This is a genomic window from Streptomyces sp. NPDC053427 (assembly GCF_044544985.1).
Lineage (GTDB): Bacteria > Actinomycetota > Actinomycetes > Streptomycetales > Streptomycetaceae > Streptomyces.
The window spans coordinates 1-339,441 of sequence record NZ_JBITYA010000012.1; the positions used below are offsets into that span (position 1 = coordinate 1).

The following is a 339,441-nucleotide window of genomic DNA, read 5'->3' on the forward strand; positions in this document are numbered from 1 at the left end:
CCCACCCACGGGAGGGGACGGACCGTAGCGGCGGAGCCGTGTAGGGCCGGCACCGCTCCCTACAAACCCACGCCCGCCGCCAGGCGCAACGGCGAGAAACCCACCACGGCGGGACGGCCGACAACGTGGGGAGAAACCCTAACGGCCGGGCCGGAACCACACCGTGGCCAACGGTGGAAGGACCGGCGCGAACGAGGCATCGCGGCCGTTCCACGGTGTGGGCTCCGGCTTGAGGGGGTCGGGGTTGGTGACCCCGCTGCCGCCGTAGCGGAGCGCATCCGTGTTGAGGGTCTCCCGCCAGGCGGGGACGTCGCCGGGGATGCCGAGGCGGTAGGCGTGCCGGACGACGGGGGAGAAGTTGGTGACCGCGATCAGGGGGGTGCCGTCGGCGGCGTAGCGGAGGAAGGACAGGACGTTGTCCTCGCCGGCGTCGCCGTCGATCCAGGAGAAGCCGGCCGGGTCGGTGTCGCGTTCCCACAGGGCGGGCGCGTCCGTGTAGCCGCGGTTCAGGTCGCGGACCAGATCGCGCACGCCCCGGTGGTCCGGCTCCGCCTCGTACGACGGGTCCAGCAGCCACCAGTCCGGGCCATGGCTCTCCGCCCACTCCGCGCCCTGCGCGAACTCCTGCCCCATGAAGAGGAGTTGCTTGCCGGGGTGGGCCCACATGTAGCCGAGGTAGGCGCGGTGGGTGGCGCGCTGCTGCCACCAGTCGCCGGGCATCTTCGACACCAGTGAGCGCTTGCCGTGCACCACCTCGTCGTGGGAGATCGGCAGCACGTAGTTCTCGGAGTAGGCGTAGATCATGGAGAAGGTCAGCTCGCCGTGGTGGTACTTGCGGTGCACCGGCTCCTTGGAGACGTAGACCAGGGAGTCGTGCATCCAGCCCATGTTCCACTTCAGCCCGAAGCCCAGGCCGCCGAAGCCGCCCGGGCCGACATGGTGTGTGGCGCGGGTGACGCCGTCCCAGGCGGTGGACTCCTCGGCGATGGTGACGACGCCGGGGCAGCGGCGGTAGACCGTCGCGTTCATCTCCTGGAGGAAGGCGACCGCGTCGAGGTTCTCCCGCCCGCCGTGGACGTTCGGGGTCCAGCCGCCTTCCTCGCGGGAGTAGTCGAGGTAGAGCATGGAGGCGACGGCGTCCACGCGCAGGCCGTCGATGTGGAACTCCTCGCACCAGTACACGGCGTTGGCGACCAGGAAGTTACGGACCTCGGTGCGGCCGTAGTCGAACTCCAGGGTGCCCCAGTCCGGGTGCGCGGCCCGTGCCGGGTCCTGGTGCTCGTACAGCGGGCGCCCGTCGAACTCCGCCAGCGCCCAGTCGTCCCGCGGAAAGTGCGCCGGCACCCAGTCCATCAGGACGCCGATCCCGGCCCGGTGCAGCGCATCGATGAGGTACTTGAAGTCGTCCGGGGTCCCCATCCGGGCGGTGGGCGCGTAGAAGCCGGTCACCTGATAGCCCCAGGAGCCGCCGAAGGGATGCTCGGAGACCGGCATGAGTTCGACGTGGGTGAACCCCAAGTCCTTTACATAGGCCGGAAGTTGGACGGCGAGCTGGCGGTAGGTGAGGCCGGGGCGCCAGGAGGGGAGGTGGACCTCGTAGACGGAGAACGGCGCCTGGTGCACGGGGCGCTCGGCGCGCCGCGCCATCCAGTCGGCGTCCTTCCAGCGGTAGTGCGACTCCTCCACGACCGAGGCGGTGGCGGGCGGGCACTCGGTGCGCCGGGCCATCGGATCGGCGCGTACGGTCCTCGAACCGTCCGGCCGGGTGATCTCGAACTTGTAGAGCTCGCCCTCGCCGATGCCCGGCACGAACAGCTCCCAGACGCCCGAGGACCCCAGCGAGCGCAGGGGAAAGGCCGTGCCGTCCCAGAGGTTGAAGTCGCCGACGACCCGGACGCCTCGGGCGTTGGGCGCCCAGACGGTGAAGCGGGTGCCGGTCACGCCCTGGTGGTCCATGGTCCGCGCGCCGAGCGCCTGCCACAGCTGCTCGTGCCGTCCCTCGGCGAACAGATGCAGATCCAGTTCGCCGACCGCGGGGAGGAAGCGGTAGGGGTCCCGCACGGTCACCGTGCCGTCCTCGTACTCGACGAGCAGCTCGTAGTCGGGGATCCTGCGCAGCGGCAGCACCCCGGCGAACAGCCCCTCGCCCTCGGCGTGCAGGGTGGCGCGCAGCCCCTTCGCCACGACGGTGACGCTGGTGGCGTACGGCCGCAGGATCCGGAAGAGCAGCCCGCCGCGCACCGGGTGCGCGCCGAGCAGCCCGTGCGGATCGTGATGGGTGCCGCCCAGCAGCCGGTCCCGGTCCTCGTCGCCGAGCGGGGCGGCGGCCCGCACCCCACGGCCGGCGGCCTTGGGCTTCGGCCCTCGGGGCGCGGTGGTGGGAGACGGGCGGGCGCTACGGGCCGGAGCGGCGGCCACGGCCCGTGCGCCCGCCGCGTCGTCGTCGGTCGCTTCCTGGCCGGGCGCGGGGTCGGGGGTGGTGGCGGGAGACGGGCGGGCGGTCACGTGGGGAGCCTCCTCGGGCGGGGATCACGGGGGTACGGGGGTCAGGCGCCGGCCGCCAGCCGCCGGACGGCGGCCATCGGGACGGGCAGCCAGTCGGGTCGGTGCCGTGCCTCGTACAGCACCTCGTAGACGGCCTTGTCGGTCTCGTAGGCGCGCATCAGCTCGGGCGCCGAGCGGGGATCGAGCCCGCCCGCCTCGGCATAGCCCCGGCAGTAGGCGTCGCGGGTGCGCCGCGCCCACTCCAGCGACCAGGGGTCGCCGGCGGCCGGTCCGCTGCGCGCCGCGTAGTCGAAGGAGCGCAGCATCGCGGCCACATCGCGCAGCGCCGGCTGCAGGCGGCGCCGCTCGACCAGCGGCCGGGCCGGTTCGCCCTCGAAGTCGATCAGCGACCAGCGGCCCTCGTCGGCGGAGCGCAGCGTCTGGCCCAGATGCAGATCGCCGTGGATGCGCTGGGCGGCCCAGCCGCGCCCGTCCCGGCCGACGGCGGCCAGCGCGTCGAACGCCTCCCGCAGCCGCGGCCGGTAGGGCTGGAGCGCGGGCACCGCGCGGGCGGTGGCCTCCAGCCGCCCGTCCATCCGGGCGGCGATCGCGGCCAGCTGCGGGCCGTGCAGCTCCGTGGTCGGCAGCGTCTGGGCGAGCGCGGTGTGCACCTCGGCGGTGGCATGGCCGAGCGCCCGCGCCGGGCCGGTGAAGTCGGCGCGTACGGACAGCGCGTTGAGGGCCAGCTGCCAGCCGTCCGCGGAGCCCGGCAGATACGGCTGGAGGACGCCCAGTGTGGTCGGCTCGCCGTGCTCCTCGGCGGCCTCCGCCTCGAACCACGCCACCGGCGCGGGCACCCGCGCGCACTTGGCGTCGGCCAGCGCGCGGGGCAGCTCCAGATCCGGGTTGATGCCGGGCGCGATCCGCCGGAAGACCTTGAGGATGAACGAATCCCCGTACACGATCGAGGAGTTGGACTGTTCGACGGCGATCGGCCGGGCCGGCAGCCCCGAGGGAATGTCCAGGCCCGGCTCACGGCCGAAGCGCAGCGCGCCGATCCGGCCGGGCACCCGCAGTCGTTCCAGCAGCAGTCCGCACAGCCGGTTGTCGAGCAGCGCGTCGTAGACGCTGCGGCCGCGCAGCGGGCCGCCGGTGGGGCGGCCGATCGCGGCGGGCGCCAGCTGCGGCGGCGGCGCGGGGTGCACGCCGAGCAGAAGCTGATAGCAGTCGCCCGCGACGGTGGCCCGGCTCGGCGGCGCCGACTGCTGGGCGCGCACGATCAGCTGCAGTATTCCCGGTGTGCCGCTGTCCGTTGTGCACGGCAGCAGTTCGGTCGCCGAGAGGAGCGAGAAGCCGGTGATCAGCCTTCCCTTGCCGGCGAACCAGCGCTGACGGGGCACCCATGCGGCGAGCAGGGGCGCGAGCGAGGACAGCAGATCGGGTGCGGCGACGAGCGGGCGGTCAGGGGTGTTTCGGATGGCACGGGTCGAGGCAATGTCCGACATTGGCGTCGCGTCCTTTCCCCGGGCACACGACAGATAGCCCAAAGTGTCCCGGAATGCGGCCTTGACTGTGCGGCGGCGCGGTGGGGGTACCCCCAGACGGAGTCCGGGGCACCTCACGCGAGGAACGTCCGTACGGCAGCGGAACGGTGCGTCAGCCGCTGCCTGCGTTGCGCGCCGGTCCCCGGTGCCCCGGAGACCGGCCCTTGCTCGCCCGGCCCGTGCGGTAGTAGGGAGACTGCCCGAGCGAAAGGTCAAAAAACGCCCGTACGCGCGTGCGGCCGCGTACGGGCGGATTTCTGGGAGCCCGTGCCCGGTGAGGGCGGCCCCGTTCCGGCGGCTGTCAGGCGGCGGGGTTCTTCCGCAGCCGGAACCAGTAGAAGCCGTGGCCTGCGAGGGTGAGCAGGTACGGCAGTTCGCCGATCGGCGGGAAGCGGACGCCTCCGATGAGTTCGACCGGATGACGGCCGCTGAACGCCTGGAGGTCCAGCTCCGTGGGCTGCGCGAAGCGCGAGAAGTTGTTCACGCACAGCACCAGGTCGTCGTCCGCGCCGCCGGCACCGGGCGACTCCCGCAGATACGCGAGCACCGCCGGGTTGCTGGAGGGGAGTTCGGTGTAGCTGCCGAGCCCGAACGCCGGGTTCTGCTTACGGATCTCGATCATCCGCCGGGTCCAGTGCAGCAGCGAGGACGGGGAACTCATCGCCGCCTCGACGTTGGTGACCTGGTATCCGTAGACCGGATCCATGATGGTCGGCAGCGACAGCCGGCCCGGGTCGCAGGAGGAGAATCCGGCGTTGCGGTCCGGCGTCCACTGCATCGGGGTGCGCACCGCATCGCGGTCCCCGAGCCAGATGTTGTCGCCCATGCCGATCTCGTCACCGTAATAGAGGATCGGCGAACCGGGGAGCGAGAGCAGCAGCGCCGTGAAGAGCTCGATCTGGTTGCGGTCGTTGTCGAGCAGCGGGGCGAGCCGCCGGCGGATGCCGATGTTGGCGCGCATCCGCGGGTCCTTGGCGTATTCCGCGTACATGTAATCGCGTTCTTCGTCCGTGACCATTTCGAGGGTCAGCTCGTCGTGGTTGCGAAGGAAGATGCCCCACTGGCAGCCGGACGGAATCGCCGGGGTCTTGGCGAGGATTTCCGATACCGGGTAACGGGATTCGCGGCGTACCGCCATGAAGATCCGCGGCATGACCGGGAAGTGGAACGCCATATGGCATTCGTCGCCGCCGACCGCGTAGTTGCCGAAGTAGTCGACGACGTCCTCCGGCCACTGGTTCGCCTCGGCCAGCAGCACGGTGTCCGGGTAATGCGCGTCGATCTCGGCGCGGACCCGTTTGAGGAAGGCGTGCGAGGCGGGCAGATTCTCGCAGTTGGTGCCCTCCTCGGCGTAGAGATACGGCACCGCGTCCAGCCGGAAGCCGTCGATTCCCAGGTCGAGCCAGAACCGCAGGGCGGAGATCATCTCCTCCTGGACCGTCGGGTTCTCGTAGTTGAGATCCGGCTGGTGGGAGAAGAAGCGGTGCCAGTAGTACTGCTTGCGCACCGGGTCGAAGGTCCAGTTGGACGCTTCGGTGTCGACGAAGATGATCCGGGCGTCGGCGTACTGCTTGTCGTCGTCGGCCCAGACGTAATAGTCGCCGTACGGCCCTTCCGGGTCGGTGCGCGACTCCTGGAACCACGGGTGCTGATCGCTGGTGTGGTTCATCACCATGTCGATGATGACCCGCATACCGCGCTGGTGCGCGGCGTCCACGAATTCCACGAAATCGGCCAGATCGCCGAACTCGGGAAGCACCGAGGTGTAGTCGGAGACGTCGTACCCGCCGTCTCTGAGCGGGGATTTGAAGAACGGTGGGAGCCACAGGCAGTCCACCCCCAGCCATTGCAGATAGTCGAGCTTGGCCGTGATGCCCTTGAGGTCCCCGACGCCGTCGCCGTTGCTGTCCTGGAACGAGCGCACCAGGACTTCGTAGAAGACGGCCCGTTTGAACCAGTCGGGATCGCGGTCCTTCGCCGGTGTGTCCTCGAACGTGTCGGGGACAGGCTCATTGACGATCAATTGGGTGACCCTCCGATCGGTGAGGACGGTCGCAGTGACAGCACATGAGCGGGCGCGAGAGAGCGGCCCGGCTCCAGGCGCACATAGTTGTCCCTGCCCCAGTGGTAGGTGTCGCCGGTGAGCTCGTCGCGCACCGGCAAGGAATCGTGCCGGGCGAGGCCGAGTTCCGGCATGTCCAACGACACCGTCGCCTCGTGGGTGTGGTGCGGATCGAGGTTGACCACTGTGAGGACCGTGTCGGCACCGTCCCCGTGTCCCGAACGCTTGGAGTAAGCGATCACGGATTCGTTGTCGACGTGGTGAAAGTGCAGGTTGCGCAGCTGCTGGAGCGCGGGGTGCCGACGGCGGATGCGGTTGAGCGCCGTGATGAGCGGGGCGATGGTACGCCCCTCGCGGGCCGCCGCATCCCAGTCGCGGGGCCGTAGTTGGTACTTCTCCGAGTCGAGGTACTCCTCGCTGCCGGGGTGCAGCGGCGTCGCCTCGCACAGCTCGTAGCCTGCGTAGACGCCCCAGGTGGGGGAGAGCGTGGCGGCCAGTACGGCACGGATCTCGAAGGCCGCGCGGCCGCCGTCCTGAAGGTAGGCGTGCAGGATGTCCGGGGTGTTGACGAAGAAATTCGGCCGCAGCCAGTCGGCGCTCTCACCGGTCAGTTCGGTGAGGTACTCGGTCAGTTCCCGCTTGGTGTTGCGCCAGGTGAAGTACGTGTAGGACTGGTGGAAGCCGATCTGGGCGAGGGTGCCCAGCATCGCGGGGCGGGTGAACGCCTCGGCGAGGAAGAGGACGTCGGGGTCGGTGCGGTTGATGTCGGCGAGCACCTTCTCCCAGAACACCACCGGCTTGGTGTGCGGGTTGTCGACGCGGAAGATCCGTACGCCCTTGGCCATCCAGAAGCGCAGCACCCGTTCCGTCTCGCGCACCAGCCCGCGGAAGTCGGTGTCGAAGGCGAGGGGGTAGATGTCCTGGTACTTCTTCGGCGGGTTCTCCGCATACGCGAGGGAACCGTCGGCGCGGTGGTGGAACCACTGCGGGCGCTGGTCGACCCAGGGGTGGTCGGGGGAGCACTGCAACGCGAAGTCCAGCGCCACCTCCATCCGCAGGTCGCGGGCGGTGCGCACGAAATGGGCGAAGTCCTCGAAGGTGCCCAGGTCCGGGTGGAGGGCGTCATGGCCGCCGTCGCCGGAGCCGATCGCCCAGGGAGAGCCGACGTCGTCCGGGCCCGCGGACAGCGCGTTGTTGGGGCCCTTGCGGAAGGCGGTCCCGATGGGGTGGACGGGCGGCAGGTAGACGACGTCGAAGCCCATCGCGGCGACCGCGGGCAGGCGTTCGGCGGCGGTGCGCAGGGTGCCGCTGATGACGCTGCCGTCCGGTGCGGTGATCGCGCCCTCGGAGCGCGGGAAGAGCTCGTACCACGAGCCGAACAGGGCTCGGCGGCGCTCGACCACCAGCGGCATCGGCCGGGAGACGGTGAGCAGTTCGCGCAGCGGATGGCGGTCCAGGGCGCCGGTGACCTCGGGGTCGAGGGCGGCGGCGAGGCGGGTGGCGGCGGGGAGTTCGCCGTTGCGCAGCGCGTCCACGGCGCCGAGCACCGCCTCGCGGCCGTCGCTCTTGGGGACGTCGGCGGCGGCCCGTTCGTGCAGCGCGGCGCCCTCGGTGAGGACCAGTTCGGTGTCGATGCCCGCCGGAATCTTGAGGGCGGCGTGCCGGCGCCAGGTGGTGAGCGGATCGGACCAGGCCTCGACGGTGTAGGTCCAGCGGCCCTCGACTCCGGGGCTGACCTCGGCGGTCCACCGGTCGGTGCCGGGCGCCGCCTCGCGCATCGGGGTCCAGGGGGCGCAGCGGCCGGCCGGGTTGCGCAGCACCACATTGGCGGCGACGGCGTCATGGCCTTCCCGGAACACGGTGGCCGAGATCTCGAGGGTCTCGCCGGCCACCGCCTTCGCCGGTCTGCGGCCGCAATCGATCTGCGGGCGGATGTCCAGTACAGGGATGCGACCGATCATGGGCTCACCTGGGCTATTGATGCTTTGCGGGGTTTTGTCCTTTGTATCCGCTCCACGGTAGGGGGATGGGGTCCGGGCATGGGCGCTCCTGTCCGCTTTCACTCGGTTGGCGGTGGGTGCGGCGAGTAGCGGCGTACTCGGTGAGCCTGCCCGGTGCGCACGGACGGGCAATCCGGTGCGCCGGTGAACTACTCGTTCGTAACTCCTCGCCCGCCGCGAGCCGTCGGACATGCCGCCGGAACTCTCGCGGGGCGGGACGGAAAAGCGCTGACACGATCGGGTCGCCTCCTCAACTCAGGTGAATCACAAGAGATTTGAATCACAAGGGAGTTGCGGTGTGCGGGTGTCCGATGCCGCGCCGGGCCCGTCGGCGTCACACCGCAGCCTCTCGCCAGGAGGGAGTCCGTACAAGAGCGCCTGAGGGGGTGGAATCGGCCATATCGACGGACGCGGTGGTACGGATGCGGCCGCCGTGCCAGGTGTCGCGGGCCTTCCGGCCCCGATCGACCGGGACAGCCCTTAAGGGACGTCCCGGCGGTGCACGACGTCCGCGCGCACCAGGCGGCCGCCGGCGAAGCAGAGCTCGTACGCGGACGTGTCGGCCGAGTCCACTCCGTAGTACGTGCACGACCAGCCGCGCGGCGGGTCGGGGGTGCCGTCCGGCGGCGAGTCCAGCGCGAAGAACGGCGCCACGGACTCCACCTCCGCGCGCGGCATCCCGGTCCGCAGACTCTGGAAGGCGGTCCGGTCCAGGACCGTCCAGGCGGGGCTGACCAGGGCGAACACGCCCATCAGGGCGAGCAGCGCGGCGAGCGCCACCAGCGGCAGCGTCACCGTCTGCCGCAGCCGCCGCCGGACCCGTTGCCGGGCCTGGGCCAACTCCCGTTCCGCGGCGGTCGGTTCGGCGGCCGCAGGAACCTCGGGGGCCGGTTCCCCGGTCATCGGCAGCCGCGCCGTGACCGCGAAGCCGCCCTCCGGCGTCGGCCCGCTGCGCAGCGTCCCGCCCGCCAGCCGCACCCGTTCGTCCAGGCCCACCAGCCCGCTGCCCCCGGAGACCGGATCCGGCGCGGCGCCGTCCGGGCGGCGGTCATTGGCCACCGTCACCTCCAGGCGGTCGGCGGACCGTGCGATCCGCACCCCGACGGCCGCGCCCGGCGCATGTTTGGCGGCGTTGGTCAGCGCTTCCTGGACGACGCGGTGCAGGGCGTGGCCGGTCATGGCCGGCGGCTCGGGGGCGCGGTCGTCGCCGGCCGTCTCCACCGTCACGCTCATCCCCGATTCCCGCGCGCGCCCCACCAGCGCGGGCACGCTCCCGGCGGACGGCGCACCGGGCGCGTCCTCGTCGTCCGTGCGCAGGACGCCGATGATCTCCCGCAGCCGTTCGGTGGCCGTCCCGGCCGCCTCCCGTAGCGCGCCGGCCGCCGCGCGGCGCTCCGCGTCCAGCGTGCGATCGAGCTCAAGTGCCCCCGCACGCAGGGCGATCAGGGCCAGATCGTGGCCGAGCGAGTCGTGCATGTCGCCGGCGATCCTGGCCCGCTCGCGCAGCCGGGCGCGGTCGGCGACGGCCCGCTGCTCGCGCTCCATCCGGTCGGCGAGCCGCCAGCCGGTGCGGACCAGTTCGGCGTACTGGCGGCGGTAGCGGCCCAGCAGCCACGGCAGCACCACATTGAGCAGCAGCGCGGTCAGGAAGGTGAACCAGGGCCACAGGGAGCGGCTGACGAGCGCGCACAGCGGGACACCGGCCGCCGCGACGCCGGCGAAGAACCACAGCGCGGGCTGGGCGCGCGCCGTCCGGACGCCCGCCAGATAGCCGAGGAGGGCCAGGGCGAGGGAGTACGCCCCGGTGGCCAGCTGCTCCGAGACCACCAGGCTCGGCACCACCGGGATCGCCACCGCCGCCAGCGGCCAGCGCCTGCGCAGCAGTACGGCCAGGCCGAGCAGCGGGAACCCGGCCAGCATCGCCCACCGCTGGAGCGCATGAGGGGAGGCGAACGTGGCGGTGATCGGAACGCACAGAATCAGCCACAGTGCGAGGCCGGGGAGCCGTCCGCGCCAGGTGGCCGAAAGCGATCGGCGGTTCATGACGCCGGGACCAGCCCCGCCTCGTACGCGAGGATCGCCGCCTGCACGCGGTTCCTGAAGCCGAGCCGGGCCAGGATGGTGCTGACGTACGTCTTGACGGTGCCCTCGACCAGGAACAGCCGCCGGGCGATCTCGGCGTTCGACAGCCCGGCGCCGATCAGGCCGAGCACCTCGCGCTCGCGGCCGGTCAGTTCGGCGACCCGGGCCCGCGCGGCGACACCCCGGCCGAGCCGTCCGCCGTCGAGGTGGGCGATGACGCGGCGGGCGACGGACGGCGAAAGCGCGGCGCCGCCCTCGGCGACCGCCCGGACGCCGGCCAGTAGCTCCCGGGGATCGCCCGACTTGAGCAGGAACCCGGCGGCGCCGGAGCCGAGGGCGGCCGTCAGATACGCGTCCTCGGAGAACGTCGTCAGCATCACCACGGCCGTCCCGGGGGCCAGCTCGGCCAGTTCCGCGGCGGCGGCGAGCCCGTCCAGACCGGGCATCCGGATGTCCAGCAGGCAGACGTCCGGGCGGTGGCTGCGGGCCAGTGCCACCGCCGCGCGGCCGTCCGCGGCCTCCGCGACGACCTCGATCCCCGGATCCGTGCCGAGGATCGCGCGGACCCCGGCCCGCAGCATCGGCTCGTCGTCGGCCAGCAGCACCGTGATCGATCGGCTCATCGGGACCCCCGTCACACGCGAAGGGGCGGTGTCCGGAGGGACTCCGGACACCGCCCGCTCTTGAAGGTCACGTTACCTCGGTGCGATCCTCAGGTGATCGAACACCGGTGACCGACGCGTTACTTGACCGCGACGCCCGTCCACGCGGCCTCGACGCCCTTGACCTCGGCGCCGTCCTTGCCGTAGAGGTCGGTGGCGGCCTTGACGGTCGCCTCGCGCGCGCCCTTGTAGTCGGTGTTGGAGGTCATGTACTCGGTCAGGGCCTTGAACCAGATCTTCTCGGCCTTGTCCCGCCCGATGCCCTCGACCTTGGAGCCGTCCGCGGTCGGGCTGTCGTACTTCACGCCACCGATCTCCTTCGGGCCGCTGCCCTCGGACAGCAGGTAGAAGAAGTGGTTGGCGACGCCCGACGAGTAGTGCGGGTCGAGGCCACCGGTGCTGGAGTCCCAGAAGTCCTTGGACTGACCGTCCTTGGACGGCTTGTCCATGTAGCGCAGCGGCGTGCCGTCACCGTTGATGTCGATCTTCTCGCCGATGAGGTAGTCGCCCGGGTCCTTGTCGTTCTTGGCGTAGAACTCGACCGAGGTGCCGAAGATGTCCGAGGTGCCCTCGTTCAGGCCGCCGGACTCACCGCTGTACTCCAGGTTGGCGGTGGCGGAGGTGACGCCGTGCGACATCTCGTGCGCCGCCACGTCCAGGGCGGTCAGCGGGGCCTTGTTGTCCTGGCCGTCGCCGTAGGTCATGCAGAAGCAGCTGTCGTCCCAGAAGGCGTTGACGTAGCTGTTGCCGTAGTGGACGCGGGACGAGGCACCCTTGCCGTCGCCCTTGATGCCCGAGCGGCCCTGCACGTTCTTGTAGTAGTCCCAGGTCTCGGCCGCACCGTAGTGCGCGTCGACGGCCGCGGTCTGCGGGTCGTCGGGCTTGCCGGTGCCCCAGTTGTCGTCGTCGTCCGTGAAGGCCTTGCCGTCGCCGGACTCGCCGTTCTCGAGGTTGGTGGTCTTGTGGCCACCGCGCTCGCCGTCGGTCAGCGTGAAGCCGCTGCCCTCCTTGGAGGTGCCCAGCTCGACGCTGCCGCTGTACTCGCTCTCGCCCTTGCCGGTGTGGATCTCGTCGTACTGGAAGAGCTTCTTGCCGCTGTCGGCGTCGGTGATGACGTGCAGCCGGCTGGGCGTGCCGTCCTTCTGGGTGCTGGAGACGACGGTGTCGTACGCGAGGACCGGGGAGCCCTTGGCGGCCCAGACGACCTTGCGGGCGGCCTTGGCGGTGGCCGACTTCGCGCCGAGCGTCTTGGCCGCGACGCCCTGTGCCGACTTCTGCGCGGCCGAGGGGGCGATCTTCGCGGTGGTGGAGGCGACCTTGATGGTCTTCTCGGTGGCCTTGGTGGTGCTCTTGATGGCGCCGCCCTTGGCGGTGTGCACGACCATGTCGCCGCCGAGGACCGGCAGTCCGGCGTAGGTGCGCTCGTAGCGGGTGTGCGTGGTGCCGTTGGCGTCCTTGATGACGTCCTTGACGACCAGCTTCTCCTGCGAGCCGAGCCCGAGCGACTTGGCGGTCATCGCCTTGGTGGCGTCCGCGTCGCGCAGCAGCTCGGCGCGGTGCGAGGCGCTCAGCTTCAGCGGAGTGCCACCCAGCGCGGTGGGCTGGTTGGTCGAGGCGCCGGCGGTACCTACGGTGATGCCGGCGGCCAGCAGGGCCGCGGCGGCGAGGGCGGTACCGGTGACACGGGCCTTGCGGGATATGTGGGGGGTCACGCGTGCTCCTTCAACTTTGCCAAGTGGTGGGGGTGCAAAGCGATGCGGGTGTGACATGCGTCGGGAAGACTGCCAGTTCGAACGCGTGCATGTCAGGAGTCTGTAGGAAGGTTGGCTGAAAATCGTCCGTAGAGAGGGGATCGCTGTTCGTATAACGGAAAGGGGCGCCGCCCCCGACGATCCGGGGACGACGCCCAACTCGCTCTCTCAGCAGCTCAGTTGTGGTGCCGAGCGATCACCGGGCCGCCTCTGCCATACGAAGATGACGGTGCGGTGCCGATGCACCATCAGAACGTGAGCTTCCAGCCGTTGATGTAGCCCGAGTCCTGCGCGTACACGTCCTGGACCCGCAGCTTCCAGGTGCCGCTCGCCGCCTTCGAGGAGGCGTTGACCGTGTAGGTCGTCTTCACGTTGGCCGCCGAGTCGAACGCGCTGGCGTTCTTCAGCCGGTACGCCGTACCGTCCGGCGCGATCAGATCGATGACCAGGTCACCGCGGTAGGTGTGGACGATGTCCACCGCCACCTTCAGCGCGCTGGGCGCATTGCCGCTGCGGCTGACGGTGATCGGCGAGGTGACCGCCGCGCCCGCGTCCGGGATCGCCACGTCGTCGGCGTTCTCGAAGACACTGCCGCCACCGGCCGGGTTGACCGTCCAGGTGAAGGTGGCCGTCCCGGTCTTCTTGGCGGCGTCGGTGACCGTCACCGTCACATTGCTGGTACCGGTGGCGGTCGGCGTACCGGAGATCAGACCGGTGCTCGCATTGACCGACAGACCGGCCGGCAGCCCGCTCGCCGCGTACGACAGCGCGCCCGCCGTCCCGCTGCTCGCCTTGATCTGCAGGCTGGCCGCCTGGTTCACGGTGCTGGTCTGGTTGCCCGGGTTGGTGACCGTGACCCCGCCGCCGTCCGGGACGCGGGAGCCGACGTTCACCGCCGCCCAGGTGTTGGCGACGGTGTTGTACGACGCGCTGCCCTGGCCGAAAAGGTCCGCCGCGGCCTGGAGGGTGGCGGTGCGGGCGCCCGCGTAGTTGGTGTTGGCGTTCATGTACTGGCTGAGCGCCTTGAACCACACCTTCTCGGCGTTGGCCCGGCCGATGCCCGGGACGGGCAGGTTGTCGAAGGTCGGGCTGTCGTAGTGGACGCCGCCGATGTCCTTCGGCCCACTGCCCTCGGACAGCAGGTAGAAGAAGTGGTTGGCGACGCCGGACGAGTAGTGCACGTCCTTGTCGCCGACGTTGCTCGACCAGTAGTCCGCCGACGCCCCGTCCTTGCTGGGCTTGTCCATGTAGCGCAGCGGGGTGCCGTCGCCGTTGATGTCGATCTTCTCGCCGATGAGGTAGTCACCGGGGTCGGAGGCGTTGTTGGCGTAGAACTCCACCGCCGTGCCGAAGATGTCCGAGGTCGCCTCGTTGAGGCCGCCGGACTCGCCGCTGTACTCCAGGCCCGCGGTGTTGGAGGTGACGCCGTGCGACATCTCGTGGCCGGCCACGTCGATGGCGGTCAGCGGGGAGTTGTTGCCGCTGCCGTCGCCGTACGTCATGCAGAAGCAGCCGTCGTCCCAGAAGGCGTTGACGTAGCTGTTGCCGTAGTGGACGCGGGAGTAGGCACCCACGCCGTCACCGCGGATGCCGCTGCGGCCGTGCACGTTCTTGTAGTAGTCCCAGGTCTCCTGCGCGCCGTAGGCGGCGTCCACACCGGCGGTCTGGGCGTTCTGCGGCGTGCCGTCGCCCCAGGTGTCGTCCGCGTCCGTGAAGAGCGTGCCCGTCCCGGAGGAGCCGTGCTTGAGGTCGTAGGTCTTGTGGTTGCCGCGGGTGGCGTCGGTCATCGAGAAGTTCGGCGCCGAACCCGACGTCCCGAGGGTGACCTTGCCGCTGTACTCGCTGTTGCCGACGCCGGTCTCGATCCCCTGGTACTGGAAGATCTTGGCGCCGGTCGTGGCATCCGTGATCACATGCAGCTGATTGGGCGTGCCGTCGTCCTGCAGCCCGCCGACCACCGTCTCGTACGCGAGCAGCGGCTTGCCGTCGGCGACCCACACCACCTTGCGCGGCGCCTTGGTGGCCGCGGTCTTCTTCGAACCCAGCGCCTGCGCCGACGTGACGGCCTTGGCCGCGGCCGCGGCCGGCTTCACCTTCGCCGTGGTGCTCGCGACCTTCAGCTGCGAGCGCACGGCCTTGGTGACGCCCTTGAGCTTGCCGCCCTTGCTCTCGTGCACCACGAGGTCGCCGCCGAGGACCGGCAGTCCGGCGTAGGTGCGTTCGTAGCGGGTGTGTACCGTGCCGTCGGCATCCTTCGAGACGTCCTTGACGACCAGCTTCTCCTGCGCGCCGAGCTTGAGCTGCCGCGCGGTCTCGGCGGTGGTGGCGCCTGCTGCCCGTATCAGCTCCGCACGCTGGGACGGGGACAGCTTGGCCGGCAGCGCGCCGGGCTTGGGCGTGGCGTGCGCCGTACCGGGCCGCGGGGCGGCGGCCGTGCCGGTGCCGGCCTGTACGCCGACGGTCAGCAGCGCGGTGACGGCGACAAGGGCGCCGGCCGCGGTGGCGCGTCCGGGGGAGGTGCGGCGTCGGGGGGTGGACCCATGGGGGGTGCGTCTCACACTGACTCCTTCTGCGGTGGCCGCGACGTGACGGTGCGGCCGAGGGGGACCGGGCGGCGAACGGCCGTCCGGGCAGAGCGAGGCAGAACACTTGGAGCGTGTGGGGGGAGACGTACGGGTGCGCGGGGTGCATCCGGCTGTGCCGGTGGTGCCGTCGTACGGACTGCCGCCGGGCGTGGGGCTGTGGGGGCCCGTGCGGCGGCTGCGGGGAAGAGTCCCACCACCGAAGCCCGATTGTCAGGCTCCGTTCAAGTAATTGGCCGGAAAACGTTCGTTGCGCGAAATCCGCGTCCGGAAGACGGACACGCCGGCGGTGTTCCCGGGCGGTCCGCCCGCCCGGGCACGGGGTCCCGGAGGGACGATGCGCCGACCGAGGGATCCACCGCGACCCCGCCGCGGCGCCTCCGTAACCGGTCGCGCGGGCCCGGCCGTTGGTGCCGTAGCGCGCGACGCCGCCGTTCCCGCCGCCGAGCAGGTGGGTGGAGCCGAAGCCGATGTCCTCGTCCGAGCCGGTGACGGCGACCGAGGCGGTACGCGCGGGCCCGGATGTGGCGATCACCGATACGGCGACCTGCCCGTGGCAGGATGCCGCCCGCGACACTGCCAGAGCATCCAGCGAAACGAGGGACCGGCATGATCAACGGCGCCCACGCCATCCTCTACAGCCAGGACGCGGCGGCCGACCGCGCCTTCCTCCGTGACGTCCTCGGGTTCCCCGGCGTCGATGCGGGCGGGGGCTGGCTGATCTTCAAACTGCCCCCGGCCGAGGTCGCCGTGCACCCCACCGACGGCGCGCCGCATCACGAGTTCTTCCTGATGTGCGACGACCTCGACGCTCAGCTCGACGAGCTCCGCGCCCAGGGCGTCGAGATCACCCGCCCGGTCAGCGAGCAGCGGTGGGGCAAGCTGACCGCGTTGCGCCTTCCCAGCGGCGCCGAACTGCCGCTGTACCAGCCGCTCCACCCGGTGGCCCACGGTCTGTGACGCGGAGGCGGGGCGCTGCGGACCGCGGTCACCGCCGGCAGCGCTCACCTCCGGGCGGCCGTCCGTTACGGCGCTACCGCCGCTCCGCCGCCGCGAGCGCGTCGAGCTGGCGGTCGTGCACGCGGCTCAGCAGCAGCACCGAGACGGTCGCCCCGATCAGCGCGCAGAACATGTCCCACTGGGTGTCCCACGCATCGCCCTGAGTGGCCAGGAAGCCGTCGGCGGCGTGTCCGCCGATCACCGCAGCGGCCCACTCGAGCATCTCGAAGACCGCGCTGAAGGCGAGGCAGGCGCACACGGTCAGAGGCGCCAGCCAGCGACTGCCGCGCAGCGGTGCGGTCCGGCTGAGCAACTCGCGCACCAGGACGGCGGGCACGAAGCCCTGCATGAGGTGTCCGAACCGGTCGTAGGGATTGCGGGCGAGCCCGAGCCCGTCCCGTACCCAGTCACCCAGCGGAACCTGCGCATAGGTGTAGTGGCCGCCCACCGCGAGCACCAGCGCGTGCGCCGCGAGCAGACAGCAGAGCAGCTGCGTGAGCGGGAACCGACGGCTGCTCAGCACGATCAGGGGCAGCCCGACCAGCACCCACGCGGTCTCGAGCAGCCATGTCGTCGGGTCGTTCGGCTGCCGGGCGGAGAGCGCCGTGCCCGCGACGACGACCGCGACGAGTGCGGTCGGCAGCGGCCGCCGCGGCAGACGCTTCCCGGACGTCGGGCGACGGGTGGGCGTGGTGAGGAGAGTCTCGGGCATGAGGGGGCTCCTTCGGTGCAGGTGGTGCCATCGTCCCGGAGCCCGGGGCGGCGGAGCATGAGTACGGCTACCCATGTCGCGCAGCCCGGCGGGCCGCCTGTCACCCCACGCTCTCCCGCCAGGCCTGGTGGAGCTCCGCGAACCGGCCCCGGTCGGCGATCAGTTCGCCGGGCCGGCCGTCCTCGACGATGCGGCCGTCGGACATGACCAGGACCCGGTCGGCCGTCTCGACCGTGGACAGGCGGTGGGCGATGACGACGGCCGTGCGGCCGCGCAGGACGGTGTCCATGGCGCGCTGCACCGCGCGCTCGCCGGGTATGTCCAAGGAGCTGGTGGCCTCGTCCAGGATGAGCACGGACGGGTCGGCGAGCAGGGCCCTGGCGAAGCCGACGAGTTGGCGTTGGCCTGCGGAGATGCGGCCGCCGCGCTTGCGGACGTCGGTGTCGTAGCCGTCCGGCAGGGCGGTGATGAAGTCATGGGCGCCGATGGCCTTGGCGGCGTGCTCCATCTCCTCGCGGGTGGCCTCGGGGCGGCCGATGGCGATGTTGTCGGCGACCGTACCGGAGAAGAGGAACGCCTCCTGGGTGACCATGACGACACCGCGGCGCAGCTCGGCGCCGGACAGGTCGCGCAGGTCGACGCCGTCGAGGAGGATCCGGCCCTCGGTGGGGTCGTAGAAGCGGGCCAGCAGCTTGGCGAGGGTGGACTTGCCGGCTCCGGTGGCGCCGACCACGGCGACGGTCGAGCCGGCTGCGAGGGTCAGATCGAAGCGGGGCAGCACCTCGCCGCCGGTGCGGTAGGCGAACCGTACGCCGTGGAAGGCGGCCTCCCGGCCGGGCCGGCCGGATGCGGCGGCGGGCAGCGGAAGCGGCCGGGCGGGCTCGGGGACGCTGGGCCGCTGGGCCAGCAGACCGGCGATCTTCTCCAGGGAAGCGGCTGCGGACTGGTAGGAGTTGAGGAACATCCCCAGCCGGTCGATGGGGTCGTAGAGGCGGCGCAGATAGAGCACCGCGGCGGCGAGCACGCCCAGCGCGAGGCCGCCGACGGCCACGCGGTAGGCGCCCCACAGGACGATCGCGGCCACCGCGACATTGGCCACCAGCCGCGAGGAGACGACATAGCGGGCCATCTCCAGGGTGGCGTCGCCGTTGACCCGCTCATGGCGGCGGTTGAGCGCGGCGAACGCGGCGTCGTTGGGCCGCTCGCGACGGAACGCCTGCACCGGGCGGATGCCGTTCATGGTCTCGGTGAACTTCACGATGAGGGCGGCGGTGGCGGTGGACTTCGTGCTGTAGACGCGCCGGGAACGGCGCTGGTAGGAGCGTACGAGGAGGTACAGCGGCCCGGCGGTGGCAACGGCCGCGGCGCCGAGCCCCCAGTCCAGATAGAGGAGGGTCGCGGTGATGAAGAAGGTCTGCAGGACGATGACGATCAGTTCCTGGAGGCCCTCTTCGAGGAGCTCGCGCAGCGACTCGACGTCGGTCGTGGCGCGGGAGATCAGCCGGCCGGACGTATAGCGCTCGTGGAAGTCGAGGCTCAGGGCCTGGCCATGGCGGAAGATCCGGCCGCGCAGGTCGAACAGGACGTCCTGGCTGACCCTGGTCGAGAAGAGGATGTAGGCGAACTGGAGGCCGCCGGAGACGGCGGCGCAGAGCCCGGCCGCCACCGCCACCGTGATCAGCGGGCCGTAGTCGTCCGCCCGCAGCGCCGGTACCGCGCGGTCGAGGGCGTACGCGACGATCAGCGGGCCCGCCTGGACGGCTGCCTGCTGGAGCAGGAGCACGACGGCCGTGAGCCAGACACGGCGCTTGTGCGGCGCCAGCAGCGCATGCAGGAGGGTGCGGGAGGCGCCCCGGGGAGTGGGGAGCACGTCCCGTTCGAAGGCGTCGGCGGATTCGGCGTCGGGGGAGCCGGGGCCGGGGTGGTGTTCCGGCGTGGCCGCGTCCCGGTCCGGGCGCGGGCCCTCCTGGCCGTCGGCCGGCGCATCGGCAGCGGTGGCCGTCATCGGGCCTCCTCCCTCTCGCGGCGGCCGGTGTCGCCGGACATCAGCGCGGCGTACTCGGCGTTCTCCCGCAGTAGTTCGTGGTGGGTGCCGACGGCGGATATCCGGCCGCCGGAGAGCAGCGCCACCCGGTCGGCCAGCAGGACCGTGGACGGGCGGTGGGCGACGACCAGGGCGGTGGTGGTGGCCAGTACCTGGCGCAGGGCCGCCTCCACGAGCGCCTCGGTGTGGACGTCGAGCGCGGAGAGCGGGTCGTCGAGGATCAGGAAGCGGGGGCGGCCGACCACGGCACGGGCCAGGGCGAGTCGTTGCCGCTGTCCGCCGGACAGGCTCAGGCCCTGCTCGCCGACCTGGGTGGCGGCGCCGTCGGGCAGGGCGCCGACGAACCCGTCGGCCTGCGCCACCTCCAACGCCCGCAGGAGGTCGGCCTCTTGGCGATCCTCGGTGCCGGTGCCGGAGGCGGAGGCGGAGGCGGTGGTGGTGCCGGTGGTGGCCATCAAGACGTTGTCCGCCACCGTCGCCGAGAACAGGGTCGGCTCCTCGAAGGCCATCGCCACCAGTGCGCGCGCCTCGTCCCGGCCGAGCGTCGCCAGGTCCCGGCCGTCGAGGGTGATCCGGCCGCCGGTGGGGTCGTAGAGCCGCGGCACCAGCGCCGTCAGGGTCGTCTTCCCGCTTCCGGTGGCGCCGACCAGGGCCATGGTCTCGCCGGACCGGATGTGCAGATCGATGCCGCGCAGGGTGGCGGGGGTGTCCGCCGGGGCGTCGGGATAGCGGAACTCGACGCCCTCGAAGCGCAGGCCGCCCCTCTCGCCGGGGGGCTCGCCCCCGGGGTCCGCCGCGGGTTCGTCTCCAGGGTCCGCCGGGCCCGCATCCTCCGCCACCGCCTCCTCGTCCATGACCTCGAAGTACCGGTCCGTGGCCGTCGCCGCTTCGTTGCTCATGGCCAGCAGGAAGCCGATGGAGTCCACCGGCCAGCGCAGCGCCAGCGCCGTGGAGAGGAAGGCGACGAGGGTGCCGGCGGACAGCGCGCCGTCGGCCACCTGGAGCGTGCCCAGCACCAGGGCCGTGGCGATCGCGATCTCCGGGAGGGTGGTGATGAAGCCCCAGATCCAGGCCAGCAGCCGCGCCTTGCGGAGCTCGGTCGTACGGACCCGGCGCGTCAGGTCCCGGAAGGCGCGGGCCTGGCTGCGATGGCGGCCGAAGCCCTTGATGATCCGGATGCCGAGCACCGACTCCTCGACCACCGTCGCCAGATCGCCCAGCTGGTCCTGGGCCCGGCGGGCGGCGAGCGCGTACTTGGCCTCGAGGACCGAGCACAGCACCATCAGCGGCAGCACCGGCGCGAGCAGCACCAGCCCCAGCGTCCAGCGCTGCACCAGCAGGATCACGCAGCCCACCACGATCGTCGTGCCGTTGACCAGCAGGAACGTCAGGGGGAAGGCGAGGAACATCCGCAGCAGGGAGAGGTCGGTGGTGGCGCGGGAGAGCAGCTGGCCGGAGGCCCAGCGGTCGTGGAAGGAGACCGGCAGCCGCTGGAGACGGCGGTAGAGCGCCTCGCGCATGGCCGCCTCGACCGCGGCGAGCGGCCGCGCCACCAGCCAGCGCCGCAGCCCGAACAGCCCCGCCTCGGCGAGCCCGAGCACCAGCAGACAGCCGCCGCCCAGCCACACCCCGCCCGGGTCGCGCGCCGCCACCGGACCGTCCACCAGCCACTTGAGGACCAGCGGAATCACCAGTCCGATGCACGACGCCAGCACCGCCACGAACGCGGCGATGAAGAACCGCGTCCGCACCGGGCGGACGAAGGGCCACAGCCGTAACAGCGAGCGCACCGCGGAGCGTTGGGCGGCGTCCGGCGGGCCGGTCGATGGCGTGGCGTGGTCGGGTGACGGGTGTCCGGTCGTCGGGTGTTCGGTCGTCGTCTGCGCGGTATCGGCCACACTCGCGAGCGTAAGGCGCACCACTGACAATGCTCATGCGGTTTTTTGCCACCCGGACGGCGCGGGGCGCGGCGACCGGGCGGGGAAAGCGCGGCGCCGAAAGGTGCCCGCCCCGGGCCGCCCCGGCCCGGCACCGCCTCAGCCCGGCACCACCCGGAACAGCATCACCGTCCGCCCCGGCACGGTGACCGTGCCGCCCGCCGGGAGCCGGGTCCCCGGCGCCCCGGCCGCCGGCTGCTCCTCCCGCGCGGTGTCGAGGAGGAGTTCGTACGACCCCGCCCAGGGCGGGCCGGGAAGGGCGAGGGGCCGGGGGTGGGCGTCCGCGTGCAGCACGGCGAAGAAGCTGTCGTCGACGATCCGGACGCCGCGCGCATCGCGCTGCGCTATGTCGTTGCCGGAGAGGTACATGCCCAGGGTGGCCCCCGGCGCGTACCAGTCCTGTTCGGTCATCTCCGTGCCGCCGGCGGTGAACCAGGCCAGATCGCGCAGCCCGCCCCGCCCCTGTGGCCGGCCGGAGAAGAAGGCGCGGCGGCGCAGCACGGGATGGGCGCGGCGCAGCGCGATGAGGCGGGCGGCGAGGTCGGCCAGCGGCCGCCACTGCGGGTCGTCGAGCAGCGACCAGTCGAGCCAACCGGTCGGATTGTCCTGGCAGTAGGCGTTGTTGTTGCCGTGCTGGGTGCGGCCCATCTCGTCGCCGGCGACGAGCATCGGCACGCCTGTGGACAGGAGCAGGGTGGTGAGGAGGTTGCGGAGCTGGCGGCGGCGCAGGGCGGTGACCTCCGGGTCGTCGGTCTCGCCCTCGGTGCCGCAGTTCCAGGCCCGGTTGTCGTCGGTGCCGTCGCGGTTGCCCTCGCCGTTGTCGCCGTTGCGCTTGTGCTCGTAGGTCACCAGGTCGCGCAGCGTGAAGCCGTCGTGGGCGGTGATGAAGTTGACCGAGGCGTACGGGCGGCGGCCGCCCCAGGCGTAGAGGTCGCTGGAGCCGGAGAGGCGGTAGCCCAGGTCGCGGACGTCGCGCTGGGCGCCGCGCCAGAAGTCGCGGACGGTGTCGCGGTAGCGGTCGTTCCACTCCGTCCACAGGGGCGGGAAGGCGCCGACCTGATAGCCGCCGGAGCCGACGTCCCAGGGTTCGGCGATGAGCTTGACGCGGCGCAGCACCGGGTCCTGGGCGATCACGGCGAGGAACGGCGAGAGCATGTCCACGTCGTGCAGGGAGCGGGCCAGCGCCGCGGCGAGGTCGAAGCGGAATCCGTCCACGCCCATCTCGGTGACCCAGTAGCGCAGCGAATCGGTGATCAGACGCAGGACGTTGGGCTGGACGACGTGCAGGGTGTTGCCGCAGCCGGTGTAGTCGGCGTAGCGGCGGGCGTCGCCCGCCAGACGGTAGTAGCCGCGGTTGTCCATGCCCCGGAAGGAGAGCGTCGGGCCCCGCTCGCCGGCCTCCGCCGTGTGGTTGTAGACGACGTCGAGGACGACCTCGATCCCGGCGTCGTGCAGCGCCCGCACCATGCGCTTGAATTCGCCGACCTGCTGGCCGCGGGTGCCGGTGGCGGCGTATCCGGCGTGCGGCGCGAAATAGCCGATGGAGTTGTAGCCCCAGTAGTTGCGCAGCCCCCGGCGCACCAGGTGGTCCTCGTGCGCGAACTGGTGGACCGGCAGCAGCTCGACGGCGGTGACGCCGAGCCGGACCAGATGTTCCAGCGCGGCGGGGTGCGCCAGGCCCGCATAGGTGCCGCGCAGATGCTCCGGGATGCCGGGGTGCCGCATGGTGAAACCGCGGACGTGCAGTTCGTAGAGGACGGAATCCGGCCACGGTGTCTTGGGCCGGCGGTCGTCCCGCCACTCGTCGCCCCCGTCCTCTCCGGTGTCGTCGCCGACCACGACGCCCTTGGGGACGTACGGCGCCGAATCGCGGTCGTCGCGCACCGTGTCGGCGACCCGCTGCTCCGGCCAGTCGCGGACGTGCCCGTAGAGCTGGGCGGGCAGCGCGCGCCCGGAGCCCACCGACTCCGTACAGGTACCGAAGTCGCCGTCCACGGCACGGGCGTACGGGTCGAGCAGCAGCTTGGCCGGATTCCAGCGGGCGCCGGACCAGGGGTCCCAGCGGCCGTGCACCCGGTAGCCGTAGCGCTGCCCGGGGCGTACGCCGGGCAGGAAGCCGTGCCAGATCTCATGGGTCAGTTCGGTGAGCGGATGGCGCGTCTCGCGGTCCTCGTCGTCGAAGAGACAGACCTCCACGGCCTCGGCGCCACCCGCCCACAGGGCGAAGTTGGTGCCCGCGACGCCGTCGGGGGCGGTGCGGTAACGGGCCCCGAGGGGCGTGGGGCTGCCGGGGCGGATGACGGCGGGCGGGGCGAGTGGTCCGTCCTCGACCGCCTCCTGCTCGGGTGCGCTCGACACGTGCCGGCCTCCTGGGGCTCATGGCTCGGTCGGGCGGCGGCCCGTGCAGGGACCCCACCCAGCGTGCGCTGGGGGAGTCCGGCCGTGCGCTCGCGTCCCCGCCCTCCCCGTTGTTCTGCCCGCAACCGGGCGTTGCCTCACGTTTCCCGTCGGCGTGGGGCCGCCTTGGCGAACCGGTGACATCCGGTGACATTCCATGGCACGACATTCCGCATCATTCTCCGATCTTCCGCCACAATGCGGCGCATGACCGGCGGTGAGATGCGCTCAGCGAAGAATCCGGCGATGCATCCGGCGGAGGCCCCGGCAGAGCTTCCGGCGGAGGTCCCGGCAAAGGCCCACGCGGGCAAAGGGTCACCGGGGCGGGTACGCACGCGGGTGCGCCGCCTCCGTACGGCCCTCGTCGCCATGGGCGCCCTGACGGCCGCGGTGCTGCCCGCCGCGTGCGCCTCCTCGGACGGGCTCGTCGGGGGCGGGGCGACCTTTCCCGGGGCGGCGATCCGGGTCGTCCCGGGGGACGGGGCGCACGACGTGGGGGCCGGCGGCCGGTTCGAGGTACGGGTGCCGGCCGGGCGGCTGGAGCGGGTCGAGGTCCGGCGGACCGGGGACGCGGGCCGGCAGCGGGTCGCGGGCCGGATCACGCCGGACGGGCTGATCTGGCGCCCGGCGGCCGGGGCGCTCGCCCCCGGCTCCCGGTACACCGTCGATGCGGTGGCGCTGGACGGCGCCGGCCACCGCTCCGCCCGCCACACCACGTTCACCACCTCCGTGCCCCGCGGCCGGTTCGCCGGTTTCTTCTCGCCCGAGGACGGCACCACCGTCGGCACCGGCATGATCGTCTCGCTGGAGTTCAACCGGCCGATCGCCGACCGCGCGGCCGTCGAACGTGCCGTCACGGTCACCGCCGACCCCGCCGTCGAGATCGCCCCCCACTGGTTCGGCAACCGGAGGCTGGACTTCCGGCCCCGCGAACGATGGCGGCCGGGCACCGACATCTCCCTCGCGCTGCGGCTGCGCGGTGTGCGGGCCGGCCCGGACATGTACGGCACACAGCGCAAGACGATCCATTACCGCGTCGGCCGGGACCAGATCACCCTCGTCGACGTCGCCCGGCACACCCTGACGGTGCGCCGGCGCGGCCGGGCGCCGGTCACCTTCCCGGTCACCGCGGGCAACGCCGAGAACCCCACCTACAACGGGAAGATGGTGATCCTCGAGCGCCGCTCGGTGACCCGGATGAACGGGCACACCGTCGGCTTCGGCGGCGAGTACGACATCGCGGACGTCCCGCACGCGATGCGTCTCACCAGATCCGGGACCTTTCTGCACGGCAACTACTGGGCGCGGCCCCGGGTCTTCGGCGGCGCCAACACCAGCCACGGCTGCGTGGGCCTCAAAGACATCAAGGGCGGCGGCCGCGCCACCCCGGCCGGCTGGCTCTTCCGCCACTCGATCGTCGGCGACACCGTCCAGGTGCACCACTCCCGGGGCGGCACCGTCGCGCCGGACAACGGTCTCGGCGGTTGGAACCTTCCGTGGGGGCAGTGGAAGCGCGGCAGCGCGCTGGGCTGATGCGGCAGTGCGCCGGAGCGGTACGGCGACGGCGCAGGTCCGGCCGTGGGGGCCCGCGGTCGCCCCTCGCCATTGGGACGGAACGGTGACATCGGCGGGGGAGTTCACCGTCACCGCGGTGTGGTTGTCTAACGGTAAGCGTGCGGCGCGTCCGCGCGCGCGGGACCGCGGGCCGTGCGAGGGGAAAAGGGGCCAGTCGTGAACGTGCAGCCGAATTCGGGGGAGCCGGCGCGCCGGCGGCGGTGGCCGCACAAGGGGGGCGGTGCGCTCGCCCTGGTGCTCGGCTCGATGCTGTTGCTGGTGACCGCGTGCGGCGGCGACGCCGCCGAGGAGAAGAAGCCGGCCGGCAAGGCGGGCGGCGACAAGGCCGCCTCGCGGGCCGCAGTAACGATTGCTCCCAAGGACGGCGCGGACGACGTCGCCACCAGCGGCGCGCTGAAGGTGACCGCCGAGAAGGGCAGGCTGAAGTCCGTCACGGTCAAGGACGGCAAGGGCAATGAGGTCGACGGGAAGATATCCGGCGGCGGCGCACTGTGGCAGCCCAGCGGCCATCTGGGCGCCTCGACGGAGTACACCGTCGACGCGGTGGCGGTGGACGGCCGGGGCCGGGAGGCCGCCGAGCACTCCACGTTCACCACCCTCGTCCCCGAGAACACCTTCATCGGCCGGTACACCCCCGAGAACGGCCAGCAGGTCGGCGTAGGGATGCCGGTCTCGATCCACTTCACCCGCGGTATCACCGACCCCAAGGCCGTCGAGGACGCCGTCAAGGTCACCGCCGAGCCGTCCGTACCGGTCGAGGGCCACTGGTTCGGCAACGACCGCCTCGACTTCCGTCCCGAGAAGTACTGGGCACCCGGCACGAAGGTCACCCTCACGCTCGACCTCGACGGCGTCGAGGGCCGCCCCGGTGTCTACGGCACCCAGGCCAAGAAGGTCTCGTTCACCATCGGCCGAAGCCAGGTGAGCACCGTCGACGCCAAGTCGAAGGAGATGACCGTGGTCCGCGACGGCAAGAAGATCAAGACCATCCCGATCACCTCCGGCGCGCCGGGCACCGAGACCTACAACGGCCGGATGGTGATCAGCGAGAAGCATCCGGTGACCCGGATGAACGGCGACACCGTCGGCTTCGGCGGCGAGTACGACATCAAGGACGTGCCGCACGCCATGCGGCTGAGCACGTCCGGCACGTTCATCCACGGCAACTACTGGTCCGGCAGGCCGACGTTCGGCACCCGCAACGCCAGCCACGGCTGTGTGGGCCTGTTCGACCAGCGCGGCGGCGGCGACGGCTCGACCCCGGCGGCGTGGTTCTTCAACAACTCCCGCATCGGCGATGTGGTGATCGTCAAGAACTCGCACGACGAGACGATCCAGCCGGACAACGGCTTCAGCGACTGGAACCTCTCCTGGGAGAAGTGGAAGGCCGGGCAGTAGGGATACCGGGTACGGGGCGGGGCCCGGCGCACTGTGACCAAGTGCACCGGGCCCCGCCCCGTTAACGCGTACTAACCTTCCCCGCATGACTGTGACTCTTGAGGTCGCCGACGGCGTCGGCACCATCCGCCTGGACCGCCCGCCGATGAACGCACTGGACATCGCCACCCAGGACCGGCTGCGCGAGCTGGCCGAGGAGGTCACCCGCCGCGACGAGGTACGTGCCGTGGTGATCTGGGGCGGCGAGAAGGTGTTCGCCGCCGGCGCGGACATCAAGGAGATGCAGGCCATGGACCACCCGGCCATGGTCGTGCGCTCCAAGGCCCTGCAGGACTCGTTCACCGCCGTGGCCCGCATCCCCAAGCCCGTGGTCGCCGCCGTCACCGGCTATGCACTGGGCGGCGGCTGCGAGTTGGCGCTCTGCGCCGACTTCCGGATCGCGGCCGACAACGCCAAGCTCGGGCAGCCCGAGATCCTGCTCGGCCTGATCCCGGGCGCCGGCGGCACCCAGCGGCTGGCCCGGCTGGTGGGCCCGTCCAAGGCCAAGGACCTGATCTTCACCGGGCGGCACGTCAGGGCCGACGAGGCACTCGCCCTCGGCCTGGTCGACCGGGTGGTGCCCGCCGCCGAGGTCCATGAGCAGGCGCACGCCTGGGCGTCCCGGCTGGCGGCCGGACCGGCGCTCGCGCTGCGGGCCGCCAAGGAGTCCGTCGACGCGGGCCTGGAGACGGACATCGACACCGGCCTGACGATCGAACGCAACTGGTTCGCGGGGCTCTTCGCGACCGAGGACCGGGAGACCGGAATGCGTAGCTTTGTCGAGGAGGGGCCGGGCAAGGCCAAGTTCCTCTGAAACAGCTGTTGTTGGCGGGGCGAGTGGTGTTTGGCCGGGACGCGATGCCTCGTGTGGGCGAATTGCGGAAAACTTAATCCGGACTTAAGGCCACCTTGTCGGCGTTGCCGGAGAACCTGCCGTTCGCGGCGGGTCCGCGCAGGTCAGTTGGGGTGCACCGGAACCTTAACTGCCGTTGGCATATGTCTCGCGGGAGGTAGGAATCGACGATTCCGGACAACGGATTCCGTTGGTTCCTCCACCGCGACCGCCGAGTAGCGGCCATGATGGGGGCATGGCGGGCCTCGAAGGTATGGAGCAGCCGCGGCCGCGGAGCGGCACGGCCGCCGCACGCTGGGAGACCCCCGGTGCGGACAGAGAACCGGCGACGCCGGTGCCGGCCGGGCCGTTGTCCGGGCTCGAGCTGATCGGCGATCCGACGCTCGACGAGGTACGGCTGCCCTCGCGCCCCCAGTCCGCGCGCATCGCCCGGCGGCTGACCGGCTGCGTCCTCCTCAAGCAGTGGGCCCTGAGCCCGCAGCTCGCCGAACACGGCGTCCTCCTCGTCTCGGAACTGGTCGGCAACGCCGTACGGCACACCGGCGCCCGCTGCTTCGCGCTGCGGATGCTGCGCCGCCGTGGCTGGATCCGTATCGAGGTGCGCGACCCCTCCCGCGGACTGCCGTGCCTGATGCCGGTGCAGGAGATGGACACCAGCGGCCGCGGCCTCTTCCTCGTCGACAAGCTCTCCGACCGCTGGGGCGTGGATCTGCTGCCGCGCGGCAAGACGACCTGGTTCGAGATGCGGGTCGGCGACCGCTGACACGGGGCGGTGCCCCCCCGGCCGCCCCGGTGCGCGGCCGACGGTCCGTAGGATGGGCCGTTCATGCTCGCGCGCCCGGCACGCAGGAGGAGGGGAGATGCCAAGGCCCAGGCACCGGCACCGGCACCGGCCCTTGCACCGGGTGCGCCGGTCGACCGCCCTGACCCTGCTGCTCCTTCTCGCGGTCACCTTCGGGCCGATGCTGTGCCGGATCGGCGGCGACCAGGCCTGGACCGCGGGCCGGGCGGCGGCGACGGCGGCCGCCGCGGCGGAACGCACGTCCACCACCGGCCCCGGCCGCCCCCACACCGACGCCCCCGTCGCCGTCGCCGACTCCGTCAAGCGCTGCTCGAACCGGCACGCCCCGGCCCCCGACGAGTCCGTCCCGCTGCCCACCCCGCACCGCTCCGAGCCCCTGGCGCCCGCCACCACCGGCCCGGCACCGCACGCCGTCGACGCCGCCGCCCAGTGCGCGCTCGCCCGGCCCCCGACGGACGCCGCGTCCGCCACCCACCACACCGCGCTCCTGCCCGTACTGCGGATCTAGGCCGCCGCCGCCGCGCGCACCCCGCGCCACCAGGCCCGGATTCCCTCTCCGCACGTACCTCTGGAGCTTTCGCATGCCCAAGTCCACCCCGCCCGCCGCCACCACCGCCTCACCCACCCGCAAACTCGCCGCCGTCGGCGCGGTCATCGCCCTGGTCGTGGCCGTCCTCGCGATCGCCGTCGCCGTCGGCAAGGCCGTCGAGGAGGACCGCGACGGCGGCCGCACCGGCGCGCCGGAGGCCGCCGCCCCGGGCCGGGTCCAGGAAGACCCCGCACAGCAGAAGATGTTCGACGACCTCGCCCGGAAGACCAGCCGCCGCGAGGACGGCGACCCGCTCGCCGTCGGCAAGAAGGACGCGCCGGTGGTCCTCGTCGAATACGCCGACTACCAGTGCTCGTTCTGTGGCCGCTTCACCCGCGAGACCCAGCCCGAGCTGATCAAGAAGTACGTCGACGCGGGCACCCTGCGCATCGAGTTCCGCAACTTCACCATCTACGGCGCCGACTCCGAGCGGGCCGCGCGCGCCTCCTGGGCCGCCGGGCAGCAGGGCCGGTTCTGGCAGCTGCACGACGAGCTGTACGCCAAGACCCGCAAGGGCGAGGCGCTGGCCGAGGACGAGCTCGTCGACATGGCGCGCGCGAGCGGGGTGCGCGACCTCGGGAAGTTCCGTACGGACCTGAAGAGCGCGGGTGCCGAGCGGGCCCTGAAGCGGGACCAGGACGAGGGGTACGGCCTCGGGGTGCAGTCCACGCCGTCGTTCCTGATCAACGGCCGGCCGGTCTCGGGGGCCCAGCCCACCGAGGTCTTCGCGGAAGCCGTCGAGGACGCCGCGGCGCGGGCGGCGAAGAAGCCGGCGGCCGGCAAGTGACCGACATCGGCTTTCTCGCGGCGTTCCTGGGCGGCGTACTCGCCCTGCTCAGTCCGTGCAGCGCGCTGCTGCTGCCGGCCTTCTTCGCGTACTCGCTCGCCCACCCCGGGCGGCTGCTGGCCCGCACCGGAGTCTTCTATCTGGGGCTCGCCGCCACGCTGGTCCCGCTCGGCGCGGCGAGCACGGCGGCCAGCCGGCTCTTCAACGGCCACCGCGATCTGCTGACCGCCCTCGGCGGCTGGGTCGTCATCGCGATGGGCCTCGCCCAGATCCTGGGCCTCGGCTTCGCCTCCCGGCGCGCCCAGGCCGCCGCGGCCAGGATCACCCCGCGCTCGGCCGTCTCCACCTTCCTCCTCGGCTGCGTCTACGGCCTCACGGGTTTCTGCGCGGGCCCGATCCTGGGCGCCGTGCTGACGGTGACGGCGGTCAGCGGTTCGCCGGTGTACGGCGCCTCGATGCTCGCCGTCTATGCGCTCGGCATGGCGCTGCCGCTGTTCGTGCTCGCGCTGCTGTGGGACCGCTTCCGGCTCGGCACCCGGAGCTGGCTGCGCGGCCGGGCCTTCACCCTCGGCAGGCTGCACCTGCACACCACGTCCGTGCTGTCCGGCGCCTTCTTCATCGGCATCGGCGTGCTCTTCCTGCTCTTCGGCGGGGCCGGCGCGCTGCCCGGCGTGCTCGACGCGGACGCCGAATTCGGGCTGGAGGAATGGGCGAAGCGGATCGGGAACGGCGTACCGGACACCGTCCTGATCGCCGTCGTCGCGCTCGTGGTGGCCGCGGTGCTGGGGCGGATCGCGCTGCGCCGGCCGGAACGGAAGACGGAGGGCGCACAGGGCGGACGGGGCGCACAGGGCGCGGAGGAATAGCGGCGGGCCGCGGGGCGGGCCGCCCCGCGGCGCACCGCGTCACCCGGCCGCGGGCTCCCGCGTCAAGCGCTCTGCCGTGGCCGCCGGTGCAGCTGCAGATGCGGGCGGCGCGGGCGCAGATGCGGACGCGGGTGCTGGGCGTCCGCCCGGCGGCGGCGGTCGTTGCACAGCAGGCATTTGCCGTAACCCGGCGGAAGCGGATCCTCCGGGTCGCCGTACAAGGGGTCGACCGCGCCGTTGGGGTGATCGGCGCAGCCGGTCGGGCCGGCCTCGGCGCCCAGCGCGCCGGCGACGCTCAGCGCGCGCCGCAGGACGTCGACGAGCTGGTCTGCGTCGCGCCGGGTCGGCGCGTGCTGGAGGGCGGAGGCAATGTCGGAGGCGGTGGTCAGCGCGGTCTGGAGTTCGCGCAGGTCTGCGTAACCCATGCCTCGGAGCGTAGGCGCCCCCACTGACAGTTGATCTTGAGATCGCACTTCGCGGCTTCCCATGGCCGCATGCATTCCCGCCCGGCCCCACGATTTACCACCGGGGCGGTGACCGGAGCCTGGACGGGCGATGACAGGTGGGGGCGCGGGGCGCCTCAGGGGGCGATCGGCAGCGCCCGCTTGTGCTCGGTCAGGCGGTAGCGGCGCACGATGGCCTGATGGGCGGCGTCGTCGACCGTCCCACCCTCCAGGAAGTCGTCGATCTGGTCGTAGCTCACCCCGAGCGCGTCTTCGTCGGGCTTGCCCGGGTCCAGCGTCTCCAGGTCGGCCGTCGGGACCTTCCACACCAGCTCGGCCGGTGCGCCCAGGCGCTCCGCCACGGCGCGCACCCGGCGCTTGGTCAGCCCGGTGAGCGGGACGATATCGGCCGCGCCGTCGCCGAACTTCGTGAAGAAGCCGGAGACCGCCTCGGCCGCGTGATCGGTGCCCACGACCAGGCCGTCCTGGGCACCGGCGACCGCGTACTGCGCGATCATGCGCTGCCGGGCCTTGATGTTGCCCTGGACGAAGTCCTGGTGATGCGCGTCACGGAAGGCGACGCCACCGTCCACCGCCGCCGCCAGTGCCGCATCGCTCGCCGGCCGGATGTCGACGGTCAGCTCCTTGTCGGCGCGGATGAACTCCAACGCCAGCCGGGCGTCCTTCTCGTCCGCCTGGACGCCGTACGGCAGCCGCATCGCGAAGAACGTGGCGTCGTGCCCGGCGGCGCGGGCCCGCTCCACGGCGAGCTGGCACAGCCGGCCTGCGGTCGTGGAGTCGACGCCCCCGCTGATGCCCAGCACCAGCGACCGCAGGCCGGTGGACGTCAGCCGCTCCGTGAGGAACGTCACCCGGCGCTCGATCTCCGCCTCGGCGTCGAAGGACGCGCTCACCTGGAGATCCCGGGCGATCTCCTCCTGCAGGGCCTTGGCCGCCGGGTCGGTCACGGCTGCTCCTCTTGTCGCTGTTCGGTCGTACGGACGAATAATGCCAACAGCGGGCACCTTATGCCGGGTGCGCCCACTTCTTGAGGGCGGCCTTGCTCTCGAAGTCCGCGACGTCCTTGTCCAGCGGCCGGTCGGTGTACTGGTGGATCCGCCACTTCGCCTTGATCCTGGGATGCCCGGCGGAGACGTAATCGGCGATCCACAGTCCGTCCGCGGCATACGACGTGGTGTCGTGGTTGAGCCAGAAATCGCGGTTGCAGTAGAGCATCACGCGGTGCGTGGGCCGCAGCTTCTTGACCTCCAGCAGGAACTGGTCCTTCTGGGCGTTGCTCGCGTACGTCCCCTCGCCGGTGCGCTCCCAGTCGGCGGCGAGGATGTCGCCCTGCACCGAGGCGCACTTCTCGACGAAGTACTTCGCCTGCGCCGCGATGTTCCCCGGCCACAGGAAGTGGTAGAAGCCGACCACGCAGCCCGCCTTACGGGCCTTCGCCGCCTGCGCCGACTGGTGCGGATTGATGTAGGAGCGGCCCTCGGTGGCCTTGACGAAGACGAAGTCCAACCCCGCGGTGGAATACGAGGTGTTGTACGAGCTGACATCGACACCATGCAGCATGCGCGGCCTCCTGCCGATCGGACCTGCGCTTCGGATCTGCGATGCGAAGCGTCCGGTGAGTCAACTGCTCGAAGCATCCCTTGGGTTCCAGCAGTTCAGCATGTTCTCGTTCCGAGACGCCAGATTACGGCCGCGAAGTTCCGCCCGGCCGCGAAGTTCCGTACGGCTACGGGGTGTTGCGAGGGTTCGGGGCGGAAGGCGGGGCCGGTCCCGCCGACCGGACCGGCCCCGCCCGCTCCGGCGGCTCAGCCCGCCGCGCCGCCCGGCCGCCGGACGACCCGCCGCAGCAGACCCCGTACGCGGCCCCGGGCCAGGCCCAGGGCCCGCCGCCGCGCCCGGCCGTGCCGCGTGGCCCGCAGCTCGTCGAAGAGGAGCTGGTAGCGCCCGGCGATCGGTTCCGGGTCGTAGCGATGGCCGCTCGCCAGCGCCGCACCGGCCATCCGGCGGCGCAGCGCCGGGTCCTCGATCAGCTCCAGCAGCCCGCCGGCCAGCGCCCGCCCGTCGCCGCACGGCACCAGCAGCCCGTTCCCGCCGCTGTCGACGATCTCGGCCGGGCCGAGCGGGCAGTCGGTGCTGACGACCGGCACCCCGCAGCGCATCGCCTCGACGAGGGTCATGCCGAACGACTCGGCGTCCGAGGCCGACGCGACGATCGACGCCTTGGCGAACTCCGCCTCGATCGGCGAGCGCGGCCCGGTCAGCTCCGCCCGGTCGCCGAGCCCGAGCCCGTCGATCAGCTTCTGGAGCCGGGCTCGCTCGGCGCCGCCGCCGTGGATCCGCAGCCGCCACTCGGGGTGCTTGGCGGCGACCGCGGAGAACGCCTCTATCAGCAGGTCGAAGCGCTTGCCGGGGACCAGCCGGCCGGCCGCGGCGATCACCGTCGAGGCGCCGTCGGAGGGCGCGGCCGCCGGCGGCGGCACGATGTTGGGCACGGCCAGTATCCGTACGCCCGGCAGCGGCATCCGCGTGCGATAGACCGCGGCATCGGCCTCGGTGGTGGTGACCACGGCGTCCAGCGTCCGGTAGTGGCGGGCGAGCTCGGCCCGCAGCCGTTTGCCGTGCGCATCGTGCCGCAGATGCTCCTGGGCGATCCGCAGGGCCCGGCGCGGGCCGAAGCGGGCGAGGTAGACGTTGATGCCGGGGCGGGTGCCGATCAGTACGTCCGCGTCCGTCGCGCGCAGGAACTGCGCCGCCCGGACGTCGATCAGCCGGCTGTACTGGTGGTGCCGCTTCTCGGCGGCGGGGAAGTCCAGGGCGGGCTCGCCGAAGAGCGGATCCGCCATGTCGTCGCTGCCGACCCTGGTGTCGACCAGGGGCACCAGCCGCACCCGGGGGTCCAGGGCGAACCGCGGGACCTCGCGGTGCCGCATCATCGAGACGATCTCGACGTCGTGCCGGCCGGCGAGGGCCGCGGCCAGATTGAAGGTGGTGCGGATGGTGCCGCCGATGGCGTAGGCGTTGTGCAGCAGGAGGGTGATCTTCATCCGGTGTCTTCCCGGGGCCCTGTGGGCGGGGCCCGTCGCCGTGGCCGGCCGGTCCGGCACCGGCTCACCGTCGCGGTAAGGGGTAAGCCGTCGGCGTGGTCCCGGTGAGAGCCCGGTAAGAGCCCGGGGTGAGAGCCCGGTAAGAAAGCCCCCGCCCGGGCGGCCCGGCCCCGCCGCACCGCCGTGGCCTTGGCAGACTTGCCGGGTGACCCATTTGGTACTGCTCGCCGAGGACGACCGCCCGATCCGCACCGCGCTGGAGCGGGCCCTCACCCTGGAGGGATACCGGGTCACCGCCGTCGCCGACGGCATCCAGGCGCTCGCCGCCGCGCACCGCGAGCGGCCGGACGTGATCCTGCTGGACGTGATGATGCCGGGGATCGACGGGCTCCAGGTGTGTCAGGTGCTGCGCGCGGAGGCGGACCGCACCCCGATCCTGATGCTCACGGCCCGGGTCGAGACCGCCGACCGGATCGCCGGCCTGGACGCCGGCGCGGACGACTATGTCGTCAAGCCCTTCGAGGTGGAGGAGGTCTTCGCCCGGCTGCGGGCGCTGCTGCGGCGGACGGCCCCGGAGGCCGACGGTGGCCGGGCGGAGCACCCCCAGGACGGCGACGAGCCCCACGACGACGGCCGGGCGGCGGACGCCGGCGTCGTCGAGGCGGCCGACCTGCGCATCGACGGCCCCTCCCGCCGGGCCTGGCGCGGGGAGCGCGAGCTGGAGCTGACCCGCACCGAGTTCGAACTGCTGGAACTCCTCGCCCGCAATGCCGGCATCGTCCTCGACCACTCCACGATCTACGACCGGATCTGGGGCTACGACTTCGGCCCCGGCTCGAAGAACCTCGCGGTCTACGTGGGATATCTGCGCCGCAAGGTCGACGTGACCGGCAGCCGGCCGCTGATCCACACCGTGCGGGGCGTCGGCTACGTCCTCCGGGAGGACTGAGGTGACCGGGCCCGGAGGCCGCCCGGGACCTCGCGGCGGACGGCCCGGCGGCCGCATCCGCCGGCTGCGCGCCTGGCTGCGCACCCGTAAGCCGGCCAGCCTGCGCACCGCCTTCGCGCTGACCTTCGCCGCCGGGGCCGCGGCGGTGACCGTACTCGTCGGCTTCCTCAGCTACGACGCGGCGGCCCGGCTGGTGCGGGTGGACGAGAAGTCGGTGTTCTCCGAGGTCGTGGGGGATTTGCGGACCCAGGTCCAGGAGAAGCCGTTCCGGCCGGCCGACTATGCCACCGCCGACCCCGACCACGACGGGCCGCGTGACGACCTCACCCGCCCCACCCGCACCGACGTCCAGATCCTGGGCGCCGACGGCCGGATCGTGGACCCGGGCCGCCCGCCCCTCCCGGCCGGCTCCGCGGAGCGCCGCATCGCCGCGGAACGGCGGCCGGGCCGGTACACCCAGCGGGAGGCGGCGGTGGGCGACGACGAGTACCACGTCGCGACCGTGGCGCTGGGCGGCGGGCGCGGGGCGGTCCAGGTCGCCCAGAAGTTCAGCGAGACCGAGGACCTGCTCGCCGCGCTCCAGCAGCGCACCGCCCTCCTGGCGGCCGCGGTCATCGCGCTGGCCGGGGCGGCCGGCTGGTGGCTGGCGCGCCGGATCACCGGCCGCCTCGTCCGGCTCACCTCGGTCGCCGAGAGCGTGGCCGAACACGGACGGCTGGACGTCCCGGTGCCGGTGGCGGGCCGCGACGAGGTCGCCCGGCTGGGGCGGGCCTTCGACGACATGCTCGGCCGGCTGGCGAACTCCGTCGAGGACCAGCAGCGGCTCGTCCAGGACGCGGGCCACGAACTGCGGACCCCGCTGACCTCGCTCCGGACGAACATCTCGCTGCTGAAGCGCTTCGAGGACCTGCCGCCGGACGCCCGCGACGAACTCCTCGCCGACCTGGCGGGCGAGGCCCGGGAACTGACCGATCTGGTCAACGAACTGGTCGGCCTGGCCGCCGGGCAACGGGACGACGACCCGCTCTCCGAGGTGTGCCTCGCCGACGTCGCCGAGAAGGCTGCGGCCTCCGCCCGCCGCCGCACGGGGCGCGAGATCACGGTACGGAACGTCCGCCCGGCCGACGTCGAGGGCCGCCCGGCCGCCCTGCACCGGGCGCTCACCAACCTCCTGGAGAACGCCGCCAAATTCGACGCGGGCGGCACCGGCCCCATCGAGGTCAGGGTCACCGGCACCCGCATCGAGGTCCTCGACCGCGGTCCCGGCATCGCCGCATCCGACCTCACCCGTGTCTTCGACCGCTTCTACCGCGCCCCGGCGGCCCGCGGCCTCCCCGGCTCCGGCCTGGGCCTGGCCATCGTGCGCGACATCGCCACGGCCCACGGGGGGCATGCCTTCGCGGGCCACCGGCCGGGCGGCGGCGCCGTCCTGGGGTTCACGGTCGGGCGGGGGCGCAGCGGTCCGGGCGGTACGGACAAGAGGGCCTGAGCCGCTCTCACCGGCCCGTTTCGCCCTGCGCCGTCTCCACGGTCCGGTGCAGATCGGCCGCGGCGTCCAGCGCGCCGGCCGCCGAGAACGCCACACAGCCGAGCAGCGCCGCCACGACCAGGCGGCGGCCCGCCTGCCGGGGCCTTGCCGCCGGGCGGCCGGGGGACAGCAGGGCGGCGACGCGGCGGGGGACCGGGCCGGCCGTGGCGGCGAGCACGGCGCTCGGACGGCGCGGGGACGGGGATCCCCCCGCCGCGGCCCCGGGGCCGGCCAGCGCGGCGCGGCCGATGGCGCGGGCCGTCAGGCGGCGGTCGCCCACCTGGAACGCGGCCGCTTCGTCCGCCCACCGCTCCAGGGCGTACGCCAGCGGCGCGCGCAGACCGCGCAGCAGCGGATGACAGGCCGAGGCCAGCGCGACGGTGAGCAGGAAGAGGTGATGGCGGCCGGAGAGATGGGCCCGCTCGTGGGCGAAGAGGGCCTCCCGTTCGGCCGGTCCCAGCGCCCGCAGCATCCCGGCCGTCACCACGACCCGGTCCGGCTTCCCGGGCAGGGCGTACGCGTCGGGTACCGGGTCCGGGAGGACGCACAGATCACCGGCCGCGGCGTGGGCGTCGGCCGCGCGCCGGGCGGTGCGCAGTTCGGCGCGGTGGCGCAGCGCGCGCCGGCCGACCGCCACCGCGCACCCGGCCAGCAGGGCGCCCGCCGCGTACGCCACCGGCACGGTCACGGCCGGATCGCCGCCGAGCAGCCGCAGCGAGAGATGGTCCAGGGCGGCGACCACGGGCAGCCGCAGCGCCCCGGCGGCGACCAGCAGGCCGAGCGCCGCGCTCGCGCAGGCGGCCAGCGCGGCGGCGCAGCCGGTCAGCAGCCAGGCCGCGGCGCGCGGCGGCAGCGACTCGGCGAGCCACCGGGCGGCCGGCACGGCGAGCAGCGGCATCAGCAGCGGAATCCAGACGGCGAAGATCACGGGGCGGCTCCGGGGCCGGCGCCGCCGCCGGCACCCGGCGGGTCCTCCCGGGCGTCGTCCGCCTCGTCCAGGAGGGAGCGCAGCAGCCGCTCGTCCTCCGTCGTCAGCTGCGAGACGAAACGGGCCAGCGCGGTGCCCCGGTCGCCCTGCTTGTCGAGCTCGCTGCGCATCCGGCGGGCGGTCAGCCCGGCGGAGTCCTGTATCGGCGAGTACGCGTAACCGCGCCCGGCCCGGGAGCGGGAGACGGCCCCCTTGTCGTGCAGCCGGGTGAGGATCGTCGTGACGGTCGTACGGGCGAGCCGGCCGCCCAGCGCGCCCTGCACCTCGGCGGGGCTCAGCGGCCCCGCGGCCGCCCAGAGCGCCGCCAGCACGCTCGCCTCCAGCTCGCCGGCGGGGCGCCGTGGCGCGGGGGGTGTCTCCGACATCGAACGCCCTTCACCCTTTCGTCGTCTACAGTTCCGTGGACCGTAACCGTCTACGGAACTGTAGTCGGTAGGGCCGGCCGCACGGCAGGCCCGCTCCAGTAAACCCGCCCGCCCCCGGAATCCGAACCCGCGGCCCGCGGCCGGATCCGCCCTCCGCAGCCAAGGAGAACCACCGTGCCCGACCTCGCCTTCGGCGGAGCCTCGATGGACGGCGGGCTCTACCTCTGGATCACGGGCCTCGCACAGCGCGCCCCGCACACCCTCAACACCCTCGTCGCCTACGGGACCGACTACGGCCTCGGCCTGTTCGCGGCCTTGATGCTGTTCGCCTGGTGGCGGGCCCGGCACGCCGGCTCCCGGCAGATGGCCATGGTGCTGGCCACCCCGGTGGTGGTCGTCGTCGCCTATCTGGCCAACGCCGTGATCAAGAACCTCTTCGACGAGCAGCGGCCCTGCCGGACGCTCCGTGCGGCCACCGTCGAGGCCTGCCCCGGCGTCGGCGACTGGTCCTTCCCCAGCAACCACTCCGCCGTCGCCGCGGCCGCCGCGGTCGGCCTGGTGCTGTGCGGCAGCGGGCTCGGCCGGATCGCCGTCCCGGCCGCCGTCCTGATAGCGGCCTCCCGCGTATGGGTCGGCGCCCATTACCCGCACGACGTCGCCGCCGGCCTGATGACGGGCGCGCTCCTCGCCCGGGCGCTGATGCCCCTGGCCCGCCGCGCGGCACCCGCCGTCGACCGCGCCCGCGCCACCCGGCTGCGCCCCCTGGTGGCCGCGCGGTGACCGCGGCCGGGCAGCCGGGCCCGCGCCGCCCGGGCCCGCTCCTCGCCCTGGCCGCGTTCTGCGCCGCCCTGTTCGCCGCCGCGGCCGTCCTCGATGCCGTACGCCACGGAGCCCCGCTCGCCTTCGAACGGGCCGCCCACCACTGGGCGACCGCGCACAACGGCGAGCCCGTGCGCTCCCTGGCCCGCGCCCTCACGGCGAGCGGCACGGGCGTCATCCCCTACCTCATGGCGGTGCTCGGCGGTCTGCTGGCCGGGCGCGACACCCTCGGCCGGCTGCGCGCGGCCGTCTGCGCCCTCGCCGTACTCGCCCTCGGCCAGGCGCTCCGCTACGGCCTGATGGAACTCCTCGCCCGCCCCCGCCCACCCGTCGCCGACCGGCTCACCCACGCCTCGAACTACGCCTTCCCCTCGGGCCACGCCACCACCTCAGCCCTGGCGGCCGGCCTCCTGGCCTGGGGCATCGCGCACCGCGCCCGCCCCGGCACGGCCCGCACCTGGGGCACCGTGCTCGCCCTGTGGGCCCTCGCCGTCGGCGCCACCCGCGTCTGGCTGGGCGTCCACTGGCCGGGCGACGTCCTCGCCGGCTGGCTCCTGGCGGCCACCGTCCTGGCGCTGGCCCTCCTCGCCGAGCCCTTCGCCCTCCCCGGGCCGGCCGACGACGCCTCGCCACATCATGAATAGCTGACGATAGGACCAGGTCTTTCCCAAGCGTGCATGGACCGGCCCCGTGCGGAGCAGCACTGTCCTGGGCGCCGCCGGGCGGCCCACGAAAACGATCACCGCACCGCCAGGGGGACGCCAATGGAACGCCGGCCCGAGCACGCCACGACCCCCCCGGCGGCCCCACCCGCACCGCCCCTTCGGGACCGCTGCGCCGCGGCCGCCGCCAAGGACCCCACCCCGTGCGAGGGGCCGCACGACGCCGCCACCATCGTCGACCGGCACGGCAGGGAGGTGGCCGGCTGCGTCCAGCACTGCGCCCGCCTCCTCGCCGGTCTCGAAGGCGCCCGCGTCCACCCCTTCGTGCCGGCCGCCCACGCGCTGGACATCTACTCCCGGGCCCGCGAACTCCCGCCCTTCGCCTGGGAGATCGGCAGATAGGCCCCGCACCCGCCCGCCGGCGAGCGGGTGCGCCTCAGCACTCGATGATGTTGACGGCGAGCCCGCCGCGTGCCGTCTCCTTGTACTTGACCTTCTTGTGGTCAAACGCGCTGATCTTGAGGTTGGCCAGCGCCTTCGCCTTGTCCCAGTAGGGGACATGGGCCTTGGGGGAGTGACTGGGGAGAACCGGCTCCGGGGAGTGAACCAGCTGTCCATAGCCTGCAATCCGCGCGCTCCAGCCTGCGGCATGAAGTGAGCGTAGTGCTCGAGCGTGATGTTCAGCGAGGCATGGCCGAGCCACTCGGAGAGCGACACGATGGATTCGCCGGCCTTGAGCTGCACGCTCGCGTAGGTGTGCCGAAGGACGTGGAACATGTCCTCGCGCGACTGCTCGAAGATCGGGCTCTTGCGGGTCCGGCCGCCGTACTTCTGGACCTTCTCGCCGATCTTCTTGAGTACTCCTGCGACAGCTTCACCTGCGCCGATCCGCGCCGCTACCAGGTTGAGGAGCAAGTCGCCCGTACCGGACTGCCCGAACCGGAGCCCGGCCTGGACTGGCACCCCACTGAACCGCCGCCCGGCGTCGAATGGCATCTCGACAACGGCTGCGACGCCGACACCCACCCGGTCCTGGCCATCACCGGCCCGCCATCACGAACCAGGCCACCGGAGCCGTCCTCGAGTACGACATCACGCTCGCCGCGACCGACCGGCTCGTCATCGACACCCGCGACGGCACCGCCGCACGCCTGTACACCGCCACCCCGCGCGTCGACCCCGAGCAGTCCTTCACGCTGCCGCCCGGCCAGTCCCTGCTTACCTTCCGCGCCGCCGAGTTCAACCCGCCCGGCGCCCTCACCGTCCTTTGGTGCTCCGCCTGGTGGTGACCAACCCCAACCCAGCAAGGAGGAACGGCGCATGACTGTACGGGCGGCATGGCTGACCAACCGCGGCGACCTCGCGGGCGGACAGACCGCAACGACTCCCGCATGACCCCACTCGGCACCATGACCCCGGCCGCCGAACTCACCACTACCCACGGCATCATCCCCGGCGGCGACCCGTTCGCCCTGACCGCCACCGGACCCATGACCGCCACCCTCGGCATGGGGCGCGCGGTCATCCAGGGCAACCCCGTCCAAGGCGCCTACCCCGTCGCCGTCACCGCGCCCGAGACCCTCACATTCGCCGACGGAGATCCGGCCAACCCCCGTATCGACCTGGTGGTGCTGCGGATCTACGACGCCGCACACGATGACTCCGGCGAGGTTCGCGGCCACCGTCGAGATCATCCCCGCCCCCCGGGCGGCGGCGGCATCACCCCGTACAGCGTGGCCGACGCCCATCGCGGCCAGTACCGAGACATCGGCACCGGACTCCAGCGCTACGGCAGCGCCGCCTGGGTCGGCATAGCAGCCGAACTCGTCCCATAGCCCAAGGTCTCCCTGGCGGCCGACTACGGACACAACGGCAACAGCAACGGAGACGTCCGATACCGGGTCATCGATCTCGTCGGGACCCGGTTCGTGCAGTGGCGCGGCGGAATGAACGTCTCCTACACCCGCGGCGCTCCGCGCGGTGACGGGAAGTTCCTACGCAGCGCCCTGCTCTCCATCGCCCGCCCCACAGGAGTGCGGACGGTCTCGGTGGCGTGCTCGTCCGCGACCAGCTCGATCCTGACGATCAAGGCCGACTTTCACAGCAACGGCCTGGGCGTCGTCATCAGCGACACCGGAGACACCCCGCCCTGGCTGAGCCTGCACGGCGTCATGTGCCCCCTCTGATCGAAGGGAGCGTGCATGACGGCGACGTTTTCGCGCCCTCTTCTGTGACCTGCGGACTGACCAGGTACGCGACGCCTTCCCCGTGTCCGCAGCCAGCATCAAGGACTACATAGGCAAGACCGGCACCTCTTCCGGCTCCCTCACCGCGCCGGACCGCACCACCGCCGAGCGCATCACCGATGCCGTGATCCCCGGCCGCACCGCGGTATGGATCGAGCGCAACCGCGAGACCTGGTGGGGCCGCATCGTCTGGACCTCCCTGGCCACCTCGACCACCCGCGGAACTCCGGCCAAGGCTGAAGTCCAGGCTGCCACTTTCGATAGCTACCTCGACCACCGCCTGCTGACCGCCGACCTGAACGTGAACGGCGTCGATCAGTTCGAGATCGCCCGCCGCCTCGTCGACTTCGCCCAATCAACAGACGGCGGCGACATCGGCATCCGCCTTGACGAACGCCAGGCCTCCGGGGGCAAGCGCACCCGCAAGTACAGCCACTATGACCTGCCCAAACTCCGCGACCTGCTCAACAAGCTCGCCGCCACCGACAACGGCTTCGAATGGCGCGTCCGCTGCTACCGCAACGACACTGGCGAACGGATCAAGGAACTCCAGCTCGGCCACCCCCGCATCACCACCGCCCGCGGCCCCGCCGACACTGTCCTCGACTTCCCCGGCGCGGTCACCTCCTACCGCTTCGCCCACGACGCCACCACCCGCGCCACCCACTGGACCTCCCACGACGCCACCACCCGCGCCACCCACTGGACCTCCCATGGCGCCACCACCGGCAACAAGCGGCCCCTCATGTCCACGCCGCTCTACATACCGGGCGCACTCGAATAGGGCTGGCCGCGCGTGGACGGCACCTCGGACTACACCAGCGTCAAGGACAAGACGACGCTCACCGAGCACGCCAAGGCCGACCTGCGCGAGGCCTGGAACCGGACCACGATTCCCGAGATCACGGTCAACCTCGAAGCGGCTGGCCGCCCCCCCCCCGCCATCCTCGGCGCCGTCCCAGACCCTCATCGCCGCTCTCGGCCTCGACGCGGCCGACGTGCTCGCCCTCCCCTGGGGCCGCGGCCTCGCGCTCGCCGGCATCGCCGCGGTGCTCTCGGTTGTGACCTTGACAGCCACCGGTGGTACCGGCGGCCGCGGCCCCGGCGTCACCGAGGTACCGCAGGGAGCCCTCCGGCCGTGAGTGACGACCAGACCCCGGTCGTCACCATCACCCCGGCCGAGATGTACGGCGAACTCCGTGGCGTCCGTGAGAGCGTCAGTCACATCGAAGGCAAGCTCGACGGCTTCGCCACCATCAACGACCAGGAAGAGCGCATCCGCCGCCTGGAAGTCAACCGGTGGCCCTGGCCCGCCATCGTCACCCTTGCTGCCGTGGCCGCGGCGTTCGCAGCTGCCTGGCAGCTGACTGCCCGTTCCTGATCGCCGCTCCGCTCCGGCTGTACGCCGGAGCGGAGCGCCTCGTGCGTTTCGGCGCCTAGATTGGGAAGTTCTGGTTCAGCCAGGAACTGACCGCCCCGACGGTGGAGTAGCCGTGCCCATGGAGCAGGTCGGTGATGTCACGGCCACAGATGAGGGCGATGGGATGGCCGTTTTCGCGCCCTCTTCCTGCACCTGCTTGTGGAAGTAGGAAAGTGATGAAGACACCGAAGTTACGATGCCGCAGGCGGGAGATGAGCCGACTATCTCCTCATCAAGAGACAAACGGTTCTTCCTCTTCAGGCTTGGGGAGGAAGGTACTCAGATGCGCGGGTCCAACGATGTGGATTGGCGACCCATCGAGTATCTGGCATCCCCCGTTTGTTACTACGTCATCAGGCCCCACGATGAAGCCCTCGGTAGTAACCACAAGTTGCTCAAGTGCCTCAGTCACGTAGGTTGTGATCTGATGGTAGCCATCTCGGCGGACTCCCTTTTCGTCTGTGTACTTGCACTCGAATAGATACGCAGCGGCTCCGCGCCGGACGATCGCCAAGTCAGCACCCACGGGGTCGGCGTCACCAGAGAATGCCTCCGCCATGAGATCTCGGTAGGGGGAGTCAATTCCGTAGTGCTTGAACATGCTCCCTGACTCAAACCAGATGTCCCACTCATGGCCATCAGGGGAGATCGCAGTGTACTGAGGGCCGTCTTCCTTGCTTGCTGACAGAGGTCGTCGACTGGTTAGCTTCCAGTTCGCCGAGCGAAGGCTCTTCAGTAGGACACCCAGGACCCCGAGGTGAAACAGGCGCCACCGGAGCTTCTTGTCCGGGAGCAGATGCCTTCTGGCAAACTCCATCGGACTCTCTGAATCTACTTCTACGAGGAACGCTGCGACATGGGCCAGGTGGTTCCAAGGTGATCCGGACCTTCGCAGTGCATCCAGGTCTTGTCGGGTTGGTCGTTGGCCCACTGAGGAGCTCAGAGGCTTTATATCCTTAATTGCCCTCAGTACGCCAATCTGATTCTCTGCTGCGCCTTTGAGTGATTTCTCCTCTACTTTAAGGGCATCTGAGCGGATTTTGAGAATCTCCGTGATTGTCCAAGTGAGAGTGGTTGCCATCACCTGGTCAGGAGTTTTATCTCGTTCATTCAGGACGTACTCGCTAGGCGGCCATCTACCTCGATTGCGTGTGGCGATCCAGTCAATCCCAGGGCCTGGGTTGGGTGCGATTCGCCGATTACGTCGACTGGTAGCAGGTAGGGCGTCAAGCCATTCCGACGCACTTGTGGGCCATTTTTCGATCATCGGGATCAACTCGGCGAACAGGATGCGATTAGCCCGCCGTTGGATGTCGCGCTGCGACCACTTAACTTCGGCCCAGTCATCTGTGGCGCCAGCAAGGGCTGCGTATAACTGTGCCTTGCTACTCCAGCCCCGCAGTACCTCTTCGAGGCCATCTTCTGGTACCAGGTGTTCGTGCTCTTCGGAGTTTATTTCGTTCATCAACGGATGTGCTGCAGTTGTTGGTTTACCCAGTCCCACTCTGTGGAAAGGGCGTCTGTCCCTGAAATCTGTTCGCCGAGTTCGGCCAGTATGGGATCGTCGAGCCGGGCCAGCCAGGGTCCAAAGCAGAGTAGATATGCTTCGGCAAGCAGAGGAAGGATTTGTGCGTCAGAGTTCTGCAGCCCTGCTTCTACGCTCTTGGGGAGCGCCAGGAAGAGGGCAGGACCCATGGCCGTCTCCGGCCTTGAGTAGTGAATGTTGTAGATTCGCTCGATGCGTTCGGTGATCTCCGGGACATAGTCTTCAGAGATCTTTAGTCCAGCCGTCCGCTCTTCGAAGATCTCTCGGAAGAGTTCGGGTCTGGGTGGAGCGACGGGAATCTGGGCAAACCTGCGTCCGAGCGCTAGGCCAAACCTGAAGACGCGTTGTGCATCAAGGGAGTTGTAGGTTCCGATTAGCCGCCATTCTCGTCCGGCCCTGTACTCGGTGAACCTTTCTTCTTCATCCTTCTCGTCTTCCGCGGTGTCCTCAGTGCCTACCTCGGACCGTGCGGCGTCGGTCCACCCCAAACGAATCTCAGCTGGAATCCCGGGTGCTGCACGCCCGAGTGTCACGGAGTCGGTTGAATCGCCTGTCAGCCACGTGAGTAGCCCGCCGAAGATTCGGTCCATGTCTGCCCGGTTGGCTTCGTCAATGAGGAGCCACTTGTCCTTCTGGATCGCTTGCAGGACATAGCCAGGCTCGAAACTGATGGCGCCATCTTTGTCTACGCTTTCGCCTCCAACGAGCTCGCGTGTTGTCCAGCTTTCGTCTGCTGTGACCGTCATGAGCTCATGATCCATCGTCATGCCGAATGCACTCGGATCTTCTCGGAGCTCGCGGATGATCTCCCAGACCAAGGAAGACTTTCCGGTGCCCGGTGGGCCGACGAGCATGACGGCCTTGTGGGATGCGATTGCGTTACGCAGCATCCTTCTCGTTCGGTCGTCGATCTTCAGCGTTGGCACGAACTGAGGACTGGGGGGCTCAGGATCACCTGGATCTGTAAATAGCGCCGCAGTGCGGAACGTGTGTGCCGCAGCATCGGAAACGGGCTCCGCCTTGAAGTTGGAGGATGCGTAGTCAGGGGCTTGGCACGCCTTACGCAGCTCTGCGATCAGCTTCTTGCTCTCATGGCCTTCCGGTCCAGTGAGCATGATCATGGGGCGCCAAGGCAGCTCTTCCTCCTCGTGCCGCATCATGATCAACATGGGCTGGCCTGTGTCTCGAACGACACTTCGCGCGGTGTCAACACTGGCTTCGTACTGATGCTGGTACGGGACGAGCGCGATCAGCAAGTCTGCTTCCCGCGCACGGGGCGACTGCGTCATCCGTACCGTCATGTTGCCGGCCTTGTTGACGTAGCTGGTGTAGATCTTGCCTGCGTCTGGGCTGATCTGCTCCGAGAGGTATTCCTCCAAAAGCCGATACTTCGTGGCACTTGGCGCAGTGTGATTGACAGGGGCCAGAAGGTGATTGATCTCGATCAAGGACACGCTGGCGAGCGTAACTCCTGGTCGTTCTCAGCGGGGCTGCTTATTGAGATTGGGTGCCTGCGCCAGCCGCCACGCCCTGGGGCGTTCGTGGGGGAGCATCAGCGGGTGATCGCGGAGTGTGCTCCCTAGCTCCCAGCAGTAACTGTCGGCTGCGTGAGCTCGACGTGTTCCTTCATGTGAAGGAGGAAGGTCTCATCGAACTTGAGATTCGCCCTCTGGGTGCGGGAGTAGAACCCAGCGGCCGCGCGATGACTCAGAGGGGTAAGGCCGCCGCGGTCGACGAGTTCCATGAGGTGCGTGTACTCGCGGTGCTCTGGCCACATGGAGGCGTAGGAACGCCACCTCTTGCCGTTTTGTCCCCAGGCCGCTGTCGGCCAGCGAGCGCTGTCCGACAGCATGTCGGCTTCAGACTCGTCGTACTTGCCAGGGTTGAGGAGCTCCTCACCAAGCCACTTCGAAACGCCGACCGTGACTGCGTTGCCGACCAGCTTCCAGCGGTCGCGGCCGCTCTTCTTGTCGGCTGTGGCTTCGGTCAGGGTCCAGTCCTTGTCGAAGCCCTGAAGCTGCTCGGCGTCCGTGATCGACGGGGTCACAATCCGATGGCCTGCGGGATTGCTCGGAATCCAGATGCCCGGCGGCGATGGGATGCTCAGGCTCGAGCCGCCCTTGACCGTCGGGACTGCGTCTCGCGCCCATCCCAGACCGCGGAGGCCCTCAGTCCAGTAGAAGCCGTGAGCGTCGGTGGCTCGCTCGCTCTCGTCCGGATCGCCAGCATCCTTGGAGAGGAGGACATCACGAGGGTCTTCGGTGAGGCTCGCTACGAAGAGGACGCGCTGACGGCGCTGAGGTACGCCAGTGAATCGGGAGTCCACGAGTCGGTAGGCCCACCGGTAGCCCAGAGCTTCGAGCTCCTGGACGAGGTGAAGCATCGCCTTGCCCTTGTCGAGCACCAGCATGTTCCGCACGTTCTCCAGTACAAGCCAGCGCGGGTGGTGCTTCTGGAGCAGACGGAAGACATGAGAAACGAGACCAGACTGCTCTCCCGCGATGCCAGCGGTGCGGCCAGCCTGGGAGAGGTCCTGACACGGGAACCCTGCAGTTACGACGTCCACGTCACCAGGCAGGGCCTTGAGATGTTGGACATCAGGATCGAGAGGGACGTCAGGGAACTGCTTGGTGAGAACAGCCTTGGCCGGCTCCCAGACCTCACAAAGCAGGGCAGTCTCCAGCCCTGCTTGTTTCAGGCCAAGCTCAAGCCCGCCCACGCCGGCGAAGAGGCCTGCTACACGGAGGGGCTGTTGACTCACGACTTGCTCATTGCTCACGGCGGAGATCCTGTCACACGGGACCGACACTGACGGCGACGTCGCTGGCGGGCAACACTCCTCTTACTGCCGCATTCGACTGCACGTTGAACGGTGAAGACCCAGGCAGCGGCGTTCCTGCAGGTCAGTGGCTGGAAGAGGAGGACGAATCCGGGAGGATGCAACCTTGGAGAGCCCAGGTCGTATTCGGTCGTACCGAGCACCTACTGCGGGGCGGCGGGAAGTCACGGATCGTGGATCTTGAGGCAATGGTCTACGGCTCAGCAGCTGTGGGTTCGAATCCGGCTGAGTGGCACAGGAGCCGCGAGATCAGCGCAGGCCCTTTGTGTCGCCGGTACGACATCGCAAGGCAGGGATTGCGTCAGCCGACCTAGCCCCGCATCGGACAAGCGTCGCGACGCAGGGCGGGGCCGTTTCAGCGCGTTTCCTGGGGAGCGGCTGGGGAGAACCAGCCCTCCTTGGGGAGCAATTGCGGAGCCCCGGAGCGATCAACGACAACGCGTCGTGAACGCTCCGAAACGCAAGACCTCCCAGGTCAGGGCGAGTTCGATCAGCACTCGATGATGTTGACGGCGAGCCCGCCGCGTGCCGTCTCCTTGTACTTGACGCTCATGTCGGCGCCGGTCTCCTTCATGGTCTTGATGACCTTGTCGAGGGAGACGTGGTGGCGGCCGTCGCCGCGCAGCGCCATCCGGGCGGCGGTGACGGCCTTGACGGCGGCCATGCCGTTGCGCTCGATGCAGGGGATCTGGACGAGGCCGCCGACCGGGTCGCAGGTCAGGCCGAGGTTGTGCTCCATGCCGATCTCGGCGGCGTTCTCGACCTGCTCGGGGGAGCCGCCCAGGACCTCCGCCAGACCGCCCGCCGCCATGGAGCAGGCCGAGCCGACCTCGCCCTGGCAGCCGACCTCGGCTCCGGAGATGGAGGCGTTCTCCTTGAAGAGCATGCCGATGGCCCCGGCGGCGAGCAGGAAGCGGACCACGCCCTCCTCGTCGGCGCCCGGGACGAAGTTGACGTAGTAGTGCAGCACGGCGGGGATGATGCCGGCCGCGCCGTTGGTGGGAGCGGTCACCACCCGGCCGCCGGCCGCGTTCTCCTCGTTGACGGCCATCGCGTAGAGCGTGGTCCACTCCATGGCGTGGGCGGCGTCGTTGCCTTCGGAGCGCAGGGCGCGGGCGGCGTTGGCGGCGCGGCGGCGGACCTTGAGGCCGCCCGGCAGGATCCCCTCGCGGGACATGCCGCGGGCCACGCAGCCCTGCATGACGCGCCATATCTCGAGCAGGCCCTCGTGGATCTCCTCCTCGGTGCGCCAGGCCTTCTCGTTCTCCAGCATCAGGGAGGCGATGGACAGGCCGGTCTCGCGCGAGAGGCGCAGCAGCTCGTCGCCGGTGCGGAAGGGGTGCGTGAGCACGGTGTCGTCGAGCTTGATGCGGTCCTCGCCCACCGCGTCCTCGTCGACGACGAAGCCGCCGCCGACCGAGTAGTAGGTCTTCTCCAGCAGCGGGGCGCCGCTCGCGTCGTAGGCGAAGAGGGTCATGCCGTTGGCGTGGTACGGCAGGGAGCGGCGGCGGTGCAGGATCAGCTCGCGGCTCTCGTCGAAGTCGATCTCGTGGGTGGCGCCGATCTCGGCGCCGAGCAGGCGCAGCCGGCCGCTGGTGCGGATGCGCTCCACCTCGTCGTCGGCGGTCTCGACGTCGACGGTGCGGGGGGAGTGGCCCTCCAGGCCCAGCAGGACGGCCTTGGGGGTGCCGTGGCCGTGGCCGGTGGCGCCGAGGGACCCGAAGAGCTCCGCGCGCACCGCGCTCGTCTGGGCGAGCAGACCGTCCTTCTTGAGCCGGCCGACGAACATGCGGGCGGCACGCATCGGGCCGACGGTGTGGGAGCTGGAGGGGCCGATGCCGATGGAGAAGAGATCGAAGACGGAGATGGCCACGGTGGCGGACTCCCTTGTCTGCTCGTGGTGGACGTGGAGCGGTGGGGCGGGGGTGGAGCCCAGACGGCAGCAGGTACGTTTCTGCGCCGATTTTCGAGCGTAACCCGGACGGCGGCCCAGGCCCATGGACGGGCATCGTCGGATGGCCGTCGCCGGGGACAACGCCGGGTGACCGACGCCGGGGGCGACGACGGTGCGCGCCCGTGCGGGCACGGACCGGCCGCGAGTCCGGGGCAGGTGTGCGGCCCCGGGCTCACGGCCGGTTCCTTATGTGGTGAATCGCGTCACATCGCGGAAAAAGCGCGGTACGACGTGAACCGCGTCACAGGGACGGGTACAGCGGGTGCTTGTCCGCCAGCGCCGTGACGCGGGCCTTGAGCGCCTCGGTGTCGTAGGACGGCTTGAGCGCCTCGGCGATGATGTCGGCGACCTCGCGGAAGTCCTCGGCGGTGAAGCCGCGGGTGGCCAGCGCCGGCGTGCCGATGCGCAGGCCGGAGGTGACCATCGGGGGGCGGGGGTCGTTCGGGATGGCGTTGCGGTTGACCGTGATGCCGACCTCGTGGAGGCGGTCCTCGGCCTGCTGGCCGTCCAGCTCGCTGTTGCGCAGGTCGACCAGGACCAGGTGGACGTCCGTGCCGCCGGAGAGGACGGAGACGCCGACCTCGGTGACGTCCGGCTGGATCAGGCGCTCGGCCAGGATCCGGGCGCCCTCGAGGGTCCGCCGCTGGCGCTCCTTGAACTCCTCGGTCGCCGCGACCTTGAAGGAGACCGCCTTCGCCGCGATGACGTGCTCCAGCGGGCCGCCCTGCTGACCCGGGAAGACCGCCGAGTTGATCTTCTTGGCGAGTTCCTGGGTGGAGAGGATGACGCCGCCGCGGGGGCCGCCCAGGGTCTTGTGCGTGGTGGTGGTCACGACGTGGGCGTGCGGCACGGGGGAGGGGTGCAGGCCCGCGGCCACCAGACCGGCGAAGTGCGCCATGTCCACCATCAGGTACGCGCCGACCTCGTCGGCGATACGGCGGAAGGCGGCGAAGTCCAGCTGACGCGGGTAGGCGGACCAGCCGGCCACGATCAGCTTCGGGCGGTGCTCCTTGGCGAGGCGCTCGACCTCTTCCATGTCGACCAGGTTGGTCTTCTCGTCGACGTGGTAGGGGACGACGTTGTAGAGCTTGCCGCTGAAGTTGATCTTCATGCCGTGGGTCAGGTGCCCGCCGTGGGCGAGGTTGAGACCCAGGATGGTGTCGCCCGGCTTGATGAGGGCGAACATGGCGGCGGCGTTGGCCTGCGCACCGGAGTGCGGCTGGACGTTGGCGGCCTCGGCGCCGAAGAGCGCCTTGATGCGGTCGATGGCGATCTGCTCGACGACGTCGACGTGCTCGCAGCCGCCGTAGTAGCGGCGGCCGGGGTAGCCCTCGGCGTACTTGTTGGTGAGGACGGAGCCCTGGGCCTCCATGACGGCGACCGGAGCGAAGTTCTCCGACGCGATCATCTCGAGGGTGGACTGCTGGCGGTGGAGCTCGGCGTCGACGGCGGCGGCGACATCGGGGTCGAGCTCATGGAGGGAGCTGTTGAGAAGCGACATGAGTCTTTCCTGGAGGGGTCAGGGAGCGGCGCGAGGGGGTCCCCCGAACGGAGTCCGGGAGGCCTCCGCACGGGGGCGGACCGGGAGGCGTCAGCCGGTGATGAACGCGGCGTACTCGTCGGCCGAGAGCAGGTCGTCCGGTTCGCCGGTGATCTTCACCTTGAACAGCCAACCACCCTCGAACGGGGCGGAGTTCACCAGCGAAGGGTCGCCGGAGACGTCCTCGTTGACCTCCACGATCTCGCCGTCCACGGGCGCGTAGAGGTCGCTGACCGACTTGGTCGACTCCAGCTCACCGCAGGACTCGCCCGCCGTGACCGTGGCACCGACCGCAGGAAGCTCCACGTACACGACATCGCCGAGCGCGTTGGCGGCGTGCTCCGTGATGCCGACCGTCGACACGCCGTCCTCGGCGGCCGACAGCCACTCGTGCTCCTTGCTGTAGCGCAGCTGCTGGGGGTTGCTCATGGCTCGATTCTCCTGTACGCGAAGGGGTGATCGTGAAAGCGGTCTTGCACAGTGAGACGGCAGCGCGTGCCATTCCCGCGGTGAACCGTTGCTTCAGGCGCCGGTGAACGGCTACTTCTGGCGCTTGTAGAAGGGCAGCGCCACGACCTCGTACGGCTCATGGGTTCCACGGATGTCCACGGCGACACCCTCGGTGCCGGGCGTGGCGTACGCGGCATCCACGTACGCGATGGCGAGCGGCTTGCCCAGGGTGGGGGAGGGCGCCCCGGACGTCACCTCGCCGATGACCGTGCCGTCGGACGCGACGACCTGGAAGCCGGCGCGCGGCACCCGGCGGCCCTCGGCGATCAGCCCGACCAGCTTGCGCGGCGGAGTGGTCTCGGCGCGCTCGGCGGCCGCGGCCAGCGCGGCCCGGCCCACGAAGTCACCGTCGTTGGTGGTCTTCTCGAACTTCACGACCCGGCCCAGGCCCGCGTCGAACGGCGTGGTGGCGGTGGTCAGCTCGTGCCCGTACAGCGGCATGCCCGCCTCCAGGCGCAGCGTGTCGCGGCAGGACAGCCCGCACGGGACCAGCCCGGAGTCCTTGCCGGCCTCGGTGAGCGCCTCCCAGAGGGCGACCGCGTCCGCGGGCCGGACGAACAGCTCGAAGCCGTCCTCGCCGGTGTAGCCGGTACGGGCGATCAGCGCCTGGACACCGGCGACCGTGCCGGGCAGGCCCGCGTAGTACTTGAGGCCGTCCAGATCCGCATCCGTCAGCCGCTTCAGGATGCCCGGGGACTCCGGCCCCTGCACCGCGAGCAGGGCGTAGGCGTCCCGGTCGTCGCGCACCGAGGCGTCGAAGCCCGCCCGCCGCTCGGTCAGCGCGTCCAGCACCACCTGGGCGTTGGAGGCGTTGGCGACGACCATGTACTCCTGGTCCTGGAGGCGGTAGACGATCAGGTCGTCGAGGATGCCGCCCCGGTCGTCGCAGATCATGGTGTAGCGGGCGCGGCCGGTGCTGACGCCGCCGATGTTGCCCACCAGCGCGTAGTCGAGGAGGTCGGCGGCCTGCGGGCCGGTGACCGTGATCTCGCCCATGTGGGAGAGGTCGAAGAGGCCGGCGCGGGTGCGGACGGCGACGTGTTCGTCGCGCTCGCTGCCGTAGCGCAGCGGCATGTCCCAGCCGGCGAAGTCGGTCATGGTCGCGCCGAGCGCGCGGTGGGTGGCATCCAGCGCGGTGCGGCGGGGGGCATCAGTCATGGTTCTGGGCTCCCAGGCATGGGTGACAAGACGGTCTCCCCATCTGTCATCGGAACCTGAGAGGTTCACCGGGATCCCGCGAACGGACCCGGTTTGCACCTTGGGTGGAGCCGCCCCTTCAGCCGGGCTGCGGCTCGCTTTTCAGATCTGCCTCGCCCGCGCGGTATAGGGGCCTGAGAGATTCAAGGGAGGACTTGCTCCTTCGGCGCCCCGCCGTGGCGGCCGGGGACTCTCCCGCGCGGATTCAAGCGGCCGGTATGCAGTTGGCTGTGCCCGAGTGAGCAGAGATGCGCACGTGGCGCCGACATCATTGCACGGGATCGCCCGTTCGAGGAGGGGTGGCCGTCACCCGGCTCGCGAGCTGGACGGATCCGGCATTCGCCTTGATGGGCATTACCGTTTCTTGACACTCTGCGAGGTGGGAACGGGGCCGAACCGGCACCGAACCGGACCGGGAGGGGCGATCACGGTGCACAGTGAAGCCGCATTCGCGACGACGTCAGGGGTTGCTCCCCCGCAGCCGGGGGACGCTCCCCAAGGACCGCCGGCGGCCGGGCGCCGCCCCACGCCCGCACCGCACGGCGTCGTACGGCCCGGCCGCAGCGCCGCCGTCGTGGACCTGCGGGGCGCGGGCCACCGGCCCGCCGAGCTGCGCTTCCCGGCCGGCGACCTGGTGGTGGTCTCCGGCCTGCCGGGCAGCGGCAAGAGCACCCTGATGCACCGCATCGTGCCGGTGCTGGACGCGCGCGGCGCCGCGGTGCACCGCATCGATTCGCAGGACGTCCGCGAGCGCTGGGAGCGCGGCAGGCTGCGCCGGCTGCCGTACGGGATCTACCGCCCGCTGGTGCGGGCCGCGCACTATCTCGGGCTGCGCCGGGCGCTTCGCTCCGGCGACAGCGTGGTGGTGCACGACTGCGGCACGCTCGCCTGGGTGCGCCGCTGGATCGCGCGGTCGGCCCGGCGCCGGGGCGGCGGGGCGCATCTGGTGCTGCTGGACGTGTCGCCCCAGGTGGCGCTGTCCGGGCAGGAGTCGCGCGGGCGGGGGGTGTCGGGGTACGCCTTCGCGCGGCACCGGGGCGCGGTGGGCCGGCTGGTCGGCGCCGCCGCATCGGGGCGGCCGCCCGCGGGCTTCGGCTCGGTGGTGCTGCTGGACCGGCGGACGGCGAGCGCGCTGGAGACGGTCGGCTTCGGCTGAGCGACCGGCTCGCCTTTGGACGTCCGGGCGGGCGGCCGCCCCGCACGCTCCACCACCGGGTTTCTCGTTTAGGGTCGTTGGCCAGAAGGCGCGGTTCGGAACGGGTGGATGCAGATGACATTTCCGGAGCAGGGGAACTTTTCGGTGCAGGGGAACTTCCCTGAGCAGGGCGGCGGTCCGGCGTACGGGGACTTCCCGGACCAGGGGATACCGCAGCTGTCCTGGCCCGCGAACGAGCTCGAGGAGGTCCTCGGGGCCGCGGTCGGGCACCCGGGTGCGGGCGGCCGGATAGTGGAGGTCCTGGGCCGCAGCCGGTTGTGGGTGCCGCTGCCCAACGGCGGCGGCCCGGAGAGCGCGGGACCGGGCGCCCGCGGGCTGGACCTGCCCACGGTCGAGATCGAGGGCGCGGCCTATGTCCCGGTCTTCAGCTCCGAGCAGGAGTTCATGAAGGTGGTCGGGTCCCATATGTCCTTCACCGTCGCCCCGGCCCAGGAGTTCGCCCGGGGGCTGCCGCCGACGCTGGGGATCGCGGTCAATCCGGACGGCACCATCGGCGTCCCGCTGCCGCCGCCCGCGGTGGCCCAACTGTGCCGGGCGGGACGCGGCGAGGCGGACGCCGGTCTGCCGAGCGGCGGCCGGGTGCGGCTCTTCGAACCGGACTGGCAGGACGAGCCGGTGGACTTCCTGGCCGCGGCCGGACTGGAGTTCTCCGCTGCCGGAATTGTCCTGACTGCCCGGCGTGCCCTGGCCAGCGTCGAGGGCGACACGCCCGCGCTGTTCGTCGGTGTGCAGGTCGAGGCCGCCGCCTCCGCGCTGCAGGACGGCACCGCCCGCGATGCGGTGCTCGATGCCCTCGGACGTGCGCTCGGCGCGGTGCCGGTGCCCTGGCCCGTGCAACTGGTGATGCTCGACATCGCACAAGGCGACCCGGTCGCCGACTGGCTGCTGGAGCGCGTGCGACCCTTCTTCTCCCGGGACCACTCGTAAGCTGGTGGCATGACAGGCGGGCGCACCCCCACGCGCCCCGCCGATGAGAAGGGACGATCCACGTGAGCGCGGGTGCGCATCAGGGAGCGGCGGCGGCCGACCAGGTCGAGCAGATGCTGCAGCAGGTCTCGCCCGGCCGCTACGACGCCTACGAGGCGCTGTTGCACGCGCTCGCCGCCGGTCAGGTCTGGATGCTCCTGTGGCAGGGCCGTGCCGGGATGCCCGACGCGCAGTACGGGAACATGGAGGTCGAGGGCCTGGGCTACGCGCCCTGCGTGACCTCCGCCGCCGAACTCGCCGCCTCCGGCTGGAACCGCGACCACGAACTCGTCACCGGCGTGGAGATCGCCGCCTCGCTCTTCCCCGACCGCTGGGGTCTGTGGCTGAACCCGCACGCCCCCGGCGGCGGCGTCGGCATCCCCTGGCTCGATCTGCGCCGCATCGCCGGCGGCCTCGACCGGCTGCCGGCCGGGCCGCTGCGGATCTCCGAACCGGTCATCGACATCCCGCAGTTCTATGCCCTGCTCGCCCAGAATGCCCACCGGACGCCCGCTGTGCGGTCGTTGCGCCGGGCCTGGGTGCAACCCGCCCTGGGTGCCCCTTATCTGGCGATCGGGCTGGATCTGTACGACGCCGGGCAGCCGGCCGTGGACTCGGTGCGGCTGATGGTCCAGCAGTCGATCGGTGCCGTTCCGGACGGTCTGCCCGTTTCGACGGTCGCGATGAACGACGAATACGACCCCGTCGCCATGTGGATGCGCGCCTCCACCCGGCCCTTCTTCGACCGCGACGGCTACGGCCGGGCGCCGGGACAGCCGCCCGCCCCCGCCACCTACGGTTACGGCTACCCGCGCCCCTACTGACGCCCACGTCAGCACCGAACGCCGCCACCAGGCGTCGATCTTGGGGTGAATTGGCCCCGTGTGCCCCGCGGTTGAGCCCCTTTCTCGCGGACCTGCGCCCCGCTCAGCCACTACTGCCGTCCGTATAACGGAACCCCGCGAGCCACATCACAGTTGCGCATCCATTCACCGTCAGGACTGGTGAGTGATCGCGAATCGGATGAAGACTCCGGCAACAGAGAGCTTCGGTTCTTTGTACGACCGACCATCCCAACCGGCGTCGCGCGCATCCTCCGCACTTCCACGGACGCACTTCCGCGATGCCCGATCGACCTGCACGGCCGCCCCATCGCGGCCGTTGCACCAGTGATGTGAACCAAGGCCGCTACCGCGGCGGGCGTGGGCCGACCACCGTCGGCCGAGAGGGGTCAAAGGCACCGTGACCGCACCGATCGAGACCACCGGGGCGGCTGCTGAGGCGCAGCCGGAAGCGGTGCTGCAAGGCGTGGAGAGCAAGCGCATCGAGGGGCGCTCGCTCGGCCAGATCGCGCTGCTGCGCTTCAAGCGCGACAAGGTCGCGGTGGCGGGCGCCATCGTTGTCATCCTGCTCGTCGTGCTCGCCGCGCTCTCCCGCCCGATCCAGTCCCTGCTCGGCCTCGACCCGGACAGCCCCAACCAGAACCTGATCGACCCCAACACCACGCTGCCCAAGGGCGACTTCGGCGGCATGAGCGGCGATCACCCCCTGGGCGTGGACCCCAAGTTCGGCCGGGACCTGCTCGCCCGCATCATCGAGGGCTCCTGGGTCTCGCTGATCGTGGCCTTCGGCGCGACGCTGCTGTCCGTCGCCATCGGCACCGTCCTCGGCGTGGTCGCCGGCTTCTACCGCGGCCGGGTGGACGCCTTCATCAGCCGCATGATGGACGTCTTCCTCGCCTTCCCGCTGCTGCTCTTCGCCATCGCGATCTCCGCCTCCCTCCAGGGCGGCGCGTTCGGCCTGGAGGGCCTGCCGCTGCACATCTCCGTCCTGATCTTCGTGATCGGCTTCTTCAACTGGCCGTACATGGGACGGATCGTGCGGGCGCAGACCCTGTCGCTGCGGGAGCGCGAATTCGTGGACGCCGCCCGCGGCATGGGTGCCCGCGGGCCGTTCATCCTCTTCCGTGAACTGCTGCCCAACCTGGTGGGGCCGATCATCGTCTACTCGACGCTGCTGATCCCCTCCAACATCCTCTTCGAGGCGGCGCTGAGCTTCCTGGGCGTCGGCATCCAGCCGCCCCAGGCGTCCTGGGGCGGCATGCTCAACCAGGCGGTCAAGTACTACGAGGTCGACCCCCAGTACATGATCGTCCCCGGCCTCGCGATCTTCGTCACCGTGCTGGCGTTCAACCTGCTCGGTGACGGCCTGAGGGACGCACTGGACCCGCGCAGCCGCTGACTTCCGCCGGCCATCCGCCCAGACGCCTCACCTGCATTTCGAAGTTCTGCATTTCGACGAACGAAGGGGATACCGACCACGATGCGAAGGTCAGTTCCGGTCGCGGCTATCGCGGCCATCACCAGTGCCGGCCTGCTGCTGGCCGGCTGCAGCGGCAAGGGCTCCGACAGCGGCGACAGCAAGGCGAACGCCGCCACCACCGGGATCGTCAACGCCTCGAACGAGAAGGGCGGCACGGTCAACTATGCGATGAGCGACGCCCCCGAGTCGTTCGACCCGGGCAACACGTACTACGCCTTCATCTACAACTTCAGCAGGCTCTACGCGCGCCCGCTCACCACCTTCAAGCCGGGCCCCGGCAAGAAGGGCAACGAGCTGGTCCCGGACCTCGCCGAGTCGATGGGCAAGGCCACCGACGGCGGCAAGACCTGGACGTACAAGATCCGCAAGGGCCTGCAGTACGAAGACGGCACCAAGATCACCGCGCAGGACGTCAAGTACGCGGTCGAGCGCAGCAACTTCGCGCGTGACACGCTCTCGCTGGGCCCGAACTACTTCCAGCAGTTCCTCAAGGACAACGACGGCGGCTACAAGGGTCCGTACAAGGACAAGAGCAAGGCCGGCCTGAAGTCCATCGAGACGCCCGACGACAACACGATCGTCTTCCACCTCCAGAAGCCGTTCGCCGAGTTCGACTACCTGGTCAGCGCCCCGCAGACCGCGCCGGTGCCGCAGGCCAAGGACAAGGGCGCGGACTACACCAAGTCCGTGATCTCCTCCGGCTCGTACAAGTTCGACAGCTACGAGGAGGGCAAGCAGCTCACCCTCGTGCGCAACCCGAAGTGGTCCGCCAAGACCGACCCGCTGCGCAAGCAGCTGCCCGACAAGATCGTCCTGAAGCTGAAGGTCGCCCAGTCGACCATCGACAAGGACCTCAAGTCCGGCAACACCCACGTCGACCTGGCCGGGCGCGGCGTCGACGGCCAGACGCAGGCCCAGCTCGTGACGGACCCGCAGGAGAAGGCGAACACCGACAACGCGCTCGGTCAGCGTCTCGTCTACACGGCGATCAACACCAAGGTGAAGCCGTTCGACAACATCGAGTGCCGTAAGGCCGTCGAGTACGCGATCGACAAGAGGGCCGTACAGACCTCGATCGGCGGCCCGATACGCGGCCAGATCGCCTCCACGGTCCTGCCGACCGACATCGACGGCTACCAGAAGTACGACCTGTACCCGCAGAAGTACGCCAAGGGCGACAAGCTCGACCTGACCGAGGCCAAGAAGCACTGGGACAAGTGCGGCGCCGGCAAGATCAACACCACCATCCTGGCGCGCAACGACCGCCAGGACGAGGTGGACGGCGCGACCTCGGTCATCGAGTCGCTCAAGAAGATCGGCATCACCGCCAAGATCCAGAGCTACCCGACGAGCAAGTACTTCTCGGACTACGCGGGCGTGCCCAAGTTCAACAAGAAGAACAACGTCGGCCTGATCATGATGCAGTGGGGCTCGGACTTCCCGACCGGCTACGGCTACCTGCAGCAGATCCTCAACGGCAAGGCGATCAGCCAGTCCGGTAACACCAACCTCTCGGAGTTGGACGACCCGGAGATCAACGACCTGCTCAACAGCGCCATCGCCAACACCGACAAGGCCGCTCGCGAGAAGGCCTACGCGGCGATCGACAAGAAGGCGATGGAGCAGGCGGCGATCGTCCCGATCACCTACTTCAAGGTCCTGATGTACCGCTCGCCCAAGGCGACCAACCTTGTGTCCACCTCGGCCTTCAGCGGCGAGTACGACTACCTCAACATCGGCGTCAAGAAGTAGCAGCCCTGGAAGGCAGGTGAAGGCATTGGTGTCCGCGGGCCGGTTCCGGCCGGCCCGCGGCGCCGACGCCGCATCCCCGTGTTCTCGTACATCATCCGCAGGTTGATCAGCGCAGTGATCCTGCTGCTGATCGTCAGCGCGGTCACGTTCGGCATTTTCTTTCTGCTGCCGAAAATGGCCGGGCAGAGCACCGACCAGCTTGCCCAGCAGTACATCGGAAAGGCCCCCACGGCCGCGGACATCGCCGCGGTGAAGAAGAATCTCGGCCTGGACAAGCCCGTGTACGAGCAGTACTGGGATTTCCTCAAGGGCATTTTCGTCGGCGTCGACTACAAATTCGGTCCGGACGCGGCCAAGTGCCATGTGCCGTGCTTCGGTTACTCCTTCAAGACGCATATCGAGGTGTGGCCGGAGATCCAGTCCCGGCTCCCGGTGACGCTGTCACTGGCCGCCGGCGCGGCCGTGCTGTGGGTCGTCTCCGGTGTCGCCACCGGTGTGCTCTCCGCGCTGCGCCCCGGCTCGGTCTTCGACCGGCTGGCCATGACCGTCGCGCTGGCCGGGGTCTCGCTCCCCATGTTCTTCACCGGCGCCCTGGCGCTGGCCCTGTTCACCTACCAGTGGCCGATCTTCGAACGCAGCGATTACGTACCGCTGATGGAGGATCCGTTCCTGTGGGCCCGGACCCTGGTCCTGCCCTGGGTGACCCTGGCCTTCCTCTACTCCGCGCTCTACGCCCGGCTCACCAGAGCGGGCATGCTCGAGACGCTCAGCGAGGACTACATCCGCACCGCCCGCGCCAAGGGCCTGCGGGAGCGCAAGGTCGTCGTACGGCACGGCCTGCGGGCCGCGCTCACCCCGATCATCACCGTCTTCGGCATGGACCTGGGCCTGCTGCTCGGCGGCGCGCTGATCACCGAGCAGGTCTTCTCGCTCAAGGGAGTCGGCGCCTTCGCGGTGGAGGCGATCAACGCCAACGACCTCCCGAACATTCTCGGCGTCACCCTGCTCGCCGCGTTCTTCATCGTCATATGCAACCTGGTGGTGGACGTTCTGTACGCCGCCGTCGACCCGCGGGTGAGGCTCTCGTGACCGACTCCTCCGAGGACAGGACCGCGGCGGCGGAAGCTGCCGGGACGGCTGAGACCGAGCCGGTCGCCAAGGCCGAGAAGGCCGCGGCCGAGCCCCAGAAGGCCGAGCCGCAGAAGGCCGAGCCGCAAGAGGCCGCGACCGAGCCGGACGCCAAAGCCGAGAAGGCCGCCAAGGCCGCCACGGCCCAGAAGGCCGCCGCCACGGCCGTGACCGAGCCCAAGGCCGAGCCCGCCGCCGACACCCCCCAGAAGTCCTCCGCCTTCCTCGAAGTGCGGGACCTCAAGGTGCACTTCCCCACCGACGACGGCCTGGTGAAGTCCGTCGACGGGCTGACCTTCAGCCTGGAGAAGGGCAAGACGCTCGGCATCGTCGGCGAGTCCGGGTCCGGCAAGTCCGTGACCTCGCTCGCCGTCATGGGCCTGCACCGGGCCTCGCGCCAGCAGCGCAGCAAGGTGACGATGTCCGGCGAGATCTGGCTGGACGGCAAGGAACTGGTCGGCGCCGATCCGGACGAGGTGCGCCGGCTGCGCGGCCGCCAGATGGCGATGATCTTCCAGGATCCGCTCTCCGCGCTGCACCCCTTCTACTCGGTCGGCAAGCAGATCGTGGAGGCCTACCGCGTCCACAACGACGTCGACAAGAAGACCGCGCGCAAGCGGGCGATCGAGATGCTCGACCGGGTCGGCATCCCGCAGCCGGACAAGCGGGTGGACGACCATCCGCACCAGTTCTCCGGCGGTATGCGCCAGCGCGCCATGATCGCCATGGCGCTGGTCAACAACCCCGAGCTGCTGATCGCCGACGAGCCGACCACCGCCCTGGACGTCACCGTCCAGGCGCAGATCCTGGATCTGATCCGCGATCTGCAGAAGGAGTTCGGCTCGGCGGTCGTCATCATCACCCACGACCTGGGCGTGGTGGCCGAGCTGGCCGACGACCTGCTGGTGATGTACGGCGGCCGGTGTGTGGAGCGGGGCCCCGCGGACAAGGTCTTCTCCGCGCCCCAGCACCCGTACACCTGGGGCCTGCTGGGCTCCATGCCGCGGATCGACCGCGACCAGACCGAGCGGCTGATCCCCGTCAAGGGCTCGCCGCCCAGCCTGATCAACGTGCCGTCCGGCTGTGCCTTCAACCCCCGTTGCCCGTACGCGGACGTCCCCAAGGACAACCTCACCCGCACGGTGCGCCCCGAACTGCGCCAGGTCGACGGCGGGCACTTCTCCGCCTGCCACATGGCGCCGGAGGAGCGGGAGCGTATCTGGACCGAAGAGATTGCGCCGAAGCTGTGACCGAGACGACTGACGAGCAGAACAAGAAGATCCCGCGCCAGAAGGAGACGGAGCCCCCGGCGGAGACGTCGTCGGAGGCCGAGCCCCTGCTGCGCGTCCGCGGCCTGGTCCGTCACTTCCCGATCACCAAGGGCCTGCTCAAGCGCCAGGTCGGGGCCGTGCAGGCGGTCGACGGCATCGACTTCGACGTGCGGCCCGGGGAAACGCTCGGTGTCGTCGGCGAGTCCGGCTGCGGCAAGTCGACGATGGGCCGGCTGATCACCCGGCTCGACGAGCCGACCGGCGGCTCCATCGAGTTCCAGGGCAAGGACATCACGCATCTGTCCCCGGGCAAGCTGCGTCCGATGCGCCGCGACGTCCAGATGATCTTCCAGGACCCGTACGGTTCGCTGAACCCGCGGCACACCATCGGCGGCATCGTCTCCACCCCCTTCCGCCTCCAGGGGATCGAACCCGAGGGCGGCGTGAAGAAGGAGGTGCAGCGGCTGCTGGAGCTGGTGGGCCTGAGCCCGGAGCACTACAACCGCTATCCGCACGAGTTCTCCGGCGGCCAGCGCCAGCGCATCGGTATCGCCCGGGCGCTGGCGCTCAAGCCGAAGCTGGTGGTCGCCGACGAGCCGGTCTCGGCGCTGGACGTCTCCATCCAGGCGCAGGTCGTCAACCTCATGGACGACCTCCAGGAGGAGCTGGGCCTGACGTACGTCATCATCGCCCACGACCTCTCGGTCATCCGCCACGTCTCGGACCGGATCGCGGTCATGTACCTCGGCAAGATCGTGGAGCTCAGCGACCGCAAGTCGCTCTACGAGTCGCCGATGCACCCGTACACCAAGGCGCTGCTGTCCGCCGTGCCGGTGCCCGATCCCAAGCGGCGCACCCAGCGCGACCGGATCCTGCTCAAGGGCGATGTGCCCTCGCCGATCAACCCGCCCTCCGGCTGCCGGTTCCGTACCCGCTGCTGGAAGGCGACCGAGGAGTGCACCACCACCGAGCCGCCGCTGGTCGCGCTGCGGACGGGGCATCAGGTGGCCTGCCACCACCCGGAGAACGCGTCGAGCGACCGTACGGAGAAGCAGCTCAGCGGCAAGTGAACGCCGCCTGAGCGCCAACTGAGCGGTAACTGCTGAGGAATTGGCAAAGTCCTGGGCAAAGCGGGGCGGGAGAGTGCAGAGTCGGCACGGTTGTTCATCATCCGTGTGTTCGAAGGATCGATTCACAGGTCCGATTCGAAGGTCCGAAGGGACGGCTCATGGCACTCTCCCGTTCTGTTCGTCGCAGCTCCCGCTGGCTCGCCCTCGCCACCGCGGTGGCCTCCGCCGCCACCATCGCCGCCGCACCCGCCGCCTCACCCGGCGCCCCCGGCATCGGCGACCCGTACTTCCCCGATCTGGGCAACGGCGGTTTCGACGCCCTCCATTACGACCTCGGCGTCAGCTACCACCCCGATTCGGGCCGCCTCGACGGCCGTACGACCCTCACCGCCAGGGCCACCCAGAACCTCTCCGCCTTCGACCTCGATCTTCAGCAGCTGACGGTCGACGCGGTCCGGGTGAACGGCCGGCGGGCCCACTTCGCCAGATCCGGCGACGAGATAGCGGTGACCCCCGACTTCCGGCTGGCCAAGGGCCGCAAGTTCACCGTCACCGTCGCCTACCACGGCGTCCCCAAGCCGCTGAGCGGCCCCATCGTCTTCGGCTCCGACTACGGCTGGATGAAGACCAAGGACGGCGTCTTCGTCGCCTGCGAGCCGAACGCGGCCTCGACGTGGTTCCCTTCCAGCGACCACCCGAGCGACAAGGCCACCTACGACATCCGCATCGACGCCCCCAAGGGCCTGACCGGCGTCTCCAACGGCCGGTTGATCGGCTCCGGCGAGGCGCACGGCCGCTCGTACGCCCATTGGCGCGAGGCCCGCCCGATGGCGACGTACCTGGCCACCGCCACCATCGGCAAGTTCGACGTCCGTACGGGCACCACCCCCGGCGGCACGCCCATCTACGTCGCCACCGATCCCACCCTGCCCACCGGCGAGGTCGACGTCTACGGCATCACCGCCGAGGCGACCGACTACTGGTCCAAGGTCTTCGGCCCCTACCCCTTCGAGGAGACCGGCGCGATCGTCGACGACATGCCGCAGGCGGGCTTCTCGCTCGAGGTGCAGTCCAAGCCGGTCTACTCCGCCGTACGCAACGAGACCACCATCGTCCATGAACTGGCGCACCAGTGGTTCGGCGACTCGGTGTCCGTCAAGCAGTGGAAGAACATCTGGCTCAACGAGGGCTTCGCGAGCTACGCGCAATGGCTGTGGGACGAGCACCGGGGCACCCGGAGCGCCCATGACGCCTTCCGCAAGCAGTACGCGGGCGTCCCCGCGGACAACGACTTCTGGAAGGTCAAGGTCGGCGATCCGCAGCGGGACACCATGTTCGCGAACGCGGTCTACAAGCGGGGCGCGATGACGCTGCAGGCGCTGCGCGAGCGGATCGGCGACAAGGCGTTCTTCAAGCTGCTCCCGGCCTGGACCTCCGCGCACCGTTACGGCACCGCGGAGACGTCGCAGTTCATCGCGCTCGCCGAGAAGATCTCCGGTCAGCAGCTGGACGATCTGTTCCACACCTGGCTCTACACGGACACCAGGCCGGCCCTGCCCGACGGCAAGCAGTCGCCCAAGTAGTTCTCCGAGCAGCCCCCGAGCAGCCCCCGAGCGGCCCCCGACCTGTCCCTCCCTCGGGAATACCCTCCCGCCCCGGCCACGTTGTGGCCCCGCAGGGGGCGCTCGCATCCCCTACGGGATCTGTTCGCCCACCCCTTAGTGGGGTCGCGCCAGTGGGCGTCTCGGTGGGGTCCCGTCAGTGGTCGTCCCGCCCGTCGTCCCGCCCGCCGCCCTTGCCGAGCTGCTGCGGCCGCGGCAGGTGCACGCCGAAGTACACCGCCCCCATGCGCAGGGCGAACACCACCCCCGCCGAGACCCCCGCGGCGGGGGTGGCCCCCACCCCGAGGTGGTCCAGCGCCAGGTAGCAGCAGGCGCCCGCGAGGGCCGCGATCGCGTATACGTCCTCGCGCAGCAGCAGCGGCGGGAACTCCCCGCACAGCACATCGCGGATGACCTCACCGGCGACCCCGGTCAGCACCGCCAGAATGATCACGGCCAGCGGCGTGACGTCCGCCTCGATGGCCGCGCGGGCCCCGATCACGGTGACCACGGCCAGCCCGATCGCGTCCACGACCAGCAGCGACTTGTGCGGCAGCTGCCAGAACCGCAGATAGATCATGGTGCCGACGCCGACGCAGATGATCAGCGTGAGCAGTACCCAGTCGTGCGTCCAGTACAGCGGCTGCCGGTTGAGGATCGTGTCCCGCAGCGTGCCGCCGGAGATCGATGCGGCGAAGGCGAGCACCAGGCCGCCGAAGGGGTCCATGTTGGCCCGGTAGGCGGCCAGCACCCCGCTCGCGGCGAACGCGGCGACGCCGACCAGATAGAGCACATGCAGCATGGCGGCATCATCGCAGGCCCGGAATGCCGCCCTCCGCCCGAGGTCGTCAAAACTGACACTACCGGTCGGTAACAAACCCGTGTAGCGTTCCCGGTATGGCAACGGTGACCATTGGTAACAGCGAGTTCGACCGCGATACGGCGGTCACGCGCCGCGCGCCCGGCGTCTACGACGCGCACCTCTCCGCCGGCTGGACGATCATCCAGGCGGTCAACGGCGGCTATCTGCTCGCCCTCATGGGCCGTGCGCTGGGCGACGCCCTCCCGCACCCCGACCCCTTCTCGGTCACCGCCCACTACCTGACGGCCTCCGTCCCCGGCCCCGCCGTCATCCGTACCGAGGTGGTCCGCACCGGCCGCACGATGTCGACCGGCACGGCCACCCTCGTGCAGTTCGCCGAGGACGGCACCGAGGTCGAGCGGCTGCGGGTGCTCGCCGCGTACGGCGACCTGGGCGCCCTGCCCGACGACGTCCGCACGACCGCCAAGCCGCCGGCCATCCCCCCGTACGAACACTGCCTGGGCGCCGACAGCGCACCCGACGGCCGCCCGGCGATCTCCGGGAGCACGGCCATCACCGACCGCCTCGCCCTCCGCCTCGACCCGACCACCGCCGGCTGGGCCGTCGGCGCGCCCTCGGGCAAGGGGGAGATGCGCGCCTGGTTCGGCCTCGCCGACGGCCGCGACCCCGACCCGCTCTCCCTCCTGCTGACCGTCGACGCCCTCCCGCCCACCGCCTTCGAAATCGGCCTGTCCGGCTGGGTCCCCACCGTCGAGCTCACCGCCCATATCCGCCACCGCCCGGCCCCGGGCCCGCTCCGGGTCGCCATCACCACCCGCAACCTGGCGGGCGGTTTCCTGGAGGAGGATGCCGAGGTCTGGGACTCCGAGGACCGACTGGTGGCCCAGTCGCGGCAGTTGGCGCGCACCGTGCTGCACGGCTGACGCCGCGGCAGGCGCCTGTTCTTTTCGCAGGTGGCCCCGGGTGCGGAAGCGCAAACTGTGACGTAAAAGAGCGCGCGGTGACGGTGCGGCCCGTGACAGACTGAATGTCATGGGGGACGTAGCGTTGAAGATGGACGACGGAACCGTCGTGTGGCTGCGGGCCGAGGAGCCGCCCGTCGAAGGGCGGTCGGACACGGTCCCCGGCCAACCTCCGCCCGCCGACGGGGAGCTGGAGCTGCCCGACGCCTACGGCTCCGCCCAGCCGGTCAGTGTGGACGCCCGGATGAGCCGGGCGCTGACCCGCGGCGGCGAGGCCCTGGAAGAGGCCCTGCGCCCGCTCGGCGGCGTCCTCGCCCAGATCCACCGCTCGATCTCCGGCGGCAGCCACCGCCCCGACGAGGTCACCGTGGAGTTCGGCGTCACGCTCGGCTCCGATCTGCGCCTGGGCGTCTTCTCCGGCAAGGGCGACGCGAGCTTCAAGGTCTCCGCCAAGTGGAACCTCGGCAGCGGCGCGGGTGACTCCGGCGGGACCACGCCGTGATCCCGGGCGCCGGTCCGGACACCCCGCTCCAGCTGTCCTTCGCCTCCGTACGGGACGGCGAGAGGCCCGTCGGGGCGGGCGTGCTGGTCGCCGAGCGACTGGTCCTGACCTGCGCCCATGTCGTCAACAGCGCGCTGGGCCGGGGCCGGTTCGACCAGGACACCCCCGGCCACGGCGACACGGTCACGCTCCGGCTGCCCCATGTCGCGCCCGCCCGCGATCTGACCGCCCGGGTCGTACGGGAGATGTGGGTGCCGCCGCGGGCCGGGGCGGCCGGGCGCGATCCGGTCGAGCCGGGACGGGTGCCGTACCACGGCGACCTCGCCGTACTGGAGCTGACCGACGCCCCGCCCGAGGGCGCCGAGCCCGCGCCGTTCCTCCAGCACAACTACGCGGGCGAGGTCATCGCCTTATGGGCCAGCGGCAATCCGCTGCCCACCCTGCGCGCCGTGCCCCGGGTCTCCGCGCCGCCCTGGATCGCGCTGGATGTGCTCGGCGGTGCCCAGGTCACCGAGGGCTTCAGCGGCGGGCCGCTGTGGGACCGCGAACGCCAGGCCGTGGTCGGGCTGGTAGTGGCCGTGCACCGCCCGCCCGGGACGGCCGCCGCTGGCGCGCAGCCGCCGACGATGTACGCCCTCAGCGTCCCGGCCATCGAGGCCGAACTCCCCGCGCTGCCGCCCTCGGCGGTGCCCACCGCCCGGCGCGGGGTGCAGCAGCTGCTCACCGCGCTGGAACGGGTCCTCAGGGGCCGCGAAGCGGTCCTGGCCTGCGAGGAACGGCTCGCCGCCCGCCTCGGCAGAGCCTCGGCGGGCCCGGCGGCCGACCTGGACCGGCTCGTCGGCCTGGCGGTGAGCGTCCGCCGGGGCCTGCCCGAACTCCTCGATCTCGTACGGGACTACGAGCCGCCGGCCGCCGCCCTCTATGACCGGCCCGCTCCCTACGGTGCCCGTGAGGACTGGGAACGGCTGCGCCGCGCCTCCCGCACGGTTCGCCCCGGCGAGTACCTGACCACCCGTCAGCGCCGCGACCTCTCCGGCCTGCTGGCCCACTGCACCCGCACGGACCCCCGCACCCTCCTGGAACGCGTCCTGCCGCACGCCCCGGAGCTGCCCGCCGTCACGGGCCTGGCCGACGCCATGGACGCCCTCGAAGGCTTCGGCTCCGCCGCCGGCGCGCCCGTACCGCCGCTGCTGCAAGGGGTCGTCCGGATCAGCGTCGAGGAGCGGGCGGCCGGCCCCTATCCCGCCGAGGACCTGGACGCCTGGGTCGAGCGGGTGGCCGCCCGGTCGGGGGTGGACGAGTCGGCGGTCAGCCAGTTCCGCGCCGACGTCGCGGCCGCCGCCGCTCCGGTCCGTACGGCCCTGCCCGGCCCCCTGGCCGCCGCCGCACCCGCCGCCCTCGCCCCGCGCGTCCAGGTGGAGCTGCTGCCCACCCCCACCGGCCGTCGCTTCACCTACCAGATCTGGACCTTCGCCGACGGCCAGTCGCACCGGCTCGCGCTGGTCCGGGACACCGAGACGGGCAGCGAGCAGGTGGTCGACGACATCCGCCGGGTGCTGCGCACCGAAGTCCGCGAGGACCCGGAGACCGCCCTGGTCGAGTACTTCCTGCCGTCCGCCTGGCTCGGCCTCGACGTCGACTCCTGGGAGTCGCCCGACAGCGACGAGGACGGCCCGTTCGCGCCCGGCATCACCCGCCGCGTGGTGGTCCGTACGACCGAACGCTCCCGGGAGAGCTACGCCGGCTGGAAACAGCGCACCGCCGCCCTCCCGCACGCCAAACGCCTCGTCCTCGACCACCGCCACACCGACCGCAAGGTGGCCCGCGCCCAGCTGGAGGTCCACCGCGACGCCGGGACGGTGATCGTGTGCTGCGCGCCGCACCACCAGGGCGCGCTGCTGCGGCAGTGCGTCCAGGCGGGCGTGCACACGGTGTTGTGGCACCGCGCCGAGCACGGCGAGCACATCGCCCAGGATCTGCTGGCCCTGGTGGACGGTACGGACCACACGGAGGTCCCCGAGGTGGTACGCCTGGAACGGGCCAAGGCGATGGCCGAGCCCGAGAGCGCCGGCCACCACGGCCGTAGGCTGTCCCTGCTCTACGACGCACCCGACCACCGGCCCCCGCAACTCGCCCCCGACGCCTGGGTGCTGACCCAGCCCTGACCGTCGGCGCGGCGGCCGCCCTACCGACCACGCCTGTGTGTGCAGCGATCGACGAGGAGAACGTGCGGTGACCGGACAGAGCGCAGCGGGCGCATACGACGACCCGGCGGCGGAGCCCGAGAAGTGGTGGGTGTTCCGCGGCCCGTCGGACCTCCCCGCCCCGCCGCCCTGGCGGCGTTTTCCGGCCACCGCGGCCGCGGCACCCCGCGCCCCGTACCTCCTGGAGCGCAACGAGATCTCCGTCGTCAACGCCGCCCTGCATCTGCACCGCCCCCTGCTGGTCACCGGCCGCCCCGGCGCCGGCAAGAGCTCGCTGGCCCGTGCCGTGGCCGAGGAGCTGGGCCTGGGGGACGTCCTGCGCTGGTCGGTCAACAGCCGCTCCACGCTCCAGGACGCCCTCTACCGCTATGACGCCGTGGGCCGGCTCCGGGAGGCCTCGCTGCGCCGCGAGCGGGAGGCGCCGCGCGGCTCCGGCCGCCGCCCCAGGGCCCGGCGCGCCGCCGCGTCCGGCGACATCGGCCAGTATCTGCGCCTGGGCCCGCTGGGCAGCGCCCTGGCGGCCGACCGTCCCCGCGTCCTGCTCGTCGACGAGCTCGACAAGGCCGACATCGATCTGCCCAACGACCTCCTGGTCGTCCTGGAGGAGGGCGAGTTCGAGATCCCGGAGCTGGCCCGGCTGCCCGAACACCAGCAGGAGGTGCCGGTCCTGCTGAGCGGAAGCCGCGAGCGGGTCACGGTCCACCGCGGGGTGGTGCGCTGCGCCCACTTCCCGATCGTCATCATGACCAGCAACGGTGAGCGGGACTTCCCGCCCGCCTTCATGCGCCGCTGCGTACGGCTGGACCTGCCGGAGCCGACCGGCGACCGGCTGCGCAAGATCATCGAACACAACCTGGGGGAGCGGGCGGTCGCCGCCGCCGAGGACCTCATCGAGGTCTTCCACCAGCTTTCCCGGACCCAGACCCTGGCCACCGACCAGCTCCTGGCCGCCGTCCATCTGCGCATCAGCGGCGCCGACCTGACCAAGGAAGAGCTGCTCGCCGCCGTCCTGCACCGCCTCGACGAGCCCCTGTCGCCATGATCGAGCGACTGCGGCAGGCGATGTCGACCGCCGGCTACGACCTCGCGGCCCCCGAACTCCTCGATGTGCTGTGGCTGGCGCGGGTGATGGAGGGGCCCGGGGCGCCGCGGGCGACCGGGCCCGGCGAGGACACCGCCGAGGGGGACGTCACCGGTACGGGCCGGGACGGCGAGGCGGCGGCCCGCCACCGCGGAACGGCGAGGGAATCCCCGGAGCCCCCCGGTGAGCTGTCGGATGCGGCCGAGGAGCGCCCCGAGCCCGCCTCGCCGCCCATCGGGCCGTCGTCCGTCGGGCCCTCCTCCGACGCGCCCGAGGACCCCGCCGACCCCGCCGACCCCGACGGGTCCGCCGAGCCGGTCCCGCCCGCCGGTCCGCCCCGCCGCGCCCTGTACGCCATGGGCAGCCAGGGCGGCGGGCCGGGCGCCGCCCGTGCCCGGCCCGCCCGCGTCCCCGGTGGGCGCGCGCTGCCCGACGCCCAGCAACTGGGCCGCGCGCTGCGCCCGCTGCGCCGTTCCAGGGACCACCCGCACCGCACCGTCACCGACGTCGAGGCCACCGTCCGGCTCGCCGCCGAGAGCGGCTTCCTCGATGTCGTCTGCCGCCCGGACCAGGAACGCCGCTGGTCGGCCGTGCTGCTGGTGGACAGTTCCCCGTCCCTGCAGGTGTGGGGCACGCTCGCCGCCGAAGTACGCGCGCTCCTCGTCCGCAGCACGGTCTTCCGCTCCGTCGCGGTCCAGGTCATCGACCCCCGGAACGTGGCCGCCCCGCTGCGCGGCCGGCGGCCCGCGCGGGCGTCGGTGACCTTCCTCCTCACCGACGGTACGAACCCGGAATGGCGCAGTCCGCAGGCCGTACGGGCGCTCCGCGCCTGGGGCCGCGGCGGCCCGGTGGCCGTACTGAACCCGCTGCCCCGGAGGCTGTGGCGCGGCACCGCCCTGGACGCCCGGCCCCGGCTCCTGGCCGCACCGGGCGAGTTCGACCCGGTAGGACGCCTCGTCGTCTGCGACGCCCTCGGCGGCGAGCGCGACCCGGACGCGGACGGCCTCCTTGCGCTGCCCGTCCTGCACCCCACCGCCTCCGCCCTGGCGCAGTGGGCCGGACTGCTCACCCGGCCCGGCGTCCCGCATCTGATCGAAACGGTGCTGCTGGACGAGGCGCCGCCGGCCACCACGCCGCCCCGGCCGCACGGCACCGCCGAGGAGTTGCTCACCCACTTCCGCGGAGCCTTCTCGCCCGAGGCGTACCGTCTCGCTGTCCGCCTCTCCGCGATCCGCCCCCTGACCACACCCCTGATGCAGCTGGTACGCGCCGCCACGATGCGCGACGCCGGCCCCACCCACGTCGCGGAGATCCTGCTCGGCGGCCTCCTGGAGCGCACCGACCACGCCCGGGACGCGGCCGCCGCGGGGACCGTGGGCCGCGCCCTGGGCCCGCCGCCACCGGGCCAACCGGTCCAGCCCGTCTACGACTTCCGCCCCGGCGTGCGCGAGCTGCTGTTCAGCGGTCTGGGCGCCGAACAGGCCGTGGAGGTCGTCGAGGCGGTCGGCCGCTCCCTGGAGCCGTACATGGGGCGGCTGCCGGACTTCCCCGTCCTGATGGGGGACGCGGCGGGGGAGCTGCGGCTGGATGCGTCGGCGCGGGCGTTCGCGGTGCTGGCCAGCCCGGTGCTGGAGAGGATGGGGGGTGTGGCACCGGACGGGCCGAACGGCGTGGTGCCCCGGCCGCGCCGTCCGGTGGCCCCGCCGCCGCTGCGCTTCGGGGTGCTGGGGCCGGTTCGCGCCTGGCGGGGGGAGACGCCGATCCCCCTGGGCGGGCCCGAGGAACAGGCGCTGCTGGCCTCGCTGTTGCTGCGGCCGGGGCACTCGGCCACCGCGGGCGCGCTGGCCGCCGGCATCTGGAGCGACCGCTCGCCGCGGGACGCCGCCGGGGCGCTGCATGCCTGCGCCACCCGGCTGCGCACGGCGCTCGGCGAGGACGTCCTGGTCGGGGAGCGGCCCGACGGGTACGGACTGCGGCTGCCCGGTGCCGGTGCGCCCGCCCTCGACCTCGATCTCGACCGGGCCGAGCGGCTGATCGCCCGCGCCCGTGCCGCCGAGGATCCGGCCGAGGCCCGCCGACTTTGCGACAGCGCGCTGGCGTTGTGGGACGGCGAACCGCTCGCCGGGCTCCCGGGGCCGTTCGTCGAGACGCACCGCAGGCGCCTGGAGCGGTGGCGCGGCGACCTCCTGGACGGTCGGTACCGCCCGCCCGCCCGGGACGGCTCCGCGCCGCCGCCCGCCCCCGAGTACTTCTTCGGCCGGACGGCGGAGATCGCCGAGCTGGTGGCGGGGCTGACGCGGACGGACGGCCCGACGCCGTGCTGGGCCCTCGACGGCCCGGCCGGCGCCGGCAAGACGGCGCTCGCGCTGCGGGTCGCGCAGGAGGTGGCGGAACACTTCCCGGACGGGCAGCTGTGGGTGGACCTGCGCGAGGGCGGGCCCGACGCCCTGGCGTACCACCGCTCCCTGCTGGCCGGGCGCCGCGTCCTCCTCGTACTGGACGACGCTCCCGACGACGAGGAGACGCTGGCCGCCCTTCTCCCGGAACCCGGGGCGCCGGCCGCCGGCGCCCTGCTGCTCACCCGCCGCCGCCCCCGGCACTTCGACGGGCTCACCGGCCGCCTCTCCCTGGTCGGGCCGACAGCCGCCGAGGCCCACCGCGCCCTGCCCGAGCACCTGCTGCTGCGGTGGTTCGATGCGCAGCTCACCCCCCTCGCGCGGCGCGCCTTCTGTCTCCTGGCGGTCCCGGAGGGCGCCGCCCTGTCGCTCCCGGCCGCGGCCGCGCTGCTCGATGCGACGGCGGACGAGGCCCGCGCCGGGCTCGCCGAGCTGCTGGCGATCGGCGCGCTGGAGCACACCGCTCCCGGCCACTACCGCTACGCCGGCGAACTCCGGTCCTTCGCCCGGGGAATCGCCGACAGCGAGCTGCCCGCGGCGCGCCGCGACGAGGTGCTGTCCGGCCTGCTGACCTGCTATCTGGCCATGGGCCGGCGGCTGCACGAGAGCCGGTACCCGGGGGAGCGGTGGCTCCGCGACCTGACCCCCGTCCCCTCCTCCGCCGGCGCCCGGGTCGAGGACTCCGGCCGGGCCCTCGCCGCCTGGGCCGACGAGACTCCCCACGTCCTCGCGCTCGTCCGCCAGCTGGCGGTGCGCGCCCCGCGGTACCTCCGGCCCGCCGCCGACCTCCTCCTGCTCGCCCAGGTGACGGCGGACTCCGGGGCGCTCTCCGCTGCGTTCGAGACGGCCGCCCGGACGGTGGCGGAGCGGGCCGCGACGCAGGGCGACGACCGGGCCGAAGGCCGGGCGCGGGCCGCCCTCGCCGAGGCGTACCTCGCACGGGGCAGATTCGCCGACGCGGAGCGCGAGGCGGGGCATGCGGACCGGCCGGCCCAGCGCTCCGGTGATCCGGTGACGTCGTTCCGCGCACCGTACGCGCGCGGCATCATCGCCCTCCACCAGGGGCGGCACGACGCCGCGGAGAGGTGCCTGACCGGGGTCTGGGAGCGCAGCCGCGACCGCGGTGACCAGGTGGGCGAGGCGGCCGCGCTGGCCGGGCTGGCCCGGCTCTGGGCGGCGGTCGGCAACGGCATCGACGCCGTGCTGTTCGCCGAGCGGAGCGTGAACATCCACCGCCGGGCCGGCGGTGGTTCGCCGCGCCTCGCGCACGGCCTGTACGCCCTGTCCGAGGCGCTGTCGGCGGCCGGCCGGCACGCCGATGCGCTCCGCGAGGCGTGCCAGGCGCTGCCCCTCTTCGAGGGGGACGGGCAGTATCTCTGGGCGGCCCGCACCCGCTGCCGTACGGCCGAGGCGACGGCCGCCCTGATCCGGCCCGGCGAGGCCGCGTCCGTCGCCCAGGACGCGGCGAAGCGGCTGCTGGTGCCGGGCGGTGAGCGGTGGCGGGCCGATGCGCTGGCCGTGCTGGGGCACGCCGAGACGGCCCTGGGCCGCACGCAGGGCGCCCAGGCGCACTGGCGCGACGCGCTCGCCGTCTACGAGGAGTTCGGCGCCCCGCAGGCCGCGGAGGTGAGGGCCCTGCTGCGCGAGGGGACGGGGCCGCCGGCGGCCGGTGCGGCCCGGCCGGGCGTATCGCGGACGGCGGAGACGGCGGCCACGGGCACGCTTCTGCGCGATCTGGCGGCGGCCGTCGGCACGCTCCGCGACCGGCTCCGCCCGGAGGCGGCCCACCAAGGGGCCCGTCTGGAGCGGATCGAGGCCGAACTCACCGCCCGGCTGGCCGACTTCCCCGCGGCGGGCCGCCCGTCGCGGGCCGACCTGGGGCGCCTGCGCGCGTCGCTGGACGACGCCGTTGCGGCTGCGGCAAGGGGCAGCGCGTCGGCCGGTGTGCGCGAGGCGGAGGCAGCGGTCCGGGACCTCGCCGCCCGCCTCGCTCCGTAACCGGCTCACGCCCCCGGCCCGGAAAGTCCGCCGGCTCCGCGGGCGCGTCCGCCGGCCCCCCCGCGCCGCGTCGCCCGGCGCGGTGCGCAGCGCACGAGCCGGCGGCCACCCAGTCATGAGTGTCAGTCCAAACACTCCTTACTTCCGCCTCCGAGGGGTCCGCCGGCGTACGGCGCATCCGCGCGCCCGACATGCGCCCCCGGCTCCCCGCGCGCCTGCTCGTAGAATCGTGCGCACCATGGTTTACCTCGACCACGCCGCCACCACTCCGATGCTCCCGGAGGCGGTGCAGGCGATGACCGCCCAGCTGACCGTCACCGGCAATGCGTCATCCCTGCATGCCGCCGGCCGACGGGCCCGGCGCACCGTCGAAGAGGCGCGGGAATCCCTCGCCGCCTCGCTCGGCGCGCGCCCGAGCGAAGTCGTCTTCACGGGGGGCGGCACCGAGGCCGACAACCTCGCGGTCAAGGGCCTGTACTGGTCCCGCCGGGCCGCCGATCCGGCGCGCACCCGCGTCCTGGCCAGCCCCGTCGAACACCACGCCGTCCTGGACGCGGTGGACTGGCTCGCCGAGCACGAGGGCGCCACCGTCGAATGGCTGCCGGTCGACACCTACGGCCGGGTGCACGCCGACGCGCTGCGCGAGGCCCTCGCCCGCAACCCCGCCGATGTCGCGCTCGCCACCGTCATGTGGGCCAACAACGAGATCGGCACCATCCAGCCCGTCCATGAACTGGCCGCCGTGGCAAGGGAGTTCGAGGTCCCGCTGCATGCCGACGCGGTGCAGGCGTTCGGCCAGCTGGACGTCGACTTCGCCGCCTCCGGGCTCGCCGCGATGACCGTCTCCGGCCACAAGATCGGCGGCCCGTACGGCATCGGCGCGCTGCTCCTGGGCCGCGAGTACGCGCCCGTGCCGGTGCTGCACGGCGGCGGCCAGGAACGCCAGGTGCGCTCCGGCACCCTCGACACCCCGGCCGTCGCCGCCTTCGCCGCGGCCGGCCGCCATGCCGTCGGGCACCGCGAGGAGTTCGCCCGCGACATCGGCGCCCTCCGCGACGACCTGGTCAAGGCCGTACGCGCCGCCGCCCCCGACGCCGTCCTCGGAGGCGACCCGGACCCCGCCGGCCGCCTCCCCGCCAACGCCCACTTCTCCTTCCCCGGCTGCGAGGGCGATTCCCTCCTCCTGCTCCTGGACGCCCAGGGCATCGCATGCTCCACGGGCTCCGCCTGCACCGCCGGCATCGCCCAGCCCAGCCACGTCCTGCTCGCCACCGGAATGTCCCCGGACCTCGCCCGCGGCACCCTGCGCTTCTCGCTCGGCCACACCTCCACCGCGGAGGACGTGGCGGCGGTGGCGGAGGCCATCGGCCCGGTAGTGGAACGGGCCCGCAGCGCCGGTCTGAGCTAGGGCGCGTCCGACGGATCTCCGCGGCGTCGCGGCGCTCCTTCTTCCACGGAGATCCGTCAGAAGCGCCCTGGAGCGGACGGTGGATCCGGGCCGGGCCCGCGGGCGCATCAGCGACCTCGTGAGAACCTCCACTTTCCCTGGGGCGCTTGGCTACTATCGGCACCCCTGACGGGTTCGCGCAGCGGGCCACACCAGGCCCGAGAGAGGGGATCGCGCCCGATGCAGGTCGACATCGTCGTCGACGGGGAAACCGACGGGGAGAACGACGGCCGGTCCTTGACCTCCTTGTACCGCTGGTTGGCGAGCGACCCGGACGCCGGCCGCCGAGCCACCCTCTCGCTGGTGCCGGGGCGGCCCGGGGCCGGTGACATGGGCGGCGCGTTCGACGTGATCAATGCGGTCGTCGCCAACGGGATCGCCCTCGGCGGGCTTGCGGTGGCGTGCGCCACCTGGCGGGCCTCCCGTCCCGCCGCCCCGGCCGTGCGGATCGAACGGGACGGCGTGACGATCACCGTCGAGGACGGCTCACCCGACACGGTCAACCGCATCGTGGAGGCCTTGGGCCGGCCACCGTTGCCGGACGGGGACGGGGACCCTGATGCGGACGGGGACGGGGACGGGGACCCTGATGCGGACGGGGACGGACGAGCGGATCGGCAGGCGTCATGACGACCCTCCCCGATCCCACCGCCTCCCGGGCACTGCTCATCGGCGTCCATGACTACGAGCGGCTGGAGGACCTCCCCGCGGTCGCCCGCAATCTGACCGGGCTCACCCAGGTGCTCAGGGACCCGGGCCTATGGGGGTTACCGCAGCCGCACTGTGTCGCGCTGCCCCAGCCCGGGAGCGCCCAGGAGGTACTCGACACCCTCAGCGGCGTCGCCCGGCGCGTCACCGACACCTTGGTGGTCTACTACGCCGGCCACGGACTCACCGACCCCGACAACGACGAGCTGTATCTGACGCTGCCCGGCTCGGACCAGGACCGCCTGTACAGCGCGCTGCCCTATGAATGGGTGCGCCGGGCGATCCTCGATCCGCGGGTCCGCGCCCGGCACAAGGTGGTGATTCTGGACTGCTGTTACAGCGGACGGGCGCTGCGGGGCGGCATGAGCGGCACCGACCGGGTCGTGGACCAGGCGCTCATCGACGGTACGTCCCTGCTGGCGGCCTCCGCGGCGACGCGGAGGGCGCTGTCCCCGCCGGGGGAGGAATTCACCGCATTCACCGGCGAATTGATCACTGCGCTGACCGAAGGCGTCCCGGCCGGCCCGCCCCTGCTGGACATGGACACCTTGTACCGGCATCTGTACACCGAGCTGGCGGCCAAGGGCAGACCGCTGCCCCAGCACAGCAACCGCAACACCGGCGGCCGGATCGCACTCGCCCGCAACCGCGCCCACCTCCCCCTCCGCCCGGATCCGCCGCCCCCGCCCGCCGTGCCCCTTTCCCCGCCCGCCGTACCGCCTTCCGTGCCCGCCGCGCCGCCGTCTCCGCCCGCGCTCCCGCCGGATTCCGCGCCCGTTCCCGATGACCGGTCCGCCTCCGGCACGGACTCCGCGCCGGAGCGCACCCCCGCTGCGGGCTTCGCATCACGCGCTCTTCGCGGGAGATTCGGCTCCGCGCGGACCACGACCCTCGCGGCCGGGCTGGCGGCACTCCTGCTCGTGGGAGTCCCCACCTCCGTCGTGCTGCTGAACGGCTTCTCCGGCAGGTCCGACGGCGACGCGAACGGCGGCTCCAAGGACGAATCCAAGGGCGGCTCCCAAGGGGGCGACTCCCCGGGCACCGCCTCCGCGGCCGCATACGACGTCGCCTCCGGCCGCATCCTCAAGCCAGGGGGCGCCAAGGGCGGCACGCTGAAGTTCGTCAGCTTCACGGACGCCGACTCCTGGGACCCGCAGCGCACTTACTACGGCTTCGTATGGAACTTCGCCCGCTACTACACACGGCAACTGGTGACCTACGCCCCCGGGCCGGGCGCGAAGAGCACCGAACTCGTACCGGATCTGGCCACGGGCAGAGCAAGGATCACCAAGGGCGGCACGACCTATACCTACACGCTGCGGGACGGCGTCACCTGGCAGGACGGGACGCCCGTGACGTCCGGCGACATCAAGTACGGCATCGAGCGGCTCTGGGCATCGGACGTCCTCTCCGGCGGCCCGACCTACCTCCAGGAGGCGCTCGACCCGCACGGTACGTACCGGGGCCCGTACAAGGACGGGTCGGAGCGGGGCCTGAAGGCGATCGAGACGCCCGACCCCAGGACCATCGTCTTCACACTTCCCCGGCCCAACAATGACTTCGAGCAGTTGCTGGCCATGACCGCCGCCTCGCCCGTGCCGAAGGCCCACGACACCAAGGCCGCATACGGCCGCGAGCCGTTCTCCAGCGGGCCGTACCGGTTCCGGTCGTACGCCCCGGGCAAAAAGCTGGTGCTGGTGCGCAACACCGCATGGAAGAAAGCGTCCGACCCGATCCGCAAGGCCCTGCCGGACGAGATCACGGTCACCGTCAACAGCAATCGGGACGCCGCGGACGGCGGCCTGCTCAAGGGAGACTACGACCTGGCCCTGACCGGCACGGGCCTGGGCCCGCCCGGCGTCGCCAAGGCCCGGGCCTACCGCGATTTCCTCAAGAACGTGGACAACCCGCAGTCCGGCGCGCTCCATTACGCCGCATTTCCGCAGACGGTCGAGCCGATGGACGACGTCCACTGCCGCAAGGCGGTCGTCTACGCCACCGACCACAAGGCCCTGCAGACCGCGCTCGGCGGCCCGGTCTCGGGTGGTCCCCTCGCCCCGAACCTCGCCCCGCCGGGTGTCGACGGCGCCGACGCCACGTTCGACCCGTACGGCGTGCTCAAGAACGACGGGAAGCCGGACCTGACCAAGGCAGGGGAGGAGCTGAAGGCGTGCCACCGGCCGCACGGCTTCTCCACCAGGATCGCCGTCCGCAATGACGTGCCACAGGAGCGGGACGCGGCCGAAGCGCTTCGGGAGGCGCTGCACAGGGCCGGTATCGAGACGGAGATCGAGCAGTTCGACGGGCAGCGGTCCGGCAGCATCGTCGGTGATCCCTCGGTGGTGAAGAAAAAGGGCTACGGCATCGTCCTCGGGCGCTGGAGCGCCGACTATCCGAGCGGGCGGGGCTACTGGCAACCGCTCGTCGACGGCCGGTCCATCGTGCCGAGCGGCAACTACAACACGGCCCGGATCGACTCCCCGGACATGAACAAGCTCCTCGACGATGCCGTCGCCGATGCCACCCCGGACACCGCCGACGAGGCCTACCGGAAGATCAATCACAAGGTCGCGGAGAACGCCTTCTACCTGCCGTTCATCTACGACAAGAGGGTCAGCTGGCGCGGCCCGCGGCTGACCGATGTCTATGTCACCCGTGCCTACGACGGCTACGACTATGCGTCGCTGGGCGTCGGCGGCTCCTGACACCGGCCCGGCGGCGACCGCCGCGAGGCAACCACGCCGCACGCCGCACCGGCCCTCCGGACCGCCCCCTACGCCGCCCCGGAGGGCCGGGACCGGGGCACCGCCGATGACGCCCTGGCCCGCCGGCTCTGCTCCGCCGCCACGCGCTTCGCCAGCTCCGTCCGCACCAGCCCGATGTACCGGTCCCAGTCCCAGTGCGCCCCCGGATCCGTGTGATCCGCCCCCGGCACCTCCCGATGCCCCACGATGTGTGTGCGGTCGGCCGGGAAGCCGTACCGATGGCATATCCCGGCGGTCAGCCGCGCCGATGACGCGTACATGGCGGCCGTGAACGACTCCGGCCGGTCCACGAACCCCTCGTGCTCGATTCCGACGCTCCGCTCGTTGAAGCCCCGGTTTCCCGCGTGGAACGCCACATCGAGCTCGCGCACCGCCTGCGCGACATGCCCGTCCTTACGTATGACGTAGTGGGCCGCGGCCTCGTGCTCCGGGTCCTGGAACACCTTCAGCGCGGTCGCGAAGCTCCCCTGGACGACATGCACCACCACCCGGTCGATCCCGTAATCCTCCGGCCGGTCCGCCCGCCGGTAGTTCTCCGGGGACGCCCCGATCCACTGCGCGCCCCGGTAGTCGACGGCACCCGGCGTCCGCGGCCGGTCGTTCCCCGGCAGCCGCCACCACAAGTGAGACAACTCACCCGTAGCCCCCAATGCCGCCGTCCCCGCAGCCACCACACCCGCACCCCCGATCCACAACGCACGCCGCCGCGTCACGCCCGACGGCTGTCCGTCCCCGCTGTCCCCGCGCTTCCCGCGCCCCCCGCTCATCCCCACACCCGCATAACGCTTTCCCGGTCGCCGACAGTTCCGCTTACCCTGGACTGGCTATGACTGATGACGCCCCCCGCCGCCTCCGCGTACTCGCCGCCATGTCCGGCGGTGTCGACTCCGCCGTCGCCGCGGCCCGCGCCGCCGAGGCCGGCCATGACGTGACCGGCGTGCATCTCGCGCTCTCCGAGAACCCGAAGTCGTTCCGTACGGGCGCTCGCGGCTGCTGCACGATCGAGGACTCCCACGACGCGCGCCGCGCCGCCGACGTCATCGGCATCCCCTTTTACGTCTGGGACCTCGCCGAGCGCTTCCGCGAGGACGTCGTCGACGACTTCATCGCCGAGTACGAAGCCGGGCGCACGCCCAACCCGTGCCTGCGCTGCAACGAAAAGATCAAGTTCGCCGCCCTCCTGGACAAGGCTCTGGCCCTCGGCTTCGACGCCGTCTGCACCGGCCACTACGCCACGGTGGTCCTCCGCGAGGACGGCAGCCGCGAACTCCACCGCGCCTCCGACATGGCCAAGGATCAGTCCTACGTCCTCGGCGTCCTCGACGACCGCCAGCTGGCGCACGCCATGTTCCCGCTCGGCGACACCCTCACCACCAAGGCCGAGATCCGCGAAGAGGCCGCCCGCCGCGGCCTGTTCGTCGCCAAGAAGCCGGACAGCCACGACATCTGCTTCATCGCCGACGGCGACACCCAGGGCTTCCTCGCCAAGCGCCTGGGCACCGCCGAGGGCGACATCGTCGACGAGTCCGGCACGGTCCTGGGCACCCACGAGGGCGCCTACGGCTTCACCATCGGTCAGCGCAAGGGCCTGCGCATCGGCCGTCCGGCCCCCGACGGCAAGCCGCGCTACGTCCTGGACATCTCCCCCGTCGACAACACGGTCACCGTCGGCCCCGCCGCATCCCTCGACGTCACCGCCCTGACCGCCATCCGCCCCCGCTGGTGCGGCCGCCCCCCGACGGCCGGCCCCGCCACGTACACCGCGCAGCTGCGGGCCCACGGCGGCGAGACCGAGGTCACGGCGGACCTGGTGGACGGCACGGAGCTCCGCGTCACCTTCACGGAGTCGGTCCGGGGCGTGGCCCCCGGCCAGGCGATCGTCCTCTACGACGGCACCCGGGTGGTCGGCTCGGCGACGATCGCCACCACGGAGCGGGGGACGCAGCGACAGGTGGGCGCGGGGGCGTAGGCCGTTGCGGTGATGCGCTGCTGGGGCGAGCGTCACCGCATTCCGGACGCATACCTGCCCAAGTCGCGTGATGCGGTGAGGAGTTGGGGGTGCGGTAGGTAGGCGGGAGTTCTCGGCCCGGTTTCTTTGGCCGGTCGTCCGACGCACCGCCGGTCGGTGGGGCGGAACCTGGTGCCGCCCCACCGGTGTCCGCTCGGACGGCAACCGGTGCGACCTGCGGGTATGACGAGGCTCATCGCCCGGATCTGACAAATGTCATCGATAACTCGGTACAGGCGCGCCTGTTGCCGGGCGGGGCCGTGGACGAAGCTGAAGGCGCGAGAAGGAAGACGCACAGCCGGCATCAGTTCACCACTCAACTCGGGGGAGTCCGCCATGAGTCAGAGCCAGAGTCAGAGCCAACGTCAGAGCGAGACCCACAGTGGCAGCCAGGGCCAGAGCCAGAGCCAGAGCCAGAGCCAGAGCCAGAGCCGGGGCAAGGAGCAGGGAGCAGGCAATCCGGTCCTGAAAAGCTTCGTGCCGCTGATCGTGGACGCCGGCATTCCGGTGGCCTCGTACTACCTCCTCAGCGACGGCTTCGGCCTGAGCACGGTGGCCGCACTGGGCTGGAGCAGCGTGGTGCCGGCGCTGCGTACGGTGTGGGGCCTGGTCAGCAGCCGGAGCGTCAACGGCCTGGCGCTGCTGATACTGATCGTGAACGTCGTGGGGCTGGCGATGAGCGCGGTGGCCGGGGACCCGCGGCTGATGCTGGCCAAGGACAGCGCCGTGAGCAGCGTCGTCGGGATAGTGGTCCTGCTCTCCGTCCGTGCGAAGCGGCCGCTGATGACCGCGGGCCTCAAGCCCTGGGTGACGAAGGGGAGCGCCGCCGGTGACGCCGCGTGGGAGCGGCTGATGGCGGGCTCCGAGCGGTTCCGACGGGCCGAGCGGAGGTTCTCCGCGATATGGGGGAGCGCGCTGCTGACCGAGTGCGTGCTCAAGGTCATCGGTGCGTACACGCTGCCCGTGCACACGATGGTCTGGCTGGGGACGGTGCTGACCGTGGTGGCCATCCTGGTGGCGATCGTCGCCGGAGGGGGAAGCTCCGCCGACCCGATGGAGAAGATGGTCAAGGCCGAGATCGAGCGCGCCGCAGACGCCAAGAGCGCCGAGGCCGGGGTGGCTGAGGCCGCCGCCGAGCCGGCTGCCTCCTCGATCTGACACGGCCGAGCGGCGCCCGGCAGCTGTTCCTCGACGCGGTCCCCCAACGGGGCCGAACGGCGTCAGCGGCCGGCCGCCCGGGCCCGTCCGTCGGCCGCTTCGTCCCGCTGGAGCGGGGGGATGGAGATCAGCGGTTTGAAGTGGCCCTTGGGGTGGGGTTCGCCGATGGGGTGGTCGTCGGCTTCCACCCAGGCGTGGGCGGCGAAGGGGTGGGTGCGTACGCCGGTGCACCAGGTGGGCCAGACGCCGCGGGTACGGCAGAGCAAGGCGGTCGCGATCGAGCGTTGCAGACAGCCCTGGCCGGCGCAGCGCAGGCTGACCGAGACGACCGCTTCGCGGGCCGCGAGGGCCTGGTCGGCCGTCGCCGGGACCGCGCCACGGCGGGTGAACTCGAGGACGGTGCGCAGCCGGGCGGGTTTGGCCCTGGCGAGCAGGCGGGCGATGCCGACCGCCAGCAGCGGCACCAGACGGCGGTGCGGGGGCAGTCGGCGTCGTTCGGCCAGCGCGACGGACAGGCTCACGCGATCACCAGCTGAGCGGTGTGCAGTTGGTCGATCACGGCGGAGACGTCGCGCTCGGCCAGGGACGGTTCTATCCGGTGCCGCTCCGCAAGGCCGGCCGCGATGTCGTCGGGGCCGTGGCCGTCGAGGAGTTGGCGCAGCACATGGGCTCCGGTGCCGTTGAGCTGCCAGTACCGTCCGGTGCGTTCGTTGAGCAGCACGGTGCCGTCGTCGGTGTCGGTGGAGACCACGTCAGGATGCAGACGCATGGGCGTCGAACCTCCAAGCAGGGGTGGGTCGGGTGGCGGCGCGCAGCCAGGTTTCGCAGCCGATCAAAGGTTCCAGGGCGATGCCCATGGCGTTGTCCGCCTGCGGGGCCAGCAGGCGGGTGCGCAGTTCGTCGGGGTCGATCAGGCCGTGGGCGGCCAGTGCGGAGTCGGCGAACAGTTCCAGAATCGCGGGCAGGTTGCGGCGCAGGCCCGCGCCGGCCTCCTCGCTGAACTCACCCTTGGTGCCGCGGCCCAGCACCGTCTCCGGCACGATGCCGCGCATCGCGTCGGCCAGTAGCGGCTTGTAGCGCCACGGGCCGGAGTGTTCGTGGACGCGGACGCCCAGTACGGCTTCGACGACGCGGTCGTCGAAGAACGGCGAGTCGAGCTGGACGCCGGCGTCGGCGAACGGGCGGGCCAGCAAGCGGTACCAGGGCGCGCTCGTGCGCACCGCGAGCAGCGACTGGTGCTGCCCCAGGTCGCGGGAGAGCGGCCGGGTGGTGTCCGCGGTGTGCCGCAGCGCGTTCCGGGCCTCCTCGACCGCCGCGCCGGTGACCCAGGACGGGGCGTGCAACGGCCACAGGCCCCAGCCCAGGCTCGGCCGGCGCTTGCGCAGCGGAGGGTCGGTGAGGTGATCGGCCTGCGCCCGCCACCATGCCGCCTCGTCACCGGGGCGCACCAGCGAGGCCAGGGTGTGCAGCAGCGGCCAGCGCTTGAGCGCGGCGTATCCGCGGACGTGCCGGACCGCGGACACCGGACGGCGCCGCAGCAACTGGTGCAGATAGCCGGGGAAGGGGGTGAAGAGTTCGTCTCCGCCGTGGCCCGCCAGATGACGGTGCGATCCGCGGTCGGCGAGCATCTGCGCGGTGTGCCGCGTGCGCGCGGCGGTGCGGACGAAAGGGTAGGGCTCTTCGCTGTCGACCGGCACGTCCGCGTCGGCGAACAGCGCGGGGAGCTCGGACGGGGGCACCACCACATGCTCGGCCCGGTCGAGGGAGCCGATGGAGAGGGCGGCGAAGGCGGCGTCGTCGTTGCCCGCCTCGGCCTCGCCCCATCGGAACGTCAAGAGGTCCGGGACGGTGCGGGCGGCGAGAAAGCACAGGGAGGTGGAGTCCATACCGCCGGACAGGTCCGTGCTCAGCCGGCCCTCGGCCGGTCCGCGGTCCTGCAGGGCGGAGGTGAGCGCTTCCCGTACGGCCTGCGCCCCGGCCGACAGCGGCTGTTCGGGCGCCGGCGGCTGCCACCACCGCACTTCCTGGGCCCGTTCGCGGTTCCACACCAGGCAGTGGTCGGGCGCCAGCGGGGAGATGCCCTTCCACAGGGGCCGGTCGCCGAGCGGTGACGGGACGAGGCCTCCGGAGGCCACCCGTACGGCCAGGGCGCGTTCGTCGATTCCGGCACCGGTCATTGCGGCCAGTACGTCGGCGCGGTCCGCGGCCATCGTCAGGCCGTTCCTCTGGGTGTGGAACACCCGGCGCAGTCCGGTCAGGCTGCCCTGGACGCGCAACTGCCCGTCGACCGAGGCGATCACGTGGCAGGAGCCCGGCAGCGCCGCCGCCAGGGCGTCCACATCGGACACCGTCCGCACCCGCGCGGTGAGTTCGGACAACCGCGTGGCGGTGACCGGGCAGACCCCGATCACCGCCACGTGTACCGGGCCCACGGCGGCCACCTGGATTTCTCCGGGCAACCACCGCCCCACCAGCCAAGGGCGCCCTGACGCATGCGCGTGCACCCGCGGAGCCGCCCAGGGCACCTCCGCGCGAGCCTCGGCTGCGGACGCCGTGTCCGGCAGGACCACGAACCCAGCACCGGTCATCTCTGCATGCTCCTGAGAGTCAGCTGTCGACGATCAGCCGCCGTAGTGGCCGAAGATGTCCTTGCCCCAGCCGATGAAGCCCAGGGTGTCCTCGCTGAACTCCCCGACCTCGACCAGCATCGGGGGCGCGTACGGCTCCACGTTCGACAGCTCGGTCTGCTCGCCCATAACAACCTCCTTAGGTACAAACCGGCAGTCATCCGACTACCGGCTACAAGCTAACACCCAGATGGGGGACTTGATCGAACTTTTTTACGATCTTTTCCGTGGTGTCCGATCCGGACGCTTTGGTTCCGGTGCAATGTCGCTGGTGGGGGCGGTGATGGGGCTCCTGAAGATGCAATTGGCATAGGACGTAGGAACGTTGGCGCCACCGTCCGGGGTGGTCGCCGGACGGTCCCGGGCCCGCGGTGCCGATGCCTCGGATGCGCGGGTTGGTGGAGGGGCGGGCCGACCTGTTGGGCCGGCCGGGGCGAGGCGGTGGCCGGAGGGGCGAGCGGGACGCTCGGCGGTAACTTCCACCGCATTCCGGCCACTTGGGGGTGCGGCCCCGCCGGAGGTGAGCCGGCCCGCCGCGGGTCAATCGGTGAGGCGATCGGTGGGCCGGGCGCTGGGCTCAGCGACGGCTCGGGCAGGGGCCGTGGGGCGTCGGCGGAATGCCTGGGCCGCGCCGGACAGTGCCTGGGCCGTGCCGGCGAGGGTGAGTGCGGCCGCCACCAGCAGGGCGCTGACCCACAGGGGGGCGCGGTAGCCGAGACCGGCGGTGAGGGAGAGGCCGCCGAGCCATGGGCCCAGTGCGCCGCCCACGTTGAAGGCGGCGGTGGCAAAGCCGCCGGCCAGGGTCGGCGCCTCGGCCGCCACGTACAGGACCTGGGAGATCAACGTGGAGCCGACGGCGAAGGCGAGGGTGCCCTGGGCGAGGACGAGCGCGGCCGTCGCCGCCGGGACCGAGGCCGTCAGCGCGAAAGCGACCCAGCCGATGAGCAGGGCCGGCCCGCCCGTTACGAGGAGGGGAAGGGGCCGCGCGTCGGCGAAGCGGCCGCCGACGGTGACGCCGAGGAACGACCCCAGCCCGAAGAGCGCCAGCACCCCGGGTACCCAGGCCGCGGCGAGCCCGGTCACGTTGGTGATGAGGGGAGCGAGATAGGTGTAGGCGCAGAAGGTGGCGCCGTTGACCAGTGCGCCGAGGAGCAGGGTGACGAGCAGGCGCGGGTTGCGCAGGGAGCGCAGTTCCGCGCGGACGCCGGTGGCGGCGGAGGAGCTCCGGGGGTCCCGGTCGTCCGGTACGGACCGCAGGATGGCGAGGACGGCCGGTACGGACACGAGGGCAACCGCCCAGAACGCCGAGCGCCAGCCCCATAGTTGGCCGAGCCAGGCGCCGGCCGGAACGCCCGCGATGCAGGCGACGGTGACGCCGCCGAGCAGCACGGAGGTGGCGCGGCCCTTGGCGTTCGGTGCGGCCAGGGCGCTCGCGGTCGCCACGGCCACGGCGAGGAAACCCGCGTTGGCCAGCGCCGCGACGAACCGCGTGGCCAGCAGCATGGCGAAGCTGGTGGTGACCGCGCCGAGAACATGGACGAGCAGGAACGTGACCAGGAAGGCCAGCAGCGCACGACGGCGTGGCCACCGCAGGCTCAGGATGGCCATCAGCGGGGCGCCGATGATCATTCCGACGGCGAACGCCGAGGTCAGCGCGCCTGCAGCGGGGAGGGAAACGCCCAGGTCGTGGGCGATGTCCGAGACGAGACCGGACAGCATGAATTCGGAGCTGCCCTGAGCGAAGACCGCCAGGGCGAGCAGATGGACGGTGAAAGGCACAGCACGAGCGACGGGCACAGCGAGACTCCAGGACTCCGCGACGCAACCACGGGAGGGATCGAGCGACCGGCGGACCGCACGGCCGGGTGGCCGGGCGATCGGGCATGCGGTCGGTGAGGCGATCGGTGATCCGGTGGCAGCGGGCGCGGCCGGCAGCGCTCACGGCCTCATGGGAAAAGGGCTCGGAGCTTCGGACTGCGGCACGACGTCGCAAGAAGGCAGGCCACCGGACGGCCGGTGGCTAGCGTCTTGATGCCTCGGGGCTGGACATGGGCGCAGGGTAACGAGGCCCCGGGCGCCGCGTCCACGCATATATCGGGCCCCGGTCGAGCGGCCGGGCGAGGCGGTCCGGTTAGTGGCGTCGTCGGCCGTCCGGTTCGTCGGTGCCGATGACGAATAGCGGCGCCGCGGGTGAGAAGGATCCCGGAAAAGAAACGTCCATCACCTTGGGGCGAATCCGTCAGCCGAAGAGCGATACGGCCGGAGCGGGGCAGCTCGGACCAAGGGAACCAAGAGACCGAACAAGACCAAGAAGACAGGAGAGGCGCAAGAAGACCGAGAGGCGCAAGAAGAACAAGGCAAGCAAGAAGAAGCAAGAAGAAGCAAGAAGAAGCAAGAAGAACGAGAAGGTCATGGGCACCGGCAGCGGAGTTCAATCCTCGCTGCAACCCATCGCTCCCGTCCGGGGTTTCACTTACCACAGAGTTGCCGACGAACGACAAAACGACGAATGACGACACGACAACGGCGACCAGCGTCGGGTACGGGGGCATGGTGAGGGCGGGGGACATCCGCAGGACGCAGGGAGGCGGCACCGCTCCGGGGGTGTGGTCGTTCGGTAAGGGGTCGGCAAGTAAGGTCGGCGGAGCGACGGGACGTCTGCGGTCGCTGCGTCCGGGGTCTGCCACGATCCGGACCGCAAGCGGCTTTTCGTTCGGCCACGAAGGGAACGCAAGTCATGTCGAGTGTTCAAACTGAGGTCAAGACCGGCGTCCATACGGCCGGGCCGGCCTCTCTGCACGCCGGGCTGGTGCGGCGGAATCCGGGGGAGCCGGAATTCCACCAGGCCGCCCTGGAGGTGCTGGAGACGCTGGCCCCCGTTCTGGCGGCCCGTCCCGAGTTCGTCGAGGCCAAAGTGCTGGAGCGGCTGTGTGAGCCGGAGCGCCAGATCATGTTCCGGGTGCCCTGGCAGGACGATTCCGGGGAGATCCACGTCAACCGGGGCTTCCGGGTGGAATTCAACAGCGCGCTCGGCCCGTACAAGGGCGGCCTGCGATTCCATTCGTCCGTGAACCTGGGGATCGTGAAGTTCCTCGGATTCGAGCAGATTTTCAAGAATTCCCTCACCGGCCTGAACATCGGCGGCGGCAAGGGCGGCAGCGACTTCGACCCGCACGGCAAGTCGGATGCCGAAGTGATGCGGTTCTGTCAGTCGTTCATGACCGAGCTGCACCGCCATCTCGGCGAGCACACCGACGTCCCGGCGGGCGACATCGGCGTCGGCGGACGCGAGATCGGCTATCTCTTCGGCCAGTACCGGCGGATCACCAACCGCTGGGAGGCCGGCGTACTGACCGGCAAGGGCCTGGAGTGGGGCGGTTCCAAGGCCCGTACGGAGGCCACCGGTTACGGCAATGTGCTGTTCACCGAGGAGATGCTCAAGCGGCGCGGCGAGGACCTCGACGGACAGCAGGTCGTGGTCTCCGGTTCCGGCAATGTCGCGATCTACACCATCGAGAAGGCGCAGGCGCTCGGTGCGAACGTACTGACCTGCTCGGACTCGGCCGGCTACGTCGTCGACGAGAAGGGCATCGACCTGGCGCTGCTCAAGCAGATCAAGGAGGTCGAGCGCGGGCGGATCAGCGAGTACGCCGAGCGGCGCGGGGTGTCGGCCGCCTATGTGCCCGGCGGGCGGGTGTGGGATGTCGCCTGCGACGTGGCGCTGCCGTCGGCCACCCAGAACGAGCTGGACGCGGACGCCGCCCGGATCCTGATCCGTAACGGCGTGAAGGCGGTCTCCGAGGGTGCGAACATGCCGACCACTCCGGAGGCGGTGACGCTCCTGAAGGAGGCCGGTGTGGCCTTCGGCCCGGGGAAGGCCGCCAACGCGGGCGGTGTGGCGACCAGTGCGCTGGAGATGCGGCAGAACTCGGCGCGTGAGGCGTGGGCGTTCGAGCGGACGGAGGGGGAGCTCGCGGCCATCATGCGGGGGATCCACGACACGTGTTACGAGACGGCCGAGCGGTTCGGGCTGCCCGGCGATTACGTCGCGGGCGCGAACATGGCCGGGTTCGAGCGGGTGGCCGACGCGATGCTGGACCAGGGCCTGATCTAGGCGGGCGACGGGCAGGCCGTGACCCCGCCGCGGCGGGGTCACGGAACGGCCAACCACCCTGCCGGGCCCTGCCGCCCGATCCGTATCGTGACCCGTATGAACATCTGCGTCTTCTGCTCCGCCGCCGACCTCGACGACCGCTATGTCACCCCCGCCCGCCAGTTCGCCGAGCTGATCGGCGAGGGCGGCCATGCGCTGGTCTGGGGCGGCTCGGACACCGGGCTGATGAAGGTGATGGCGGACGGGGTGCGCGGGGCGGGAGGGAAGCTGATCGGGATCTCGGTGGAGTTCCTGGCGCACAAGGCGTACGAGGGCGCGGACGAGATGGTCGTCACCAAGGACCTCGCCGAGCGCAAGGCGCAGCTGCTGGCGCGCGCCGACGCGATCGTCATCATGGTCGGTGGCACGGGCACGCTGGACGAGGCCACCGAGATCCTGGAGCTGCGCAAGCACGGCCTGCACACCAAGCCGGTGGTGCTGCTGAACACCGCTGGTTTCTACGACGGGTTGAAGCAGCAGTTCCTGCGGATGGAGTCGGAGGGCTTCCTGCCGGTTCCGCTCACCGAGCTGGTGTTCTTCGCGGAGGACGGCGTGGGCGCGCTGGCCTACCTGGAGGAGAAGGCCGGCATCCAGGGCTGAGCCCACCGACCGGCCCCGTCGCCCGCCCCTCGTTAGGATCGCCCTATGGGTACGCACTTGATCACGGGCGCAGGGTCGGGCATCGGAGCGGCGGTCGCACGGCGGCTAGCGGAGCGCGGGGAGGACCTGTGGCTGCTGGCGCGGGACGCCGTACGGGCCAAGGAGCTGGCGAAGCAGTTCCCCGGCGCCCGCACGCTCGTGGGCGACCTCGCCAACCCCGAGAAGCTCTCCTGGGCCTTCGGCCAGCAGCCGCTGCCGACCCGTATCGACTCCCTCCAGCACATCGCGGGCATCGTGGAGCTGGGCGCGGTCGCCGATCTGCCGGCCAAGGCCTGGCAGCGCCAGCTCGCGATCAACCTCGTCGCGCCCGCCGAGATCACCCGGCTGCTGCTGCCGCTGGTACGGGTCGCCCAGGGCCATATCGTCTTCGTCAACTCCGGTGCGGGGCTCCACGCGCATGCCCAGTGGGGCGGGTACGCCGCGAGCAAGCACGGCCTCAAGGCGCTGGCCGACTCGCTGCGGGCGGAGGAGCACGGCAACGGCGTACGCGTGACCTCGGTCTATCCGGGGCGTACGGCGACGCCCATGCAAGGGAGCGTCCACCAGCAGGAGGGCAAGGAGTACGACCCGTCCCGGTGGATCGACCCGGAGTCGGTGGCGACGACCATTCTCGCGGCCGTCGATCTGCCGCGGGACGCGGAGATCAACGATGTGTCGGTGCGGCCGGGGCGCTGAAACTCCGGCTGGGCGCCTGGGCGCATTGACCCAGGGCCCGGCCGTTTTCCGCCTGGGGCGACGTACGCTGCACGGGTGACCGAAGATGCGAAGGCGACCCCGGCGGCGGGGTGCGGGTTCCGGGAGATCCGGGGGCTCGTCGCCGAGCTGAGCCGCGCCCTGGAAGCCCATCAGCGCAGCCGGGTCGCCGAGCTCGAGCTGACCCCGACCCAGGCGAAGGCGCTGGAGGAGCTCGGCGAGCCGAAGACCGCGCGGGAGCTGGCCGGGGTGCTGTGCTGCGAGCCGCCGAATGTCACCTATGTCATCTCCAAGCTGGAGAAGCAGGGCCTGGTGGAGCGTCGGCCGCACCCGCTGGACGGGCGGGCCAAGCAGCTCGTACTGACCGCGGCGGGGCGGGAGTTGCGGCTGGATCTGCTGCGGCGGATGGGTACGGAGTCGCCGCTGGACCATCTCTCGCACGAGGAGCGGGCCGCGTTGCGCGATGACCTGCTGAAGGCGCTGGGGCGGGGCGACTAGGGCGCCCAGCCGGCCGAGGCCCTGGGGTGTGCCCCCAGGGCCTCTTTCGTATGTGTTCGGTAAAGTTACAGCTGTAATCATTGTGGGTGCGAATAGGTACAGCTTTAACTAAAATCATGATCACTCGGGCAGTGGCGCGGCGCGCGGCGGCGAGCGAGGCGCGCCCCTCCGGGCGACCCCGCAACGGAACCCGTGGCGGACTCCAACTCCTCGTGCTGGCCCTCGGGTTCGTGATGGCGAGCCTGGACACCGGCATCATGAACGTCGCCGCCGACGACCTGCGGACCCACCTCGGCCTGACCATGTCCAGCCTGACCTGGGTCGTCGACGGCTATGTCCTGGCCTTCGCGGCGCTGCTGCTCGCCGGGTCGCTGGCCAATCGGTTCGGGGCCCGCCGGATCCATCTCATCGGCCTCGCCGCGGTCACCGCCGCGTCCCTGCTGGGCGCCGTCGCCCCCGACGGCACCGCTCTGGTGGCGGCCCGCTTCGCCCAAGGGGTGGGCGCGACCCTGAACGCCAACCGCCGGATCGGCTCGCTGGTCGGCATCGCCGGGATGGGCGCGGTGCTCACCGGGGCAGGCGACGGTTACCGGGGCGCCGCCCTCGCCTTCGGCCTGACGGCGGGCGCGTCGGCGGCCGCCGCGGTCGTGGGGTGGCGGGGAGTGCGCGGCCGGGCCTGAGCGGCGGGCGCCGGACGAGGCGGGGCGGGAGCGCCCCGGCTCACCCGTTCCGCCCCGCCGCATACCCTTTCCGGGTGAGCACGAACAGCACGCACAAGTGGGCCGCGGGCGCGGCGACCGGCATCGGGTCGATGCCGGGCGGCGATGCACGGGAAGCGGCGAAGACCGTCACCGGGTCGCTGGAGGCCTTCCCCTATCTGCCGGAGCTGCCGGCCCGGGGGCCCGGCGCCGACATGATCGGCCGGACCATCGGGATGCTCGTCGAGGTCTACGCCCATGTGGAGCCCAGCGGCTGGCGGATCAGCGACCGGCCGGGGCGCGACACCCGCCGCGCCCGCGCCTGGCTCGGCGAAGACCTCGACGCCCTGGAGGAGTTCACCCAGGGGTACGAGGGGCCGCTGAAGGTCTCGGCGGTCGGCCCGTGGACGCTGGCCACGGCCCTGGAGCTGCGCAACGGCGAGGCCGCCCTGAGCGATGCCGGGGCCTGCCGGGATCTCGCGGCCTCGCTGGCGGAGGGGCTGCGCGGGCACCTCGCGGACGTACGGCGGCGGGTGCCCGGCGCCGAGGTCGTGCTGCAGCTGGACGAGCCGTCGCTGACGGCGGTGCTCCAGGGGCGGGTGAAGTCCGCCAGCGGCTACCGCACCCACCGGGCCGTGGACCGGGCGGCGGTCGAGGGCGCGCTGCGTGATCTTGTCGGTGTGACGGAGGGCGGACCCGTCGTCGTCCACTCGTGTGCGCCCGGCGTGCCGTTCGGCCTGCTGCGGCGGGCCGGCGTCGCGGGCGTCTCGTTCGATTTCTCGCTGCTCACCGAGCGTGAGGAGGAGGCGATCGGGGAGGCCGTCGAGGGCGGTACGGCGCTGTTCGCGGGCGTGGTGCCGGGCGTGGACGGCCGATTGTCAGACCCTGCCGGTAGCGTCATGGGTGTCAGGACGCTGTGGCGCAGGCTGGGGCTGACGCCGGGGACTCTCGCCGAGTCGGTGGTCGTCACGCCGTCGTGCGGGCTGGCGGGCGCTTCGCCCGCATATGCCCGCTCGGCCCTCGCCCACTGCGTCCGGGCCGCGAGATCGCTCGCAGACAACCCTGAGTGACGGCACTCAAGGACCACGGGAGGACAAGACGGTGGCTGGCGAACAGCACGCAGCGGTATCCGATGTGCCCGCAGCGGCGCGGGAGCAGCATGCGCAGCTCGCTGAGCAGATCGAGGAGCACCGCTTCCGGTACTACGTGAAGGACGCCCCGGTCGTCAGCGACGCGGAGTTCGACAAGCTGCTGCGCTCCCTGGAGGCGCTGGAGGACGAGCACCCGTCACTGCGCACCCCGGATTCGCCGACGCAGAAGGTGGCCGGGGCGTACGCCACGGAATTCACCGAGGTCGAGCACCGCGAGCGGATGCTCTCCCTCGACAACGCCTTCGACGACGAGGAGTTGGCCGCCTGGGCCGAGCGGATCGCGGGCGAGCTGGGCGGCGACCCCGAGAGCGCCGGATACCACTTCCTGTGCGAGCTGAAGGTGGACGGCCTCGCGGTCAATCTCACCTACGAGCACGGCCGGCTCACCCGCGCCGCGACCCGCGGCGACGGCCGTACGGGCGAGGACATCACCCCCAACGTCCGCACGATCGCGGAGATCCCGCACCGCCTCCGGGGCGACCGGATCCCGGAGCTCGTCGAGGTCCGCGGGGAGGTCTACTTCCCGATGGAGAAGTTCCTCGAGCTCAACGAGCGCCTGGTGGCCGACGGCAAGCCGCCGTTCGCCAACCCCCGTAACGCCGCGGCCGGTTCGCTGCGGCAGAAGGACCCCAAGGTCACCGCGAGCCGCCCGCTCCACATGGTCGTGCACGGCATCGGCGCCCGCCAGGGCTTCGACATCGACCGCCAGTCGGGGGCCTATGACCTGCTGCGCGAGTGGGGCCTGCCGACCGCCACGCACAACAGCGTCGTCGACTCCCTGGAGGCGGTGCGCCGGTTCATCGCCCACTACGGCGACCCCGTCACCCGCCGTACGGCCGTCGAGCACGAGATCGACGGTGTGGTCGTCAAGCTGGACGAGATCCGCCTCCAGGGGCGGCTGGGCTCCACCTCGCGCGCGCCGCGCTGGGCGATCGCCTGGAAGTACCCGCCCGAGGAGGTCAACACCAAGCTGGTCGACATCCGCGTCGGCGTCGGTCGTACGGGCCGGGTCACGCCGTACGCCGTCGTCGAGCCGGTGACCGTCGCCGGGTCCGAGGTGGAGTTCGCGACCCTGCACAACCAGGACGTCGTCAAGGCCAAGGGCGTCCTGATCGGGGACACCGTCGTGCTGCGCAAGGCGGGCGATGTCATCCCCGAGATCCTGGGGCCGGTCGTCGACCTGCGGGACGGCGCCGAGCGGGAGTTCGTGATGCCCGCCGAATGCCCCGAGTGCGGCACGGCCCTGCAGCCCGCCAAGGAAGGCGATATCGACCTGCGGTGCCCCAACGCCCGCGCCTGCCCCGCCCAGATCCGCGAGCGGCTGTTCTACCTGGCCGGCCGCAAATGCCTGGACATCGAGAACTTCGGCTATGTCGCGGCCACGGCCCTCAGCCAGCCCCTGGAGCCCGCCGAGCCGCCGCTGAAGGACGAGGGCGGTCTCTTCGACCTCTCCATCGAGCAGCTGCTGCCCATCAAGTCCTACGTCCTCGACCCCGACTCCGGCCTGCCCAAGCGCGACCCGAAGACCGGCGAGGAAAAGATCGTCACCTTCTTCGCCAACCAGAAGGGCGAGCCGAAGAAGAACGCCCTGGCCATGCTGGAGAACATCCAGGCCGCCAAGCGGCGCCCGCTGGCCCGGATCCTGACGGGCCTGTCGATCCGGCACGTCGGCCCGGTGGCGGCCGAGGCGCTGGCGCGGGAGTTCCGCTCCCTCGACCGGATCCGGAACGCCGGCGAGGAGGAGCTGGCCGCCGTCGACGGCGTCGGCGCGACGATCGCCGCCTCCCTCAAGCAGTGGTTCGCCGAGGAATGGCACCAGCAGATCATCGAGAACTGGCGGGACGCCGGCGTCCGGATGGAGGACGAGCAGACCGGCGAGGTGGGCCCGCGTCCGCTGGAAGGCGTCACCGTCGTGGTAACGGGCACACTCCAGTCACACACCAGAGATGGCGCGAAAGAGGCCCTCCAGGCGCTCGGAGCGAAGGTGACCGGTTCCGTTTCGAAGAAGACCGGTTTCGTGGTGGTGGGCGACAACCCGGGTTCGAAGTACGACAAGGCCATGCAGCTGAAGGTGCCTGTACTGGACGATGAAGGCTTCGCGGTGCTGCTGGAACAGGGTCCCGAGGCGGCGCGAGCGGTAGCGGTCACTCCGCCTGAGGAGGAGTGAGAATTCACCCCACTGGCGCATACCAGATCAGCCACGGATGCCAGGTCGCATTCGGGCAACCGCTGCGGATCGCTGCCCGTAGTGGCCCTGGGCGGCCTACTGTTGAGGTGTGCGCCTGCCGTGGCGCGGGCACAGCCGGCTGTGAGAGGGATCGGAATGAAACCGACCGACAGCGCCGCTCCGGCGTCGCGGCTCCAGCGGTTCGTCGTGCCCGCGCTGCCCGCGACCATCCTCGTCGTGGCGGGCCTCGCGCTCGCCACGGGCGTCATCTACACCCTCGGCGCCGGTGAGGCGCTGTTCCCGGGAGGGCCCGTCGGCTGGTCGCTGGCGATCCTCACCGGCATCATCGTCGGCCATCTGGTCGCCCTCGGCCGGGACCGCTGGTGGGGCGGCACGGGTTCCGGCGCCGCCCTCGCCCTCGCCGTACTGCTCCTGTACGGCTGGGTGCCCGCCACCCTCGTCAGCCTCGCGGTCGTCGTCCTGGTCGGCGCCGCCCGCCGACACCGCTGGCGGCAGGCCGTACTGCACGGCGCCGTGGACATCCTCGGCATCGGCGCCGCCGCGCTCGGCCTGACCGCGTTCGGCGTCGAGGGCACGGTCCGCCGCCCCTGGAGCCCGGAGGCCTGGGACCTGTCCGTCCTCCCCGAAGTCCTCACCGCGGCCGGCGGCTATCTCCTCGTCAGCCGCGCCCTGCTCTGGTTCACGCTGGCACCGCGCACCGGCGGACTGCCCACCATCGCCCGAACGGCCGTAGTGCGGCAGATCCTCGTCGGCATCGCGCTGCTCGGCATCTCCCCGCTGATCGCCGTCTGCGCCGACCACGCGCCGCTGCTGCTGCCGCTGTTCGCCGTCCCGCTCATCGCGCTGGACTCCACCCTGTGGATCGCCCGCGCCCGCGCCGAGGAGCAACTGCGCGACCCGCTCACCGGCCTGCCCAACCGCCAGTGGCTGCTGGAGCGCACGTGGACCGCGCTGGACGACGCCGAGCGGGTCGGCGCGCGCTCCGCCCTCGTCCTCATCGACCTCGACCGCTTCCGCTCCGTCAACGACACCCTCGGCCATTTGGCCGGCGACCGCCTGCTGCTGCAGATCGCCGACCGGCTGCGGCACGCCCTGCCGCGCGGCGCCGAGGCGGCCCGGCTCGGCGGCGACGAGTTCGCCGTCCTGCTGCCCACCACCGATTCCCTCACCAGCTCCCAGCGGGTGGCGCGCAACCTCGTCGCCGCCCTGGGATCCCCCCTGGACCTCGACGGTCTGACCCTCGTACTGGAAGCCAGTGCGGGGGTCGCGGTCTTCCCCGACCACGCCCTCGACGCCGAAGGGCTGCTGCGCCGCGCCGATGTGGCGATGTACCAGGCCAAGCGGGACCGCAGCGGCGTGGAGCTCTACGAGGCCAAGCGGGACGGCAACACCCCCGACCGGCTCGGCCTGCTGGGCGACCTCCGCCGCGCCCTGGACGCCGGCGACGTCGAGCTGCACTACCAGCCCAAGGTCGGCTTCGACGGGCATGTCGCCGGACTGGAGGCACTGGTCCGCTGGGTACACCCGGACCGCGGCAGAGTGCCACCGGACGAATTCATCGCCATCGCCGAGTCCTCCGGACTCATGCCGCGGCTGACGGAGTACGTCCTGGAGACCGCCCTCGCCCAGGTGGCGCGCTGGCGCGCGATGGGCCTGGAGGTGCCGGTCGCGGTCAATGTCTCGCCGCGCGATGTGCACTCACCGGGCTTCGCGGGAGCCGTCGCCGCCCGGCTGGCCCGACATCGGGTCCCACCCGGCGCCCTCCAGCTGGAGATAACCGAACACGTCCTCCTGGAGGACCCGCAGCGCGCCGCCGACACCCTCGCCGGGCTCACCGCCCACGGCGTGAAGATGTCCCTCGACGACTTCGGCACCGGCTACTCCTCCCTGGTCCATCTGCGGCGCCTCCCGGTCAGCGAGCTCAAGATCGACCGCTCCTTCGTGGCCCGGCTGGCCGTCGACAACGAGGACGCCGAGATCGTCCGCTGCACCCTCGACCTCGCCCACTCCCTCGGCCTGCTGGTCGTCGCCGAGGGTGTCGAGGACGACGAGACCTGGGAGCGGCTGCGGGACCTGGGCTGCGACGCCGTACAGGGCTGGCTGGTGGCCGCGGCGATGCCGCCGGACGAGACCACGGCCTGGCTGAGGGCCCGCGGCGAGCACGGCTGGCACCGCGAATCGGAGACGGCCGCCCTGGCGGCGGAGAAGGCAGCCAAAAGCCCTTCGGGACAGGTCTTGAACTGACCCGGCCACCGGCCGTCCCGTGTCCCCGCTCCGAAGAAACCTCGCAGGACCAGCCTCCACAGGACCAGCCCTCGCAGGACCGGTCCCCGCACGACCCGCCCGACGATTCCGTCGGACCCGCAGAGCCCGACGGGCCCGACGCGCCTTCCGGACCCGCGGAGCCCGGCTCCACCGTGCCGCGGCACGAAGAGCCGCACCCGGAGGAGCCACAGCCCGAAGAGCCGCGCCCCGACGCCCGTCCCGATGTCCGTCCCGGCCCCCCGGCGCCCGACGGTCCCTAGCGGGCCGGACGGACCCCGTACCGGCCCCGGCCCGTACTTTCCGCACCGTTCCGCGGAATGCATTTCGGACCGCTCTCCCGTACGCCATAGGATTGGGCCGGAATACGTTCACAGGACCACCGGAGCACGGGAGCAATCGCCCGGCCGCTCCTCCTGGAACGCTCCGCCCAGAAGACTCCGCCCAGAACACCAGAGGATCGCTGCATGCCTGGCATCACGCGCGAGGAGGTCGCTCACCTCGCCCGGCTGGCACGTCTGGAGCTGAAGGACGAAGAGCTCGACCACTTCGCCGGACAGCTCGACGACATCATCGGCGCGGTCGCCCGCGTCTCCGAGGTCGCCGACCAAGACGTACCGCCGACCTCCCACCCGCTGCCCCTGACCAACGTCATGCGGCCGGACGAGGTCCGTCCGTCGCTGGCCCCCGAGCAGGCGCTCTCCGGCGCCCCGGCCCAGGAGCAGCAGCGTTTCAAGGTGCCGCAGATCCTGGGGGAGGAGTGACCGACATGGCAGACCTGATCAAGCTCACCGCCGCCGAGATCGCGGCGAAGATCGCCGCCGGCGAGCTCACCGCCGTCGAGGTGACCGAGGCCCACCTGGCCCGCATCGAGGCCGTCGACGAGAAGGTGCACGCCTTCCTGCACATCGACCGCGAGGGCGCGCTCGCCCAGGCCCGCGCCGTGGACGAGAAGAAGGCCCGCGGCGAGAAGCTCGGCCCGCTGGCCGGCGTCCCGCTCGCGCTCAAGGACATCTTCACGACGGAGGGCATGCCCACCACCGTCGGCTCGAAGATCCTCGAGGGCTGGATCCCGCCGTACGACGCGACCCTGACCAAGAAGCTCAAGGCCGCCGACGTCGTCATCCTCGGCAAGACCAACATGGACGAGTTCGCCATGGGGTCCTCGACGGAGAACAGCGCCTACGGGCCGACCGGCAACCCCTGGGACCTGACCAAGATCCCCGGCGGCTCCGGTGGCGGCTCCTCCGCCGCCCTCGCCTCCTTCCAGGCCCCGCTCGCCATCGGCACGGACACCGGCGGCTCCATCCGCCAGCCCGCCGCCGTCACGGGCACGGTCGGCGTCAAGCCCACCTACGGCGGCGTCTCGCGCTACGGCATGGTCGCCTTCTCGTCCTCCCTGGACCAGGGCGGCCCCTGCGCCCGTACGGTCCTGGACGCCGCGCTCCTCCACGAGGCGATCGCGGGCCACGACCCCCTTGACTCCACCTCCATCGACGCCCCCGTACCGCCGGTCGTGGAGGCGGCCCGCAACGGCAGCGTCGAGGGCATGCGGGTCGGCGTCGTCAAGCAGTTCCGCGGCGAGGGCTACCAGGCCGGAGTGCTCCAGCGCTTCGACGAGTCGGTCGCGCTGATGCGGGAGCTGGGCGCCGAGATCGTCGAGCTGGACTGCCCGTCCTTCGACCTGGCGCTGTCCGCGTACTACCTGATCGCGCCGTCCGAGTGCTCCTCCAACCTGGCCCGCTTCGACGCCATGCGCTACGGCCTGCGGGTCGGCGACGACGGCACGAAGTCCGCCGAGGACGTCACGGCCCTGACCCGCGAGGCCGGCTTCGGCGACGAGGTCAAGCGCCGGATCATCCTCGGCACGTACGCGCTCAGCTCCGGCTACTACGACGCGTACTACGGCAGTGCCCAGAAGGTGCGGACGCTGATCACCCGCGACTTCGAGAAGGCCTTCGAGCAGGTCGATGTGATCATCTCGCCGACCACGCCGACCACCGCCTTCCCGATCGGCGAGCGCACCGACGACCCGATGGCGATGTACCTCGCCGACGTGTGCACGATCCCCACCAACCTGGCGGGCAACGCAGCCATGTCGCTGCCCTGCGGACTGGCCCCCGAGGACGGGCTGCCGGTGGGTCTGCAGATCATCGCCCCTGCCATGGCCGACGACCGGCTCTACAAGGTCGGTGCCGCGGTCGAGGCCGCGTTCACCGCCAAGTGGGGTCATCCGCTGCTCGAGGAGGCACCTGCACTGTGAGTGGAAAGCTTGCCAAGGCCAAGGGCTTCAAGAAGTCCAAGCCCGGTACGTATCTGTCCATCGGCACCACGCTGTTCGGCGCGGTGAGCGTCGTCAAGCAGGCGAAGAAGGCCAGGACGGAGCAGGACACGCTCCAGCTGGTCGACGCCGTCGTCTCCGCCGCCGCCATCGTCACCGGCGTCGCCCTGCTCATCCGCGAACTGCGCCGTCTGGGCGACGACGACGTCCTCGCGGGCTGACCGGCGCCGGACCTGAGAGGTTAGTTTCACCGTGACTGTCACCGACCTGGTGTCGTACGAGGACGCGCTGGCCACCTACGACCCCGTCATGGGGCTCGAGGTGCACGTCGAACTCGGCACCAAGACCAAGATGTTCTGCGGGTGTTCCACCACCCTGGGCGCCGAGCCCAACTCGCAGACCTGCCCCACGTGCCTGGGCCTGCCCGGCTCGCTGCCGGTCGTCAACGCGATCGGCGTCGAGTCCGCCGTCAAGATCGGCCTGGCCCTGAACTGCTCCATCGCCGAGTGGTGCCGTTTCGCCCGGAAGAACTACTTCTATCCGGACATGCCGAAGAACTTCCAGACCTCCCAGTACGACGAGCCGATCGCCTTCGACGGCTACCTCGACGTACAGCTGGAGGACGGCGAGGTCTTCCGCGTGGAGATCGAGCGCGCCCACATGGAGGAGGACACCGGCAAGTCCACGCACGTCGGTGGCGCGACGGGCCGTATCCACGGCGCCTCGCACTCCCTCCTGGACTACAACCGCGCCGGCATCCCGCTGATCGAGATCGTCACCAAGCCGATCGAAGGAGCGGGCGAGCGGGCCCCCGAGGTCGCCAAGGCCTACGTCGCCGAGCTGCGCGAGCTCATCAAGGCGCTGGGCGTGTCCGAGGCCCGCATGGAGCAGGGCCAGATGCGCTGCGACGTGAACCTCTCGCTGCGCCCCAACGGCACCGAGAAGTTCGGCACGCGCTCGGAGACCAAGAACGTCAACTCCCTGCGCTCCGTGGAGCGCGCGGCCCGCTTCGAGATCCAGCGCCACGCCGCGGTGCTGTCCTCGGGCGGCACGGTCATCCAGGAGACCCGGCACTTCCACGAGGAGGACGGCTCCACGACGGCCGGCCGCATCAAGGACAACGCCGAGGACTACCGCTACTTCCCCGAGCCGGACCTGGTGCCGGTGGCCCCCGCGCGCGAGTGGGTCGAGGAACTGCGGGGCACCCTGCCCGAGCTGCCGCGGGTGCGCCGTAACCGGCTGCGCGAGGAGTGGGGCATCTCCGAGCACGACATGCAGTCGATCCTCAACGCGGGCGCGGTCGACCTGATCACCGCCACCGTCGACGCCGGCGCGGACTCCGCCTCGGCCCGCAAGTGGTGGATGGGCGAGCTGGCCCGCCGTGCCAACGAGGACGGTGTGGACCTGGCCGCCCTGCCGATCACCCCCGCCCAGGTCGCCCGGGTCACCGCCCTGGTGGCCGACGGTTCGCTCAACGACAAGCTGGCCCGCCAGGTCATCGAGGGCGTGCTGGCCGGCGAGGGCGACCCGGACACGGTCGTCGAGAAGCGCGGCCTGAAGGTCGTCTCCGACGAGGGTGCCCTCGGCACCGCCGTCGACGAGGCCATCGCCGCCAACGCCGCCATCGCCGACAAGATCCGCGGCGGCAAGGTGGCCGCGGCCGGCGCCCTGGTCGGCGCGGTCATGAAGGCGACGCGCGGGCAGGCCGACGCGGCCCGGGTGCGCGAGCTGATCCTGGAACGGCTGGGTGTCGAGGGCTGACGCCCCACCCGCCAGGTACCACGAAGCGGCCGCTCTCCTCCGGGAGGGCGGCCGCTTTCGCATGCGCCCACCCGATCGGCCCGGCCCGGAATGCCGGAGTGCGCCGCGGTGCTGTGATCGGGAGAGGCCCCCGCGGGACGGACGCGGCCGGGCCGCCCCCTCGGCCAGTGGAGAAACGGTGCAGCAGCAGGCTCTCGCTTCGCGGATCGGTCCGGTCGGTGTCTGGCACGGCGGCCTCGGCCGGGTGTCGGCCGCGACCGCCCGGCGGGCGGCCGCCGAGATCGAGCGACTGGGCTACGGCGCCCTGTGGTTCGGGGAGGGGCCGGGCACGGAGGCGGTCAGCCGGGCCGCCGTGCTGCTGGCCGCCACCGCACGGATGACGGTCGCCACCGGCATCGCCAACATCTGGGTCCGGGACGCGGCCGCCGCGAAGGCCGCCGCGCACACCCTCGCCGAGGCGTACGACGGCCGCTTCCTGCTCGGCCTGGGCGCCAGCCACGCCCCGCTGGTCGACCGGCGGGGGCACACCTACGCCAAGCCACTCACGGCGGTGCGCGAGTATCTCGACGCGATGGACGCGGCCCCGTACGACGGCCCGGACGGTCCCGCGCCCGCCAGGGTGCTCGCGGCCCTCGGCCCGAAGATGCTGGAACTGGCGAGGGACCGGGCGGCGGGCGCCCATCCGTACTTCGTGACGCCCGAGCACACCGCCCGCGCCCGAGCGGCCCTGGGCACCGGCCCGCTGCTCGCCCCCGAACAGGCCGTACTGCTGGAGTCCGACCCGGCGAAGGCCCGCTCCCTGGCCCGCGAGCACCACACGCGCTTCTATCTGCAGCTGCCGAACTACACCGGCAGCCTGCGCCGGCTCGGCTTCGGCGACGAGGACTTCGCGGACGGCGGCAGCGACCGGCTGGTGGACGCGATCGTGGCATGGGGCGACGTGGACGCCGTCCGGCGGCGGGTACGCGAGCACCACGAGGCGGGCGCCGACCACGTGGCCGTCCAGCCGGTGGCGGCGGGCCGTGAGCTGGGGCTCGATCAACTCCGTGAACTGGCGCCGGCATTGATCCAGGCCTGAGCCGGCCGGACGCGGACCGGCCCCGTCCGCGCGGGCGGCACGCGGACCGGCCGGAACGCGGGCCGGCGCCCGCCTCCGGTGCCCACCCCGGCCACCGCGCACCGCAGTACGAGCGGGGCGCCCGCACCCGCCCGCGGGTCCTTGATCCCGTGTGCCCGGCCGTTCGTCTGCCACCCTGTGTGGGGAAGTCCACAAAGGGGCCTATGGATCTTTTCGGGCTGCCACCCTGCTCGCAGCGGAAGGCCCGTCGGAACCTGGTGGGCCCCCGTCCCCGTACATCCGCGCTCGGCACCACCCGTCACCCGGGAGTTATCGACGCCCAACCCGGAAGCAGACGACGAGGTCCGTGACCGCTCTGGCTCGGTGGTGTTTCAGGCGCCGCATCGTGGTGATCGTTCTCTGGCTCGCCGCCTTCGCAGGGGTGGCCGCCGCCGCGGGGGTGACGGGCTCCGCGTACTCGACCGATTACGAGGTTCCCGGGACCGAGTCCGGGCAGGCCGGCGCCCTGCTGGCGAAGGCGTTTCCCGGGCAGTCCGGGGACAGCGACACCATCGTCTGGCACACCGACAAGGGATCGGTGCGGGCCGGCGCGGTCAAGAAGCGGATGACGCACGCGCTGCGGGACGTCGCCGGGCTGCCCGGGGTCTCCCAGGTGCACGGCCCCTACGGCCGGGCGGGCGACGGCTCCCCCCACCCGCAGCGGCAGATCAGCCGGGACGGGCACACCGCCTACGCCACCGTCGTCTTCGACCGGCCGACCGATGAACTGCACGCGGACCAGGTCAAGAAGGTCGTCGACACCGCTCGGGCCGCCTCCGGCCACGGCCTCCAGGTGGAACTGGGCGGCGCCGGGATCGCGCTGACCGAGGCGCCGCGCGCCCAGCTGCCTGAAGTCATCGGGCTGTGCGTGGCGGCCGTGGTGCTGTTCCTTGCGTTCGGCTCGCTCGCCGCGACGTTCCTGCCGATCGTCACCGCGCTGGCCGCCGTCGGCACCGCTTCGGCCGCCATCACCCTGCTCGGCCACGCCATGACCGTCGCCGACTTCGCGCCCATGCTGGGCATGCTCATCGGCCTCGGCGTCGGCATCGACTACGCGCTGTTCATCGTCACCCGGCACCGCAAGGGACTGCGGGCGGGGCTGTCCGTCCAGGAGGCCGCCGAACGGGCGGTGTCGGTGTCGGGCCGCGCGGTCGTCTTCGCGGGCGCCACCGTCTGCATCGCGCTGCTCGGCATGCTGATCCTGCGGCTGGGTTTCCTCAACGGCGTCGCGCTCGCCGCCTCGCTCACCGTCGTCCTGACCGTCGCCGCCTCCGTCACCCTGCTGCCCGCGCTGCTCGGCCTGATCGGGATGCGGGCGCTCGGCCGCCGCGAGCGCCGGCGGCTGGCCGGCCACGGCCCGCGGCCCGAACAGCCCACCGGCATCGCCGCCCGCTGGGCCTCCTTCGTCGAGCGCCACCCCAAGCTGCTGGGCGGGACCGCGGCCGCCGTCATGCTCGTCCTGGCGCTGCCCACCCTCGGGCTCCACCTGGGCACCTCCGACCAGGGCAACAATCCGGCCACCTCGACGACGCGCAAGGCGTACGACCTGCTCGCGGGCGGCGCCGACGGAAGCGGTACCGGCGGCGATGCGCGGAGCGGCTTCGGCCCCGGGTTCAACGGCCCGCTGACGCTGGTCGGCAGCCTCGACGGAGCCAAGGACCGGCTCGCCTTCGACAAGCTGCCGCACCGGCTGCGCGAGGTACCCGGCGTCGCCCAGGTCGGCGGACCCGAGTTCGACGGCAGCCGCACCACCGGCGTGATCACCGTCGTACCGACCAGCTCCCCGCAGTCCCAGCAGACCTCCGACCTGGTGCAACGGCTGCGCGGCGACGTCCTCCCGGACGCCGCGGACGGCACGACGATGCGGGTGCACGTCGGCGGGATCACCGCGAGCTACGACGACTTCGCCTCCGTCATCGTCGGCAAGCTGCCGCTCTTCGTCGGCGTCGTCGTCGCGCTGGGATCGGTCCTGCTCCTGCTCGCCTTCCGGAGCATCGGCATCCCGGTGAAGGCCGCGCTGATGAACGTCGCGGCGGTCGCCTCGTCCTTCGGGATCGTCGTCGCGATCTTCCAGTGGGGGTGGGGGAGCGAGCTGCTGGGGCTGGGCAGCGCCGGGCCGATCGAACCGTTCCTGCCGGTCATCATGGTGTCGGTGCTCTTCGGGCTGTCCATGGACTACCAGGTGTTCCTGGTCTCCCGGATGTACGAGGAGTGGCAGCTGACGCACGACAACCGCCGGGCGGTACGGGTCGGCCTCGCCGAGACCAGCCGGGTGATCAACTCCGCGGCGGTCATCATGATCGCGGTGTTCGGGGCGTTCGTCCTCAGCGGCGACCGGATCATCGCGATGTTCGGGATCGGGCTGGCCGCGGCCGTGGCCCTGGACGCCTTTGTGCTCCGTACGCTGCTGGTCCCCGCCCTGATGCACATGCTCGGCGGCGCCAACTGGTGGCTGCCCGCCTGGCTGGACCGCCGGCTGCCCCGGATCAGCATCGAACCGCCACCGCAGGCCGGCCCGGTCGCCCCGCCCGGCCCGCGGGACGAGGAGAACCCGCTGGTCGGGGTCTAGCTGGGACACCGCCCCGGCCGGGGGTCTGGCGCCGCGTCCCGCCGTCCTCGTGCCGCCGCTCTCATCCGACTCTCAGACGCGGCACCTACCGTCGCGCCCATGGGAACGACGACTACGGACAAGCGCACCGACGACGAGACCGCCGCCGCGGCGGACGCGGCCGAGAAGACCGCCACCGACACCGCCACCGAGAACGCCGGTGACAAGGGCACCGAGCCGGGCGACGCGGCCCCCGCCGAGGCGGCGGACGAGGCCGAGGACGAGGGCACGGCCGGTCAGCCGGACGCCCGGCCCGCCGCCGGTGTCGCCGCCGGCGCCGGTGCCGTGGTGGCCGCGGGGCTCGGCCTCGCCTCCGTCACCGGTACCTGGCTCGGCACCCTGATGGCCGAGCGGCAGACCCTGATGGGCCAGATCAACCTTCAGGCGCGCCGGACCACCGACCAGATCGCCGCCGTCTACGGAACCCCCTGGCACACCACCGCCCTGGTCAACGGCGTCTTCGCGCTGCTCGCCATGATCGTCGCCGCGGTGACGCTGACCCGCGCGCGCACCACCTGGGTACGGGCCGTGGCCTGGGGCGGCCTGGCGCTCGGCGTGCTCGGCCTCTTCATCTCGGCCGGCATGTACCTCGACCTGTTCGCGAGCATGCCCAGCATCCCCAAGGGCGGCGCACCGGGTGCCTGAGTCCGCGCGGCCGAGGGTGCCGGTCTCTCTCCACGTCCCTAAGACCCCTCGGGAAGAACCCGGTGGTTTCTAAGGACCGTACGGCGCACCCCGGCGGTTTCTAAGGACCGTAGGGATCGCCCCACGGGTTTCTAAGGCCCGTACGGGCAGGAAGATCGGGCACTCTCCCGATGTGGTGGACCCCCCTGGGGGACGAAGCTTGAGCACATCGACAAGCAGTCGAGGCCGCAAGGCCACCACCACATCGGGAGAGACACCATGTACAGCTCCGAGCTGGCACTGCGCATCCGTTACGAGGAGCTCCGCCGCGAGGCCGACCAGCAGCGCCTGGTGCGGGAGGCGACCGAGGGGCGGCTCGCCGCGGCCCGTTCCGGACACCACGAACCGGAAGGGCGGGTGAGACGGAGCCGGTGGGCGCGGGTGCGCCGCGCCACCGCCTGACCCCCGTCATGCCGGGCCCGGCAGGTCGGGAGAGGAAACGCACTGCCGGATTGTCGGACCTCTGTGCGATGCTCAGCACCGTGGAGACCAGGTCCGTCAGTCCCGTGTTCGTCGGCCGCACGGCCGAACTCGCCGCCCTGCGCGACGCGCTCGCCCGTATCGCCGCGTCCGGCGCGCCGCAGGCGGTGCTCATCGGCGGCGAGGCCGGGGTCGGCAAGACCCGGCTGATCGAGGAGTTCACCGAATCCGCCCGCGCCCAGGGCGCGCTGGTCGCGCTCGGCGGCTGCATCGAAATCGGCTCCGAGGGCCTGCCGTACGCACCGTTCTCCGCGATCCTGCACACCCTCAACGCCCATCTGCGCGACGAGCTCGCCGCCGCCGTCGCCGGACAGGAGGGGGAACTCGCCCGCATCCTCCCCGAGTTGGGGGAGACCGCGGGCGAGACCCACGATGAGGAGATCGGCCGCGCCCGCCTCTTCGAGCTGACCGCCCGCCTCCTGGAGCGGCTCGCCGCACACCGCAGCCTGGTCATCGTCATCGAGGACCTCCACTGGGCCGACCGCTCCACCCGCGAACTCCTCGCCTACCTCCTGCGCGCCCTGCACGACGCCGACGTCCTCCTGGTCGCGACCTACCGCTCCGACGACATCCACCGCCGCCATCCGCTGCGCCCCTTCCTCGCCGAGATCGACCGGATGCGCACGGTCCGGCGCGTCGAGCTGGCCCGCTTCAACCGCGAAGAGGTCCGCTCCCAGATCGCCGGGATCAACGGCAGCGAGCCCGAAGAGGACACCGTCGACCGGGTCTTCAAGCGTTCCGAGGGCAACGCCTTCTTCGTCGAGGAGCTGGCCCGCAGCCTCGCCGACGGCTGTCTGCACGGCCTCAGCGACCCGCTGCGCGATCTGCTGCTGGTGCGCGTCGAGGCGCTCCCCGAGGACGCCCAGCGGGTGGTGCGGATCGCCTCCGAGGGCGGCTCCACGGTCGAGTACGAACTCCTCGCCGCCGTCTGCGAGATGTCCGAGGACGCCCTCATCGAGGCCCTGCGGTCCGCCGTCGGCAGCAACACCCTGGTGCCCACCCAGGACGGTACGGGCTACCGCTTCCGGCACGCCCTGGTACGCGAGGCCGTCGTCGACGATCTGCTGCCCGGCGAGCGCACCCGCCTCAACCGCCGCTACGCCCAGGCCCTGGAGGCCGATCGCACCCTGGTCCGCGCCGACGCCTGCGCCGCCCGCCTGGCCAGCTACTGGTACAAGGCCCATGACGCCGCCAAGGCGCTGCCCGCCGTCCTGGCCGCCTCCGTCCAGGCCCGTCGCCGCCATGCCTACGCCGAGCAGCTGCGGTTGCTGGACCGCGCCCTGGAGCTGTGGGACGACGCCCCCGTGGAGGTCCGCCAGAACGTGCGTCCGGTCGACTCCGCCGAGGCGTATCCGGGATGCGGCTGCGGCGACGACGCCCTGCGCTTCCTCGACCTGCTCGCCGAGATCACGGTGGCCGCCCGGATGTCCGGCGACGGCGAGCGGGCCTTCACGATCACCAAGCGCGCCCTGCGCTCGCTGCGCGCGGAGAACGACCCCCACCGGGAGGCCTGGTTCCTTCTGCAGCGCTCCCGGCTGGTCCAGCGCACCGGCCGCGGCGACGGCTGGGAGGACCTGGGCAAGGCGCAGGAGCTGATGCGCGGGCTGCCGCCGTCCTCCGTGCACGCCGCGGTGATGGCCGGCGTCGCCGGCTGGCAGATGCTGCACGAACCCGGCCCGGGCACCTTCGCGACGGCCGAACAGGCCGTGGAGCTGGCCCGGTCGGTCGGCGACGAAGAGGCCGAGCTCAACTCCCGGCTGACGCTGGCGAACCTGAGCGTCGACGCGGGCGAGGTCGAGGGCGGCCTCACCGAATTCCGTACCGTCCTCGCTCTGGCCATGGACCGCAGCTACTTCGCCGTCGTCGGCCGCGGCCACATCAACCTCCCCTCCGTGCTGGAGGGCGTCGGCCGCTCCCGTGAGGCGGTCGACGTCGCGACCCGGGGCGTCGAACTGACCGTCCGCTACGGCCTGAAGGAGACCGCCAGCTGGGTGGCGGGCAACCTCGCCGAATCGCTGCACTCGCTGGGCCGCTGGGAGGAGGCGCGCCGGGCCGCCGCCGATGCCGCCCGCCTGTCGCAGAGCGCCCGCTCCATGGTGCTGGCCGTCAGCCGCCGCGTCGACCTCGCCCTGGAGACGGGCGACCTCGCCGCGGCCGAGCGCGAACTGGCCTTCGCCCAGGAGAGCTACGGCAGCCACGACTGCCAGCCCCAGCAGATCATCCCGATGAGCCGCCACGCCCTGCGCATCGCCGCGGCCCAGGGGCGGCTCCTCGAAGCCCGCGACATCCTCCAGCAGGCGCTGGACGCCGGCTTCCCGCCCGGCACCGCGCGCTATGCCTGGCCGCTGCTGTGGTCGGCCACGTCCGCCGAGTCGGACGCCCGGGGGCTGCCCGCCGCCGGGCCCGGCCGGGCCGGGATCCTCGCCCGCATCCGGGACGCCGCCGAGCTGCTGCCCCGGCTGTCCCCGGTCTGGGAGGCCTACAGCCTGGCGGTCGAGGCCGAACTCCGCCGCGCCGAGGGCCGTGAGGCGCCGGACGCCTGGGCGGCGGCGGTCGGTGCCTTCGAGCCGATGGAACGCCCGCACGCGCTGGCCTGGGCCTGCTACCGCTGGGCCGAATCGCTGCTGCACGGCACGGAGCGGGCGACCGCCGGCCTCGACGGCCGCACCCCCCGCGAGGCCGCCGTACTCCTCCTCGCCCGGGCCCACACCGCGGCCGCCGCGATGGGCGCCCGCCCGCTGGCCGACGAGGTCGAACTCCTCGCCCAGCGCGCCCGCATACCCCTCCCCGGCCGGACCGCGCCCGCCGAGCCGTCCCCGGAGCCCGCCGAGCCGGGGGCGCCGGCCGTCCCCGCCGAATCGCTGGGTCTGACGCGCCGCGAGAGCGACGTCCTGCGCCTGGTCGCCGACGGCCGCAGCAACCGCCAGATAGCCGACGCGCTGTTCATCTCGCCCAAGACCGCCAGCGTCCATGTCTCCAACATCCTCGCCAAGCTGGGCGTCTCCGGCCGCGGCGAGGCGGGTGCGGTGGCCCATCGGCTGCGCCTGTTCGGGGAGCCGACGGTCCGGTGACGGGCCCGGTGGCGGCGCCCTGGACGGACGGGCCGCCGGTGCACGTCCGCGCGGCGCGGAACGGGACGCCCCCGGCTTCCGGGCCCTGGCGGCCCAGGTGGAGCACTGGTCCGGCCCGATGGCCGACGATCCGGGTTTCCGTGCCGCGGTGGCGCGGAACATCCGCCGGTCCACGGCGCCGGTCGCCGCGGGGCCCGGGAACCCTTGAGGTGATCACCTTCGGGGCCGATCATCCCGGCGCCGTCGCCAGTGGGGCCCGCGCCTTCCACCGCGCCCTCGGCTTCGGTCCCGCCGAGGCCGCCGAGCCGGGCCCGGAGGGCGGCTCCCGGCAGGTGTTCCGCAGGGCCGTCCGCTGACGCCGGAACGCCACCGCGCGCGGCGGCCGGGGGCCCCGGCTCAGCCCGCGTCCTCCGCGGCGGGCCGCGCCCGCGGTGCCCGGACGACGACGGTCCCGGACGCGAGGTCTATCGGGCCGTCCCAGGGATCGCCGTCCCCCACGTCGTCGACGACGAGCGACATCTTCTCGCGCTCCTCGTCGGTGTGCCGACGGCCGGGTGCGAACAGTTCCTCCACGGCGTTCAGCACGCCAACGTGCCCCCTTCCGGCGTGGCCCGCCCCCGCAGACGGGAGATGCCCCACGCCGAACCCGAGTGTAGGCAAGTCGCGCATAAAAGGGATGGGTTCGGCCGGAAGAGGACGGTTCCAGCCGGAAAGGGGACCGTTCCGACCGGAAAGGGATCAGCTCACCTTCAGGCGGAGGATCCGGTCGTCGCCCTTGGCCGGGTGCCCGCGCCCGTCGGTGTTGCTGGTGACCAGCCACAACGAGCCGTCGCCGGCCGCGACGACGGTCCTCAAGCGCCCGTACGTGCCCTTGAGGAAGGCCTGCGGGGCGCCCACCGGCTTCGTACCGTTCAGCGCGATCCGCCACAGCCGCTCGCCGCGCAGCGAGGCCATCCAGATCGAGCCCTTGGCGTAGGCGATGCCGCTGGGCGAGGCGTCCTTGGTCCGCCACTCCTCGACCGGGTCCGTGAACCCGGGGCCCGCCTTGCCCCCCTTCGCCTTGCCCTCCACCTCCGGCCAGCCGTAGTTCTTTCCCGGCTCGATGAGATTGAGCTCGTCCCAGGTGTCCTGCCCGAACTCCGAGGCCCACAGCCGCTTGTCGTCGTCCCAGGCCAGGCCCTGCACATTGCGGTGGCCCCAGTCGAGGACCACCGAATCGGCGCTCGGGTTGCCGTGCGCCGGCTCGCCGTCCGGCGTCATCCGCAGGATCTTGCCGCCCAGCGACTTCTTGTCCTGCGCGAGCCCCATGTCGCCGGTCTCGCCCGTCCCGGCGTAGAGCATCTTGTCCGGGCCGAACGCGATCCGGCCGCCGTTGTGGATCTGGCCCTTGGGGATGCCCCGCAGGATCGTGTCGGGGGCACCGAGCTGGTCGCCCGGGGGGCGCTTCTCGTCGTAGATCATGCGCGCGATGCGGTTGTCGGACGCGGTGGTGAAGTACGCGTACACCTGGTGGTCCACCCCGAACGACGGGGACACCGCGATCCCCAGCAGCCCGCCCTCGCCGCCCGGGTCCACGCCCGGCACGGAGCCCAGCTCCGTGGTCTTCCCGCCGTCCGCCGACACCCGGACGATCTTCCCGGTGTCCCGGGAGGCCACCAGCAGATCCCCGCCCGGCAGCACCGCGACCCCCCAGGGCGACTTCAGGCCGGTGGTCAGGGTGCCGGCCACCTTGACCGAGCCCTTGGCTGGCGGCGCGGTGCTCGAGGGCGTGGCGCGCGGTGAGGCCGGTGCGCTGGAACTCCTGCCCTTGGGGGTGGCGGACCCGCCCCCGGTGGCGGCCGGCGCGCCGCCGGAAGAACACCCCGCCGCCAGGAGCAGCGAAGCGGCGGCCAACACGGCGGTCTGGGAACGGCGTTGCACGGCGGGAATCCTCTCGTCTGCGGGCGGGACAAGGAGACCACATCGTGGCGGGTGGGGCGGGAGGCGGCACGCCCCTCGGCCCGCGCTCAGTACCAGGACCCCCGGGCGGGCGGCAGACTCGCGATCTCCGCCAGGTCCTCCCTGCTCAGCACCAGTTCCGCCGCCTTGGCGTTCTGGGCCGCCCAGCGTTCCTTCTTGGTGCCCGGTACGGGGACCACATGGCGGCCCTGGGCCAGCACCCAGGCCAGCGCCACCTGGCCGGGCGTCGCGCCGTAACGGGCGCCGACCCGCCGCAGTCCCGCGATCACCGGCTGGTTCGCCGCCATCATCTCGGCGGTGAAGCGGGGGTGGCGGGCCCGTACGTCCTCCGGCTCGAAGCCCTGGCCCGGGGTGAGCGTGCCGGTCAGATAGCCGTTGCCCAGCGGCATCGCCGCCAGGAAGCCGACGCCCCGGGACTCGCACCACGGCAGCAGCGCCTCCAGCGCCTCCGGCGACCACACCGACAGTTCGGCCTGGACGCTGCTGACCGGGAACACCTGCTGGATGCGCTCCAGTTGGCGCAGTGTGCCGTCGTGCATCCGCGACGGCAGGCGGCGCCCGGCGCCCGCCCGGCGGTCGGTACGGGTCGCGCGGGACGGCCGCACCGCCCGCGCGCCCACCGCGCACAGCCCCAGGGACCGCACCTTCCCCGCCGCCACCAGCTCCGCCATCGCGCCCCAGGTCTCCTCGATGGGCACCTCGGGGTCGGCGCGGTGCAGCTGGTAGAGATCGATGCGGTCGGTCCCCAGGCGGCGCAGCGAGGCGTCACAGGCGCGTTTGACATAGCCGGGGCGCCCGTTGGCGACAATGTGCTGCTCGCCGACCAGCAGCCCGCACTTGGTCGAGACGAAGGCGTCCCGGCGCCGCTCCTTGAGCGCCCGTCCGACGAGCAGTTCGTTGGTGAAGGGGCCGTACATGTCGGCGGTGTCCAGCAGGGTGCAGCCCCGGTCGAGCGCCGTGTGCACGGCCCGCAGCGAGCCCTCCCCGCTGCGCTGCGATGCGGTGTACCCCCAGCTCATCGGCATACAGCCCAGTCCGACAGCGCCCACTTCGAGGGCCGCCGCACCGATCGTCCTGCGCTCCACCTGGTCGTGCCTCCGTCCCCTCGCCCCCGATCAAGGGCCTTCACCAAACTAACGTCTGAACCAAACACCTCTTCGCATAGCCTGCGGTCATGGCAACAGCACACCGCCCCAGCCCCGCCCGGGACGTCTGGCTCCCCATCCCGCCCGACGAGATCGACGGCCTGCCCGAGGGGTTCCGCTACCTCCACTGGGACGCCGGCCCCGACTACCCGGCCGACCCCGCCGAGTGCGTCTTCTACGCCGTCCCCTACATGAAGGGCGCGGAGGTCTGCCGGCGGCCGCTGCCGCTGATGGGCCGGGTGCGGGCCGTACAGACGCTGACCGCCGGGATCGAGCACATGCTGCCCGGCCTGCCCTCGATGCCGTCCGGTGCCGAACTGTGCAACGCCCAGGGACTGCACGACACCAGTACGGCCGAGCTCGCGCTCACCCTGACGCTGGCGGCGCTGCGCGGAATTCCCGGATTCGTACGGGGCCAGGACGCGGAGGAATGGCGGGCGGGCTTCCAGCCGGCGCTCGCCGACAAGTCCGTCCTCATTGTGGGGTACGGTTCGATCGGCAGTGCCATCGAAGACCGGCTCACACCTTTTGAGTGCGCGCGGGTCTCGCGCATCGCGCGCACCGCCCGTGAAACCGTGCGCGGTCCCGTGCTTCCACTCTCCGCCTTGTCCGCCCTCTTGCCCGACGCGGACGTCGTCATCCTGGCCACTCCGCTCACCGACGAGACCCGTGGCCTGGTCGGACGCGATTTTCTGGCCCGGATGAAGGACGGCGCACTCCTGGTGAACGTCGCCCGCGGGGCGATCGTCGACACCGGTGCGCTGCTCCCCGAATTGGCGTCCGGACGGCTGCGCGCGGCACTCGATGTGACCGATCCGGAACCCCTGCCCGCGGGACATCCGCTGTGGCACGCTCCCGGCGTGCTCATCACTCCACACGTCGGTGGCCCCAGTTCTGCCTTCCTGCCCCGCGCGAAGCGGCTTCTGCGCGACCAGTTGGCGCTTTTCGCCGCCGGGGAGCCGCTGCGGAACGTGGTGGCCACGGCCGACCGGAACGGTTGCGAGTAGCTCTACGAGGCCGTACGACTGCAAAGGGTTTCCACCGCTCCCCAGCCAGTCACGCTCCGTAGAAGACCTATATCCCTGAGTGACGGACTGGTGTATCGTCCGATCGGGGACGACGCCGGGGTCCGTGCGGCGCCGTGCGAAGGATCCGGAACTCGAGGGGGGCGACGGGCGATGTACGGCCGATGGGCGAATCGCGAGACGCGCGATCCACGAGCGCCCGAGGGAATAGCGCTGGACCTCCAGGTGCGCCGGTCGCGACGTGGTCGCGGGCGGGCGAGCGGGAGAGCACGGTGAGCGCCCCGGGGGCGGTGCTCACCCGGCCGCCGGCACCGGCCGGCGGTCCGCCGAGCGTGGTACCGCAAATCACCCTGGCCGTGGTCTGCGGCGGCTATGCCGTCGGCGCGGCCCTCGGCTGGGGATCGGAGGAAGTCGCCCTGTTCATGGGGGACTTCGGGCTCAGTGTCGCCGCCCTGCTGGCGGCCGTCTCCTGCGGACTGTACGCCCACCGGCACCGCGGCAGCCGCTTCCGGCCGGCCTGGATGCTGTTCGCCGCCTCCTCCGGAATGGCCGGCGTCGGCAACGGCGTATGGGGCTGGTACGAAGTCGTCCTGCGGGCCCCGGTGCCCAGCCCGTCCCTCGCCGACTTCTGCTTCCTGCTGTTCGCGCCGCCGGCCATCGTCGGTCTGCTGGTGCTCGCCAAGCGGCCGGTCACCAGGGCCGGTTGGGTCTGCCTCGGCCTGGACGCCTGGCTGATCGCCGGCTCCCTGCTCACCCTGTCCTGGAGCCTCGCGCTCGCCCACACCACGCACTTCCAGGGCACCAGCGTCGCCCAGGGTGCGCTGTCGCTCGCCTATCCGCTGCTGGACATCGTGCTGGTGAGCATGGTGCTCGCGCTGCACTTCCGGCGCTCCTCGGTGCACCGCTCCGCCGTCAACACCGCCATCGCGGCACTGGCGTTGACGGTGCTGTGCGACGCCCTGTTCAGCTCGCCGCTGCTGCGCGACCACTACCGCTCCGGCCAGATCCTGGACGCCGGCTGGTTCGCCGGTTCGATACTGCTCGCGTACGCGCCATGGGTCGCGCGCCGTACGGCCGGGACCGCCGCCGACGACCCCCGGCGGGCCGGTGACGACTTCCAGCGCGCCGCGCGCCGCGCGCAGCTTCCCGGCAGCCGGCCCATCGCGGGCTCCCTCGCCGCCCTGACCCCGTATCTCGCCGCCGCCGTGTGCACCCTGGGCATCCTCACCAATGTCCTGGACGGACGGCGGATCGACCGTGTGGTGCTCTTCACCGGCTGCACGGTCGTCCTGGCACTGGTCGTCCGCCAGGGCATCATGCTGCTCGACAACATCACCCTCACCCAGGAGCTGGCCCAGAAGGAGAACCACTTCCGCTCCCTGGTGCAGGGCTCCAGCGACGTCATCATGATCGCCGCCCCGACCGGTGTGCTGCGCTATGTGAGCCCCGCCGCGGCGGGCGTGTACGGCCGCGATGCGGAGGAGCTGGTCGGCTCCGAGCTGGCCGCGCTGATCCATCCCGAGGACCTGGGGCGGGTGGTGCACGAGGTGCGCAGGTTCCTCGCCGCCGCCCCCGAGAAGGAACCGACCACCCGTATCGAATGCCGCTTCCGGGCCGGTGCGCAGCGCTCCGGCGGCGACGGCTGGCTGAACGTCGAGTCCACGGTCAACCGCCATCACGGCGGCCTGATCTTCAACTCCCGCGATGTCACCGAACGGGTCCGCCTCCAGGCCCAGCTCCAGCACAACGCCTCGCACGACGCGCTCACCGACCTGCCCAACCGCGCGCTGTTCACCGAACGCGTCAACCAGGCCGTCACGGGCCGCCGCGCCAGCGACCACGACACCGCCGTGCTCTACATCGACCTGGACGGCTTCAAGCAGGTCAACGACACCATCGGCCACCAGGCGGGCGACGAACTGCTGGTGCAGGCCGCCCGCAGGCTCGGCGAATCGGTGCGCTCGGGGGACATAGCGGCACGGCTCGGCGGCGATGAGTTCGCCGCGCTGATCACGGGCGAGGGCACCCGCGACCACGGGGAGCGCGAATTCCGCGTCCATGAGATCGCCGACCGGCTGCGCATGAAGCTCTCCGAGCCGTACCGCATCGACGGCCGCGACGTCCGCGTCGCCGCCAGCATCGGCGTCGCCTTCGCCGACCCGGGCATCACCCCGGCCGCTCTGCTGCGCAATGCCGACATGGCGATGTACCGCGCCAAGCAGGCGGGCAAGGGCCGGGTCGAGATGTACGCCCCGCAGATGCAGGCCGAGGTGGTGCAGCGCGCCGAGCTCGCCACGAAGCTCCGTACGGCGCTGCACGAGGGCGAGTTCGCGCTGCTGCACCAGCCCGTGGTGGAGCTGACCAGCGGCAAAGTCACCGCGATCGCGGCGCACGCCCGCTGGCGCTCCGCCGAGGGCATCCTCTTCACCCCCGCGGAGTTCCTCCGGGTCGGCGACCGCGGCCGGCGCACGGAGGACGGCGAGCGCGCCGCGGAGCTGAGCCGCTGGCAGCTGGGGGCGGCCCTGGAGCAGGCCGCGGCGCGGCACCGCGCGGGCCACACCGTCCCGGTCGCCGTCCGGCTCTCCGCCCGCCGTCTGCTCGGCGGCGAACGTCACGGGACATCCCCCAAGGCCGTCGAGGCGCTGCTCACCCGGCACGGCCTGCCGCCGGGTTCGATCGTCCTGGAATTGGCCGAAAGTGACCCCCGCATCCCCCTGGACGAGCTGGAGCGCCGCCTGGTGGCGCTGCGCCGGCTGGGCGTACGGATCGCGCTGGACGGCTTCGGCAGCGGGTACGCCGCGATGAGCGCGCTGCGCCGGCTGCCCATCGACGTGGTGCGGCTGGACCGCGGACTGGTCGACGGCGTGGTGGAGTCCCCCCGGTTGCACAAGATCACCTCCGGGCTGCTGCGGATCGCCGCCGATCTCGGGATGCAGTCCGTCGCGGACGGCGTCGATCTGCCCGAGCAGGTCCTGGCGTTGCGCTCCATGGGCTGCACCCACGGCATGGGCCTGGCCTTCGCCGGGCCGATGGACGAACCCCGGCTGCGGAGCGCCCTGGGCCGCGGGAGTTACCCGGTGCCCGACCCCGCGGGAGAGGGCCGCGCGGTGGTGCTCAGCGGCAGCGGAGTGCCCGCCCGGCGGGGCGCTCCGACGGGTCCGGATTCGCTCGGACATCCGCCATTGCGCTCAAATAGTGAGACCTCCGTCCCACCCACTTGACACTCGGTGCACGGCGGGGGGAGGGTCAGTGCCATGCGCACCCGAATTCTCGTACTTGGAAAGCGCGTCGGCTGAAGCCAGGGCCTGATGATGCCCAGCGAACCGCTCCGACGCGCTCCCCTCGCTTGCCACTAGGCACGGGGGGTTTTTTGTTGCACAGCGACCTCACAAATCCCGTCAAAACCCTCAGCTTCGAGAAGAGACGCAGATGACCGAGCAGGCCTCCGGGGCCCACCATCCGCAGCCGCGGGCCCGTAACGCCGGCGGACCGCAGAAGCCCGCCACCGTCGAGCACGTCACGGGTGCGCAGTCCCTCATCCGTTCGCTCGAGGAGGTCGGGGCCGACACCGTGTTCGGCATTCCCGGCGGTGCGATCCTGCCGGCGTACGACCCGATGATGGACTCCTCGAAGGTCCGCCACGTCCTGGTGCGCCACGAGCAGGGCGCCGGACACGCTGCCACGGGATACGCCCAGGCCACCGGCAAGGTCGGCGTGTGCATGGCGACTTCGGGTCCGGGTGCCACCAACCTCGTCACCCCGATCGCCGACGCCCATATGGACTCCGTCCCGCTGGTCGCGATCACCGGTCAGGTCGCGTCCAAGGCGATCGGCACGGACGCCTTCCAGGAGGCGGACATCTGCGGCATCACGATGCCGATCACCAAGCACAACTTCCTGGTCACCGACCCGGCCGAGATCCCCCGGACGATCGCCGAGGCGTTCCACATCGCCTCCACCGGCCGCCCCGGCCCGGTCCTCGTCGACATCGCCAAGGACGCCCTCCAGGCCCGGACCACGTTCGTCTGGCCGCCGCACACCGAGCTGCCCGGCTACCGCCCGGTGACCAAGCCGCACGCCAAGCAGATCCGCGAGGCCGCCCGGCTGATCGTCGAGTCCAAGCGCCCGGTGCTCTACGTCGGCGGCGGCGTGCTCAAGGCCGGCGCCACCGCCGAGCTCAAGGTCCTCGCCGAGCTGACCGGCGCGCCCGTCACCACCACCCTGATGGCGCTGGGCGCCTTCCCCGACAGCCACCCCCAGCACGTCGGCATGCCCGGCATGCACGGCGCGGTCACGGCCGTCACCGCGCTGCAGAAGTCGGACCTGCTGATCACGCTCGGCGCCCGCTTCGACGACCGCGTCACCGGCAAGCTCGACTCCTTCGCCCCGTACGCCAAGATCGTGCACGCCGACATCGACCCGGCGGAGATCGGCAAGAACCGCGCCGCGGACGTGCCGATCGTCGGCGACGCCCGCGAGGTCATCGCCGATCTGATCGTCGCCGTCCAGGCCGAGCACGAGGCCGGCCACAAGGGCGACTACAGCGCCTGGTGGAAGGACCTCAACCGCTGGCGCGACACCTACCCGCTGGGCTACGACCAGCCGGAGGACGGCAGCCTCTCCCCGCAGCAGGTCATCCAGCGGATCGGCGAGCTCGCTCCCGCCGACACCATCTACGCCGCGGGCGTCGGCCAGCACCAGATGTGGGCCGCCCACTTCATCAACTACGAGCAGCCCGCCACGTGGCTGAACTCCGGCGGCGCCGGGACCATGGGCTACGCCGTGCCCGCCGCGATGGGTGCCAAGGCCGGCCAGCCGGGCCGTACGGTCTGGGCGATCGACGGTGACGGCTGCTTCCAGATGACCAACCAGGAGCTGGTCACCTGCGCGCTGAACAACATCCCGATCAAGGTCGCGATCATCAACAACGGCGCGCTGGGCATGGTCCGCCAGTGGCAGACCCTGTTCTACAACCAGCGTTACTCCAACACCGTGCTGCACAGCGGCCCCGAGTCCGACGGCGTTGCGGCCGAGGGCAAGGCCAGCGGCGGCACCCGCGTCCCGGACTTCGTGAAGCTGTCCGAGGCGATGGGCTGTGTCGCGATGCGCTGCGAGGACCCGGCCGAGCTGGACGCCGTCATCGCCAAGGCCAACGCCATCAACGACCGCCCGGTCGTCGTGGACTTCATCGTCCACGAGGACGCGCAGGTGTGGCCGATGGTCGCCGCCGGCACCTCCAACGACGAGGTCATGGCCGCCCGGGGCGTGCGTCCCGACTTCGGCGACAACGAAGACGACTGAACCCAGGACGTCACGGACGCACGGAAGAAGAGAGAAGACGAATGTCCAAGCACACGCTCTCCGTCCTGGTGGAGAACACCCCCGGCATCCTGGCCCGGATCGCCGCGCTGTTCTCCCGCCGCGGCTTCAACATCGACTCCCTCGCGGTCGGTGTCACCGAGCACCCCGACATCTCCCGCATCACCATCGTGGTCAGCGTCGAATCGCTGCCGCTGGAGCAGGTCACCAAGCAGCTCAACAAGCTCGTCAACGTCCTGAAGATCGTCGAGCTGGAGCCGGGCACGGCGGTCCAGCGCGAGCTGGTCCTGGTCAAGGTCCGCGCGGACAACGAGACCCGCTCGCAGATCACCGAGATCGTCCAGCTCTTCCGCGCCAAGACCGTGGACGTCTCCCCGGAGGCCGTCACGATCGAGGCCACCGGATCCAGCGACAAGCTGGAGGCGATGCTCAAGATGCTGGAGCCGTTCGGCATCAAGGAGCTGGTGCAGTCCGGCACGATCGCCATAGGGCGTGGCGCCCGGTCCATCACGGACCGCTCGCTGCGCGCCCTGGACCGTACGGCCTGACCTGCCCGCGGTTCACCCGGACCGCATGGCGAGACCCCCCAACCTTCCGCACCCCGCCCGACATACTGTGTGGGCAACCAGCTACATCCAAGGAGATACCCCAAGTGGCCGAGCTGTTCTACGACGACGATGCCGACCTGTCCATCATCCAGAACCGCAAGGTCGCGGTCATCGGCTACGGAAGCCAGGGCCACGCGCACGCGCTGTCCCTGCGTGACTCCGGCGTCGACGTGCGGGTCGGTCTGCACGAGGGCTCCAAGTCCAAGGCCAAGGCCGAGGAGCAGGGCCTGCGCGTGGTGACGCCCGCCGAGGCGGCCGCCGAGGCCGACGTCATCATGATCCTGGTGCCGGACCCGATCCAGGCCAAGGTCTACGAGGAGTCCATCAAGGACAACCTCAACGACGGCGACGCACTGTTCTTCGGGCACGGCCTGAACATCCGCTACGGCTTCATCAAGCCCCCGGCCGGCGTCGATGTCGCCCTGGTGGCCCCCAAGGGCCCCGGCCACCTCGTGCGCCGCCAGTACGAGGAAGGCCGCGGCGTGCCGTGCATCGCCGGCGTCGAGCAGGACGCGTCCGGCAACGCCTTCGCGCTGGCCCTCTCGTACGCCAAGGGCATCGGCGGCACCCGTGCCGGCGTCATCAAGACCACCTTCACCGAGGAGACCGAGACCGACCTGTTCGGTGAGCAGGCAGTCCTGTGCGGTGGCGCCTCGGCGCTGGTCAAGGCAGGCTTCGAGACGCTGGTCGAGGCGGGCTACCAGCCCGAGATCGCGTACTTCGAGTGCCTCCACGAGCTCAAGCTGATCGTGGACCTGATGTACGAGGGCGGCCTGGAGAAGATGCGCTGGTCGGTCTCCGAGACCGCCGAGTGGGGCGACTACGTCACCGGCCCCCGCATCATCACCGACGCCACCAAGGCCGAGATGAAGAAGGTCCTGGCCGAGATCCAGGACGGCACCTTCGCCAACACCTGGATCGCGGAGTACAACGCCGGTCTGCCGAAGTACAACGAGTACAAGAAGGCCGACGAGGACCACCTCCTGGAGACCACCGGCAAGAAGCTGCGCAAGCTGATGAGCTGGGTCGACGACAACGAGGCGTAAGCCCATCGGACAGGGGGTCGCGGCGCAGGCCGCGGCCCCCTCGTCCGTACCGGTGCGGCCCGCACGTCCAGGCGGCGGCGCCGCATTGTCCACCGCGTAGAACCCCGCACGGGTGATCCTTCCGCTTCGGCGCAGGCCGCGTCCCCCCGCGCCACTACACTCAAACCCAACAAGCGCGTCAGGCTCACAACGTCGTGCGTCTTCCACGCGGCTTTCCCCCTTCACCGCCTTCGGCCGTCGGGACGGCCGTCCGCGAAGGACTAGTGAGGACTGAAGACCACGTGAGCTCGAAACCCGTCGTACTCATCGCCGAAGAGCTGTCGCCCGCCACCGTCGACGCCCTCGGGCCCGACTTCGAGATCCGGCACTGCAACGGCGCGGACCGCGCCGAGCTGCTGCCCGCGATCGCCGATGTCGACGCCGTCCTCGTGCGCAGCGCGACGAAGGTCGACGCCGAGGCCATCGCCGCCGCCAAGAAGCTGAAGGTCGTCGCCCGCGCGGGCGTGGGCCTGGACAACGTCGATGTCTCCGCCGCCACCAAGGCCGGCGTGATGGTCGTCAACGCCCCGACCTCCAACATCGTCACCGCCGCCGAGCTGGCCTGCGGTCTGCTGGTCGCCACCGCGCGCAACATCCCGCAGGCCAACACCGCTCTGAAGAACGGCGAGTGGAAGCGCAGCAAGTACACGGGCGTCGAGCTCAGCGAGAAGACCCTCGGCGTGGTCGGCCTCGGCCGGATCGGCGTCCTGGTCGCCCAGCGGATGTCGGCCTTCGGCATGAAGGTCGTCGCCTACGACCCCTACGTCCAGCCGGCCCGCGCCGCGCAGATGGGCGTCAAGCTCCTCACCCTCGACGAGCTGCTCGAGGTCGCGGACTTCATCACCGTCCACCTCCCCAAGACCCCCGAGACGGTCGGCCTCATCGGCGACGACGCGCTGCACAAGGTCAAGCCGTCGGTCCGGATCGTCAACGCCGCGCGTGGCGGGATCGTCGACGAGGCGGCGCTGGCCACCGCGCTCAAGGAGGGCCGGGTCGCCGGCGCCGGCCTGGACGTCTACGCCACCGAGCCCTGCACCGACTCGCCGCTCTTCGAGTTCGACCAGGTCGTCGCCACCCCGCACCTGGGTGCCTCGACGGGCGAGGCGCAGGAGAAGGCCGGTATCTCGGTCGCCAAGTCGGTGCGCCTGGCGCTCGCCGGCGAGCTGGTGCCGGACGCGGTCAACGTCCAGGGCGGCGTGATCGCCGAGGACGTCAAGCCGGGGCTGCCGCTGGCCGAGCGCCTGGGCCGGATCTTCACCGCGCTGGCCGGCGAGGTCGCCATGCGGCTCGACGTCGAGGTGTACGGCGAGATCACCCAGCACGACGTGAAGGTGCTCGAACTCTCCGCGCTCAAGGGCGTGTTCGAGGACGTGGTGGACGAGACGGTCTCGTACGTCAACGCCCCGCTGTTCGCGCAGGAGCGCGGCGTCGAGGTGCGGCTGACGACCAGCAGCGAGTCGCCCGAGCACCGCAACGTGGTGACGGTGCGCGGCACGCTCGCGGGCGGCGACGAGGTGTCGATCTCCGGCACGCTCGCCGGCAACAAGAACATCCAGAAGATCGTCGCCGTCGGGGAGCACTCCGTCGACCTGGCGCTCGCCGACCACATGGCGTTCCTGCGCTACAGCGACCGCCCCGGCGTCGTCGGCACCGTCGGCAAGATCCTGGGCGAGGCGGGCATCAACATTGGCAACATGCAGGTCTCGCGGGAGACCGTCGGCGGCGAGGCGCTGGTCGCGCTGACCGTCGACGACACGATTCCGGCCACCGTGCTCAGCGAGATCGCGGAGGAGATCGGCGCGACCTCCGTGCGCGCGGTCAACCTCGGCTGATCCTCGGTTTCGCAGGTCATCGGGCCCGGCCCCGCGCTTCGGCGGGGGCCGGGCCCGGTCGCGTGAAAGGGGCAGGGCCGGGGGAGCGGCGTGCCGCCCGGACGCCTCCGCCATTCACCCGAACGGCGTAGCGAGGGGCTGCCCGGCGCCGACGGTGCGCGGGGCGTCAGCACCGTCCCGGCGCCTCCGGGCCCGGCGCTTCCCGGTCCTCCCGAGTCGCTGCGGGGGTCTTCGCGGCGCGCAATGGGAACTGCGCGTGCCCATGGCGGCGCGTGCGGAAGGAGAGGGAGCGCCATGAATGCACCGCCGGATGACACCCCGCAGGATCTGACCGGCCTGACCGTGGTCGATACGGAGGGCTCCAAGGTGGGCACCGTCCAGCAGGTCTACCGGGACGACGCGACCGACGTCCCCGAGTGGATCACCGTGCGCACCGGGCTGTTCGGCATGAGGGAGATCTTCGTGCCGCTTGCCGGGGCGCGGCGGGCGGGCGGCGAACTGCACGTTCCCTACGCCAAGGAAGCGATCAAGAAGGCGCCGCGGATCGAGACCGACGGGCACCTCGACCCTTCCGAGGAGGCGGAGCTCTACCGCCACTACGGGTCGACCCGGCCGGGCGATCCCCCTCCCGCGCCCCACTCGGACGCCGCCGGGTCCGGGGACGACCCCGCGCGGCACCCCGGCGCGGAGCCCACCGACCGGCCCTGAGCAGGAGCCGGAGCGCGGGCCGCGCCGCGCGGCCGGGAGCGGCCAGCCGCCATACGTACGTATAAGACACTCGTCTGGTACGGGTGTATGGCGCGGCGGTAGGCTGCCCGCATGGGACACCGTGAAGATCTTCTGGAGGGCGCCAAGCGGTGCCTGCTGGAGAAGGGGTACGCGCGCACCACCGCACGCGACATCGTGGCCGCCTCCGGCGCCAACCTCGCCTCCATCGGCTACCACTACGGCTCCAAGGACGCCTTGATGCGCCAGGCCGTCATCGCCTCCAGCGAGGAGTGGGGCACGGGGGTGGGGGAGACGCCCGGCGACGTCGACCGGACGGCGCCGCCGCTGGACCGGTTCGCCACCGTCTGGGACAAGGTCCTTCAACGCATCGGTACGGAACCGGAGTTCATCGCCTCGCAGGTCGAGGTGCTGGGGCTGCTGCCGCGGGACGCCGGGCTGCGCGAGGCGATCGGCGAGGTGCTGCCGGAGGGCGGCGAGGGGCTCGTCGCGCTCTTCGAAGGGGTGCCGGACACCGAGGTCGACGCGGAGACGGCCCGGGTGGTCGGCTCCTTCTACCAGGCGTTGCTCACCGGCCTCATGGTGCAGTCGCTGGTCCGGCCGGAGGCGATGCCCTCCGGCCGCGATCTGGCGGAAGCGCTGCGCCGGGTGACGGCAGGCGAGGTGCTGGGGCCGGGCGAGGGGTAGGAAGCTCCGCCGGACGGCGGCGTCGTCGGTCCTTGCGGCCGGTCGCGGCGACGGTGGCGCCGAGGCCGCTCATCGCGAGCCCGCCGACGCCGCCGACCGGGGAGAGCCGCCGGGGCGAACGGGCGAACCGGTCCCGTGCGGTGGCCGCGGCCCGTCCCCACACGGTGTCGGAGGCCACCGCGATGACGTTGAAGACCGGCCCGAGCGACAGCATCTGCGCCGCGAAGTGCCCTCGGCCGTGGTCGACGAACCGCGGCAGCACGGCATGCCCCTCAGGCCCTTTCCGGAGCTCGGGGAGCCCGTCGGGGACTCACAGCCGCGCCGCCTTGAGGGCCATGTGCAGCAGCAGCCGGTCCTCGCCCGCGTCCAGGTCGAGGCCGGTCAGCTTCTTCACCCGGCCCAGGCGGTAGTAGAGCGTCTGGCGGTGGATGCCCAGGACCTGCGCGGTGCGGCCGGCCTGGCCCGCGCAGTCCAGGAACGCCTCGGCGGTGCGGGCGAGTTCGGCGTGCGCCGGAGCCAGCAGCGCGTCGACGGACGGGTCCGGGCCGACCGTGGGCAGCGCGGTCAGCAGGCGGTATGCGCCGATGGTGTCCCACTGGGTGACCGGGCCCAGCCGCGGCTCGGCGCGGGCCGCGCGGGCCGCGTCCAGAGCCTGCTGCCAAGTGGCCGGGAGGTCGGCCAACTCCCCTGTCCCGGTGCCGATTCCGGCGGCGCGCGGCCGGGGCGCGGCGCTGCGGCCCCCGGTGGCTCGGGCGGCTCCGGTGCCCCCGGCGGCGGGTGCGGCGCCCGCGCGCGGCGAGCGCAGCAGCTGCTCGGCCACCGTTCGGGCCGGGGCGAGCGAGCCGGGCGAGCGCAGGCGCACCAGGGCGGCCAGGGCGGGGGCGGGGGACGCGGGGTGCGGACGGCCGGTGCCGCTGTTCTTGTCGGCGGGGCCGGGAGCCTGGCCGTCCGTGGCCTTGCCCGTCCCCGGGCTCTCGGGGGCGGCCGGCAGGCCGGTGCCCGCGGGCAGCGCACAGGACGCGAGCAGCCCCGGCAGGCTGGGCATCGGCGCCTCCTCGCCGTCCGTGGTGTCCCAGGGCAGCACCGCCACCAGGGTGAGCGGCGATCCCGGCGGGAAGCGCAGGGTGTCCCGCAGTGCCTCGCGCAGCGCGGCCTCGGCGGCTGCCCGCGACCCCGGCCCGGAGGTCAGCAACTCCCGTAGCAGATCGGCCAGTTCGGATCCGGCGCGGGCCTCGTCCGCCAGCAGGGCGCCGATCCGGGCGGCGGTCTCCATCGCCTGCGCGATCCGCGGGTCCGGGGGCGCGCCGCGGGCGCCCAGTTCCAGGTCGGTCAGATGTCCGTCGTCCAGCAGCCAGACATAGCCGTGCACGATGCCGCGATGGCGTACGGGCAGACAGATCCGGCCGCGGAAGACCCCGGCGGCCGGGTCCGGAGGAATGCGCAGCGCCGTGGTGGCCCGGGCGATGCCGAACGCCTCGAACCAGGCCCGTACCGCCGCCGACGACCGGCGCTGGAGGATCGACCGGGTCCGCACCGGGTCCATGACCTCGTCGTCGTCCCCCTCGTGGGCCCCGAACGCGATCAGCCCGAAATCCCGGTCCTCCAGCGTCGCCGGTGCGCCGAGCGCCGCCGAGATCTCGTCCACGAGCTGCTGGTAATCGCCCCGCATCCGCCGCCAGGCCCCTTTCCCGTCCGTGCCGAAGCCGTCCTGCCCCGTGCGTCCCCGCTGTCCCCGCTGTCCCCGTGTCAGCACCATTCTCATACATCTGTCTGAGATCCTGACCACGAAGGCGTGACAGCTGTCGATGGCCGGAAGATGGCGAGATCCTTAAGTTTCAGGTGGCTCATCTTGCCGCTGCGCCGCCGCTACGGCGCCCGCCCGGCATTTGTCATCCTGAACCGTGGAGGTGCCCCATGCTGGGTCCCGTGCTTCTCGCCGCAGCGCGCAGCGACAGCATCCGCCGCGTCGTCGCGGCCGCTCCGGTCACCCGCCCTGTGGTGGACCGCTTCATCGCAGGCGAGCGGCTGGCCGAGTCCATGACGGTCGTGCGGTCGCTGGCCGCGCGGGGTCTGGAGGTCACCCTGGACTTCCTGGGCGAGGACATCACCGACCCGGCCGAGGCGCTGCGCACCCGCGATGCCTACCTCCAGCTGGTCGAGGCCCTCAAGGAGCAGGGGCTCGGCACCAAGGCCGAGATGTCCGTCAAGCTCTCCGCTTTCGGCCAGGCGCTGTCCGGCGGCCACGAGCTGGCGCTGAAGAACGTCACGCCGGTGGTCGAGGCCGCCGCCGAGGCCGGTACGACGGTGACCCTCGACATGGAGGACCACACCACCGTCGACTCCACCCTCGCCATCCTCGCCGAGCTGCGCGAGCGCTTTCCCCAGACCGGCGCGGTGGTGCAGTCCTACCTCTTCCGCACCGAGGACGACTGCCACGCCCTGGCCGGGGAAGGCTCCCGGGTGCGGCTGGTCAAGGGCGCGTACAAGGAGCCCGCGACCGTCGCCTTCCAGGACAAACGAGAGGTCGACAAGGCGTACGTCCGCTGCCTGAAGATCCTGATGGCCGGGCAGGGCTACCCCATGATCGGGTCGCACGACCCGCGGATGGTCGCCATCGGCCAGGAGCTGGCGCACCGCAACGGCCGTAAGCCCGGCGACTTCGAATTCCAGATGCTCTACGGCATCCGCGAGGCCGAACAGCAGCGGCTGGTCGCCGAGGGCCACCGGATGCGGGTCTACATCCCGTACGGCACCGACTGGTACGGCTACTTCATGCGCCGCCTCGCCGAGCGCCCCGCGAACCTCGGGTTCTTCCTGCGGGCGCTCGCCACACGGGGCTGATCGCCCCATGGCGGCGGGTTCGGGTGGATGCTGGAAGCCCGGGCCGCACCGCCGACCCCCGTACGCCCCGTACACCGCCGTACGACACCGTACGCACACCGACGATCACCACCGACGATCGCCACCGCGAACGAAGCGAAGGAGACACCGCCGCCATGGACGCTGTGACCCAGGTCCCCGTGCCGGTCAACGAGCCGGTTCACACCTACGCCCCCGGCAGCGCGGAGCGCAGCCGCCTGGAGGCCAAGCTCAAGGAGCTGGCCGACAACCCGATCGAGCTCCCGATGACCATCGGCGGCGAGCGGCGGATGGGCGGCGGCGAGCGTTTCGACGTCGTGCAGCCCCACAACCACGCCGCCCGGCTCGGCACGTACGCCAACGCCACGGTCCAGGACGCCCAGGACGCGGTGGACGCCGCGCTGGCCGCCGCCCCCGCCTGGCGTGCGATGTCCTTCGACGACCGCGCCGCGATCATCCTCCGCGCCGCCGAACTGCTCTCCGGCCCCTGGCGCGAGACGCTGGCCGCCGCCACCATGCTCGGCCAGTCCAAGACCGCCCAGCAGGCCGAGATCGACACGCCCTGCGAGCTGATCGACTTCTGGCGCTTCAATGTGCACTTCGCGCGCCAGATCCTCGCCGAGCAGCCCCCGGCGAACTCCCCCGGCGTCTGGAACCGCTCCGACCACCGCCCCCTCGAGGGCTTCGTCTACGCGATCACGCCGTTCAACTTCACCGCGATCGCGGGCAACCTTCCGACCGCCCCCGCCCTCATGGGCAACGTGGTCGTCTGGAAGCCGTCCCCGACCCAGACCTTCGCCGCCGTGCTGCTGATGCAGCTGCTGGAGGAGGCCGGACTGCCCAAGGGCGTCATCAACCTCGTCACCGGCGACGGCAAGGACGTCTCCGAGGTGGCCCTGACCCACCCCGACCTGGCGGGCATCCACTTCACCGGTTCGACCAAGACCTTCCAGTACCTGTGGAAGACGGTCGGCACCAACATCGAGAACTACAAGACCTACCCGCGGCTCGTCGGCGAGACCGGCGGCAAGGACTTCATCGTCGCCCACCCCACGGCCGACCGCGCCGTGCTCAAGACCGCCATGACCCGTGGCGCCTTCGAGTTCCAGGGCCAGAAGTGTTCCGCCGCCTCCCGCGCCTACGTCCCGGCCTCCCTGTGGAACGCCGGCCTCAAGGAGGAGTTCGCCGCCGAGGTCGAGTCCCTCACCATGGGTGACGTCCGCGAGCTGGCGAACTTCATGGGCGCCGTCATCGACGACCGTTCCTTCGCCAAGAACAAGGCTGCGATCGAGCGCGCCAAGGCCGACCCGACCGTCGAGGTCGTGGCCGGCGGCACGTACGACGACAGCGAGGGCTACTTCGTCCGTCCGACGGTCCTGGTCTCCACCGACCCGGAGAACGAGATCTTCAAGGACGAGTACTTCGGCCCGATCCTGGGCGTCTACGTCTACGACGACGCGGACTACGACGCGATGCTGGAGCAGATGGAGTCCGCCTCGGCCTACGGCCTGACCGGCTGCGTCATCGCCCAGGACCGCGCCGCGGCCGCCGCCACCTGCGAAAAGCTCCGCTTCGCGGCCGGCAACTTCTACATCAACGACAAGCCCACCGGCGCCGTCGTCGGCCAGCAGCCCTTCGGCGGCGGCCGTGCCTCCGGCACCAACGACAAGGCGGGCGCCAAGCAGAACCTGATGCGGTGGACGTCCACCCGCTCCATCAAGGAGACGCTGGTGCCGCCGACGGATTACCGGTACCCGCACATGGGCTGAGGCCCGCGCGTACGGCGACGGCCCGGCGCCCCTCTTGGGGGGTGCCGGGCCGTCGCCGTCGGGTCAGCTGCCGGAGCGGCGCGGGCCGGTGACGGCCTCGCCGATGGTGAAGCCTTTGGCGGTCCTTCGGGGACGCTGGAGCCGCCATATGCCGCAAGGCTATGAAAGCCCTCGTCTTTCACCCGGTCGTAGGGCAATCATCTCCAACTCGTGACGATAATCCCCAGCCCCACCGCGAAGCCGCCGCCCAACAGCCCCAGATACACCGGATACCGCCGTCGCCACGGCCGGGCCAGCGCCCCCAGCGCGGCGAACGCGAGGCCGACCGTCAGGGTGCGGCTGCCGCGGGCCTCGGCGGAGGCCAGGAGCCAGTCGGGGGCGGGGACGTGGGCGCGGCCCGCTTCGGCGGCGTAGACCTTGTAGGGGATGCCGTCCCACGGTTGGTGGCGTGCGGCCGCGGCCCCCTCGTCGGCGAGCTCGCGGGTGACCTCGGCGCGCATCCGGTCCGTGGTCAGCGGGGCGGGCAAGTGGGCACCGGACGCGGCGAGTTGGAGGGCGAGCAGGCCGCCCGCGAGGCTGCCGGCCAGGGCCGCGAGGGACAGGCGCAGACCGGCGCGGGGCGCGGCCACGCAGGCGACGGCGAGGAAGAGTTCCGGCATCAGGGGCCAGCTCAGCGCCTCGGCGAAGGCCCAGGCGAAGGCGAGCGGCAGGCCCCGGCGGGAGGCGACGAGGGCGGCGGTGCGGCGGCGCAGCCGGGAGTCGGGGAGGGGGGCCGCCGCGTCGGCCGTGAGGGCCCGGACGGCGTCGCGGGCCTCGGGTGCGGGGACGGGTCCGTACAGGGGCGTGCCGATGTGGACGCGGAGGTGGGTGCGGCGGAGCCTGCCGTGCTTGGGGAGCAGGCGGTCGGTGCCCGCGAGGCCCACCGGGACGACCGGGACGCCGGCCCGTTCGGCCAGGAGCAGGGCGCCCCGGCGGAAGTCGCCGACCGCGCCGTCGCCGCCGCGGGTGCCCTCCGGGAAGAGGACCACGGCGCGGCCGGCCCGCAGCGCGCCGGCCATGCCCAGCAGGTCCTCCAGGCCGCCGCCGGTCCGCCGTACGGGGAAGCCCGCGGCGAGGCGGCGGCAGATGCGGCGGCGCCAGGGGGTGGCGAACCAGTAGTCGGCGGCCGCGCCGATCAGCGGGGCGTGCCGGGCATCGAGGGCGGCGAGCAGGGCCGCGGTGTCGGCGTGCGAGGAGTGGTTGGCGACGACCACGCAGCCGCCGCGGGGGAGTCGGCCGTGGCGGGTGATGCCGCCGGTGAGGGTGAGGGCGACGGTCCACAGCGCGCGGCGCAGCCAGGCGGCGGTGGTGCGGGACAGCTCCGGGCGGGGGAGTTGCTGGCCGGTGGGGCGCAGGGGGCGTGGGGACGGGGGGAGTTGGGCGGGGTGGTGGAGGCGGGTGCGGAGCCTGCGCCGGGTGTGGTCGGCCGGGCGGGACGGGCGGTGGGTGCGCAGGCCGCGCAGGGTGCGGCGCTCGCTGCGCAGTGCGCGGCGGCGCCGGATCCGCTGGGCCGGGCGGGGGCGGCCCCCGTGGCCGCCGCGCAGGCGTCCCCGCACCCGTCCCCGTGCCTCTGCCCGCCGGGCCGTACGGCCGGCGGCCGTACGCGGACCGCCGCCGGACCGCCCGGCGGCCCCTCCCGTCGCCCCGTCGTGAGGGCCGGGCACCTCCCGTAGGCCGGGCATCTCCCGTGGGCCGGGCATCACAGCGTCACCACCATCGCCAGCGGCACCGCCACCAGCAGCGAGTCGATACGGTCCAGCAGTCCGCCGAAGCCCGGCAGCCAGCTCCCGGCGTCCTTCACCCCGGCCTCCCGCTTGACCATGGATTCCAGCAGGTCGCCCAGGACGCAGCCGGTGAGCACGGCGGCCCACAGGGCAGGGCCGAACGCGCCCACGGCGGCCAGCGCACCGGCCGTCGCCGCCGCCGCGCCGAGCACCCCGGCCCAGGTCTTGTTGGGCGAGAGCGGCGACAGCGGGCGGGCCAGCGCGCCGCGCCGCCCCAGTGCCGTACCGCCGCACCAGGCGCCCACATCGCCGAGCGCGACCGCGACGCCCACCGCGACGGCGGTGCCGCCGAGCAGCACCAGGCCGGTGAGGGCGACCGGGATCCAGAGCAGCCCGAAGAGGGCGCGGGCGGCGCGGGCCGCGCCCGCCGTGTGATCGCCGGTCAGCAGCGCGGGCAGCGTGGCGGCGAGCAGCAGCACCGTCATCAGCCGGGCATCCAGCCACTGCGGGCGCAGCCAGGCGAGCAGTGGCAGCACGACGGCCGCGGCGGCCAGCACATGGCGCTCGGCGCCGGCCGTGCCGTCGGGGGCCATCCGCGCGTACTCGCCGACGGCGATCAGGCCGAGACCGGCGGCCAGGACCGCCGCGCCCGCCTCACCGAAGAACAGCGAGCCCAGGAAGACCGGGGCGGCCAGCGCCCAGGTACGCCAGCGGCGGCGCAGTTCGCGGCGCATCCGTACCCGGGCGGGCAGCGCCGCGACGGCCACGCCGCCCAGCCCCAGCACCCCGCCGACCACCGGCGCGACCCGTCCGACGGCCTCGCCGCCGGTCAGGAGGAGGCTTCCGGCGCCCCCCGGCCCCACGAGCGCGCTCATCGGCCCGTCCCGGCGGGCGCAGTACCGTCCAACTCCCGCCACAGCCACGCCAGTCGGAGCACCGCCGTCAGGGCCGAGCCGACCGCCAGGACGACGAGGACCGGCACCGCCCATCCCGTCCCGGCGGCCACCGCCGCGAGCAGACAGCGCTCCGTCTTGCCGACCGGGCCGCCGTTGCGGCGCGGCGCCCCGGCCGCGGCGCCCGCCAGCGCCACCCAGGAGGGCAGCGTCGCGGCCAGCGCGGCGACGGCCACCAGCCACAGCGGGGCGAGCGTCAGGAAGCCGGCGAGGACCAGGAGGTCGGCGGCGCGGTCGCCGAGTTCGTTGAGGACGGCGCCGCGCCGGGTGCAGCGGCCGGTGTCGCGGGCCAGCGCGCCGTCGAGGTTGGCGAAGGCCAGCCGGGCGGCGAGCAGGGCCGTGACGGGCAGCGCGGCGAGCGGGGCGGGCAGCCAGGCGAGGGCCGCGGCGGCGCCGGCGGCGGCGAGCACACCGGCCGCGGTCAACGCGTCGGGCGAGACCTCACGGCGGGCCAGCGTGCCGCGGATGCCGCCGAGCCGGGCCGCGTACCAGGGCTTGAGTGCGTACAGGCCGTTCATGGGGCCACTCTCGCCGTGCAACCGCAGGCCGCGGCACGGTGTTCGTACTCATGTGCGGTACTCAAGTGGAGTAAGCCGCCGCTGAGTACCGCTCACCGCGCGGGTGCTGAGTGGCGTCCGTCTCAGATAGTAGGAAGCCAAAGTAATTGTGCAGACATCACGGCCGAGCTGCCCTAGCTTTGTAGAAGCCGAACGTATCGCTCTATCGAGCGAGGCGGATGCGGCCCGGCGCGCCGACGCAGGTGACCCCTGCCGCGCCGCGGCCCCCGCCCCTTCCGGCCGTGTCTGCATCGACGCACCCCTGAAGCTCTCGGGGCTTTGGCATTGGAGACGTGAATCATGGCCGAGACCGCCGTCCGCAGGACTCGTCACTCCGCCCGTACGACCAACGAAGCCGACCGCCGGGCCGCCGCGGCCGCCCTCCAGCGGGCGCTCGACCGCCGCGACAACGGCGGCGTCACCGGGCACTGATGCCCTGAGCGCGCCCCCCACGGCGCGCTCAGGACACCCGCCGGCTCTAGGCGGTGTCCGGCAAAGTCCCGCCTGGCTGGCGGCGCCTGGCACGCACGCTCGCTGCGTTGTCGGGATCGTCCACGTAGCCCGCTACGAGGACGACCCTCCGCCTTGCGATCGCACGCACCAGACGCCGCCAGCCCCGCCCTCCGGGCGGACGGCAGGACTTTGCGGACACCCCCTAGCGCGTCACCTCGAAGTGGTCCACGCGCTCGCCCGACTCGGCGAGTGCGGTGACCTTCATCCGGGGGCGGTGCCCCGGCTCGACCTCGACCGCGAGGAACGAGAAGCCGGTGTAGCGCACCCGCGACCACTCCACGGTGTCCACGGCCTTGGTGCGGTCCTTGGTCCAGTGGTACGTCTTCACCTCGTCGAGGTCCTTGACGTGGCCCTCGTAGCTGTCCGGCACGGGGAAGTCGTACAGCGCCCTGCCCGCGCCGCCCGCGGTGACGTAGACGATGCCCTCGCGCGAGGAGTCCACCCGCTCGCCGATCGGCACCTTCTTGGCGACCCGGCCGCCCTTGATGGCGTCGGTGCGCTCGTAGACGTGGTTGTGGCCGTTGACGACCAGATCCACCTGGTGCTTCTCGAAGAGCGGCAGCCAGGCGTCGCGCACCCCGCCGTCCGAGGCGTGCGAGTTGGTGGTGGAGAAGGCGCAGTGGTGGAAGAAGACGACGATGAAGTCGATCCCGTCCTTGGCGCGCAGCTCGCCCAGGCGCCGGTCCAGCCAACGGGTCTGCTTGCCGTCGGTGTAGCCCTGGTTGGCCGGGATCTCGTACGAGACGTCGTTGGCGTCGAGGGCGACGACGGCGACGTTGGAGTAGGTGAAGGAGTAGACGCCGGGGGCGTTCTTGGCGTCCGGGCCGGTGCCCGGCAGCGTCCAGCGGGCGTTCTGGCCGCCGTAGCCGTTGGGGGAGTACCACGCCTCCATGTCGTGGTTACCGGTCGTCACCATCCACGGCACGGACTTGGCCACCGACTCGGTCTGGGCGAGGAACTGGTCCCAGACGCGGGCGTCATAGGTGTCGTGGTCGGTGCCCGAGCCGTCCGGGTCGGCGTAGCAGATGTCGCCCGCGTGCAGGTGGAAGGACGGGTCCTGCCCCAGGATCAGCTGGTCGTTGGCGAGCGCGTGGTAGCTGACGCCCTGGTCGCCGAAGGCGGTGAAGACGAACTTCTGGGCGCGGGCCGGGGCGGTGCGGAAGGTCCCGACGGTGCCGAAGTGGCGCGGGTCGGCCGGGTCGAAGCCGTCGTGGCCGACGCCGTAGTAGTACGTGGTGCCCGGCCGCAGCCCGTCGAGCGCCGCGTGCAGGTAGTACTGGTCGACGGCCGGCAGCTTCGAGGAGAGCGCGGGGGTGTGCAGGTCGCGGACCTCGGCTTCGATCTTGCGCCCCAGGTCCCACGGCTTGAGCCCCACCCGCAGATACGGCCGCTTGACCGCGAACGGCACCTGCCAGGCCACCCGCATCTGGGTCTTGGGGTCGGCGCCGAAGGAGAGGTGGCGGCCGAAGGGGGCGACCAGCGAACCGTCGACGGTGGCGGCGGCGCCCGACGTCAGCAGGGTCGGGGAGACGGCCTGGGCCGAACCGGCCAGCAGACCGGAGCCGGCCATCGCGCCCGCGGTGGCGGCCGAGGTCCGCAGCAGGCCGCGGCGGGTCAGCTTCGTACGGAGGTATTCATGCTGCTCGGGCATGCTCATCCGGGCCGCGAGCCGCTCCGGTATACCGACGCGGGGGAGGTGCGAGGGCTGGGGGCCGGACCCCGGGGAAAGTGCAGTCATGCCGTTGAATTTCGCAGCGCCGACGGTCCAGAGTGGGACCTACGGGTGAACGGCAGCTGACCGGCTTCCCATGTGTCCGTATGACGGACGTTACGTGTCAAACAATGGGACGGAGAGTAGGGTCCAGGCATGTCTCGCAGCATTCGCCTCGCAGTGATCCCCGGTGACGGTATCGGCCAGGAAGTCGTGGCCCAGGGCCTGAAGGTCCTGACCTCGGTACTCCCGCAGGACGTCAAGCTGGAAACCAAGGAGTACGACCTCGGGGCCAAGCGATGGCACGAGACCGGCGAAACCCTCCCGGACGCGGAGCTGGAGTCGCTCAAGCAGCACGACGCGATCCTGCTCGGCGCGATCGGTGACCCGTCGGTGCCCTCCGGTGTGCTCGAGCGCGGTCTGCTGCTCAAGCTCCGCTTCGCCTTCGACCACTTCGTCAACCTCCGCCCCTCGAAGCTCTTCCCGAACACCGCGACCCCGCTCGCCGGCCGTCCCGAGATCGACTTCGTCGTGGTCCGCGAGGGCACCGAGGGCCCGTACACCGGCAACGGCGGCTCGCTGCGCACCGGCACCCCCGCCGAGGTCGCCACCGAGGTCAGCCTCAACACCGCCTACGGCGTGGAGCGGGTGGTCCGGGACGCCTACGAGCGCGCCAACGCCCGCCCCCGCAAGAAGCTGACGCTGGTTCACAAGAACAACGTCCTGGTCTACGCCGGCCACATGTGGAAGAACATCTTCGACAAGGTCGGCCAGGAGTACCCCGAGGTCACCACCGACTATCTGCACGTCGACGCCGCGACGATCTTCTTCGTCACCCAGCCCGAGCGGTTCGACGTGATCGTCACCGACAACCTCTTCGGCGACATCCTCACCGACCTCGCCGCGGCCGTCACCGGCGGCATCGGCCTGGCCGCCTCCGGGAACATCAACCCGACCGGCGCGTTCCCCTCGATGTTCGAGCCGGTGCACGGCTCCGCCCCGGACATCGCGGGCACGGGCAAGGCCGACCCGACGGCGACGATCCTCTCCGTGGCCCTGCTCCTGCGCCACCTCGGCTTCGAGCCGCAGGCCGCCCGCATCGAGGAGGCCGTCGCGGCCGACCTGGAGGCCCGGGACGGCACCGCCCGCAGCACGGACGAGATCGGCGACGCCCTCGCCGCACGCGTAGCGGGCTGAGGCCCCCAGCAGCGCATTCAGCCAGTAAGGACAGCGCCGGGCCCCGCGGGGTTCCGGCGCTGTCCGCATTCCGGTCGGAGTCCCGCCCTGTGCTACCGCCGGGTTGGATGCGACCATCTGACCCGGAGACCGCACACACGTGTACGGCGGCGGACACCTCCGAGCGATAATCGGACGTGGGGCCGACGTCCGCGAGGAAACTCGGACGTCCCAGTAACGACCGGTACGTCAAGAGACCGCCGTACGCGGCCGCCACCAACCGCACCGGTGCGGAACACGCAGTGAAGGACACGCATTCATGACGACGCCCACGATCGAGCTCAAGCCCTCCTCGCACCCGCTCTCCCACGCGGAGCGGGAGCGGATCCTGGCCGCCCCCGGCTTCGGCCGCCACTTCACCGACCACATGGTGACGATCAAGTGGACGGAAGGCCGCGGCTGGCACGACGGCCAGCTCGTGCCGTACGGGCCGCTCTCCCTCGACCCGGCGACCAACGTGCTGCACTACGCGCAGGAGATCTTCGAGGGCCTCAAGGCCTACCGCCAGCCCGACGGCTCCGTCGCCACCTTCCGCCCCGACGCCAACGCCCGGCGCTTCCAGGCCTCCGCGCGCCGGCTGGCCATGCCGGAGCTGCCCGTCGAGACCTTCATCGAGGCCTGCGACCTGCTCGTCCAGCAGGACAAGGACTGGGTGCCCGCGCACGGCGGCGAGGAGTCGCTCTACCTGCGCCCGTTCATGATCGCGACCGAGGTCGGCCTGGGCGTGAAGCCCGCCAACGAGTACCTCTTCGTCGTCATCGCCTCGCCCGCCGGCGCGTACTTCGCCGGCGGCGTCAAGCCGGTCTCCATCTGGCTGTCCGAGGACCGGGTGCGCGCCGTCCCCGGCGGCATGGGCGACGCCAAGACCGGCGGCAACTACGCCGCGTCGCTGCTCGCCCAGGCCGAGGCCGCGGTGCACGGCTGCGACCAGGTCGCCTACCTCGACGCCGTCGAGCACAAGTGGGTCGAGGAGCTCGGCGGCATGAACCTGTACTTCGTCTACGGCGACAAGATCGTCACGCCCACGCTGACCGGCTCGCTCCTCGCCGGTGTCACCCGTGACTCGCTGCTGTCCGTCGCCCGCGACCTCGGCTTCGAGTCGGAGGAGGCCCGGGTCTCCATCGACCAGTGGAGGACCGACACGGAGAACGGCACCCTCACCGAGGTCTTCGCCTGCGGTACCGCCGCCGTGATCACCCCGGTCGGCACGGTCAAGAGCGCGGGCGGCGAGTGGACCCAGTCCGGCGGCGAGCCCGGCAAGGTCACGCTGAAGCTGCGCGAGGCGCTGCTGGACATCCAGCGGGGAATCACCGAGGACGCGCACGGCTGGATGCACCCCCTGGGCTGAGCCCCGCCACCCCCCGGGCCGAGCCCCGCGCCCGCCCGTACCGGCCCGTACACGACTGAGGCCGCCACCGACGCGATGTCGGGGGCGGCCTCAGTCGTGGATGTGTCGGCTCAGCCGACCTCCGCGGGCAGCTCCGCGGCCGCCGCAGCGGGCCGGAGCGTCGGCACCGGGCGCGGCTGCCCGGCGGTGAGAGCCAGGTAGGCGGCGCCCGCCACGGCCAGGGCGAGCAGGAAGCTGACGTCGATGCCGCCCGTGTAGTGCAGCAGCGGCCCCTGGTAGAACGACGTGTCCACGCCCATCAGGCCGACCGCGGAACCGAGGACCCAGGCGAGGGCGGCCTGGATGTTCCAGCCCGCCCTGAACCAGTACACGCCGCCGATCGTGCCGCGGTTGTAGACCTGGAGGGAGTCCGCGTCGTACGTGCCGCGGCAGCGGACGAAGCCGATCACGGTGATGACCGCCCACGGCGTGCCGATGGCGGTCATCAGGAGGACGAAGGACGTCATCGCGTCCTGCGCCTCCCACAGGAAGTGGCCGGCGAAGACCAGCAGCGTCGAGACCCCGGCGACGACGTACGTCGCCTGGGTGCGGGTGGCGCGCGGCAGGATCGCGTCCAGGTCCAGGCCCATGCTGTAGAGCATCAGACCCGAGTTGCCCACCGAGCCGGCGGACGCGTTGACCAGCAAGAACGCCAGGTACCAGAACGGCGCGCCGGCCACCAGCGGGCCCGCGTAGTCGTCGCCCGCGCCGACCGCCAGCGCGCTGAACGTACCGAAGAGCTGCGGCACCAGCAGACCGATCACCAGACCGGCGTAGGTGGCCACGAAGACCTTCTTCGAGGTGTGGCGGCGGGGGGAGATGTAGCGGCTGTAGTCGCCGAGCAGGGTGATGAAGGCGATCGGGCCGCTCAGGCCCGCGGAGACGGCGGACAGCAGCCAGGTCTGCCAGTAGCCGCCGAGCGCGTACGGGACGCCGGGCACGGAGCCGGTGGTGAAGTGGTGCGCGAACGCGAACACGCCGACCACCAGCAGGATGGTCAGGCCGATGGAGAGCACCTTGCTCATCCGCAGCAGCACCTTGTAGCCGTAGACCGCGCCGACGGCGGTGGCGCCGGCCAGCACCGCGTAGACGACGGCGTATGTCGCGCCGCCGGTCGGCAGCCCGACGAGGCGGTGCAGACAGCCGACCATCGCATCGCCGCCGACCCACAGGGTCAGCGCCGTGTAGCCGAGCGAGAGCAGCAGGCCGATGATCGAGCCGATGAGCCGGCCCCGTACGCCGAAGAAGGCACCGCTGCTGGTGGAGAGGTTGGTCGCGCTGCGCAGCGAGACCAGTGCGAGCGGGGCGGTCAGCACGGCACCGACGAGGGTGCCCGTCGCCAGGGAGCTGACCGAGCCCCAGAAGTCCAGGCCGAAGGAGACCGGGAGCCAGCCGAAGATCACAACGCCGAGCGCGAGGTTCGAACCGAGCAGGATGGAAATGAGGTCGCGAGGACTACTGGTGCGTTCCTCGTCCGGGATCGTGTCGACTCCGCGTTGTTCGATCGGCATGAGGGCTCCCCTGAGAGGCCGGAACAGTGTGATTTCGGTGCTCGGTGGCTGCTTGGTGCAGTGCTCCATGAGCGGTGTACGCCCGCGGATTCCGGGCGGTATCTGGTGATGTTCTCCGCGGTCACTGGGGTGGTGACCGCTGTGGTGCCCTCGTCGGAGATCGCTGTGTTGATCTTTGAGTGACGTTCTAAGCGGCTCGCCGAACATCCTTGACTTAGAGCAGCGCTCAATGTGACTCATGGATGGCGTCCAGGTCAATGCTTTCTTCTTGACTTTTTGCGAGTTAGAGTGATGCTCTAATCGAGTCATCGATCTGGAGGTGCGACGGGATGCGGCTGACCCCCACGGAACGCGACCGGCTGCTGCTCTTCAATGCGGCACAGCTGGCGCGCTCGCGCCGCTCCCGCGGACTGAAACTGAATGTGCCCGAGGCGACCGCGTTGATCGCGGACACAGTCTGCGAGGCGGCGCGGGACGGGCGCCGCCTCGCTCAGGCCATCGAGGCGGGCCGCAGCGTGCTGGGCCCGGACGATGTGCTGCCGGGCGTGGCCGAGGTGGTGGGCGATGTGATGGTCGAGGCCGTCTTCGACGACGGCTCCCGCCTCGCGGTGGTCACCGACCCGATCCGCGGCGGCGCCACCGAGGGCGCACTCGCCGGCGGCGCGGACGCGACCGCGGTACCCGGCGCGGTGTTCCCCGGCCCCGCCGACCCGGAGCCCGTACCCGCGGTGACGCTGACCGTGCACAACACCGCGAGCGTGCCGATCAGCGTCACCTCCCACTTCCACTTCTTCGAGGCCAACCCCCGCCTGGACTTCGACCGCGCCGCGGCCTACGGCATGCGGCTGTGCGTCCCGGCCGGCTCGTCCGAGCGGTTCGACGCGGGCGGCACCCACGAGGTCGGCCTGGTCCCGATCGGCGGCGACCGCATCGCGATCGGCTTCGCCGGTCTGGTCGACGGCCCGCTGGATGCACCGGGGGCAAAGACGGAAGCGCTGCGGCGGGCCGCCGCATGCGGTTACCTGGGAGCGGAGGAACAGGCGTGACTGGCAGCATCGACCCGCACGAGTACGCATCGGTGCACGGCCCGCGGGCCGGCGACCGGGTGGTCCTCGGCGACTCGGGCCTGGTCGTCCGCGTCGAGTCCGACTCCCAGAAGCACGGCGACGAGTTCCTGGCCGGCTTCGGCAAGACCGCCCGCGACGGACTGCACCTCAAGGCCGCATCGCTGCGCGAGACCTGCGATGTGGTGATCAGCAACGTCCTGGTGATCGACGCGATCCAGGGCATCCGCAAGACGTCCATCGGCCTCCGCGAGGGCCGCATCCACGCGATCGGCCGGGCGGGCAACCCCGACACCCTCGAAGGCGTCGAGGTCGTCGTCGGCACCGGCACGTCCATCGTCTCCGGCGAGGGCATGATCGCCACCGCGGGCGCCGTCGACACCCATGTCCACCTGCTCTCGCCGCGCGTCATGGAGGCCTCGCTGGCCTCCGGCGTGACGACGATCATCGGCCAGGAATTCGGCCCCGTCTGGGGCGTCGGCGTCAACAGCCCCTGGGCGCTCCGCCACGCCTTCTCCGCCTTCGACGCCTGGCCGGTCAACATCGGCTTCCTGGGCCGCGGCTCCTCCTCCGGCGAGGCCCCCCTCGTCGAGGCGCTGGCCGAGGGCGGCGCCCTGGGCTTCAAGGTGCACGAGGACATGGGCGCGCACGCCCGCGCCCTGGACACCGCGCTGCGCGTCGCCGAGGAGCACGACGTCCAGGTGGCGCTGCACAGCGACGGCCTGAACGAATGCCTCTCCGTCGAGGACACCCTGCGCGTCCTGGACGGCCGCACCATCCATGCCTTCCACATCGAGGGCTGCGGCGGCGGACACGTCCCCAACGTCCTGAAGATGGCCGGCGTCCCCAACGTCATCGGCTCCTCCACCAACCCCACCCTCCCCTTCGGGCGGGACGCGGTCGCCGAGCACTACGGCATGATCGTCTCGGTCCACGACCTCAAGACCGACCTGCCGGGCGACGCCGCCATGGCCCGCGACCGCATCCGGGCCGGCACGATGGGCGCCGAGGACGTGCTGCACGACCTCGGGGCGATCGGCATCACCTCCTCCGACGCCCAGGGCATGGGCCGCGCGGGTGAGACCGTACGCCGCACCTTCGCGATGGCCGGCAAGATGAAGGCCGAACTCGGCCCGATGGACGGCGACGGCGCCCACGACGACAACGCCCGCGTCCTGCGCTACATCGCCAAGCTCACCATCAACCCCGCGATCGCCCACGGCCTCTCGCACGAGATCGGGTCGATCGAGGTCGGCAAGATGGCCGACATCGTGCTCTGGAAGCCCCAGTACTTCGGCGCCAAGCCCCAACTCGTGCTCAAGTCCGGCTTCCCCGCCTACGGCGTCACCGGCGACCCGAACGCCGCCACCGACACCTGCGAACCGCTGGTGCTCGGCCCGCAGTTCGGCGCGCACGGCGCCACCCCCGCCGAGATCTCCGTCGCCTTCGTCGCGCGCGCCGCGGCCGAGGGCGGGATGGACGGCATGCCCACCCGCCGCCGTCGCGTCGCCGTCCGCGGCACCCGCGGCATCGGCCCCGCCGACCTGATCCACAACTCCCGCGTCGGACAGGTGCAGGTGGACGGCGGCAGCGGCCTGGTGACCCTCGACGGCGATCCGATGCGCTCCGACCCGGCCGACACCGTGTCGCTGTCGCGCCTGTACTTCCTGTGACAGCACCGGCCGTCACCCCTGACGGCCGGTACGTCCCCCGCTCCGACCCGCCCCGCTCACCTTCCGAGGACCCCAGATGAACACTCCCGTCGCCGACGGCTTCTCCATGCCCCCGGAGTGGGCACCGCACGAGCGCACCTGGATGGCCTGGCCCGGCCCCAACTTCACCTTCGGTGAGGAGGGCGGCGAGACGCTCGCCGAGGCCCGCGAGGCCTGGGCCGCCGTCGCCCGCGCGGTCCGTCGGTACGAGCCGGTCACCGTCGTGGCGGGCCCCGGCCAGCTGGAGGGCGCCCGCGCCCTGCTCGGCGACGACATCGAGCTGGTCGAGCGGCCGTTGAACGACGCCTGGATGCGCGACATCGGCCCCACGTTCCTCACCGACGGCAAGGGCAACCTCGCCGCCGCCGACTGGGTCTTCAACGGCTGGGGCGCCCAGGAGTGGGCCCGCTGGGACCTCGACGAGAAGATAGCCGAGCAGGTCGCGGGCCTGGCCGGCGCCCGCCGCTACGCGACCCCCCTGGTCAACGAGGGCGGCGGCATCCACGTCGACGGCGACGGCACGGTCCTGCTCACCGAGACCGTCCAGCTCGACCCGGGCCGTAACCCCGGCCGCTCCCAGGAAGAGGTCGAGGCCGAGATCCACGCCCACCTCGGCACCACCAAGGCGATCTGGCTGCCGCGCGGCCTCGCCGCCGACTACGGCCAGTTCGGCACCCGCGGCCACGTCGACATCGTCGCCGCCTTCGCCCGCCCCGGCGTCGTGATGGTCCACACCCAGCCCGACCCGGACCACCCCGACCACGCGATCTGCAACGAGATCGTCAAGCTGCTGCGCGCCTCGACCGACGCCAAGGGCCGCCGGCTGGAGGTCGTCGAGATCCCCGCTCCGACCGTCATCGAAGAGGACGGCGAGCTGGTCGACTACTCCTACATCAACCATCTCCAGTGCAACGACGGCATCGTGCTCTGCGCCTTCGACGACCCGCGCGACGAGGAAGCGGCCGCCATCTTCCGCCGGCTCTTCCCCGACCGGACCGTGACCCTGGTGGACGCCCGTACGATCTTCGCAGCGGGTGGCGGTATCCACTGCATCACCCAGCAGCAGCCCAAGGTCTGATCCGGGTCCGATCCACCCGGACCCCGCCGTCCCCGGAGGTCCCCCTCGTGCCCGGTCCCGCGCCCGCGCGCCGTCCCCGGCGGCGGCTCAACCAGCCCCGTGAACAGGTGCTCGCCGCGGCGATGGCCACCATCGCCGCGGAGGGCCTGGACCGGCTGACCATGGCGGGCCTGGGCCGCGAGGTCGGCATGAGCAGCGGCCACATCCTGTACTACTTCGGCACCAAGGACGAGCTGCTCCTGCAGACCCTCCAGTGGAGCGAGGAGCAGCTCGGCGCCGAACGCCGGGCCGCCCTCTCCCGCCGCGTCCCCGCCCGCGAGCGCCTGGACGCCCTCGTCGACCTCTACCTCCCCGTAGGCCACCGCGACCCGCGCTGGACCCTCTGGCTGGAGGTCTGGAACCGCTCCCAGAACGCCGACGAGGAAACCCGCGAACGCCAGCTGGACCTGGAGCTCGCCTGGCACCGCGACCTCGTCGCCCTCCTGGTCGAGGGCACCTCCAAGGGCGAATTCCGGCCCGTCGACCCCGAACGCTTCGCCACCCGCACCCGCGCCCTCCTCGACGGCTTCGGCACCCACCTGGTGGTGGGCCTGCCGGGCACCGACCGGGAACTGGTGGGTCGGCACATCGCGGAGTTCCTCGACGAGTCGCTGAATCCGTGAGCGGTGCCACGGAAGAACCCGTGGCACGTGCCGGGCGGCAGCGCCGAAGGCCGCGTCGAAACCCCGGTCCCGACGCGGCCTTCCCCCTTTTCGCCCGGTGCGGCTCTTACGCCTCCCGGCGGAAATGGCTGCGGTACACCTCGACCGATGTCTCCGGCGGATAGTTCGGCAGCGCGCTGACCTCGCCGTCCGCCTTGGAGATCACGATGTGGGAACCTCCCGGATCGCGCGGGTAGGCGGTCGGGTCCTGCCTGGGCGGGAATACGGGATACATCAGATAACCGATGTCGAATTCGTGGACGTACAGCGTGGGCCGTTCCCCGTCCGGCCAGACGGCCGGGAAATGGCCTCGCCCGACCTCCAGCGCTTCTTCGGCGCTGGCGGGAACCGGGCGCTGCCCGGCTTGCGGTTGCGGTTCGGACATGGTGCGTCTTCCTCGTTTCTCGCGCGGCACCGTGACCCTACGGCACGGTGTGGGGCCCACTCGACGGAGCGGCTGCCGGCGGGACGGGACCGGCGCATAAGTACCTGTCGACCTGTCAGTGCCCTCCACTGTGCTCTGCCATGGACAACACTTTCGCCGTCATCGATAACTCGAGGAGCAAGAAGAAGGCGGCCATTACTGCGGAATTCGACAGGCATATCGACTTCCTTGCGGGGATATGGAATGACGCACTGCTGAGCCAGCTCCCCTGATTCTTGATGGTGGGTTTCCCGCTTGCCCTCCGGCGTCCGGTACGGCATGGAGTCGCTGTGATCGCCGTAGGCGGCGGAGATGCCCATTGCCAGGGGCGCCGGCTGCAGGTCGTGGAGTCCCGGAGCGCGTACGGCCCCGGGTATCTGGTCGGCGGGGATGGCGAGCCAGCTTCCGGACGGCAGCCGGACCTCCCTTTGCGTGGTGGACTTCTCATCCATCGGCTTGAGCCGAATCAGCCGCTCGACCGCCAGCCGATCCTTGGGGGACAGCGCCTCCGCACCGCCCAATTCCGCGAGAACCTGCAGCGCATGGCGGCGGAAGCGGCCGGGGCCGTCACGGCGGATGTTCTGCAGGGTGGCCACAGCGGGTTCTCCCATGCGGGAGAGGCACTTGACGGCATCCCGGATCCCGTTGCTCTTGCGCGGCCTGTCCCCGCCGCGTACGCAAAGCACGCAAGTACGCCCGATCGTTGCCCACCGTGCTCTTGTCAGTCACACTCCGGATCGGCGACCGTAACCGCTGGTCGGTCGATCGATCCGAGGACATGAGGAGGCTGCCGTGGCGCAGGGTGCGGGGGAGCGGGACGTGAGAGGTAATGCCGCCAACTGGCGGAAGATCTGGGTGGGTTCGGCCGGAAACATGGTCGAGTGGTTCGACTGGTTCGTCTACGCCAGCTTCGCCGTCTACTTCGCGGATTCGTTCTTCCCCAAGGGGAATGACACCGCGAACCTCATGAACACCATGGGGATCTTCGCCGTCGGCTTCTTCATGCGCCCGGTGGGCGGCTGGGTGCTGGGGCGGGTCGGGGACCGGCGGGGACGTAAGGCGGCGCTCACGCTCACCGTCACGCTGATGTCCGCGTCGGCGGTCCTGATCGCCATTGCGCCGACCTATGGCGTGGCGGGATACGGGGGCGTGGCCGTTCTGCTGATTGCCCGGATGCTCCAGGGGCTGTCCGTCGGCGGGGAGTACGCGGCCAGCGCGACCTATCTCACGGAGGCATCGGCGCCGGGGCAGCGCGGTTTCGCGTCCAGCTTCCAGTACGTGTCGATGACGGCGGGGCAGCTGGTCGGTCTCGGCCTGCAGATCGTGCTGCAACGCACCCTGGCCGAGGACGCGTTGCACAGCTGGGCCTGGCGGATCCCGTTCATCGTCGGCGCGCTGGGCGCCGCCATCGTCTTCTACCTGCGCCGCAACATGCTGGAGACCGAGGTCTACGCCGACGACGACGGCGCCAACTCCGACCCCGACCGCGGCACCATCAAGGCGCTGCTGGCCCACAAGCGCGAGGCGTTCCTGGTCATCGCGCTGACCATGGGCGGCACCGTCGCGTACTACACGTACACGACCTACCTCACCAAGTACCTCTCGGGCAGCGCCGGGCTGGACAAGCCGACCGCCTCGCTGGTCAGCTTCTGCGCGCTGTTCGTCTTCATGTGTCTGCAGCCGCTGGCCGGGAAGCTGTCCGACCGGATCGGCCGGCGTCCGCTGCTGATCACCTTCGCCGTCGGGTCCACCTTCCTGACCGTGCCGATCATGACGCTGCTGCGGCACGCGGGCAGCTTCTGGCCGGCCCTCGGGCTGTCGCTGCTGGCGCTGGTCGTCGTCACGGGCTACACGTCCATCAATGCCTGTGTGAAGGCCGAGCTGTTCCCGACCGGCATCCGGGCGCTGGGCGTCGCCCTGCCGTACGCCATCGCCAACGCGCTCTTCGGCGGCACCGCGGAGTATGTCGCGCTGTGGTTCAAGGACGGCGGCATCGAGTCCGGCTACTACTGGTACGTGGCGGGGTGCGCCGCCGTCTCGCTGGTCGTCTATCTGTCCATGCGCGAGACGCGCGACATCGATCTGCACCGGGTGGGCAAGGGTGCCAAGGGAACCAAGGGCACCGCCGAGGACGAGCCCCTGCTCGCATCCTGAGACGAGCCGGTCCGCGGGGGCGGTGGTGTGCCACACTGCCCCCGTGCTCTCGTTCGCCATGATTATTGGCAGCAGGCGCGCCGGTCCGCAGTGACCGCCCCGTACGAACCGAGTACGGCGCGGCCCTCGTCGTCCCAGACCCGCGCGCAGACCTCTCGCACCCGCGAGAGGTTTTTTCGTTTCCGGCCCACCCGTCGCCGGAGGCGGAGCGCGAGGGAACATGGAGGGACGGTGGAACCGGTCATTCCGGTAGACCGAGACCCGACAGGAGCCAGACCAGCAATGACGGACGTACCCGAACACGCCGTGTCCGACGAATTCCATGTGTTCGACACGACGCTGCGCGACGGCGCGCAGCGCGAGGGCATCAATCTGACCGTCAGCGACAAGCTGACCATCGCCCGGCACCTGGACGACTTCGGCGTGGGCTTCATCGAGGGCGGCTGGCCCGGCGCCAACCCCAGGGACACCGAGTTCTTCGAGCGGGCCCACAGGGAGATCGACTTCCGGCACGCCCAGCTGGTCGCGTTCGGCGCCACCCGCAAGGCGGGCGTACGCGTCGAGGACGACCCGCAGGTCGCCGCCCTCCTGGACTCCCGGGCCCCGGTCATCACGCTGGTCGCCAAGTCCCATGTCGGACATGTGGAACTGGCGCTGCGCACCACGCCGGAGGAGAACCTCGCGATGGTGCGGGACACCGTCGCGTATCTGCGCGAGCAGGGCCGCCGGGTCTTCCTCGACTGCGAGCACTTCTTCGACGGCTATGTGCTGGACGCGGTCTACGCCAAGCAGGTCGTGCGCACCGCGAGCGAGGCCGGCGCCGATGTCGTCGTCCTCTGCGACACCAACGGCGGCATGCTTCCCGCGCAGGTCACGGCCGTCGTGCGGACCGTCCTCGCGGACACCGGCGCGCGGCTGGGCATCCACGCCCAGGACGACACCGGCTGCGCCGTCGCCAACACCCTCGCCGCCGTGGACGCGGGCGCCACCCATGTGCAGTGCACGGCCAACGGCTACGGCGAGCGGGTCGGCAACTCCAACCTCTTCCCGGTCGTCGCGGCGCTGGAGCTCAAGTACGGGCGGCACGTCCTGCCCGAGGGCAAGCTCGCGGAGACCACCCGGATCTCGCACGCCATCGCCGAGGTCGTCAACCTCACCCCCTCCACCCACCAGCCCTACGTCGGCGTCTCGGCGTTCGCGCACAAGGCCGGGCTGCACGCCTCCGCCATCAAGGTGGACCCGGACCTCTACCAGCACATCGACCCGGCGCTGGTCGGCAACACCATGCGGATGCTGGTCTCCGACATGGCGGGCCGGGCCTCCATCGAGCTCAAGGGCAAGGAGCTCGGCATCGACCTGAGCGGCGACCGCGAGCTGGTCGGCCGGGTCGTGGCGCGGGTCAAGGAGCGGGAGCTGGAGGGCTACACGTACGAGGCCGCCGACGCCTCCTTCGAGCTGCTGCTGCGGGAAGAGGTGGGCGGCAAGGCGCTGCGCTACTTCACCGTCGAGTCGTGGCGGGCGATCGTCGAGGACCGCCCCGACGGTACGCACGCCAACGAGGCGACCGTGAAGGTGTGGGCCAAGGGCGAGCGGATCGTCGCCACCGCCGAGGGCAACGGCCCGGTCAATGCGCTGGACCGGGCGCTGCGGGTGGGCCTGGAGCGGATCTACCCGCAGCTGGCGCACCTGGAGCTGGTGGACTACAAGGTCCGCATCCTGGAGGGCGCCCAGGGCACCGGCTCCATCACCCGCGTCCTGGTCTCCACCAGTGACGGGCGGGGCGAGTGGTCCACGGTCGGCGTCGCGGAGAACGTGATCGCGGCGTCGTGGCAGGCGCTGGACGACGCGTACGCCTATGGGCTGCTGCGGGCCGGGGTGGCCCCGCAGGAGTAGGCGGGCGCACACGCATCCGAGGGCCCCGGCGCGGCTGCCGGGGCCCTCGCGCGTGGCGTGCGGCCGTCAGGCCTTGACCGCGGAGATGTCGAAGACGAGCTTGACCTTGTCGCTGACCATCACGCCGCCGGTCTCCAGCGCGGCGTTCCAGGTCAGGCCCCACTCGGAGCGCAGGATCTCGGCGCTGCCCTCGAAACCGACCCGCTCGGAGCCGTAGACGTCGGTGGCCGAGCCGTGGAAGTCCAGGTCGATGCTGAGCGGCTTGGTGACGTCCTTGATGGTCAGGTCGCCGGTGATGCGGAAGCGGTCGCCGGAGATCTGCTCGGCGGCGGTGCTGCGGAAGCTCATCAGCGGGAAGGTCTCGGCGTCGAAGAAGTCGGCGCTGCGCAGATGGCCGTCGCGGTCGGCGATGCCGGTGTCGATGCTGGCGGTCTTGAGGTCGATGGTGGCGGTGGAGCGGGCCGGGTCGGTGCCGTCGAGGTGCAGAACGCCCTCGTGCTCGGCGAAGGAGCCCCGGACGTTGGTGACCATCGCGTGCCGGACCGTGAAGCCGATGCTGCTGTGCGCCGGGTCGATGGTGTAGTCGCCGGTCAGCGCGGCGAGCGCGGGGTCCGCCACGAGGACGGCAGCGGGGGCAGTGGTGCCGGCCGGGGCGGCGGTGCGCTTGGTGCGGTTGAACAGAGCCATGGCTCCTCCTCGAAGACGGTGCCCCGCGGGGCTGCGACAGGTTTGTTTAACCTTCAACGAGATTGAGCGTAGCACCTTTAGTTCAATATTCAACCTACTCCCTGGTTCCGGGGCATCCGGGCGCGTTACGGGCGCCGTTCCGGCGCGGTCATTGCCGCCGCCCGAGCCGCCGTGCTACACCAACGGCAACTCCCAAGTGCGCAGCGCCACAGCCCAGTTGACCCCGTTGACGCCATGGAGAGGACCGATCGTGCCCCCGACCGTGCCGAGCGTCCCCGCTCCGTCCGCCTGGTCCCGCCGAGCGTTTCTCGCCGCCTCCACGGCGGGCGCACTCGGCCTCTCGCTCCGCGCCGGGCCCGCGTACGCGGCCCCCGCGGACCCCTACGACACCCTCCGCGCCCGCTGGGCCGACCTCACCCTCGGCACCGGCTTCGACCCCGCCGCCGCGCCGTACGCCGCCGCCCTCCAGGAGACCGGCCGCCTCGCCGCGACGTTCCGCCAGGACATGCGGCCCACCGCCGCCTCCCTCTGGCCCGACTGCCCCTACGACCCCCCGTCCGGCATCACCCGCAGCTACGGCCGGCTGAACACCATGGCCGAGGCCTACGCCCAGCCCGGCACCGGCCGCACCGGCGCCCCGGACCTCGCCGCCGACGTCATCGCCGGCCTCGACCACCTCGACGCCACCGTCTACAACACCCGCACCACCCGCTACGGCAACTGGTGGGAATGGCAGATCGGCACCCCCCGTCTCCTGCTCGACACCGTGGCGATCCTCGACCAGCGGATGACGTCAGGCGGGCTCGGCGACCCCCTGCGCTCCCGCTGCCTCGCCGCCGTCGACCACTTCGTCCCCGACGCGATGCTCGGCGACTACACCGGCACCAGCACCGGCGCCAACCGCGTCGACCTCTGCCGCGTCGTCGCCCTGCGCGGCATCCTCGGCCGCGCCCCCGCCAAGATCGCCCTCGCCCGCGACGCCCTCTCGCCGGTCTTCCCGTACGCGACGACGGGCGACGGCCTCTACGCCGACGGCTCCTTCATCCAGCACACCTGGGTCGCCTACTCCGGCACCTACGGCTACGTCCTGCTCGACGGCCTGGGCCGGCTGTTCACCCTGCTCGACGGCTCGCCCTGGCAGGTCACCGACCCGGCCCGGGAGATCGTCTTCGACAGCGTGGAGCACGCGTACGCGCCCTTCCTCCACAACGGCCTGATGATGGACAGCGTCAACGGGCGCGCCGTCAGCCGCGGACAGCTCCGCAACGACGAGCGGCACGTCCTGCGCAGCGACCACTTCCACGGCCATGCGCTGATCGCCGCCGTGGCCCTGCTCGCGGAGGCCGCGAGCGAGCCGGAGCGGGCCCGCTGGCACGGTATGATCAAGGGCTGGATCGCGCGGGACCGTACGCTGCCCGTGCTCACCGACCGGCAGTACACGGTCGCCGACCTGGCCCGTCTCGCCGCCGTCGACGGCGGCCCGGCACCCGCCGCCCCCGAGCCCGTCGGCCACCGCCTCTTCCCCGCCATGGACCGCGCCGTCCACCGCCGCCCCGGCTGGGCCGCCGGCCTGGCCATGGCCTCCGACCGCATCACCTACTACGAGAACGGCAACGGCGAGAACCCGCGTGGCTGGCACACCGGCGCCGGAATGCTCTCCTGGTGGGGCGCCGACTTCGGCGGCGACCAGTACACCGACGCCTTCTGGCCCACCGTCGACCCCTACCGGCTGCCCGGCACGACCGTGTCCACCAAGCGCCTGGCCGACAACGAGGGCGGCGGCTGGGGCGAGCCGAAACCCGCCGTGCGCTGGGTGGGCGGCACCACGGACGGCGAATTCGCCGCCGTCGGACAGGACCTGCGCGGCCTGGCCTCCACCCTCACCGCCAAGAAGTCCTGGTTCTTCCTGGCCGATACCGTCGTCTGCCTGGGCGCGGGCATCACCGCACGGGACGGCGTACCCGTCGAGACCGTCGTCGACAACCGCAGACTGGCGGAGCGGGGCACCGCGACGCTCACCCTCGACGGCGCACGGCAGCCCGGCGCCCCCGGCCGCACCGTCCGCCACCCCCGCGCCCGCTGGGCCCACCTCGCCGGACACGGCGGCTACGTCTTCCCCGACGGCGCCCCGCTGACCGTACTGCGCGAAGCCCGCACCGGCTCCTGGCACGACATCAACACCGGCTCCGACCCGGCCCCGCTCACCCGCCACTACCTCACCCTCTGGCACGACCACGGCACCGACCCCACCGACGCCCGCTACGCCTACCTCCTCATGCCGGGCGCCACCGCACGTACCCTCGCCGCCCGCGCCGCCGACCGGCACTGGCTGACCGTGCTCGCCAACGACGCCACCTGCCAGGCCGTGTCCGTACACTCCCTCGGCGTAACGGCCGCCAACTTCTGGCGGGCCGGCAGCGCGGGGGAGCTCACCACTGGCGGCCCGGCGAGCGTGCTGGTACGGGAGGGACACCGCGGAGGGACCGCGACGCTCTGTGCCGCGGCCCCCGAGCGCACCGGCGCCCCCCTGGAGATCACCTGGTGCCGCCCGGTCCGCGCGGTCCTCGGCCACGACCCGTCCGTCGAGGTCCTGGCCACCGCGCCCGCCCTGCGCCTGCGCCTCACCCCCGGCGCCGCCTGCGCCACCCACACCTGCACCCTCGCCCTGGGCTGACCGGCACCCCGCCCCGCCTGCGATTCGTACAACATCACCGCCCCGCCGTTTGTCGGCCTCATACAGTCGGCCTACGCCGCCGCCACCCGTTCGGCGGCCCGGACGCGCAAAACACGCAGCACGATTCTGTGCTGCCTGCCCACGAAATCGGACCCGACGTTGTACGAAACCAACATCGGTGCGGCGGGGTCCACCCACGTACCGTCGATACATGACCACTGTCGAAGATGCGCCCGCCGGTGCCAACGACGCCCGCGGGCGCGTCGCCGAACTGCACGCCATCCGTGAGCAGGCCCGGCAAGGCCCCAGCGAGCGGGCAACCGAGGCCCAGCGCGCCAAGGGCAAGCTCACCGCCCGCGAGCGGATCGACCTGCTGCTGGACGAGGGTTCGTTCAACGAGGTCGAGCCGCTGCGCCGGCACCGGGCGACGGGCTTCGGCCTGGAGGCCAAGAAGCCCTATACCGACGGCGTCATCACCGGCTGGGGAACGGTCCACGGCCGGACCGTCTTCGTCTACGCACACGACTTCCGGATCTTCGGCGGCGCCCTCGGGGAGGCGCACGCCACCAAGATCCACAAGATCATGGACATGGCCATCCAGGCCGGCGCGCCGCTGGTGTCGCTGAACGACGGCGCGGGTGCCCGCATCCAGGAGGGCGTCTCGGCGCTCGCCGGCTACGGCGGCATCTTCCAGCGCAACACCAAGGCCTCGGGTGTCATCCCGCAGATAAGCGTCATGCTCGGCCCCTGCGCCGGCGGCGCCGCGTACAGCCCCGCCCTCACGGACTTCGTCTTCATGGTCCGCGAGACCTCGCAGATGTTCATCACGGGCCCCGACGTCGTCCGCGCCGTCACCGGCGAGGAGATCACCCAGAACGGCCTCGGCGGCGCCGATGTGCACGCCGAGACCTCCGGCGTCGCCCACTTCGCGTACGACGACGAGGCGACCTGCCTGGAGGAGGTCCGCTACCTCATCTCCCTCCTCCCCTCCAACAACCGCGAGAACCCGCCGACGGTCGACTGCGAGGACCCGGCCGACCGCTCCGGCGACGCCCTCCTCGACCTCGTCCCCGCCGACGGCAACCGCCCGTACGACATGCACAAGGTCATCGAGGAGATCGTCGACGACGGCGAGTACCTCGAGATCCACGAGCGCTGGGCGACCAACATCATCTGCGCGCTCTCCCGCCTCGACGGCCGGGTGGTCGGCATCATCGCCAACCAGCCCCAGTCCCTCGCCGGCGTCCTGGACATCGAGGCCTCCGAAAAGGCCGCCCGCTTCGTCCAGATGTGCGACGCCTTCAACATCCCGCTCATCACGCTCCTCGACGTCCCCGGCTTCCTCCCCGGCGTCGACCAGGAGCACGGCGGCATCATCCGCCACGGCGCCAAGCTGCTCTACGCGTACTGCAACGCCACCGTCCCGCGCATCTCCATCGTGCTGCGCAAGGCCTACGGCGGCGCCTACATCGTCATGGACTCCCAGTCCATCGGCGCCGACCTGACCTACGCCTGGCCCACGAACGAGATCGCGGTCATGGGCGCGGAAGGCGCCGCCGGCGTCATCTTCCGCCGGCAGATCGCCGACGCCGAGGACCCCGACGCGATGCGCGCGCGCATGGTCAAGGAATACAAGTCCGAGCTGATGCACCCGTACTACGCGGCCGAGCGCGGCCTGGTCGACGACGTCATCGACCCGTCCAACACCCGCGAGGTGCTGATCCGCTCGCTGGAGATGCTCCGCACCAAGCACGCGGACCTGCCCGCGCGCAAGCACGGCAACCCGCCCCAGTAGCCCTCCGCCTTTCACGACGACGCAGAAACGAGACGACCACCGTGAAGAGTCCTGCCGACCAACCCATCCGCGTGGAAAAGGGCCAGGCCAGCGAGGAAGAACTCGCCGCCCTGACCGCCGTCCTCCTGGCCCGCGCCGCCCACCGCCCGACCGCCACCCAGATCGGCCCGCGCCACACCGCGGCCCGCTGGCGCCGGCTGGAGCGGCAGGGCGGCTTCCACGGAGCGACCAGCTGGCAGCGCTGAACACACCCTGATCACGCACGAGGGGCCCGTAGTCGGTGACTACGGGCCCCTCGGCCGTCCCCGGCGCGGCTGTCAGTGCCCCGTGCTATCCCCGCTGCGCTTGGCTTGAGCCCCACGTTGTCGGCCGTCCCGCCGTGGTGGGTTTCTCGCCGTAGCGCCTGGCGGCGGGCGTGGGTTTGTAGGGAGCGGTGCCGGCCCTACACGGCTCCGCCGCTACGGTCCGTCCCCTCCCGTGGGTGGGTGGGAAGAGGCCAGTGGGGGCGGGCGTGGAGTCGTCCGTTCACCATGACCGGTCCCAAGAGACACCTGACCACCCACGTACGCCCCCACCGCCTTCTCTCCACCCTCAACGGGGAGGTGCCGGGTCGTAGCGGCGGAGCCGTGTAGGCCCGGTGCCGCTGCCGAACAGCCCCGCGCAGCGGCAACCAGCCCGCCGCAGGCGCAACGGCGAACAACCACCACGGCGGGACGGCCGACAACGTACGGCCACGGCAAAGCGCAGCGAACCGGCTGAATCAAGGCGTAGGTTCGCCCCAACCCTGGGAAGCAGAGCTGTTCACGGGGAGATCCTCGTGCTGGCATGCGCTCGTCATTCCTCTCCTGGAGTTCCCGCGCCGCGGGTCCTAGGACGACCGGAAGGAAGTGCCCATGCTCAGCACTTTCGGTGCTGTTGCCGCAGCGGCATCCCTGCTCCTCGCCGGATCGGCATCCCCCACCCCGGTAGGACGGGTCGGCGACGAACCGCCGACCGGCAAAATCACCATTTCCGTCGCCACCGTGAACGGTTCGGGCTGCAGACCCGGCAGCGCCGCGGTGGCCATCGCGCCCGACAACACCGCGTTCACCGTCACGTACAGCGAGTACCTCGCCCAGGCGGGCGGCGACAGCAAGCCCACCGACGCCCGCAAGAACTGCCAGATCGCGCTGGAGGTGCATGTCCCGCAGGGCTTCACCTACGCGATCGCCAGGGCCGACTACCGGGGCTATGCGTCCCTGGCCCCGGGCGCCAAGGGACTGGAGCAGGCCAACTACTACTTCCAGGGCCAGCAGGAGACGGCCCGTAAGAGCCATTCCTTCGGCGGTCCCTACGACTCCAACTGGCAGTCGTCGGACGAGACCGACATCGACGCGCTGGTCTACGCCCCGTGCGGCGAACAGCGCTACTTCAACATCAACACCGAACTGCGGGTGGACGCCGGGTCCCACAAGGCTGCAACCACCAGCTTCATGGCGATGGACTCCACCGACGGCAGCATCAACACCCTCTACCACTTCGCGTGGAAGGAGTGCCCGGCGAAAGGCAAGTAGCCGATGACCGGGGCCCGTACGCGCCGCGCGTACGGGCCCTGCGGGCCGAGGAGTCCGGCAGGCACCCGCGCACGCCGAAGGCCCCCGCACCTGGCAGGTGTCCGGGGGCCTTCGGCGTAAGCGGCGCGAGCGGGCACGGGGAGCCCGTACGCGAATGCGTACCTTTTACCGCAGGCGCGCCATCAGGGCGTGCTCGACGAGCGTGATGAGCGCGCTCTTGGCCTCGCTGCGGTGGCGGGCGTCGGTGATGATGATCGGTGCGTCCGGGCCGATCTGCAGGGCCTCGCGCACCTCGTCCGGCGTGTAGGGCTGATGTCCGTCGAAGCCGTTGAGGGCGATGACGAACGGCAGGCCGGAGTTCTCGAAGTAGTCGACCGCGGGGAAGCAGTCGGCCAGGCGGCGGGTGTCGACCAGCACCACCGCGCCGATCGCGCCACGTACCAGGTCGTCCCACATGAACCAGAAACGGTCCTGACCGGGCGTACCGAAGAGGTACAGGATCAGGTCCTGGTCCAGCGTGATCCGGCCGAAGTCCATCGCCACGGTCGTGGTCGTCTTGTCCGGCGCGTGCGTGAGGTCGTCGATCCCCGCCGAGGCGGAAGTCATCACGGCTTCGGTACGCAGCGGATTGATCTCTGAGACGGCCCCGACGAACGTGGTCTTGCCCACGCCGAAGCCGCCCGCCACCACGATCTTCGCGGAGGTGGTGGAGCGGGCTGCACCGCTAGAGCTTGCGAAGTCCACTGAGCACCCTTTCGAGCAGTGTCACATCTGGCTGTCCGCCGGCGGTCTCGTCCCCGCCGGGCTGATGGATGGCGACGAGTCCGGCCTCTGCCAGGTCGGCGACGAGGATCCGGGCGACGCCGAGGGGGATGGAGAGCAGGGCCGAGATCTCAGCCACCGATTTGATCTCGCGGCAGAGGTGGCAGATGCGCTGGTGCTCCGGCAGCTGGCCCTGCAGCCGGGAGGGATCGGCGGTCGTGCTGACCAGCGCCTCGATGGCGAGCTGGTAGCGCGGCCGGGTCCGGCCTCCGGTCATGGCGTACGGGCGTACGAGCGGATTGTGCGTGCCCCCGGTGGGCTCGGGCGCCCGCCGCTGTGGCTGCACCGGCTGGATGCGGGGCGCCTGCGGCTGCTCGTACGGCGACGGCTCGTACGGCTGGGAGCCGTACGGCCGCTGCGGCTGCTGCTGGTGCTGCGGCGGGCGCGGCGGTTCCGCCCGCTGCGGCCTGCGGCTCGGCGCAGACGGGAAGTTGAAGCGGTTGTTATGGGTCTCGCCCACAGGTCCGGACTCCTGCCCGGAACCGTACGGGTATCCGCTAGGGGGCGTTGCCACGTCTCCTCCTCCAACTTGCCAATCTGACGCCGGTCGCGCCACCGAACCATAAGGCGCGGTGGCGGGAAACGCACTGCCTGTCTGTTAGTTGAGAAGGCTGCCCTGCAGTTCGGCGCGGAGATCGGGCGTCAGAACATTGCCCGCGCGGTCGACCAGCAGGGCCATCTCGTAACCGACGAGGCCGATGTCGCACTCGGGGTGTGCGAGCACGGCCAGCGACGATCCGTCCGAGACGGACATGATGAAGAGGAAGCCGCGCTCCATCTCCACCACCGTCTGGTTCACGCTCCCGCCCTCGAAGATGCGGGAGGCGCCGGCAGTCAGCGAGGTCAGCCCGGAGGCCACCGCCGCCAACTGATCGGCTCTGTCACGAGGGAACCCCTCGGACATGGCGAGGAGGAGTCCGTCCGCGGAGACCACGACCGTGTGGGACACCCCAGGGGTGTTGTCCACGAAGTTGGTGATCAACCAGTTCAGATTCTGCGCCGCCTGGCTCATCGGGCTCACACTAACGCTCCTGATCGTAGGTGCTGCCGGGGCCGAAGCCCTGTCGGTCATTGTGGGGTTCCGCGCCCGCATTGCGCCCCTGCTGGACACCGCGGCGCAGATTGCTCAGCCTGCCGCGAACGTCCTCCGGGGCGCGGGAGACCTGTGGGCCGCCCTGCGGGGTCTGCTCCGCGGCGCCTTCGACCAGGTTGGCCTTGGGCACCCGCCGGGGGAGGCCGGAGGCTGTGACCCCGCCCGCCTTCGGCTCGCGCAGCCGCTCCGCTCGCTGCCAGCGCTCGTCGTTGGAGCTGCGCCATTCGGAGCCGTCCTGGCCGTTGACCGGTGCGCTCCGCTGCTGCGGGGGCGTCACCGGCTCCACGGGCTGCTCCTGCCACTGCTGCTGAGCGTGCTGCTGAGCCTGCGGCGGCTGCTGGCCACGGCCTCCGCGGCGCGGAAGGCCGGCATCGGTCAGCAAGGGGGAGTCGCTCGGGGTGGGGCCCGGACGCTCGAATGGTACGCGCTCGGACGCATCTGCGGGAGCGGCAGTTGTATTCCGGTCAGATTCCGCTTCGGTCCCGAAGTAGCCGTCGAACGCGGGCCGTTCGGCCCGGTCGTTGTGCACGAGGGGTTCATCGGAGACGAAGGGGTGCTGGCCGGTGGTCCCTGCGGAGGTCGGCTCGCCGAACGCCAGGCCGCCGTGCGACCGGTCGTCGTAGAGCGGCTGATCGCCTTCCGCATATGCCTGGTGACCGGAATGGGCCGCCTGGCCGGGGAAGCCCGGGAAGGCGTCGCCGGCACCGGAAGGCGCCTCGTCGCGGAAGAGCGGACGGTCGTCGCCCGGGAAGGCGTCGCTCCGGTACTCGGCGCCCTGATGGCCGCCCAGGTCGCCCTGGCCGCCCGTCTGGGCCTCCAGTGCCGCACGGCGCTCCTCGCGGAGCAGCGAGCGGCCCACCGGGTCCAGCTCGGGGGAGTCGTCCGCCTGGCCGTAGCCGCCCTCGTCGAAGCCCAGCTCGGCGGCGGTGCGCTGACGCTCCTCGTACGGCGAGTGCGCGTGCTCGGGGACGATCCGGGAGACCGTGAAGTCGTCCTCGAACTGCTCCTCGCCGCCACCGCCGTGGGTGATCGCGTCGGGCAGCATCACCAGCGAGGTGGTGCCGGCCTGCTCGCCCGAGGGGCGCAGCTGGACCCGGATCCCGTGCCGGTCCGCCAGTCGGCCGACCACGAACAGGCCCATCCGCTGGGAGACCGCGGCGTCCACGCTCGGCGGGTTGGCCAGCTTGTGGTTGATGTCCGCGAAGTCCTCGGGGGTCAGCCCGATGCCCTTGTCGTGGATCTCGATCATCACCCGGCCGTCCGGCAGCCTGGTCGCGGCCACCCGCACCTTGGTCTGCGGCGAGGAGAACGTCGTGGCGTTCTCCAGCAGCTCGGACAGCAGATGCACGAGGTCGGTGACGGCGGTGCCGTGGATCTCGCTCTCGGGGACTCCGGAGAGTTCTATTCGCTCGTACGACTCGACCTCGGACGTCGCCGCCCGCAGCACGTCGATCAGCGGCACCGGCTGGTTCCAGCGGCGGCCCGGCTCCTCGCCCGCGAGAATCAGGAGGTTCTCGCCGTTGCGCCGCATACGGGTGGCCAGGTGGTCGAGCCGGAAGAGGCTCTCCAGCTGGTCCGGGTCCGCCTCGTTGTTCTCCAGGTCGGTGATCAGCGTCAGCTGCCGCTCGATCAGACCCTGGTTGCGCTGCGAGAGGTTGGTGAAGATCGCGTTGACGTTGCCCCGCAGCAGCGCCTGCTCGGCGGCGAGCCGGACGGCCTCGCGGTGCACCTGGTCGAAGGCGCGGGCGACCTCGCCGATCTCGTCCGTGGTGGAGATCGGGATCGGCTGGACGCGGGTGTCGACCCGGCCCGGATCCGTCCGGGAGAGCTGGTCGACCAGCATCGGCAGCCGCTGCTCGGCGACGCCGAAGGCGGCGGTGCGCAGCTGGCGCATGTTGCGGCTCATCCGGCGGGCCATCAGGCCGGCCACGACGAACGCGATGATCAGGGCCGCCAGCACGATCGCCGAGTCGACGAAGGTGGACTGCTTGGCGTCCGCGGAGATCCCCGCGGCCTCGTCGACCGCCTTGTTCGCCAGGTCCTTCTCGATGGACCGGTACATGTCGAACTTGCCCGTTGCGGCCGCGAACCACGTCTCGGACGTGACGCCCCGGGGGGCCAGCGTCTCGGGAGCCGCGCCGGTGACGATCAGGGCGGACATCTGGTCGATGGACGGCGGCGTGCGGAACTGCCGGCCGACCGCCGTGGCCTGTGCCTTGGCCCGGGCCACCTGCTGCTTGGCCTTCTCCTTCAGCGCGGCGGCGTCCCTGGTGAGGCGCTCCACGTCCTCGGGCGTACCGCCGGAGGTGTACTCGCCGATGGCGATGCCCTCCAGGTAGCGGTACGAGCCGAACGCGGTCAGCTGCAGCTTGTGCTCCTTGCCGCCCTGCGGGGACGCCGGGTCGACCAGGAGGTGGGTGCCGATGGAGCGCTCCAGCGACACGGCGGCCTTCGCCAGTGCGACGGCGTAGACGGTGCGGCCGTAAGAGGTGATGTTGCCGGTGCCCAGGCCGAGCTCGTTGGCGAACTCCATCAGCGGGTGCTGGACCCCGACATAGCCCTCTTCGGTCTTCACGCCGGGCAGCTGGGAGGTGTAGGCGGCCTTGCGCAGCCCGTCCAGCTTAGGCTCCACCTTCTCGAAGGAGGCGAGCCGACGCTGGAGACCGGGCTTGTCCGGCATGGCCTTGGCGGCCTCGTGGAAGGCGTCCGCGGCGTCGTCGGTGGCGTTGCGCGCCTCTTCGACGGCCGGGTCGTCCTTCTGGCCCTTGAGGAGCGGGGCGGCGGTGCGGTCCCGCTCATCGATCAGGGCGTTGCTGTAGGAAAGCGCGGCGCGAACGAGTTTCGCGGTGTTCTCCGCGTCCTGCGCCTCCTGCCAGGTGGCGAACGAGCTGTTGACCCGCAGGCCGCCGAAGACCAGGGCGAGCAGTACGGGGATGAGCAGGATGGCGTTCAGACGCGTGGCCACCCGCCAGTTGCGCGGGGAGTACTTCCCGCCACTGACCGGAGGCTTCGCGACCGTGTTCTCGGACGCGTCGGAAGCCGGTACGCCGCCACGCGGCGGCGGGGTGAAGTTGCCCCGCCGCGGTTCCTGCGGCTCGGGGCTCGCTTTGCTTCGCCTCACTCGACCAACAACCTCTCGGCGCCGGCACGTACTTGCAGTGCCGTTTCTTCTGGGCGTTACTACTCCGTAGTTCAGCGAATTTCAGCACGTCAGGGCGGTGCCTTCCAAACACTGCGCACAGCCGGAGCGGTCCAGCGGAAGCCGGAGCTAAAAGGGGCGTAAATGGGCGAGCCCCGCCAAAAGGCGGGGCTCTTGTGCGCACAGCGAAGCCGCACATGCGCGAGGGGTGTCGAACGACAGCCGATTCACTGTCGAAACGTTATGAAGCGCTTTCGCAGGCGTGTCGAAGGACACAGATCCATTCCGGCATACCGGGAACCGGGCTTCAGGGCCGTCTACCGGAGCCGGGCCATCAGGGCGTGCTCGACGAGCGTGATGAGCGCACTCTTGGCCTCGCTGCGGTGCCGGGCATCGGTGGTGATGATGGGCGTCCCGGGACCGATCTGCAGCGCTTCACGCACCTCGTCCGGCGTGTAGGGCTGGTAGCCCTCGAAGCCGTTGAGGGCGATGACGAACGGCAGGCCGGAGTTCTCGAAGTAGTCGACGGCCGGGAAGCAGTCGGCCAGGCGGCGGGTGTCGACCAGCACCACCGCGCCGATCGCACCGCGGACCAGGTCGTCCCACATGAACCAGAAGCGGTCCTGACCGGGCGTACCGAAGAGGTACAGGATCAGGTCCTGGTCCAGCGTGATCCGGCCGAAGTCCATCGCCACGGTCGTCGTGGTCTTGTCCTGGACGTGGCTGAGGTCGTCGATCCCCGCCGAGGCGGAGGTCATCACGGCCTCCGTACGCAGCGGATTGATCTCCGAGACGGCCCCGACGAACGTGGTCTTGCCCACGCCGAAGCCGCCCGCCACCACGATCTTCGCCGAGGTCGTGGCGCGGGCCGCGTTCTGCTCGACGCCCGCGTCAGAGCTTGCGAAGTCCACTGAGCACCCTCTCCAGCAGGGTCACGTCAGGCGTGCCCCCCGCCTCACCGCTGCCACCGGGCTGATGGATCGCCACCATGCCCGCCTCCGCCAGGTCCGCCACCAGGATCCGTGCCACGCCCAGCGGGATGTGCAGCAGCGCAGAGACCTCCGCCACCGACTTCACCTCGCGGCACAGGGTGCAGATCCGCTGGTGCTCGGGCAGCAGTCCGGGCAGTTGGGAGGGGTCGGCCGTGGTGCTGACCAGCGCCTCGATGGCGAGCTGGTAGCGCGGCCGGGTCCGGCCTCCGGTCATGGCGTACGGGCGCACCAGCGGCTGGTCACCTTCGCTCCCGTACGGCGCTTGGCTGTAGGCGCCGTACGGGCCGGAAGTGGCGGGTGGCGGGGTCATGGGTCCTCCGGGCGGGACAACTGACGTGTCGTCGGGTTGGGCCGGTGGGGGGTGCGGCACTGGCTGAATGGATTGCTGGACAGGGGGGCGCTGCGGACGCCTAGTTCAGCAGACTGCCTTGCAGTTCGGCACGGAGATCGGGCGTCAGCACCGTGCCCGCGCGGTCGACCAGCAGGGCCATCTCGTAACCGACGAGGCCGATGTCGCACTCGGGGTGTGCGAGCACGGCCAGCGACGATCCGTCCGAGACGGACATGAGGAAGAGGAAGCCGCGCTCCATCTCCACCACCGTCTGGTTCACGGTCCCGCCCTCGAAGATCCGGGACGCGCCCGAGGTCAGCGAGGTCAGCCCGGAGGCCACCGCCGCCAACTGGTCGGCACGGTCGCGTGGGAAGCCCTCGGACATCGCGAGGAGCAGTCCGTCCGCGGAGACCACCACCGTGTGGGACACCCCCGGGGTGTTGTCCACGAAGTTGGTGATCAACCAGTTCAGGTTCTGCGCCGCCTGGCTCATCGGACTCAAACTTAACGCTCCTGCTGGTGAGTGGGGTCGACAATGCCGTGGTTGCCGGTGGAGGAGTTCCCTCCGGCCTGCCGGCCTTGCTGGATACCCCGGCGGAGATTGGTCAGCCGCCCGCGCACGTCACTGGGCGCGCGCGATACCTGCGGACCGGTCTGGGGGGACTGCTGCTGCTGTGCGGTGCCCGCGACGAGGTTCGCGCGGGGGACACGGCGGGGCAGTCCGGAGGTGGTGATGCCGCCCGCGGCGGGCTGACGGATCTGCTCCGCCTGCCGCCAGGTCTCGTCGTTGGGCGAGCTGCGCCACTCGGACCCGGCGTCGCCGGGCGCGCCCTGCGCTCCGCTGCGGGGGCCGGCCGGGGCGGCGTCGCCCTGCGCGGCACCGCGGCGCGGCATCAGCGGCTCGTCGGAGGCACCGCCCGACTGCGGCGGTACACCGGCAGCGGCGGCCGCCGGGTGGTTGAACCAGTTCGACTCGATGGTGTCGAAGATCGGCGTACGGCCGTCACCGGGGGCCGTGTCGACCTGGCCGAGCTCGTCGCCGCCCTGCGGCCGCTGGACCGGGTGGCGGCCCGTCTCGTACGGGTCCGCGTCGCGGTCCGGGCGCGGGAAGCGGCCGGCGTCCTGCCGTCCGCCCTCGCTGTCGGGACGGTTGTCGGGCCGCGGGAACTCGCCGGTCGTCTCGTACCGGCCGGTCGTCTCGAACTGACCGGTCTCGTACGGGTCCGCCGCGCGCTCACCGGGACCGCCGGCCGCACCGGCGCCCGCCCGGTCCCGCCCGCCGCCGGGCAGCGCGATGTTGCCGGTGCCGCGGGTCTCCGGGCGCGTGAACTGCGTGGTGTCGGCCGGGCCGCGCCCGCCCTGCGGGTCCTCCGCGCCGGGCGGGGGAGCGTTGAAGTCGGGACGGGCGAACGCCGTGGTGTCACCGGGGCCGCCGGCCGGCGCGGGCCGGCCGAAGCCGCCGGTGCTCTCCGGGTCCTCGTGACCGCGCGGCCGGTCCTGGGCCTCGCGGGGCGCCAGCGGCCAGTCGTCGTCGGCGCCGCGCTCGCGGCGCGTGCCCCAGGTCGTGGTGGTGGGCTGCTGGCCGTCCTGGCCGCCGGACGCGCCGGAACCGCCGGGCAGTTCGGGCGCCGGGCCGCGCGGCGGCAGCTGCGGCCGCTCCTCGCGCCGGGGCGCGCCGGTCGGCGGAGCGACGGTGGGCGACTGGCCGACGGGCGGCTGGCCGCCGTCCGCGCCGCGGGCGGGCAGCGACGGCAGCGCGCCACCGGGCTGACCGGAAGCCGCGCGGGCGTCACCCGGTGCGGGCGCGCCGGGCGGCTGGGTACGACGGGCCGCGGCCGCGCCGCCGAAGGCGTTCGCCGCACCGCCGCCACCGCCGCCGGCGGGGCCGCCGCGTCCGGGCAGCGCGGGGCGCCCGGCCGCGGGACCCGCGCCGACCTGACCGCGCGGCTGGAGCCCGGCGAGCCGGCCGGAGGGTGCATTGCCGATGTCGCCGGCGCTCTTGGCGGTGCTGGGCGCCGGCTTCTTGCCGCCCTGCGCCACATCGACGGGAAGCATGACCAGCGCGGTGGTGCCACCGGAGTCGGAGGGCCGCAGCTGGATACGGATGCCGTGCCGCAGCGACAGCCGGCCGACCACGAACAGACCCATCCGCCGGGAGACCGAGACGTCCACGGTCGGCGGGCTGGCCAGCCGCTCGTTGATCGCCGACAGGTCCTCGGGCGACAGGCCGATACCGGTGTCGTGGATCTCGACCAGGACGCGGCCGTCGGGCAGCGCATGGCCGGTGACCTTGACCTTGGTCTGCGGCGAGGAGAACGACGTGGCGTTCTCCAGCAGCTCGGCGAGGAGGTGCACGAGGTCGTTGACGACCCGGCCGGCAACCTCGGTCTGGGGTACGGCGTTCAGCTCGATCCGCTCGTACTGCTCCACCTCGGAGGCGGCGGCACGCAGGACGTCGACCAGCGGGACGGGCCGCGTCCACCGGCGTCCCGGCTCCTCACCGGCGAGGACCAGGAGGTTCTCGCCGTTACGGCGCATACGGGTGGCGAGGTGGTCGAGCTTGAAGAGGGAGGACAGCTGGTCCGGGTCGGCCTCGCGGGACTCCAGTTCGGAGATCAGCGACAGCTGACGCTGGATCAGACCCTGGCTGCGGCGCGAGAGGTTGGTGAACATCGCGTTGACGTTGCCCCGCAGCAGCGCCTGCTCGGAGGCGAGGCGGACCGCCTCGCGGTGCACGTCGTCGAAGGCCGCGGCCACCCGGCCGATCTCGTCCCGGCTGTGCACACCGACCGACTCGACGGAGGTGTCCACGTCCTGCGGGTCGGCCTCGGACAGCTGCTTGACCAGCTCGGGCAGCCGGTCCTGGGCGACCTTCTGCGCGGTGTCCTGGAGCCGGTGCAGCGAGCGGACCATGGACCGCGCCACGACGAACGCGCCGATCAGCGAGACGCCGAGGACGAGCAGGATCATCGCACCGTTGAGGATCGCGTCCTGGATCGCCTCGTCGCGCAGCTCGCGCGACTTCTGCGTCATCTCGGACAGCAGCGTCGTCTCGATCCGCGACATCTCGGCGATCTTGACCGAGTCGGAGTCGTACCAGTCGAGGTACTTGTACTCCTGGCTGCGGATACCGCCGCTGACGGCGAAGGCGCGGTGCGCGAAGTTGCCGGCTTCCTTGATCTGGTCGTTGTTGCCGTCCAGACCGCGGGTCAGGTCGCTGGCGGCGGCCTGGGGGGTGTAGATCTGCGAGAAACGGGACCGGGCGGCCTTTTCGTTCAGCTCGGCGGTACGGCCGGCCAGCCGGTCGTTCGAGGAGAGCTGGGCGCCGCCCTTGTGCGCGAGGCCGGCGCTGACCAGGGCGCGCTGCATCGACGCGTACTCCTTGGCCGACGAGAACGCCGCCAGGGCACGGGTGCTGCGGATCATCTCCGGGTTGCTGGTCGCCTGGGCCATGTCCTGGGAGAGCATCAGCAGCGAGTTGATCAGCTGGTTGTACGCGGCGACCGTCCGGGCCACGTTGTTGCTGTCGTTGTAGGCGTCGGCGCGGATCTCGTTGAGGTTGGTGAGCTGACGCCCGATCTCCACGATGGTCGCCCGGACGCCGGTCATCGCCGGGTCGTGGGGCTGGATGTCCTCGGTGGCCTGGCTGAACGAGACCTTGGCGCGGTCGGTCGCCTCGCGCGGCGAGACGACATTGGCGTCGTCCTTGGCGTTGCCGCTGCCGGCCAGCGGGCCGGCCGACTTGTCCCGCTCCACCTGGAGCGCGTCGGCGAGCTCGGTCGCCTGCCGCGTCATCTCGGTGAGCAGCTGCATCTTGTCGAGCGCGTCGATGTTGTCCAGCTGCGTGTCGATGCGCATCCCGCCGAGGGTGGTCGCGGCCACCACGGGGAGCGCCAGCAGGGAGACCAGACGGGTGCTGATGCGCCAGTTGCGCAGCGATATTCGCGACCCGGGGCCGGTCGGGCCCTTGGGAGGGGCGGACTTGCCGCTCTCCGCGGCGCCACCGCCCTGCGCCTGGCCGCCCCGGTCGGACGGCGCACCGTTGCTCTGGGCAGGCTGGGGCGTGGAGGCGCGGTCGGTTCCGCCGCGCAGCTCCGGGTCCGCCGCAGCGCTGCCATCCCTCTTGAAACGTCCCTGCACTAGCGTCGCAACCTCTGGACCAGGCGCCCCACCGCGTCAACGGCGGGACGGTGTCGAGTCGTAGGGGACCGCATCAATCCCCCATGGCGGTCGTGAGTGACCGGCGGGCTGCCCTCTCTGGCCGAGAGAGCGGCACCACCGCGCGGCGCCACCTTGCGCCCTGCGCGCCGGCTGAAACGTGCGGCGGTCCGTGGAATTCCAGCACAGTGCAGGATCTCCAACAAGAGCAGAGCCGGTGGCTGTGACGTGGGTGACGCAATGTACGGGCCGCGTCACGACTCGTAGAGCATTCCGTGGTCGATAACGGACTTTTGCCCGCGAGTCACCCGCCGGAGGGTGCTGTCCCAGGTGCGGTGATCGGGAGCGGAACATGCGCTTCAATCCGCCAATGTCCGATTCGCCCTGAGATATTGATCAAGTGAATTGCGGCATTTGTCGGGTGCTCCGTGAGCAAACTCACAGGAAGATCGCCGACTTCTCCAGCGCATCGCAGGGAATGGCCCGCTTAGCCTGTCGCTTTACACAGTTGCCCGATACGACAAGGGCACCAACAAGGCAGCAACGACAGGGCGACCGGGCGCAACCCCTTTCCCTTGTCCTCCACAAAACGATCACACCCACATCGATCACAACGCGAGGCGTGAAGCAGTGAAGACCACGATGATGTTCCGCAACATAGCCAACCCGCGGCGCACCACCCTGGCGCACCTCAAGGACGCCGAAGAGCTCGCCGCCGCACCGGCACCGGAGCACACCGTCGTACTGCCCACCCAGACGGCGAACCCCCGCCGCACCGTCCTGATGGACGCGCCCGTGCAGGACGTACCGGCGTAATCAAGGTCGCGGGACCGCCGCGCCCCCGCGATAGCCTGGAGTGTCAACTCCGGCCAGTGATCAATGAGGGGCAGCGGCAACCCGTGCGCATCGCCAGATTCTCCATCGACGGAAACGTCGGCTTCGGCGTGGTCGAGGGCAACGAACTCGACGTCATCAAGGGACACCCCTTCGCCGAATTCGAGCGCTCGGGCCAGAAGGTCCCCCTGGACAAGATCCGGCTCCTGCCGCCCACGCTGCCCAACAAGATCGTCGCGATCGGCCGCAACTACGCCGAACACGCCGCCGAGCTGGGCAACGAGGTCCCCGACGCCCCGGTCACCTTCTTCAAGCCCTCCACCTCCGTGGTCGGCCCCGGCGACCCCATCGCCTACCCCTCCTTCTCCCAGGAGGTGCACCACGAGGCGGAGCTCGCCGTCGTCATCGGCCGGATGTGCCGTGAGGTGCCCCGCGAGCGCGTCAAGGACGTCATCCTCGGCTACACCTGCGCCAACGACGTCACCGCGCGCGATGTACAGAAGCGCGAGAAGCAGTGGGCCCGCGCCAAGGGCTTCGACAGCTCCTGCCCCCTCGGCCCCTGGATCGAGACCGAACTCGACCCCAGCGACCTGACCATCCAGTGCACCGTCAACGGCGAACAGCGCCAGCTCGGCCGCACCAGCCAGATGGTCCGTCCGATCGAGGACCTGATCGTCCACATCACCGAGGCGATGACGCTGCTCCCCGGCGACGTCGTCCTCACGGGCACCCCGGCCGGGGTCGGCCCGCTCAACGTCGGCGACGAGGTCGCCGTCACCATCGAAGGCATCGGCACTCTCACCAACAAGGTGATCAAGCGTGGCTAACGCGACCCCCGTCCGCGTCCGTTTCTGTCCCTCCCCGACCGGCAATCCCCACGTGGGCCTGGTCCGTACCGCCCTGTTCAACTGGGCCTACGCCCGGCACACCGGCGGCAGCCTGGTCTTCCGGATCGAGGACACCGACGCGGCCCGCGACTCCGAAGAGTCCTACAACCAGCTGCTGGAGTCCTTCCACTGGCTCGGCTTCGACTGGGACGAGGGCCCCGAGGTCGGCGGCCCGCACGCGCCCTACCGCCAGTCGCAGCGCATGGACACCTACAAGGACGTCGCCGACAAGCTCCTGGCCGGCGGGTACGCCTACCACTGCTACTGCACCACCGAGGAGCTCGACGAGCGCCGCGAAGCCGCCCGCAAGGCCGGCAAGCCCTCCGGCTACGACGGCACCTGCCGCGCGCTGACCCCGGAGCAGGCCGAGGCCTACAGGGCCGAGGGCCGCGCCTCCATCGTCCGCTTCCGGATGCCCGACGAGCCGATCACCTTCACCGACCTGGTGCGCGGCGAGCTGACCTTCACCCCGGACAACGTGCCGGACTACGGCATCGTCCGCGCCAACGGCGCGCCGCTGTACACCCTGGTCAACCCCGTCGACGACGCCCTCATGGGCATCACCCACGTCCTGCGCGGCGAGGACCTGCTCTCCTCCACCCCCCGCCAGATCGCCCTGTACAAGGCCCTGATCGACCTCGGCATCGCGACCGCGATCCCGTCCTTCGGCCATCTCCCGTACGTCATGGGCGAGGGCAACAAGAAGCTCTCCAAGCGCGACCCGCAGGCCAATCTCAACCTCTACCGCGAGCGCGGCTTCCTCCCCGAGGGCCTGCTCAACTACCTGTCGCTGCTCGGCTGGTCCTTCTCCGCCGACCAGGACATCTTCACGATCCCCGAGCTGATCGAGAAGTTCGACATCGCGGACGTCAACGCCAACCCGGCCCGCTTCGACCTGAAGAAGGCCGAGGCGATCAACGCCGACCACATCCGCCGGCTGGACGTGAAGGCCTTCACCGAGGCCTGCGAGCCCTGGCTGAAGGCGCCGCACGCCAACTGGGAGCCGGAGGACTTCGACCGGGCCGCCTGGGAAGCCATCGCCCCGCACGCCCAGACCCGCCTGACGGTCCTGTCCGACATCACCGCCAACGTCGACTTCCTCTTCCGCAAGGAGCCCGTCGAGGACGAGGCGTCCTGGACAAAGGCGATGAAGGGCGACCCGGCGGCCCTCCTCACCACCGCCCGCGCCAAGCTCGACGCCGCCGACTGGACCGCCGGCCCCGAGCTCCTCAAGGAGGCCGTCCTGGCCGCCGGCGAGGAGCACGGCCTCAAGCTCGGCAAGGCCCAGGCCCCCGTCCGCGTGGCCGTCACCGGCCGCACGGTCGGCCTGCCGCTCTTCGAGTCCCTGGAGATCCTGGGCAAGGAGCGCACCCTCGCCCGCATCGACGCCGCGCTGGCGAAGCTGGCGGGCTGATCTCCCGTACGAGTGCCTCGGGCCCGGAAGCCGCTTGGGCTTCCGGGCCCTCGGTGTAGCCGGAAACGGACGACAGCCTGAAGGTGCGGGGACAATGACCGTAAGAGAGGCACAGGCAAGAGGAGGGCCGACCGTGACCGCGCTCGCCGACCGGCCGCAGCTGCTGCTGAGCGCATGCGCAGAGCCGGCCCGTATCGCCGTCCGCACCGCCGAGGGGCTGCGTCCGGAATGCATCGACGGGTGGACGGATCACCGACCGGTCCCCATGGCCGTCGAGGTCACCTCGCGCGACTCCGATACCGATCGCCGTGACCGGAAGGAGAAGCCCCGCGCCCGTGCGGAGACCGGCATCCCGGTCCACCTGCTGATTGGCCGCGACAGGGGCGAGGCCGCCGTCTTCTCGAAGCCCGACGACGATCACTACGACCAGGCCGTGGCGGTGCGCTTCGGTACGCCGGTCGAGATCCCGCGCCGGTCGCCATCAAGCCGGACACCGAACCGCTGAAGGATTGGGTGAACTGAAACCGTATGCCCCTCCACGCCGTCCTCTGGGACCTCGACGACACCCTCTTCGACTACACCGGCTCGGACCGTACCGGCGTCCTGCGGCACCTAGAGGCCGAGGGGCTGACGGCCGCGTACGGCGGGGCGGAGGCGGCGCTGGCGCGGTGGCAGGAGGCGATGGAGACCGAGTTCGCGCGGTTCCTCGCCGGCGAGGTGGGCTTTCTCGACCATCGCAGGGGCCGCGCCCGCCGCTTTTTGGGGACCGAGCTTTCCGACGAGGAGGCGGACGCCTGGTTCGGGCGCTACATCGCGCACTACGAAGCCTCCTGGACGCTCTTCCCGGACTCCGCGCCCGCGCTGGAGGCGCTGGCGCCGCTGGTCCGGCAGGCCGTGCTCTCCAACGCCACGACCGCCAGTCAGGAGCGCAAACTGGCCGCCCTGGGGATCCGCGGGTACTTCGAGGCGGTGCTGTGTTCCGACGAGGTGGGGCACGCCAAGCCCGCCCCCGAGGCGTTCACGGCGGCCTGTGAAGCGCTCGGCCTCCCGCCGCAGGAGGTCGTGTACGTCGGCGACCGGCTCGACATCGACGCGCTCGGGGCGCGGGACGCCGGTCTGGCGGCCGTATGGCTGGACCGTACGGACGCCGGGGAAGAGCCGCCGGCCGGCGTGCGGCGCATAGCGAGCCTGGCCGAGCTCCCCGAGCTGTTGCGCGGAGTTATCGGTTTTGGTGCGCCGTCCACGATCAGGTAATGTTCTTCCTGCGCCGCCCGAGAGGGCCGAGAGGTCCGGCCGGGAAGCGCAAGTCAAAATAAAACCCCCCGCGGGGGGTTGCGCTTTGATGGCCTATGGTGTAATTGGCAGCACGACTGATTCTGGTTCAGTTAGTCTAGGTTCGAGTCCTGGTAGGCCAGCTCGCAGAGCTTATCTGCAACGCCCCCGTTGTGTAGCGGCCTAGCACGCCGCCCTCTCAAGGCGGTAGCGCCGGTTCGAATCCGGTCGGGGGTACAGATCCTTTCACTCCGTCTCTTTCGGGTCGCTCCCGGATGCGACGACGTTGAGGATCGCTAGGGCCCCCGTTGTGTAGCGGCCTAGCACGCCGCCCTCTCAAGGCGGTAGCGCCGGTTCGAATCCGGTCGGGGGTACTGGTCTAAACCACCATGGGCTATGGTGTAATTGGCAGCACGAGTGATTCTGGTTCATTTAGTCTAGGTTCGAGTCCTGGTAGCCCAGCGCAGCGTGTCCTTGTGACAGGCTCAACTGCAGGAAAACTTGCCCCCGTTGTGTAGCGGCCTAGCACGCCGCCCTCTCAAGGCGGTAGCGCCGGTTCGAATCCGGTCGGGGGTACAGAGAAGAAGGCCCCCCGCATCATGCGGGGGGCCTTCTCGCATTCAACTCCCTGCGCCGAACCGTCTGTTGGACTTCTCCGCCTCGGCCGGTCGGCGCGCAGGTCGGTAGTACCGGCTCATACCGCACCGGTTCGCACTCATACCGCACCCGGTTCGTACTCGTACAGCGCCGAGTGACGGCCGTTGCGGGGTCCGCCTCGTCGGGCTCCGGGCCGTACGGGAGCGCCTGGACGGCCCGCGCTCAGTCGGCGGTGGTGGTCGGGCGGATCGTCCGCGGGGGAGGCCGGGAAGTGTCGCTATCCCATGTGCCCGGTGAGGGGGACGCGGCGGTCGTCCTCGTCGGGATGCGGGTCAACGGCTGGTGGGCGGTGGGGAGTTGGCTGCCGGTGTTCCGGGCGATGCCGCGGTGATCAAGGGGCCGGGCCGCGACCGGAGCGGCGGAAGGCTGGGCCACCGCCTGTTCCCCGGGCTCCGAGGAACCTCGCCGTCATCCAGCACTGGGAGTCGAAGGAGAGGCTGCTGGGTCACGCCGGCGATCAGGGCGGCGAGCACCGGCCGGCGGCCTGCGCGCCCGGCCCCGGGGCGGGCCGGGCGGGAGGCGTTGTCGATTGCGGGGGTGTCGAGCACGGGCCGTGATCGGCCGCGGGGCCCCACGGCGGGGTGCCGCGGCTGCGGTGGGGCGGCACCGCCTACCGCAACCGGCGGCGGCCCCTGCCCCGGCCCGCCCCGCTGCGGGGTGCCCCGCGGGGCCCGGCAAGGGGCTACCCGTTTCTCCGCAGGCCCTCCGAGAGGCGGGCGGCTGCGTCGATGACCGCCTGGGCGTGCATGCGGCCCGGGTGGCGGGTCAGGCGTTCGATGGGGCCGGAGACGGATACGGCGGCCACCACGCGGTTGGAGGGGCCGCGTACGGGGGCGGAGACGGAGGCCACGCCGGGCTCGCGCTCGCCGATCGACTGGGCCCAGCCGCGGCGCCGTACGCCGGAGAGCGCGGTGGCCGTGAAGCGGGCGCCCTGAAGGCCGCGGTGCAGCCGCTCCGGCTCTTCCCAGGCCATCAGGATCTGGGCGGCCGAGCCCGCCTTCATGGGGAGCGTGGAGCCGACCGGCACGGTGTCTCGCAGTCCGGACAGTCGTTCCGCTGCCGCCACACAGATCCGCATGTCGCCCTGTCGGCGATAGAGCTGGGCGCTCTCGCCCGTCACATCGCGCAGGTGCGTGAGCACCGGCCCCGCCGTGGCCAGCAGGCGGTCCTCGCCGGCCGCCGCGGCCAGCTCGGAGAGCCGCGGGCCCAGGATGAACCGGCCCTGCATGTCCCTCGCCACCATCCGGTGGTGTTCCAGAGCCACGGCCAGCCGATGGGCCGTGGGTCGTGCAAGCCCTGTCGCCGCGACCAGCCCGGCGAGGGTGGCCGGACCGGACTCCAGAGCGCTCAATACGAGAGCCGCCTTGTCGAGAACGCCGACGCCGCTAGAGTTGTCCATGAAACGATACTCGCGTCTCACACTGTGAAACGCAAGTTCAATTTTCCAGGGAAGTCGTCAATCTGTAGATGTGGCCCTCGACCAGGGCCCGGCGTCAGGCCCGCCAAGGGGATTTCTGCGGGCACCCGCGCACAGACGAGTAAGGCCGGCACAGCGGCCGGCCGGAGGGAAAGCGATGGGACGGACACTCGCGGAGAAGGTCTGGGACGACCATGTCGTCCGGCGCGCGGAAGGCGAGCCCGACCTCCTCTTCATCGATCTGCACCTGCTGCACGAGGTCACCAGCCCGCAGGCGTTCGACGGCCTCCGCAAGGCCGGCCGCCAGGTGCGCCGGACGGACCTGACCATCGCCACCGAGGATCACAACACCCCGACCCTCGACATCGACAAGCCGATCGCCGACCCGGTCTCGCGCACCCAGCTGGAGACGCTGCGCAAGAACTGTGCGGAGTTCGGCGTCCGGCTGCATCCGCTGGGCGATGTCGAGCAGGGCGTCGTCCACGTCGTGGGACCGCAGTTGGGACTGACCCAGCCCGGCACCACTGTGGTCTGCGGTGACAGCCACACCTCCACCCACGGAGCCTTCGGCGCCCTGGCGTTCGGCATCGGCACCAGCCAGGTCGAGCACGTCCTGGCGACCCAGACGCTGCCGCTGGCCCCGTTCAAGACCATGGCGATCACCGTCGACGGTGAGCTGCCCGACGGCGTCACGGCCAAGGACCTGATCCTGGCGATCATCGCCAAGATCGGCACCGGCGGTGGCCAGGGATACGTCATCGAGTACCGCGGCTCGGCCATCGAGAAGCTGTCGATGGAAGCCCGGATGACCATCTGCAACATGTCGATCGAGGCCGGCGCGCGGGCGGGCATGATCGCCCCCGACCGGACCACCTTCGACTATCTCCAGGGCCGCGACCACGCCCCCACGGGCGAGGACTGGGACGCCGCGGTCGCCTACTGGCAGACGCTGCGCACCGACGACGACGCCGTCTTCGACGCCGAGGTGCACATCGACGCCGCCGCGCTGTCGCCGTTCGTCACCTGGGGCACCAACCCGGGCCAGGGCGCGCCGCTTTCGGCGAAGGTCCCCGACCCCGCTTCGTACGAGGACGCCTCGGAGCGCTTCGCCGCCGAAAAGGCCCTGGAATACATGGGGTTGACCGCCGGTCAGCCGCTGCGCGAGATCACCGTGGACACCGTCTTCGTAGGTTCGTGCACCAATGGCCGCATCGAGGACCTGCGCTCGGCGGCGTCCATCCTGCAGGGCCGTAAGGTCGCCGACGGAGTACGGGTGCTGATCGTGCCCGGCTCGGTCCGCGTCGCCCTGGAGGCCGTTGCCGAGGGCCTGGACAAGGTCTTCACCGAGGCGGGGGCCGAATGGCGGCACGCGGGTTGCTCGATGTGTCTGGGCATGAACCCCGACCAGCTGGCGCCCGGCGAGCGCTCCGCGTCCACCTCCAACCGCAACTTCGAGGGCCGGCAGGGCAAGGGAGGCCGCACCCACCTGGTCTCGCCGCAGGTGGCCGCCGCAACGGCGGTTCTCGGCCATCTGGCCTCACCTGCCGACCTGGCCGCAACGACCGGCCAGTCCGACGTCGCCACGCCCGCGGGAGTCTGAATCATGGAAGCTTTCACCACCCACACCGGCCGGGCCGTCCCGCTGCGCCGCAGCAACGTCGACACCGACCAGATCATCCCGGCGCACTGGCTGAAGAAGGTCACCCGCGACGGCTTCGAGGACGGGCTGTTCGAGGCCTGGCGCAAGGACCCGGAGTTCGTCCTCAACCAGGAGGCCTACAAGGGCGCCACCGTCCTGGTGGCGGGCCCCGACTTCGGCACCGGCTCCTCCCGCGAGCACGCCGTCTGGGCGCTGCAGAACTACGGCTTCAAGGCCGTCATCTCCTCGCGGTTCGCGGACATCTTCCGCGGTAACTCCCTCAAGAACGGCCTGCTGACGGTGGTCCTGCCGCAGGAGACCGTGGACCGGCTGCAGACGCTGGTGGAGGCCGACCCGGCCGCCGAGGTGACCGTCGACCTGGTCGGCCGGCAGGTGCGGGCCGAAGGCGTCACCGCCGATTTCGAACTGGACGAGAACGCCCGTTGGCGGCTGCTGGAGGGGCTGGACGACATCAGCCTCACCCTTCGGGAGGAGTCCTCCATCGTGACGTACGAGGCGAATCGCCCGTCGTTCAAACCGCGTACCCTTGAGGTCTGACCTCGGGTTTTTGGCTCAAAGCGTTATTGCGTACGATGCGCCCCCTGTGCAGTTGGCAGGGGGCGCATCGGCTTGTCAGGGCGTCTGTTGAGGCCCCGTGAAGCGACAACTCGCCGCAGATGGCACAATTAGCGCATGGAACGCGACGGCCAACTCGAGCTCTACGGTTTCGTCGCCGACCGACTCAAGGACGCACACGCAAGAGTGCGGACACTGCAAGTCCCGGAGGGCGTACGGATGGCGCTGACCCGGAAGCTGCTCGTCATCACGGCCGCGGCTAAACACGATCTTGCGGACGCGGCAAGGCGTCTGGAGTGGTTCATGGAAGACCTCGATGAAGGTCGTTATCCCGAAGATGCGCACCGCGACGGAAGTCCGTGAAGGTCGAGTTTGTTGCGGCACAAGGGTGATTAGCCCGTTTCGTGTTTGATTTGCGGTATGTATCTGCCTAACGTGCGAAAAAGCTTGGAAACTTTCGTTCCAGCAATGTCTCCGAAGGGGAAGACGTGAACAAGGCGCAGCTCGTAGAAGCCATTGCCGACAAGCTCGGCGGCCGCCAGAACGCCGCGGACGCGGTGGACGCGGTACTGGACGCAATCGTCCGTGCAGTTGTCGGCGGCGACCGTGTTTCGGTCACCGGATTCGGCTCGTTCGAGAAGGTCGACCGTCCGGCCCGCTATGCCCGCAACCCGCAGACCGGTGAGCGCGTGCGGGTCAAGAAGACCTCGGTGCCGCGATTCCGCGCCGGTCAGGGCTTCAAGGACCTGGTGAGCGGCTCGAAGAAGCTCCCCAAGGGCGGCGAGGTCTCCGTCAAGAAGGCCCCCAAGGGCAGCCTTACCGGTGGCGCCGCCATCAAGAAGGCCGCCGCGAAGAAGGCCACCGCCAAGAAGGCCGCCGCGAAGAAGGCGACGACGGCCAAGAAGGCTGTGGCGAAGAAGACCACCGCCGCGAAGAAGGCGACGGCGAAGAAGGCGACGACGGCCAAGAAGGCCACCGCCACCAAGACCGCCGCCAAGAAGGCGACGACGGCCAAGAAGGCCACCGCGAAGAAGGCCACGGCCAAGAAGACCGCCCCCGCCAAGAAGGCGACGGCGAAGAAGGCGCCCGCCAAGAAGGCCACGGCGCGCAAGACCACCGCCAAGAAGACCACCGCCCGCAAGCGGTAAAGCAGCGGCGACGCCGAGCGTCGGGCCGGTCTCCCTTCGGGGAGCCCGGCCCGCGGTGCGTTTGCGCCCAGGGCCCTGAACTAGGCTTTCTCCCATGCAGGCCACCGCGTACACCTACGACGACGCCACCCGCTCCGGCAGCGTGCTGCTGGACGACGGCACCCCGCTGCCCTTCGACGCGGCGGCCTTCGACGCCGGCGGGCTGCGGCTGCTGCGGCCCGGTCAGCGGGTACGCATCGAGCTCGCGGGCGAGGCGGACGGAACCGACGGCGCCGAAGCGGGCCAGGGCGACGGCCGCCGGATCGTGCTCATCACGCTCCAGACGCTCTGACCCCGGGCGACGGCCCCTCAGGCCCTCCCTGGGCGCCGATCGTCAGCCGCGGCACCTGGCGCGCCGTATGAGGGCCCACGCCCAGCGCCAGCGCCGCCCGCAGATCCTCACCGGTGTCCACGTCCCGCCGTACCGACGGCACCTCCAGCGCGGTGATCTCCCGCGCTCCCGATGCCAGGTGACGCGCCCGGGAAGCGCCGCCGAATGCCGGTGCCAATTCCACTCCGGAACTCGCGCCGAGAAGTGTTGTCCCGATATCCGCCGCATCCGCGAGAAATGCGCGGGGAAATAGCGCGGCGGAATGGAGCACCAGTTCCAGCTCGGCCGGCCGCAACGCCGGAAGGTCGGCGTTCAGCGCGGCCACCGGCGCACCGGGGCGGCGCGCCCGGACCGCGGCCGCGCCATGCGCCAGCGCGGCGTTGAGCCCGCGGGCCGGTGTGTCGGGCACGATGCGCGCCCCCAGCGCCGCCAGACGCTCCCCGGCCAGCGCATCGTCCGTGACAACCGCCACATCGCGCACGTTGCTGCAGGCCAGCGCCGCGGCCACGGTGTCCAGCGCGAACGCGAGCGCCAAATGGGGCCGAAACCGTTCACCGGCCGCCTGCGAGAGCCTGCTTTTGGCCCGCACCAGCGGTTTCAGCGGCACCACCAGGCTCCAGCCCACATCCCCTCCATCTCTACGCATCGGCGTCATTCTCACCCGCACTCGCCACCGTTCGACAGCGGCGGGGTTACGGTGTTCTCGACATAGCGGGTACCTGGAGCGACACTTGTGCGGCTGCCGGCCCGGCGCAGCTTCGCAGGTCCCACAAGGAGGGTGTCCAAGTGTCCCGCCGCAGAATCGGCTTCTGGTACCGCTTGGCCGCGGTCATCTGCAAACCGCCGCTCTTGGTTCTGTTCAAGCGGGACTGGCAGGGAATGGAGCACATTCCGGCTGACGGCGGATTTATCACCGCGGTCAACCACAACTCGTATCTCGATCCGCTCTCCTATGCGCACTATCAGTACAACACCGGACGGGTCCCGCGATTCCTCGCCAAGTCCGGCCTCTTCAAGAGCGGCTTTGTCGGCCTGATGATGCGCGGCACCGGCCAGATCCCCGTCTACCGGGAAACCACCGACGCGGCCACCGCGTTCCGGGCCGCGGTCGCCGCCATCGACAAGGGCGAATGCGTCGCCTTCTACCCCGAAGGCACCCTCACCCGGGACCCCGAGATGTGGCCCATGCAGGGCAAGACCGGTGCCGCACGCGTCGCGTTGCTGACCAAGGCACCCGTCATTCCCGTCGCCCAGTGGGGCGCGAATGCCGCGATGCCGCCGTACGCCAAGGAGAACAAACTCCAGCTCTTCCCCCGCAAGACGCTGAAGGTGAAGGCGGGACCGCCGGTCGACCTCAGCGCGTACTACGGCAAGGAGCCCACCGCCGAGGTACTGCGCGCCGTCACCGAAACCATCATGGCCGCCATCACCGAACAGCTGGCCCTGCTCCGCGACGAGCCCGCGCCCGCCGAACCGTACGACTACCGCAAGGCCATCGCCCGCGAGCGCCGCGCCGCCCGCGAGGCCGCCAAGGCCGCCACGGATGCCCTCATGGAGCCCGGCTCCGGCGGAGCCGTCGTCAGCACGCAGCGGGCCGGAAGCACCCCGCAGGTACAGGAGGATGAAGGCAAGTGACGCGCTGCGCCGTCTACGGCACGGGGTCCTGGGGCACCGCATTCGCCATGGTGCTCGCCGACGCGGGATGCGAGGTGACCCTGTGGGGCCGCCGCGCCGCCGTCGTCGACGCCATCAACAACGGCCGCACCAACCCCGACTACCTGCCCGGGGTCACCCTCCCCGCCGCCGTACGCGCCACCACCGACCCGGCGGAAGCGGCCCGCGGCGCGGACTTCACCGTCCTGGCCGTCCCCTCGCAGACGCTGCGCGCCAACCTCACCGAATGGGCGCCCCTGCTGCCCGCCGACACGGTCCTGGTCTCCCTGATGAAGGGCGTCGAACTGGGCACCGCAAAGCGCATGAGCGAGGTCATCGAGGAGGTCGCCAAGGTCCCCGCGGAACGCGTCGCGGTGCTGACCGGACCCAACCTCGCCAAGGAGATCGCCGCCCGCCAGCCCGCCGCCGCCGTCGTCGCCTGCGCCGACGAGGCGGTCGCCCGGCGGCTGCAGACCGCCTGCCACACCCCGTACTTCCGCCCGTACACCAACACCGACGTCGTCGGCTGCGAACTGGGCGGCGCGGTCAAGAACGTCATCGCGCTCGCCGTCGGCATCGCCACCGGCATGGGCCTGGGCGACAACGCCAAGGCCTCCCTGATCACCCGGGGCCTGGCCGAGACCACCCGGCTCGGCCTGGCCATGGGCGCCGACGCACACACCTTCGCGGGCCTGGCCGGCATGGGCGACCTCGTCGCCACCTGCTCCTCGCCGCTGTCGCGCAACAACACCTTCGGCACCAACCTCGGCCGCGGCATGACGCTTCAGGAGACCATCGCGGTCACCAAACAGACCGCCGAGGGCGTCAAGTCGTGCGAGTCCGTGCTCGATCTGGCCCGCCGGCACGGCGTCGACATGCCGCTGACCGAGACGGTCGTCGACATCGTCCACGAGGGCAAGCCGCCCATGGTCGCCCTCAAGGACCTGATGTCGCGCACCGCCAAGCCGGAGAGGCACTGACGGCGGCGCCCCGCGGAGTGGTCGGCCGCGGCAGGAGCCGTTGGTGGTGACGCGGTCGGGGGGTTGCCCTTTCGCGGCCGCGGCGCCCCGCCGCGTGGTCGGGGGTTGCCCTCTCGTGGCCCCGGTGACCCGGCCGGGCCCCGTCCGGCGCTGCGACCCCGTGCCGCAGCACTGACTCCAGGCCCCTCAGCAGGTACTCTCAACGCGTTATGAGCAGCCAGACCTCCTCCCACAAGCCCCGCGTCGCCGTCGTCTTCGGCGGCCGCAGCTCCGAGCACGGCATCTCCGTGGTCACCGCCGGCGCCGTCATGCGCGCCATCGACCGCGAGAAGTACGACGTGCTGCCCATCGGCATCACCACCGACGGACGCTGGGCGCTGACCGCCGACGACCCCGAGCGGATGGCCATCACGGACCGGCAGCTGCCCACCGTGGCCGCGCTCGCCGAGTCCGCCGACGGCGGGGTCGTGCTCCCGGTCGACCCGACCAACCGCGAGATCGTCTACACCGAGCCCGGCTCGGTGCCCAAGGCGCTCGGCGAGGTCGACGTCGTCTTCCCGGTCCTGCACGGCCCGTACGGCGAGGATGGCACCCTGCAGGGCCTGCTGGAGCTCTCCGGCGTCCCCTACGTCGGCTCGGGCGTCCTCGCCTCCGCGGTCGGCCAGGACAAGGACTACATGAAGCGGGTGTTCACCTCCTTCGGGCTGCCCGTCGGCCCCTACGAGGTCATCCGCCCCCGCGAGTGGGACAACGACCCCGCGGCCGCCCGCAAGAAGATCGTGGACTTCGCCGCCGACCACGGCTGGCCGCTGTTCGTCAAGCCCGCACGGGCCGGCTCGTCCATCGGCATCACCAAGGTCAACGACCTCGCGGGCCTGGACGAGGCCGTCGAGGAGGCCCGCCGCCACGACCCCAAGGTCATCGTCGAGGCGCTGCTGACCGGCCGCGAGATCGAGTGCGGGGTCCTGGAGTTCGAGGACGGCCCGCGCGCCAGCCTCCCGGCCGAGATTCCGCCGGTCACCGCCCACGACTTCTACGACTTCGAGGCCAAGTACATCGACTCGGCCGACGGCATCGTCCCGGCGCCGCTGACCGCCGAGCAGACCGCCGAGGTCCAGGAACTCGCCGTCGCGGCCTTCGAGGCGGCGTCCTGCGAAGGTCTGGTACGCGCCGACTTCTTCCTCCAGGACAACGGCGAGTTCGTGATCAACGAGATCAACACGCTGCCCGGCTTCACGCCCATCTCCATGTACCCGCGGATGTGGCAGGAGAGCGGCGTGAGCTATCCGGAGCTGATCGACCGGCTGCTCCAGGCGGCGCTGACCCGCTCCACGGGGCTGCGCTGAGCGGGCCTAGACGCCCTCCGGAACGGACTTCTTGACGGCGCCCCCGAGGTCGGTGAGCACATCGACCTCGGGCGCGTATGCCCCGGGCACGGTCACCTCGACATAGGCCTTGCGCAGCACGGTCGTGAAGCGATAGCCGTCGTCCCGCTTCTCGAACAGCCATTGGACGCCATCGACCACTGCCGCGTCCGCCTTGGGGTTGTAATGTTCACTCCCGTACGTCAGCACATCCGGCTTCGGCACCCCACAGCGCAGTCGAACGGCGGGATCGCCCCAGACAGCAGTGAAGTCGGAGACCGGCTCCGCACTGCCGCGCTTCAGACCGTCCACGGTCTTCGGCAACACCTTGTGGAGCGCCCGGCAGTACCGCACCGCCTCGCCCTGCGGGGAAGGCACATCGACATCCGAGGAAGAACAGCCCACCGCGGCGAAGAGCACGGTGAGCACCGGCAGGGCCAGGTACCGGCGGCGCACAGACATCACCCGGCCGAGCATACGGGGGAGCTAGAGATGGACCACCGGGCAGGTGAGGGTACGCGTGATGCCCTCCACTTGCTGGACCTTGGCGACCACCATGCGGCCCAGCTCGTCCACGGTGTCGGCCTGCGCCCGCACGATCACGTCATAGGGTCCCGTGACGTCCTCGGCCTGCAGCACACCAGGGATCTTCGCGATCACCTCGGCCACTGCGGAGGCCTTGCCGACCTCGGTCTGGATCAGGATGTATGCCTGTACCACGGGACCTCCAGGGCGGCTACCGGGATCATGTGGGAAGAAGGGACGCCACGGTACCGCGTCACCGTGCGGAGCGGGGAGACCCGCGCGGTGAAAGCGGCAAGTGCGGCGCAGTCGTCAGCGAAGTACGGACGGACCGTACGCAGGGGAAGGGCAACAGCATGAAGGGCACCGTGGGCGAGCTGGGGGAATTCGGGCTGATCAAGGAGCTCACCGCCCGGCTCACCTCCACCCCGGCCGTACGCATCGGGCCGGGGGACGACGCCGCGGTGGTCACCGCGCCCGACCGGAGGGTGGTGGCCAGCACCGACGTCCTCCTGGAGGGCCGGCACTTCCGCCGCGACTGGTCCACCGCCTACGACGTCGGCCGCAAGGCCGCCGCACAGAACCTCGCCGACATCGCGGCCATGGGCGCCGTGCCCACCGCGATCCTGCTCGGGCTGGTCGTTCCGGCGGAACTCCCCGCAACGTGGGCGACCGAGCTGATGGACGGGCTGCGCGACGAATGCCAGGTGGCCGGCGCCGCGGTCGTCGGCGGCGACGTCGTACGGGGGGAGACCATCACCGTCGCCATCACCGCGCTCGGCGATCTGCGCAACGCGGAGCCGGTCACCCGCGGCGGCGCCCAGCCCGGCGACGTGGTCGCGGTGACCGGCTGGCTCGGCTGGTCCGCCGCCGGTCACGCCGTCCTCTCCCGCGGCTTCCGCTCCCCCCGCGCCTTCGTCGAGGCCCACCGCCGCCCCGAACCGCCCTACCACGCGGGCCCGGCGGCCGCCGGACTCGGCGCCACCGCCATGACCGACGTCAGCGACGGCCTGGTCGCCGACCTCGGGCACATCGCCGACGCCAGCAAGGTCCGCATCGACCTGCGCTCCGCCGCCATCGACATCCCCTCGCAGATGTCCGACATCGGCACCGCCGTCGGCGTCGACCCCATGCAGTGGGTGCTCAACGGCGGCGAGGACCACGCCATCGTCGCCACCTTCCCGCCGGACGTGAAACTGCCCGCCCGCTGGAAGGTCATCGGCGAGGTCCTCAACCCCTCCGCGCTGCCCCAGGTCACGGTCGACGGCGCCCCCTGGGCGAAGGCCGGCTGGGACCACTTCGGGGACAACGACGACGCCGAGTAGATTCGGCGGTATGCAGACCGGTACGCACATACCTCCACGCGTCCTGACCGTCGCCGGATCCGACTCCGGCGGCGGCGCGGGCATCCAGGCCGACCTCAAGACGATGCTGGCGCTCGGCACCCACGGCATGAGCGTGCTCACCGCCGTCACCGCCCAGAACTCGCTCGGCGTGCAGGGCGCCTGGGAACTGCCCGTGGAGGCCGTACGGGCCCAGTTCCGCAGCGTCGTGGACGACATCGGCGTCGAGGCCGTCAAGACCGGAATGCTCTCCTCGGCCGAACTGGTCGAGACCGTCGCGGAACTCCTCGCCGACCTGCACGTCCCGGTCGTCGTCGACCCCGTCGGCGTCTCCAAGCACGGCGATGCGCTGCTCGCCGCCACCGCCCTCGACGCGGTCCGCACCAAGCTGCTGCCGACCGCCACCGTCGCCACCCCCAACCTGGACGAGGTCGCCCAGCTGACCGGCGTACACGTCCGGGAAGAGGCCGACATGCGGCGGGCCGCCGCCGCCATCCTGGACTTCGGGCCCCGCTGGGCCCTCATCAAGGGCGGCCACCTGACGGCCGACGCCACGGACGCCGTCGACCTGCTCACCGACGGCACCGAGGAACACTGGCTGCGCGCGCCCCGCCACGACAACCGCCACACCCACGGCACCGGCTGCACCCTCGCCAGCGCCCTCGCCGCGCAGCTCGCCAAGGGGGACACCGTCCCGCAGGCCGCCGCCGCCGCGAAGGACTACGTCAACGGCGCCATCGCGGCCGGCTTCCGGCTGGGCGCGGGCATCGGGCCGGTCGACCACGGCTGGCGCCTGCGGCCCTAGGCGTCTGCCCGGCAGCGGTTGCGCCGCCCCGGCCATGGCGCCGGGCGCGGCAGAGCCGTCGCCCGGCACCGGGAAAGGCAAAAGCCGGCCCACCATGACGGTGGACCGGCTTCACAAGCAACCGGTTGGGCTGCGCTACGGCGTAGACGTCAGCGCGAGACCTTGCCGGCCTTGATGCACGAGGTGCAGGCGTTCAGCTTCTTCGGCGTGCGCCCGATCACTGCACGCACCGTCTGGATGTTGGGGTTCCAACGACGGTTGGTACGGCGATGCGAGTGCGAGACACTCTTGCCGAAGCCCGGCCCCTTGCCGCAGACGTCGCAGTTGGCAGCCACGGGTCACTCCAAAGACTTCAGATGCACTTACGGTGAAATCCTGACGAGCCGAGTGCATTACCCGACCGGCACCGTCAGGAGAGGAATGGCCCGATTTTCATCGGGCAACCGGAGCAGCATACAACGGCCGCTCCCGTAGAACGAAACTATCACGCAGCCCCGGGCCCCCGCCCCGGCCTCCCCGCCGGAGCGCGGCTACTGTGCGGTGCATCCCGTGACCCAGGAGGACGATGTGCCCTACCCGCTCGACGCCGCCGCGGTCCGCGCCTGGTGCGGGCTGGCCCTGGAGGCGCTCGGCCGGGAGCGCGAGCGCATCGACGCGATCAACGTCTACCCGGTGGCCGACGGCGACACCGGCACCAACCTCTACCTGACCCTCGAATCCGCCACCCGCGCCGTCGAGGCCGCCTTCGACGGCCACGCCTCCACCGGGACCACGCCCCGCCTCGCCGACGCCATCGGCGCCATGGCCCACGGCGCCCTCATCGGCGCCCGCGGCAACTCCGGCACCATCCTCGCGCAGCTGCTGCGCGGCATGACCGAGGTCCTGGCGGCCGAGGAGGACCCGGACGGCGGCCCGCACGGCCCGGCCGACGCGCTGCGCCGGGCGCTGCGCCGCGCCGCCGCATCGACCTACGAGGCCGTGGCGCACCCCGTGGAAGGCACCGTCCTGACCGTGGCGACCGCCGCCGCCGACGCCGCGGAACGCGCCACCGGAGACGCCGCCCACATCGCACGGGCCGCCCACGACGGCGCCCGCAGCGCCCTCAAGGCCACCCCCGGCCAGCTCGCGGTGCTCGGCCGCGCCGGAGTGGTGGACGCCGGCGGCTGCGGCCTCGTCGCCCTGCTCGGCGCCCTCGCCGACGCACTCTCCGGCGAGAGCACGGCGGCCCCCGTCACCGTACGGGCCGACGCGCCGCTCCCCGAGGCGGGCGGCCGCGCGGCAACCGGGGCCGACGGCTGCATCGACAGCGACGGGGACGGCCCCGCCTTCGAAGTCATCTACCTCCTGGAGGCCGACGACGCCGCCGTGGCACGGCTGCGCACCCGCCTCGACGGTCTCGGCGACTCCCTCGTCGTCGTCGGCGGCGACGGCCTGTGGAACGTCCACGTCCACGTCGACGACGCGGGCGCCGCCGTGGAGGCCGGCATCGAAGCCGGCCGCCCGTACCGGATCCGCATCACCCACTTCGGCGGCGCCACCCGCATCAAGGAACCCGAGATGGCGGCGCGGGCCGTCGTCGCCGTGGTGCCGGGCGCCGGGCTCGCCGGGCTCTGCACCGAGGCGGGCGCCACCACGGTCTCCGTACGCCCCGGAGAACCCCCTGCCAGCGGCGAACTGGTCCAGGCGATCCGCCAGGCGCACGCCCGCGAGGTGATGCTGCTGCCCAACGACCCCGAACTGCGGCACACCGCCGCGGCCGCCGCCGAACAGGCCCGCACCGAAGGCGTCCGGGTCGCCCTGATCCCCACCCGTTCCGCCGTCCAGGGCATCGCCGCCCTGGCCGTGCACGAGCCGGGACGCAGCTTCGACGAGGACGTCGTCGCGATGACCTCCGCCGCCGGCGCCACCCGCTACGCGGAGCTCGCCGTCGCCGAGCGGCAGTCATGGACGATGGCCGGCGTCTGCCAGGCCGGCGACGTCCTCGGGCTGATCGACGGCGATGTCGCGGTCATCGGCTCCGACCTGACCGCGACCGCGATGACGGTCCTGGACCGGATGCTCTCCGCGGGCGGCGAAATGGTCACCCTCGTACTCGGCACCGACATCCCCGACACCCTCGCGGACCGCCTCGAAGCCCACGTCCGCGAACGCCATCTCGCCGTCGACACCGTCGTCTACGAAGGCGGGCAGTACGCGGCGCCGCTGCTCATCGGCGTCGAATAACAGCACCCCGGAACAAGGCCACGACCCCGCCCGACGCCGGGACGCGTACCCCGTCGGCAAGCCCACCCGCACTCCGCGTCGCGGACTCCGGCGCTCGGCAGACCCCGAATGTCGGAGCCGTGGTGTGCAATAGGTGCGTGGCAGCGCTCGACGAACCCCTGAAGAAGATCCTCGGTGGCAGCACCGCGAAAGTGCTGGCCGAGCACCTCGACCTGCATACGGTCGGCGACCTGTTGCACCACTACCCCCGGCGCTACGCCGAGCGCGGTGAGCTGACCCGCCTCGCGGACCTGCCGCTGGACGAACACGTCACGGTCGTCGCCCAGGTCGCGGACGCCCGCGTCCACACCTTCAACGGCGGCAGAGGACAACGGCTGGAGGTCACCCTCACCGACGGCAGCGGCCGGCTCCGGCTGGTCTTCTTCGGCAGGGGCATCCACAAACCGCACAAGGACCTGCTGCCCGGCCGCCGGGCGATGTTCGCCGGCAAGGTCTCGGTCTTCAACCACAAACTGCAGCTCGCCCACCCCGAGTACGAACTCCTCGACAAGGACGACGACGCCGGGACGGACGCCGTCAGCGCCTTCGCCCAGCAGCTGCTGCCGATCTACCCGGCCTGCCAGCAGATGGCCTCCTGGAAGATCGCCAAGGCCGTCGACGCGGTGCTGCCCAGCGCCCAGGACGCCGTCGACCCGCTCCCGGACGCGCTGCGCGACGGCCGCGCGCTCATCCCGCTCACCGAGGCGCTGCTGAAGATCCACCGGCCGGCCACCAAAGCCGAGATCGCCGACGCCCGCGCCCGGCTCAAATGGGACGAGGCCTTCGTCCTCCAGGTGGCGCTCGCCCGCCGCCGCCTGGCCGAGACCCAACTTCCCGCCGTACCGAGGACCTTGACCGAGGGCGGCCTCCTCGACGCCTTCGACGCCAAGCTGCCGTTCACCCTCACCGAAGGCCAGCAGCAGGTCAGCCGGGAGATCTTCGACGACCTGGCGACGAACCACCCCATGCACCGCCTCCTCCAGGGCGAGGTGGGCTCCGGCAAGGCACAGCCGCTGGACGCCCTGGTGCTGACACCCCGCGGCTTCCGGCCCATGGGGGAGATGACCGTCGGCGCCGAAGTCGTGGTGCCCTCCGGTGAGCTCGCCGTGGTGGACGGCGTCTTCCCCCAGGGAGAGCGGGAGGTGTGGCGGCTGGTGCTCTCGGACGGGAGCGCCGTCGAGTGCGACGACGAGCATCTGTGGATCGTCGGATCCCGCGGCACGGCGGAGCGGGTGCTGACCACGCGCGAGCTGCGCGCCGATCTGCTGCACGCCGACGGCCGGCCCAAGTGGTCCATCCCGCCGGCCACCCCGGTGGACCTCGACGGGGGCGAGGACCGGCCGCTCGATCCGTACGCACTGGGCCGGTCGCTGGCCGAACGGGGAGGCCGCGTCCCGGACGCCTACCGCAACGCCCCGCTCAAGGACCGCCATGCCCTGGTGCAGGGCCTGATGGACGCCGGGGGGCGGCCCGCGGGCGCCGGCACCGTCTTCCGCGGAGCGCCCGGCCCGCTGGCCGAGGACCTCGCCTGGCTGGTGCGCTCCCTGGGCGGCTGCCCCGTGCTCGCCCCCGTACGGGACGGCGCCCGCGACGTCCACGTGGCGCTGCCGGACGCGGCGTCCGACGGCCGCGGCGGCTTGCGGCGCGCCGTCGAGGCCATCGAGTACGTCGGCCGCAAGCCGGTCCAGTGCATCAGCGTCGCGCACCCCGACCACGCCTATGTGACCGACCACTTCACCGTCACCCACAACACCATGGTGGCCCTGCGCGCCATGCTCGGCGTCGTCGACAGCGGCGGCCAGGCGGCGATGCTCGCGCCGACCGAAGTCCTCGCCCAGCAGCACCACCGCTCCATCACCGAAATGATGGGCGAGCTCGCCGAGAAGGGGATGCTCGGCGGCGCAGAGCAGGGCACGAAGGTGGTGCTGCTGACCGGCTCCATGGGTGCCGCCGCCCGCCGCCAGGCGCTGCTCGACCTGGTCACCGGCGAGGCGGGCATCGTCATCGGGACGCACGCGCTGATCGAGGACAAGGTGCAGTTCCACGACCTGGGCCTGGTCGTGGTCGACGAACAGCACCGCTTCGGCGTCGAACAGCGCGACGCCCTGCGCGGCAAGGGCAAACAACCGCCCCACCTGCTGGTGATGACGGCCACCCCCATTCCCCGCACGGTCGCCATGACCGTCTTCGGCGATCTGGAGACCTCCGTACTCGACCAACTCCCCGCCGGACGCTCGCCGATCGCCAGCCATGTGGTGCCCGCCAAGGACAAACCGCACTTCCTGGCGCGCGCCTGGGAGCGGGTCCGCGAGGAAGTGACGGCCGGGCACCAGGGCTATGTGGTGTGCCCCCGGATCGGCGACGAGGAGGACCCGCCCAAGGCCGCCAAGAAGGGCGCCAAGGAGACGGCGGCCAAGGAGAGTTCACCGGAGGACGTCGAGGAGAAGCGGCCGCCGCTGGCGGTGCTGGACGTCGCCGAGCAGCTGGCCAAGGGACCCCTAGAGGGCCTCGCAGTGGCGGTGCTGCACGGCCGGATGGCCCCGGACGACAAGGACGAGGTGATGCGGAAGTTCGCAGCCGGCCGGCTGGATGTCCTGGTGGCGACGACCGTCATCGAAGTCGGCGTGAACGTCCCGAACGCCACCGCCATGGTGATCATGGACGCGGACCGCTTCGGCGTCTCCCAGCTGCACCAGCTGCGCGGCCGGGTGGGCCGAGGCTCCGCCCCCGGCCTGTGCCTGCTGGTCAGCGAGATGCCCGAGGCCAGCCCGGCACGCGCCCGGCTGGCGGCCGTCGCCGGCACCCTCGACGGCTTCGAACTCTCCCGCATCGACCTGGAACAGCGCCGCGAGGGCGACGTCCTGGGGCAGGCCCAGTCCGGCGTCCGCTCGTCGCTGCGGATGCTCGCCGTCATCGAGGACGAAGAGGTCATCGCGGCCGCCCGGGAGGAGGCCACCGCCGTGGTCACCGCCGACCCCGAGCTCGCCGGCTACCCCGAGCTGCGGACCGCGCTGTCGGCGCTCCTGGACGACGAGCGGGAGCAGTATCTGGACAAGGGATGAGACCGAGGGGCGGGACCGGGCGACGGGACGAGCGACGGGACAGGCGACGGCGGACGGGACGAGCGCGGGCCAGGGGTGAGATCGATCACCCGTCCCTGCGGCGCCGCAGGCCGCCGCCCGGCGCCGTCCGTGCGACGACGGAATATCGTGGGACCGGAGCCCACCGGGCTCCCCTTGTGTCACTCCACCCCACGCACAACGTAAGGACGGGCCCATGACCCGCGTGATCGCCGGTTCGGCCGGCGGCCGCCGCCTGGCCGTACCACCGGGAAACGGCACCCGCCCCACCTCCGACCGGGCGCGCGAGGCCCTCTTCTCCACCTGGGAGGCGCTCGACGGACCGCTCACCGGCGCCCGGGTCCTCGACCTCTACGGCGGCTCCGGAGCCGTCGGCCTGGAGGCGCTCTCCCGGGGCGCCGCGCACGTCCTGCTGGTCGAGGCCGACACCCGCGCCGCCCGCACCATCCGCGACAACATCCGCGCCGTAGGCCTCCCCGGCGCCGAACTGCGCACCGGCAAGGCCGAGCAGACCGCCGCGGCCCCCGCCCCGGGCGACCCGTACGACATCGTCTTCCTGGACCCGCCCTACGCCGCCACCGACGCCGATCTTCGGGAGATCCTGCTCACACTCCGTGGTCAGGGGTGGCTTGCGGAGGAGGCACTCGTCACCGTGGAGCGCAGCACCAGAGGCGGCACGTTCCCCTGGCCGGACGGTTTTGAAGCGATCAAGGCCCGTCGCTACGGCGAGGCCACGCTTTGGTACGGTCGCGCCGCCTCGACGTCCGCCGAATCGACGTCAGCAAGCGTGTCATGACCGGGCCGCAGAGCGAGGAGACGAAGTTGCGCCGCGCCGTCTGTCCGGGGTCGTTCGACCCCATCACCAATGGGCACCTGGACATCATCGCCCGTGCCTCCAAGCTGTACGACGTCGTCCACGTCGCCGTGATGATCAATCAGTCGAAGCAGGGCCTGTTCACGGTCGACGAGCGGATCGATCTCATCCGCCGGGCCACCGCCGAATACGGCAACGTCGAGGTCGAGTCCTTCCACGGCCTGCTCGTCGACTTCTGCAAGCAGCGCGACATCCCCGCCATCGTCAAGGGCCTGCGCGCCGTCAGCGACTTCGACTACGAGCTCCAGATGGCCCAGATGAACAACGGGCTGTCCGGCGTGGAGACCCTTTTCGTCCCCACCAACCCCACCTACAGCTTCCTTTCCTCCAGCCTCGTCAAGGAGGTCGCGGCCTGGGGCGGCGACGTCGCCCACCTGGTCCCGCCCTTCGTCCTCGACGCCCTGACCGAGCGCCTGCGCAAGAAGCGATGACCCGCCGCGCCGCGTGCCGCCCGGCCGGCACCCTGACGGAAAGTCAGTAGGTGTCGGGCCGGGGCCCCGTGGTCGTACAGTCGTCCCGTTCCCTCGTTCCATCCCTTCAGAGAGTGGCGAGTCCAAGGTGGACGTGCAGAAGAAGCTCGACGACATCGTCGAGACCGTCGGCAGCGCCCGGTCCGTGCCCATGTCGGCCTCGTGCGTGGTCAACCGCGCCGAGCTGCTCGCCCTGCTCGAGGAGGTCCGGGCGGCCCTGCCCGGCTCCCTCGCCCAGGCGCAGGAGCTGCTCGGCGGGCGCGAGCAGATGGTCGAGGAGGCGCGGGCCGAGGCGGAGCGGATCATCGAGTCCGCGCACGCCCAGCGCGGGTCACTGATCTCCGACACCGAGGTGGCCCGGCAGTCCCAGGACGAGGCCGACCGGATCCTGGCCGACGCCCGCCGCGAGGCCGAGGAGATCCGCGCCGAGGCCGACGACTACGTCGACTCCAAGCTCGCCAACTTCGAGGTCGTCCTCACCAAGACCATCGGCTCCGTCGACCGCGGCCGCGAGAAGCTGCTCGGCCGCGACCCCGGGCTCGACCAGCAGGGATACCCCGACGAGGACGGCACCGAGGCCCCCGAGCGCAGCGCCGACCCGGAGACCCTGAAGCAGCGCGCCGACGCCTATGTGGACGCCAAGTTCGGTGCCTTCCAGGCCGTCCTGACCAAGACGCTGGAGGCGGTCGGCCGCGGCCGCGACAAGCTCCAGGGCGCGCGGGCCATCGACGAGCTCGCGGTGCATCTGGCGACGGCGGGCGACCACCAGGCCGGCCAGGTGCAGGCGGACGCCGACTATCTCGCCGGACTCGCGGGCATCGGCGCAGGCCAGGACCCGCAGCCGCCCCAGGCCGCGCCCCAGGCACCGCCCCAGCCGCAGGAGCACCAGCAGCTCCCGGACCCCCAGCAGCCCCTCCAGCCCCAGGTCCAGCAGGACTACTACGCGGACCCGGCGGCCTACCAGCAGCAGGACGCCTACGGCTACCAGCAGCCGCAGCAGGATCCGTACGCACAGCACCACCAGGATCCGTACGGCTACGACTGGCAGCAGCAGCAAGCCCAGCAGCAGGCCCAGCAGCAGGGATACGACCCGAACGCCTACCTCCAGCACCAGCTGCCGCCCCAGCCTCAGCACGCCCCCCACGACCCGCACGCCCAGGCGGGGGCGCTGGACGAGACCAGCCTCTTCGACACCAGCATGATCAACATGGATCAGATCCGGCAGTACGAAGAGCAGTACGAACAGCGGCGCCAGTAACCGGCCCGGGAGGGGCCGGAAGCGGATTGGGCCTATCGGGGCCCGTCCAGTATCCTGGCTGTTCGGTCGCGTCTACTTCGCGATCACTGCTGCCCGCGTATCCAGCGGATAACGGGCGGCTCGTAGCGCAGTACAGAAAGCAGGAAGCCATCAACGCCCGCCTCGACCACCGTTCCCCGCTCGTGTTCGATACACGCGAGCTGGGGCGTCGTCCCGGCACGCTCAAGCGGCTCTCCCGCACCGTCGAGGCCCCCCGGGACCTCGGCAACGAGGTCGTCGGAGTGCCCGAGGGTGCCCCGATCGAGCTCGACCTCCGCCTGGAATCGGTCATGGACGGGGTGCTTGTCACAGGCACCTCCCGTGCGGCCGTGAAGGGGGAGTGCGTAAGGTGTCTGGAGCCGCTCGAGCGAGAGCTCACTGCGGACTTCCAGGAGATGTTCTCCTACCCCGACGCCGACGCCCGGACCCGCCCCGCGGACTCCGGCGACGACGCCGAGGACGAGGAAGACACCTTCTTCATCGAGGACGACATGTTCGACCTCGAACCCGTGCTGCGGGATGCGGTGGTGCTCACACTGCCGCTGCAGCCGGTGTGCCAGGACGACTGCCCGGGCCTGTGCTCCGAATGCGGAGCGCGGCTCGCGGACGACCCGGACCACCACCACGATGCCGTCGACATGCGTTGGGCGGCACTGCAGGGACTCGTCGGGACCAACCAGGACGACGAGAAGGACAACGTTCCCCGCAACGGCGGGGATGAACCTCAGGAGAAGTAGCCGTGGCTGTTCCGAAGCGGAAGATGTCGCGCAGCAACACGCGCCACCGCCGGTCGCAGTGGAAGGCTGCGGTCCCCACCCTGGTGGCATGCGCTAGCTGCCACGAGCCCAAGCTGCAGCACATCGCGTGCCCGAGCTGCGGCACCTACAACAAGCGCCAGGTCCTCGAGGTCTGAGCGGCTGGTGACAGGCACCGTGTCTAGCCCCAAGAAGGCGGAAGACGCCAATCCGTCCCCCCGCAAGCGCGGGGATGAGAATCCGGCGGACACAGCCTCGTCCCACACGCTTCTGGAAGGGCGGCTCGGGTACAAGCTCGAGTCCGCCCTTCTGGTGCGTGCGCTGACGCACCGCTCGTACGCATACGAGAACGGCGGTCTGCCCACCAACGAACGGCTCGAGTTCCTCGGGGACTCGGTGCTCGGCCTGGTGGTCACCGACACGCTGTACCGCATCCACCCCGATCTCCCGGAAGGCCAGCTGGCCAAGCTCCGGGCCGCGGTGGTCAACTCGCGTGCACTTGCCGAGGTGGGCCGCGGCCTCGACCTCGGCGCCTTCATCCGCCTCGGCCGAGGCGAAGAAGGCACGGGCGGCCGGGACAAGGCCTCCATCCTCGCCGACACCCTCGAAGCGGTGATCGGCGCGGTCTACCTCGACCAGGGCCTCGACGCGGCCGGCGAGCTGGTGCACCGGCTCTTCGACCCGCTCATCGAGAAGTCCTCCAGCCTGGGCGCGGGCCTGGACTGGAAGACCAGCCTCCAGGAACTCACCGCGACCGAAGGTCTCGGCGTCCCGGAATACCTGGTCACCGAGACCGGCCCGGACCACGAGAAGACCTTCACTGCTGCCGCCCGCGTCGGTGGTGTCTCGTACGGCACCGGCACCGGCCGCAGCAAGAAGGAAGCCGAGCAGCAGGCGGCCGAATCCGCATGGCGTGCCATTCGCGCCGCGGCGGACGAGGCGGCCAAGGCCAAGGAGTCGGCCTCCGACGACGACACGTCGCCGGGCCCCGGTACAAGCACCGGCTCCACCGAAGCGGCCACCGCCGCGCAGCCTGATGCGGCTCCGGCTTCCGACGACACCTCGTCGTCGGCACACTGAAAACCCCCTTCTGACCCCCTCCAGGACGGCCCGGCCGCTCCCGGAGGGGGTCAGAAGTCTTTCCCAGGACCACTCGTTCGTGAGGAGCGCCCCGTGCCCGAGCTGCCCGAGGTCGAGGTCGTACGCCGAGGACTGCAGCGCTGGGTCAGCGGACGGAGCATCGACGCCGTCGAGGTCCGCCACCCGCGCGCGATCCGCCGCCACACCGCCGGCGCGGCCGACTTCGCCGCCCGCCTCAAGGGCCTGCGCATCGATGCGGCCCGCCGCCGCGGCAAATACCTCTGGCTCCCGGTCACCGGCGGCGGCCCCGCCGCGCAGACCGGCGCCGAAGGCATCGGCCCCCTCGTCACCCCCGACGTCACCCACGGCCTGGCGATCCTCGCCCACCTCGGCATGAGCGGCCAGCTGCTGGTCCAGCCCGAAGCCGCCCCCGACGAAAAGCACCTGCGCATCCGCATCCGCTTCGCCGACGACCTCGGCACCGAACTCCGCTTCGTCGACCAGCGCACCTTCGGCGGCCTCTCCCTCCACGACACCGTCCCCGGCGACGCCGACCAGCTCCCCGACGTCATCGGCCACATCGCCCGCGACCCCCTCGACCCGGCCTTCGACGACGCCGCCTTCCACGACGCGCTGCGCCGCCGCCGGACCACCATCAAACGCGCCCTGCTCGACCAGTCCCTGATCAGCGGCGTCGGCAACATCTACGCCGACGAGGCACTGTGGCGCAGCAGGCTCCACTACGACCGGCCCACCGCCACCTTCACCCGCCCGCGCACCGCCGAGCTGCTCGGCCACGTACGGGACGTGATGAACGCCGCCCTCGACGTCGGCGGCACCAGCTTCGACAGCCTCTATGTCAACGTCAACGGCGAGTCCGGCTACTTCGAACGCTCCCTGGACGCCTACGGCCGCGAGGACGAACCCTGCCGCCGCTGCGGCACCCCCATCCGCCGCCGCCCCTGGATGAACCGCTCCAGCTACTTCTGCCCCCGCTGCCAGCGACCGCCACGACCGTCCCGCGCGGGCTGACGACGGTCCCGTCCGCCGATCGCCGGCCCGAGGGACTTCCGCGGCCCTCGACGCCTGTCGCCTGTCCGCGCGCCCTGCCGGATCGAGGACGGCCACGGCGCGCCACAGCCGGGGTTCGCGCACGTCATCGAACGGCGATTGCCCCGCACCCTGACGGCACGGCTGTCCGGGTGAACGCGCGGCGGCCGGGAACCACCCGGACCGCCCGCCAACGCCTCAGAACCCGAAATCCTGCGTCCACCAGGGCCCGCCCGGACCGAAGTGGGCGCCCACGCCGAGCGTCTTGTACTCGCAATTGAGGATGTTGGCGCGGTGACCGGAGCTGTTCATCCAGGAATCCATCACCGACTGGGCATTGGCCTGGCCGCGGGCGATGTTCTCGCCGCCGAGATTCGTGATGCCCAGGTCGCGGGCGCGGTCCCAGGGCGTGTCGCCGTCCGGGTCGGTGTGGTCGAAGAAGCCGCGCGCCGCCATGTCGTCGCTGAAGCCCTGCGCCAGACCGGCCAGTTCCTTGTCGGCGGTCACCGGCGAGCAGCCGGCCTGGGCGCGCTCCTGGTTGACGAGGGAGAGCACCTCGGCCTCGGCGGACGACTCGGGGTCCGCGGACGCCGACGGGGTCGCGGAGCTCTTCGGCGTCGTCGGCGCGGCCGACGGGCCTGCGGTCCTCTCGGGACGCTGCGAACCGGGCTCCGCGGCCGGGGATTTGGCCGGACGGTGCGGGGAGGGCGAGGCCGACGGGGTCGCCGCCGAGGACGCGCGGGGGGAGTGCGGGGCCGTGGGGCGCTCGCCGCCGCGGCTCGCCGGGTCCGAGGCGCGGTCCGTCGGCGTCACGGAGTTGCCGCCACGCGGTTCGACGTCCGGCAGCGAGTCGGCACGCACCCGCTCACCGCGCTCCCCACCGCCGCCCACCTCGAACTGGCCGCCGCCCGGTATCAGTCCGGAGGCGACGGCCACGGCACCCATGGCCACCGCGGCGGAGGCGCCGAGCAGCCCGGTGCGCACCGGCGCCGTCCGGCGGCCGCGCGCCGCGCGGTGTCCGGCGTGCCGGGCGGCACCCGGTGCCGCCTCTGCCGGTGCGTCAACAGGGCGAGCACCTATGGGTTCGGGCGCGTGGGGAGCAGAGCGTCGATGGCGGCCCATCCGCTGTCTTCCTTCCCCCGGTGCAAGCACCGGCTCCATTGGCGCGGCTACCGCCGCACGCCTTTCCGGGCGTCAAGTCGACTCACCCGAACGGGTGAGTCTCGATGTCGGGGGACTGTACGCCATGGCGTTCCGGGCCGAGGTGCCCAGCGGGCAATTGGCCGGTTAACGTGCACACATGAACGAAGAGGTCCGGGTGATCGCGTGGGTGCGCGGCCGCGTCCAAGGAGTCGGATTCCGCTGGTTCACCCGCGCGAATGCGCTGCGCATCGGTGAACTCGACGGATTTGCCAGCAATCTCGCCGACGGCCGCGTCCAGGTGGTCGCCGAAGGGCCGAGGGATCGCTGCGAGCAGCTGCTGGACTGGCTCCGTACCGGAGACACGCCCGGACGCGTCGACGGTGTCACTGAGATATGGGACACGCCCCGCGGCGGATACGACGGCTTCGAGATCCGCTGAAGGGCCCGCCGGCGCCGACCGTACGGCCGTCAAAAATGATCTTTGGGCTATGCCTTTGTCAGCTGCTCACGGGAGATAAGGCCTGGTGGTTGCCAACTCGGCCGACCCGTGCAAGGCTGCGGCTGTACGGATGATCTCCACACCCCGCGGGACCTTTCTGGAGAGTCGGCGCAGAGCCCTGACGGCCGCGCACTCTCGGGCGCCCGACGATACGGGGTGTGATCGTGTTGACCCTCAAACCTTTTGGTGAGACTCTGGAATCCCCGCGCACCTTAGCTGTTTGGCATTGAAGACACCAGTAATGGCAAGCACCGCGGGTGCGAATCCCTCACGACCCACACCGCTTCGGTCGGTCACTCAGTGTGGAGGACCATCCATCATGGCAAAGGCGCTTCTCGGTTACGTCGGCGGCTCCGACCCCCGAGTCCTCTCCGAGATGCGACGGCTTCAGCAGCGCGTCCAAGACCTTGAATCCGAACTTATTCGGATGCAGGCCGAAAACGACATGCTGTCCGCTGCCGCACGTCACGACGACTCGATGCTCGACATCGACGTACCCCAGGCGGAGCCCGCGCTCACCTGACCCCAACCCCAGGGCCGGTCGGGCTGCTCGCCAGCCGCTTGAGGCACCGCCGCTCTCTTCAAGATCTGCAAGGGACGCTTCGGCGTCCCTTCGTCGTTTCCCGGCAGTGACGGCAGAGGATTTCCCGGCCACCGATACCGCGGATTCCCCGGTTTTCGCATTGTCCGAACGGCCTCTTCGACCCCCCGGCGCCTCCCTTACCGCATCATGTGCCCTGCACATTCCCCGGTGAAACCGAAAATGAACGCCGCCGCATACCCGGGGGCCGTACACACCACGAAACGGCGACGACGACCGGCGGCGGAATGTTGGGGTCGCCCCCCGACAAACGGCCGGTAGAGTCCAAAAGCGTGCATCTCAAGAGTCTGACCCTGCGAGGCTTCAAGTCCTTCGCATCCGCCACGACGCTACGGTTCGAGCCCGGCATCACCTGCGTCGTGGGACCCAACGGTTCCGGCAAGTCGAACGTCGTGGACGCGTTGTCCTGGGTCATGGGCGAGCAGGGCGCCAAGTCGCTGCGCGGCGGCAAGATGGAAGACGTCATCTTCGCCGGCACGACCGGCCGGCCCCCGCTGGGCCGCGCCGAGGTCTCACTCACCATCGACAATTCCGACGGCGCCCTGCCCATCGAATACGCCGAAGTCACCATTACCCGGATCATGTTCCGTAATGGCGGCAGCGAGTACCAGATCAACGGCGACACCTGTCGGCTGCTCGATATCCAGGAGCTCCTTTCCGACTCCGGCATCGGGCGCGAGATGCACGTCATCGTCGGACAGGGACAGCTCGACTCCGTCCTCCACGCCGACCCGATGGGCCGAAGGGGCTTCATCGAGGAGGCCGCGGGCGTCCTCAAACACCGCAAGCGCAAAGAGAAGGCCCTGCGGAAGCTGGACGCGATGAAAGCCAACCTCGCCCGCGTCCAGGACCTCACCGACGAGCTGCGCCGCCAGCTCAAGCCACTCGGACGGCAGGCCGCGGTCGCCCGGCGGGCCGCCGTCATCCAGGCGGACCTGCGCGACGCCCGGCTGCGGCTGCTCGCCGACGACCTCGTCACCCTGCGCCGGGCGCTGCGCGCCGAGATCGAGGACGAGGCCGCACTCAAGGAACGCAAGGAGGCCGCCGAGACCCAGTTGCGCACCGCACAGCAGCGCGAGGCGGTGCTCGAGGCGGAGGTCCGCACGCTGACGCCGCGGGTCCAGCGCGCCCAGCAGACCTGGTACGAGCTGTCGCAGCTCGCGGAACGGGTACGCGGCACGGTCTCGCTCGCCGAGGCGCGCATCAAGAGCGCCTCCGCGGCCCCGCCGGACGAACGGCAGGGACGCGACCCGGACGACATGGAGCGCGAGGCGGCCCGGATCCGCGAACAGGAAGCGGAGTTGACGGCCGCCCTGGAAGCGGCCAGCCGGGCCCTCGAGGACACCGTCGAACACCGCGCCGACCTGGAACGGCAGTTGGCGGACGAGGAACGCCGGCTACGGGACGCCGCCCGCGCCATCGCCGACCGGCGCGAGGGGCTCGCCCGGCTCAGCGGACAGGTCACCGCGGCACGCGGCCGGGCAGCCTCGGCGCGGGCCGAGATCGGCCGGCTCGCCGAGGCCCGCGACGGCGCCCACGAACGGGCCGCCGCCGCCCAGGAGGCATACGAGCAGCTCAAGGCCGAGGTCGACGGCCTCGACGCGGACGACGAGGAGCTCGGGGAAGCGTACGAGGCGGCCCGCCGGGAGCTGACCGCGGCGGAGAGCGAGCTGACCGCCGCGCGCGAGGCACTGACCGCCGCCGAGCGGGCGCGCGCCGCGACCTCCGCCCGGCACGATGCACTGGCACTCGGGCTGCGCCGCAAGGACGGCACGGGCGCGCTGCTGGCCGCCGGGGACCGGCTCACCGGCCTGCTCGGCCCCGCCGCGGAACTGCTGACCGTCACCCCCGGCTTCGAGGTCCCGGTCGCGGCGGCCCTCGGCGCGGCCGCCGACGCCGTCGCCGTCACCGGTCCGGCCACCGCCGCCGAGGCCATCCGGCTGCTGCGCAAGCAGGACGCGGGGCGGGCGGCGATGGTGCTGGCCGGGGGCGAGGGGGCGGGTGGTGCGCAGGGTGCGTACGCGGTGGCGGGCGGGGCCGGCGCGGCGGCCGAAACCGCGGCCACCACCGCGGCGGGCCTGCTGCCGGGGCCCGCGCGGGCGCTCCCGGACAGCGGTGCCGGCGCCGCGGGGACGCCGGAGGGCACGGCCGGGGCGGCCGCCGCCGGTGCGCCCGTCCCGGCGGCGGGTGACGTCGGCACCGCCGTGCACGCGCCGGCCGCACTCCGCGTGCCCGGTCCCCGCTCCGAGCCCGTACGCGCCGATCAGCTGGTGCGCGGGCCGAAGGAGTTGACGGCCGCGGTGGCGCGGCTGCTGCGGGACGTGGTGGTCGTCGCGACGCTGGAGGACGCCGAGGACCTGGTCGCGGCGCGGCCCGGACTCACGGCGGTGACCGGCGAAGGGGATCTGCTGGGGGCGCACTTCGCACAGGGTGGCTCGGCCGGCGCGCCGAGCCTGCTGGAGGTGCAGGCGTCGGTCGACGAGGCGATCGCCGAGCTGGCGGGCCTGGAGGCGCGCTGCGCGGAACTGACGGCGGCGCAGCAGACCGCGAAGGAGCGGCGCGGCGAGTGTGCCGCGCTGGTCGAGGAGTTGAGCGAGCGGCGGCGCGCGGCGGACCGGGAGAAGTCGAAGGTCGCGGGGGACCTGGGGCGGCTCGGCGGGCAGGCGCGGGCGGCCGCCGGCGAGGCGGAGCGGGCCGCCGCGGCGGCCGCCAAGGCGGAGGAGGCGCTGCTGCGCGCCACCGAAGAGGCCGAGGAGCTGGCCGAACGGCTGGCGGTGGCCGAGGAGGACCCGGGCGCGGGCGGCGAGGAACCCGACACCTCCGTACGGGACCGGCTGGCCGCCGACGGGGCCAACGCCCGCCAGACGGAGATGGAGGCCCGGCTCCAGGCGCGCACCCACGAGGAGCGGGTGAAGGCGCTGGCCGGGCGGGCGGATTCACTGGACCGGGGGGCGCGCGCCGAGCGGGAGGCGCGGGCGCGGGCCGAGCGACGGCGCGCCCGGTTGCGGCATGAGGCGGAGGTTGCCTCGGCGGTCGCCTCCGGCGCGCGGCAGCTCCTGGCGCACGTCGAGGTGTCCGTCGTACGGGCCGAGGAGGAGCGCGCCGCCGCCGAGCGGGCCAAGGCCGAGCGGGAAGCGGCGCTGGTCGCCGAACGCGAGCAGGGCCGGGAACTGAAGTCGGAGCTGGACAAGCTGACGGACTCGGTGCACCGGGGCGAGGTGCTGGGCGCGGAGAAACGGCTGCGGATCGAGCAGCTGGAGGCCCGCTCGCTGGAGGAGTTGGGGGTGGAGCCGGCCGCCCTGATCTCGGAGTACGGCCCCGCCCAGCCCGTACCACCCTCGCCGCCGGCCCAGGACGAGGTGCTGCCCGAGGACCCGGAACACCCCCGCAACCAGCCGGTGCCGTACGTACGGGCCGACCAGGAGAAGCGGCTCAAGGCCGCCGAGCGGGCGTATCAGCAGCTCGGGAAGGTGAACCCGCTGGCGCTGGAGGAGTTCGCGGCGCTGGAGGAGCGGCACCAGTTCCTCAGCGAGCAGCTTGAAGACTTGAAGAAGACCCGGGCCGACCTGCTGCGGGTGATCAAGGAGGTCGACGAGCGGGTCGAGCAGGTCTTCACCGAGGCCTTCCACGACACGGCCCGGGAGTTCGAGGGCGTCTTCGCCCGCCTCTTCCCAGGCGGCGAGGGCCGACTGGTGCTGACCGATCCCGACGACATGCTGTCGACCGGCGTGGACGTGGAGGCGCGCCCGCCGGGCAAGAAGGTCAAGCGCCTGTCGCTGCTGTCGGGCGGCGAGCGGTCGCTGACGGCGGTGGCGCTGCTGGTGTCGATCTTCAAGGCGCGGCCCAGTCCGTTCTATGTGATGGACGAGGTCGAGGCGGCGCTGGACGACACCAATCTGCAGCGGCTGATCCGGATCATGGAGGAGCTCCAGGAGAGCTCCCAGCTGATCGTGATCACCCACCAGAAGCGGACGATGGAGGTGGCGGACGCGCTCTACGGCGTATCCATGCAGGGCGACGGCGTCTCGAAGGTCATCAGCCAGCGGCTGCGCTGATCCGGCCGGCGGCCGCGTTGCGCCCGCCCGCCGACGGGCGCGCTGCGGTGGGCGGCGGGCGATGGGCGGCGGGCGCGTTGCCAGGGGTGGAAGCCGCGTTGCCTTCAGCCGGTGGCCGCGTTGCTTCGGCGGGCGGGCGTGGTGCTTCAGATGGTCGCCGTGTTGCTCAGGCCGGCCGCGGTGGTGCTTCAGCCAGCCGCGTTGCCGCTCAGGCCGGCTAGGTGTTGCTTCGGCCAGTGGCTGTGCCAGTGGCTGTGCTGCGCCCAGCCGGCGTCTTCCGGCTTGCTGCTCCCGGCAGCGCCGGCGGCAGCGCTGCTTCAGCGGGTGGCCGTGCCGTGAGCGGCTGTGCTGTGTCCGGTTGGCGTGTGGTGGTCGGCGCGTGGCGGTCGGCGCTGGGCGGCGGGTGCGTGCAGGGTGCTTACGGCGGGCGGGTGTGGCCTGGGCGCTCGTTCCGGTGGGCGGGGCCTGGATGCATTGCGCCCGTGGGTGTGCCCTGGCCGGTGCGTGGGACCTGGGTGCCTTGCGGGGTGCCTTGTCCTTGCCGCTTCCTCATATTTCGGCAACGATTACTGAGGGTTATTTTGTTCCCGCAGGCGGCGACGGAGAGTGATTGGTAGGCGTGGGGCTTCGGTGGGTCCGTGGGGGTGTTGTTGCTTGCGGCGTCTTGGGGCCCGAGGTGTGACCTTCGCGCCTAGCTTCTCTTCATGACTTGAACGAAGACTCCTGTGGAGCCCTCGGAATCGCGCCGGAAAACGAATTCGTCACGGCCTATTGACTTCGTAACTTGAAGGCATAGTCTCTGCAACGTTGCTTTTACCTTCAAGTGGTGGGTACCCCCAACCTATGCGCCACTGGAAGGGCCAGCCCCCGATGCCCGGCAGCGCAGCCGGGCCACTGGAGTTCACGTTGACCAGCACCGCGCAGCCGAAGGTTCCGGAAGGCCGTAAGGCCCACCCGGACCATCTCGGCCATGTCATCTTCATCACGGCGGCTGCCGCGATGGGCGGCTTCCTCTTCGGCTATGACAGTTCCGTCATCAACGGTGCCGTCGAGGCGATCCGCAGCCGCTACGACGTCGGCTCGGCCGTCCTCGCCCAGGTGATCGCCGTCGCCCTGATCGGCTGCGCGATCGGCGCCGCGACCGCGGGCCGGATCGCCGACCGGATAGGCCGTATCCGGGTGATGCAGATCGCCGCGACGCTGTTCACCATCAGCGCGGTCGGTTCCGCACTGCCGTTCGCCCTCTGGGACCTTGCGCTCTGGCGGGTCGTCGGCGGCTTCGCGATCGGTATGGCCTCGGTCATCGGCCCGGCCTATATCGCCGAGGTCTCGCCGTCCGCCTACCGCGGCCGGCTCGGTTCCTTCCAGCAGGCCGCGATCGTGATCGGCATCGCCATCTCGCAGCTCGTCAACTGGGGCATCCTCAACCTCGCCGGCGGCGACCAGCGCGGCACCATCGCCGGCCTGGAGGCCTGGCAGTGGATGCTCGGCGTGATGGTCGTGCCGGCCGTCCTCTACGGTCTGCTCTCCTTCGCGATCCCCGAGTCGCCGCGCTTCCTGATCTCCGTCGGCAAGATCTCCCGCGCCAAGGAGGTGCTGTCCGAGGTCGAGGGCCACACCGTCAACCTCGACACCCGGGTCGTGGAGATCCAGGACGCGATGCGCCGCGAGCACAAGTCGAGCTTCAAGGACCTGCTCGGCAGCAAGATGGGCTTCCTGCCGATCGTCTGGGTCGGCATCGGGCTCTCGGTCTTCCAGCAGCTGGTCGGCATCAACGTCGCCTTCTACTACTCCTCGACGCTGTGGCAGTCCGTCGGCATCGACCCGAGCAGCTCGTTCTTCTACAGCTTCACCACCTCGATCATCAACATCATCGGCACCGTGATTGCGATGGTCTTCGTCGACCGGATCGGCCGCCGTCCGCTGGCGCTGATCGGTTCGGCCGGTATGGCCATCGCGCTGGCCCTGGAGGCCTGGGCCTTCTCCGCCAAGACCGCGGCCGGCACCCTGCCGGCCACCGAGGGCACCGTGGCCCTGATCGCCGCGCATGTCTTCGTGCTCTTCTTCGCGCTCTCCTGGGGCGTCGTGGTCTGGGTCTTCCTCGGCGAGATGTTCCCGAACAAGATCCGCGCCGCCGCGCTGGGCGTCGCCGCCTGCGCGCAGTGGATCGCCAACTGGGCCATCACCGCGAGCTTCCCGAGCCTGGCGGACTGGAACCTGTCGGGTACGTATGTGATCTACACGGTCTTCGCTCTGCTCTCGATCCCCTTCGTACTCAAGTACGTCAAGGAGACCAAGGGCAAGGCGTTGGAGGAGATGGGCTAACCCCCCGCCAGTCCGTCTCCTCAGTTGTGGCTGCTGCCCCGGCTCACCCGAGCCGGGGCAGCACCGTTTTCACGGCGCCGATGACGATGACGTCCTACTCGTCCAGGAGCGGGCTGTCCTCGGGTATCTCCGTCCAGCGCCGGGGCCAGGCGTCCACCGGGGCCGAGTCCATGACCCGCAGCCCCGCCATCGCCGAGGCGTAGGCGATCGCGTCGGCGTGCCATGCGCCCTTCGGCACATCCCAGTTCCAGAAGCGGTAGAGCCAATGCGCGTCGGGCGAGTCGTCGCCGAACGCCGCCTGGCCGATCTCCTCGCTGAGGACGGTGCGGCCGTCGCGGGAGAGCGCGCCGAAGGTGCCGCCCTTGGGGTTGAAGTAGAGGCCGTAGGCGGTGGTGCCGGGGGAGAGGGCATCGAGGACCGAGTCGGTGCTCAGCAGATACCAGGAGGGCTGGAACAGCACGCATCCGCCGTCCACGCCCGTCACCCCCACCTCACGCTCGGACGGCTCGAAGTCCTCCCAGTCCTCGTCGAAGTCATCCGGATTGACGCCGTCCGGATCCGCTTCCCCATCGGACACGGGGCAGGTGCGCGGGTCGCCGCCCAGGCGCCGGATGGCCTCGTCCTCGTCGATGCCGGGAACGAAGGCGATCGAGACGCCGTCGGTCTCCACCCCCTGGAGGACGGCTGTCCGGTCATCGGCGTCCCGCTGGGCGGCCCGCTCCTCATCCGTCAGGGGAACCGCGCCCGGCAGCCCGGCGAACAGCGGGGCCATGGCCGTCGTCAGCGCCAGTCGGCCCGGCGAACGGCCGCCGAGCTGCGGGCTCCAGGCATCCGCCCCCGCCTCCAGCAGTAGTGCGGCGTTCTCCTGTGCGCCGTGGCATACGGCCCGCCACAGCGGGGTGCAGCCTTCGTCGTCCCGGGCGTCCACGTCGTGTGCCCGCGCGATGAGTTCGGCGACGGCCTGGGGGGAGCCCGTGGCGGCGGCCCGGTGCAGCGGCGTCTCCTGCACGTCGGGACCCGTGGAATCGGGGGCGGCGCCGTTCGCCAGGCGGGCCCGGACCAGCTCCGCGTCCTTCCAGCCGTCATGGGTCATGCCCTCCCAGTCACCGCGGGAGCGGTCGGGAGCGGGCGGGCTCCATTCCTCGTCCGGATCCGCTTCCGCCGGCCGGGCCAGGATCTCGTACGGCCCCGTACTCGCGAAGCCGAAGCCCGCTACCTCCTCGCCGGCCGACGGCGGGGCGGGCGGCTCGGCGTCCGGCCAGATCTCCAGCGCATCGCCGGCCGCCGCCCGCAGCGTTGCCGCGTCGATGACCGTACTGGTCTCGGGCACCCTCTCATCCGGCCACGCAACCACCAGCCGGGTTTCTCCCGCGGGCGGCAACTGCGAGAGATGCAGCTCCATGTGACAGTGGAAGGCACCGCCCGTGCCGCCGCTCAGCCGCAGTGTGGGACCGGCCGGGCCGTCCAGGGGCTCCGCTTCACCGTCGAGCGTGGTGACCTTGCGTCCGTCGGCCAACAGCAGGCCCAGGCGCAGCCCGCCGGCGCTCGGACCGCCGTCGTGCGACGGGTCCTGCGGCCGGATCCGCCGCAGAAAGACTCCCAGCCGCATCGTCACCGAACACGGCCAGACTTCCCACCCGGTGAGCACGATGCGGACGTCCGGCCCTGCGCCGATCTCCGCGACCTGTGGCAACTGGGCCGGAACGAACCAGTGGTCAGGCGCGAAATCCTCGTCCTCGACCGGTTCGTAGGCGCACAACACCACGCCGCCGGCGGGTGGTTCGGCCGGTGTGCCGGCCTCGGTCGGCCCCTCGAAGAACTTCATGTGACAGATAGTGACACCCGCCACTGACAACGCCTCCCGACCGGGCGTCGACGCAGGTCAGGACGGTGTCGCGGCCTCCAGCCGTGGCATCACCCGCTCCGTGAACAGATGCAGCGAACGCCAGCCCTCGTCGACCGGCATCCCGCCGCACAGCGGATGCAGGATCAACGAGCCCTGCGCGCCCGCCGCCTGGGCCAGCCGTACGCATTCGTCGGGCGTGACGATCCGGTAGACGCCCTCCTTGCGCAGTGCCTCGGTGTCCGTCGCGGCGGAGCGCACCGCGGAGCGGATGTCGGCGGACTGCCAGGAGGCGTAGGTCCCCGCCTCGTGCAGCAGATGCGCGCCGTACGCGTCCCAAGTGCGGTCCGGGTCCTCGGAGACGTGCAGGAGGCAGGTCTGTTCGGGCGGCTGCATCACCCAGCCCTCGGTGCCGAACTCGGCGCGCCGCTCGTCGTAGTAGGCCGCCAGCTCCGGCAGGTGGGCGCTGGGGAAGAGGGGGAGCCCCAGGCGGGCGGCGCGCCGGGCCGCGGCCCGCGAGCTGCCGCCGATCAGCAGCAGGGGGTGCGGCTGGGTGTACGGGCGCGGGGTGACGCGGACGGTACGCCCCCGATAGGTGAACGGTTCACCGGTCCACGCGGCGAGCAGCGTCTCCAGTACCTCGTCCTGGAGCGCGCCGCGGGCCTTCCAGTCCTTGCCGTGCGCCGCGTACTCCGCTTCCCGGTAGCCGAGCCCGGCGACGGTCATCAGCCGGCCGCCGCTGAGCAGGTCGAGCACGGCGATGTCCTCGGCCAGCCGCAGCGGGTCGTGCAGCGGGGTGATCAGGGCGGAGACGGTGACGCCGATGCGGCGGGTGGCGCCGAAGACGGCGCCGGCGAAGGTGAGCGGGGAGGGCATCCAGCCGTTGGTGGTGGCGTGGTGCTCCTCGGTCTGGATCATGGTCAGGCCGCGGTCGTCGGCGAAGGCTGCCATCTCGACGGCGGCGCGGTAGCGGGCGGAGTGGGCCTCGGGGGTGGGCGAAGGGTCGACGAGGTTGAACCGCAGGACCGTGATGGGCATGGCAGACATGACGACGTCCCCTTCGCCGGGCGGTGGGCGAAGGGGACGTTAGCTGACGTTACGTCAGATCACCAGGGTGCGGAACCCGGGGCCGGTGCGGTGGCCGGGTGGTCAGCCGACCTCGGCCGGCTGCGGGGCCTCGTCGGCGGCCTGCGCGGACGCGTCCGACGGGACCTTCTCCGCGGCCACGGGAAGCACCGCGAAGACCACCGCGGCGATCACGATCGTGGCCGCCCAGCCCAGGCCGTTCTCGCCGATCCAGGTGGTGGCCAGCGGGCCGGTGAACCACTGGACCTTGGTGAAGCACAGACCCGCGGCCAGCGCGACGGACCAGGCGGTCATGGCCTGCCAGCAGAAGCCGCCGGTGTACCAGTAGCGGCTGGTGCGGCCGGTGTTCATCAGGCTGTCCGCGTCGTAGCGCACCGCCTTGTTGCGGCGCCGCGCCATGTCGATGGCGTAGACGCCGATCCACGCGGAGAAGGAGACCGCGAGCAGCGTCAGGAAGGCGATGAACTGGCCGATGAAGTCCTTGGCCACCAGCATCATGAACAGGCCGCCGATCAGGCTGATGACGGCGTTGATGCTGACCGCCAGGGCGCGCGGCAGCTTGACGCCCATCGTCTGGGCGGTGAAGCCGGCGGAGTACATCGACAGGCTGTTGATCAGCACCATTCCGACCAGCGCGGTGACCAGGTACGGGATCGCGAGCCAGGTCGGCAGGACGGTGCCCAGGAACGACATCGGGTCGGTGTTCTGGCCGGCCAGCTTGGGGCTGGAGACGGCCATCACGCCGCCCATCAGCACCATCGGCACCATCACCAGGGCGGCGCCCGCGACGGTCGTACCGGCGATCTTCTTGCCGGAGGCGGAGTGCGGGAGGTAGCGGGCGAAGTCGGGGCCGGTGGGGACCCAGCTGATGCCGCCGGCCGCGATCGTGCCGATGCCCGCGATCACCATGGCGGTGGTGCCGGCCTTCTTGGCGAAGATCGCGTGCCAGTCCATCGTGGCGATCAGGTAGACCAGCACCATGATGCTGAACAGGCCGAACAGGTACGTCGAGTACTTGTTGCAGACGTTCAGCGCCTTCCGGCCCAGGCCGCTGACCAGGTACGTGACGGCCACGAAGGCGAGCAGGGTGACGACGATCAGGACGTTGTTGCTCTTGATGCCGAACAGCAGGTCGAGCACGGTCAGTACGGCGTAGGCGCCGGTGACCGCGTTGATCGTCTCCCAGCCGAAGCGGGCGACCCACAGGATCGCGCCGGGGAAGTAGTTGCCGCGGACGCCGAAGGCCGCCCGGGAGAGCAGCGCTCCGGGCGCGCCGCCCCACTTACCGGAGACCGACAGCACGCCGACCATGCCGAAGGCGACGGTGGCGGCGATCGCGGCGACCAGCAGGACCTGCCAGAAGTTCAGCCCGTTGTTGACGGCCAGGGAAGCGCCCATGGTGAGCAACAACACGCTGATGTTGGCGGCGACCCAGGTGGGGAAGAGTTCGCGGACCCGGCCCTGGCGCTCGTTGTCCGGGACGGGCTCGATGCCCCGGGTCTCGACGGCGCCTTCGGTTTCGGGAGTGGAGGGGGACGTGGTGCTGGTGCCCATTGGTGCTGGTATCTCCGTGCGGGGGGTCTGGAGGGGCACCCCCGGGGGGAGGAGGTGCAGGCAGCGGCTGTGGTGCCTGGCCGGAAATGGTTGCCAGGACTCTACGCGCGTTGCGCGGCCGTCCACCATCGTACTTTGAACCAACTTCTACTCGTACATACCTTTGGACCCCCCGACAAGGGCGGGCGTCACACGCTCTTGTCGGAGCATCCATTCCCGCGTCGCTGATCAGGCCGGGGACGGTGCGGCCTGCCGCTGGCTGACGCGGTGGTCGGCCCGCCGCAGCAGCTCCTGCGGATCGTCGACCGGCGGCGAGATCCATGTCTCGTTGATGGCGCGCTTCAGCTCCTTCTCGAAGCCTTCGGGGCCCTCGCGCAGTGCGCGGTCGAAGCCCGCGGTGGCCACCGCGCCGGCCGCGCCGAGGTCCAGGCAGGTGGTGTACGGGTCGGGCGCGAAGGCCACCTGCGGCAGGCCGAGCAGGTCCGCGACGGCGTTGTGGCCCGCCACCTTGCCGAGCGGCGTCGCGGCCTGACAGCTCTGCGGCACGGTGTGGCCGCCCTCGGCCGTGGCCGCCGCGGTGTCCCCGGCCGCGTAGACGCCGTGGACGCCCCGCACCCGCAGCCGGGCGTCCACGGCGAGCCGCCCCAGCCCGTCGCGCGGTGCGGGGATCTGCTCGGTCAGCGCGCTCGCCCGCATCCCCGCGGTCCACACGGCCGTACGGGCCTGCAGCACGCCGCCGTCCGAGAGGCGGACCCCGCCCGCGTCCACCCCGGTCACGGTGACCCCGAGCCGGCGTTCGACGCCCAGCTCGTCCAGCGCCCGGGTGATCACCGGGCGGGCCGCCTCGCCCAGCCCCTCCCCGACGGCGGCCGCACGCTCGACGAGGGTCACCCGCACCTCGTCCGCCGCGCCGTACGGGGCCGCCCTGGCGCGCAGCCGGCCGACCAGCTCGGTGGCGATCTCCAGCCCGGTGAACCCGGCGCCGATCACCACCGCGCTCCAGCGGCCCGGCCCGTCCGGCCCGTCCGGCAGGGCCCGCAGATGGTCCTCCAGCTTCACTGCGGCGGCCAGCGTGTCGATGTCGTGCAGCAGCTCGGCGCCGGGCAGCTCGGGCCGCACCACTGCGCTCCCGGTGGCCAGCACCAGCCGCCGGTAGCCCACCTCCGTCCGCGTGCCGTCGGCGGCGGTCGCGCCGACCCGGCGGCGCTCGGTGTCGACCGCGGTGGCGGTGGCGGCGATCAGGTGGACGCCGACCGGGCCCAGCACCCGGTCGAGCGGAACGCGGAAGGCGGCCGGGTCGGCCTGGTAGAGGCGGGGACGGAGGGTCAGGTCGGGGAGCGGGGTGAGCAGCGCGACGGTGCCGGAGTCGGCTCCGGGGTTCCCCGCCGCATGGTTGCGCAGCAGGCGGGTCGCCGCGGCGGCGCTCCACAGTCCGGCGAAACCGCCGCCCAAAACCAGGACGTCAAACATCCAGATTCCCCTTCCAGTGCTCCGCGGGCGGGTCCCGGGGAGTGATTCTGGATATTACACATCCAGAATCAACCTGGATACGAGGCATCCGCATTCGCCCCTGGGGCGGGACGGGAGGCCCGCGAATCCGGGTCCGGCGCGTGCAGTCCCCACGGGCGGGGCGTGGCTGATACTGGAGGGGTTATGGAAACCGTCATCCTTGCTGTAGTCATCGCCGTGGTCGTGCTCGGCGCGATCAGCGGACTCGTCGTCAGCGGCCGCCGAAAGAAGAGGCAGCTGCCGCCGTCCCCGCCGGCTGCCCCCTCCGTCACCGCACCTCCCGCCGAACCGCATGTCGGCGAGGAGGCCGAAACCCCCCGCGACGAGGAACGTCGCACCATCGAAGAGGTCGGACTGCCACCGGCCGAGGCCGAGGCACCCGCGGTCGAGGCACCTGCGGCCGAGCCCGAGGCGCCCCCGGCACCGGCCGTCGAGGTCCCCGAGCCCACCGCCGGCCGGCTGGTCCGGCTGCGCGCCCGGCTCTCCCGCTCCCAGAACACCCTGGGCAAGGGCCTGCTGACCCTCCTCTCCCGCGAACACCTCGACGAGGAGACCTGGGAGGAGATCGAGGACACCCTGCTGACCGCGGACGTCGGCGTCGCCCCCACCCAGGAGCTCGTCGACCGGCTGCGCGAGCGCGTCAAGGTCCTCGGCACCCGCACCCCCGAGGACCTGCGCGCGCTGCTGCGCGAGGAACTGCTCACCCTCATCGGTACCGACGCCGACCGCACGGTCCACACCGACAACGGCATCGGCAACGGCGGCGCGGAGATCCCCGGCGTCGTCCTGGTCGTCGGCGTCAACGGCACCGGCAAGACCACCACCACCGGCAAGCTCGCCCGCGTCCTGGTGGCCGACGGCAAGTCCGTCGTCCTCGGCGCCGCGGACACCTTCCGCGCCGCCGCCGCCGACCAGCTCCAGACCTGGGGCGAGCGGGTCGGCGCCCGTACCGTCCGCGGGCCCGAGGGCGGCGACCCCGCCTCCATCGCCTTCGACGCGGTGAAGGAAGGCATCGCCGAGTCCGCCGACGTCGTCCTCATCGACACCGCCGGCCGGCTGCACACCAAGACCGGTCTGATGGACGAGCTCGGCAAGGTCAAGAGGGTCGTCGAGAAGCACGGCCCGGTCGGCGAGGTGCTGCTCGTCCTGGACGCCACCACCGGCCAGAACGGCCTGGTGCAGGCCCGGGTCTTCGCCGAGGTCGTGGACATCACCGGCGTGGTGCTCACCAAGCTCGACGGCACCGCCAAGGGCGGCATCATCGTCGCCGTCCAGCGGGAACTGGGCGTACCGGTCAAGCTGGTCGGCCTGGGCGAGGGCGCGGACGACCTCGCGCCGTTCGAGCCCGAGGCCTTCGTCGACGCGCTGATCGACTGACACGCTCCCAGGGCGCCACGCCCCGGCCGTCATCGGCCCCCGGACCCGCGTACGGCGGGTACCGGGGGCCGGCGTCGTTCTGCCGCCGCCCCGTGCCCCGGTCCGGACATCCGGGCCCGCAAACCGGTCTTCTGGGTCTTCCGCACCCGGAGGGACGGGCGCTGCCCGGCACCGGATCGCCGGCTCTCCCGGACCCGGCGCCTTGCGCGCGACACCTGCCCGCACGCGTACGAAAACCCCTCGCCGCCCGCTCACCGCACCGGGCACGCTGGGGATCATGACCACCTACGTCGCTGCCCCGGCCCGCGCCGGTGCGGAACGGCTCCCCGACGGACGGCTCCTGGGCTGGGCGGAGTGGGGCCCGCCGGACGGCACGCCGGTACTGCTCTCCCCGGGTGCGGCCACCGGCCGGTGCCTGGGATTCGGCCCGGCCGCCGCCGACCGGCTCGGGATCCGGCTCATCGGCCTGGACCGCCCCGGCCTGGGAGCCTCCTCGCCCGCGCCCCGGCGCACCTTCGCCGACTTCGCCGCCGACGTACGGGACCTTGCCGCCCGGCGGGGCCTGGGCCGGCCCGCCATGGTCGGCCATTCGCAAGGGGCGCCGTTCGCCCTCGCCTGCGCCGCGCACGGCGTGACCGGCGCGTTGGCGGTGGTCTCCGGAGCCGACGAGGTCGCCGCCCCGCGGTTCGCCGCGGCGCTGCCCGGGCAACTGCGGCGGCTCGTCGCTCTCGCGGTGTCCGACCCGGACGCCGCCGAGCAGATCTTCGCCGGGTTCACCCCACAGGCCATGTGGGACATGGTCATGGCCGGCAGCCCGGACTGCGACCTCGCCGTCCACCGGGAGCCCGGATTCGCCGCCGCCTACCGACGGGCGCTGGACGAGGCCTTCGCACCGGGGCCGCAGGGGTATGCGCGGGACACCGCGCTCGCCATGGGCCGGTGGGACATCGCGCTCTCCGCGATCCGGGTCCCGGTGGACCTCTGGTACGGCGAGGAGGACGCCACCCACTCACCGGACCGGGGCGCCGGCCTGGCCGAGCGGATCCCCGGAGCCGTCCGGCACCTCGTTCCGGGGATCGGGGGCGCGGTGCTGTGGACCCACGCCGAGGACATCCTCCGGACGCTCCTCGACCGCACCGGGCCACCGGAGCCGGCCGACGCCCCGTGACGGGACCGACGCGTCGTGACGGGACCGGGAACGGCGCCGGTTCAGCCGGTTCAGACGCAGACGCGCGCGCAGAGGTACGCCAGGGTGCCCACCACCAGCCGCGCCTGCGGCGGCCGGTGGGCGGTGTCCAGGGCGGGCGGGCGCAGCCAGCGCATCGGACCCCGGCCGCCGAGGTCGGACGGCGGCGCGGTGATGTGGTCGCCGTCGCCCAGCGGACGCAGATCGAGATCGGCGTCGTCCCAGCCCGTCCGGTAGAGCAGGCCCGGCAGATCGGCGGCCGCGCCCGGGGCGACGAAGAACAGGGCGCGGCCGGTGGGAGTGGCGGCCACCGGGCCCAGCGGCAGCCCCATCCGCTCCAGCCGGGCCAGCGCGCCGCGGCCCGCCGCCTCCGGGACGTCGAGGACGTCGAACGACCGGCCCACCGGGAGGAGCACGGCGGCGCCCGGCGTCCGGGCCCAGGCCGCCGCGGCCTCCTCCAGCGTCGCGCCGGCCGCCACCTCCTTGCCGAAGTCCAGCGGATGAGCCCCGGGGGAGGGGCAGTCCGGGGCGCCGCACGAGCAGTCCGTACGGCCGCTGCCGGAGCGCGCCGCGCGGGCGCCGGGAACGACGTCCCAGCCCCACAGTCCCGTGTACTCCGCCACCGCCGTGATCTCGGACGAGCGGGCGCGGCGCCGCGCACCGGACCGAATCTCCCGGATGCCGCCGATCGTGAAGCCCATGCCCCCTCCAACGGGTGCCGCGTGCCTGTGGTTACGAGCCGGTGAGCCGCCCGGCGGCCCCAACTGTCACGCCGTGCCGCACCGTTGACGGCCGGCGCTGCCGGTGGCGCGGCGCGGTGCGGCGTGGTGCGCCGGGTGGTGCGGTGCGGGCCGCACTCCCTTGTGCGCTCCGTTCCGCCCGGCCCCATCCGAACCCTGTCAAGTCAATCGCGAGAGCCCGCCGGGCAGTTCATTCGAAGGGGTGGCGAATGGTGGCGTTTCCGCAATCGCCCTCGCGGGGGGCGTGATCGTAGGATTACTTTCAGTGCACGAACCCCGGAGAGGCATCATTCGCACGGGTATGCCGGTGGCAACGCACCGGTCCGGCACAGGCCAAAAGGTGTGGCCGGAAGACGTGATCGGGTAGATGTACCACGGACAGGCGTCGCAACGGGCGGCGCCCTGTCAAGGGTTCGTACCAAGCACCGGGCAACGATCGGGATGGGGGCTACCAAGTGGCCGGCAACGGCGGCACGGGCGGCACCGACGCCGTCAAACGACCCAACGCACAACTGGGTTCGTGGTTCATGCGCAGCGGCTGGTCCAAGGGCGAGCTGGCGCGACAGGTCAACCGCCGGGCGCGCCAGATGGGCGCCCACCACATCAGCACCGACACCTCGCGGGTACGCCGCTGGCTCGACGGCGAGCAGCCGCGCGAGCCCATTCCGCGGATCCTGTCCGAGCTGTTCTCCGAGCGGTTCGGCTGCGTCGTCGGCATCGAGGAACTGGGGCTGCGCACCGCGCACCAGTCCCCCTCCACCTCCGGCGTCGACCTGCCCTGGGCGGGCCCCCAGACCGTCAGCCTCATCAGCGAGTTCTCCCGCAGCGACTTGATGCTGGCGCGCCGCGGCTTCCTGGGCACCTCCCTGGCGCTGGCCGCCGGCCCCAGCCTGATCGAGCCGATGCAGCGCTGGCTGGTGCCGGTGCCCGCCGGCCAGGGCGGCGCCGACGTACCGCAGGACCGCGCCCGACGGCTCGCCCGGCTCTCCCGGCCCGAGCTCGAACTCCTCGAGTCCACGACCGCGATGTTCCGGCAGTGGGACGCCCAGTGCGGCGGCGGGCTGCGGCGCAAGGCGGTCGTCGGCCAGCTCCACGAGGTCACCGACCTCCTCCAGGAGCCGCACCCCGAGGAGATCTCCAGGCGGCTGTTCAAGGTCGCCGCCGAGCTCGCCGAGCTGGCCGGCTGGATGAGCTACGACATCGGGCTCCAGCCCACCGCCCAGAAGTACTTCGTGCTGGCCCTGCACGCCTCCAAGGAGGCCGGCGACCGCCCCCTGGGCTCGTACATCCTCTCCAGCATGAGCCGCCAGATGATCCATCTGGGCCGGCCGGACGACGCCCTGGAGCTGATCCACCTCGCCCAGTACGGCAGCCGCGAGACGGCCACCCCCCGCACCCAGGCGATGTTGTATGCGATGGAGGCCCGCGCCTACGCCGGAATGGGCCAGCCCAGCAAGGTCAAGCGGGCCGTACGGATGGCCGAGGACACCTTCTCCGACGTCCTGCCCGGCGAGCCGGAACCGGACTGGATCCGCTTCTTCTCCGAGGCCGAGCTGAACGCCGAGAACGCCCACTCCTACCGCGACCTCGCCTATGTCGCGGGCCGCAGCCCCACCTACGCCTCGCTCGCCGAGCCCGTCATGGAGCGCGCCGTGGAGCTGTTCGGCAAGGACCCCGAGCACCAGCGGTCGTATGCGCTCAACCTCATCGGCATGGCCACCGTCCATCTGCTGCAGAAGGAGCCCGAGGCCTGCGCGGCCATGGCGCAGCGGGCGATCCCGTTCGCCAAACAGGTCCGCTCCGAGCGCGTCAACACCCGGCTGCGCAAGACGGTGGACACCGCCGCCCGCGAGTTCTCCGGAGTCGCCGAGGTGGTCCGGCTGAGCGACGAACTCTCGCGCCAGCTGCCGGACCACGCGGCGCAGGCCGTCTGACCCCTCCGTCCCCACCACCCCCGAGCCCCCGCCCGCGCCGCCGTCCCGTACAGCCCGACTCGGCTTCCCCACGCCAGGTCACACGGGCGGCGCCGCGGGCGGGCCTGCTCGTGCGCCGGTGAACCGGCGCCGCCTTCGCGACGGGAGTCGCTCGCCGTGGCGGCTGCTCCATGGACGGTCGCTCCCCGGGCGGTTGCCGTAGGGCGAACGGGGGAATGCGGGGCGGGACCGCAGTTCACCTCGGCGTAACACGTACGGCGTCTTCGTCACTGCCGCGAAACACCCGCAAGGTTTGGCCGAAACCCCCCTGCGACAACCTCATCGCGAAGTCGGCCCACCAGAACCACGCCCGCACGGGCCGCATCGACGACGAGGAGACGCCGATGCCCCCAGGCATCCTGACGTTGGCAGCAGACAAGGCCACACTCAGCCCGGCGAACACCGGGTTCATGCTGATCTGCTCCGCACTGGTGATGGTGATGACCCCCGGGCTCGCCTTCTTCTACGGCGGCATGGTCCGGGTCAAGAGCGTGCTCAACATGCTGATGATGAGCTTCATCAGCCTGGGCATCGTGACCATCCTGTGGGTCCTGTACGGCTTCGGGCTCACCTTCGGTACCGACAAGGGCAGCCTCATCGGCTGGGACGGCCACTTCGCCGGTCTCAGCGGGATCGGCCTGACCCAGCTGTGGGGATCGACCACCATCCCGGTCTATGTCTTCGCGGTCTTCCAACTGATGTTCGCGATCATCACTCCCGCGCTGATCAGCGGCGCGCTCGCGGACCGGGTGAAGTTCACCGCCTGGGCGCTGTTCATCGCCCTGTGGGTGACCGTCGTCTACTTCCCCGTCGCCCACTGGGTCTGGGGCGAGGGCGGCTGGCTGTTCAAACTGCAGGTCATCGACTTCGCGGGCGGCACGGCCGTGCACATCAACGCCGGAGCCGCGGCGCTCGGCGTGATCCTGGTCGTCGGCAAGCGCATCGGCTTCAAGAAGGACCCGATGCGGCCGCACAGCCTGCCCCTGGTGATGCTCGGCGCCGGCCTGCTGTGGTTCGGCTGGTTCGGCTTCAACGCCGGCTCCTGGCTCGGCAACGACGACGGCATCGGCGCGGTCGCCTTCGTCAACACCCAGGTCGCCACCGCCGCCGCGATGCTCGGCTGGCTCGCCTACGAAAAGCTGCGGCACGGCTCGTTCACCACACTGGGCGCGGCATCCGGCGCGGTCGCCGGACTCGTCGCGATCACCCCGGCCTGCGGCTGCGTCAGCCCGCTCGGTGCCATCGCGGTCGGCGCGATCGCCGGAGTGCTGTGCGCGATGGCCGTCGGCCTGAAGTACAAGTTCGGCTACGACGACTCCCTCGACGTCATCGGCGTCCACCTGGTCGGCGGCGTCGCCGGATCCCTGCTGATCGGGCTGTTCGCCACCGGCGGCGTACAGAGCGAGGCCAAGGGCCTGTTCTACGGCGGCGGCTTCGAGCAGCTCGGCAGGCAGGCCGTCGGAGTGGCCTCCGTGCTGCTGTACTCGCTCGTCGTCTCCTACATCCTTGCCAAGGCCATCGACCTGGTGATGGGCTTCCGGATCGAGGCGGACGAGGAGATCTCCGGCATCGACCAGGCCGCACACGCCGAGACGGCGTACGACTTCACCGGTGCGGGCGGCGGCGCGATGGCCCGCAAGGGCCCGGCACTCGGCGAGACCCTGACGAAGAAGGTGGACGCGTGAAGCTCATCACGGCAGTAATCAAGCCGCACCGGCTGGACGAGGTGAAGGAAGCCCTGCAGGCGTTCGGCGTGCACGGCCTGACCGTCACCGAAGCCAGCGGCTACGGCAGGCAGCGCGGCCACACCGAGGTCTACCGCGGCGCCGAGTACACCGTCGACCTGGTGCCCAAGATCCGTATCGAGGTGCTGGTGGAGGACGCGGACGCGCCGGAGCTGCTGGACGTCGTCGTCAAGGCGGCCCGTACCGGCAAGATCGGGGACGGCAAGGTGTGGAGCGTCCCGGTCGAGGACGCGGTCCGGGTACGGACCGGGGAGCGCGGCCCGGACGCGCTCTAGCGGCTGTCTCCGTCGGCGGGCGGGGGGCCGGCCGGCCGGGTGGGTGCCGGCCGGTCCACCGTGTACGACGTACGACGGGCGGGCCCTAAGGGGTGGGCGAACACATCCCGTAGGGGATGCGGGCGCCCCTTGCGGGCCACAACGCGGCGGGCGCGGGGCGGTATTCCCGCGGCGCGCCGCGTGCTCGACGCAACACGGGCCGCGCGGTCGACGAGAAGCGGCCCACGATCGACGACCATGCGGCCCATGTGCGCGACGGGACGCGGTCCACGTGATCGGCGGGATGCGGTCCACGTGCCCGACGGGACGCGGTCCACGTGATCGGCGACACGCGGCCACGCGATCGGCGACACGCGATCGACGGAACGCGGCCCGCGACCGGCGACACGCGGCCCACGTGCTCAACACAGAACGCGGCCCAGGAGGATTCCTTGACGGAGAGTGCCGATGAGACCGGCGGTTACCCCGGCGCCCGCCTGCGCCTCCTCCAGGGCGATGCACCCGGCGGGCCGGACCGGCGGGCCGCCCTTGCGCGGCTGACCGACGCGTGGCTCGCCGCCCTCCTGGAGCGCGCCGCCGCCGAGGCAGGCGTGCCCGGCGCCGCCCTCGTCGCCGTCGGCGGCTACGGCCGCGGCGAACTCTCCCCCCGCAGCGACCTCGACCTCCTCCTGCTGCACGACGGCCGCGCCGACCCCGGTGCCGTCGCCAAGCTCGCCGACCACCTCTGGTACCCCGTCTGGGACCTCGGCCTCGACCTCGACCACTCCGTGCGCACCCCCGACGAGGCCCGCAAGGCCGCCCGCGAGGACCTCAAGGTGCAGCTGGGCCTGCTCGACGCCCGCCACCTGGCCGGCGACGGCGAGCTGACCGCCGCGCTGCGCACCGCCGCCTACGCCGACTGGCGCGAGAGCGCCCCCAAACGCCTGCCGGAACTCCACGACCTGTGCCAGGAACGCGCCGAGCGCCAGGGCGAGCTGCAGTTCCTCCTCGAACCGGACCTCAAGGAGGCCAAGGGCGGCCTGCGCGACGCCACCGCGCTGCGGGCCGTCGCCGCCTCCTGGCTCGCCGACGCACCCCGCAGCGGACTGGAAGCCGCCCGCACCCGCCTCCTCGACACCCGCGACGCGCTCCACCTGGTGACCGGGCGCGCCACCGACCGGCTCTCCCTCCAGGAACAGAGCCAGGTCGCCGCCACCCTCGACGTGCCGGACGCCGACGCCCTGCTCCGCGGGACCTACGAGGCCGCCCGCACCATCTCCTACGCCGCCGACGTCACCTGGCGCGAGGTCGGCCGGGTCCTGCGCGCCCGCTCCGTGCGGCCCACCCTGCGCAGCCTGCTCTCCGGCCGGACGGCGGGCAGAGGGGACCGCTCCCCGCTCGCCGAGGGCGTCGTCGAACTCGACGGCGAGGCCGTCCTGGCCCGTACCGCCCGGCCCGAACACGACCCGGTGCTGGTGCTGCGGGCCGCGGCGGCCGCCGCCCAGGCGGGGCTGCCGCTGGCCACCCACGCCATCCGCCGCTGCGCCACCGCCTCGGCCGGCAAGCCGCTGCCCGTGCCCTGGTCCGCCGAGGCCCGCGAGCAGCTGGTGACCCTCCTGGGCGCCGGCGCGCCCACCGTGCCCGTATGGGAGTCCCTGGAGGCCGAGGGCATCGTGACGCGGCTGCTGCCCGAGTGGGAGCACGTCCGCTGCCGCCCGCAGCGCAACCCCGTCCACACCTGGACCGTCGACCGCCACCTGGTCGAGACCGCCGTCCGCGCCTCCGCGCTGACCCGCCGGGTGCACCGCCCCGACCTGCTGCTGATCGCCGCCCTGCTGCACGACATCGGCAAGGGCCGGCCCGGCGACCATTCGGTGGCAGGCGAGTCCGTCGCCCGGGACATCGCCGCCCGCCTCGGCTTCGAGGCCCGCGACACGGCGGTGATCGGCGCGCTCGTACGCCATCACCTCCTGCTCATCGAGACCGCCACCCGCCGCGACCTGGACGACCCGGCCACCATCGGTGCGGTCGCGGACGCGGTCGGCCACGCGGGCACGCTGGAGCTGCTGCACGCCCTGACCGAGGCCGACGCGCTCGCCACCGGGCCCGCCGCCTGGAGCGCCTGGCGCGGCGGGCTCGTCGCCGGCCTGGTCGAACGGGTCGCCGCGCACCTCGCCGGGGAGGCCGAGGAGGACGTCGTCGGCTCGGACGAGCCGACCGCGGAGCAGGAGCGGCTGGCCGTCGAGGCGGGGCGCACCGGCGGCCCGGTCCTGGCCCTGCACACCCGCGTCGAGACCCCCACCGAGCACGAGGCCCAGGAATCCGTCGGCGTGGAACTGCACATCGCCGTCCCCGACCAGCCCGGTGTGCTGCCCGCCGCGGCCGGCGTGCTCGCCCTGCACCGCCTCACCGTCCGCGCCGCCGACCTGCGCACCCTCGACCCCATAGGGGACGGCCCGGTCCTCCTGCTCAGCTGGCGGGTGGCCGCCGAATACGGCTCGCTGCCGGACGCCGACCGGCTGCGTGTGGACCTGGTCCGCGCCCTGGACGGCTCCCTCGACGTCCCCGTCCGCCTCGCGGAGCGCGAACGCGCCTACGCCCGCCGCGCCCGCGCCGCCCTCGCCCCGCCGCCCCGGGTGACCGTCGCCCCCGGCACCTCCCGTACGGCGACCGTCATCGAGGTCCGTGCGCAGGACGCCCACGGTCTGCTGCACCGGATCGGGCGGGCCCTGGAGGCCGCCGGGGTCTGCGTCCGCAGCGCCCACATCAGCACGCTGGGAGCGAACGCCGTGGACGCCTTCTATGTGACGGAGCCGGACGGGCGGCCGCTGGCGGAGAAGGCGGCGGCGGCGCTCGCGGAGAGCGTGCAGAGCGCCCTGCTGTAGCGCATCGCGCGCAGGCCCGGCCCGCACCGCTTGCGGGGGCGGATACCCTAGAAGCCGACTGCACCCCGCCCCCGACCCCGAGGATCGACGACCGCCGTGTTCGATACGCTTTCCGACCGCTTGGCGAGTACTTTCAAAAACCTCCGGGGCAAGGGCCGCCTGAGCGAGGCGGACATCGACGCCACCGCGCGCGAGATCCGTATCGCCCTGCTCGAGGCCGACGTCGCCCTCCCGGTCGTCCGCGCTTTCATCAAGCAGGTCAAGGAGCGCGCGGCCGGCAGCGAGGTCTCGCAGGCGCTGAACCCCGCCCAGCAGGTCATCAAGATCGTCAACGAGGAGCTCATCGGCATCCTCGGCGGCGAGACCCGCCGGCTGCGGTTCGCCAAGCAGCCGCCCACCGTGATCATGCTGGCCGGTCTCCAGGGTGCCGGTAAGACCACCCTCGCCGGCAAGCTCGGCCGCTGGCTCAAGGGCCAGGGCCACAGCCCGCTGCTGGTCGCCTGCGACCTCCAGCGCCCCAACGCCGTCAACCAGCTCCAGGTCGTCTCCGAGCGCGCCGGCGTCGCCTTCTACGGCCCCCAGCCGGGCAACGGCGTCGGCGACCCGGTCCAGGTCGCCAAGGACTCCATCGAGCACGCCCGGACCAAGCAGTACGACGTCGTCATCGTCGACACCGCCGGCCGCCTGGGCATCGACCAGGAGATGATGCAGCAGGCCGCGGACATCCGGGACGCGGTCGCCCCCGACGAGGTCCTCTTCGTCGTCGACGCCATGATCGGTCAGGACGCGGTCAACACCGCCGAGGCCTTCCGCGACGGCGTCGGCTTCGACGGCGTCGTCCTCTCCAAGCTCGACGGCGACGCCCGCGGCGGTGCCGCGCTCTCCATCGCGCACGTCACCGGCAAGCAGATCATGTTCGCCTCCAACGGCGAGAAGCTGGACGAATTCGACGCGTTCCACCCGGACCGCATGGCGTCCCGCATCCTCGGCATGGGCGACATGCTCAGCCTGATCGAGAAGGCCGAGCAGACCTTCAGCCAGGCCGAGGCCGAGAAGATGGCGGCCAAACTGGCGAAGGGCCCCAAGGAGTTCACCCTCGACGACTTCCTGGCCCAGATGGAGCAGGTCCGCAAGATGGGCTCCATCTCCAAGCTGCTCGGCATGCTGCCCGGCATGGGCCAGATGAAGGAGCAGATCAACAACCTCGACGAGCGCGAGGTGGACCGCACCGCCGCCGTCATCAAGTCGATGACGCCGGGCGAGCGCCAGGACCCGACGATCATCAACGGCTCGCGCCGCGCCCGTATCGCCAAGGGCTCCGGCGTCGACGTCAGCATGGTCAAGAACCTCGTCGAGCGGTTCTTCGACGCCCGCAAGATGATGTCGAAGATGGCCCAGGGCGGCGGCATGCCCGGAATGCCGGGGATGCCCGGCATGGGGGGCGGCGGCGCCCGGAAGAAGAAGCAGGTCAAGCAGGCCAAGGGCAAGCGCAAGAGCGGCAACCCGATGAAGCGGAAGGCCGACGAGGAGGCCGCGGCCGCGCGCCGCGAGGCCGGCCAGTCCGGCAACCCGCTCGGCCTGCCGCAGGGCGACCAGCAGCCGGGGAACTTCGAACTCCCGGAGGAGTTCAAGAAGTTCATGGGCTGAGCCCCGCAGTACGCGTTCCCCGAGCCCCCGGCCGCCCTCCCGCGGCCGGGGGCTCACGCATGCCGTACGTCCAGGGGACGCCCCCACGGGTCGAAACAGCCGGTCAGCACCGGCGCGCCGGCCGACAGGCCGCGGACCACCGCGACCGTGCTGCGGGTGACGAACATCTGGGTGCGGAAGGCGAGCACGGCGGTATCGCCGACCCGCGCGTCGCCCGGCTCCAGCAGCCGGTAGTAGTCGATGTACGCGGCGGGCGCGTCCCGCACGGCGAGGCGGGCACCCGTACGGGGAATCAGCGCGGTCCGGACGGCGCCCCGGGGGTAGAAGCCGCCGCCGAACAGGGCCGGGCTGCCGTCGGCGAGGGTGTGCGCGACCTCGGTGACGTAGACATAGGCGGGCCGCTCCGGCTGCCCGGGATCGACGGCGTGCAGGGGAGTGGTGCCGCTCAGCGCGTGGCCGGGCTCGCCGTGGGTGGCGCCGAGGCGGGCGAGCAGCGGCAGGGTCGCCGTCGACGTGACGCCGGGGGCGCTCAGGATCAGCCGGGCGCCGGTGCGTTCGGCGAGCAACTCCCTTGCCCGGCACGCCAGTTCCAGGTTCGGAGTGGGGGAGGGGAGGCCGGTTTCCGGGTCGCACGCCAGGCACGGGAAGGCCGTCACGCCCGCGATCCGTATCCCCGGCAGCCGTTCGGCCGCCGCGGCGAAGGCTGTCAGCTCGGCGAGCGGCACCCCGCCTTCCTGGCCCGGATGGACCGCGCCCGGCGCGCCCTCGACACGGACCAGGACGTCCTGGACGAGGCCGAGCCGGCCGGCCGCTTCGGAGACGGCGCGGGCGTTGGCCAGGTCGTAGACGGTGACCGCCGCCGGCCGCCAGGCGAGCATCTCGGGCAGCGCCCGGCGGGGGATCTGCACCAGATGGCCGAGGTTCCCGGGCCGCGCGCCCGCCGCGTGCAGCAACCGCGCCTCGGACGGGTCGATCGCGGCGAAGCGCGGAATGTGCCGGGCGACGGCCGCGATCAGCTCGGGGTTGCGGCCGAGTTGCTTGATCACGAACCAGAGGGTCAGGCCCAGGCGGCCGGCCTCCGCGGCCAGCAGCGCGGCATTGGCCGCCACGGCGTCCAGGTCCATCACATAGGTGCCGGGCGGCACGGCGCCGCTCTCGTGCAGCGCGGTCGCGCACGCGACCAGGTCCGGGTTGCGGGCGAGGACGGTGTCGAGGAACACGGCGGGTCAGCCCTCGCGGCGGCGGGGGCCCGTGGCGTCGCCCAGGTCGGCCAGGGCCCGCCCGAGGATGTCCAGGACCAGGTCCGCGCCCGCCCGCATCGGGTTGATCCGCACGGTCCACTCGGCCAGCTCCGGGGCGTCGGCCAGCGCGGACCCGGACAGGCGGTAGAAGAGCGGGGCGATCTCGTAGCGGGAGTTGGCGCCGACGGGGAAGGCAGCGGCGCCGTGCCGGGCGGCGGCCGCCGGGAGGGCGCGGGCCAGCGGCCGGTCCAGGCGGACGAGCAGACAGCGGTCCTGCGCATTGGCCAGCGCCGTCTCCGCGACGCCCGGCACCGCGCCGGCCGCCAGCCGCTCGGCGGCCTCGGCACCCACCGCCGACTGCACCGCCCACATCACCGGCACATGGGTCAGCGCCCGCAGCGCGTCCAGCGCCTGATGCCCCTGCACCTGGCCACCCCCCGAGTAGTTGTCCTCGTGCACCCGCGCCACCAGGTCCGCCGCGCCGACCACCACGCCCACGCCCTCCGGGCCGTGCAGCTTGAACAGCGAGAAGCAGGAGGCGTCGGCGCCCAGTTCGGTCCCGCACGCCGGGACCCGCAGCGCCGCGTAGTTGTCGTCCACGACGGTGCGCACCCCCGCGGCCCGGCACGCCGCCAGCACCGCGCCCACGTCGTAGGAGTCCGCGAGCCGCTGCCGGGTGTGCTGGACGTACGCCCAGCGCGGCCGCCCCGGCGCCAGCGCCTCCGTCAGCGCCCGCGGGTCGTTGAAGTCCGCCTCCACGGTCCGTACGCCCAGGCCGCGCAGGGTGACGGCGGTGGTGCGGTAGACCGGCGCCCGGTGGATCAGCAGCGGGTCGCCGGGCTCGAGCACCGCGGCGAGCGCGGCCCGGATGGCGCCGGTGCCCGCGCCCTGCACCAGGGCCGCCGCCGGCGCCCCGAAGAAGTCGGCGAGCACCGCCTCGACACGGGCGGTGGTACGGGGCCGGCCCGGACCCGGTACCACCCCGGCGTCCGCCTCGAAGAGCTGGTGACCGTCGAAGTGGCGGGCGGTGCACTCCAGGAGGCGGAACTGCCGGGCGGTGGCGTCGGCCACGGTGACGGTCGGCAAGGGGGAGGTGCGGGGCAGGCGGACGGTCATGACGGATCGCCGCCCGTCGTGCCGTACGGGAGGTCGCGGCCCGTCAGGAACCGCAGCGGGTTGCGCCGCGTCAGCCCGTCGATCAGCTCGGCGTCCGCCCCGGCGGCCCGCAGCCGGGGCACGAAGGACCGGAAGAGATGCCCGTACCCGGTGCCGCCCTCGCCGGCCAGATAGCGGTGCCGGGAGACATCGCAGCTGAGCAGCACCCGGTCCGCGTGCCCGGCCTCCAGGAGCGCCAGCAGCAGCCGCAGCCGTACGGCGTCGCTCTGATAGTCCTCCTTGCCGACGGTGTCGAAGCCGACATAGGCGCCCGCCGCCGCCAGCTCCCGGTGGACGGCCGGATCGTCGAGCAGGTCCTGATGGCCGAGGGCGATGCGGTCGGGCGGCAGTCCGGCCGCGGTCAGCAGCTCCAGCTGGGCGCGGCCGCCGCGGCCCAGCCGGGCGTGGGTGGCCACCGGCAGACCCGTGGCGCGGGCGGCCAGCGCCGCGGCGGTCAGCACCCGCGCCTCCGGCCCGCTCGGCACGTCCCCGTGGCTGCCGACCTCGCCGATCACCCCGGGGCGGATGCCGCCGCGGCCGTCCCTGATCTCCTCGATCAGCGTCTCGGCGAGCCGCTCGGGGTGGGCGCGGTCCAGGCCGGGCGGATGGAACGGCTCGTAGTACCAGCCGGTGGCCGCGACGACCGCGACGCCCGACGCCGCGGCGATCCGGGCCAGCCCGGCCAGGTCCCGGCCCATCCCCCGGCAGGTCAGCTCGATCACCAGAGCAAGCCCGAACTCCCGGCGCACCGCGGCCAGTTCCGCGGCGATCGCACAGCGGTGACGCGCCCCCAGGACGGCCCCCGGGCCGGTGCCCCGGGAGAGATCGAGGGCCAGATGCTCATGGGCGAGCACCGGGCCGCGCACCGCGGAGGCGGGCAGCGGGCCGGCAACGGTGCACAGCAGGCCGCTCCCGGCGCCCCGCCCGGCGGCCACCGGGACGGCGGCGGCCCCGGTCATGAGACGGCGGCCGGGGTGAACAGGCCCAGCCCGTACAGGACGTTGAGGGCGATCCCGGCGACGATGACGGCGGCGGGGCCCGCGGCCATCCGCACCACGATCCGCCCCATCGCCTCGTTGACCAGATACAGCCCGCCGACGATCAGGATGCCCAGCCCGCCGCCCATCGCCTGGGCCGCCATCAACGAGCCGAAAAGAATGGCCAGGTGAAGGGTGTCGCCGATGGCGCCGCGCAGCCGCTCGGAGGAGTCGCGCAGCGACGGCAGCCGGCCCAGCAGCCGTCCGATGCCGCTGAGCGCCAGCACCTCTGCGGCGAAGACCAGCGCGCCGCAGAGCACCGCCAGCCACGGGCTCGGCAGCAGATAGCCGATCGGATAGACGAGGGTGAAGCCCGCGATGCCGTACGCGCCGGAGGCGAGCGCCGTGGTGGCGATCAGCGGCAGGAAACCGAGGACCCGGTAGAGGTCGACCTGGGCGGCCTCCGGGTACTTCCCTCTGGCGATCAGGAAGCTCGTCGCCTCGCCGCCGCCGAAGATGTGCATCTGGGCCAGGACGCACACGCCGGCGCCCAGCGCCATGAACAGCGGCAGATGGCGGCGCAGCCGGGCGGCGCTCGCGCTGAACAGGGACGCCATGGGGTCGGGGGCCTCCGGGGCCCGCACCGACTCCGGGGTCTGCGGGGCCTCCGGAGCCTTCGGGGCCCACGCGTCGCTGCCGGGCTCCGTACGCCGCTGCCGTACGTCCCTGGCCACCGCGAAGCCGATCAGCAGCAGCACCCCGGCCGCCATCGCCGGCGCCCCGGCGAACACCTGCGGCCACAGCTTCATCGTCAGCACCACGAGGCCCAGCTCCACCGCGCCCGCCACCGCGCCCCGCGCCCTGCCGAACTGCTTGGTGATCGCCAGCACCGGGAACAGCGTGAACAGGAACAGGATCGGCGTGGCCATCTGCTGCATGGCCGTCAGAAAGTCGACCGGCAGCCCGTGCACCGCCGCATCGGCGCCCCGGAGACCGAAGACGATCAGCGCGCCCCAGGCACCGCCCAGCAGCGGCGCCAGCCACTTCCGGGGCGCCAGGATGCCGAGGATGTCGGTCGGCAGAAACATCAACCACGGGTTGAGCACCCCGGACGACAGCGCCATCGGCGCCCCCAGCCCGAAGATGAACCCCGCCGAAAGCCCGAAGGAGACCGCCGCCGTCGCGCCGCGCGTGGTCCGCCCGTGCACGAAGTCCAGCATGAAGGGCCGTACCCCGTCGTTGAAGACCGCCAGCGCCAGATGCGCGACGTACGCGGTCAGCGCGCACACCCCGATGACGGTCAGCTGCTGCACCAGGGAGAAGCCCAGCGCATGCACCTGTGCGGCGGCCGGCGCGGCGGAACCGGGACCCACCGGTCACGCCGTACGGACCGCGATGGCCCGCGCGAGCGCCGGCGCGACCGTCTCGATCCGGTCGAGGGCGAACCCGAAGACCGTCCTGCCCTCGCCCAGCAGCGCCTCGATCTGCTCCGCGGTGGGCACCGTCCGGCCGAAGGTGTGGCAGGCGGCGGCGCCCATCAGCCCGACCAGCACCCCCAGCGAGGCGCCCGCCCCGGTGTGACAGCTGCCCAGGAAGTAGTCCGCCTGCCCGGCCCGCAGCTGCATCGCCGCATCCATGTCGTTGCTGACGACGACCTCGACGCCCGGCAGCCGCAGCTCCGTCACCGCGCTCGCCACCTCGGACTTGCCGACACCACCGGTGAGGATCTTCGTCATGATGCATCCCTTCGCAGCGAGGGGCCCGCGTGCAGTACGGCCAGGTGCAGGGCCAGGAAATGGATCTCCGAATCGGGCAGCCGGGCGCCCAGTTCACGGCCCGCCCGTACGGCCACGGCACGGGCGCTCGCGAGCGCCTCGGGATGGTCCGCCAGCTCCGCCGCCACCGCCGCACCGCACTCCGCGGCGGGCGCCCCGTCCAGCAGGCGGGTCAGCGCCATCAGCAGATGACTGGTCAGCATCCCCGCGCTGTCCTCCGTGACCTGCCGTCCCTCGCCCGACAGCGCCACCAGCTCGGCCGCCACGAACGCGGCGACCTCCGGGCGCACCTGACCGCTGTCGCAGAACAGCCGGATACGGCGGGCGAGCCGGGCCTCCATGGACGGCCGTCCCCTCTTCCCGTCCGCCTACCGCGTCCGCGCGATCAGATACCGGAACACGTTCGGCATCCAGACCGTCCCGTCCGGCCGCTGATGCGGATGCAGCGCCTCGCCGAGCTCCTTCTCCACCTGCCGCCGGTCGGTCACCTCCAGCGCCGCGTCGAACACCCCCGTCGACAGCAGCCCGCGCACCGCGCTCGCCGCATCCGCGTAGCCGAACGGGCAGGACACCCGCCCCGACCCGTCGGGCCGCAGCCCCGCCCGCTCCGCCAGCTCCTCCAGATCGTCCCGCCCGCTGGGCCGCCAGCCACCGCCGCCGGTACGCAGGGGATCGGCCAGCCGCCGCGCCACCCGCAGCACCCCCGCGGTGGCACACCGCTCCACCGGACCCCAGCCGCCCAGCACCACCGCGCTGCCGCGCTCCGCCAGCGCGGCCGCCGCACTCAGCGACGCCGTCGGCTCCTCGGCAGGGTTCACACAGCCCGACGGATGGAACGCGGTGATCACATTGAACGGCGCCTCCCCGGCCACCGCCGCCGGCGGCCCGCCGCCGACCACGGCCGCGGCCTGCGGCCCGCCGTCCGGCGACAGCCGCTCGCGCGCCAGCTCCAGCCGGGCCTCGTCCGCGTCCACCCCGCTGACCTGCGCGCCCCGCGCCGCCGCCAGCAACAGCGCCAGCCCCGAACCGCAGCCGAGCCCCAGCAGCCGGGTGCCGGCGCCGATCCTCAGCCGGTCGTACGCGGCTTCGTACAGCGGCACCAGCATCCGCTCCTGGATCTCGGCCCAGTCGCGGGCCCGCGCCCGCGGGCCGGCCGGATCGGGCAGGCCTTCACCGGGCAGGCCTCCACCTGGCAGGGAAGCGGAGGCCGGAAGCTGGTGCCGCACGAGCGTGGGTGACATCGAAAGCGCCCCTATTCGCCGAGAACCGAAGCTGTTCAGTGCCGATCGCCCCCGTGTCCGAGCGTTGTGCGCCCCCCGCAATCCAGACAACTGCGCATCCGTCCGGGCGTCCAGGGGGTGCGCCGGGGTTGTCTCCCGCGCGCCCCCGTATGCGCCGGGCCCGCGGCCCTGAGCGCCGTTCCAGCCTGCCCCGGCCCGCGCCGGTCCGCCACGCCGGAGGCCCCGGCTGCCGCGCCGTCCGTCGGGCGGTCGGCCTCCCACGCCCCTACGGTGGGCCGTAACATCGCGGCCGGGACCGCCGCCCTGGTGGGCGCGCGGATTACGCCGTGCGGCGTACGCGGGGGTACGCCCCGGCTTGTGGGCAACCGACCGCCTTCGGCGCGGATCGGCGGATACCGGCCGACATCGGTGCACCCCGCCCGCGGCACGGCCCATGACCAGAAACTGACTGGTACGTGCAAATTATTTGGGATGCCCCGGAATCGGAACACTGGGCGACCCCGGCTCGTTGTCACGACGTGAGCACGACACCGCCTGTTCTCGCCGCCGAGCTGGCACTGGCGTGGGCCGATATTCAACGGCACCACCCCGAGCTGCCGGACCTGGCCGCGCCCGAGTCCCTGATCGGAGAGTCGTCGTCCGCCTGTGGCGCCGAGCTCTCCTTCGAACGGCTGCTCCATGAGGCAGTCCACGGCATCGCCGCCGCCCGCGGCGTCCGCGACACCTCCCGCGCAGGCCGCTACCACAACCGCCGGTTCCTGGCGATCGCCGAGGAGCTGGGCCTGGACCACGTCGACGAACCGCATCCCAGCAGCGGCTTCTCCCTGGTCACGCTCAATCCCGAAGCCAGACGGCGCTACCGCCCCACCATCGAGCGCCTCGCCAGAGCCCTCAAGGCGCACACCGTCGCCACCGCCACCGACACCGCCCGCAGCTTCCGCGGCCCGGCCGCCCGGCACGGCTCCTCCGGGGGCGGCGTCCGCGTCAAGGCCGTCTGCGACTGCGGGCGCAACGTCCGCGTCGTGCCGTCGGTGCTGGCCCAGGCCCCGATCGTCTGCGGCGGCTGCGGCAAGCCCTTCCGTATCCCCGAGGTGGCCGCGGTCGGCTGACCGCAGCGCGTGTGGCACAATGGCCAGCTGTACTCGACAGTCGCACAGGACCCCTCTCTCCTCCGGCTGACGCGTCCATCGGGCACCCCGAGTACCGCAACCCCACGTGGCATCCCGTTGTGCCCAACCACGTCAAGACCAGGAGACACCACTCCCGTGGCAGTCAAGATCAAGCTGAAGCGTCTGGGCAAGATCCGTTCGCCTCACTACCGCATCGTCATCGCCGACTCCCGTACCCGCCGTGACGGCCGGGCCATCGAGGAGATCGGCCTGTACCACCCGGTGCAGAACCCCTCGCGCATCGAGGTCGACTCCGAGCGTGCCCAGTACTGGCTGAGCGTCGGCGCCCAGCCGACCGAGCCCGTTCTGGCCATCCTCAAGGTCACCGGCGACTGGCAGAAGTTCAAGGGCCTGCCGGCCCCGGCGCCGATGCTCGTCGCCGAGCCCAAGGCCGACAAGCGCGCCCTCTTCGAGGCCGCCGCCAAGGCTTCCGGCGACGAGCCGAAGGGTGAGGCCATCACCCCGAAGGCGAAGAAGGCCGACAAGAAGGCGGACGAGGCTGCTGCCGAGTCCACCTCCGAGTCGACCGAGGCCTGAGCATGCTCGAGGAAGCCCTCGAGCACCTCGTCAAGGGCATCGTCGACAACCCCGATGACGTGCAGGTAGCCTCGCGCACCCTGCGCCGCGGGCGCGTTCTCGAGGTCCGGGTCCACCCCGACGACCTCGGCAAGGTGATCGGCCGCAACGGCCGTACCGCCCGCGCCCTGCGGACCGTCGTGGGCGCCATCGGCGGCCGGGGTATCCGCGTCGACCTGGTCGACGTGGACGACGTCCGCTGACAAGTTGAACACCGGCTCGGGCCGGGGAGGGCCTCAGGGCCGTCCCCGGCCCGAGCCCGTTTGAGGCGGTCTCCTTCGGCCGCAACCATCAATTGAGGAACCACGACGGCGAATGGCCACCTCCGCGAGAGCGGCGGCGGTTGAGCCGCAAGGAGCAGCAGTGCAACTGGTAGTCGCCCGAATCGGTCGCGCCCACGGCATCAAGGGCGAGGTCACCGTAGAGGTGCGCACCGACGAGCCGGAACTGCGGCTCGCCCCCGGCGCCGTCCTCGCCACCGACCCGTCCTCCACCGGGCCGCTGACCATCGCCACCGGCCGGGTGCACAGCGGCCGCCTGCTGCTGCGCTTCGAGGGCGTCGGCGACCGTACGGCCGCCGAGGCGCTGCGCAACACCCTGCTGATCGCCGAGGTCGATCCCGAGGAGGTCCCCGAGGACCCCGAGGAGTTCTACGACCACCAGCTGATCGACCTCGATGTGGTCACCCGCGACGGCACCGCCGTCGGCCGGATCGCCGAGGTCTCCCACCTGCCCTACCAGGACCTGCTGATCGTCCGGAAGCCCGACGGCAGCGAGGTCATGATCCCGTTCGTCACCGAGATTGTCCCGGAGATCGACCTGGAGGAGCAGCGCGCGGTCATCGACCCGCCGCCCGGCCTCCTCGACGACAGCCAGGCGGAGATCGCCACCGGCCGCGCCACCACCGCCGAGGACAGCTGATGCGGCTCGACGTCGTCACGATCTTCCCCGAGTACCTCGAGCCGCTGAACGTCTCCCTCGTCGGCAAGGCCCGCGCCCGCGGCCAGCTCGACGTACGCATCCACGACCTGCGGGAATGGGCGCACGACAAGCACAACACCGTCGACGACACCCCCTACGGCGGCGGCCCCGGCATGGTCATGAAGCCCGAGCCCTGGGGCGAGGCGCTGGACGACGTCCTCGCCTCCGGCGACGGGCAGCCCATCATGGTCGTCCCCACCCCGAGCGGCGCCCCCTTCACCCAGCAGCTCGCCGTCGAACTCGCCGAAGCGCCCTGGCTGGTGTTCACCCCCGCCCGCTACGAGGGCATCGACCGCCGCGTCATCGAGGAGTACGGCGACCGCCTGGACGTCCGCGAGGTCTCCATCGGCGACTACGTTCTGGCCGGCGGGGAGGCCCCGGTGCTCGTCATGGTCGAGGCCATCGCCCGGCTGCTGCCCGGCGTCCTCGGCAACGCCGCCTCCCACCAGGACGACTCCTTCGCCCCCGGCGCGATGGCCGACCTCCTGGAGGGCCCCGTCTACACCAAGCCCCCCGAGTGGCGCGGCCGCACGATTCCCGACGTCCTCGTCAGCGGGCACCACGGCAAGATCGCCCGCTGGCGCCGCGACGAGGCCTTCCGCCGCACCGACCTGAACCGGCCCGACCTGATCGAGCGCACCGACCCCGCCGCCTTCGACAAGAAGGACCGCGAAATCCTCGCCGCGCTGGGCTGGGCACCGGGATCGGACGGCCGATTTGGGCGCACGAGTGGGGCCGTGGAAGAATAGGCCGCTGCTGTGTGCGTCCGGCGCGCGCCCCTGCCACAGGGGGAACGACGCCCGTCCGACGGAACGGCAACCAGAACATCCTTTCCGATATCCCGCTGATGACCTGTGGCATCAGCGAAGAAAGCAGTAGGTCATGCACCTTCTCGACTCCGTCGACGCCGCGTCGAAGCGCAGCGACATCCCGGCCTTCCGCCCGGGTGACACCGTCAACGTCCACGTCCGCGTCATCGAGGGCAACCGCTCCCGTGTGCAGCAGTTCAAGGGCGTAGTCATCCGCCGTCAGGGCGCCGGCGTCCGCGAGACCTTCACGGTCCGCAAGGTCAGCTTCTCCGTCGGCGTCGAGCGCACCTTCCCGGTGCACACCCCGATCGTCGAGAAGATCGAGGTCGTGACCCGCGGTGACGTCCGTCGCGCCAAGCTGTACTTCCTCCGTGAGCTCCGCGGCAAGGCCGCGAAGATCAAGGAGAAGCGCGACAACTGAGCGTCGCCGCACCGGACCGCGATTTTTTGCGCCGGAGCAACGCAAAGCCAAGCTCACGTACGGCGTCCGGACCCGGCCGGATAGGCTCAGGGCCCGATGGACACCGACGCACAGCTCTCGGAGCGCGACCCCTCTCCCACCCCCGATCAGGGGCCGGAGCGGCGGTCGCGCTCCGCGCGTTTTCCCGCCTTCCTGGCCGGCCTTCGCTACCGGCCGATCACTCTCTTCGCCTGCTGCCTGGCGTTCCTCTTCCTCCTCAGCACATTCGTCGTGCAGCCGTTCCTGATCCCCAGCTCCTCCATGGAGAACACCCTGCGGATCGGGGACCGGGTGCTGGTCAACAAGCTGGCGTACCGTTTCGGCAGCGAGCCGGAACGGGGCGATGTCGTGGTATTCGACGGCACGGGGTCTTTCGTTCACAGCAAGTCGGGGGAGAATCCCGGCACGGCGCTGCTGCGCGGAGCCGGCGCGGCGCTGGGCCTGGCCCGGCCCGCGGACACCGACTACGTCAAGCGGGTGATCGGGGTCGGCGGTGACCACGTGACCTGCTGTGACAAACGGGGGCGGATCAAAGTGAACGGCAAGCCCGTCAGTGAGGGCTATCTCTACCAGGGGGACGCGCCGTCCTCGGTGGACTTCGACATCGTGGTGCCCGAGGGGAAGCTGTGGGTGATGGGGGACCACCGTGCCAGGTCCAGCGACTCCCGCGACCACCTCGGTGAGGCCGGCGGCGGCACCGTACCCGTCGACAAGGTGATCGGCCGGGCCGACTGGATCAGCTGGCCCGTGGGCCGCTGGACCACCCTCGACACCCCGCGCTCCTTCGGCGGCATACCCACCTCGGCAGGCCCCCGTGGGTAACCGCGGCAAGCCCCGCCACGGGCACCAGAAGTCCACCGGAGCGGACGGCTCCGCGGCCGGCCCCGACGAGCGCGCAGCCGCCGGCGGCGACCCTGGCGGAAGCGCTCCCCGGACCGGCGGACGGGCCGAGCGGCGCCGCCAGGCCAAGCGCATCAAACGCCGTCGGCAGCGTTCCTACCTCAAGGAAATCCCCATCCTCATCGGCGTGGCGCTGGCCATCGCCCTCGTCCTGAAGACCTTCCTGGTCCAGGCGTTCGTGATCCCGTCGGGCTCCATGGAGAACACGATCAAGATCGGCGACCGGGTGCTCGTCGACAAGCTCACCCCCTGGTTCGGCGCCAAGCCCGAACGCGGCGACGTCGTCGTCTTCAAGGACCCGGGAGGCTGGCTGCCCCCGGACGAGAAGAGCCGCATCGGCGACGATCCCCCGGTGGGCGTCAAGCAGTTCAAGGACTTCATGACGTTCATCGGACTGCTGCCCTCCGCCGACGAAAAAGACCTGATCAAGCGGGTGATCGGGGTCGGTGGCGACACCGTGAAATGCTGCGACAAGCAGGGCCGCATCACGGTCAACGGCACTCCGCTGACCGAAAAGTACGTGCACCGGGGCAACCCGCCCTCCCAGCTGAAATTCACCGTGACCGTCCCCACCGGACGGATCTTCGTGATGGGCGACCACCGCTCCGACTCCGCGGATTCGCGCTTCCACCTCGACGAGCCGTACCGTGGCACGGTCTCGGAGGAGAACGTCGTGGGCCAGGCCGAGTGGATCGCCTGGCCGTTCAACCACTGGCAGCGCCTGGAACAGTCCGGCACGTTCACCTCGGTGCACGACGCGCCGGGCGCGAAGGCCGCGGCCGCGGACCCGCCGCATAGGCTGTCCCCCGAGAGTTTGGCCGTACTCCCGACCCCTGCGGAACTCCCGCTCGTTATGGGAGTGGTGGGCCTGCACCGGTTGACGGGCGGGCGAATGCGCGGAGTGAGGAGCAGATGTGGGGGACTTGGCGGTCGGCGCGCGGTCCGGAACCGAAGAGCCCGAAGAGCCGGCGGGACGGAGTGAACCCCCGCACCAGGCGACGAGTTCCGTGCATCGGCCACAGTCACAGCGGCCGGCAGCGGCCGGTCGGTCCGGCTCCCCGGACCGGGTCGGCCCGTCGGGACCGACCGGCCCGGCGGACGAGAAGGAGGGCGACAGGGTGACGAGGGCCAAGAAGCCACGGGCCTTCTGGAAGGAGCTGCCGATCCTCATCGGCATCGCCCTGCTCCTCGCGCTGCTGATCAAGACCTTCCTGGTACAGGCCTTCTCCATCCCCTCCGACTCCATGCAGGACACCCTGCAGCGCGGGGACCGGGTGCTGGTCGACAAGCTGACACCGTGGTTCGGGTCGACGCCGCAGCGCGGTGAGGTCGTCGTCTTCCACGACCCGGGCGGCTGGCTCAACGAAGCGCCCACCCCCGAGCCCAACCCCGTCCAGAAGGTCCTCAGCTTCATCGGCCTGATGCCGTCCGCCGAGGAGAAGGACCTGATCAAGCGGGTCATCGCGGTCGGCGGCGACACCGTCGAGTGCCATGGCACCGGGCCGGTGAAGGTCAACGGCAAGGCGCTCAAGGAGGACTCGTACGTCTTCCCCGGCGCCACCCCCTGCGGCGACCGCCCCTTCGGCCCGATCAAGGTCCCCAAGGACCGCATCTGGGTCATGGGCGACCACCGCGACGACTCCCTCGACTCCCGCTACCACCAGAACCTCAAGGGCAACGGCACGGTCTCGGTCGACGAGGTCGTCGGCCGCGCCTTCACCATCGCCTGGCCCATCAACCGCTGGGCCACGCTGCCGGTGCCCGACACCTTCGACCAGCCCGGGATCAACAAGGCCATGGCGGCGGCCCCGGCCACGCTGGGTCTCGCCGGTGCCGTACCGCTGGTGATCTGGCGCCGCCGGAGGCTGACGAGGGAGCACCCCCAGGTGCTGACCAAGGCGCGTTACCCCAGGTAGGGTGCCGTCCCAGATCTTCGAACGCGGGCGCCCGCCCGCAGGGTGGGAGCGCTGGGATGAGCAGCAGTACGGAACGCAGGACCGACGGCCGCGGCCGGACCACGGGCAGTGTGCTGTCGGGTCTGGCCGTGGTCGTCGGCTGTGCGCTGTTCCTGGGCGGCTTCGTATGGGCGGCGCTGATCTACCGCCCCTATACGGTGCCGACCGATTCGATGTCGCCGACGATCGCCGTCGGGGCCAGGGTCCTGGCCGAGAAGGTGGACGGGACCGAGATACGCCGCGGCGACATCGTCGTCTTCAAGGACAAGGCCTGGGGCGATCTGCCGATGGTCAAGCGCGTCGTCGGCGTCGGCGGCGACAGGATCGCCTGCTGCAGCAAGCAGGGCAGGCTCACCGTCAACGGCAAGCCCGTCGAGGAACCGTATCTGCAGGGCGACGGACCCGCCTCGCCCATCGGCTTCAAGGCCACGGTCCCCAACGGCCAGCTCTTTCTCCTCGGTGACCACCGCAGCGACTCCCTCGACTCCCGCGTCCACCTCAGCGACGGCGACCAGGGCTCCGTACCGCGCAGCGCCGTCCAGGCCCGCGTCGACGCCCGCGCCTGGCCGCTGAGCAGCATCGGTGTGATGCGGCGCCCCGGCAGCTTCTCCGCACTCCCCGGCGGCGTCTCACAGCCCGGCCCCGTCCAGCCCCTCGCCCTCACCGTCCTCGCCGGCGCGGTCCTCATCCTCGGCGGCGCCGCCTACGGCCCCCTGGCCCGGCGCGGGTCCCGCAAGGCCCGCACCCATGGCTGAGCCCTCGGCCAGCGGATCCGACGGCACGGCCCGGACCCGCCAGGTCTCCCGCATCGTGCTGCTCGACCCCGACGACCGGATCCTGCTGCTGCACGGCTTCGAACCGGACGACTCCTCCGACACCTGGTGGTTCACCCCCGGAGGCGGCCTGGAAGGCACCGAGACCCACGAAGAGGCCGCCCACCGCGAGCTCGCCGAGGAGACCGGCATCGCCGACGCCGTCCTCGGCCCCGTCCTGTGGAAACGCCGCTGCTCCTTTCCGTTCGACGGGCGGCGCTGGGACCAGGAGGAGTGGTATTACCTGGGACGTACGGACCGGACTGCCACCGACATGGGAGGGCAGACGGAGCTGGAGCGACGCAGCGTCTCGGGGCTGAGGTGGTGGACTGCGGAGGAACTGTCTGCGTCGCATGAGACGGTGTATCCGACCAGACTCGCCGAGCTGCTGCGCACGCTGCTCGACGAAGGGCCCCCGAGTGCGCCGGTGATCCTGGAGACCGAGAGGGTCTGACGCACAATAGGGGAACGCACGGCTGAAGGGGATCTGCCATGAGCGCCGAGGACCTCGAGAAGTACGAGACCGAGATGGAGCTGAAGCTCTACCGGGAGTACCGCGACGTCGTCGGGCTGTTCAAATATGTGATCGAGACCGAGCGTCGTTTCTACCTCACCAACGACTACGAGATGCAGGTGCACTCGGTTCAGGGCGAGGTTTTCTTCGAGGTCTCGATGGCCGACGCCTGGGTCTGGGACATGTACCGCCCGGCCCGCTTCGTCAAGCAGGTGCGCGTCCTCACATTCAAGGACGTGAACATCGAGGAGCTCAACAAGAGCGATCTCGAGCTTCCCGGCAGCTGAGGTCGGGGCCGGCCGGTGCCCCCTGCGGGTGACGGAGTTATCCACAACTGACCCGTTGTCCACCAAGATCCAATACATCTGTGCGGACGCGTCACAGTCGGTGCCGGAGGTGGTGCCGAATGAACGCCACGCAGGCCGGCCGGGGGGCCGGGAACACACGACGGACCGCGAGGACGGCGGGGGCCGCGGGGGCCGGGAGGAGCTCCGGGCGCGCGGGACGCCGGGGGCCGGGAAGCGGGGCGGAACGACGCCGCCGGACGGCCGCGACCACTGCCGGCGCTTACTCCCCTCCGGCTACGGGGTCCCCGCCCTCCCCGCCCACCGCGTCGGGCTCCCGGCGCGCGCTCGGACGCTACGGCGAGGACCTGGCCGCCCGACGGCTCATCGAAGCCGGGATGCGGATCCTGGACCGTAACTGGCGATGCCGGGACGGCGAGATCGACATCGTGGCGGCCGACGGCGACGCCCTGGTCGTCTGCGAGGTCAAGACCCGCCGCGCGACCGCGTACGAGCACCCCATGGCGGCCGTACGCGCCGCGAAGACCGAGCGGCTGCGGCGGCTGGCCGAACGCTGGCTGGAGCGGCACGGCGGCCCGCCACCCGGCGGCGTACGCATCGACGTCATCGGCGTGCTGCTCCCGGCCCGCGGCGCCCCCGTCGTCGAACACGTACGAGGGGTGGCGTGATGGGATTCGCCCGCACCTGCTCCGTCGCCCTGGTCGGCGTCGAAGGCGTGGCCGTCGAGGTCCAGGCCGACCTGGAACCCGGCGTCGCCGCCTTCACCCTGGTCGGACTGCCCGACAAGAGCCTGGTCGAGTCCAAGGACCGCGTGCGCGCCGCAGTCGTCAATTCCGGTGCCGAGTGGCCCCAGAAGAAACTCACCGTGGGCCTCAGCCCGGCATCCGTCCCCAAGAGCGGCAGCGGCTTCGACCTTGCCGTGGCCTGCGCGGTCCTCGGCGCCGCCGAACGCCTCGACCCCCGCGAACTGACCGGCCTGATGATGATCGGCGAACTGGGCCTGGACGGCCGGGTCCGTCCCGTACGCGGCGTACTGCCCGCCGTACTGGCCGCGGCCGACGCCGGATACCGCCAGGTGGTCGTGCCCGAACGCACCGTCGCCGAAGCCTCGCTCGTCCCCGGCATCTCGGTCCTCGGCGTCCGCAGCCTGCGCCAGCTCATCGCCGTCCTCACCGACGAACCGGTGCCCGACGAGCAGGAGGACACTCCCGCCGAAGGACGGCCCGATCCACTCCTGTCCGGCCTGGTCGTCCCCGGCACGGGCGTCTGTGCCGGCCTGCCGCCCGCGGACCGCGCCCTCGACCTGGCGGATGTCGCGGGCCAGCACAACGCCCGACGCGCCCTGGAAGTGGCTGCGGCAGGCCGCCACCACATCTTCTTCAAAGGACCGCCCGGAGCGGGCAAGACCATGCTCGCCGAACGCCTCCCCGGCCTGCTGCCGCCCCTGTCGCCCAAGGAATCCCTGGAGGTCACCGCCGTCCACTCGGTGGCCGGCACCCTCCCACCGGGACAACCGCTCGTCGACCGGCCGCCCTACTGCGCCCCGCACCACTCCGCGACCATGGCATCCCTCGTCGGCGGGGGCACGGGGCTGCCGCGCCCCGGAGCCGTATCCCTCGCCCATCACGGAGTGTTGTTCGTGGACGAGGCGGCCGAGTGCGACGCCCGCGTCCTGGACGCCCTGCGTCAGCCACTGGAATCGGGCCATGTCATCGTCGCCCGGGCCGCCGGAATGATGCGGATGCCCGCCCGATTCCTCCTGGCCCTGGCGGCGAACCCGTGCCCCTGCGGCAGGCATGGCACCACCGGAGGCGGCTGCGAATGCCGCCCCTCCTCGATCCGCCGATACCGAGCGCGGCTGTCCGGACCCCTGATGGACCGCGTGGACCTGCGGATCGCGGTGGAACCGGTCGCCCGCTCCGAGCTGGTCGCACTCGGCCGCGGCGCCGAATCCACCGCCGCGGTCGCCGAACGCGTACGGTCCGCCCGCGAACGCGCGGCCGCCCGCTTCGCCGGCACACCCTGGAGCACCAACAGCGAGGTACCGGGCCACGAGCTGAGAACCCGTTGGCAGGTGGACCCCGGAGCCCTGGCCCAGGCCGAACGCGACCTGGAATGCGGCCTTCTGACGGCCCGCGGCCTGGACCGCGTCCTGCGCGTCGCCTGGACGGCCGCCGACCTCTCCGGCCATGACCGCCCCACGAAGGAGGACGTCGACTGGGCTCTGGAACTCCGCACGGGCGTACGGCGCGGCAGTGCGGTGCCGATGACGGCGCCCACCTCGGCGACGTCCGAAAGAGCGCGGTCCCGCGGCACGCACCCGCCCGGCCCACGGCGGCCGCCACTTTCGGACCGTCACCCGGGCGGCGCGACCACGCGGACTGCGGGCCAGCGGGAGACATCATGAACGGTACGGACGCATGGGGCTTCGCCACCCGCGGAGCAGCCGACACGACACCGGGCAACGGAGCTGCCGACCCGCCGGCGGCGCACATCGACACCTACGAGCCCCGGCGCACGGCGCGCGCGGCGCTCACCCGCATCCTCGAGCCGGGCGACGAGACCGCCGGCCGCTGGCTGCGCCAACTGGGCCCGGAGGCCCTGTGGAGCGCGCTGTGCGGAGACACCGACCCGCCTCAAGGGGCGACCCCCGACAAGATCGCGGGCCTGACGCTGCGCGCGGCGCGTGCCGATCCCGCCGCCGACCTGGCCGCCGTCGCCGCCCTCGGCGGCCGCTTCATCATCCCGGGCGACCAGGAATGGCCCGGCCAGCTCGACGACCTCGGCGACGCCCGCCCCATCGGCCTGTGGGTACGCGGCCCGGCGAACCTCCGGTTCTGGGCGCTGCGCTCGGTCGCCGTCGTCGGCGCGCGAGCCTGCACCGAATACGGCGCCCACCTCGCCGCCACCCTCGGCGCCGGACTGGCCGAACGCGGCTGGGCGGTCGTCTCCGGAGCCGCGTACGGCGTCGATGGCGCCGCCCACCGAGGCGCGCTGGCCGCGGACGGCGCGACCCTGGCCGTACTGGCCTCCGGCGTCGACTACGCCTATCCGCGCGGACACACCGAACTGCTGGGCCGGATCGGCGAACAGGGCTTGCTGGCCGCCGAATTACCACCCGGGGCCCACCCCACCCGCAGCCGCTTCATCCAGCGCAACCGCGTCATCGCCGCGCTCACCCGCGGGACCGTCGTCGTGGAGGCGGAGCTCCGCAGCGGCTCTCTGGTCACCGCCCGGCGAGCGGCGGCCCTGGGACGGTTCACCATGGGCATGCCGGGGCCCGTCACCAGCGGCCTGTCCGCAGGCGTGCACCAACTCCTCCGCGGCGAGGCGGTGCTGGTCACCGACGCCGACGAGGTCATCGAACTCGTCGGCAGCATCGGCGACCTCGGCCCCCACCGGCACGGCCCGACCCTCGCCCGCGACCTCCTGGACCCCACCGCGGCCCGCGTACTGGAGGCCCTGCCCGCCCGTGGAGGGGCGGACGCCGCCCACCTGGCCAGGGAATCGGGCACGCCCCGCGACATCGCCCGGAGCAAGCTCGTCGAGCTGCAGTCGCTCGGATTCGTTCAAAGGTGCGGTGGTCGCTGGGAGTTGGCACGACGCGCCGAGACCGCCGAAGGATCCCGGCGAGGCGGTACTTGACCTGGCGCGAACGGGTGAAAGGGTGAGGGGAATGACCGCAGAATCCAGGTTTGCCTTGCTTCGGCGCGCGGTGCCGACCTACCGGGAGGCGGTGCTGCGGCGCAACGGACGCACGGGATCCCGCCCGCCGCGTCCCGGCGCCCAGCCGCCCGGCGCCTCGGGGGACCGAGCCCGGTGCCGAGCCGCGGTGCCGCTACGCCGCACGAGGTAACCCTGAGGTGCGGGCAGCGGAACGTATCTGCGCACGCCCGATCCTCCCTTCCTCGCGCACCGCAACCCTCCGGTCACGCTACGCTCACAGGCACTTCACCCCTCAACCGTCCACCCATCCAGCGTCTCGGCAGAACGGCTCAAGGCGACGAATGCCCCAGCACACCTCCGGGTCTGACCGCGCGGCTGTACCACCCGCCGCGCGTGGCAGCGTGCGCCCCGCCGCGCCCTCCTCGCTCGATGAGCTGTGGCGCTCCTACAAGGCGTCGGGCGACGGGCGGTTGCGGGAGCAGCTGATCCTGCACTACTCCCCGCTGGTCAAGTACGTCGCCGGCCGCGTCAGCGTCGGACTGCCGCCCAACGTCGAACAGGCCGATTTCGTCTCCTCCGGAGTCTTCGGCCTGATCGACGCCATCGAGAAGTTCGAGCCGGAACGCTCGATCAAGTTCGAGACCTACGCGATCACCCGCATCCGGGGCGCCATGATCGACGAGCTGCGCGCGCTGGACTGGATCCCACGGTCCGTACGGCAGAAGGCCCGAGCCGTGGAGCGGGCGTACGCAACCCTCGAAGCGCAGTTGCGCCGCACCCCGTCCGAGGCGGAGGTCGCCGACGAGATGGGCATCGCGCTGGAGGAGCTCCACGGGGTGTTCAGCCAGCTGTCCCTGGCCAACGTGGTGGCGCTGGAGGAGCTGCTGCACGTCGGCGGCGAGGGCGGCGAACGCCTCAGCCTCATGGACACGCTTGAGGACACCGCCGCCGAGAACCCCGTCGAAATCGCCGAGGACCGAGAACTGCGGCGACTGCTCGCGCGCGCCATCAACACCCTTCCCGACCGCGAGAAAACCGTGGTCACCCTCTACTACTACGAGGGCCTGACGCTCGCCGAGATCGGCAATGTCCTCGGCGTCACCGAGAGCCGGGTCAGCCAGATCCACACCAAGTCCGTACTGCAGCTCCGGGCGAAGCTCGCCGACGTCGGACGCTGAAACCCGCGGCACCGGGGCGGCGGGCGGAGTGCCGCGGCGGGCGAGCCATCCGTAGAGTGGGGATGTGCCAAGGATTCGAGCGGCCTCTGTGGCCGAGCACCGGACGATGCAGCGCGGCGCCCTCCTGGACGCCGCCCGCACCCTGCTGTCCGAAGGCGGGACGGAAGCGCTGACCTTCCCCGCCCTCGCCGAGCGCACGGGACTCGCGCGCTCCTCCGTATACGAGTACTTCCGCTCCCGCGCGGCCGTCGTCGAAGAGCTGTGCGCCGTCGACTTCCCGGTCTGGGCCGCTGAGGTCGAGGCGGCGATGGAACGCGTCGGCACGCCCGAGGAGAAGATCGAGGCGTATGTGCGCCGGCAGCTGGCCCTGGTGGGCGACCGTCGGCACCGTGCCGTCGTCGCCATCTCGGCCGGCGAACTGGACGCCGGCGCGCGCGAGAAGATCCGTGCGGCGCACGGCGGACTCATCGCCATGATCGTCGAGGCTTTGGCCGCGCTCGGCCACGATCAGCCCCGACTCGCCGCCATGCTCCTGCAGGGCGTCGTCGATGCCGCGGTCCGCCGCATCGAACTCGGCGCGGCCGAGAACCCGGACGAGATCACGGAGGCGGCGGTGGGGATGGTCCTGCGCGGAGTACGCGGCTGACCCGGGGGCCCTCCCCCCCCCGCCCCACCCCCACAAACGCTCGTCGGCCTCGCAGTTCTCACCCGCGGCCCGTATGGCCCACAGCCCGTACCCGCGGCGCGTATGGCCCGCAGCCCGCAACCCGTTCGGCCCACAGCGCGCCCCCGCGATTCCGCACGGCCGCAGCCCGCGGTCGCAAGCCGGCACGGGCCCGCACCCGCAAGCCCGCACGCCCCGCGCCCCGCGGATCTGCGCCCCGGCAGCTCCCAGGCCACGGGCTCTGGCCCCGTACCTCCGCGTCCGCGTCTCGCGCGCTCGCCTCGTCTCCCCAGGCTCAATCGCTCTCCGGTAGCCCCGCGGCCTCGCGGGACCAGCGCCCCCGGATACCTCTCGCACGTCCGAGCCACCGGCCCGGTGAGAGGCGCCCCAGCGCCCAGATCGCGGCGGCGGCCAGGGCGACCGCTCCCGCGAGTGCGGTTCCGTTGACCGTGGCGGCTGTCTCGTGAGCGGTCGGGCGGCCAGAGCGCCCGGGGTCCGTACAGTCCGGTGGCAGGGGGACACCGATCACCGGCAGCAGGCGCGACGGTCCGCCGCGGAGCATGGGCGGGGGCAAGAGTGTGAGCGGGTCCAGGTACGTCTTCCCGCGGCGCAGACCCCAGTGGAGGCATGGCCCGCGGCAGTGGAACGGGCCCTGTTGCAGCACGGCGACGGGTTCGCCCGCGAGGACGTGTTCTCCTTCCCGCACGGTGGCGCGGACCGGTTCGTAGGTGGTGCGTAACGGGGGACGGCCCGAGCGCGACAGCTCGATGGTGAGAACGCCACGTTCGGCGACGGAGCCGGCGAAGGCCACCCGGCCGGGAGCCGCCGCGCGCACCGTCGTACCGGCCGCGGCTGCCAGGTCCACTCCGCGGTGCCCCGCGGCCCATGGCGTGGGGGGCGGCTCCCAGCCCCGCAACACGGCAGGCCGCATGCCCGCCGCGCCCTCCACCGGCCATGCATGCTCCGCCGGAGCGGAGGCGGTCGGCCGGACCGAAGCCGAAGCCCGCCCCCGACGGGATCTCGGCTTCGCCGCCCCCGTCCGCCCCGTGTCGTCGCCCCCCGCCGCCTCCGCCGCCGCGACCGTCGTGGGCGTGGTCGCGGCCCTCGCCGCATCGAGGCTCTGCACCGTGTACCCCGCCGCCGGCGTCGTCACGGAAAGGGCCGCAGCCGTGGCGATGGACAGGATTCCGGTCACCACACGCACGGGGAACAGGCAGTTCCGCCCCTCTCCCGCCGGCCCGTTCCGCGCGCGGCGCACGCGCGGCGCGCGCGGCATTCGGCCCAGACGGCGCAGACGGCCCAGACGGCGTGCCGACGGTCCGGCCGACCCGCGGAAGCTCGTGCCCGAGCTGCAATGTCGTTTCATGTCCCGACCGTGACGCAGTCCGCCACCGCGTGGGGATCTTGGTCGGAATCTGTGGACAACCGGCCGATTGTGGACAACGTCGTCACTCGCACGGGGCATGAAAAGGTGCGTGTCGCCCAGTACATCGGCCGTCCCGTACACTTCTTGTGGCGATCCGGGTCACCGGATCGACTTCGCACGCCCCGCCAGCAGTGCAGCAGTCCCTATCGGGCAGCACGTTGGCCGCGCTCCTCGGTCCTCGGAAGGTTCCGCAAGGTTCTTCCTCGGCAGGCGCGTCAGGGGCGTCAGGCACCGCGGCCGACCGGTCACGGTGGAACCGAGAAACACAAGGAGTACGGCCATGGCCGTCGTCACGATGCGGGAGCTGCTGGAGAGCGGCGTCCACTTCGGGCACCAGACCCGGCGCTGGAACCCGAAGATGAAGCGTTTCATCTTCACCGAGCGCAACGGCATCTACATCATCGACCTGCTCCAGTCGCTGTCGTACATCGACCGCGCCTACGAGTTCGTCAAGGAGACCGTCGCCCACGGCGGCTCGGTGATGTTCGTCGGCACCAAGAAGCAGGCCCAGGAGGCCATTGCCGAGCAGGCGACCCGCGTGGGCATGCCCTACGTGAACCAGCGCTGGCTCGGCGGCATGCTGACCAACTTCTCGACCGTCTACAAGCGCCTGCAGCGCCTGAAGGAGCTCGAGCAGATCGACTTCGAGGATGTGGCCGCCTCCGGCCTCACCAAGAAGGAGCTCCTCGTCCTCTCCCGCGAGAAGGCCAAGCTGGAGAAGACCCTCGGCGGTATCCGCGAGATGCAGAAGGTGCCCAGCGCCGTCTGGATCGTGGACACCAAGAAGGAGCACATCGCCGTCGGTGAGGCGCGCAAGCTCAACATCCCGGTCGTCGCGATCCTCGACACCAACTGCGACCCGGACGAGGTCGACTACAAGATCCCGGGCAACGACGACGCGATCCGCTCCGTCACCCTGCTCACCCGCGTGATCGCCGACGCCGTCGCCGAGGGCCTCATCGCCCGCTCCGGTGCCGCGACCGGCGACCAGAAGCCCGGCGAGAAGGCTCCGGCCGCCGAGCCGCTGGCCGAGTGGGAGCGCGACCTGCTCGAGGGCGAGAAGAAGGCCGATGAGGCCGAGAAGCCCGCCGAGGCCCCCGCGGCCGAGGCCCCCGCGGCCGAGGCTCCGGCCGCCGAGGCCGAGCAGCCGGCCACGGACGCCGAGCAGGCCTGACCCGCAGCATCCGGTTGATGACGGCGGGGGCCGGCGCCACAAGCGCCGCCCCCGCCGTCCACCCGTAGATCTTTCGACTTCGAGATTTCGAGAAGAGATTCACAGACCATGGCGAACTACACCGCCGCTGACGTCAAGAAGCTCCGCGAGCTCACCGGCGCCGGCATGATGGACTGCAAGAAGGCGCTGGACGAGGCCGAGGGCAACGTCGACAAGGCCGTCGAGGCGCTGCGCATCAAGGGCCAGAAGGGCGTCGCCAAGCGCGAGGGCCGCTCCGCCGAGAACGGCGCCGTGGTCTCGGTGATCGCCGGCGACAACGCCTCCGGTGTCATCGTCGAGCTGAAGTGCGAGACGGACTTCGTCGCCAAGGGTGACAAGTTCCAGGCCGTCGCCAACGAGATCGCCGCGCACGTCGCGAAGACCTCTCCGGCCGACATCGAGGCCCTGCTCACCTCCGAGATCGAGGCCGGCAAGACCGTCCAGGCGTTCGTCGACGAGGCCAACGCCACCCTGGGCGAGAAGATCGTCCTGGACCGCTTCGCGCAGTTCTCCGACGGCTACGTGTCGGCGTACATGCACCGCACCATGCCCGACCTGCCCCCGCAGATCGGTGTCCTTGTCGAGCTCGACAAGGAGAACGCCGAGGTCGCCAAGGGTATCGCGCAGCACATCGCTGCCTTCGCCCCGAAGTACCTCTCCAAGGACGACGTCCCGGCCGAGGTCGTCGAGGCCGAGCGCCGCGTCGCCGAGGAGACCACGCGCGCCGAGGGCAAGCCCGAGGCCGCCCTGCCGAAGATCGTCGAGGGTCGCATCAACGGCTTCTTCAAGGACGCGACGCTGCTCGGTCAGCCGTACGCGCTCGACAACAAGAAGTCCGTCGAGAAGGTCCTCCAGGAGGCCGGTGTCACCCTGAAGCGCTTCTCGCGCATCAAGGTCGGCATCTGAGCCTGCCGCGAAGGCAGCGAATGACCTGCGACCCCGCTAGGGTCGTACGCAGTCGGCCGCTCAACGGTCGGCCGCAGATGTGACGAGGAGGCCATTGCCGGACAGGGATCTCGACCAGACCCACGGCAATGGCCTTCTTCGTATGTGCACGAGGAGAGCTCAATGAATCACGGTGCCGACGGCGCGGACACGGACAAGGCCGACCACGGCGGCAGGCGAAGGTTTTTGCTGAAGCTGTCGGGTGAGGCGTTCGCCGGTGGTGGCGGACTGGGCGTCGATCCCGATGTCGTGCACGCCATGGCCCGCGAGATCGCCGCTGTGGTACGCGACGGCTACGAGATCGCCATCGTGATCGGCGGCGGCAACTTCTTCCGCGGCGCCGAACTCCAGCAGCGCGGTATGGACCGGGCCCGCTCCGACTACATGGGCATGCTCGGTACGGTCATGAACTGCCTGGCCCTCCAGGACTTCCTGGAGAAGGAGGGCATCGACTCGCGCGTCCAGACCGCCATCACCATGGGCCAGGTCGCGGAGCCGTACATCCCGCTGCGCGCGGTGCGCCACCTCGAGAAGGGCCGGGTCGTCATCTTCGGCGCCGGCATGGGCATGCCGTACTTCTCCACCGACACCACCGCCGCCCAGCGCGCCCTGGAGATCGACGCCGAGGCCATGCTGATGGGCAAGAACGGCGTGGATGGCGTCTACGACTCCGACCCCAAGAAGAACCCCGACGCGGTCAAGTTCGATGCGCTCGAATACGGCGAGGTCATCACCCGCGAGCTGAAGGTCGCCGATGCCACCGCCATCACCCTCTGCCGCGACAACAAGCTCCCGATCCTCGTCTTCGAACTGCTCGCCGAGGGCAATATCGCGCGCGCGGTGAAGGGTGAGAAGATCGGCACGCTCGTCAGCGATCAGGGCACCCGGGCCTGACGGCCCCAACTGCCGAGACTCCGTACGGGCTTCACCCGTAGGGGCGGCAACTCCCGGCCGTGGGAAGACCTCGGTACGGGGATGGACAACAGCCTGCCGGTCGGACACCGTGCAGGAGAAGACGCGCGGCAGGGGCGAGGCTCTGCTTCTTACCGATAAGACCAGGAGCAAGTGGTGATCGAAGAGATCCTCCTCGAGGCCGAGGAGAAGATGGAGAAGGCCGTCGTGGTCGCCAAGGAGGACTTCGCCGCGATCCGCACCGGGCGTGCGCACCCGGCGATGTTCAACAAGATCGTGGCGGACTACTACGGCGCCATGACGCCGATCAACCAGCTGGCGTCGTTCTCGGTGCCCGAGCCGCGGATGGCCGTGGTGACCCCGTTCGACAAGAGCGCGCTGCGCAACATCGAGCAGGCGATCCGCGACTCCGACCTCGGCGTCAACCCGAGCAACGACGGCAATATCATCCGAGTGACGTTCCCGGAGCTGACCGAGGAGCGCCGCAAGGAGTACATCAAGGTCGCCAAGAACAAGGGCGAGGACGCGAAGATCTCGATCCGCAGCGTGCGCCGCAAGGCCAAGGAGACCCTCGACAAGCTCGTCAAGGACAAGGAGTCCGGCGAGGACGAGGTGCGCCGCGCCGAGAAGGAGCTCGACGACACCACCGCGAAGTACGTCGCGCAGGTGGACGAGCTGCTCAAGCACAAGGAATCCGAGCTCCTCGAGGTCTGATGAACGAGTCATCCTGGGGGACCCCGCCCGGCGCCGCTCACTGGGGGCCACCCGACCAGGGAACGGTCCCCGCGCTCCGCGGGGCGGCGCCCCCCGCCTCGGCGGGTCCCGTGTACGACGGGGGCGACGCGGCGCAGACTCGGCCCATGCCCATCGTGCCCGAGCCAGGCGGACACCAGGACGACTACCGGGACCACCGGGACGACCGGGGGGCTGCTCGACTGAGTGGCCCCCTCTTCCGCGACGAAGAGCCGCAGGAGCCCATGCCCACTGCTTTCCCCGGTTCCCCCGAGCCCGGCAGCTCGCGGCACCCAGAGAAGCCGAAGAAGAAGAGCGCGGGCCGTAATCTGCGTGCCGCGATAGGGGTCGGCGTCGGCCTCGGCGCGGTCATTCTCGCGTCGCTCTTCGTCTACAAGCCCGTCTTCGTCGGCGTCGTCGCCATCGCCGTCGTGGTGGGCCTGTGGGAACTGACCTCGCGGCTGTCGGAGCGCAAGGACATCCGGGTGCCGCTGGTCCCGCTCGCGGTCGGCGGCACCGCCATGGTGGTCGCCGGGTATGTACGGGGTGCCGAAGGTGCCTGGGTGGCGATGGCGTTCACCGCGCTGGCCGTCCTGGTCTGGCGGATGACCGAGGCGCCCGAGAACTATCTGCGGGACGTCACCGCCGGTGTCTTCGCGGCGTTCTACGTACCGTTCCTGGCGACCTTCGTGGCCCTGATGCTCGCCGCCGAGGACGACGGGCCGCAGCGGGTGCTGACGTTCCTGCTGCTGACGGTCGTCAGCGACACCGGGGCGTACGCGGTCGGCTGGCGCTTCGGCACGCACAAGCTCGCGCCGCGCATCAGCCCCGGAAAGACCCGGGAAGGACTGCTGGGCGCGCTGCTCTTCGCGATGGTCGCCGGCGCGCTGTGCATGGAGTTCCTGATCAAGGACGGCGCCTGGTGGCAGGGCCTGCTGCTCGGTCTCGCCGTCGCGGCCAGCGCCACCCTCGGTGACCTGGGTGAATCCATGATCAAGCGGGATCTCGGCATCAAGGACATGGGCACCCTGCTGCCCGGCCACGGCGGCATCATGGACCGCCTCGACTCCCTTCTGCCGACCGCGCCGGTCGTCTGGCTGCTGTTCGTGGTCTTCGTCGGCTCCGGCTGAACCGCCCTCCGCCCACCCGGCCGCTCCGGGCGCCTTCCGCGCACGGGGCGGCGCGGGCCCCGGCGTTGCGATCCTCGCCCGAACCCCACCCGCTCCCCTCGCGTTTCCGCTGCGTACGAGGGGGTTCCGGCGCTCAGAGGGGCCTGCCGCACTACGTGGCGGGCCCCTCTTCGCGCGTCTGCGACACTGGAAGCACCATGCCTGCACCCGGAGAACTCACTTTCGTCGCGCCGCGCGGAGCCAAGAAGCCCCCGCGCCACCTTGCCGATCTCAGCCCCGTCGAGCGCCGCGAAGCGGTGGCCGCGATCGGCGAGAAGCCGTTTCGCGCCAAGCAGCTTTCGCAGCACTACTTCGCCCGCTACGCGCACGACCCGGCGCAGTGGACCGATATCCCGGCGGCGGCGCGCGAAAAGCTGGCGTCGGAGCTGCTGCCGGACCTCATGAACGTCGTACGGCACATCTCGTGCGACGACGACACCACCCGCAAGACCCTGTGGAAGCTGCACGACGGCACGCTCGTCGAGTCCGTCCTGATGCGCTACCCGGACCGGGTCACCATGTGCATCTCCTCGCAGGCCGGCTGCGGTATGAACTGCCCGTTCTGCGCCACCGGCCAGGCGGGGCTGGACCGCAACCTCTCCACCGCCGAGATCGTCCACCAGATCGTCGACGGGATGCGTGCCCTGCGCGACGGTGAGGTCCCCGGTGGCCAGGCACGGCTGTCCAACATCGTCTTCATGGGGATGGGCGAGCCGCTCGCCAATTACAAGCGGGTGGTCGGCGCCATCCGGCGGCTGACCGACCCCGAGCCCGACGGCCTGGGGCTGTCCCAGCGCGGCATCACCGTCTCCACCGTCGGCCTCGTCCCAGCGATGCTGCGGTTCGCGGACGAGGGCTTCAAATGCCGGCTCGCGGTTTCGCTGCACGCGCCGGACGACGAGCTGCGCGACACGCTCGTCCCCGTCAACACCCGCTGGAAGGTGCGCGAGGTGCTGGACGCGGCGTGGGAGTACGCCGAGAAGTCCGGCCGCCGGATCTCCATCGAGTACGCCCTGATCCGCGACATCAATGACCAGGCGTGGCGTGGTGACCTGCTGGGTCGGCTGCTCAAGGGCAAGCGGGTCCATGTGAACCTCATCCCGTTGAATCCGACGCCGGGGTCGAAGTGGACCGCCTCGCGGCCCGAGGACGAGCTGGCGTTCGTGCGGGCCATCGAGGCGCACGGCGTGCCGGTGACCGTCCGGGACACCCGCGGCCAGGAGATCGACGGCGCCTGCGGGCAGCTCGCGGCCTCGGAACGCTGACCGCTCGCTGGTACCGTGTGATCGAACAAATGCACAATCCGACAGGGGAGCGCCACAGCGCTGAGAGTGCGGAAGCGTCGTAGACCTACGGTGCCCGCAGACCCTTGAACCTCGCCCGGGTCATTCCGGGTAGGAAGTTCGGTCGTCACTCATGCTGTTGCGCCCTGCCCGCGTCCGCTTGCCTTGCGTCGCCCGACGTCGAAGGCCGTGGACACCGGGCGGGGCCGCGTCTCTTCCTGGCCAGCCAGGAGGAAATCAGTGAGCACCATCAGCAGGATCACCGCGACAGCGCTCGCCGCCGCGGTCGGCATGACCACTCTCGCTGCCTGCGGCAGCTCGGGCGGCAGCGGCAGTGCGGATGCCAAGACCGTCACGCTCGTCAGCCATGACTCGTTCCGCGCGTCGAAGTCGGTGCTGGCCGCCTTCGAGAAGGAGACCGGGTACAAGGTCAAGGTGCTCCCGGGCGGGGATGCCGGACAGGCCGTCAATCGGGCGGTCCTGTCCAAGGGCAATCCGCAGGGCGATGTGTTCTTCGGCATCGACAACACCCTGCTCTCGCGCGGCCTGAAGGAAGACCTCTTCAGCCCGTACAAGGCCAAGGGACTGGACGGGGTGCCTGCCTACCTGCAGCTCGACAAGGGCAAGCACCGTGTCACGCCGCTCGACTACGGTGACATCTGCGTCAATTACGACCGCGCCTACTTCGCCCGGCACAAGATCGCGCCGCCGAAGACCTTCGACGATCTGATCAAGCCCGCGTACAAGGGGCTGCTGGTCACGGAGAATTCCGCGACGTCCTCTCCGGGACTCGCCTTCCAGCTCGGCACCATCGCCAGGTATGGCGAGAGCGGCTGGCAGGGCTACTGGAAGAAGCTCAGGGCCAACGGCGTCGAGGTCGTCGACGGCTGGGAACAGGCGTACTCCGAGCGGTTCTCGGGCTCCGCGGCCGGCAAGGGCAAGGGCGACAAGCCGCTGGTGGTCTCCTACGCCTCCAGCCCGCCCGCCGAGGTCCTGGGCAAGAAGCCGGAGCCCCGGCAGGCGCCGACCGGTGTCGCGACCGGCACCTGCTTCCGGCAGATCGAATTCGGCGGTCTGCTCAAGGGCGCGAAGAACGAGAAGGGCGGTAAGGCGCTGCTGGACTTCCTGCTGAGCAAGAAGTTCCAGGAGGACATGCCGCTGCAGATGTTCGTCAACCCGGCCCTCGAGGACGCCAAGGAGCCGGCGCTGTTCACCAAGTACGGCGCGACGATCGACAAGCCGGCGGCGTTGGCCCCGGAGACCATCACCAAGAACCGCGAACAGTGGATCAAGCAGTGGTCCTCGCTCGTTCTGAAGTGACCCGCGGCCTGCGCCGGAGGCCCGTACGGGGAACGGCGGTGCGGCTCGGCCTGATGGCCCTGCCGCTCGTCTTCTTCGCGCTGTTCTTCGCGTATCCGGTCGTGGCGATCGTCGGGCGGGGCCTCAAGGACGGCGGGCGCTGGCAGCTCGGCCGGATCGGTGCGGTGCTGGGCGATCCCGATGTCCTGCATGTGCTGTGGTTCACCGTCTGGCAGGCGGCGGCCTCGACCGCGCTGACGCTGCTGATCGCCCTGCCCGGCGCGTATGTCTTCGCGCGTTTCGACTTCCCCGGCAAACAGCTGCTGCGGGCGGTCGTGATGGTGCCGTTCGTGCTGCCGACCGTCGTGGTCGGCTCGGCCTTCCTGGCGCTGGTCGGGCGGGGCGGGCTGCTGGACGACCTGTGGGGTGTCCGCCTCGACACATCGGTGTGGGCGATTCTGCTGGCACACGTCTTCTTCAACTACGCCGTGGTCGTACGGACCGTCGGCGGCCTCTGGGGACAGCTCGATCCGCGTCAGGAAGAGGCGGCGCGGGTGCTGGGCGCCGGACGGTTCGCGGCCTGGCGGAGCGTGACGCTGCCCGCGCTCGGACCGGCCGTCGCCGCCGCGGCGCTGATGGTCTTCCTGTTCACCTTCACCTCCTTCGGAATCGTCCAGATCCTGGGCGGGCCCACCTTCTCGACCCTGGAGGTCGAGATCTACCGGCAGACGGCGGACTTCCTGGACCTGCCGACGGCCGCCGTCCTCACGCTGCTCCAATTCGCCGCGGTGGTGGGGCTGTTGGCGCTGCACGCCTGGACGGTGCGCCGACGGGAATCCACCCTGCGGCTCGTGGACGCATCGACGGCGGCTCGCCGGCCCCGCGGCGCCGGCCAGTGGGCGCTGCTGTGGGGGACGCTGGCCGTCATCGCCGTCCTGCTCGTCGTGCCGCTGCTGGTGCTGGTGGAGCGGTCCTTCGCCGGTCCGGACGGCTACGGGGGGACCTTCTACGCCGCGCTGAGCTCGGCCGCGTCCGCCGACAGCACCTTCGTCGTCGCACCCCTCGACGCCCTGTGGAATTCCCTCACCTACGGAGCAGCGGCGACGGCGATCGCTCTGGTGGTGGGCGGGCTGGCCGCGGCCGCCCTCACCCTCCCCGACTCCCGGCTTCGCGCGAGCGGGAGGTACCCCCGTGCCGGCCGGCTCGTGCGCGGATTCGACGCCCTCTTGATGCTGCCGCTCGGGGTGTCGGCGGTCACCGTCGGCTTCGGCTTTCTGATCACGCTCGACACACCGCCACTGGACCTGCGCTCCTCGTGGTGGCTGGTGCCGCTGGCCCAGGCCCTGGTAGGGGTGCCGTTCGTGGTCCGGACGATGCTGCCGGTCCTGCGGGCGGTGGACGGGCGGCTGCGGGAGGCGGCCGCCGTGCTGGGCGCCTCGCCGTGGCGGGTGTGGCGCGAGGTGGACCTGCCGATGGTGCGACGGGCGCTGCTGATCGCGGCCGGCTTCGCGTTCGCCGTATCCCTCGGGGAATTCGGCGCGACGGTCTTCATCGCGCGGCCGGACCACCCGACCCTGCCGGTGGCCGTGGCACGGCTGCTGGGGCGCGCCGGCGAAGCCAACTACGGGCAGGCGATGGCCCTGTCGACCCTCTTGATGGTGGTGTGCGCCGGAGCCCTGCTGGCTCTGGAGCGCATCCGCCCGCACCCTCGAACAGGCTCGGCCGCGGGTACCCCTATCGATCAGTCCGGGGAGTTCTAGATGACGGCACAGACCGAGATCGAGACCGGGACCGGGACCGCGGCGCGGCGGCTGCTGCGGCTGGGCGGGGTGACCGTCCGCTTCGCCGAGGCCGGAGCGCGCCCCGCGCTCGACGCGGTGGACCTGGACGTCGCCGCACACGAAATCGTGTGTGTGCTGGGACCGAGCGGCAGTGGCAAATCCACGCTGCTGCGGGTCGTGGCCGGACTTCAGCAGGCCGATGCCGGGCATGTGGTGCTGGACGGCCGGGACCAGGCGGGGGTGCCGACGCACCGGCGTGGCGTCGGGCTGATGTTCCAGGACCACCAGCTCTTCCCTCAGCGCGATGTCGCGGGAAATGTCGCCTTCGGGCTGCGGATGCGGCGCGCCTCGCGCGGCGACCAGGAAAGTAAAGTCACCGAACTGCTGGACCTCGTCGGGCTGCCGGGGGCGCAACGGCGCGCCATCGCCTCGCTGTCCGGCGGCGAGCAGCAGCGGGTCGCCCTGGCCCGCGCACTCGCCCCGAGTCCCCGGCTGCTCATGCTGGACGAGCCGCTCGGCCAGCTCGACCGCGGACTGCGTGAACGCCTGGTCGTCGAACTCCGGCGGCTCTTCCGCACATTGGGCACGACCGTGCTCGCCGTCACGCACGACCAGGGCGAGGCCTTCGCGCTCGCCGACCGTGTCGTGGTGATGCAGGACGGCCGGATCGCCCAGACCGGCACCCCGCTGGAGGTCTGGCAGCGCCCCGCCACCGAATTCGTCGCCCGCTTCCTCGGCTTCGACAATGTCGTCGAGGCGACGGTGCAGGGCGAGGCCGCCGCCACCCCATGGGGCAAGGTGCCGGTCCCGGACGGTATCGCGGACGGGCCGTGCCGCCTGCTCGTACGGCCCGCCGGCGTGCGGCTGACCTCCGCGCAGGAGGGCCTGCCCTGCACGGTCGCGGCCCGGACGTTCCGCGGAACCCATGTGGCGCTGCTGCTCCAGCCGACCACCGGACCGCAGGTGGAGGCGGCCTGCGCGCTGCAGAACGCGCCGGAGACCGGGGACCGTGTGGGTGTTGCCTTTGCCGCGCAGGATGTCGTGGTCCTGGACGCTGCGGCGGGATAGCCGCGCGAAATATCGCTGCCGGGCCGTGTGGAGCTCCGGCCGCTGACCGGCTCGGGCCGACCGGCTCGGGCGCGGGCGGGGCAGCGCCCTTGGCCACGAGCCGTACCGCATGCAGGAGTTCGGGAGAGGTCGCTGCGGCGTGGTCCCGAGGCCGAGGGGCTGGGCATCGTCGTCCTGGAGGCGGCGGCAGCCCGTATGCGGTGGCCGATCGGCTGCTCGCCCGCTCAGGGAGCGGGACCGTTCGTATCAGGAGCTGACGGGCTTGCCGGCCAGGGAGTGAGGGGGCGGATCGGCGGTCCCGGCGCCCTCCGCGGGCACCGGCGAATGGGCATCGCTCGCAGTCGCGGGCCCGCCCTCCGGCTCCGGCTCTCCGAACCAGGCGACCGCGACGGCACCGGCCACAGCCACCACGAAACCGAGGATCGCGACCCATGCGAAGCCCGGCCGGGAGGAGTCCCCGAGCCACAGGACCCCGAGGATGCCCGGCACGACGGTCTCGCCCACGACCAGGGCCGCGGTGGCGCCGTTCACCGAGCCGATCTGCAGGGCGACGGTGTGCAGATACATCCCGCCGATACCCGCGACGAGGATCGCGTACAGAGCGGGGTCGGCGAGGAGGGTGGAGAGGCTGAAGGGTTCGACACCGTTCAGGACCCGTACGCCGATGCCGAGCGCGCCGAAGCCCAGGCCGGAGAGGAGTCCGGCGAGGATCGCGGCCCGTGCGCCCAGCAGGCGCACGATCAGCGTGCCGCCACCGATGACCGCGAGGGACGCGGCCAGCAGCCACCAGTGGCCGGCCATCGGTGTGTCGCCGCCGCCTTCCGGCCCGGCGGCCGTGGCGAGCAGCACCAGCGCCGAACAGACCACCGCGATGGAGGCCCACTCGGGGCGGGTCAGCCGGATACCGAGGAGCTTGATGCTCAGCACGGCCGTGATCACGAGATTGGCGCTGATCACCGTCTGCGAAAGGAACAGCGGCAGCAGCCGGGCGGCCAGCGCGCCGAGCCCGAACCCTATGAAGTCCAGCACCGTGCCGACCATGAACTCCCAGGTCACGGCGGCCTTCGCGGTCGAGGACAGGCTGGGACCGCCGTGCTGGGTGACACCGGCGGTGGAGGCGGTTGCCGCCTCCCGGCGAGCGGATTTGCGCGAGCCCACCGCCTGCAGGACCGAACCCGTGCCGTAGCAGGCCGACGCCGCTACGGCCGTCAGAAGGCCGATGATCACCAAGAGCTCCGTTCGCGCACTGCCTGCATTACCTGTTCATTACCTGGTGTGGCAGACGCACATTTCGGGACGGCAGTTGCCTCGGGTGGGCCATCAGATCTCGGGATCGGCCGGCGGAGCAGGGTGACGGGCTCCGGGCCGGCCCTCCGGGGCAGTGGACGGCCCGGTCAGGAGCCCGTCCCGGCCGTGAGGCGGGCCAGCGCGTCGGGAACCTCGTCCACCGACTCGACCAGCGCAATCCGGGCATCCATGGCACGGTCGGCTGCGAGCGCCTGGAGCAGCGGCCAGGCGGGCAGCTTCTCGGTCCAGTGCTCGCGGTTCACCAGCACCATCGGGGTCGGCTCGCCCCGCGACTCGTAGTAGTTCGGGGTCGCGTTGTCGAAGATCTCCTGCACCGTCCCGGCGGCGCCCGGAAGGTACACCACGCCGGCGTTGGAGCGCGCCAGCAGCCCGTCCTCGCGCACCGCGTTGACGAAGTACTTCGCGATGTGGGAGGCGAAGGCGTTGGGCGGCTCGTGCCCGTAGAACCAGGTGGGGATGCCGACAGAGGTGTTGCCGCCGGGCCAGCTCCGGCGGACGTCGAAGGCGGCCCGCGCCCAGTCCGTGACGGAGGGGGTGAAGTGCGCGGCCTTGGCCAGGATCTCCAGCGCCGAGTCGAGCATGGTGTCCTCGAAGGGAGCGGCGTACGCACCGAGGTTCGCGGCCTCCATCGCACCGGGGCCGCCGCCCGTGGCGACGGTCAGGCCGTCGCGCGCGAGCCGGCGGCCGAGCCGGGCGGCACCCGCATAGGCGGCGGACCCGCGCTCCATGGCGTGGCCGCCCATCACGCCCACCACCCGTGCGCCGGCGAGGTGTTCGTCCAGGGCATCGGAGACGGCGTCGTCGTGGATGCTGCGCAGCATCGAGGCGAAGACATCGCCGTCCGTCCTGGTCGCCTGGTACCACCGGTAGGTACGGGCGTCCGGGGTGGCGTCGTAGCCGGCGTCGGCAAGGCCCTCGAAGAGCTCGTCCGGTCCGTACAGACTGCCGCGGTACGGATCGAAGGGCAGGCCGGGTATGGGCGGGAAGACCAGGGCGCCGCCGGCCCGCACCTTGGCGGCGGCGTCGGGCTCCATCGTGCAGCCGAGGAACACCGACTCGGTGGTGTCCGTGCTGAGCAGCGCGAACGTACGGTCCGTCAGGTCGACCGACTGGATCCGGTGTCCGGCGAGACTGCCGGAGGTGACGACCCGGTCGAACTCCGCCAGGGACTCGATCTCGTAGTCGCCGGCGTGGGCGTGGGCGTGGGCGTGGCGGGAGGCTGAGGGCTCTGAATTCGGCTGCACGCCCGCCATGTTAGGGCCGCAGTACTTCCACCAGCGGGCCGAGGTGCCCGTCCTCGGCCGCGGCGTCGAACGCGGCGCGCAGGGCGCTGTCGTACGTCGGACGGGCCTTGTTCCGTACCTTGCGCCCCTCGTCGGTGATCACGCTGTAGACGCCGCGCCGGTCTTTCGGGCACAGGTCCCGGCGGGTGAGCCCGGAGGATTCGAGCCGGGAGGCCAGCCGGCTCACGGAACTCTGGTTGAGGCCGATGAGATCGGCGAGCTCCTGCATGCGCAGTTCGCCGTCGTCCGCCTCGGCGAGCCGGGCCAGCGCGCGGTACTCCGAGAGTCCGATGCTGTGGTGTTGCTGGAGGGCCTTGGCCAGCTCTTGCTCGACGCGCGTGTGCAGTGCGCCGAACCGGTCCCAGTGCTCCGCGTCCATCGTCTTCCGCTTTCTTCCGCCTCTTCCCGCTGGGCTCTTGACATCAGCGTACATGCATCTGAAACTTATGTATGTGCATGCAAGAGATGTGCGTACATGGACTTCCAGGGAACGGCGGGGGAGCGTGATGTCGATGAACGGCGCAGCGGAGGCTCAGAGGGTGCGGAAGATCGAGCGGATCGCCACCACACCTGACTGGTACGAGCCGTACAGGATCTCCCAGGCGATCAAGGCGGGCGGACTGATCCATGTGTCGGGGCAGGCGGGAATCGATGAGCACGGGCGGACCGTCTCGGACGACTTCCTCGCTCAGGGGCGGCAGGCGTTCGCGAACGTCGCACGGGTTCTCGCCGAGGCGGGTGCCTCATTCGCCGACGTGGTGAAGGTGGGCATCTTCGTCACGGACATGGCGGCCGACCTCGAGCACGTCATCGCCTTGCGGGGCGAGTTCCTGTCCGAGCCCTATCCGGCCGACACGTTGCTGGAGGTGTCGTCACTGGCCCAGCCGGACTGGCGCATAGAGGTGGAAGTCACTGCTCTGGCCCGCTGAGGGCGGCGTCCCCGCTCCGCGCGCCGCCCTGGCGCCGGAGAGGGCGCGGTGGGCCGGCCCACCGCACCCTCATCGCATCAGAGGAAGCGTGGCCATTTCCGCGATGGCCCAGGTCAGAGGGCCCAGCACGAGCACAAGAGCCGTGGCCCGCAGGGCGGCGGCGCGACGCAGGGCGGAGCCGGGAGCGCCGAGGCGCCGCAGGGCGGCCGTGGTGTGCGCGCGGGCCGAGCGGGACTCCAGTGCGGCGGTGAGCGCGCTGGAGGTGACACAGGCGAGGACGACGGCCGCACCGATGGCGGTGAGCGGTCCGAAAGGACGGGAGGGAGAGGCTTCGTACACCCTTACCGCGGCGTAGGTTCCCGAGGCGACCGCACACAGGACGCCGAGCGGGCGGCCCAGGCGCTGTGATTCCTCCTGGAGCACGCGGCCGGAGAGCAGGCGCAGCGCGCCGGGGCGCCCCCCGCACAAGAGGCGGCCGCACAGGTGCACCAGGCCGGGGCCGGCCAGGACGAGGCCGAGGGTGGACAGCGCCCAGCCGCCCAGCACGCCCGGCGGGCTGCCGACCAGCTGGCCGGGGAACGGCAGCTGCCCGGCAAAGGAGGCGGTGCCGCGGCCCGCGTACGCCTCGATGGCCAGGCCCGCTGCGGTAAGGGCCATGCCCCAGGGGAGGCCGGAGGGGTTGGCCGCCTTGGCGGGGGTCTCGGTCCCGGAGGAGATGTCTGCGCTGCGGGGGCGCAAGGCCACGGCGGTCGCGGCGGCGGCGGCCAGGGGGACGGCCGACAGCAGCATCAGCGCGCCGACCAGCGGGAACGGATGGCCCGTGCCCAGGAGGTCGGAGTCGAGGCCCACGGCGTCGACGGCAGCGGGGGAGCCGCCGAGGTCGCCGCGCAGGCGGAGGAAGACGAGCAGCGAGAGGAGGACGCCGAGGAGGCAGGACAGCGTGGTGGAGGCCGCGGCGAGCAGGGCGAGCCGAAGGGGGCCGAGGCCGGCGGCGGCCATGCCGCGGTGCAGGCGGGCGGCGGGGTCGGCGCGGGCCACCGACGCCGCGAGCTGCGCGGTGGCCGCCAGGGGGGCAACGCACCACAGCAGGCGGACCAGCGAATCGTCGGCCGTGGCCGGATGGCCGGCGGCGTGGCCGAGGGTGGACAGCAGGAGGAAGCCGGTGCAGGACGCTGCCGCTGCGACGAACAGGCGGCGCAGCAGGACGAGGGGGTGAGAGCCGCGGGCTAGACGGAGAGCGAGCACGCTGCCCTGCTTTCCGCGTCGGAAGGACCGTCGGCGGTGGCCGAGGCGCCCGTACGACGGCCGTCCAGGAGGGCGATGGTCCGGTCGGCGAGGGTGGCGACCTCGGGGGCGTGGGTCGCCAGGACCACGGTGATCCGGTGCGAGCGGGCCGCTGTGGTGAGGGTGCGCAGGACCTGGATGCCGTCGCCGCTGTGCAGCGGGGCGGTCGGCTCGTCGGCGAACAGGATCTGGGGTTCGGCGGCGAGGGCGCGGGCGATGGCGATGCGCTGGCGCTGCGACTGGTCGAGCCGGGCGGGGCGGCGTCGGGCGCACATGCCGACGTCGAGGCGGTCGAGCCACTCCATGGCGGTGTGCTTGGCCGAGCGGTGGCCGGTGCCGCGCAGCAGGAGCGGGAGGGCGGCGTTCTCCCAGGCGGTCAGTTCGGGCACGAGGTGGGGTTCGGTGTCGATCCAGCCGAACCGGTCCAGACGCAGCCGTTCCCGGCTGGGGGAGGAGAGGGTGTGGACGGGTGAGCTGTTGAACCAGATCTCGCCCTCGGTCGGGGCAAGTTGGCCGGAAAGGCATTGGAGGAGCGTGGTCTTGCCGCTGCCGCGCGGGCCGGTGACGGCGAGGATCTCGCCCTCGCGGACACCGAGGGAGACGCCGGTGAGAGCTGGGGTGCTGCCGTGCATGTGGTGCAGGCCACGGGCCCAGAGCACGTCGTTGTCAGGCGGGGCCACCATCTGCGCACCTCTTGCTTGTTCGCGTCCGTTCGTTCCCCCAACCGGGTGAACGACCATGGAGGGTATCGGTCACTGGCACGGTAAGTACTGCTGACCCCCCGTATTCGGCGCTCGGCACGGACAACGGCTCAGATTCACTCGTATAGCTGAAAATGAGCGAATCTGAGCCGTTGAATATTCAGTTGTGATCTATCGCATCAGGGGGTGACACGATGATCAGAGCTTGCTCCAGGCCTCGGTGAGGACGCCGCGCAGGATCTGCTCGATCTCGTCGAAGACCGGCTGGTCCGCGATCAGCGGCGGGGCGAGCTGGATGACCGGGTCGCCACGGTCGTCGGCGCGGCAGTAGAGGCCGGCGTCGTACAGCGCCTTGGAGAGGAAGCCGTACAGGACGCGCTCGGTCTCCTCGTCGTTGAAGGACTCCTTGGTGGCCTTGTCCTTGACGAGCTCGATGCCGTAGAAGAAGCCGTTGCCGCGGACGTCGCCGACGATCGGCAGGTCGTGCAGCTTCTGCAGGGTGCTCAGGAAGTTGCCCTCGTTGTCGAGGACGTGCTGGTTGAGACCCTCGCGCTCGAAGATGTCGAGGTTGGCGACGCCGACGGCCGCGGAGACCGGGTGGCCGCCGAAGGTGTAGCCGTGCAGGAAGGTGTTGTCGCCCTTGTAGAACGGCTCGGCCAGGCGGTCGGAGATGATGCAGGCGCCGATCGGGGAGTAACCCGAGGTCATGCCCTTGGCGCAGGTGATCATGTCCGGGACGTAGCCGAACTTGTCACAGGCGAAGGTGGTGCCCAGGCGGCCGAAGGCGCAGATGACCTCGTCGGAGACGAGCAGCACGTCGTACTGGTCACAGATCTCGCGGACCCGCTGGAAGTAGCCGGGCGGCGGCGGGAAGCAGCCACCGGCGTTCTGTACGGGCTCGAGGAAGACCGCGGCGACGGTCTCGGGGCCCTCGAAGAGGATCTGCTGCTCGATCTGGTCGGCGGCCCAGCGGCCGAAGGCCTCGGGGTCGTCGCCGTGGATCGGGGCGCGGTAGATGTTGGTGTTCGGCACCTTGTGCGCGCCGGGGACCAGCGGTTCGAAGGGGGCCTTCAGGCCGGGCAGGCCGGTGATCGACAGGGCGCCCTGCGGGGTGCCGTGGTAGGCCACCGCGCGGGATATCACCTTGTGCTTCATCGGCTTGCCGACGAGCTTGAAGTACTGCTTGGCCAGCTTCCAGGCGGTCTCCACGGCCTCGCCACCACCGGTGGTGAAGAAGACCTTGTTGAGGTCGCCGGGGGCCTCGTTGGCCAGGCGCTCGGCGAGCTCCACGGCCTTGGGGTGGGCGTAGGACCACACGGGGAAGAAGGCGAGCTCCTGCGCCTGCTTGTAGGCGGTCTCGGCGAGCTCGACCCGGCCGTGGCCGGCGTTGACCACAAAGAGGCCGGCGAGGCCGTCGATGTAGCGCTTGCCCTTGTCGTCGTAGATGTTGGTGCCTTCACCGCGCACGATCGTGGGCACGGGGGCATTCTCGTACGACGACATGCGGGTGAAGTGCATCCACAGGTGGTCGTATGCCGTCTTGGAGAGGTCGCGGCTCATTGCTATCTCGTTCCCCAGGTGTAGGTCTGCTTCCGGAGCTTGAGGTACACGAAGCTCTCGGTGGTCCGGACGCCGGGAAGCGTGCGGATCCGCTTGTTGATCATTTCCAGCAGGTGGTCGTCGTCCTCGCAGACGATCTCGATGATGAGATCGAAGGAGCCTGCAGTCATGACGACGTACTCGACTTCTTCCATGGTCGTCAGGGCGTCGGCCACGGGATCGAGGTCACCCTCGACATTGATGCCGACCATTGCCTGTCGACGGAAACCGACGGTGAGGGGGTCGGTGACCGCGACGATCTGCATCACGCCTTGGTCGAGCAGTTTCTGTACGCGTTGGCGCACAGCCGCCTCGGACAGGCCGACGGCCTTGCCGATCGCGGCGTACGGACGGCGCCCGTCCTCCTGGAGCTGCTCGATGATCGCCAGGGAGACGGAGTCGATCGACGGAGTGCCGTTTCTGTCACGAGTGGCCACGCCCCTCACTGTGCACCAGCCTCGTCAGTCATGCAACCCCAAATCGATGAAATCAGTTGTGTCGCGATCCAAATTACACTGATTCCGTTGTTGAAGGGTGGCGGGTGTGTTGAAAACGTCGCTCACATGGCTAGGGTGGACCCAAACCACCGGACATCTGACTGAAGGGGGCGCACAGTGACCACCGCACTGCGTCGTCTGCGCAACTACATCGACGGGGAGTTCCGGGACGCCGCCGACGGCCGGACCACCGACGTGATCAACCCGGCGACGGGTGAGGCCTACGCCACCGCCCCTCTCTCGGCCGCCGCCGACGTGGACGCCGCCATGGCCGCCGCCGAGGCCGCATTCCCCGCCTGGCGTGACCTGATCCCGGCCGAGCGCCAGAAGGTACTGCTCAAGATCGCCGACCGTTTCGAGGAGCGGGCGGAGGAGCTGATCGCCGCCGAGTCCGAGAACTGCGGCAAGCCGATCGCCCTCGTACGCTCCGAGGAGATCCCGCCGATGGTGGACCAGATCCGCTTCTTCGCGGGTGCCGCCCGGATGCTCGAGGGCCGCTCGGCCGGCGAGTACATGGAAGGCTTCACCTCCATCATCCGGCGTGAGCCGGTCGGCGTCTGCGCGCAGGTCGCGCCGTGGAACTACCCGATGATGATGGCCGTGTGGAAGTTCGCCCCGGCGCTGGCCGCGGGCAACACCGTCGTCATCAAGCCGTCCGACACCACCCCGGCCTCGACGGTGCTGATCGCCGACATCATCGGCAGCGTGCTGGACGAGCTGGGCCACTCCCGCGGCGTCTTCAACGTCATCTGCGGCGACCGGGAGACCGGCCGCCTGATGGTCGAGCACAAGGTCCCGGCGATGGCCTCGATCACCGGCTCGGTGCGCGCGGGCATGCAGGTCGCCGAGTCCGCCTCCAAGGACCTCAAGCGGGTCCACCTGGAGCTGGGCGGCAAGGCCCCGGTCGTGGTCTTCGAGGACACCGACATCGCCAAGGCCGTCGAGGACATCGCGGTGGCCGGTTACTTCAACGCCGGCCAGGACTGTACGGCCGCGACCCGCGTGCTCGTCCAGGACTCCATCCACGACGAGTTCGTCGCCGCGCTGGCCAAGGCCGCGTCGGAGACCAAGACCGGTGCGGTCGACGACGAGGACGTGCTCTTCGGCCCGCTGAACAACGCCAACCAGCTCAAGCAGGTCAAGGGCTTCATCGAGCGGCTGCCCGCACACGCCAAGATCGAGGCGGGCGGCGAGCAGGTCGGCGACAAGGGCTACTTCTTCGCCCCGACCGTCGTCTCCGGCCTCAAGCAGGACGACGAGATCGTCCAGCAGGAGGTCTTCGGCCCGGTCATCACCGTCCAGTCCTTCTCCGAGGAGAAGGAGGCGCTGGAGTGGGCCAACGGCGTCGAGTACGCGCTCGCGTCCTCCGTGTGGACCAAGGACCACGCCCGCGCCATGCGGATGTCCAAGAGCCTCGACTTCGGCTGTGTGTGGATCAACACCCACATCCCGCTGGTCGCCGAGATGCCGCACGGCGGGTTCAAGAAGTCCGGCTACGGCAAGGACCTCTCGGCCTACGGCTTCGAGGACTACACCCGTATCAAGCACGTGATGACCTCGCTGGACGGCTGATCCGGCAGACCCACCGGCCGTCATGACCCGGCGGCCCGGGGATCACCACCGTCGAGCGGCACGGAACGCTCGGCACACTGTCGCGGGCGGAGGCCCGGCAATGGACGCTCTGTCTCTTGCCGCCTCCGCCCGCGGCGCGTGAGAGTGCTCGCCATGGCTGATCATTCGCGGCGTGCGCTGCTCCGAGGTATGGGCGGAATCGGTGTGATGGGGGCCCTGGCCGCCCTCGCCGGATGCGGGGTGCCGCCCGCGTACGTCAAGGCGGCGGACCGCGCGAGCTCCGACCGCTCGGCACGGGACCACAAGATCGTCTTCGCCAACTGGCCGCTGTACATCGATGTCGATGACCATGACAAGCAGCGCCGGCCCACCCTGGACGCGTTCCAGCGCCGCACCGGGATCTCCGTCACCTACAACGAGGAGATCAACGACAACGACGAGTTCTTCGGGAAGATCAGCCCCGCGCTGATGAACCACCAGAGCACCGGCCGCGACCTGATCGTCATCAGCGACTGGATGTGCGCCCGGTTCGTCCGGCTGGGCTGGGTCCAGGAGATGGACCGCGCCGCCCAGCCGCACGTCGCCAAGAACCTCGATCCCCTGCTGCGCACCCCGCACTTCGATCCGGGCCGCAAGCACTCCGTGCCCTGGCAGTCCGGGATCACCGGCATCGCCTACAACCGCAAGAAGCTCGGCCGGGAGATCAAGCACACCGCCGACCTGTGGAAGGCCGATCTGCGCGGACGGGTCACCCTGCTCTCCGGGCTCGACGAGGCCTTCGCCCTGCTCATGCAGGGCAATGGCGTCGACATCACCCGCTGGACGGCCGACGACTTCTACCGCATGACCGACCAGATACGCCGCCTCGTCCGCAAGGGCCACATCCGGCGCTTCACCGGCAACGACTACATCAAGGACCTCGACTCCGGCGATGTGCTCGCCGCGCAGGCCTACTCCGGCGATGTGATCCAGCTCCAGGCGGACAACCCGGACATCGAGTTCGTGGTGCCGCAGGAGGGCGCCGAGCTGTGGGCGGAGAGCCTGATGATCCCCAACCTCGCGGACCACAAGCGCAATGCCGAGCGGCTGATCGACTACTACTACCGGCCGGAGGTCGCCGCCGACCTCGCCACCTGGGTCAACTACGTCTGCCCCGTCCCCGCCGCGCGCGACGTCCTCGCCTCCTCCAAGGACAAGGAACGCGCCGCGCTCGCCGAGGACCCGCTGATCTTCCCCGACGACGCGATGCGCAAGCGGCTGGCCATCGCCCGCGACATCACCGCCAAGGAGCGGGTCGCCTTCGCCAAGGAGTGGAACGCGATCGTGGGGCTGTGAGGGGCTGAGGGGGAGGAGGGGCGGCCGGGAGGTCGCGGGGCGCGCGCCACGGCGTGATCATGCGTCAACTGCCGTGCCGGGCTTGCCGTTCACGATGCAGCTCGTGAAGCGTCCGCCCGTCCTTCCGGCCGCCTCGTCCGATTCCTCCGTTCCCTCGGCGCCCTCCGTTCCGGCGGCGTACGCGATATCGCCGGCCGTCACGCTCAATCCGTTCGCCGCCCGGGCGCTGCACGACGCGGAGGACGTGGCGTTCGGGCCGCGCCGGCTCCGGGAGAGCGTGCCGGTGCTGCCCCAGCGGTTCCGCAAGTGCCGGACTTCATAGGGCAGTTCATGGAGGCCTTCGACGACCGGGAGTTCCCGGACGGGGCCGAGCGGCTTTCGCCGGACGGTGCGGCAAGGAGCCCCTTCATGCCGGCCGGGGGTCGTGCCCCCTGGCCAGAGGCCCGCCCCGGCGATCGTATGCTCCGCACATGAGTCGCATGGCGGGTGATTGATGAGGGCCACGGTCAGCCGCTGGGAGGCGGGGATCTGCCGGTCGCGGGTGCTGCGGGAGCCGGACGGTGCGCGGCTGGAGGCGGCGCTGGCCGAACTCGACGGCGAGGTCTGCACGGAGCTTTCGGTCGAGCGGTGGGAGGACGGCGGCGGCGCGCTGACCATCAGCGGTGGGCCCGGGGTCTTCCTGGTGACCGGGGAATGCGAGGACGGCACGCTGCTTCAGCTGTGCCGGACGCCGCAGCCGGGCGCGGGCGCCGGCGACGGGCCGGGGCGGCCGCTGCGCCCGAAGGAGCTCGGCGCGCGGTGCCTGGACGGTGAGCCGAACGGCCCGCCGGAGGAGCCGATGTGGCTGGTGTGCGGTGGCCAGGGCGCGTACTTCCCCGCGGCGGAGCTGGTCGACGGCGCGGCCGCGCGATGGGCGGTGCGGGAGTTCGTCGCGGGCTTTCCCGGTGGGCTCGGGGCGCCGTGGCGGGTGGAGTGAGCGGCCGCCGCCCGTGCGGGTAGCGGGTCCCGGGCCACCGGCAGGGGCCGACCGGGCGGCGGCCGGCCGTTGCCGACCGCCCGCCGCATACCGTTCCGCGGTGCGTCGGTGTCCCCGGGGCCTGCCCGATGGGTCAGGGCCGGACAGGCCTCAGGGCGCTTCCGACGCGCCCTGGCCGCGCCACGACTGCGCGTACGCGTCGATCTCCGTCGTCAGCCGGGCCTTGGCGGCGTCGTCCATGAAGGAGGCGGTGACGGCGTTCTTGGCGAGGCCGGCGAGGCCGGGGGCGTCCAGGCCCAACAGGCGGGCGGCGACGCCGTATTCGGAGTTGAGGTCGGTGCCGAACATCGGCGGGTCGTCGCTGTTGATGGTGACCACGACGCCCGCGTCGACCATCTCCTTGAGCGGGTGCTCGTCCAGCGTCCGGACCGCGCGGGTGGCGATGTTGGAGGTCGGGCAGACCTCCAACGGGATGCGGTGCTCGGCGAGATGGGCCAGCAGCGCGGGGTCCTGCGTGGCGCTGGTGCCATGGCCGATGCGCTCGGCGCGGAGGTCGTTGAGCGCGTCCCAGATGGTGCCGGGGCCCGTGGTCTCGCCGGCGTGCGGCACGGAGTGCAGGCCGGCCGCGAGGGCGCGGTCGAAGTACGGCTTGAACTGCGGGCGGGGGACGCCGATCTCGGGGCCGCCGAGCCCGAAGGAGACCAGGCCCTCGGGCTGCAGGTCGCAGGCGATCCGGGCGGTCTCCTCCGCGGCCTGCAGGCCGGCCTCGCCGGGGATGTCGAAGCACCAGCGCAGCACCACGCCCAGCTCCGACTCCGCCGCCTTGCGGGCGTCCTCGATCGCCTCGACGAAGGCGGCGTCGGGAATGCCGCGGCTGGTCGAGCTGAAGGGCGTGACGGTCAGCTCCGCGTAACGGATCTGCTGCCGCGCCATGTCGCGGGCGACCTCGTACGTCAGTAGCCGGACGTCCTCGGCGTCGCGGATCAGGTCCACGACGGAGAGGTAGACCTGGATGAAGTGCGCGAAGTCGCGGAAGGTGAAGTAGTCGGCGAGCGCCTCGGGGTCGGTGGGGACGGCGGAGTCCGGGTGCCGGGCGGCCAGTTCGGAGACGATCCGCGGCGAGGCCGATCCGACGTGGTGAACGTGCAGCTCCGCCTTGGGCAGGCCCGCAATGAATGCATCGAGATCGGACAACGGATCCTCCTGGTCGGGTGGTGCGGCGGGGGTGCGGAACGGCCTGGTCATGCTATGCGCGGCCGGACCGGCGGCCCGGTGCGGGGCCTAATATGGCGGGGAAGTGACGGGCAGGAGAGCGCGATGGGTGACGGGCGGCGGCCGCGGGACCGGCATGCCGCGCGGGGCCCGTACGCCGTCCCGGCGCCCCCGCCCGCACCCAATTCCGCCAACCGCCCCCACTACCTCACCCACCCCGCCTACAGCGGCCCCGCGAGCCATGGGGGATACCCCGGCCACCCGGGCCGTCCCCGCCATCCGGCATCCCTCGCCCCCCGCGGCCCCCTCGCGCACCCCGCCTGGCTGCCCGCCCGGCCCGGCAACGGGTTCGGCACCGCCGCCCTCGTCGTCGGCATCGTCGGTGCGCTGCTCGGCGTCAGCATCGTCCCCGGCATCCTCCTCGGCGTCCTGGCGATCGCCTTCGGCGCCGTCGGCCGGGCCCGGCAGCGCCGGGGCACGGCCACCAATGGCGGTACGGCCGTGGCCGGGATCGTCCTCGGCGGTCTCGCGCTGCTGATCAGCGGCGCGATGATCACCTTCATCGCGGCCGGGCGCTGAACCGGACGAGCGGCTCCTCCCCGGGGCGCGTCCCCACCTCAGCCTTTCTCGCTCCCGGTCGCCCCCGCCCCCTCGGCCAGCCTCTGGCGCACCTCCATCAGCGCGAACCCCAGCAGATTCAGCCCCCGCCACTGCGCCGGCTTCTCGGCGCGCTCGTCGTCGGCGGCCAGGCCGATGCCCCAGATCCGGTCCAGCGGGCTGGCCTCGACCAGCACCCGGGAGTGCGTACCGAGCAGGAACGCGCGCAGCGCCGCGTCCTGACCGAATTTATGCAGATTGCCCTCGATGACCAGATCGAAGCGGCGCTGCACCCAGACGGCGTCGTCGAAACCGCGGACCTTGCGGCCGGCGTCCTTGGCCTGTTTGGGATGGCCCGCGGATATCGCCTGCCGCTCCGCCTCCGGGTCGTCGAACAGGCGGGCCTTGCCGGCCATCATCCAGTGCTCCGCGGTGGCGTAGGTGACGCCGTCGACGGTGAAGGGAGAGGGCCACCACTGGCTGAAGCAGCTCGCGCCGATGCCTCCGTCGCGCTGCGGCCGGTGGCCCCAGAAATGGACGTATTTGAGGCGCTTCCCGGCGGCCGTCACCGCGCGGAGTTCTTCGACCGAGCGCGGGCCGTCCGCGTCGCGATGTGCCGCGCGCCGCGTGTCGGTCCCCGTCGTGTTGTGCATCATGCCGGGATTCTGTCAGCGGGCACTGACAACGTGTCGGGGGTTCGGCAACGAAAATCGCAGAATTCGTCGCGTAACCAAAAGGCAACAACGGAATCACTTGTTGGTGGCCTTTTCCTCTGTCAAGATCGGCCATCGATTCCGGAAATAGCTACGCCTGGCTGTGCCGCTGAGCGGCCCCGGAGCCCGGCGGAGGAGAGCACCATGGATCACCGTTTCGATGTCACCGAGCGATTCGCCGAGGGCGCGCAATTCATCGCGGGGAGTCTCCGCAGCGGCACCTCGGGCCGCACTCAGGCGGTGGTGGACCCGGCTACCGGGGAGCAGGTGTACTCCTACGAACTCGCAGGTACGGCGGATGTGGACGCCGCCGTCGAGGCCGCCGCGCGGGCGTTCCCCGAGTGGGGCGGCGCCACCCCGGGCGAGCGTTCCGACGCGCTGCACCGCTTCGCCGCCGCGCTCGCCGAGGACGCGGGTGATCTCGCCTTCGCCGAATCGCTGAACTGTGGAAAGCCGATCAAGCTCAGCAATGAGTTCGATGTGCCGGGTTCCATCGACAACGCCGCGTTCTTCGCGGGTGCCGCCCGCCATCTGGAGGGCAAGGCGGCCGGTGAATACAGCGCCGATCACACCTCCGTCATCCGCCGGGAACCCATCGGGGTCGTCGGCTCGATCGCGCCCTGGAACTATCCGCTCCAGATGGCCGCCTGGAAGGTGCTGCCGGCCGTCGCCGCGGGCAACACCATCGTCCTCAAGCCCGCCGAGATCACCCCGCTCACCTCGCTGCTGTTCGCGCAGGCCGCGCAGCGGGCCGGACTCCCCGACGGCGTGATCAACATCGTCTCCGGCGCGGGTCGGGACGCCGGCGAGCACCTGGTGGGCCATCCCGCCGTCGCCATGACCTCCTTCACCGGCTCGACCGGCGTCGGCAAGCGCGTCGCCGAGATCGCCACCGGGACGGTCAAGCGCCTCCACCTCGAGCTGGGCGGCAAGGCCCCGTTCGTGGTCTTCGACGACGCGGACCTGGAGGCCGCCGTCCACGGAGCGGTGGCCGGCTCGCTGATCAACACCGGGCAGGACTGCACCGCGGCCACCCGCGCCTACGTCCAGCGCCCGCTCTACGACGCGTTCGTCAGCGGCGTCGCCGACCTGATGGCCACCGTACGGCTGGGCGACCCCTTCGACCCGTCCACCGACCTCGGCCCGCTGATCTCGCACACCCAGCGCGACCGGGTGGCCGCCTTCGTCGACCGGGCGCGCGGCTACGCCACCGTCGTCACCGGTGGCGAGGCCCCCGGCGGCGAGCTGGCCAAGGGCGCCTACTACCGCCCCACGCTGATCGCCGGTGCCGCGCAGGACAGCGAGATCGTGCAGTCCGAGATCTTCGGCCCGGTGTTGGTCGTGCTGCCCTTCGACAGCGACGACGAGGGCATCGCGCTGGCCAACGACACCCCCTACGGGCTGGCGGCCTCCGCCTGGAGCCGGGACGTCTACCGCACCGGCCGCGCCACCCGCGAGATCAAGGCCGGCTGCGTCTGGGTCAACGACCACATCCCGATCATCAGCGAGATGCCGCACGGCGGCGCCAAGGCGTCCGGCTACGGCAAGGACATGTCGGCCTACTCCTTCGAGGAGTACACGCAGGTCAAGCACGTCATGTACGACAACACCGCAGTGGCCAGGAAGGACTGGCACCGCACGGTCTTCGGGGACCGCGCCTAGGTCCCGTCCCCGGGTGCCCCGCCGCATGGGCGGGCACCCACCCTCCGCGGCACCGTCACCACCGGCCGAGCGCCGGGCACACCCCTGAAAGGGCACCGCGCATGGAGCACCACGAGCAGCCCGAACCCCTCTCCGCGGCCGAACTGGCCGCCATGCGCCGCAGTGCGACCAACGGCCGACTCGCCATGACCCGCCGCTCGCTGCTGCGCGCGAGCGCCGCCATGGCGGCCGTGACGGGTGGCCTGGGCGCCCTGTCCGCCTGCGGCATCCCGCCCGCCGGCCGGACGGACGCCGTCCGTTCCGATGACCACTCCGCGGCGGAGAAGCGCCTCACCTTCTCCAACTGGACCGAGTACATGGACATCAGCGACGACGGCAAACACCGGCCGACGCTGGAGGCCTTCACCAAGCGAACCGGCATCGCCGTCAAGTACACCGAGGACATCAACGACAACGACGAGTTCTTCGGCAAGGTCCAGGCGCAGCTGGCCAACGGCCAGGACACCGGCCGCGACCTGATCGTGCTCACCGACTGGATGTGCGCGCGGATGATCTCCCTGGGCTGGATACAGGCCCTGGACCCGGCCAATCTGCCGCACGCCTACGCCAACCTCTCGGCGCAGTACCGCGACCCCGCCTGGGACCCGGGCCGCGCGCACTCCTACGTCTGGCAGGGCATCCCGGCGGTCATCGCCTACAACAAGAAGGCCACCGGCGGCAAGAAGGTCGACTCCGTCAGCCAGCTGCTGGAGGACCCCGCCCTCAAGGGACGCGTCGGATTCCTCTCCGAGATGCGCGACACCATCGGCCTGACCCTGCTCGACATGGGCAAACGGCCCGAGGACGTCACCGGTGACGACTTCGACGCGGCGATCGCCCGCCTCCAGAAGGGCGTCGACAGCAAACAGATCCGCCGCTTCACCGGCAACGACTACACCAACGACCTGGACAAGGGCGACCTCGCCGCCTGCGTCGCCTGGGCCGGCGACATCGTCCAGCTCCAGAGCGACAACCCGGACATCGCCTATGCGATCCCCACGTCCGGCTACATGACGTCCACCGACAACCTGATGGTGCCCAACAAGGCCCGCCACAAGAAGAACGCCGAACGGCTCATCGACTACTTCTACGAGCCCGAGGCGGCCGCCCGGCTCGCGGCGTACATCAACTACGCCTGCCCCGTCGACGGCGTACGCGACGAACTCGCCAAGATCGACAAGAAGGCGGCCGACAACCCGCTGATCCTGCCGGACAAGGAGATGGCCGCCCGGTCCCACTCCTTCCGGGCCCTCAGCGCCAAGGAGAACAAGGCGTTCAGCCAGAAGTTCTCCGACCTCACCGGCGCCTGACCCCGATCGCCGCCGGCGCGCCCCCACGCCCCCGCCAGGCCCGTACGAGCCGCTTCGACCTCCGACCCACGGGACGACCCACATGACCAAGACCGAGACCCCCCAGACCAGCGGCGGTGACGTCCGCCTCACCGGGATCAGCAAAACCTACGGCTCCTTCACCGCCGTCCACCCGCTCGACCTCACCGTCCCCGCGGGCTCCTTCTTCGCGCTGCTGGGCGCCTCGGGCTGCGGCAAGACCACCACGCTGCGCATGATCGCCGGGCTGGAGGACCCCACCACCGGGACCGTCGAGCTCTCCGGCCGGGACGTCACCGACCTGCCGCCCTACAAGCGCCAGGTCAACACCGTCTTCCAGAACTACGCGCTCTTCCCGCACCTGGACATCTTCGAGAACGTCGCCTTCGGGCTGCGCCGCCGCGGCATCAAGTCGGTCAAGAAGCAGGTCGAGGAGATGCTCGACCTCGTCCAGCTCGGCCCGATGGCGCGCCGCAAGCCGCAGCAGCTCTCCGGCGGCCAGCAGCAGCGCGTCGCGGTCGCCCGCGCGCTGATCAACCACCCCCAGGTGCTGCTCCTCGACGAGCCGCTGGGCGCCCTCGACCTCAAGCTGCGCCGCCAGATGCAGCTGGAGCTCAAGCGCATCCAGACCGAGGTCGGCATCACCTTCGTCCATGTCACCCACGACCAGGAGGAGGCCATGACGATGGCCGACACCGTGGCCGTGATGAACGGCGGCCGGGTCGAACAGCTCGGCGCCCCCGCCGACCTCTACGAGAACCCCGCCAGCACCTTCGTCGCCAACTTCCTGGGCACCTCCAACCTCATCGAGGCCGAGGTCGTCGAGGCCGGCGACGAGGAGCTGCTGCTCAAGGCCGCCGGCAACAAGCTGCGGCTGCCCACCCACCGGTGCAGCGCCACCGCCCGCGGCGGCGACAAGGTGCTGGCCGGCGTACGGCCCGAGAAGATGGCCCTGGCACACACCGACGACGCCGCGGACGTCACCGACGGCCACAACCGGCTGCCCGGCCGGATCAAGGACGCCAGCTTCATCGGCGTCTCCACCCAGTACGTCATCGAGACGCCGGGCCTGGGCGAACTCGCCGTCTACGAGCAGAACATCACACGCGACGGCCGCCTCATACCGGGCGCCGAGGTCGTCGTGCACTGGAACCCGGCGCACACCTTCGGCCTCGACGCCGCCCAGGACATCGCCGCCGGAGCGGACCTTGACGAGGAGGCCGCATGAGTACCACCGAGGCCCCCGCGTCCCCGGAGAAGACCGACGCCGAGCCGCTCACGCTCCGCAGGACGCCCACCCGTAAGCGGCTGGTCCCCTACTGGCTGCTGCTGCCCGGCATCCTGTGGCTGATCGTCTTCTTCGCCGCGCCGCTCGTCTACCAGGCGTCGACGTCCATCCAGACCGGCTCCCTCGAAGAGGGCTTCAAGGTCACCTGGCACTTCGCCACCTACTGGGACGCGCTCGGCGAGTACTGGCCGCAGTTCGTCCGCTCCGTGGCGTACGCCGCCGTCGCCACCTTCCTCTGCCTGGCGCTGGGCTACCCGCTCGCCTACCTCATCGCCTTCAAGGCCGGACGCTGGCGCAATGTCGTGATGATCCTGGTCATCGCGCCGTTCTTCACCAGCTTCCTGATCCGCACGCTGGCCTGGAAGACGATCCTGGCGGACGGCGGACCGGTCGTCGGCGTCCTCAACTCGCTGCACTTCCTGGACGTCACCAGCGCCCTGGGCATCACCGAAGGGCACCGGGTGCTGGCCACCCCGCTCGCGGTGGTCTGCGGACTGACGTACAACTTCCTGCCGTTCATGGTCCTGCCGCTCTACACCTCGCTGGAGCGCATCGACCCCCGCCTCCACGAGGCGGCCGGCGACCTGTACGCCCGCCCATCCACCACCTTCCGCCGGGTGACCTTCCCGCTCTCCATGCCGGGCGTCGTCGCGGGCACCCTGCTCACCTTCATCCCGGCCGCCGGCGACTACATCAACGCCGAACTGCTGGGGTCCACCGACCAGAAGATGATCGGCAACGTCATCCAGTCGCAGTTCCTGCGGGTCCTGGACTACCCGACCGCCGCCGCCCTCTCCTTCATCCTCATGGCGGCCATCCTCGCCATGGTCACCATCTACATCCGCAAGTCGGGGACGGAGGACCTGGTCTGATGTCCGTACGGGAAACCACGGCCGCACGCGAAACCGCCGCGCCACGCACCCGCAACAAGGGCCTGCTGTGGCTGCGCCGCAACATCATCACGATCGCGGGCCTGGGCACGCTGGGCTATCTGGTCCTGCCCAACCTCGTCGTGATGGTCTTCTCCTTCAACAAGCCCAACGGCCGCTTCAACTACCAGTGGCAGCGCTTCTCCACGGACGCCTGGACCGATCCGTGCGGCGTCGCCGACCTGTGCGGCTCGCTCGGGCTGAGCCTGCAGATCGCGGTCTGGGCCACCATCGGCGCGACCGTCCTGGGCACGATGATCTCGTTCGCGCTGGCGCGCTACCGCTTCCGGGCCCGCGCCTCCGTCAACACCCTGATCTTCCTGCCGATGGCGATGCCCGAGGTCGTCATGGCCGCCTCGCTGGCCACGCTGTTCCTCAACATGGGCATCCCGTTCGGCTTCTGGACGATCCTGATCGCCCACATCATGTTCTGCCTGAGCTTCGTCGTCACGGCGGTCAAGGCCCGTGTGATGAGCATGGACCCGCGCCTGGAACAGGCCGCCCAGGACCTCTACGCCACACCGGTGCAGACGTTCCTGCGCGTCACCCTGCCGATCGCCGCCCCCGGCATCGCGGCCGGCGCGCTGCTCTCCTTCGCCCTGTCCTTCGACGACTTCATCATCACCAACTTCAACGCCGGCTCCACCGTGACCTTTCCCATGTTCGTCTGGGGATCGGCGCAGCGTGGCACGCCCGTTCAGATCAATGTCATCGGTACGGCGATGTTCCTGGTCGCCGTCCTGTGCGTAGTCACCGGCCAGATCGCCGGAAACCGCCGTAAGAGGAGCAAGAGGAGCTGAGAACCATGGCACGAGCTGCCATGTCGTACACGTCCGGGGCGCATCCCTCGTACCCCGTCCACGCGCTCGCCGACGCCGAACCCACCCCGTTCTGGCTGACCGACCCCGGCCGACCGGCCGCCGAGCCCGCCCTCGTCGGCGACGAGACCTGCGATCTGCTGGTCGTCGGCGGCGGCTACTCGGGACTGTGGACCGCGCTGATCGCCAAGGAGCGCGATCCGCAGCGCGATGTCGTCCTGATCGAGGGCGCCGAGGTCGGCTGGGCGGCCTCCGGGCGCAACGGCGGCTTCTGCGCCGCCTCCCTCACCCACGGCCTCGGCAACGGCATGGCCCGCTGGCCGGGCGAGCTCGCCAAGCTGGAGGAACTGGGCATCCAGAACCTCGACGCCATCGAGCACGCCGTCGCCCGCTACAACATCGACTGCGCCTTCGAGCGCACCGGCGAGATCGACATCGCCACCGAGGCCTACCAGGTCGCCGAGCTCAAGGAGGCCGCCGAGGACGCCGCCGAGCTGGGCCTGACCCGCCACCGCTTCCTCGACCGGGACGAACTGCGCGCCGAGATCGACTCGCCCACCTTCCGCGCCGGGCTCTGGGACCGCGACGGCGTCGCCATGCTCAACCCGGCCAAGCTCGCCTGGGGCCTGAAGCAGGCCTGCCTCGGCTTCGGCGTCCGCATCTACGAGCGCACCCGCGCCACCGGCCTGGCCTCCGAGGGCATGGGCATGGCCGTCCGCACCCCCTACGGCCGGATCTTCGCCCGCCATGTGGCGCTCGGCACCAACGCCTTCCCGTCGCTGGTCAAGCGGGTCCGCCCGTACATCGTCCCGGTCTACGACCACGCCCTGATGACCGAGCCGCTCTCCGACGAGCAGCTCGCCGCCATCGGCTGGAAGAACCGCCAGGGCCTCTCGGACTCCAACAACCACTTCCACTACTTCCGCATCACCGCCGACAACCGCATCCTGTGGGGCGGCTACGACATCGTCTACCGCTACGGCGGCGGCGTACGGGCCGAGTACGACCAGCACCCGGCCACCTACGAGAAGCTCGCCCGGCACTTCTTCCGCTGCTTCCCGCAGCTGGAGGGCCTGCGCTTCAGCAACGCCTGGGGCGGCGCCATCGACACCTGCTCCCGCTTCTCGGCCTTCTTCGGCACCGCGCACGCCGGCCGGGTCGCCTACGCCGCCGGCTACACCGGCCTCGGCGTCGGCGCCACCCGCTTCGGCGCCGAGGTGATGCTCGACCTGCTCGCGGGCGAGCGCACCGAGCGCACCGAGCTGGAGATGGTGCGCAGCAAGCCGCTCCCCTTCCCGCCGGAGCCGCTGCGCTGGGCCGGCATCGGCATCACCCAGTGGTCGATGACCCGCGCCGACACGCACGGCGGGCGGCGGAATCTGTGGCTGAAGGCCATGGACAAGGTGGGCCTCGGCTTCGACAGCTGAGCCGCAACGGGGGGCGGGCGACCGGGAGTCGCACGCCCCCCTCGTGCCGCGAACACCCCCGGCATCCGTGTAAGGATCCGGCCCGTGTGCCCTCCCTTCCCGGAGAGACGGCCGCCCGACCGGGCCGCCGGGGAAGCGAGGGACGGCATGAGCGCGCCGGGGGCGAACAACGCAGTGGACTGGCTGGTATCGGCGGCAGCGGACCCAGGGGCCTGCCGGTGGGAATGGGAACGCAACCCGCTCGGCGTCACGCTCCTGCCGGCCGGCCGGCTCTGGGACGTACTCATCGTCGACGGCACGCTCGGCGCCCCGGCCCTCGCCGTCCTCCGCCGCGTCCTCGCCCGCCCCGGCCCCGTCCTGGCCGGCTCCGGCGACTGCCGCACCGGCTTCTTCGTCCCGGCCGGCACCACCGGCCGCTGGCTGGGCACCGGCGTACGGGGCGCCGGGCGCGGCACCTGGATCGCGGTCCCGTACCCGGGCCGGGCCACCGGCGGCGTCCGCTGGCTGGTGCCCCCGGACGCCGCCGGCACGCTCACCGACCCGTGCGTCCTGGAGCTCGCCCTGCACGAGGCGGCGGCTTCACTGGCGGCGGGCAGAGCGTGAGGGGCCCGTGCGGAGTTACGGCTCCACCCGCCGCGTACCGTCGCGCACCCACCGGTCACTGTCCGCCCACCGGTCGCACACCGCCCACCACACCGCCAGCAGTACCCCGGCCAGACACCAGCTGCCGAGCACATCCAGCGGCCAGTGATAGCCGCGGCGCACCAGCCCGATGCCCACGCCGGCATTGAGCAGCGCGACACCGGCCACCAGGGCGGCGCGGGCCCGACGGCCCGCCCGCTCCCGTACCCGGATCAGCAGCAGCGCGGCCGCCCCGTACGCCACCGCCGCCGTGGCCCCGTGCCCCGACGGATAGAAGCCGTCGTGCACGCCGCCCGCCATCTGCGGCGGTCCCGGCCGCGCGAACCACAGCTTGAGCGGGACGACCAGCGCGGGCACCGCGGCCGGCGCGAGCGCGGCGGCGAGCGGCGGCAGCCACCAGCGCGCCGGACCGCCGGCCCCCGGACCCCGTCGCGGCCGCCGCCGGTAGCCGCGCCGGGCGGCCCACCCCGCCGCCACCAACAGCACCGGCAGCGCGACCACCGCATTGCCGAGATCAGCGAAGAATTCCGCGGCCCCGACGGGAACGGCACTGCCGGCAACGGCCCGCCCGACGCTCTCGTCGACGGACCGCAGCGGCCCATGGACCGCCACCTGCCAACTGATCGCGGCAAAGAGCAGCGCGCTGACCAGGCAGACCGTGCGGGGGAGAAAGAGAGTCGGCCGCCTCGGAACAGGGGGGGTGGTTCCGAGGCGGCCGCGCTGACCGGTGTCCCGCGCGCCCCGGGGGGTATGGGGCGGGCGGACATCCGATCGGTGAGGATTTCCGGAGCCCCGCAGAGCAGGGGTCCGGGTGTCGTGCGCGAGGGCACGGCCTGATCGGAGCCGGGGAAGCGCCGACCGGGCGTCGCCCGCAGTCCCCTGCGGACGGGGTGTTTCACTCATCTGTCAAAACCGTACGGCACCGGGAGCACGCCCGACAGGCGCATCACCCTGCCGCCATCGGCCCCCCACATCTTCTTCACGCCGCCCTTCCAGCTACGCGCGTACGCCCCCGCGCGCGGAGCGGGGAACGGCGCGGCCCGGGGCACGACATGAGCCGTGCCCCGGGCCGCGCCCGGGTCATCCCGTGTCCGTTCTCGCTCAGAGCTTGGCGAACGCCGCCTCGAGGATGTCCAGACCCTCGTTGAGCAGGTCCTCGCCGATGACCAGCGGCGGCAGGAAGCGCAGCACGTTGCCGTACGTACCGGTCGTCAGGACCAGCAGGCCCTCCTGGTGGCAGGCCTTGGCGAGCGCGCCGGTGGCCTCCGGGTTCGGGTCCTTGGAACCGGACTTGACCAGCTCGATCGCGATCATCGCGCCGCGGCCGCGGACCTCGCCGATGATGTCGAACTTCTCCTGAATGGCCGTCAGCCGGGCCTTCATGACCGACTCGATGTGCTTGGCCTTGGCGTTGAGGTCCTGCTCGCGCATGGTCTCGAGGGAGCCGAGCGCCGCGGCGCAGGCCACCGGGTTACCGCCGTAGGTGCCGCCCAGGCCGCCCGCGTGCGCGGCGTCCATGATCTCGGCGCGGCCGGTCACGGCGGCCAGCGGCAGACCGCCGGCGATGCCCTTCGCCGTCGTGATCAGGTCCGGGACGATGCCCTCGTCCTCGCACGCGAACCACTGGCCGGTACGGCAGAAGCCGGACTGGATCTCATCGGCGACGAAGACGATCCCGTTCTCCTTCGCGAAGTTCGCGATGGCGGGCAGGAAGCCCTTGGCCGGCTCGATGAAGCCGCCCTCGCCGAGCACCGGCTCGATGATGATCGCCGCGACGTTGTCCGCGCCGATCTGCTTGTTGATCTGCTCGATGGCCTGGGCCGCGGCTTCCTGGGCGCAGTTCTCCGGGCCGGTCAGCCAGCGGTAGGGGTAGGCGACCGGTACGCGGTAGACCTCGGGCGCGAACGGGCCGAAGCCGTTCTTGTACGGCATGTTCTTCGAGGTCAGCGCCATCGTCAGGTTCGTACGGCCGTGGTAGCCGTGGTCGAAGACGACGACCGCCTGGCGCTTGGTGTAGGCGCGGGCCACCTTGACGGCGTTCTCCACGGCCTCGGCGCCGGAGTTGAACAGCGCGGACTTCTTGGCGTGGTCGCCCGGGGTCAGCTCGGCGAGCGCCTCACAGACCTCGATGTACGGCTCGTACGGCGTGACCATCGCGCAGGTGTGGGTGAAGTCGTTGAGCTGCGCGGTCGCCCGGCGCACCACGGCCTCGGCGCTGTTGCCGACCGAGGTCACGGCGATACCGGAACCGAAGTCGATCAGGGAGTTGCCGTCCACGTCCTCCAGGACACCGCCGCCGGCGCGCTTGACGAACACGGGCAGCACCGCACCGACGCCGGCCGCCACGGTGGCCTGCTTACGGGCCCACAGCTCCTGCGACTTCGGGCCGGGGATGGCGGTGACGACGCGACGCTCCTGGGGGAGGGCGGGCCCTCCGGACAGTTCGGTCATGGCAGTCTCCTGGGTTGGACGGCGACGTACAGGGTTGTACAGGGGTCTTGTTCTCGCAGGTTAGGGCCGGTGGACGGGCCCTGGCATGTTCCGTTCGGGAGAAGTGCGCGTGTTGCGTTGTCCGCACCGGACATAGCGACGGAGCGCGGCCAGTAGATTGAACGGCGGCAGCAGCTGACGGTTCAAGGGGGACAAGGGCAGCGGATGGATACCGAGGGCACGCAGGACGCACGCAACACCCGCTCCGAACTGGTCCCGCGGCCGACGACACCGCCGGACGCCCCGCCGCGGCCCAGCGTGCCGCCCCGTTTCACCGAACACGCGCGGGCAGACGGAGGGGCAGCGGCCTCCGGTGCGTCCACGAGGCCAGGCGATGCTCCGCAGTCGCCGTTCATGGCATGGCTGAGTGCTCCGCGTGTCCTGGCCGGACCAGGCGTATGGGCCTTTGAATACAAACCCAAACCGAAAGACGAGCCGCATGAGATTGCGGTAACCCAGCTCATCGTCGGCGCCGTGATTTCGTTCCTTTGTGCATGGCTGGTCTGGTCGCTGTTGATGGCGAATGCACTCGGCCCGTACTGGGAGTGGCCGCGTCAGGTAATGCTGCCGAATTCCTGGCAGACGGGAAACTCGGGTGTTGTCTCGTCATTCGTGTATATGGCGCTGATTCTCGGGGTGATCGTCATCGTCTTTGCGCGGGTGGGGCGATGGGCCGAGCTTTTCCGCCGGCTGATCGCCCCGCTGCTGAACAGGGTGTGGGCTAGGCTGCCCTCATGGCTGGCTCCCAACGACCCAGGCTTGCTCGCTGCCGGAGAGCTGATCGTGCGGGCCGTCCTGACTCTGGTGATCGTCTGGTTCCTGTGGCAGTGGTGCACCGACACCTCGACCGATTCATCCCTGCTCATGCTGCAGCTGGAGAACCTCGCGCCGGAATCGGCGCCGGGGAAATCTTATTTCAACATCACCGCCAGCTTCACCCTTATCGACCTCGGAGTTCTTCTGGCTTTCTTCGGCAGGTTCGCCTGCATTCCCGAGCTGTGGCATCGTTACGGCTCGAAGGGGCGCCGTAACAAATCCGATGCGGGAACGCCGGACGAAACCACCGTACGAGTGCTCGAGGTGGAGCAGGCGGAATGGGCCAGCCTGCGGGCTGCCGGCGCTCCGGCGGCCGCTGATCGTCTGGCACGCGAAGCACGGTCCGGGCTTATGAATGATGTCGATCATGCGCGGCTCACGCGTGCCTGGGAGTCTGTCCGCGTGCACCCGGGCCGTCTCCCGGCCTTCATTGACGACGTTCAGGAAAGCGGCGCCGCGGCGTGCCTGCACCCGTCCGGCGCGCGTGATCTGGTGACGCGCACTGCACGGCACGACCTCCTCACCTGTCAGGTACGTATCGGCACGACGTCCGAAGATGCTCGCAATCCATACGACCGTCGTGGCGCGGGGTTTGCACTGGAACCAGACGTGCTCGGCACTTCCTTGCTGGCGGTGGGTCCGTCGGGATCGGGAAAGTCGACTCGATTGGTGCGCCCGTTGGTGGAGTCCCTGTGTCTCCAGGCGCTTGCCGGGCGTGCTGCGATCGTGACCATCGGAGCGGCCGGAACGGCCCCCGGAACCGAGGACTCCTTTGATGCCGTGATCAGGTTCGGCCGCCGCGATTCGGCATGCGATCTCGACCTCTACGGCGGCACCACCGACCCCGACGAGGCGGCCGGGATCCTCGCCGAGGCGCTGGTCGGCGACCTCGCCGAGCAGCTGCCCGGCGGCGACAGCCGGCGCGCCGCGACCGCGCTCGCCCAGCTGCTCGGCCCCTTCCGGTTCGCCCACGACCGGTTCCCCACGGTTCCCGAGCTGCGCGAGCTGCTGGACGGCGCGCCGGAGGCGATGGGCGCGCTGCGCGCCGCCCTGGAGGGCGCCCGCGAGCAGACCCTGCTGCGCGAACTGGACGCCCGCGCGCGGCAGTCGGAGCGCGCCGGCGATGTGGGCGTCCTGCTCGCCGACCGCATCGCGCTGCTCGACCGGCCCGCCTTCGCCGACTTCTTCGACCCCACGGGCGGCACCCGCCAGGTCTCCCTGCGCGCCCTCGACCACCCGCTGCGGGTCCGCATCGAACTGCCCGAACGCGGTCATGCGGAGGCCTCACGGATCCTCGCCCGGCTGGTCCTCGCGCAGTTCACCGAGTGCGCGGTGGCCCGCACCGACCGTTCGCTCTTCGCCTGCCTGGTGCTCGACGAGGCGGCGCACACCATCACCGCCGAGGCGCTGCGCGGCCTCCAGCGGCTGCGCTCGGCGAACGCCGGCGCGGTGCTCACCCTGCGCTCGCTGGACGATGTGCCCGACGCGCTGCGCGGCGCGCTGCTCGGCGCGGTCGGCTGCCGGATGGCGTTCGCGGGCGTGACGACCTGGGACGGGGCGCGGTTCGCCGAGGTGTGGGGCAAGGAGTGGGTGGAGACCCGCGATGTGACGGACCGCCAGATCATCGCGGAGAGCGCCGCGGGGAAGGCGTTCCACATCTTCCGCCACCTGGTCACCGGCAAGGCGGCCACCGCCAAGGCCGTCACCGTACGGACGGTGGAGCGGGAGCGCTGGTCCGCCTCCGACCTGGCCAACTCGGTCCCGGCCGGGCATGCGGTGCTGTCGGTGACGTCGGTGAAGGGCGAGCACGCGCCGCCGGTGCTGGTGGATCTGCGGAAGTGAGGGAGGGGACGGCCGCCGGACGGTGCACACCGCATCCGCCGGGTGACGCCCTGTAGCGCAGCGTTGCCGGTGTCCTTCTTGTCGTTTCTGCGTTCCGAGGGCGCCGTTCCGCCCGAACGGTGTTCCCGTATTCCTCCGCTGAGGCAGAATCGGAAGCGGCCGTTCATACGGGGCGGCGCAAACCTCCATCGGGCGGCCCTCGCTCCCGTCGTCATCGAAGGTCCTATGCCCCACACCCTCGCTTCCCTGGTCAACCACACCGCGCTCAAGCTGACCGTGCTCGCGGGCGAGGGCGGGCTGAACGTCCCGGTGCGCTGGGCGCATGCCAGTGAGCTGATCGACCCGGTGCCGTACATGGAGGGTGGCGAGCTGCTGCTGATCACCGCGCTCAAGCTGGACGCGGAGGATGCGGAGGCGAGCCGCCGGTATGTGCGGCGGGTGGCGCAGGCGGGCGTGGTCGGGCTGGGCTTCGCGGTCGGGGTGAACTACGAGGAGGTGCCCGAGGCGCTGGTGGAGGCGTGCCGGCAGGAGGGGCTGCCGCTGCTCGGGGTGCCCCGTCGGACGCCCTTCATCGCCCTCAGCAAGGCCGTCTCGGCCGCCGTCGCCGCCGACCAGTACCGCGCGGTGACCGCCGGGTTCGAGGCGCAGCGGGAGCTGACCCGGGCCGCGCTGAGCGCCGAGGGGCCGGCCGAACTGCTGGCCCGGCTCGCCGCGCACCTGGACGGCTGGGCCGCGCTGTACGACGCGTCGGGGTCCGTGGTGGCCGCCGCCCCCGACTGGGCGGCCCGGCGGGCGGCGCGGCTGGCCGACGACGTGGGCCGGCTGCGGGAGCGGCCCGCGCCCGCCAGTTCGGTGGTCAGCGATACGGACGGTGACGACCGGGTCGAGCTCCAGTCGCTGGGCACGGGGCGGCGGGCGCGCGGCGTGCTCGCGGTGGGGACCGGGGCGTCGCTGGGGACCGCCGAACGGTACGCCGTGCACTCCGCCGTCGCCCTGCTCACCCTCACCACGGAGCGGTCCCGCGCCCTGCAGGACGCCGAGCAGCGCCTCGGCGCGGCGGTGCTGAAGATGCTGCTGGCCGGGGAGCCGGACCATGCGCGGGCGGTGGCGGGGCGGCTCTACGGCGGACTGCTGGACGCCCCGTTCCGGATGGTGGTGGCCGAGCCGGTGGCCGCCGACGAGGAGCCGTCCGCCGCGGCGGCCCCCTCCACGCCGGCCGTACTCGATGCGCTGGCCGATGCGATGGACTCCGCCGCCGCCAGGACCGGCGAGGCGGTGCTCGCCGTCCCGGACGGCACCCGGCTGATCGTGCTGGTCGCGGACGGCGGTGCGGCCGCGGAGGCCTGTGCCGGGTTCGCCGCCCAGGCCGAGGCCCGCTCCGGGGCGCCGTCCCGGCCGCGCGGCCGGCCCGCCCGCGGCGAGGCGGCCCGCGGCGAGGGCCTGGCGATCGGGCTGTCCGCGCCGACCGGCCCGATCGCCGCCGCGAACGCCTACCGCCAGGCCGAACAGGCGCTGTACGTCGCCCGCCGCCGCGGCCGGGCGCTGGTCGAGCACGAGGACGTGGCGGCCGGATCCGTGCTGCCGCTGCTCGCCGACGACGCGGTACGGGCCTTCGCGGACGGACTGCTGCGGGCGCTGCGCGAGCACGACGCGACCGGGCGCGGCGATCTGGTGGCGTCGCTGCGCGCCTGGCTCGCCCGGCACGGCCAGTGGGACGCGGCCGCCGCCGACCTCGGCGTGCACCGCCACACGCTGCGCTACCGGATGCGGCGGGTGGAGGAGATCCTGGGCCGCTCGCTGGACGACGCGGATGTCCGGATGGAGCTGTGGCTGGCGCTCAAGGCGACCTCGACGCCGCCGGAGGAGTGAGGAGACGGCGCCCCCGGCGGCAATACCTCCTCCACCGCGGAGAGAGGCGCCCGCCGATTGCTCCGGTTCGGACAAACGCCACGACGGCGCCGCGCCCCTACCGTGGGTGCAGCGGAGCCGCTCGCGGCGCCATACGCATCACTCCACCACTTCGGAAGGGCCGGGATCCACTGTGCCGAACTCTGCTGCAGCCCCCACCGCCTTCTGGCTCGCCGGCCGCAAGGCCACCGGCGACGCCACCTTCGATGTCACCTCCCCCTGGGACGGACGTCACGTCGCTACGGTGAGCGTGCCCACCGAGGATCAGGTGGAGGAGGCCATCGCCGCCTCCGTCGCCGTCCAGGACGAGCTCGCCGCGACCCCGGCCCATGTGCGCGCCGCCGCCCTCGACCACGTCGGCCGTCAGCTGGTGGAGCGTACGGAGGAGATCGCCCGGCTGATCTCCGCGGAGAACGGCAAGCCCATCAAGTGGGCGCGCGGCGAGGTCGGCCGGGCCATCTCCGTCTTCCGCTTCGCGGCCGAGGAGGCCCGCCGCTTCAACGGCGGCGAGGCCCAGCGCCTGGACACCGACGCGGGCGGCGCCGGCCGCCTGGCCCTGACCCGCCGCTTCTCGCGCGGCACGGTGCTGGGCATCGCCCCGTTCAACTTCCCGCTGAACCTGTGCGCCCACAAGATCGCCCCGGCCATCGCGGCCGGCGTCCCGATCATCCTCAAGCCCGCCCCGGCCACCCCGCTCTCCGGGCTGATCATCGGCGAGCTGCTCGCCGACACCGACCTGCCGGCCGGCTCCTGGTCGATCCTGCCGGTGGGCAACGAGGCGATGCCGGCGCTGGTCCAGGACGAGCGCCTGCCCGTCATCTCCTTCACCGGTTCCGAGAAGGTCGGCTACGACATCCTCGACTCGGTGCCGCGCAAGCACTGCACCCTGGAGCTCGGCGGCAACGGCGCGGCCGTCGTGCTGCCCGACTGGTCCTCCGAGGCGGACCTGGACTGGGCGGCGCAGCGGATCGCCACCTTCTCCAACTACCAGGGCGGCCAGTCCTGCATCTCGGTGCAGCGGGTCATCGCGGACGCCTCCGTCTACGACCGCCTGGTCCCCAAGATCGTCGCGGCCGTCAACGCCCAGGTCACCGGCGACCCCTCCGACGACGCCACCGAGGTCGGCCCGCTGGTCAACGAGGCCGCCGCCAAGCGCGTCGAGGACTGGGTGGACGAGGCCGTTCAGCGCGGCGCCAAGCTGCTCGCGGGCGGCAAGCGCGACGGCGCCTCCTACGCGCCGACCGTCCTGGAGGACGTGCCCGCCGGTACGACGCTGGCCACCGAAGAGGTCTTCGGCCCGGTGCTGACCCTCAAGAAGGTCGACGGCGAGGCCGAGGCGTTCGCCGCGGTCAACGACTCCAAGTACGGCCTCCAGGCCGGCGTCTTCACGCACGACACGCAGACCGCCTTCCGCGCCCACCGCGCCCTGGAGGTCGGCGGCGTGATCATCGGCGATGTGCCGTCCTATCGCGCGGACCAGATGCCCTACGGCGGCGCCAAGCAGTCCGGCGTGGGCCGCGAGGGCGTGCGGTACGCGATGGACGACTACACCTACGAGCGGGTGCTGGTCCTGACCGGCCTGGCGCTCTGATCCAGCCTGTAACCCCGTTACAGCGCGCCATTCCGGACCGGCCTGGATTGGTGGACAGCGACGGCTATCCCTTGGGCCGTACTGCCGTCCAGGCTCCGGCCGGCGCACCCCCCGGCGCCGGCCCCTGGCCGCGGCGCGCTCCGGCACCCTGTTCCGGAGCGCGCCGCGTCCCCTTTTCCCGGCATGCGGGCGCCCGCCATGCCGGAATTCGACGGTACGGCGCGCAGCGGGCCCGCTCCTCCTGTCTGAGACGGAGCCGGGCCTGTACCCCAGGGTGGAGCCGCGGCCGCGCGTACTCCCGGCGCGGTACGCCGCACCCCCCGAACGGCCGATAGCGCCGCCCGCCGCGTGGCCGGATCCGCACCCCATATGGCCCATGGCGGATACGCGTCCGCCCGCCCGGCGGATCCCCGCGGTACCACTGGTGCAACCCCCATGGATCGGGTAACCCTCACAAGTAGCACTGTCCGGCGGCCGTCCGACGCACTGCCTGGTGGCCGATGCTGCACTCCCGACCGCGGCGAGGTGAGCTCCTGATGACCGCTCCGTCCATCCGCAAGGTTTCCGAGCGCGAAGCGCGGCAGGTTGCCGAGGCGGCCCGCGAGCAGAACTGGCGCAAGCCCAGCTTCGCCAAGGAACTGTTCCTGGGACGCTTCCGGCTCGACCTCATCCATCCGCACCCCACCCCGGCGGCCGACGACGTGCGGCGCGGTGAGAAGTTCCTGGCCACTCTGCGCGCATTCTGCGAGACCCAGGTCGACGGGGCCCGGATCGAGCGCGAGGCGCAGATCCCCGACGAGACGCTGAACGGGCTCAAGGAGCTCGGCGCGCTCGGCATGAAGATCGACACGAAGTACGGCGGCCTCGGCCTCACCCAGGTCTACTACAACCGCGCCCTCGCGCTGGCCGGCTCCGCCAGCCCCGCCATCGGCGCGCTGCTCTCCGCGCACCAGTCCATCGGCGTGCCGCAGCCGCTCAAGCTCTTCGGCACCCAGGAGCAGAAGGACGCCTTCCTGCCGCGCTGCGCCCGCACGGACATCTCGGCGTTCCTGCTCACCGAGCCGGACGTCGGCTCCGACCCGGCCCGGCTGGCGACCACCGCCGTCCCTGAGGAGGGGGGAGAGTACGTCCTGGACGGCGTGAAGCTGTGGACCACCAACGGCGTCGTCGCCGACCTGCTCGTCGTCATGGCGCGCGTCCCCGCCTCCGAGGGCCACAAGGGCGGCATCACGGCCTTCGTCGTCGAGGCCGACTCGCCCGGCATCACGGTCGAGAACCGCAACGCCTTCATGGGCCTGCGCGGACTGGAGAACGGCGTCACCCGCTTCCACCGGGTACGCGTCCCCGCCGCGAACCGCATCGGCCCCGAGGGCGCCGGCCTGAAGATCGCCCTGACCACGCTCAACACCGGCCGGCTCTCGCTGCCCGCGATGTGCGTCGGTGTCGGCAAGTGGTGCCTGAAGATCGCCCGGGAGTGGTCCGCGGCCCGCGAGCAGTGGGGCAAGTCGATCGCCGAGCACGAGGCCGTGGGCGCCAAGGTGTCCTTCATCGCGGCCACCACCTTCGCCCTCGAGGCCGTCGTCGACCTCTCCTCCCAGATGGCCGACGAAAGCCGCAACGACATCCGCATCGAGGCCGCCCTCGCCAAGCTCTACGGCTCCGAGATGGGCTGGCTGATGGCCGACGAGCTGGTGCAGATCCGCGGCGGCCGCGGCTTCGAGACCGCCGACTCGCTCGCCGCCCGCGGCGAGCGCGCCGTCCCCACCGAACAGATGCTGCGCGACATGCGCATCAACCGGATCTTCGAGGGCTCCACGGAGATCATGCATCTGCTGATCGCCCGCGAGGCCGTCGACGCCCATCTGTCGGTCGCCGGCGATCTCATCGACCCCGAGAAGTCCCTCGCGGACAAGGGCCGGGCGGCCGTCCAGGCCGGCGGTTTCTATGCCCGCTGGCTGCCCAAACTCGTCGCGGGACCGGGCCAACTCCCGCGTACGTACCAGGAGTTCGGTGAACTCGCCGGACATCTGCGCTATGTCGAACGGGCCTCCCGCAAGCTCGCCCGTTCCACCTTCTACGCGATGTCCCGCTGGCAGGGCCGGATGGAGACCAAGCAGGGCTTCCTCGGCCGGATCGTCGACATCGGCGCCGAACTCTTCGCGATGAGCGCGGCCTGCGTACGGGCGGAGCATCTGCGGGTGACCGGCGAGCACGGCCGCGAGGCCCATCAGCTCGCCGAGGTCTTCTGCCGCCAGTCGCGGATCCGCGTCGAGGAACTCTTCGGCCGGCTGTGGACCAACACCGACGACCTCGACCGCAAGATCGTGAACGGGGTGCTGGGCGGCAGCTACACCTGGCTGGAGGAGGGCGTCATCGACCCCAGCGGCGACGGCCCCTGGATCGCGGACGCCACCCCGGGCCCGAGCGCGAAGGACAACGTGCGCCGGCCCATCCGCTGAGGCGGCCGGCCCGCGGCCTCGTACGGGCGGCCTCCGGGTCCCCCGTACGAGGAGCGCCGCCGACCGGCAACAATGGACCGCATGACGGACTCCCTCGCACATCCGCACCTGCGCTTCGAGCCGGCCGCCGGCGATCCGGCGGGACCGCGTGACATCGTGATCCTCGGCTCGACCGGTTCGATCGGCACGCAGGCGATCGACATCGTGCTGCGCAACCCCGACCGCTTCCGCGTGACCGCCCTCTCGGCGGCCGGCGGCCGGGTGGACCTGCTCGCAGACCAGGCGCACCGGCTGCGGGTGGGCACGGTCGCGGTCGCCCGGGAGAACGCCGTCCCCGCCCTGCGCGAGGCCCTCGCCGACCGCTACGGGACCGGGGAGCCGCTGCCGGAGGTCCTGGCGGGCCCCGACGCCGCCACCGAGCTCGCCGGCTCGCCCTGCCACACCGTCCTCAACGGCATCACCGGCTCCATCGGCCTCGCCCCCACCCTCGCCGCCCTCAAGGCCGGCCGGGTGCTCGCGCTCGCCAACAAGGAATCGCTGATCGTCGGCGGCCCGCTGGTCAAGGCCGTCGCCGCGCCCGGCCAGATCATCCCCGTCGACTCCGAGCACTCCGCGCTCTTCCAGGCACTGGCCGGCGGCGACCGCGCCGAGGTCCGCAAGCTCGTCGTCACCGCCTCCGGCGGCCCCTTCCGCGGCCGTACGAAGCGCGAACTGGCCGATGTGACCCCCGAACAGGCCCTCGCCCACCCCACCTGGTCCATGGGCCCGGTCGTGACCATCAACTCCGCGACCCTGGTCAACAAGGGCCTGGAGGTCATCGAGGCGCATCTGCTGTTCGACGTCCCCTTCGACCGCATCGAGGTCGTGGTCCATCCGCAGTCCTATATCCACTCGATGGTGGAATTCACCGACGGTTCCACCCTGGCCCAGGCCAGCCCGCCCGACATGCGCATGCCGATCGCGCTGGGGCTGGGCTGGCCCGAGCGCGTCCCGGACGCGGCACCCGGCGTGGACTGGACGCAGGCCCGGAACTGGGAGTTCTTCCCGCTCGACGCGCAGGCCTTCCCGTCCGTCGCGCTCGCCTGCCATGTGGGTGATCTCGGCGGCACCGCGCCCGCCGTCTTCAACGCGGCGAACGAGGAATGCGTGGATGCGTTCCTCAGCGGCGGGCTGCCGTTCACGGGGATTGTGGATACGGTCGGCGAAGTGGTCGCCGAGCACGGGGTCCCGGCGCAGGGAACCTCCCTGACCGTGGCGGACGTCTTGCAGGCGGAAACCTGGGCGCGCGCTCGCGCCCGTGAACTGGCCGCCCGTGCGGCACGGACACCTTCGGAGGCTCGCGCATGACGACCTGGATGACCATCCTCGGCATAGTCGTCTTCGTCGTCGGCCTGCTCTTCTCCATCGCCTGGCACGAACTCGGCCACCTCTCCACGGCCAAGATGTTCGGTATCCGCGTGCCGCAGTACATGGTGGGATTCGGGCCGACGATCTTCTCCCGCAAGAAGGGCGACACCGAGTACGGCATCAAGGCCGTCCCGCTCGGCGGCTACATCCGGATGATCGGGATGTTCCCGCCCGGCGACGACGGAAAGCTGCAGGCCCGCTCCACCTCGCCGTTCCGCGGCATGATCGAGGACGCCCGCTCGGCGGCCTTCGAGGAGCTCCAGCCCGGCGACGAGAAGCGGCTGTTCTACACCCGCAAGCCCTGGAAGCGCATCATCGTGATGTTCGCCGGGCCGTTCATGAATCTGATCCTCGCGGTCGTGATCTTCATGAGCGTGCTGATGGGCTTCGGCATCAATACGCAGACGACGCAGGTCGGGTCCGTCTCCGACTGTGTGATCTCGGCCTCGGCCAAGACCGACAAGTGCCCCAAGGCCGCCAAGGACTCCCCGGCCAAGGCGGCGGGCCTGAAGGCCGGCGACAAGATCGTCTCGTTCAACGGGCAGGCGGTACCGGACTGGGACGCCCTCCAGGGGCAGATCCGTGACACCACCGGGCCCGCCACGATCGTCGTCGAGCGGCACGGCGCCCGGACGACGCTCCACGCCGACCTGATAGAGAACAAGGTCGCCAAGACCGACGGACACGGCGGGTACGTCCCCGGCGAGTTCGTCACCGCCGGCTTCCTCGGCTTCACGCCGGCCAGCGGCGTCGTCCAGCAGTCCTTCGGCCAGTCCGTCGACCGGATGGGCAACATGGTCGAGCAGGGCGTCGCCTCGCTGGTCCACCTGCCCGCCAAGATCCCGGATTTGTGGGACGCCGCGTTCAACGGCGGCGAGCGCAAGCAGGACTCTCCGATGGGTGTGGTCGGCGCGGCGCGGGTCGGCGGCGAGGTCTTCTCCCTCGACATCCCGCCGGAGCAGCGGGTGGCGACCATGCTCTTCCTGGTCGCCGGCTTCAACCTCTCGCTGTTCCTGTTCAACATGCTGCCGCTGCTTCCGCTGGACGGCGGCCACATCGCCGGCGCCGCCTGGGAGGCCGTCCGCCGGGCCTTCGCCAAGGTCTTCAAGCGGCCCGACCCCGGCCCCTTCGACGTCGCCAAGCTGATGCCGGTCGCGTATGTCGTCGCCGGGATCTTCATCTGCTTCACCCTGCTGGTGCTCGTCGCCGACGTGGTGAATCCGGTGAAACTGACCTGACGGCGCTTCCGGCCGGACCGCGTGTTTGGCCGGAAAGCGGGTTTGGCGACGGCCGGGCACCTCCGTGGCGTTTGGAGGTGCCCGGCCGTCTCCTTTCGGGGGGCCTCAGGGGAGCGATGTGCTCACGGCAACCCGTGTGCCGTAATCTCGGAAGCCGGAGCCCGCCGAAATTCGGGACCTTGATCCACACCTTGGGGTTGCTCGTCAGATGACTGCCATTGCGCTGGGAATGCCGGACGTACCGACCAAGCTGGCCGACCGCCGGGTCAGCCGCAAGATCCACGTCGGTTCGGTCGCCGTGGGCGGAGACGCACCGGTCTCGGTGCAGTCGATGACGACCACGCGGACGTCCGACATCGGCGCGACGCTCCAGCAGATCGCCGAGCTGACGGCCTCCGGCTGCCAGATCGTCCGGGTCGCCTGCCCCACGCAGGACGACGCCGACGCGCTCCCGGTCATCGCGAAGAAGTCGCAGATCCCGGTCATCGCGGACATCCACTTCCAGCCGAAGTACGTCTTCGCCGCGATCGACGCCGGATGTGCGGCGGTCCGCGTCAACCCGGGCAACATCAAGCAGTTCGACGACAAGGTCAAGGAGATCGCCAAGGCGGCCGCCGACGCCGGGACCCCGATCCGCATCGGCGTCAACGCCGGCTCCCTGGACCGCCGCCTGCTCCAGAAGTACGGCAAGGCGACGCCGGAGGCGCTGGTCGAGTCCGCGCTGTGGGAGGCGTCCCTCTTCGAGGAGCACGGCTTCCGCGACATCAAGATCTCGGTCAAGCACAACGACCCGGTCGTGATGGTCAACGCCTACCGGCAGCTGGCCGCGCAGTGCGACTACCCGCTCCACCTGGGCGTCACCGAGGCCGGCCCCGCCTTCCAGGGCACGATCAAGTCGGCCGTCGCCTTCGGCGCGCTGCTCAGCGAGGGCATCGGCGACACGATCCGGGTGTCGCTGTCCGCGCCGCCCGCCGAGGAGGTCAAGGTCGGCCTCCAGATCCTGGAGTCCCTCAACCTCAAGCAGCGCCGCCTGGAGATCGTCTCCTGCCCCTCCTGCGGCCGCGCCCAGGTCGACGTCTACAAGCTCGCCGACCAGGTCACCGCCGGCCTGGAGGGCATGGAGGTGCCGCTGCGCGTCGCCGTCATGGGCTGTGTCGTCAACGGCCCCGGCGAGGCCCGCGAGGCCGACCTCGGCGTCGCCTCCGGCAACGGCAAGGGCCAGATCTTCGTCAAGGGCGAGGTCATCAAGACCGTGCCGGAGTCGAAGATCGTCGAGACGCTGATCGAGGAGGCGCTGAAGATCGCCGAGCAGATGGAGAAGGACGGCGTCGAGTCCGGCGCCCCGGTCGTCTCCGCCGCCGGCTGACCTTCCGTACCACCACCGCCGAGCCCCGCCGCCCCACCCGGGCCGCGGGGCTCGCGCGCCTCCGCGGCCGGCGGTCCCCGCAGCGGGCCGGGTGCTCCCGCGCGGGGGGAGGTAAAGTGCCAAGACCTGCTCCCGCCTGGCCTCCCAGGCCCGTAACGGTGAGGCTTTCCGACACGTGCTGACGACCACCACCATCAAGGTCCTCGAGCCCGGGGAGCTCGATGACGCCCTCGCGGTCCTGGACCGCGACCCGGTCGCCAACGCATTCGTCGCCGCCCGCGTACAGATCGCCGGACTGGACCCCTGGCGACTCGGCGGCGAGATGTGGGGCTGGTACGTCGGCGGGCGGCTGGAGTCCCTCTGCTACGCCGGCGCCAACCTCGTGCCGGTCTGCGCCACCACCGAGGCCGTCCACGGCTTCGCGGAGCGGGCGCGCCGGCAGGGACGGCGGTGCTCCTCCATCGTGGGGCCCGCGGGACCCACCGCCGAGCTGTGGTCGCTGCTGGAACCGCACTGGGGGCCGGCCAGGGAGGTCCGGGCCCGCCAGCCGCTGATGGTCACGTCCGCACCGTCCGCCGAGATCGCGCCCGATCCTCACGTCCGGCGGATCCGCAAGGACGAGATGGACACGATCATGCCGGCGTGCGTGGCCATGTTCACCGAAGAGGTCGGCATCTCCCCGATGGCCGGCGACGGCGGGCTGCTCTACCAGGCGCGGGTCGCCGAGCTGGTGGGATCCGGCCGCTCCTTCGCCCGGATCGAGGACGGCAAGGTCATCTTCAAGGCCGAGATCGGCGCCGCCACGCCCCGGGCCTGCCAGATCCAGGGGGTGTGGGTCGATCCGGCCCACCGGGGCCGGGGCCTGTCCGAGACCGGCATGGCCGCCGTGCTGCGGTATGCGCTGAGCGATGTCGCGCCGGTCGTCAGCCTGTACGTCAACGACTTCAACACCGCCGCCCGCGCCTCGTACCGGCGGGTGGGATTCGAGGAAGTCGGCGCGTTCATGAGCGTCCTGTTCTGAACGTCTCCCCGGCGTCCGCGCCCGGGGGCGGTCTCTTCGCGATCGTGCCCGGCAAGGTCGTGCCCTCCGGGGGGACCGCCTTGTACGCTCGCGACCATGGATGACGTCGCGGTCGGCCCTCTCGATCTCGCCGCCCGCGTGGATGACGCGCTCGCGGTGCAGGCACTCGCGTTCGGACTGAGCGATGACGAGATCGCGGTGCGGCGGCACATCGTGCTGCGCCACCTCGGCTGCCGCGGCGCGCGTGCGCTGGGCGCCACCACTCCCGCGGGGCGGCTCATCGGCTTCGTGTACGGGATGCCCAACGACCGCGCCCACTGGTGGTCGACCGTCGTCGAGCCGTATCTGCGCAGTGCCCGGCTGGATCACTGGCTCGACGACTCCTTCGTCATCACCGAGCTGCACGTCCACCCCGCCTACCAGGGACGGGGGATCGGCCGGACACTGATCACCAGGATCACGGACGAGGCGCAGGAGCCGCGGTCCATCCTCTCCGCCCTCGACGTCGAGAGCCCCGCCCGGGGGCTGTACCGGTCGCTGGGCTACCAGGACATCGCGCGGCGGGTGCTGTTCCCCAGTGCACCCACGCCCTACGCGGTGATGGGTGCGCCGCTGCCGCTGATACGGCGCTGCGCAGGCGCCGGCGGGTAACGCATTTCCTTGCTCCACACCCGTGCGGCTAACCTCCTGGGAGTCACCTTTCTTACGCAGGAGAATCTCCCATGGCCAACGCCGCACAGGTCCAGCGCATGTCCCGCTTGATGATCAAGACACTGCGCGAGGACCCGGCCGACGCCGAGACCGCCAGCCACAAGCTGCTCGTCCGCGCCGGGTACGTCCGCCGCTCCTCCGCCGGCATCTGGACGTGGCTGCCGCTGGGCAAGAAGGTCCTGGAGAACGTCTCCCGCATCGTCCGCGAAGAGATGGACGCCATCGGCGGCCAGGAAGTCCTGCTGCCGGCCCTGCTGCCCAAGGAGCCCTACGAGGCCAGCGGCCGCTGGGAGGAGTACGGCGACCTCCTCTTCCGGCTCAAGGACCGCAAGGGCGCGGACTACCTCCTCGGCCCCACCCACGAGGAGATCTTCACCCTCACGGTCAAGGATCAGTGCACGTCCTACAAGGACCTGCCGGTGATCCTCTACCAGATCCAGACCAAGTACCGCGACGAGGCCCGCCCGCGCTCCGGTGTGCTGCGCGGCCGCGAGTTCCAGATGAAGGACTCGTACAGCTTCGACACCACCGACGAGGGGCTGGCGGAGGCCTACGCGGCGCACCGCGGGGCGTACGAGAAGATCTTCGCGCGGCTGGGCCTGGACTACCGCATCGTCTCCGCCGTCTCCGGCGCGATGGGCGGCTCCGCCTCCGAGGAGTTCCTGGCCCCCGCCGCGGCCGGCGAGGACACCTTCGTCGACTGCCCGGCGTGCGACTACGCGGCCAACACGGAGGCCGTGACGGTCAAGGTCGAGCCGGCCGACGGCTCCGCCCACGGCCCCGTCGAGGAGCTGGACACCCCGGAGACGCCCACCATCGAGCTGCTTGCCGCGCACCTGAACGTGCCGGCCTCCGCGACGCTGAAGAACCTCCTGGTCAAGGTCGACGGCGAGATCGTCGCGGTCGGCGTGCCCGGTGACCGCGAGGTCGACCTCGGCAAGCTCGGCGAGCACCTCGCGCCGGCCACCGTCGAGCTGGTCACCGCCGAGGACTTCACCGACCGCCCCGACCTGGTGCGCGGCTATGTCGGCCCGCAGGGCCTGGCCGGAAAGGCGTTCCGCTACATCGCCGACCCGCGGGTCGCCCCCGGTACGGCCTGGATCACCGGCGCCAACAAGCAGGGGATGCACGCCAAGAACGTCGTCGCCGGGCGCGACTTCGAGGTCGACGACTACCTCGACGTGGTCGTCGTGGAGCCGGGCGACCCCTGCCCGAAGTGCGGCACGGGGCTGAAGATCGACCGCGCCATCGAGATCGGCCACATCTTCCAGCTCGGCCGCAAGTACGCGGACGCCTTCGAGCTGGACGTCCTCGGGCAGAACGGCAAGCCGACCCGCGTCACGATGGGCTCGTACGGCATCGGCGTCTCCCGCGCGGTGGCCGCTCTCGCCGAGCAGACGCACGACGGGTCGGGTCTGTGCTGGCCGCGCGAGGTGGCGCCGGCCGATGTGCACGTCGTCGCGGCGGGCAAGGCCAAGCAGACCGAGCTCGCGCTGGAGATCGGTGAGCAGCTGGGTGCGGCCGGATTGCGGGTGCTGGTCGACGACCGGCCCGGGGTGTCGCCCGGCGTGAAGTTCACGGATGCGGAGCTGCTCGGGGTGCCGACCATCGTCGTGGCCGGGCGGCGCGCCGGTGAGGGCGTGGTCGAGGTCAAGGACCGGCGCACCGGGGAGCGCGAGGAGCTGACCGTCGAGGAAGCGGTGGCCCGGCTCAGCGCCTGACGCGTAGGTGTCGGCTGCGGCGGGTCCGGCGGTGTGTGCCGCCGGACCCGCCGCAGCCGACTTTTTGTTGTCCGTGCGGTGCGCCTCGGGCCGGTGACGGTGCGGGCGGGCGGCCTCAGAGCCAGGCGGCGAACTCCAGGAGCAGTTCGCCGCGCCGGCGGTCTCCCCTTGCCGCTTCCCGTACGCCCGCGTCGACGGCGCGGTAGAGCGTCCAGCCGCGCAGGCGGTCCCGGTCCACGTCCAGCGAGTCGGCCAGTTTCGTCACCCGGCGGCGGGCCGCGGCGGTTGCGCCGGAACCGGCCATCAGGTCCTCGAAGCGGTCCAGCACGAGAGCCGCCAGGTCGTATGCGCGCTCGCCGACCACGGGGGACGGGCCGATCGCCAGCCATGGTGCCCGCTCACCGGCCAGCACCTTGCCCTGGCGGAACGCGCCGTGCAGCAGGAACTCCTCGGTGGAGGTGGTGGGGAGCGCCTCGCGCAGCTCGCATGCCTCGTCCACCAGGGGGGCCGCGGTGGGGGTGAGCGCGCCGGCCGCGCGGAGTGCCTCGGCGGCCTGCTCGGTGCGCTCGGCCAGCGTGTCGAAGGGATGGCCCGGCTCCGGGGGGACCCAGAGACGGCGGACCGTGCCGGCCGCCTCCAGAAGCGCCTTGGCCTCGGGCAGGGAGCGCAGCGACACGGCGCTGCGCAGGCGTTCCAGCAGCAGGGCGCCGCCGGTGCGGTCGGAGCGCAGGAGTCGCACGGCGCCCCAGCCGTCCCATATCTCCAGCGCCGCCGCCTCATGGACCGATGCCCGGCCCGGCGCCGGGAACTTCAGGGCCGCGGGGGTGCCGTCCTTCTGCCGTACGAGGGCCAGCAGGCTGCTGCGGCCACCGGGCGCGTCCACCCGTTCCAGCGTCAATTCCCAGGCCTCCAGCTGGTGCTGAACCAGCGTGGGGAGTGCCGCGAGCCACTCCCGCACGGGACCTTCCGGATCGCCGCTCAGCGAACTCACCAACCGCTGCGGCGGTTCGATGGGTGCCGTTGCCATGCCTGAGCTGTCCCTCTCCTGGGGCGGTGGCCGCGGGGGCCGGTCGTTCACAGCGCGTCGGAGGGCGCGCCGGCGGAGCTCGACGGCGCGCCGGCTGCGGCCCGCTCCACGAGACCAGGGAAGGCTACGCCGCTGCCGCGCCAGCGCACCGACCGCACCGCCGCCTCGCGCAGCGCGGCCGCCGCATCCATCCGCCGGGACCCTTCCGCGGCCCGTACGAGATCCGCGTAGACGGCCGCCAGCCGGTCCTCCAGCTCCGCCGCCAGCCGGGCCGCGGCCGCCGCGTCCGGGACCGGGAAGGGCAGCTCGTAGGCGGCCGCCGAGGCCGGTGGCGTGCCGCCCAGGTCTCGTACGGTGCGGCGCAGCCCGTCCCGGCGTGCGCGGTGGGCGTCGTACGCCACCTGGGCTTCGCCGCGCCGGGCGCGGGCGATGCGGCCCCCGACCACGCCGTAGCCGTAGACGGCCGCGTACTCGGCCGCCAGGGCCGCCTGGACCGCCCCCAGTTCCCTCTCGCGGGCGGTCTTCTCAGGGGCCTTGCCGCGGGTCGTTCCCGTCATGGTGTGCGCGCCTCTTCGCTGGTCGATGTGCGTCTGCGGCAGCTGTGGCCTCATGCCCCCACCAGCAGATATGCGTGTGCCGCGCCCGCTGCGGCCACCGAGGCGAGCAGGCGGGCCAGTTCCGGTGGGGCGGTGGCCAGGGCCTTGGTGCGCCGGTCGGCCAGGGTGCGTTCCGCGTGGGCCAGCTCCGTGCGGGCCGCTCTCTCGTCCTCGGGGACCGGGGGGCCGGAGTGTCCGGCGGGGGCGGGGGAGCGGTCCGACACGCCGGTGCCGGCGTGCGCGGGCGTGCCCCGGGGCGGGGTGCTGCCGGGGGAGGGGGCGGTGCCGTCGGGGCCGAACGCCTCGGCGTGGCGGGCGACTTCGGTGCGCAGGGGGCGTAGGGCGGACTCCAGTGCGGGGTGGGCGGCCAGGGTTGCGTCGTAGCGGGCCAGCAGGGCGGTGCTGTCATCGGCGGCGCGGTGGCGCAGCCGGTCGGCGGCCGAGGAGTGTTCGGCCCGCTCGGGGCCGGGTTCCTCGGAACAGCCGGTGAGCAGGGCCGCGCCCCCGAGGGCGGCGCCGGCCAGCAGGGTCCTTCTACGCGTGAGCGCCACGTTCGGCACGTTCCACTTCCCGGGGTCTTCCGTAGTGATCACCGCTGGCGAGAGTATCCGTGCCCGGCCACCGAATCGTCAGTACCCCGCCGGAACCGATAGGCTTTGACCCGACACGCGACCTACCCACAACAGCACACGCGGCCGAGGAGTCACCCGGATGAGCACCACCCAGAGCGAGAGGCTGCGCGGATTGCTTGAACCGCTCGTCGCCGCGCGAGACCTGGATCTGGAAGAGATCGAGGTGACCCCCGCGGGCAAGCGGCGGGTGCTGAGGATCGTGGTCGATTCCGACGACGGCGTCCAGTTGGACGACTGCGCCGCGGTGAGCCGCGAGGTTTCGCAGGCGCTGGACGAGTCCGATGCGATGGGCGGCGCTCCGTACACCCTTGAGGTGACCTCTCCCGGCGCCGACCGGCCGCTGACCGAGCTGCGGCACTACCGCCGCGCCACCGGCCGCCTGATCAAGGCCCAGCTGCACGAGGGCGGCGAGCTCATCGCGCGGATCGTCTCCGTGGACGAGGCGGGGCTGGATCTCGAGGTGCCGGGTGTGAAGGGCCGCAAGCCGACCGCGCGACGGGTCGAGTTCGACGAGATCGCCAAGGCGCGGGTCGAGCTGGAGTTCAGCCGCAAGAAGACCGACGAAGACGACGAGAACAAGGAGGAGGCGTAGCCGTGGATATCGACATGAGTGCCCTGCGGGGACTGGTGCGGGAGAAGGAGATCTCGTTCGACCTGCTGGTCGAGGCGATCGAGTCGGCCCTCCTCATCGCTTACCACCGCACCGACGGCAGCCGCCGGCAGGCCCGGGTGGAGCTGGACCGCGCCACCGGGCATGTCACGGTGTGGGCGAAGGAGGACCCCGCCGACCTCGAGGAGGGCGCCGAGCCCCGCGAGTTCGACGACACCCCGTCCGGGTTCGGGCGGATCGCGGCGACCACCGCCAAGCAGGTCATTCTGCAGCGGCTGCGGGACGCCGAGGAGGAGATCACCTTCGGCGAGTTCGCCGGGCGTGAGGGCGACGTCATCACCGGCGTCGTCCAGCAGGGCAAGGACCCCAAGAACGTCCTGGTGGACATCGGCCGCATGGAGGCCATGCTGCCGGTGCAGGAGCAGGTCCCCGGTGAGGACTACGCGCACGGGACGCGGCTGCGGTCGTATGTCGTGCGGGTGGTCAAGGGAGTGCGCGGGCCGTCCGTGACGCTGTCGCGTACGCATCCCAATCTGGTGAAGAAGCTGTTCGCGATGGAGGTTCCCGAGATCGCGGACGGCTCGGTGGAGATCGCCGCCATTGCGCGGGAAGCCGGGCACCGGACCAAGATCGCGGTGCGGTCCACGCGGTCCGGCCTGAACGCCAAGGGCGCCTGCATCGGCCCGATGGGCGGGCGGGTGCGCGCCGTCATGGCGGAGCTGCACGGCGAGAAGATCGACATCGTGGACTGGTCGGACGATCCGGCCGATCTGGTGGCGAACGCGCTGTCGCCGGCCCGGGTCAGCAAGGTCGAGGTCGTGGATCTGGCGGCCCGGTCCGCCCGGGTGACCGTTCCCGACTACCAGCTGTCGCTGGCCATCGGCAAGGAAGGGCAGAACGCCCGGCTCGCGGCCCGGCTGACCGGGTGGCGGATCGACATCCGGCCGGATACCGAGCAGCAGGCTCCGCAGGACTGAACCGGACCGCCGGTGCCGCGGCTCCCCCGTAGGGGTGTCGCGGCCGCCGACGGGAATATTGAGCGGGCGTTCGGCCCTTACCCCATCGGGGTCGGGTCGTCGCGGGGAGGTAGACTTAAGCAGTGTCTGGCCGGACGCATGCCCGCGCATGCCCTGAGCGCACATGTCTGGGGTGCCGGGAGCGAGCGGCCAAGGGCGATTTGCTGCGCATCGTGACGATCGAGGGTGAGTGCACCCCCGATCGGCGCGGTACGCTGCCCGGCCGGGGTGCTTACGTGCACCCGACACTGGTCTGTCTCGATCTGGCGGTTCGCCGCCGGGCGTTTTCCCGGGCTTTTCGGGGCCCAGGGCCGTTCGACACGACGGAATTGCGTCGGGTCATCGAGCGGGAGGCGCCCTGAGCAGCCGTTATGGCTATGACGCACAGCGGTAGAAGCACAGCAAGAACGCACAGCGCACGGAAAACCGTGCGGTCAGGTACCTCGCGAGTCGGAAGTAGGTCGAGATTGCGATGAGCACTCGATGAGTACGCGATGAGTACGCCCATGAAGTAGCGACGGTCCGGTAGACAACCCGGACCTAGAAGGAGCGAAGTGGCTAAGGTCCGGGTATACGAACTCGCCAAGGAGTTCGGTGTTGAGAGCAAGGTCGTCATGGCCAAGCTCCAAGAACTTGGTGAATTCGTCCGTTCGGCGTCCTCGACGATCGAGGCGCCGGTTGTTCGCAAGCTGACCGACGCATTCCAGGCAGGCAGCGGCAGCGGCCGCGCCGCCGGGAAGCCCGCGGCGCCGCGCAAGTCGGCCCCCGCGAAGCCGTCGGCGCCCTCTCCGGCGCAGGCCGGGGGCACCTCCCCTGCCGCCAAGGCAGCCGGGGAACGTCCCGCTGCCCCGAAGCCGGGCGCCCCCAAGCCGGGCCCCGCGGCTCCGGCCCCGGCCGCCCCCGAGGCGCCGGTGACCCCCGTGGCACCCAAGAGCACTCCCGCCGCCGGCCCGACGCCGGGTCCGCGCCCCGCGCCGGCCCCGAAGGCCGCGGCACCCAAGCCCGCTCCGGCCGCCCCCGCGCAGCCCGAGTTCCAGGCTCCGCCGTCCGCGCCGGCCGCTCCCGCCGCCGGCTCGTCGGCTCCCCGTCCCGGTGCCACCCCCGGCCCGCGTCCGGCCCGTCCGGCGCCCGCACAGGGTGGTCAGGGCCGTGGCGGCGCGCCGCGTCCCGGTGGCGACCGCCAGGGCAGCCGCCCCGGCGGTGCCCGTCCGTCCGGACCCCGTCCGGGCAACAACCCCTTCACCTCCGGTGGCTCCACGGGCATGGCCCGTCCGCAGGCCCCTCGTCCCGGCGGCGCCCCGCGTCCCGGTGGCCAGGGGGGTCCCGGTGGCCCGCGTCCGCAGGGCGGCGGCCAGGGTGCTCCCCGTCCCCAGGGTCAGGGCGGCGCTCGTCCGACCCCCGGTGGCATGCCCCGTCCGCAGGGTGCCGCTCCTGGTGGCGCCCCGCGTCCCGGCGGCGGCGGTAACCGCCCGAACCCGGGCATGATGCCGCAGCGTCCGGCTGCCGGCCCGCGTCCGGGTCCCGGTGGCGGCGGCGGTCGCGGTCCCGGCGGTGCCGGTCGTCCCGGCGGCGGCGGTCGTCCCGGTGGCGGCGGCGGCTTCGCCGGTCGTCCCGGCGGCGGTGGCGGCGGCGGTCGTCCGGGTGGCGGCGGCGGTTTCGCCGGTCGTCCCGGTGGCGGCGGTCCCGGTGGCGGCGGCGGCTTCGGCGGCGGTCGTCCGGGCTTTGCCGGTCGTCCCGGCGGTCCCGGTGGCCGTGGTGGCACGCAGGGCGCCTTCGGCCGTCCCGGCGGTCCGGCCCGTCGTGGCCGCAAGTCGAAGCGGCAGAGGCGTCAGGAGTACGAGGCCATGCAGGCCCCGTCGGTCGGCGGCATCATGCTGCCGCGCGGCAACGGTGCGACGGTTCGCCTGTCGCGCGGTGCCTCGCTGACGGACTTCGCGGAGAAGATCAACGCCAACCCGGCGTCGCTGGTCCAGGTCATGCTGAACCTGGGCGAGATGGTCACCGCGACCCAGTCCGTCTCCGACGAGACGCTCCAGCTGCTCGCCGACGAGATGAACTACGTCGTCGAGATCGTCAGCCCGGAGGAGGAGGACCGCGAGCTGCTCGAGTCCTTCGACATCGAGTTCGGCGAGAACGAGGGCGGCGAGGAGATGCTCGTCTCCCGTCCGCCGGTGGTGACCGTCATGGGTCACGTCGACCACGGTAAGACCCGGCTGCTCGACGCGATCCGCAAGACGAACGTCATCGCGGGCGAGGCCGGCGGCATCACCCAGCACATCGGTGCCTACCAGGTCGCGACCGAGGTCAACGACGAAGAGCGTCGGATCACCTTCATCGACACCCCGGGTCACGAGGCGTTCACCGCCATGCGTGCCCGTGGTGCCAAGTCGACCGACATCGCGATCCTCGTGGTGGCGGCCAACGACGGTGTCATGCCGCAGACGATCGAGGCGCTGAACCACGCCAAGGCGGCCGACGTGCCGATCGTGGTCGCGGTCAACAAGATCGACGTCGAGGGCGCCGACCCGACCAAGGTGCGCGGCCAGCTCACCGAGTTCGGTCTGGTGGCCGAGGAGTACGGCGGCGACACGATGTTCGTCGACATCTCCGCCCGTGAGGGTCTGAACATCGACCAGCTGCTCGAGGCCGTGGTCCTGACCGCGGACGCCTCGCTCGACCTGCGCGCCAACGCGGAGCAGGACGCGCAGGGCATCGCGATCGAGGCCCACCTCGACCGTGGCCGTGGCGCCGTGGCGACCGTCCTGGTCCAGCGCGGCACGCTGCGCGTCGGCGAGACGATGGTCGTCGGCGACGCCTACGGCCGCGTCCGGGCGATGCTCGACGACAAGGGCAACCACGTCGAGGAAGCGGGTCCCTCGACCCCCGTCCTGGTCCTGGGTCTGACCAACGTCCCGGGTGCCGGCGACAACTTCCTGGTGGTCGACGAGGACCGTACGGCCCGCCAGATCGCCGAGAAGCGCGCCGCTCGTGAGCGCAACGCCGCGTTCGCCAAGCGCACCCGCCGGGTGTCCCTCGAGGACCTCGACAAGGTGCTCAAGGCCGGCGAGGTGCAGCAGCTCAACCTCATCATCAAGGGCGACGCGTCCGGTTCGGTGGAGGCTCTCGAGTCCTCGCTGCTCCAGCTCGACGTCGGCGAAGAGGTCGACATCCGCGTGCTGCACCGCGGCGTCGGTGCGGTCACGGAGTCCGACATCAACCTGGCGTCCGGCTCCGACGCGATCGTCATCGGCTTCAACGTGCGCGCCGAAGGGCGTGCCACGCAGATGGCCGACCGCGAGGGCGTCGACGTCCGGTACTACTCGGTCATCTACCAGGCGATCGAGGAGATCGAGGCGGCCCTCAAGGGCATGCTCAAGCCGGAGTACGAGGAGGTCGAGCTCGGTACCGCGGAGATCCGCGAGATCTTCCGCTCGTCCAAGCTCGGCAACATCGCCGGTGTGCTCATCCGCTCCGGCGAGGTCAAGCGCAACACCAAGGCGCGCCTCATCCGCGACGGCAAGGTGGTCGCGGAGGACCTCAACATCCAGGGTCTGCGCCGCTTCAAGGACGACGTCACCGAGATCCGCGAAGGCTTCGAGGGCGGTATCAACCTCGGAAACTTCAACGACATCAAGATCGACGACGTCATCGCGACGTACGAGATGCGCGAGAAGCCGCGCGGCTGATCACGCAGTGCGTAGCCGGGGCCGGTCGGCGGAGGAAATTCCGTCGATCGGCCCCGGCCGTTGCGTGTACGGTTCCAAGGACTCGTACGGTTCCAGGGACTCGTACACCTAAGGCCCCACGGGTGGCTTGACCCGTCTTGCATGTACGTAGGGACGCTGTCCTTTGACCTGCTTCTCGGCGACGTACGGTCGCTGAAGGAGAAGCGCTCCGTCGTCCGTCCGATCGTCGCCGAGCTGCACCGCAAGTTCGCGGTGAGCGTCGCGGAGGTCGGGGACCAGGATCTGCACCGCAGGGCCCTGATCGGCCTGGCGGTGGTGTCCGGGGACGCCGGGCATCTCACCGATGTCATGGACCGCTGCGAGCGCCTGGTCGCCGCGCGGCCCGAAGTGGAGCTGCTGTCGGTGCGCCGACGGCTGCACGGCGACGACGACTGACCCCGACCGGGCAGGTCGCCGCCGGTGGAAGCACAATTGTGGAAGACAAGAAGGAGACGGACCAGTGGCCGACAATGCGCGGGCGAAGAAGCTGGCGGACCTCATCCGGGAGGTGGTCGCCCAGAAGCTGCAGCGCGGTATCAAGGACCCGCGGCTCGGTACGCATGTGACCATCACGGACACCCGGGTCACCGGCGACCTGCGGGAGGCGACGGTCTTCTACACGGTCTACGGGGACGACGAGGACCGTGCCAGCGCGGCCGCCGGCCTGGAGAGCGCCAAGGGCATCCTGCGCTCCGCGGTCGGCGCGGCGGCCGGCACGAAGTTCACGCCGACCCTGGCGTTCGTGGCGGACGCGCTGCCGGAAAACGCCAAGACGATCGAGGACCTCCTGGACAAGGCGCGGGCCTCGGACGCCAAGGTGCGCGAGGTGTCCTCGGGCGCCCAGTACGCCGGCGAGGCCGACCCGTACCGCAAGCCGGGCGAGGACGAGGACGACGAGGGCCGAGCGGCAGAATGAAGCGTGAGAGCAACAAGCCGGGCGGCCTGGTCATCGTCGACAAGCCGGCCGGCTTCACTTCGCACGACGTCGTGGCGAAGATGCGCGGCATGGCCCGCACCCGCCGGGTCGGGCACGCCGGCACGCTCGACCCGATGGCCACGGGCGTGCTCGTCCTCGGCATCGAGCGGGCCACCAAGCTCCTCGGCCACCTCGCGCTGACGGAGAAGGAGTACGTCGGCACGATCCGGCTCGGCCAGGCGACCGTCACGGACGATGCCGAGGGCGAGATCACGGCGTCGAAGGCGGCGCACGGCATCGCCCGCGAGGACATCGACGCGGGTGTCGCGGAGCTGTCCGGGGCGATCATGCAGGTGCCGTCCAAGGTCAGCGCCATCAAGATCGACGGCAAGCGGTCGTACTCGCGGGTCCGGGACGGCGAGGACGTGGAGATCCCGGCCCGGCCGGTGACCGTCTCCTCGTTCGTGGTGTATTCGGCGACGGAGACGGAGGCCGAGGACGGCACCCCGGTGACCGATCTGCTGGTCTCCGTGGAGTGCTCGTCCGGTACGTACATCCGCGCGCTGGCCCGCGACCTGGGCGACGGGCTCGGCGTCGGCGGCCATCTGACGGCGCTGCGCCGCACCCGGGTGGGCCCGTACAAGCTGGACCGGGCGCGCACCCTGGAGCAGCTGCAGGCGGCGGTGGACGACACCGAGGGCCCCGGGCTGCCGGTCATGCCGATCGGTGAGGCGGCCGCCGCGGCGTTCATCCGCTGGGACGTCGCCGAGCCGCAGGCGCGGCTGCTCATGAACGGCGCGCGGATCCCGATCCCGCGGTTCGAGGGCAGCGGCCCGGTGGCGGCGTTCGGGCCGGACGGCACGTTCCTTGCGCTGGTGGAGAACCAGGGCGGGAAGGCGAAGAGCCTGGCCGTCTTCTGCTGACGCGGACGGCACTCGCCGAGGGCCGGTTCCGGCGCGTGACCTGCGCGTCGGAACCGGCCCTCGGTGGTTTCGGCGGGCCGACCGTGCACCTTTTGTGGGGGATGCGGCGGGTCCGGAGGGCGCCCGCGTCCCGCTCCGCCGGGCCGTCCGCGCCACCAATCCCGATTCCGGTCGCCGGCGGGGCACCCTTCGCGCAACGCGCCGCCCCCGGCATGGCAGTCTTAGACCTGCGCCATGCCGACATGGCGCAGTGGACGGACAAGGGTACGGGCGAGGAGCGGGCACAGTGCAGCGCTGGCGTGGCTTGGAGGACATCCCCGAGGGTTGGGGACGCAGCGTCGTCACCATCGGCTCGTACGACGGTGTGCACCGCGGCCACCAATTGATCATTGGGAAGGCCGTGGCGCGCGCCCGTGAGCTGGGCATTCCCGCGGTGGTCGTCACCTTCGACCCGCATCCGAGCGAGGTCGTACGGCCCGGCACCCACCCGCCGCTGCTCGCGCCGCACCACCGGCGCGCGGAGCTGATGGCCGAACTGGGCGTGGACGCCGTGCTGATCCTGCCGTTCACCAAGGAATTCTCGAAGCTGGCACCGGCCGACTTCGTGGCCAAGGTCCTGGTCGACAAGCTGCACGCCCAGGTCGTCGTCGAGGGCCCCAACTTCCGCTTCGGGCACAAGGCGAGCGGCACGGTCGCCACCCTCGCCGAACTCGGCGCCACCTACGACTACACCGTGGAGGTCATCGACCTCTTCGAGCGCGGTGCGGCGGGCGGCGGCGAGGCGTTCTCCTCCACCCTCACCCGCCGCCTGGTCGCCGAGGGCGACATGGTGGGCGCGACGGAGGTCCTGGGGCGTCCGCACCGCGTCGAGGGCATCGTCGTACGCGGCGCCCAGCGCGGCCGCGAGATGGGCTTCCCGACGGCCAACGTGGAGACCCTGCCGCACACCGCGATCCCGGCCGACGGCGTCTACGCGGGCCTGCTGCACGTCGAGGGCGAGGCGATGCCGGCGGCGATCTCGGTCGGCACCAACCCGCAGTTCGACGGCAAGATCCGCACGGTCGAGGCGTACGCCATCGACCGCGTCGGCCTGGATCTGTACGGCCTGCACGTCGCCGTGGACTTCCTCGCCTATATCCGCGGCCAGGAGAAGTTCGACACCCTCGACGCCCTGCTGGAGCGGATGGCGATCGATGTGAAGCAGGCGCGGGGGCTGATCGAGGCGGCGTCCTGAGCGGGACGCGCACGCGGGACGGACGACCGGGGAACGGCCGGAGTCGACGCTCCTGACGGGAACGGTCCCGTCCAGGACGGGACTTGGCCGCCGGACGCCGGGCAGCGCGACGCCGAACACACGGGAGACAGAAGGGCGGGGTCCACCCTCAGGGTGGACCCCGCCCTTACTGCGCTAAGCCCCGCTCACTGCGGGGGCGGCTGCTGCGTCCATCCGCCCCCGTCCGGCAGCGGCGCATCCGGAGCGGGCTGTTGCTGCTGCCAGCCGGCCGGCGGTTGCTGCTGCTGCGCGGGCTGCTGGGTCCAGCCGCCCTGCTGCGGCGGGTAGCCGGCGGGCGGCTGGGCGGGCTGGCCCTGCTGGGGGTACTGCTGCTGGTACTGCTGCTGCTGTTGGGCGTGCGGGTCGGCGCCCATCTGCTGCTGCTGGGGATACATCCCCTGCGCCTGCTGCTGCCGCGCGAAGTCCTCGGCCACCAGGGCGGAGAGGTTGAAGTACGCCTCGCGGGTCTTGGGCCGCATCATGTCGAGGTCGACCTCGGCACCGGCGGCGAGATGCTCGTCGAAGGGGACGACGACCACACCGCGGCACCGGGTCTCGAAGTGCGACACGATGTCATCGATCTTGATCATCTTGCCGGTCTCGCGGACACCGGAGATGACCGTGATACCGCGCTGCACCAGGTCGGCGTAGCCGTGCGCGGAGAGCCAGTCCAGGGTCGTACTGGCGCTGCTCGCGCCGTCCACGGACGGCGTGGAGATGATGATCAACTGGTCGGCGAGATCGAGGACTCCGCGCATCGCGCTGTAGAGCAGACCCGTACCCGAGTCGGTGAGGATGATCGGGTACTGCTTGCCGAGGATGTCGATCGCGCGCCGGTAGTCGTCGTCGTTGAAGGTCGTCGAAACGGCCGGGTCGACGTCGTTGGCGAGGATCTCCAGGCCGGAGGGGGCCTGCGAGGTGAACCGGCGGATGTCCATGTAGCTGTGCAGATGCGGGATCGCGTGCACCAGGTCACGGATGGTCGCGCCGGTCTCGCGGCGGACCCGTCGGCCGAGCGTGCCGGCGTCGGGGTTGGCGTCGATCGCCAGGATCTTGTCCTGGCGCTCGGAGGCGAGGGTGGAGCCCAGGGCCGTGGTCGTCGTGGTCTTGCCGACGCCACCCTTGAGGCTGATCACCGCGATCCGGTAGCAGGACATCACCGGCGTACGGATCAGCGCCAACTTCGCCTGGCGCTCGGCCTCTTCCTTCTTCGCGCCCAGCTTGAACTTCGACGGCTGCGCATTGGCACCCGGCTTGCGCTTCTTGGGCTGGTTGCGCAGCAGCCGGTCGGAGGTGAGCTCGACGGCGGCGCTGTAGCCGAGCGGCGCGCCCGGAGCGGCCCGCTGCTGCGGCTGCTGCTGGCCCGGCTGGGAGTACTGGGCGTAGTTCGCCGCGGCGTTCGGGTCGGCGGCCTGCTGACCGGGGAACGGCTGGGCCTGCTGTTGCTGAGCCTGCTGGGCCTGGGCCGCCTGCTGAGCCTGCTGGGCCTGGGCTGCCTGCTGCGCCTGGGCCGCTTGCTGGGCGGCCTGCGCTGCCTGCTGAGCCTGGGCCTGCTGCTGGTCGTACCCGGGAGCCGCCTGCTGGCCCTGCTGGGGGTAGCCCTGGACGCCCTGCTGCGGGTAGCCGTAAGCACCCTGCTGCGCGGCCGCGTTGGGGTGTTGCTGCTGCGGCGGCTGCTGGGCCTGCTGGGGGTAGCCGTACGCGGGCTGCGGATAGCCGTAGGCGGGCTGCGGCTGGCCGGGCTGGGCCTGCTGCGGGTAGGCCTGCTGCGGCTGCTGCTGGTACCCGGCCTGGGGCTGCGGCTGAGGCTGCGCCTGCTGGGGCTGGGCGGGAGCCTGCTGCTGGGGCTGCGGCTGGGCCTGCGGGGCGTGCTGCTGCGGCGCCTGCTGCTGGGGCTGGGCGGCCTGGGGCTGTGCCTGGGCCGCACGCGGGTCCGCGGGCGGGAACTCCGGCGGCAGCGGCGGCAGTCCGGCCTGCTGCTGACCGTCCGGGGCGGCACCCCAGGGAGCGCCCTGCTGCGGTACGCCCTGCTGGGGAGCGCCCTGCGGCGCCACCTGCTGCGGGACGCCCTGCTGGGGCATCGCCTGCTGTGCGACGTCCTGCTGGGGCTGCGGCTGGGCCTGCGCCTGCTGCGGGACGCCCTGCTGCGGCTGGCCCTGTGCGGGCACCGCGGCCTGGGCCTCGGCCGGTGCGGGCTGCTCGGGCGCCTGCGGTGCCGGAGCGGCGGCCGCGGCACCGCCCCCGGTGGCCTCCGGCTGCGGCGCCGACGCCTCGGGCTCGGCCGCCGGAGCGGCCTCCTCCGCCGGCTCGTCGTCGTCATCGTCGTCGTCCCAGAGCGAGGCCGAGGGATCGACACCGCTGCCGGAACGGATATTGGGGTCGCCGGAACCACCGGACGGCGCCGGTGTCGCGGCCTCCGGCTCCTTCGCGAGCGGCGCCACCGGCTCGGCGGGCGCCTGCGGGGGAGTCTGAGCGACCGGTGCGTCGCCGGCGTCGTTGGGGCGCAGCATCGGGAACCCGGGCGGCGCGGCCTCCGCGGGCGGGGTCATCGGCGCCGGCGCATTCTGGGCGGGCATGCCCTGCGGCGGCATACCGGGCGCGCCCTGAGCGGGACCCTGGAGCGGCTGTCCGACGGGCGGCGCTGCTCCATGGGGCGGAGTGACGGGTGCGGGCGCAGGCGTGGCAGCGGGAGGCTGCGCGGGGGCGGCACTCGTACCGCCTCCCATGGTGTCGTTGCTCGCATACCAGTCCGGGGCGGCGAAATCGATCTTGAATTCGCCGGTCAGGTCGAACTCGGACTGGTCATCGTCAGGATCGTTCCCGTCCGGACGGAAAGCCTCCTGGTCCCTCACTGTGCCTCCTGGTCTACTGCTGCAACGCACCTGAACGGCAGGACCGGATACAGGCGGATCGATCGGATGTAACGGACGTCGGAACGCACCACCCGGGGCTGCGCCAACACTGCTTGTCTCCATCCCCCTGTCGACTGCCGTCGTGCACTGCCGTCCCGATGCGCATCTGCGCTCTCAACACAGCCTAATCAAGAGTCGGCCCATATCGGCAGTCGATGTCATGTCGTCTTCCAGCCCCGTCGGCACGCTTACGGGCGCACCCGTGGATGCGCCCGTGAGAGTGACCTCGGCCGGTGGCACGTGCGCGGCGCGCACAACCGGCCCGCGGCTGCGGTCAGTCCATCCGGCGCGGCCCGCCGAGCAGGTTGGTCTCCGCCTCCGTCGGCTGGGTCATGACGAACTGGTGCCCGTCGCGCGAGCACCACAGCATGGCGTTGTCGCTGAGCGTCGGCAGCACCGCGCCGACCTGCTCGGGCAGCCGCATGATTCGCGTCACAACTTCCGCCTCTTCGGGGGACAGACGCTGCAGACCGACCAGATCGACGCGGGCGAGCATCTGCGGCGACCGCGGCCCCAGGAACGGCAGCACGGTCAGGACCGACTGCCAGGGGCTGGGTGCGAGCTGATTGCGCGGCGGCCGCGCACCCATGTCACGGACCACCAGGACGGGGCTGGAAACCGACGGTCCCTGTGGCGCGATCTGGCGCACCTCATGGATCGACACACACTGCTGTCCGCCGCCCGCGGCCTGCGCCATCTGGCCCCAGGCCTGCGGCCGCGCGGTCTCCACCGCGACCCGGGCCCCGGTGGCGACCGTACGCAGCGCCAGCACCTGCGTCATCCACATGCTGCCGACCAGCGCGATGTCCAGCGGCGCGGGGCGCAGCAGGCTGAGCACGGCGGGCTGGTTCTGCGGGTCGATGCCGATGACCACGCCGTCGTCGCCGACCGGCAGGGTCAGCGAGCCGAGCGATTCGGCCGTCAGGACGTGCGGGTTGCGACGCGGACCGCGGAGTCCGAAACCGGGCCTCGGCTTCGGACCGGTCGGGCCCGACTCCTCCTCTTCCGGCCGGGGCTGGTGGTTGAGGCGGCGGCCGGGGTCGGCGCCGACCGGCGGGTTGCGCCAGCCGTTGCCCTGGACATTGACGCGGGGCTGATAGGTGGGAGTGGCCATCAGCGGGTACCTCCGAGGGGAAGCGTGGCCAGCAGGCCGGGCAGCTGCTCGCGGTCGAGCCGTACGAGGCCGACCTTCACCGAGCCGGAACGGCGCTCCAACTCATCCTGGGCCGCGGACAGTTCGTTCTCGCTGCGGGTCGACAGCCGGACGTAACCGGAGATCGCCGGGGCGCGGCCGCCGCCGTGCGTGGCGGTCAGCGAGAACGTGCTGGCCATCGCCCTGGTGCTGGTCAGCAGCTGGGTGACGGCCGCCAACGGCGCGCCGCCCGGGCCCAGCTGGGGCCACCGGCCGATCCAGTACGTGGAGTGCCAGCGGTCGTCGCAGCGCATCGCCCGCGTCGTCTCCTGGGTGCGACGCGCCGCGCGGCCGTCCCGCCCCATCGCGCCGTTGGCGGCCCGCGGGCTGACGCACACCGCGGTGCCGATCGCGGCCACGACCTCGCGCTCGGCGAGCACCTTGGCCCGTACGCCGTGCGCGGTGAGCCGGCTGACGAGCTGGTCGGCGGCGCGCAGCAGCGAGCGCTGGGTGCCCTCCAGGCCGCCGCCGCGGGCCTCGATGGCCTCGTGGCACAGCTCCGGATCCAGCTTGAGGGCGATCCAGGTCAGCTGCACGGCGGGCGTCTGCGACTGCGCCTGCAGCGGCGCGTACGACCGTGCCGCGACGGCCTGTTCGGGCAGATGCGGCGCCGGCGCCGGCTGGGTGTACTGCACGAACTGCACCGACTCCAGGTGGATGTCCTCCACGTCGAGCGCGGTGTGCAGCACATCGAGGGGCATCATGTGGCTGCCGCGCTGCGGCCGCAGCGGCTCGTCGCGGGCGTCCACCTGGACCAGCGCGGTCAGGAACGTCCCGTCACCGACGAAGCCGATGGCGCGCTGATCCGCGTCCGTCGTGTACTCGTAGGTCCGCAGCGCCGGTTCGCACTCCACGACCGGGGCGATCGCCGGGTCGACGCCCTGCGTGGCGGCGAGGGCGGTCACGTTGTCCTTGCCGCGGCGCTTCATGGCGCGCACGGTCGTGATCCACTCCGGCAGCGGAATCTTGCGGCGCCGGCCGAGCGCGAAGACGATCAGAACGGCCGCCAGCACGACGGCCACAACCAGCGCGACCGGATGGTGGATCGACAGGCCCACCAATACCAGCGCGGCGGCGATTTCGACAATGGCCAGCTGCTGGACCCGAACACCGCCGATATTCCCGGCCTGTTGACGCAAGCGCGGCGACACCGGGCCGGACGGACGAGGCGCCGAACCCCGGCCGCGATTTCCTCTATTGCCCCGAGCTGTGCCGTTTTGGCCAGCATTTCCCGCGGATTGCGGTGCAGCGGACGGCTGTTGCTGCTGTTGCCGCCCGTTGCGGCGTCGAGCCCTGGTGGCGCTGGACATCCCCCGGCCTGCTCCTCTACTGGTGGTGTGGCCTCTAGGCGTATCGCCGCCGCTGAGACTGGTGCGTTGGAAGGTGGCACCCGTACGGTACGGGTCGATCGACACACGGCATAGTAGAGGGCGCTACGGCGTGAGTGCCGGGGGCGGTCGTTGGTGGATCCGACAGGCGGGGAGAGAAAGTAGCAATGGCATCACGTCGGGACGAGCTGAATGCGTATTCATTTGCGCGAAAGCGTACGAATGCGTCATTTTTGAAGCCGCTACCGAATGGGTCGATCGAGAGCGCCCCCAAACCGCTGAAGGCGGTGGTGCCCGGCATCGTGGTGAGCGTCCTGATCCTTGTGGGATTCGGAGCGTGCGGCATTATCAAGCCCGTTGCGCCGCAGGGGTGGGATACGCCGGAGGCAAATGTCGTCGTCGGCGCCGACTCCACCACTCGCTATGTCGTCCTGAAGCACCCGGACGCCGATGGCAACGACCAGAAAATGCTCCACCCCATCCTGAACCTGGCGTCCGCCAAGTTGCTCCTTGACCCCGACAAGTTCAACATCGTGCAGGTCAAGGAGTCCGAGCTGGACAGCAAGATCGCGCACGGCCCGGCCGTCGGCATCCCGTACGCGCCCGACCGGCTGCCGGGCAAGTCCGATGTGGACAAGGCGAAGACCTGGGCGGTGTGCAACCGCCCCGGCAGCGGCGTGGGCAGCAAGCCCCAGCAGGCCGTCTTCCTCCTCTCGGGCAAGGACAAGAAGGTCATCGAAGACCTGGACAAGGGCCGGGTCGACCTCCACAAGGCGCTCTACGTCGAGGGCCCCGACGGGGTGCGCTACCTGGTCGACCAGTACGGCATCAAGTTCACGTTCGACTCCACGCTGGGCGGACGGCAGCAGCCGCCGGACGGCATGTCGAAGGCGGCTGCCGACCGCGACATCCGCCGCATCATCTTCGGTGACCAGACTCCGCAGCCGGTCACCCAGGAGTGGCTGGACACGCTGATCGACGGCCAGTACTCGATCTTCATGCCGAGCATCCCCGGCGCGGGCCAACAGCTCAACAACGACGACCTGCCGCAGGCGAACAACAAGGTCGGCAATGTCGTCCAGGACGGTTCGACGTCTCAGAAGTACGTCGTGACCCAGCACGGCGTCGAGAAGGTGTCGGACTTCATCGCGAAGCTCCTGACCCTGGGGCCGAACGCGAGGAAGGTCACCGGCACCAGCAACCAGCTGGAGGTCAAGAGCCTGGCCACGGCGTCTTTCCACAAGCTGGAGGACGACCCCGAAACCGGGCAGGTCAAGGAGTTCATGGGCACGATCGCCGAAGGCAGCAAGGTGCCCAACCCGTGGCCGACGCAGGACCTCGAGATGGCCAACAACTTCGAGAAGCCGGCGCAGGACAGCGGTCTGGGCTCGGCCACGGACAAGGGCGTGTCCTGCAGCGCCTACCTGGGCACCAACTCCAAGTACGCGGGTGCGGAAGCCCTCGGCTACCCCAAGGGCGTGCCGAACATGGCGACCTGGGTCGGCACGGACTACCCGGCCAAGATCGCGTCCGGTTCCAGCACGTACGTCACCCCCGGCAGTGGGCTGCTGTACCGGGCGGTTTCCAACCCGACCGCGTCGTCCGGCAGCACGTTCCTGATCACCGACACCGGCCTGCGCTACAACGTCCCGAACAACAACGACAGCAAGGGCAAGGCCGGCAACGACAAGGAGGAGCAGGGCAAGTCGATGCTCCGACTCGGCTACAAGGGGACGCACCCGCCGGACATCCTGACGGCCTGGTCCAATCTGCTCTCCGAGGGTCCGTCCCTGGAGGTCCACGCGGCGGAGAAGCTGCAGTCGTCGTGACCTGCCGAAGGCCGCGTCGGTGACCCCCGCAGGGCGCCGGCGCGGCCTTCGCCGGACCCACCCCTCGAGTGTCCGATACCGCCTTAAACGGCCATATCCGTCCGATTCTACCGAACGACCCCTCGCTGAGGGGGAGTTGACAATGTTGTGATCCCGTCACAACTATCCACCCTCTGTTGGGAACAGACGTGTGGAGTGGTTAAAGTGGTCGAGGGCGTCAGCAGGCGACGCCTACCGCGCAGGCGCCGGCGACGGCGCGGCTCGGCACGACGTACAAGTCTCATGGGGGACGTTGACTATGGCTGGTCAGCAGTACACAACCACTGAGGAGGAGATGGTCGCGTTCAGCGGCAAGATCTCCTCGGTCAACCAGTCGATCCAGAGCGAGATCGGGCGCCTGAACACGGTCGTCGACACCATCACGTCCGGGTGGAAGGGTGCTGCGGCCTCCTCGTACAACCAGCTGCAGTCGCAGGTGAACGACGACGCCAACCGTCTCAACCAGCTCCTGGCTGAGATCAAGGAAGCGATCGACTCGACCACGAAGAACTACTCCGCCTCCGAAGAGGAGCAGGCGCAGTCGATCACGCACATCTCCGCCTCGGCCTCGCCGTTCGGATGATGAGGCCCGCGCCGCTTCCGGTGGCGCGCCGACCTCGCCGCGGTACGGCCGGTGAGCCTCTGCGGTATGCGATTCGACCAGGCACCATCAACCTCTGAGGAGACACCATGTCAGGCCAGATCCTCGTTAATTTTGCGACGATCCAGCAGGCCAGTTCCGACGTGCGCGGTACGGCCAACAACATCCGCCAGCAGCTCGACGACCTCGAGGCGGGCGTCAAGAAGATCGCCGCGAGCTGGGAAGGTGCCGCGCAGGAGGGCTACCAGGCCCGCCAGCGCGAGTGGGACCAGCGCGCCGCTTCTCTGCACTCGACGCTCGAGGCCATCGCCAAGGCGCTGGACCAGGCCGCTCAGAACTACCAGAGCACCGAGCACAAGAACGCCGGTATCTGGGCGGGCTGACCTCGCGTCGGCGAAGGTACGGATGGCCTACGGCTGAGCAGCCCCGACGGCTCGCACAGTGGTCAATGAGGGCGGGCGCGCTGCATCAGTGCGCTCGCCCTTCTGCCGTCCAGCCGCCCCCACGGCTCCTCCGCACACTCGCCTCCTCCGCTTCCTTTCCCTCCGCCCGTCACCCCGCACATGGAGAGCAGACAACCCGTGGGATCTCGCACCATTGGTCACCGAGCCGGGCACCGACGCCGAGCCGCGGGCGCACTGGCCACTGCGGTGTGCGTCGTCGGCATGTCCGGATTCTTTGCCGCACCGGCGGTTGCGGACGACAACACGTCGCTCAACAGCGGCGATTGCAAGTTCGGCACCAATGACATCAAAGAGACCCCCTGGTCTCTCCAGCGCCTCCTGACCGAGCAGATGTGGGCCCACCGTATGAAGGGCCAGGGCGTCAAGGTCGCCGTCATCGACACCGGCGTCGACATGGTCAACAGTCAGCTCAAGCCCGTGATCGGTTCCGGCGGTCAGTCCTTCGTAGGAGACAAGGTGGGCGGCGGCGGTAAGCCGACCATCGACCAGGTCGGCCATGGCACCAAGGTGGCAGGCATCATCGCCGCCCGCCCAAAGCGCAGCTCCGGCTTCTTCGGCCTCGCGCCCGATGCGAAGATCATCCCGTTCAAGAACACGGACAAGGAAAAGCCCGGCACGGCCGAGAGTCTCTCCATGGCCATCCACAAGGCCGTCAGCGAGAAGGTCGACGTCATCAACATCTCGCAGGGCACCGACGCCAAGCCGGAGGAATTGCCCACCCTTGAGGCCGCGGTTGCCTTCGCGCGGAGCAAAGACGTCCTGATCGTCGCTTCGGCAGGCAACGGCGGTTCCAACGGCGGAGAAAAGCAGATGTGGCCGGCCGCCTATTCCAAGAAGTACGACAACGTCCTGGCCGTGGCCGCCTCGGACCGCAACAACGAGCGCGCGCCGTTCTCCCAGTCCGGGGACTGGGTCAATATCGCCGCTCCGGGCGTCAACATGGTCTCCACCGTCCCCCAGGGCGGCAACTGCGTCGACCAGGGCACCAGCTTCGCCTCACCCTATGCCGCGGGAGCCGCGGCCCTCCTCATAGCGAAGCACAAGAACGACCACGACGGCCGGTGGAAGCCGAGGGAAGTCATCTGGCACCTCGAGCAGACCGCGGAGCGCGTGAAGAAGGGTCCCGACAAGTTCATCGGCTGGGGCGTCGTCGACCCGGTAGCGGCCCTCAACGACATGAGCCGGCCCACCGAGCCCCCACAGCCGGACAAGAACGACGACTCATCCGCCGGCATGAGAGTGCAAGCAGCCGCTCTCACCATCGGCGAAAGCCCGACGGACCGGCGCATCCGCTTCGCCATCTACATTGTCGGCGGCGCACTCCTGGCCGTCGGCACGGTAGTTGGCTCTGCCGTCGCGCTGCGCGACTGGCGACGTAAAACTGGTTTCAGCACACACGGGGAGGCTTAATCATGGGTGGCAAAGGTGAGTACGGCGTCGATCTGGACGCCTTGGAAGACGTCGTAAGGGATCTCAACAAGGTCCTCAAGCAGATGGGCGACGAGACGAGCACGGCCGAGAGCAGCACCTACCTGCCGAAGGGGTCCCTGGGAGACAACTTCACCGAGGTGAGCGAGCTCTATGGCGCTCACACGAAGGTGAAGGCCGACATCAACAAGATGATGAAAAGGGTCGAGGGCCTCGTCGATACGTTCGGGAAGAAGTCGGCCAAGGTCAGGGACGCGTACCAGGACGCGGAAGCAGACAACACCATGAAGTGAAGTGACATCACCCGGCGGATCGCAGGTGACAGATGGGACATGTTCGATGATGGAGTGGGGGACAGCAGATGGCATCGAAGGAAACTGATTTCAAGCCGGGACAAGTTCATGTGCCGAAGACAAGCACGACGCCGGCCAAGGGGTCGGGTGAGGCCCAAGAACAAGGTCCCGCAATCCTCCAGAGTCGCCCGCAGTTCACTGAAAAGGAGCTCGGCGATCTCAAGGCGATGGTGGCAGGGTCCAACCCGGGCGAAGTAGGTAACGTCGCCGAGGGCTGGAAGAAGGTCCGCGTCTCCCTCGTCGGCGAGGACTGGCACACCGGCATCAAGAAGCAGTTCGATGATGCAGTGACGAAGGTCCTGAAAACCTGGCATGGTCCCTCTGCTGATCAGTTCGCCAAGACGGCACAAGGGATCAGCGACGACTTCGGGAACCTTGCGTCTTACCCGCACGTCACCGGCCACGTCCTGCACCAGATCAGCGAGAACCTCGGGGCAGCGAAGACAGCCGTCGAAGCTATCGAAGAGCCTGACTGGTTGGATGACCTCGGAGACAAAATCGGGGACTCGGCGAAGTCTGTTGTCAAGGGCTCAGCAGTCGGAACCCTCGCCGGCGGCCCAGGGGCCGGCACGGTGGTCGGTGGTGTCGTGGGCTTCTTCACCGGCGGGCGCGATGACTCGGGCCTGAAGGCTGACCTCAAGAACCCGAACATGACTATTGGGGAAGCTGCTCAGAGGAACGCAGGCAACATCGATCCTGACAAGCAGGCTTCGCTGTTGGCTGGTCACTACATGGAGCAGCTGGCGACGACGTATCGGGCCGGGTCGAAGGCCTTGCGGGGCGTCGGTGGGATTGATGACGATGGTCGAATCAGGCGGCCAGACAACACTGACGGCGGTGGGGATATTGGGGGAATTACCCCATTCGTCCCGCCTGGTTCCGGCCCAAAGGGCGGTGCAACCGTACCGAAGATCCCGGGCATGAAGGGCGGCGGATACACGACTCCGCAGCCGATGGAACCGCCACGTCCGGGCGGAATCGACGGCGGAATCGGCAGCATCCCCAAGAGCCCCGTGCCTCACGTTGGGACGGGACTTGACGGCTTCTCAGGTGGACTTGGGACTGGCGGCGGCGGAATCGGCGGCGGAATCGGCGGCGGTGCCGGTGGCGGCGTAGGCACTGGCGGTCTTTCTGGCTCTGGTGTCGGCGGAGGTTCAACCTCGGGCATCGGTGGCGGCGGCATGCCAGGCATGCCAGGCATGGTCGGAGGTGGCGCCGCCGGTCGTGGTGGTGGCGGCGCCGGAGCGGGTGCCCGGGGCGGCGTCGGAGCGGGTGCGCGGGGCGGCGGCCGTGCCGGTATGCCAGGCATGGCTGGTGGCGCTGGCGCAGGCGCAGGCAAGGGGGCCGGAGCCAAGGGCGCTGGCGGCGGCGGTGCCCTGGCACGGCAGAAGGGCGGTGTCGTCGGGGGCAAGGGCGGCAAGTCCGGAGTCGGCGGGCAGGGCGGATCCGGCCTGCACCGCAGCCGTGGCGGCACGCAGAAGGGTGTGACTGGCGGTCGCCGTCCGGCGGGGATGGCTGGTGCACCTGGGGCCCACGGAGGCAAGGGTAAGGACAACAAGGGAGAGAACGGGCAGCGTCCTGACTACCTGGTCGAGGATGAGGAGACCTGGACCAAGGAGCGTAATGTGGCGCCCAAGGTCATCGAGTAGGGACCTGTCAGCCAAGATCAAGTGATCGGCGGAATCGAAGTGGGGCCCGCAGTCTTCGGGTTGCGGGCCCCACCGTGTTAGGGAGAGGTGTACGGCATGAGCTTCACGCGAACGCTGCGTGCGGTGGGCGGCGCGGTGGTGGCGGGAGCACTGCTCTTCGGCGCCGCCCCGACCGCTTTGGCAGACGAGATCAGGGACGCTCAATGGCCGCTGAAGGCGTTTGACGCTGAGAGCGTATGGAAGGAATCGACGGGCAAGGGCGTCACGGTCGCGGTAATCGATGATCCCATCTACGGCAACCATCCGGACCTGAAAGGGAATGTGCTTCCGGGGAAGAGTTTCATTGATGGTGGGCGTGGTGATCAGGAGAGCAAAAATGATCACGGAACTGGGATGGCGTCACTCATCGCCGGGCATGGGCATGGTGCAGGCAGTTCCGATGGCGTGATGGGCCTAGCGCCGGATGCAAAGATCCTTCCCGTTGGGAGGCCAGATTTCGGACAGGGAGACGGAAGTACCGACCTTGGTGATTGGATTAGGTACGCAGTCGATCAGGGTGCATCAATCATCAACTTGTCGATTGAACCTACGTCCCTCTTCGATAATGAAAAGGAAGCGCTGACCTACGCGATCAAGAAGGATGTCCTGGTTGTAGCGGGGGCAGGGAACGACGGGAAGACCGAGCTAGGACCCTTGGCTTCATTCCCCGGAGTCGTCACCGTGGGGGCTGTGGACAAAAACGGGGAAATCTGGTCGAAGTCCAACTCGGGTAGCCAGATGATGGTTACAGCTCCCGGTGTAAAGATCACGTCTGCTTCTGCGGAGAGGTCGGACTACCCCTATCGGCTGGCTGATGGTACGTCTGACTCCACGGCCTATGTTTCAGCTGCCGCAGCACTCCTGCGTTCGAAGTTCCCTGACCTCACCGCCGGTCAGATCGCCAATCGCCTCGTCAAGACGGCTGCTCTCCCCAAGGGCAAGAAGCTCCAGCTGCCCGATCCGCAGTATGGGTACGGTTTCATCCGTCCGTACAGCGCGTTGACGCAGGATATCCCGGCTGGTTCCAAGAACGGCCCGCTGAAGACTCCGAAGAAGGACCCGTCCGCTGGCACCGGTGGAGCAACCGCTCCCGGCGCATCGGGCGGTGACCAGGCAAGTGAGAAGAAGGACAGTGGGCTCGGTACCGGGGCCATTGTCGGTATTGCCGCTGGTGTTCTCTTCGTTGTCGCGATCATTGTCATCGTTGTGGTGATGCAGAAGAAGAAGGGCCGCAACGGCCCGCCGCCGGGTGGCCCCGGTGGCTATGGCGGTCCTGGCGGTCCCGGATTCATGCCGCAGCAGCCCGGTCCCTATCAGCAGCAGCCTGGCGCATTTCAGCAGCCGCCCGGTGGTGCGCCCGGTTCGTATCCGCCGGCGCCGCCCACGCAGCCGCCGGGCCAGTAAGGCCTAGTCGCAGCGAAAGACGGAATTGGGGTCCGCAGCCGGAACGAAGGCTGCGGACCTCAGTGCGTTGAGCCCAGCGCCTTGATGCCCTCGTCTTCTTCGTGGTCCATCCACGAAGAAGACGAGGGCATCAAAGGATTGTGCGGTCAGCCGAAGACCGAGCGGACGTGGTCCGTGACGACGTTGCGGCCCTCGTCGGTGACGTCCTGGTGGCGGGTGGCGGCGCCGCCGGTGTGGCGGTCGACGTGGCGTTGGGCGGCGTCCAGGCCGCGGTTGGTGTGGTGCTCCGCGGCGTTGGCGGCGTCGGCCTTGGCGCGGTCCGCCCAGGTTTGGGGGTCGGCCAGGCTGGTGACGCCGTCCACGTAGTTCTGGGCGCCTTCCTTGACATCGTCGACGTATTCGCCGGCCTTTTCCTTGGCGATGTCGGCGGTTTCGCCCCAGTCGATTCCGTCGCGGGCGCCGAAGTGGCTCTCGATGCCCTGTTCGGCGACGTTCGCCGCCATTTCCTGGCCGGCTTCCACGGCCTTATCCTTGGCGCCCTGGACGACTTCTTCCCTGACGAAGTCCTTGCCCGCCTCGACGACCTTCTGCTTGACCTCGTCCTTGACCGTGGTCTTGATGTAGTTCATGGCCATCTGGCGAGCTTCCTTGGAAACCGCCTTCTTGGCCATGTTCTTGATGGCGTCCATGGTGGCGTGCTCCGCCGCCTTGGTCGCCGCCTGCATGACCTCGCGCTTGAGCTTGTCCAGGATCTGCCGGATGATCACCCGGGTCGCCTGCGTGGCGCCTGCCGCACCCAGTTCGGAGAGGCCGAGGGTGAAGGGCGCGGCCGCCTGTGCCGCGATGAGTTCGATGGCTAGCGCGACGAGCTGGACGATGACCGCGATCTTGCCCGCGATGACGGCGAGGGCGGCCGCGTCGAAGGCGGCGGCGATTACCTCGGCCGCCACGGCGGCGTCACGGAGGTAGTGGTCGCCGCTGTCGCCACTGCCGGCGAAGCCGCCCCATTCCTTGGAGAAGCCCTCGATGGCCTCGCCCGAGTTGGAGCCGGTGACTTCATTGGCCGCCGACGAGCCGTCGGCCAGCGTCTGATTGCACTGTTCGGCGAACGTGCGCCAAGTGGAGGCGCATTCGAAGAGCTTGTCCTCGTCGGCGTTCGGCCAGTCGTAGCCGATGAGGCTCAGGACCTCGACGAGTGCGTCCGGCAGCATCAGTGACACAGTGATTGTCCCCCGTGCAGTTGTGACTGAATTCAGGTGGCGTGGTGGTGCTGAAGAGGTGGCGAGGCAGGCGGGGCCGGCTCAGGCTGCGAGCTCGGTCTCCACGCGGGGCCGGGTGAACGTCAGATCTGCGGCCGGCCCACGGCGCTGATGGTGTGGATGCCCTGCTCGTCGGATTCGGCGTACTTCTGGGCAATGGCCTCGAGCTTGTCGCCGATGCCCTCGATGCGTTCGCCCAGGGACTCCATCGACTCGAACATGCCCTTCGAGATGGGCTCGTAGAACGTGATGAAGATTTCGCCGAAGTCGCAGCCGTCGAATGCCTCTTTGACGTCTCCTACGTCGTCCTTCAGCTTCTTCGCCGCTTTGGAGAAATCGTTGCCGATGTGGACGAATGCATTGCCCTGCGTCTTCAGTACGTCCGGATCGACGTCAAATGCCTTGCCTGCCACCCGTTGCCCCCGTATTCACTGTGTCATGCGCTGTACTTGACACTTTTTTAACGGCTCTACATTAGGCGATCCGGGTGTTGGCATGTCAAGGCGGGGGCACTGCGGTGAGCGCCCAAACGACCGGTCATAGCGGCAGCCTGATGGAGGCTCAGTTCCGAGCTTGAGCTGAGCTGTTCCGGGCGTCGCGGAGAGGGCGTCGAGGGAGGGGAAGGGGGCGCAATGGTGTGTGCGGGAGAGGTGCCCGCGGATCGGGGGCGCGGGTGATCTCCGTTCCCGTAGCATTTCCGCTCATGGAAGCAACCGGCAATGAGCAGTCAGTTCCCGACGATCCCACTGGGCTGACTCCCCGCCAGGCCAGACGAATACGCATCGTCGTGGCTTCGGTCCTGATGGGCGCGATGGCGCTGGTGCTCGTGATACGCCTGGCGTCTCGCCACTCGGTGCTGGTGGTCGGGGTCTATGGAGCCGCGCTGGTGCTCTGTGGCGTGGTGATCGAGCTGAGCCGGAACGGGCGTACCCGGCTGGGGACCTGGCTGCTGGGCATCGGCCTGGCGGCGGCCCTGGCGGCGGACTGGTTGCTGCTGCCCTGAGGCCAGCTGGCCCGGCTCCCGCCCCTGGTGGAGGGACTCGCAGCGGTCAGCGGTCGGCGGGCTGCTTACCGTTTCCGGGCCCTCCGACGGTGGCTCAGGCCCGTACGCGACGGCGGTCCGGCCCGTACGCGCACGAAGCCCGTCCGCGCACCGAGCCCGGCCACGGCCCAACGCCCCGCGTACGGGCGGGAGAAGCCGACGCGAGGAGCAGGCGGGCGAGGCGGCGGACGGACCCGCCGCGGACGGACCCGCCCCGGAGGGCGACGCCCGCCCCCTCATGTCACCGCCTCAGAACAGCCCGTGCCACATCTGCTCGATGATCAGCGACCACCAGTTGCCCTCGTCGTCCAGCGCCCATGAGTCGATCGCCGCGATCTGCTCCTGGAAGGCGGCCACCGCCGTGCCCGCCGCGTGCGGGTCCATGCCCTGCATCTGCCGGCGGGTGGTCGACAGCAGGGCGAGGCAGCGCAGGTAGGCGCTGAGGGTGCGGTTGGTGAAGCGGCCGCCGCCGGAGGTGGGCTGGACCGCCCAGACGGTGCCGATCAGGCCCTGGTTCTGTTCGGGCGCGACGCACTGCACGGCCATGGTGTAGAGGCCGTCGGAGCCGAACCGGACGTAGCCGGAGAGGGTTTCGAGGGTTTCCTCGCGGGCCTCCGTGCCGGTCTGGCGGAGGTAGCCGGCGACGTCGGTGAACAGGCCACCGGCGGGCGGGGCATCGGCCCGGTCGGCGGTGAAGAAGTACGGCACCTCGACCGGCAGTCCGGCCCAGGTCAGCGTCTTCTTCGTGGCCTCGGGGAGCTGGGTGGGGGCGATGTCGTCGGCGTCCGGACGGATGACACCCTGGGGGCCGAAGACCTCCGCGAGGTGCTTGCCGAGCGCCACATCGCGCATCGCCGGCGCGGCCTCGACGCCTTCCGGTACCGGCAGCCGGTGCGGCCGCGGAGGCGCCTGCTGCCCCATGACCTGGTGCATCATCTCGACGTGCCGCAGCAGTCCGGCGATGCCCTCGGCGCGTTCCTCGGGCCGCATGCCGTAGCCCTCGGTGCAGGAGAACTGGGCGTTGGGGAAGGCGCGGAAGATGAAGTCGCCCGGGTAGCCGCCGGGCAGCAGCGCGGGGCGCAGGTCGGTGTGCACCGCCCGGACGTCCTCGCCGCGCACGCCGAGCCGCTGGAGCTCGGCCGACAGCTGGTACTCGGCGGGCGGCAGGCCGGGGCCCGAGACCTGGGCGAGGCTGGTCTCCTCGCCGGTGGCCGGGTCGTTGTAGGTGGCGACGGCGGTGTTGCCGGGGCCGGTGACCGGCGGCCGGTCGGCGGGGGCCGCCGCGCCCGAGGCCGCACCGGCGCCGTGCTTGTGCTGGTACATCCGCACGACCTCCTCGACCGGTACGGACGGCCAGACCGTCAGCTCACCGGACGCGCGGTCGACGACGCCGCAGGCGGCGCCGACGTCGGCGGGCGGGCGCCGCTGCCCGGTCTCCGGGTCGACCTCCGGGGGCGGCGGCACGGCCCACACCACCCAGCCGAGGTCGAACTCCTGCATGGCCACTTCGCGGGGCGGACCCTGATGTCCCTCGGGGTTGAGCCAGCGGGCGGCGGTGGCGTGTGCCTGCGCCTGGGTGATCACGAGTGGTCTCCTTCGAGGCCGTGAGAAGCGTCCGGGTCGGTGCTGTCGGTGCGCTGGGCCGGCACGGCCGGGGGCGCCGCGGGGACGGGCGCGAGGATCTGACGGGCGGTCACCCCGCGCTCCGTGGCGACGACGAGGACGCCGTCCGGCGACAGATCGGCGCCGGTGAACGGGACGTCGGAGATCAGCGCGGCCACCACCTCCCGGCTCTGCCGCTCCCACACCCGCAGATAGTCGGAGCCCCGGCTGATGCCGAACGGAGCCGCCTCCAGCGTCGCTTCCGAAGGCCGCAGCACCTGCTCCGGGGCGGCGTCGACGTACTCCGGCTGCAGCAGGTCGTGGATGAGCATGGCGGGGCCGCCGTCGGCTCCCTGCGCGGTACGGGAGCCGGGCGTGCCCTCCGGTACGAGGAAGGCCGCCACCTGGCGGGGAACGGACCCGTCGGCCTCGTCGCCCGGCAGGTACCCCGTCCGCACCGCGCCCACCCCGGCGAGCGGCACGCTCCACAGCGTGCGCCACGGCAGGGCGAAGCCGAGGGCGTGCAGCGCGTCCGCGTACGGGGCCAGCCCGTCCTCGACGAACGCGGTCTCCAGCAGCGCCGCCCGCACGTCGGCCGGTGCCTGGGAGCGGGTGAGCAGGGGCGCGGTCCGCAGATACGTACGGGCCGGCGCGTCCAGCTCCTCCAGCGGTACGGACTCCACGGCGGCCCGCAGCGTCACCGGGTCGGCGTGCGCGAAGAGGCCCGGGTCGGTGAACAGCCGGGGCAGCAGACCGGCCTCGAGGGTGTGCGCCGCGAGGTGGTCGCGGATGTAGGGATCGGCCTTGGCCCAGTTCTGCTCGGGCACCGCCTCGAGCAGCGCCATGGCGATCTCGGTCTGGGCCTCGCGGACGTCGGGCAGACCGGCGCGGATCTCCTCGGCGACACCGGGGTGCATCAGGCGCAGCAGCGTACGGCGGCTGCCGCCCTCCGCGGTCGCGTCCGTCCCGTCCTCGTCCGGCTCGTCGGCCACCTCGACCGGCTCGATGAACGGCGCGGCCAGCAGCATGCCGTCCGCGAGGTCCTGGCTCATGTCCCGTCCGGCGATGGCGCCGGACAGCAGGCCCAACAGCTCGACGGGCAGCCCCTCGCCCTCGGCGAACGCCAGCGGCGCCAGGATCAGCCGCAGCGTCCGGGGATCGGCGCCCAGGCGGCGGGCGTGCAGGTCCAGCGCCTCGCCGACGTCGGCGGGCAGCTGGGACTCGTCGGCCGGGTCGAAGCCCTCGGGCTGCATGAGCAGCGACTGCACGGCGAGCTGCAGGGTCAGCCGGTTGGTGCCCGCGCGCCGCGCCATCGCCGCGGCGAGCGCCCGGCGGGCGTCCGGGTCGCTGGTGTACGGGAGCTCGGGCGCCCCGACGCCGGGGTCGAGCGCGGTCTCGGCGTGCAGGAGCAGCCCCTCGGGGTCGGCCCACTCGGGCTCGTCGAGGTCGATGACCTGCACCTGTCCGCGCGGCAGCGCACCGGCCAGCTCGGCGGCCAGCTCGCGCGGTACGTCGGCGAGCAGCTGAACCGTTTCGGTGGCCGCGAGCGGCTTGAGGACGTCCCGTACCACCCGGGCCGGCTCGCCCGTCGCGCGTACCGGACCGGCCGCATCGACGTCCGGCACCACGATCGTGACCGGCTCCTCCAGCGCGGCGAGTTCGGTGAAGATCTCGTCGGTGCGGGTGGCCCGCAGCCCGAAGTGGTCCGCGATCAGCCATTGCAGCTGGCCGGCGGTACGCAGCGCGGGGCTCGGCACGGCGGGCGGCGGGAGGTCCGGGGGGACGGTCGCCGGGTCCATGTCGTCCAGCGGCAGCGTCTTGCGGTACTCGGGCTCGCACAGCATCAGGAAGCCGGTGACCAGCCGCGAACGGCCGCTGCCCTGGCTTCCGGTGAGCACGATGACACGGGGCGCACCGGGCCACCGCATGCGCCAGGCCGCGAGCGCGCGGAGCGCGGCGGTGCGCCCGCCGATGAACGGATGCGGCTCGTACACGGGCCGTGTGGCACTGCCTTCTGCTGCGGCGCTCATGACTTCCTCGTCCCCCATCGATCCCGCCCTCCACTCACGTGGATTCCTGCGTCTTTATCTGGTCGATCTTATGATCCGGCGTGCCTGTGCCGAGCCGCCGGGGCCCGGCTGTTCCGTAACCGGAACATCGAGGCCGGGGCAGGTGGGGGGTGTGTGACGACGTGTGACACAGGTTGCCGTTTGTGGAGAAATTGCGGTCGCTGCGCGCGGAAAGAGAGCGGATTCCGGCGACGGCCCGGCCGGTGATCCACTTCCTTTTGTCCGTGGCCCGTTCCGCGGTCCGTTATGCGGTCCGTTCCGCGGTCCGTTAGGCGCTTCGCCCCGCACTTCGCCGCGTACTTCGCTGCGCGCTTCGGCCCGTTCGGAGATCCGTGGCCCGTCCGGATGCGGTACGGGAACCGCACCGCGGCCATGCGAGCCGCAGTGCGTCCACGGAACAGCGGTACGCCGACGGAAGCCGCCCCGGCGACCGCAGGGGCCGCGGGGTCACCCCCGGTGGCCGCCGGCCCGGCCGCCGCGCCGCGGCCCGGTCACGATGTTGGCGGAGGGACCGTCGCGCTCGGCGCGCTCCTCGGCCTCCTTCGCCTCCTGCTCCTGCTGCCACTTCGCGTACTTCTCGCGCGACTCTTCCCGCTCCGCCATCGTCTGGTTCTCCGCCGCCCGCCGCATCTCGTTCATGCGGTCGCCGATGGCGTCCATGTAGCTCGGCGTCTCGATGGCTTCCTTCATGCCGATCCGGCCGGAGAGCACCTCCTGGGCCATCTCCTTGAGCTTGCCGCCCACGTTGGGGTTGTCCGACAGCGTCTTGAGGGCCTTGCGCAGCCGGTACGCCTGCTCCGGATCCGCGGCGACGTCCATCAGGTCCTCGTCGCGGATCTCCCGGTCGTTGCTCATCTGCGTCCCCCTTGATGTGGTGGCACAGCAACCGTCTGCTGCACCGGCCTCCCGAGTCTAATGACCGGCGTGAACAACGCGTCAAGGCGGGGTTGTCGGTATTGCCGCGTATTGCTCCGTATGTATTCCGCAGCGCGCCGGGTGCCCGCTCCGTAGCGGGGTCCGGGCCGATTGCGGGTGTGCTAGACCTGACAAGAAGTACAGCGGCCAGCCGCTATTCAATTCGGGGAGAAAATGATGTCCGACGAAGTCCGGCTCAGTTCGGAGGAGTTGCACAAGCTCGGTGCGACCTTCGAGATACGCGCGGAAGAACTGGGCCGGCAGCTGGCGGCATTCAGACGGCGGGCGGACGCCGAGGCGCTGCGCGACGGCTTCGGCCACAGCAGCGAGGAGGCCCGCCCGCATCTGGAGCGGTACGAACAGGCCGAGCACGCCCTCGTCCTGCTGCAGGAGCGGCTCGCCCAGGTGGGCGGGGGTATCAAGGAGACCGCGGCGAACGCGCAGGCGGCCGAGGAAGAACTGGTCGAGATGATGCGGAGCGTCAAGTGAGCGAGCGGCGCAACCCCGAGGCCCTGCACGAAGCGGCGGCCGGCTGGCGGGACATGGGCAAACACCTCGACGGACTCGTACGCGATCTGGACCGGCACGTCGGCAGTGCCGCCGCCGCCCACTGGCAGGGGCCGGCGGGCGAGGCGTTCGCCGGGGAGTGGCACCGGCTCAAGACCTCCGTCGACGACTCGCTGCCGGCCTTCGAACTGGCCGCCGCGGACCTGGAGCTGGCCGCCGCGCCGCCCTCCGAGAAGGACAAGGAGGACGACGGCGGGGACCGGAGCCAGGCGTCGGCGAACACCTCCGGCGGGCAGCAGTCCGGCACCAACTTCGCCTACGGCTTCATGGCGCTCGGCCAGCTCGCCAACGGCCTCGGCGGCGCCTTCAGAAAACGCGGCGGGGGCGGCGGCCAGCAGGGGCCGACCGCGACGCACCGGTGGGAGACCTCCACGGCCGTGCAGGGGGCCAACCCCTTCGGGCCGAAGGGCGACGGCCCGGTACGCGGTGGCGAGAACATCGCCAAGGGCGTACGGACCGCCCCGGCCGCGGCGGTCGAACAGGCGGCCAAGGAAGCCGAGGAGGCCAAGGGCAAGGCCAAGGCCAAGGACGCGAAGCCGGCGTCGGGCGGTGGCGCCTTCGGCTGACGGGGCACGGGACCCCGGCACGGTCTCCGGCAAACGGCGGTGGGGCGCCCCTCCTGAGAGGGACGCCCCACCGCCGTTGTCGTACCGCCGTTGCCTGTCAGCTGCTGGGCGGCAGCCAGCCCGTCTGGACCAGCTGCGCACCGCGCTTACGCGTGATGAACGTCGCCCGTCCAGGCGTCAGGTTCTGGCCCTTGATGTTGCCCATCAGCGGACCCTCGGCCGGGTCGGCGGACAGGATCAGACCCTGCGCACCGAGCTCCTTGGTGCGCTGCATCACGGGCTCGAACGAGGACCGGCCGGCACCCGAGGAGTTGCGCGCGATGATCAGGCGCAGGCCCAGGTCGCGGGCGAACGGCAGGTGCTCCAGCAGCGGCTGCAGCGGGTTGCCGCTGCTGGTCGCCACCAGGTCGTAGTCGTCCACGATCACGAACGCGTCCGGCAGGTCGTACCAGCTGCGGTTGCGCAGCTGCTCCGGCGTGACGTCCGGACCCGGCATCCGCCGGCTCAGCGAACCGGCCAGACCGCTGATGACCTCCTGCAGCTGCGGGCCCGCGGCGCAGTACTTGTAGAGATGGCTCTCCGGGATCTCCCCGAGATGCGCGCGCCGGTAGTCGGAGACCACCATGAGCGCCTTGTCCGAGGGGTACCGCTCCGCGATCTGCTTGGCGATCAGACGCAGCAGCGCCGACTTGCCCGACTCGCTCTCGCCGTAGATGACCAGCAGCGGGTCGGTCTCGAAGTCGATGAACGCCGGCGACAGCGTCATCTCGTCGACACCTATGGCGATGCCGTGCTCCGGGTAGTCGCTGCCCTTGGGCAGCTCGTTGACGTGCAGCATCGTCGGCAGCATCCGCACCGCCGGGGCGGGCTCGCCCTGCCAGTTCTCGCTGATCGTCGAGACCAGGTTCGCGATGCCGTCGCTGATCGTCTCCGGGTCGGACATGCCGTCCAGCCGCGGCAGCGCCGCCAGGAAGTCCAGCTTGTCGGGCGACAGACCACGGCCGGGCTTGCCCATCGGGACGTTCTCCGCGCGCTTGCGGTCGAACTCCGACTCCATGGCGTCACCCAGACGCAGCTCGACGCGGTTGAGGAGCTGGTCACGCAGGGCGGGACGCACCTCGGTGTAACGCGAGCCGGCGATGATCAGGTGGACACCGAAACCGAGACCCCGGCCGGCGATGTCCAGGATCACCGGGTCGAGCTGCTCGTAGTCGGTCTTGAACGTCGCCCAGCCGTCGATGATGAGGAAGACGTCGCCCCACTTCTGGTCGGGGAAGGCGCCCGCGGCCCGCCGCTGGCGGTACGTCGAGATCGAGTCGATGCTGTTGGAGCGGAAGAACTCCTCGCGCTCGTTGAGGATGCCGACGACCTCGGAGACCGTACGGCGCACCTTCTCGGCATCCAGACGCGAGGCGACCCCGCCGACGTGCGGCAGCCCCTCCATCGTCAGCATGCCGCCGCCACCGAAGTCGAGGCAGTAGAACTGCACCTCGGCCGGGGTGTGGGTGAGCGCGAACGCGGCGATGGCGGACCGGATCAGCGTCGACTTACCGGACTGCGGACCACCCACGACCAGGCCGTGACCGGCACCGGCGGAGAAGTCCAGGTACATCACGTCACGCCGCTGCTCGAACGGCTTGTCCACCAGCGCGACCGGCACCACGAGCTTGCCGAGCGCGGTGTACTCCGGCGCGTGGACACCCCGCTCGGGAGTGACCGCGAGGGTCGGCAGCAGCTGGTTGACCGTGGGCGGCTCCTCCAGCGGCGGCAGCCACACCTGGTGCGCCGGCGGGCCCTGACCCTGCATCCGCTGGACGATGACGTCCAGAACGGTGTCGGCGAGCGCGTCGTCCTGCTCCGGCTCGTCCGGCTCGACGGAGACGGGTTCCTCGATGATCTGCTCGATGACCGGGGCCGCCGTGAACGGCACCGGCATCCGGTAGCTCGAGCCGCCGGCACCGCCGCCGCCCCGGCCGCCCGGACCGCGGTACGGACCCGAGACATACGCGGCCTTGAACTGGACCATCGTCTCGGTGTCGTACTTCAGGATGCCGGAACCGGGAACGTTCGGCAGGTGGTAGGCGTCGGGCACACCGATCGCGGTCCGCGACTCGGCCGCGGAGAACGTGCGCAGACCCAGCCGGTAGGACAGGAAGGTGTCCAGACCGCGCAGCTTGCCCTCTTCCAGACGCTGCGAGGCGAGCAGCATGTGCACACCCATGGATCGGCCGATACGGCCGATCTGGATGAACATGTCGATGAAGTCCGGCTTGGCGGTCAGCAGCTCGGAGAACTCGTCGAGCACCATCACCAGCGACGGGAGCGGATCCAGCGGCGCACCCGCGGCACGCGCCTTCTCGTAGTCGGTGATGTTGGCGTAGTTGCCCGCCGAGCGCAGCAGCTCCTGACGGCGCTGGAGCTCACCGGTGATCGAGTCGCGCATGCGGTCGATCAGCGTGACGTCCTCACCGAGGTTGGTGATGACGGCCGCGACGTGCGGCATCTCCGACATACCAGTGAAGGTGGCGCCACCCTTGAAGTCCGCGAGGATGAAGTTCAGCGTCTCCGACGAGTGCGTGACCGCGAGCGCGAGCACCAGGGTGCGCAGCACCTCGGACTTACCGGAACCGGTGGCACCGACACACAGGCCGTGCGGGCCCATGCCCTCCTGCGAGGCCTCCTTGATGTCGAGCATGACGGGCTGGCCGTCCTTGTCGACACCGATCGGCACCCGCAGCCGCTCGTGCAGCGTGCGCGGCCGCCAGGTACGCGCGACGTCGAACGAACCGGCGTCGCCCATGTTCATCAGGTCGGTGAAGTCCAGGTTGGACAGCAGCGGTTCCTCGCCGTCCGCGCCGGAACCGGCCCGCAGCGGGGCGAGCTGGCGCGCCAGCGCCTCCGCCTCCGGGATCGACAGGGTGTCGCAGATGCCGTGGTAGACCGCACCGCTCGCCGACTCCAGCACCAGCTTGCCCGGCCACACCTGTACGGCCAGACCACCGCGGATCTCGTCCAGGTCACCCGGCACGACCTCGAGGATGGTGACGCCCTGGAGACCCTCGGCCCCGGCGATCACCGAGTCCATCGGGACCTCGCCGGCGTCCAGCACGATCACCACGTGCGGGGTGTCGGTCACCGGAGTGCCCTGCGGGTTGAACCGCCCGCGGCCCTCCAGCTCGTCAACCAGCAACTCCTCGATCTCGCCGAGGTCGCCGACGACCAGCCGGCGGGTGCCGGCGCCGTCCGTGGTCCGGTGCTGGACCTGCGGCAGCCACTTCGTCCACTCCCACTCCGCCTGCGCACCGGGCGCGGCGACGACCGCCACGACCAGGTCCTCCGGCGAGTGCAGGGTGCACAGCTGGGCGACGATGGCGCGCGAGGCGCCGTAGACGGTGTCCGGGTCACCCGAGACGGTCAGGTGGTAGAAGGCGCGCAGCGAGACCGCCAGCGGCAGGCTGTCCAGCTGTCCGTGCTTGTCCAGGAACTCCTTCATCGCATGCGCGGTGAGCGGTTCCAGCTCATCGATCGGCGCGGTCTCCGGAGCCTTCAGGGGAGTGGCCAGCTGCTGCGGCCCCAGCCCCAGACGTACTTGCCCGAAGTCCGGATCGGTCGCCCGGCGTTCCCACACCCGCTTGCCCTCGGCCACGACCGACCACAGCTGGCCCGGATCGGGGTGGATGTAGAGCTGGGCGTCCCGCTGCTTGCGGGCGGTACGGCGCACCTCTTTGCGCTTCTGCGCAAGGTACTTGAGGTAGTCCTGCCGTTCCTGAAGCATCTGTCCGGAAGGCCCCTGGCGGGCCTTGACGATCTGCACGATCGCCATCGCCAGGGTGGAGGCCACCATGAAGCCGCCCATGATCTTCATGAACGGCTGGTTGCCCATGAACAGGAAGCCCGCCGACGACGCCATGCCCATCATGGGCATGAGGGTCATCAGCATGTTCTCCGACTCGCCCTCGCGGGGAAGCTCCGGAGGGGCCTCCAGTGTCACCTCCTCCGCGGGTACTTCAGGTGGCAGCGCGCGGGGCGGGCGCTTGACGATGACAACGCTCACCGAGGCATCAGTCCTTCATGCATCTCGCAGTCTCGGACCGCCCCCGTTGGTTCGACGGTCCCCCGGGCACAAGTCCTTGGCCCGACGCAGGCGTTGATCCTACTGTTACGGGTCAAGTGACGGGGTGGGTGGGGCAGCCCCCTGATCGGACGGTACGCTGACGCACCGCGAGCGTGCCACAGCCCCGTAGTGACGGCTTTATATATAGGGCGCGTGACGCGACAAAACGCCCAACGGATAGGGGGAACCGCCAGGTGAGCACGAGCACTGGCACCGGCTTCTGCCGGGTCACAGTCGCCGCGCCGGATGCACGGATCGATGTGGCTCTACCGGAAGACGTCGCACTCGTCGACATCTACCCGGAGATCCTGCGGCTCTCCGGGCAGTCCCAGGCGGAGGGCGCTCCGACCGGCTACCACCTCGTTCGCCGCGACGGCACGGTACTTGACGCCGGGCAGTCGCTCGCCCAGCAGCAGATCCTCGACGGCGACCTCCTGCTCCTCAAGCCGTTCGCCGAGTCGCTGCCGCTCCCGGTCTTCGACGACGTCTCCGACGCCGTCGCCTCCGCGGTCAAGCAGAACCGCAGCCGCTGGACCGACGACCTGATGAACTTCGTCGGTCTCACCGCCGGCGTCCTGCTGCTCACCATGATGGCCTTCGCGCTGTGGTTCTCGAACCCCATCAACCGCGACATGCACCGCCTGCCCGGCATCATCGCCGGCGTCACCGGCATCGTCCTGGTCGCCCTGGCCGGCGTCCGCGCCCGGGTCTACGACGACCACGGCTCCTCCATCGCCCTGGGTCTCGCCGCCCTGCCGCATCTGCTGATCGCCGGCTCCGGCATCTTCCCCGTCGAGCCCGGCGGCGGGCCCGGCCGGCTCCAGCTCCTCGTCGGCTGCGTGACCGTACTGATCGCCTCCATCCTGCTGGTGGTCCTGCTGCCGCGCGGCGACGCACCCTTCGTGGCCGCCGCGTTCCTGTCCGCCATCGGCACCCTGGCCGTCTTCGGCGCGATCCTCACCGACGCCCGGCCCAGCGAGGTCGCCGCCGTCACCGCCGTCGTCTCCATCGCGATGGTCGCCTGGCTCCCCGGACTCTCCGCCCGCTTCGCCCGGCTGCCCATCGGCTACAAGTCGCCCGACCAGATCGCCAAGGGCTACGACGGCGAGCGCGGCGAGACCGAGTCGGTCGACTTCATCAAGATCGGCAACCAGGCCAAGCGCGGCCACGAGCTGCTGCTCGGCCTCGTCGCCGGCTGCGCCGCCCTCGTCGTCGGCTCCGCCGGCATCGTCCTCGGCTTCTCCGACAACATGTGGGCCCAGCTGCTCGCGCTGGCCGCCGGCATCACGATCATGCTGCGCGCCCGGCTCTTCGACTACACCGCGCAGGTCGCCTGCCTCACCATCGCCGGCATCTTCACCATCGTCCTGCTGATCCTGGGCATCGCCCTGCATCCGCCGCAGGAGATCTTCGTCGACCTGCTCAAGTTCGAGGACTCCGGACCGCTCAACATCCGCACCGTCTGGTTCTCCGCCAGCATCGCGGCGGGCGCCGCCATCCTCGTCGGCGTCGGCCTGGTCGTCCCGCGCAAGGGCGTCACCCCCTTCTGGGGCCGGATCTTCGACATCTTCGACGGCCTGGTCCTGCTGTCCCTGGTCCCGCTGTGCCTCGCGGTCCTGGATGTGTACGCCACGGTGCGCGGCCTCACCGGAAGTTAGCGACGGTCACACCCCGCTTCTTTCGCGACCCCCCGACCACCCGGTCGGGGGGCCGTTTCTTACTGGTACGCTGTGTGACGGTCCGATCGAGTCATCCAAGATTCCCTGTGAAGCAAACCAGGGGCGCTCAAGGACCAGATCCTTAAGGAGTCCGCGTGTCGCTCGACGCCGCAACGAAGAAGCAGATCATGGCCGAGTTCGCCACCAAGGAGGGTGACACCGGTTCCCCCGAGGTCCAGGTCGCGATGCTCTCGCGCCGTATCTCGGACCTGACCGAGCACCTCAAGACCCACAAGCACGACCACCACTCCCGCCGTGGTCTGCTGCTGCTGGTCGGCCAGCGTCGCCGCCTGCTGCAGTACCTGGCCAAGAAGGACATCACGCGCTTCCGTGCGCTGGTCGAGCGCCTCGGCATCCGCCGTGGTGCGGCGGGCGCCAAGTAAGACGCCGTAAAGGGAGCGGTTCCCACCGGGGGCCGCTCCCTTTGCCGTACGCGCCGGACACCTTCGCCACCGCACGGTGGGCCGAAGCTTTGTAGTCTGGTGCCATATCGCAATAGCGAACGCAGGGGAGCGCCTCCTGGCCGCCGGTCCTCGGTAGTGGCCCCCGGAGATCTCCGGGTGCTTCGATCGAAGACCGGCCCGTACGGCGCTCCGCCGCAGAAGGTCCGCTGCCACACGGGCAGCGGACGCAGACGAGGAGATATTCCTGGTGGAGAACGAGACCCACTACGCCGAGGCCGTCATCGACAACGGCACCTTCGGCACCCGCACCATCCGCTTCGAGACGGGCCGCCTGGCCAAGCAGGCCGCCGGCTCCGCCGTGGCGTACCTGGACGACGACACCATGGTGCTGTCGGCCACCTCCGCCTCCAAGACGCCGAAGGACCAGCTGGACTTCTTCCCGCTGACCGTCGACGTCGAGGAGCGGATGTACGCAGCCGGGAAGATCCCCGGCTCCTTCTTCCGCCGTGAGGGCCGCCCCTCCGAGGACGCGATCCTCACCTGCCGTCTCATCGACCGGCCGCTGCGCCCCTCCTTCAAGAAGGGCCTGCGCAACGAGATCCAGATCGTCGAGACGATCATGGCGCTCAACCCCGACCACCTCTACGACGTGGTCGCCATCAACGCCGCCTCCTGCTCCACGCAGCTGGCCGGCCTGCCCTTCTCCGGCCCCATCGGCGGCACCCGTGTCGCCCTGATCAAGGGCCAGTGGGTCGCCTTCCCGACCCACACCGAGCTCGAGGACGCCGTCTTCGACATGGTCGTGGCCGGCCGGGTCCTCCCGGACGGCGACGTCGCGATCATGATGGTCGAGGCCGAGGCCACCGAGAAGACCATCCAGCTGGTCAAGGACGGCGCCGAGGCCCCCACCGAGGAGGTCGTCGCCGCCGGTCTCGAGGCCGCGAAGCCCTTCATCAAGGTGCTGTGCAAGGCCCAGTCGGACCTCGCCGCCAAGGCCGCCAAGCCGACCGGCGACTTCCCGGTCTTCCTCGACTACCAGGACGACGTCCTGGAGGCGCTGACCGCCGCCGTCAAGGACGAGCTCGCCCAGGCGCTCACCATCGCCGGCAAGCAGGACCGCGAGGCCGAGCTGGACCGCGTCAAGGCCGTGGCCGCCGAGAAGCTGCTCCCGCAGTTCGAGGGCCGCGAGCGCGAGATCTCCGCCGCCTACCGTTCGCTGACCAAGTCCCTCGTGCGCGAGCGCGTCATCAAGGACAAGGTCCGCATCGACGGCCGCGGCATCACGGACATCCGTACGCTCGCCGCCGAGGTCGAGGCGATCCCGCGGGTGCACGGCTCCGCCCTGTTCGAGCGTGGCGAGACCCAGATCCTGGGCGTCACCACCCTCAACATGCTCCGCATGGAGCAGCAGCTGGACACCCTCTCCCCGGTGACCCGCAAGCGCTACATGCACAACTACAACTTCCCGCCGTACTCCGTCGGTGAGACCGGCCGCGTGGGCTCGCCCAAGCGCCGCGAGATCGGCCACGGCGCGCTGGCCGAGCGCGCCATCGTGCCGGTGCTGCCGACCCGCGAGGAGTTCCCCTACGCGATCCGCCAGGTCTCCGAGGCGCTGGGCTCCAACGGCTCGACGTCCATGGGCTCGGTCTGCGCCTCCACCATGTCGCTGCTGAACGCCGGTGTGCCCCTCAAGGCCCCGGTCGCCGGTATCGCCATGGGCCTGATCTCCCAGGAGATCGACGGCCAGACCCACTACGTCGCCCTCACCGACATCCTCGGTGCGGAGGACGCCTTCGGTGACATGGACTTCAAGGTCGCCGGCACCAAGCAGTTCGTCACCGCGCTGCAGCTCGACACCAAGCTCGACGGCATCCCCGCCTCGGTCCTGGCCGCCGCGCTGAAGCAGGCCCGCGACGCGCGTCTGCACATCCTGGACGTCATGAACGAGGCCATCGACGTCCCGGACGAGATGTCCCCGAACGCCCCGCGGATCATCACCGTCAAGATCCCGGTGGACAAGATCGGTGAGGTCATCGGCCCCAAGGGCAAGATGATCAACCAGATCCAGGAGGACACCGGCGCCGACATCACGATCGAGGACGACGGCACGATCTACATCGGTGCCGCCGACGGCCCGGCCGCCGAGGCCGCCCGCGCCACGATCAACGGCATCGCCAACCCGACCATGCCGGAGGTCGGCGAGCGCTACCTGGGCACGGTCGTCAAGACCACCACCTTCGGTGCGTTCGTCTCCCTGCTCCCGGGCAAGGACGGCCTGCTGCACATCTCGCAGATCCGCAAGCTGGCCGGCGGCAAGCGCGTGGAGAACGTCGAGGACGTGCTCGCGGTGGGCGCCAAGGTCCAGGTCGAGATCGCCGAGATCGACCAGCGCGGCAAGCTCTCCCTGATCCCGGTCATCGAGGGTGAAGAGGACGACACGAAGGACGACGCCGCCAAGTGACGTCCCGTACGCACACGACGACGGCCCGCCCCTCTTCGGAGGGGCGGGCCGTCGCCCGTACCCAAACGCTTCTCAAGGGCACCGCGGGCGCCGGCACGGTCCGCCGGACCACCCTCCCGGGCGGCCTGCGCGTCGTCACCGAGACCCTGCCGTCGGTCCGCTCGGTCACCTTCGGCATCTGGGCCCACGTCGGCTCCCGCGACGAGACCCCGTCCCTCAACGGCGCCACCCACTACCTCGAGCACCTGCTCTTCAAGGGCACCGAGCGACGCAGCGCCCTGGACATCTCCTCGGCCATCGACGCGGTCGGCGGCGAGATGAACGCCTTCACCGCGAAGGAATACACCTGCTACTACGCGCGGGTGCTCGACGCCGATCTGCCGCTCGCCATCGACGTGGTGTGCGACATGCTCACCGGCTCGTTGATCGAGCCCGAGGACGTGGACGCCGAGCGCGGCGTCGTCCTCGAGGAGATCGCGATGACCGAGGACGACCCGGGCGACTGCGTGCACGACCTGTTCGCGCACACCATGCTCGGCGACACCCCCCTCGGCCGCCCGGTCCTGGGCACCGTCGACACCGTCAACGCCCTCACCCCCGAGCGCATCCGCCGCTTCTACAAGAAGCACTACGACCCCACCCACCTCGTCGTCACCGCCGCGGGCAACATCGACCACGCCAAGGTCGTCCGTCTCGTCCGCCGCGCCTTCGAGCGGGCCGGGGCCCTCGGCCGTACGGACGCCACGCCGATCGGCCCGCGCGCCGGCGCCCGCGCCATCCGCACCTCCGGACGCGTCGAGCACCTCAACCGCAAGACCGAGCAGGCGCACGTCATCCTCGGCGTGCCCGGGATGTCCCGCACGGACGACCGCCGCTGGGCCATGGGCGTCCTGAACACCGCCCTCGGCGGCGGCATGTCCTCGCGCCTCTTCCAGGAGGTCCGCGAGAAGCGCGGCCTGGCCTACAGCGTGTACTCGTACACCTCGGGCTTCGCCGACTGCGGGCTGTTCGGCGTCTACGCGGGCTGCCGCCCCAACCAGGTGCCCGACGTGCTCAAGATCTGCCGCGACCAGCTCGACCAGGTGGCGGCCGACGGCCTCACCGACGACGAGGTCCACCGCGCGATCGGCCAGCTCCGCGGCTCCACCGTCCTGGGCCTGGAGGACACCGGCGCGCTGATGCACCGCATCGGCAAGAGCGAGCTGTGCTGGGGGGAGCAGATGTCGGTCGACGAGATGCTCGTCCGGATAGCCGCCGTCACCCCGGACGAGGTCCGCGAGGTGGCCCGCGACGTCCTCGGCGCCCGCCCCTCGCTGTCCGTCATCGGCCCGCTGAACGACCGGCAGGCGGCCCGTCTGGACGACGCCGTCGCCTGACCGCCGTACCACCTAGAGAGAGCTGAGAACGATGAGCAAGCTGCGCGTGGCCGTACTGGGTGCCAAGGGGCGCATCGGCTCCGAGGCCGTACGGGCCGTGGAGGCCGCGGAGGACATGGAGCTGGTCGCGGCCCTGGGCCGGGGCGACAAGCTGGAGACCCTGGTCGAGGCCGGAGCCCAGGTGGCCGTCGAGCTGACCAACCCCGGCGCCGTCATGGGCAACCTCGACTTCTGCGTCCGCCACGGCATCCACGGTGTGGTCGGCACGACCGGCTGGACCGACGACCGCCTCGCGCAGCTGCACACCTCGCTCGCCGCCTCACCCGAGGTCGGCGTGCTCATCGCCCCGAACTTCTCCATCGGCGCGGTGCTCACCATGCAGTTCGCCCAGCAGGCGGCCCGCTTCTTCGAATCTGTCGAGGTCATCGAGCTGCATCACCCGAACAAGGCGGACGCGCCGTCCGGTACGGCCACCCGTACCGCCGAGCTGATCGCCGCCGCCCGCCGGAAGGCCGGCAGCGCCCCCCAGCCGGATGCCACGGCGACCGCCCTGGACGGCGCCCGCGGCGCGGACGTCGACGGCATCCCCGTCCACTCCGTACGGCTGCGCGGCTTGCTGGCCCACCAGGAGGTCCTCCTGGGTGGCGAGGGGGAGACGCTCACCATCCGCCATGACTCCCTGCACCACAGCAGCTTCATGCCGGGCATCCTGCTCGGCGTGCGCCGCGTCGTGACCACCCCGGGCCTGACCGTGGGCCTGGAAAACTTCCTCGACCTGGGCTGACGGGCAATACCACCGTGCGCGCAAAGATCACCTATTTCGTCCTCGCGGCCGTTCTCGTCGTCTACTTCGTGCTGGTCGGCAGCCGCGGGGTACTGCTCATCGAGCAGGGCACCGCGGTCACCGTCGCCTTCGGGGGCGCCGTCCTGATCCTGCCGTTCATCGGCCTGTGGTTCCTCTGGCACACCACCCAGTTCGCCCGCAAGGCCGGCATCCTCTCGCGCGAGCTGGAGGCCGAGGGCGGACTGCCGGTCGACGAGTTGCGGCGCACCCCCGGCGGCCGGATCGACCGCGACTCGGCCGACGAGGTCTTCGCCCGACGGCAGGCCGAGACGGAGGAGGCCCCCGGCGACTGGCGCACGTGGTTCCGCCTCGCGGTCGCCTACCACGACGCCCGCGACACCCCACGCGCCCGCAAGGCCATGCAGTGCGCCATCGCCCTGCACGACAAAAAGCCCGTACGGACCTGAATCCGCACGGGCTCGGAGCGCCTGAATCCGCACGGGCTCGGGGCGCGGGACGCGGGGCTCCTGGGCACGGGGCTTCCGGGGCGTCCCGGCCTTCGGGGGGCGGTCATGCCCGGACGGCTCTCGGTCGGTGACGGCTGGCGCGTGGCCGGTGACGGCGCTCACCGATGAGGGCTTCTCGGCCGGTGAGGGCGTTTTGCCATCGGTGCGGCCGCTTCGCCGATACCGGCTTCCTGCCGTGAGGGCGTCCCATCGGTCACGATGACGGAGCCTTCCCGGTCACGATGACGGCGCCTTCCCGGTCACGATGACGGCGCCTTCCCGGTCACGATGACGGCGCCTTCCCGGTCACGATGACGGCGACCACGATGAGGACGCCTCGCCGATCACCGCGCCGACCACGGGAATACCGCCCGGCCCCGCCACGTTGTGGCCCAGCAGGGGGCGCACACACCCCCTAAGGGATCTGTTCTCCCACCCCCTAGTGGCGGTACTCCGCCGCCCAAGCCTCCAGCACATCCGCCGCCCGCTCGAACGCCTCGGGGCGGGACTGGAAATCGCCGTTGTGGTCCGTGACCAGGATGTCCGGCTGTGCGGCCCGCGACCGGTGGACGATCACGGCCTGACCCTGCACCGTCCGCGGCAGCCCCAGCCATCGCACCGGCTGCTGGACCGTACGGACCGCGGCGATGGCGCTCCACGGATCCGTGGTCGTACGCAGCAGACTCACCTGCCGCAGGCCCCTCGCGCTCACCCACACCCCCACGCGCAACAGACGCAGCGCCAGGACGATCACCAGCGCCGCCACCACCACACAGATCATGGCCCCAGCGAGCGATCCGGCCAGGCCGATGATCATTGCCGACAGCAGGACGAACGAGGCGAGCAGTAAAGACACCGCCGCCGTCCCCACTCGCCACGGTCCGGGGCGGTAGGGACGGCGCCAGTGGTCGGGCTCGTCATACGGGAGTGCGGCCGGATGCGCCGCACGGCCCTGGCCGTCGAGGTCGCGGTCGGCCGTCAGGAAGGGCAGGGGCACGGCTGAACCTCACTCATGGGCACGCAAACGGAAACTGTGACCGGTGAGGCTACTCGGGCCGGAGGGAGCGGAACCACTCGGTCCCGCGCCCCATCCGTCCACTCAGCGGTGGGCGGCTTCGGAGTGATGCACCCGGTCCGTACCGGAGCTGTCCTGCTGTAGCGACGGAATGCCGAACAGCAGGGCTCCGGCCAGGCCGCCCACGACGGTGAGGGTGATCAGGGACTGGCCGAGCAGCTGCGTACGGGACGCACGCTGGCGCGGCGGGGGAGTGACATTGCTGCGGAACCGGTCTGCCTCGGCAACGAAGGCGAACGGGACGGGCTCTCGCCGGCGGAACATGAGCGGGCTCTCCTAGGAACCTCGAAGTGGGCACTGTCACAGAGGTAGACGTCTCCGCCGTCCGATTGGTGCCCGTTTTCAGTGACTTCTGTGAAAAATATCAACCGCTGGCTCGTTCCCTGCTAGGCGGGGGCCGTTTTGCACCTAACGAGTTGCGCGGCGGCCTTTCCTGAGCTCCCTTCACCTTTCCCGGGCTGTCAGTGGCGGGCCGTAGGCTGGGCGCGCACGAGGATCGAACGGAAGGAACCGCCGGTGTCCCACACCCCCGACGAGAGCACTGAGAGCGCCGACAGTGCAGCCGCCCGCTTCCGGAGCGAGGTGACGGTCGAGCTGGTCAAGCACAGCGCCGCGGACAGCGACGTCCTGTGGGCGGCCCGGGTCTCCACGGCCGGCGAGCAGTCGCTGGAGGAGCTCCAGAAGGACCCCGAGCGTTCCAAGGGCCTGATCAACTACCTCATGCGGGACCGGCACGGCAGCCCGTTCGAGCACAACTCCATGACCTTCTTCATCAGTGCGCCGATCTTCGTCTTCCGCGAGTTCATGCGGCACCGCGTCGGCTGGTCCTACAACGAGGAGTCCGGCCGCTACCGCCAGCTGGAGCCCGTCTTCTACGTCCCCGGCGAGTCCCGCAAGCTGGTCCAGCAGGGCCGCCCCGGCAAGTACGAATTCGTCGACGGCACCCCGGCGCAGCACGACCTGACCACCCGCGTCATGGAGGACACCTACCGCCGGGCCTACGACGCGTACCAGGAGATGCTCGCCGCCGGCGTCGCCCGCGAGGTGGCCCGCGCCGTCCTCCCCGTCGGCCTGTTCTCCTCGATGTACGCGACCTGCAATGCCCGCTCCCTGATGCACTTCCTCGGCCTGCGTACGCAGCACGAGCTGGCGCAGGTCCCCTCCTTCCCGCAGCGCGAGATCGAGATGGTCGGCGAGCAGATGGAGGCCCAGTGGGCCAAGCTCATGCCGCTCACGTACGGCGCATTCAATGCGAACGGCCGCATCGCCCCGTAAAGCACCAGGCGGCGGGCCGGGCAGCGCACCGTGCGGCACCGGTGCGAGAAGTGTCCGGATTGCGGCATTTTGAGAAGTTCATCTACTCTGAACAAACGGACCCGGCACTGCTTGAACCCCCGAGCAGGCAGTGCCGGAGTCCACATCCCTGCTCCCCAGAGGCGCATCCCGAGGTGCGTTACGAGTAGCGTGGGACCCATGGCTCCGACTTCCACACCGCAGACCCCCTTCGGGCGGGTGCTGACCGCCATGGTCACGCCGTTCACGGCGGATGGCGCACTCGACCTCGACGGCGCCCAGCGGCTCGCCGCCCATCTGGTGGACGCCGGTAACGACGGCCTCGTCGTCAACGGCACCACCGGAGAGTCCCCGACCACCAGCGACGCCGAGAAAGCACAGCTCGTACGCGCCGTGGTCGATGCGGTCGGAGACCGCGCCTTTGTCGTTGCCGGAGCCGGCACCAACGACACCCGCCACAGCCTCGAGCTCGCCCGCGCCGCCCAGGACGCCGGCGCGCACGGCCTGCTCGCGGTGACGCCGTACTACAGCAAGCCCCCGCAGGAGGGCCTGCTGCGCCACTTCACGGCCATCGCGGACGCCACAGAGCTCCCCGTCATGCTGTACGACATCCCCGGCCGCAGCGGTGTCCCGATCAACACCGAGACCCTGGTCCGGCTCTCCGAGCACCCGCGGATCGTCGCCAACAAGGACGCCAAGGGCGACCTCGGCCGCGCCAGCTGGGCCATCGCCCGCTCCGACCTCGCCTGGTACAGCGGCGACGACATGCTCAACCTCCCGCTGCTCTCGGTCGGGGCCATCGGCTTCGTCTCCGTCGTCGGCCACGTCGTCACCCCCGAGCTCCGCGCCCTCCTGGACGCCCACCTCAACGGCGACGTCACCAAGGCCACCGAGATCCACCAGAAGCTGCTGCCCGTCTTCACCGGCATGTTCCGCACCCAGGGCGTCATCACCACCAAGGCCGCGCTCGGCCTTCAGGGACTGCCCGCCGGTCCGCTGCGCCTGCCCCTGGTGGAGCTCTCCCCGGAGGAGACCGAACAGCTCACGCGCGATCTCGCCGCCGGCGGGGTACAGCTCTGATCACAGACTTCACAACTGAATACCGACCAACAACCGCCACATAGCAAGTGCACGAATGTCATGCGCGCCACGTGCCTCGACGGCAGCGTGGCGCGTGTGGTGAGGAGAGTCTTTTGAGTCATCCGCATCCTGAGCTCGGCGCCCCGCCGAAGCTCCCCAAGGGTGGCCTGCGTGTCACCCCCCTCGGCGGCCTGGGTGAAATCGGCCGCAACATGACGGTCTTCGAATACGGCGGCCGGTTGCTGATCGTCGACTGCGGAGTGCTCTTCCCCGAGGAGGAGCAGCCCGGAATCGACCTGATCCTGCCGGACTTCACGTCCATCAGGGACCGCCTCGACGACATCGACGGCATCGTGCTCACGCACGGCCACGAGGACCACATCGGCGGTGTCCCCTACCTCCTTCGCGAGAAGCCGGACATCCCCCTCATCGGCTCCAAGCTGACCCTCGCCCTCATCGAGGCCAAGCTCCAGGAGCACCGCATCCGCCCGTACACGCTGGAGGTCGCCGAGGGCGACCGCGAGCGCCTGGGCCCGTTCGACTGCCAGTTCGTGGCCGTCAACCACTCCATCCCGGACGCCCTCGCGGTCGCCATCCGCACCCCCGCGGGCATGGTCGTGCACACCGGCGACTTCAAGATGGACCAGCTCCCGCTGGACCGCCGCCTCACCGACCTCCCCGCGTTCGCCAAGCTCGGCGAGGAAGGCATCGACCTCCTCCTCTCCGACTCCACGAACGCCGAGGTCCCGGGCTTCGTCCCGCCCGAGCGCGACATCTCGAACGTGCTGCGCCAGGTGTTCGCCAACGCCCAGAAGCGCATCATCGTGGCGAGCTTCGCCAGCCACGTGCACCGCATCCAGCAGATCCTCGACGCGGCCCATGAATACGGCCGCCGGGTCGCCTTCGTCGGCCGCTCGATGGTCCGCAACATGGGTATCGCCCGCGATCTGGGCTATCTGAACGTCCCGGCCGGCCTGGTCGTCGATGTCAAGACCCTCGACGACCTCCCGGACGACGAGGTCGTCCTCGTCTGCACCGGTTCCCAGGGCGAGCCCATGGCGGCGCTCTCCCGGATGGCCAACCGCGACCACCAGATCCGCATCGTGCAGGGCGACACGGTGATCCTGGCGTCCTCCCTCATCCCCGGCAACGAGAACGCGGTCTACCGCGTGATCAACGGTTTGACCCGCTGGGGAGCGAACGTCGTCCACAAGGGCAACGCCAAGGTGCATGTCTCCGGCCACGCCTCGGCCGGCGAGCTCCTGTACTTCTACAACATCTGCAAGCCGAAGAACCTGATGCCGGTGCACGGCGAATGGCGCCACCTGCGTGCCAACGCCGAACTGGGCGCCCTGACCGGCGTACCGAAGGACCGCATCGTCATTGCCGAGGACGGCGTCGTGGTCGACCTCGTCAACGGCGTCGCAAAGATCGTCGGCAAGGTCCAGGCGGGCTACGTGTACGTCGACGGCCTCTCGGTCGGCGATGTCACCGAGACCCATCTCAAGGACCGCCGCATCCTCGGCGACGAAGGCATCATCTCGGTCTTCGTGGTCGTCGACAGCACCACCGGCAAGACCGTCGGCGGCCCGAACATCCACGCCCGTGGCTCGGGCATCGACGACGCGGCCTTCTCGGCAGTCATCCCCAAGATCGACGAGGCCCTGGCCAAGTCGGCCCAGGACGGCATCACCGAGCCCCACCAGCTCCAGCAGCTGGTCCGCCGCGCGGTCGGCAAGTGGGTGTCGGACAACTACCGCCGACGCCCGATGATCCTCCCCGTGATCGTCGAGGTCTGACGGACAGAGTCGTACGAAGGTCCTCAAGTAGGAGCGGGGCGCCCGGATTTGCATCCGGGCGCCCCGCTCCAGTAGGTTTACGGCTCCGCCCGAACGGGAAGCCCCGCAAGCTTACGAGCGCGGCATGCCTCCTCAACGGTCGCGGAATTCCGACTCAAAACAATCTGTTAAAGTCGGATCAGCCGAAAGGCAACCCCCTCCGACGGGAAATCAGAATCGAAATTCGACCGGAAACGGCGAGGCTCGGATCTGCTAAAGTCGGAAAGGTCGAAAAGCGAAAGCGAAGCGGCCGAACCCCGCTCCAACAG

At 71.3% G+C, this 339,441-nt stretch carries 285 protein-coding genes, 5 tRNA genes, 2 pseudogenes and 2 riboswitches; of the genes and pseudogenes, 196 read left to right on the forward strand and 96 right to left on the reverse strand.

From position 1 onward, the window contains the following. Positions 1-138: 138 nt before the first annotated feature. The 8 genes from glgB to ACIGWZ_RS30075 form a co-directional block, all read right to left on the reverse strand. Positions 139-2,505, reverse strand: coding sequence for a 1,4-alpha-glucan branching enzyme (gene glgB, locus ACIGWZ_RS30040; protein ID WP_400069860.1), 2,367 nt, complete (start codon positions 2,503-2,505; stop codon positions 139-141). A gap of 41 nt (positions 2,506-2,546) precedes the next feature. After that, positions 2,547-3,989, reverse strand: a complete 1,443-nt coding sequence (locus tag ACIGWZ_RS30045) for a maltokinase (protein WP_400069861.1) — start codon at positions 3,987-3,989, stop codon at positions 2,547-2,549. 340 nt (positions 3,990-4,329) lie between these two features. Further along, entirely contained in the window at positions 4,330-6,051 is a 1,722-nt protein-coding gene (treS, locus tag ACIGWZ_RS30050) for a maltose alpha-D-glucosyltransferase (protein ID WP_400069862.1), read from the reverse strand. Beyond that, complete coding sequence (locus tag ACIGWZ_RS30055; RefSeq protein WP_400069863.1) at positions 6,048-8,051, reverse strand: maltotransferase domain-containing protein; 2,004 nt, start codon at positions 8,049-8,051, stop codon at positions 6,048-6,050. Before ACIGWZ_RS30055 ends, treS begins: the two co-directional genes overlap by 4 nt. Positions 8,052-8,570: 519 nt before the next feature. Then, positions 8,571-10,133, reverse strand: a complete 1,563-nt coding sequence (locus tag ACIGWZ_RS30060; RefSeq protein ID WP_400069864.1) for a sensor histidine kinase — start codon at positions 10,131-10,133, stop codon at positions 8,571-8,573. After that, positions 10,130-10,795: a response regulator gene (locus ACIGWZ_RS30065; RefSeq protein WP_400069865.1), complete on the reverse strand. Its 666-nt coding sequence runs from the start codon at positions 10,793-10,795 to the stop codon at positions 10,130-10,132. Before ACIGWZ_RS30065 ends, ACIGWZ_RS30060 begins: the two co-directional genes overlap by 4 nt. A 119-nt stretch (positions 10,796-10,914) precedes the next feature. After that, the gene (locus ACIGWZ_RS30070) at positions 10,915-12,546 is read right to left on the reverse strand and encodes a M4 family metallopeptidase (RefSeq protein ID WP_400069866.1); all 1,632 of its coding nucleotides are present in this window, start codon (positions 12,544-12,546) and stop codon (positions 10,915-10,917) included. A 287-nt stretch (positions 12,547-12,833) separates the two neighbouring features. After that, entirely contained in the window at positions 12,834-15,143 is a 2,310-nt protein-coding gene (locus ACIGWZ_RS30075) for a M4 family metallopeptidase (RefSeq protein WP_400069867.1), read from the reverse strand. A 633-nt stretch (positions 15,144-15,776) separates the two neighbouring features. Between ACIGWZ_RS30075 and ACIGWZ_RS30080 the strand changes: the two genes are divergently transcribed. Beyond that, positions 15,777-16,127, forward strand: a complete 351-nt coding sequence (locus ACIGWZ_RS30080) for a VOC family protein (protein WP_400069868.1) — start codon at positions 15,777-15,779, stop codon at positions 16,125-16,127. A 73-nt stretch (positions 16,128-16,200) separates the two neighbouring features. On the opposite strand, the gene ACIGWZ_RS30085 is transcribed toward ACIGWZ_RS30080, so the two are convergent. The 4 genes from ACIGWZ_RS30085 to glgX form a co-directional block, all read right to left on the reverse strand. Next, positions 16,201-16,878: a DUF2238 domain-containing protein gene (locus ACIGWZ_RS30085; protein ID WP_400069869.1), complete on the reverse strand. Its 678-nt coding sequence runs from the start codon at positions 16,876-16,878 to the stop codon at positions 16,201-16,203. A gap of 100 nt (positions 16,879-16,978) precedes the next feature. Next, entirely contained in the window at positions 16,979-18,883 is a 1,905-nt protein-coding gene (locus ACIGWZ_RS30090) for an ABC transporter ATP-binding protein (RefSeq protein ID WP_400069870.1), read from the reverse strand. Beyond that, the gene (locus ACIGWZ_RS30095) at positions 18,880-20,820 is read right to left on the reverse strand and encodes an ABC transporter ATP-binding protein (RefSeq protein WP_400069871.1); all 1,941 of its coding nucleotides are present in this window, start codon (positions 20,818-20,820) and stop codon (positions 18,880-18,882) included. Before ACIGWZ_RS30095 ends, ACIGWZ_RS30090 begins: the two co-directional genes overlap by 4 nt. Positions 20,821-20,958: 138 nt before the next feature. Next, entirely contained in the window at positions 20,959-23,217 is a 2,259-nt protein-coding gene (gene glgX / locus ACIGWZ_RS30100) for a glycogen debranching protein GlgX (protein ID WP_400069872.1), read from the reverse strand. Between the two features lie 246 nt (positions 23,218-23,463). Here glgX and ACIGWZ_RS30105 point away from each other — a divergent pair, with 246 nt between their 5' ends. The 7 genes from ACIGWZ_RS30105 to ACIGWZ_RS30135 all read left to right on the forward strand — a co-directional run bounded on the left by ACIGWZ_RS30105 (position 23,464) and on the right by ACIGWZ_RS30135 (position 30,165). Next, a complete protein-coding gene (locus ACIGWZ_RS30105) occupies positions 23,464-24,789 on the forward strand; it encodes an Ig-like domain-containing protein (protein ID WP_400069873.1) in 1,326 nt (441 codons plus the stop codon). Between the two features lie 198 nt (positions 24,790-24,987). After that, complete coding sequence (locus tag ACIGWZ_RS30110) at positions 24,988-26,229, forward strand: Ig-like domain-containing protein (RefSeq protein ID WP_400069874.1); 1,242 nt, start codon at positions 24,988-24,990, stop codon at positions 26,227-26,229. Between the two features lie 85 nt (positions 26,230-26,314). After that, positions 26,315-27,082, forward strand: a complete 768-nt coding sequence (locus ACIGWZ_RS30115; RefSeq protein WP_400069875.1) for an enoyl-CoA hydratase/isomerase family protein — start codon at positions 26,315-26,317, stop codon at positions 27,080-27,082. Positions 27,083-27,356: 274 nt separating this feature from the next. Continuing rightward, positions 27,357-27,884, forward strand: a complete 528-nt coding sequence (locus ACIGWZ_RS30120; protein ID WP_400069876.1) for an ATP-binding protein — start codon at positions 27,357-27,359, stop codon at positions 27,882-27,884. 97 nt (positions 27,885-27,981) lie between these two features. Continuing rightward, positions 27,982-28,431: a hypothetical protein gene (locus ACIGWZ_RS30125; RefSeq protein ID WP_400069877.1), complete on the forward strand. Its 450-nt coding sequence runs from the start codon at positions 27,982-27,984 to the stop codon at positions 28,429-28,431. Positions 28,432-28,504: 73 nt separating this feature from the next. Beyond that, positions 28,505-29,299, forward strand: coding sequence for a DsbA family protein (locus ACIGWZ_RS30130; RefSeq protein ID WP_400069878.1), 795 nt, complete (start codon positions 28,505-28,507; stop codon positions 29,297-29,299). Further along, entirely contained in the window at positions 29,296-30,165 is an 870-nt protein-coding gene (locus ACIGWZ_RS30135) for a cytochrome c biogenesis CcdA family protein (RefSeq protein WP_400069879.1), read from the forward strand. The genes ACIGWZ_RS30130 and ACIGWZ_RS30135 overlap by 4 nt, the downstream gene beginning before the upstream one ends. 62 nt (positions 30,166-30,227) lie before the next feature. Here the strand turns inward: ACIGWZ_RS30135 and ACIGWZ_RS30140 are convergent, their stop codons facing one another. The 4 genes from ACIGWZ_RS30140 to ACIGWZ_RS30155 all read right to left on the reverse strand — a co-directional run bounded on the left by ACIGWZ_RS30140 (position 30,228) and on the right by ACIGWZ_RS30155 (position 33,673). Next, complete coding sequence (locus ACIGWZ_RS30140) at positions 30,228-30,590, reverse strand: hypothetical protein (protein ID WP_400069880.1); 363 nt, start codon at positions 30,588-30,590, stop codon at positions 30,228-30,230. A gap of 155 nt (positions 30,591-30,745) precedes the next feature. Next, positions 30,746-31,576, reverse strand: a complete 831-nt coding sequence (nadE, locus tag ACIGWZ_RS30145) for an ammonia-dependent NAD(+) synthetase (protein ID WP_400069881.1) — start codon at positions 31,574-31,576, stop codon at positions 30,746-30,748. 58 nt (positions 31,577-31,634) lie between these two features. Beyond that, complete coding sequence (locus tag ACIGWZ_RS30150; RefSeq protein WP_400069882.1) at positions 31,635-32,189, reverse strand: GH25 family lysozyme; 555 nt, start codon at positions 32,187-32,189, stop codon at positions 31,635-31,637. A gap of 245 nt (positions 32,190-32,434) precedes the next feature. Next, a complete protein-coding gene (locus ACIGWZ_RS30155; RefSeq protein WP_400069883.1) occupies positions 32,435-33,673 on the reverse strand; it encodes a glycosyltransferase family 4 protein in 1,239 nt (412 codons plus the stop codon). A 205-nt stretch (positions 33,674-33,878) separates the two neighbouring features. On the opposite strand from ACIGWZ_RS30155, the gene ACIGWZ_RS30160 reads away from it, so the two are divergent. After that, a complete protein-coding gene (locus ACIGWZ_RS30160) occupies positions 33,879-34,622 on the forward strand; it encodes a response regulator transcription factor (protein ID WP_400069884.1) in 744 nt (247 codons plus the stop codon). 1 nt (position 34,623) lies between these two features. Continuing rightward, the gene (locus tag ACIGWZ_RS30165) at positions 34,624-36,111 is read left to right on the forward strand and encodes an ATP-binding protein (RefSeq protein ID WP_400069885.1); all 1,488 of its coding nucleotides are present in this window, start codon (positions 34,624-34,626) and stop codon (positions 36,109-36,111) included. A gap of 7 nt (positions 36,112-36,118) precedes the next feature. On the opposite strand, the gene ACIGWZ_RS30170 is transcribed toward ACIGWZ_RS30165, so the two are convergent. Further along, positions 36,119-37,078 carry a M56 family metallopeptidase gene (locus ACIGWZ_RS30170; RefSeq protein WP_400069886.1) on the reverse strand — a complete coding sequence of 320 codons (960 nt, stop codon included), beginning with the start codon at positions 37,076-37,078 and terminating at the stop codon, positions 36,119-36,121. Beyond that, positions 37,075-37,503 carry a BlaI/MecI/CopY family transcriptional regulator gene (locus ACIGWZ_RS30175; protein ID WP_400069887.1) on the reverse strand — a complete coding sequence of 143 codons (429 nt, stop codon included), beginning with the start codon at positions 37,501-37,503 and terminating at the stop codon, positions 37,075-37,077. The genes ACIGWZ_RS30170 and ACIGWZ_RS30175 overlap by 4 nt, the downstream gene beginning before the upstream one ends. 174 nt (positions 37,504-37,677) lie before the next feature. On the opposite strand from ACIGWZ_RS30175, the gene ACIGWZ_RS30180 reads away from it, so the two are divergent. From ACIGWZ_RS30180 to ACIGWZ_RS30215, 8 genes are all read left to right on the forward strand, one after another. After that, on the forward strand, positions 37,678-38,283 hold the full coding sequence (locus tag ACIGWZ_RS30180; protein WP_400069888.1) for a phosphatase PAP2 family protein: 606 nt from the start codon (positions 37,678-37,680) through the stop codon (positions 38,281-38,283). After that, a complete protein-coding gene (locus ACIGWZ_RS30185; protein ID WP_400069889.1) occupies positions 38,280-38,966 on the forward strand; it encodes a phosphatase PAP2 family protein in 687 nt (228 codons plus the stop codon). Before ACIGWZ_RS30180 ends, ACIGWZ_RS30185 begins: the two co-directional genes overlap by 4 nt. A gap of 120 nt (positions 38,967-39,086) precedes the next feature. Continuing rightward, positions 39,087-39,386 carry a hypothetical protein gene (locus ACIGWZ_RS30190; protein ID WP_400069890.1) on the forward strand — a complete coding sequence of 100 codons (300 nt, stop codon included), beginning with the start codon at positions 39,087-39,089 and terminating at the stop codon, positions 39,384-39,386. Positions 39,387-39,973: 587 nt separating this feature from the next. Next, entirely contained in the window at positions 39,974-40,273 is a 300-nt protein-coding gene (locus tag ACIGWZ_RS30195) for a hypothetical protein (RefSeq protein ID WP_400069891.1), read from the forward strand. Positions 40,274-40,375: 102 nt separating this feature from the next. Further along, the gene (locus ACIGWZ_RS30200) at positions 40,376-40,819 is read left to right on the forward strand and encodes a hypothetical protein (RefSeq protein WP_400069892.1); all 444 of its coding nucleotides are present in this window, start codon (positions 40,376-40,378) and stop codon (positions 40,817-40,819) included. Between the two features lie 111 nt (positions 40,820-40,930). Next, positions 40,931-41,170: a hypothetical protein gene (locus tag ACIGWZ_RS30205; RefSeq protein ID WP_400069893.1), complete on the forward strand. Its 240-nt coding sequence runs from the start codon at positions 40,931-40,933 to the stop codon at positions 41,168-41,170. A gap of 82 nt (positions 41,171-41,252) precedes the next feature. Beyond that, positions 41,253-42,014, forward strand: coding sequence for a hypothetical protein (locus ACIGWZ_RS30210; RefSeq protein ID WP_400069894.1), 762 nt, complete (start codon positions 41,253-41,255; stop codon positions 42,012-42,014). A gap of 354 nt (positions 42,015-42,368) precedes the next feature. Further along, positions 42,369-42,611, forward strand: coding sequence for a hypothetical protein (locus tag ACIGWZ_RS30215; protein WP_400069895.1), 243 nt, complete (start codon positions 42,369-42,371; stop codon positions 42,609-42,611). Positions 42,612-42,882: 271 nt separating this feature from the next. Here the strand turns inward: ACIGWZ_RS30215 and ACIGWZ_RS30220 are convergent, their stop codons facing one another. From ACIGWZ_RS30220 to gcvT, 7 genes are all read right to left on the reverse strand, one after another. Then, positions 42,883-43,731: a hypothetical protein gene (locus ACIGWZ_RS30220; RefSeq protein WP_400069896.1), complete on the reverse strand. Its 849-nt coding sequence runs from the start codon at positions 43,729-43,731 to the stop codon at positions 42,883-42,885. A gap of 383 nt (positions 43,732-44,114) precedes the next feature. Continuing rightward, positions 44,115-45,650 (reverse strand): AAA family ATPase, encoded by a 1,536-nt coding sequence (locus ACIGWZ_RS30225; protein WP_400069897.1) that lies wholly within the window; start codon positions 45,648-45,650, stop codon positions 44,115-44,117. Between the two features lie 125 nt (positions 45,651-45,775). Beyond that, the gene (locus ACIGWZ_RS30230; RefSeq protein WP_400069898.1) at positions 45,776-46,975 is read right to left on the reverse strand and encodes a DNA cytosine methyltransferase; all 1,200 of its coding nucleotides are present in this window, start codon (positions 46,973-46,975) and stop codon (positions 45,776-45,778) included. Positions 46,976-47,525: 550 nt separating this feature from the next. Continuing rightward, a complete protein-coding gene (locus ACIGWZ_RS30235; RefSeq protein ID WP_400069899.1) occupies positions 47,526-48,908 on the reverse strand; it encodes an L-serine ammonia-lyase in 1,383 nt (460 codons plus the stop codon). A 322-nt stretch (positions 48,909-49,230) separates the two neighbouring features. Next, positions 49,231-50,490 (reverse strand): serine hydroxymethyltransferase, encoded by a 1,260-nt coding sequence (glyA, locus tag ACIGWZ_RS30240; protein ID WP_400069900.1) that lies wholly within the window; start codon positions 50,488-50,490, stop codon positions 49,231-49,233. Positions 50,491-50,580: 90 nt separating this feature from the next. After that, the gene (gcvH, locus tag ACIGWZ_RS30245; protein WP_400069901.1) at positions 50,581-50,958 is read right to left on the reverse strand and encodes a glycine cleavage system protein GcvH; all 378 of its coding nucleotides are present in this window, start codon (positions 50,956-50,958) and stop codon (positions 50,581-50,583) included. Between the two features lie 111 nt (positions 50,959-51,069). Then, the gene (gene gcvT, locus ACIGWZ_RS30250; RefSeq protein WP_400069902.1) at positions 51,070-52,197 is read right to left on the reverse strand and encodes a glycine cleavage system aminomethyltransferase GcvT; all 1,128 of its coding nucleotides are present in this window, start codon (positions 52,195-52,197) and stop codon (positions 51,070-51,072) included. A 151-nt stretch (positions 52,198-52,348) separates the two neighbouring features. Then, positions 52,349-52,444, reverse strand: a riboswitch (glycine riboswitch). A gap of 216 nt (positions 52,445-52,660) precedes the next feature. Between gcvT and ACIGWZ_RS30255 the strand changes: the two genes are divergently transcribed. The 9 genes from ACIGWZ_RS30255 (at position 52,661) to ACIGWZ_RS30295 (ending at position 63,544) form a co-directional block, all read left to right on the forward strand. Then, positions 52,661-53,392, forward strand: a complete 732-nt coding sequence (locus ACIGWZ_RS30255; RefSeq protein ID WP_400070109.1) for an AAA family ATPase — start codon at positions 52,661-52,663, stop codon at positions 53,390-53,392. 114 nt (positions 53,393-53,506) lie between these two features. Continuing rightward, positions 53,507-54,379 carry an enhanced serine sensitivity protein SseB gene (locus ACIGWZ_RS30260; protein WP_400069903.1) on the forward strand — a complete coding sequence of 291 codons (873 nt, stop codon included), beginning with the start codon at positions 53,507-53,509 and terminating at the stop codon, positions 54,377-54,379. A gap of 62 nt (positions 54,380-54,441) precedes the next feature. Then, a complete protein-coding gene (locus ACIGWZ_RS30265) occupies positions 54,442-55,242 on the forward strand; it encodes an enhanced serine sensitivity protein SseB C-terminal domain-containing protein (protein ID WP_400069904.1) in 801 nt (266 codons plus the stop codon). Between the two features lie 418 nt (positions 55,243-55,660). Further along, on the forward strand, positions 55,661-56,659 hold the full coding sequence (locus ACIGWZ_RS30270; protein ID WP_400069905.1) for an ABC transporter permease: 999 nt from the start codon (positions 55,661-55,663) through the stop codon (positions 56,657-56,659). A gap of 81 nt (positions 56,660-56,740) precedes the next feature. Next, the gene (locus ACIGWZ_RS30275; RefSeq protein WP_400069906.1) at positions 56,741-58,492 is read left to right on the forward strand and encodes an ABC transporter substrate-binding protein; all 1,752 of its coding nucleotides are present in this window, start codon (positions 56,741-56,743) and stop codon (positions 58,490-58,492) included. Positions 58,493-58,570: 78 nt separating this feature from the next. Then, positions 58,571-59,581, forward strand: coding sequence for an ABC transporter permease (locus ACIGWZ_RS30280; protein ID WP_400069907.1), 1,011 nt, complete (start codon positions 58,571-58,573; stop codon positions 59,579-59,581). Between the two features lie 206 nt (positions 59,582-59,787). Continuing rightward, positions 59,788-60,870 (forward strand): ABC transporter ATP-binding protein, encoded by a 1,083-nt coding sequence (locus ACIGWZ_RS30285; protein ID WP_400070110.1) that lies wholly within the window; start codon positions 59,788-59,790, stop codon positions 60,868-60,870. 29 nt (positions 60,871-60,899) lie between these two features. Next, entirely contained in the window at positions 60,900-61,961 is a 1,062-nt protein-coding gene (locus tag ACIGWZ_RS30290) for an ABC transporter ATP-binding protein (RefSeq protein ID WP_400070111.1), read from the forward strand. 158 nt (positions 61,962-62,119) lie between these two features. Next, the gene (locus tag ACIGWZ_RS30295; RefSeq protein WP_400069908.1) at positions 62,120-63,544 is read left to right on the forward strand and encodes a M1 family metallopeptidase; all 1,425 of its coding nucleotides are present in this window, start codon (positions 62,120-62,122) and stop codon (positions 63,542-63,544) included. 175 nt (positions 63,545-63,719) lie between these two features. Here ACIGWZ_RS30295 and ACIGWZ_RS30300 read toward each other — a convergent pair whose 3' ends face one another. Next, positions 63,720-64,364 carry a trimeric intracellular cation channel family protein gene (locus ACIGWZ_RS30300; RefSeq protein WP_400069909.1) on the reverse strand — a complete coding sequence of 215 codons (645 nt, stop codon included), beginning with the start codon at positions 64,362-64,364 and terminating at the stop codon, positions 63,720-63,722. 95 nt (positions 64,365-64,459) lie between these two features. Between ACIGWZ_RS30300 and ACIGWZ_RS30305 the strand changes: the two genes are divergently transcribed. The 8 genes from ACIGWZ_RS30305 to ACIGWZ_RS30340 all read left to right on the forward strand — a co-directional run bounded on the left by ACIGWZ_RS30305 (position 64,460) and on the right by ACIGWZ_RS30340 (position 78,388). Further along, on the forward strand, positions 64,460-65,308 hold the full coding sequence (locus ACIGWZ_RS30305; RefSeq protein WP_400069910.1) for a thioesterase family protein: 849 nt from the start codon (positions 64,460-64,462) through the stop codon (positions 65,306-65,308). 109 nt (positions 65,309-65,417) lie between these two features. After that, positions 65,418-65,849, forward strand: a complete 432-nt coding sequence (locus tag ACIGWZ_RS30310) for a CU044_2847 family protein (RefSeq protein ID WP_400069911.1) — start codon at positions 65,418-65,420, stop codon at positions 65,847-65,849. Beyond that, on the forward strand, positions 65,846-68,014 hold the full coding sequence (locus tag ACIGWZ_RS30315) for a trypsin-like peptidase domain-containing protein (protein WP_400069912.1): 2,169 nt from the start codon (positions 65,846-65,848) through the stop codon (positions 68,012-68,014). Before ACIGWZ_RS30310 ends, ACIGWZ_RS30315 begins: the two co-directional genes overlap by 4 nt. A 67-nt stretch (positions 68,015-68,081) precedes the next feature. Beyond that, on the forward strand, positions 68,082-69,095 hold the full coding sequence (locus ACIGWZ_RS30320; RefSeq protein WP_400069913.1) for an AAA family ATPase: 1,014 nt from the start codon (positions 68,082-68,084) through the stop codon (positions 69,093-69,095). Beyond that, positions 69,092-73,528 carry an SAV_2336 N-terminal domain-related protein gene (locus tag ACIGWZ_RS30325; protein ID WP_400069914.1) on the forward strand — a complete coding sequence of 1,479 codons (4,437 nt, stop codon included), beginning with the start codon at positions 69,092-69,094 and terminating at the stop codon, positions 73,526-73,528. Before ACIGWZ_RS30320 ends, ACIGWZ_RS30325 begins: the two co-directional genes overlap by 4 nt. Positions 73,529-73,766: 238 nt before the next feature. Further along, a complete protein-coding gene (locus ACIGWZ_RS30330) occupies positions 73,767-74,936 on the forward strand; it encodes a cysteine desulfurase family protein (protein WP_400069915.1) in 1,170 nt (389 codons plus the stop codon). 219 nt (positions 74,937-75,155) lie between these two features. Beyond that, the gene (locus ACIGWZ_RS30335; protein WP_400069916.1) at positions 75,156-75,605 is read left to right on the forward strand and encodes a hypothetical protein; all 450 of its coding nucleotides are present in this window, start codon (positions 75,156-75,158) and stop codon (positions 75,603-75,605) included. Next, positions 75,602-78,388, forward strand: a complete 2,787-nt coding sequence (locus ACIGWZ_RS30340; RefSeq protein WP_400069917.1) for an ABC transporter substrate-binding protein — start codon at positions 75,602-75,604, stop codon at positions 78,386-78,388. The genes ACIGWZ_RS30335 and ACIGWZ_RS30340 overlap by 4 nt, the downstream gene beginning before the upstream one ends. A gap of 68 nt (positions 78,389-78,456) precedes the next feature. On the opposite strand, the gene ACIGWZ_RS30345 is transcribed toward ACIGWZ_RS30340, so the two are convergent. Next, positions 78,457-79,215 (reverse strand): N-acetylmuramoyl-L-alanine amidase, encoded by a 759-nt coding sequence (locus ACIGWZ_RS30345; RefSeq protein WP_400069918.1) that lies wholly within the window; start codon positions 79,213-79,215, stop codon positions 78,457-78,459. Between the two features lie 59 nt (positions 79,216-79,274). On the opposite strand from ACIGWZ_RS30345, the gene mnmA reads away from it, so the two are divergent. Further along, positions 79,275-80,417, forward strand: coding sequence for a tRNA 2-thiouridine(34) synthase MnmA (gene mnmA / locus ACIGWZ_RS30350; protein ID WP_400069919.1), 1,143 nt, complete (start codon positions 79,275-79,277; stop codon positions 80,415-80,417). Positions 80,418-80,792: 375 nt separating this feature from the next. Next, positions 80,793-81,614: a VC0807 family protein gene (locus tag ACIGWZ_RS30355; RefSeq protein ID WP_400069920.1), complete on the forward strand. Its 822-nt coding sequence runs from the start codon at positions 80,793-80,795 to the stop codon at positions 81,612-81,614. 62 nt (positions 81,615-81,676) lie between these two features. Here ACIGWZ_RS30355 and ACIGWZ_RS30360 read toward each other — a convergent pair whose 3' ends face one another. The 5 genes from ACIGWZ_RS30360 to ACIGWZ_RS30380 all read right to left on the reverse strand — a co-directional run bounded on the left by ACIGWZ_RS30360 (position 81,677) and on the right by ACIGWZ_RS30380 (position 86,020). Continuing rightward, positions 81,677-82,135: a lasso peptide biosynthesis B2 protein gene (locus ACIGWZ_RS30360; RefSeq protein ID WP_400069921.1), complete on the reverse strand. Its 459-nt coding sequence runs from the start codon at positions 82,133-82,135 to the stop codon at positions 81,677-81,679. Continuing rightward, positions 82,132-82,383 carry a lasso peptide biosynthesis PqqD family chaperone gene (locus ACIGWZ_RS30365; protein WP_400069922.1) on the reverse strand — a complete coding sequence of 84 codons (252 nt, stop codon included), beginning with the start codon at positions 82,381-82,383 and terminating at the stop codon, positions 82,132-82,134. Before ACIGWZ_RS30365 ends, ACIGWZ_RS30360 begins: the two co-directional genes overlap by 4 nt. After that, positions 82,367-84,202, reverse strand: a complete 1,836-nt coding sequence (locus tag ACIGWZ_RS30370) for a lasso peptide isopeptide bond-forming cyclase (RefSeq protein ID WP_400069923.1) — start codon at positions 84,200-84,202, stop codon at positions 82,367-82,369. The genes ACIGWZ_RS30365 and ACIGWZ_RS30370 overlap by 17 nt, the downstream gene beginning before the upstream one ends. 33 nt (positions 84,203-84,235) lie before the next feature. Further along, positions 84,236-84,370, reverse strand: coding sequence for a lasso RiPP family leader peptide-containing protein (locus tag ACIGWZ_RS30375; RefSeq protein ID WP_362704122.1), 135 nt, complete (start codon positions 84,368-84,370; stop codon positions 84,236-84,238). Between the two features lie 411 nt (positions 84,371-84,781). Continuing rightward, a complete protein-coding gene (locus tag ACIGWZ_RS30380) occupies positions 84,782-86,020 on the reverse strand; it encodes a Cmx/CmrA family chloramphenicol efflux MFS transporter (RefSeq protein WP_400069924.1) in 1,239 nt (412 codons plus the stop codon). A gap of 383 nt (positions 86,021-86,403) precedes the next feature. On the opposite strand from ACIGWZ_RS30380, the gene ACIGWZ_RS30385 reads away from it, so the two are divergent. The 19 genes and pseudogenes from ACIGWZ_RS30385 to ACIGWZ_RS30475 all read left to right on the forward strand — a co-directional run bounded on the left by ACIGWZ_RS30385 (position 86,404) and on the right by ACIGWZ_RS30475 (position 108,902). Next, a complete protein-coding gene (locus tag ACIGWZ_RS30385) occupies positions 86,404-86,754 on the forward strand; it encodes a hypothetical protein (RefSeq protein ID WP_400069925.1) in 351 nt (116 codons plus the stop codon). Between the two features lie 224 nt (positions 86,755-86,978). Next, positions 86,979-88,355, forward strand: a complete 1,377-nt coding sequence (gdhA, locus tag ACIGWZ_RS30390; protein WP_400069926.1) for an NADP-specific glutamate dehydrogenase — start codon at positions 86,979-86,981, stop codon at positions 88,353-88,355. A 96-nt stretch (positions 88,356-88,451) separates the two neighbouring features. After that, the gene (locus tag ACIGWZ_RS30395) at positions 88,452-88,994 is read left to right on the forward strand and encodes a TIGR00730 family Rossman fold protein (RefSeq protein WP_400069927.1); all 543 of its coding nucleotides are present in this window, start codon (positions 88,452-88,454) and stop codon (positions 88,992-88,994) included. Positions 88,995-89,039: 45 nt separating this feature from the next. After that, positions 89,040-89,729, forward strand: a complete 690-nt coding sequence (locus tag ACIGWZ_RS30400; protein WP_400069928.1) for an SDR family oxidoreductase — start codon at positions 89,040-89,042, stop codon at positions 89,727-89,729. A gap of 126 nt (positions 89,730-89,855) precedes the next feature. Continuing rightward, the gene (locus ACIGWZ_RS30405) at positions 89,856-90,245 is read left to right on the forward strand and encodes a MarR family winged helix-turn-helix transcriptional regulator (protein WP_400070112.1); all 390 of its coding nucleotides are present in this window, start codon (positions 89,856-89,858) and stop codon (positions 90,243-90,245) included. 116 nt (positions 90,246-90,361) lie between these two features. After that, entirely contained in the window at positions 90,362-90,925 is a 564-nt protein-coding gene (locus ACIGWZ_RS30410) for an MFS transporter (protein ID WP_400069929.1), read from the forward strand. 131 nt (positions 90,926-91,056) lie between these two features. Next, positions 91,057-92,013, forward strand: coding sequence for a methionine synthase (locus ACIGWZ_RS30415; RefSeq protein WP_400070113.1), 957 nt, complete (start codon positions 91,057-91,059; stop codon positions 92,011-92,013). 31 nt (positions 92,014-92,044) lie between these two features. Next, positions 92,045-94,261 (forward strand): NAD-dependent DNA ligase LigA, encoded by a 2,217-nt coding sequence (gene ligA, locus ACIGWZ_RS30420; RefSeq protein WP_400069930.1) that lies wholly within the window; start codon positions 92,045-92,047, stop codon positions 94,259-94,261. Between the two features lie 156 nt (positions 94,262-94,417). Next, positions 94,418-96,526 (forward strand): putative bifunctional diguanylate cyclase/phosphodiesterase, encoded by a 2,109-nt coding sequence (locus ACIGWZ_RS30425; RefSeq protein WP_400069931.1) that lies wholly within the window; start codon positions 94,418-94,420, stop codon positions 96,524-96,526. A gap of 485 nt (positions 96,527-97,011) precedes the next feature. Beyond that, a complete protein-coding gene (gene gatC, locus ACIGWZ_RS30430) occupies positions 97,012-97,308 on the forward strand; it encodes an Asp-tRNA(Asn)/Glu-tRNA(Gln) amidotransferase subunit GatC (RefSeq protein WP_400069932.1) in 297 nt (98 codons plus the stop codon). A gap of 5 nt (positions 97,309-97,313) precedes the next feature. After that, positions 97,314-98,807, forward strand: a complete 1,494-nt coding sequence (gene gatA / locus ACIGWZ_RS30435; RefSeq protein ID WP_400069933.1) for an Asp-tRNA(Asn)/Glu-tRNA(Gln) amidotransferase subunit GatA — start codon at positions 97,314-97,316, stop codon at positions 98,805-98,807. Next, positions 98,804-99,046: a hypothetical protein gene (locus tag ACIGWZ_RS30440; RefSeq protein WP_393539992.1), complete on the forward strand. Its 243-nt coding sequence runs from the start codon at positions 98,804-98,806 to the stop codon at positions 99,044-99,046. The genes gatA and ACIGWZ_RS30440 overlap by 4 nt, the downstream gene beginning before the upstream one ends. A 31-nt stretch (positions 99,047-99,077) precedes the next feature. After that, positions 99,078-100,586 carry an Asp-tRNA(Asn)/Glu-tRNA(Gln) amidotransferase subunit GatB gene (gene gatB / locus ACIGWZ_RS30445; RefSeq protein ID WP_400069934.1) on the forward strand — a complete coding sequence of 503 codons (1,509 nt, stop codon included), beginning with the start codon at positions 99,078-99,080 and terminating at the stop codon, positions 100,584-100,586. A 178-nt stretch (positions 100,587-100,764) separates the two neighbouring features. Continuing rightward, entirely contained in the window at positions 100,765-101,664 is a 900-nt protein-coding gene (locus tag ACIGWZ_RS30450) for an LLM class F420-dependent oxidoreductase (RefSeq protein WP_400069935.1), read from the forward strand. 346 nt (positions 101,665-102,010) lie between these two features. Further along, on the forward strand, positions 102,011-104,272 hold the full coding sequence (locus ACIGWZ_RS30455; RefSeq protein ID WP_400069936.1) for an MMPL family transporter: 2,262 nt from the start codon (positions 102,011-102,013) through the stop codon (positions 104,270-104,272). A 99-nt stretch (positions 104,273-104,371) separates the two neighbouring features. Then, positions 104,372-104,956 (forward strand): hypothetical protein, encoded by a 585-nt coding sequence (locus tag ACIGWZ_RS30460; RefSeq protein ID WP_400069937.1) that lies wholly within the window; start codon positions 104,372-104,374, stop codon positions 104,954-104,956. Positions 104,957-105,214: 258 nt separating this feature from the next. Beyond that, positions 105,215-105,397, forward strand: coding sequence for a hypothetical protein (locus tag ACIGWZ_RS30465; RefSeq protein ID WP_400069938.1), 183 nt, complete (start codon positions 105,215-105,217; stop codon positions 105,395-105,397). Between the two features lie 68 nt (positions 105,398-105,465). Beyond that, positions 105,466-108,546, forward strand: a complete 3,081-nt coding sequence (locus tag ACIGWZ_RS30470) for an AAA family ATPase (protein WP_400069939.1) — start codon at positions 105,466-105,468, stop codon at positions 108,544-108,546. A 19-nt stretch (positions 108,547-108,565) separates the two neighbouring features. Next, positions 108,566-108,902: pseudogene (locus tag ACIGWZ_RS30475) on the forward strand (hypothetical protein). A 40-nt stretch (positions 108,903-108,942) separates the two neighbouring features. On the opposite strand, the gene ACIGWZ_RS30480 reads toward ACIGWZ_RS30475, so the two are convergent. The 3 genes from ACIGWZ_RS30480 to ACIGWZ_RS30490 form a co-directional block, all read right to left on the reverse strand. Continuing rightward, the gene (locus ACIGWZ_RS30480; protein WP_400069940.1) at positions 108,943-109,131 is read right to left on the reverse strand and encodes a DUF6191 domain-containing protein; all 189 of its coding nucleotides are present in this window, start codon (positions 109,129-109,131) and stop codon (positions 108,943-108,945) included. 153 nt (positions 109,132-109,284) lie between these two features. Continuing rightward, positions 109,285-110,466: a PQQ-dependent sugar dehydrogenase gene (locus tag ACIGWZ_RS30485; protein ID WP_400069941.1), complete on the reverse strand. Its 1,182-nt coding sequence runs from the start codon at positions 110,464-110,466 to the stop codon at positions 109,285-109,287. A gap of 86 nt (positions 110,467-110,552) precedes the next feature. After that, entirely contained in the window at positions 110,553-111,590 is a 1,038-nt protein-coding gene (locus tag ACIGWZ_RS30490) for an aldo/keto reductase (RefSeq protein ID WP_400069942.1), read from the reverse strand. An 89-nt stretch (positions 111,591-111,679) separates the two neighbouring features. Between ACIGWZ_RS30490 and ACIGWZ_RS30495 the strand changes: the two genes are divergently transcribed. The 8 genes from ACIGWZ_RS30495 to ACIGWZ_RS30530 all read left to right on the forward strand — a co-directional run bounded on the left by ACIGWZ_RS30495 (position 111,680) and on the right by ACIGWZ_RS30530 (position 122,932). Further along, positions 111,680-112,657, forward strand: a complete 978-nt coding sequence (locus tag ACIGWZ_RS30495; protein ID WP_400069943.1) for a 2-hydroxyacid dehydrogenase — start codon at positions 111,680-111,682, stop codon at positions 112,655-112,657. Positions 112,658-112,947: 290 nt separating this feature from the next. Further along, entirely contained in the window at positions 112,948-115,896 is a 2,949-nt protein-coding gene (locus tag ACIGWZ_RS30500; protein WP_400069944.1) for a putative bifunctional diguanylate cyclase/phosphodiesterase, read from the forward strand. Positions 115,897-116,104: 208 nt separating this feature from the next. After that, positions 116,105-117,976 carry an acetolactate synthase large subunit gene (locus ACIGWZ_RS30505; RefSeq protein ID WP_400069945.1) on the forward strand — a complete coding sequence of 624 codons (1,872 nt, stop codon included), beginning with the start codon at positions 116,105-116,107 and terminating at the stop codon, positions 117,974-117,976. Between the two features lie 41 nt (positions 117,977-118,017). Further along, positions 118,018-118,542, forward strand: coding sequence for an acetolactate synthase small subunit (gene ilvN, locus ACIGWZ_RS30510; protein WP_400069946.1), 525 nt, complete (start codon positions 118,018-118,020; stop codon positions 118,540-118,542). 104 nt (positions 118,543-118,646) lie between these two features. Beyond that, entirely contained in the window at positions 118,647-119,648 is a 1,002-nt protein-coding gene (ilvC, locus tag ACIGWZ_RS30515; RefSeq protein WP_400069947.1) for a ketol-acid reductoisomerase, read from the forward strand. 281 nt (positions 119,649-119,929) lie between these two features. Further along, positions 119,930-121,519, forward strand: coding sequence for a phosphoglycerate dehydrogenase (serA, locus tag ACIGWZ_RS30520; RefSeq protein ID WP_400069948.1), 1,590 nt, complete (start codon positions 119,930-119,932; stop codon positions 121,517-121,519). Positions 121,520-121,813: 294 nt separating this feature from the next. After that, a complete protein-coding gene (locus tag ACIGWZ_RS30525) occupies positions 121,814-122,227 on the forward strand; it encodes a PRC-barrel domain-containing protein (RefSeq protein ID WP_400069949.1) in 414 nt (137 codons plus the stop codon). 111 nt (positions 122,228-122,338) lie between these two features. After that, complete coding sequence (locus tag ACIGWZ_RS30530; protein ID WP_400069950.1) at positions 122,339-122,932, forward strand: TetR/AcrR family transcriptional regulator; 594 nt, start codon at positions 122,339-122,341, stop codon at positions 122,930-122,932. Between the two features lie 28 nt (positions 122,933-122,960). On the opposite strand, the pseudogene ACIGWZ_RS30535 reads toward ACIGWZ_RS30530, so the two are convergent. Next, a pseudogene (locus ACIGWZ_RS30535) lies at positions 122,961-123,197 on the reverse strand (LysE family translocator); the annotation flags it as partial. A gap of 45 nt (positions 123,198-123,242) precedes the next feature. Then, positions 123,243-124,601 (reverse strand): PucR family transcriptional regulator, encoded by a 1,359-nt coding sequence (locus tag ACIGWZ_RS30540; protein ID WP_400069951.1) that lies wholly within the window; start codon positions 124,599-124,601, stop codon positions 123,243-123,245. Positions 124,602-124,846: 245 nt separating this feature from the next. Here ACIGWZ_RS30540 and ACIGWZ_RS30545 point away from each other — a divergent pair, with 245 nt between their 5' ends. Together ACIGWZ_RS30545 and pruA are read left to right on the forward strand one after the other, a co-directional pair. Beyond that, on the forward strand, positions 124,847-125,773 hold the full coding sequence (locus ACIGWZ_RS30545; RefSeq protein WP_400069952.1) for a proline dehydrogenase family protein: 927 nt from the start codon (positions 124,847-124,849) through the stop codon (positions 125,771-125,773). Between the two features lie 155 nt (positions 125,774-125,928). Continuing rightward, positions 125,929-127,560: an L-glutamate gamma-semialdehyde dehydrogenase gene (gene pruA / locus ACIGWZ_RS30550; protein ID WP_400069953.1), complete on the forward strand. Its 1,632-nt coding sequence runs from the start codon at positions 125,929-125,931 to the stop codon at positions 127,558-127,560. Positions 127,561-127,757: 197 nt separating this feature from the next. Here the strand turns inward: pruA and ACIGWZ_RS30555 are convergent, their stop codons facing one another. From ACIGWZ_RS30555 to ACIGWZ_RS30565, 3 genes are all read right to left on the reverse strand, one after another. Then, the gene (locus tag ACIGWZ_RS30555; protein ID WP_400070114.1) at positions 127,758-128,954 is read right to left on the reverse strand and encodes a lysophospholipid acyltransferase family protein; all 1,197 of its coding nucleotides are present in this window, start codon (positions 128,952-128,954) and stop codon (positions 127,758-127,760) included. Between the two features lie 344 nt (positions 128,955-129,298). Then, the gene (locus ACIGWZ_RS30560) at positions 129,299-130,198 is read right to left on the reverse strand and encodes a phosphatidate cytidylyltransferase (RefSeq protein WP_400069954.1); all 900 of its coding nucleotides are present in this window, start codon (positions 130,196-130,198) and stop codon (positions 129,299-129,301) included. Then, on the reverse strand, positions 130,195-130,794 hold the full coding sequence (locus tag ACIGWZ_RS30565; protein ID WP_400069955.1) for a phosphatidate cytidylyltransferase: 600 nt from the start codon (positions 130,792-130,794) through the stop codon (positions 130,195-130,197). Before ACIGWZ_RS30565 ends, ACIGWZ_RS30560 begins: the two co-directional genes overlap by 4 nt. A 339-nt stretch (positions 130,795-131,133) precedes the next feature. Between ACIGWZ_RS30565 and ACIGWZ_RS30570 the strand changes: the two genes are divergently transcribed. Beyond that, positions 131,134-131,265: a hypothetical protein gene (locus tag ACIGWZ_RS30570; protein ID WP_400069956.1), complete on the forward strand. Its 132-nt coding sequence runs from the start codon at positions 131,134-131,136 to the stop codon at positions 131,263-131,265. A gap of 223 nt (positions 131,266-131,488) precedes the next feature. Here the strand turns inward: ACIGWZ_RS30570 and ACIGWZ_RS30575 are convergent, their stop codons facing one another. After that, a complete protein-coding gene (locus ACIGWZ_RS30575) occupies positions 131,489-133,084 on the reverse strand; it encodes a purple acid phosphatase family protein (RefSeq protein ID WP_400069957.1) in 1,596 nt (531 codons plus the stop codon). Positions 133,085-133,213: 129 nt separating this feature from the next. On the opposite strand from ACIGWZ_RS30575, the gene ACIGWZ_RS30580 reads away from it, so the two are divergent. After that, positions 133,214-134,254: a 3-isopropylmalate dehydrogenase gene (locus tag ACIGWZ_RS30580; RefSeq protein WP_400069958.1), complete on the forward strand. Its 1,041-nt coding sequence runs from the start codon at positions 133,214-133,216 to the stop codon at positions 134,252-134,254. A gap of 298 nt (positions 134,255-134,552) precedes the next feature. Next, positions 134,553-135,641 (forward strand): branched-chain amino acid aminotransferase, encoded by a 1,089-nt coding sequence (locus tag ACIGWZ_RS30585; RefSeq protein ID WP_400069959.1) that lies wholly within the window; start codon positions 134,553-134,555, stop codon positions 135,639-135,641. 110 nt (positions 135,642-135,751) lie between these two features. Here ACIGWZ_RS30585 and ACIGWZ_RS30590 read toward each other — a convergent pair whose 3' ends face one another. Next, on the reverse strand, positions 135,752-137,191 hold the full coding sequence (locus ACIGWZ_RS30590) for a cytosine permease (RefSeq protein WP_400069960.1): 1,440 nt from the start codon (positions 137,189-137,191) through the stop codon (positions 135,752-135,754). 329 nt (positions 137,192-137,520) lie between these two features. Between ACIGWZ_RS30590 and ureA the strand changes: the two genes are divergently transcribed. From ureA to ACIGWZ_RS30610, 4 genes are all read left to right on the forward strand, one after another. Continuing rightward, positions 137,521-138,237 (forward strand): urease subunit gamma, encoded by a 717-nt coding sequence (gene ureA / locus ACIGWZ_RS30595; protein WP_400069961.1) that lies wholly within the window; start codon positions 137,521-137,523, stop codon positions 138,235-138,237. After that, positions 138,204-139,928: an urease subunit alpha gene (locus tag ACIGWZ_RS30600; protein ID WP_400069962.1), complete on the forward strand. Its 1,725-nt coding sequence runs from the start codon at positions 138,204-138,206 to the stop codon at positions 139,926-139,928. Before ureA ends, ACIGWZ_RS30600 begins: the two co-directional genes overlap by 34 nt. 76 nt (positions 139,929-140,004) lie before the next feature. Then, positions 140,005-141,045: an agmatine/peptidylarginine deiminase gene (locus tag ACIGWZ_RS30605; protein WP_400069963.1), complete on the forward strand. Its 1,041-nt coding sequence runs from the start codon at positions 140,005-140,007 to the stop codon at positions 141,043-141,045. A gap of 47 nt (positions 141,046-141,092) precedes the next feature. Next, positions 141,093-141,707, forward strand: a complete 615-nt coding sequence (locus ACIGWZ_RS30610; protein ID WP_400069964.1) for a TetR/AcrR family transcriptional regulator — start codon at positions 141,093-141,095, stop codon at positions 141,705-141,707. 106 nt (positions 141,708-141,813) lie between these two features. Here the strand turns inward: ACIGWZ_RS30610 and ACIGWZ_RS30615 are convergent, their stop codons facing one another. Continuing rightward, on the reverse strand, positions 141,814-142,131 hold the full coding sequence (locus ACIGWZ_RS30615; RefSeq protein ID WP_400069965.1) for a hypothetical protein: 318 nt from the start codon (positions 142,129-142,131) through the stop codon (positions 141,814-141,816). A 140-nt stretch (positions 142,132-142,271) separates the two neighbouring features. Here ACIGWZ_RS30615 and ACIGWZ_RS30620 point away from each other — a divergent pair, with 140 nt between their 5' ends. The 3 genes from ACIGWZ_RS30620 to cimA all read left to right on the forward strand — a co-directional run bounded on the left by ACIGWZ_RS30620 (position 142,272) and on the right by cimA (position 146,217). Next, entirely contained in the window at positions 142,272-142,403 is a 132-nt protein-coding gene (locus ACIGWZ_RS30620; protein ID WP_400069966.1) for a hypothetical protein, read from the forward strand. A gap of 640 nt (positions 142,404-143,043) precedes the next feature. Continuing rightward, the gene (locus tag ACIGWZ_RS30625) at positions 143,044-144,324 is read left to right on the forward strand and encodes an MFS transporter (protein WP_400070115.1); all 1,281 of its coding nucleotides are present in this window, start codon (positions 143,044-143,046) and stop codon (positions 144,322-144,324) included. 282 nt (positions 144,325-144,606) lie between these two features. Continuing rightward, entirely contained in the window at positions 144,607-146,217 is a 1,611-nt protein-coding gene (gene cimA, locus ACIGWZ_RS30630) for a citramalate synthase (protein ID WP_400069967.1), read from the forward strand. 66 nt (positions 146,218-146,283) lie between these two features. Here cimA and ACIGWZ_RS30635 read toward each other — a convergent pair whose 3' ends face one another. Continuing rightward, the gene (locus ACIGWZ_RS30635; protein ID WP_400069968.1) at positions 146,284-146,904 is read right to left on the reverse strand and encodes a YceI family protein; all 621 of its coding nucleotides are present in this window, start codon (positions 146,902-146,904) and stop codon (positions 146,284-146,286) included. Positions 146,905-147,154: 250 nt separating this feature from the next. On the opposite strand from ACIGWZ_RS30635, the gene ACIGWZ_RS30640 reads away from it, so the two are divergent. The 4 genes from ACIGWZ_RS30640 to ACIGWZ_RS30655 all read left to right on the forward strand — a co-directional run bounded on the left by ACIGWZ_RS30640 (position 147,155) and on the right by ACIGWZ_RS30655 (position 152,926). Continuing rightward, on the forward strand, positions 147,155-149,578 hold the full coding sequence (locus tag ACIGWZ_RS30640) for a polysaccharide lyase 8 family protein (RefSeq protein ID WP_400069969.1): 2,424 nt from the start codon (positions 147,155-147,157) through the stop codon (positions 149,576-149,578). A gap of 211 nt (positions 149,579-149,789) precedes the next feature. After that, complete coding sequence (locus ACIGWZ_RS30645) at positions 149,790-151,373, forward strand: acyl-CoA carboxylase subunit beta (protein WP_400069970.1); 1,584 nt, start codon at positions 149,790-149,792, stop codon at positions 151,371-151,373. A 41-nt stretch (positions 151,374-151,414) separates the two neighbouring features. Beyond that, complete coding sequence (locus ACIGWZ_RS30650; protein WP_400069971.1) at positions 151,415-151,618, forward strand: acyl-CoA carboxylase epsilon subunit; 204 nt, start codon at positions 151,415-151,417, stop codon at positions 151,616-151,618. Between the two features lie 648 nt (positions 151,619-152,266). Continuing rightward, positions 152,267-152,926: a DUF4360 domain-containing protein gene (locus ACIGWZ_RS30655; RefSeq protein ID WP_400069972.1), complete on the forward strand. Its 660-nt coding sequence runs from the start codon at positions 152,267-152,269 to the stop codon at positions 152,924-152,926. Positions 152,927-153,091: 165 nt separating this feature from the next. Here ACIGWZ_RS30655 and ACIGWZ_RS30660 read toward each other — a convergent pair whose 3' ends face one another. The 8 genes from ACIGWZ_RS30660 to ACIGWZ_RS30695 form a co-directional block, all read right to left on the reverse strand. Continuing rightward, positions 153,092-153,670: an ATP/GTP-binding protein gene (locus ACIGWZ_RS30660; RefSeq protein ID WP_073760799.1), complete on the reverse strand. Its 579-nt coding sequence runs from the start codon at positions 153,668-153,670 to the stop codon at positions 153,092-153,094. Beyond that, positions 153,651-154,262, reverse strand: a complete 612-nt coding sequence (locus ACIGWZ_RS30665) for a DUF742 domain-containing protein (RefSeq protein ID WP_400069973.1) — start codon at positions 154,260-154,262, stop codon at positions 153,651-153,653. The genes ACIGWZ_RS30660 and ACIGWZ_RS30665 overlap by 20 nt, the downstream gene beginning before the upstream one ends. Before the next feature lie 84 nt (positions 154,263-154,346). Next, positions 154,347-154,760 carry a roadblock/LC7 domain-containing protein gene (locus ACIGWZ_RS30670; protein WP_044368295.1) on the reverse strand — a complete coding sequence of 138 codons (414 nt, stop codon included), beginning with the start codon at positions 154,758-154,760 and terminating at the stop codon, positions 154,347-154,349. 10 nt (positions 154,761-154,770) lie between these two features. Continuing rightward, positions 154,771-157,962: a nitrate- and nitrite sensing domain-containing protein gene (locus tag ACIGWZ_RS30675; protein ID WP_400069974.1), complete on the reverse strand. Its 3,192-nt coding sequence runs from the start codon at positions 157,960-157,962 to the stop codon at positions 154,771-154,773. 335 nt (positions 157,963-158,297) lie between these two features. Continuing rightward, positions 158,298-158,891 carry a GTP-binding protein gene (locus tag ACIGWZ_RS30680; RefSeq protein ID WP_400069975.1) on the reverse strand — a complete coding sequence of 198 codons (594 nt, stop codon included), beginning with the start codon at positions 158,889-158,891 and terminating at the stop codon, positions 158,298-158,300. Then, a complete protein-coding gene (locus ACIGWZ_RS30685; protein ID WP_046925829.1) occupies positions 158,872-159,282 on the reverse strand; it encodes a DUF742 domain-containing protein in 411 nt (136 codons plus the stop codon). The genes ACIGWZ_RS30680 and ACIGWZ_RS30685 overlap by 20 nt, the downstream gene beginning before the upstream one ends. Positions 159,283-159,382: 100 nt before the next feature. Further along, positions 159,383-159,796 (reverse strand): roadblock/LC7 domain-containing protein, encoded by a 414-nt coding sequence (locus tag ACIGWZ_RS30690; RefSeq protein WP_362706796.1) that lies wholly within the window; start codon positions 159,794-159,796, stop codon positions 159,383-159,385. Positions 159,797-159,807: 11 nt separating this feature from the next. Continuing rightward, complete coding sequence (locus ACIGWZ_RS30695) at positions 159,808-163,443, reverse strand: nitrate- and nitrite sensing domain-containing protein (protein ID WP_400069976.1); 3,636 nt, start codon at positions 163,441-163,443, stop codon at positions 159,808-159,810. Between the two features lie 648 nt (positions 163,444-164,091). On the opposite strand from ACIGWZ_RS30695, the gene ACIGWZ_RS30700 reads away from it, so the two are divergent. The 10 genes from ACIGWZ_RS30700 to ACIGWZ_RS30745 all read left to right on the forward strand — a co-directional run bounded on the left by ACIGWZ_RS30700 (position 164,092) and on the right by ACIGWZ_RS30745 (position 168,444). Continuing rightward, positions 164,092-164,277, forward strand: coding sequence for a hypothetical protein (locus ACIGWZ_RS30700; protein ID WP_400069977.1), 186 nt, complete (start codon positions 164,092-164,094; stop codon positions 164,275-164,277). Positions 164,278-164,360: 83 nt separating this feature from the next. Next, a complete protein-coding gene (locus ACIGWZ_RS30705) occupies positions 164,361-165,122 on the forward strand; it encodes a fumarylacetoacetate hydrolase family protein (RefSeq protein WP_400069978.1) in 762 nt (253 codons plus the stop codon). Beyond that, positions 165,115-166,596 (forward strand): glutamate--tRNA ligase, encoded by a 1,482-nt coding sequence (gene gltX / locus ACIGWZ_RS30710; protein ID WP_400069979.1) that lies wholly within the window; start codon positions 165,115-165,117, stop codon positions 166,594-166,596. The genes ACIGWZ_RS30705 and gltX overlap by 8 nt, the downstream gene beginning before the upstream one ends. A 133-nt stretch (positions 166,597-166,729) precedes the next feature. Further along, positions 166,730-167,101, forward strand: a complete 372-nt coding sequence (locus tag ACIGWZ_RS30715; protein WP_400069980.1) for a hypothetical protein — start codon at positions 166,730-166,732, stop codon at positions 167,099-167,101. A 23-nt stretch (positions 167,102-167,124) separates the two neighbouring features. Beyond that, entirely contained in the window at positions 167,125-167,850 is a 726-nt protein-coding gene (locus ACIGWZ_RS30720; protein ID WP_400069981.1) for an HAD family hydrolase, read from the forward strand. Between the two features lie 89 nt (positions 167,851-167,939). Further along, a tRNA-Gln gene (locus ACIGWZ_RS30725) sits at positions 167,940-168,011 on the forward strand. Between the two features lie 21 nt (positions 168,012-168,032). Beyond that, positions 168,033-168,105: transfer RNA gene (locus ACIGWZ_RS30730), tRNA-Glu, on the forward strand. Between the two features lie 64 nt (positions 168,106-168,169). Beyond that, positions 168,170-168,242: transfer RNA gene (locus ACIGWZ_RS30735), tRNA-Glu, on the forward strand. 16 nt (positions 168,243-168,258) lie between these two features. After that, positions 168,259-168,330, forward strand: a tRNA-Gln gene (locus ACIGWZ_RS30740). A gap of 41 nt (positions 168,331-168,371) precedes the next feature. Then, positions 168,372-168,444: transfer RNA gene (locus ACIGWZ_RS30745), tRNA-Glu, on the forward strand. A gap of 763 nt (positions 168,445-169,207) precedes the next feature. Here ACIGWZ_RS30745 and ndgR read toward each other — a convergent pair. Further along, on the reverse strand, positions 169,208-169,924 hold the full coding sequence (ndgR, locus tag ACIGWZ_RS30750) for an IclR family transcriptional regulator NdgR (RefSeq protein WP_030414225.1): 717 nt from the start codon (positions 169,922-169,924) through the stop codon (positions 169,208-169,210). A 175-nt stretch (positions 169,925-170,099) separates the two neighbouring features. On the opposite strand from ndgR, the gene leuC reads away from it, so the two are divergent. From leuC to ACIGWZ_RS30775, 5 genes are all read left to right on the forward strand, one after another. Continuing rightward, positions 170,100-171,542, forward strand: a complete 1,443-nt coding sequence (gene leuC / locus ACIGWZ_RS30755; protein ID WP_400069982.1) for a 3-isopropylmalate dehydratase large subunit — start codon at positions 170,100-170,102, stop codon at positions 171,540-171,542. Positions 171,543-171,545: 3 nt separating this feature from the next. Then, the gene (gene leuD / locus ACIGWZ_RS30760) at positions 171,546-172,139 is read left to right on the forward strand and encodes a 3-isopropylmalate dehydratase small subunit (protein WP_400069983.1); all 594 of its coding nucleotides are present in this window, start codon (positions 171,546-171,548) and stop codon (positions 172,137-172,139) included. A gap of 135 nt (positions 172,140-172,274) precedes the next feature. Then, positions 172,275-172,520: a hypothetical protein gene (locus tag ACIGWZ_RS30765; protein WP_362706758.1), complete on the forward strand. Its 246-nt coding sequence runs from the start codon at positions 172,275-172,277 to the stop codon at positions 172,518-172,520. Between the two features lie 125 nt (positions 172,521-172,645). Further along, a complete protein-coding gene (locus tag ACIGWZ_RS30770) occupies positions 172,646-173,305 on the forward strand; it encodes an HU family DNA-binding protein (RefSeq protein WP_400069984.1) in 660 nt (219 codons plus the stop codon). A 94-nt stretch (positions 173,306-173,399) separates the two neighbouring features. Then, a complete protein-coding gene (locus ACIGWZ_RS30775; RefSeq protein ID WP_400069985.1) occupies positions 173,400-173,636 on the forward strand; it encodes a hypothetical protein in 237 nt (78 codons plus the stop codon). On the opposite strand, the gene cofC is transcribed toward ACIGWZ_RS30775, so the two are convergent. Next, positions 173,617-174,330: a 2-phospho-L-lactate guanylyltransferase gene (gene cofC / locus ACIGWZ_RS30780; RefSeq protein ID WP_400069986.1), complete on the reverse strand. Its 714-nt coding sequence runs from the start codon at positions 174,328-174,330 to the stop codon at positions 173,617-173,619. The genes ACIGWZ_RS30775 and cofC overlap by 20 nt on opposite strands. A 131-nt stretch (positions 174,331-174,461) precedes the next feature. On the opposite strand from cofC, the gene ACIGWZ_RS30785 reads away from it, so the two are divergent. From ACIGWZ_RS30785 to ACIGWZ_RS30795, 3 genes are all read left to right on the forward strand, one after another. Beyond that, positions 174,462-175,310, forward strand: coding sequence for a lysophospholipid acyltransferase family protein (locus ACIGWZ_RS30785; RefSeq protein ID WP_400069987.1), 849 nt, complete (start codon positions 174,462-174,464; stop codon positions 175,308-175,310). Further along, positions 175,307-176,308 (forward strand): NAD(P)H-dependent glycerol-3-phosphate dehydrogenase, encoded by a 1,002-nt coding sequence (locus ACIGWZ_RS30790; RefSeq protein ID WP_400069988.1) that lies wholly within the window; start codon positions 175,307-175,309, stop codon positions 176,306-176,308. Before ACIGWZ_RS30785 ends, ACIGWZ_RS30790 begins: the two co-directional genes overlap by 4 nt. A gap of 209 nt (positions 176,309-176,517) precedes the next feature. Continuing rightward, positions 176,518-177,654 carry a D-alanine--D-alanine ligase family protein gene (locus ACIGWZ_RS30795; RefSeq protein WP_400069989.1) on the forward strand — a complete coding sequence of 379 codons (1,137 nt, stop codon included), beginning with the start codon at positions 176,518-176,520 and terminating at the stop codon, positions 177,652-177,654. A gap of 6 nt (positions 177,655-177,660) precedes the next feature. On the opposite strand, the gene ACIGWZ_RS30800 is transcribed toward ACIGWZ_RS30795, so the two are convergent. Both ACIGWZ_RS30800 and ACIGWZ_RS30805 read right to left on the reverse strand, forming a co-directional pair. Continuing rightward, the gene (locus ACIGWZ_RS30800; protein WP_400069990.1) at positions 177,661-178,134 is read right to left on the reverse strand and encodes a DUF3515 domain-containing protein; all 474 of its coding nucleotides are present in this window, start codon (positions 178,132-178,134) and stop codon (positions 177,661-177,663) included. A 24-nt stretch (positions 178,135-178,158) separates the two neighbouring features. Then, positions 178,159-178,392 (reverse strand): Lrp/AsnC family transcriptional regulator, encoded by a 234-nt coding sequence (locus ACIGWZ_RS30805; RefSeq protein ID WP_046925812.1) that lies wholly within the window; start codon positions 178,390-178,392, stop codon positions 178,159-178,161. Between the two features lie 158 nt (positions 178,393-178,550). Here ACIGWZ_RS30805 and ACIGWZ_RS30810 point away from each other — a divergent pair, with 158 nt between their 5' ends. Beyond that, entirely contained in the window at positions 178,551-179,519 is a 969-nt protein-coding gene (locus ACIGWZ_RS30810; RefSeq protein WP_400069991.1) for a thiamine-phosphate kinase, read from the forward strand. A 10-nt stretch (positions 179,520-179,529) separates the two neighbouring features. Further along, complete coding sequence (gene thiD / locus ACIGWZ_RS30815) at positions 179,530-180,342, forward strand: bifunctional hydroxymethylpyrimidine kinase/phosphomethylpyrimidine kinase (RefSeq protein WP_400069992.1); 813 nt, start codon at positions 179,530-179,532, stop codon at positions 180,340-180,342. A gap of 149 nt (positions 180,343-180,491) precedes the next feature. On the opposite strand, the gene rpmB is transcribed toward thiD, so the two are convergent. Then, positions 180,492-180,677: a 50S ribosomal protein L28 gene (rpmB, locus tag ACIGWZ_RS30820; protein ID WP_006602870.1), complete on the reverse strand. Its 186-nt coding sequence runs from the start codon at positions 180,675-180,677 to the stop codon at positions 180,492-180,494. A 232-nt stretch (positions 180,678-180,909) separates the two neighbouring features. Here rpmB and ACIGWZ_RS30825 point away from each other — a divergent pair, with 232 nt between their 5' ends. The 9 genes from ACIGWZ_RS30825 to mutM all read left to right on the forward strand — a co-directional run bounded on the left by ACIGWZ_RS30825 (position 180,910) and on the right by mutM (position 191,192). Further along, on the forward strand, positions 180,910-182,565 hold the full coding sequence (locus ACIGWZ_RS30825) for a DAK2 domain-containing protein (protein WP_400070116.1): 1,656 nt from the start codon (positions 180,910-180,912) through the stop codon (positions 182,563-182,565). A 137-nt stretch (positions 182,566-182,702) separates the two neighbouring features. After that, positions 182,703-185,666 carry a helicase-related protein gene (locus ACIGWZ_RS30830; RefSeq protein WP_400069993.1) on the forward strand — a complete coding sequence of 988 codons (2,964 nt, stop codon included), beginning with the start codon at positions 182,703-182,705 and terminating at the stop codon, positions 185,664-185,666. Between the two features lie 214 nt (positions 185,667-185,880). Next, positions 185,881-186,480 carry a 16S rRNA (guanine(966)-N(2))-methyltransferase RsmD gene (gene rsmD, locus ACIGWZ_RS30835; RefSeq protein ID WP_400069994.1) on the forward strand — a complete coding sequence of 200 codons (600 nt, stop codon included), beginning with the start codon at positions 185,881-185,883 and terminating at the stop codon, positions 186,478-186,480. Next, positions 186,477-186,989 carry a pantetheine-phosphate adenylyltransferase gene (coaD, locus tag ACIGWZ_RS30840; protein ID WP_400069995.1) on the forward strand — a complete coding sequence of 171 codons (513 nt, stop codon included), beginning with the start codon at positions 186,477-186,479 and terminating at the stop codon, positions 186,987-186,989. The genes rsmD and coaD overlap by 4 nt, the downstream gene beginning before the upstream one ends. Positions 186,990-187,116: 127 nt before the next feature. Then, a complete protein-coding gene (locus ACIGWZ_RS30845) occupies positions 187,117-188,286 on the forward strand; it encodes an ATP synthase F0 subunit B (protein ID WP_400069996.1) in 1,170 nt (389 codons plus the stop codon). 182 nt (positions 188,287-188,468) lie between these two features. Beyond that, positions 188,469-189,062: a YceD family protein gene (locus ACIGWZ_RS30850; RefSeq protein WP_400069997.1), complete on the forward strand. Its 594-nt coding sequence runs from the start codon at positions 188,469-188,471 to the stop codon at positions 189,060-189,062. Positions 189,063-189,064: 2 nt separating this feature from the next. Continuing rightward, positions 189,065-189,238, forward strand: a complete 174-nt coding sequence (gene rpmF / locus ACIGWZ_RS30855) for a 50S ribosomal protein L32 (RefSeq protein ID WP_030087884.1) — start codon at positions 189,065-189,067, stop codon at positions 189,236-189,238. A 7-nt stretch (positions 189,239-189,245) separates the two neighbouring features. Further along, positions 189,246-190,160: a ribonuclease III gene (rnc, locus tag ACIGWZ_RS30860; protein WP_400069998.1), complete on the forward strand. Its 915-nt coding sequence runs from the start codon at positions 189,246-189,248 to the stop codon at positions 190,158-190,160. Positions 190,161-190,253: 93 nt separating this feature from the next. Then, positions 190,254-191,192 (forward strand): bifunctional DNA-formamidopyrimidine glycosylase/DNA-(apurinic or apyrimidinic site) lyase, encoded by a 939-nt coding sequence (mutM, locus tag ACIGWZ_RS30865; RefSeq protein WP_400069999.1) that lies wholly within the window; start codon positions 190,254-190,256, stop codon positions 191,190-191,192. A 216-nt stretch (positions 191,193-191,408) separates the two neighbouring features. Here the strand turns inward: mutM and ACIGWZ_RS30870 are convergent, their stop codons facing one another. Next, entirely contained in the window at positions 191,409-192,332 is a 924-nt protein-coding gene (locus ACIGWZ_RS30870) for a CAP domain-containing protein (protein ID WP_400070000.1), read from the reverse strand. Positions 192,333-192,510: 178 nt separating this feature from the next. Between ACIGWZ_RS30870 and ACIGWZ_RS30875 the strand changes: the two genes are divergently transcribed. The 4 genes from ACIGWZ_RS30875 (at position 192,511) to ACIGWZ_RS30890 (ending at position 199,833) form a co-directional block, all read left to right on the forward strand. Beyond that, the gene (locus ACIGWZ_RS30875; RefSeq protein ID WP_400070001.1) at positions 192,511-192,792 is read left to right on the forward strand and encodes an acylphosphatase; all 282 of its coding nucleotides are present in this window, start codon (positions 192,511-192,513) and stop codon (positions 192,790-192,792) included. A 379-nt stretch (positions 192,793-193,171) separates the two neighbouring features. Further along, positions 193,172-193,375 carry a hypothetical protein gene (locus ACIGWZ_RS30880; RefSeq protein ID WP_046925798.1) on the forward strand — a complete coding sequence of 68 codons (204 nt, stop codon included), beginning with the start codon at positions 193,172-193,174 and terminating at the stop codon, positions 193,373-193,375. Positions 193,376-193,725: 350 nt separating this feature from the next. After that, positions 193,726-197,508: an AAA family ATPase gene (locus ACIGWZ_RS30885; RefSeq protein ID WP_400070002.1), complete on the forward strand. Its 3,783-nt coding sequence runs from the start codon at positions 193,726-193,728 to the stop codon at positions 197,506-197,508. A 906-nt stretch (positions 197,509-198,414) separates the two neighbouring features. After that, on the forward strand, positions 198,415-199,833 hold the full coding sequence (locus tag ACIGWZ_RS30890) for a sugar porter family MFS transporter (RefSeq protein ID WP_400070003.1): 1,419 nt from the start codon (positions 198,415-198,417) through the stop codon (positions 199,831-199,833). A 94-nt stretch (positions 199,834-199,927) separates the two neighbouring features. Here ACIGWZ_RS30890 and ACIGWZ_RS30895 read toward each other — a convergent pair whose 3' ends face one another. From ACIGWZ_RS30895 to ACIGWZ_RS30910, 4 genes are all read right to left on the reverse strand, one after another. After that, positions 199,928-201,658, reverse strand: a complete 1,731-nt coding sequence (locus tag ACIGWZ_RS30895) for an ankyrin repeat domain-containing protein (protein ID WP_400070004.1) — start codon at positions 201,656-201,658, stop codon at positions 199,928-199,930. Positions 201,659-201,715: 57 nt separating this feature from the next. Further along, positions 201,716-202,714, reverse strand: coding sequence for an LLM class flavin-dependent oxidoreductase (locus tag ACIGWZ_RS30900; RefSeq protein WP_400070117.1), 999 nt, complete (start codon positions 202,712-202,714; stop codon positions 201,716-201,718). Positions 202,715-202,825: 111 nt separating this feature from the next. Further along, positions 202,826-204,316 carry a purine-cytosine permease family protein gene (locus tag ACIGWZ_RS30905; protein ID WP_400070005.1) on the reverse strand — a complete coding sequence of 497 codons (1,491 nt, stop codon included), beginning with the start codon at positions 204,314-204,316 and terminating at the stop codon, positions 202,826-202,828. 228 nt (positions 204,317-204,544) lie between these two features. After that, the gene (locus ACIGWZ_RS30910; RefSeq protein WP_400070006.1) at positions 204,545-205,786 is read right to left on the reverse strand and encodes an NAD(P)/FAD-dependent oxidoreductase; all 1,242 of its coding nucleotides are present in this window, start codon (positions 205,784-205,786) and stop codon (positions 204,545-204,547) included. A gap of 183 nt (positions 205,787-205,969) precedes the next feature. Here ACIGWZ_RS30910 and ftsY point away from each other — a divergent pair, with 183 nt between their 5' ends. Both ftsY and ACIGWZ_RS30920 read left to right on the forward strand, forming a co-directional pair. Further along, positions 205,970-207,202 carry a signal recognition particle-docking protein FtsY gene (gene ftsY / locus ACIGWZ_RS30915; protein ID WP_400070007.1) on the forward strand — a complete coding sequence of 411 codons (1,233 nt, stop codon included), beginning with the start codon at positions 205,970-205,972 and terminating at the stop codon, positions 207,200-207,202. A 277-nt stretch (positions 207,203-207,479) separates the two neighbouring features. Further along, positions 207,480-208,370 (forward strand): alpha/beta fold hydrolase, encoded by an 891-nt coding sequence (locus tag ACIGWZ_RS30920; RefSeq protein ID WP_400070008.1) that lies wholly within the window; start codon positions 207,480-207,482, stop codon positions 208,368-208,370. A gap of 50 nt (positions 208,371-208,420) precedes the next feature. Here ACIGWZ_RS30920 and ACIGWZ_RS30925 read toward each other — a convergent pair whose 3' ends face one another. Then, positions 208,421-209,089 (reverse strand): bifunctional DNA primase/polymerase, encoded by a 669-nt coding sequence (locus ACIGWZ_RS30925; protein ID WP_400070009.1) that lies wholly within the window; start codon positions 209,087-209,089, stop codon positions 208,421-208,423. A gap of 566 nt (positions 209,090-209,655) precedes the next feature. Between ACIGWZ_RS30925 and ACIGWZ_RS30930 the strand changes: the two genes are divergently transcribed. The 5 genes from ACIGWZ_RS30930 to ffh all read left to right on the forward strand — a co-directional run bounded on the left by ACIGWZ_RS30930 (position 209,656) and on the right by ffh (position 217,632). Continuing rightward, positions 209,656-211,062, forward strand: coding sequence for a hypothetical protein (locus ACIGWZ_RS30930; RefSeq protein ID WP_400070118.1), 1,407 nt, complete (start codon positions 209,656-209,658; stop codon positions 211,060-211,062). A 383-nt stretch (positions 211,063-211,445) separates the two neighbouring features. Continuing rightward, positions 211,446-212,786 (forward strand): ammonium transporter, encoded by a 1,341-nt coding sequence (locus ACIGWZ_RS30935; protein ID WP_400070010.1) that lies wholly within the window; start codon positions 211,446-211,448, stop codon positions 212,784-212,786. Next, entirely contained in the window at positions 212,783-213,121 is a 339-nt protein-coding gene (locus ACIGWZ_RS30940; RefSeq protein WP_400070011.1) for a P-II family nitrogen regulator, read from the forward strand. The genes ACIGWZ_RS30935 and ACIGWZ_RS30940 overlap by 4 nt, the downstream gene beginning before the upstream one ends. Before the next feature lie 431 nt (positions 213,122-213,552). Next, positions 213,553-215,985 carry a [protein-PII] uridylyltransferase gene (locus ACIGWZ_RS30945; protein WP_400070012.1) on the forward strand — a complete coding sequence of 811 codons (2,433 nt, stop codon included), beginning with the start codon at positions 213,553-213,555 and terminating at the stop codon, positions 215,983-215,985. A gap of 96 nt (positions 215,986-216,081) precedes the next feature. Continuing rightward, a complete protein-coding gene (ffh, locus tag ACIGWZ_RS30950) occupies positions 216,082-217,632 on the forward strand; it encodes a signal recognition particle protein (RefSeq protein ID WP_400070013.1) in 1,551 nt (516 codons plus the stop codon). Positions 217,633-217,685: 53 nt separating this feature from the next. Here the strand turns inward: ffh and ACIGWZ_RS30955 are convergent, their stop codons facing one another. The 7 genes from ACIGWZ_RS30955 to ACIGWZ_RS30985 are packed head-to-tail and all read right to left on the reverse strand — an operon-like array spanning position 217,686 to position 224,021. Further along, entirely contained in the window at positions 217,686-218,852 is a 1,167-nt protein-coding gene (locus ACIGWZ_RS30955; RefSeq protein WP_400070014.1) for an alanine racemase, read from the reverse strand. 6 nt (positions 218,853-218,858) lie between these two features. After that, entirely contained in the window at positions 218,859-219,989 is a 1,131-nt protein-coding gene (locus ACIGWZ_RS30960; RefSeq protein WP_400070015.1) for an aminotransferase class V-fold PLP-dependent enzyme, read from the reverse strand. Next, entirely contained in the window at positions 219,986-220,987 is a 1,002-nt protein-coding gene (locus ACIGWZ_RS30965; protein ID WP_400070016.1) for a phosphotriesterase, read from the reverse strand. The genes ACIGWZ_RS30960 and ACIGWZ_RS30965 overlap by 4 nt, the downstream gene beginning before the upstream one ends. Beyond that, the gene (locus ACIGWZ_RS30970; protein WP_400070017.1) at positions 220,984-222,378 is read right to left on the reverse strand and encodes a YhfT family protein; all 1,395 of its coding nucleotides are present in this window, start codon (positions 222,376-222,378) and stop codon (positions 220,984-220,986) included. Before ACIGWZ_RS30970 ends, ACIGWZ_RS30965 begins: the two co-directional genes overlap by 4 nt. Before the next feature lie 3 nt (positions 222,379-222,381). Further along, positions 222,382-222,741, reverse strand: a complete 360-nt coding sequence (locus tag ACIGWZ_RS30975) for a DUF2620 domain-containing protein (protein ID WP_400070018.1) — start codon at positions 222,739-222,741, stop codon at positions 222,382-222,384. Continuing rightward, on the reverse strand, positions 222,738-223,121 hold the full coding sequence (locus tag ACIGWZ_RS30980) for a transcriptional antiterminator (protein WP_400070019.1): 384 nt from the start codon (positions 223,119-223,121) through the stop codon (positions 222,738-222,740). The genes ACIGWZ_RS30975 and ACIGWZ_RS30980 overlap by 4 nt, the downstream gene beginning before the upstream one ends. Before the next feature lie 27 nt (positions 223,122-223,148). Next, the gene (locus ACIGWZ_RS30985; RefSeq protein ID WP_400070020.1) at positions 223,149-224,021 is read right to left on the reverse strand and encodes a methyltransferase domain-containing protein; all 873 of its coding nucleotides are present in this window, start codon (positions 224,019-224,021) and stop codon (positions 223,149-223,151) included. 518 nt (positions 224,022-224,539) lie between these two features. Between ACIGWZ_RS30985 and ACIGWZ_RS30990 the strand changes: the two genes are divergently transcribed. The 17 genes from ACIGWZ_RS30990 (at position 224,540) to ACIGWZ_RS31070 (ending at position 237,992) form a co-directional block, all read left to right on the forward strand. Beyond that, on the forward strand, positions 224,540-225,130 hold the full coding sequence (locus ACIGWZ_RS30990) for a hypothetical protein (protein ID WP_400070021.1): 591 nt from the start codon (positions 224,540-224,542) through the stop codon (positions 225,128-225,130). Between the two features lie 156 nt (positions 225,131-225,286). Next, positions 225,287-225,727, forward strand: coding sequence for a 30S ribosomal protein S16 (rpsP, locus tag ACIGWZ_RS30995; protein ID WP_400070022.1), 441 nt, complete (start codon positions 225,287-225,289; stop codon positions 225,725-225,727). Positions 225,728-225,729: 2 nt separating this feature from the next. Beyond that, entirely contained in the window at positions 225,730-225,969 is a 240-nt protein-coding gene (locus tag ACIGWZ_RS31000; protein ID WP_030071708.1) for an RNA-binding protein, read from the forward strand. A gap of 160 nt (positions 225,970-226,129) precedes the next feature. Continuing rightward, positions 226,130-226,687 carry a ribosome maturation factor RimM gene (rimM, locus tag ACIGWZ_RS31005; RefSeq protein ID WP_400070023.1) on the forward strand — a complete coding sequence of 186 codons (558 nt, stop codon included), beginning with the start codon at positions 226,130-226,132 and terminating at the stop codon, positions 226,685-226,687. Continuing rightward, positions 226,687-227,496 carry a tRNA (guanosine(37)-N1)-methyltransferase TrmD gene (gene trmD / locus ACIGWZ_RS31010; protein ID WP_400070024.1) on the forward strand — a complete coding sequence of 270 codons (810 nt, stop codon included), beginning with the start codon at positions 226,687-226,689 and terminating at the stop codon, positions 227,494-227,496. Before rimM ends, trmD begins: the two co-directional genes overlap by 1 nt. A 133-nt stretch (positions 227,497-227,629) precedes the next feature. After that, on the forward strand, positions 227,630-227,977 hold the full coding sequence (gene rplS, locus ACIGWZ_RS31015; protein ID WP_018087148.1) for a 50S ribosomal protein L19: 348 nt from the start codon (positions 227,630-227,632) through the stop codon (positions 227,975-227,977). Between the two features lie 96 nt (positions 227,978-228,073). Continuing rightward, the gene (gene lepB / locus ACIGWZ_RS31020; RefSeq protein ID WP_400070025.1) at positions 228,074-228,838 is read left to right on the forward strand and encodes a signal peptidase I; all 765 of its coding nucleotides are present in this window, start codon (positions 228,074-228,076) and stop codon (positions 228,836-228,838) included. Beyond that, positions 228,831-229,898: a signal peptidase I gene (gene lepB, locus ACIGWZ_RS31025; RefSeq protein ID WP_400070026.1), complete on the forward strand. Its 1,068-nt coding sequence runs from the start codon at positions 228,831-228,833 to the stop codon at positions 229,896-229,898. The genes lepB (ACIGWZ_RS31020) and lepB (ACIGWZ_RS31025) overlap by 8 nt, the downstream gene beginning before the upstream one ends. Then, the gene (gene lepB, locus ACIGWZ_RS31030) at positions 229,840-230,832 is read left to right on the forward strand and encodes a signal peptidase I (protein ID WP_400070119.1); all 993 of its coding nucleotides are present in this window, start codon (positions 229,840-229,842) and stop codon (positions 230,830-230,832) included. The genes lepB (ACIGWZ_RS31025) and lepB (ACIGWZ_RS31030) overlap by 59 nt, the downstream gene beginning before the upstream one ends. Positions 230,833-230,888: 56 nt before the next feature. Next, a complete protein-coding gene (gene lepB / locus ACIGWZ_RS31035) occupies positions 230,889-231,626 on the forward strand; it encodes a signal peptidase I (protein WP_400070027.1) in 738 nt (245 codons plus the stop codon). Continuing rightward, positions 231,619-232,137 carry an NUDIX hydrolase gene (locus ACIGWZ_RS31040; RefSeq protein ID WP_400070028.1) on the forward strand — a complete coding sequence of 173 codons (519 nt, stop codon included), beginning with the start codon at positions 231,619-231,621 and terminating at the stop codon, positions 232,135-232,137. The genes lepB (ACIGWZ_RS31035) and ACIGWZ_RS31040 overlap by 8 nt, the downstream gene beginning before the upstream one ends. A gap of 38 nt (positions 232,138-232,175) precedes the next feature. Next, positions 232,176-232,484 carry a DUF2469 domain-containing protein gene (locus tag ACIGWZ_RS31045; RefSeq protein WP_005311352.1) on the forward strand — a complete coding sequence of 103 codons (309 nt, stop codon included), beginning with the start codon at positions 232,176-232,178 and terminating at the stop codon, positions 232,482-232,484. A gap of 365 nt (positions 232,485-232,849) precedes the next feature. Further along, positions 232,850-233,170, forward strand: coding sequence for a YraN family protein (locus ACIGWZ_RS31050; protein ID WP_400070120.1), 321 nt, complete (start codon positions 232,850-232,852; stop codon positions 233,168-233,170). Beyond that, positions 233,170-234,909, forward strand: coding sequence for a YifB family Mg chelatase-like AAA ATPase (locus ACIGWZ_RS31055; RefSeq protein WP_400070029.1), 1,740 nt, complete (start codon positions 233,170-233,172; stop codon positions 234,907-234,909). The genes ACIGWZ_RS31050 and ACIGWZ_RS31055 overlap by 1 nt, the downstream gene beginning before the upstream one ends. Further along, positions 234,906-236,147, forward strand: coding sequence for a DNA-processing protein DprA (gene dprA / locus ACIGWZ_RS31060; protein WP_400070030.1), 1,242 nt, complete (start codon positions 234,906-234,908; stop codon positions 236,145-236,147). The genes ACIGWZ_RS31055 and dprA overlap by 4 nt, the downstream gene beginning before the upstream one ends. Before the next feature lie 362 nt (positions 236,148-236,509). Continuing rightward, positions 236,510-237,346, forward strand: coding sequence for an RNA polymerase sigma factor WhiG (gene whiG / locus ACIGWZ_RS31065; protein ID WP_362712685.1), 837 nt, complete (start codon positions 236,510-236,512; stop codon positions 237,344-237,346). A gap of 106 nt (positions 237,347-237,452) precedes the next feature. After that, a complete protein-coding gene (locus ACIGWZ_RS31070; protein ID WP_400070121.1) occupies positions 237,453-237,992 on the forward strand; it encodes a TetR/AcrR family transcriptional regulator in 540 nt (179 codons plus the stop codon). A 313-nt stretch (positions 237,993-238,305) separates the two neighbouring features. Here ACIGWZ_RS31070 and ACIGWZ_RS31075 read toward each other — a convergent pair whose 3' ends face one another. After that, positions 238,306-239,475, reverse strand: coding sequence for a peptidoglycan DD-metalloendopeptidase family protein (locus ACIGWZ_RS31075; RefSeq protein WP_400070122.1), 1,170 nt, complete (start codon positions 239,473-239,475; stop codon positions 238,306-238,308). A gap of 241 nt (positions 239,476-239,716) precedes the next feature. On the opposite strand from ACIGWZ_RS31075, the gene rpsB reads away from it, so the two are divergent. From rpsB to ACIGWZ_RS31120, 9 genes are all read left to right on the forward strand, one after another. Continuing rightward, the gene (gene rpsB, locus ACIGWZ_RS31080) at positions 239,717-240,610 is read left to right on the forward strand and encodes a 30S ribosomal protein S2 (RefSeq protein WP_400070031.1); all 894 of its coding nucleotides are present in this window, start codon (positions 239,717-239,719) and stop codon (positions 240,608-240,610) included. 108 nt (positions 240,611-240,718) lie between these two features. After that, on the forward strand, positions 240,719-241,555 hold the full coding sequence (gene tsf / locus ACIGWZ_RS31085) for a translation elongation factor Ts (RefSeq protein WP_400070032.1): 837 nt from the start codon (positions 240,719-240,721) through the stop codon (positions 241,553-241,555). 162 nt (positions 241,556-241,717) lie between these two features. Then, the gene (gene pyrH, locus ACIGWZ_RS31090; protein WP_362709438.1) at positions 241,718-242,488 is read left to right on the forward strand and encodes a UMP kinase; all 771 of its coding nucleotides are present in this window, start codon (positions 241,718-241,720) and stop codon (positions 242,486-242,488) included. Between the two features lie 174 nt (positions 242,489-242,662). Continuing rightward, positions 242,663-243,220 (forward strand): ribosome recycling factor, encoded by a 558-nt coding sequence (frr, locus tag ACIGWZ_RS31095; protein WP_400070033.1) that lies wholly within the window; start codon positions 242,663-242,665, stop codon positions 243,218-243,220. Continuing rightward, complete coding sequence (locus tag ACIGWZ_RS31100; protein WP_400070034.1) at positions 243,220-244,368, forward strand: phosphatidate cytidylyltransferase; 1,149 nt, start codon at positions 243,220-243,222, stop codon at positions 244,366-244,368. The genes frr and ACIGWZ_RS31100 overlap by 1 nt, the downstream gene beginning before the upstream one ends. Before the next feature lie 197 nt (positions 244,369-244,565). After that, a complete protein-coding gene (rlmN, locus tag ACIGWZ_RS31105; protein WP_400070035.1) occupies positions 244,566-245,672 on the forward strand; it encodes a 23S rRNA (adenine(2503)-C(2))-methyltransferase RlmN in 1,107 nt (368 codons plus the stop codon). Between the two features lie 33 nt (positions 245,673-245,705). Then, positions 245,706-245,826: riboswitch (TPP riboswitch) on the forward strand. 155 nt (positions 245,827-245,981) lie between these two features. After that, a complete protein-coding gene (locus tag ACIGWZ_RS31110; RefSeq protein WP_400070123.1) occupies positions 245,982-247,010 on the forward strand; it encodes a thiamine ABC transporter substrate binding subunit in 1,029 nt (342 codons plus the stop codon). Then, positions 246,986-248,749, forward strand: a complete 1,764-nt coding sequence (locus ACIGWZ_RS31115; protein WP_400070124.1) for an ABC transporter permease — start codon at positions 246,986-246,988, stop codon at positions 248,747-248,749. Before ACIGWZ_RS31110 ends, ACIGWZ_RS31115 begins: the two co-directional genes overlap by 25 nt. Then, positions 248,750-249,838, forward strand: coding sequence for an ABC transporter ATP-binding protein (locus tag ACIGWZ_RS31120; RefSeq protein ID WP_400070036.1), 1,089 nt, complete (start codon positions 248,750-248,752; stop codon positions 249,836-249,838). Between the two features lie 246 nt (positions 249,839-250,084). On the opposite strand, the gene ACIGWZ_RS31125 is transcribed toward ACIGWZ_RS31120, so the two are convergent. The 3 genes from ACIGWZ_RS31125 to ACIGWZ_RS31135 form a co-directional block, all read right to left on the reverse strand. Next, on the reverse strand, positions 250,085-251,065 hold the full coding sequence (locus tag ACIGWZ_RS31125) for a hypothetical protein (protein ID WP_400070037.1): 981 nt from the start codon (positions 251,063-251,065) through the stop codon (positions 250,085-250,087). Between the two features lie 167 nt (positions 251,066-251,232). After that, positions 251,233-252,399 carry an LOG family protein gene (locus ACIGWZ_RS31130; RefSeq protein WP_400070038.1) on the reverse strand — a complete coding sequence of 389 codons (1,167 nt, stop codon included), beginning with the start codon at positions 252,397-252,399 and terminating at the stop codon, positions 251,233-251,235. Between the two features lies 1 nt (position 252,400). Then, the gene (locus ACIGWZ_RS31135) at positions 252,401-252,808 is read right to left on the reverse strand and encodes a MarR family winged helix-turn-helix transcriptional regulator (RefSeq protein ID WP_400070039.1); all 408 of its coding nucleotides are present in this window, start codon (positions 252,806-252,808) and stop codon (positions 252,401-252,403) included. A 160-nt stretch (positions 252,809-252,968) separates the two neighbouring features. Here ACIGWZ_RS31135 and ACIGWZ_RS31140 point away from each other — a divergent pair, with 160 nt between their 5' ends. Continuing rightward, positions 252,969-253,358, forward strand: a complete 390-nt coding sequence (locus ACIGWZ_RS31140; RefSeq protein WP_400070040.1) for a RidA family protein — start codon at positions 252,969-252,971, stop codon at positions 253,356-253,358. Between the two features lie 69 nt (positions 253,359-253,427). Here ACIGWZ_RS31140 and ACIGWZ_RS31145 read toward each other — a convergent pair whose 3' ends face one another. From ACIGWZ_RS31145 to ACIGWZ_RS31160, 4 genes are all read right to left on the reverse strand, one after another. Further along, positions 253,428-254,603 (reverse strand): hypothetical protein, encoded by a 1,176-nt coding sequence (locus ACIGWZ_RS31145; RefSeq protein WP_400070041.1) that lies wholly within the window; start codon positions 254,601-254,603, stop codon positions 253,428-253,430. Beyond that, on the reverse strand, positions 254,585-255,325 hold the full coding sequence (locus ACIGWZ_RS31150) for an ABC transporter ATP-binding protein (protein WP_400070042.1): 741 nt from the start codon (positions 255,323-255,325) through the stop codon (positions 254,585-254,587). Before ACIGWZ_RS31150 ends, ACIGWZ_RS31145 begins: the two co-directional genes overlap by 19 nt. Positions 255,326-255,541: 216 nt before the next feature. Next, the gene (locus ACIGWZ_RS31155; protein WP_400070043.1) at positions 255,542-256,903 is read right to left on the reverse strand and encodes an aspartate aminotransferase family protein; all 1,362 of its coding nucleotides are present in this window, start codon (positions 256,901-256,903) and stop codon (positions 255,542-255,544) included. Between the two features lie 2 nt (positions 256,904-256,905). Then, the gene (locus ACIGWZ_RS31160) at positions 256,906-257,379 is read right to left on the reverse strand and encodes an Lrp/AsnC family transcriptional regulator (RefSeq protein WP_069571649.1); all 474 of its coding nucleotides are present in this window, start codon (positions 257,377-257,379) and stop codon (positions 256,906-256,908) included. Between the two features lie 177 nt (positions 257,380-257,556). Between ACIGWZ_RS31160 and ACIGWZ_RS31165 the strand changes: the two genes are divergently transcribed. The 4 genes from ACIGWZ_RS31165 (at position 257,557) to ACIGWZ_RS31180 (ending at position 261,322) form a co-directional block, all read left to right on the forward strand. After that, entirely contained in the window at positions 257,557-259,011 is a 1,455-nt protein-coding gene (locus tag ACIGWZ_RS31165; protein WP_400070044.1) for a gamma-aminobutyraldehyde dehydrogenase, read from the forward strand. 153 nt (positions 259,012-259,164) lie between these two features. After that, positions 259,165-260,346, forward strand: coding sequence for a PotD/PotF family extracellular solute-binding protein (locus ACIGWZ_RS31170; protein WP_400070045.1), 1,182 nt, complete (start codon positions 259,165-259,167; stop codon positions 260,344-260,346). A gap of 103 nt (positions 260,347-260,449) precedes the next feature. Continuing rightward, on the forward strand, positions 260,450-260,668 hold the full coding sequence (locus ACIGWZ_RS31175; protein ID WP_400070046.1) for a hypothetical protein: 219 nt from the start codon (positions 260,450-260,452) through the stop codon (positions 260,666-260,668). A 171-nt stretch (positions 260,669-260,839) separates the two neighbouring features. Next, complete coding sequence (locus tag ACIGWZ_RS31180) at positions 260,840-261,322, forward strand: hypothetical protein (protein ID WP_400070047.1); 483 nt, start codon at positions 260,840-260,842, stop codon at positions 261,320-261,322. 150 nt (positions 261,323-261,472) lie between these two features. On the opposite strand, the gene ACIGWZ_RS31185 is transcribed toward ACIGWZ_RS31180, so the two are convergent. Beyond that, positions 261,473-262,516 (reverse strand): adenosine deaminase, encoded by a 1,044-nt coding sequence (locus ACIGWZ_RS31185; RefSeq protein ID WP_400070048.1) that lies wholly within the window; start codon positions 262,514-262,516, stop codon positions 261,473-261,475. A gap of 123 nt (positions 262,517-262,639) precedes the next feature. On the opposite strand from ACIGWZ_RS31185, the gene ACIGWZ_RS31190 reads away from it, so the two are divergent. After that, on the forward strand, positions 262,640-263,113 hold the full coding sequence (locus ACIGWZ_RS31190; protein ID WP_400070049.1) for a DUF4190 domain-containing protein: 474 nt from the start codon (positions 262,640-262,642) through the stop codon (positions 263,111-263,113). A 38-nt stretch (positions 263,114-263,151) separates the two neighbouring features. Here the strand turns inward: ACIGWZ_RS31190 and ACIGWZ_RS31195 are convergent, their stop codons facing one another. Beyond that, entirely contained in the window at positions 263,152-263,787 is a 636-nt protein-coding gene (locus ACIGWZ_RS31195) for an NADAR family protein (protein WP_400070050.1), read from the reverse strand. A gap of 201 nt (positions 263,788-263,988) precedes the next feature. Between ACIGWZ_RS31195 and ACIGWZ_RS31200 the strand changes: the two genes are divergently transcribed. From ACIGWZ_RS31200 to ACIGWZ_RS31230, 7 genes are all read left to right on the forward strand, one after another. Next, positions 263,989-265,506, forward strand: coding sequence for a gamma-aminobutyraldehyde dehydrogenase (locus ACIGWZ_RS31200; protein ID WP_400070051.1), 1,518 nt, complete (start codon positions 263,989-263,991; stop codon positions 265,504-265,506). A 101-nt stretch (positions 265,507-265,607) separates the two neighbouring features. After that, entirely contained in the window at positions 265,608-266,855 is a 1,248-nt protein-coding gene (locus ACIGWZ_RS31205) for a PotD/PotF family extracellular solute-binding protein (RefSeq protein ID WP_400070052.1), read from the forward strand. 82 nt (positions 266,856-266,937) lie between these two features. Continuing rightward, positions 266,938-268,101, forward strand: coding sequence for an ABC transporter ATP-binding protein (locus ACIGWZ_RS31210; RefSeq protein WP_400070053.1), 1,164 nt, complete (start codon positions 266,938-266,940; stop codon positions 268,099-268,101). After that, positions 268,098-269,033 (forward strand): ABC transporter permease, encoded by a 936-nt coding sequence (locus ACIGWZ_RS31215; RefSeq protein ID WP_400070054.1) that lies wholly within the window; start codon positions 268,098-268,100, stop codon positions 269,031-269,033. Before ACIGWZ_RS31210 ends, ACIGWZ_RS31215 begins: the two co-directional genes overlap by 4 nt. Then, positions 269,033-269,890, forward strand: a complete 858-nt coding sequence (locus tag ACIGWZ_RS31220) for an ABC transporter permease (RefSeq protein WP_400070055.1) — start codon at positions 269,033-269,035, stop codon at positions 269,888-269,890. Before ACIGWZ_RS31215 ends, ACIGWZ_RS31220 begins: the two co-directional genes overlap by 1 nt. A gap of 5 nt (positions 269,891-269,895) precedes the next feature. Further along, positions 269,896-271,335, forward strand: a complete 1,440-nt coding sequence (locus tag ACIGWZ_RS31225) for an NAD(P)/FAD-dependent oxidoreductase (protein WP_400070056.1) — start codon at positions 269,896-269,898, stop codon at positions 271,333-271,335. Positions 271,336-271,482: 147 nt separating this feature from the next. Next, positions 271,483-271,938, forward strand: a complete 456-nt coding sequence (locus tag ACIGWZ_RS31230; protein WP_400070057.1) for a hypothetical protein — start codon at positions 271,483-271,485, stop codon at positions 271,936-271,938. A gap of 15 nt (positions 271,939-271,953) precedes the next feature. Here ACIGWZ_RS31230 and ACIGWZ_RS31235 read toward each other — a convergent pair whose 3' ends face one another. Both ACIGWZ_RS31235 and gabT read right to left on the reverse strand, forming a co-directional pair. Further along, a complete protein-coding gene (locus tag ACIGWZ_RS31235; protein ID WP_400070058.1) occupies positions 271,954-272,589 on the reverse strand; it encodes a phosphatase PAP2 family protein in 636 nt (211 codons plus the stop codon). Positions 272,590-273,078: 489 nt separating this feature from the next. Continuing rightward, positions 273,079-274,428 carry a 4-aminobutyrate--2-oxoglutarate transaminase gene (gene gabT, locus ACIGWZ_RS31240; protein WP_400070059.1) on the reverse strand — a complete coding sequence of 450 codons (1,350 nt, stop codon included), beginning with the start codon at positions 274,426-274,428 and terminating at the stop codon, positions 273,079-273,081. Between the two features lie 393 nt (positions 274,429-274,821). Between gabT and ACIGWZ_RS31245 the strand changes: the two genes are divergently transcribed. The 10 genes from ACIGWZ_RS31245 to ACIGWZ_RS31290 all read left to right on the forward strand — a co-directional run bounded on the left by ACIGWZ_RS31245 (position 274,822) and on the right by ACIGWZ_RS31290 (position 290,547). Continuing rightward, complete coding sequence (locus ACIGWZ_RS31245; protein ID WP_400070060.1) at positions 274,822-277,125, forward strand: ATP/GTP-binding protein; 2,304 nt, start codon at positions 274,822-274,824, stop codon at positions 277,123-277,125. 225 nt (positions 277,126-277,350) lie between these two features. Next, the gene (locus tag ACIGWZ_RS31250) at positions 277,351-278,994 is read left to right on the forward strand and encodes a PucR family transcriptional regulator (RefSeq protein ID WP_400070061.1); all 1,644 of its coding nucleotides are present in this window, start codon (positions 277,351-277,353) and stop codon (positions 278,992-278,994) included. Positions 278,995-279,166: 172 nt separating this feature from the next. Beyond that, the gene (locus tag ACIGWZ_RS31255) at positions 279,167-280,624 is read left to right on the forward strand and encodes an aldehyde dehydrogenase family protein (RefSeq protein ID WP_400070062.1); all 1,458 of its coding nucleotides are present in this window, start codon (positions 279,167-279,169) and stop codon (positions 280,622-280,624) included. A gap of 536 nt (positions 280,625-281,160) precedes the next feature. Continuing rightward, entirely contained in the window at positions 281,161-283,083 is a 1,923-nt protein-coding gene (locus tag ACIGWZ_RS31260) for an acyl-CoA dehydrogenase family protein (protein ID WP_400070063.1), read from the forward strand. 81 nt (positions 283,084-283,164) lie between these two features. After that, a complete protein-coding gene (gene dxr / locus ACIGWZ_RS31265; protein ID WP_400070064.1) occupies positions 283,165-284,430 on the forward strand; it encodes a 1-deoxy-D-xylulose-5-phosphate reductoisomerase in 1,266 nt (421 codons plus the stop codon). Next, positions 284,427-285,728 (forward strand): M50 family metallopeptidase, encoded by a 1,302-nt coding sequence (locus tag ACIGWZ_RS31270; RefSeq protein WP_400070065.1) that lies wholly within the window; start codon positions 284,427-284,429, stop codon positions 285,726-285,728. Before dxr ends, ACIGWZ_RS31270 begins: the two co-directional genes overlap by 4 nt. Positions 285,729-285,936: 208 nt before the next feature. Beyond that, on the forward strand, positions 285,937-287,094 hold the full coding sequence (gene ispG / locus ACIGWZ_RS31275; RefSeq protein WP_400070066.1) for a flavodoxin-dependent (E)-4-hydroxy-3-methylbut-2-enyl-diphosphate synthase: 1,158 nt from the start codon (positions 285,937-285,939) through the stop codon (positions 287,092-287,094). A gap of 175 nt (positions 287,095-287,269) precedes the next feature. Next, entirely contained in the window at positions 287,270-288,115 is an 846-nt protein-coding gene (locus tag ACIGWZ_RS31280) for a GNAT family N-acetyltransferase (RefSeq protein ID WP_400070067.1), read from the forward strand. A gap of 96 nt (positions 288,116-288,211) precedes the next feature. Then, a complete protein-coding gene (locus ACIGWZ_RS31285; RefSeq protein ID WP_400070068.1) occupies positions 288,212-288,766 on the forward strand; it encodes a GNAT family N-acetyltransferase in 555 nt (184 codons plus the stop codon). Positions 288,767-288,837: 71 nt separating this feature from the next. Continuing rightward, positions 288,838-290,547, forward strand: a complete 1,710-nt coding sequence (locus tag ACIGWZ_RS31290) for a proline--tRNA ligase (protein ID WP_400070069.1) — start codon at positions 288,838-288,840, stop codon at positions 290,545-290,547. Positions 290,548-290,662: 115 nt separating this feature from the next. On the opposite strand, the gene ACIGWZ_RS31295 is transcribed toward ACIGWZ_RS31290, so the two are convergent. From ACIGWZ_RS31295 to ACIGWZ_RS31305, 3 genes are read right to left on the reverse strand one after another with little or no spacing between them, the layout of a single operon-like run. Continuing rightward, entirely contained in the window at positions 290,663-291,574 is a 912-nt protein-coding gene (locus ACIGWZ_RS31295) for an aminoglycoside phosphotransferase family protein (RefSeq protein WP_400070070.1), read from the reverse strand. Positions 291,575-291,621: 47 nt separating this feature from the next. Next, positions 291,622-292,131, reverse strand: coding sequence for a ferritin-like domain-containing protein (locus ACIGWZ_RS31300; protein ID WP_400070071.1), 510 nt, complete (start codon positions 292,129-292,131; stop codon positions 291,622-291,624). A gap of 50 nt (positions 292,132-292,181) precedes the next feature. Continuing rightward, complete coding sequence (locus ACIGWZ_RS31305) at positions 292,182-292,721, reverse strand: hypothetical protein (protein ID WP_400070125.1); 540 nt, start codon at positions 292,719-292,721, stop codon at positions 292,182-292,184. A gap of 160 nt (positions 292,722-292,881) precedes the next feature. Here ACIGWZ_RS31305 and rimP point away from each other — a divergent pair, with 160 nt between their 5' ends. From rimP to ACIGWZ_RS31345, 8 genes are all read left to right on the forward strand, one after another. Further along, positions 292,882-293,394, forward strand: a complete 513-nt coding sequence (rimP, locus tag ACIGWZ_RS31310) for a ribosome maturation factor RimP (RefSeq protein ID WP_400070072.1) — start codon at positions 292,882-292,884, stop codon at positions 293,392-293,394. Positions 293,395-293,396: 2 nt separating this feature from the next. Then, positions 293,397-294,389 (forward strand): transcription termination factor NusA, encoded by a 993-nt coding sequence (nusA, locus tag ACIGWZ_RS31315; protein ID WP_400070073.1) that lies wholly within the window; start codon positions 293,397-293,399, stop codon positions 294,387-294,389. 122 nt (positions 294,390-294,511) lie between these two features. Continuing rightward, complete coding sequence (locus ACIGWZ_RS31320; protein ID WP_400070074.1) at positions 294,512-294,790, forward strand: YlxR family protein; 279 nt, start codon at positions 294,512-294,514, stop codon at positions 294,788-294,790. Positions 294,791-294,982: 192 nt separating this feature from the next. After that, positions 294,983-298,114 carry a translation initiation factor IF-2 gene (infB, locus tag ACIGWZ_RS31325; protein ID WP_400070075.1) on the forward strand — a complete coding sequence of 1,044 codons (3,132 nt, stop codon included), beginning with the start codon at positions 294,983-294,985 and terminating at the stop codon, positions 298,112-298,114. A 141-nt stretch (positions 298,115-298,255) separates the two neighbouring features. After that, positions 298,256-298,549, forward strand: a complete 294-nt coding sequence (locus ACIGWZ_RS31330; protein WP_400070076.1) for a DUF503 domain-containing protein — start codon at positions 298,256-298,258, stop codon at positions 298,547-298,549. 64 nt (positions 298,550-298,613) lie between these two features. Then, positions 298,614-299,069: a 30S ribosome-binding factor RbfA gene (gene rbfA, locus ACIGWZ_RS31335; RefSeq protein WP_400070077.1), complete on the forward strand. Its 456-nt coding sequence runs from the start codon at positions 298,614-298,616 to the stop codon at positions 299,067-299,069. Continuing rightward, complete coding sequence (truB, locus tag ACIGWZ_RS31340) at positions 299,066-299,992, forward strand: tRNA pseudouridine(55) synthase TruB (protein ID WP_400070078.1); 927 nt, start codon at positions 299,066-299,068, stop codon at positions 299,990-299,992. The genes rbfA and truB overlap by 4 nt, the downstream gene beginning before the upstream one ends. A gap of 286 nt (positions 299,993-300,278) precedes the next feature. Further along, entirely contained in the window at positions 300,279-301,226 is a 948-nt protein-coding gene (locus ACIGWZ_RS31345) for a bifunctional riboflavin kinase/FAD synthetase (protein ID WP_400070079.1), read from the forward strand. Positions 301,227-301,411: 185 nt separating this feature from the next. Here ACIGWZ_RS31345 and ACIGWZ_RS31350 read toward each other — a convergent pair whose 3' ends face one another. The 3 genes from ACIGWZ_RS31350 to eccE form a co-directional block, all read right to left on the reverse strand. Then, positions 301,412-304,117 (reverse strand): SCO5717 family growth-regulating ATPase, encoded by a 2,706-nt coding sequence (locus ACIGWZ_RS31350; RefSeq protein WP_400070080.1) that lies wholly within the window; start codon positions 304,115-304,117, stop codon positions 301,412-301,414. 334 nt (positions 304,118-304,451) lie between these two features. Continuing rightward, complete coding sequence (locus ACIGWZ_RS31355; RefSeq protein WP_400070081.1) at positions 304,452-305,291, reverse strand: hypothetical protein; 840 nt, start codon at positions 305,289-305,291, stop codon at positions 304,452-304,454. Beyond that, the gene (eccE, locus tag ACIGWZ_RS31360; RefSeq protein WP_400070082.1) at positions 305,291-306,520 is read right to left on the reverse strand and encodes a type VII secretion protein EccE; all 1,230 of its coding nucleotides are present in this window, start codon (positions 306,518-306,520) and stop codon (positions 305,291-305,293) included. The genes ACIGWZ_RS31355 and eccE overlap by 1 nt, the downstream gene beginning before the upstream one ends. 344 nt (positions 306,521-306,864) lie before the next feature. Between eccE and ACIGWZ_RS31365 the strand changes: the two genes are divergently transcribed. From ACIGWZ_RS31365 to ACIGWZ_RS31395, 7 genes are all read left to right on the forward strand, one after another. Continuing rightward, on the forward strand, positions 306,865-308,526 hold the full coding sequence (locus tag ACIGWZ_RS31365) for a type VII secretion protein EccB (RefSeq protein ID WP_400070083.1): 1,662 nt from the start codon (positions 306,865-306,867) through the stop codon (positions 308,524-308,526). Positions 308,527-308,824: 298 nt separating this feature from the next. Next, positions 308,825-309,148, forward strand: a complete 324-nt coding sequence (locus tag ACIGWZ_RS31370; protein WP_400070084.1) for a WXG100 family type VII secretion target — start codon at positions 308,825-308,827, stop codon at positions 309,146-309,148. Between the two features lie 107 nt (positions 309,149-309,255). After that, positions 309,256-309,549, forward strand: a complete 294-nt coding sequence (locus ACIGWZ_RS31375) for a WXG100 family type VII secretion target (RefSeq protein ID WP_400070085.1) — start codon at positions 309,256-309,258, stop codon at positions 309,547-309,549. Between the two features lie 282 nt (positions 309,550-309,831). After that, the gene (mycP, locus tag ACIGWZ_RS31380; RefSeq protein WP_400070086.1) at positions 309,832-311,040 is read left to right on the forward strand and encodes a type VII secretion-associated serine protease mycosin; all 1,209 of its coding nucleotides are present in this window, start codon (positions 309,832-309,834) and stop codon (positions 311,038-311,040) included. Positions 311,041-311,042: 2 nt separating this feature from the next. Beyond that, positions 311,043-311,351 carry a hypothetical protein gene (locus ACIGWZ_RS31385; RefSeq protein WP_400070087.1) on the forward strand — a complete coding sequence of 103 codons (309 nt, stop codon included), beginning with the start codon at positions 311,043-311,045 and terminating at the stop codon, positions 311,349-311,351. Between the two features lie 68 nt (positions 311,352-311,419). Continuing rightward, positions 311,420-313,060 (forward strand): WXG100 family type VII secretion target, encoded by a 1,641-nt coding sequence (locus ACIGWZ_RS31390; RefSeq protein ID WP_400070088.1) that lies wholly within the window; start codon positions 311,420-311,422, stop codon positions 313,058-313,060. Positions 313,061-313,156: 96 nt separating this feature from the next. Continuing rightward, on the forward strand, positions 313,157-314,503 hold the full coding sequence (locus ACIGWZ_RS31395; RefSeq protein WP_400070089.1) for a S8 family serine peptidase: 1,347 nt from the start codon (positions 313,157-313,159) through the stop codon (positions 314,501-314,503). Positions 314,504-314,649: 146 nt separating this feature from the next. Here the strand turns inward: ACIGWZ_RS31395 and ACIGWZ_RS31400 are convergent, their stop codons facing one another. Then, positions 314,650-315,714, reverse strand: a complete 1,065-nt coding sequence (locus tag ACIGWZ_RS31400) for a PE-PGRS family protein (protein ID WP_400070090.1) — start codon at positions 315,712-315,714, stop codon at positions 314,650-314,652. A gap of 131 nt (positions 315,715-315,845) precedes the next feature. After that, the gene (locus tag ACIGWZ_RS31405) at positions 315,846-316,175 is read right to left on the reverse strand and encodes a WXG100 family type VII secretion target (protein ID WP_400070091.1); all 330 of its coding nucleotides are present in this window, start codon (positions 316,173-316,175) and stop codon (positions 315,846-315,848) included. 290 nt (positions 316,176-316,465) lie between these two features. Here ACIGWZ_RS31405 and ACIGWZ_RS31410 point away from each other — a divergent pair, with 290 nt between their 5' ends. Then, positions 316,466-316,765, forward strand: a complete 300-nt coding sequence (locus ACIGWZ_RS31410) for a hypothetical protein (RefSeq protein ID WP_400070092.1) — start codon at positions 316,466-316,468, stop codon at positions 316,763-316,765. Positions 316,766-317,053: 288 nt separating this feature from the next. Here the strand turns inward: ACIGWZ_RS31410 and ACIGWZ_RS31415 are convergent, their stop codons facing one another. From ACIGWZ_RS31415 to ACIGWZ_RS31425, 3 genes are all read right to left on the reverse strand, one after another. Continuing rightward, positions 317,054-318,388 carry an SUKH-4 family immunity protein gene (locus ACIGWZ_RS31415; RefSeq protein ID WP_400070093.1) on the reverse strand — a complete coding sequence of 445 codons (1,335 nt, stop codon included), beginning with the start codon at positions 318,386-318,388 and terminating at the stop codon, positions 317,054-317,056. Beyond that, on the reverse strand, positions 318,385-320,436 hold the full coding sequence (locus ACIGWZ_RS31420) for an ATP-binding protein (RefSeq protein WP_400070094.1): 2,052 nt from the start codon (positions 320,434-320,436) through the stop codon (positions 318,385-318,387). Before ACIGWZ_RS31420 ends, ACIGWZ_RS31415 begins: the two co-directional genes overlap by 4 nt. 486 nt (positions 320,437-320,922) lie before the next feature. Then, on the reverse strand, positions 320,923-321,330 hold the full coding sequence (locus ACIGWZ_RS31425; protein WP_400070095.1) for a hypothetical protein: 408 nt from the start codon (positions 321,328-321,330) through the stop codon (positions 320,923-320,925). 237 nt (positions 321,331-321,567) lie between these two features. Here ACIGWZ_RS31425 and ACIGWZ_RS31430 point away from each other — a divergent pair, with 237 nt between their 5' ends. Both ACIGWZ_RS31430 and ACIGWZ_RS31435 read left to right on the forward strand, forming a co-directional pair. Further along, the gene (locus tag ACIGWZ_RS31430; RefSeq protein WP_400070096.1) at positions 321,568-321,879 is read left to right on the forward strand and encodes a hypothetical protein; all 312 of its coding nucleotides are present in this window, start codon (positions 321,568-321,570) and stop codon (positions 321,877-321,879) included. After that, positions 321,876-322,523: a WXG100 family type VII secretion target gene (locus ACIGWZ_RS31435; protein ID WP_400070097.1), complete on the forward strand. Its 648-nt coding sequence runs from the start codon at positions 321,876-321,878 to the stop codon at positions 322,521-322,523. Before ACIGWZ_RS31430 ends, ACIGWZ_RS31435 begins: the two co-directional genes overlap by 4 nt. Before the next feature lie 97 nt (positions 322,524-322,620). Here the strand turns inward: ACIGWZ_RS31435 and eccCa are convergent, their stop codons facing one another. Next, positions 322,621-326,577 carry a type VII secretion protein EccCa gene (gene eccCa / locus ACIGWZ_RS31440; protein WP_400070098.1) on the reverse strand — a complete coding sequence of 1,319 codons (3,957 nt, stop codon included), beginning with the start codon at positions 326,575-326,577 and terminating at the stop codon, positions 322,621-322,623. A 254-nt stretch (positions 326,578-326,831) separates the two neighbouring features. On the opposite strand from eccCa, the gene eccD reads away from it, so the two are divergent. The 6 genes from eccD to ACIGWZ_RS31470 all read left to right on the forward strand — a co-directional run bounded on the left by eccD (position 326,832) and on the right by ACIGWZ_RS31470 (position 333,847). Beyond that, the gene (eccD, locus tag ACIGWZ_RS31445) at positions 326,832-328,295 is read left to right on the forward strand and encodes a type VII secretion integral membrane protein EccD (RefSeq protein WP_400070099.1); all 1,464 of its coding nucleotides are present in this window, start codon (positions 326,832-326,834) and stop codon (positions 328,293-328,295) included. 155 nt (positions 328,296-328,450) lie between these two features. Continuing rightward, positions 328,451-328,738, forward strand: a complete 288-nt coding sequence (gene rpsO, locus ACIGWZ_RS31450; RefSeq protein ID WP_006602744.1) for a 30S ribosomal protein S15 — start codon at positions 328,451-328,453, stop codon at positions 328,736-328,738. Positions 328,739-329,006: 268 nt separating this feature from the next. Then, positions 329,007-331,220 carry a polyribonucleotide nucleotidyltransferase gene (locus tag ACIGWZ_RS31455; protein WP_400070100.1) on the forward strand — a complete coding sequence of 738 codons (2,214 nt, stop codon included), beginning with the start codon at positions 329,007-329,009 and terminating at the stop codon, positions 331,218-331,220. Continuing rightward, the gene (locus ACIGWZ_RS31460) at positions 331,217-332,596 is read left to right on the forward strand and encodes a M16 family metallopeptidase (RefSeq protein ID WP_400070101.1); all 1,380 of its coding nucleotides are present in this window, start codon (positions 331,217-331,219) and stop codon (positions 332,594-332,596) included. The genes ACIGWZ_RS31455 and ACIGWZ_RS31460 overlap by 4 nt, the downstream gene beginning before the upstream one ends. A 31-nt stretch (positions 332,597-332,627) precedes the next feature. Further along, on the forward strand, positions 332,628-333,380 hold the full coding sequence (gene dapB, locus ACIGWZ_RS31465) for a 4-hydroxy-tetrahydrodipicolinate reductase (protein WP_400070102.1): 753 nt from the start codon (positions 332,628-332,630) through the stop codon (positions 333,378-333,380). A 14-nt stretch (positions 333,381-333,394) separates the two neighbouring features. Continuing rightward, the gene (locus ACIGWZ_RS31470) at positions 333,395-333,847 is read left to right on the forward strand and encodes a hypothetical protein (protein WP_400070103.1); all 453 of its coding nucleotides are present in this window, start codon (positions 333,395-333,397) and stop codon (positions 333,845-333,847) included. Positions 333,848-334,325: 478 nt separating this feature from the next. Here the strand turns inward: ACIGWZ_RS31470 and ACIGWZ_RS31475 are convergent, their stop codons facing one another. Continuing rightward, a complete protein-coding gene (locus ACIGWZ_RS31475) occupies positions 334,326-334,883 on the reverse strand; it encodes a hypothetical protein (RefSeq protein ID WP_400070104.1) in 558 nt (185 codons plus the stop codon). 102 nt (positions 334,884-334,985) lie between these two features. Next, entirely contained in the window at positions 334,986-335,225 is a 240-nt protein-coding gene (locus ACIGWZ_RS31480; protein WP_400070105.1) for a hypothetical protein, read from the reverse strand. Between the two features lie 252 nt (positions 335,226-335,477). On the opposite strand from ACIGWZ_RS31480, the gene thyX reads away from it, so the two are divergent. The 3 genes from thyX (at position 335,478) to ACIGWZ_RS31495 (ending at position 339,133) form a co-directional block, all read left to right on the forward strand. After that, positions 335,478-336,236, forward strand: coding sequence for an FAD-dependent thymidylate synthase (thyX, locus tag ACIGWZ_RS31485; protein WP_400070106.1), 759 nt, complete (start codon positions 335,478-335,480; stop codon positions 336,234-336,236). Between the two features lie 198 nt (positions 336,237-336,434). Continuing rightward, a complete protein-coding gene (dapA, locus tag ACIGWZ_RS31490; protein WP_400070107.1) occupies positions 336,435-337,334 on the forward strand; it encodes a 4-hydroxy-tetrahydrodipicolinate synthase in 900 nt (299 codons plus the stop codon). A gap of 113 nt (positions 337,335-337,447) precedes the next feature. Further along, the gene (locus ACIGWZ_RS31495) at positions 337,448-339,133 is read left to right on the forward strand and encodes a ribonuclease J (protein ID WP_400070108.1); all 1,686 of its coding nucleotides are present in this window, start codon (positions 337,448-337,450) and stop codon (positions 339,131-339,133) included. The last annotated feature ends 308 nt before the right edge of the window (positions 339,134-339,441 follow it).

Coding starts and splice junctions, on each gene's coding strand:
- ACIGWZ_RS30300 (WP_400069909.1), bottom strand. CDS start 64,364: ATGCTGCATGTGCTCTATCTGGTCGGCGTCGCCGCGTTCGCCGCGAGC.
- rplS (WP_018087148.1), top strand. CDS start 227,630: ATGCACCTTCTCGACTCCGTCGACGCCGCGTCGAAGCGCAGCGACATC.
- ACIGWZ_RS30690 (WP_362706796.1), bottom strand. CDS start 159,796: ATGAGCCAGGCGGCGCAGAACCTGAACTGGTTGATCACCAACTTCGTG.
- ACIGWZ_RS30175 (WP_400069887.1), bottom strand. CDS start 37,503: ATGTCGGAGACACCCCCCGCGCCACGGCGCCCCGCCGGCGAGCTGGAG.
- dapA (WP_400070107.1), top strand. CDS start 336,435: ATGGCTCCGACTTCCACACCGCAGACCCCCTTCGGGCGGGTGCTGACC.
- ACIGWZ_RS31355 (WP_400070081.1), bottom strand. CDS start 305,291: ATGGCCACTCCCACCTATCAGCCCCGCGTCAATGTCCAGGGCAACGGC.
- ACIGWZ_RS31130 (WP_400070038.1), bottom strand. CDS start 252,399: ATGGCGGGCGTGCAGCCGAATTCAGAGCCCTCAGCCTCCCGCCACGCC.
- gatC (WP_400069932.1), top strand. CDS start 97,012: ATGCCTGGCATCACGCGCGAGGAGGTCGCTCACCTCGCCCGGCTGGCA.
- pyrH (WP_362709438.1), top strand. CDS start 241,718: ATGAATCACGGTGCCGACGGCGCGGACACGGACAAGGCCGACCACGGC.
- lepB (WP_400070025.1), top strand. CDS start 228,074: ATGGACACCGACGCACAGCTCTCGGAGCGCGACCCCTCTCCCACCCCC.
- ACIGWZ_RS30325 (WP_400069914.1), top strand. CDS start 69,092: ATGATCGAGCGACTGCGGCAGGCGATGTCGACCGCCGGCTACGACCTC.
- cimA (WP_400069967.1), top strand. CDS start 144,607: ATGACGGACGTACCCGAACACGCCGTGTCCGACGAATTCCATGTGTTC.
- ACIGWZ_RS30310 (WP_400069911.1), top strand. CDS start 65,418: ATGGGGGACGTAGCGTTGAAGATGGACGACGGAACCGTCGTGTGGCTG.
- ACIGWZ_RS30330 (WP_400069915.1), top strand. CDS start 73,767: ATGGTTTACCTCGACCACGCCGCCACCACTCCGATGCTCCCGGAGGCG.
- ACIGWZ_RS30085 (WP_400069869.1), bottom strand. CDS start 16,878: ATGCCCGAGACTCTCCTCACCACGCCCACCCGTCGCCCGACGTCCGGG.
- ACIGWZ_RS30080 (WP_400069868.1), top strand. CDS start 15,777: ATGATCAACGGCGCCCACGCCATCCTCTACAGCCAGGACGCGGCGGCC.
- ACIGWZ_RS31290 (WP_400070069.1), top strand. CDS start 288,838: ATGGCCAACGCCGCACAGGTCCAGCGCATGTCCCGCTTGATGATCAAG.
- ACIGWZ_RS30985 (WP_400070020.1), bottom strand. CDS start 224,021: ATGTCACCCACGCTCGTGCGGCACCAGCTTCCGGCCTCCGCTTCCCTG.
- ACIGWZ_RS30395 (WP_400069927.1), top strand. CDS start 88,452: ATGAACATCTGCGTCTTCTGCTCCGCCGCCGACCTCGACGACCGCTAT.
- ACIGWZ_RS30880 (WP_046925798.1), top strand. CDS start 193,172: ATGGCAAAGGCGCTTCTCGGTTACGTCGGCGGCTCCGACCCCCGAGTC.
- ACIGWZ_RS31120 (WP_400070036.1), top strand. CDS start 248,750: ATGACGGCACAGACCGAGATCGAGACCGGGACCGGGACCGCGGCGCGG.
- leuC (WP_400069982.1), top strand. CDS start 170,100: ATGGGACGGACACTCGCGGAGAAGGTCTGGGACGACCATGTCGTCCGG.
- dapB (WP_400070102.1), top strand. CDS start 332,628: ATGAGCAAGCTGCGCGTGGCCGTACTGGGTGCCAAGGGGCGCATCGGC.
- ACIGWZ_RS30895 (WP_400070004.1), bottom strand. CDS start 201,658: ATGAAGTTCTTCGAGGGGCCGACCGAGGCCGGCACACCGGCCGAACCA.
- ACIGWZ_RS30620 (WP_400069966.1), top strand. CDS start 142,272: ATGGACAACACTTTCGCCGTCATCGATAACTCGAGGAGCAAGAAGAAG.
- ACIGWZ_RS30795 (WP_400069989.1), top strand. CDS start 176,518: ATGAGCAGCCAGACCTCCTCCCACAAGCCCCGCGTCGCCGTCGTCTTC.
- ACIGWZ_RS30925 (WP_400070009.1), bottom strand. CDS start 209,089: ATGGGCTTCACGATCGGCGGCATCCGGGAGATTCGGTCCGGTGCGCGG.
- ACIGWZ_RS31390 (WP_400070088.1), top strand. CDS start 311,420: ATGGCATCGAAGGAAACTGATTTCAAGCCGGGACAAGTTCATGTGCCG.
- ACIGWZ_RS31070 (WP_400070121.1), top strand. CDS start 237,453: ATGCAGCGCGGCGCCCTCCTGGACGCCGCCCGCACCCTGCTGTCCGAA.
- ACIGWZ_RS30540 (WP_400069951.1), bottom strand. CDS start 124,601: ATGCGGGGCGATTACCAGCAGCTCGTGGACGAGATCTCGGCGGCGCTC.
- ACIGWZ_RS30335 (WP_400069916.1), top strand. CDS start 75,156: ATGCAGGTCGACATCGTCGTCGACGGGGAAACCGACGGGGAGAACGAC.
- ACIGWZ_RS30260 (WP_400069903.1), top strand. CDS start 53,507: ATGACATTTCCGGAGCAGGGGAACTTTTCGGTGCAGGGGAACTTCCCT.
- ACIGWZ_RS31000 (WP_030071708.1), top strand. CDS start 225,730: ATGCTCGAGGAAGCCCTCGAGCACCTCGTCAAGGGCATCGTCGACAAC.
- pruA (WP_400069953.1), top strand. CDS start 125,929: ATGGACGCTGTGACCCAGGTCCCCGTGCCGGTCAACGAGCCGGTTCAC.
- ACIGWZ_RS30470 (WP_400069939.1), top strand. CDS start 105,466: ATGCTCAGCACCGTGGAGACCAGGTCCGTCAGTCCCGTGTTCGTCGGC.
- ACIGWZ_RS30220 (WP_400069896.1), bottom strand. CDS start 43,731: ATGGCAACCACTCTCACTTGGACAATCACGGAGATTCTCAAAATCCGC.
- ACIGWZ_RS30585 (WP_400069959.1), top strand. CDS start 134,553: ATGACGACGCCCACGATCGAGCTCAAGCCCTCCTCGCACCCGCTCTCC.
- trmD (WP_400070024.1), top strand. CDS start 226,687: ATGCGGCTCGACGTCGTCACGATCTTCCCCGAGTACCTCGAGCCGCTG.
- gcvH (WP_400069901.1), bottom strand. CDS start 50,958: ATGAGCAACCCCCAGCAGCTGCGCTACAGCAAGGAGCACGAGTGGCTG.
- ACIGWZ_RS30140 (WP_400069880.1), bottom strand. CDS start 30,590: ATGGGTTACGCAGACCTGCGCGAACTCCAGACCGCGCTGACCACCGCC.
- leuD (WP_400069983.1), top strand. CDS start 171,546: ATGGAAGCTTTCACCACCCACACCGGCCGGGCCGTCCCGCTGCGCCGC.
- ACIGWZ_RS30365 (WP_400069922.1), bottom strand. CDS start 82,383: ATGCGTCTGCATCCTGACGTGGTCTCCACCGACACCGACGACGGCACC.
- dxr (WP_400070064.1), top strand. CDS start 283,165: ATGACGGACTCCCTCGCACATCCGCACCTGCGCTTCGAGCCGGCCGCC.
- ACIGWZ_RS31385 (WP_400070087.1), top strand. CDS start 311,043: ATGGGTGGCAAAGGTGAGTACGGCGTCGATCTGGACGCCTTGGAAGAC.
- ACIGWZ_RS31135 (WP_400070039.1), bottom strand. CDS start 252,808: ATGGACGCGGAGCACTGGGACCGGTTCGGCGCACTGCACACGCGCGTC.
- ACIGWZ_RS31395 (WP_400070089.1), top strand. CDS start 313,157: ATGAGCTTCACGCGAACGCTGCGTGCGGTGGGCGGCGCGGTGGTGGCG.
- ACIGWZ_RS30775 (WP_400069985.1), top strand. CDS start 173,400: ATGCAGGCCACCGCGTACACCTACGACGACGCCACCCGCTCCGGCAGC.
- ACIGWZ_RS30870 (WP_400070000.1), bottom strand. CDS start 192,332: ATGGGCCGCCATCGACGCTCTGCTCCCCACGCGCCCGAACCCATAGGT.
- ACIGWZ_RS30685 (WP_046925829.1), bottom strand. CDS start 159,282: ATGACCCCGCCACCCGCCACTTCCGGCCCGTACGGCGCCTACAGCCAA.
- ACIGWZ_RS31155 (WP_400070043.1), bottom strand. CDS start 256,903: ATGAGCCGCGACCTCTCCAAGACGGCATACGACCACCTGTGGATGCAC.
- ACIGWZ_RS31180 (WP_400070047.1), top strand. CDS start 260,840: ATGAGGGCCACGGTCAGCCGCTGGGAGGCGGGGATCTGCCGGTCGCGG.
- ACIGWZ_RS30060 (WP_400069864.1), bottom strand. CDS start 10,133: ATGAACCGCCGATCGCTTTCGGCCACCTGGCGCGGACGGCTCCCCGGC.
- ACIGWZ_RS30875 (WP_400070001.1), top strand. CDS start 192,511: ATGAACGAAGAGGTCCGGGTGATCGCGTGGGTGCGCGGCCGCGTCCAA.
- ACIGWZ_RS30155 (WP_400069883.1), bottom strand. CDS start 33,673: ATGAAGATCACCCTCCTGCTGCACAACGCCTACGCCATCGGCGGCACC.
- ACIGWZ_RS31195 (WP_400070050.1), bottom strand. CDS start 263,787: ATGATGCACAACACGACGGGGACCGACACGCGGCGCGCGGCACATCGC.
- ACIGWZ_RS30900 (WP_400070117.1), bottom strand. CDS start 202,714: ATGCCCATCACGGTCCTGCGGTTCAACCTCGTCGACCCTTCGCCCACC.
- ACIGWZ_RS30415 (WP_400070113.1), top strand. CDS start 91,057: ATGCCGGGCGGCGATGCACGGGAAGCGGCGAAGACCGTCACCGGGTCG.
- ACIGWZ_RS31215 (WP_400070054.1), top strand. CDS start 268,098: ATGAGTACCACCGAGGCCCCCGCGTCCCCGGAGAAGACCGACGCCGAG.
- ACIGWZ_RS30580 (WP_400069958.1), top strand. CDS start 133,214: ATGTCTCGCAGCATTCGCCTCGCAGTGATCCCCGGTGACGGTATCGGC.
- ACIGWZ_RS31260 (WP_400070063.1), top strand. CDS start 281,161: ATGACCGCTCCGTCCATCCGCAAGGTTTCCGAGCGCGAAGCGCGGCAG.
- ACIGWZ_RS30090 (WP_400069870.1), bottom strand. CDS start 18,883: ATGACGGCCACCGCTGCCGATGCGCCGGCCGACGGCCAGGAGGGCCCG.
- ACIGWZ_RS31200 (WP_400070051.1), top strand. CDS start 263,989: ATGGATCACCGTTTCGATGTCACCGAGCGATTCGCCGAGGGCGCGCAA.
- ACIGWZ_RS30720 (WP_400069981.1), top strand. CDS start 167,125: ATGCCCCTCCACGCCGTCCTCTGGGACCTCGACGACACCCTCTTCGAC.
- ACIGWZ_RS31365 (WP_400070083.1), top strand. CDS start 306,865: ATGGCATCACGTCGGGACGAGCTGAATGCGTATTCATTTGCGCGAAAG.
- ACIGWZ_RS30200 (WP_400069892.1), top strand. CDS start 40,376: ATGACCCCACTCGGCACCATGACCCCGGCCGCCGAACTCACCACTACC.
- ACIGWZ_RS30425 (WP_400069931.1), top strand. CDS start 94,418: ATGAAACCGACCGACAGCGCCGCTCCGGCGTCGCGGCTCCAGCGGTTC.
- ACIGWZ_RS30625 (WP_400070115.1), top strand. CDS start 143,044: ATGGTCGAGTGGTTCGACTGGTTCGTCTACGCCAGCTTCGCCGTCTAC.
- ACIGWZ_RS30910 (WP_400070006.1), bottom strand. CDS start 205,786: ATGTTTGACGTCCTGGTTTTGGGCGGCGGTTTCGCCGGACTGTGGAGC.
- ACIGWZ_RS31075 (WP_400070122.1), bottom strand. CDS start 239,475: ATGCCCCGTGCGAGTGACGACGTTGTCCACAATCGGCCGGTTGTCCAC.
- ACIGWZ_RS30545 (WP_400069952.1), top strand. CDS start 124,847: ATGCTGGGTCCCGTGCTTCTCGCCGCAGCGCGCAGCGACAGCATCCGC.
- cofC (WP_400069986.1), bottom strand. CDS start 174,330: ATGACGCCGATGCGTAGAGATGGAGGGGATGTGGGCTGGAGCCTGGTG.
- dprA (WP_400070030.1), top strand. CDS start 234,906: ATGAACGGTACGGACGCATGGGGCTTCGCCACCCGCGGAGCAGCCGAC.
- tsf (WP_400070032.1), top strand. CDS start 240,719: ATGGCGAACTACACCGCCGCTGACGTCAAGAAGCTCCGCGAGCTCACC.
- ACIGWZ_RS30345 (WP_400069918.1), bottom strand. CDS start 79,215: ATGAGCGGGGGGCGCGGGAAGCGCGGGGACAGCGGGGACGGACAGCCG.
- ACIGWZ_RS31245 (WP_400070060.1), top strand. CDS start 274,822: ATGGCATGGCTGAGTGCTCCGCGTGTCCTGGCCGGACCAGGCGTATGG.
- ACIGWZ_RS30590 (WP_400069960.1), bottom strand. CDS start 137,191: ATGCCGATCGAACAACGCGGAGTCGACACGATCCCGGACGAGGAACGC.
- ACIGWZ_RS30565 (WP_400069955.1), bottom strand. CDS start 130,794: ATGAACGGCCTGTACGCACTCAAGCCCTGGTACGCGGCCCGGCTCGGC.
- ACIGWZ_RS30560 (WP_400069954.1), bottom strand. CDS start 130,198: ATGAGCGCGCTCGTGGGGCCGGGGGGCGCCGGAAGCCTCCTCCTGACC.
- ACIGWZ_RS30525 (WP_400069949.1), top strand. CDS start 121,814: ATGAATGCACCGCCGGATGACACCCCGCAGGATCTGACCGGCCTGACC.
- ACIGWZ_RS30935 (WP_400070010.1), top strand. CDS start 211,446: ATGCCCCCAGGCATCCTGACGTTGGCAGCAGACAAGGCCACACTCAGC.
- thiD (WP_400069992.1), top strand. CDS start 179,530: ATGCAGACCGGTACGCACATACCTCCACGCGTCCTGACCGTCGCCGGA.
- ACIGWZ_RS30980 (WP_400070019.1), bottom strand. CDS start 223,121: ATGGAGGCCCGGCTCGCCCGCCGTATCCGGCTGTTCTGCGACAGCGGT.
- ACIGWZ_RS31055 (WP_400070029.1), top strand. CDS start 233,170: ATGGGATTCGCCCGCACCTGCTCCGTCGCCCTGGTCGGCGTCGAAGGC.
- ACIGWZ_RS30115 (WP_400069875.1), top strand. CDS start 26,315: ATGACTGTGACTCTTGAGGTCGCCGACGGCGTCGGCACCATCCGCCTG.
- ndgR (WP_030414225.1), bottom strand. CDS start 169,924: ATGGACAACTCTAGCGGCGTCGGCGTTCTCGACAAGGCGGCTCTCGTA.
- glyA (WP_400069900.1), bottom strand. CDS start 50,490: ATGTCGCTTCTCAACAGCTCCCTCCATGAGCTCGACCCCGATGTCGCC.
- ACIGWZ_RS30295 (WP_400069908.1), top strand. CDS start 62,120: ATGGCACTCTCCCGTTCTGTTCGTCGCAGCTCCCGCTGGCTCGCCCTC.
- ACIGWZ_RS31225 (WP_400070056.1), top strand. CDS start 269,896: ATGGCACGAGCTGCCATGTCGTACACGTCCGGGGCGCATCCCTCGTAC.
- ACIGWZ_RS30800 (WP_400069990.1), bottom strand. CDS start 178,134: ATGTCTGTGCGCCGCCGGTACCTGGCCCTGCCGGTGCTCACCGTGCTC.
- truB (WP_400070078.1), top strand. CDS start 299,066: ATGAAGCGTGAGAGCAACAAGCCGGGCGGCCTGGTCATCGTCGACAAG.
- ACIGWZ_RS30635 (WP_400069968.1), bottom strand. CDS start 146,904: ATGGCTCTGTTCAACCGCACCAAGCGCACCGCCGCCCCGGCCGGCACC.
- gdhA (WP_400069926.1), top strand. CDS start 86,979: ATGTCGAGTGTTCAAACTGAGGTCAAGACCGGCGTCCATACGGCCGGG.
- ACIGWZ_RS30570 (WP_400069956.1), top strand. CDS start 131,134: ATGGCCGAGACCGCCGTCCGCAGGACTCGTCACTCCGCCCGTACGACC.
- whiG (WP_362712685.1), top strand. CDS start 236,510: ATGCCCCAGCACACCTCCGGGTCTGACCGCGCGGCTGTACCACCCGCC.
- ispG (WP_400070066.1), top strand. CDS start 285,937: ATGACTGCCATTGCGCTGGGAATGCCGGACGTACCGACCAAGCTGGCC.
- ACIGWZ_RS30495 (WP_400069943.1), top strand. CDS start 111,680: ATGGCAACAGCACACCGCCCCAGCCCCGCCCGGGACGTCTGGCTCCCC.
- ACIGWZ_RS30410 (WP_400069929.1), top strand. CDS start 90,362: ATGATCACTCGGGCAGTGGCGCGGCGCGCGGCGGCGAGCGAGGCGCGC.
- ACIGWZ_RS30905 (WP_400070005.1), bottom strand. CDS start 204,316: ATGGGCACCAGCACCACGTCCCCCTCCACTCCCGAAACCGAAGGCGCC.
- ACIGWZ_RS30190 (WP_400069890.1), top strand. CDS start 39,087: ATGGAACGCCGGCCCGAGCACGCCACGACCCCCCCGGCGGCCCCACCC.
- ACIGWZ_RS31480 (WP_400070105.1), bottom strand. CDS start 335,225: ATGTTCCGCCGGCGAGAGCCCGTCCCGTTCGCCTTCGTTGCCGAGGCA.
- ACIGWZ_RS31110 (WP_400070123.1), top strand. CDS start 245,982: ATGACCACTCTCGCTGCCTGCGGCAGCTCGGGCGGCAGCGGCAGTGCG.
- ACIGWZ_RS31295 (WP_400070070.1), bottom strand. CDS start 291,574: ATGGCAACGGCACCCATCGAACCGCCGCAGCGGTTGGTGAGTTCGCTG.
- ACIGWZ_RS31400 (WP_400070090.1), bottom strand. CDS start 315,714: ATGCTGCCGGACGCACTCGTCGAGGTCCTGAGCCTCATCGGCTACGAC.
- ACIGWZ_RS30810 (WP_400069991.1), top strand. CDS start 178,551: ATGAAGGGCACCGTGGGCGAGCTGGGGGAATTCGGGCTGATCAAGGAG.
- gabT (WP_400070059.1), bottom strand. CDS start 274,428: ATGACCGAACTGTCCGGAGGGCCCGCCCTCCCCCAGGAGCGTCGCGTC.
- ACIGWZ_RS30605 (WP_400069963.1), top strand. CDS start 140,005: ATGAACACTCCCGTCGCCGACGGCTTCTCCATGCCCCCGGAGTGGGCA.
- ACIGWZ_RS30375 (WP_362704122.1), bottom strand. CDS start 84,370: ATGGGCGAGCAGACCGAGCTGTCGAACGTGGAGCCGTACGCGCCCCCG.
- ACIGWZ_RS30125 (WP_400069877.1), top strand. CDS start 27,982: ATGCCAAGGCCCAGGCACCGGCACCGGCACCGGCCCTTGCACCGGGTG.
- lepB (WP_400070027.1), top strand. CDS start 230,889: ATGAGCAGCAGTACGGAACGCAGGACCGACGGCCGCGGCCGGACCACG.
- ACIGWZ_RS30615 (WP_400069965.1), bottom strand. CDS start 142,131: ATGTCCGAACCGCAACCGCAAGCCGGGCAGCGCCCGGTTCCCGCCAGC.
- ACIGWZ_RS30645 (WP_400069970.1), top strand. CDS start 149,790: ATGACCACTGTCGAAGATGCGCCCGCCGGTGCCAACGACGCCCGCGGG.
- ACIGWZ_RS31420 (WP_400070094.1), bottom strand. CDS start 320,436: ATGAGCGCCGCAGCAGAAGGCAGTGCCACACGGCCCGTGTACGAGCCG.
- ACIGWZ_RS30930 (WP_400070118.1), top strand. CDS start 209,656: ATGCGCAGCGGCTGGTCCAAGGGCGAGCTGGCGCGACAGGTCAACCGC.
- mycP (WP_400070086.1), top strand. CDS start 309,832: ATGTCCGGATTCTTTGCCGCACCGGCGGTTGCGGACGACAACACGTCG.
- rlmN (WP_400070035.1), top strand. CDS start 244,566: ATGCCTGCACCCGGAGAACTCACTTTCGTCGCGCCGCGCGGAGCCAAG.
- ACIGWZ_RS30400 (WP_400069928.1), top strand. CDS start 89,040: ATGGGTACGCACTTGATCACGGGCGCAGGGTCGGGCATCGGAGCGGCG.
- ACIGWZ_RS30045 (WP_400069861.1), bottom strand. CDS start 3,989: ATGTCGGACATTGCCTCGACCCGTGCCATCCGAAACACCCCTGACCGC.
- ACIGWZ_RS30960 (WP_400070015.1), bottom strand. CDS start 219,989: ATGACCGTCCGCCTGCCCCGCACCTCCCCCTTGCCGACCGTCACCGTG.
- ACIGWZ_RS31250 (WP_400070061.1), top strand. CDS start 277,351: ATGCCCCACACCCTCGCTTCCCTGGTCAACCACACCGCGCTCAAGCTG.
- ACIGWZ_RS31045 (WP_005311352.1), top strand. CDS start 232,176: ATGAGCGCCGAGGACCTCGAGAAGTACGAGACCGAGATGGAGCTGAAG.
- ACIGWZ_RS31040 (WP_400070028.1), top strand. CDS start 231,619: ATGGCTGAGCCCTCGGCCAGCGGATCCGACGGCACGGCCCGGACCCGC.
- ACIGWZ_RS31330 (WP_400070076.1), top strand. CDS start 298,256: ATGTACGTAGGGACGCTGTCCTTTGACCTGCTTCTCGGCGACGTACGG.
- ACIGWZ_RS31285 (WP_400070068.1), top strand. CDS start 288,212: ATGGATGACGTCGCGGTCGGCCCTCTCGATCTCGCCGCCCGCGTGGAT.
- ACIGWZ_RS31205 (WP_400070052.1), top strand. CDS start 265,608: ATGGAGCACCACGAGCAGCCCGAACCCCTCTCCGCGGCCGAACTGGCC.
- ACIGWZ_RS30920 (WP_400070008.1), top strand. CDS start 207,480: ATGACCACCTACGTCGCTGCCCCGGCCCGCGCCGGTGCGGAACGGCTC.
- ACIGWZ_RS30055 (WP_400069863.1), bottom strand. CDS start 8,051: ATGATCGGTCGCATCCCTGTACTGGACATCCGCCCGCAGATCGATTGC.
- ACIGWZ_RS31210 (WP_400070053.1), top strand. CDS start 266,938: ATGACCAAGACCGAGACCCCCCAGACCAGCGGCGGTGACGTCCGCCTC.
- ACIGWZ_RS30600 (WP_400069962.1), top strand. CDS start 138,204: ATGCGGTTACCTGGGAGCGGAGGAACAGGCGTGACTGGCAGCATCGAC.
- ACIGWZ_RS30465 (WP_400069938.1), top strand. CDS start 105,215: ATGTACAGCTCCGAGCTGGCACTGCGCATCCGTTACGAGGAGCTCCGC.
- ACIGWZ_RS30275 (WP_400069906.1), top strand. CDS start 56,741: ATGCGAAGGTCAGTTCCGGTCGCGGCTATCGCGGCCATCACCAGTGCC.
- mnmA (WP_400069919.1), top strand. CDS start 79,275: ATGACTGATGACGCCCCCCGCCGCCTCCGCGTACTCGCCGCCATGTCC.
- ACIGWZ_RS30370 (WP_400069923.1), bottom strand. CDS start 84,202: ATGACCGGTGCTGGGTTCGTGGTCCTGCCGGACACGGCGTCCGCAGCC.
- ACIGWZ_RS30130 (WP_400069878.1), top strand. CDS start 28,505: ATGCCCAAGTCCACCCCGCCCGCCGCCACCACCGCCTCACCCACCCGC.
- ACIGWZ_RS31410 (WP_400070092.1), top strand. CDS start 316,466: ATGGAAGCAACCGGCAATGAGCAGTCAGTTCCCGACGATCCCACTGGG.
- ACIGWZ_RS31300 (WP_400070071.1), bottom strand. CDS start 292,131: ATGACGGGAACGACCCGCGGCAAGGCCCCTGAGAAGACCGCCCGCGAG.
- ACIGWZ_RS30575 (WP_400069957.1), bottom strand. CDS start 133,084: ATGACTGCACTTTCCCCGGGGTCCGGCCCCCAGCCCTCGCACCTCCCC.
- ACIGWZ_RS31270 (WP_400070065.1), top strand. CDS start 284,427: ATGACGACCTGGATGACCATCCTCGGCATAGTCGTCTTCGTCGTCGGC.
- ACIGWZ_RS30120 (WP_400069876.1), top strand. CDS start 27,357: ATGGCGGGCCTCGAAGGTATGGAGCAGCCGCGGCCGCGGAGCGGCACG.
- ACIGWZ_RS30105 (WP_400069873.1), top strand. CDS start 23,464: ATGACCGGCGGTGAGATGCGCTCAGCGAAGAATCCGGCGATGCATCCG.
- ACIGWZ_RS30065 (WP_400069865.1), bottom strand. CDS start 10,795: ATGAGCCGATCGATCACGGTGCTGCTGGCCGACGACGAGCCGATGCTG.
- ACIGWZ_RS31370 (WP_400070084.1), top strand. CDS start 308,825: ATGGCTGGTCAGCAGTACACAACCACTGAGGAGGAGATGGTCGCGTTC.
- ACIGWZ_RS31170 (WP_400070045.1), top strand. CDS start 259,165: ATGGCTGATCATTCGCGGCGTGCGCTGCTCCGAGGTATGGGCGGAATC.
- ACIGWZ_RS30655 (WP_400069972.1), top strand. CDS start 152,267: ATGCTCAGCACTTTCGGTGCTGTTGCCGCAGCGGCATCCCTGCTCCTC.
- ACIGWZ_RS31430 (WP_400070096.1), top strand. CDS start 321,568: ATGTCCGACGAAGTCCGGCTCAGTTCGGAGGAGTTGCACAAGCTCGGT.
- ACIGWZ_RS31100 (WP_400070034.1), top strand. CDS start 243,220: ATGAACGAGTCATCCTGGGGGACCCCGCCCGGCGCCGCTCACTGGGGG.
- ACIGWZ_RS31425 (WP_400070095.1), bottom strand. CDS start 321,330: ATGAGCAACGACCGGGAGATCCGCGACGAGGACCTGATGGACGTCGCC.
- gatA (WP_400069933.1), top strand. CDS start 97,314: ATGGCAGACCTGATCAAGCTCACCGCCGCCGAGATCGCGGCGAAGATC.
- ilvN (WP_400069946.1), top strand. CDS start 118,018: ATGTCCAAGCACACGCTCTCCGTCCTGGTGGAGAACACCCCCGGCATC.
- ACIGWZ_RS30355 (WP_400069920.1), top strand. CDS start 80,793: ATGAGTCAGAGCCAGAGTCAGAGCCAACGTCAGAGCGAGACCCACAGT.
- ureA (WP_400069961.1), top strand. CDS start 137,521: ATGCGGCTGACCCCCACGGAACGCGACCGGCTGCTGCTCTTCAATGCG.
- ACIGWZ_RS30530 (WP_400069950.1), top strand. CDS start 122,339: ATGGGACACCGTGAAGATCTTCTGGAGGGCGCCAAGCGGTGCCTGCTG.
- ftsY (WP_400070007.1), top strand. CDS start 205,970: ATGGAAACCGTCATCCTTGCTGTAGTCATCGCCGTGGTCGTGCTCGGC.
- ACIGWZ_RS30340 (WP_400069917.1), top strand. CDS start 75,602: ATGACGACCCTCCCCGATCCCACCGCCTCCCGGGCACTGCTCATCGGC.
- ACIGWZ_RS30205 (WP_400069893.1), top strand. CDS start 40,931: ATGAACGTCTCCTACACCCGCGGCGCTCCGCGCGGTGACGGGAAGTTC.
- ACIGWZ_RS30460 (WP_400069937.1), top strand. CDS start 104,372: ATGGGAACGACGACTACGGACAAGCGCACCGACGACGAGACCGCCGCC.
- ACIGWZ_RS30965 (WP_400070016.1), bottom strand. CDS start 220,987: ATGACCGGGGCCGCCGCCGTCCCGGTGGCCGCCGGGCGGGGCGCCGGG.
- ACIGWZ_RS31220 (WP_400070055.1), top strand. CDS start 269,033: ATGTCCGTACGGGAAACCACGGCCGCACGCGAAACCGCCGCGCCACGC.
- rsmD (WP_400069994.1), top strand. CDS start 185,881: ATGACCCGCGTGATCGCCGGTTCGGCCGGCGGCCGCCGCCTGGCCGTA.
- ACIGWZ_RS31230 (WP_400070057.1), top strand. CDS start 271,483: ATGAGCGCGCCGGGGGCGAACAACGCAGTGGACTGGCTGGTATCGGCG.
- rpsB (WP_400070031.1), top strand. CDS start 239,717: ATGGCCGTCGTCACGATGCGGGAGCTGCTGGAGAGCGGCGTCCACTTC.
- ACIGWZ_RS31150 (WP_400070042.1), bottom strand. CDS start 255,325: ATGGTGGCCCCGCCTGACAACGACGTGCTCTGGGCCCGTGGCCTGCAC.
- gcvT (WP_400069902.1), bottom strand. CDS start 52,197: ATGACTGATGCCCCCCGCCGCACCGCGCTGGATGCCACCCACCGCGCG.
- ACIGWZ_RS30765 (WP_362706758.1), top strand. CDS start 172,275: ATGGAACGCGACGGCCAACTCGAGCTCTACGGTTTCGTCGCCGACCGA.
- ACIGWZ_RS30305 (WP_400069910.1), top strand. CDS start 64,460: ATGGCAACGGTGACCATTGGTAACAGCGAGTTCGACCGCGATACGGCG.
- ACIGWZ_RS30505 (WP_400069945.1), top strand. CDS start 116,105: ATGACCGAGCAGGCCTCCGGGGCCCACCATCCGCAGCCGCGGGCCCGT.
- ACIGWZ_RS30150 (WP_400069882.1), bottom strand. CDS start 32,189: ATGCTGCATGGTGTCGATGTCAGCTCGTACAACACCTCGTATTCCACC.
- ACIGWZ_RS30195 (WP_400069891.1), top strand. CDS start 39,974: ATGGCATCTCGACAACGGCTGCGACGCCGACACCCACCCGGTCCTGGC.
- ACIGWZ_RS31375 (WP_400070085.1), top strand. CDS start 309,256: ATGTCAGGCCAGATCCTCGTTAATTTTGCGACGATCCAGCAGGCCAGT.
- ACIGWZ_RS31190 (WP_400070049.1), top strand. CDS start 262,640: ATGGGTGACGGGCGGCGGCCGCGGGACCGGCATGCCGCGCGGGGCCCG.
- coaD (WP_400069995.1), top strand. CDS start 186,477: ATGACCGGGCCGCAGAGCGAGGAGACGAAGTTGCGCCGCGCCGTCTGT.
- ACIGWZ_RS30670 (WP_044368295.1), bottom strand. CDS start 154,760: ATGAGCCAGGCGGCGCAGAATCTGAACTGGTTGATCACCAACTTCGTG.
- ACIGWZ_RS30975 (WP_400070018.1), bottom strand. CDS start 222,741: ATGACGAAGATCCTCACCGGTGGTGTCGGCAAGTCCGAGGTGGCGAGC.
- rimP (WP_400070072.1), top strand. CDS start 292,882: ATGAGCACCACCCAGAGCGAGAGGCTGCGCGGATTGCTTGAACCGCTC.